This is a genomic window from Burkholderia sp. PAMC 26561 (assembly GCF_001557535.2).
GTDB lineage: Bacteria > Pseudomonadota > Gammaproteobacteria > Burkholderiales > Burkholderiaceae > Caballeronia.
Window position 1 is genome coordinate 514,904 of sequence record NZ_CP014315.1, and the last position, 461,373, is coordinate 976,276.

Here is a 461,373-nt window from a genome sequence, read left to right on the forward strand (position 1 = left end):
ACGTCGTTATCAAAGGCCACTACGCACTGTGGGGCATCCGTGGAGCCTTGAGCGTTCAGGTCTTTCTCGCCAGCGTGATTGCCCGCTCAGGGCAAGCGGTCACGCATAAACCGCATGCGCGGCACGCGTCCTCGTTGGGCGTGTAAGCGACCTTCATTCCATGGACGCGCAGTTTGAGCTTGTTCAGCGGGCCCAGGCGCGCGTAGTCCGCTGTATCGATTTGACGGATCACGAACACGTTTTCCGGACAGACCACCGCGCAATCGGCCTTGCCTTCGCAACGTTTCAGATTCACCACCGGGACGATGACACCCGGCGCCTGCTTGCAGTTCGCCGATGACGCGAGAACGGCGCTCATACGCTGTCAGCCTCGCGGGGCTTGCGAACCCCACACCGCCGGCTCTTGAATTGCTCGCGTTCCTCGGGCGTCATCTGTTCCCAGCGCCGCCATTGCCGGCGTCCGCGCCATCCTCCGCCATGCCCCCGAAAGCCGCCGAACAGAATCCGGCTCAACACCATCAACCCCAGCGAATGCGGAAAATCTATCGCCCGGGCGCCGATGAACAACGCCGGAACCACCCAGTTCCACAAGGTCATGACAAGCCACCCCAAAGCGGCGACCGCAACGAATGCCAACACCACCTTGGCCAATATCTTCAGTCCGAAACGCATTGCCTTTCTCCTCAAATATCCAGATCGTCATAAACAGGCTGCAAGCGCGTGCGCAGATGCAGCACCGCGTATCGCTTGCGAGCGAGCAGCGTGTTGATGCTCACACCGGTTTCCAGCGCCAGCTCCTTGAAGCCGCGCCCCTCCAGTTCGTGAGCGATAAAAATGTCGCGCTGATTGGCAGGAAGCTCATCGATCGCCTCCTGCAATGCCGTCAGCAGGACCGTGCGCGCATAGGACGCTTCGGGACCGCCGTCCTGCGCAGGAAGGGCGAGATCGAGCCGGTAGTCCTCATCGGCTTCATCGTCGATTTCGCCTAACGGCTGTTCTCGCCTCTTGCGAAACCGGTCGATGATGCGATTGCGCGCCACCCGGAACAGCCACGCACTGACCTGTTCGATAGGCTCGGGAAGCCGGTACGCCCGGACGAACTCGTGCAGCACATCCTGCAGGATGTCTTCGGCGTCACTGGGATCGCGCACACGACGCCGGATAAAATTTCCGAGCTTCGAGCGCTCACGCAAGACGGTTGCGGTGATCTCGTTATCGCTTTCGATGATGATCGGGCCTGACGGCTTCGGCGGTTCCATACACCTGCTGACGATCCACAAGCAGGAATATTGTGTCCGCGTGAAAAAAGCGGCCGGGCGGCCGCTCCATGAGGGAGATTAGACGTTTTGCCAGTGAACCGCGTTCAGTAAGTGCCGTCGGTGCTCACCGATACATCGCGCCACTGATTCAATTCCGCTTGCATGGCGGCGAGTTTTGCATCGGCTGCATTGACGGCAATCGAACCTGCAATGAAGCGCAGAGGCGGCTTGGGCTCGCCCGCAAGTTTGATCATCGCATCTGCAAGCTTCTCGGGGTCGCCTGGTTGCTGACCATTGCGTTGTTCGAACGACGCGCGAAGCGTGGCGCGTCGTTCGTCGTAATCCGCGATGGGTTTATCGCCGAAACGAAGCGACTCGGGCTTCAGGAAGTCAGTGCGGAACGGACCCGGCTCAACGATGGTCACGTGCATTCCAAACGGCGCCACTTCCTTGGCCAATGATTCGGAAAAACCTTCGAGCGCAAACTTGCTCGCGCTATACAGCGAGCACAGTTCAGCGCCAAGAATGCCCGCAAGCGATGACACGTTGAAGATGCGACCCCGCCGAGCAGCGCGCATGACCGGGAGCGCCGCCCATGTGACGTTGAAGGTGCCGAAGAGGTTCGTGGAGAGTTGCGCCTGCACGTCCTGCATCGTGGTCTCTTCGAAGAAACCCAGATGACCGTAGCCGGCGTTGTTCACCAGCACATCGATCGTGCCGAACTTCTTTATCGCTGCATCGACTGCGGCTTGCGCCTGGGTTGCATCGGCGACATCCAGAGTGAGACTGAGCAATTGCTCGCTGTCCTGCCCGAGGCGTGCACTGACATCCTCTCGTTTGCGGCCCGTCGCGACCACGCGGTCGCCGGCTCGCAAGGCGGCTTCTGCGATGTTTGCGCCGAGTCCACGGCTTGCGCCGGTGATGAACCAGGTTGTCTGCATGATGTGCTCCTCGATGATCGGAGTTCCATGGGAACACGCGGCGATGCTTCACCGGTAGCCCGTTCGTCGTGCGTTCTTGCTTGATCCTGCAAAGCACGCTTTCTAGCGTAAGGTTCTTCTATAGACACCTCAGAGCGGCCAAAGTGGTCCTGACCGCTTCGTCCCAAGGCGTGTGCGGTTCTTCGCCAAGCACGTTCAGCAACGCTGTATTGTTCATGTGAACAGGCTCTTTCCACAAATAGCGCATTTCGAGCAGCTCCCGGAATGTTTCCGAAAACGGTGCAATAGCGGGCAACGCCCACCACGGAAAAGCGCGGACCTTGATATTTGGGCGGCCGGTCGCATGCTTGATTGCATCGATCATGCGAGTGCCGTCGGCGTCCCAATGCCCGAGCATCTGGTAAGTGGCGAAGTCCGGAAGCGTCCGTTCGCGTTCAACCAGCCGCACCATTGTTCGTGCAACGTCCGGCACATACGCCCACTGATGTCCAACGCCACGGTTGCCCGGATAAAACATGCTCTGTACAGGCTTGCCTGGTTTCACCAAAGCGCTCGACAACCAGCTATTACCCGTGCTGCCGGGCCCGAAGAAATCGCCGGCACGCACGACAAGGCTGCGCACGCCATCGGCGCTTGCGTTCTTCAAATGCCGTTCCAGCTCGACACGGATTGCACCCTTGCGCGTGACTGGATTCTGAGGCGACGTCTCGCTTAGTAACGGGAGCGCGTCGGGTCCGTAGTTATAGACGGTGCCCGGCAAAAGAATCCGCGCGCCTGACGCCCGCGCCGCTGCGATGGTGTTGTCGATCATCGGCAGGACCAGCGCCGTCCAATTCTTGTATCCGGGCGGATTGACCGCATGAACGATAAGCTGCGCGCCGTGGGACGCCGCAACGACTTCGTCGCGGTTCATTGCATCGCCTTGTTGCCACTCGAAACGTTCGTCCCGTGCGGTCAGCTTTGCAGGCTGGCGATGCAGCGCGCACACATGCCAGCCTTCCCCGGCGAGTTGCCGCGCCACTTCTCCGCCAATGCCACCTGTTGCGCCCAACACCAATGCGATCCGGCTTTCGCTCATCTTCGACTCCTGTTGTGTTCTTCGATTGACGACCATTCTTGCGCGAATCGTGGTTAAATGAAATTGTCGAAAATAGTGGAACGGATATACATTTTTGTATGATCGAGAATGCGTTGAGCTGGGATTTTTATCGAACGTTTCTTGAGGTGCTGCGCGAGGGCTCCTTGTCGGGCGCCGCACGGTCGCTCGGCCTGACGCAGCCTACAGTGGGCCGTCACGTGGATGCGCTCGAGACAGCGCTGGGCTATGCGCTCTTCATCCGCACGCAACAGGGTTTGAGCCCGACGCAGGAAGCGCTTGCGTTACGCCCTTACGCCGAGGCGCTGGAGTCGACGAGCACGGCGTTGTTGCGCGCGGCATCGAGTCAGGGAGCAGGAGTGCGCGGCACCATCCGCATCACTGCGAGCGACGTGATCACGGTCGAGGTCCTGCCTGCGATCATCACGGAACTGCACGCGGCCTATCCCGAACTGACCATCGAATTGATGTCGTCCAATCGTATAGAGGATCTGTTGCAGCGTGAGGCTGATATTGCAGTGCGGATGCAGCGGCCCAGCCAGGGCGTGCTGATCGCGCGCCGTATCGGCGATGTGGAGCTCGGCATGTACGCGCATAAGGACTACTTGGCGCGGCGCGGCAGGCCTGCACGAATCGATGACCTGGCTGGTCACGCGCTGATCGGCTTTGATAAGGAAACCGCTTTTATCCGCAGCATGAAAACTAAGTTACCCGACGTGCACCGCGAGTCGCTGGCATTGCGCACCGACAGCGACCTCGCGTCGCTCGCCATGCTGAGGGCGGGGTTTGGCATTGGCTATTGCCAGATCGGTCTTGCGCGGAACAATCCGGCTCTCGTGCGGCTTTTCCCAAAGCGGATATCGCTCAAGCTCGACACATGGCTCGCCATGCACGAAGACCTTCGCGATAACCCGAGTTGCAAGGTCGCGTTTGCCGCTTTGGCCACGGGACTGGAAAAGTATGTGCAAGGAGCTTAGTCAAGCTTCGCCCCTTGGCACGATTACCTGGAGCCAGCGAGCACGAATGCATCGCTACGGTCGGCGAGCGGTGCTGCTGCGAGTATTGTGTTGTCATTGACGGCGAGCACGCCCGTCAGCGTTTTGTTCGGCGACAGGCAAGGCGCGCCGCCAAACGTGACGGTTGCGTCGTAGACATTCTTCGAACCGTGCGGCGCCACGGTGCCCGTGAAGACGCAACCACTCGTGCCGAGCCCCGATACCGCACCTGCAGGCGTAATCGTGACCGACACGGATTCTCCGCCTTTGATCGATCCCGCCACGCCCGTGTAGGTTCCCGCGATGGCTGCGAGGTTCGGGGTTTGGTCGTAGACCGTGCTGTATTGAGTCGTGAAAGTGACTGTTGTGCTACCCGAAGCAACAGGTGTGATCGTGCCGTTCAAACTGCTTTGCGCCACTAGGGAGAACGCGATGTTATCGGGCGTCACGCTATTCAGGCCGATGACGTAATTGCGCGCGTCTGTCGAATTCAGCGGCCCATTCGCGCGGCTCGCAGTACCCTGGACAAGACCCAGTGTGTTGGACGTCTGATTGACGTACAGGAAGTAATACACGCCCGTATCGAGGACGATGCCGGTAACGACGTCGCCCGCATTATCGGTGCCGCTATAAAAGCCTTGAGCCACGCCGCCGGATGTATCGGGCTGGACGAAATTGACCGGCGCGCTGTTGTCGCTACCACCGCCGCCGCCACATGCAGAAAGCGTAAGGGCTGCCATTGCGCAGCAAAGCGAATTCATTTTCATTTTTTTGGTCTTCTCGGATAGGTGCGCTAGCAACCGGTTACGAATTCTTATCAATATTTTCGGCGGTTATATTTACCATAAATTGATCGAAGAAATCGGCTTCGCAGTTGCGCGTGTTGTTCCGGTGCGACTCTCTTACCCCTCACCGGTTCCAGCGGCTGTTCCGCCTGTGCGATTTCATGAATGCGTCGCGGAGCTTGGTAATGCGAGCGACGGCAACGGTTTGCCAAAGCCGACTCCGAACCATGGATGAGTCGAAATCTGGCTCACGTAGAACGCCCAGATTCTTGGCCGTGCGTCGTATACCATCGCGCGGCTAACGCTGATGGGAATGCGCAGCTTGCCTTCGAGATGTCTCCAATTGTTGTTCGACCCGAGAGCGACCAGCGTAGCGATAAACAGCATGCCTAGCGTCTTGCATGCGCGCAAACGCTCGCGGTGAACGTGGCCAAAGCAACACCACAGCGACCACCAAAAGCAACTTTTGGGTGTGGTTCACCCTTGCGGATCGGCGTTTCTTACCTATTCCAGCCGCTGACGGCTTTGCGGAAGTCGCTAGTCAGCTGACCTCAATCAGCGCACTTTCAAGTAGTAGTGGTAACCCTAAAGGAAAATGCGCTTGCAAGGTGCTTAGAGCGCTTGCGACCTTTTACTTCGCGAGAACGGGCTTGGTGGCCGGCTTCTTTGCTTTCGATTTGGGCGGTACGCGCTGCGGCAATTCGGAAAGCCGCATGAGATGACGCAGCGCCATCATTGCGCCGATTGCTTCGAGTACAGCGGCGGGTACCCACATGATGAGTCCGCCGAGACTCTGATCCAGCGTAGCAGGCACCGATGTGAATGCGCGGCCGCACAGCGTGAATATCGGGTAGAGATCGTGAGTTGAGAACGTGATGATCGCGCCGACCAGAATCTGCGGCGCCATGGTGATGACGGGTGAAAGCACGCGCAGGCCCGGCCGTGTGCGGCTGGGCGGATGCGGACGATGATCGAGCAGCATCCACCAGTACAGCAGGCCGCTTATGGCGACCGACCAGTTCATGAACGTATAGATGCGCCAGTCGAGCATCGCAACGAATTGCACCGATGGAATCAGCCAGAACACAACCGAGACGACAAACGCTATTGAAATGAACGTAGGATTCAGCACGATGGCCGCAAGTAGCCGTGCGGGACGGCGATATTGCCAGCGGCGCAACGCGCTGCGCCAATGCAAGGGCAGCCCGGCCCTGAGCGCACTGCCCGGATAAGACGCCATCAGAATCAACGGTGCGAGGTGATGAAGGACGAGATGCTGAAGCCTGTGTACGAAAAATTCGTGCTCGGCGTAATAGTCGAGACGCGTGTGCAGCGCAATATAGAAGAGCGCAAGGCCGATCCAGAAAGCACCCTGACGGGTACGGCTGATTCGGATGCGGCGCGACCCGCGGGCGAACAGCACGGCAGTTCCAACGAAAATTGCCACGAGCCCAACAGATGGTTCCCAGGGGACGAGCAGATCGAATAGAGACATGGCGGCTTAAACAATGTAAGGAAGCACGGGCGTGCAGGGACGCTCGTCTTGGCGAGTCGAATGTTAGCAGTTGCGCAGAGGGGGTGCTGGCGCTCGAGGCTTTAGCTCGAACGTAAGAAACTCGCTAAAAGCGCTGCGCCCGGTCAGGGGGCATACGCTAAGCGGGCAATGGACGCGTATTTCTTTTTTGATTGAGGCGCGTCGATTTGCCGCTAGTGAGAGTCACCTATGAATTGGGCGCCGGCACCACGGCCGGCGCCCAATTAAGACCGCTAATTTAGCCGACTTAAGCAGCCGAGCGCGTTGCCGAAGCAATCCGCGCCGGAAACACCGTCGACAGCACGAGCGTCACAACAATATTGACCGCCAGCGCAAGCACGCCGATATAAACCGGATACGTCGTGGCGCCTACGTGCAAAGCGTAGATAGGCTTGAGCCCTTGCATGAACACCATTGTCGTGCCAAGCCCAATCCCCGCCAGCCAGCCAATAAACAGCGCGGGTAACTTGAGCCAGCGCGTGTACAGCGAGAACACGACTGCCGGGAACGTCTGCAAGATCCATACGCCGCCAAGCAATTGCAGGTCGATGGCAAATTGCGTCGGCAGGAAGATGATGAAGACCAGTGCGCCCAGCTTGACTGCGAGCGACACCACCTTGGCATTGGTCGCTTCCTGTGCCGGCGTAATGTTCGGCTGAACCAGCGGCTTCCACAAATTGCGCGTGAACAGGTTTGCCGATCCAATCGACATGATCGCGGCAGGCACAAGCGCACTGATCGCGATCGCGGCCGCAGCGAAGCCGACGAACCACGACGGGAACAGCTTGAGGAACAACGCAGGCACCACATCGGTTGGCGAAGTGACCTTTACACCAGCCGCAATTGCCATGTAACCCAGCAGCGCAATCAGCCCGAGCAGCAGCGTGTAAGCCGGCAAGGCAATCGCGTTCTGCTTGATGGTCTTCGCGCTCTTGGAGCTGAGCACGCCGGTCAGCGTGTGCGGATACATGAAGGCTGCCATTGCAGAGCCGAACGCAAGCGAGGCATAAGCCGTGAACTGGCTTGCCTTGAGCGTAATGCCCGTCGCTCCACCCTTGGCCGTAAAGAAGTGATCGGCTGCATCGAAGACGGATGCATAGCCGCCAAGCTTGCTGGGAATGAGCCAGATCGCCGCGATCACCACGATGTAAATCATGATGTCCTTGACGAAGGCGATCATTGCAGGCGCGCGCAGGCCGCTCGCATACGTGTACACCGCAAGAATGATAAAAGCGACGACCAGCGGCGTCTCACCCGTCACGCCAAGGCTCTTGATCACCACTTGCATGCCGACGAGTTGCAACGCAATGTACGGCATCGTCGCAATGATTCCCGTCAACGCGATAGCCGCGGCAAACCATCGTCCGCCGTAGATACCCTGCACGAAGTCAGCGGCCGTAATGTGATTGTTCTTCTGGCAAACCGACCAGAGCTTGGGCATCACCGCGAACACGAACGGGTACACGATGATCGTGTAAGGCAGCGCAAAGAATCCATATGCCCCGACTGCGTAGACGAGTGCCGGGACCGCGATCACCGTGTACGCGGTATAGAAGTCGCCGCCCACGAGGAACCACGAAATGACTGCACCGAACTGGCGGCCACCGAGGCCCCATTCGTGCAATTGCGTCATGTCGCCCGCTTTCCAGCGCGCCGCGAAAAATCCCAGCACCGTGACCAGCGCAAAGAATCCCAGGAATACGAGACCGGAGGTCCAGTTGAATGTCGTCGGCATTATCGGACCCACTTGTAAATGACGTACAGGATCAGCGACGTCAGCGGCACCCATAGCAGCTGATACCAATAGAAGAAAGGAAAACCGGCGAATGACGGACGCACGTCGTTATAAAAGGGCAGCCACAATAAGGCGACGTAAGGGATCAACAGCAGCAGCCTGCCGGCTGCGCGTTTTCCGGAGGAAACGCTTTCTGAACTCATGGATATCTCCTGGAACCAGTCTCTTTTCGAACTGGAGCCGGAGTATTAGCGGAATTTCGGTTGTCGCCTTCCGTAGTAATACGTAGACGCGGCGTGTGCTCTATGGCGCAGCGCTGCGAGGCTTAACACGCAAGTGTCTTTACAAGGTCAAGGGCGGAATCACCCTACGTAATACTACGCAGACGAAAGGTGTCTTAAGGGCAGGTCGTGCGGAGGGATGGCACAATTCGAGGCTGGACAGGGATATTCGGCCGAACAAATCCAGCGTCCCAGCGGAAAAATTCAATGCGACTCTCTTTGCACGGGATGAAGCGAAAGTGGCTGATTCTCGCTCTTCTTCCATTCATCGGAGCAATGGCTACGATTGCTATTGCCGTAGCGTTCCAGGCCAAGGCCTTGTCGAATTCGGAGCAGCGCGAAATTGCAGCGGCTTACCGAAGCAGCAAGGAAGTCGAGCTCAAGAATTACGTCGCGCTGGCGGAAAGCGCGGTTGCGCCGCTTTACAACTCAGGTCGTGACGACCCCGCTACGCGCGCTGAGGCGCTGGCAATCTTATCGAAACTCGAGTTCGGTAGCGACGGCTATTTTTTCGTCTACGACCTTCAAGGCGATTTGCTGATGCATCCACGCCTGGCGCAGCTCGTAGGCACGAACCTCTGGTCCATGCATGATCCTCATGGCGCGCTTACCATTCAATCTCTCTTGGCGAAGGCTAAAAGCGGCGGTGGGTTTGTCGAATATTTATGGGAGCGTCCGTCGACCCACAAAATGGAATCGAAGCTGGGTTACGTGGTGACTTTCGAACGATGGGGATGGATGGTCGGGACGGGCATCTATCTGGACGACGTCAATATGGCGCTTTCTCAAACAGGGCGGCAAGCGTCGTCGAATATTCGCCATACGCTGTTTTTGATCGGACTGGTCGGTGCGCTGGGAATGGGATTCATCGGCGCTTGCGGCATTGCAATGAACGTCACCGATCACCGCAGCTCGGACGCGCAGTTGAAGATCATGGCGCGTCAGGTGGTTGAATCGCAGGAGGCGGAACGAGGCCGGTTGTCGCGTGAACTTCACGACGGCATTAGCCAGATGCTCGTATCCATCAAATTGCTGCTGGAGTCGGCGCTTGCGCTAAAACCTGTCAATGCCAGCCGGGAGGATCCTAGCGGACCGCCTATTCACAACGCATTGGCGCAGACGAACCGGACGCTGGCCGAGATCCGGCAGATCTCCCACGACCTGCGTCCGGCCATGCTCGACGATTTTGGCCTCGGCGCCGCCTTGCGCCAGCTTGCGCTCGAATTCAACGAGGCGGGTAACGCACCGCACACGAACGTCACAGTCGATGCCGCAAAGAGCGATGCGCATCCGCTGCCCGATGCCGTGAACACGGCGCTATTTCGTGTCGCGCAGGAGGCGCTGACGAACATCCAGCGCCATGCGCATGCGGCCAACGCACGCGTCACGCTCACTTGCGCGCCGGGGCGGGTCGTCTTGACGATCATCGATGACGGTATCGGCTTCGGTTCCGGCGCAGTGCAGTCGGACCCGCGACGAGGTATCGGCCTGCGTAACATGCGCGAACGCGTGGAGTCGCTCAACGGCTCCTTCGGAATCGAATCGCGGCCGGGATGGACTGGCCTGACGGCTGCGATCCCGGTCGAATTCCCCTCAACCGTATCAAGCCACTTGAGCTCATGACAGGCACTATCGACATCTTGCTGGTGGACGATCATCAACTCGTGCGCGACGGATTGAGGCTGCGGCTGGATGCCATCGACGGCTTCCGGGTAGTCGGTGAAGCGAGCAATATGCCGGAGGCGCTGCGGGTCATGGAGCGTCTTTCGCCGCGCCTCGTGCTGACGGACCTCAGCATGAAAGGTGGCAGCGGCGTTGCGCTTACGCGCGCAATTCGGCAACGCCATCCGGCAATGCACGTGCTCGTTTTATCGATGCACAACAACGCCGAATACATGGCCGAAGCTCGAGCGGCAGGCGCAAGCGGATATGTGCTCAAGGACGCGCCGGCGACGGAGATCATCGCTGCGATCCATACTATTCTGGGCGGCGGCGCCTATTTCAACGAACAGGTGAAACAGGCTGCGGCGGTTCCGGTCAAAAGCCACGCCAAGGACCGCAGCAATTACAGGCAGATCGAAAAGCTGACGCCGCGTGAACAGGAGTTGTTGCGCGACCTCGCCAATGGCCTTTCCAACAAGCAGATCGCGGTGCTGCACGGGCTCTCGGTCAGGACGGTGGAGACGCACCGAATGTCGATCAAACGCAAGCTGGATATTGAGGGTCAGGCGGAACTGATCAAGTTTGCTGTTGAATTTTTCAGCGCTTGAGACCGGTCCCATTTTGTCATGGCGGTGGACTTTCTTATCGGCCATCGATATATTTATCTGGATATAACGACGGAGCGTCCCAGTGGTGAATAGCGCGCAAGAGGCAGTCGGCGAGAAATTCGTTCTCGAATCCATGCGTCGCGCACGTGACAAGACATGGGAAGTGGTCGAGCGGGTTGCGTCGAAGGTCAAACCCGGAATGCTGGAGTCGGAAGCCTTGGCCGAATGCAAGAGCGTTCTTCAGGACATGAAGATGGACCGAATCTGGCATCCCATCCTGATCCGCTTTGGCGAAAATACTCTGCGAACCTTCAAGGAGCGCTCCGAAGGCGATCCGCGGCTCAAGGACGACGACATCTTTTTTATCGATCTGGGTGTGGTCTGGCAAGGCCATGAAGGCGACTCGGGCGCGACCTTCGTAGTCGGCGCGGACGCCGAAATGCACGCGTGCGCGCAGGACGCAAAGACCGTCTTCGATGAAGTCGAACACCACTGGCGCACAACCGGCGCAGGCGGCAAGGCGCTGTACGACTACGCCGCCGAACGTGCGCATGCGCTGGGATGGAAGCTGAATCTCGACATCAAGGGACATCGGGTCAGCGATTTTCCGCACGCCATTTTCAAGGCGGGCAATCTCGGCGATTACCAGCCGCACCCAAATGCGGGATTGTGGATTCTGGAGATTCAGCTCGCGCATCCGACGCGTCCATTCGGCGCTTTCTACGAGGATCTGCTCGTCTAAGCCTAGAGAGCCCGAAGGGCGTGTGAAGGATCTCGACGGACCATAGCCAACCAAGGCCAACCAAGGAAAGCGATGTTCATTCGCCAGCTCGAGTATCTCGTCACGTTGGCAAGGGAGAAGCATTTCGCGCGGGCAGCGGAGGCGTGCCACGTATCCCAGCCGGCGTTGTCATCGGCTATTCGCACTCTCGAGACAGAACTCGGTCTCGTCATTGTCGAGCGGACACGGCGGTTCGTGGGGTTCACCGAAGACGGCGAGCGCGTGCTCGGATGGGCGAAGCAGACGCTGGCGTCGCTCCAGAACATGCGCCACGATGCCTCGGCCGCGCAGATCAAGCTCATCGGGACCCTGCGCATAGGAGCGATCCCGACCATCATTCCGGTGACCGCGCGCATGCTCGCGCCTTGCATGCGCGAGCATCCGGACATGAGGTACGAGGTCCGCTCGCTGAGCTCCGACGCCATCCTGCGTCAGCTCGACGAATATGAACTCGATGTCGGCCTGACCTATCTCGACGATCAGGTCCAGGCCGGTTTCAGCGTCCTGCCGCTCTATTTCGAGCGATATATGCTTCTGTCACCCGCAAGCGCCGGGGACAGCTTCAGCGCGCCGATACAGTCCTGGAGCGATGTCGGTGAATTGCCGCTAGGGCTGCTCACGTCGACCATGCAGAACCGCCAGGTGATCAATGCTGCGTTCCGGCGGGGGAACGTGCAGCCGCGCGTCGTACTCGAGACTGATTCGCTGCTCTCTCTTTATGCTCACATCCAATACGCCAGCCTGTATAGCGTTTTTCCTCATAGTCTGCTTAGCGTGCTGCCTTCGGGCAACGATGTGCGTGCATCGCTCCTGCTGCCCGAATTGACGCGCGGTATCGGCCTGATTGCGCGCAGCCGCAATGCGCTGCCGCCGCTGGTTGCCGCCATGTGGCACTCGGTGGAGCAACTCAACCTTCAGCGCGAGTTCGACGCGCTCGTACCTGCTGCCGTCAAAACGGCCTGATCACGCACGCTCAAGCCGACCCGCGTTCGCCTGCGTTGATAACAAGGGCTTATCAAGTGATCCATCCAAACGATTGGACCCGCTGCCGCGACTTGTAGACACTCAATCTCGTCGACGTACCAACCTCATGTTCGACGAGGCGGCGCCCTTCGCCAGAAGCGCCGGTGTAAATCAAATCAAAGTGGAGTGGAGACAATCATGGCCAAGGTTCTTTGCGTTTTATACGATGATCCCGTTGATGGCATGCCGAAGAAGTATGCACGGGACGATGTACCCAATATCACGAAGTATCATGACGGGCAAAGCGCGCCCACGCCGAAGGCGATTGATTTCAAACCGGGCGAATTGCTGGGCAGCGTGTCGGGCGAGCTGGGCCTGCGCAAGTTCCTGGAATCGCAAGGGCACACACTGGTTGTGACGTCGGACAAGGACGGCCCGAACTCCACGTTCGAGCGCGAACTCGAGGATGCTGAAATCGTTATCTCGCAGCCGTTCTGGCCCGCGTACCTGACGGCTGAACGCATTGCAAAAGCGCCGAAGCTGAAACTTGCGCTGACTGCCGGTATCGGTTCGGATCACGTCGATTTGCAAGCTGCTATCGACCGTGGCATTACCGTTGCCGAAGTGACGTTCTGCAACAGCATCAGCGTGGCTGAGCATGTCGTAATGATGATCCTGTCGCAGGTTCGTAACTACCTGCCGTCGCATGAGTGGGTCAAGAAGGGCGGCTGGAACATTGCGGATTGCGTGTCGCGTGCATACGACCTGGAAGGCATGAACGTAGGTACGGTCGCCGCCGGCCGCATTGGTGCAGCCGTGCTGCGCCGCCTCAAGCCGTTCGACGTGAAGCTGCATTACACGGACCGTCACCGTTTGCCGGAAGCTGTCGAGCGCGAGTTGGGCGCCACGTGGCACCCGACTGCAGAGTCCATGGCGCAGGTCTGCGATATCGTCACGATCAACTGTCCGCTGCATCCGGAAACCGAGCATCTCTTCGACGAAGCGATGATCAACAAGATGAAGCGCGGCGCCTACATCATCAACACGGCACGCGGCAAGATCGTGGATCGCGACGCTATCGTCCGTGCATTGGAAAGCGGTCAACTGGCAGGTTACGCGGGCGACGTGTGGTTCCCGCAACCGGCGCCGGCCGATCACCCGTGGCGCACCATGCCGAACCAGGGCATGACGCCGCATACGTCGGGCACGACGCTTTCCGCACAGGCGCGTTACGCAGCGGGTACACGCGAAATCCTTGAATGCTGGTTCGCCAACGAACCGATTCGCGACGAGTACCTGATCGTCGATGGCGGCCGACTCGCCGGTGTGGGCGCTCACTCGTACAGCGCAGGCAATGCAACGAAGGGCTCTGAAGAAGCTGCCCGTTACAAGAAGGCATAACAATGCCGGCACGCCGGTCCAGACCAACCGGCGTGCCCGACCGCAAGGATGTTAGACCTATGAGCGAGCAGACTGCTAGAGCGGCGCCAGCCGTTCATCATCCAACCCACTTGAAGCAAGCACTATTCGGTTTTCTGGGCGGTACATGTGCAATAGGATTGATCGCATGGCTCGGGCATGTGACGAGCAGCCCGCTGGTGATCGCACCATTCGGTGCATCGAGCGTTCTGTTGTTTGGCGCGCCCGACAGTGCCTTCGCTCAACCGCGCAATCTTGTCATCGGGCATTTGCTTTCCACTGCAGTCGGACTTGCGATGTTCTATATGGCAGGGCCGGGGATATGGCAAATGGCGCTGGCTGTTGGCATTGCCATCGGACTCATGCAACTTGGACGTTGCGTACATCCGCCGGCGGGAGCCGATCCGCTAGTGATCATGTTAAGCGGCAATGCATCGGCGGGATTCTTCTTTGTCCCAGTAGTGGCCGGTGTATGTTTGCTTTCGGTGATCGCGCTTGTCTTCAACAATCTCGTGCGTCGTCACCGATGGCCTCAGAAGTGGTTCTAATTCAACCGATGGCGGCAGCGTTGCCCCCGCCTTCTCCCGAGTCCGTGCCAGAAATCATTCTTCGAACTTGTTTCCGTGACTGCGCAATATACGCAGCGCGCTGTCCAGATGCGCGCGTGCGCTTTCTGCATCGCCCAGGCGCATTTGCTCGTAGGCAAGCTGCGCCACCTCATGCGGAATCGGCTTGAGCGGTCGATTGCTCGCCATGGCCTTGAGTTGGACCTCAGCCGCGCGCTCGAGATAATAAAGATCGTCCCACGCTTCAGCGATGCTCGCCCCGCCCACCATCACGCCGTGATTCTTGAGAAAGAGCACGTCGGCGCTGCCCATTGCCACCGCAATGCGATCGCCTTCCGATGCGTCCAGCGCGAGACCGTTGTAGTGCTCGTCCACCGCGGTACGGCCGTAGAACTTCAGTGCAGTCTGGCCCAGCCAGAGAAGCGGCGGCCCTTCGAGCAAGCACAGTGCAGTCGCATTCGGCATATGGGTATGGAAGGCCGCTTTGAGACGCGGTTTTAGCCGATGCAAACGCGCATGAATATAAAACGCGGTGGCTTCGGGCTTGCCTTCACCAGCGATCACATGTCCTTCGAAATCGCAAACGAGCAGGCGCGACGCCGTCACTTCCGCGAACGCATAGCCGTAGGGACTGACGAAGAACAGGTCCTCATGTCCCGGCACGACTGCCGAGAAATGGTTGCAAACGCCTTCCTCGAATCCGCGCTGGGCTGCCAGCTGAAAACATGCGGCGAGCTCGACACGCGCCTGCATGACTGCATCGGAATCCAGCCGTGCACGATTGGACGATGCGTGTAGTTCGCCAACTGAAAGCGTATGAGCCATGATGATTGCCGTGGAGTTTCAGTGCTTTGAGTATACCGAAGAGCTTAAGCGTTTTCGGTCTCGACGCGCCTAAGCGCCGACACCTTTCTCAACCAGATAATCAATCAGCACCCGCACCTTGGGCGGTAAAAACCTGTTCGGCGGATAAAGCAGCCACACCTCTCCCACGTATGCTTGTGCCGCGAAGGTCCAATCGGCAAGCACCTGTACCAGTTCGCCGCGCGCCAGCGCATCCGCAGCGGTGAACTCCGGCAAGTTCGCAATGCCAAAATCCTGCAACGCGGCGTCGAGGCGCGCGCCTGCATGGTTCGCTATATAACGCCCGTGGACTTCGACCGTTTGCGTTTCGGAACCACGCTGAAAACGCCAGCGGTTGTCATCGGCGGTCTCGCCCAGATACAGGCAATCATGCTGCGCCAGATCGCGTGGGTGCGTGAGCGTACCGCGCGCCTTCAAATAAGCGGGCGATGCACACAACACCCAACGTACCGAACCCAGCCGCCGTCCGGCCAGACCCGGCGGGGATGTTCCGTCAGACGGATCACGAGGTCGATATCGTCGTGAAGCGGGTCGACTTCATGATCGGCGTAAAACAACTGCAAGTCGACGTCCTCATATGCGCGCAAAAATCCCGGCACCAGTGGGTGGATCACGGTCTTTGCAAACGCAGTCGGCGCACTGAGACGCACCTTGCCTTGCGGCCGGCCGACGAGTGACCCGGCTGCATCCACGGCGCCCGATGCAGCGCTGACGATGTCGCGGCAATACCGGACGACCTGCTCGCCCGATTCCGTCACTCGCACTTTGCGCGTGGAACGTTCGAGCAGGCGCGTGGCCAACGCTTCCTCCAGGCGCTTGATCTGACGGCTTACCGTTGAAGGGGTACTGCCAAGCTGGCGCGCCGCGACCGAAAAATTGCCGCAGTCGACAACGCGCGCAAACACGGCCATGTCAGGCAGCAACGCAAACAGTTCGGGAGGGTTCATCGATGATCCGTGATTGATGCATTTGCGACATAAAGCCTGTGCGCGTCGGCCCGATTATCACCGCAAGCGCAAGGCTCGACAATACGGATTCTTTCACCGGGGGCCGCCATGCCGAAACAAGATCGCCTGCTGTTAGGTTCCGATTTGATGCTGCTGGTGGTCGCCGTGGTGTGGGGCACGAGCTATGGCGTCGTCAAGAATGCGCTCGTGTTCTACCCCGTGCTCGGTTTGTTGACGCTGCGGTTCGGCATGACGTTCGTGGTTTTGTCGCCGGCGTTGCGTCATTTGCGTCACGCCGATGCACGCACGCTGCGCGGCGTGTTTATCGCGGGGGTCTTGTTATTGGGCATTTTTCTTTGCGAGACTTTTGGCGTGCTGCTTACCCGCGCAGCCAACGCGGCATTTCTGATCAGCCTGTGCGTAGTCATGACGCCGCTGGTCGAATGGTTTCTGCTCAAGCGCAAACCCGCTCGCATGGAATGGGGCGCGGTTGCCCTTTCTCTGTTCGGCGCATGGCTGCTGGCCGACGACGGTACATTCGTCTTCAATCCCGGCGATGCGTTGATACTCGCCGCCGCATTTCTGCGTGCGCTCAACGTATGCGTGACCAAGCGCGTGATGCGTGATTCGGTGTTGCCTGCGTTATCGGTGACAGCGGTGCAATCGGGCGTAGTTGCGCTCGGCAGCGCGGCGGTGGCGCTTCTCTTCGCACCGCGCCAGTGGCAGCATGTGCCTTCTTTCGCGGAGCACACGCCGTTCTGGATCAGCATGTTTTATCTGGTTTTGGCTTGCACGCTGTTCGCATTCTTCGCCCAGAATTACGCGATCAAGCGCAGCAGTCCCACCCGCGTCGCGTTGCTGATGGGCAGCGAACCGGCGTTCGGCGCGTTGTTCGCGTGCCTCTGGCTTGGTGAAAGAATCTCGGTAACGGCGTGGGTTGGGGGCGGGTTGATCGTCGTGGCGTCCATGCTCGCGACCGTGCGCTGGGGTAAAGCCGCAAGCGTCCAGTTGTCCGCGGGAAGCGCCTGATCACTCAGCGATGTGCCTCCAGCAACAGATTCAAAAACGCTTCCGCACTCCGGGTGAGAGGTCGCGCTTCTTCCACGATGGCGCAAAAGGGCATCGAATAGAAGGGTGATTCAGGCAGTACCGCGAACTCGTATCGCGGCGAAAGTTGCGCTGCGTAGTGCTCGGGCAACAAGCCGACATAGCGGCCGGTGGCGACCATCATGGCCACGGCTTCGAGCCCGCTGACCTCGAGGCCCTGGGTGAATCCCTGCGTTGCGAGCGCATCCTCGACGAACGGATGAGGCCTGTACACGAGGGGTAAAACGCGTGTATCGGAATTTGCATGAATCTCGCCGGAAGCTGCCGGCCGATAAAACACGCGATGCGTCTCGGTGAAAAGCGGGTAGTGCCGGAACGCCCGAATCCGTTTATAAGCGCCGCGTATTGCGATCTGCACGCGCCGTTCGGTAAGTGCTGCGCCAAGGTCGCTGAATGTCATTACCGACAACGACGGCCTGACGAGCGGCGCTATCCGGTGCAACTCGCCAAGCGCCTCGGAAATCCGGCATCCCTCATGCGTAAGCACATGTTCGGATGTGCCAAGCAGCAACGGACCGGACAGGACTCCGCGCACGGCATCGACTTCCGGTTTGATGCGCTCGAGCGCTTCCAGCGCCTGCAACGCGACCCTCAGCGCAACTTCCCCGCCTTCGGTTAGCTGGAATCCGCCGGGACCGCGCTCGCACAGCTTCAGTCCCAGATGCGCCTCCACTTCGTTGATATGCCTGCTGATCGACGCCTTCGACATCGATAAAGCCCGCTCCGCCGCGGCGAATCCGCTCGCCTGCGCCGCCGCGCAAAACACGCGCAGCGAACGCAGGTCGCGCTCGGTCAGATCCATTTTTTTCATCGGCGCGCGGCTCAAAAGGTTTCGGTTTCCGGAACCATAACCGCGAAAAAATGGTTTTTCAAAACTTTTTTGACTACCTACATTTCCCTCACCAATGCTTTTCAACGATCCGGGGATTCACATGAACACGCTCGACCGACGCAAATTCATCACCATCGCGGGCGGCGTCTCGCTTGCGATGGCCTTGCCTTCCCTTGCGTTCGCGGAAGGCGGAACGCTTGCGGACATTCGCAAGCGCGGCAAGCTGACAGTCGGCACCGAGGCGGCTTACGAGCCCTACGAGTTCGTTGAAAACGGCAAGGTAGTGGGCTACGGTCACGACATTCTGGATTACATGGCGAGCAAGCTGGGCGTCACGCTCGATCAGGTCAACCTGCCGTTCCAGGGTCTGCTACCCGGCCTGATGACGCACAAGTTCGATTTCGTCGCGACGAGCGTTGGCATCAATCCTGAGCGCGCGAAGCGCTTTGCGTTCTCGGAGCCCGTAGGTGTCGTCGACACCGTGCTGGTCGTGCGTTCAAATGACAGCGCCATCGCCAAAGCGGAAGATATCGCAGGACATGTGGTTGGCACGCAGATGGGTTCGTCGTCACAACCAATCGCGCAAGCCTTCGATGCACAACTGAAAACCAAGGGCGCCGGTTATGCCGATATCAAGCTGTTCCAGGCCTATCCGGACGTCATGGTCGCGTTGACGAACAAGACGCTGGATGTGGGCATCATGCCGTCGAATGTCGTTGCCGTGCTGATGAAGAAGGAGCCGGGGCAATTCCGCGTCATTGGCAAGATCGGTGAGCCGAAGATGCTCGCGTGGGTCGCGAACCCGCAGGACCTGGAGATTCGCACGTTCATCAATACGTCGCTCACCGAATTGACGAAGAGCGGCCAGCTGGCGCAAATGCAGAAGAAGTGGTTTGGCTACACGATGAACCTGCCAACCAGCGGCTATTTGCCTGAAGGCGCGGTCTGAGGCGCAGCGCCGCATGTTCGCTTTCATAAGCAGCCAGCTCGCCGTGCTCGCACCGTTTTTCCACGATGTCGTTGCGGGCGCGATCACGACGATTCTATCGAGCGTGGCGGCGTTCGTGCTTGGCATCGCGATCGGCGCGATGTTGCTGTTGGTGCGCCAGCACGGCGGCCGCGTGCTCGCGTGGCTCGTCATTCTCTATGTAAGCCTGATACGCGGTACGCCAGCGCTGATTCAGATGCTGGTTGCGTATTACGTGTTGCCTGCCGTGCTCAATCCGAATATCTCGCCGCTGCAGGCAGGCATTCTCGCACTTGCATTGAACACTGCGGCGTATGTCTCGGAGATCTTGCGTGGCGCATTGAACTCGCTGGGCCGCGGGCAGATCCCGGCGGCTCGTGCGCTTGGCATGCCTGCCTTTCAGGTGTGGCGATACATCGTGTTTCCGCAGCTTTTTTATCGATCAATCCCGCCGCTGACCAACGAATTCACGATGCTGCTGAAGGCGTCTTCACTCATGTCGATCATCGCGGTACACGACCTTGCGACGGTCGCACGCGACGCGACCCTGCAAACCAACTTGCCGCTGCAGGTGTTTTCCGCGACGGCCGCAGTCTACTTCGCGATTCTGTTCGTTGCGTCGTCGGCATCGCGTGGACTTGAACGCCGCGTGGCAAAGGTGCTACCCAATGTCCATTGACCTGGCTGTCGTTCAATCGTCCATTCTCCCCTTGCTCACAGGGTTGAAGGTCACTGCTCAGGTCTGCCTGCTCGGCATTCCGCTCGGCATCGTGGCAGGCACCGTTGCCGCGTATTTCCGTGCCTCGGCATGGCGCATGTTGCGCGCAGTCGCGCTCTCGTACGTGGAGATCGTGCGCAATGTCCCGTTTCTGATACTCGTCTACCTGAGCTTCTTCGGCTTGCCGAAGCTGGGTGTATCGATGCCCGCGTTTGCGATCGGCGTAGCGGCCACGGCGTTCTACACCGGCGGTTACTTCTGCGAGATCCTGCGCGCGGCATTCGGCAGCCTCGCGCATGGACAGGTGCAGGCGGCGCGCTCGCTGGGGCTTTCGGGTCTTCAGGTGCAGCGTCATGTGGTCTTGCCGCAAATTTTTGGTTTTCTCGCACCGGCCACGACCAGTCTCACCATCATGATGTTCAAGGACTCGTCGATATTCTCCGTCATGAGCCTGACGGAGCTGACCTATCAAAGCAACCTGCTCACCGCCGATACCTTCGCGTACGTCGAAGTACTCGGCACCACCGCGCTCATCTACTGGCTGTGCAGCGTGCTGCTCGACGTGGCCGGGCAATGGTCGGAGCGATACGCAACCCGATACCGGCGCGTCTGATACTGCGCGTCCCTCGCCGTAATCAATGCCACTTAATACAAGATTCCTTATCATGACCAAGCCACTGACTGTTCCTCCTAAGACCGGCCACAAGACGCTCCTTTATTCCGAGCTGGCGATGGACCTCGATAACCTCGACGCCGACATCGCCGTTCTCGGCATGCCCTATGGTTCGGCATATTCCGCCGCCGATTTTACCAATGACCAGACCAATGCACCTACCGCAATCCGTCAGGCAACTGACCGCGTAGTGCGTTCGCCGGGCCACTACGATTTCGATATCGATGGTCCGTTGCTGCAGGAGCGCACGGACATTCGCTTTGTCGATTGCGGCGATGTGATTGCCGATCTCGCGGCGCCCGGCAGCCATTACGAGCGCGTCGAGCAAGCCGTGCGCAAGATCCTGGCTGCAGGCGCATTGCCTATCGTGATGGGCGGCGATCATGGCATCACCACGCCGGTGCTGCGCGCGTTCGACAGCCTTGGCCCGATCACGCTGGTTCATGTCGATGCCCACCTCGACTGGCGCGACGAAGTGAACGGCGTGCGCGACGGTCTCTCCAGCCCGATTCGCCGCGCTTCCGAAATGAAGCATGTCGCGAAGATCGTGCAGATCGGATTGCGTGCGCAGGGCAGCGGCCGTCCGGAGGAATTCCGCGCCGCCAAGGCTTATGGCTCGGACCTGATCACCGCTTACGAGCTTCACGATATCGGCATGGACGCCGTGCTCGCGCGCATTCCGGATGGCGGCAACTACTACCTGACCATCGACGCCGATGGCCTCGATCCTTCGGTCATGCCGGCCGTCGCAGGTCCCGCGCCTGGCGGCGTGACCTTCCTGCAAGCCCGCAAGCTCATTCACGGGCTCGTGAAGAAGGGCCGTGTGGTGGGCATGGATATCGTGGAGATTCAGCCTGAGAAAGATGTGAACCAGATCTCGTGCGTGACGGCGGGGCGGCTGATCCTGAACCTGATCGGCACCGCTATCCGCGCAGGCTATTTCGATAACCGCCGCTAGTCGTGTGCGGTTCGTCCAGGCCGGAGCGCGCTCGGCTGTTCTTGGCGCGCATCCCGGCGCATTGATTTTATTTTCTACGGGACATCATGGAACACACTCGCATTCGTCCGTTCAACACGAAGGTCACCTATCCCGAACAGTCGCTCGATAACGATCTCGCGCAAGCGGTCGTGGCGGGCAACATGATCTTCCTGCGCGGCCAGATTGGGCAGGATATCGATACATACGAATCAGTCGGTATCGGCGATGCCGCAGCGCAGGCCGAAAAGGCGATGGCCAACGTCAAGATGCTGCTTGAAGAAGCCGGCAGCAAGCTCGAAGACATTTGCAAGGTGACGATCTATCTGACCGACGTGCGGTATCGCGAGGCAGTGTATCGCGTGGTCGGGCGCTGGTTGAAGGGTGTGCACGCGGTATCGACGGGACTGACCGTTACCGCGCTTGCGCGTCCTGAATGGCTGGTCGAGGTCGACGTGATCGCTGTGAAGTCATGACGCTTGCTTGAACCGGCGGCCCGGAAATGACTTTCCAGGCCGCCGGCATGCTACGCGTGCCCGACGTTATGCACGGGTGTTGCCCGGAAAACGAGGACAAGCCCGGCAAGTATCAACGCCATTCCCGCGACGCCTGCCGGTGCGAGGTGGTTGCCGAGGAAGATGTAGTCCATGATCGCCGTGCAAACAGGCACGAGATAAAAGAGGCTTGTCACGTTGACGAGATTCCCCGCATTCACGAGGCGGTAGAACAGCACCTGCGCAAACACCGATATCACGATGCCTAGCCAGAACAACGGCAAGAGCAGCCCCGCACTCAGGACGATACCGGACGGCTGCAAAGGCAGGAACAACACGCATAGCACGAGGCTGACTGCGTTTTGCAAAGGCAGGATATCGACAGGCTGCTGCTTCAGGCGTTTTTGCAGAATGGCCCCGACCGTCATGCAACCGAGCGATGCGGATGCGAACAACAGTCCCAGCGCCGGGAAGTGTCCGATCCTTCCCGCTCCCAACACGACCAGACACAAGCCACTCAAGGCAAGTAAAAGGCCGCCCGCGCGCCGTATCGTCAATCGTCGTTCCACGAGCAACAGCGTCAACACAGGCTGAACGCCCAGGATGGTGGCGAGAATGCCGGGCGTCATTCCATGGTCAAGCGCAAGCAGATAGCAGATGGAATAACCGCCTGTGAGCAAGCCGCCGGTAAGCGCAACCTGAAGTCTCGTTCCTCGCGCGGGCAGCCATCGTCCGCGCCATACGCCCAGGGCCGCGAGGACCGCTGACGCGAGTGCGAAGCGCATGACGAGAAAGGGTAGTGCGGGAGCATGCTGAAGCCCTGTTTCCGAAACGATCGCACCGCTGCTCCAGAGCAACACGAAGAGCGCCGTCGAGCCATAGGCTGCAAAGGCTGTTTTTACAAAGACCATGATTCATTCACCTGTCGAGGGAATAGATGACCAGGGCGAACACGGTCACGCCGCCAGAGCACGCAAGGTGCAGCGGTCGAGCCGGTTGCCAGGATTCAGTGGCTGTTGATCAGCCGCGAACGAGTCCACGCGGAGGCGCTGCTGCGCCTGCGGTGACGGCGTTCGGAGGAGATGCGGGAGGTGAAGCGACAGGTGGGGATACAGTAAAAGCAGACAGACGGGCCGTGTGCGCATGGCTGATCGTCGAGTCGAACTCGATATCAGCGGAAAGAATGTGCGCGGGCTTCGTCATGAGAGAGATGAAGGTTCGTTGAAGGTTCGTGGCTTCGTGAGCGTGAGATTACCGTTTCCGCGAAGCTTGTGCAACACACGTTCAGGTGGCGTGGCGGACCACTTAACAAGCTGGTCCGCATCACACCTTAAGCCTCGCCCAGCGGTTCGGCTGCAACGGCGCTTGCCGCGGGCCTCTCCGACGACGACTTTACGCGGCTGATCCACACCGCCGCCGCGATTACGAGCACGGTCGCGAGCCATCCATTGACGCCATACCCTTGAATGCTCCCGTCAGCACCGCTCGACAACAGCAAGCCCCCAAGCCACGCGCCGCAGCCGCTGCCAAGCGCCTGCAGCGCACTGTTCGTGCTGAGGAACGCGCCCCGGTTTGCGGGCTCTGGAACCGTCGTAAGCAACGCCTGCATGGGAACCATGCGGCCGGAAACCGTCACCATGAAGACCGGGAAAAACAGCAGCAGCAATACATACGGCAAGCTCGGTAAATGCGTGACGAAGAGGATGGGCAGAAGGGAAACGGCGACCATCACGCGGAACATGTGGCGGCTGCCGTAACGATCGGAAAGACGGCCGACAAAACGTGAAGTGAAGAACGTCGCCGCGCCACCGCCCATATAAAGCCACGACAATTGCGCAGGCTGCACGCCGTGATTGGCGACCAGCACGGGTGATATGAACGGGATCACCAGCATCTGCGAGCCCATTACAACGAAGGTCATGGCGAACGCGCTCATGTATCGAGGGTTCGTCAAAAGCCGCCATAACGATGGCAGCACGCTTCGCAACGCAGGCTGTTGCCGTCCCAGGTGTTCGGCCAGCGTGGGTACGATTCGCATGCCGCCGAGCCATATCAGCACGGAGAGCACCGTCAGCAGGATGAATGGCGTATACCAGCCGAAGTGCGCGCCGAGCAGAATGCCTGCCGGCACGCCCGCAACGGCGGCCAGTGAAAACGCCGTCATGATCGTGCCGGTCGCGGCGCCGCGCCTTGCCACGGGGATGACGTCGCTGACAATGGCCATCACGACCGAACCGAGCATGCCGCCGGTGATGCCCGCGAATGCACGCGCTAAAAGCAGGATAGGGAAAGTGGGCGCAAAGGCGCAAGCGAGGTTGGATAAAGCAAACAACGCATACACGGCGAGCAATAACCGGCGCCGGTCGAAGCGATCGATATACGTCGCCCCCAGCAGCCCGGAAAGTCCCGAGCACCATGAGTACGCCGAGACCGCGGTGGCAAATGCAGCGGGTGTAATCTGAAAGCTGCGCATGATCTGCGGGCCGAGCGGCATCATCACCATGAAGTCCATGATGATGGTGAACTGGGTGAGTGCGAGCAGCCACAGCAGGCGCCGCTCGCGAGTTGAATCGAGACTATACATAGCCATCCTGATTGAATTTATTCTTTTGGACGCGGCGTGTGCGATTCAAGGTCTAGTCGTCGATAGACTCATGGACCGCAACCGCGCCGCGCTTCCAGTAACTGGAGGCGCGAATGCGGGTTTTATCGATACCGCGTTCCGTGCACAAGTGTTGACGCGCCGCACGAACCACGCTCGACTCAGCCGCTGCCCACACATACCCTTCGCCATCGGGCAGATACATTTCGCGCAGTGCGAGCAACAACGCACCGCCCGGAAACTCGGATTCGTTACGGTAGCGCCATTCGGCGTAGAGGTCCGCATTGGTACTGAATTCGATTTTTGCCGATGGATCCTCAACTTCGATCAGCGCTGCAACACGGGTTCCCGCAGGCAACTCTTCCAGACGGCGCGCGATGGCGGGCAGCGCGGTTTCATCGCCTATAAGAAGATGCCAGTCGAACCCCGTGGGAATGGTAAACGAACCGCGTGGGCCGCCAATGCCAAGGTACTGACCCACGTCTGCTTGCCTGGCCCAGGTCGCGGCGGGTCCTGCTTCGTGCAACGCGAATTCGATATCCAGTTCCCGGGCCTCACGATCGAAACGGCGCGGCGTGAAGTCGCGTGCGATCGGTCGCGGCTGGTCTTCGGCGAAGATAGGGCCGTTGGGACCGGCCGTCGGGACCACGGGTTTTTCTTCGCCGGGAGCCGGGAAGAAGACCTTGATGTGATCATCGAACGATGCAGATTCGAAGTCCTGGAGATCTTCGCCGCCCATTGTGACGCGCAGGAGATGCGGTGTTACCAGATGAACCCGCTTGACTTGAAGCAGGCGGAATTTGAGTGCATGGCGAACGCGCACGACCGCCAGATCGGGTCTGTTTTGCATACTGTCTTTCCTTGATCGTTATGTGGATTTCAAGCCGGATCACTCGTCGCCTTGCCTTCGATTTCGGCCGTGGCGCGTACGAGAATGGCGGCGATGCGGCGCTGTTCGGCGATGGTGGCTTCGGTTCGCATCAGCAGTGCATGCTTTAGCGCACGGCGTGCCTGGATGTATTCCGGCAGCCAGGTGTTGTCGCCGTCGCCGTTTTCGTCGGAAGTTTCGCCAGCGAACGCGCGGCGCACTGAATCCATCTTGCGAGCAAAATGACTGAGTTTCGCGAACATGATGTCGACGCGTTCCCGGTTGGCCGTCAGATGCTCGCGACCCGGTTCCGCTAGCGCATAACGCTTGCGGTTGCCTTCCAGTTCGACGGTCGCGTAACCGAGTTCTTCAAGATAGGTCAGCGCCGGATACACCATGCCCGGACTCGGCGTGTAGAAACCGTTCGACCGGACTTCGAGCGCCTTGATCAACTCGTAGCCGTGGCGCGGCTGCTCGGCGAGCAGAGCGAGCAGCAGGAGCTGAAGGTCGTCGGACGTGAATTTGCGACCGCGCGGCATGCCGTCTTCGCCGCCACCGAAGCCGCCAGGGCCGCCGCCGAATCCACCGCGGCCGCCGAATCCATCATGACCACCGCGGCCGGATCCACCCAGGCCGTCATGGCCGCCGCGGCCGCCGAAACGGTCTTCGCCGTGATGACGGTGATGGTGGCGGCTCATTGCGTGCCAGAGGGAATGCAGGGCTGAACGGCCGTCGAAAGCCGCCGAATCGTGTGTGTGAAAGGGATGTCGTTTCATCGAGAAACTCCGTAGGTATCGTAAAACACATCTTAAGATATATATCTTAAGATACGAAGTCAACGTGTTTTTTTGTTTTTCTGCTCGGCGAAACCATGCATTGCTTAGGTTTGGGAGCCTCATAACCTTACGAGAATTGAATAATTCTCAAGGTGGATGCGCGTCGCTACTCTGGACGCTGATTTCGTCCACGAGGTTCATGTATATGGTTGGTTCCGAGTTTTTTGCCGCGAGGCGCCGCACGTTGCGTGTGTTGGCAGCCGCGCCCGCGCTCGCTGCAATCGGCGGGTTTGCATCTGGTTCAGCGAGGGCTGCGAATGCCGCGCTGTCTTCTGTCACGCTCGTCCTGGGCGATCAGGCGGGCGGCACGCGCGCACTCGCCGAGGCGGCAAGAGTGCTCGATGGCACGCCGTACGCGTTCAAATGGGCCAATTTCCAGGGCGCCGCGCCGTTGTTCGAGGCGCAGCGTGCCGGCGCGGTCGATATCGCTCCGGCGGGAGACCTGCCCGTGCTGGCGGCGGCCGTGGGCGATCCGACGCTCAAGATCGTCGCGACGCGCGTCGGTTCCGGATCGCAACTCGGCATTCTCGTGCCGGCAAATTCGAAGCTGCGCAGCGTCGCGGATCTCAAGGGCCGCACGGTGTTCGTATCGTCGGCGCGCGGCAGCATTTCGCAGTTCCAGCTTTACGGCGCGCTCGCCGAGGCGGGGCTCACGCGCAACGATGTATCGGTGAGATTCGTGTTGCCGGTCGATGCGTTCACCGCGTTTGCATCGGGGAGCATTGACGTATGGGCGACCTTCGACCCGTACTTCGGCACAGCCGTGCAGCATGGTGCGCGCGTACTGCGCGACGGCACGGGCATCAATAGTGGCTTGGGATTTATCACGGCGTCGGGCGAGGCCGCAGCGAATCCTTTGAAGCGGCTTGCAATAGCCGATGTGCTGCAGCGGTTCCAGCGCGCGGGCGATTGGGCGATTGCCAATCCGGACGAATACGCGCGGGTGTATGCATCGCTGACCCGTCTTCCGCTCGATGCAGCCAGGACGATTACTGCACGATCCGCGCTGAAGCAGCGGTTCGTTGCGGACAACGATATCGCGGCGTTGCAGAAAGTGGCGGACAGCGCGTTTCGCGATGCGATCCTGCCGAGGCGGATCGATGTGCGGACAATCGCCGATACGCAGATTGCAAAAGCTTGAGGCAGGCAAGCGCGTGGAGGCGAGAGGGTCGGCCATCCACGCGGTGTTTTGTTCAATCCAACAAGTCGGGTTCCGCTTCAACCAGCCCTTCATACAAGCTCTGGAACGAGAACAAAGCACCGCCGGGGCGTCCCACGCGCTCGTGCGTCAACGCGGCGACATCGTGCGGAATGGGTTGCGGCGTGCCGGCCGCCTCTGCGAGCAATTGTGTGTGGCACGCGTTATCGAGCGCGAGATACCACCATGCTGCAGCTTCCACGGTCGGACCGGCAGTCAGGATGCCGTGGTTCTTCAGGATCACCGCTTTGCTCGTGCCGAGTGCATCGGCAATGCGGGCGCCTTCCCTGGTGTCGAGCACGACGCCCTGGAAATCATCGAATAGTTCGTGATCCTGATAGAACGAGCACGAGTCCTGTGTCAGCGGATCGAGCTTGCGGCCAAGCGTCGACCAAGCCTTGCCGTAGAGCGAATGCGTGTGGGCCGCTGCAACGATATCCGGGCGCGCTTCATGAATTGCCGCATGAATGGCAAAGGCGGCCTGATTGACGGGCCCCTTGCCAACGACGATCTCGCCTTCGCTGTTCACGAGCAGCAAGTCGGAAACGCGCATGCGTGAAAAGTGCCGGCCAAGCGGATTGACCCAGAAGTGATCGGTCCATTCGGGGTCGCGGGCGGTAATGTGGCCGGCGAGACCCTGGTCGAATCCGTATCGGGCGAACAGGCGGAATGCGCCTGCAAGACGTTCGAGCCGGTGGCGACGTTCAGCCGCGAGCGATGCAGGCGGCGGGACTTCATCGAACCAGAATTTGCGGACGGGCGATGCGTGGAGCGCGAGTTCGGGTGTGGCGGGAAGGGTGCTCATTATTGAATGTCCTTTGGCGGTCGAGCCGGGAGTCGGCTACCCGGTGGATTGCTCCAAAGGCTAACATTCGCGCATTCGAGGGTTAAATATCAAATGCATATAACCATATCGAATGTGCATGATTGAGAGGCGCCCTAAGCGTCCAGCACCACGACCGAATCTTCGCCCGGACCTGTCTTCGCCGGAATCGCACTGCAGATCAGTGCGTGTCCCGGTTCGACCTCTCCCTCGCAGGGCACGGGATACGCCACATCGCCGGAAAGCAGGCGCGTGGAACATGTGCCGCATACGCCCGATCTGCAATTCGATGCCACCGCCACGCCGTTTGCTTCGGCGAAGTCGAGGAGGCTTCCATCTTCGGGAGACCATTGCGCGGTCTTTTGCGATCGCATGAAAATGACCTTCGACGTAAGCTCAGGATCACGGACCGGGACAATAGGTGCAACTACTGCGGACCTTTCAGTTCGCTTGACGCTCGCGGGTCCGAACGCTTCGAAACGGATCCGGTCGTCGGCCACGTTCAGCGCGCGCAAGCCGGTGTACAGGTCTTGCATGAAAGCAGCCGGACCGCAAAGGTAGAAGTCGTAGTCGCCGAATGGCAGCACACTCCTGAGATAGCCGATATCCACGCGCTGCGCATCGCGAAGATGAATCGAGAGCTGCGGAAACGCCTGCGCTGCGGCATCAAGTTCGTCAGCGAAGGGGCGATCGATTGCCCGGCGCGCGCCGTGGATGAAATACACATGCTCGGGCTGGGCACGGTCGTTGTTCGAAAGCACGCTGTTGAGCATCGCGATCATCGGTGTGATGCCAATTCCCGCCGATACAAACACGATCGGACGCGAGCTCGTTCGATCGAGCACGAACGCGCCACCCGGCGTCTTCGTTTCCATCACGCTGCCCGCATCGACATGCTCGTGCAACCACGTCGATGCCACACCTTCACGCTTCACCGTGATCCTATAACGCTTGCCGTCATGCGCATCGGAAAGCGTATAGGTTCGGATCAGCGGCGCCGCGAGCCCGGGAATGTTCAGCCGGATCGGCAGAAACTGGCCAGGCGCGAAAGACGCGAGCGGCGCGTCATCGGTGGGCTCGAAATAAAACGACTTGATGCCGGGCGCTTCGTCGCGAACCTCGGCGACGTTCAGCGTGCGCCACGCGCTCGGCGCTTTCGTCCAGCTCCCTGTCTTCGCTAATTGCGGCGCGTATTGCACGCCCGACCAACGCAACGGCAAAGCGCTGCGCGTGCGCCGCACTTCACGCACACGCCAGCGGATGAGGCGCTCCGCGCCCTCGAATGATTCGAGATCCTTACCTTCCCAGATCACTTCTGCATCCACGGCCAGATACAGCAGGTCGCCGCTGGCGAAGTCGATCACGAGCAAACCCGCGCGCGGATCACGCATCAGATTACCGATGGTGTTGAAGAACAGGTTGCCGCTGAAGTCGGGGGTGGTGAGCGCGTGCTTGCTGTCGATACGAATGAACCCCGGCTTGCCGCCCCGATGCGACACGTCCGCGCCTCGGCCGATACCCGCATCGTCCGATGTATTCGCGCTGGCGATAAAAAACGTGTCCGCGTTGGCAATCAGTTCGCGATCGGCGTCGCTCAGATGATCCGTGATGACAGGCGCCTCGTCGTCAAGCGCCTGCTTGCCGAAATCAATGGGCGTCGGCGTACGGCTTTGAATGTATTTTGCACAGTTGCCATAGCTCTGACTGACGGCCACGGTGATCGCATTTTCGTCAACGGACGTGACCACGCCATTCACGCGATTACGCCTGCGCGTGGCGGGCTGAATGCCGAGGCCGCCCAGCAATGCGCCCGCTTTCCACGCGCTTGCGAGAGGGTCGCCTTTCAGGCTGTGGCCCGCGATCCGCAACGTGCGTTCATCGGGCGTGGACACAAAGCCCGGTTCACCGATACGCAATGTTGCCCACGGTTGTCCCGCAGCATCGACGCCGCCCAGCACCATGAACGGCTGCTCTGCAAAGAATTGCCGATGCTGCTCGGGCATGTAGTCACGAATTCCACGACGCGCATTGACATCCATGCGCTCACGTACCCCCGCTCGTTCCTGCGCCGCCAGTTCGCCGGCGTGAAAGGGCGATTCAACAGCGCTCCAGCCTGCAGGCGGAGCGGCGACAAGGGTATCGGACATGGGCGTTCACCAGTTGGTGGATGGTACGGAGCAATCAGTCGGACTCGGCAAGCAAGCCGGCCTTCGAGGCAGGCATACGCAGGAAGCGCGGCAGCGCTTCGACGCGCTTCAACCACGCGCGCAGATTGGGATATGGATCAAGCGAAATGCCGCCTTCGGGCGCATGAGCGATGTACGAGTAAGCCGCAATATCCGCGATGGTCGGTGTTTGCCCCACGGCGAACGGCTTGTCACCGAACTCGGGCTCGATGATCGCGAAGAGATCTTCTGCAATGCGCATCGCCCCCGCGTGATCGCGCGGCGCGCCGAACACGGTGACGAGACGCGCGGCACAGGGTCCATACGCGATCTTGCCCGCAGCGAGCGACAACCAGCGCTGAACGGCTGCGGCACCGACGGGATCTTCAGGCAGCCACGATGCATCGCCGTACTTTTGCGCAAGGTAGACGAGGATCGCATTCGAATCCGTCAGAACAATGTCGCCGTCCTCGATCACCGGCACTTCTCCGAACGGGTTGAGCGCCAGATGGGCGGGCTTGCGGTTGTCACCAGCTTTCATGTTCAGTTCGATCGTTGTGAACGGCAGGTCGAGCAAGGTGAGGAAAAGCTTCACGCGATGCCCGTGTCCGGACAATAGCGTCGTGTGCAAGCGGATCGGCTGATCTGGTTTGGTTTTGATGGCAGAAGGCATGGTCGGATCCTGGCGAATTGATTGATGAGTGAGTGTTCCTAGAATAGGCCGCAACGCACGATGCGAGAAGACGGATAATCGTGGTAACACAATCCTTTTATAGTGGACAATCGAATGACCGACCTGAGTGGTGTAAACCTCAATCGGCTGGTGGTGTTCGCGGCGGTGGTCGAAGCTGGATCGCTGACCGCCGCGGCCGACCGCCTTGGAATTGCGAAAACCATGGTCAGCACGCACATGCAGCGCCTTGAGGCGGAAGTGGGCGCCAGCCTGCTCGTGCGAACCACGCGACGCGTGAGCGTCACGGAGGCCGGCCAGGCGTTTTACGCAGCGAGCCGGCAGATCCTGAGCACAGCGGAAGACGCGATTTCGGCGCTCGCGCAAGGCTCTGGCGAATTGCGTGGCACGCTGCGCGTGGCAACGCCGATCGACTACGGGACGAACGTTATCGCGCCCATGCTCGTTGGCTTGCGCCGGACGCATCCGGAGTTGAAGGTCGAGCTGGTGTCTGCGGACAGGATGGTGGATCTGGTCGCAGAAAGCGTCGATGTCGCCATTCGCCTCGGAAGGTTAGCGGACTCGAGTTATCGCGCGGTGAAAATCGGCGGTTTCGTGAAGTGGCTGGTCGCGAGTCCCGAGTTCATCAGTACATGGGGGAAGCCGACTAAACCGGAAGCGCTGGCGAAGCTGCCGTTCGTGGCCATGTCCGCGTTGGTAAAACCATTGGTGGTATCGATTGAAAGCAGGCGAGGCGCCAGGCGTACTGTCCGCTTCAGCGCGGGCTTCTTCGCCGATACATCGCCAACGTGCCGTGCAGCGACGCTCGCGGGCGGGGGCGTTGCGTTTCTCACGGACTTCTCGATTGGCGACGATGTTGCCGAGGGACGGCTGGTGCGTTTGCTGCCGGAGTGGTCAGGGGCACCCGCGGGGATTCATGCGGTGTTTCCATCGGCGCGGCAACCGGTGCCGAAGGTGCGCGTGTTCATCGATGCGTTGAAGGCTCATCTTGCGGGCGGCGTTGACGTTGTATAGTCCGGAGCAGCGTCATCACATCACAGGAGCTTCGCCATGCCGTCCTCACCCCGTCGCGCGTTGATCGTCATAGATGTTCAAAACGAATACGTCTCCGGCAATCTGCTGATCGAATATCCGGATGTCAATGTTTCGCTCGCAAACATAGGCCGTGCAATCGACGCAGCTAACCGCCATCACGTGCCCGTGGTCCTGATCCAGAACATCGCGCCTGAAACGTCGCCTTTGTTCGCGCGTGGATCGGCCGGAGCTGCACTGCACGACGTGGTGAGTTCCCGGCCGCACGCGCAGGTGATCGAGAAAGCGTTGCCGAGCGCGTTCGCCGGAACGAGTCTGGGCGACTGGTTGAAGACGCACGAAATCGATACGCTCGTAATCGCAGGCTATATGACGCAAAACTGCGGTGACTCCACGGTGAAGCACGCGGTACACGCGGGTATGTCGGTCGAGTTTCTCGTCGATGCCACCGGTTCCGTGCCTTATGAAAATCGGGCGGGCTATGCAAGCGCCGAAGAGATCCATCGCGTGTTCACCGTCGTGATGCAATCGCGCTTTGCCGCAGTGCTGTCAACCGACGAATGGATTGGCGTGCTCGAAAGTGGCGCTGCGCCAGTGCGCGACAACATCTACACGTCGAACCAGAAAGCACGGGCTCGCGGCTAACGTTTATTTCTCGCTCATCCACCATTTCGCCCTGGAGAAAAAATGAGACGTTTTCTTGTAGCTGCCACTTTAAGCGTGCTCGCCACAAGCGCCTTTGCGGATGCAAATAGCGAGACCTGTCAGCAGAAGCAGGACAGGATCAACCAGCAGATCGAATACGCGCAGGCGCACAACAATACTGCGCAACTAAAAGGTTTGCAGACGGCGCTGGATCAGGCCAAACAAAACTGTTCTGATGCTTCACTGGAAAAGCGGCGTCAAAGCCGGATAACGAACGCACAGGCCAAAGTCAATTCACGGGAAGCCGAACTGAAAAAGGCGCAGGACAAAGGCGACGGATCAAAGAAGATCGCTTCGCGACAGCGCAAGCTGGATCAGGCACGTGAAGAACTCAAGCAGGCTCAGGAGCCAGTTGGTCCCTGATTAAAAAGAGAGCGTCCGGCTTTTCGACGGGCGCTCTTAAGTTTTCATGAGCGTTGATAACGTCGAGACGATCTCGCCGAATAGCGGCCGGTCGTCGGTCTTTTCGCTCAGACATCTGTTTTTCAATTCGATCAGCGAAGGGTCGACAGCGTCGCATCGATCGATCAGTTCTTCCAGCAGGCATCCATAAGCCCTCACTTCCAGGCGCTGCAGCGATTGAGCGTGCGGGCCTTGCGGCGAATAAAACGAAGCTGCGCCAAAGTCGCCCAGCAGCGCGCGACTCTCACCGCAATGCAGGATGTTGTGTGCGTAAAGGTCGCCGTGCATGATTCCTTTCGCATGCAAATGACATGCAGCCGATGCAATGCCGTAGGCCATGTTCAACGCGGCCCATCGCGTGAAGCGGACATCGTCGGCGTACACATCGCGGGTGCAGGAATCAAGGCTTGGCGGACCCGCGAGATTACGGAACTCGGGATTGATCAGCGTCAGCACGAGTGCATCAGCACCTTGCGGATGCGCGCGTACCTTCCCAAGTACCGAAATCAGATTCCCATGCTCACCCGCATTGATGCATGCCGCCATTTCGCAATGAGGCAATCCATCGCTGGTTACAGCGCCCTTGAACAATTTGACTGCAACCGGTTGAGCAGCATTATCGTTCGTGGAATACGATGCACGATAGATCACGCCGGAAGCGCCTTCCCCCAGGACATGTTCAAGCGTCAGGTCGCTCCATTCGACAGGGTTGATCGGCGTGTGCATCAGTGCGTCCGCTTCCAGCGTTTCGCTTAGCGGGTTGCCCGCATAAGCGAGCCACGACAAGCGCGGCATGGACGTGAGCCACGCAGGCAGTTCGTCGAGCTGATTCGCGGCAAGCCGCAGCAGTTCGAGGCGCGAACAAGCAGCAAGCGCGGACGGCAGCGTCCGCAAGCGATTACCCGCCAGCATCAGCTTCTGAAGCGTCGTGCAGTTTCCTATCTCGGGCGGCAGCATTTCAACGTGATTGTCGGTGAGGATCAGCCAGCGAAGAGTTGCCGGCAACGATGTACCCGCCACCCTGGCGATTTGGTTCGCCTTGAACCCGATCATGCTCAACTGCTGACACTTGCCAAGTACTTCGGGCAACTCGGTGAACCGGTTGTTCGAACAGAAGATGATGCGCAGCTTGGCAAGCCGCGGAAGATCGTCCGGAAGCGACGACAACGCATTACCGGACAAGTCGAGTGATTCGAGTGTATCGGCGAGGTTGAAGATTTCGCGCGGAAACTCGGTCAGCCCACACGACATTTTCAATTGCCGTGTTCCTGCCGGCAGTCCGGCGCGTAGTTGTGCGAGCGTGGTTATCACAATGCGAGATCCGAGGTTGATGCCGTTCTTGTATTGCGGGATTCTACGGGGAAACGCTGAAGCGAACCGGCGTCAGGAATCCGCAGCAAGAATTTCGATCACAAAGTCGATAAACGCACGCACCTTCGCCGCCGGTAAATGCCTTGACGGATACAGCGCGTAAAGCGCAAACGCCTCGCCGGTCCATTCGGGCAGCAATTGCACGAGCCGGCCTTTATCGATGAGATCCTGCACGCCACTCGCCTTCAGTCGCGCGATGCCCGCGCCCGCGAGGCATGCGCCGAGCAGCGTGCCGGCGTCGTTCAAAAGCAGACGTCCCGATGTCTTCGCCGGAACAGCCTTCCGGCCCGATTTGTATTCCCATTCCATCGGTTCGCCCGTCAGCGAATTGCGCATCTGGATGCACGCGTGATCGATCAAGTCAGCGGGCGTTTCCGGCCGGCCATGCTTCCTGATGTATGACGGCGCAGCAACGGTCACGGTGCGTGTCTCCAGCAACTTGCGGGCAACCAGTGACGACGATGGCGGTTGTCCGAAGCGAACGGCAATATCGAATCCGTCGGCAACCAGGTCGCCGAGCTGGTCACGTGTAACCAGTTCAAGCGACAGTTCGGGATAGCGGTCAAGGAATCCGGCGAGATGCACCGCAAGCATGCGTCGCGAAAAATACGCATCCACGTTCACACGCAAGCGCCCCTGCACGGCGGCGGACGCGCCAGCGGTCATGGTGACGGCGTCGCCAATGCCCGCAAGCAGCGGTCCTATCTCTTCGTAAAGCCGGCGGCCTTCGTCCGTCAGCATCACCGAACGTGTGGTCCGGTCAAGCAAGCGCACGCCTATGCTCGTCTCCAGTCGCCCGACCGCGCGGCTGACACCGGACGGCGATAAACCCAGCGCGTCTGCCGCGCGCGCAAAACTTCCGCCTTCGACAATTGCGGCAAGGACGCTGATATTGGCAAGCGTACGTCCATCGAAGCTCATGATTTATCCGGTTTTTAATTCGTGCTGAAAGGTCACTAATGAAGTGACACGAGGGCGATTCCCTCAATGATCGCGCACCCTTATGATGCACTCAATCGCAGACTATTCAAAAGGGAGTTCACCATGTACGCAATTACTGGCATCAGCGGCAAGGTCGGAGGCGCGCTTGCTCGGACGTTGTTATCGAAGGGTCTTCCGGTCCGCGCAATCGTGCGCGACCCGGGCAAAGCGCAGCACTGGGCATCGCAAGGATGCGAAAGCGCGCTCGCCGACATGGAAGACGTGGCCGCGTTGACGGCGGCGTTCAGAGGCGCGGACGGCGTATTCATTCTGCCGCCGTCGAACTTCGATCCGTCGCCGGGCTTTCCCGAGGCGCGTGTCGTGATCGATGCCGTCAAGGCTGCGCTGGAAGCCGCGAGACCGCGCAAGGTGGTGTGTCTTTCGACTATCGGCGCGCAGGCGAGCCAGTCGAATCTGCTCACGCAGCGCTCGTTGATGGAACACGCGTTGAGCCAGCTTTCCATGCCTGTGACGTTCCTCAGGCCCGGCTGGTTCATGGAAAACTCGGCGTGGGACGTAGCGTCTGCGCGCGATGAAGGCATCGTGCGAAGCTTCTTGCAGCCGCTCGATAAACCCGTGGCAATGATTGCCACGGCGGACGTGGGACGCGTGGCCGCGCAGCTGCTGCAACAGGACTGGACGGGAACGCGGGTCGTGGAGCTGGAAGGGCCGCATCGCGTGAGTCCGAACGACATTGCCGCAGCATTTGCAAAAATCTTCGGACGCGATGTCCGTGCTGAAGCCGTGCTGCGCGAAACATGGGGCTCGCTTTTCAGGTCGCAGGGCATGAACGATCCGATGCCGCGCATCCAGATGCTCGATGGCTTCAACGAAGGCTGGATCGAGTTCGAAGGCGCCCCAATCAAAGGCGAAGTGAAGCTGGAAACGGTCTTGCGCGAGCTTGTGCAAGCTGCGGCGGGATGATCAACTGGAAGTGGTTTCCCGCGCCATATCGATGAAAGCACGCAGCGCCGGCGACGTCCTTCGCTGGCGCGGGTAATACAACATGAAGCCCGGGTAATACGGGCACCAGTCCTCCAGCACGGCAACCAGACGGCCTTGATCGATGAGATCGCCAACGATCGCTTCCATGGAGAACCCGATACCGATGCCATCCAGCGCGGCCTGCAATGTCCGCTCGAGCGTGCTTACCGTCACGCGGCCTTTGACATCGATCTCCAGCCGCGTGCCGTCCTTTTCGAATTCCCATTTATAAAGCCTGCCGCTTGGAAACCGGTGACGGATGCAATTGTGGTCGAGCAGATCGTTCGGATGATGCAGCGGCGGGCGTCCTTCCAGGTAATCCGGCGTTGCAATTGCAAGACCGCGCTGCGCCGGGCCGATCGGGACCGCGACCATGTCTTCGGGATGGACTCCTGAAAACGGATGCCGGCGTCGAAACCGAGGCCGACGATATCGGCGAGGCTGTCATCTTCGACAATCTCCAGGGCAATGTCCGGATAAGCCGTCAGAAAGCGCGCCATGAGCGGCGCGACCACCAGCCGCGCCGCCACGTGCGACATGTTGAGGCGCAGCGTGCCGGTCGGCGTCGCGCGGAAGTTGTTCATTTCCTCCAAGGCGTCGCCGAGATCGTGCAGCAACGGTTGAAGACGTTCCAGCAGACGCTGACCGGCGTCGGTCAGCGCGACGCTGCGCGTGGTGCGGTTGATCAGGTTCACGCCCAGTCTTTCTTCCAGTCCGCGAATGGCGTAGCTGATCGCCGACGTGGACAGCCCCAGTTCGGCGCCGGCCTTGCGGAAGCTGCCGTGGCGCGCGACGGCAGCGAACGCGGACAAGTGCGAGAGGTTATCGGTAAGCATTGTGCAGGATTATTCAATGATTCATGCGGAAACTCAAGCTTGCGCACTACAAGCTGAGTGCCTATTGTGCATATACGTTCAACAAAGCCACATAAGGACACCATGTTTCAAGCCCGAGGATATGCCGTTCATAGCGCTACCACGCCGCTCGTTCCTTTCAGTTTTACGCGCCGCGATACCGGGCCGAACGACGTTCGCATAGAAATCCTGTATGCCGGTATTTGTCATTCGGACCTGCATCAGGCGCGCAACGACTGGAGCAACTCGTTATATCCGATGGTGCCGGGACACGAAATCGTGGGACGCGTGGTCGAGGTCGGCAGCGATGTCCAGAAGTTCAAGGTCGGCGATTACGCGGGGGTGGGGTGCCTAGTCGATTCATGCCGGCAATGTTCGGCGTGCCGCGAGAACCTCGAACAGTATTGCGAGGAAGGCCCCACACCGACTTATAACGGGAAGGAACGCGGCAGCGAACAACTGACCTTCGGCGGTTATTCCGATCAGATCGTGGTGGAAGAGCGTTTCGTCGTGAAGGTGGCTGCGAACCTCGACTTGAAAGCGGTCGCGCCGTTATTGTGCGCGGGGATCACGACCTATTCGCCGCTGCGTCACTGGAAGGTGGGGCCGGGTCAGAAAGTTGGCGTGATCGGACTTGGCGGACTCGGACATATGGGCGTCAAGTTTGCGAAGGCGCTCGGTGCGCACGTGGTCATGATTACAACTTCACCGGGTAAAGGTCAGGACGCTGCGCGTCTTGGCGCTGACGAAGTGCTGATCTCGACCGATGCCGCCCAGTTGGCTTCGCATGCCGGCAGCTTCGATTTCCTGCTCGACACCATTCCGGTTGGGCACGACCTCAACCCCTACATGGCGCTGCTCAAGCGCGACCGGACGATGGCGTTGGTCGGCGTATTGACCGACACGGAGCCGCTTGCGGGCGTGAGCGTCATTATCGGGCGCAAGTCGGTGGCGGGCTCGGCAATTGGAGGCTTGGCTGAGACGCAGGAGATGATGGATTTCTGCGCCGAGCATGGCATTGTCAGCGACGTGGAAGTCGTGCAGATCCAGGGCGTCAACGAAGCGTATGAGCGCTTGTTGAAGAACGACGTGAAGTATCGATTCGTGATCGATATGGCTTCGCTCGCGGACGCTTGAATATAAGCATGAACAGACGACCGTAGGCACGCATGCAAAGGCCACGCACACGCGTGGCCTTTGTTTTTTTTCGTTGCGCGTGATAGCTCTGCCCTTAATGCGCCCGCCCAGACCACATTCCGCCTTACCCCACCGGTTCCCCCAGATTCAACATCAACCGGTTCGCCCATGCAAAAATGGCGATGGAATGAATCAGGTCGAGGATCTCATCGTCGTTCAGGCCAACGTCGCGCAGCGCCTTCAACTGAGCCGGTTCGACCTCGCCCGGCCTGAGCGTCAAATCGATCGATGCCAGCACGATCGCCTTCTCGCGCGGCGTGGTCCCTGCGGTGACAGGATCGTTGAACACCTGCTCGATCACATCATCGCGTTTGGCCAATTGCTCGAACCGCTGCGCATGCACCGAAGCGCAATACACGCAGCCATTGATCCGCGATACCACCGTCGACGCCAGTTCGCGTTCAGCGCGCGGCAATCCGCCGGGCGCGTACATGATCGCGTTGAACGCGGCCGAACGCTGCCGCAAAATCTCAGGCTGATGCACGAGGAACAGGTAGTAGTCGGACTCCTTCGCCTTCGGATGGCTTTCTTCGAGCACGGCAATTTGTTCGGCCGATGCATCGGCGAGTTGCACGACGTCCAGCCACGCGTCCCATCCGAGCACGCGATTGGTAAAGCCATGTGCTTCGATCAGACGGGTCATGCGGCCTCCGTGGCATTCAGCGCCTGCAGCGCGCGCAATCCGGCAGTCAGGCGAATTTGATAGGAGAGGAACGCGATCAGTTGCGCGAGCGCGACCACGGCCGGCGTCGGGATGCCCGCAGCGGGAAGGCGTTCGAGCGCGGCCTTGTCGCCCTCGATGGGCGATTCGATCAGCGTGCGCGTGAAGACCAGCATTGCATGCAGCCGCGGTTCTTGTGTGACGATGGAACCCTGCGCGATCTGGTTGATCAAGGCGCGGTCCGCATCGATTGATGCAAGCCGTTCCGCGTAATGCGCGCCCAGTGCCGAAGCATTCGATAACGTGCACGCGTACAACGCCACGAACAAGCGATCACTCAGCGATAAATCCGGCAGCGCCGGATCGAACAGCGCTTCGTAGCTGCGCTGGGTGGCATCGGCAACTTTCTCGCGTTTGTGCCTTATGGCATGGGTCGGCGTGCCCGGCGTGAGACCCGCAATCCGGTCGACAATATCCGTATCTGTCATGCTTGCTCCTTTGCGCGAGTGCTTGTAGCAGCGTTGAGGAAATTCAGGACCGCGCGCCACGATGCTTCATCGGCGTGCGCGTTTGCTGCGGGCCGGCCACCGCCCGTGCTGATGCGTCCCGACACGGGATGCGCATACACGAGTTGGGTGGTCGGTACGTAAGGGAATACGATGGCGTGGCCGGCTTCATCGAAGTCGAGATGGTTGACCGGGTACGCATGCTTCTGCTGCTCCAGCGTGTCGACGACCATGCGCGAATAGTCGGACGATGGCCATGATCCGTCGTCAGCGGCGGAAAGCAGAAGCACGGGTCCATCGATCTGTTCCACGCGAATCCGCGCGCGTTCCACCGCTTCCTGATCGCGCAAGGCGGTGCGAATGGCGCGTTCATGGCGGTGCGGCGGCGGTCCGTCATCGAAAGGCTTCCAGCTTGCCGTGCGATTGTTTTCCCATAGATGCGGCAGCGGCTTGCCGTCGATCAACCACGCCGGGCCTTCGCGGCCCGTTGCGGGATCCGCGGCGTTTTGCGCGCTGTGGACCACCGCGCCAGGCACATAACCGATCACCGCCTTGATCCGGTCTGGATAAGTCGCACCGAGCAACAACGCAAGTTCGCCGCCGCGCGATTGTCCGCTGACTGCAATGAAGCCATGTGCGGGCTGCAACTCGCGGCTGATCCAGTCGAGCGCGCGGCGGAAATATTCGAGCGGCGTGTTCGAGATGTAATCGGACAGTCCCGGCGTCTTGAAGTAGCCAAGCGCAAGAGCGGCATATCCACGCGATGCATACAGCGCACCGCGCGGCTCATTGACGCCGCCGCCCGAGCCATTCAGCACGAGCACGACCGGATGCGGTCCCGGCGTTGCTGGAACGAACAGAGTCCCAACGCAACCGTCCTCGCGCATCTCGCGTCGTTGAACGCCCGGTGCCATCAGGCGTTGTGTCAACACGGCTTCGTCCAGGCACTTTCCATCGGCGTCGAAAACTTCGACGCGCGTGGTCAGCGCGTCGCTTACATCCGCCGGGAACACCTCCCGCTTGCCGGTTTCAACGGGCGTTTGCGACCAGATCAGTCCCATCGGCGATACATCGCTGTAATCGCCTTCAACAGGTGCATCGCGCGAAAGGTCGATAACACCATCCGCGTCCGCGCGATATACCGCGCGGCTCGTCCAGATCACGCCATCGCCGCGCGCAGTGTGCGTGCGCAACCCGATCAACGTGTCCGCTTGCAAACCGCCAACCAGGATGCGGCGCGGGACGTCGATCAGGTCATCGGCCGGAGTGATCGTGATGTATGTCATGCCGGCCTCAATTGCCGATGCGCGTGACCATCATCGCGGTTGTCCGGTCGCTGACGGCCGGGGTCACCTTCAGCCCCTTCTTCGCGGCCCAGATGTTTTGATAATGGAAAAGCGGAATGATGCCCACGTCGTCGCTCACCACCTTCACCGATCCGCGCAGGATCGCTTCGCGCTTGGCGGCGTCGAACTCGGCGGTCGCGGCATCGAGCGCGTGATCGACGGCGGGACTGCTATAGCGGCCCCAGTTCGATGAACCAATGCCCTTCTTTGCATCGACGGTGCCGAGGATGTTGACGAGCGCGTAGCTCGCTTCGCCCGTGCCGTTACCCCACGCGATCATGCTCATCGCGAACTCGTTTTTATTCGCCCGGCTCGCGTAAACCGCCCATGGCATGACCTCGACCTTCGTCTTCACGCCAATGCGCGTCCAGAATTGCGCGACGGCCTGCGCCGTTTCAGGTGCTTGCGGATAACGGTCGTTCGGCACGCTGAGCGTCAACTGGAAACCATCGGGGAAACCCGCTTCGGCAAGCAATTTCTTCGCCTGGGCCGGATCGTTCGGGATGTCCTTGACATCAGGGTTATAACCAAAGGTCTTCGCCGGCATCCATTGGTTCGCGACCGTCGCCGCACCTTGCAGGATGCGGTCGGTGATCGCGGGACGATTGATCGCAAGGGACAACGCGCGGCGCACGCGTACATCGAGGAGCGGGTTTTTCGGCAGGGCCTTGCCGGCGTTATCGGTGATATAGGGGCTCGGTCCTTCGCGGAAACTCGGTTGCAGCAACAGGACGCGCAGGCCCGGATACGCGTAGACGGAAACCTTCGGCGATTGCTTCAGGCGCGGCAAATCGGAGACAGAGACTTTGTCGATCATGTCGACATCGCCCGACAACAGCGCCGCCGTCCGGGCCGCCGCGTTGCTGACGTAGCGATAGTTCACCGTGTCCCAGAGCGGCTTCGCGCCCCAGTATGCGTCGTTGCGTTTCATCACTACGCGGTCCCCGGGCGTGTATGAGACGAACTTGTAGGGTCCCGATCCGACCATCGCGCGGCCGGCGTTGTAGTCTTCACTCGATGACTTCTCGCCCACATGCTTGCTGACGATATGCACGGATGTCAGGTTCAGCGGCAGGTCGGGCGTCGGCGTGCTCGTCTTGATGACGAGCGTGTACGGATCAGGCGCGGTCACTGACGCGACGGTGCGCAGATAACCCGCAAAGGTCGCAATGGTGCCCGGCACATTGCGCGCGCGCTGGTAGGAGTAGATGACGTCATCAGCGGTGAACGGCGTACCGTCCTGCCACTTCACATCATGGCGCAGCTTGAATTCCCAGGTATCGTTACCCGTCGCTTTCCAGCTCGTGGCGAGTCCGGGTGCGAGCACGTTGTCGTGGTTTTCGACCAGCAAGTCCCAGAAGTGCAGATCAACGGAACGGTCGCCCGCGTAGTTGTTCAACTGCGGATCGAGCGATGACAACGGATCGGCGAACGCAATGTTGAGCGTCTGCGCGGATGTGGCCGAACTGAACAACGCCGCGCCGGCGAGGGTTACGCTCAGCGTGGAAAGGATCAGGCGATTCACGATGCAATTCCTTTTCTTGAAGTATGTTCTGGATTGAAGAATCATTGAGCGTCGTTCAGGTGACAGGCGCTGACGTGTTCGATGGCAATGCCGCGCAAGGTCGGGACTTCGGTCTTGCAGCGCGGCATTGCGTGCGGACATCGCGGATGGAAATGGCAACCGGATGGCGGCGCGAGCGGACTCGGCATTTCGCCGCGAATGGCGGTGAAGTGCTTCTTGCGCACATCGATACGAGGAATTTCCGCAAGCAAGGTTTGCGTGTACGGATGGTTCGGACGCCGGAATATCTCTTCAACAGGCGCGCTTTCCACCACGCGACCGAGATACATGATCACCACGCGATCGGATAATTGTTCGACCACGCCAAGATCGTGGCTGATGAACAAATACGTGAGGTTTAACTGCTCGCGCAGGTCCATGAAGAGATTCAGGATCTGCGCTTGTATTGATACATCCAGCGCGGCTACGGCTTCGTCGCAGACGAGCATCGACGGATTGACGGCAAGCGCCCGCGCGATACCAATGCGCTGCCGCTGACCGCCGCTGAATTCATGCGGGTATCTGTCTGCCAGTGACGGATCGAGCCCCGCGCTTTTCAGTTGCGCAGCCACGTATGCGTCGAGATCGGCGCGTTGGACCATGCCGTGAATCAGCGGTGCTTCACCGACGATATCGCGCACCCGCCGCCTCGGATTCAGGCTCGAATACGGGTCCTGGAAAATCATCTGGATCGCAAGCCTGGCGGCACGCAATGCGTCGGGTGACATGGATTCGCGGTCGTGGCCGTCGACCATCACATCGCCTTCCGTCGGCGCGATGAGGCCCGAGACGATCCGGCCGAGCGTCGATTTTCCGCAGCCCGATTCGCCGACAAGACCGACTACTTCGCCGGGCTGTATTGCGAGATCGACGTGATCGACTGCACGCGTGATTGCATGCGGCGCGAGGAGTTTGCGTTCACGCAGCCAGCGCGCTGCAGTGTTGTCGTCGCGTTCGCCAAAGCGCTGGCTGACACCGCGCAGCTCGATGAGGCTCATGCTGTTGTCTCCGTGGGCACGTCGGCATGACGGCCCGGGTGGAAGCAGCGCACGAGATGCGTGCCATGTTCAGCGGCCTTCGCAGCAGGCGACGGGCCGAGCGCCGGCGGCGTGGTGCAGATTGAAGTCGCACGCGTGCAGCGCGGCGCGAACGCGCAGCCCGGCGGCAATGAACGCAGGTCGGGCGTGATGCCCGCTATCTGCGTCAGCCTTCTGTGACGCGTGTTGAGGCTCGGCAAGCTGTCGATCAGACCTGCCGTGTAGGGATGCTGCGGATGATCGAGCACTGCATCGACGGTGCCTTGCTCCACGATCCTGCCGGCATACATCACGGCAATGTCGTCGGCGAGACCCGCGACCACGGACAGGTCGTGCGTGATCCAGATCAGCGACGTGCCTTGGGTGCGCACGAGCGTCTGCACCTCGGACAGGATCTGCGCCTGGATGGTCACGTCGAGCGCGGTCGTGGGTTCATCGGCGATGATCAAATCAGGCTTGTGCAGCATGGCAATCGCGATCGCCACGCGCTGGCGCATGCCGCCTGACAACTGATGCGGATACGCACGCAGGCGTTCGCCAGGACTTGCGATACCCATTGCCGCGAGCGCTTCGCTTGCCTGCTCACGGGCGGTACTGCGGCTTACATTCCGATGCGCACGCACGGCCTCGATCATCTGCGCGTCGACGCGTTGCACGGGGTTGAGCGTGGACATCGGGTCCTGGAACACCATCGCAATACGGCTGCCGCGCAGGCGCCGCATTTCGGCTTCCGGCAGACCAACAATATTCCTTCCCTTGAACAGTATCTCGCCGCCGACCACGCGGCCGGGTGCATCGATCAGTCCCATGATCGAGAAACCGGTTACGGATTTCCCTGACCCGGATTCCCCGACCAGACCCAGCACGCGACCGCGGCCGAGCGTCAGCGATACATCCTCGACCGCAGGCAACTCGCCTTCGCGCGTGAAGAAGCGCGTCTTCAGGCCGCGGACTTCGAGGGTGGTATCGGAAGTATGAAAGGCTGCGTTGCTCATTTCACGAACCTCGGATTGAGCAATTCGCGCAGACGGTCGCCGACCATGTTTATCGATACGAGGATGGCGAGCAGCGCAAGACCCGGGTAGACGCTCGTCCAGTATTCGCCCGAGAGCATGGTCTGGTAGCCGTTGGCAATCAGCAGCCCGAGCGATGGTTCCGTGATCGGCACGCCGAGCCCGAGAAACGACAACGTTGCTTCCAGCGTGATTGCGCGTGCGACCTGCAGCGTGCCGACCACGATCAGCGGCGGCAGGCAATTCGGCAGCATATGAACGAGCACGATGCGCCAGTTCGGAATTGCCAGGCTGCGCGCCGCTTCGACATACTCGCGCCGGGCTTCGACTAAAGCCTGCGCGCGCGCTGTGCGGGCGTAGTACGCCCATTCGATCAGCACCAAAGTGAGCACGACGTTCGTCACGCTTTTGCCGAGGAACGCGAGCAGCATCATCGCGACCAGGATGGACGGGAAGGCGAGCAGCAAATCGACAAGCCGCATGATGAGGCTGTCCACCTTGCCGCCTGCGTATGCCGCGATCAACCCGAATACTGTGCCAACGACGCCCGCGATTACTGCCGAGCCAAGACCCACTGACAAGCTCAGGCGCAAGCCATAGAGCATCGCTGAATAGAGGTCGCGGCCCTGGCCGTCGGTACCGAGCCAGTACGCGTGGGTGCCGGCGCTGTTCATGGAGCCGGGCGGAAGGCGGGCATCGAGGACATCGAGCTGAAGGAGGTCGTAGGGATTTTGCGGCGTGATATACGGCGCGAAAACCGCGGCAAGCATGAGCAACACCGTAACGATCAACGCGCCCAGCGCGACCGGCGAGCGCACGAAATCGGCCACGAGTTGACGCCACGGCGACCGGCGCTTCGATACAGCGCGCACAGGCGTTCCGGGAACGAGAGGCGTGGCGCTCATTGCGTGCCCTCCAGCCGCACGCGCGGATCGAGGAATTTATAGAGGATATCGACCAGCAGGTTCAGCGTGACGAACATGCACACGACCACGATCAGGTACGAAAGGATCACCGGCCGATCGAGCGCGTTGATGCTGTCGAGAATCAGCTTGCCTGCGCCGGGCCACGAGAAAACGGTCTCCGTCACGACCGCGAACGCAATGGTCGAACCAAACTCGAGTCCGATCACCGTGACGAGCGGTATCAGCGTGTTGCGCAAGATATGCACGAGCACGACACGCATCGGCGACAAACCCTTGGCGCGCGCAAAGCGCACATGTTCCATCGGCATGACTTCGCGCACGCCGGCGCTCGTCAGGCGCAACACGAGCGAGACCTTGAAAAGCGAGAGATTCAGCGCGGGCAAAATAAGGTGGCGCAGCCCGTCGATGGTCAGCCACGACCATTGCACACCGAACAGGCTTGCAGTTTCACCGCGCCCGCTCGCAGGCAGCCATCCGAGCTTTACGCTGAAGAGCATGATCAGCATCAGGCCCACCCAGAACGTAGGCAGCGAGAAGCCGACAATGCTGCCCGTCATCAACATCTTCGAAAGCGGATTGCGCGGATGCAAGCCCGAAAAAAGCCCAAGCGGAATGCCGATGAAAAGCGCCAGCAGCAGCGCCGATACCGCCAGTTCGAGTGTCGCCGGAAGGCGTTGCAGGATCAGGCGAATCGCGGGTTCGTTATAAACGAAGCTATTGCCGAGATCGCCGTGCGCGGCGCCCGCGAGAAACGCGAGGTACTGCTTCCACAGCGGCTGATCGAGGCCAAGTTGCGCGATGATCCGCGCGCGATCGACCTGGTCGACATCCTGCCCGATGAGGATATCGATTGGATTGCCGATCGCATGCAAGCCGATGAACACGATCAGCGTCATCAGCAGCACAACGAACGCCGCTTGCGCGACGCGGCGAACGAGCCAGCCGCTCATCGGTCCCCCGCATACTGGGGCGGTGCGTCGGCGGGCGTGAATTCATCGCCGAAAAGTTCGGGCTCCGCGTAGGCTTCGAGCGCCGCGTAATGCTGCTCCACGTCTTCGCGGTACAGCAAACTCGCGATGCCTTGCGCGAGACGTTTCGCGCCCGTGCTGATGGCGGGAATGTCGCCGGAGACGGCGCCGTGCGAAAGCGTTGCCGGATAGCAGAAGCAATGAACATTCGACAAACCCGGGCAATCCCCCGGCGTCTTCCCGATGAATTCGAAGGCCGGGCCGACATCGGGTGAGTCGGACAGTTCGGCGTCTTCGTCACCAGGTGGCGGGGTGTACCGGTCGGCCCATGTGCGGATGAACGGCGCGAACGCGGCGAATTCCGGGCGCGCGTTCCAGTCCACCTTGAAGCCCGTCGAGACGATCAGGAAGTCGGCCGCGAATGTGCCCTTCGGCGTGTGGATGGCGAGACCATCGGCTGTTTCTTCCACCGACAAAACCGGGCAGCCAAGATTGAACCGCACGCTGGGATGATGACGCGACACCCGTAACGTGCTGCCCCGCGGCGGCGGCACCTGCACCGTATTGATGTAGTGCCGGATCTTCCACTTCCATTCATCGGGAAGAGTCTGGTGGCCGTGCGTCAGGCCCGGATTGCCTGCACCCTTGCCCTTGTTCACGCGTGGCAGGTCCGGACGTCTGATCAGCAAATCGACACTCGCAGCGCCGGCTTCAAGTGCGGTCGCCGCACTGTCCATGGCCGACGATCCGCCCCCGACGACGGCGATACGCTTGCCGCGAAGTGTGCTGAAATCAACCCTGTTCGATGAATGCGCCCAACGCGAACGCGGCAACCCGTCGATAAAACCCGGCAACGCCGGTCCGCCCAGACCATCGCGTCCGGTTGCAAGCACGACGCGCCGCGCGAAGACATCGAAACGTTTTTCGTGCGTGCGAACGCTCAGCACCACAAGACCATCCGCACGCGGCGTCACGGCTTCGATGATGTGGCCATTGCGGACGTCGAGTGCGAGCACGCGGCGATACCAGACCAGATATTCCATCCACTGCAGCCGGTCGATCTTGTCGAGCGCCTGCCATGCTTCAGCCCCGAACTGCGCTTCGAACCACGCGCGAAACGTGAGTGCGGGCAAGCCGAGCGCCGGCCCGGTCAGCTGTTTTGGCGAGCGTAGCGTTTCCATGCGCGCAGTCGTGGCCCAGGGTCCTTCGAACCCCTGCGGCGAGCGATCGAAGATGCGTGCGCGCACGCCGAGCAACTTCAACGCCGCCGATGCCGCCATCCCCGCCATCCCGCCGCCGATCACCGCGACGTCCAGCACGTCATGGCCATTGTGCGTCCTGCTCGTCACCCATTCGCGCGCCGGCAATTCGAGAAGGGACAGGTCCTCGGCAAGCCGCGCCTCGAGCGCCGCGAGCCCTTTGATCTGGTTCGATGAAACGTTGATGTCGAGGCTCACGTGGCGGGCTCTTCGGTCGGATTGAGGGTGTCGTCGGCTTCGCCGTAGAGCGCCTGGAGAATCGCGCTGTGCTGGCCGGCGTCGTGCAGGACGAAGTCGGGAAGGATCTCGGCGGCGGCGTGCATGAGGGCATCGGCGGCGGCCAGCGTCGCCGCGCTCGGCGGCCGGAACTCCGGTGTGATGACGCCGAACAGGAACGGTATGCGGATATCGAGCGGGCGCAGCACCACGCCTTCCACGGGCAAACCGTGTGCGGTCACCGGTTCCAGCACGGCGAGCCCGAGGCCCGCGCGAACGGCTCCAAGCGCATTCAGCGATGAGTTCGTTTCGATCACGCCAGCCGTGCGCACGCCGGCTTGCGCGAACGCCGCATCGAGACGGGGGCGCAGGCGGTAGGGGTTTTGCATCGTTACAAGACGGCGGCCGGCGAAGTCGCTCAACGCGATACGCGGCGCTTTTGCCAGCGGGTCATCGGCGCGCACGGCGGCCACGCACGCAGACTCGCCAATCCAGTGAACGAGCACGCCGCGATGTTCCAGCGGCAAGCTGGACACGCCCAGATCGACCATGCCGTTCAGTACGGCGTCGACGACCTGTTCGGGCGCGGCGCTGCGCAGATGCACGGATTCGAGCGCATGGGTCAGGTTGAGCAACGCGAGCGCGTGGGGCACGAGGCCGGCCGCAAGCGCGGACGTGGCAGCGATGGTCAGCGGCGGTGGCGCCTGCATTGCGATCTGTTCCGCACGCGACTTGACCTGTCTCAGGCTTGCAAGCGTGCGTTCTACGTCCTGGTGAAGCTCGGACGCCTCACGCGTCGGCGCGACGCGCGGACCGAAACGCTGGAATAGCGGGTAGCCGATCTCCGCCTCGAGTTCTTGTATGGAACGCGATACCGCCGGCTGCGATCGCCCGAGCAAGCGCCCGGCAGCGGTGACGCTTCCGGCGGACATGACGGCTGCAAAGGCTTCGAGTTGGCGAATTTCCATGGCCGGCGGATTGGGTATCAGTGAATGCAGAAAACACATTCTTGCGCCGCGACCATGCGAAATGCAAATGATCAAAAGTTATATTGATAGATAAAAGCGCGAAGCAGGGCCCCTTTCTCATCCGGACGCCCGGCCGCGCGCCTGTGCAGTCTTCAAATCGTGGCAGTTTTCGTGCGCGTCGGTGCGGCTTTGTCGAGGAAAGAAAAGAATGCGTCCGCTGCATATCCCGCGAGGAAGGCGACCGCGAGCGGTGACGCGGAACCCACTTGTGTCTTCCAGACGCTGCCAAACAGTCCGATCACAGAGCCCACAATCAGCGCGATGATGAGCCGGGTTCGATTTGAATAACGCGCATTTGCGGGGTCGAATGTCCTGGAACTGATTTGCGCCGCCGATTCGCGCAGGATGTAAGCGAGCGCGCCAAGCACTGCGTAAAGCACCGGGAGTAGATATGACGTTACCGCGCCCCAGAAGATATCGCTGGTGCGCTCCGCGTTTTGCGCCATCGCGCGAATGTCCTGATACACGGCAAGTTTGCGCATGCCGTCGTCGACCGCGTCTTCCGGGCCTATCGCTTTTGGCGGTATCGAAATCTGGGTTCCGGCGTCTGTCGGTTCGAGCAGGATTGGAAGCAATAGCTCCAGGTTCTCACGCTGCGTAGGCCCGCTCAGCATCCACGGCGATCCATATACGTTGTCCGATCCATGTCCCGTAAGCCGGATCAGCCAAAGCGTTTCTGCGTAAAGCTGACGATTGTTCCGCGAGAAATCCTGGAGGGTCTCTTTAAGCAGTCGCGCCGCCGGGGTCTGCGACAAACCCAGGTCGGTTATTTCCCACGAATCTGACGCAGGAGCAGGTGCCGCCGCGGCATCCGACCCCTGGGTTGATCCGGACGCAATCCTGATCAGGTCTCCGTTTTTCAGGGAGGGCGCGGCTCCCGTTCTGGTTTTTTCGGCGCTTGCGGATGCGACCGGCGCCGAAGCTCCCTGGACCGCTTTGGCCTTGATGATGGCGATCCGGTAGTCCTGCAACTGATCGTGAATGAGCAGGGCGTTTTTATCGTTTTGGTCGATCAGCGATTTACCTTTCACCGAGAGATCCGAGCCCGTGAAGCAAAGCATGGATACAGGCACGATGAAAATCACCAGCCAAAGCGTCAGCCGGGAATAGAACCTTGCGATCTTCTTGGCATCGGAGATCGTTCCTGACGCGAGCGTTTCCAGCGAACACGGCTGGATGGCTTTGGCGATAGACGTTTTCGCAGCGTACAGGTCCTTTTCAATGTCAGGTGTCCATTTGCCTCGTGCAAAAGCTTCACGGGCAACCGCGATCGCCCGTATGGACTCGGGCGGAAGTTCGATAGCTTTATCCGCCGCATAGTCCAGCATCTTCTCGCAATCCTCGAGGAGCCTGGGAATATGGCGACCGGCGAAATTCCAGCATCCCTGCCGTTGTGGACATACAGCATCGTTGGCGGTGGTATCGCACATGGTCGGCTCCGGGCGGATAAAAGAATGTTTGTTTCTGAGTTTCCTTGTCTAGCGCAAACGATTGGCAGGGAGATGGATTGAAATTTTTTATGTGCCTTGGCGAACACACGTTACGTACGTGATGGCGCGCCGAGTCTTGGCGAAGCGATGTGCAACGCGTGGAATTCAATGCAGTAATCGCGCCGCGTTCTGTTGTGCACGGCCTGGGGTGGTTCGTAATGTAAGCGCCCAAAACACCAGCGCAACAGCGCTTGCCGCAAAGCCAAGCGTACATACGCCGCTCCACCCGTCTCTTGCATAAACCCAAGTCGATAACACCGCGCCGAGCCCGCTGCCAACAGAATAAAACAGCATGTAGCAGCCAACCAGCCGTCCGTGCGCTTCGGGCCGGGTGCTGAAGATCATGCTCTGGTTGATCACGTGGATGGCTTGTCCGCCCATATCGAGCAGGACGATGCCGGCAATCAGAAGCGCAATGCCATGCGGCATGAAGCCGATGGGAATCCAGCACGCCAGCATGCACACCAGCGCGACACCTGTTGTCCATTGCCCGAGTCCGCGGTCTGCGAGATGGCCCGCACGCGCGGCCGCAAGCGCGCCGATCGCACCGACCAGACCGAACGCGCCGATTTGTGTATGCGACATCGAGAAAGGCGGCGCACTCAGGGGCAAGACCAACGCGCTCCAGAAGATGCTGAAGGCCGCGAACATCAGCAGTCCGATCATTCCGCGGACCTGCAGCACGCGTTCTTCGGCGAGCAGCGTGAACATGGAGCGCAACAGCTTCCGATAGGTGAGCGTCACCAACTGAACATGCGGCAACGGCAACGCACAGGACAGCACGATCAACATGATTGCCGCCAGCACGCTCGACAGGAAATACACCCAGCGCCAGCCGGCGATGTCCGTCACCACGCCCGCCAAAGAACGCGCCATGAGCAAACCGACCACCACGCCGCTTTGCGTTGCGCCCACGACTCTTCCGCGTTCCGATTCGTGCGCGAGCGTCGCGGAGTATGCAATCAGCCCTTGCGTCATCGCGGTGCCCGCCATGCCCACGCCGACCATGCCGATCAGCAACAAAACGGGCGACACCGCAAGTCCGACGACGATCAACGCCACTGCGAGAAACACGAGCTGCGCGCAGATCAGTCGTTTGCGATTCACGAGGTCTCCAAGCGGCACGACCAGCAACAAGGCAAGAGCGCACCCAACTTGAGTTGCAGTGATCACGCCGCCGACCACTGCGTGACTGATACGGAAGTCTGCTGCAATCGCATCCAGCAACGGTTGTGCGTAATACACGTTCGCGACACTCGCAGCGCAACAGACTGCGAGCAACAACACCAACGGGACCGGCACACGAAGCGGTATGTGTTGTGCGCTTGCTGGATTCATCGGTCATTCCTCCGGTCGTCAAATCTAGTTGCGAATTAAAACTGGTTTGAGTGTAAATGAAACCTGTTTTAAAATGCAACTAGTTTGAGCGACGCGTACAAGCGATCGTTTTTTCGAAAGCAACGATGGAGGTGGTGCAATGGCTCGAAGCAAAGGCCTCTCGGATTCATCGTGCCCGGTGGCGCGGGCACTCGACGTTGTCGGTGACCGCTGGTCGATGCTGATCATTCGCGACGCATTCGATGGCGTTCGCCGGTTTGGAGCGTTCCAGGAAAGCCTTCTTATCGCGCGGAACATCTTGACGGACCGGCTCAAGCAGCTTGTCGAGTCGGGCGTGCTGGATTGCGTTCCGGCATCGGACGGATCGGCTTATTGGGAATATGTGCTGACGCCCAGAGGCAAGGCGTTGTTCCCGGTGATCGTCACGTTGCGGCAGTGGGGCGAAGGGAATCTGTTCGAACGGGGAGAGAAACACTCGGTGCTCATCGACAGAACGAACGGAAAGCCGGTTCCCGCGCTCGCGTTGAAAAATGCGGGCGGGAAAGCGCTGGCGATGGAGGAGACGTTTGTGAAGAAGGTAGGGGAACGATGACGTTTTGCTAGATGCTTCCCCGGCAATGCCGGAGAAGCATCTAGCATCAAACCGCCAGGCACAAGTTCGGTGTATTGCCGTATCAAGGCTCCGACGACGCTTCGAAGGAATCGCCCTGATCATTCTGGCGCGCCAGGCGGGCGCGCAATACGTCGATCTGATCGAGCAGATCAAGCGCGAGCGCGACACCTTGAGCATTCAGTTCCAGATCCCGTGTGAGCCGTTGCGCGGTGACAGCGCGTCGCAGCGAGGCGCCACTGAACCGCCATTCCTCGATGCGCGCGCCCCGAGGTTCAAACGCGCCCTCGTTCACCCACAGCGTGAACTGCTCTTCGGACGCACCCGTGACGCGGCACAGTTCGATCAGCGTGAACTCGACGTGTTCCTCGACAACCTCGCCCTGCAGATAGACCGGATCGTTTTCTTTCATGATGGGTCACCCATAAAAATTCGCGCGTGGGTCGAACTCGAACGCCTCGCGCAAGGCGTTGTAGGCGGCTTTCTTGGCATCGGTATCGGCGCGGGGCAGGACGATGCCGAGCACCACATAAAGATCGCCGGCCGGGTTGCCGGGAATGCCTCGGCCCCTGAGCCTCAGGCGCCGTCCCGCCGCGGAGCCGGCCGGGACGTTCATGGTCACCTGACCGGAAGGCGTCGGTACGACGACCTCCGCGCCCAGCGCGGCTTCCCACGGCGCCACGGGAAGATCGAGCGTCACGTCGCGGCCATCGACTCGATACCGCTTGTGTTCCTCGAGCGTGACTTCCAGGTACAAGTCGCCCGCCGGCGCGTTTCCGGTGCCGGCGCCGCCCTGGCCGGCGAGCCGGAGGCGCTGGCCGTCGAGAATGCCTTTCGGAATCGATACATCGAGCGTGCGGGTTTGATAAGTGACGCGTCCGTGGTCATCGACGGATGGCATTTGCAGCGTAAAAGTCCGCTGTGCGCCGTTATACGTGTCCTCCAGGCTCACCGATACCCGCGCGTGATGGTCCTCGCCGCGCCAGTCGAACGATTGGGAGCGCGGCGCATGGCGTTGGCGCGCACCGAAGAGATCGCTGAAGAAGTCGTCCGTATCCTGCGCGCCGCCGGCTCCCTGATACTCGAAACCATCGCTGACATCCGGGCGCGGACGAATCTCATCGCCGTCCTTGAGACCCGTGCCGAGGGCATCGAATGCGGCGCGCTTTTCCGGGTCTCTGAGCACCTGATACGCCTCGCCTACCTCCTTGAAGCGTGACTCGGCATCTGCGTCCTTGTTCAGGTCCGGGTGAAACTTGCGCGCGAGCTTGCGATGCGCAGTCTTGATTTCCGCCTCGGTGGCCGTTCGCGGGACACCCATCACGGCGTAATAATCCTTGTATTTCATGGTTTAGCCTGTTTCGTCTAATCGATAGACCCACACTGACAAGGTGACCTGCGGCCCTGACGGCAAGCTGTCTCATTAATATACAAGTATGTGCCCAAGCCGTCGAACGCTTACAGAAAAGCGTGCAGCGCGTCGGCCGCCACGAAAAGCGCGACCGTCTGCTTCACATGCGAGCGGATATCTCCGCGGATTTCATCGAGGTCTTCGCCCATCAAGCCTCGCATGAGCATCGGGGAGACGATTGCATCCAGGAGTTGGGTTGCCAGCGCGTGCGCGTGCCGTTTGTTCGCGGCCTGTGTGCGGGCGTCGAGGGAGCGTCCCGAGTGTTCGGCGATCATGGTCGCCACCGCTTCGACTGCGCGCGACCTGCCGGCGTCGCTCGTGAGTTTCGCCAGCGATGGAAACCGCGGCGCATCCGCCACCACCATCCGTATGAGCGCGATCACTTCGTCGCTTAGCAAGCGCGTGACGAGCGTCTGCGTCACGGCAACGAGCCGTTGCGGGAGTTCCGCCGATTGCGGCGCGTCATACACGAGTTGCAGACTGCGTTCGCAGTTGCGCTTGACCACTTCCGAAAACAGCGCTTCCTTGCCGCTATAGCGGCTGTAGAGCGTCGCCTTGCCCGCGCCCGCCGCCTCGGCGATACGTTCAAGCGATGCCCCGCCGAACCCGTGCTGAAGGAACATGGCCGTGGCGGCATCGAGGATCCGCTCTTCGACGTCACCCGCCATTGCGTTCGACGGACGGCCTTTCTTGCGCGAGAAGATCGACCTGATCGGGCAGGGCGAGACATCTGCATCAACACTTTTCGGGGTGCGGCTCACAACTGTTCCTTCGCGAATTACCTGACCGGATTATCGCAGGCTTTTTGAATAGAACGATACCGTTCCGTTCTATTGTAGAATGCATCTCAATATTATTTTGGAGAATGCAATGGCCGGAAGTGAAAGCGAAAACAGTACGCCCTCCGGCGGCGAAAAGCCCGAAGGCGACGACGCGCAAACAAAGGGGCAGGAACAGGAAACATCCAAGCCGATGAGCCCGGGGCGCAAGCGCCTGAACGCGGTGATCGGTGGCGTGGTGCTGCTGGTTTGCGTGGTTGCGGGCGTGGCGTACTGGCTGCACAGCCGGCATTATGAAAGCACTGACGACGCTTTCATTGACAGCAATCAGAGCCAGATTGCGTCGCAGGTGAGCGGGCGGGTCATCGAACTGCTTGTAGCCGATAACCAGCATGTCGAGAAGAATCAGCCGCTCTTGCGCATTGACCGGCGCGACTTTGAAGTGAAGCTCGAACAAGCCGAAGCCCAGGAAGCCAATGCCGTGGCGCAAGTCGCGCAGGCGCGTGCCGACCTGCTTTACCAGACGGCGAGCCTGGCGCAACAGATCTCGCAAGTGCGCGTGGCGCAAGCCGACCTGACGCAGGCGCAGCAGGACCTGACCCGCTTCACGGGAACGGACCCCGCCGCCATCACGCGCCAGCAACTCGAACAAAGCCAGGCGACGACCAAGAGCGCGCTTGCCAAGCTCGACAGCGCCAAACAGGCGGTCCAGGCGGGCGAGGCGCAGGTTGCATCGCAGAAAACGAAGATCGATGCCGCGCTGGCGTCGGTGCGGCAGAATCATGCCGATGTTGACAACGCCAGGCTGCAACTGAGCTACACGGAAGTGCTCGCGCCGCAAGCCGGGAAGGTGACGCGCCGCACCGTGAACCTCGGCAACTACGTCACGCCCGGTCAGGCGCTGGTCGCGGTCGTGCCCGACGAGATGTGGGTCACCGCCAACTTCAAGGAGACGCAGCTCGTTCACATGAACGTGGGGCAAGCGGTCGATGTCACCGTCGATGCTTATCCGGACACTGTCCTTCACGCGCACGTGGAAAGCCTCCAGCGCGGGACGGGTTCGGTGTTCAGCAGCCTGCCCGCGGAAAACGCGACGGGTAATTACGTGAAGGTCGTGCAGCGCCTGCCTGTGAAGATCGTCTTCGATGGCGACGACTGGCGTCATCTGCCGCTCGCGCCCGGCCTTTCGGTCAGCCCACGCGTGACGGTGCGATAAGCATGGCCACCACTCACGTAGCGTTGCCCCGGTCGGCGGCGGGGCCGTTCAACCCGTGGCTGATCGCGGTCATCGTGTCGATTGCGACCTTCATGGAAGTGCTCGACACCACCATCGCGAACGTGGCGCTCCGGCATATTGCCGGCGGCCTGGGCGCGAGTCTCGACCAGAGCACGTACATCACGACCAGCTATCTCGTGAGCAACGCGATCGTCTTGCCGATCAGCGGCTGGCTCGCAAACGTGATCGGCCGCAAGCGGTTCTACATGATCTGCGTGTTGCTGTTCACGGTCAGTTCGGTGGCGTGCGGATTCGCGACCTCGTTGCCGATGATGATCGTCTTTCGCGTGTTGCAAGGGCTTGGCGGCGGTGGACTGGCGCCTGTCGAGCAAAGCATTTTCGCTGACACGTTCACACCCGAAAAACGCGCGATGGCATTCGCGCTGTACGGCTTCACGGTCGTCACGGCGCCCGCCATCGGACCGATGCTCGGCGGCTGGATCACCGAGAACTACTCGTGGCACTGGGTGTTCCTGATCAACCTGCCGGTGGGGATGGTGTCGCTGGTGCTCACGTGGATGTTCGTGAGCGACAGCAAGCTCGTGCAGCAGGAGCGGCGTGCGCTGCTCGATAAAGGGCTGCGAATCGACTATCTCGGGTTCTTCCTGGTGGCGGTCGGTTTCGGCTGCCTGCAGATCGTGCTCGACAAGTTCGAACGCGAGGACGGGTTTTCATCGAACTTCATCTGTTCGTTTTCGGCGGTCGCGTGCGTTGCGCTGATCGCGCTGGTCATTCGCGAACTGACCGTGGCCCAGCCGATCGTGAACCTGCGGCTTTTCAAATCGCGGGCGTTTGCCATCAGTTGCAGCGTGATGTTCGCGTTCGGCTTCATCATCAACAGCACGACGCAGATCCTCCCGCAATTCACGCAGGAACTGCTGGGTTACGACGCAACCAATGCCGGTTTGACGCTGGGTCTTGGGGGCCTCGTCACGCTGTTTTTCATGCCGATAGCCGGCGTGGTGACCGGGCGCGTGTTCCAGCCCAAATGGCTCGTCATGATGTCGCTCGCGGGCACCGGCGTCGCACTGCTTCATACCGCCGGGCTCAATCTGAACATCGGGTTCTGGGATGTATCGTTGTCGCGGCTTTATCAGGTCATCTGGCTGCCGTTCCTCTTCATTCCGCTTTCGACCGTGCAGTTCATCGGCATTCCGCCGAAAGAAAACAACAACGCGTCGGCGCTCATCAACATGATGCGCAATCTTGGCGGCAGTTTCGGTGTGTCGCTGGTGACAACGCAGCTCGCGTGGCGGGACCAGTTCCACCATGCGCGGCTCGCCGAACACATCACGCCATACAACGGCTTTGTCAATTCGCTCGGATCGATTGCCAGCAGGGTCGAGCAGCAGGCGTCTGTCTTGAGTTACCTCGATGTGTTCATCACGCTGGGCGTCATTTCGCTCGTGCTGTGTCCCATCTGTTTGTTGTTGCCGAAGCTGCCGAAGGGGGCACAGGTCAATGCGCATTGATTATCGATGGATTCCGTTTGTCGTCTTCCTGTCCGCCTGCACGATGGGTCCCAACTTCGAGCATCCCGCGCTGCAGACGCCGCAATGGTCCCCGCCGGCCAAAACTGACGACACGAGCTCGGTTGCGGTACCTGAGCCGATCGATCCGCTGTGGTGGAACAGCTTCGGCGATCCGCTTTTGACAGAGCTGGTCAAGCGCGCTATAGACAGTAACCTGGATATCAAGGTCGCGGCGGCACGGGTCGCCGAATCGCGTGCGCAACTTGGGCAGGCGAAAGCGGATGAGTTCCCTACGCTCAATGGCAACGCGTCATACACACGCGAACTTCAGAGCGCCGATGGCGTCATCGGTTTGCTCGGGGGCAGCGGGTCACCATCGGCCACTGATACAAACGGGCTCGGTGGACGGCAGGGCGGTGTGCCGACGCAATCGACGGGAAGCGCACTGCCGCCGTTCAACCTGTTCCAGTATGGCTTCGATGCATCGTGGGAAGTCGACTTATGGGGCCGCGTCCGGCGCACTGCAGAAAACGCGAGCGCCACCGCCGATGCTCAAAACGAAGCGCGGCATGACGCGATCGTCTCGACTGCTGCCGAAGTTGCCCGCGATTATCTGAACCTGCGCGGAACGCAAGAGAAGCTGCGGATCACGCGCGAGAATCTGGCGTTCGCGCAGCGCACTGTGGAACTCACGAACGAGCGCGCGAAGCACGGACTCGCCACGGATCTGGATGTTGCCAATGCTCAGAGCCAGGCCGAAACGAACGCCGCCGATATCCCGCAGCAAGAGCAGCAGGAAGCGAAGCTCATCAACGCAATTGGGGTGTTGCTCGGCGAATATCCGCAAGCGCTTGCGGCGCAGTTGACGCCCGCTTCGGCCGTGCCGATGGCGCCGCCGCGCGTGCCGATCGGGCTTTCATCGGAACTGGCGCGGCGCAGGCCGGATATCCGCGAGGCGGATGCGCAGCTTCATGCGGCAACGGCGAGTATCGGCGCGGCGAAGGCGGACTTTTTCCCGAAGATCACGCTGTCGGGGAGCGTCGCCATCCAGGCCACGCAGTTCACGAATATGGGTAGCTGGGGGGCGCGCAGCTATAGCGCGGGGCCAAGCCTTTCGATTCCGATCTTCGAGGGCGGACGGTTGCGTGCGACGCTCGCGTTGAGGGAAGCGCAGCAGCAGGAGGCGGCGATTACGTATCGGAAGACGGTGCTGTCGGCGTTTCAGGAAGTCGATGACGCGCTCACAGGCTTTGCCTCCGAACAGCGTCGCCGGGACCGGCTGGATGCAAGTGTGCAGGCGTCGAAGCGAGCGCTGGATATTGCAAACAAGCGCTATGTCAGGGGGCTGTCGAACTACCTCGATGTGTTGACGGCGCAGAAGGCGTTGCTGACAAGCGAGCAGCAATGGGTCGACAGTACGGCGACTGTTTCTACGAATCTTGTTTCGCTTTATAAGGCGCTGGGCGGCGGGTGGGATGTTGAAGGTGCGGAGTATGCGGGAGGAGGGGTGGTGGGTACGGCTGGGCGGGAATGAGGTTGGTGGGTGATGGATGTTGGGGGTGGTGGCCGCTGGCTGGTGGCAGAAACCGGCCAGAGGACTAAACCGCTCGCGCGGTAGGCCCTCCGTTTGAGACATGTGGTTTTTCGAAAGGGACCCGGCTTGGTTTCCTATGTTGATTGAGGAGGCGATCCGCCTCGTTACTCGACAGGAGCCGAGCAATGACGACATCCACCGAAGCTATCAACCCGTTACGCCAGCGCATGATGGACGACATGCGCATGCGTCGCCTCGCGCCGACCACGCAATCCAACTACCTTCGCGTCGTATGCCAGTTCACAGTCTTCCTCGGACGCTCGCCCGACACCGCGACCGTTGAGAATTGCGACGCTACCGTTGCATCTAGTTGACCGCGGCGTGTCGCCGGTCTCTCTAAACGCCGCGATCACCGGGCGCACTTTGCCCGTCATCCTCAGTCGCGATGAAGTGGGTCGACTGATCGCAGCAGCCAGTAATCTCAAGCATCAGACGGCGCTCGCTGTTGCTTATCGGACCGGATTGCGCGCGAGTGAAGTGGCAGTCCTGAAGGTCGGTGACATCGACAGCCAGCGCATGACGCGTTGGAAGGACTACCGTGTGAATGGAAGTACAAGACCATGACACTCGAAGCCGATGAGTTCGTGCGACGGTTCCTGCTGCACGTGCTGCCGGGCGGCTTCCACAGCATCCGTCATTACGGTCTGCTCGCGAACTCTTCGCGGCGCGAGAATCTCGCGAAGATACGCGAGTTGCTTGGCGTAGTGCCTGCCCTTATCGAAACCAATGCCGACGTTGTAGCCACAGCCGCGGTACCGTCAACCTTTGTTTGCCGGCACTGCGGTTCGCCGATGATCATCATCGACATACTGCAACGTAGCAGACCTAACCGGGCGCCACCGGTTGAGCGAGCCTACGCATGAGCGCCATCATGTCAGCGTGCACCGATCGACTATCGGCTCTTCGGCAACGAGAGCCTAAAGAAGACGCTTGCGCGCATCGCACCAAACCAGCAGTTTGGCGCTCGTCAAACCCTCCACATAGCGATACCTGCACTGCCGCTGCCACGATCTTGCTGATTTAGGCTCACCGTCATCCGCGTTTCAATTTATCCCACGAACGATCCGCCTTGATAAATCGCCACAGCAGTGAACGTTTCGATCACATCGGAGCAGTCCGCGGTTTCCTCCCTTGGGCTTGTAGGACGCCTGCCCGCCCGATTCTGCGCGACTTCGCCTGCACGCGGGTCAGAGCAGGCATCCTACAACCCTAAACAGTTATAGCCGCTCGCCCTCCTACTAATTTGTCATTGGAATGGCCGACCCGCCTTCATAACCTGTCGGACGCCTTGTTATGACCGACAAGCGGAAATCACGTGTCGATCCGGTCGGTGGCACCTTTCCCTCAAACGGGCGACGAAACAATAGACGTGACGTTGCATTCCTTCGCCATGGCGACGATGACTTTCTTCAGAAATTTACTGTGGAGTGTTGCGACTCGACGGCGTAAATCGTCTATTTCGAGCGCTGCAATCCATAAGTCGATCTGCAAAAAGCGGCCCCAATCGAAAACATATTTGGCGGTTCGAACACATTCCTTGCCGACGCCTTGATCCAAAAGGTCGTGACGGCGGACAGCCTTCAAAAGTTCTTATGTCCCGGACCTAGGCGTGTGTATCGGGAAGACGACCATCGCGGTGACGATGCCAAGCGCGCCCCCGAGCAGCGTCTCCCAGGCCCGTGCAGTAAGGAGCGCGTATGAATGTACACCGCTTACCGCGAGCGTCACGATCAACGTAAAGGCGAACGCCGCACAGGCAATGTCGTAGCGCTCTGGTAACGCCATCGCATAGATGACCATTGCGATTGCGGCCGCAGCCCAGACCACGAGCGGCGCGTGTTCGGCGATCGGCAAACAGGCGAGCCCGAGCGGAACGCCAATCAGCGTGCCGATTATCCGGCGACGCACCCGGTCTACCGTGCCGGTTGCCGAACCGGCGACGACGTAGGTGCACGCGGTGATCGCCCAGGCGGACTCCTCAAGCCCGACCAGACCGTTCAGAACGACGATGACCGACGCGCCGATGGCAGCCTGGAATCCCATGCATAACTCGGGCGAGTATCTGCCCGGAACGACTTGCGTGTCGGCGGCTAGCACGGCCAGCGTGACAGGCCGCTCAGCCGGCCCGCTGAGCATCCGCGGCACGACCGACGCCAGCGCAGCGATCAGTGTGGCGATCGCGATCGCCACTACGTCGTCCGTTGTCAAACGAGCGCCGTAAGCGAGTAACTCGCCAATATAAATCTGGGACCCGATGCCTGCGCCTAGCACGCCAAATCGTTTGAGATAGCCGACAAGGAACGCGCCTGTCACTAAAACCATTTCCGGACCCGCTCGGCCGGTCGAGCGCAGCGCCTCGGACAGGAATACGAACAGAAGCGCACCTAAGCCCGCAGAAAGGCTCAGTAACGCGAGATCGCGAGCGGACTCGGCTCGTGTACATTTTCCCTCGGACACGCTTGCCCACAGTGCGAAGCTTCCAGCGAGGTAGCTGAGTGGGATGCTGCCCGGCACGTGATGAGCAATATCCTGCAACGCTCCCAATCCAGCCGCGATGCCGTACGCCGTGACGAGCCGAAGCCCTTTGATGCGTCGGTGCGTGCCGGGATCGACGTGGTCCAGCCAGCGTCCGAGTGCTGGGACCTGAGGCGGGGCACGTCGTGACTTATCGCCTTGATCCGGAGAGCGCTGCGGGCTGTCGTTCATTGGTGGCTGTCCATGACCTCGTCGGGGGAATTCTGGTCGGCTATGAAATGCTCGGCGCGCGCCGTGAACTGGCTTACGACGCCGCAGGCAGCATGGCCGAGCTGATCGCGATGATCCGCTCAAGGTCGCGCAGGCTCGCGGCATTCGTCTTGCGCAGAATAGTTTTTACCTGTGTGCGGACTGTATCCAGGGAGACTTGTCTGTGCCGCGCCACGTCTTCGGCGGTCGCGCCGCCGCTAAAGCGCAAGGCGACTTCCGCTTCCGCTTTGGTCAGGCCGTAAAGTTCGCTCATGAGGCTCGGCGGGGGTAACCACGCTTGATTCAACTGCCGAACGACCAGCATTGCCGCGCCGGGAGTGACGCCGTAGCGGTCAGCCGGACGGGCAAACAAATGACTTACGGCAGGAGACACGAGCACCGCCAACTGCGCGTTTTGGGCCGGCTCGTCGCGCGTGGTCCGCAATCTGAATGCCCCGCCCGAGCCGCCAGCGGTCGCGTCGGCGACGAGTTTGACCAGCGTCGATTGATCCTCCGGGTGGCGCGCAAGCAGACGGATGTCGCCCACGCCAGGGTGTGGTCCCGATCCGAGCATCGAGAGGCCGCATCGACCGCCGTCCATCAATCTGCTCGCTGCGGCGTTCGCATGCAGGATTCGCATAGAACGGTCCACGAGCACGACAGCGATCGCGAGTGCATCCAGCGCGCCGGAACCGAGGTGCGTCCGGTCAGCGATCGCGAGCCGCTTTTCCAGTTGAAGCGCGCGCTGCAGATGGGGCAATAGTGTCAGCAAGCGGCGCTTGTCGGCGTCGCTGAAAGGTCCGCTCCTCGCATCGCGCGAAAAGCCTATGGGAGCGAACGACTCCGCGCCCGACAAGCCTCCCAGCAGATAACGAAATCCGGCTGGTCGCGCGTAATCGGCGAAGTACTCGGACTTGTTCAGCGTGCTGTACGGGACGATTTCTTCGTCCACCACCACATTGATACGAGGCAATCTGGTGTCGCGAAAGTGTTGTTCGGCCGACTGGCGATACGGATCGATCCGGTGGTAGTACGCGGCGTACGAGACGGCGAGTTCGTCGCCGCCGCCCAGAACCGGGTGAATCCTGCCTGGTACCTCCGGCAGCACCAGACTGACGCGCTGTGCGCCAAAGAGCATGCACAGGCGTGGGGCGACATCGTCCCATGCCGCCCCGTCGCCGGTCGCTGCGGCATAGATCAAATTAATGACATCAGACAGAGCGGACTCGGGCACTAAAGCCTCCGACTGCCGAAGTGATGCAGTTACATACCCAGTTAAGGGGATGGAATAGCAGTCGAAATTTTACACAATTCTCCCAGGCCGAATTGGCAGAAATGTTCGGCACACACATTGACGGATCGCGTCGACTGGCTCTGCACGCCGCCACATCGATCGCGAAATGGACGACTCACCGGGTTTGCCGGTTCACACGCGCCAGCCGCAGAGTCCAGACGAATGTCGATGTGGAGCCAAGTTAGACGCAACTCTCTCAACCCATCAGATCCGAGGATCATTCCATGTCGGTCCGTCATTCGTGTCGTCTCAGCAGTAGAAGCACTTCCTTATCGGCTCGCGCCGCAACCGCGGGACACCCTGCGCGCGCCGCGTTCGATGGGACGCCGCGCCTCGCGCGCCGCCGTCTCGTCCAAATGGTCCACTTGGCCCTCGGCGCATCGGCGGGCGGTTTGATGCTCGGCGCGCACGCACAGACGAGCGGCAACCCGTGCGCCGGGCTTTCGGCGAATGTCTGCACCATCGGCGCCGCGGGATCTCCGGGCACGCCCGGACCGAAGAGCGGTCCCGACAATAGCGGCAATCCCGGCACGGCGGCGGGTTCCGCACCTGCGCTGTCGGCCACCTTCAGCCAGTCGTCGCCGACCGTGTTTTGGAGCGTAGGAAGCGCAGGTAACGAGCCTTCCGCGATTGGCATGCTGAGTATCGGCGGTACGGGCGGAAGCGGCAGCGACGCAAGCGGCGGAAATAGCACGCTGGTGCCCTTATCCAATCTGAATGGCGGCGACGGCGGCACGGCCGGCGCCGGCGGCAGCGTGGCGCTCGCCATCACATCGGGCGCGCAGGTGCAGGCGATCATGGCCGGCCCGGCCAATCTCGGCGCGGCGAGACAGGCGCCCGCGATATCCGTCGTTTCGCAGGGCGGCGCGGGCGGCGGCGGCGGTGTCCCCAGCACGGGCGGCACGCAAGGCACATCGCAGATCGGCGGCAGCGCGGGCGACGTGACGGTCCAAGACATGGCGAACCCGAACCAGGTCAACCCGTTGACGGGTAGCACGGCCGCGGTAATCGGCTTTGGCTCGGGCATTTATGCGGCGTCCGTCGGCGGCGACGGGGGCACAGGTAATCCGCACGTGACCAGCTTCAGCGAATTCGGTGTCGATGGTGCGGATTCCGATGCGCCGGGCGGGAACGTCACGGTCACAACAGGCACGTCGATCGTCGGATTTGCAAATGGGCGCGTCGGCGGTACCTATCCGAGCGATCAGGGCGCGGGCATCTGGGCGATCAGCGCGGGCGGCGATGGTGGCGCGGGCGGCTCGACCGGAACGGTTCAGGCGGGCGGTCAGGGCGGCACGGGCGGCGCGGGCGCGCCGGGCGGAAACGTCGCCGTAACAGTCCAATCGGGCAGCGTAGCGACGCAGGCTGGCACCGGAACGAACCCAATGACGCCCGCGGTCTGGGCGCAGTCGCTCGGCGGAATAGGTGGCGCGGGCGGTGCGGGCGGCGGCGTGGACAACGGCGGGTTCGCCGGGCATAGCGGCGACGCAGGTTCGGTCACAGTGACAAACAACGGCACGTTATCGACGGCGGGCGCGGCGCACTCGCCGGGCATTCTCGCGCAGTCGCTCGGCGGCGCGGGCGCGAACGGTGGCAAGGGCGGCGGCTTCGGCGCGTCGGGTGGCGAGGGCGCGTTCGGCGGCAACGGGGGCAACGTGCTCGTCGTAGGCAGCGGCAGCATCACGACCAGCACTACCGATTCACCTGGCGTGCTCGCGCAGAGCATCGGCGGAGGCGGCGGCAACGGCGGCGATTCCAGCGGCTGGATGGCGGTCGGTGGCGCGGGCGCTTACGCAGGTTCCGGCGCTAGCGTGACGATCAATTCGAACCAGACCATCACGACGAGCGGGCGGTCGTCGTCGGGCATTCAGGCGCAGAGTATCGGCGGCGGCGGCGGCAACGGCGGCGACGCCACGAGCGGGCAAGGCGCGGAAATCAATCTGGTGATCGGCGGCAGCGGGAACGCGGGCGGCAACGGATGGACCGTGCAGGCTTCCAATAGCGGGAATATCGTCACGAGCGGACAGCATGCGTCGGGCATGGAACTTCAGTCGATCGGCGGCGGCGGCGGCAAGGGCGGCGCGGCATTCAGCAACGACACCAACGGTGTCTTCGGCGCGCAGGAATCGGTTGGCGGTAACGGCGCCGCGGGCGGCTCGGCGGCGTGGGTCGGGTTTGTTGACGGATCGACGGATACCAACACGGGCACGATTCGCACCAGCGGATCGGATAGCTTCGGGATCGTGGCGCAGAGTATCGGCGGCGGGGGCGGGCTGGGCGCGGCATCGGTTGCGACATCCAAGACTTATGCGCCCGACGACACGCCATCGCTCTCGCTAACAGCGGCGATCGGAGGCTCGGGCGGCACGGGCGGCGACGGCAGCACCGCGCAGATCACGAACGCGGGCCTGATCGCCACGAGCGGCGCGGGCGGCATCGGCATGATCGCGCAGAGCATCGGCGGGGGCGGCGGTGCGGGCGGGGATTCGTCGGCGACGTCAAGCACGACCGGCAGCGAACTCAACATTGATTCGTCGGTGGCGATCGGCGGCAAGGGTAAATCGGGCGGCGACGCCAACGCGGTGAATGCCGCCAACACCGGCCTGATCGTCACGACGGGTGAATCGGCGGATGGCATCCTGGCCCAGTCGATCGGTGGCGGCGGCGGCAACGGCGGCAGCGGCGATGCACAGGCGAAGGCCACCGGCGACGGTACGAACATCTCGGCGAGCATTCCAATCGGTGGCAATAGCGGAAAAGGCGGCAACGCGCTGGGCCTGGTGCAAGCGAGCAATAGCGGAGCGCTTCTCACGCTCGGGGACGGTGCGTCGGGCATCATCGCGCAGGCCGTGGGCGGCGGAGGCGGGCGCGCGGGCGGCGCGGCGGGCACGAGCAAAGGCGATTTCAGCGCGACCGTGAGCATCGGCGGCTCGGGTGGCACCGGCGGTTCGGCGACCGTCGTGGATGCGGCGAACAATCCGACGGCCTCGGTGCAGGGGAGCAACAGTGGCTCGATCGTCACGTTCGGCGCGGACGCCTCGGCGGTCGTCGCACAGAGCATCGGCGGCGGTGGCGGTATGGGCGGCAAGGCGGCGACGAGCCTCGGCAGCAAGAAGTCCACGGGCGACGGCGGCAACGGCAGCAGCGCCACTAATCCAACGCTCGACGCGCTCGCCAACGCTTTCAAGGACGGCGGCATCGGCAGCCAATACACGAGCGTCGCCGCGTTGAGCGCGCTCGCCGGCCAACTGCTCGATACTTCTCCCGCCACCGTGACCTCGGGCCGTCTCGGTTCAAGCCCGGCGGACGACGCCAGCGATCTTGGCAATCTCGGCGAAGACCAGGGCGACGCGGGCGACGACACCAACGCCACGTCGATCAAGACCAACATCGCGATCGGCGGCTCGGGCGGAGCGGCCGGCAACGGCGGCATCGTGCAGGTCAGCAATACCGGCAGCATCGGCACGATCGGCGTCATGTCCGACGGCATTCTCGCGCAATCGATCGGCGGCGGCGGCGGCAAGGGCGGCGCGGCGACGAGCTCCGGCTCGCTCAGCGTCGATCAGGACAGCGTCAGCGCACCGGTTGCGGTGGGCGGCTCGGGCGGCGCGGCGGGCAGCGGATCGAACGTGACGGTCACCAACGACACCAACGCCAGCATCATCACGATCGGCTCAATGGCGAACGGCATCGTGGCGCAGAGCATCGGCGGCGGCGGCGGGATGGGCGGCGTCGCGGGCGGGCGCAACGGCGCGCTGCAAGGGCTCAATGTCAGCAACAAGGGCATCAACATCGGCGGCGATGAGATCGGCAAGAGCAAGGATGCCGCGACGATCCTAGCCGGCACGGTCACCGTCAACAATAACGCGGGCGCGAGCATTCTCACCGAAAGCCACGACGCAAGCGGGATCATCGCGCAAAGCATCGCCGGAGGCGGCGGCATCGTGAAGGCGGCGTCGACTGACGCCAAAGACAACGCGGGCGGTGGCGCCAACGCGGACCCGATCAAGAACAACGGCACGTTCGAGTTGAACGTCGTCTTCGGCGGCACCGGCAATGACGGCAGTAACGGCTCGGCCGGCGCGGCCAACGTCAGCAACAGCGGCACGATCACGACCCAAGGGCGCAACTCGTACGGCGTGCTCGCGCAAAGCGTGGGCGGCGGTGGCGGAATCGTGCTAGGGGGCGAAATTTCGGGCGGCCCGGGCGGCTTCATGAACATCGCTGCGATGCGCGGCAATGGCGGCGACGTGACCGCGACCACGAACAGCGGCAGCAGCATCGACACCGGCGGGCAGGGTGCAGTCGGCATCTTCGCGCAAAGTGTTGGCGGCGGCGGCGGCATCGCGGGCGACACGGGCTTGTCGCAAGAGCATCTAAATTACTACGCCGCCAATAACCACCCGGGCAGCGGCAACGGCGGCACGGTTGCGGTGACGGTCGGCGCCGGATCGAGCGTGCAGACGAGCGGCGCCAACGCACCAGCGATCATCGCGCAGAGCGTGGGCGGCGGCGGCGGCTACTTCACGGCGGGCGCGAGCGAATACGCGCAAGGCTTGTATGCGGGGTCGTTCGGCGGGTCGGGCATCGGCGGGTCCGTCAACGTGAACGTGAGCGGCACGGTCAGCGCAACGGGCGCGGCGTCGCCCGGGATTTACGCGCAAAGCTCGCAGTCGGGTGGCGCGGACCTGGAGGGATCGCAGATCGTCGTCAACGTCAATCAGGGCGCGACGGTTTCCGGCGGTAAGGACTTCTACCACGGCGGAGACGGCACGGCGGCGGCCATTCAGGTCTTCGAAGGCTTGCTGAGCATCGATGGCACGACGCCGCTCAACGCGGTCAACAATAACGGCCTCATCACCTCGACGGCCGGTGTCAATGGCTCGGCGGTCTTTAGTTACAACGGCGACACGCTCGTGCATAACGGCGCGACCGGTGTGATCGATGGCACGATCAATCTCGAGAACGACGGCGGCGAAGGACTGGTGGTGAACGATCCGGGCGGCACGTTGAATACGGGCTCGACGGTCGCGGCGGCGCTCACGCGCAACAACGGGACACTCGATGTCGGCGGCAGGAGCGCGCCCGGCGCGGTCACTCTCGTGACGGGCGATCTGCAGCAGGGCGCGACGGGCAACATCGTGGTCGACGGCGATCACGTCGCAGGCACAAGCGATCGTCTGGTCGTGGCGGGTAACGCGACGCTCGCGGGCCAACTCGTGATGCGCCCGGCACGTCTTACGAACAGCACGCTGGATGTGATAGACGTGAAAGGCGCGCTCGATGCCTCGCAATTACAGATGAGCAATCCCTACCTCGTCAGATACACGCTGGCGAGTGGCAAGCCGTTGGATGCGCAGAGCGGCGGCCAGTCGCTCTACGTCACGCCGCATGCGAGTTTCGCGGCGAACGCGGAGGGTATGAGCGCGAACGCGCAGGCGGTCGCGACCCATCTGCAGGCCAATTTCGACGCAGGCGCGAATGCCGACGCGCTCGGTACAGCGTTCGCGCAGTTGGCGAATGGTGTTGCGAATCACGCGTCCTATAACGCAGCGCTCAACCGGCTAGGCAATGAAACGCAGCAAGCCGTCGGAACCGCGAGCCTTGCCGCGAGCCACGCGTTCGTCGAGCGCATGTATAGCTGCCCGTCGTTCGACAGCCCGGCCAACGCGATGATGCACGAACGCGACTGCGTGTGGGGACGCATTATTGATAACCATACGAGCGCAGATGGGGCGGGCACGATCGGCTATTCAGCGAACACGTATGCGATGCAGTTCGGTGGCCAGCACGCGATCGGCGACGGTTGGTTCGTCGGCGGCAGCGTCGGCTACGACACGTCGAACCTCGATGGCTCGGATGGTGTCGGCGACGTGACCGGACACGGCCCGCAAGTCGGCGTCGTGCTCAAAAAGGAAATCGGCAACTGGACGATTTCCGGCGGCGCAGACGCAGCCTACGGCTGGTACGACTCCATGCGAAACGTCTCGCTGCCGGGTTATGCCGCACAGGCGAAGGGCGACTTCAACAGCTACGAGGCCGGCTTGCACTCGCGCGTCGCGTACACAATCCCGATGAACGACTGGTACATGAAGCCTTATCTGGACTTGCACGTCGTCCACCTCCATACGGGCGGATTCACGGAGCAGGGCGCGGGTGCGCTGGACCTTGCCGTCAACGGTTCGACTGCCACGACGTTGTCCGCATCGCCGATGTTCGAGGTCGGCGGCCGCTGGACGTTCGCGAACGGCATGGTCTTGCGGCCGGACGTTGCAGCCGGCGCGATTTTCCACAACCGGAATCACTGGGAATCGAGCGCGCAGTTCGTCGGCAGCGCGCCGGGCGTCGCGCCGTTTACTACCCAAACGTCGGCGCCGTCGGCGCTCGCCAAGGTCAAGCTGGACATGAACCTCAGCGTCTCCAAAAGCACGGAGATCAAGCTGGAGTATGGCGGCCAGTTCGGCAGCGGCTACAGCTCGAATGAGGGCATCTTGCGCGTGAATCACCTGTTCTGATTCCGCTTTGCCAAGCACGTCCGCGGCGTTCGGCTTGTACGCTGCATTTTCGGAAACACCACCATGAATATGAATTCCAAATTGACTGAAAGCGCTAGCTTGACGCTTACGAACGATCGACGCGTCGCCATTCCTGAGATCGGGCTTGAGTTGAGGGTCCGCACGCCGCAAGATTTCGCGGGCAGCGGCCTCGAACTGATCGAAACGACAAACGCGCCGGGCTTCGGTCCACCGCTGCACAAGCATCGCGAAGCCGAGATCTTCTACATCTTGCAGGGGCGCTATCTTTTCGAAGTCGATGGCAAGCGCTTTGAAGCGACAGCGGGCGACACCGTCGTGGCGAATGGCAACGTGCCGCATCGCTTCGTAAATACCGACAGCGATCCATCGAAGCAACTGGTGATGATTGTTCCTGGCTTCGACGCGCTCGCGTTCTTTACTAAACTAGGCGCGGCAATGAAGGGCGGAAGGCTCGATGACGAGGCGAAGCAGGCGTTCAGCGCGCGGTGGGGCGTCGAGTTTTTAGGGCCGCCTCTGGGTACTCCGTCAAGGGGGACAGAATGAACGCCGCGCCGCTACAGGTGCGCGATATCGGGAGCTTTCACATCGGCGGCCACATGGTTTCGCTCACTCGGTTAGCGCCGAGATTGCGTGTCAGCACGGCCAATGGCGCGGTTCATCCCATCGATCCCAATGGAGAGATGATCGCCGGGCAGATGTACGTGCAGTACGTCAAGCTCGCGTCGCCTCGCAGTCCGCATCCTCTTTTGCTCTGGCATGGCGGAGGCATGAGCGGCGCCAACTGGGAAACGACACCCGATGGGCGCGCCGGATGGCAGATGTTTTTTCTTCGTGCGGGCTTCGACGTGTTCGTGTCAGATGCAGTCGAACGAGGTCGAGCGTCGTGGGCTCCGTATCCCGACGTCTACGCGGACGCGCCGTATTTCCGCACGGGACGCGAAGCATGGGAGGAAACGTTCCGCTTCGGTCCGGCCGGTTCCTGGCATGCCGATCCTGCGCAACGTCGTACACACGACGGACTTCGCTTTCCTGTCGAGCGGATGGAAAGGTTCATGAACCAGTTCATTCCGCGCTGGGGCGGCAACGATGCGCTCACACAGCATGCCTACGACGCACTCGTTGGCAGTCTCGAAAGCAGCATCGTGCTGACCCACAGTCAAGGCGGCAGTTTTGGGCTCAACGCCGCGCTGCACGCGCCGGATATCGACCAGTAGGATTGACTGGACATTGCTGCGATCCTTGATTTAAGCCATCATGGTATCGGTATCTAAGCATCAAAACCTCTTGCTCATCTGTGCGCAAAGATACATACCCAGGAAATGCGCAGCCATACCAGCAAGCAATACCATCCTGATTATGATGATCAGAGCAATTTTAATTCTGCATGAAAGGTCTCGACTGCGGCAATCACGCGGCAATTGCACTAGAACTCTAGCAGCACGCTTGTATATGATCCGCCGCTGCCGGTGCCGCGAGAAACTTGACTAGCACGCTTGGCGTGCAAAGCGGCGCTCAGATGATTCGGCGTCGTACGGAGAGCGGTGGGTCGAGTTGAGCAACTGGGTCCAAAGAGGTCAGCAGTTTACATTGCGCCTTGAGAAAGTCGAATGAATGATTCCCACTGCGAAACATGGTCATGTGCCGCGCTAGCATTTCCGCCCGAAAAGGCGCGGTCGGAGGCAAGAAAACGAGGTGCCTTGCCTGTTCATATCGCCCGGTTGACTAGCGATTAACTACGTAAATCGGTTTTGCGGTCATGAGAGCGGCCAAACCTGGCGTTCCAGTGCTGATTGAACTTAGATGCGTCCATATATAGCGCGAAAATGAGGGCGGCGCCGATGAGAATTTGATAATTAGCATGAATTCGTTTCCTTAAAAGTCTTGTTTTCGCCGTCGAATCAGCATTGCAGATAATTGTTGCTGCTCGGAGCAGTGGGAGGCGTTTCCACATGGTCTATGTTCCTCGCTTTACCCGTACGAGACTGCGGAGGTGTGGATGACGCTCGTGATCACGCTCGCTCAGATCTGCCAGCTGGCCATATCGTCGCTCGGACGTGAATTGGCGGCCTGGAAGCCTTCTAGGGAGCGCGCGATATTCGGGGCGGAAGCGATGCTTTCGGTCGCACTTTCGGTGGCATTTGCAAACGCATTACATCTTTCTGACACATGGTGGGCGGCGATCAGCAGCTTCGCCGTCATGCAAACGAGTTTCGCCGACTCCGTGCAGCGTGCCGCGCACCGCATCATGGGCACGCTGATTGGTGCCGCGCTTGGAACTATGTTGGGCCCGTGGATCGGCGACCGGCCGTGGTTGTTTGTGCCCGCGCTGGGGGTGATTGGCGGTGTGGCGATTTATCAGGCCAACGGGTCAAGAGCGGCGTACGCCTGGGTCCTGGGCGGAGTGACTGCCCTGATGGTGACGTACGAAGCACATGGGCTCGTGTCACTGCGATCGACCGCATTATTTGCAGCGCTGCGCGTCGCCGAGGTCATGGTTGGAACGCTCGCTTGCCTGTTGGTGGCGAGCGTGTTCCACTTTGGGCGGAAATGGGATTGGAAGAACGGGCCACCATCGATGTTTGCAAGCGCTCGCACAGCGGGCGAATCCGGGGCACCTTCCGCATCAGTTCTTGCGCCGTCTCTAGAATCGATGCGCCCGGCTCGCATGCTGCTGTGCTTGCAGGGCGCACTGGCAATCGTAATCCTTGCTGCCCTTACCTATATTTTGCATCTGCCTGGATTCGCGCAAGCAATGGTCACAGCGATCGCAGTGCTGATATTGAAGCCAGGCTTGCCAGCAGACAGAACGCAGCAGCCGGTCATGGAAAAGATGGTACACCGCGCGGTCGGCTGCCTGCTGGCTGGTTTGCTTGGTGTGGCGCTACTGCCCTTGATGCAGGGGCAAGCGATACTGTGCATGTTCGCGCTGTCGGTCGGAGTATGGATAGGATGTCACGTGCAAACGGGGCGGCAAGGAGCAAGCTACGTTGGCCGGCAATTCACGATCGCGTTCATCATGGTATTTGTGCAGGACCATCATTGGTCGGCCGATCCGGTACCTGCGCTGATGCGGCTATCGGGCATTGTTATTGGAATGGTCGTGCTGGCAGGCGTGATACTCGCGACCAGTAGACCGCATTTGCTGGTGTCGTCGAACGACGTAAGCGTTTGAGACTCGCTTCACCTGCTCGTCGTCGGGCAATCCTTTTCCAATATCCGCTTTCGACAATATTAGGCGTCTATACCGCGTCGCGTGCCGTCGATCGGCGGCAGGCGGTAAACGGTACCATGCCGGTGCTCACGGGCCGCCTGTCCTGTCTTTCGATGTGAAGACTGTGCGTCTGTACGAGAAGATCGCGCTCTTGCGCCAGCGCATGCGTGAGCTCGAGCAAATCAAACGGCAGTTGAAGAAGCAACCGGATGGACAGTTGTCGTTTATGGATTCGGATTCCCGTTCGATGACCAGTGGTGGCAAAAGAACCGGCACGGTTGGCTACAACGTTCAGGCCACCGTGGACACGAAGCATCATTTGATCGTCGAACACGACGTGACGAATGTCGGAAGCGATCAAGGCCTACTCAGCGGGGTGGCTTTGTCGGCGAAGAACGCGATGGGCAAGCCGAAGCTGAAGGTAGTGGCTGACCGGGGCTACTTCAGCGGTCCGGATATTCGCGCGTGCGAACTGGCCGGGATCAAAGCGTATGTCCCGAAACCACTTACCTCGGCATCAAGGAAGAAAGGGCTCTTTACCAAGCGCGACTTCGTCTACGTTGCAAGGAACAATGAGTATCGATGCCCGGCAGGCGAGCGCGCAATTTATCGATTCAACACGGTTGAGCATGACATGAATCTGCAGGTGTACTGGCCCAGTGCATGCCCGCGTTGCCATCTCAAGCAGCGATGTTCGTCCAGCGACTATCACCGAATCCGACGACGGGAGCACGAACATATTCTGGATGCCATGCAGCGCCGGCTCGATCGCAAGCCTGATGCAATGACCATCCGCCGAAGTACTGTCGAGCATGTATTCGGCACGCTCAAGCAGTGGATGGGTGCCACACACTTTCTGACCTGGACGCTCGGATGGGTGAGTACCGAAATGAGTCTTCAGGTATTGGCCTACAACCTGAAAGCGCGTCATGAATCTACTAGGGGTTGCTCGGACAATAAAGGCGATGAGGATGGCTGAAACCTAAGGCCCTGAGGGGCTTTTTTACGTTCGAGACGTTACGTTAGCGCGGGCTCGACCTACCAAACTCGAATAGTTACGCTGTCGGCTCGCATCCACCGACAAAACACAGTTTCCACACACCCTCGGCCACAAGCGGTCATTGCGTCCCTTCAACTATCCGGCATCCGTTAGGCCGTTCGACTGCTGAAAACGGTCGCCCTAGTCGACCCTGCGCGATTGCGAAAAATCGTTTTGTCCCGCGAAGGAGCTATGAGCCTCGACGCAGCGCATCAGCAACGACGGCGAACGCGGGAGTCGGCTGACGTCGGCTGGGATAGTAAAGATGAAAGCCGGAAAACGACGGGCACCAGTCAGACAGCACCCGCAACAGATCCCCTCTTTCGATTTCCATTAAGACTCGTTGTTCAGGAACGAATGCAAGGCCGGCGCCCGCGAGCGCGGCTTTCACGGCCATCGTCGCCGTATTGAAGACAAGTTGTCCTTCGACGCGCACGTTCAACTCCCGTCCTCCTTTCTTGAACTCCCACGCGTAAATGCCACCGGCCGTTGGCAGCCGAATATTGACGCAGTTATGCGCCGTCAGGTCTTGTGGCGTCTTCGGCTTTGGATGCATGACGAAATACCCGGGTGTACCAACAACGGCCATGCGAACTTCCGGGCCGATGCGAACGGCGACCATGTCCTTTGCAACCTGCTCTCCAAGCCGCACGCCCGCATCAAGTCTTTGTTCGACGATGTCCGTGAGTCCGTTGTCGATGACGATTTCGATCGTGATGTCCGGGTAGTCGGGAAGAAGCCGTTCGATCACCGGCCACAGCAGCAATTCTGCCGCGTGCTCTCCCGCAGCGATTCGCACAATACCCGCCGGGGTGTCCCGTAACGCGGTGAGCGCGTTCAGTTCGGTCTCGATCTCATCGAGGCGCGGGCCGACTGACTGGATCAGCCGTTCGCCCGCGTCAGTCGGCGAGATATTGCGTGTCGTTCTCGTCAAAAGCCTCAGTCCGAGCCGCGCTTCGAGATTGCGCACAGTCTGACTCAACGCAGACTGTGAAACGCCAAGCTTCGCGGCAGCTTTGGTGAAGCTGCCCTCGCGAGCCACGCAGAGAAACGACGTAATGTCCGATAAATTGGAACGTACCATTTATAAGCCCACCTTCTAACTTCATGCCGATTTTAGCTCTTTATCACGGGAAGACGCGTTGCTACATTAAAGGTCAAGACAAACCGCTATAAGGAATGCTCATGCAGATCATCGAATGCGGCTCGCAGCCTTCTGCGATTGGCCCGGCCGAATACTTCACCGGGACGGTGAGGATCGACGCGCCATTTGCTGGTGAAGAACCCGCCCGGATCGGCGGCGCAACTGTGACGTTCGAACCGGGCGCGCGGACAGCGTGGCACACGCACCCGCTCGGTCAGACCCTGATCGTGACGGCAGGCCACGGCTGGGTGCAGCGTGACGGCGGACCGGTCGAGAAAATCAGAGCCGGCGACATTGTCTGGATTGCCCCCGGAGAAAAGCACTGGCACGGCGCGACCGCCACCACGGCGATGACGCACATTGCAATTGCTGAAAAGCTCAACGGCAGTCCAGTCGCCTGGATGGAGAAGGTTACGGACGAGCAGTATCAAGGCAACGTAACCATAAAGGACTAACGAGTCAGATCATGAAAAAACGTATTCTCGGAAAAAGCGGCTTGGAAGTATCAGCGCTCGGCCTCGGCTGCATGGGGCTGAGCTTCGCGTACGGACCCGCAACGGAGAAAGCCGATGCAGTTCAACTCATCCGCTCAGCCTTTGATCAGGGCGTGACCTTCTTCGATACCGCGGAAGCGTATGCACAGGGCGCGAACGAAACCCTGCTGGGCGAGGCCGTTGCGCCGTTCCGTGATCAGGTTGTGATCGCGACCAAGTTCGGTTTCGAGGGTGGTGATGTTCAGAAGGGCGTCAATAGCAAGCCGGACAATATCCGCGCGGTAACGGACGCGGCGCTCAAGCGGCTGCGCACAGATCGCATTGACCTGCTCTATCAGCACCGGGTCGATCCCGATGTGCCGATGGAGGATGTCGCCGGCGCGGTCAAAGACCTGATTCAACAGGGCAAGGTGAGGTATTTCGGCATGTCGGAGGCGGGCGTAGAGTCGATCCGCCGTGCGCATGCCGTGCAACCGGTCGCGGCGCTGCAAAGCGAATATTCGCTGTGGTGGCGTGGACCCGAGAAAGAAATTCTGCCGCTGCTCGAAGAACTTGGAATCGGCTTCGTGCCGTTTAGCCCGCTCGGAAAGGGCTTCCTGACTGGCGCAATCAACTCGAGCACCGGCTTCGACAAATCTGACTTCCGCAATGTTGTGCCGCGTTTCTCGGAAGAAAACCGCAAGGCCAATCAGACGCTAATCGACGTGCTTAAGCAGATTTCCACGAGTCTGAACGCGACGCCGGCGCAAGTCGCGCTCGCGTGGCTGCTTGCACAAAAGCCGTGGATCGCACCGATTCCGGGCACGACAAAGCTGCATCGACTGAAGGAAAATATCGGTGGTGCTGCGATTGAACTGACGGCCGACAACCTGAACGATATTGATGCGCGGCTCGCGAACATCGCCGTGCAAGGCGAGCGCTACCCCGCCCATTTGCAGGCACGCGTTGGAAAGTAACTCGTATCTACCCGCTGCGCCGGTTGGCGCGAGCAAAGGAAATCATGCAAAAGGTTATCGTTGTTATTGGCCCCGGATCAATTGGGCAGGCCATAGCGCGTCGGGTGGGGGCTGGAAAGCGTCTGCTCCTCGCGGATTTGCGCGAGGAGAATGCCGATTCAGCGGCAAGGACGCTCAGCGAAGCGGGTTTCGATGTCACGACAGCAGTCGTTGATGTGTCTTCTCGCGCGTCGGTCGAAGCCCTCGTTGCCAGGGCGACGTCATTGGGCGCAGTTCACGGTCTGATCCACGCTGCCGGAGTGTCGCCATCGCAGGCTTCACCCGAGACAATCTTTGAAGTCGATCTATATGGCACCGCATTGGTTCTCGAAAAATTCGGCGAAGTTATTGCTGAAGGGGGCTCGGCGGTCGTCATTGCGTCCCAGTCAGGCCATCGTCTGCCACCGCTTACGGCCGAGCTGATTGAAGCGCTCGCGACGACGCCGATCGAAGACTTGCTGAAGCTGCCGATGCTTCAACTGGATCAGGTGAACGATTCGCTGCATGCTTATCAGCTTTCTAAGCGGGGAAACTCGCTGCGCGTCATGTATGAAGCTCTCCGTTGGGGTGAGCGCGGCGCACGCGTTAATACCATCAGTCCGGGCATCATCGTCACACCGCTGGCGAAGGACGAACTGACGGGGCCACGCGGCGCGGGCTATCGAAGGATGATAGACGGCTGCCCAGCGAAACGTGCGGGAACACCTGACGAAGTTGCGAACGTAGCGGCGATGCTGATGGGATCCGATGGCGCTTTCATCACCGGCAGCGACTTTTTAATGGACGGGGGCGTTACCGCTTCTTACTGGTTTGGAGCGCTTGCCCCGCACTAAAGATCAGTGGGCCGGTCATATATCGAAAGCGGTCATTGCAGGATCACAATCCCAGACGGCCGAGTTGGGTCGAAGCCAGCCGTCGAACATCTTTCACATCCGGACCAGCGCGAGGGCATCTGTCGTGATCGTGGCCGCGTACCACTCGCATTGTGCACGATGCAACTGCTCGATGAGTAGCACGCGGCCAACCACGTAATGCCGATTTCTTTGGGCTTAGCGACCGTCACGTTTTTGAGTTCCTATACTATTTACCATCGCATCATTCTTGGCATCGATGGTGCGCGCAGCCAACGCATCCGTGACAGGAACAGCAAGCTAGCCAAAAGGCGGGAAGCTGCTCCACCAATACCTACGTTTCTCCAGCCGTTCACCGCCTTCGATCGGAATACGTCATGCCAGCAGAGTGGAAGCGCCGCTTCCGGTTGTTTATCCAGCGCTTCTGGCAACCGACCAGCGCGTGCATGACCTGCATGCCGGGGAGTTGGTCCAACATCATGAGCCTCGGCCATTGGACGATTGCATTCCATACAGGTCTGCTCACCGGACTTCTGGCTGTACTTTTGACTTTCACGCCTGCGGCGAAGCTCTACACCAATCGATATGGAAATTCGCTGGTGGTCGGCATCCTGACAACGATAGGCGACGCCTATTCCCATGCAAGTCACTACCGCATTCCCTACGTCGAGCACATCGTAACGGGTGCTATCTCGGGCCTCCTGGCGCTGGCTGCCTCATATCTCTTCGAAGACCGTGCGCGGCGTCTGAGGACAGCGTGGGTTTGGGTTTTCAGATAGCTTATCCCTTTGATTCCGCACCACGCCAAGCCGCGCATATCCGCAGCCATCACCGGGGCCGCTGATCAAATTCCTGCCGCGCCTTCTCCACCGTATCCAGATTGTTGGCCGCCCAGACCCAGACTCCACAGAACGCAGCGCCCAACGTGATCCCGAGGTCAGTGAGCTTATATTCGACCTTCGGTGGAACGACCGGATACACCGTGCGCACCACCAGACCATCACGCTCCATCGCGCGCAGGGTCTGGGTGAGCATCTTTTGACTGATTCCCTCGACCAGTTCGCTGAGCCGGCTGAAACGCAGCGGCGACTTCTCCGTGAGGATCTCGAGGATCAACATCGTCCATTTGTCTGCAACGCGACCGATCAGATCTCTGACCAACGATGCAATCCGGGGATCGAGATCGATTGGTGGCGTCAGGCTCGCGTAGTACTGCGCAGCGGCGATCTGTTCCTTGGTGAACTCAGGGACTCGCTCCATTTCACACTCTCCGTTTGGTAAGTATGTAACTTTCAGGTGCCTTCTTCCTTCTGGAGAGTATGCCGGTCAAACTACGCTCGTGCTCAACGAACAGGGAGTGAAATGATGAAGATGATCGGAAGAACAGTATTGATTACGGGCGGTACGAGCGGGATTGGCATGGAGTTGGCGCGGCAGTTGATCGCTCAGGGAAATACGGTGATCGTGACCGGACGAAATCCGGGCAGGCTTGAGCTTGCACAGCAAGCCATACCCGGGCTTCATGCTTTTCAAAGCGACGTTGGCGATCCAGCGAGTATCGAGTCCTTGTACAAAACGGTGTGTGAGCAGTTTTCTGCGTTGGACACGCTGGTGAACAACGCAGGAACCATGCGTAATATCAAACTGGATCGGCCGCATCGACTGGGTGATTTGACTGCCGAGGTGGATGGCAATCTGAAAGGACCCATGTGGATGGTCCAGGCTTTCCTGCCTTTGCTCTTGAAGCAGAAGAACAGCCTGATCGTGAATGTGTCATCGGGTCTGGCGTTTATCCCTTTCCCCGCGGCTCCCATATACAGCGCGTCGAAAGCTGCACTTCACGCCTATACAGAGTGTCTGAGGGCGCAGTTGGCCGGCACCTGCGTATCGGTCGTGGAACTGGCTCCTCCGGGCACCGAAACCCCGCTGTTCCGAGGCGAGTTCGCCGAAGAAATGAAAGGCGAAAAAGGTATGGACGTCAGCGTGCTCGCGAAGCGCGCCATTGCGGGTATCGAAGCCGGGAAAACGGAGATTCGGCCGGGCGTGAGCAATGTCTTAAAGATCGCCAGCCGCGTTGCGCCGCACTTCATGTTCCGGCAGATGGTGAAGCTTGGTCGTCCGAAACCGGTCAGCGCTTGAGCGGCGTTGCGTCGTTGTTTGATTGATCACGATTGCGCACTACAGGACTTGCGCGTGACGAGATCGTTTGATTACGGGCAGGGATGCAGCCAAAGAACGCCTATTTCACGGTAAGCCCGGTGGCCCATACATCTTCGGGTTCCTGTGAGGAGCTTCGGTAGGGCCCTGATCGGGCGCAGGCGCAGTTGATGTAGCGGATGGCTTCGCCGCATCGGGCGTCGAACTGGAAGCCGGCACGGCAGTGGTCGTGCATCCCGCCAGCACGATGAATACAGCCGCAAAGAGAGAGTTTGTCATCGTCGCTTCCAGAGAGGAAGGTACATGTTACGACAAGCTACCGGCCGCAAGCATCGATGCTGATTAACAACGAGAAGACGTGCCACACGGTATGACATTCGCATAGTGCGGCCAGCAAAAGACAGTCGCAAGCACCATCGGATCTAACCGGAGACCTGAGCCGGTGCGTTGGGCGCGCTTACTGGCGTCGAGTCGCAATTGCAGTCGCATATCCGCATCAGCTTGAATACGGGTCTTAGCAGTTCACAACTGCGTCAGGTTGCCCGCAACCTCGCAGCGCAAGGTAACGTCGACGCCGGCGCCCGCGTGCAAGCAGCAATCGACAGGGTTTCTGAATAGCGAGCGTTCAGGGCGCGCGGGTCCAGTCGACCCAGCATGGTTCAAAGACCGCGCGGAGTGGTGAGAAACCGGCGCCGCATCGGCTTGAGCAGGGCAATGGCGAGCAGTGCGGTCACGATGTCGAGCGTGATCGCCGTCGTGAACACGGGCACCCAGCTTCCGGCGTGCTGGTGCATGAGCGCTGCCAGAGGGCCGCCGAAGATCGAACCAATGCCTTGCGAGATGTACAGCCAGCCATAGTTCTCCGTGGCATGACGGGTGCCGAAGGTGTCGGTGAGCGTTGCGGGGAACAGCGAAAAAATCTCGCCCCACCCGAAGAACACCACCCCCGAGAGCAGCACGAACAGCACCGCGTTTTCGCGCGTGAGCAGCCACAGTGCCATCGCCACGCCTTCAAGGGCAAACGCGAAGAACATGGTGTTCTCGCGGCCGACCTTGTCGGATATCCAGCCAAACAGCGGCCGCGTGAGGCCGTTCGTGAACCGGTCGATGGTCAGCGCAAGCGGCAGCGCTGCCATGCCGAACACGAGCATCTTCGTCACGCCGAAGTCGGCGGCGAAGGTCGCCATTTGTGAAGTGACCATCAGGCCCGAGGTGGACATCATGGTCATCATCGCGAACATCAGCCAGAACACAGGCGTTTTGAGCGCCTGCGAAGGACGCAGATTCGCCACGCCCGGCGCGCCGGAACTGGCTGTCATTTCAGCAATGCTGTCGTGCGAAGGCGGCACGCGCAAACCCTGCGAAGCAATCAATCCGACCACTGCAAATGCAATGCCGAACATCCACAGCGTAGCGTCTATACCACGCGCCTGAAGCGAGTTCGCTATCGGGAAGGTCGTGACGATCGCGCCCATGCCGTAGCCGGCGGCAACCGCGCCCGCCGCGAAACCCCGCCGCTTCGGAAACCAGCGCACCATCAAGCCCACAACGCCGACATAGACAATGCCGGTGCCGAGTCCGCCGACTACGCCATAAGTCAGATATAGCATCGACGCGCTTTGCACCTGCGAGGCGAGCACCCAGCTCAGCCCCGACATGACCGTGCCGATCGAGATCAGCAGGCGCGGACCAAAACGGTCGATCAACTTGCCTTGAAACGGCGAGAAGAAGGTTTGCAGAATGATCAGCAAGGAAAACGTCACTTGCAATTCCGGCAGCGCGACGCCCAGCTTCGCGGCGAGCGGTTTGGTCATCAGCGTCCACACGTATTGCGGGCTCGAGATCGCCATCATGCAGATGAGACCGAGTCCGAGTTGAAGCCAGCGGTTATGCGTGGCGGACGTCGCGACATTGCCCATATCCGTCGATGTCACGGGGTGAGAGCGTGTGGTCATGGTGACTCCGGTTACCGAGTGACGTGCAGCGTCCTGCGCGCCTATAGGCCGGACGTGCGTTTTCATTGAAAAAGCGCGCGAGCTCCTGCAAGCTCGCCGCAGCCCCGATACTGCGCGGATCGTAGCCCGCTTCCATAAACTAATCTGGATACCGAACGATTACGTCTGCGGGTCACAGCGCCTTGTCTTTGCTTGCGCCGCGATCGTCGTGCGAGCCATGCCGAGGGAGACGCGCAGAACCGAATTTCTTGTATACATATCCGGTGTTTACGCGAGAAACGTGCCAAAGGCTATGCAAACTCAAACGTCCCTCCTGTAAAGCTTTAAGTACAACCGGGTGTGTGTGGGTGACGACCCTGGGTGGTGCGTCTGGACCTGATCGGTGCATGGGAAGCGCCGCGCGGCTCCATGGCGGTGCGTGCGGGAGTGGACGTTCGACGGGCGGGCTACGTGCGGCCGATTGCGGTTTTGTTCGTTCCAGTGACTGGTACTGCTGCGACGGTTGTGTTTCGTGTCTAGCTTTACGCCGATGGCGATAGCAAAGCGTCCCCAGAACGCCTCAAGTGGCCGCACGTGACTTCGCGCGACTACGGACAGCAGACTGCGCGTCCGGCGCTTCAAACACGTCATCGAACTCCTCCGCCGCGATGGCGGCAAGCACCTCCCGAAGCGCCTTCGCCTTCACAACGCCAAACTTGCTCTCGAAGCGTTCTTGCGCCGTGTTCCACAGCACAGCCGTCTCCTCGAGTTTTTTCTTTCCCTTCGGAGTAAGCCTGGCGAGCCGGTTTCGCCGGTCCTCGGGGTCCACCACGAGACCGATAAAACCGTCCCTTTCGAGTGGCTTGAGGTTATGGCCCAGCGCCGATCGATCGAGAACAAGGGACGCGGCGAGTTCGCCCATTGTCGGACTTCCAAGCCGCGCGATATTCAGCAAGATCGAACGTTGCGTGGAGCGCAGCCCCGTCGGCGCCAGTACGGCATCGTAGAGTTGCGAGACGCGCCGGGTCGCTTTACGCAAAGCCGTGTTGTTGCACCGGTTGTTATCGCCGAGAGACGGGTTGTTGTCCGGCCGCTTGACGGGGGGTGTTTCGTTGCGCACTGCTATTGCTCCATATAAAGCGTCAACGCATGCCCGCACGCACAACAATTCCTGTGAGATGCAGTTCGCGGGCGCGACGATATCCTAATTGCTTGTACAGCCGTATTGCAGAAGTATTGGTGGAAAAAACGTGCAGGAAGGGAACGCCTCCCCGATGCTGAATTCCGGCCGCAAGATGTTCCATGAGCTTTCCTGCAAGGCCTTGACCACGCCAGTCAGGATGAGTGCATACGGCACTCACTTCAACATATTTTCCTGCGACCATCCGTTCTCCCGACATGGCGACCAGTTGTCCTCTTTCACGAACACCGATGAATCTGCCCATTTCCGGCGTGCGTTCCTTGAAAGGACCCGGATCGGTTTTCTCCACCAGCCGCATCATGCTTGGAACGTCTTCTTTTCCAAGCTCAACGATTGCCTTATCACTCGATGCAGCGAATTCTCTCGCGCCAATCATTTGGATAACCGTCGCCTCTCGGACTATCTCATACCCCGCAGGAATGGTCGGCTTGTGCTGCGTAAAGAGCGTGAGCCGTTCATCAGCGTGCAGCATTCGGGCAATCTGCGCGACGCTGCTCTCGCTGTAATCTTGCGCGGCGCCGAACGGGGCGAATTCAGGTTTGTATCGCAGGCCGTTTTCGTTGCTTTGCGCAAGAGACGCATGCGCTCCTGAAAGTGCGGCCCAAATGACATTGCCCATGTAGTCCTCCGACTCGATCTCGGCTGCCGGGTCGATAGTCGATTCCATGATTGCTCCATGTATTCGAAAAGCTGTGGTCATGCGGCGAGCCCGAACGTCGCTTTGTCAAGAAAGAACCGCATCCACAGTGCGCAGGAACCTGACAAGCTGTTCGCTGACCTCGGCTGACGCCTCGTGTTGCACCCAGTGGCCCACATTATCGAGTTCGAGTCCTCCCATAAGACCGGGAAGGCCGGCGCGCATCTGCTCTAACGTAAGAGGGTAAAGCTCCTTCAAACCATCCGATTTGCCCCAGATGAAGAACGATGGTTGAGTGACCTTCGCGCCCTTCCACGGAGCGGACAGCGCGAAATAAGGCTCTCCTGCGCGATAGTAATTCAATCCGCCGTGAAAACCGGTGCGCCGAAATTCCGCGATGTTATGCGCCACATAATCTGCTTCCGCCCACGAGGGCAGTGGCCCGGGAGCAGCCCGATAAAGGCTGCGTGTACGGTCCAGGGGACTCCACTGCTCGCCTTCCGGCGCAGAACCGGATGCCCAGTACAGGATGCCTGGAATCGTCACGGCAGCGTCGGCCCATATCTGGTCAGCATCCGGCCGTATCTGCTCGAACATGTAAAAATCGTCTTGACGTCCCGACTCGCGCATTCTTTCGAAAACGCTGGATTCGCCGCGCGCAACGAAAGGCACACTGAGGCCAAAGACCGCCTTGAATCGATCGGGACGCATCAGCGCCGCATTCCATGCATGGGTCGCACCCCAGTCGTGCCCCACAAGCACTGCGCTGGATATTTTCAGCGCATCGAGCAGACCGATCAGGTCGCCTGTGGTGTGCAGCGGGGTGTAGAGGCTTGCATCGGCGGGAGCTGAACTTCGCCCATAGCCGCGCATATCGGGAGCGACGGCGCGATACCCCGCCGACGCAATGGCGTTCATTTGCCGGCGCCATGTGTAAGACGTATCCGGAAACCCGTGGCAGAACAGCACGGCTGGTCCCGCCCCTTGCTCCGTCACGTGCAGGGAAATGCCATTGGTTGCGATATCGTATTCCTTGACGCCACCCGTTATATCTGAAGTCATGTCATTGAACTCCATGGTCGAAATGCGAGGCTATTTATATGATAAGGATTCACTAAGATATTCCTTTCCCTTCAAGCCATGAACGCATGACCTGGACAAGCTCGGTCTTGCGCTCGAGTGGCAGCCAGTGTCCGGATGGCAACGTCGTCACCGTCAGATCAGTGCACGTGCTGCGCATGGGCTCGCCGAGACGGCTTCGAGTGATGTCACAGATGCGATCAAAGTCGCCGTTCACGAACAGTACGGGCTGGTGCAGAAGTCCGCCGTCGGGTGCTGCTTGAGCGTACGCGATGTTGGCGTCGTCGTTCAGATACCACGCGTTGGCCGGACGAAACCCGCTGGCACGAAACACATCGACGAGGGCGTCAAAGTCGGTGGATGGCCAGAGCGCAGCGTCGGGCTGCACTGCCGGCGCACGATGCGCCGCTCCGAACCAGCCTCCGTTTCGCGACACCAAAGCAGAGCGATAGGTCTTGCCCACGGACTCCGGGTCTCCACGCCGATAAATCGCTGCGAGCGTTGCGGCTATGTCCGCGTCGAAATCAGTGACCGTCTGGTCGAAGTGCGTCAGGTAGAAGCCGTAATAATCCCACTGCCCGTTTGGAAATTGATCGGCCGGATAGAGCGTCCGATCGACCAAGGGCAACAAGTTGCGCAAGGCGAAGCTCTCGGGCATATACGGGACGGACGCGAATACCACGCCACGGCTGCGCTCTGCATGATGAGCAGCCAGCGCCCCGGCCACCGGGCTTCCCAGGTCGTGGCCGACCCAGATTGCCGGACGCGCGCCCAGATGATCGTGAAGTTCGACCATGTCTTGCACGATTTCCTTGAGCGCGTAGGCACTGGACGCGGACGGCGCCGTCGAGCCTCCATAACCGCGCATGTCCGGCGCGACGCACCGCCAGCCTTTTGATGCAAAGGCTTCGATCTGCGGTCGCCACATCAGGCCGATTCCAGGCCAGCCGTGGAGGAAGATCATCAACGGCCCCTCGGCCGGTCCAGCCTCCAGATAGCGCGTGGTATGGCGAGGCGAACTGAAGGTGCGCGCGATCAAGACTGGACGATCCCGCAATGCAGCGCCATCTGGTGCGGCCGCGATAGTCGAGCTTTTGAGTTCGTTGGGCATAACGCTTACCTCATCCGTTTTCTCGTGCGGAACGCTCGGCGGAGATTGCAAAGCCATCCGGGAAACCGCCGCTTCGGGTCACAATCGCTGCATGGATCAAAAACCGATACATTGCACGTTTCGCAGAATGTTAGCATATGCCCGCAATATGTGGGTATATGCCGATAATTTATTGAGCGTGGGGAGAGGCTGCCTCTCCCATTCCCGGACGCCAACGACCGCCGATTAAACCTGTGTCATCCCTCCATCGATACACAACTCCGCGCCCGCCACAAAACTGCTGTCGGAAGACGCAAGGAATAATGCCGCGTTCGCCACTTCCTCCGGACGACCCAGGCGGTTCAAAGGAATCCGGCTCGTCAGTGAGAGCCGGACTTCGTCGCTGACGTTCTCGAACATGGGAGTGTCGATGGGACCCGGGCTCAACACGTTCACGCGGATTGCCCGTGCCGCGAGTTCGGCAGTCCAGGTACGCGTATACGACCGGACTGCGGCCTTTGTAGCCGAGTACGTTCCGTAACCCGGGTTGCCGATCGATCCGGCAATCGAACCCACCAACACGATGCTGCTGCCGCTCGCCATCTGCTGCACCGCGCGCTGAACGGTGAACACCATGCCGCGGACGTTGACGTCGAACGTTTTATCGAAGTGATCTTCGGTCGTGGAATCGAGCGTCGAGAACTCCGATATACCCGACGACGTCACCAGGATATCCAGCTTGCCGGCCTTCGCCTTGACCGTATCGAACAGCTGGTCGAGATCGCTTGCACTCGTCACGTCGCCTTGCACGGCTTCCACGTGACCGCCAATCAACGCAACGGCCTCATCGAGCTGCGCCTTGCGACGGCCGGTGATAAAAACATGGGCGCCTTCTTCGGCGAAGCGCCGCGCTATCGCAAGACCGATCCCGCTATTGCCACCGGTGATAACCGCTGTCTTTCCTTCGAGCTTCAGCACAGTCAACCCCTTGTATGTTCAGTCCGGCCGAAGATACACCGTGTATATTTAGTGTCAATTACGCACCGTGCATAGACTAGATATACGAAAGGAAACCGTGATGGCATCAAAGGTGGCATTGAAGGCGGAACCGCCGCTTGCCGAGATCAACGCGACGCGGCCCGTTCTAGAGCAGATCGCGAACAAATGGTCGGTGTTGATCCTGACCGTGTTGTGCACCGAACCCTCGCGTTTCAACGCGATAAAGCGACGCCTCGATCCCATTACGCACAAGGCGTTGACCGAAGCTTTGCGACGGCTGGAGCGAAACGGACTGGTCAATCGCCGGGTCATAGCATCGTCGCCGGTGGCGGTCGAGTATTCGATCACTTCGCTCGGTCGAACGTTGCAAGATCCATTCGAGGCGCTCGTGGTGTGGGCGGCGAAGCATGGCGGGGGTATCGAGAGAGCGCAGCTTGCTTACGATGAAAAGGCGCTTTGAACCGGTTTAATCGGCAGACCGGGTTTGCTTTCCCTCTGCGGCCAGATAGCGTCCGGGCGTCGTCCCCAAGGCGCGCCGGAACATATCGATAAACGCGCTGACGTTGTCGTATCCCAGTTCGAGCGCGATCGTCGTCACCGACACGCCATCCGCGACAAGTTCCAGCGCGCGAAGCAAGCGCGCCTGCTGACGCCACTGCGCGAAACTCAAGCCGGTCTCCTCCGCAAACCGGCGGCTCAAGGTCCGTGGCGCCAAACCCGCCCACGCGGCCCATTCCTCGAGACGGCGGTTGTCGGAGAGATCACTGGCTAACGCATCCGTGATTCGGATGAGCCGTGCATCTTCCGGGCGCGGAAGGACCAGCGATTCTTCTTTCGATGCGGCCAGTTCATCGATCACCACTTCTGCTATCCGCGTCTGCGTCTGGTCCAACTCGGCGCCCGGCCACGTCGCGGCGCGTCTCACTGCTTCGCGCAGCAACGGCGTTGTCCTGATCGCCCGGGGCTCCGACGGCAGATTGGCACATCGGTGCTCGGTGATGAAAACGCTCCAGCCCGAGAACGGTCCATACGAGCGCACGGAGTGGACGCAATGCGGCGGAATCCAGATTGCATGGACGGCGGGGACGACCCAGTGCTGTTTGTCCAGGCCGACCGACATCAAGCCGCTCAATGCGCCCATGAGTTGTCCGCGCGCATGGCTGTGCGACGGCGTGGCGCGCGCTTCGTCCTGCGTCAGTTCAGCCGCGGCGAGGAACGGAACGTCCGGCGAGGTCACGAGGTCGGGTCGAATCAAATATGAAGTCATGGCTGAAACGCGGTATCGATTGGCCTTTATACCGGAGCCTGGCCGCGCTCGCACGCCTAAACTGGCTTCATTCTTACTGCTTCAGGAGGCCATCGCGATGCGAGCCCAGGACATGCTCCCCGACCATATCAATAAGGCTGAAATCGGCGGGACCACGATTCGAAAGGGTACTGTCGCCGCATTTCTCGCGAATGCTCGTGTCTGGACCGATCCGGAAGCAAGCGAAAACGCACGCGCTGAAGTCGAGACGGACATGCTTGAAGCGCTGCCCGCACTGCGCGCCGTCGGCTTGTTCGATGTCCTCGACATTCGCGATGCCGCGCTGCGCGCCTGGGTCGCCGCAAACACCAAGGACTAAGGAAGACGCCATGAAAGCAGCAATCATCAAAGCGCCGGGTGAAGACCCGGTTTACGCCGACTTCGATCAACCTGTCGCTCAAGCCGGTCATCGACTGATCGAAGTGACGGCAAGCGCACTGAGCCACGTTGCGCGGGCTCGGGCATTGGGGACGCATTATTCATCGGCGACGACGTTCCCGTTCGTTGCAGGCGTCGATGGAACCGGGCGTCTGGAAGACGGTCAGCGCGTCTATTTTTTCAAGCCGGAGGCGCCGTCTGGATCGTTGGCCGAATACTGCCTCGTGTCCGCCGCTCATTGTGTCGCGTTGCCCGATGCGCTCGATGACGTCACCGCAGCGGCCATCGCGATTCCGGGCATGTCTTCTTTGGCGGCGCTCGTCGAGCGGGGCGGCTTCGTTGCGGGCGAGACGGTGCTGATCAACGGCGCGACGGGTACGTCCGGGCGCCTCGCGGTGCAGATCGCGAAGCATCTCGGGGCGGGGAAGGTCATCGCTACCGGGCGGCGCGAGACCACGCTTGCATCGATGAAAACAGCCGGCGCCGATGTGACTATTTCGCTGGAACAGGAAGAGGGCGCGTTGAACCGCGCGTTTGAGTCGCAATTTGCAGAAGGCGTGGACGTGGTGCTGGATTACTTGTGGGGAAGCAGCGCCCGGGCGTTGTTGGTTTCAGCGGCGAAGGCGTCGCCTGACGATCACCCAGTCCGGTTTGTGCAGATCGGTTCCATTAGCGGCACCGATATCCAGTTGCCAGCCGCCGTCCTGCGCTCGGCGGCGATCACGCTTACGGGCAGCGGTATTGGAAGTGTTCCGTTGCCCCGCCTTCTGCATGCCATGCAGCAAGTGTTCAATGCAGCCGTACCCGCCGGTCTGCGGACCGACACCGAGATCGTTCCGCTTGCGAATATCGGCAAGTATTGGGCGCATGCGGACAGTTTGCGCCGGACGGTTTTTGTTCCGAAGCCGTGAGGTCAAGAGCGGTACGATGAACATCGCCGGCGGTATAACGTGTACGCTACAATCGCCGCATGGCTAAAAAATCCCCTCCTGCTCCCGCCGTCAAGGACGTTCGCGCTGTTGCGGACGTCCCGAAGCTTACCGGCGCCGACGAGTATCACTTCTCCGAGCAGATCGGCCACCTGCTGCGGCGCGCGTATCAGCGCCACGTCGCGATCTTCCAGGCGGCAATTCCCGATTCGGACCTGACGGCCGCGCAATTCGTGACGTTGTGCGCGGTGAAGGAGCAGCAGTCGTGCTCGCTCAACGACATCGTGAAAGCGACAGCTATCGACCAGGCTACCATCCGTGGCGTGGTCGAGCGGCTCAAGGCGCGTTCGCTGATTGTTGTTTCCCCCGATCCGCTCGATGGACGCAAGCTTCTTGTTCGCACTACGCCCGAAGGCCTTGCGCTGATTGATCAGAGCATTCCGTTTGCCAAGCAGGTCAGCGAGCAGACGTTCGGCGGATTGAACCCCGCTGAACGTGTCGCGATCGTCTATCTGTTGCGGGCGATGACGCGGGCGGAAGAAAACTAAAGCACCGGCGTCAAAGATGCTTGCAACGCAGCCCGCACCACATCGGCCGTGAACGGCGCTTCCCGGAACCTGACGCCGGTGGCATCGAAAAGCGCATTGGCAATAGCCGCCGCCCCGGGCAACGAAGCCGACTCGCCCGACCCCAGCGGCGGTTCCCCTTGCCGTTCCATTTGCACGACATCGATCAACGGTAATTCCGGGAAGGTCAGGATTGGATAACTGCCCCATTCGCGACTCGCGACGAGACCATCGGTGAAGCGAACACGCTCCTTCAATACACGGCTGATCGTCTGAATCACATTGCCGTGGATCTGATGACGCACGCCGTCGGAATTGACCACCGTGCCGGTATCCTGACCAACGGTCACGCGCTTCAGACGAATTTCGCCGGTCACACGATCCACCTCCAGATCGACGATCCAGGCCGACCATGCCGCCCCAAACCCTGGAAAGCGGCTATGAACATAACGCGCATACGCCACGCCATGTCCTTGCAGGACGCGCGCGTTCGCATCGTCAGGTTTTACGCGACGTTGCCAGCCCGCACGCGCGGCCACTGCTTCCAGCAACTCCCTCGCGCGTTCGTCCTGCAAATGCCGCAGCCGGAATTCGAGCGGATCGGCGCCTGTTTCGACGGCGAGTTCATCGATAAACACATCATGCGCAAACGAGTTCGGCAACGCCGATACCCCCCGGAACCACGACGCCCTGATGAGTGGTGCCATGTCGTTGCACACAAACCGCCGATGCTCGAACGTGTACGGCGAAACCGCCGTGCGATCGCCCATTTCGAAGACGCGCGGCTCGGCCGGCAACGCGCCCGTGAGCAGCAATGCAAGCAGCGGCGCATCGTTCGATGGATACCGCGACGCGAACTCATACGCGAGCGTCTCGCCGCTGTCCGAGACAGTGCCGGTCACGTCCACCACTTGCGCGGTTCCCTTGGGCTCCCACTGATGCTCATCGGCACGAGACAACTGCACGCGCACCGGGCGGCGCATCGCACGCGAAAGCAACAGGGCGTCGCCGGCCACGTCATCGGCGCAGTTGCGGCCGTAGCATCCGGAGGCTTCCATGCGCACGATATCGATGTCACCTTCCGCGCGTTCCACGAGTCGCGACAGGTCGAAGCGCAAGCTTTGCGGGTTCTGCGTTCCTGACCACACGGTGATGTGGTCATCGCAGTAATCGGCGAGGGCGCAGGACGGTCCTATCGATGCATGCATCTGGTAGGGCCATACATAAGTGCGTGTCAGGGTCGTGGTATTGGGCTTGCCCTGAACGGATGCCACATCGCCTTCTTCGAGCAGCAAGCGCCGCTTTGCAGGCGCGTTCGATATGGCCTTCGCGGGGTCATCGAGAGACGGCAGCGTTGGCATCGGCCGCCATCTGACGCGCAGCGCGCGGGCGGCGCGAATGGCCTGTTCCTCGCGCTCGGCGACCACGCCAACGAAGTCGCCGATCACCACAACGCCGCGCACGCCGGGCATGACTTCCACGGACGACCGGTCCACATCGATCAGCATCTTGCCGATGAACTCGCCGCAATCATGTCCCGCATACGGCGGCCGCACCACACGCCCGTGCAGCATGCCGGGCACGCGCATATCGTGCACGAACGTGAGCGCGCCCGTTGCTTTCGCGGGCAGATCGACGCGCGGCGTCGAGCGTCCGACAATGCGGTATGTCGACGGATCTTTCACCGCAGTGGTGTTATCGAGCGCGAGCGTCAGGCGCTCCCCTCGAAGCAATGCGCCGAAGCTGAGGCGGGTGCCATCAGGTGCGATGACGCAGCCATTGTCGGTACGCAGAAGCGCGGCATCCGCGGCGTCCATTCCCCACGCGCGCGCCGCCAATCCGATCAACGCAAGCCGCGCCTGCGCCGCCGCATACCGCAGCGGCACGGCCGAGATCTGGATCGTCGCGCTTGCAATCGTCGGCCCCTGGTTCGGCACTTGCGCCGAATCGCCCAGGATCATCTGCACGCGCGTGGCGGGCACGTCCAGCTCTTCCGCCACGATCTGCCCGAGCGATGTCCGGATGCCCGTTCCCAGATCCACATGACCGTTGAAGGCGAAAATGCGTTCGTCGTCGAGTACGGCGACGAAGATTTCCGGCGTGTCCTGAACGTACGAAGACCCGCTGCCCGGTTGCCCGGGCGCGGGTTTCACCGGCGCGGCCGGCTGCCTGACGACGTTCAGGCAGCCGTTGCGCGCGAGCAGTTCACTCCGGGTCGGCGTTCCTGCAATTGGCATGACGCGTTTTCCAGAAAATTCGGTTATCGATTGACAATACTCTTGGGCATCGCCAGCGCCAAGAGACATCCTGCCAGCATGCAAATGCCGAACGTGATCAAACTGGCGCTCATGCTGTGCGTCGCGTCTTTCATCCAGCCGAGCACGTAGGTGCTCGCAAAACCGCCGAGGTTCGCAATCGAACATGCGAACGCGATGCCCGCCGCCGCAGCGGTGCCGCGCAGGAACGTGGACGGCAGGGCCCATACCACCGGCATGGCTGCGGCGACGCCGGCATTCGCAATCGACAACAGGATCACGGTGATCGCCGTGCTGCCGCTGAAGAATGTGCTCGCGATCAAACCAAACGCCGTGCACGCAAACGGCACGACGATATGCCAGCGGCGTTCGCGATACTTGTCCGAACTCGCACCGGTCACGAGCATCATGATGACGGCGAGCGCATTCGGAATCGCGGTCAGCATGCCGATTTCCAGCGCGCTCTCGACGCCCGAATCGCGAATGATGCTGGGCATCCAGAAGCTGATGGCATACGTCCCGAGCAACACGCACAGATCGATGAGACCCAGCGCCCATACCTTCGGGTCCGTGAACGCGTCCCGCAGCCGATGCCCCTTGCCCGCATGCGATTCCTGCGCGAGATCGTGCTTCAGGCGGCGGCGTTCATCGTGATCGAGAAACTTGGCGGACTCCACGGTATTGGGCAGATAAAAAAACACCAGCACCCCCAGCACGATGGACGGCAACGCTTCCAGGCCGAACAGCCACTGCCAGCCTTGCCAGCCGTGCATGCCGTCGAAAAAGGTCAGGATCCATCCTGACAACGGGCCGCCAACCAGGCTCGACAACGGCAGCCCCATCATGAAGAGCGCGATGATCTTGCTGCGCCGTGCATCGGGGAACCAGTTCGTCAGATACAGCAGCACGCCCGGCAGGAAACCCGCTTCAGCCACGCCCAGCATGAAACGCAGTACGTAGAACTGGCCGGGCGTCTTCACGAACACGGTGAGGCCGGAGAGGATGCCCCACGTCACCATGATCCGCGCAATCCAGAGCTTCGCGCCGACTTTTTGCAGGATCAGGTTGCTCGGCACTTCGAACAGGATATAGCCGACAAAAAAGAGGCCGGCGCCGAGTCCGTAGACGGTATCGCTGAAATTGAGTGCATCGAGCATCTGCAGCTTTGCGAGGCCGACGTTCACGCGGTCCAGATACGCCGAGAAATAGCAGAGGCAGAAGAACGGTATGAGCCGCCAGGTGAGCTTCTTGTAAAGCATGCGTTCTGCCTGGGCGTCGGTGTGCAGCGAGCCGCGCGCAGTGTCCGTGATCGGGGTCGACATGAGGTGTCTCCTGGGAAGCTTGCTTTAATGAGGTGCTGTGAATGAGGTGCTGTGAATGAGGTGCTGTTTAAAAGGTGCGATCGCGGGTGCGGCATGGGCGTCTCAGCGTCTACAAAGTTACGTAACCAAAATCCGAAAAGCAATATTTTTATAACAAAATATCGTTATAAATCAACGGGTTAAGTGTATTGCTTCAGACGTGCCGAAGCGTCCCGCGGGCTGTACCCGGGGGACGTTTCAAGGTGAAATCAAGTTGATTCAGGCGGGCTTTCGCGTGCCTTTTCTAGCGGTTTTCGATGCTTGCAAATGCTTCGTCAAGCGTCATCACGGCGGCGTATTTCTGCTGCATATCGAAGAGATTTGCATCGTGCGGACCGATCGCGCGATCACCGACGCAATCCGAAATGACCAGCGGGCGGAAGCCGTGCGACATGGCATCGACCACACTGGCGCGCACGCATCCGCTCGTCACCGCACCCGCCACGATCAGCGTCTGGACCGCGCGTTGCGATAACCACGGCGCGAGTTGCGTGCCGAAGAACGCGGACGGTACGGTCTTGCGCACGACCAGTTCGCCGGCGGCGGGCGTGAGTTCCGGCACGATTGCGCTGTTCGGGTGATCTTCGGTCAGCGTCGCCATGCCCGGGACTTTCAGGGAGAAGACGTTGTCGTCGCTGCCATCGGCGGCATAGACGATCCGGCTATGCGCAACCGGCCATTTATTGCGCCGCGCTGCCGCAAGCAAGTGCGTGGTACGTTCAATGGCCGGTGCAATGTTGCCGCCGCCGAAAGTCTTCGGGTCCGCGAAACCGACCACGAAGTCCACGATCAACAAGCCGATATTGCCTTTCACCGGCAATGGCGTGCCGAATCCCTGCTGCTTGTAGACGCCGGATTCCGCATGGCTCTGGATGTCGCTCATTCAATTGCTCCGATTCGAGATTGTGTTATCGGTCCATCACCACGCCGTCGCGAACCACGGCTTCGCCGTCGAGCATCACATCGCAATGACGCAGCGGAATGTCGATGTGACACGTCGTGGTGCGCTTGCCGCCGGCTTCGTTGTTCGGCCCAAGAGAAAACAGGAAATTGCCTTCGAATGCACGCGCATCCATGCCGATGGTCGCCTCGCGGTCATAGAGCCCCAACGTGGACCAGCGAGCGCGTGGCTGCAAACCCCAGCCAATATGCGAGATCGCATATCCTTCGGGATCGTTGAACGAAGCCATGTAGTCGCTGAGCAGGGCCGCGTCCACGCCACCATCGATGCGCGTTGCGTAACCATTCACAACAGTCAGCGTGATCGGATCGCTCACGTAGCGTTTTTGCGGCAGCAGGATGTCGCCGCGATCGATCACGATCTGCCCGCTTGCCTGGCCTTCGTTCGGGAACGTCAGCACGAAACCGCTTGGCCAGTGGTCCCAGCGGCCGGGTTCATCGACGAAACCGTATTCGGAGATTGCCGGGAATTCGCCCAGCGGACACACCAGTTCCGTACCCGCTTTCGACTTCACCCGCATTTCCTTCGATACCGTGATCCGCGCAGCCGCAGCGCGCACGCGCGTTCGATCGGCCTCGGTCGGAATCATGCGCACGAGTACTTCAGGCGGTTCGACGGCGAGCAGGATCTTCGTGCCGGTCTTGAGGATCTCGTGCTGCTCCGGCGAGAACAGCAGCGTCATCAGGTCGAGCACGAGATCGCTTTCCTTCAGCGCCGCAATGGCCGCGTGATTGCCGGTCAGCGGCGTGGTGCCGAGGTATGCGAGCGAATCGCGGCTCAGCGCCTTCTCGCCGTTCACCGGCAGCAGGTCGAGCCGGTTGACGATCGCGCCCATCGACTGCGTGGCGATCAACGCGCTCGACAACGTCTGCGGATGCGTGGACGCGCTCGTGAGGACGGTGACGGTCTGGCCAGCCTGCAGCTTCGATAACGTCAGCACCTCTTTCCACGCGGCAATCATTTCGTAATCGCTGATAGGCATGACAGTTCCTTTTTGGGTGATCTATGCGAGCTTTGCGCCGAGGAAATCGCCGAATGCTTCGTAGAAGCCGGCTTCGTTGTCCCACGGAATCATGTGGCCGGCATCCGGCACGCGCGCGTGCAGCAAACCCGGCGCGAGCGCCTGCATTTCCTTCACGTCCTCGTCGAGCACCACGTCGCCGCGTGCGGCCGTGATCAGCAGCGACGGCACGCGCAGGAGCGGCAGGTCTGCATGGATGTCGTCGGTATGGAAACCTTCGAACGACGCAAGCATCGCGCGTTCGTCGCAGGTATGGAGCCATTGCGCGCGCACGCGGCGTTGTTCTTCGGTCCACGTCGGGCAGAAGGCGAGCATGCCTTCCGCGTCGATGCCCTTGACCGCGAGGCGGATGGAATCGACGTACCACGGCAGTTTCGCCGGATACGCGCGGCGGCCGGGACCGGACACGGGCGGATCGACGAGAACCGTGCGCGTCAGGCCTTCCGGTGCGCTGCGAGCGGCGCGGATTGCGATGCGGGCGCCCATCGAATGGCCAACGAGCGCATAGTGTTCAAGGCCGAGCGCCTGAGCGAGCGCGATGACATCGGCGGCTTGTGCGTCGAGACTGTAGTCGAGCGTAGCCGTGGCCTCCGACAAACCCCGGCCGCGGACGTCGAGCACGTAGGTATCGAACTGGCGGCCGAGCACTTCGCCGACGAAACCCCACGTCACCGCCGGGCTGGTGATGCCGGGGATCAGGATCACGGCAGGGCGGCCGGCGCGCACGCCGTCTGCACCCCCATAGCGCAGGAAATGCTGACGAATGCCGTTGGCATTGACGTTCGCGCCGTAAAGCAAAGTTGAGTCCATCGCGGAGTCCTTGGATGAGTCGAGAGCTTGCATCGGAAGGTTCGACAGCGCGATCAATATGCGCCCGACAGCAGCGCGCCCGCGCCCGGCACGACGCGCTCGAGATCGAGTTCGCGCAGCATGGCGTAGGTCGTCGCGATCGCGGCGGTGATGACCGGCTTGCCTGTCATGGCTTCGACTTGCGGCACCGCGGCAAGCGACGGCATTTGCACACACGCCGACAGTACGATTGCATCGACGTCCTTGTAGTTCAGCGTCTTCACGATTTCCGGCAAGAGGCGCGGGTCGTGACGGCCAACGTCCAGATTGTCGGGAATTTCGAGCGCACGGTAATCGACGACTTCAAACCCTTCCGAGCGGATGTAATCCACCACGAGCTCGGTCAGCGGCTTCATGTAAGGCGCAACCACCACAATACGCTTCGCCTTGATGACCTTCAGCGCGTCGACCAGCGCACCCGCGCTCGTGATGACCGGCGCGGAACCGCCGTTTTCGACCGTACGTTCGTGCAGCCGCTTTTGAGAGACGCGGTGATACCCATGGCCCATCGCCATGATTGCAACGAGGCATGCATATCCCAGCACGTCGACGCGTGCGTCGCTGAGTTCGAGCGCGCAGCGGTCCGATTCCGCATCCATGGCCGCAAGCTCCTCCTTCACCACTTTCTTCATGCGCATGCGGCTCGAATGGAAAGTGAAGCGCTCCGGGCGGATGGTCTGCCGCGCGAGCAGCATGGCCGGAATCTCGGTTTCCATTGTTGTATTCGAACTCGGCACGATCTGGCCGATGCGGAAGTTTTTGGTCATCTGTTCGACTCCGTAATTCGTGGGCCGCACGGGGCAGCTTGTCTGGTTCAGGAAAGTCTAGTGTACACGTTGGAATATAACAAGATTCCACAAATAAATTTTAATGGTGCAGCCATGCTTCAGCTTGGTGAAAACCCTTATAATTCGCACCGATAAAGGGCTTTCCCGCACCTGTCGAGATCAACTGCAAATTTTCTTTACCCAAAATAATTCAATGTGTACACTCGATATCAGTTCACACACAGGCTCGGTTGAACGACTTTCGTCCGAGCGCCAGACATGGAGAGATCATCATGAGCACACCCCGTATCGCGATTGTTGGCGCGGGCCTTGGAGGAACGGCGGCAGCCGCGTTGATGCAGCGCGCCGGTTATTCAGTGCGTCTGTATGAGCAGGCGCCGGCGTTCTCGCGTCTTGGCGCGGGCATCCACCTGGGGCCGAACGTGATGAAGATCATGCGCCGCATCGGTTGCGAAGATGCATTGAATGTCATGGGATCGCATCCGGACTTCTGGTACAGCCGCGACTGGAAAAGCGGCGAGGCGATTGCGCAGATTCCGCTCGGCGATTTCGCTGTCAACGAATATGGCGCGACCTACCTGACGGTGCACCGCGGCGACTTTCACGCGCTGATGACGCAAGCCGTTGCGCCGGGCACCATCGAATTCAACAAGTGCCTGACCAATATTGAAGAAACCGATAAGGACGTGCGCCTGACGTTCGCCGACGGCAGCGTGGAAACGGCCGACATCGTGATCGGTGCGGATGGCGTGAACTCGAAACTGCGCGATCACCTGCTTGGCGCCGAGCCGCCGCGTTATACGGGTCATGTGGCGCATCGCGCGGTGTTTCCGGCGTCGCTGCTCGGCACCGATCCGTTCGACCTGTGCGTCAAGTGGTGGTCGGAAGATCGCCATATGATGGTGTATTACGTCACGTCCAAGCGCGATGAAATCTATTACGTGACCGGCGTTCCGCAAGCAGAGTGGCCGGCGGGACAATCGGTTGCGCCGAGCAGCCGCGACGAGATGCGCGAAGTTTTCGCGGGTTACCATCCGTCGGTGCAAAAGCTGATCGATGCCACGCCGGAAGTCACGAAGTGGCCGCTGCTGGAACGCGACCCGCTGCCGTTGTGGAGCCGCGGCCGGCTGGTCCTGCTCGGTGACGCCTGCCATCCGATGAAACCGCACATGGCGCAAGGCGCGGCCATGGCTATCGAAGATGCGGCCATGCTGACGCGGTGCCTGGACGAGATCGGCGTGAACGATTACACGAATGCGTTCGCGCTGTATGAAGCGAATCGCGCGGAACGTGCTTCGAAGGTGCAGCTTGTGTCGCACAACAACACGTGGCTGCGCACGAACGAAGATCCGGCCTGGGTATTTGCGTACGACGTGTTCAACGAGCCGTTGAAGACGCCAGTGGCGAAGCAGGCTTCGACGGCTGCAGCCTGATACTGATAAACGTCAAACATGAGCGTGTCCGCATCTGCATCATCGGCCTCCGAATCCATGACGCTCAGTGTCAATGGTTCATCGCGTACGCTCGAAGGCGTGACGCGTGACACGCCCTTGCTTTATGTCTTGCGCAACGACTTCGAGCTGAACGGTCCGAAGTATGGCTGCGGCCTCGGGCAGTGCGGCGCATGCACGGTGCTGCTCGACGGCGGTGCGGCGCGTTCGTGCGTGGTGCCGGTCGCGGCGGCTATCGGACGGGAAACGGTCACGCTCGAAGGGCTCGGCACGCTGGATGCGTTGCATCCGATCCAGCGCGCTTTTATCGATGAACAAGCCGCGCAATGCGGCTACTGTCTCAACGGCATGATCATGAGCACGAAGGCGCTGCTCGATCGCGATCCCGAACCCGATGACGCCGCGATTCGTGATGCGTTGCGCTTCAACCTGTGCCGCTGCGGTACGCATATCGAGATCATGAAGGCCGTGCATCGCGCGGTCGAGTATTTGAAACGCGAAGAAGGGCGCTGATCCAATGACGCGTGTAACGGACCTCCTGTAATGGACCTCATGCACGAACGGGATTCCGGCCGACCCGTGCTGCTGCCCGAGTCGATGCTCTATGCATGCGTGCTGGTGGACGTCGACCCGGCGTTGCTGCAGCGTGCTGCTGCGCTGCAAATGGAAAGCGTGCGCTGGGTTCACGCGGGGAACGTGGCTGCGTTTGTTGCGGCCCGTCTTGAACTTGCGTGCGATGCCGCGCGGCGCGTGGTTGATCATACGGGCGCCGATGCGTCGCTGCCCGTGCCGCACTCCGGCCTGCAGCAGGAAGCGCATTACGTCTGGCCGCTTTCTCCGGACACGTTCACGCCATGCGAGGCGATCGCACGCTTTGACGGCGACTTCATCTCCTTATGGACGAGCACCCCGCCAGGCGCAGATCTGCTCGCGAAGCTCGTCAGCGCGACGGGGTTTTCCGCTGAGCGCTTCGAGTTCCATCCGCTCCATACAGCGACCGATTCAACGCTCGCCGCAATCGCCGCCGTGGTGCTGATTAAAGAACTCGGCGGCGCAGTGTGTGTCGGCGGATATATGTCGGCGTCGCTCGTGCGCGAGGCGACATTTTCCGTCGCGGCTTCATTGGACAGCGAAGGTGCGCTGCTCGATTGGCAATACATTGCGCGAACGCCCGGTGTTTCCGGTGACGAAGCCGCTGCACGAGATCCAGGCCCGTATGTGTCACGCCGTTCGAAATTACTGATCGACGATCCCGCCAAACTCATTCCTGACGCGGCGCATGCCTTTGCGCGTGAATCGTTCATCGATGAAATCGCGCGTGAGAACAACCGCGATCCCGTGTCGTTCCGGCTCGATCACCTTGATCCGGTGGAATACGACGGCGCACGCGAGCTGATCAATACAGTCGCGGAACGTGCGGCGTGGGGTGGCGAGCCGAAGTATTCGACTAGTGGAATAGCGCACGGCCGCGGTTTCGCTTTCGATGAACACAAGAGCAACGCGGTAACGCCAGCGTATTCGGCGTGGATTGTCGATCTTGATGTCAATCGCGCGACCGGCGACGTAGCGGTCAAGCGCGTGGTGGCGGGGCGTGCGAGCGGTCGCAGACGCTTGGGCAGCATGAGCGGCGTTCCGGTGTGGCTGATTGCGGCGGCGGCATCGCGTGCGCTCGGTCTGCAGCTCAGCGCGCGGCCATCGCACGACGAAACGCCCGGCGCTCAGGCTGTATCGCATGATCTGGCGGTGGCCGCCGCCGCGGATGTGCCTGCCGGGATTGCCATCGAAAGCATCGATGCATCGCCGGCCGCTGCGGCTATCGCCAATGCGCTCTTCGATGCAACCGGCGTACGCTTTCGCGCGCCGCCCTTCACGCCGGAACGCGTGCGTGCGGCGCTGGATGGATCGGAAGCGTCAATGGTCGGGGCACCGGTTGGCGTACCAAAGCGCGGCAAACGCTCGCTGAAGGCGTTGCTCGCGGCCGGCAGCCTTGGCGGCGTGATCGGCCTCGCATGCACGCTATGGCCGTTACGGGCGTCGATAGAACCCATCGCGCGCCCGTTGGCCTCCACCTGGTCCGAGGCCACCATCGCGCGTGGCCGCCAGATTGCCGAGTTCGGCGATTGCGCCGTCTGCCACACCGCGCCCGGCGGCGCCGTCAACGCGGGTGGCCTAGGGCTTGAAACGCCGTTCGGCCTGGTCTATACGACCAACCTCACGCCTGACCCGAAGACGGGCATCGGCAACTGGTCCTTCGCTGCGTTCGACCGCGCGATGCGCCAGGGCATTTCGCGCGATGGCCACCATCTCTACCCCGCGTTCCCGTACACCGCCTTCACGAAGATGAGCGAAGCCGACATGACCGCGCTGTACGCCTATCTCATGTCGCAGCCGGCCGTCGAACATGCGCCGCCGCAAACGCGCTTGCCGTTCCCGCTGAACCAGCGCGCGCTGGTCGCGGGCTGGAATGCGTTGTACCTGAAGCAGGGCGAATTCAAGCCGGACCCCACGCGTTCGGCGCAATGGAACCGCGGGCAATATCTCGTCGATGGCGCCGGCCACTGCAGCGCATGCCATTCGCCGCGCAACGCACTCGGCGCGGAAAAAGGCGGACGCTTGTACATGACGGGCGGCAGCGCGGAGGGCTGGGTTGCACCTTCGCTGGTCGGCAACTCGAAAGCGCCCGTCAAGTGGACCGAACAGGCGCTCTACGATTACCTGAAGACCGGTTTTTCGCACGAGCACGGTGTCGCCGCCGGACCGATGGCGCCGGTCGTCGCGAGTTTGTCGACACTGCCCGAAGCCGACGTCCGTGCGATGGCGCATTACGTGGCGTCGTTATCGGCTACGGCGGAAGTCGCGAAACCGGTGGCAGTCGCGCAAGCCAAACCGGACGCCATCACCCTGCAAGCTCTCGACAGCGGCCGTCGCATTTTCGATGGCGCGTGCGCCGTATGCCATGCGGCTACCGGCGGTGTCGGCAACTTCGGTGTGCGACCGTTGCTGGCGCTCAATACAAGTGTGAGCGAAGCTACGCCCGACAACTTGCTGAAGGTCATCCAGAACGGCATCGACGCCCCCGCCACCGATGCGCTCGGCTACATGCCCGGCTTCAGGGACTCCTTCGATGACCGGCAGATGGCCGACCTCGTGACGTATATCCGCGCCACTTTTGCGCCGAACGAAGCGCCGTGGAAGGGCTTGGCGCAGGTGTCGGCGCGGGTGCGCAAACATGCGCATTGACCCTCCGACGCGTTCCTCCGATACCTCGCAACCTCCCTCGCCCCAATATGAAGTATCGGAGCAGATCGGGCATCTGCTGCGCAAGGCTTATCAGCGGCATCTGTTCATCTTCGGGCGAAGTATCGACGACCCGCAACTGACCGCCGTGCAGTTTGCCGTGTTGAGCGCGAGCCGTAAGCTCGGGCCATCGTCCATGAGCGACCTGGGCAAGGCGACCGCAATCGATGCGGCCACGGTACGCGGCATTATCGAACGTTTGAGGGCGCGCGATCTGATCGAGTTGCGCACCAATCGCGATGACCGGCGCAAGGTCACCGTGCAATTGACGCAGGCGGGCGAAGAACTGGTCGAGGGCGTAACGCCGGTTGCGCGGCGCATCAGTGAGCTGACCATGAGCGATCTCAACGACGCCGAACGCGTGGCCGTCCTGTATCTGCTGCGCAAACTGAGTGCGGTCGAGAGCGACTGATATCGCTGCAAGATTCATAAAACCACTGCGGGCAAAGCCACTGCTTCTTATAATTGCATCCTGTCCGCATGCCAGGCAGAGGTGGCTCGCGGCATTGCACCAATAGCGGGACCTTCGCACCGCAAAAGAGATTGTGGTGTGTACGCTGGGTTTTAAAGGTGCAATGCGGTGCGGTGCCTTGCTTGCATGTCAGCGAACCGTCAGGCTTAAGGTCCTTCTGCATAGCGACAAAAGGCCAAAATACCTAGTACAAGTCACTAGCTGTAAAACAGGCATACTCATTGCATAGAAGACTAGAATTAGAGTGTGTACATGAGTTGATGAGTTGATCCAGCGCTGCGCAGGACAGGCGCCGTCTTCCTGATCAAAACCAAGCGATAGAGGCGTCGATGTTGTCGAACCTGACTGTGCAACTCATCAACGGACTAGCGGATGCATGCGCCATGTTTCTGGTCGCGTCCGGTTTGTCGTTGATCTTCGGCGTGACGCGTATCGTCAATTTCGCTCATGGCTCGTTCTATATGCTTGGCGTCTACGTGGCCTACAGCATTGCGAGCCGCTTCGGTTCAACGGTCGCGGGCTTCTGGCTTTCGATGCTCGCCGCGGCTGTCGTCGTCGCCGTAATCGGCGCGCTCGTGGAGATGATCGTGCTCAGGCGCATTTATCAGGCGCCCGAGTTGTTCCACTTGCTTGCCACGTTCGCGCTGGTGCTGATCTTCCGCGATGCCGCGCTTTACATCTGGGGCCCCGAAGACCTGTTCGGCCCGCGCGCACCGTTGCTTGGCGGTGCGGTCAGTCTGCTCGGCCACTCGCTGCCGACGTATGACATCGCGCTGATCGTGATCGGTCCCATCGTGCTCGCGGTGCTGTGGTTCGGCCTGACGCGCACGCGTCTCGGCACGCTCGTGCGCGCGGCAACGAGCGACCGTGAGATGCTCGGCGCGCTCGGCATCAATCAGGCTTGGCTTTTCACGGGCGTGTTTTTTATCGGTGCGTTTCTCGCGGGACTTGGCGGTGCGCTGCAAGTGCCGCGCATGTCGGCGAATCTTTCGCTGGATCTCGATACCATCGGCAATGCATTCGTGGTCGTGGTGGTGGGCGGCATGGGATCGATTCCCGGCGCCTTCGTGGCCGCGCTGCTGATTGCCGAGATCAAGGCGCTGTGTATCGGCATTGGCGATGTGACCATTGGCGGCATGGTCTTTTCGCTTAGCAAATTCACGCTCGTGGCGGAGTTCGTGGTGATGGCGATCGTGCTGGTTGTGCGGCCCTGGGGACTGCTTGGTCGCGCGCAAACGGCCGTTCGCACGATGGCGTTCGCCGAAACGCCACTGCGCCGCGCCGATTCGCGGCTCAAGATATTCGCCGGTATCGTCCTCGCGGTGCTGTTGCTCGCGCCGCTGTTGTCGGGCGTATTCCCGTACATGCCCGTGCTGCTGGTCGAGATTTTGATCGCCGTCTTGTTTGCGACGAGCCTGCATTTCATCATGGGACCGGGCGGCATGCACTCGTTCGGGCACGCTGCGTATTTCGGACTTGGCGCGTATGGCGCAGCACTGTTCCTGAAAGTCCTCAACTTGCCGATGGAAGCCGCCATTGTTCTCGGCCCCGTGCTTGCGGGCCTGGGCGCACTCGTGTTCGGATGGTTTTGCGTGCGTCTGTCGGGCGTCTATCTCGCCATGCTGACGCTCGCTTTTGCGCAGATCGTGTGGTCGGTCGTGTACCAGTGGGATGCGGTGACGGGCGGCAGCAACGGTATTCTCAACCTGTGGCCATCAGCGTGGCTGAGTTCGCCGATTGCGTATTACTACCTGACGTTGTTCTTTGCAGTCATCGGCGTGTGGATGCTCAGGCGCATGCTGTTCTCGCCGCTCGGCTATGCAATGCGTGCTTCGCGTGATTCGGTATTGCGCGCTGAAGCCATTGGTATCGATGTCAAGCGAATTCAATGGGTCGCGTTCATAATCGCATCGCTGTTTTGCGGGCTTGCCGGATCGTTGTACGCGTTCTCCAAGGGTTCCATCTCGCCGGAAGTGATCAGCGTGGGGCGCTCGGTCGACGGCCTCGTGATGGTCCTGCTCGGCGGCATACAGACGCTGGCCGGACCCATTGTTGGCGCAGCGGTGTTCACGTGGCTGCAGGATACCGTCGCGCGTCAGACCGACTACTGGCAAGCGCTGCTTGGCGGCGCGATCCTGGTGCTCGTGATCGCATTTCCGCAGGGTATCGTGGGCTTCGTGCAGCACAAGCTCGACTCACGCCGCAATGCCGATCACGGCGCCGCGCCGCAACCTGCCAAGGAGGCGCTATGACGTTGCTGCGGGTATCGAATCTGGCGAGATCGTTCGGCGGCCTCAAGGCGGTCGACGACGTCTCCTTCGACCTCGAAGCCGGACAACTGCTTGCGCTGATCGGCCCGAACGGTGCGGGCAAGTCGACGTGCTTCAACATGCTCAACGGCCAGTTGAAGCCAAGCTCGGGTTCGATCCTTTTCGATGGCCACGAGATCGCCGGCAAACGTCCACGCGATATCTGGCGCCTGGGCGTTGGCCGGACTTTTCAGATCGCGGCCACGTTCAACTCGATGACCGTCATCGAAAACGTCCAGATGGCGCTGGTATCGCGCGATCGCGAACTGTTCAACTGGTGGAAGCCTGCACCATCGCTACACGCCGACGAAGCCCTCGCGCTGCTCGAACAAGTCGGCATGGCGGCGCACGCGAAGCGCGCATGCGGCGTGCTCGCTTACGGCGATGTCAAGCGCGTCGAGCTCGCCATCGCACTTGCCAACAAGCCGAAATTGCTGCTGATGGACGAACCGACCGCAGGCATGGCGCCCAAGGAGCGCAACGACCTCATGGCGCTCACGAAGCAACTCGTGATCGACCACAAGCTCGGCGTGCTTTTCACCGAGCACAGCATGGACGTGGTGTTCGCTTACGCCGACAAACTCATCGTGCTCGCACGCGGAAAACTGATCGGCGAGGGGGATGCCGAGACCGTGCGCAACGATCCGCGTGTGCGCGAGGTGTACTTCGGCACGGGAAAATCGTTCATGCCGCGTGCATCGCTTGCCGAAGACGGAGTTGCTCGATGACGGCCATGCTGAAGGTCTCGGGCCTGAACGCGTTCTACGGCCGCGCGCAGATCCTCTACGACGTCGGTCTCGAAGTCGGCCGCGGCGAAGTGGTTGCGTTGATGGGCCGCAACGGCGCCGGCAAATCGACCACGATGAAAGCCCTCATGGGCATGCTTCCCACGCGGCGCGGCGCGATCGACTTTTGCGGCCAGGACATCTCCACGATGCCACCATATCGCATCGCGCGTCTTGGCATGGGTTTCGTGCCGGAAGACCGCCGCGTGTTCGGCGATTTATCGGTGATGGAAAATCTCGATACCGGCCGTCAGCCGCCCCGCGAAAACGCACCGCGCTGGACGCCCGAAAAACTCTTCAAGCTGTTCCCGAATCTCGGCGAAATGCCGAACCGCCCCGGCAGCCAGATGAGCGGCGGCGAGCAGCAGATGTTGACGGTATCGCGTACGCTGATGGGCAACCCGTATCTCGTCCTGCTCGATGAACCTTCGGAAGGCGTGGCGCCGATCATCGTCGAGCAGATGGCGAACATGATTCTGGAGTTGAAGCGCGAAGGGCTTTCCATTCTTCTTTCCGAGCAGAACATGCACTTTGCCGAACTCGTCAGTGACCGCGCCTATGTGCTCGAAAAAGGCCAGATCCGGTTCAGCGGCACCATAGACGAACTCGCACGCGACGAAGCCGTGCGGCGGGCTTACTTGAGCGTATGACGCGTGAACGTATGAAGCGGTTTTTAATCAGCACCCATCTGGAGAGAACAACTATGACCACGCGTGTTGGATCGTTGCTGCGCCTGACCGTCCTGATGGTTACGCCGCTAGCCGCCGCCCTGGCGTCGACCGGCGCGGCTGCTGCCGACACCATCAAGATTGGCGAAATCAACAGCTACAAAGCGCAGCCGGCGTTCCTCGGGCCGTACAAGAACGGCTGGAACATGGCGCTGGATGAAGTCAACGCGGCAGGGGGTATCGACGGCAAGAAGCTCGAGGTCATCTCCCGCGACGACAACGGCAATCCGGGCGACACGGTTCGCGTCGCGCAGGAGCTCGTGACGGGCGAGCAGGTCTCGCTGCTGTTTGGCGGTTTCCTCTCGAACACGGGTCTGGCGCTCGCCGACTATGCGAAGCAGCGCAAGATTTTCTTCCTCGCCGCTGAACCGCTGACCGACAAGATCGTCTGGCAGGACGGCAACAAATACACGTACCGGCTGCGTCCATCGACTTATATGCAGGTCGCCATGCTCGTGCCCGAAGCCGCCAAGCTGCACAAGAAACGCTGGGCGGTCGTGTATCCGAACTACGAGTACGGACAGTCCGCAGTGGCCACGTTCAAGCGTTTGCTGAAGGCCGCGCAACCGGATGTGGAGTTTGTCGCCGATCAAGCCGCGCCGCTCGGCAAGCTCGACGCAGGCGCCGTGACGCAAGCCCTCGCCGATGCCAAACCCGACGCCATCTTCAACGTCGAGTTCGGCGCGGATCTCGGCAAGTTCGTGCGTGAAGGCAATACACGTGGTTTGTTCAAGGGCGTCTCGGTGGTGTCGCTGCTGACCGGCGAACCTGAATATATCGATCCGCTGGGCGCCGAGGCGCCGGTTGGCTGGATCGTGACGGGCTACCCGTGGTATTCCATCGATACCCCGCGAACAAGAAGTTCGTCGCGGCGTACCAGGCGAAATATCACGACTATCCACGGGTCGGATCGGTGGTCGGATACTCGGCGCTGATGTCCATTGCCGATGGCTTGAAGAAAGCCAGGTCGACCGACTCCGAGAAGCTGGCGCAGGCGTTCAAGGGCTTGTCCGTCGATACACCTTTTGGCCCGATCTCGTATCGCGCGCAGGACAACCAGTCGACCATGGGCGCGTACGTTGGCACGACGGCGCTCAAGGACGGCAAGGGCGTGATGACGTCGTACCGGTATATCGATGGCGCGAGCGTCCAGCCATCGGATGCCGAAGTGGCGAAGATGCGGCCGGCGGATTGAGCTTTGGAGCTGTTGTCGTTTAAAAAGAAGCCGCGCCCGGGAACGAGCGCGGCTTTTTAGCTGGGCCTGACAGGAACCGAAACTTTCAGCCTTCGGAAGAAACGCGGCGCAAATTCTCCGTTGTCTGTGCCGCCGGCGGCGTTGCCTCGGCGGGCTTGCGCCTGGCGGGCGGCTTCGACTTGATGCTGGCCCCATGCACGAACAACACGACCAGCAGTGCAGCCATCGCCCACACAGACACGACCCACATCAACGTGCTCATTTCATCCCCGAACCGATTGGTATCTTTACGTTGCCGCAACGACTGGCATGGATGAATTGTGAGGCTCCCGCCGGCAAAGCAATTCCCCGATAAGCGCGGCATTCTACGGCTATTTCACTGAAGAATGACAGCTACGAATCGGAGGATGGCTGCGTAAAATTACCGCACGTTAAAACGGCTCACCGAAAACGCCGAGAGATCGACATCGCTTCGTCCCGTGAGGGTCCGCTGCGCAAGCGCCTCGCCGATACCCGCCGAGTGCTTGAAGCCGTGCCCTGAGCACGCGGAAACCACGGTCACATTGGCGAGCGTGGGGTGGTCGTCGATGATGAAACCATAGTCGGGCGTGACCGTGTAGGTACAAACGGCGGCTTTGACCAGCTCCGGCGTCACGCCCGCAAAATTCTCCGAGACGTGGGACCAGACCATTTGCGCAACCTCCGCGTCCGAGACATTGCGATCGAGTGTATCGATGGAATCCAAACCTACGTACTGCTCCGTTGCGATCTTCATGCTTCCTTCGCCGGGAACGGGCGGAAAGCCGTAGCAAATATCCGTTTCCAGTGGACCGTGCGAAAGGATGAACGTCGGTGACATTTCTGGAAATATCGATGGTTCTTCGAGCCTGAACCAGAACAGTGTTTGCCTGCAGACCGTCAGCAACGCGCCGAACGGTTCGCCCAGCAAATTTGCCGACCACATTCCGGCGCACACAATGACCTTGCTGGCCGCGAGCGTCCGATCGCCGGTTCTGACGCGCACCACGCCGTCGTCAGATTCAATCGATGAAACCGTCGTGCCGGTGATCACCGTAGCGCCCAGTTTGCGCGCAGCGTTCAGTTGCGCCGCAATGCAACGCTCCGGGCGAACATAACCGCCTTGGGGTTCGAAGTAACCGGTTGCGTCGTCGCGAACCGGTCCGAACTGGGGAAACCGGGCGCGGATTTGCGAGGCGTTCAGGATCTCGTGCGCAATGCCGTAACGGCGCGCAAGTTCAATGGTGTGTCCCGTGAAATCTTCCGCGCCATGGTGACGTGCGGGCGCTTCGCTCGACGTCATCACAAGCACGCCGCATTGCTCGAAGAGCGCTTCGCCGCGGTCTGCTTCGAGCTCGCGCCAGATTGCGTGCGAGCGGTGCACAAACGGAATGTAAGCGGCGCCTTCGCCAACCGCCAGGCGGGTGATGCGTGTGTCGCCGTGACTCGAGCCCTGGTCGTGCGGCGGCGCGAACCGGTCGATGCCGACAACGTCGGCGCCCGCCTTGGCGAGTTGGTAAAGCGTTGCGGCGCCCATGGCGCCCAGTCCTACAACCACGACATCGCACCGCAATTCCTGATGCATTCGGTTCATAGCACCGCCTGTCATGATGGCTTCGTATCCTCTTTTGCCGGATCGATGGCGGGCGCAAAGCGGCCTTGCTCCGCGATCAGTTGATCGTCCGCGGTTGCAACGAGCCAGAGCCGCGCGTGCTCCGCGAGATGCCGGTTGTGATCCTTCAGCGGTCCCATTGCGCTCGCAGCTTTCCAGACGACCGGGCCGACACGGCTGCTCCTGCCTGACGGCGCGCCGACCAGCAGAGCGTACGGTCCAAGCGGGAGGGAAACAAACGGTTGCGCCGGCCTGGCACGCACCCGCCAGTGGATGAACGGCGTCTCGCTGATCAGGAGCGGTGCGGGCAAGCCGTAGAGCACGCTGAAATCGTACAGCGCGAGTTGCGCACGCATGCCGGCGTAGCTGCGACGAATGTCTTCGACAACGGCTGCGCGGATCTCGTCGTCGAACATCGCTTCTTGCGCGTACCGGGCGAGCGCTTCGTGAGCTTCCCGTTGGTACGCGCTGAAGATGCCGAGCTCCACGCAGTCCTGCACCGCCCGCTGAACGTCGGCGACAGAACCGGCGTCCGCCGGTGTGCCCAGTTGCGCCGCTCGCAAAAAGCGGGCAAGTCCCGCTTCCTGGATCACCGGGCCGTCCGCGGCCGCGTTGTCCGGAGCGTCTTTGTCGAGTGGGACGTAGATGTATTTCTCGGCGGCAAAATGCGATTTCTTGCCTTCATCGAACTTGATGGCGCCGTCGGTGCAATCGAGATAGCGAGTCCCGATTCGACCATGCTCCCAGACCCAATTCTTCAGGAACGGACGCAGCGGGTGCAGTCTTTCGTGATCGGTCATTGAACCCTCCAGATGCGCCAGTATAGTTCGGGCTCGCCATGGTTCGTTCGTTGTTCATCCGCTATACGTTCGCTTGTGGTTCGCTATCTGTCAGTGACACTTCGATTTCTTCGCATCAGATAAGTGTCCATGATCCAGCCGTTCGCGTTGCGCGCCTCGGCGCGAACGCGCTCGATATCGCCCATGACGTCTTTCACTTTTCCGGAGATGAGGATTTCATCGGGCGTTCCTACATACGCGCCCCAATAGATATCGATGTCCTGATCCGCGAAACGTTTGTACGCGTTTTCGGCATCCAGCATGACAACGACGGTATCAACGTTGTCCGGGAAACCTTCCGCAATCAGCCGGCCGGTCGTGATCTGGATCGATCCCCCAATGCGGTTCAACGGGATCTTGTGCTGCGCGGCGAGCGCCTGCACGCTGGTGATGCCGGGGATCACTTCATACTCGATCTCGTGACCGCCTTTCCTGATGATCGAATCGATGATCCGGATCGTGCTGTCGTACAGCGCCGGATCACCCCACGTCAGGAACGCGCCGCACTCGCCGTCCGCCATCTCGTCTGAAATGAGCCGTTCAAATACGGCCTGCTTGTCGTCGTTGAGATCTTCCACGCTCCCGCGATAATCGGCGACATTGCGCTCCCGCTCCGGGCTCGTCCCCTCGGCGAACCGGTAATCGTTTCCCTTGATGAAACGCCGGCAGATCTCCCGCCGCAATACAATCAGTTTTTGCTTGGCGGCGCCCTTGTCCATCACGAAGAAGACGTCCACTTCGTTGAGCGCGTTGACCGCCTGAATAGTCACATAGTCGGGGTTGCCCGCACCAATACCAATGATCAGAATTCGCTTCATCACCGCCTCGTTCAAGGATTTGGTGACACGATACATTGTCTCGATGCAGCGATGCATCCGTGAACGGGAAAATCCCGGGACCAGCCCGGGATAGAGTGCACAGCGTGCTTGTCAGATAGAGGCGCGCAGCGTCCTGGCAGCCGCCACCATGTTGGTCAGCGCCGGAATGACTTCTTCCCATTGACGCGTCTTCAGGCCGCAATCCGGATTCACCCACAGGCGTTGCGCCGGAATCCGTTCGGCTGCTTTCCTCATCAATTGCACGATGTGCTCTTGCGTCGGAATGTTCGGCGAGTGAATGTCGTACACGCCCGGTCCGATCTGGTTCGGGTAGTTGAAGTGATCGAACGCGTCGAGCAACTCCATGTCTGAACGCGAAGTCTCGATGGTGATCACGTCGGCGTCCATGTCGGCAATCGAAGCGATGATGTCGTTGAACTCCGAGTAACACATATGCGTGTGGATCTGCGTCTCGTCGTCCACGCCGTTCGCCGTGATGCGGAACGATTCCACCGCCCAGGCGAGGTATGCGTTCCACTGCGATTTGCGCAGCGGCAGGCCTTCGCGCAATGCGGCTTCATCGATCTGGATCACATGCACGCCGGCCTTTTCGAGGTCGAGCACCTCTTCACGGATGGCGAGCGCGAGCTGGTAGCACGAGACGGAGCGCGGCTGGTCGTCGCGCACGAAGGACCAGTTCAGGATCGTGACGGGGCCGGTGAGCATGCCTTTCATCGGCTTGGCTGTCAGCGACTGCGCGTATTTGATCCATTCGACGGTCATGGCCTTCGGGCGGCTGATGTCGCCGAAGAGGACAGGCGGCTTCACGCAACGCGAACCATACGACTGCACCCAGCCAAACTGGCTGAAGGCGTAGCCATCGAGCTGTTCGCCGAAGTATTCCACCATGTCGTTACGCTCGGCTTCGCCGTGGACCAGCACGTCGAGCCCCAGCGCTTCTTGTTCGTGCACGCTGCGCTCGATCTCGGCGCGCATCGCGGCCTTGTAGCCGGCGTCGTCGAGCGCACCGCTCCTGAACTGGCTGCGCGCATGGCGGATGGCGCCGGTCTGCGGGAACGAGCCGATGGTCGTCGTCGGATACGCCGGCAGTTTCAGCAAGGCAGCCTGCTTGCTCGCGCGTGCCGCATAGACATTCTTGCGCTGGCCCAGCTCCGGATTGATCTTCGCGAGGGCGGCCTTGACCACCGGGTTGTTCACGCGCGGCGATGCGCGTCGCTCGGCGATGGCAGCGCTGTTTGCAGCCAGTTCGGTCTTGACGGCGTCGCGGCCTTGATTCAACGCGGTGGCGAGCAGCTTGAGTTCGCCGAGTTTCTGCAGCGCAAACGCAAGCCATGAGCGGACTTCTGTATCGAGCTTCTGCTCGCTGTCGAGATCGACCGGCACGTGCAGCAACGAGCAGGAAGGCGCGATCCAGAGGCGCTTCCCGAGCTTCTTCGCAACGGGTTCGAGCCAGTCGAGCACGCTCGCCAGATCCGTCTTCCAGATATTGCGGCCGTTGATCACGCCGAGCGACATTACGCGGTCTTGCGGCAATTGAGCGATGACTGCATCGACTTCGGCGCGGGCGTTGATTGCATCGAGGTGCAGGCCGTGCACCGGCAGTTTGCAAGCCAGCGCCAGATTGCCGAGCAACGGGCCAAAGTACGTCGCGAGCAACAGCTTGACCCTGCTGTTCGCAAGCGCCTGATAGGCCGTGACGTACGCCTGTTGCCAGTCGGCGGACAGCTCGGTCACGAGGACGGGTTCATCGATCTGGACCCATTCCACGCCTTCTGCGGCCAGCGTGGTCAACAGTTCCGCGTACACCGGCAGCAGGCGCGGCAGCAGGGCCAGCTTGTCGGAGTCGTCCTTGGCCTTGCCAAGCGCCAGATACGTCACCGGGCCGATGATCACCAGTTTCGCCTTGACGCCCTGCGCCTTGGCCTCAGCCAGTTGTTCGAGCAGACGTGACGGATCGAGTGTGAACTCCGTGCCCGCGCTGAATTCGGGAACGATGAAGTGATAATTGGTATCGAACCATTTGGTCATCTCGCCGGCAGCAACGCCGCCGCAGCACGCGCTGTGGTCCTCGGCGCCCGCGGCTGAACGGCCGCGGGCCACGCGGAAATAATTATCGAGGGTATCGCCGTGAAAACCATGAACGCGTTCCGGCAGGTTGCCCAGCGCGAAGCTCATGTCCAGCACCTGGTCATAAAACGCGAAATCGCCCACTGGCGCCAGGTCGAGATCCGCCTGGTTTTCCCAATGGCGGCGGCGTAGCCCCGCGCCCAGCTTTTTGAGTGCGTCGAGCGACGACTCGCCTTTCCAGTAGGACTCAAGTCCGAACTTCAGTTCGCGCTTGGCGCCAATGCGCGGGAAACCGAGATTGTGTGTCGTGACCATAGATGTGCCGCTCCTTGAATGAACGGCACGATCTTAGTTTGCATGGTCCATGAAATATAATGGTCATTTCTCATCGATCGATTAGTTCCTTTCATGGACGCACGATGCTCGAACGAACGCACCTGGCCATCATCCGCGAAGTCGACCGTCAGGGCTCCCTGACGGCAGCCGCGAGCGTGTTATGCCTGACGCAGTCGGCACTCAGCCATACCGTCAAGAAGATGGAGCAGCACCTCGGCACGGCGGTATGGACGCGCGACGGGCGCAATCTCCGGCTGACGCAGGCGGGGCAATACTTGCTCGCGCTCGCCAACCGCGTGTTGCCGCAAATGGAACACGCGGAAGAACGCATGAAGCAGTTTGCGCTGGGGCAGCGGGGCACGCTGCGCATTGGAATGGAGTGCCACCCTTGCTACCAGTGGCTGCTCAAGGTGGTGTCGCCGTATCTCGCGCGCTGGCCCGACGTGGATGTCGATGTCAAACAGAAATTCCAGTTTGGCGGCATCGGTGCGCTGTTCGGCTATGACATCGACATCCTGGTCACGCCCGATCCGTTGAGAAAGCCCGGCTTGCGCTTCGAACCGGTATTCGACTACGAGCAGGTGCTGGTGGTCGGGCGCAAGCACCGGCTGGCGAATGCGTCTTTCATTCTCGCCGATGAACTCGCCGACGAGGTCCTGATCACTTACCCGGTCGAGATCGATCGCCTGGATATCTACAACCAGTTCCTGATGCCGGCGAACGTCATGCCGAAGCGGCACAAGGTCATAGAGACCACCGACATCATGTTGCAGATGGTCGCGAGCGGCCGGGGGGTCGCCGCGCTGCCGCGCTGGCTGGTCGAGGAATACGCGGACAAGGTCGCGGTCAGCGCGGTCCGGCTGGGTGCGCAGGGGATCGCCAAGCAGATTTTCCTGGGCGTGCGCGAAACCGATCAGGCTATCGATTACCTGACCGCGTTTGTCGAGCTCGCACGTGGATCGGACTGGAATGCGGCCGTGGGCTCGGCCGTTCAGCGTGCGGCCGCCATTGAGTATCATCTCTGAGCCGTTCGTCTACAGTCGATTTGCGGTGTTTCCTAAAGTTTTTACAGCCGCAGCCGTTATTCAGTGAGTGCGCTTGATAGCGGTCATCTCCCACTATGGCATCGGCCGCCCCTTTGGAGAGGTTCCGGTGCGTGTCGCACCAAAGACGCCAGACAAACTGGAAGATGATGGCGCAAAATTACGATGGGATTAAAGATGCGGAAAGTCAGTGAGACAAAAGCGTTTGACCTGAGTATCGCTGTCCTTCGGAAGGCTCAGGGGAAAGGGAATCCCGACGACTTCGTGACGGGTACTCCGGAATGGCAAAAAGCACAGCTCGGGGTCATGCAGGACACCATGCGGATCATCGGCCTGCTTCGCAGCGAAATGAACGAAACCGGGCGCTAAGACAGGCGTTCCGAGGCGCTAGCCTGCACGGCACAACGCGCGCCCTCTCACCCCAGGTGAAAACCAGCGGGTAAGCACGTCCCTCGACCAGATCAACTGCAGTCCGGCGCGCCATGCCGTTCGGCCGGCTTGAACCCAGCGCTGAAAAGGCTGGGTTCACGAGCGCGTGCGATTGACGTCTACGAGCTCAACCATCGATTATCGGCAGCGATGCTCCCAGTGATGATGAACGCGGACTTTATGGCATTCGCGATGATGGTGATAGGGCGCGGCGGACGCCGGCGCGATGGTTACCAACGTGACAGTCGCAGCAGCGAGCGCAAGAATCAAGGTTTTCATATGTTTGTGGAAGACTGGAGTGGAGGGGCAAGGCGCTTTGGATCGGTCACAGTGTGACAAGCTTGATAACGACAGATCCGGCTATTTCTAAAGCGAAAATAGCCGGGAAGCATGTTTGCCGCCCCGCGACGCGCGACTTGGTTATCCCAGGTCCCGACCCGAGTCACACAACAGCGCCTGCGTTTTTGCGGGGTCAGTTGTTTTCGTTATGAATCTCAACCGAGAAACGTGTGTTGCCCGGGTTGGATTGCTCATTCAGTGCATTCGGGGACGTACAGTTTGGCTGGCCAGCCACCCTCAGTATTTGCAGGAACGGATCACCCGTCCCGATTTCCTCGATCTCCAATGCTGGAAACTTTGCTTTTTTGATCTTGATATACCTGTACTCAATCGAGATATGTGACGCTACATACGTATCGATCAAATCCTGAAACACAGTTCGTGTCGATACTGCAACGCTATAGTGCACGCCATACCAATAGTCGATTTCCTTGTTATCGCGATCAATTCTATGACACTGCAGCAGCATTTTCTTTATATGGCCTTCATACGCTTTATGAGCGCTGTTTGCTTTGGTCGTCAGGGGTGTGAGATTTTCGTCCGTGTCGCCTGAACCTCCCATCTCTTCGTTCAGTAAGTGCCCGGCGATCCAGCCTGTCATATGGCTATCGCCCACGAGTGCACGCATGAACGGTCGCAAGCTGTTGGCGCTGGTTTTTGTACCGAGTGCGTAATAACTCGATACGTTGGATTGATCAGGGCCAAGTACTGCTGCCATCGACGTCCCGCTGCGGATTTGCGCGCTCTCGAACGTTTGGATCAGAGGTGGTCCGTACACTTCGCTGACAAGCCCGACAGCGAATCGATCTATCACTTTGCGGTTGGTCGTCGATAAAGATTTTCTGAAAGCCAAAAGTCTTCTCCTTTGATGCTGGTACCCGTAAGACACGCCAGGCATGCAGTCCTGTCTTTTCCTGTTAGCACGCGCGCCCATGAATCATCCCGCTTGCATGAGCACTTGCAGGAAGGTCGATTTCATGGGTAACAACACCGGGACCATTCTGTTTATTCCTTGTGCACAATCGCTCGGTTGGAAGTGGCTGGGTCGACGCCACGACAAATCGCACAGATCGCTTGCACGATTACAGCGACGGAGTATATGATCCATATATGTTTCATATATAGAGGTTGCCATGGGCATCGTAAATATCGACGATGATCTGCACGATCAGATACGCAAGGCAAGCGCCGTGTCGTGCCGGTCGATCAACGCGCAAGCGGCCTTCTGGATCAAGATTGGTTTGTTATCCGAAATGAATCCAACGCAGAGTTTCAACGAGATCGTTGCGGGAGAACTGCGCGCGGCGGGCGTCGTATCGCAACCGGTGAAGGTGGCTTTGACATGACCAAGCGACCAGAAGAAATCGCATTGATGGCCGAGTCCGGCAAGCTGCTGGCGGACGTGTTCGGCTATCTGGACCGGCAGAGCTTGATCGGCATGTCGACCATGCAGGTCAACGATCTGGTCGACAGCTTCATCGTGAATGAACTCAATGCGCGCCCGGCAAGCAAAGGGCAGTACGGGTATGCCTACGCGCTTAATTCCTCTCGCAACAACGTGGTTTGCCACGGCGTTCCATCCCCTGCCGAGCTGTTGCAAAGCGGGGATATCGTCAATTTCGATATCACGCTGGAGACCAATGGTTTTATTGCCGATTCCAGCAAGACATACCTTGTCGGCGAGGTTTCTCCGCTGGCCAGACGGCTCGTGCAAGTGACTTACGAAGCCATGTGGAAAGGAATCAAGGCGGTTCGTCCAGGCGGCAGACTGGGCGATGTGGGGCATGCCATCGAGCGGCACGCACGCAGAAACGGCTATTCGGTCGTAAGGGAATACTGCGGGCACGGCATTGGACGTGAAATGCACGAGGATCCTCAAGTGCTGCATTGGGGAAAGCCGCGCACGGGCCTGGTGCTGCAGGAGGGAATGGTGTTCACCATCGAACCGATGATCAACCAGGGGCGGCATGCCGTCCGTACTGAAGAAGATGGCTGGACAGTCGTTACGGACGATGGACAACTATCTGCGCAATTCGAGCACACTGTCGCCGTGACTCGCAACGGCGTGCGCGTCCTGACTTTGCGCCCCGAAGAAAAGATGCTCAACTGACGGCCCGGGGAAGGGGAATCGCGAAAACAAGATGCGTTCCCTTCTTCATGACATCGACCCGATCATCCACCTATAAGGCTCCATGAGAAACCTCCTTGCATCGACAATCGCGACGCTCATTCTGCTTGCTAGCACAGCCGCGATAGCCCAGGCGCCCAAGCAGGAGTGCGCCATCGGCTATGTCACGGGCATTGGCGGAGCGGCGCAAAACGTCCGTGAATACCTCGCATTGCCGGACCGCGACAAGTATCGCTACCTTGCGGACAACCCGATCAATTGCCGGGTTTCGGATGAAGGCCGTGCGTCGGCGTGTACGGGCCTCACGAGCTTCCGGCACGAAAAAGTCAGCGTCTACGATGACGTCGACAACGCGACAATGGCCGTCGTCGCGCGCGTGGAGCTCGACCGGGGAACGTATCCGGCGATCATCGTCGTGCCAAGGCCGAATGTGCAGTGCGAGGAATGATTGCAAAGGCTGCGTGAAGCGGGTATCGAGCGAGCCAACCTCTCTTTGGTAAAAAAACGGCGCGCACTGCAGAGTGCCCGCCGTTTTTCCTTTTAACGCGTAACGATCCGGCAGCAAGCCGGGCCTGATTAAACGTCAGAATATGTTGCGAAGGCCGACTGCAACGCCGGTCTGGTTGTTGCGTCCCGGGAAGTCCGCTTGCGCGGCGCCCGTCCCGCGGATGAAATCGACCGTGCCATACACTTCCGTACGCTTGGACAGCGCGTACTCGGCAAGCAGCACGCCCGAGTAACGTACCCCGCGGCCAAGCGTGGTTCCGTCCGCGTTCAGCGCATTGCGCGAGTGATCGTAGTAGCCCGCAGCAGTCAGCAGCAACGGCGGAGTTACCTGCCATGTGGTGCCGGCGTAGAAGCCGTCGTCGATGCGGTTCGTATTCGCCACGGGGGCCGCAAAGCTCGCCGCGGGAGAGTTCGCAGCCGACATGAAGATGTCGACCATGCCGGTATTGTCCTGCGCGTGCAGCCAGCCGGCGTAAGCCTTGACCGTACTGAACGCATAGACCGCGCTCACGTTGACCACGTTGAACTTGCGGTTTTGTGCGTCGCTGTTCTGCTGGAAGCCGGCATCGAGCGACAGGCCGCTGAACGTGTAGGACGCGGTTACGCCGTACATGTTGTTCGCGCCCGTGCTGCCCGCCGTGTTGCCGAAGGCGTACATGGCTTCCACGTTCAGGCCGCCGAACTGGCCGTTGTACTTGACCGAGTTGTTCGAACGCAAGCCGTAGCCGAGTGCGCCGGGCAGCCAGCCGTCCTGATCGTAGTTGCCCACGGTCAGCGGATCATAGACGTTGCCAAGCTGATCGAAGAGCGGCGTATTCTGACGGCCGAACGTAAGGGTGCCGTACTGGTTGCTCGATAACCCGACATACGCCATCCGGCTAAACAGCGTGTTCTGGCTCGCCAGTTGGCCGTTCCAGACGTTGAAACCGTTTTCCAGGCGGAACACGGTGGACAGTCCGCCACCCAGATCCTCGGAACCCTTCAGGCCCCAGCGGCTGCCGGTGATCGGGCCGTTGCCCATCGCTACCTGGCTGTCGTTGTTTGCATTCGCGTTCGTAAGATAACGTACGCTGGTATCGACAATGCCGTACAGCGTGACCGAGCTTTGCGCAAAAGAAGATTGAGCCGCGATGGCGATGAATGCGCCGGTAATGGCGCGAGTGATTTTGTTCACCAGTGTCTCCGCATGTTTAGTTTTTAGATAAACGCCGGCCGGTTTTGACGGCCCTGATCCATGAACGATTTTGTCGTCCGGGCGCAATCATATTTCCGTCGATTAAAAAGCGGGACTGGTTTTCAATATTCGTGTCTCCCGTTCGCAACATCGGGTTGACTTGCACGAATTGATTGGCAGTTTTGTTTCTTGTTCTTGATTAATCGTTTTAGGCGCTTCGCGATTTTCCACGAGCGGTCTTCTTGGCGGTCGCGCTCCGAGGCGCATCCTTGTCAGCCGCGGTGCCGCTCGCTGTGTTCATCTGTTCGAGCCATGACAACGCGTCCGCATACGATAAAAACTGCTGCAAATACCCGGGCGACAACTCGCGCATCAATGACAACGCGCGATGCACGAGGCTGCTCGAATTAAGCGGGCCGGCATTTCCGGGTACTTGCGCGAGCGATTGCCGGAACTGTCTTTCAGTGCTGATCCTGTTCCACGTCTCGCGGAAGTATTCAAGCGCCGCCATTTCCGGATAAGCACTGGGTGCGCGTGTATTCGCTAGGTAGTCGATGAGTCCGCTCAACGGTCCGGATGCGGACTCGCCATCTGGCGCTTTCGGTTGAGCGTTTGCAGCAAGATCACTGGCGAAGGCATCGATCAATTCGGTTAACCTCGCGTTCAGGACGCGCCGTGTTTCACCGTCATGGTTTATCGCGCGCCGCTCCATCGCTTCGATAATCCGAAAGCGCACCGGATCAAACCGATCGGCGCCGCGTTCGCGCCAGGCATCGAGCGTTGCATGGAAATCGCTCATGGCGCCTTCACCGTTGCAGCCGATGGTTTCGGCACAGGCGCGATCTCGACTCGCCGGTTCTTTGCGCGCCCGGCATCGTTCGTATTCGATTCCACGGGCTGCTGCGAGCCGAACGCCGCTGCAAATAGCGATGAGGAGGGCACACCTTCATCGATCAACGCACGCGTCACCGTCAGCGCGCGTTGCGCCGACAGTTCCCAGTTGTCCGCGAAACGGCGATTGCCTTCGCGCAGTTGCCGGTCATCGGTGAAGCCGCTCACCATCAGGATCTGCTCGTTGGTCTGCAGATAAGCGGTGAGCGGTCCGGCCAGACTCTTCAGAACCTTCCGGCCTTCGGGCTGCAACTGATCTGAGTTGAGCGCAAACAATACGCTGCCATTGATGCCGATCCGCCCGTTGACCAGCGTCACGCGACCCGCGGCCAACGGCCCGGCGAGCGCTTGCTCGAGCGTCTTGCGGCGCTGCGCTTCCACCTGATGCTGCTTGACCTCGCGTTCCAGCTTGCTGGAAAGCTCCAACTGCACGCCGATGACCCCCACCAGGATCAGCATGAACGCGCCTAGCAATACCGACATCAGGTCGCCGAAGACGGCCCAGACCGGCGCTGCGGGTTCGACGCCGCCGTCGATATCCTCGCTCATGCCGTTTCGGCTCCGGCAGACGTCCGCTTGCCGCCGATCTGCTGCAAGTCCTCGATGATCTGTTTCTGCGACATCACGCTCAAATCGATGACTTCGCGCGCCTGCGCGACGTAATACGCGAGCTGTTCGTCGCTACGTGTTAGCGATTTATCGAGCGCGATTTCGATGCGCTGAAGGTGCGCCACGAGCTTCTCGTTCGAATCGCCGAACAACTGCACGGCCACGCCGAACGCCTCGCCGAGGCTCGCGACCTCGACCGCGCTGCCGGTGACTTGCGCCGCAATGCCGCTCAGCTTGCCGGTCTCCTGCTCCACCTTATCGGTGAACCGGGTGCCGACGCGATCGAGCAGATCCGCCGACGTGCTGACCAGCGCATCGACAGCCGTGCGCTGCTCGGTCGAGGCGTGGTTGACGGCATCGAGCAGGGTTTCCAGCGTGGCCAGCAGGCGGCTGCGTTCCTCGAGCATGGCGGTGTCACGCACCATGCTGTCCGAGAGCTTGATGCGCAACTCGGCGATCATTTCAGCCGCGGCCTTCGGTGCTTCCGATGCCGCCTGCACCAGCCGCGAAATCTCGCCGATGGTGTCGCTCGCGTGCGCCTGCGTCTGCGCGGAGATGTCGCGTGCGGTGCTGGCCAGTGTGTCGCAGATGTCCTGCTGCCGGGTCGCCGTGCGCGCGCCGGCTTGTTCCCATTCGCGGCTGAGCGTTGTGGATATCGATTCAAGCTGGCCGGTCCAGGCGGCGAGCCGCGCTTCGTCGCGCGAAGCCAGTTCCGTCTGCAAGTTCGAATGTGACTGGTCGACCTTGCCGAGCAGCGACGCCGAATGCTGCTCGAAGCTCGCAGCCGCCGCGTTCAGCGCATGCGCGTTGTGTTGCGCCAGTTTCTCGCCGATACGCTCCTGCTGCGCCAACGCATCGCGCCATGCTGCCGATATGCCGGCCGTGGTTGCATCGAGTCGGGTGGAGACACCATCGAGCAGGCTAATGGAGCGTTGCTCGAAGGTCTCGTTGAACCGGTCAAGCGATAGACGCAAATGCTCGGACAGTCCTTCGGTGGAGTGCTGATGCGCAGTGAGCGCCTGATGCCAGATATCGGAAACGTTCGTGGCCGTCGATTCAAAACCGCTCGACAATCCATCCAGTTGCCGTTGTACGGCGGTCGTCACGCTGGTGTGCAACGCGGCCGACTCGCGCGTGAGAACGGCCATTGTTGCTTCCATGACGGGCTGCAGCGCAGCACCGGCGGCGCGGGCGCTTTCAGCGACGCTCTCTTTCATGGAACGTTCCACCGATGCAGCCAGGCGCGTGTAAGTCGCCTCCGTCCTGCCATGAAACGCATCCTGGTTCGCGACCTGCCGCTCGTTCAAAACATGGTTCTGCTGTTCGATGGCGGTCATCATTGCCTGCAGGCGATCAACCAGCGCAGGCATGACTTCCGCCTGACGCTGCAGGAGCCTGAACGCTTCCTCGCGCTGATGCGTCTGCGAATAGATGCGCAAGGTCGTCGCGATCTTCACGTCGAGCATGTGCGCCGCCTGAATCCGTTCGCGGCGGCACAACGCGGACAGCAAGCCCAGCATGGCCGATGTCGCCACGCCCGCAATCGATGTCCCGAACGCGAAGCCCAGCCCCTTGACCGGAGCCGCAAGCGATGCGCGGATGGCCTGCAGGTCGGTCGCGCTGTCGAGCGCCATGCCTGTGCCCCGGAGGGTCGCCACCATGCCAAGCAGCGTCCCCAGCATGCCGAGCAGCACCAGCAATCCCACAAGATACGGTGCGAGCGCGGGGCCCGGCAAGGCGACACGCTCGCCCTCCACACGCAGCCGCGCGGCATTGCGCAAGCTGGCCGGCAACTGTTCGAGCCACGCGCCGAGGCTCGCCGGCGGCGCGGACAGGCCGTCGATGGCGCGCGTCAGGCCGGACGTGGCCTCGTTATATCGTTTTAGTTCGAGCGCGCCCGCCACGTAGCAGGCGGCGATCAGCAGCGTGACGGCGAGCGCCAGCAGATTAGAGCCGATGTAACCCGCGCCGATCCAGCACACGGCGGCGAGACCTGCCAGGAACACAACGAGATTGATCAGATTTCTGGACATAGCGTCCCAGTTAGCTAGTGCGAAGGGCGGCGAGCAACCCTTCGACCGGTTGAAAACGAAGATCCAGTTCGGCCAGCAGCACGCTCTGCGTATCTTTGCGGAAAATTTCGAGCCATGCGCCCGGTGTTTCGTCGCCGCTCAGCGTATCCAGCTCCGCGCGTCGCAGACGCTCGAAGTGCCGGCCCAGCAGCACGGGCACAGTCCCGAGCAAGCTCCGCTCGCGCGGGCTCAACGCGCGCTCCATGACTGCATCGACTTCCGCGAGCCGCGTCATGGCCGGCGTCCTCGCGGCGAGTTTTGCCCGCAAACGGCCGCGCAGATTGCCGATGCCGGTTTCCATCGACTGTTGCAGGGTCAGATAGCGTTGGCGGAAGACCGGATAGTCGGTATCAGCGGATGTTTCGATATGTGCTTGTGCCGCGCCCGGCCGTCTCTTCGGGGCGCCAAACACGCTGTCGCCGGCAATGGCGTTCGCGAGCGCGCTGCGCGCGGCCGCGCACTCTTTCTCTTCGGGGCTGCCCGAGGTTTGCGCGCTGGCAACGCCCGGAGGCGGCTTGCCGCCCAGCGCCGTAGATAAAGCGATCGCATCAGTCCAGTGGAGCCACTGGCTCAGCCGGTCCGATAGCGATTGCCTGGATTCGGTAAATTCGACGTCCGTCAGGCGCGCAAGTAAGCGAATGAGCGCCGGGCCGCTGAGAGCTGTGCGCTGAGGAGCTTGCACCATTTCGCCAGAGTCAAAAAGTTCGCTAGTTTACACGTCGGCGGGGACGGTGCCGTCGATATGTGGCTGATGGTCGAAATCAGTGGCTCTTCGTGGTTGAGTTTTTTTGTCCAATGGCAATCTGCGGAAGAACGGCTACGGGCGATCCAAAAAGGCACGGCGGCGGCTGGGTACTTGCGAAGGCGCCGGAAAAGATGATGGCATTTGATGGTATCGCGCGGCTGGTGAGCAGTTGGTTTTTGCGGTCAGTCTCGCTGACGATGATCCGGAATGCATGGTCGAGGAGGCGGTCAAAACGTTGTTATCGGACGAGATGTACGACGCGGAACCTTTGCTGGTGGAATGGTTGGCGAAGTGACGTTGGCGTGGATTGAACAGGATCTTGAAGTGCTGTTTGCGAAAAGCGCGCGACCGCGTAGGAATTGATGGCGTAGCCGCTGCAACGGGTATTTGAAAGCCGTTGCTCGTTGCGTGCAGCGCAAAAAAGGCAGAGTGCCGAGTTTCAACCAAATCAAGGTCTTGGCCGACGTTCACGTGAGTTGTCCACAGCCTTGCCAACAAAAACTGGGGATAAGTTGCGTGAGTGGATCAATGGGCTACGCGTCGGTCACGGCAATGGTGGAGGTGGCTGTGTCAAAGACCTTCAATCCATCGCCCACTGCGGCGATCCACCGGGACGGCTTGCTTCCTGCGCTGAACCTGGCCGTCCCATCATTACCCGACCGGGACTCGTTCAGCCCGGAGTTCCGTTCAACGCCGCCCTGATATCCAGCACGGAGGCACCCGGTGCAGCGAGTCCGGCCCGGTCGCCGTCAAGCGGCTTGCCCGTCGTTTGCATCAACCGGACCAGCGAATCCACGGAAGGAGCGGTGCCGAATTTCTGACGCAACACGGCAAACGCCGCCGCCACCTGGGGCGACGAAAACGACGTTCCCCAAACGTTGAACGATCCGTAGCCAGCCCAGGGTGCGAGCACGAAGTCGCCACTGGCCCGGTCGCCGGTGCCGACGGGAGCAAAGAGACTGACCTTCTGCGAGAGGTTTGTATAACTGGTTGGGGTCGTGACTGACCGGATGCCGGTAGCGCCCACGGGGATGATGTTGTTCCCGCATGTCCAGGCCCCGGTTCCATTGACGCTGTCGTTGCCCGCCGACATCACGACTGCGATCCCTTTCGCACGCAGCACGCCCGCAACTGCGTCGATCCTTGCCCCGTCGCCTCCGGTCGCACACGGAAGAGATCCGGCTATTGACTTTCCGGATGCGGAAATATTCACCGCGACAATTTTCGAACCGATATCGGCCCGCGTAAGCAGTGTGCTGTTGACGTAATTGAGCGCGTCCACAACCGAGTTGATGGGCCAGCCTTGCGGACCGTCAGTTCCAGTGCCGCCACCGATCTTGACCGTGATGACACTTGCCCCCGGGGCGACGCCCGAGTACATCAGCTTCGTATTGGCATCATCCCAACGAACCGTAGGCTGACCAACCATGATTCCGGCGGTGGCTGCGCCGTGGTAGTAATGGCAGTACTGCGGGGAGTCAGAATTGGCCGTGTCGCGGCATGAATTGTCCGGTGCGTCCGACGGGAGGGACGCGCCGGACTGGGAAGCCACGTAATAGCCCGCTGAAGGATCGCCCGGTAGCGGCCGGCCGACCCAGCTCTGAAGTTTGCACAGACTAAGCCAATCAGTTCCCGTTCGTTGTCCTATGCAGACCTCGCCGGCTATTTTGCTTCTGCCCAGGGAATCCTTGAAAACAGGATTGTCGTTGCGAAATGCACCGTCAATGTCGACCACGATGTAGCCTGTGCCGTCATAACTTTTGCCGTTCCGGTCGGTGTAGACGCCGTTGACCGTACCGCCCAGGTTGTATGGGATCGTTGCCGTCGATGGCCAGTCCGCAGGCATCGTTTGCGCGCCGACGTCACTGGCTAAGGCGATGGCAAGGGGAGGAAGGGCGAGCGACGCGGCAGTAAGGCGTCTGATAAGTGCGGGCCGGAACGGCGATAGGCACGTGTACAAATTGTCTGTATGGTTTTTCATCTGATTCCCTGTTGTTATCCAGACGGAAAGCAGTTCGCTTTCACGCCTGCCGGTTGTGTGGAGCGCGAATCGTCCACGCTGCCGATCAGATGCGGTATCAGATATTTCTGAAACAAGGGTTTCTTATTTGATTCGGGTGTGTTTTTTGCCAGTTCGTTGTCACGTTTCGGATGCAACCCTTAGGCGGTGCGAGCGCAAGCGAGAACAGGCACGCCCTTTCCAGTCGGCGGAATGGCACATCACTCGCAACCGCCCATCTTCGAAATCACACGTTCACATCGCCCCTGACATCCAAGAGTGGTCGTTTCCCTCGCCAGTCGGGCATAGGTGGAAATGGCAGATCATCAATCTTTAAGCTTGGAAACTCTATATAAGAAGAATCCGATTTTGACAAAACTGTTGTTTAAAGCTCCGGCTGATGGTCGGTTTTAACCTGCGCGCAGTTCATTTCGCGCCAATTTGTCGGTCGACAAAGTTAGCAATACAAACCGATCGAATGAACCAAAACCAACTACCGGCCGACATCCAGCCGACTAAGACACATTCTTGTTGCCGTCGAGCAAACCGCCATAGCAACGCGACAGAACTTGGTGGGTGCTGCGGGATCACCGCGTGTGATTATTGAGCCGCGACAAATCGCGTTTGCAGCGCTTGCATTGCTCGGCGCACTGCCCTGATGGTCAGCCGATAATCCGTTTCCTCGACGATTTCAGTCGACTAAGATTTCATCCGCAGTCGGCCCGCCCGCAATTGGGACGGACCCTGCCCCATCCCTCCGGTCGCGCACGGAAGATTCCGGCGACTGAACCCGGGTCTTAAGTTTTCACGTTAAATGAATGAGCGCCGGCCGAAGCTGCGGCACAGCTTGATCTAAAACAACTCATGCTGCCCCGAAATCAGCATTTGAAAATCACTCTGTAAAAGCGGCAGGATGGCATCGGCGATCGGCTGAAGCTGCCGCGTCAGATAATGGTCGTAGTCAATCCCCGACCGCCAGGTCTCAAGGGGCTCCGGCCCGGTGCTCGTCATCAGGTAACTGATCCAGCCGCCACGCTGATATTGCAGCGGACGCCCATGCTCACGATTGAATTCATCGGCTATACGCGCTGCACGGACATGCGGCGGCACGTTGCGCTCATAGGCATCGAGCGGCCGACGCAACCGCTTTCTATAGATCAGCAACTCATCGAGTTCGCCGCTCAAAGTGCGGCGCACATAATCACGCACGTAGTCTTCATACGGCTCGCGTTTGAAAATGCGCGAATAAAGTTCGCGCTGGAATTGCTGCGCAAGCGGGGTCCAGTCGCTGCGAACGGTTTCGAGTCCTTTGTAGACGATCTCTTCGCTGCCATCGGGCAAAAGGCTCAAGCCTGCGTAGCGCTTCTTGCTGCCTTCCTCCGCGCCGCGGATCGTCGGCATGAAAAATCGCCGATAGTGCCGCTCGAACTGCAGTTCCAGCGCGCTCTCGAGTGCAAACCTCTCGCGCACGTCTTCCCGCCACCATGCGTTGACGCGATCGACGAGCGTGCGCCCGATGCGCGCCGCTTCGTCCTCGCTGTGCGCATGCCGTAGCCACACGAAAGTGGAATCCGTGTCGCCGTAGATCACTTCGTAACCTTCCGCTTCGATCAACTCGCGCGTGCGGCGCATGATTTCGTGGCCGCGCAGGGTGATCGACGAAGCCAGCCGGGGGTCGAAGAAACGGCATCCGGTAGAACCAAGCACGCCGTAAAACGCGTTCATGATGATCTTCAGCGCTTGCGACAACGGCTTGTTGTTTTCGCGCTTGGCTTCGTCGCGTCCCTTCCACACCTGACCCACGATAGCCGGCAAGCTGTGGCGCGTGCGCGAAAAACGCGCGCCGAGAAAACCGGGTACGGACTGTTCGTCATCGGGATGACGCATGCCATCGACAAGACCTGCCGGGTCGATCAAAAACGTGCGAATGATCGATGGATACAGACTCTTGTAGTCGAGCACCAGCACCGAATCGTAGAGTCCCGGGCGCGAGTTCATCACGAAACCGCCGGGACTTGCAGCGCCGACGACATCGCCGAGATTGGGGGCAACGAATCCTTGCCGATGCATCCGCGGCATATACAAATGCGTGAACGCTGCAACTGAACCGCCGTTTCGATCAGCGGGCAACCCCGTCACCGATGCACGTTCGAGCAGGAACGCAAGCAGTTCGGTCGCCGCGAAAATGCGCGTGACGAGTTCGCAATCCTTGAGGTTGTAGCGGGCGAGGGCGGGTTTGTCTTCATCGAAGCGACGCTGGATTTCGTCCATCCGCTGATACGGGTTGTCGATCGCCTTGCCTTCGCCGAGCATGGTTTGCGCAACGTATTCGAGGCTGAACGACGGAAAGCTCCAGGTCGCGGATCGCAGCGCCTCGATGCCATCGATCAGCAACCGGCCCGCCGCGCCCGCGAAGAAGTGGTTCTGCTTGAGACCGTGTTGCCGCCATTCCATGACGCTGCCGCCGCGACCCAGCCGCAGCGGCACGTTGTAGCGTTCCGAATGTTCCTGCAACACACGCAGGTCGAACTGGATCACGTTCCAGCCGATGATCGCATCAGGATCAAAGCGCTCGAGCCACTCGTTGAGTTTCTCGATAAGCTGCCCGCGTGTCTCGCAGTATTCGAGCTTGAAGTCGACGCCACTGGCATCGCCATTGGGCGGTCCGAGCATGTACACCTGACGCTCGCCGCAACCTTCTAGCGCGATCGAATAAAGCTCCGAACGCGCACTGGTTTCTATATCGAGCGACACTAGTTTTAAATTCGGCCGATAACCCGTCGCAGGTTTCAGTTCCGCATTGATGAGCGGATCGAAAGGCAAACCCTCGCCTTGGCGGTCGCCGTTGAAGACAACTGGCGCCGTAATGAAACGCTCCATCATGTACCGGTCGGGCGGAAAAACATCGGCTTCGTAAACGTCCACGCCGCCTTGCTTCAGGCGCCGTTCGAGCGCTGTCAGTTGCCGATATTGCGCGGTATAAAGCCCGAGCACCGGCCGGTGACTGAAATCAACCAGTTCAAGCGGCCGCAACTCCGCGCGTTTTTCACGCTGCATGACGGATTCTGCGCGCTCGCGGTGCGCCGCCGGAATGAACGCCACCGACTCTTGAGGACGCAGGCGAAGGTGGCGGGGACCATCGTCCGTCGCCAGCCAGAAATCGACGTCGGTGCCATCGGGCGTGTCACGCCAATGCCGCGTCAGAATGAAACCGCGTTGCTGCCCGCTCAAATGCCCGCCTCAAGAAAATCGTCGCTTACATGGATTTTAGTGGTTGCGCGCGTTTGGCGTCCGGATCGCTGGATCTTGAAGCTTTTTGTTCCATGTCGATTTCCCCTTCTGCCGATCGTCGTAGGATCAAGCAGGCGTCATTACGCCTGCTTTTACTCCTTTTAATTTTTACGCCGAGGTGATCGACGATGTCATTGCAGCTCTACGCCCATCCCTTTTCGTCGTACTGCCAGAAGGTCCTGACCGCGCTCTACGAGAACGGTACGCCGTTTGAGTATCGACAATTGTCGAACGATGACCCGCAACCGATGGCCGAACTCGCCGCGCGCTGGCCGTTGAAACGTTTCCCGGTGCTCGTCGACGACGACCGTACGATTGCCGAATCGACAATCATCATCGAGCATCTTGCGCTGCACTATCAGGGGCCTGTGCAATTGCTGCCGTCCGATCCGCGTGCCGCGCTCGACGTCCGCTTCATGGACCGCTTCTTCGATAACTACATCGCCACGCCCCAGCAAAAAATTGTGTTCGACTGCATGCGGTCCGAGGGCGATCGCGACCCGCACGGTGTAGCCGATGCCCGTGCCATGCTCGAAACGGCGTACGCATGGCTCGATAAAACCATGGCGTCCCGCACGTGGGCCGCGGGTGACCAGTTCAGCCTGGCCGATTGCGGGGCGGCGCCGTTCCTGTTTTACGCGGACTGGACGCATCGAATTGCGTCATCGTTTGAGAATGTCGTTGCGTACCGCAAGCGGCTTTTGGCGCGGCCGTCGTTTGCACGCGCGGTGGATGAAGCGCGGCCTTATCGAGCGTTCTTTCCGCTTGGCGCGCCCGACCGGGATTGACTTGACCAAAGGAAACTCGACGTCTAAAACCTCTCGCCTGCTCTTGACGTGTTTATCGCCCGGTTACTGCGCGTTCGATTTTCCTGTCGGTCTTGTACTGGCTCAACGCGTAGACCGACCAGATCGCGGCGGGTATCCAGCCGATTATCGTGATCTGGAGTATCAGGCAGATGATCCCGGCGATCGGGCGGCCAATGGTGAAGAACTGAAACCAAGGCAAGATTAATGCGAGCAAAAGGCGCATGGATTTTCCTTATGGCTGGTCTGGTTGAGGAGGATTTGCAGCGATCCGATCTTGCTGGCTGTCTCAGCGGCAATATACAGCAAGGCCGCATGCGCCCCGCGTTCCCGGAAGCACGGTTCCCATTCAAACGCGCATCCATATGCGTGCGCGTTTGATATCCATAGAAAAATTCCTACGTTTGCCACGCGCGTTGTGCGCCCTAGCATGTGAGACCCGGTAACCAGCCGGGCCGCTACTGCGCCTCCTTGCCCGATCCCAGACAGGAATTCCGTTAGATGAATGCACGACTTATCGCGCTTGCCGGCGCGACGACCCTTGGCCTTTCAATCGTGCTGAGTGGTTGCAACAAATCCGAATCCGCCGCGCCTTCATCGCAAGCCTCCGCCAAGCCCGTCTCGGGCGGCGCGATCACATGGGGCGTCACGACCGAACCTGCGTGCTTTGATCCGCATCGTTCATCGCAGCAAAATGCGTTCTGGGTGATCCGCAATTTCATCGATTCGCTGATCAGCAAAAAGACCGACGGCACCTACGCGCCGTGGCTCGCAAAGTCGTGGAGCGTCGCCGACGATGGCAAGAGCTATACCTTCAATCTCCGCGATGACGTCAAATTCACCGATGGAACGCCGTTCAACGCGGCTGCGGTGAAGGCAAATTTCGATTACATCCTCGCTAATGTGAGCACGACGTCGGCATCGGCGTCGTTGCTGGTCCACTTCGATCACGCAGAGGTCGTGTCGCCGACGGTAGTAAAGCTTGTCATGAAGCAGGCCGATTCCACGACGCTCGAATCGTTGTCGAGCGTGAAGCTCGGGTTCATCTCTCCGAAGGCATTGGCCGAGAACAAGGATCTGTGTGGCGGCGGTCCGGGCATCGTGGGGACGGGGCCGTTTGTATTCAAGTCTTACCAGCGCGGTCAGTCGGCCGTGTTCGAACGCAATCCGGATTACCGATGGGCACCCGGAAACGCGCAGCATCAAGGGCCTGCATATCTCGACCGCGTGACGTACCGGTTCCTGCCGGAAGCGGCTGTACGTACCGGCGCGCTGAGTTCCGGGCAAGTCGACCTGATCGAAGGCGTGCAGCCAACAGACATCGGCGTATTCGATAAAGTCGATGGCTTCCAGTATCTGACGGGGCCATCGGCTACGACGTCGTTCACGCTCAACATCAACTACACGGTCGCACCCGCCAGCGACGTTCGCGTGCGCCGCGCGCTGCGTGACGGCTTCGATCTAGATGGCATCGTAAAGAGCGTTTATCTTGGCACCGTGCGGCGTGCGTACTCGAACATCGGACCGGACAACGCGGACTATGACGCAAGCCTCAAAGGTTCTTGGGGCAACAAGATCGCTGACGCAAACAAGTTGCTCGACGAAGCCGGCTGGACCCAGCGTGATAGCGAAGGATTCCGCACGCAAAACGGCAAGCGTCTTTCCATTGAAGTGGGCTATCCGCAGCCTTATGTGCGCGACAGCCGCGATGTGCTGATTCGCGCCGTGCAATCGGCGCTGCGCCAGAACCTCGGGCTCGACCTTGGCTTGAAGATCACCACGGCAGGCGACTTCGCCAACCAGAAGGCGACCGGCAACTGGACCATCTATCCGAACACGGACAACCCGTCTGACGTCGCGATGGAGTTGTGGGACATGCTCGGCGACCAGGGCTTTCTCTACAACGCGATCAAGAATCCGGATGCGACCATCACGGGCGATATCAATCGTGCGCGTCTCCTGCCCGTAGGCGACGAGCGGCGCCAGTTGCTCGCCAAGATCCAGGCGCGCGCGGTGGATCAGGCGTTTATCGTCCCGCTGTTTGCGCCGGCGTATCACCTCGCCGCGAAATCGAACGTGCACGGAATTGGTTTCGAACCGCAACTCGATGGTCCCGCAAGTTCCTACGATGTCTGGGTTGAAAAGCAAGGAGGCTGAGATGCTTGCGAAGATTGCCACGCGGCTGGGCACGGGCGTGCTGGTGTTATGGCTTGCTGCAACCGCTGCGTTTATTGCGATTCACGCGTTGCCGGGACGCATTGAGGATGTGCTCGCGGGAGATCTTGCATATCCCGGTTTGCGCGAGACCATCGCGGCGCAATGGGGACTGGATCGCAGTCTGCCCTGGCAGTACGGGCAATTCCTGTTGCGTCTCGGGCATGCGGATCTCGGCACATCGTTCGTGATGCAGCAGCCTGTTGCGGCCGTGCTGCAAAGCCAGCTTCTTCCTACGGCGCAACTTGCAGGTTCGGCGGGTTTGCTCGCCGTCGTATTGGCGATCCTGATCGCGACGCTGACCGCGGGAACGACAACGTCTCATGGTGCGTGGGGCAGCCGCATCGCATCGGTACTCGAACTTACCTTCACGTCCACGCCCGTCTTCTGGCTCGGCATGCTGTTGCTGATCGCGTTCTCCTTTCAATTGCGGCTCTTCCCGGTCTCCGGCGCAAATGGCTGGCGTTCGCTCGTATTGCCCGCCGTGACGCTGGCGCTGCCCACTGCAGGGATCCTGTCGCAAGTCATGCGGGAGGCGCTTGAGGCCGCGCTTGAGAAACCCTTCGTGGTCACCGTTCGTTCGCGTGGCCTAGGCGAACTTGCGTTGCGCTTTCGCCATGTGCTGCGGCACGCGCTGCTGCCGGTCGTGACGCTGGGTGGATGGCTTATCGGCAGCTTGCTGGGCGGCGCGGTCATCACGGAGAAGATGTTCGGACGGCCGGGCATCGGCAGCGTGACGCTGAACGCGGTGACGTCGCAGGATGTACCGGTCGTGCTCGCGGTGGTGTTGCTCGCGGCCTTCGTGCACGTCGTGATCTCGACGCTGCTCGACGTCGCTTATCTTTTCATCGATCCACGGTTGCGCAGCGAATGAGCGAGATCAATTACCGTCCCTTGGCTTACCCTCGACATAGTCTGTTGAGGGGAGTACCCCCCGGCGTGGTGCTTGCCGCAGCTTTCCTGCTCGTCCTTGGGGCGGCGATAGCTTACCCGCCGCTCGTCACGCATTACGATCCGCTCGTGAGCGATATCGCCCAGACGCTGAAGCCACCGAGCGCGGAGCACTGGTTCGGCACGGATCGCATCGGCCGCGATGTCTTCGCACGGGTGATCTACGGCGCACGTTATTCACTGCTGATCGGTCTCGCCAGCATGATTGTGGCACTTGTCATCGGACTTGCGATCGGCATGACCGCAGGCCTGGGAAAACGCCTCGCCGATGAATCTGCCTCACGCGTTTTCGATGTCCTCTCCGCGTTTCCGCCGGTGTTGCTGTCACTGTTCGTGGTGACGTTTCTCGGGCAGGGCATCGTGAATATCGCGATTGCGGTGGGCATTGCCGGCATTCCGAAGTTCGGCCGCGTGCTGCGCAGCCAGACACTCGTGGTGCGCCGTGCCGACTATGTCACGCATGCAGTCAGTTACGGCTTGTCGCGCAGCCGCGTGTTCCTGCGCCATGTGCTGCCCAACGTGCTGGTCGTCGTGCCGGTGATCGCGACCATCGATATAGGCAGCGCGATCATCGCGGTATCGGCGCTGAGCTTTCTGGGTCTCGGCCCGCAACCGCCCACACCTGAATGGGGCGTGATGCTCGCCGAAGGACGCGACGTGCTGCGCGTGGCGTGGTGGCCGAGCGTGTTCCCCGGGATGGCGATTACGCTGACCGTCTTGGCGTTTTCTGTTATCGGCAAGTTCCTGCAACGGAAATACGAGGTACGCACGCGATGATCACCACGGCAAAAACGCTCGTCGATATACGCGGCCTCAGCGTGAGTTTCCCAGGCGCTAACGGCGGCCGGCCGCTCGTGCACGGCGTCGATCTTTCCATTCGTGCGGGTGAATGCGTCGCGCTCGTGGGCGAGTCCGGTTCGGGCAAGAGCCTGACCGCGCGCAGTTTGATCGGTCTGGGCGGCGCGCAGGCTTTGATCGATGCACGTCAATTCGATATCGACGGCCGTCCCGCCTTGCGCTTCACCGACCGTGAATGGCGCAGCTTGCGCGGCACGTTTGCGGGACTCGTGATGCAGGACGCGCTGGTGTCGCTCGATCCGCTGCGCACGGTCGGCGCAGAGATTGGCGAGGTGCTGGCGCATCATCGGCTCGTGCGTTCGCGGGGCGAGCGGCGCACGCGCGTTCATGCGGTCATGGGTGACGTCGGCATTCCCGATGCCGAACATCGTGCGACGCAATACGCGCACGAGTTGTCGGGCGGCTTGCGGCAACGTGCCCTGATTGCATCGGCGATTGCGGCCGGCCCGGCGCTCGTGATCGCCGACGAACCCACCACTGCGCTCGATGTCACCGTGCAGGCCCAAGTGCTCGCCGTGCTTGCCCAGCGTCTCGCACAAGGCGTGGGCGTGTTGCTCATCAGTCATGATCTGGCGGTGGTTGCGGGTATCGCAGATCGTGTGCTCGTGATGCACGACGGCGAAGTCGTCGATAGCGGCACGACACAAAGCGTTCTCAACAATCCCTCGCATCCCTACACGCGCCAGTTGCTCGCGGCACAGCCTTCTGCGCAATCGCGGGGGCATCGGCTGAGTTCGGCGCGGATCGTGTCCGATGAACCACACTCGGCGCCTTTGATCATCCGCGAACCGTTGCCGCCAAGACGCGCACGTTCGGAACAAGCGGTGCTGCGTGTCGATGCTATCGGCAAGCAGTATTCACGTCGCGGCAAGCATCGCGGCGAAGTCTTCACTGCGCTGCAGGACGTTTCGTTCGCCGTGCATGGCGGCGAGGTGGTCGGGATCGTGGGGGAGTCGGGTTCGGGCAAGAGTACTTGCGCGAATATCGTCCTGGGGTTGATCGCGCCGGATGCCGGCAACGTAGAATTTCTAGGTACACGCTGGAATGGTGCTGGCGTTTCCGAACGTGTGCGTCGCGAGTTACGGCCGCGGCTTCAATACATTCCGCAAGACCCGCTCAGCTCATTCGACCCGCGTCATAGCGTGCAGCAGTTGCTCGAAGAAGCGCTATGGTCGAAGGCATTGCCAAAACCTTCGCTGCTTGCGCGCAGTGTCGAGTTGCTCGAACAGGTTGGACTGGATGCGGCGTTCCTTGCGCGGCGTCCATCGTCGTTATCCGGCGGCCAGCGGCAACGCGTAGCCATCGCGCGTGCGCTCGCGCCTGAACCCGCGTTGATCGTCTGCGATGAACCGGTGTCTGCGCTCGATGTCTATGTGCAAGCCCAAGTCCTCGATTTACTCGCCGAGCTGCAGGCGCGCCTGAATACGGCGCTGCTGTTCATTTCCCACGACCTCGACGTGGTGCGCCATCTCAGCGACCGCGTACTGGTGTTCAAGGACGGACGCATCGTGGAGGAGGGTGATGCCGAGCGGGTATTCGCCGCGCCTGAGCATCCGTACACACGGCTGCTGATGTCCGCAACGCCCGCGCTGCGGCGTGTGGAGGAGCGCACGCCGGCGGAGATACCGTCGTTTGCGCTCGAACGCGAGTTGTTGTAACTCCGTTTCAGACCGCGAGGACCGCGGCTCGTTCAGCCGTGTATCGATTCTCCGGAACCGCGAGGCCGAGATGGTCGCGCAACGTGGTGCCTTCATATTCACGTCTGAAGACGCCGCGCCGCTGGAGAATCGGAATCACGCCATCGACGAAATCCTGCAGGCCGCCCGGCAAGGTATCGGGCATCAGGTTGAAACCATCGGCGGCGCCGGCTTTGAACCAGCGCTCGATGTCGTCGGCTATTTGCTCAGGCGTACCCACCATCACACGATGCCCGCCGCCTCCCGCAAGCGCGCGAATAAGCTCACGGACCGTGTAACCATGCTGCCGCCCTTGCGCGAGCGTGGCGTGGAAGAATGTATGGTTGCCATTGCCCTGACCCGGCAACGTCAGATTGTCCGGCAGCTTCTCATCCAGTTTCAGGCGGTCGGGTGTGATTCCGAGCGTACCGGCCAGGCGCGTCAGGCTATAACTCCACGGGATCAGGTCCACGAGTTGATCGCGGCGGCGCAGCGCTTCCGCCTCGGTCGCACCTATGATCGTGGTCAGGCCCGCGAGCACCTTCACCGCATCGGGGCCGCGACCATAAGCAGCAGCACGCGTCTTGAGGTCTCGCGCATAACCCAGCGACTCATCGAATGATTGCGATGCCGAGAACACCGCTTCTGCGTGACGCGCCGCGAGATCGCGGCCATCGCCCGATGCGCCCGCCTGCACCAGCACGGGATGCCCTTGCGGCGATCGCGGAACGTTAAGCGGGCCTTGCACGGAAAAGTGCGTGCCCTGATGCCCCAGTGGATGCACCTGATCCGTGTCTGCGAACAATCCGGTCGCCTTGTTGCCGACGATCGCGCCCGCCTCCCAGCTATCCCAGAGCGCCTTGACGACGCTCGTGAATTCCGCTGCGCGGGCGTATCGCTCGGCGTGGTCCGGCACGGCAGCGCGGCCGAAGTTGCGGGCCGATCCCAAGTCGGCGGTCGTCACGACGTTCCATCCCGCGCGGCCGCCGCTGACATGATCGAGCGTCGCAAAACGGCGTGCGATGTTGTATGGCTCGTTATAGCTCGTGGAGGCCGTGCCGATCACGCCAATATGCGACGTCGCCGCCGCGATGCTTGCAAGCAGGATGGTCGGTTCGAGCGCGGTGATCGGGCGAAAGTTGATCTGATCGGCAATGGACGCGTTATCGGCGAGAAACACGGCGTCGAATTTCGCCGCTTCCGCAATCTGCGCGACGCGCACGTAGTGCTTCACGTCGATGAACGCGTGCGGATCGGCATCGGCAAGTCGCCATGCGGATGGCACGAAACCCGAATGCAGGATGTTGACGTTGAGATGCAGGCGACGGGGCGACAGGTTAGTCATGGACAGTCCGTTGTTTGATCTGCAGGCCGCAAGACCTGGGCTTTGATTGACCAGTCTTTCATTTTCAAGCCGGGCGCCGTTGAGCGCGACCAATAAATCCGTCAATCGATATACCGCATAGCACTAAGCGTTCAAGGCGCACGGCGCTTAAGCAAATTTGCAGCAAACCTTAGATCAAATCAATCGTTAAGCTGGCCAGTTTGCCTCGCTAGACTATTTTGTCGGCGTCGCAGCGCGCAAGCACAAGCTCATTCAACCAATCAAGGAGTACGCCATGGGCGTGACGGCCATCAATGTGCGCAACCAGTTCAGGGGGCACATCAAGGAGATCATTCGCGGTTCCGTGCTTTCGGAGGTCGACGTGGAGACGCCGAACGGAATCGTGACATCGGTCATCACGACACGGTCTATCGATGAACTTGAGCTCAAGGTCGGCACGGAAGTTGTTGCGCTGGTGAAGTCCACGGAAGTGTCCATCGCGCGTCTTTGAACGGCGTTTAATTTGCGGAGAAATGAATGACCACGTCAGCACCGTCGGACGCCGCGCTTTACGCGCGTTTCGCCGAAGTATTCAAGCACATTGGCGAAGGCGCGCTTGAGCGTGAGCAGAACCGCGAACTTGCGCGTGATGCAGTCGCGCAATTGAAGGAGAGCGGTTTCACGGCGTTGCGCGTGCCGCGTGAATATGGCGGTTCTGGCGTCAGTCTGCCGCAATACTTCCGCTTGCTGACGCGTTTGGGCGAAGCTGATTCGAACTTGCCGCAGATCATTCGCGCGCATTCGGGGTTCATTGAACAGCGACTTGAAAGCGACGATATTGCGGCACGCGAACGATGGCTCGGGCGCATTGCCAAAGGCGAAACAATTGGTGCGGCGACATCGGAGCGCACGGGCTCAACGCATAACAGCGTGACCGTGATTGCCGATAAAGATCCCGCCTATGTCCTGCTTAATGGAGAGAAATACTACAGCACCGGCACGCTCTATTCGGAATGGATCAACGTAGCCGCACACGATACACAGAACGACCTGCACGTGCTCGTGCGCAGCGACGCACCCGGCGTTGCGCGCAATGACGACTGGGACGGTTTCGGCCAGCGCCTGACGGCAAGCGGCACGACACGCTTTGATAACGTCCGCGTTCCGGTCGAGCAGATCCTGTCTCGGTATAAAGCCTCCGAGCCTCGCCGCAATTCCCTGCTTACTGCGTTCTACCAGACCGTCCATCTCGCCACGCTGGCGGGCATCGCCCGCGCGGTATTGCGCGACGGCGTCGAGTTTGTTCAAGGCCGCACACGCACTTTTGGCGTCGCCGGACAATCGAGTCCGCGTGACAATCCGCTTGTGCATCGTGCAGTGGGACGGCTTGGAAGCCTCGCTTATTCCGCCGAAGCGCTGGTCGACGCGGTTGCGTCGGCGCTTGAACGGGTGCATCAGGCGCGCAACGAGGGAAGGGCAACGACGGCGGACTACATTGCGGTCGATATCCAGGCCTACCAGGCGCAACAGATCGTACTCGAACAGGTGCTCGAGGCAGCGACGCTTTTATTTGAAGTGGGTGGTGCTTCGGCGACGAGCGAAACACGCAGGCTCGACCGCCACTGGCGCAATGCACGCGTCATTGCCTCGCATAATCCCGCGATCCAGCGTGAGGCCGCTGTTGGCAATTACCATTTGAATGGAACGGCTCCGGACGAGCGTTTCAGTCTGGCGCACGCATCGGCGCAAACCGCAGGAAAAACGCTTGGGCCAGGCGAGCGGACGGTAGTCCAGGACGACGAGTTTGCCGGAACCGGCAAATGAAAGTGCTGAACTTGCTTTGATTGCCTCAAGGTAAACCCGCGGTCGCCGCAATGCTTCGCATTACGACAACCGCGTGCAGATCAGCAGGCTGATCTGGCAGTGCTCAAAACTCAGGCTGGAACGATGTTCGACGCCTGCTTGCCCTTCGGTCCTTGCTTCACTTCGAACGTGACCTTTTGATTCTCCTGAAGGCTCTTGAAGCCTTCTGCCTTGATTTCCGAGAAGTGCGCGAACAGGTCTTCGCCGCCGTCATCCGGCGTGATGAAACCGAAGCCCTTTGCATCGTTGAACCATTTGACCGTACCGGTTGCCATGAGTGTGTCCAGAAAAATTTAAAGCAAAAAAATGAAAGTAGAACCGAGGATAAAGCCAGGGCGCCGAGACGCGTCGCATTGCATTGTTGTGACAAGACTTCGCCAAATGCTTGAACGTGTCCGTAACGAAGATACCTTGCCGTGCAGGACGTTCTTGGAATTATCGCGATTCAATTGTACGCCGTGCCAATATTTATTGAAGCTTTCCAAACCGGAAAACCTGCAATGCGAAATCCGCCGGCGCGCGGGTTTCAGCTTAACGCAAATAATCGGGTTTACTAAAGCCCTGAAAACGCTCATCCACGACCTGGCGGAACTGCGGCGATTGGTAAGCGGCCGAGATATCCTTCACATACGGATTTTGCAGATCGTTTGTACGTACCGCTACGAGGTTCAGATAATAAGGCGGAATTTTCTCCGGCAGCAGCGCGTCGGTCAGCATCAGGCCGGCGGCACTAGCGAAGTTTCCATTCACAAACGCATAGTCGACGTCGTCGAGCGAGCGCGGCAATTGGGCAGCATCCAGAGGCAGTGACTTTATCCGGTGCGGGTTTGTTGCAATATTGGGCTCGGACGAATTGACCGGGTCGACCCCCGGCTTGAGTGTCACCAGCCAATTTATTGCAACTGCAAGATCGCGCAGGCTTGACTGGTGACATCGTTCGGAAGTGAAACAGTCGCGCCATCTTTTACATCAGCCAGACTTTTTGATTTGTGGCTGTATATACCAATAGGCGCCGTCGGAACCTTGACGAGCTGACTCAGTGGCAGCTTGTGATCGTCCAAAAATTTTTTCGGGTAGGTTTCGTGCTGGAGCGCGTTGCCGTCGAGTGCACCGTCCGCAAGCGCGAGATTCGGCTGAACATAGTCGGTGAATTCGACAATGGCGACCTTGCAACCCTCTTTCTCCAGCAGCGGCTTGATGCCATAGCGGATCTGGTCCACGTAAGGTCCGGCTGTCGCGCCGAAGCCGATCTCCTTCTTGTCCGGATCGGCCGCATGAGCCGACGCGGTTATAACGGACGCAAGCAACGACACATGGATTCCCCGCAGCAAAGTCATTTTCTCTCTGATTTGTTCTCGAGTGGTTAGCTTGCAAACAGCTTGCCGACAAGAACTTAGCGCAAACGTAATCTCCTGCTAAACATGAAATTCTCCTTTGATATGCGGCGTCATTGCAGCAAGGTTTCAATGCTCCGAATACGCGAGCAAGCTGCCGTCCTTCAGCAGCCGCTCGAGATGCCGCGCAATGTCCGGCGCGCCGGTCATTTCGCCGAAGCTTCCGCGGGTCATCGGGCCGAATGCGAAGAGGCCGGGAGACACGTTGCCGTCGGCGTCGAGTATGCGGCTTTGAAGATCGGTATCGAGACCTGCCTGCACAGCATCCAGACGCGCGAGCCTGCTTTCGAGCAATGACTTCACGAGGGGGTTTCTATCTATGTCGCGAGCCGGTCCCGTGCAGAACACCACAGCGCCGAATTCATGTTCCTCGATGTGTCCGCCGCGGCGTTTGAGTCCCACGCGAAAGCCGTGCAGGGAACGCTGTATTTCGCCGATACCGGCCGTAACCACGTTCATCTGTCCCGTTCCAATTGCGTGTTCAATGGCCGCGTGAATTTGCGGCGCGATACGGAACCGATGCACGTCCCAGAACGGCAGCAACTTTCTGACAATACGGCGTTGCTCGCGCGCGGGCAACGCGTTCCAGATGCGCGGAAGCTCGAAACGAAATGCGTCTGCGGCGGGCTGCCAGCCGATGTTCGCCTGTTTGTCACGCGCAATCCGCTGTCGCAGTATTTTCACCAGCTCGCGCGCGGTCGAAGGGGGCGCCGTGTTGCCGAGGAAGTCGGCGGCGTCGGCGAAAATGCCGTGCGGTTGCGCTCGCAAACCGCGCCGCGAGATCGCCGTGATACTTCCACTATGCTCGCGTCCTATCAGCGTCACGGCGACATCGGCCATGGTCAGACCCGTGCCGACCAGCAGCACGGATGCATCTTGCGGGATCGCGTGCAACGCGTCATGTGACCATGGATGCGCGATCAGACGCGGATCTCGCAACGCGTTTTCATCGATACGTCCCGGTGGTTGTGACGGCGTATGTCCAAAGCATAGCGCCACACGCTGCGCTTCGAGTTGGCCGCCGTCGTCCAGTTCGACGATGTAACCCGAGTTGCTTCTGGTCAAGCCCATAGCGCTCGCACGACGATGACTCACGCGCACGTGCGCAGCGGCTTCAGCCACGACGTCTTTCAAGGTTGCATCGACATATTCGCCATACCGCTGACGGGACACGTAGTAGTGGCCTTGTTCATCTACACTGCCTGCGTCCAATGCCTCATGTTGCTTGAGCCAGCGTGTGGCGTGCGTCGAATCATTTGCGAAGAGGCTCATTCGGTCGCTCGGGACGTTGATCCGGTGCAACGGCTCTGTCGTTCCATAAGCGATTCCACGACCCAGATCCGCCGATGGCTCCACGATAATGAAGTTGAGATCCACGCCAGCAGGGCGTGCCTGGATTGCGTGAATCACAAACGCGACGCCTGTAAATCCGCCTCCAATGACGAGTATGTTCGCCACGGTTCCGTGATCCGGTGTTGCCGATGAATCGATCATGATGCTGAAGTCTCGTAAAGCGCCTGTTCGGAGCAGGCCACAGCGTGAGCAAGGTGTGTCATGTCGATTGCCTGGCGCTCACGGTCGTTACGCATACGGTACTTGAATGCATCGCTCAGAACGTGGAGGAACTCAAACGGGACGGGGCGTGCATGCGCGAAGCTGATCTTTCACGTGGCCACGAAGCGAGCCGGGGTCGTCCCGCATGCCTTAAATGTTCGCCACCGGGTTTGATGTTATGACAACGCCGATTCATTCTCGCGCGGTGAAACCTGCAATCAGGTGTCGAGGATACATCAGACCGGCCATCCATAGAACGCTGCGTAAAGCTTGAAATTCACTAAGCTAGTGAGGAACCGCGGGCACCTGGCTGGGAGAAAGCAAGCTCGGCCGGGGACGGACAATGATCAGAATCACAGGCTCTTCAAACTCGGCGGAAATTGAACAATAGCTTTTAGTATTAATTCGGATGGCTAACTAAATGTCAACTGTGATCAGGTCGTCTTTCTGGTGCTTTGAAGCGCCGACGCATTTCCACCGCAGTAGGAGCGAACGACGATCTAACGGCATGAACTGCTACGCAACATTTAGCGTTTCGCTTCAAAACTGAGTCAGCCCTCGGTTTGTCTGATGTTAAGCGTGACGCTGTTCGCGAGCATACAATCCCTGTTTTATCGAAAGCTAAAAGTAATGTTGAGACGCTTTGCGTGACAATTGTTTTGATGCGGTAAACAAACGCACCACGCCAGAACTTCGAAATTAAACGCGTTTTCGGTGGACTTACCCGTCGAAGCCGACAAAAACCACATCCGGGTTTCCTGTCGCGCGTCAACCGGGTTAACATTCCGCGCTCACCTTCCCATGGCGGCGGCCCGGCCAAAGGCCTGCCGCACAGCGGAATCGGCCGGAATCGCCTGCCCTGTCAGGGTGAAACTGATTTGCCTCCGACCGCCGCGTCCGGTAAGGTGACGCTTCCACCGTGCGCTCGCATGGGCAGTGAGTCGTACCCATCTTTGAGAAAACAGAAATGAACAAGCAAGAACTCGTTGACGCCGTGGCGTCCGCTACCGGCACCAGCAAGGCTGCGGCTGCCGAGGCTATCGATGCATTTATCTCTACCGTGACGCAAGCCGTTGTGAACGGCGACAGCGTTCAGTTCGTCGGCTTCGGCACATTCAGCACGGGTGCGCGGGCTGCACGCACCGGCCGCAACCCGAAGACCGGCGACACCATCCAGATCGCCGCTGCCAAGACGGTCAAGTTTACCGCCGGCAAAGCGTTCAAGGATTTGGTGAACCAGTAAGACTGGCCGTCATGTCCCGCATCGCGTTCTAGCGTCGGACACGGTCGAGCACCGCTTGGGCGGTGCTCGTGGAGCGGGCCGGATCCATCAGCGATCCGGCCGTTTCAAATCTGGCTGCACTTCGAGGCCATGATCAACCAAGGCCGTGATCAACCAATCATTCTTTCCGAACATTCCCTTCGGTCCTTTACACGTCAATCCTTCTGACTCGTGGGCGCTTGCTTACTCCTTTCGATCAGGATTGATGTCTGACACTTGGTCGCTCCACCATTCAGCGCAAGCTAACGCGCTCGCGACAAGTCCTCAAGAACCTTCACCAGCAGTTGCTTGAGTGATTTTCGCCTGGGCAACGCGCCTTCGCTCGAATCTCCGGCAACCCGGATGAGCGCAAATCCCACAATCTGCGCGGCCACCAGAGCGCCGCGCTCGCGCGCTTCACGGCCGCCTATTGCCTTGACTAACGGCGCAATGAAGTCTCGGTGAAGGTATTCCGAGAGTATGGGTCCGGCCGTCACGCTGCCTATGGAAGCCAGCAACAAGCGCAACGGATCGTATCCCGAGCGCCATGCGTCGTCATCGACTTCGCCCATGAGCAAGCTCGCCGCGCGTTCCGGCAACGCTTCGATCCCGTCTGCCAGGAGCGCTTCGACTTCAAACGCCTGCGATGCAATCTCGCGGAACAGGTTTTCCTTCGATCCAAAGTAACGCAGCACCATGGCCGGGTCGAGGTTGGCATCGGCCGCGATTTCACGAACACCCACGCCGTCGTAACTGTTCTGCGAGAAGCGGATTTTCGCGGCATCGAGGATACGCGCACGCGACGCTTCGGAATCTCGCGTGACCTTTTTCGGGGTCTGCATCGTGAAGGGTCGCCCTTTAACTTTAAACTCTGATTTTATCAACAGTCGTTGACAAGCGCCATTTCCGAATTTAGTCTACGACCGTTGACTTAACAAGGAACGATCATGCGTCTTGACGGAAAGCGCGCTGTCATCACCGGCGGAAGCAGCGGCATTGGATTCGAAGCCGCGAAATTATTCATCGAGCAAGGCGCGCGCATCGCGCTGATTGCGCGCGACCGTGCCCGGCTGGACTCGGCGGTGGCGAGTCTGGGGACGGGCGTTATCGGCGTGGCGGCGGACATCTCCCGGCCCGACGCACTCAAACTCGCAATCACCGATATACATAACCAGCTTGGCGGTATCGATATCCTGTTTGCGAATGCGGGTGTGTCGGAGACGCCGCCTATCGCGGAAACGTCGGAGCAGGCCTTCGATGACTTCATGAGCATCAACGTCAAGGGCACGATCTTCACGCTGATTCACGCGTTGCCGTTCTTGCGCGACGGCGCGTCGGTGATCCTCACGGGGTCGGTCGCCGCTCGCAAGGGCCGGCCCGGCGATCCGCTTTACGCGGCGAGCAAGGGCGCGATTCGCAGTTTCGGCAGGACGCTGGCCATGGACGGCGATGTGCTCGCGCACCGCATTCGCGTGAATGTGCTTACGCCCGGCGCGACCGCTACGCCGCTGACGCGTGAGGCGACCGGGAATCCGGAGGTTCGGGCGTATATCGCGGAGATGGTGCCCATGGGCCGATGGGGCGAAGCGTGCGAGATCGCGCAAGCGGCGTTGTTCCTTGCCTCGGACGCGTCGTCGTACATCACTGGCTCGGAGATCACGGTCGACGGGGGCCTGGCGCACGTCTGAATCAACGGCTGGCGCGAACTCCGGATTTCCCGATTGAAAGTTTTCATATAACATGCAAACCGGATAAATCGAGAAAGAGCGAATCTTGTTGCCCAAGGCCCTTACCCTGACGCATCAGGTCGCGCAGCAATTGACGCGCGATATTGGCGACGGTGTTTACCCGGTCGGGACAAAACTCCCGTCGGGCAAGGACCTCGCGCTCCAATTCGGCGTGAGCCAGTCGGTGATCCGCGAAGTCACCGAGCGTTTGCGCGCCCATGGTCTGATCGATAGCAGGCAGGGCGCCGGCTGCACAGTCACGGCACGCACGCAGAGCGGCGGCTTTCAGGTTCCGCAGGCGGTCGGCGCCGACCGCGCGGACCTTGGCGCGGTGTACGAACTGCGGCTCGATCTAGAAGGCGCGTCCGCGGCGCTCGCTGCCGTGCGCCGCACCGACGCCGACATCAAATCGCTGGAAAGCATTCTGCAATCCCTCGCCGACCACCTCTACACCCCCGAACCGGCAGTCGAGCTGGACATCGCGTTCCATGTGGCAATCGCGCATGCCACGCATAACCGTTACTACGTCGATCTGCTGCAGTACCTGAACCTCCAGATCCGCCAGGCGGTGCAAACGGCGCGCACGCATTCGCTCGCGCTTGACCGGCTGCCGGACGCCGTGCATCGCGAACATGTCCGTATCTTCGACGCAATCCGCGCCGGCGACGCGCTCGCTGCCCGTACGGCCGCAACATCGCATCTGCAAAACGCCGCGGCGCGGCTCAACCTCGACATCACCCCTCGCCAACAATGACCGATCTCGCCTTCTCCCAACGTCTTGCCGACAAGCTCGGAACCGACGCCGTCATCACATCTGCCGATGAAATCGCCCCGTGGCTCTCGGATTGGCGCGGCATGTACAAGGGCCAGGCGCAGGCGGTCGTGCGCCCATCGACAACGGACGAAGTCGCCGCATGTCTTGCCTTGTGCTCGGACGTCCGCGTGCCCGTGGTGCCGCGCGGCGGCAATACCGGTTTGTGCGGCGCCGCCACGCCCGATGCGAGTCCGGCCAACGTGATCCTGAGCCTCGATCGCATGAACGCGATTCGAAGTATCGATACCGTGGGCAATACGATGGTCGCCGAAGCCGGCTGCATTCTCGGCAACCTGCGGCGTGCCGCAGAAGAGCAGCACAGGTTGCTTCCGTTAAGCCTTGCGGCCGAAGACTCGTGTCAACTGGGGGGCAACCTCTCGACCAACGCAGGCGGCGTCAATGTCGTGCGTTACGGCATGACGCGTGAACTCGTGCTCGGCCTTGAAGCGGTGTTGCCCAACGGCGAGATCTTTCACGGGCTGCGCACGCTGCGCAAGGACAACACCGGCTACGACCTTAAGCAGTTGATGATCGGCTCGGAGGGCACGCTCGGCATCATTACCGCTGCAGCACTGCGGTTATATGCACGCAATGACGTGCGCGTGGTCGTGCTGGCCGCGGTGAATTCGTCGCAGCAAGCGCTGGAACTGTTCGAGCTTTTGTTCGAGCGCGGCGGTCCGCGCATGCAGGCATTCGAGTTCTTCACGGCGCAATGTCTGGACATGGTGCTCGCGCACGTCGAGGGCATGCGTGCGCCGTTCGCCGAACGTCATCCGGCGTATGTGTTGATCGAACTCGCGGATACCGTCGATGAAACCGCGTTGCGCGAACTCGTGGAAACGGTGATCGGCGAAGCGCTGGAGCGCGAGCTATGCGCCGATGCTGCAGTTTCCGAGTCCATTGCGCAGGTAAATAGCATGTGGCGTTTGCGGGAAGAGATATCGGAGGCTCAACGCGCCGATGGACCGCACCTGAAACATGACGTGTCGCTGCCGATCGAATCGATTCCAGCGTTTCTCGAAACCGCCGGCAAGCGTGTGGAGAATCATCGCGAGGGCGTACGTCTGATCGTTTTCGGTCATTTCGGCGATGGCAACCTGCACTACAACCTGTCGCGCCCGGCCGGCGCACCACGCGATTACTTCGCGCAACATGGCGAAGGCCTGACCGCCGAAGTGCTCGACGAAGTCGCGCGTTATGGCGGCAGCATCAGCGCGGAACATGGCATCGGACAGCTCAAGCGCGAGTATTTCAATCGCTATAAAGACCCGCTGGAGATCCGGCTCATGAAGGAGATCCGCAAGGTCTTCGATCCGAACGGCATCATGAATCCGGGCAAGATTTTCTGAGCGGTTGTAATCAGCGGGACTTCCCGCCAAACCGTATCGCGCGAGCCCCGCGTGTCTTATTGGCTAAGGGCTGTTGGTCGTACTTCAAGCCTGTTTGATCAGATTGGCGTTCAGTTGCCCGACAAGCCCGTAAAGCACGCTGATGAACGGCGCCGGAATCCCCGCCTTCACTGCAATCTCATATGGCGCGCCGAGAATCGCCTCGATTTCAAGTTGGCGGCCAGCTTCCACGTCCTGGAGCATCGATGTCCTGAACGCACCGAGCTTGCGCGTCATCGCGTTGCGGGCGTCAGTGGTCATGGTCAGCTCGATCCCGATCTCCTTGCCAATGCGCCGCGCCTCTTCCATGACGGAAACAACCAGGCTCTTGGTGAGCGGATCGTCCAGGATCACGTCGCCGGTTGATCGCGTAATGGCGCTGATCGGGTTCATGGTCATGTTGCCCCACAGTTTCACCCAGATGTCGCGGCGAATGTCATCGGACGCGACTACGTCGAACTGGGCGTGACGCAACAGTTCGACGGCACGAGCCGCGCGATCGGCCATTCGCGCGGATCCCGGGCCGATGATGAGCTCGTTGCCGTAGCCTTTCCGGATCACGCCGGGCTCTGCAATCGACGATGAAATATGCACCACGCATCCCGATGCCTGCGATGGCGGCAGCGCCGCCGACACCACGCCTCCGGGGTCCACGGACTCAAGACGCTGACCTGCGAGCGCACCGCCGAATTCGTTGAGATACCACCACGGCACGCCGTTCATGACCGACACGATATGCGTGCCGGGACCGACGAGCGGCGTGAGCGAAGCTGCCGCCGCAGTCAGTGCGGGCCCCTTCAGGCAGATGAAAAGCAGGCCTTGCACGCCCAGCGTTTCGGGCTGATCGGTTGCATCGACTTTGAGCGTATAGCGATCATCGCCATCGATCACGCTGAGGCCGTTGCGTTTTATGGCGTCAAGCTGCGCGCCTCGCGCAAGCAGGCTGACCGCCTGGCCGGACCGCGCGAGGCGGGCCGCAACGATACCGCCAATGGCGCCGCCGCCAACCACCGTGATTTTTCCATCTTGCGTATTCAAAACTCTGCCCTCCAAGCGAATCTTGTCCCGAAAGCCCGGGATTGAGCTAAGCTGATGCTATCGATTAATTGATGCGTGCGCAAGCATCTAAAAAACCGCTTGTGCGCTTTCGTCGTAATGCAAAAGCCGGAGGAAAAAAATGAACAATACGACCATGATTCAAAGCCTGTTCACGTATCGATTGCATGTGCTGAAAAAGCAGACCGACAAGGCCATGAACGAAGCGTTCAGCAACGGTATTGCATTGACGCTGACCGAAGCTCGCGTCTTGTTGAGCGTGGGGTCGTTCGGCGCGCTTTCGGTATCGGATCTGGGCCGCGCGTCGAATCTGGATCGCAGCCAGGCGAGCCGTGCAACGGACATTCTCGAGAGAAAAGGACTGGTGGAAAAGACATCGAACGCAATCGATGGCCGTGGTGTTGTCGTGTCGCTGACCACGAAGGGCAAGAAAACATATTCGCGCGCCGCGACGATTGCTCAGGCGCAAAACGACGAAATACTTGCCGCGCTGCTTCCTGCGGAACGTAAAGCAATCCATTCGATGCTCGCGAAACTGGTCGCCGCGCAATGCATGGAAGAAATGGCTGAATGATGTTGATGGCGGCTTGCATTGAATTCCAATGCAGGTGAAAAGTATCTGCGGCATATTATTGGGGTGAGCCGAACGCGCAGTATGCAGCATGGCGCGTGGCGGTCGATTACAGAGTGTCGCCCATATCTGCCGGATAGCGCGCGGTGTGGGGCAAACAAGATGGCATTCCCGCATCAACCCGATATAACCTTGGGTGGCCTCAATATCTGATTATCCTGCTGGTTATAAACAAACCGTCGTCAATGTGTAATCCTCGAGCCGAGCAACGCGATTTGACGTTGCACGCCCGATCCCCGGCCAGCAGCGCATCCGATTAAACGTCCAGCGAATACCTAGGTGTTGTTTTACTGCCGAAACCCGGCGAAGGGTTTATAGGGATGTCTCCCGCGCCAGTCGTTCTATAACGTACGCGCACCGGTCAGTAATAACCCGACCTCACAAAGTGATCTGAAACATCGTTTCAATCAATTAACTTGGAATTGTTTTATTCGATAGGTAATATGAATCTCAGCGCTGCTGCAACGCTGTATATAAATCAAGTCAGCGCACTGAGAGAGAGGTGCCAAAATGAAGCCGAGATTCATATCTTCCGTGCTCGCGGGCGCATTGCTTTTCGCGCCGGTTGTACAAATCGCGAATGCCGCTGTTTATACCAACGGTACGGCGACCGCCACATTTACCGTATCGCTTACGCTGCAAGCCAATTGCACGATTGCCGCCACGCCTTTGAATTTCGGCACAAACGGCGTATTGGCAACCGCGATCAACCAGCAGACCACCCTTGCGGTCACCTGCACGAACACCACGCCGTACAACGTCGGACTCGACGGCGGCAGCGTGGCCGGTTCCACGGTTGCTGCGCGCTTGCTTGCAGGGACTGCCACGGGCAATACGGGTACGACGGTAGCCTTCCAGTTGTATCAGGACGCCGGTCACTCGGTCCCCTGGGGCATCACCCAAGGCACGAACACCGTGGCGGGCACAGGCACCGGGGCGGCCCAGTCCATCACCGTGTACGGTCAGGTTCCTGCGCAAGCTACACCGAAACCTGATCTCTACCAGACCACAGTTACCGCGACGGTTTATTTTTGATCGCCCACGGCGGTTTCATGGCAAGTATCCGGCGCTACGGTGGGGTTCTGTTCGCGCTCCTGACGTGCACGGCGCAGGCCGCCACGCTGCAGATATCGCCCGTGATGGTCGACCTGCAGTCGAACGAGAGCGCAACGGGCATCACGCTGCGTAATCCTGGCGACAAGCCCTTGTACGGGCAGGTACGCATCTTCCGCTGGGATCAGGTCAACCGGGATGACGCGCTCACGCCGACGCAGGAACTGGTCGCCAGTCCGCCGCTGATCCAGATCAGCGCACAGTCGGATCAGCTCGTGCGGCTTGTGCGGACATCGCCTGCGCCCGTGGGGACCGAGCAGAGCTACCGGATCCTGATCGACGAACTGCCTGCGCCCGATACCGCGCCGGCAGACGGCGTGACAATACGCCTGCGCTATTCCGTGCCGGTGTTCGTCGAGCCTGCGGGCAAGGCGACCGTGCCAGCGCTTTCCTGGTCTCTCGCGCACGACGCGAAGGGCTGGGTCCTGCGCGTGGATAACACGGGTGCCAGGCGCGCGCAGATCGCGGCAGTGCAACTGGTGGACAGCGCCGGCAAGCTCCATGAGATCAACAAGGGACTGCTTGGGTACGCGCTCGCCGGGCGCGCCCGCCAATGGTCTGTGCCGCTTCCCGCCGACGCCGATCTTCGCGGCGCCGTGACGGTACGGGCCGCTGTCAATTCATTGCCGCTCGAGGCCGTGGTGACGGTTGCGCCGCCGGGTTGACCGGCGCCACGAACTCATCGCTGCCTTGTTGTCGAGAATGTCGCCGAGAGCTGACATGATGCGTCCCCATTCAATCGATGAGAATACGACGACGCCCCATACGTCATTCACATGGCTTCCGCATCGCGCTTGTCGCAACGGGGCTGGTTGCTGTACTGGAGTGCATGTGTGCTTTTGCGCAGGGGCAATCGCAACCGCAGCCCGGCCCTCCGGTCCGTCCCGACGCCAGCGCGAACCAGCCTCATGACGTGTACCTCGAAGTGATGCTCAATGGCGAGCGTTCCGCCTTGATCGCGCAATTCCGCGAGCTGAACGGCCGGTTGTCGGCGAGCGGCAAGGACCTCGATAACATCGGCCTGGCGATCGACCGGCTCGGCATCACGGAGACAGCCGAGGTGCCGCTCGATTCGATTCGCGGGCTGCATTACACCTACGACGCGGCGCGCCAGCGCGTCACGCTGCAAGCGCCGGACGCCATCCGCAAGCCCTATACGTTCGATACCCGCGCGCTCACCGCCACGCCGCCCGCCACATCGTCGCGCGGGTTCCTGATCAACTACGACGCGTACGCGCAATCCAACACGGACGCACAGCTCGCGATCTGGAGCGAGGAGCGTTACTTCGATCCCGCCGGTGTGTTCAGCAATACGGGCACCGCGTACCTGTACAAGAACGATCATCGATACACACGCTACGACACATCGTGGAGCACGTCGGACCCCGCCACGCTCGACACGAAGCAGTTCGGCGACACCATCTCTTCGTCGCTCGCGTGGTCGCGCTCGGTGCGTATCGGCGGTTTTCAGTGGCGCAGCAACTTCGCGCTGCGCCCCGATCTCGTCACTTTTCCCGTGCCCGCGTTCGGCGGCTCGGCGGTCGTGCCTTCATCGGTGGATCTGTATGTGAACAGCGTGCGTCAGTTCAGCGGCAACGTGCCGAGCGGTCCGTTCATTGTGAACAACGTGCCAGGGATCACCGGCGGCGGTCAGGCGACGGTGATCACGCGCGACGCGCTGGGCCGCACGGTCGAGACATCGGTGCCGCTCTATGTGGATACGCGTCTGCTCGCGGCCGGTTTGTCGAGCTATTCGTTCGAAGCCGGGTTCCTGCGCCGCGCGTACGGACTGGACTCGTTCCAATACGATCCGAAGCCGGCGCTGAGTGCATCGGCGAGGCATGGGCTGAACGACTACCTCACACTCGAAGCGCACACCGAAGCCACCAGCGGCGTTTATAACGCAGGGGCCGGCGCGCTCGTACGCATGGGGATGGCCGGCGTGCTCAACGGATCGCTCTCGGCGAGCACGGGGCGGCTTGCGGGTACGCAGGCGAGCCTGGGCTATGAATTGATCGAACCGCATTTTTCCATCGATGCACAAAGCATTCGCGCGTTCGGCAACTACGGCGATCTTGCTGCACGCGACGGCTCGCCCGTGCCCACCGCGACCGATCGCGTCACCGTGGCCGTTCCTTTTTTCAGCACGCAAACGTTTTCGGTGAGCTACATTGGCTTCAGGTATCCGCAGGCGCAACCTTCGCAGATCGGATCGGTGGCCTACACGTTGAACGTGGGCAACCTGGCTTCGGTGAACCTCAGCGCGTATCAGGATTTCCGGCAACGCGAGTCGCGCGGTGCGTTCCTCAGCGTGAGCTTCGGGCTTGGCAACAACACGTCGGTGAATGCGACCGTCGGGCGGCAGAACGGGCAGTCGAACTACAACGTCAACGCAAGCCGGCCGCCGAACTACGACGGCGGCTGGGGATGGGGCGTGCAGGCAGGCAACGCGGGCGCGTCGCCGTATCGGCAGGCGCAGGTGCAGTATCTCGGCAGCGGCGGGGAGGTGACGGCGCTCGCGCAGCAGATCTCCGGGCGTACGACCGGGTCCCTCGATCTGTCGGGAACCGTCGTGATGATGGACGGCAGCGTGAAACCCTCGCGCCGTATCTACGACGGCTTCGCGCTGGTGTCCACGGACGGTATTGCCGGGATTCCCGTGCTGCATGAGAACCGCGTGATCGGCGTGACGGATCGCGCGGGGCATCTGCTCGTGCCCGACTTGAACTCTTACCAGGACAACCGGGTTGGCATCGATGGCATGAAGCTTCCCGCCGATGCCCGGATCGACACCACGACGATGAACCTCGTGCCGCAATCCCAATCCGGCGTGCTCGCGCATTTTGGCGTGACGCGATACAGCGCGGCATCGGTGATTCTGCAGGGGCTCGACGGCAAGGTGCTGCCGCCGGGCGCAACGGTGCGGCACGAGGAGAGCGGCAAGGAGACCATTGTCGGGTTCGACGGGCTGACGTTCATAGAGGGTCTGCAGAAAGAGAACCATCTCGTGGTCGACAGCGGCGCGCTGCATTGCCGCGTGACGTTCGCCTACACCCGGCCGGACGATGGTTCGCTGCCGACTATCGGACCGTTGACTTGCTTGAGCAAGGTGGGAGACGTGCGATGAAACGCATGTTCTTCCTGTTCGTCATGGCGATCGTGTTGTCACTTTCAATGTCCAGCCGCGCCAGTGCGCAATCGTGCACGGCGGTCGCGACGGACCTGAACTTCGGCACGGTGAGCCCGATCAGCCGGGCCTCGTCCGCGGCGACCAGCACCGTCAGCGTCACGTGCACGTGGCCTGCCGTCACGCTCGTGCCGAACGCGCAGATCTGCCTGAATCTCGGCGGCACCAGTCCCCGCCAGCTTCTCAACGGCACGAACCAGATGCAATACGACTTGTATTCGGACGCAGGGCATTCGGTGTCTTGGGGTTCGACTGCCGCGGGCACCACGCCGATCTCGTTCACGATGTCCAAACCCGCGCTCAGCACGACCCTCACGCAGCCAGTGACGGTTTATGGACAGATATCGGCGAACCAGCCGACCGTGCCGAGCGTCGGCAACGCCAGCACGCTTTATACGCAGAGTTTCAGCGGCACGCAGACATCGCTGAACGTGGGGTTTTATCTGCTGGGCACGGGGCTCGCATGTTCGACGCTGGCCGCGAGCGGGACCTTCGGATTCAGCGCGAACGCGACGGTGGTCAATAACTGCAATATCAGCGCGACGAACATCACGTTCACGCCGGCCGCATTGCTCAACACCGCGTTGACCGCGAGCGGGACGATCACGGCGCAGTGCACCAACGGCGATGCTTACAAGATCACACTGGATGGCGGTTCGAACGGCACGGTGGGCGCACGCAACATGCTGCGTACGGGCGGGGCGAAGATCGGCTACCAGCTTTATATCGATCAGCAGTTCGCCACGCCTTGGGGCGATGGCACCGCGGGGACATCGGCGGCTACGGGGACGGGCACCGGGCTCGCGCAGGTGATGAGTGTCTATGGGCGTGTGCCCGCGCAAACCACGCCGGCGCCGGGTACCTACACGGACACGATCACGGCGACGATCAGCTTTTAACGCGGCTTAAAAGCCGACCATCCACACAGTCGGCGCTGCGGGACCGCCGGCGCTGGCCGACGAGTACAGCGCGGCCGGCTGCTGCGCGGGATCGACCGTGACAAGCGCGATGTCGTAGGGCTGCCCGTGCAGGCACGACACGCTCGGCCGCACAACCGGCGAGGGTTCTACGGCCGACTGGATCATGCAGCTTTCCTGCACGATCAGGCTGACGGAGATGGTCGTCAGTTCTGTTGGCGAAACATTCGATGCAAATGCACCCGGCAAGAGCGCACTCATCGCGAGCGTCAGGGTTTTTCGCAACATATCAGGTTCGGAGGTGGCGCCGGGCACGAAAAGCGCCGGACCGAATAGTGCAAACGGATCCGGCGCAAAGAGACACTGCATGCTTAGTAACGGCGTCTTGCGTGAAAACTTTAGCCGTCTGAATGCAGCGGTGCCAGGGTAACCGGCATTCTCAGGGAAAATCCATCCCGCGGTGTTTTCTTCAGCGCAACGTCTTCAGCCATCCGGCGATTGCGTCGGCGGTCCAGACGGGATCGTCGTGGGGAAGATCGTGGCCGGCCCACGCGTGTTGCCTATGTTCGGCCTGCCACTGCTTCGCAATGCGCTCGGAACACACCGCTTTGACAAGATGATCCATCTTCGATGACAACAGCAGCGTCGGACACGCCGGCGCCTGCTCGCCGGCACGAAACCGCGCAGCGGCCCAAAGCTGCCGCAATGCGTTTTTCGCGCTTACGGGCGCGACCCGGCGGATCGTGGTCCACACGGCGAGGTCATCGTCGAAGGTGTCCGTGCGGTTGCATGTCACGCCGTGGATGATGCCTTCGCATCGCAGCGGATCGTTCCACAGGGCGGCCGCGCGCAGCAATTGCGGCCATGCGGCAAGTTGCAGGCGTTCTTGCATGGCCGCGAACGGGCGCATGCTCGTGTTGATCAACACCAGGCGTTCGATATCCTCTGGATATCGTTGCGCCCAGTCGGTTGCGACCATGCCGCCAAGCGACATCGCGAGCAACCGGTAGGGCGGTTTCAGTCCTGCTGCGGCTGCGCGCGAGCGGACGAAAATGGTCATGTCGGATACGTTGAGGTGCGCAGCCAGTGCGCTTTCGCGGCCATTTCCAGGCAGGTCGAGCAGCGTGACCTGATCGCCGGGCAGGGCTGCTTCAAGCCGCAGATGCTCCAGGAACTTGCCCCAGTGGCGCCCCTCGCGCGTCAGTCCACGCAGCAGAATCCAGGCGCTCATCGCGATGACTTGCGTTGCCAGTGTTCCATGGCGCGCTCGAGGATGGGGGCGCGCGCATCGCCTTCAGGCATCCATCTGTTCGATGCAAATGCCGCGCGTGTCAGGAAATCGAAAAAATTCGCGTGACGACGCAGCACCCGTTCCACGCGATGCGCCTTGATGGGATTGAACATGCCGAGACGCGAAAAGAGCTGGCGCGGATTCTTGCGGATCCAGCGCCATGAGCCGAGTTCGAGAGTCATTGGCAAGAAGACGTTGGACGGCGGCGTCTGGTCATACGCGCAATCCCACAAGTCGCCATGAAGCAGGTATTGATGGCTCTGCGGCTCGAACGCATAACCGTGATGCGGGTACGCCTGTTCGAACATGACCTTGAGCTGGTACATCTCCGGAAGATGCGGCATCTGCTTTTGCGTGCGCGCGTACGGAAACCAGATGCTGTCGTCCCAACCGTAGCCCGAGTGACAATCGAGCGCGAAGCTGAGCGGACGGTTCATCAGTTCGTGCTTGACGACTCCAAGCAGCGCTTCGCTTTCGACTTCGAGCGCGGTGTCACGCGCTCCGCGATACCACGGCAGCCACGAACCGATCCGCTGCCCGCCCGCCAGGAATGGCACACGGCCCTCCGCGTTTTGCGGTGCATTGCGCATCAGGTCGACGCCGTTAGGGTTCGACCGCGTGTTTGCCCACATGCCGCCAGGATTGACGATCGGCATGAAGACGAGCCGCACCGATTGCAGTTGCTGAAGCAGCAGTTCGTCCCATTCGAGGCGGCGCAGCAGTGCACGCATGTAGTCGAGGATGAGTTGCGTGCCGATACGCTCCAGCCCGTGCACGCCGCCAAAAAAGCCGATGGCGGGCGCTTGCGGATCTTCCGAGCCGATGCTTGCAGTCAGGATAGGGAAGGTGCGTGCGCCCGCACGCACCTCGCCGACCGTGCGAGTTTGCAGACGCTTCACGCCTGAACTCAGGATGGCGTTTAGATCGTCGAGCTCCGCAAAGCTTTCGGACGCCACGCGTAAAGTACTCATGCCACGGCCCGGTTAATTGAATCAGGACTTGACTGGCCTGCCCGTCTTGACGGTCTCGACGGCAGCAACCGCAGCGGTAAGCTGTTCGATATTCGCAGCCTCGAGTATGAGCAGTCCGGCGCGCAACAACTCGCCTTTTTTTACATGCACGCCGTTCGCGAGGCATTTTTGTTTCAGCGCGGCGATCTTGTCGTAATCGGATTTCGGCATCGTGAAACTGTCGCGCACGACTTTTTCCTTCTTCGCGCGCTTGGGCTTTTCGTGGGTGTCGGGCTCAGCGGGTGCTGTTTTGACTTTCGACTTGACCGGCACTTTCACGGCTTTCGCCTGGACTTCAGTGGCGGCTTCCACGGCTTTGGCGCTTGCCTTGCGTTTGCTGACCGCAACAGGCGCTGCAGGAGTGGTTTCGATCGGCGTGGCGTTCAAAATTTCAGCGGCTTTCTTGCTTGGGCTCTTCGTGGTGGATGCGTGCATGAGGTCTCCGGAAAAATAATAGTACAAACAGTATATACGGTTTATTTCCCTGTTCAAAAACCGCTGCTCGCGATAACTGGGCGGCACGTGTGCCGGATTACTGCCATCATTGGGAACGTTTGTTGCCTGATGCCTTGCTGTCCAGGTCACCCCGTCCACCTTCTTTTCATTCAAATTTCCCATGACGAATCGCGCACTTATAGTTGGAGTCAGCGGCATCGCGGGCAGTAATCTCGCGGACCGGCTCATTGAATCGCGCTGGGAAGTCCACGGACTTTCACGCGGCCGCACGCCCGTTTCGGCGAACGTCAAGCCGGTTATTGCCGATCTGACGTCGGCGGAATCGGTCAAGGCGGCGCTCGAGGAAATCGATGTCACGCACGTATTTCTCACCACATGGGCGCGTCAGGCGACCGAGAGCGAGAACATCCGTGTGAACGGCGCCATGGTGAGCAATGTGCTCGATGCGCTGGAGCAGGGTCCATCGAAGCTCGAACACGTCGCGCTCGTCACCGGGCTCAAGCATTATCTCGGGCCGTTCGAGGCATACGCAACGGGCGCCGTGCCCGACACGCCATTTCGCGAGAGCCAGGGTCGTCAGGACGTCGATAACTTCTACTACGAGCAGGAAGATCGCGTATTCGCCGCAGCGAAGCGGCAGGGCTTCTCATGGAGCGTGCATCGTCCGCATACGATCATTGGCTTTGCCATCGGCAACGCGATGAACATGGGTACGACGCTCGCGGTGTATGCAACCCTCTGCAAGCATTCGGGGCTGCCGTTCGTGTTCCCCGGCTCGCCGATGCAATGGAACGGCCTCACCGATATGACAGATGCACGTATGCTGGCACGCCATCTCGAATGGGCCTCGACCACGGACGCGGCAAAGAACGAAGACTTCAACATCGTGAATGGCGACGTGTTCCGCTGGAAATGGATGTGGTCGCGGATCGCGGAGTACTTCGGCGTGGAACCCGTTCCCTTCGATGGCGAAGTGCGGCCGCTCGAAAGCCGGATGCAGGAGAGTGCGGCGCTATGGAAGGAGATCGCCGGCCGCTTCGACCTTGTGGAAAGCGATATCACCAAGCTTGCATCGTGGTGGCACACCGATGCAGACCTTGGCCGTCCGATGGAAGTCGTCACCGACATGGCCAAGAGCCGCAAGCTCGGGTTCCTTGATTTCCAGCCTACCGATGAATCGTTTTACGATCTGTTCGACCGGCTGAAGGTACAGAGGATCATTCCTTGACCGTGGCGGCATAGAAAACCGCGCCCGGTTCATGATCGAGCGCGGTTTTTCGTCGACCCGTGAACAAGCTCAAGCCGCTTCCAGTTGCGATACGGCGGAAGCCCTCAGCAACACCGGAATGGATTTTGACGTAGGCGTTCCGGCGCCATCGGCGACGCTCGACAACGGCACGAGCGGATTCGTTTCCGGATAATAAGCGCCAAGACACCCTCGCGGAATGTCGTACTCCACGAGCAGGAAACCATCGGCTCGACGCTTCACGTTGTCGTCCCAGACGCTCGTGATGTCCACGCGTTGCCCCGCTTCGAAACCCAGCATCTCGATGTCCAGCGCGTTCGCAAACAGCACGCGGCGCTGGCCATACACGCCGCGATAGCGGTCATCGAGACCGTAGATGGTCGTGTTGTACTGATCGTGCGAGCGCGTTGTCATCAGTGTCATCAAACGCTCGCCATGCATGTGGCGTGCACGGTGAATCGGCGAATCCAGGTCGATGGGATTCACGAGGAACTGCGCCTTGCCCGTCGGCGTATTCCACACGCGTTCACGCGATGCCACGCCGAGATGAAAACCGCCCGGATGCTTCAGGCGTTCGTTGTAGTTCTCGAAGCCATCGATCACCTTTTCAATGCCATCGCGAATCAGCGCGTAGTCGTTTGCGTTTGCAAGCCAGTCGACTTTCGCGCTGCCAAGCGTCGCGTGCGCCATGCGCGCAACGATCGCGATCTCGGACAGCAGGTTTGCCGATGCCGGCTTGTTCATCCCGTACGAGATGTGGACCATGCTCATCGAATCTTCGACACTCACACCTTGCGCCACGCCGTTCTGCATGTCGATCTCGGTGCGTCCGAGCGTCGGCAGGATCAGCGCGTCGCGGCCATGAATCAGGTGACTGCGGTTGAGCTTCGTCGTGATGTGCACGGTCAGGTCGCATGAACGCATGGCTTCCCAGACGCGTGGCGTATCGGGCGTGGCGATCGAAAAATTGCCGCCGAGTCCAATGAACACCTTCACGTCGCCGGCGAGCATCGCTTCAATCGAGCGCACCACGTCGTAACCATGTTCGCGCGGCGGCTCGAAGTCGTAAGCGGCGCCAAGGCGATCCAGGAACGCTTGCGTCGGCCTTTCTTCGATACCCACAGTCCGGTCACCCTGCACATTCGAATGTCCGCGCACCGGGCACAGGCCCGCGCCGAGCTTGCCGATGTTGCCGCGCATCATCATCAGGTTCGACAGGATCTGCACGGTCGGCACGGAATTCTTGTGCTGTGTGAGGCCCATGCCCCACGTTGAAATCACGGCGCGGCCGCGCACGTAGATGTCGGCGAGTTGCAGCACGTCTTCGATCGGCACGCCGGATTCCGCGACGATCGCGTCCCAGTCCTCAGCGCGAAGATCGTCGGCGAAGGCATCAAAACCTACCGTATGTTCTTCGATGAAATCCACGTCGAGCATGCGCTGCAAGCCTTGTTTCAGGGCTTCATCGTCGAGTTCGATCACGCGTTTTGCCACGCCCTTGATCAAGGCGAAGTCGCCGCCGATCTTCGGGCGGATGAAAACCGAGCTGATCTTCGTGCTGCCGCCGGTCAGCATTTCCACTGGATGCTGCGGGCTTGCAAAACGTTCGAGACCCCGTTCGCGCAGCGGGTTGATCGACACGATGGTCGCGCCGCGCTTCGCGCATTCGCGCAATTCGCCAAGCATGCGCGGGTGATTCGTCGCGGGATTCTGGCCGAACAGAAGCAACGTATCGGCGTGTTCGAAGTCCTCGAGCGTAACGGTTCCCTTGCCGACGCCAACGGTCACGGGCAAGCCGCGGCTCGTGGCTTCGTGGCACATGTTCGAGCAATCAGGGAAGTTGTTGGTGCCGTACATACGCACGAACAACTGGTAAAGAAACGCAGCTTCGTTGCTTGCGCGGCCGGATGTATAGAACGCGGCGCGGTCGGGGTTGTCGAGGCGATTCAGATGCTCGGCGATCAGCCCGAACGCGTCGTCCCACGAGATGGGGACGTAGCGGTCGCGGGCGGCGTCGTAGACGAGCGGATCGGTGAGGCGTCCGTGCTGTTCCAGCTCGTAGTCCGACTGCGTCATCAACGCTTCGACGGTGTGATCCTCGAAGAATGCAGGCGTGACGCGTTTGCTCGTGGATTCGGCGGCGACGGCCTTCACGCCGTTTTCACAGAACTCGAATGTGGATGCATGTTCGCGATCCGGCCAGGCGCAGCCGGGGCAATCGAAACCGTCGGGCTGGTTCTGGCCGAACAGCAACCGGTAATTCCCGCCGGAGACCTTTTCTTTCAGCAGGTTGATGGCGACGTACTTCAACGCGCCCCAGCCGGCGGCGGGGTGCGTGTACGGCTCGATACGGGGTTCTGGCTTTTTCATGTCATTTAACCGCTTGTGCAGGAGGCTGTACGCCAATGAAAAGAGATTACTGTGTTCCACGGAGCGCGCGGTACACAAAAAATCGGATGCGCAAGGAGTACAGTTGCGGACTCAAGACTTTCAAGGCGGTTTGCATCGTGTTGCTTTACGAAAAGCTTGCGGCTGAGGTCGAGGAAGCCATGCGGCGCGGCGTGTTCGCGGTTGGCGAACGCGTGCCTTCCGTGCGTCAGGCGAGCACGCAGTACGACGTCAGCATCAAGACGGTCCTGCGCGCATACGCTTTGCTGGAAAGCCGCGGTCTGCTGGAGACGCGGCCGCAATCCGGCTATTTCGTGCGCGAGATGCCGGCGGCAAAGGCTGAACCGCCTACAGCGTCGCAGCCGCCGGCGGTTGCATCGACGGTCGATGTCAGCCGCCTCGTGCTCTCCACACTGCGCTCCATCCGCTCGGAGGACGCCACGCCGCTCGGCTCGCCGTATCCGGACCCGTCGCTGTTCCCGTGGCGCAAGATCAACCAGTTGGCGAACGCCATCGCCCGGCGGCATTCGAGCTGGAATCTGATCGATGACCTGCCGCCCGGCAATCCCGAATTGATCCGCCAGATCGCGCGGCGTTACGCGGAGAACGGCGTACCCGTGGACCCGGACGAGATCGTCATCACGGTCGGCGCAACCGAGGCCATCAACCTGAGCCTGCAGGCCGTCGCCAAACCCGGCGACACGGTCGCGGTCGAGTCGCCGACTTACTACGCAATGCTGCACGCGATCGAGCGCATGGGAATGCGCGCCATCGAAGTGCCGACGCATCCGTCCGAAGGCATCGATATCGATGCGTTGGCGAACATCATCGGCGAGCATGAAATTTCGGCGTGCATGGTCATGCCGAACTTCCAGAACCCGCTGGGTTTCGTGATGTCCGATACAAACAAAAAGCGCCTAGTCGCGTTGCTCGCGACGCACGAGATTCCGGTGATAGAAAACGACGTGTACCAGGAGCTCTACTACGGCGATGCACGTCCGTCCGCGCTCAAGAACTTCGATAAAAAAGGCCTCGTGCTGCATTGCGCGTCGTTTTCAAAGAGCCTGACGGCGTCCTACCGGATCGGCTGGGCGATGCCCGGGCGCTACAGGCGGCAAGTCGAGAAGCTCAAGTTTCTCAACACGCTGACGACGCCTTCGGTGCCGCAAGTCGCCGTGGCGGATTATCTGAGGCAGGGCGGCTACGACCATCATTTGCGCCACGTTCGCCGTGTTTACCGGCAACAGGCCCGGCTCATGATCGCCACCGTGCTGCGCTTTTTTCCGGCGGGCACCCAGACTTCCGAGCCGATGGGCGGCTACGTACTGTGGGTCGAACTTCCGTCCAGCGTCGATTCAATGAAGCTTTATAAAGCGGCGCTCGATCGCGGCATCACAATCGGTCCCGGGACGATGTTTTCATCGCGCGATGCGTTTCGCCATTTCATCCGGCTCAACTACAGTTATCCTTGGAACATACAAACAGAAGCCGCGTTGAAAACGCTAGGCGAACTGGCCGACAGCATGGCCGGCAGGAGACAGCATGAATGATGAAATCGATCCGGCGCTGATCGCGATCCTCACGCAGTTGTGGCGCGCCGCGGAAGAATCGCCCGCGCGGGCGTGGTCGCTCGCGAAGTTATCGAAGCAGTCCGGCTTGCCGATGAGCAGCTTGCGCCGTCAAATCACGGCGTTATCGGATACGGGTTTGCTCGACACCACACCGAGCGACGCAGGCGTGCCTGCAGTGGCCCTGACCGATGCCGGCAAGGATCTCTGTGCGCAGTTGTTTGCACGAGGGACCGAACCGGGGCTCGGCGAACCTTGATGCACTGCCTGATCCAATGAAAGCGCCTCCTGCCCATGCATGCAAAGTCCTTGGCTCTCCATGGACCAGCGTGTATTGCACCGATATAGAGAGCGCCTGCCACTTCGGCAAGCACTGGCACGCGACCTATGGTCTCGGTTATCTGGAGAGCGGCGCGCAAAGCTCGGCGAGCGGGCGCGGTCAGGTCGACGCATTTGCCGGCGACCTGATCACGACCAACCCCGGGGAGGTCCACGATGGCCGGCGACTCGGCGGCGCCTCGCGTCGCTGGCGCATGGTGTATCTCGAGCCTGAGACGGTTGCATCGATGTCACTTGACCAGCATCCGGTCGCGCTGGCGCGTCCGGTGATTCACGACCCACGGCTTGGCATCGCGCTTAAGACGCTGTTGGACCGGATCGAAAACTTCGACGCCACACACGGTTCGAGCGGCGCGGACGCACTGGCGTGCGAAGAGTCGCTCGCCGAGACCTGCACGCTGTTGCTGAATGGTCATTCCACGGCGCGCATCGAGCGTGAGACTGCTCACGATATCAGCCGTGTGCGTGATCGTCTTGCCGATGAAGCACTCGACCCGCCCACGCTCGGCGAGCTGGCGCTAATGGTCGGCCTGAGCAGGTTTCAGGTGCTGCGGCGATTTGAAAAGATGTACGGCGTGCCGCCTCACGCCTGGTTGTTGCTGCAACGTGCGGAACGCGCACGGGCTCTCATACGGGACGGCGCGAGTCTCGTCCAGGCTGCGGCCGACTGCGGTTTTGCGGACCAGAGTCACATGACCCGCATCTTTGCGCGCCACTTCGGATTCACGCCGGGCGCGTGGCAGAGAACCCTCCTTCAATCGCGCCGCAATTTCATTCAAGACGGGCGCTGACGCAGACCCGAAACTAGGCGGACCGAAAAGGAGGTCTGGTTTCATGACTGCATACGTACACGGTTATCTATCGCAAGAGAACAGCCGGCTGCACGATCAGGCGAGGACGCTGGTCGACTTGCTGCATGCCGATACCATTTATCCGGCCGGCGCGACCGTGCTGGAAGCAGGGTGCGGGGTTGGTGCACAGACAGTCACGCTGGGGCGCCAAAGTCCGGATGCACGCTTTGTATCGGTGGACATCAATGCGGAATCCGTCGAGGAGGCGAGACGCAAGACAGAAGCCGCGCAACTCACGAACGTGCGGTTTCATCATGCCGATATTTTTGCGTTGCCGTTCGAGGCGGATTCCTTCGATCATGTGTTCGTCTGCTTCGTGCTGGAACATGTCGCGAAGCCGGTCGAGGCGTTGACGCGGCTCAAACATCTGCTGAAACCCGGCGGCACGATCACGGTCGTGGAAGGCGATCATGGCTCGGCATTTTTACATCCGGATAGCGCTGAAGCGCGTGCAGCAATTGCGTGTCAGGTCGCATTGCAGCGGCAAGCGGGCGGCAATGCGTTGATCGGCAGGCAGCTTTATCCCCTTCTGTTTGATGCCGGTTTTGGCAACCTCCGCGTATCGCCGCGATTGGTGTACGCGGACGCGAGCCGCCCCGAACTGGTCGATGGATTCACGCGAAAGACCTTCACCGCGATGATCGAAGGCGTGCGCGAACCCGCCATATCCGCTGGACTGATCGACCCGCGAGTGTTCGACCGCGGCATCCAGGATCTTTATCGTACGGCGCAAGACGACGGCGTGTTCTGCTACACGTTCTTCAAGGCTGTCGGCGTCAAATAGAACGACCGCCCGGCCGCGTTAATCAATTCACGCATCTTTCGATAGCAGAAAAATGCATTACCGTCATGACGCAGCCATCACCTACGGCGAACAGCTCATTCCGGCGATACGCAAGCGCATCGCCGAACTGGACCGCGAGAGGCTCGCAGCTTGACGTGTTCTTATAAACTGTTTCCGGGCAATCAATCAAACCGTGCTTGGCAGGAAGAAACGATGGACGTACAGATTCGGGACATGGTACTTGACGACTACGACGCGGTGCTCGCGCTGTGGCGCGAGACACCGGGCGTGGACATTCGGCCGGTGACTGACAGCCGGGAAGGGATTGGACGCTTGCTGGCGAGAAATCCGGGGTTGAGCGTTGTCGCGTTCAATGCCAACACGATGATCGGTTGCGCGCTCGCCAGTCACGACGGCCGCCGGGGTTTCTTGCAGCACGTCGTGGTCGCGCCTGTTGCGCGAGGCCAGGGCGTGGCGCGCAAGATGATCGATATCTGCGTGGAGCGCTTAAGAGAACATCACCTGGGGTGGGTACATCTGGACGTCGTCGTCGATAACGAATCAGCCAGCGCGTTCTGGCTCAAGGCCGGCTGGCATCCGGTCGAGACGTTGACGCGGTTTTCGCGGAAGCTTTAGGCCGAATTCAGGCCGAATTCAGGCCGAACGCAAAGCGCAACGGCCTGAAGAAAAACAATCAGCAAGCAGTAGGCTTGAGCCGTTCCACTTCCAGCCCGAACACAGGGCGCAGCCGCGTCCCGACCACGTTGCCGAAGAACGCTGCAACGAGCCACAGCCAGCCGTGCAGGCTGCCCGAAACAATGCCGCTGAAATATGCGCCGATATTGCAGCCATAAGCGAGCCGCGCGCCATAACCGAGCAACAGCCCGCCGATGATCGCCGCGACCAGCGAGCGCAACGGCAAGCGCCATACCGGCGCGTAGCGGCCTGCAAGCCCCGCCGCCATCATTGCGCCGAGAACAATGCCGATATCCATCACGGACGTCACATCACGCGAAACGGGCGCGGCAAGCGCAGCGGCGTTCGCCTTGCTTGCCCAGTACGGCCAGCTCGCGACATCGAATCCGATCGCCGACGCCGCCTTCGCGCCCCACAACGCGAACGCCGACGTAATGCCCCACGGCCTCCCCGAAAGCGCGAGCGTGGCGAAGTTGAGCAACGCGAGCGCAATTGCGCCGGCAACGAGCGGCCATGGCCCATGCAGCCACGGCGATGCATGCGGCGGTTGCGTATGCGCGGCGACAAGCCTGCCATGCCGCCGTTTTTCGACCACGACCGTGATCCCCGCAATGGCAGCGAACACAACCCAGTTGAGCACGAGCGCCGGTCCCGCGCCGAGCGACTTCACGAGCGAAACAGGTTGCAGCGACGGCAACGCGGTCCAGAACGGCATATGCGCGGTGGCGACGACCGAGCCGACGATAAACGCCACGAGCGTCACGATCATGCGCGTGCTGCCGCCCCCAACGGTGTACAGCGTGCCCGATGCACAGCCGCCGCCGAGCTGCATGCCAATACCGAAGATGAACGCACCGAAGACCACCGACGTGCCGGCCGGCGAAACCAGTCCCGTGACCGGCATGCCGAACAGCGACCCGGCCGCGAGTGCTGGGAAGAACAACGCAACGCCGACTGCGAGCATGACCATTTGCGCGCGCAGGCCGGCGCCGCGGCCATCGGCAATAAAGACGCGCCACGCCGACGTAAAACCGAACGCCGCGTGATAAAGCGTGACGCCGAGCAGCGCGCCGACGATATACAACGCGGCCTGACGGCCGTTGACGGCTTGCGCGAGATACAGCGCGCCGGCAAGAATGAGAAGCGCGGCAATGCCGAGCGGCTTGGGATCGACGCTGAAACGGCGCGATACCGGTGAGGCTAGATCGGACATTCGATGCTCCGCGAGGTTTGCGAAAACAGGCATTTTCTCGCGTTTGGGAAAAGTGCGGGGTTAAAACCCTCGTGAAGCACACACCTTTACGGTCGCGTATTGAGCGTTGGCCCCGACCTTCACGCATCCGGCAAACCCGGAAGACTCACGCCGCCGGCCTGCAGCAGCAAAACCATGTTGAGCGCCAGCACAGCAACGGCCGCAACAATCGATGCCGTTCTGACGAGCGTTCTATTCTGATAATGGCCCATGACCTTCTTGCTGCACGTGAACCATACGAGCGCGGCCATTGGAAACGGTAACGCGAGACTCAGCACGACCTGACTAATGACCAGCGCCTGCGTGGTGTTCACGCCCATCCAGACGACGACAAAGCTCGGAATCATCGTCAGCGCGCGGCGTAGCCACAGCGGAATGCGGAACCCGACGAACCCCTGCATGATCATCTGCCCCGCCATGGTCCCGACGACAGAACTCGATATGCCCGACGCGATCAGCGACAAAAGGAAAATGCCGGCCGCGGCAATCCCCAATAACGGCGCTAGCGTGTGGTACGCCGTTTCGATCTCGGCCACTTCCGGATGACCGGAATGAAACGCGCCGGACGCCATGATGACCATCGCAATGTTGATCATGCCGGCAATGGTCAATGCAATGACCACTTCCACGTTCGAAAACAAAATGATCTTCTTGCGCTCGACTTCCGTGCGCGCGGGCAGGCGCCGTTGCGTCAGACCCGAATGCAGGAAAAGCGCATGAGGCATGACCGTCGCGCCGATGATGCCGACTGCGATGGTGACCGCCTGCGCGTCCGGCAGCGATGGCGAAAAGAGGTGCAAGCCGACTTTCGCCCAGGCGACAGGCGTAATGAACAGCTCCGCCAGATAGGACAATCCGATGATTCCCACCAGCGCACCGATCACCAGTTCAAGCGGCCGGTAACCCGCTTTCTCGAACATCAGCAGGCCGTAAGTGATGACAGCCGTCACCACCATGCCGATCAGGATCGGCATGTGAAACAGCAAGCTAAGGCCAATAGCGCCGCCGAGGAATTCCGCGAGATCGGTCGCCATGGCGGCAACTTCGCTAACGGCCCACATGAGATAAACCAGCGGCTTAGGAAAATTATCCCGGCACAATTCGGCGAGGTTCTTCCCGGTGACGATGCCGAGCTTTGCAGAAAGCGCCTGGAATAACATCGCGATCAGATTCGCAAGCAACACAACCCACAACAATCCATAGCCGTAGCGCGCGCCTGCTTGAATATTGGTCGCGAAATTACCCGGGTCCATATAAGCGACGGAGACAACCACCGCCGGTCCCGCGAACGGAAGCAGGACAGCCAGGCCCGTGCGCCGGCCGTCGAGCACTTCCTGCATCGCACGCGTGGTGCTTTCGCTCATCGATCGACTAGTTTCGTTGCGCGCCCGGTCATCCATTAATCAACTCGATACGTTAGAGATAAAGGGTTTGCGTAATTGCGACCGGTATCCGGCTGTCTTCTTGCTATCAGGCGGCCCCACCAGCATGTCACGCGCGATGCTTCAATGGCTTAAGATTGCGCCGCTAAGCTAGGTTATTGGCCCTTAGCAAATAATCTGCCGTCTTTTGAGCTATCAAAACACATTTTTGGTCCTCCCGAACCTCCTCGAATTAAATCCTTTCAATATGCGTCGAACTGCAATCAGAAACCTTTCAATGATGACGCTGGCATCCGTACTGGCCTCCAGCGCTGCATTCGCCGCGATCGCCCCGGATTCAAAAGTCATCGTGCTGGATTCCGGCGAGGCAAAACTTACGCTTATCGATGAAGCCGCACGCAAGGTCGTCGGCACGCAACCGACAGGCAAGGAACCGCATCACCTGATGATCACGCCCGATGGCAGTTCGCTCATCGTCGCAGATTCCGTGTCGAATGATCTGATCTTTCTGGACCCGCATGACGGCAAGGTGCAACGGCGCCTCGAGGGGATCGAGGACCCGTACCAGCTCGGGTTTTCTCCTGACCATAAATGGTTCGTTACGGCGGGCTTGCGCCTGGACCGGATCGATATCTATAGATACGACGGTCACGACCTGACGCTCGCCAAGCGTGTGCCGCTCGCGAAGACGCCTAGCCACATGACGTTTTCATCGGATGCGCGAACGGTTTTTGTCACCTTGCAGGATTCCGGTGAACTCGCCGCCATCGACCTCCCGACGCAAACGGTGAAGTGGAAAATGCCCGTGGGCAACACGCCGGCAGGATTGTGGATGACGCCCGGCGACAAGGAATTGCTCGTGGGCATGACTGGCGAAGACGATGTCGCCGTGGTCGACTGGCACAAGCAGCAAGTCATCAAACGCATTCAGACGGGCAAGGGCGCGCACAACTTCCGCAATCTGGATGACGGCAAGCACATTGCCGTGAGCAATCGCGTGGCGAGCACGATCAGCATCATCGATTACACGACGCTGCAAAAAACCGCCGATATCACCGGTCTCCTGCCCGGACCGGACGACATGGAACTGGCGGCGGATCGCAAGACCTTGTGGGTCGGGTTCCGCTTCGCGCGTCATGTTGGCGTGATCGACCTGAACACCAACAAGCTGGTCGATACCATCGCTGTCGGCCGCTCGCCGCACGGAATCTTTTTTGCCAATCGCGCACCCGTGTATGCGCCGAATCCGGATTGAGCGACACCGCAATGATTGAAGAGGCAGGAGAGCATTTGCATGGTTACTGAAATTCTCGCTCAACTCGACAACGCGGTGGGCAGTTTGCAGACGCTGCTTTACGTCGATGTTGTCCAGCCGATTTTCTTCAAGGTCGGCTTGATGGGCTACGACGAAGACACTTACGACGCGCTTTATTGGGTCATCATCGGCGCGCTGGAAGTGCTGGCGACGTTCGCCATTCTGCGGCCGCTCGAAGCGCTTCGTCCCATTGAGACATGGCAGGACAGGAAGGCGGTTCGTTCAGATGTTTTTTATACGTGGATAGCGAAGCTCGGCATCATCAACCTGGCGTTCTTTTTCCTGCTGACGCCCGTGTTCAATCATTGGCAAAGCCTGATGGTGATCCACGGCGTTCCGAATCTCGAGGTCGACAGTCTGTGGCCCGGCGTGACCGATCAACCGGTTGTGTCGTTCGTGATCTATCTGATCGTGCTGGATTTCGCGGGCTACTGGTATCACCGTTGGCAACACCGCTTTGGCGTGTGGTGGGAATTGCATGCGGTTCATCACAGCCAGCAGCAAATGTCGCTCTGGGCCGACGACCGCAATCATTTCCTCGATGACATCATTCAGGCCGGGTTCTTCGCGAGCATCTCGCTCTTCATTGGCGTGGAGCCGTCGCAGTTCGTCGTGCTGGTCGCGCTCAGCAATGTGCTGCAAAGCATCCAGCACGTGAACGCCCGCTTGCCATTCGTGCCCATGCTCGACCGTGTGCTCGTGAGTCCGACGTTTCACCGGCGTCATCATGCGATTGGCTATGGTCACGAAGGTACGCGCTATGGCTGCAACTTCGGCGTGCTGTTTCCGTGGTGGGACATGCTGTTCAAGACGGCTTCATGGAATCGCGCGGTCGAACCGACAGGCATTCGCGATCAGTTGCCGGCGCCGGACGGCCGCGGGCGCGATTACGGAATGGGCATGTGGGCGCAGCAATGGCATGCGTTCGCGCGGATTGCGCAGCGAATGCGTTCCGAATAGTTCCAGACACTTCGCTGCCTTAACCAACGCCATGCGCGAAGCGCATGGCGTTTTTTATTGGCCGCGCAAAACATCATTCAACTCGTGTTTTATACAAATCACCGCGATCCAAGTGGGACAGCGACCATACCGCTCAGACCAGCCTGTCATGCCACCTCCAAGTGCGGCAGGCTTCGCCAAATCGATGATGCCGCAGAACGTGCAAATAAGACCGAAACCTACCCGCTCGGATCACTTGCGCACTATATGCATTAAATGTTTTTTCCTGCTGATGAGCTAATCAGGGTTTAGTGGTCGCCGCAAGACACAGCGATGAAGAAGATAGGTAGCGCGTTGATAAGGTAGCTTTTCGTTCATTAAGACTTGTCTGATAGACGTGACCCGCGCACGCTCGCTAAAACGCACGTTCACACTTTTAATTTTTTCCTACAAACAAAAAGGGAGTGAACATAGTGAAACGATATGTCATCAAGCGCTATGACAAGTCAACCAGCGGCGCATTTGTCGTTCAAGGAGCGGAACTAGGAACGCGTAACGGAACGCCGATAGCAATCATTGGGTCACCGGTATATTGCCCGGCTTGCAAGTCAGAGCGGCACATCGTGGCGACAGGTCCAAGACACCTTACGTCCTTTGGTGGAAAGGAGATTGCTCTTGAGAATGATTGGGGCTTGGGTAAATGCAGGCCGCCCCCGCGGATGACCGCAACGCAAAACACGATGTCACAGTCGTTTACCAGCGAAGAACTTGCAGCCCAAGGCTATACGCTGAAGGGTGCCCCGTTTTTGCGCTATTACGATGAGGGAATCAGGCGACGCGACAGCAACAGTCTACTTCCGATCGCGAACGTTCCATATCGAATCAAAGACGGTTCGCAGATCCTGGCAACGGGTGTAACCGATGCGAATGGTCGGATAAAGCGCGTCATGACGAATACAGCTTCGAATAACGTGATCGAGATACAGCACTCGGGAGCGACGCGCCGATGATGCGATTGCTACTGTGTATCGGCGACGAGCCGGAAACTGGGGGCTTCATCGATCCCGCATCAGGTGGGTCGTTCAGCATTCGAGGTCATCAAGTCGCGCTCATTGGCGCCTCTGCCTATTGCAACGCATGCAACAGCACGGGCTCGATCGTGAAGGCCGGTGGCCCCCGGCGCCCATGGCATCGCGGCGTTGAAGTAGCGCACGACGGCGATATCGTTCTTTGCAAGTGTGCAAAACCGCCCCGCATGATCGCGACGATGCAAAGCACGTCAACAAACGATGACATGATCGAATCGCGGGGGGAGGTCGATGACTATCGAACCGGACATGTACACCTCGGCGATGGCCCCGGTCACTTCGATCAAGCGTTCACGCTGAAGGATCGATATACCGGGCAGCCCTTAGCAGGCGTTCGCTATCGCGTGCAATCTGCGACCGGTGTCATTCATGACGGCATCACGGATGCAGCCGGACAAACAGCGCGCATACACGCGGCATGCGCGGAAAACATAACAATCCATATTCAACACTGAGAGCGGCTTATGTCGGATGCAACTTGGATAGAAGTAGGGACGGCCACTACTAATCGCACGCCTGATTCGAACGTCGATATTTTTCTGGATCTCGATAAGCCGCCTGTGTGTCACAACATGACCAATCAGGAATTCAGACAAGTCATTCTGAAGGTCAGAGACGCGGCGGTGGTGCTCGTAAAAGAGCGGATCGCGGCGCAAGCAAAATGGGATGCTGCGGAAAAAGAGCGCGCAGCGTACTATTTCGGACGGGCGGACGAAGAAATCAAAAGTACGCTGGCAAGAGGTTTGCCCAAGTTGCTATCTGCCCTTCAAGAACTTGTGCCGGAAAAGATCGTCCGTTGGGATAACACATTGAATAGAAGTCTTAGTTGTTCGATCACTGCTGATAGCGGAAACAACCGCGCGAGTGTCTGCAAGCCGGATTCCGAGAAGCGGGTAATTGCAATTTATAGTGCTTTTTGCACGGATTCCAATGGTTGGTTGTGGCGCTTCTCAAAAGTAAAAACATTGATCCACGAATGCACACATTACACCGATACCTTTAACTCCGATGATCTTATATATGCTGACAATGCGATTGGAGCGCACATTTTTGCTTTGAAAAACGCCGACAGAGCCATACGAAACGCAGACAGCATAACCGGATACATCGCGACCTTTGATCGTGAGGTAGCCCGATGAAGCAGGCATTTTTGTCACTGTTATTTTTCACGGCCACGGCGGTTACGCCTTGGTTTTCGGAAGTTGGACAGGCTTGCACCATCGGTGAGGAGATGGGTGCTCAATTACCGTTTGGAGCCATCGACATATCCAATGCAGACCGATTGAAAATTGCCAACCTCGTATTTGAAGCGCGAAAGTGGCCCGCCGTGGAAATTCAAGCTGTTGTAATTGCCGGTGCGTACAAGAGCGAACGCAAGATAGAATGGTTGAAGGAAGTTCGCGGCGAGAATGTTAAAGCTTACCTTTTGATGCTTGGCATTAAGGGCGGGAATATTTTGATCGACAAGAAGACATTCACTGATGCCATGACGGAAAGGGCAGCTGACGGCTCGCTTATAGTCGAGCAAGTCGTAGTGAGTTTAACCCCGCTATGTGACGGCAGTTGCGCGTGGATGTGTAGCGATCCCCGTGTGACGCCGCATACCCGATTGATTCAATAAATTCCGCTGGCACATCGCCCATGCTTAAGCATGGTGACGTGCAACGAAAGGGGAGCGGCATCTGGCGCGCTTCGTTCGGCCCCTACCGCCACTGCAACGTTTGGGGGTTGAATGTTGCGTGGTCGATTGCCTCCTGATCTCGATTCCGGGCTATCAACGGCCGTTATTGCTTTGTTTATTGAGCAAGGAGATTCCTTGTTGGCTGCCAGGTTAACAGGTTCACGCAGTCGGATTCTTCCCATGTGCAAGGACCGCACATAAAAGACCGGTGGACGGTGCGTCCACAGGCCCGGCCGGTCACGCATGGCGATTCGTCACACGCTAAACAAAAGCAGTCATAGTCAGGCCCCAGAGTATCAATCGCGATACGGTCGGCTCCCGGTTCGATAGGAGGCTTTTTCGGCATGAAGCGTTCACGCCAGCGCAGGACCTTCGCACTCATGGTTGACGTCCTTCATTGTCGCTGGCTCTCTACTCGGATTGCTGGTCTTTCCCGCGATTGTCAGCGGCATCGCGGTGCAGCTATCGAGCATAGGGACTCCAGATGCCGGGCGCCATCAAGCGCGGCACCAGCGCATTGGGCAGATGCGCCGCATCACACAACGCCATGCGCTTCGCGCATGGCGTTTTTTTATTGGCGCCGTCAAAACGTCAGCCCAATCATCTTTACACGATTTTTACACCCGCAGCAGTTCTCTTTGCCAGCCGTTTACACACGATCAACTAACCTTCAGCACGTCCAAATCCGCTACGGGAGATCAAAACAATGGACCTGCTTTATATCGCCGGCATCATCGCCTTCTGGGCTTTATGCGCGGCTCTGACCATCGGTTGCGACAAGCTGCGTCGCGCTCCAGGAGGCCGCCCATGACCACCTGGATGCTGGTGCTGGCCGGTGCCTCGACACTGCTCTTGTTCGTGTACCTCGTGTACGCATTGCTGCGTGCGGAGGATCTGGAATGAACGCCAATAACGTGTTTCAAGCGGGCCTTTACATTGTCGTACTGATCGCGCTCGCGGTTCCCATCGGCCGGTACATAACCGGCGTGCTTGATGGTTCGTCCGTAGTGGTTCGCCGCATCGGCCGCCCGATCGAGTCAGTGTTGTACAAGCTGGCCGGCGTAGACGATAAAGCCGAAATGTCGTGGAAGCATTACGCCTTTGCCGTCCTCGCATTCAACGCGCTCGGCGCGCTCGTGGTGTTCGGATTCCTTCGTCTGCAGCAATGGTTGCCGTCGAACCCGCAAGGCTTCGGTCCGATGACCTCCGACGGCGCGTTCAATACTGCGGTCAGCTTCGTGACCAACACGAACTGGCAGGATTACACGCCTGAAGCGACCGCGAGTTATCTGTCGCAGATGGTCGGCTTGTCGGTGCAGAACTTTTTGTCCGCCGCAACGGGTATTGCTGTCGTGGTTGCGCTGATTCGCGGCTTCGCGCGTCACACGGCGACCACTATCGGCAACTTCTGGGTCGACCTGACGCGCATCACGCTCTACATCCTCGCGCCGATGGCAACCGTCATCGCGCTGGTGTTCGTGAGCCAGGGCGTGATCCAGAACTTCGAAGCGTACAGAGATGTCGGCACGCTGCAGACCACGACATACCAGACGCCGAAGACGGACGCGCAAGGCAACGCGGTGAAGGACGCCAAGGGCAATGCCGTGATGGTCGACAACAAGGCCGACAAGCAGACGCTTGCAATGGGCCCGGTCGCTTCGCAGGAAGCGATCAAGATGCTTGGCACGAACGGCGGCGGTTTCTTCAATGCCAACTCAGCGCATCCGTATGAAAACCCGACGCCGTTTTCGAACTTCGTCCAGATGCTTTCCATGCTGATCATTCCTGCGTCGCTGTGCGTGGTGTTCGGAAGGATGGTCGGCGACAGGCGCCAGGGCTACGCGATTCTTGCCGCGATGACCATTGCCTTCGCAATTGCATGCTGGGGTGAAATCTCGTTCGAGCAAGCGGGCAATCCGCTGTTTGCATCGCTGCATGTCGATCAGAGCGCGTCGCCTTTACAGGCAGGTGGTAACGCCGAGGGCAAGGAAACACGCTTCGGTATTGCGCAGTCGGGCATTTTCACCGTTGCGACGACGGCGGCTTCGTGCGGCGCCGTGAACAACACGCACGACTCGCTGACGCCCATGGGCGGCTTCGTTCCAATGCTGCTGATCCAGCTCGGCGAAGTGATCTTCGGCGGCGTGGGTTCGGGCCTGTACGGCATGCTCGTCTTCGCAATGCTTGCGGTATTCGTCGCGGGCCTGATGATCGGGCGCACGCCTGAATACATCGGCAAGAAGATCGAGTCGTACGAGATGAAGATGGTCGCGATCGTGGTGCTGCTGACGCCGTTCCTGGTGTTGCTCGGCACATCGATGGGCGTGCTGACGGCCGCGGGCACGGCGGGTATCTCGAACCCGGGACCGCATGGCTTCTCCGAAGTGCTCTACGCCTACAGCTCGGCCGCGAACAATAACGGCAGCGCGTTTGCGGGCCTCACGGTCAGCACGCCGTTCTACAACATCACGACCGGCATTGCGATGTGGTTCGGCCGCTTCGGTTCGATCATTCCGGTGCTTGCCATTGCAGGTGCGCTTGCTGCCAAGAAACGTATCGCGACGACTGCCGGCAGCCTGCCGACGCACGGTCCGCTGTTCGTCGTGTTGCTGCTCGGCACGGTGGTGCTGGTGGGCGCGCTGACGTATGTGCCGGCGCTTGCGCTGGGTCCGATCGTCGAGCATCTGATGATGCTCTCGGGCAAATAAGCGGTCACTGATACAGAGGAAAGTATGAACACAATTGTCAAACCGCCAGTGAAGACGCCTAACAAGGCGCCGGAGAAAAATCCGGAGCCAACGGGAAATTCACGCTCGGCTGCGCGTTCCATGTTCGACCCGGCCATTGTCATGCCGGCGATCGCGGACTCGTTCAGGAAGCTCGACCCGCGCACGCAACTACGCAATCCGGTGATGTTCTGCGTGTATGTGGGCAGTATCCTGACCTCGGTCCTTTGGGTGGCCGCTTTGTCGGGCCAGGCCGAGGCGCCCGCGGGTTTCATCCTCGCGGTGTCGCTGTGGCTGTGGTTCACGGTGCTGTTCGCGAACTTCGCCGAAGCGCTGGCTGAAGGCCGTTCGAAGGCGCAGGCCGCATCGCTGCGCAGCGCGAAGCGCGACGTCATGGCGAAGAAGCTGGACAAGCCCGATCACAAGGGTGCAATCCAGATCACGACCGCGACAGAACTGCGCAAGGGCGATGTCGTACTGGTGGAGACGGGCGACGTGATCCCTGCCGACGGTGAAGTGGTGGATGGCGTTGCTTCTGTCGACGAGTCCGCCATTACCGGCGAATCGGCGCCCGTTATCCGCGAGTCGGGCGGCGACTTCACGGCAGTGACGGGCGGTACGCGCGTGTTGTCGGACTGGATCGTGGTGCGAGTGACGGTCAATCCGGGGGAGGCGTTCCTTGACCGCATGATCGCGATGGTCGAAGGCGCGAAGCGCCAGAAGACGCCCAACGAAATCGCGTTGACGATCCTGCTGGTCGCGTTGAGCCTCGTGCTGCTGTTTGCGACCGCGACGCTGCTGCCGTTCTCGATGTTCTCGGTCGGCGCCATGAAAGCGGGACACGTGGTGACGATTACTGCGCTTGCCGCGCTGCTCGTGTGCCTGATACCGACGACCATCGGCGGGTTGCTTTCTGCCATTGGCGTGGCTGGCATGAGCCGCATGATGCAGGCGAACGTGATCGCAACGTCCGGACGTGCCGTGGAAGCCGCCGGTGACGTGGACGTGCTGTTGCTCGACAAGACCGGCACGATCACGCTGGGCAATCGTCAGGCATCGAGTTTCGTCCCGGCCCCCGGTCTCTCCGAACAGGACCTGGCCGATGCCGCACAACTTGCATCGCTTGCCGACGAAACGCCGGAGGGCCGCAGCATCGTGGTGCTCGCCAAACAGCGTTTCAACATCCGTCAGCGCGAGATGGCAACGCTGCACGCGACCTTCCTGAACTTCACCGCGCAGACGCGCATGAGTGGTGTCGACCTGCCGGATCGCGAGATTCGCAAGGGGGCAGCCGAAGCGGTCAAGACTTACGTGGAGCGTAATGGCGGCCGCTATCCGCAGGAAGTATCGAATGCGGTCGATGAAATTGCGCGCCGCGGCAGCACGCCGCTGGTCGTCGCCGAACGCAGCGACAACGGCGCGCGTGTCCTTGGTGTGATCGAACTGAAGGACATCGTCAAGGGCGGCATCAAGGAGCGTTTTGCCGAACTGCGCAAGATGGGGATCAAGACCGTGATGGTGACGGGCGACAACCGCCTGACGGCCGCCGCTATTGCAGCGGAAGCGGGCGTGGACGACTTCCTGGCAGAAGCGACGCCGGAAGCCAAGCTCGCCACTATCCGCAGCTACCAGGCCGAAGGCCGTCTTGTCGCGATGACCGGCGACGGCACCAACGACGCACCGGCGCTTGCCCAGGCCGACGTTGCCGTGGCGATGAACACCGGCACTCAGGCGGCGAAGGAAGCCGGGAACATGGTCGATCTCGACTCGAACCCGACCAAGCTGATCGAGATCGTGGAGATCGGCAAGCAGATGCTGATGACGCGCGGCTCACTCACCACGTTCTCGATTGCGAACGACGTGGCCAAGTACTTTGCCATCATCCCGGCTGCGTTTGCGTCCACGTACCCGCAATTGCGCGTGCTCGACGTGATGCATCTGAGCTCGCCGTCGTCGGCGATCCTGTCGGCAGTGATCTTCAACGCGCTGATCATCGTGGTGCTGATTCCGCTCGCATTGAAGGGCGTGAAGTACCGGCCGCTCGGCGCAGCGTCGCTGTTGCGCCGCAACCTGCTCGTGTACGGCCTCGGCGGCATCTTGCTGCCGTTCCCGTTCATCAAGATCATCGACATGATTTTGACGGCGTTTGGCTGGGCCTGAACTTGCGGGTGAGCGGCCGGTTTTGCAATCGCTTGCTTCCGGCCGCACCGAACCTCGTATTTTTAACTGGATAGTTCATCATGAAAAACATCATTCGTCCTGTGATCGTGTTGTTCGCGGCGTTGACCATTGTGACCGGGCTCGTATATCCGGTCGTGGTCACCGCCGTGGCTCACGCTGCGTTTCCGGGTCAGTCGAACGGCAGTGTGATCGAGAAGAACGGCAAACCGATCGGCTCCGAACTCATCGGCCAGCAGTTCGATGCACCCGGTTATTTCTGGGGCCGTCTCTCGGCGACATCGCCGAATCCGTATAACCCGACTGCATCGGGCGGCTCGAATCTCGGCCCGACCAATCCCGCGCTTGCCGATGAAGTCAAAGGCCGCATCAGCGCGTTGCACGATGCCGATCCCGCCAATACGGCCCCGGTTCCCGTCGATCTCGTGACCTCGTCGGGCAGCGGTCTCGATCCCGAGATCAGCCCCGCTGCGGCCGCATACCAGATCGACCGCGTCGCGAAGGCGCGCAAGCTCTCGCATAACGATGTCGATGCACTCGTTCAACGCGCGACCAGCGGCCGTCAATTCGGGATCCTCGGCGAAGCGCGTGTGAACGTGTTGAAGCTGAACCTCGCGCTTGACGAACTGAAGCCCGCAAGCTGATGGACCGTCCCGACCCCGACGAGCTGCTCGACAAGATCCAGCGCGACGAAGAGAAGAAACAGCGCGGCAGGCTGAAGATTTTCTTCGGTGCATCGGCTGGTGTCGGGAAGACCTATGCGATGTTGCAGGCCGGGCGCCGGCGCCGCGACGAAGGTATCGATACCGTTGTCGGTATTGTGGAGACGCATGGCAGGAAGGAGACGCTCGCGCTCGTCGAGGGGCTCGAAGCCGTACCGCTGACCACGTATGAATATCGTGGACATCAGTTGCCCGAGTTCGACCTCGACGGCGCGCTCGCAAGAAAGCCGCAACTGATTCTCGTCGATGAACTCGCGCACTCGAATGTGCAGGGCGCGCGGCATCTGAAGCGCTGGCAGGATGTGTACGAGCTGCTCGATGCCGGCATCGACGTGTACACCACGGTCAACGTGCAGCACCTGGAAAGTCTCAACGATATCGTCGGGCAGATCACCGGCATTCGCGTGTGGGAGACCGTGCCGGATCGCGTATTCGATCTCGCCGATGAAGTTACGCTAGTCGACTTGCCGGCCGAAGAGCTGCTCGACCGGTTGAGGGACGGCAAGGTGTACTTGCCGCAACAAGCCGCCAATGCGGTCAAGAACTTTTTCCGCAAGGGCAATCTGATTGCGCTACGCGAACTCGCGCTGCGGCGTACCGCGGACCGGGTGGACGCGCAGATGCGCGAGTACCGCGCGGATCAATCGATCAGCCGGATCTGGCAGGCGCGCGAGCGGTTGATCGCGTGCATTGGTCCGGGTCCCGAAAGCGCCGCGCTGGTCCGCTCTGCCGCGCGCCTGGCCGCAAGCCTGAAGGCCGACTGGCTTGCTGTATATGTCGAGACGCCCAAGCTTCAACGTCTGCCCGACGTATGGCGCAAGCGTACGCTCGACGCACTCAAGCTCGCGTCCGAACTGGGCGCCGAAACGGTCACGCTCGACGGCACGGATGCGGCCGCGACGCTGGTTGCGTACGCGCGCATGCGCAATGTATCGAAGATCGTGGCAGGCGCCTCCGATGCCCCTACATGGCGGCGCGTCTTCGATCAGCCCGTTGCGGAATCGATTGTCCGGTTCGCCAACGATATCGATGTGACCCTGGTCGGCGCGGGCGCGGCGAAACAAGCGAGCGAGCAGGGTGAGCGCATGCCGAGGTTCTCGGGCGTCTTGAACGAAGACCGCTCGCCGCCCAATGCGTATTTCCATACGGTTGCAGTCGGAGTCGGTATTACAGCGGTGGCACGGCTGTTGTCGCATCACATCGATCTGACGAACCTTGTGATGTTGTATCTGCTCGGTGTGGTCTATGCCGCTGTTCGGCTGGGGCGCGGCCCGGGTGTGCTGCTCTCGTTCCTGAGCGTCGCCGCATTCGATTTCTTTTTTGTTCCGCCGGAGATGTCTTTCGCGGTATCGGACACGCAGTATTTGCTGACGTTCTTTGTGATGCTGCTCACATCACTGACAATCAGCCAACTCACGTCTAACCTGCGCCGTCAGGCGCGGGTTGCGTCATTACGCGAGCGCCGCACCGGCGCCATGTATGCGATGACGCGCGAACTTGGCGGCGCGTTGATGACGGAGCAGATCATCGAAATAGGATCGCGGCATGTGGGCGAGATTTTCCAGGCCAAGGTCGCGGTCCTTCTCCCGGACAGCACGGAGAAGGTCCGGCAGAAGATGGATGATCCCGACCCGCAAGTGACGCTCGATGCGTCCGGGCTCGACCTGGACATTGCGCAATGGGTGTACGACCAGCAGAAGCCGGCAGGACGCGGCACGGATACGTTGCCTGCAAGCCATGCGCTGTATCTGCCGCTGAAGGCGCCAATGCGTACGCGTGGCGTCCTCGCGCTGATCACCGCAAACCCGGAAGAACTCGCGGTGCCCGAGCAGCAACGCATGATCGATACCTTCGCTTCGCAAATCGCGCTGGCGCTGGAACGCGTGCATTACGTCGAGATCGCGCAGGACGCATTGGTGAACATGGAGTCGGAGCGCATGCGCAACTCGCTTTTGTCGGCCATCTCGCACGATTTGCGCACGCCGCTTACTTCGATTGTCGGCTTTGCATCCATGCTTGAAGAACAGCGCCGCGCGCCCGATGCCGCCTCCGACAACTCCCGCGAGCTGGTTCATGCAATCCATGAAGAGGCGCTGCGCATGAGCGGGCTTGTGACCAACCTGCTGGATATGGCGCGCCTGCAGGCGGGAAGCATACGGCTCAATCGCCAGTGGCTCATGCTCGAAGAAGTGGTCGGTGCAGCGCTCGCGGTGTGCCGCCGAACGCTTGCGGGACATCCTGTGCAAGTGGGTGTGCCCGCGGATCTTCCGCTGATACAACTCGACGCGGTTCTGATGGAACGCCTGCTTGCAAACCTGTTCGAGAACGCGGCCAAATACACGCCGACCGGAGCGGGCCTCTTCATCAAGGCGGCGGTCGAAGACCATGACGGCGAGCGCTTCGTGAGGGTGTGCGTGGATGACGACGGACCCGGCTTGCCCTCGGGCATCCAGCCCATTCTCTTCGATAAATTCACGCGCGGCGAAAAGGAGTCGGCCAAGCCGGGAATCGGTCTGGGTCTCGCGATTTGCCGCGCGATAGTCGAAGCGCATGGAGGAAAGATCGGCGCTGAAAACCGCCGGGGCGCTGACGGACACGTGCTGGGTGCGCGTTTCTGGTTCACGTTGCCGGCAAGCGGAACGCCGCCCTTCGAAGCCCTTCCCGATGAAAGCAGTGCCGAGCCGCCAGATGTTGCATCGAACGCGGACCGCCCATGAGCGAGCCCACGTTGACCGTCGTCGTGATCGAGGACGACAAGCAGATTCGCCGGTTCGTACGCACGACGCTGGAAGCGCAAGGCATGAATGTGTTCGAAGCGGAAACCGGGCAGCAGGGCTTGCGAGAAGCGGCCTTTCGTTTGCCGGACCTGATCGTGGTCGATCTGGGTTTGCCGGATACTGATGGCATCGATGTCATTCGGGAGTTACGCACTTGGACCGAGCAACCTGTGATCGTGCTGTCGGCGCGAACCCATGAGGACGCAAAGGTCGCGGCGCTCGACGCCGGCGCGGACGATTACCTCACGAAACCCTTTGGCGTGTCCGAGCTTCTTGCGCGCATCCGCGCGCAGTTGCGGCGGCGAAATCGTGGTGGCCAGCAGGAAACGCCGCAGGTGCGCTTTGGCACGGTCACGGTGGATCTGTCGGAAAGACGGGTCACGCGCGATGGTGCGCAGATACATCTCACGCCCATCGAATATCGGTTGTTGACAACGCTGGCCCGCCACGCCGGCCGCGTGATTACGCATCAGCAGTTGCTGCGGGAAGTGTGGGGACCTGCATATGTGGAGAACCAGCATTACCTGCGCGTTTATATGGGGCATCTCAGGCACAAGCTGGAAGCCGATCCCACGCAACCCCTGCATATCTTGACCGAGACCGGCGTTGGCTACAGGCTGGCAGGGACGCAATAGTGAATCGCTGACTTTGACGCGTTATTGATAGCGGATGCCACACTTTTATCCTGATCGATACGTCAAGCAGCGTAGCCTTCGCGAACTCTCATCGCTTGACTCCGCAATGCATTCACTTCGAGCACTGAAAGCGCGCGCCAAAGCCTAGGCGCAGCGCGTGGCTTTTCATATGCGTCAGTTCTCGGCGAGCCTGCATGCGTCGAGGGATGAGTCGACCAAGGCGCCTTGAGATGATCTTTACGCACAGGGGCGTGGATTTTCCAAAGTATTGATGTCGCGCCTGCTTTAATTGAATTGCATCAAGCCGTTTGCCCCCGGGCCTAAGCCCGCTGCAAATGAATACACCAGAACAACCAAGAGTGCACAACCGTGTTGAAGCTTCATACCGCGATGCGTATCAGGGGAACGGCCAAGGTCATTTGTGTGGCGATCGTCGCAAACCAGGTGATGACCTCCGCATTTGCTTATGTCGTAAGCCAGCTCGACCCGAACACGCCGACCTTCGTCACGACTATTTTCAGCTTCGTTACTTGTGGGCTGGTGAGCATGTGGCTGCAGGGCGATGCCCGGCGCGCATATTTACGCGCTCGGGAGCAAGGATGCATTACGCCGGTCAGCAAGACTAATCCGGCGCTCAAGATCTCGCCGGACTGCCCCAAGCCCTGGCTAGTGATTCTGCATATAGAAATGAATCCGGCAGCAGTAGGTTTGTAGATTGCCTGCTTAGGCGTCGGTTTACTTGTTGCTCCCCGCGCCTGTTCCGTACAACCCATTGTTAAACCCGCCGGCGCCTTCGGTCTTATGTTGCTTGCCCGCAGTCATGCCTCGCGCGTTGCCGGTAGCGTCCTTCGATTGCGGCTTGAGCGACTCGTGTACGGTGGATGTGGACGCGTCAGGCGAGGTTCCGGCCGCCGATGTCCGGTTATCCTGTGACGAGCTTCCGTTTCCTTGCGAAATCTGCGCAAGGCTGTACGTGCTGACATCCGCTCGCTCATGCGAGGGCGCACGATATTGGCATCGGATAATCCTCCACATTCTTCCGCCAGTGCTCGCGCGTGCGCTTCGTATGCGGCTTCGAGAGAGGGAGGGAGACCGTTTACTTGGAAAAACGCCGATTTTCGGGAAAACCCTCCCGTGTAATTCCCATCGGACGGGAATCGTATTTTTGAAACGTGGGAATTATCTGGCATTCTGAATTCCGTCGCCATTTCGCTTTCAACCTCTTATGGACACGGAAAATACCGTCACCGGTGCAGAACGCGTTCTGCTGGTTTTGTCGGCGCTTGCCAGCCATGGGAAGGCAATGTCCGTCAAAGATTTGCTGGGGGTGACGGGACTCGCGCAAAGCACCCTGTACCGGCAGATTGCGTTGCTCAAGCGCTGGGGGTTCGTCTCGGAGAATGCGGGGTATTACGCACCCGGTCCCATCAGTCTGCAGCTCGCGCTCGGCTTCGACGGCAATTCGCTGCTGGTCGAGGCCAGCCGCAACGAGATGCAGCAGCTCGCGCGCTTTTCACAGGAGAGCATTGGCCTTGTCGTCGCGGTGAACAACCAGGTGATGTGCCTTGAGATGATCGACAGCCGGCACTCGCTGCGGTGCTCATTTGAAAAGGGCCGGGCCGTGGCGTTGAAGGCGGGTGCATCGGCGAAATCATTGCTGGCCTTCATGCCCGAGCGAGCGCGCACGGATGCCCTCGACAGCATGTTTCACGACGACATTGCCGACCGCGCCACGATAGAAGCCGAACTGGAGCAGATTCGCACGCAGGGGTTTGCCGTCAGCGACAGCGAGGTCGATCCGGGCGTGTGGGGCGTGAGCGTGCCGATCTATCATCGCGCGGGGCGTGCGGCCAGCAGCAGCGCGTCAATCACGCTGATGGCGCCGTCCACGCGCGCGGCCGGCCGCGAAAGGCAATTCATTGACGCGACGCTGCGATCCGCCCGCGCAATTTCCGAACACATGCAAACCGACTAATCCGCTAGAGCCACGCTGGTCCAAACCTTGAAGGAGTTTCCAAATGAAGCTAAACCGATTGCTCGCCCTCACGTGCCTCACGCTGGCCACCACTTTTGCGGCGCTGCCGGGCATCGCCTCAGCGCAAGTTCCGGCTGTGCTGCGGGTCGCCACGGATGCCACGTTCCCGCCAATGGAATTCAGCCAGGACGGCGCACGCGCCGGTTTCGATATCGATGTAATGAATGCGCTCGCCAAGACGATGGGAACACGCGTCGAATGGACTGACATCGACTTCAAAGGCTTGATTCCGGGTTTGATTGCACATCGCTTCGATGCCGCCATCTCCGCCATCTACATCACTGACGAACGCAGCAAGGTGGTTGATTTCGTCGAACCATACTATGCAGGTGGACTCGTGGCGCTGGTGAAGAGCACTTCGCCGATCAAGACGATGGCCGACCTGAATGGCAAGAAAGTCTCGGTGCAAGTCGGCACGAAGTCGGTCAACTTCCTGCGTGACAACTACCCGCAAATCACGCGTGTCGAAGTTGAAAAGAACCAGGAAATGTTCGATCTGGTCGGCATTGGCCGGGCCGACGGCGCAGTAACCGGCAAGCCGGCTGCATTGCAACTGGCCAAGACACGCCCCGGCTTCCGGGTGCTCGACAAGCAGTTGACGACCGAGGAATACGGTATTGCCGTGCGCAAGGACGAGCCGGAATTGAAGACCGCATTCAACGCCGCGCTGGGGAAGATCAAGGCGGACGGCACCTATGCGGCAATCGTCAAGAAATGGTTCGGCGCTGCTGCTCAATAACCCGCGAGTCATAGACATGGAACTCGATTTTTCGCCGGTCATTGCCGGCTGGGCAGACATCGTGCACGGGACGGTGACGACGGTGGAAGTGACAGCAGCCGCGCTCGCGCTGAGTTGCGTGCTTGGGCTGCTCATCGGCATCGGGCGGCTCACGCCGCAACGCCGGATCGTGTACGGTTTCTGCACCGCTTATCTGACGTTTTTCCGCGGCACGCCCTTGCTCGTGCAACTGTTCTTGCTGTTTTTTGGTTTGCCGCAATTCAACATCCTGCTGCCGGCGTTCTTGTGCGGGGTATTGGGTCTCGGACTTTATTCGGCAGCCTATGTGTCCGAGATCGTGCGCGGGGCGATCCAGTCGGTCGACCGCGGGCAAATGGAGGCAGCCCGGTCAATCGGCATGTCCTCGGGACAGGCGATGCGTGCAATCATTCTTCCCCAAGCGGTTGTGCGGATGATCCCGCCACTGGGTAATGAATTCATCGCCTTGATCAAGAATTCGGCGCTCGTGTCATTGCTGACCATTGACGATCTGATGCACGAAGGACAGAAGATCATTAGTGTGTCGTACCGTTCACTCGAAGTGTATCTGGCCATTGCGCTGGTTTATCTCGTGTTGACGCAGGCGACGAATTACGCGCTTCACCGGGTCGAGCATCGGCTGCGCGCAGGAGGAATGGTGCAATGAACAACACGTCCCAACCTATCGTTCAGATTCGCGGGCTGACCAAATCGTTTGGCTCGCACGTTGTGCTCAACGGTATCGACTTCGACATTCAGCCGCAGCAAGTGGTCGTTGTCATCGGACCCAGCGGTTCGGGAAAAAGTACGTTTCTGCGCTGCTGTAACGGTCTGGAACAAGCCGAAGGTGGCACCATCGATATCTGTGGTCATCGTCTGGTCGATCAGGGCGTCATGCTGAAAGAGCATTCACTTAACGAATTGCGTACCGAAGTTGGCATGGTGTTCCAGTCTTTCAATCTGTTTCCGCATCTGTCGGTACTGCATAACATTACCGTTGGTACCCGGATGCTGCGCGGCGCGAGCAAGGCTGACGCCGAAGCGGCTGCGCTCGCGCTGCTTGAGAAGGTCGGTCTCGCACACAAGGCGCACGTGATGCCTGCTAGTCTCTCGGGCGGTCAGAAGCAGCGTGTCGCGATAGCCCGCGCACTGGCCATGCAGCCGCGCGTCATGCTGTTCGACGAACCGACTTCCGCGCTCGATCCCGAACTCGTCGGCGAGGTGCTGCAGGTCATGAAGCTGCTCGCCAGCGAAGGCATGACCATGGTGGTCGTCACACACGAAATGAACTTTGCGAAAGAAGTTGCTGACACTGTGGTGGTGATGGACGGCGGGGTGATCGTCGAGGCGGGGCCGCCTTCGGAGATATTTTCGGCGCCGTCGCAACCCCGCACTCGTGCGTTTTTACAAGCGGTGTTGTCACGCGCATGAGCATTCCGTTCGACGAGAAAGTATGGATTGGCCGTATCGACGACGAACCTGGTGATACGCGACGAGTCTTCAATCTGATCACGCGTTTCGGCGGCGAGTCGCTGGCGAAAAACACACCGGTGATCATTGGCTTCGGTTCGGATGAAGGTGTCCTGCGGAACCAGGGGCGCACTGGCGCCGCGCACGCGCCAAAGGAATTGCGGCGAGGGCTGGCCGGTTTGCCTGCGAAGGCGATCGAGACAATATGCGATGCGGGCGATGTAGTTTGCGACGACGGCGACCTGGAGGGCGCGCAGGCAGAACTGGGTCGCGTGGTGAACAAGGTGCTGGCGTGCGGCGGCACTCCGCTGGTTTTGGGAGGTGGCCACGAGGTGGCGTGGGGCACCTATAGCGGTTTGCGAGCGCACTTGGGCAACACGCGCGCGCGCCGGCTCGTGATCGTGAACTTCGACGCGCACTTCGATCTCCGCCAGACGCGGCCTGGCAATTCGGGGACGCCGTTCGATCAGATTGCCTGCGACTGCGCCGCACGGGGACTGGCGTTCAACTATGTATGCTTCGGCATCAGTGATCTTGCCAACACCGCTGCATTATTCGAGCGTGCGCGGCAACTCGACGTGCAGTACGTACTCGACATCGACATGCAGGAATCGCAACTGCCACAACGGCTGAGCCAACTGGAACAGTTGCTCGGCGCGGCCGATGACGTCTATCTGACCATCGATCTGGACGTGCTGCCGGGTTCGACGGCGCCTGGCGTGTCTGCGCCGGCAGTGTTGGGCGTACCGTTGTCGGTGGTCGAGGCTATGGTGCAGCGGGTCCGTGCATCAGGCAAACTGCGGGCGGCGGATATCGCCGAATACAATCCGTCGCTGGACCAGGACAAGCGGACGGCGCGCGCGGCGGCGCGACTGGCTTACCGGTTGCTTTGATCAATCCGGGAAGACGAAAGTCAAACCGCATCGACCTGTGAAAGCGCAGCGATAAGGTCTCCGAACCGTTCGCCCTGGACCACGATATGTCCGCGCAACGCGGCGGCGGCCGCTTCGCCGTCGCCTTTCGCGAGGGCATCCACTACGGCCTCGTGTTCGCTGAAGGAAGCGCCCATGCGACCCTTCACTCTGAGTTGCAAGCGCCTGTACGGCCTGAGCAGCTTGTGAAGAGCTTTCGCCTGGTCGTGCAAGAAGCCGTTGTGACTTCCCTGGTAGATGAGGCAGTGGAAGCGCTCGTTCAAATGATAATAATCGTCGGGGTCATCCGAGTCGCGTGCCTGCTCGCAGGCAAGATGCGCCGACCGTAGTTCGGCTAGCTGCGCTGCGTTCATGCGCCGCGCCGCTAGCCGGCCGCACATTGCTTCGAGTTCTGCCATCACCTCGAACATCTCGATCAGTCGATGCAAGCTGATCTTAGCCACGACCGCGCCGTGCCGCGGCCGCATCTCGACCATCCCCGCCGACGCGAGCTGCAGCAGCGCTTCCCGCACGGGAGTCCGCGACACCTGGAAACGAGCCGTCAGTTCAGCTTCATCGAGCGGTGCTCCGGGTGGCAGCGCGCCCGTCGCAATGTCTTCCTCAATCGATTCCCTTAGCTGGTCCGCGCGAGTGAGCTTGTTCGTCATGATCGACCTTTACGGTTGCATGTTGGGCAGACGGTACGCGTAAACGATAGTTGAGAATGCAGGGGTGTGGCTTATAAATACACAGACGCTCCGTAAATATTTTAAAACGTCACCTACAGCTTACAAAGCTTTTTCATCGTATTCAATGGACTTCCTACCGTCGTCCATTCGGTTCATCACGGCCCGCGCTTGCCCGGGTTCTGCATTCTCCGGTTTTCGTGCGCGCGGCATTCTCGTGAGCAATCCGTTGCACCGTCTTTTCCAATAATGCTGGCCATGTCGGAGACACTGATCATGATAGTCAAGTCAGTAGGTGTACTACTGGGTGTGAGTGCGGGCGTCTTGTTGATCAGTGGATGTGGACACAGCGACAATGGTTCAAGCAACACCGACAAGGGCGCCGGCTTCATCAACAGTTTCCAGATCATCTCCACTGCGCCGGCGTTCGGAGGCGCCACGCCTGCCGGTGCGGCGGGACCTTACCAGGTCATCACTGCCGTCGTGCACGGCGAGCTTGATCCGAACAACCCGCTCAACGCGGGCATAGTCAACATCAAGAACGCCCCGGTCGGTGCCGACGGCTACGTGGCCTATGAAACCGATGTGGTGCTCCTGCGCCCGCAAAGTGCGTCGACGGCAAAGCGCGTGCTGTTCTACGACGTCGTCAACCGCGGCAGCAAGATTGGCGACGCGTCGTTCATAGGCGGCGGAGCTCTGGATACGGGCGCTGCGCCCACGTCCAGCTTTCCATCGCTGCTGCGCAACGGCTACACGATCTTGTGGAGCGGATGGCAAGGCGACGTCCCGCTGACAGGCAACAGTTCGCTTGCGGGCGCTGGCCTGCTCGGTACGAGCTTTCCTGTCGCGACCAACAAGGACGGCACGCCGATGACCGCCTTGAGCCGCGAAGAGTTCATTCCGGACTATGCCGGCGGTCCTGCCACGACCATCCCGCTGACTTACGCTCCCGCCGATCTCAACGACAAGACGTCAGTCACCTTCTCCGCGCGCCAGTCGTGGCTGACGGCTTACGGCAGTATTCCGGGCGGTGTGGAGACCTACACGGCGCCCTCGGTCTCGGTGCCGACCTGGAGCTATGCCAGCACCCCGAACAATGTTTATGAAGGGAACTACTCGGTGACGTTTACACCGCCGGCCAGCGTTCCCGGACCCAACGGGACGAGTGTTCCGCCGGACGCCGGCACGATCTACAGCTTCGTTTACAAGGCGGCGGCACCCACGGTGGACGGTATCGGTTTTGCGGCGCTGCGCGACCTTGTCTCGTTCCTCCGATACAACTCGACCGACGCCCAAGGCATGGCCAATCCGCTCAACGACCTGAAGACGGCCCCGTGCGCTACCGCTTCGTGCTCGCAAAGTACCAATTTCGATGTCGCTATCGGCGAAGGCATTTCGCAGTCCGGGCGCTTCATGAAGGACTTCCTGTACCAGGGATTCAACGTCGACAAGAATGGCAAGATTGTCTTCGACGGCATGTTCCCGATCATTTCTGCTGCCCGGCGCACCTGGACCAACGCTGCATTTGCGCAGCCCGGCCGCTGGTCCAAGCAGCACGAAGATCACTTCATGCCGGGCTTCCAGTTCCCGTTCACTTACGCCACGCTCACGGATCCTGTCAGCGGCATGACGGATGGCCTGCTCAAGCAATGCACGCAGACCAATACCTGCCCGAAGATCATGCAACTCGATGGCGCGTTCGAATGGTGGGGCGGCGCCGCTTCGCTCGTGGTCACCGACGGGCGCGGCAACGACATCCAGTTGCCTCCCAACGTTCGTTATTACCTTGTCCCAGGCACGCAGCACGGCGGTGGTAACGGCGTGACGACGGGCAACCTCGTCATTCCAGCCGCGGGCAGCCAGTGCCAGTTGCCGGGCTCGCCGGTCGAGGAAACGCCGGTCGAACGGGCGCTGATTCCCGCTCTCGTGAACTGGGTCGCCAACGGCACGGAGCCGCCTGCGTCGCAGTATCCGACGGTGGCATCGGGCACCCTCGTTGCGCCGACGCAAACCGCGACCGGCTTCCCGAGTCTCACCAACGTGAGCGTACCGAGCGGGACGGCGGCTACGCCGGTTGCATTGCAACTGACGTTCAACGGTGAATATAACCAGCTCTTCGTGACCGACTACAGTAACGCCGTGCCGGTGGTCAACACCGCGCAGCAATACACCATCCTCGTACCGAAGGTCGATGCCAACGGTAACGAGACAACGGGCGTCCTGGTGCCCGACGTCAGCGTTCCGCTTGCGACTTATACCGGATGGAATTATCGGGGAGCGGGGCATGCCATAGGCGACGGCTGCATCTCGAACGGCGCGGCAATTCCGTTGGCCGTGAACGCTGCAGCGCAAGCGGGCGGCATGGATTCGCGCGCTACCTTGGCAACGCTTTACGGCGCCAGCCGGTCGAAGTATCAGGCGGCTGTGGCGGCAGCAGCCAATGCGCTCGTGAGCAAGGGATACTTGTTGCAGGCGGACGCCGACAATGTCTTTGTCGCAAACGCCGCGAGCGTTTCACCCACGTTGTTGCCGCAGCCGTGAAGTCTATGAAATGCGCGGCGGCCGGATGGCTCGCATTGGCGATAGTGACGCTCACCGCCTGCGGCGGAGGCGGCTCGGACAATGCACCATCGACCGCACCGGGCCCGGTCTCACCGGTTGCGACCGCGTATCAAAACAGCCTGACGCTTGGCAGCGTCGCGCCGCAGTCGTTGTCGTTCATTGCGGCGACTACGACTGCGAACGCGATGATCGTGAGTCCTGTCGCGGCACCGTTGCTTGCGGCAGGCAACTCCCCGCTCGTATCCAGCCACTTTCAAAGCGGCGTGACCGGCGCAGGGATAGCGTGCGTCTCGGCGCCAACGAATAGCATCGGCACCGTGACAGGCGTCAATGCCGGTGTGAACATCAAGAGCGTCGCGGTGCTTCTCGATGGTACCTGGACGGTATCGACGACGCCCGCTGCGACCTGGACCGCGCTGGTATCTAACGCCGCGACGTTCGATGGCTGGGAAAATTGCGGCGCAAAGGCGGAAGGCAGTCCGTCGCCTTCGTCCACGCTGATCGTTGCTGCGGACGGGAGCTTTACCGACAACGTCTTCAACGGTAATCCGTCCACCACCGTGAGCATCGTCGATCAAGGGTTCACGGCCTCGCAAGCTGCATTGATGCTTTCGGACGCCGGTTATCTCGATGCAAGCCAAGCCGGCAATCCACAGGTGATTCATCTGAAGATTTACCAGAATGCAACGAGGCAAACGCTTCTTGTCGAGCAAGGCATTCCCTCTAGTGGTGCGACGAACGGCAATCCCGGCTACGTCGCAATCTACTTCCAGCGTTGACCGATTCAAAACCATGCTCAATTTCATATACCGCGGATTCGTTTTTAAGAAGTGCTGACCAGGCGTCGTTAAGCGAGCACGTTCGTCGAATCCGTCGGCGGAAATTCGCGCAAGGATGCCTAAATGAATCAGTTTGACCGGCTGTCTGTATTAAGCAAGCTGCTGCTGTCGTTTGCGTTTTTGATCATGTTCGGCGCGTGCCTGGGAGGCACTGGGATCGTGGCGCTTGCCAAGATGCATGGCATTGCCTCCGAAATCGGCGCTCAGCATCTCGACGGTATCTATTACCTCGGCGAGGCCACGCGCAACAAGTTGAACACCGACCTTGCGGCCGCCAACCTGAGTTTCGCGGACAACGCCGGCCGTGAAAAACTGAAAGCGGGAATTCGCGAGTCGCTCGCGAACATGCACCGCGCGCTCGATCAGGCACGCGCCACGATCACCACGCACGACGGTCAAGCGCTCTACGAGCAAATCGCCGCGCGTGCCGCCGATTGGGAATCCATCGTAGAAATGGAAGTCGGCGCGCGGCCCATGCCGGCCGGCATGGATCACGCAGAGCTTGTGCGCCAGGCGATCGACGCAAGCGAACGGCTACGCGACTCGATGATGAATCTCGGCGACCAGAAACGCGCACTGGCTGTAAACGCGCAACGTCGTTCAGCCGACGAATTCGAATCGATGCGCTGGATCATGATCGCGCTGGTCTTCGGTTCGATCGCAACAGGCGGCGTCCTGGCGGTCGTGATCGCACGGCGTCTTGCAGCGCAGCTCGGCGGCGAGCCGGGCTACGCAGTCGAAGTTGCAAACCGTATTGCGGCGGGCGATCTCGCCGGCACCGTGTCGATTCGCCCGGGCGACAACGACAGCATGCTTCATAGCCTCGCAAACATGAGCGGCAAGCTGGCGGACATAGTTGGCGGAATCCGGACATCGAGCGAATCGATCTTGCTTGCCTCGCGTGAGATCGCGCAGGGCAATACCGACCTCTCACAACGCACGGAAGAGCAGGCAGCGTCGCTGCAGGAAACGGCGTCGAGCATGGAAGAGCTGACGTCGACCGTGCGTCAGAATGCCGAAAACGCGCAGCAGGCAAGCGGGCTTGCGCGCACTGCATCGGAAGTATCGGCGAAGGGGGGCGAACTGGTCGATGGCGTAGTCGAAACCATGCGCGATCTCGCCGCGGGTTCGAAGCGGATGATGGACATCATCGCTGTGATCGAGGGCATTGCGTTCCAGACGAATATTCTTGCACTGAATGCGGCCGTGGAAGCGGCGCGTGCCGGCGAGGAAGGGCGGGGTTTCGCCGTGGTGGCCGGCGAAGTTCGTTCACTGGCGCAGCGCAGCGCGTTGTCGGCGAAGGAGATCAAGGAGCTGATCGACAGTTCGACGGGGCGTGTCAACAGCGGCGCGCAGATCGCCGAGCGTGCCGGCGAGACGATGGCTGAAGTCATGCATTCCGTTCAGCGCGTGACGAGCATGATGAGCGAGATCTCGGCTGCGTCGAACGAGCAGAGCACGGGTATCGAGCAGGTCAACCTCGCGGTCGCGCAAATGGACAGAGTCACGCAACAAAACGCGGCGCTCGTTGAACAAGCTGCTGCGGCTGCCAGTGCGATGGCGGATCAGGCCGCGCATCTGAAATCGACGGTCGCCGTGTTCACGCTCGATGAGAGCCGAGTGAGCTGAGTGCGTTTTGCGAGCGTCCGGCTCTTTTACCGGGCGTGACCACTACCACTTCAGGACACAGCGCCCGATCCATATTTCCCGACCAGCAGCGCGCCGCTTGCGAACCGTTCGAGTGCGTACGGCGCGAGAGACACATCGGTGGGAAGTCCGAGCGCATGTTGCGCCAGGATCTTGCCGATACCCGGAGATAACTTGAACCCGTGGCCGGAAAACCCGAAACCGGCCACCAGTCCTTCTATATCGCCAATGGGTCCGAGCACCGGGTTCCAGTCAGGCGTGACGTCGTACACGCCGGTCCATGATGACGCGAGTCCGGCGGTCTCGTAGGCCGGAAAGCGTTCGGCGACCTGCTCGCCCACTTCGCCCACGTAATCGAGCGAGACATCGCCCTGCTCGGTTTCGGGCGAGTTCAATGTTTCCCCGACCACGCCTTCGGACACCAGCATCTGCTTGCCGCCATAACTGCGGTAATACAGCATGCCGGGCGAGCCGAGATCCTTGAAGGCCGGCATCGTGAACGTATAGGGCGCTTCGTTGCATTCAAGCGCGAGCACCGTGTGACGCTCGGGTTTGACCGGCAGCGTCACGCCGGTCCATCGTTCCAGTTCCGGGGTCCAGATGTTCTGCGTGCTGATCAGCGTGCCGCAACCGAAATCGCCCGCAGTGGTCTTCACGCCCACGACGCGGCGGCCTTCATGCTCATCAAGCAGCAAACCGGTGACGTTCACGCCTTCCTTGACTGTCACGCCGTGCCGCCGCGCTGAGCGCGCAAAGGCGGTCGCGACCAGATATGCATCGGCGAAACCCGCTTCCGGCTCGTAGCCGATCAGCGCGGCGTCATCGAATTGCGCAATCGGCATCAGTTCGCGCGCTTCCTCTCGCGACGGCATGCGCACTTCGATACCCATTTCGCGCTGTGCCTCGAGCGACGACCGCAGCGCGTCGAGCTTGTCTCCCTCAGGCGAGACGATCATGTAGCCGCTCTTGACGAGTCCGCACGACGCTTCTTCGTCGCCCACATACTCCGCGAAATTATTGAACGCCCACCACGACGAACGCGCGAGTTCCACGTTCTGCCGCACGGAGTAGTGCGTGCGCAGCAGCCCGGACGATTGGGAAGTCGTGCCTTCGCCGATCAGTCCGCGATCGATGACCAGCACGCTCTTCGCTCCAAGCGCCGCGAGATGATGCGCAACCGAGCTGCCGATAACACCGGCGCCGATCACGATGAAGTCATAGTGTTTCATGGTCAACCATGGAATGTGGAGTGTGGGATGTGGAATGCGCACGATGTTACGAAGCAAATCCCCGGCGCATTTTTGTATAAGTTAAATTGATGCTAACGGGTGGCGTTTCTGATGTCGGTCGAAGTCGGCAACGCGCCCGGCACGCTGCAATCCTTGCGATGAGCCGAAACCATCATGCCGATCCGACGAAGTCAGTTGCCAATCGACCTGCGCGCGCTGCAGGCGTTTGCCGCCGTCTGCAACCTCGGGTCCATGACATTGGCGGCAAGGCAGCTCGGCGTGAGCCAGAGTGCGGTCAGCCAGGCCGTGGCGGCGCTCGAGCGGGAGCATGGCGCGAGTCTCTTCGACCGTGACAGCCGTCCGCCGCGCCCGAACATGGCCGGCCGCACGCTGCTCGAACTCGCCGGGCCGCTGCTCGAGCATGCACAGCGTGTCGCCGCCACGTTCGGCGATGCCGCCGATGGCGGCCAGTTGCCGGTCCGGCTCGGCTGTGTCGATTCGTTTGCAGCCACCGTGGGCGCCGAACTGATTCGTGGGTTGTCGGGCTCCGCACGGCAGATCGCATTGTGGTCCGGGCTGACGCCAGGGCTCACGCGCCAACTCCATGAGCGTGAAATCGACCTCTCGGTGTGCACGGAGACGGTCGTGACGGACGCGCGCATCGTGGAAAAGCCGCTGTTCTCGGAGGCCTTCGTGGCGGTGGTGGCGCGTCGTCACCTGGAAGATCAGCCAGACCTGGACTGGCGTACGCTTGCCGGCGAGTTGCCGTTGATCCGGTACACCGCGCATTCTGTCATCGGCCAGCAAGTGGAGCGCTTCGCACGGCACCTGGGTATCGAAAGTCCGCGCCGGTATGAATTCGATGCCACCGATCCCTTGCTGAGCCTCGTCGCCGCGCGGCTGGGCTTTGCCATCTCCACGCCGTTGTGCCTCTGGCAGGCGCGCCATTATCTGCCGGAGGTTGCCGTGCTGCCGCTGCCACCAGGCGAACTCGGGCGGCGCGGATTCTTCTTGCTGCATCGCGAAGGTGAATGGGACGAGTTCGCCCGCGAGCTGATCGCGCTCACCCGGCGGGTGCTCGATCACAACATCCGGCCCGCGCTCTCCAAAGCGCTGCCGCGTCTTCCGGACGATGCAATCCGCCAGGCGAATCCATGACGGAAAACCCTTACCCGTCGCGCCGGTGACAGTTGTTGTCGAAAACGTGGCGCTGCCCGGGTTTTTGAGTCGCTACAGTGCATCGGTAGCCACGAATCCGACCCATCTTCATCGTCGATGAAAACACCGGAGGCCGTTTGGAAACGCTCGTTTTTATCTGGAACAACGGCCCGTCGATTCTTCGCATGCTCGTCGAGCATCTCGAACTGGTGGCGGTCGGCGTGGGCTGCGCCATCCTCACGGGCGTGCCGCTCGGCGTCGCGATCAGCGCGCATGAACGCAGCGCCAAGGTGGTCTTGTACGTCGCCGCAATCCTGATGACGATTCCATCGGTGGCGCTGTTCGGCCTGCTGATCCCGGTGTTGTCGATGATCGGGCAAGGCATTGGTTTCCTGCCCGCTGTGATCGCACTTTTCCTGTATTCGCAATTGCCGATCGTGCGCAACACCTACGCCGCGATCCGCAACCTCGATCCGGCGTTGCGCGAAGCCGCGAACGGCATGGGCATGACCACGCGTCAGCGCCTCTTCAAAGTCGAAATGCCGATCGCGATGCCGATCATCATGGCGGGCATCCGCATGGCGGTCGTAATCAACATCGGGATTGCGGCGATCGCCACTTACATAGGCGCGGGCGGCCTCGGCCGGCTGATCAGCCGCGGCATTTCGCAATCGGATTCGCGCCAGTTGATCGCCGGGGCGTTGATTGTCGGCGGCCTTGCCATCGTGGCGGACTTCGGACTCGCGCTCGTGCAGCGCCGCCTCACGCCCGCCGGCCTGCGCACGGCCCGCCTGCCGCTTCTGTCAGCGCGCCTTGGCGGCCGCAACCGGCGCGCCAGCGCGTCCGGCCTCGAGCGCCCAACGATCGCGGAGAGCCGATGATCAACCTTCAACATCTCACGAAGCGCTTTGAATCACGTCAGGCGCAAGCAGTTGTCGACGATGTATCGATGGACATCGAAGAGGGCGAGTTATGCGTGCTGCTCGGGCCGTCCGGATGCGGCAAGACCACGACGCTCAAGATGATCAACCGGCTCGTGCAGCCGACTTCGGGCCGGATACTGATCGGCGGCGAGGATACGTCGAGCTTCGACGTGGTCGAGTTGCGCCGGCGCATTGGTTACGTGATCCAGCAAGTCGGGCTGTTTCCCAACATGACGGTGGAGCAGAACATCGGGCTCGTGCCGCAGATGCTCGGCTGGGACAAGCGCAAGATTCGCCGGCGCACGGAGGAGCTGCTTGAACTGGTGGCGCTCGATCCGGCGATGTACCTCGGCTGTTATCCGCGCGACCTGTCGGGTGGCCAGCAACAACGCGTCGGCGTGGCGCGAGCGCTCGCGGCCGACCCGCCGGTGATGTTGATGGACGAGCCGTTCGGCGCGATCGATCCGATCAACCGGACTTCGATTCAGGATGAATTCCGCAAGATCCAGAGGCGCTTGAAAAAGACCGTGGTGTTCGTGAGCCATGACATCGATGAAGCCATGAAGATGGCCGACAAGGTCGCCATCTTTCGCAATGGCAAGCTCGAACAGTTTGCCGGTCCCGATGAATTGCTGGCGCGTCCGGCGACGCCGTTCATCGCGGACTTCGTGGGCGCCGACCGTGCGTTGAAGCGCCTGCGCCTGCTGCGGGCAGGTGCTGCCCTGGTTGCGCTCGAAGCGATCGTGCGGCCGGGCGACTCAAAGGGTGCGGCGCGTGCCGCGCTCGCTTTGCATCCGCACGGAGAAGCAGTTTTCATCGATACCAACGGCAAACCCGCTGGTTATTTCACCGCGTCGCGGCTGGACGCGGTGCCGGAACGGCTGGAAGCCTCGATGGCGTTGTCCTTGCCCGCAACCGTTCGCGCCGACGACGACCTGCGCTCGGTCATGTCGATGATGCTTGCGCACGGCGTGTCGTGGTTTGCCGTGGTGGACGAGGCGGGGCGCTTCGCCGGTTACGTCACGCACGCGGGCATTGCCGAGATGGCGCGCGCATCCTGCGCCGGCGGCGCGGCGTTCGCCGGTGCGGTGGATGTGCCCGTGGCGCCTGAGCGCGGTCTCGATCCGGTGCCGCAAGTCAACAGCCGCGCCGAGGAGGGCGTCTGATCATGCGCTCACGCGGATTCACGCGGCGTCTCGGCACATGTACGGCGACCTTGCTGTTCGCCTCGCAAGCACACGCTGCAAACTGGTTCGTGCAGCTCGCGCCTTACAAGGACGACATGCTGTATCAGGCCGGTCAGCAAATGCTGATGGTTGCGATCGCGGGCGCACTGGCGATCGCGGTCGCGCTGCCGGCGGGGATCTGGCTGAGCCGTCCATCGCGCGGCCGCATGGCGCATGTGGTCATGCTCGCGCTCAACGCGGGGCAGGCCGTGCCCAAGCTCGCACTGCTTGCGCTCGCGATGAGCCTGATGGGCATCGGCGCGAAACCGGCGATCTTCGGCTTGTGGGTCGCGACCTTGCTGCCCATCGCAATGAATACCTACGAGGGCATCCGCGCAGTGCCTCCCACACTGATCGATGCCGCCACCGGCATTGGCATGACGCCGCGCCAGATCCTGTGGCGCGTCGAGATGCCCAACGCCATGTTCGTTATCTTTGCCGGCCTGCGCACCGCGCTCGCCATTACGGTCGGCACGGCGCCGCTTGCTTTTCTCGTCGGCGGTGGCGGGTTGGGCGAGCTGATCTTCACGGGCATCGACCTCAATGATTTCGCGATGCTGCTCGCCGGCGCCGTGCCGACCGCGCTGCTCGCGATCCTGACAGACATGCTCGTGGCCCAGATGCAATACCGGCTCGTGCCGCGCGGCGTGAATCCGCAACGCTGAACGTTATCTTCCTCTTCACCTCACTGGATCTTCCATGCATATCCGGCTACTTTCCCGTGCCCTCGCGCTGTTACCCGCTCTTTGTGTTGCGGCAGGCCTGCTTGCGGTTCAACCCGCACGCGCCGCTGATGCAGCGACCGTGACCGTCGGCGGAAAGAACTTCACCGAGCAAGTGCTGCTCGCGCAGATCACCACGGCGTTGCTGCAGGCGAAGGGTTTCAACGTCGTGAAGAAAGACGGGATGGGCAGCACGGTGTTGCGTCAGGCGCAGGAGAGCGGGCAGATCGACGTGTACTGGGAATACACCGGAACCTCGCTGATCACCTACAACAAGGTGACCGAACACCTCACGCCTGCAGAAACATACACACGCGTGAAGCAACTCGATGCCGCCAAGGGAATCGTGTGGCTCGATGCTTCGAAAGCGAATGATACGTATGGCCTCGCAATGAACCGCGACGAAGCCGCGAAGCTCGGCATTACCACCATAAGCGATCTTGCGAAGGCGCTGAGTGCGGGCAAGGACCTGACCTTTGCGTGCAACTCGGAATTCTATGCGCGCCCTGATGGCTTGAAGCCGCTGCAACAGGCGTATGGTTTTTCGTTTTCGCCGGCGCAGATCAAGCGGATGGATTCAGGCCTCACTTACCAGGCGCTGAAAGACAAGCAGGTCCAGGTAGCCCTGGTGTTCACAACTGACGGCCGCGTGCCCGCCTTCAACTTCGTCACGTTGCGCGACGACAAGGGTTTCTTTCCAGCCTATGCGCTGACGCCCGTCATCCGGAAGGCCACGCTCGATGCCAACCCGAAGCTCGGCCCGATCCTCAATTCGATATCGGCGAAACTCGATGACAAGACCATGGCGCGCCTCAATGCGGAAGTGGATGTATCGAAGAAGTCTGTCGATGATGTCGCAAGCGAGTTTCTCAAATCGTCCGGGCTGATGTAAGAGGACGCGAGCGATCATGAACGATGGCTTGACCGTCTCGGCCGCACAGGTCGAGACCATTCCCGGCGATATTGCCGGCAACGTCGAGCGGCATCTGCTGCTGATGGCCGAGGCTCGCGCAGCGAACGTGAACGTGCTGGTGTTTCCCGAACTCTCGCTGGTCGGTCACGGCGCGGGTGCCGATGCACTGCGCCTCGCAATGCCCGCCGATCACGCGGTACTTTGCCGGCTCGCCGAAGCATCCGGGCCGATGCATACGGTGGTGGGTTTTATCGAGGAAGCGCCCGGTGCGCAGTTCTATAACAGCGTGGCGACGCTTGCACATGGCCGCGTGGTGCATGTGCATCGGAAGATCGGGCTTGCGACCTACGGCAAGCTCGACGACGGCAAGTTCTACGCGCCCGGCAGCACATTGAGCTCGTTTCCTCTCGGCGACCCTCGCTGGCAGGTCACAACGCCGATCTGCGCGGACTGGTGGAATCCTTCGCTGGTCCACGGCGCGGCATGCGCCGGCATGACGCTCGGTATCGCGCCGATCAGTTCTGCGCTGGAAGCGGTCGACGATCAATTCGACAACCCACGCGGATGGGATACCGTGTTGCGCTTTTACGCACTCGTTTATGGGTTGCCGATCGTGATGGCGAATCGGGTGGGACGCGAGGGCGACCTGCATTTCTGGGGCGGCTCCCGCATTCTCGATCCCCACGGCAAGATCCTGGCAGAAAGCCGAGAACCGCGCGAGGAGCTGGTGATTGCATCGCTGGATTACGGCGATGTCAGGCGCGCACGTTTTGCCTTGCCGACCGTGCGGGACGCCAACGCCAGAAACCGGAGCTGATCGCATGACCCGACGCAAAACGTCGCTTTCGTGTTGACGTTGGTCGCGTCCCTGCGGACACGCGGGAAATCGTCAGGTGAAAATGGTTTCACTCAATCGCTCTACGACGGAGAACGAGATGGTGGATGCGGTGCAGCTACAGGCCCTGCTCGATGAACGGCGAGAAGGTTTCAGTCTCGCGCGGCCGTTCTACATCGATCCTGCGTTTCACGATCTCGACATCGACGCGGTCTTCTCCAACGAATGGCTTTATGCGTGCAACGTCGCGGAGATTCGCGCGCCGGGCGATTACCTGACGATGGAGATCGGCGAGACATCTATTGTTGTCATGCGTGCGCAGGATGGCGAGGTCAAGGCATTCTTCAATACGTGCAGGCATCGTGGGTCGCGCATTTGCAGCGAGTCGCAAGGCCATGTTCACCGGCTGGTGTGCCCTTATCACCAATGGGTGTACGACCTCGATGGCGCGTTGCTCCACGCGCGGCAAATGCCCGCCGGTTTCGATCGTGAGGCCTACGGTCTCGCGCCGGTAAACGTCGAAGTGATCTGCGGCATGGTGTACGTGTGCATTGCTGATACACCGCCGGATATCACGCGGTTTCGCCGCTCCGTTGCGCCGTATATCGCACCGCATGCACCCGAGCGCACGAAAGTCGCGCACGTCGAGACACTGATCGAAGACGCGAACTGGAAGCTCGTCATCGAAAATAATCGCGAGTGTTATCACTGCAGCGGCAATCACCCTGAACTGCTTGCCACGCTCGTTGAATTTGCACTGCCCGATGATCCCGCCGGCTCCGCCTACTTCCGAGGACTGATGGAAAGTCAGGCGCGGCACTGGGACGCGCAAGACCTCGTGCATCTGCCGGCCGATGGCGGCAACGAATTTCGCTGCATCCGCCTGCCGTTTCATCGCGGGGCGGTGTCTTTCACGCCCGACGGTTCGCCAGCGTGCCTGAAGCTGCTCGGGAACCTGACCGACCCCGATCTCGGTTCGGTGCGGATGTTCAGGGTTCCGAACAACTGGAATCATTTTCTCGCCGATCACATCATCCATTTTCGCATCCTGCCGCTTTCCGCGAACCGGACGGCGCTGCGCACGACGTGGCTCGTGCACGAAGACGCGGTGGAAGGTGTCGATTACGACATTGAAAAGCTCACGTCCGTCTGGCGCGCGACCAACGCGCAAGATGCGCGGCTTGCGGCCAACAACCATCTGGGCGTCGCATCGAAGGCCTATGTCCCAGGGCCCTACGCGCCATCCGAATTTATGCTGCGCAATTTCACCAACTGGTACGCCGGCAAGCTGGCGGCGTATCTGGAGAAGACGGAACCCGGGCGCCGCACATTTACGTTGCATGCTCATGGTTGAGGATCCGACAATGCAGGGCATTGCATCGGCGTCATTCGTGGAAGGCCCGGCTGACCGGACGCTCGAATGCGTCGAGATTCGTATCGAAACGCGAACTGTGAAAACCATCGTGCTGCGTGATCTCGATGCAAGCGGCGCAATGCCGTTCATGCCCGGCCAATCGATGATGCTCACACTCGACATAGCCGGAGAACGGTTGCAGCGCACGTTCTCGATTGCATCGTCGCCATTGGGAAGCGGCATGCTCGAACTCACGATCAAGGCGCCGGACGATGGCCGCGCCACGCGCTGGCTGCACGACACATTGCGCCCGGGCATGACACTCGACGCGCGTTATCCGCTCGGGCAGTTCCGGCTTGAATTCGACGCACAACGTGTGAAGCCGCTTGCGCTGGTCTCGGCGGGCTCGGGCGCCTCGCCCCTGATGTCGATGTTGCGCACGCTTGCGCTGCGTTGTCCGCACGCCGACGTGGCATGGTTTCACGCGGCGCGCGGTACGGAAGATATCCTCTTTGCGCGCGAACTCGCGGCACTGCAGGCCAGCATGCCGAACCTGCAGGTCAGCGTCGCGCTGAGCGCTCCTGCGGCCGGCTGGTTCGGCCTGCGCGGGCGTGTTTCACGACGGCTCATTTCTGCAGTTGTGCCCGACTTCAATCTGCGCGAAGTGTATTGCTGCGGTCCGGCGAGCTTCATGGACGAGGTCAGGCGCATCCATGCCGCCGACGGCGCGCGCCATGCGGGCTTTCATGTCGAACATTTCGCGCCTGTTGATCCGTTCCCGTCCGAAGCGCCGGACGCAATGGACAACAGCGTCACACATCACATAAAACTCGGTGACAAGACCTTCCGGACGCATGCAAACGAAACGATCCTGATGGCGGCGTCGCGTCAGAACGTCGTGATTCCGTGCGGCTGCGCGAGCGGTATGTGCGGCACATGCAAGCTGCGCCGTGTATCGGGCGTGATCGAGATGCGGCATCAGGGCGGTTTATCGGGAGCGGAAGAAGCGCAGGGATTTGTGCTCGCGTGTTCCAGCCGCGCCATGTCGGATGTCACGCTGGAATTCTGATTGCAGTTGAACCGGGGAACCCTGTCATGCAACAACACGCGGGACGTTTTATCCATGAGCTTTGTTTCGATGACCTGCCGCGCGAGGTAGTGGAACGCGCGCAAAGCCTCATGCTCGATTTGCTGGGCGTGGCAGCGGCAGGCAGCGGCACGAGCCTCGCCGGGATTGCATGCGACCACGCGTTCGATTTTTTTGGCGCGGGCCGTAATGCAGTACGCATGCTCTTCGACGGGCGTCTCGCCAGTCCTCTCGGTGCGGCGCTGGCGGGAGGCATGACCATCGACAGCTTCGACGGTCACGATGGCCATGTGCTGACCAAGGGTCACGTCGGCGTGGCCGTGCTGCCCGCATTGCTCGCGATGGCGGAACGCGATCCGTCGATGGATGGCCGTGAGGCGATCGTCAATGTCGTGCTCGGTTATGAAATCGGCACACGCGCGGGTATCGCGCTGCATGCATCGAGCAGCGAATATCACACTTCAGGCGCATGGAACGCACTGGCCGCAGCGGCGCTGTGCGCACGATCGCTGAAACTCGACGAGATCACGACGCGCCATGCGCTGGGGATCGCTGAATATCACGGTCCGCGCAGCGAAATGATGCGTTGCATAGACTTTCCGACCATGCTCAAAGACGGCTCCGGCTGGGGCAGCATGGCCGGAGTCAGCGCGGCGCTTTTTGCACAGCGCGGTTTCACTGGCGCGCCAGCTTTGACAGTTGAAGCGCATGAACCGGCGTTGTGGGAAGACCTCGGCGAGCGCTGGATGATTCTGGAGCAGTACGTCAAACCTTACCCCGTCTGCCGATGGGCGCATCCGTCGATTGCCGCCGCGCTGCGATTGCGCGCCGGACATGACCTGTCGCCCGAGATGATCGAGAGCGTGACCATCGAAACCTTCCACGAAGCGACGCGGCTGTGTTCGACCTTTCCCGCGAATACCGAGGAAGCGCAATACGGTGTGCTGTTTCCCGTCGCGGCGGCGCTCGCAGATGGTCGTGTCGATGCCCGCACGATCCAGTCCGAAGGTCTTTCGGACGCGCGTCTTCGCGACCTCTTGCCCCGCCTGCGAACGGTCGAGCGCGCGGAGTTCAGCGCTGCGTTCCCCGCCGAGCGCTGGGCTCGCGTGGTGGTCACGACACGTGATGGCGCGCGACTGGACTCGGGTCCGATCACGGCCATGGGTGGTCCGGACAATCCGATGCCGCAGGACGCGCTGCTGTCCAAATTCCGATCGCTGACATCGGCGCGCTTCGGCGATCGGCTCGCGCAGCAAATCGAAGACGATGTCCTCTCGCTGCACGAATCCGCGAGCGCAATGCACTCGCTGAAGGAACGGGTGCTGACTGCGCCGTCCGCGCAATCGTCGCACGATGATGCGATGACGTCGGTTTTGTGACCGGGGACGGGCAGCGCGCCGCCCGATAATCATCGGACACCATTGCGAACATTGGAACAAAGGACGCTCGTGGGCCAGCACATTCAGTTCGATCCGGCATCGGTTGCGGGCAAAGCGCCGCCGATCCAGCATGAAACCGACCTGCTCATCATCGGGGCGGGGCCGGCGGGACTTGCCGCTGCCATGCAAGCGGCCGGCCGCGGCATGCGCGTGACGCTCGTCGATGAAAATCCCGTCCCGCTCGAGACCATGGGCGAAGAGGTGCCGCTGCATTTCGGCGGACGTATGGGCGCGGCGCTGAGCAACCGCAACGCGATGCTCGAAGCAATGCTGGAAGCCAGTCCCGAACTTGGCGAACTGCTGGAAGCGGGTGTCGATGTCCGTCTCGGCACGGCAGTCTGGGGACTCTTCCCGCAACGTCCAACTGCGGCGTGGATTGAAGGCCGTGTTGCCGGACTCGCCGATAGCGACAGCGCCTATCTCATGCGTTTCGGGCAGGTGATCGTGGCGGCGGGGCGTCGCGACATGGGCCTCGCCTTCGACGGCTGGCAGCGGCCCGGCGTGATGGGCGCGAGCGCGGCCTACCGGCTCAGTTCGACTTACGGGGCACTGGATGCGCGGGTCGCGGTGCTGCTCGGCAGCGACACGCATGCGCTTCAGATTGCCAACGCGCTGTTGGATGCAGGCGTGCGGATCGCGGCTATTGTTGAGCAGGCTACGTCTGTTCCTGGCGACGCTGCGTTGCTAGCGCGACTCGCTGAACGCGGTGCGCAAGTGTTCACGCAGCATGTGATCCATGAGGCGCTGGGAGATGCTTATGGTGTGACATCGGTGACGCTTTGCGCAATCGATGCAGACCACCGGCATCTGCCCGGTGCACAACAGTCGGTTGAGTGCGACACGGTGCTGCTCGGCATCGCGGCCATTCCGGCAATCGAATTGCTGGAAGCGGCAGGTTGCAGAACCGCATTCAACGCGGATCGCGGCGGCAATGTTGCCGTGGTCGATGGGTCACAACGTACATCGCTGCCCTTCATTTTGGCGGCGGGCGATTGCGCGGGCGTCTGGGATACGAAACATCTTTCCGCCGATACCGCCCGTCACGAGGGGCGCATCGCCGCCGTTGCCGCACTCCGCGCGTTAGGCGTTGATGAGTCTCCGGCGCAATTGGAAACTAGCGTAGTGCCCGACACATGCGTGAACGACCCTGCCCGATCCCGTGAAGCTTGGGTCCGCGCGTCGGTCATCGAAGCGAAAGGCGAACCCTTCGTCTGCCAATGCGAGGAGGTCACGGCCGTCGAAATCCTGACCGTTCGTCCGCCGCGCTATCTCGACTGGAGCCGTCAGGCCGATCCGGCGACTGCCCGCACCCTGGCTTCTCTCGTGCTCGAAGGTCCGCCAAGTCCCGATATCGTCAAGCGCCTCACACGCGCATGCATGGGGCCGTGCCAGGGCCGCCGTTGCCGCGAGCAGGTTGCGACCTTACTTTCGATCGGTTCGGCGACCCCGCTTGCCGGCATGCCGCTCGCCACCTTCCGGTCGCCCGTGCGCCCGTTGCCGCTCAATCAGCTTGCTGCCCTGGGAGAAGTCCCTGCGCTTGGTGAACATTGGGACAGTTGGTTCGGCATTGCATCGCAATGGGTGCCGTTCTGGCGCGCGACTCCGCTTTATACCGCCGCCGGCCGCGAGACGGGCGGGGTGGTTGCGAGCGAGTAGGGGTGGAGACGCATCGACATACGCAGCACCAGGACGGGGACCACGATGGAACACAGTACACAGGGCAGCGTCACGCAGGACGCCAAAGGGGCGTCGGTGGTCATCATTGGCGGCGGCGTCACGGGCTTGAGCGCCGGATGGTGGCTCGCCCGCGAAGGCGTCGACGTGCTCGTGCTCGATGCAGGATTGATCGGCTGGGGCGCATCCGGGCGGAATGGCGGCGGCTGTTCCCACCATCACAGCCCGTTGTTCCTCGAAGAACAACGTCTCTGGCCGATGATGGATGAATTGCTTGGATATCCTACTGAATTCAGGCCGAACCGGATTCGGATCGCGCTGGATGAACAGCAGTTCACGTTATACCGACGCGCGCTCGATAACGGCGCGCATCACGGATTGCGCTCGGATATTCTCGATGCGAAACAAGTCCGCGAACTCGTGCCTTTCGCGGGCGATAACGTCCATGCCGGCTACTTCTATCACTTCGGCGGCCATGCAAATCCGCATCGCACGTTGCAGGCTTACGCCTGGGCGATGCAGGATTGCGGTGGCCGGCTGATGCAGCACACGGAGGTCACGGGGTTCGAGCGGCGCGGCGCACGCGTGGTCGGCGTGCAAACGTCGCGGGGACACCTGGCCTGCGATCATGTCGTGATCGCAGCGGGACCACGCACGGGTGAGCTTGCCGCAATGCTCGGCGTGGACGTGCCGCTTGCGAGCGCACGTGCCGAGATGATCGTGACCGAGCCGCTGCCGCTCATGGCCATAGGCGGCGTGGATGGCAACGGCCTCTATGGACGGCAGACGCTGCGCGGCAATCTGGCTTATGGCGGCGGCCCGCACGAATGGGTCGATCTCGCCGATACCTATAAAAGCGCAGAAGGCGAGCGCCCGCACTCGACCCCTTTGCAGGCCAGTATCGCAGCGCGTGTGGCTGGGCTTTTCCCGAAGGTTGCACACGCCCGGGTCATTCGTAGCTGGGCGGGGTTTATCGAAAATACGCCGGATGGGCGGCCCGTAGTCGACCGGCCAGGTCCGATGGAAAACCTGACCGTCGCGACGTTGTCGAGCGTTGGTTTCGGTTTGTCGCCGGCGAGCGGCCACGCAATTCGCGACCTCGTTGTGGATGGCGCCTGCTCGTTCGCAGACATATCCGGGTTCGCGCTGTCGCGTTTCGCGCAACTCGAGCCCGACTGGCGCAGCATGCAGGGGTGGATGCCATTACCCGCCGCTGCCGCCTAGGAACGCGGCAAGGCGCTGCGCAGATCCGTCGGACTCGCGTCATAGACACGCCTCACCCAGCGCGCCAGATGCGAAGCCGACGCAAACCCCGTAGCAAGGGCGATATCCGCGACCGGGACATTCGAATAAACCAGCAGGTCGTGCGCCCGTTCGAGCCGCAATGTCACGTAGTAGCGCGCGGGCGTTGCGTTCAGATGGCGCAGGAACAGCCGCTCGAGTTGGCGTGAGGTCATGGCTATGTCGGTGCCGATACGCGATATGGGCAGTGGCTCGTCCACGTGCGCACGCATCAGTTCGATAGCGCGCCGGATGCCGCGGGGCAGGCTCTCGTGGTTCTGGTCGCGCCAGCCGCGTTGTTCGTCGTCGCTGTCGCGGATGCGTTCGTGGTGAAACTGGTTCGCCACCCGGACCGCAAGCTCAGGACCGTGTTGCTCCGATATCAACTGCAACATCATGTCCATTGCGGCGATGCCACCCGAGCACGTCATGCGGTCGCGGTCGATCTCGTAGATCTTTCCCGAGCACATCAAGCCGCGAAACTCTTCGGTGAAGGCAGAGAGGTTTTCCCAATGGATCGTGCACTGGTAGCCCTCGAGCAGACCGGCGCGCGCAAGCAGATAACTTCCTGTCGATAAAGATCCGATCACCGCGCCCGTGCGAGCCGCGCGGCGCAGCGCGCGCAGATATGCCGGCTCGAGTGCCGGGTCGAGACGCAGGCCACCGCAAACGAAAATGTATTGAGCCGTGGTCATGACGTCGTCGAGCTTTCGGGCCTGCAATTCGATTCCGTTCGACGCATACACGGGATTGCCGTCGAGACTTGCGAGCGTCCAGCCATAGAGCGCCGTGTTCACCAGCCTGTTGGCCGAGCGTAGCGGTTCTATCGCTGAGGAGAGACTCATCATCGAAAGACCGTCCACCAGCAAAAACACAAAGGCGCTTTCTGCTTCGGCTGTTTCAGGGCGGGCGTCCTGCGAAGCGGGCTTGTCAATGATTGCGTCTGAATGCGTGTGAAAAGGCTGTTTGTTCATTGCACCTGGCGTTGCAAGATGGCCTGACCGGCCTGCGATGCCAGCCGGATGTGTCGCACGATCATAGTCGAAGTTTGCGGTGCGCGACCGGTCTGACGGCTTCACATTGACGTGGCGGACGCTGCACATTAATGTGCGACAGGCGAACACAAGTAAAATTATTGGGTCGTACGGGAGGCTCGGCTCTCAAATATCGGCTAAAAATCCGTTGTATGTCACTTATTGCTCATGTATAAATACGCACATCGGTGCGACAGGCGCACATTTATATTGGGAGCGAAGCTGAATGACGTTCGATGGGGATCGGCAGGTGAAGGCACCAACTCTTTCGGCAAAGCGCCGCCGTTTGCTCAAGCTGGCGGCGTCGGCGGGCATGACCGCGGGCATCGGGGGCCTCGCATTCGGCCGCGGCGCATTCGCAGCGGATCCCATTACGCTGCGCTGGTGGTCGACCCAGGCCGCGCCCGACCAGTTGAAGGCCTACAAAGCGCAGATCGCCGGTTTCATGGCGGCGCACCCGGGCGTCAAGGTCGTGTTCGAGGCGACGTCGGACGAGGGTTATCCGGCGCAGCTTGCGGCAGCGTTTGCCGCAAACCAGGTGCCTGACATCATCACTCACCTCCCGTCCTATGCCGCGCAAACCTATTACGCAGACGGGCTGGTCGAACCGGTCGATGACGTCGTCGCAGCCGTTGGTATCGACAAGTACTATCCGAATGCAAACGATGTGTTCAGGACCGCGGACGGAAAGCTGTGCGCCACGGGCCTTGCAAATACGGCCGCCGACGTTCTATGGATTCGTCGTGACCTGATGCAAAAGTCTGGCGTGGACAAGGTGCCCGAGACGTGGGACGAACTTCGCGCCGCATGCAAGAAGATGCAGGGCGGCCGGATTTATGGTGCGCCGCTGCCATACGGCCTGAACAGCATGACTTCGTTGATACTGCTCGGCTTCATCCATCGTGCAGGCGGGCAGGTATTCACGCCGGATCTGCAGGTTGCAATCGACAGTCAGGCAACGCTCAACGCACTCGATTTCTACAAGTCGATGCGCGAGTTCTGCCCGCCCGGCGCGACCGGTTATAGCTGGGGAGAAAGCCTGACCGCGTTTGTCTCCGGATCGACCGCGACGGGCATTTATGGCGGGCGCGTGCTGGACAACATTGCCGCGCAGAATCCCGGCATTGCCGATTCGGTGACTTGCGCCACGTATCCCACGATTTCCAAGTCGGTACCGGCATGGACCTATAACGACTTTCCGTGCGTCTTCATTCCTAAGAAGGCCAAGAACATTTCGGCATCCAAAATGTTCGCGGAATATCTTTTCGATCCTGCGGGCTATATTTCCGAGTTGCTGGGCGCGCCCGCGCATCTGCTGCCGGTATTGAAGACCATTGCGGCCGATCCTCGCTATAACAGCAATCCGATCATCAAGAAGTATCCGAAGGAAGTCGAACTGATGTCGGCTGCCGCCGCGTCCGGTCACAACCTTGGCTACGAGTCGCCGGCACACAAGCCGAACCGAAGGGCCAACGAGATCGTCGCGAGCAATGTCCTGGCTGAACTGGTCCAGCGCGTCGTGCTCAACAACGAAGCGCCGAAGTCCGTAGTCGGTGCGACCGCAAAGAAGCTCGAAACGCTGATGAAAGCCTGACACGGCCGGCCGCGCAAACGCATGGCGCTCGATGCGTCACGCGTTGCGCCAACCATCTTTCGTCCGTCATTGCCCGGATCGCATTCGCACGGGCACGCATTGGAAAACGCATGGCCACTGTTTCATTGCCCCGCATGGGCATCCGCTCTCTCGAATCGACGTACAGCAGGCTCGGCATGTTGCTGATCGCGCCGGCAGTGTTGCTGTTGATCGCAACCATTGTGTATCCGCTTCTTTATGCACTGTGGCTTTCCCTGAACTCGGTGTACACGCCCACGCAGGCGTCGAGCTTTGTGGGCCTGGCGAATTATCGGGACATGCTCGGTTCATCGACGTTCTGGTTTTCGTTATGGGTAACGATCGTCTGGACCACGTCCACGCTCGTCCTGCAGATCCTGTGCGGCGTCGGCATGGCGCTGCTCCTCAACGAGAAGATCGCCATGCGCTCGGCAGCGCGCAGCCTCGTGCTGTTCCCTTATTTTGTGTCGACCGTGGTCGCCGTGCTGGTCTGGCGCTGGCTCTTCAACGATCTCTATGGCGTACTCAATCAGGTCCTGCTCGAACTCCATGTGATCAGCAGTCCGGTCAACTGGCTCGGCGAAATGCCCAACGCCATGATCAGCATTGTTCTGGTCGGCACCTGGAAGTACTTTCCGTTCGTTGTGATCGCGGTGCTGGCGCGACTGCAGACCATTCCGCTCGCGCTCTATGAAGCCGCGCGCATGGACGGCGCCGGTCCGTTCGGCCGTTTTTTCGACGTCACGCTGCCGCAGTTGCGTGAAGTGCTCGGCGTCGTGATCCTGTTGCGGATCATCTGGGACTTCAAGGAGTTCGACCTGCTTTACCTGATGACCGGCGGAGGCCCGGTCAATCAGACACGATCCGTGCCGCTGCTCGTCTATCAGCAGGCGTTTGGTCTGAACCAGATGGGCGCGGCTTCCGCTTCCGCGGTTGGAATGATGGTGGTCATGGGCGTGTTGATGGCGGCCTACCTTTATCGCGCACAACGCACAAGGAGCCACGATGCGGGCCGATAAAACCAACATTCCCGCGTCGCTCGTCACCTGGGTGATCGTGATCCTGATGGTGTTCCCGCTGATCTGGATGGTGCTGACATCCATCAAGCCGCAGAGCGAACTGTTCGTCTATCCGATCAGGCTTCTGCCCGAGCACGTGACGTTCGAGCATTATCGGCGGCTGCTGGAGGACACGCCGTTCATCAGCTACTTCTGGAATTCGATCGTGCTGTCGGCGGCGACTACCGTCGTTGTCATGGCGGTCGCCACCATCGGCGGTTATAGCCTTGCGCGCTTCGCCTATCGCGGCCGCGAGGCGATCGCCACCGCGGTTCTTTGCACCTACCTGATGCCGTCTGTGGTGTTGATCATTCCGCTTTACCTGATGACGGTGAAGCTGGGCTTGCAGAACACACTGACCAGTCTGGTGATCTCGTACACCACGTTTGCCTTGCCCTACGCAATGTGGCTTTTGCGCTCGTTCATGGCCGGCATTCCGGACGACCTCGAAGCTGCCGCGCTGGTGGACGGCGCGAGCCGGCTGGGTGCGTTCGTCGATGTGATCCTGCCGCAAGCGCTGCCCGGAATCATCTCGACCGCGCTGTTCACGTTCATTCTGGCGTGGAACGAGTACCTGTACGCGCTCGTCATGGTCAACACCGACGAGACCCGTCCGCTTACCACCGGCGTGATGAACATGCTCGTGTCGTCGTTCAACATCGAGTGGTCGCTGTTGATGGCGGCTTCCGTGATGATGAGCGTGCCGTTGCTGTTCTTCTTCGCTTTCCTTCAGCGTTATCTCACTAGCGGTTTTGGCGCTGGCGGTGTGAAGGGTTGAACGCCCGCGGGATGAGCACCGACGACACACTGACTATGCACTCCGGAGCACCTCAATGGCAGCAGTAAGTTTCAAGAATGTACGCAAGGTATTTGGCGATACGGTGTCGATTCCCTCACTCGATCTCGATATCCGCGACGGTGAATTCGTGTGCCTGCTCGGACCTTCCGGTTGTGGCAAGACAACGACGCTGCGCATGCTTGCGGGCCTGGAGCAGCCGACGAGCGGCGCGATCCATATTGGCGGCATCGAAGTGCACGAGTTGCCGCCGGCGAAGCGCGATATTGCGATGGTGTTCCAGTCCTACGCGCTGTATCCGCATCTGACGGTTGCGGAGAACATTGTGTATCCGCTGAAAAAGCGTGGTGTTCCGAAGCAGGAGTGGCCTGCAATGCTGAACAACATTGCGCAGTTGCTGCAACTCGAACCGTTGCTCGCGAGAAAGCCGAAGCAGCTTTCGGGCGGCCAGCAGCAGCGCGTCGCGCTTGGCCGTGCGCTGATCCGCAAACCGAAGGTGTTCCTGCTGGACGAACCGCTGTCGAATCTCGACGCCAAGTTGCGCGCGCATATGCGGGCCGAGCTGATCGAGCTGCATCAGCGCATGGGTACGACGACGGTGTACGTGACGCACGACCAGCTCGAAGCAATGACCATGTCCACGCGGATCGCCGTGATGAGTGGCGGCGTGTTGCAACAATTCGGCACGCCCGATGAAATCTACTACCGGCCGGCGAACCAGTTCGTGGCCGGGTTCATCGGCACGCCTGCGATGTCCCTGATCGATGGCGACCTGCAGCGCGACGATACAGGCTTCTCGCTGCAAGCAGGCGGCGTGGCATTGCGCCTGCCGCATTCCGCGCTGCGCGCGGACGCGTCCGGCGCGGTTTCCGCCGGCATCCGGCCCGAAGACATCGTGTTGGGCCGCGGGACACTCAGCGCTCGCATCAAAGTGGTCGAGCCGACAGGCCACGAGTCCATCGTGCTGATGGATTGCGGTGGTGCATCGCTCTGTACGCGCATTGCCAGCGACGTACCGCTCGCAGCCGAGCTCCGCGCTGGCCAGAGCGTGCCGTTCGAAGTCACGCTCGCACGCCTGCACGTTTTTTCGCGCCAGAACGGCCAGCGGCTGAACCGCGACGACACCAACGTCACGTCGATCAAGCGCACGCGCGACGCAGCCTGAACATTCACATCATCAAACACGGGTCAAAAGCATGAACAGAGAAAGCGTCAACTGGTCCGGCGCCATGCCGGCAATCACCACGCCCTTCGACGACAACGGCAAGCTCGACGAACGCGAGCTCGGCGATGTCATCGAACGGCATCTGAAGCTCGGCGCGACCGGCGTGGTCGTCGGCGGCTGCACCGGCGAATTCTGGGCGATGAACACCGACGAACGCGCACGCTTGTTTGTAGCGTCGAAAGAAGTCATGGGCACGCGCGGGACGTTGATTGCAGGGACCGGCATGATCGGGGTGGAAGACACGATCGCGCTGACCCGGCAGGCGGAGAAAGCGGGATGCGATGGCGCGCTGATCCTGCCGCCGTATTTCGTCAAGCTCACCGATGACGAGATCCACGCGCACTACGCCGACGTCACTGCGCACGCCGGCTTGCCGGTGATGCTCTACAACATCCCCGGCAACGCAGTGAATTACCTGACGCCCAAACTGGTCGCGCGGCTGGGCAAGCTCGAGCGCGTTGTGGCAGTAAAGGAAAGCTCGGGTGACTGGAACAATTTCTACAGCACGTTCCTCGCGGTGCACGAAACGCTGCGGGTGTTTTGCGGACCGTCGTCGGTGTTCGGCGTTCCGGCCGTCCAGCTCGGCGCCGACGGCGTGATCGACTGCTTTCCGAATGTCTGGGATGAAGGCGGCCAGAAGCTTTTCGAGGCCGCCCGCAGCGGCGACACGCTGCTCGCCGCGCGCCTGCAGGCAACAGGGCGCCGCCTGACCGATCTTTTTACAGCCGACGGCCGCACGCTGTATCCGTCGACGAAAGCCGCCATGGATCTGCTCGGCATTCCAGGCGGCGGAAAACCACGGGCGCCGCTGCGCGCGCTGAATTCCAGCCAGCGCGATTCGCTGGCGGCGGGGTTGCGAGCCGAAGGCTTGCTCTGACCCAAACTCGCCGAAATAAAAATCCAGGAAGGAGAAAGCAATGACAGGACATCAGCCCGACGCAAATCCCTGCGGGTTTTCCGTGCAGTACGGCAAGTACATCGGTATTGGCGCCAACGGCAATCTCTGGGTCGACGGCTGCGACGTGCAAACCCTCGCCGAGACGCACGGCGCACCGCTCTACATCATTTCGGAAAACGAACTGCGTGACCGATATCGCGCGTTTCGCGATGGTTTTCTCGCGCATTATCCGCAGGTCGAGATTCTCTTCGCCAACAAGTCGAACAACGGACTCGCGATCCGCCACATCCTGAACCAGGAAGGCGCGGGCGGTGACTGCTTTGGCGTGAACGAGATGTATATCGCGCTGCTAGCCGGAACCGATCCGCAAAAGCTCGTACTCAACGGCTCGAACAAGCAGGAAGAAGAACTCGAGATGGCGATCTCGAATGGCATCTGCGTGAATATCGATGCAATGGATGAACTGGATCGCATCGATGCAATCTCGAAGCGGCTTGGCAAGAGGGCGGCTATCGGCATCCGGCTCAAGCTCGACCTGTTGCCGCTCGCGGGACGCACGGGTGTTGCCATGCACGGTCCCGGCACGCTCAAGGAACAGAGCGACTCGACCAAGTGGGGCATGACGCGCGAGCAGACCGTCGAGATCGTCAAGCGGGCGCAGCAGATGCCTGATATCGAGTTGAAGGAAACGCATTTCCACCTGAGCCGCATGTCGAACGATCCCGAAAATTTCGCGATCATGGCGCGCGAGATGATCACATGGTCCGGCTTCTTGCGCGATGAAACCGGCTGGACGCCGCCGTGCATCGACATTGGCGGCGGCTGGACCTTCGGCAAGTGGTACGGCACGGGGCCGCGCTCGCAGATCGACGACAACGCCGCACCCACGCCGGAGATCTACGGCCGTATGTGCGGCGCTGCGATCCGCGAAGAAGCGGAACGCCTGAACCTGCCGCTGCCCAAACTGCGCATTGAACCGGGCCGCGCAATTTCGGGGCCGTCCGGCGTTGCAGTTGGAAGAGTCGGCGCGATCAAGCAGGGCGCCACGAAAAAATGGGTGAACCTGGATCTTTCGACAAACCATCTTTCCTGGGCATCGGCGCTCGACTGGTACTACCACGCGGTCGCCGTGAAGGACACCGCGCGCCCGGCAACGGAGCACGTCGATCTGGTCGGTCCGCTTTGCAACTCCGATGAAGTCGGCGCCGATCGCACCATGCCCGCGCTCGCACGCGGTGATTTCGTCGCTTTCCTCGATGCCGGCGGCTACACCGAATCCGGCGCCGCGCGCTATAACGCGCAACTGTTGCCCGCGACGGTGCTGGTCGCGGGCGATACCGCCGAGGTCACGACGGTGCGCGAGCAATGGCGCGACGTTGCCGGACGCTTCAAGGTGCCGCCGCGTTTGCTTGCGGCATCGTTTGCGAAAAACGTCTGAGAAAAATCGACTTGCAACACGCCCGCGCCTGACAGCGCCGGCGCACGGAGACAACATGGATTTAGGCATCAGAGGACGCCGCGCGGTCGTATGCGGCGGTAGCAAGGGCTTGGGACTGGCGGCGGCGCGTTCGCTCGCGAGAGAGGGCGTGGACCTGACTTTGGTTGCACGATCGCAGGAAACACTCGATACCGCCGCGGGTGAACTCGTGGCAGAAACCGGCGTCAAGGTCGCGACCGTCAGCGCTGATCTCGGCACGTCCGAGGGACGCGCTGCGGTCCTGGCGCAAGCGGGCATCGTGGACATCCTGGTGGCGAATCCCGGCATCCGGCAGGTGCCCGACGACTTCCGCAAGATCACGCGCGAAGGCTGGGAGGGCTGGATGGAAGCGCATTTTTATTCGTCGCTGGAACTGATCCGCGCGGTCGTGCCGGGCATGAGCGAGCGTGGCTTCGGCCGGATCGTGAACATGTCAGTGAGCTTCATCAAGTTCCCGCAGGTCGGCTTCGGACCCAGTCACGCGGCGCGCCTTGCGCTTGCGGGCGCGATCGCCGCCATGTCGCGCGAACTGATTCCGCACAACGTGGTGATCAACAGCGTGTGCCCGGGGTTGTTCGAAACCGATGCGCTCACCACGAACCTGCACGGCCACGCGGCACGCGGCAACACGACCTATGAGGCGATTGTCGCGGATCGGCTGAAGCATTGCCCGGCTGGACGCTTTGCCGATCCGTCCGAGTGCGGCGATCTGATTGCGTTCTTGTGCAGCGCGCAGAATGGCTTCATGACTGCGCAGAATATCGTCAACGATGGTGGCGTCTACCAGGGGCTGTTCTGATGTCGAAGCATTCGGAACCTGTGCGCGGCGTGGTGATGTTGTCGGGCGCGTCACGAGGTATTGGCGCCGCCATCGCACAACGTCTCTACGATGACGGCTACACGTTGTCGCTCGGCGTGCGCGATCCGGCAGGCGTCGCGCCAGCGCTTGCAGCGGACAAGGAAAGGGTATTGATCGAACGCTATGACGCATTCGATCCGCTGTCCCCGGTCGCGTGGGTCGACGCCACACTCGCGCGCTTCGGGCGCCTCGACGCGCTGATCAACAACGCAGGCATCCTGCTCGAAATCACGCTGGATCGTGGCGACGACACCGCGCTCGACATCATGTGGGAAGTCAACGTCAAGGGTCCGTTCCGCACCATCCGCGCCGCCATGCCCGCGCTCAAGGTAAGCGGAAAAGGCCGTGTGATCAACGTGGCATCGACGGACGGCAAGCGGTATCGGCCGACGGATTCGGTGGGTTATGCCATGACCAAGCACGCAGTCATGGCGCTTACGCACGCAGCGCGTTTCGACGGCTGGGAGAGCGGCGTGCGTGCCACCGCCTTGTGTCCCGGCGCAGTGGATACAGAACTGATTGCGCGGTTTGCGAGCGCGAGTCCCGTGGCGGACCGGCTGCGCCCGGAAACTGTCGCTGATACGATTGCCTTTCTGCTGACGCTTCCCAACAATGCAACCGTGGCGGAACTCGTCCTGAACACCCGGCTCGAGTCTTCGCTTTGAGCCGGTATTACGTATGACCGACATGACCCAAACCATTGCAATTCAGTTCGACGGCGAGACGCTGCAGGCGCGGCCCGGCGAAACGCTGGCGGCGACACTTGTCGCGCATGGCATCCAGGATTTCCGTACGACGGCTTCGGGTCAGCCGCGCGGTGTGTTTTGCGGCATGGGCGTTTGCCAGGACTGTCTTGTCGAAGTGGATGGCGTGGCGAACCGGCGTGCGTGCATGACCAAGATCGTCAAGCCGATTACCGTGCGGCGCGGCGTGCATGCACGGGCGCTGCCGGTGCCGGCAAGCCCGGGCGGGTACATCGAAGCGCGTGAGCCGGAAGTGCGCGAGCCCGAATTGCTCGTGATCGGCGCGGGACCGGGCGGGTTGTCGGCAGCGCTCATGGCGCAGCGCGCCGGCGTGCGCGTGACCGTGCTCGATGAACGCAGCCAGCCCGGCGGCCAGTACTACAAGCAACTGGGTGTATCGGCATCGTCCGATGGGATTGCGCCGCCCGATGCACAACACCAGCGCGGCGCAGCCTTGATCGATGCTGCGAGCAAGGCGGGCGTCGAGATCATCCGCGATGCGCTGGTATGGGGCGCATTCGAACCGAACGAATTCATCGCGACCGTGCGCGGCCGCTCGATCCGGTTCCGGCCGCACGCAAGCGTTGTTGCAACGGGCGCGTATGAGCGCGGCTGGCAAGTGCCGGGCTGGACGCTGCCCGGCGTCATGACTACCGGCGCTGCCCAGACCCTGTGGCGTACATCGCGGCGATTGCCGGGCAAGCGCGTGTTGATCGCCGGTAACGGTCCGCTCAACCTGCAGCTCGCGGCCGAACTTGTCAGCGGCGGCGCGACAGTAGCCGCTGTCGTCGAAGCGGCGCGCGCACCCGGACTCGCGAGCATTGGATCAATCGCCACCATGGCGCTCGCCGCACCCGCGCTCGTGGTCGAAGGACTTGGCTATCAGCGCACGGTGAAGCGTCACGGCGTGCGCATCATCAACGAGACCGTGATCGAATCGATCGAGAAGACAGCGGGCGGCTTGTCCGTCACGCTGGCGCGCGTCTCGGGCATGCCGGAAGCAACACCCGCGCAAAAGATCGAGGTCGATGCCGTCTGTCTCGGCTATGGCTTCGAGCCGGCTAACGAACTGCTGCGGGCGCTAGGCTGCGCACACGACTTCGATAAACCCCTCCGCCAGCTCATCACACGCCGTGACGATCTGGGCCTGACGAGCATCGCCGGTGTGTACGCGCTCGGCGATTGCACCGGACTCGGCGGCGCGAAAGCGGCGCTCGCGGAAGGGACGATCGTGGGCGCGGCGGTGGCGGCATCGCAGGGACAGGTGCTCGACGCTTCACTCACAGCCGAGCGGGATCGCGCGATCGTTGAACTTGCCAGGCAGAGACGCTTCCAGCAAGCGCTCTGGACCGTCTATGCGAGCGCGCTGACGGCGCCCAAAGAACGCTGCGGCGACACGATAATCTGCCGCTGCGAGGAAGTCACGTTCGGGCAGCTCGATGCCGCGCTCGACGAGGGCCTCAGCACCGTCGGCGCGATCAAGCGCCGTACGCGGATCGGCATGGGACGCTGCCAGGGCCGATACTGTGCGCCAGTCCTCGATGACATCGTGTGTGCGCGCTTCGGCCGCGAACGCGACGAGATGTCGGGCTTCGCGCCGCGCGTACCGGTCAAGCCGGTATCCATAGCCGAACTCGCGGGGCATGGCGGCGAATCATGAACGTGTCCAATGCAGGTGCTTTGCCGCGTCGTCAAGTCGATGTGGCAGTGATCGGCGCGGGCATTGTCGGACTGTGCCTTGCGGGTTTCCTGGCGCAAGCCGGCCGGGATGTCGTCCTGATCGATGCAGGCGGTTCAGCCGCATCAACGGCTAACGCCGGCAGCCTTCATGTCCAGATGCAAAGCCGCTTCATGCGTCTTTTTCCGGAGCGGGTGGCGAGCTTCGAACAGCAGTTGCCGCTCTATCCCAAAGCCGTAGCGTTCTGGCGCGAGTTCGAACGCGCGATAGGCGCCGACTTCGAGATGAAGGTGTCGGGCGGCCTGATGATTGCCGAGACGCCCGAGCAGTTCGACTTTCTGGTCTCGAAGAGCAGGCGGGAGCGGGAGCTGGGCTTATCGGTGGAGTTGCTCGACCGTAACGAGCTTGGACGGATTGCGCCGTATCTCGGCGCGAGCGCCTTCGGAGCCGAATTATGCGCCGATGAAGGCAAGCTCAATCCGCTCAAATGCAACGCTCAGGTGAGGGCGTGGGCCGTGCAGATGGGCGTGACGATCGTCGACCGGTGCAAGGTCGAACGGCTGCACGCCGACGACCCGGGCTTCACGTTGACCACGCTGCTGGGCATGCTCACAGCAAGACAAGTGGCGGTTGCGGCTGGCCCGGGTGCTCGCGCGTTGATGGACAGCGTGGGCAGTTTCCTCCCTGTGGAAGCCGAGCCGCTGCATATGAACATCACCGAAGCGGCACCGCCGTTGATCATGCATCTCGTGCAGCACGCGGAACGATCGATCACGCTGAAGCAATTGTCGACGGGGCAGATCGTGATTGGCGGCGGCTGGCCCGCAAAGCTTGCTGACGGCGCGGATTTTCCGGTCGTCGATCCGGCCAGCATGATCGGCAATGTGTCGCTTGCCCAGTTCATGGTGCCGGCGCTTGTATCGCTGCAGATCATCCGGACCTGGGCCGGCATCAATTCGAAAGTCGATGGACGCGGCGTGCTGGGCGAGATGCCCGGCATACCGGGCCTGCATGCCGCCATCCCGGGGGACGCGGGTTACACGCTCGGGCCACTGACAGCGCGCATGGTCGCGGATCTGATCACCGGTCGCGATCCGGGCGTGGACATGACGCCGTATTCACCCATGCGCCTGCGTCCGGAAACATTGCGCGCTGTCATCGGCGGCGAATAAACCGTTTTCTCATCGGTGGCTGTGTATTGCGCCGCGCGACGGCCTGAGCCGCGCGGCCTCGTTCGTTACGTCAAAACCGGTGGCGCAATCCAATCCGCACGCTTGTCTGCGTGCTGGTGGTCGACGGCGTGAACAGGAAACCCTGCACCGCGTCCACGCCCGACGACGCCCGCAGGTAGGAGCCCTGCAGATAGACGTCGGTCCGCTTCGAAAACGCATAGTCGATACCGAGACTGCCTTCGTTGTAGTGGTGACCTTCGAAGGTGGAATAGAAGTAGCCGGCTGCCGCATTGAACGATGGTGTGACCTGCCACGAAGCGCCTACGTCATACGTGCGCAATGCCGATGTCCGGCCAAAGCCCTTGAACCAGACATCGGAATACGCAATCCCGTAAGTCACGGTCGACAGGACATAACTCGCGCCCAGGGTAAGCACGCTCTGGCTGTCGATCTCCAGCGGTGTGGCGGAGAACAGGTCGGTTACCTTGCCGGTTGCCGGATCGCGCGTGGCGGTGGTCTGGCCGAGGAAACTGGATACGCCCATGGAACCGTACGGGTCAATGGCGTTCGAGCCATTCGGATTGTTCATGCGGAGATAAACCGCACCGGCTGAAAACTGGCCGTGGTTGTATTGGCCGCCAGCCGACCATGCACTCTGGTCGTGCAGGCTGCCCGCAACGTTGCCGAACGAATACATCGCACCGCCTTGCAGACCATGAAAATCAGCGCTCTTGATCTTGACCACATTGTCCAGACGTTCCCAGCCCATCCGGTCCAGATCACCCTGGTGCGTGGCGTACCCGCTCGCCCATGCGCTCATTGCATAGTTCGCCGTGTAGTCGTAGACCAGGTCGTACTGTCGGCCCATCGTGATGGACGCGTAGTTGTTCTGCAATCCTACCCATGCCTGACGTCCGAATTCCCGGCCACCCTGGCGGAACTGTCCATTCAATGCGTCGAAACCGTTTTCAAGGTCGAAGATGGCCTTCAGGCCGCCGCCAAGATCTTCCGTTCCCTTGATGCCCCAGCGATTTCCCGAGGCAATCGAGTCGTCCATCTTGATGTTGTGCGCGCCGCCCTCGTTGCTGACGTAAGTGGGACCTACGTCGATCACGCCATACATTGTGACGCTGCTTTGCGCGTGTGCCAAACCCGTTGCCGCGACGCCAACGAGCGCCGCGATTCGCCTGATAGTTCTCATGCCACTCAACTCCCCTGAATTGATGATGCTGAAAATTCGGAGTACGAATCAGCCATCTCGCAGCCAATGCAAGATGTCCTCCGGCTCGTGCCTCCTGCTTACGTGGTTTGCACGTCTGGGGTCGTCACGACAGCGCGGTTCCTGGATGAAAAATGGAGCAGACGCTTTGTGACAAAACGTGCGCCATGCTAACATTCAGGCGCCATGTGAACAAAAATGATTCTGAAATTTCCAGTAAATTAAGGGAAAAAACGGAGCGGGGAGGCAGGCATCTGTGGCGTAGCTCGGACAAAACTGCCGATCGGTGCGCTTTACCAGGATTTAACGGCATGGTATGAGGTAACTGTACTGCTGAATTAACGCGTTAAATTGTGCGCATGGCGCGCACGCTTTCAAACGATTTGAATGGAGAAATACGTGAGTAAAGTTTTTCGTGGCAGCTATGGCGTGACCGTGACGCCCTTTACAGCCGACGGCAAGTCGATCGATGAAAAAGCGCTCAAGCGTTTCCTGGACTGGCAAATAGAAGCCGGTTCACCCGGCGTGATCATTCTCGGCACCACTGGGGAGTTCCTGACCATCAGCGACGAAGAGCGCACGCAATATGTAGAGGCGACGGTCAAGCATGTGGCGGGGCGCATGGATGTGCTGGTCGGCACCATGAACGCGTCGACACCGAATGCGGTTCGATACACCCGCGAAGCGGAAGCCTTGGGCGTCGACGGATTCATGATCGTCCCGCCTTATTACTACACGCCGACCGAAGACGAGATATTCGAATACTACAAGGCGATTTCCGAAGCCACGTCGCTGCCGATCATGCTTTACAACAATCCGGTCACGACCAATGTCGACATGTCGGCGAAACTCGTTGCGCGCCTGACGAAAGCGTTCGACAACATCCGCTATATCAAGGAAGCGAGCATGGACGTGGGCCGCGTCTACGATGTGATCGAAGCAACCGATGGCGTGATGAACGTATTCGCCGGCGAGCGCCCGGTCGAGAGTTTCCTGCTTGGCGCGGTGGGTTACGTGAACCCGTACGCGAACTACATTCCGGAAGCATCGACGCGCCTGTGGGACGCGCTGGTCGCCGGCGAGATGGAGGAAGCGAAGACCATCCAGAAGATGATCGCGAGCTTCGACCGGATCATTGCAGAGGGGCATCCGACGTATGGGCATCAGTGTTATTCAAAAGCGCTGGCGGCTTCGCAGGGTTATCCGGTAGGCGATGTCCGTCCGCCGCTGACCCCGTTCTCCGCACTGGGTGACGAAGGCGTGGAGCGGCGTGCGAAGATCGTTGCGATCATCGACGACATCAACGCCTATGTCGCGCAATGCGCGGCGCAAAAAGCCTGAGCTGCCGATGCACGATATCCGCCTGTTCACGCCGTTCAGCTCGCGCGGCACGACCTTCGTCAATCGTATCGTCGTCTCGCCGATGTGCCAGTACAGCGCCATTGAAGGACGTGTGAATGCGTGGCATCTCGCGCATCACGCGCGCTTCGCGCTCGGCGGTGTGGGCGGGGCAGTGATCGAAGCCACGGCCGTGGAAAGGGACGGCCGTATCAGCGAAGGCTGTCTCGGCCTCTGGGACGACAACCAGATCGAGGGTTTCGGGAAAATTGCCACGCTATACAAAGGGCAGGGGATTCCGGTTGGCGTGCAGCTCGGTCACGCCGGCCGCAAGGGCAGTTCGGCCAGTCCGTGGGATGGAGCCGGGCCGCTCGCCGGCACGTCGCCGCCGCGCGGCTGGCCGACAGTCGCGCCTTCATCGGTGGCGCACGCGAACGGATGGCCCATACCCGCGGCGCTGGACGAGAAGAGCATCGCGCGCATTGTCGCTTCGTTCGCGGCCGCTGCCAGGCGCGCTGTGAGCGCTGGGCTGGACTTTGTGGAGGTGCATGGCGCGCATGGCTATTTGCTGCACGAATTTTTGTCGCCGATTGCCAATCTCAGGACGGACCGCTACGGCGGCAGCTTCGACAATCGCGCGCGTTTCGCGCTCGAAGTTGCTCAAGCGGTCAGGCAAGCGGTGCCGGAGCACATGCCGGTGTGGTATCGCGCGTCGTGCGTGGATGAAAGCGAAGGCGGCGTCACGCTCGACGAAACCATTGAACTCGCGCGGCGTTTGAAGCGGGCGGGTATCGATCTGATCGATTGTTCCGCAGGTGGCATCCGTGGTCCGGTCGCTCGCTCCACACGGCCGGAAGCGCCCGGACACCAGGTCCCTTACGCCGAGCGTATCCGACGTGAAGCAGAGATGCCGGCCATGGCCGTAGGTCTGATCACCGACCCGCTGCAGGCAGAGAACATCTTGCGCGAAGGGTCCGCCGATCTCGTTGCGATGGCGCGAGAACTCCTGGCCGACTCGAACTTCGCGTATCGCGCGGCCCGTGCGCTTGGTCATCCTGAGCCGCATACCGTGCTGCCTGACACGTTCGCTTTTTTTCTCGCGCGGCGTAACATGCATGCATCGAATGCGCACGAACCGGCATCGACCTAGCGCTTCCTCAACTTATCTCCCGACCCGATGAACGATGTAATTGTGATCGGCGGCGGTCTTGCCGGCTGTGCGACCGCCTATTATCTGGCGCGCGACGGTGTCGCCGTCACCGTGCTCGAACGCAGTGAACTGAACACGCAGGCGTCCGGGTCGAACGCGGGCAGCCTGCACGCACAGATTCCGCACGATCCCTTTGTCAATCGCGGGCCGGAATGGGCGCGCACTTTCGCGCCGACCATCGGGCTGTTGCGTCGCTCTATCGATGTCTGGCGTGGACTGTCGGAAACACTCGATACGGACCTGGAGGTATCGCTCAAAGGCGGCCTGCTGGTCGCGACCGACGACGCGCAAATGAAGGCGATCGCGGCGAAGGCCGGGATCGAGCGCTCGCAAGGGCTCGACGTGCGCCTGCTCGATCGCGCGGATGTCCGGACGCTCGCGCCGTATCTCTCCAATGCAATAGTCGGCGGCGCGTTTTGTCCCGACGAAGGCAAGGCGAGCCCGCTCGCCGCCACGCTTGCGTATGCCCGCGGCGCGCGAGCGCTTGGCGTCAGGTTCGAGCGTCATTGCGCGGTGACGGGCATGACCGAAACACGCGATGGCTTCGAGTTATCGACCAGCACAGGCGTTCATCGCGCAAAGCGTGTGGTCAACGCAGCCGGCGCCGACGCTGGCAGGGTCGCGGCAATGCTCGGCATAGAAATCGATGTGCAGGGTTTCGCGATCCAGGTTGCGGTCACGGAGCGCGTGGCGCCGTTGATCCCGCATCTGGTTTATTCGGCCGGCGACAAGCTCACGCTGAAACAGAATCAGGCGGGTTCGATCCTGATTGGCGGCGGCTGGCCGGCGCGCTGGCATAGCCGCGGTCATCCATCCACCGACCCCGACTCGCTCGAACGCAACATGAAGGTGGCGCTTGCCGCCGTGCCTGCGCTCGGTGCGTTGCGGGTGATCCGCACCTGGGCGGCGATCGTCAATGGCACGGATGACTGGAAGCCGATCCTGGGCGAAGTGCCGGGCACGCCCGGCTTCTTCATCAACTTCTTCCCGTGGATGGGCTTCACCGCCGGGCCGGCGGTGGCGCAGATCATCGCGAGTCTGGTGCAGGGCAAGCCCGCACCGCTCGACGTGGATCTCTCGCCGTTCCTGCTGGCGAGCGTCTGACAGCGCGAGTCAGTGGTGCCGCAGGATCTTGCCGACGAAGTCCCGTGTCCGGGCTTCGCTCGCGTTGCCGAAAATCTTGTCCGGCGTACCGATCTCGACAACCTGTCCCTTGTCCATCATCACCACGCGCGTGGATACCTCGCGCACGAACGACATCTCGTGCGACACCAGCAGCATGGTGATGCCCTCGCCGGCGAGCGTTCGCACGGTATCGAGCACTTCGTTCACGAGCTCGGGATCGAGCGCGGCGGTGATTTCATCGAGCAGGAGAAGTTCGGGCTTGAGCGCCAGCGCTCTTGCGATAGCCACGCGCTGTTGCTGCCCGCCCGAGAGTTCATCGGGATAACTCTTGTGCTTTTCCGCGAGCCCGACACGGCGCAGCAATTCCTTCGCCTCGGTCTCGACCTGATCGCGCGGCCGCTTCTTGATCTTGATGGGCGAGATGGTCACGTTCCCCAGCACGTCCATGTTCTGGAACAGGTTGTACTGCTGGAACACGATCGCCATCTTGTCGCGTGCGGCGCGCACGCTTTTGCGCGATGAATAGTCGAGCGGTTCATCGTCGAGCACGACGCGCCCGGCGGTCGGCGGCATCAGGCCTACCAGCGTGCGCAACAGCGTGCTCTTACCCGATCCGGAAGGGCCGATCAGGCTGATCACTTCGCCCCGTTCAACCGAGAGTGTGATGTCGCGCAGAACCTGTTGCTGAGCGTACGCGCTTGAGAGTTTTTCGACTGCGAGGTGTGGCAAGGCGATTCTCCAGATGAGCACCCAGACGGCTGAGCGGGTAAGACAGGATGAAATAGGCGGCCAGCACGGCGCCATACACCAGGAAGGGCGAGAAGCCGCGGTTCATCAGGACCTTGCCCGTGAACGTCAGCTCGACAACACCCATTTGCGACGCCAGCGACGTGTCCTTGATGAACATCACCATGAACGCGAATGCGGGCGGCAAGATCACTTTCCATGATTGCGGCAGCAACACCAGGAACAGCGTGCGCGCGAAGCCGAAATTCATCACCTCGGCGGCCTCGATCTGCTGGCGCGGCACCGATTCAAGTCCGGCGCGGATCACCTCGGACAAAAACGCGGTCGCCACGATGCAGATCGACACGGTTGCGATGGTGAACAACGAGATGTCCGAGCCGAAGCCCTGCAGCGCGAACATCACGATGAACAGGTTGACCAGGAACGGGATGCGGCGAAACACCTCCACGAGCACGGTCAGCACGAAGCGCACGGGCGCGAGCACACGGGCCTTGGTGATGCGCGTCACCGCGATCACCGTACCAAGCACAATGCCGACGCCGCAACCGAGGGCGGTCATCGCAAGCGTGCGGCCCATGGCTTCGAGCAGGAACTCGAAGGTGAAGCGGGTAAAGAACGTAGGAAACTGCGCAATGATCTGTTCGAGCATCAGAAGATCCTCGCTTTGACGCGAAAGGCGTAGCGTCCGGTCAACGCGAGCGCGATCGACGCAACGAAGGTGAGCGCTACGTACATGGCGGCCACGACCGAAAAGGTTTCGATGGTGCGCATGTTGGCGCTGGAGATATTGATTGCGCGGCCCGTGAGTTCTTCAACGCCGAAGATCGCACCGATCGAGCTGCCCAGCACCAGCCAGACAAAGAAGTTACATAACGGCGCGTAGATGGTCTTCGCCACATGCGGCAGGATCACGTAGCGCAGCATCTGCAGGTGCGACATGCCGAGCGTCTCGGCTGTCTCCATCTCCGAGGTGCGTACCGAGCTGATGCCTGAGCGCAGGATATCGGTGAGATAGGCGCCTGAGTTGAGGGTCAGGCCGATCAGCACAGCGGTCATCGGCGAGAGCGTGATGCCGGCGTCAGGCAGCGCGTAGAAGAGGAAGAAGATCTGGACGAGCGCGGGCGTATTGGTCAGCAGAACAACATAAGTGCCGACCAGCCGCCGCACAATGCCGCCGCCATGCAGCTTGCCGAGCGCACCGGCCAGGCCGATCGTGCAACCAAGCCAGAACGAGATGAACGCGATCTCGAGCGTCAGCACCGCGCCGGCCGCAAGATATGGCAACTGGCGCAGCACATCGGCGTATTGAAGGGTGTAAGTCATGGCCGTCCGCATCAAATGACGACGTGCCCGAACAGGCACGCGAAGTCATGGAGTGCCGGGCGCATCAGAAACGAGCGTCCGGGTAAGGCTCAGAAGTAAGGGTTGGCGACGATCGGCTTTTGCATCGGCGTGCCATACGCCTTCTGCCACGTGTCATTGACGAAGCCCGACGAATGCATGTCGTACAGCAATACGTTCAGGTAGTCCTTCAATGTGGAGTTGCCCTTCGAAACGCCGATGCTGTCGTAGTTGACGAAGATCGGATCGTTCAGCGTGCGCCACTTGATGTTCGGATAATTCTTCGTGAAGTTCTGGAAGAAGTCGATGTTCTCGACGATCGCATCGCCACGTCCCTGTGCGACGGCGCGAACGGTATCCGCAATCGATTCAACCAGCAGCATCTTCGCTTTCGGCAGCTTGTCCTTCACGTAATCGACCGACCAGTTGCCGCGCATGTCGACCAGGGTCACCGAAGGCGAATTCAGGTCCGTCCACTTTGCGGCCTTGAGCTTGTCGGTGGTCAGCACGGACATCGACTCGGTGTGCAGCGGCACGGTGAAATCGATCAACTGTGCGCGCTCGGCGGAACGCGTCAACGCACCCAGCGAGATGTCGATGCGGTCGGACACGAGGAACGGCACGCGTTGCGCGGCTTCTGTGGGCACGAACTCGGCCTTGATGTTCAGCGCGCTGGCGATCTTGTTGCCCACGTCGATATCGAAACCGGCCAGTTGATTGGTCGCGTTGTACGAGCTCATGGGCGGAAAGTTCGGGTTCACGCCAATGCGAATGGTGCCGCTCTTGATGACCTGATCGAGCGTGCGGGCTTCGGTGACTTGCGAGGTCACCGTCGCGAGAACCGCTGCCAGCACGAGGAATACTGCTCTAAGCATTGCGAACTCTCCAGAAAGGGCAAAGGGGGGAACCGGGTTGGCGCGGCTTGATCGTCAGTCCGAGCAAAAATTGTCGCTTCATCAAAAAACGATGTCAAAGAAAATGTGCGCGAGGCGCACTTATGTTCTCAAATTAAACGCCATTTGGTGTCATCGCACGTAGCTGGCGCCGTTCACGTCCAGCGTCGCTCCGCTCAGGTGCCGTACCTTGCCGCTTGCAAGAAACGCCACCAGGCTGCCGATGTCGTCGGGCGGCACCCATTCGCCCATCGCGAGGGTGGCGGTGATCCGGTCCTCGCCGCCTTGCGTCGCAGCGAACGCTTCGGACATCTGCGTGCGCACGACGCCGGGCGCCACGATGTAAGCCAGCACGCCGTCGCGTGCGTGCGCGCGGGCGACCGTCTGAGTCATCGAACGCACGGCGGCTTTTGATGCTGCGTAGGCAATCGTGTCGGGATTGGTCACGCCGCGCTGGGCAGCCCAGCTCGAGATGGTGACGAGCACGCCGCCACGCTGGGCGAGGAAGTGCTTGACGGCGCGCCGGATCAGGCGCGCGGGCGCAAGCACGTTGACGGCGAGCGTCTCGTCCCAGACGGCGTCCCACGTGGTGTCATCGGCCTCAAAGCCTCCATGCCACAGCATGATGGCCGCGTTGTTCACATAGACATCGATCCGCCCGCGGCACGCCTGGGCCGCATCCCACATGCCTTCCACGGCCGTCAGGTCCTTTAGATCGGCCTGCACGAAATGCTTGCGGGAGGCGGGCACGCTGGCCAGCGCGTGTTCGGCGCCTGCCCGATCCTGACCGTAATGCGCAATGACGTGCGCGCCGGCTTCGCCGAGCGCAGCAGCGATCGCCGCACCAATTCCTTTCGACGCACCCGTGACGAGCACCGTCTTGTTTTCCAGACTGAACATGGCTGATTTGGCTTGAGAGGAGGAAGGGTTATTGCAGGCCGGCATCGACGGGAAGCAGCACACCGGTGATGCCGCTGGCCAGATCCGATGCGAGGAACAGCGCGGCTTTCGCAACTTCGTCCGTGCTTGCAAGACGGCGCAGCGCGTTGCCGTTCGCTAGGTCGTGCAGGGCGGTATCAGCGGGCACACCACCCGCGCTTGCGCGATGCCGGATGCGCTCGGGCAGCGCGTCAGTTGCAATGGGACCCGGCGCGAGCGCGTTGACCCGCACGCCTTGCGGGCCGAGATCGCGCGCGGCGGAGCGGACAATGCCGAGCACGGCGTGCTTGGATGCGGTGTAGAGCATCTGGCGGCCATGAGCGGCATACGCATTGATCGATGCCATCACGACAATCGCGCCTTGTGTCTCGCCCAGCGCGGGCGCCGTCTTGGCGATCGTGAGTGCGGCGCCGCGTGCATTGACCGCCATCACGCGGTCCCATTCGTCGAAATCGAGGTCTTCAGTGGCGCGCCAGCCGGGCACGATGCCGGCGTTCGCTATCACGATATCGATCTTGCCGAAACGCTCGAGCGTCGCCGCCACGCAGGCGCTGACACTCGTTTCGGAACTCACGTCGCAGTCGATGGCTATCATGCCGTGCGGCGGCTCCAGGCGCGCCGGCGAGGGCAGGTCGGCCACGACGCCGACCGCGCCCTGACCGGCGAACATCGAGGCGATGGCGTGACCCAGACCGCGTCCGCCTCCCGTGACCACTACGACCTTGCCCTTCAATGACAACTGCATGAACGATGGCTCCGATGGTTACGTCTCGCGACGGCGCATCGATATTAGCGCACAAAAGTTCGCCATGTAAACAACGTGTCATTAAAACTTGACAGTGATTCGGCGGAAGCGCAAAAAAAACGGCACGCAATGCGTGCCGTTTCAAGAAGTCGCAAGCCGGGCGAATCAGGCCTGTAACGCTCGCGTAATATCTTTCGACGCTTCCAGCATGGCCGACAGAATCCTCGAACTGATATCTTGCGGCGTGACTCGCTCAGCGGGACAGCAGACATTCAGCGCGGCGACCACCTTGCCGTCGCGGTCGCGAATGGGCACTGAAATCGAGCGCAGGCTGATCTCGAGTTCCTGGTCCACGATCGACCATCCGCGCAAGCGCGTTTCCTCCACCAGCTCTCGAAGCTTGACCTTCGAGGTCACCGTATTGGGCGTGAATTTCTGCAGCTTCGCGCTTTCCAGATAATGGTGAAATTCGACATCCGGCAGCGCCGCCAGCAGGACGCGCCCGGTCGACACGCAATGCGCGGGCGTGCGACTGCCGATGGAAATGCCTACGTTCATGATCCGGTTCGAAGCAGCCCGCGCCACGTAGATCACGGAATCGCCATCCAGCACCGCGGCGAAACACGACTCCTGCACGTTCGCGGAGAGCGCGTTCATGATCGGTTGCGCGATGTCCCAGATGTTCATGGACGATAACGCCGAAAAACCGATCTCCAGGATCTTGGGCTTGAGGTTGAAGTACTTGCCGTCGGTTTCGGCATAACCTTCACGCACGAGCGTCAGGAGAAACCGCCGTACCGTGGCGCGTGTCATGCCGCTTGCCTCGGCCACCTCGCTAAGGGTGCGCCGCGGCGTGTGCCGGTTGAACACTTTGATGACTTCAAGGCCCCGTGCAAACGAGCCGACGTAGTCGCGATCGCGTACTTCGTCGTCGTCCTCCAGGGCCGTCTCGTACGCGGCCATATGTTTTCCTTTTACATGAGCGCAGTGGGCGCATGGCGCACAAAACCTGCAACTTGCAAAGTTTATCAGCAGATTTCCGCGATGCACACATATTTGAGTTCAGTGAACTCTTCAATGCCGTGCTTCGATCCTTCGCGCCCGACGCCCGATGCCTTGACCCCGCCAAAGGGCGCGCCCTCAAACGATGTAGCGCCGGTATTGACTCCCACGATCCCGCATTCCAGCGCCTCGCTGACCCGCCAGACCCGCGCATTGTCACGCGTGAAAAAGTAGGCGGCGAGACCAAATTCAGTGTTGTTGGCAGCGGCAACGGCTTCGGCTTCCGAGTCGAAGCGGAACACCGGCGCGACGGGCCCAAAAGTTTCCTCGATGGCGATCTTCATCGACTGGGTGACGTCGGTCAGAACCGTGGGCTCGAAGAAGGACCGCCCGAGCGCATGGCGTTTGCCGCCAGCCACGACCTTGGCGCCTTGCGCCAGCGCATCGCTGATGTGTTCCTCGACCTTGGCCACTGCCTGGTCATCGATCAGCGGCCCCTGGGTCACGCCGTCGGCGAAACCGTCGCCTACCTTCAGCGCATTCACGGCCTTCGCGAGCGCTTCCACATACCGGTCGTGAATGCCCGATTGCACGTAGATCCGGTTCGCGCACACGCACGTCTGGCCCATGTTGCGAAACTTCGATGCAATCGTGCCGGCCACCGCGACGTCTATGTCGGCGTCGTCGAAGACGATCAGCGGCGCGTTGCCGCCTAGTTCCATCGCGACCTTCTTGATCGTGCCCGACGCCTTTTGCATCAGGGACCGGCCGACTTCCGTGGAACCCGTGAAGGTGAGCTTGCGCACGAGCGGATGCGTGGCGAGTTCGTCACCCACCTCCGACGCCGCGCCCGTCATCACGCTGAACACGCCAGCCGGCAACCCGGCGCGTTGCGCGAGTTCGGCCAGTGCGAGCGCGGAAAAAGGCGTTGCGCTCGCGGGTTTGAGCACCATCGTGCAGCCGGCCGCGAGTGCGGGTGCGGCTTTGCGGGGGATCATCGCCATCGGGAAATTCCAGGGCGTGATCGCCGCGCATACGCCGATCGGCTGGCGCAGCACGAGCATGCGGCGTCCGGCAACCGGTGCCTGCAGCACTTCGCCGTGCACGCGCTTCGCGTCCTCGGCGTACCACTCGAAGAATGCGGCGCCGTAAAGAATCTCACCGCGCGCCTCTGCGAGCGGCTTGCCTTGCTCTGCAGTGAGAATCCGCGCCAGATCGTCCACGTGAGTGACGATCAGATCGAACCAGCGTTTAATTATTTGCGAACGTTCTGCCGCAGGGCGTGCGCTCCATGCGGGCAGTGCATGATGCGCTTTTTCAATTGCCGTTGCGGTCATCTCACGGCTGGCTTTCGGGACTTTCCCCACCAGCGCGCCGGTCGCAGGATTGTTAACATCGATAAAACCCTTGTCTGTGTTGGCAATCCACTCGCCGTTTAAAAACAGCGCCTGCTTGAGAAGGGTCGGGTCGTTGAGTTGCAGCATCGTTGATTTTCTCCTGTTTGGGCTTCGACACATTTTCGATTCGTTGATTTATGTTCTCATATCGCCCAAAATGACGCAATGCGCACAAATGTGCGTCCGGTGCCGTCATTGAAGCACCGCAAATGCGTTGCCAACCTGGAGAATGTTCATGAGTTTCCCCGTCGCGGGCCAAGCGCCCGATCTCAACGATCTGGACCGGCAGTTCTTCTTCCATCCGTTTACGGCGCTGAGCGATCACGAGCGCAACGGGCCGCTCGTGATGGTGAAAGGCGAGGGCGTGTGGCTGGAGGACAATCGCGGGGAGCGTTACATCGATTCAATGGCGGGATTGTGGTGCGTCAACATTGGCTACGGACGCCGGGAAATCGCCGACGCCATGCATGCGCAGGCGCTGAAGCTGCCGTACTACCATACGTTCGCATCGATGTCGACGGACCTCCCGATCCTGCTCTCGCAGAAGCTGATCGAGATGTCGCCGGTACCCATGTCCAAGGTTTTCTTCGGCAATTCGGGTTCGGACGCGAACGATACCCAGGTCAAGCTCGTCTGGTATTACAACAACGCCCGGGGCCTGCCGCTCAAGAAAAAGATCATCGCGCGCAGGCGTGGTTATCACGGCGTGACCGTCGTGACGGCGGGCATGACCGGCTTGCCCGGACTGCATAATGGCTTCGACCTGCCGCTGTCTTTCATCAAGCACACCACCGCACCGCATAGGCTGTGGGAAGCCGAGCCGGGTCAGAGCGACGCCGAGTTTGTCGCAAAACTCGCGAACGACCTGGAGCAACTGATCCTTGCCGAAGGTCCCGAAACGGTCGGCGCCATGATCATGGAGCCGGTGATGGGCGCAGGCGGCGTGATCGTGCCGCCGGCCGGCTACTATCCGGCCATCCAGAAGATCCTCGACAAATACGACATCCTGCTGATCGCCGACGAAGTGATCTGTGGCTTTGGCCGTCTGGGCACGATGTTCGGCACCGAGGCAATGGGCATGAAGCCCGACCTGATCACGGTTGCGAAGGGGGTGACATCGGCGTACGTGCCTTTGTCGGCGAGCCTGGTGTCGGAGAAAGTGTGGCAGGGCATCCGGGCCGGCAGCGACAAGCTCGGCGTGTTCGGCCACGGCTTCACGTACAGCGGCCATCCGGTCGCGGCGGCGGCGGCACTTGCGAACCTAAAGCTTATCGAAGATGAAAACCTGGTCGCGCAAGCCGGCGCGCGCGGCGAAGTAATGCACAAGCACTTGCGGGAGGCGTTTGCAAACCATCCGGCAGTGGGCGACGTGCGCGGCTTCGGGCTGATCGGCGCGGTCGAGTTTGTTGCCGAGCGAAATCCGGCGAAGCGCTTCGATCCTGCGTTGAAAGTGGGCGTGCGGGTCGCAAAGGCAGCGCTTGCGAACGGGTTGATCACGCGAGGTTTGCCGGACGGCGATTCGATCGCGTTCTCGCCGCCGTTCGTCATCTCGGAAGAAGAGATCGTCGAGATGGTGAAGCGCGCGAAGATCTCGGTGGACACTGTGTTCGCCGAGCTCAAGGCAGAAGGGCACTGGAAGGGCTGACGCTCCAGCATCTCCGCCGCTCACGGGCAGCGGAGATGCTCACGGTGATCAGTCGTGCGCGCGCTTTTTCAGGTGCGCGCGCCAGGTCATGGCCCAACGCGACGGATCTTCCAGCGGTTCGGTATCGATACGTCCGGCCGGATGGTTATGCGGCGCAGTACGGACGATATCCGGCGTCGAATACGCTTCGTAGGAGATGCGCTGCAGCACGGCAATCCATGTATCGATATCCTCCTTCGACCACATTTCTCCCGCTTCCGGCGTGAACGGCTGCGGCACGATCCACGGTTCGTGCGCGAGCCAGAATGCATCGATGCCGAAATCCACCATGCGGTTCTGGACATCGAACACGCTGACGCCGGTGTCCCGCTCCATGGTTTCGAGGCTGAAGCGCGTCATCTCCATGCGCCAAGCGCCGATGTGCGGATGCGAGCACGTCACGCCGCGAATCTTCGTGAGCGCTTGCGTCATGTAGTTGTTTGCGAGCACCGACAGATCCGCCGCCGTGGCGATGCCCTCTGCGCCCATCGCGCGAATCCACGCGTAGGCCTTCACGACCGTCTGTACGTTGCCGAGGAATTCCCGCACCCGCCCGATGCTCAGGTCCGCGCCCGGTTCGAGCGTGCAGGCATGGTCACGGCGCACGACCAGCGGGCCCGGCAGATAAGGCGCAAGCGCTTCGGTGCAACCGTACGCGCCGACCGCCGGACCGCCGCCGCCCTTGGGACCGCCGAAGGTCTTGTGCAGCATGAACATGCAGGCATCGAAACCCAGCTCGCGGGCGCGGATCCGGCTCATCACGCCGTTGAAATTGGCGTGGTCGTAAAAACACAGGCCGCCCGCTTCATGCACGATTCGAACCCATTCCTTGATGTGCGGGTTGTAGATGCCCATGTCGTCGGGATTGTTGACCATCAACGCAGCCGTGCGATTCGATACCACCGACCTCAGCGCTTCGACCGACGGATAACCGTCCTCCTCCAGCGCCAGCGTGATGACCTTGAAACCGGCTGTTGCGGCGGTCGCCGGATTGCACGGATGGGACTGGATGGTCGTGATGATCTCGTCGCGCGTTTCGAGTTCTCCGCGCGCCGCGTGATAGGCGCGCGTGATGCATGCATGCGTGTAGGCCGCGTCCGCGCCGCCGGCCGCCTGGAATACGAAGCGGTCCATGCCCGAGAGTTCGCGCAGCGCGAGATCGAGCGAATGGATGATCTCAAGCGTCCCCTGCAGCGTGTCCGGATGCTGGCGCGGATGTAGTTCGGCGACTTCATCGCGGGACGTAATGGCTTCGTTCAGCCGAGCGTTGTACTTCATCGTGCAGGTGCCGAAGAGCGAAATACCCATCATGCCGAGCGTTTGCTGCGACAGGTGCAGGTAGTGGCGCAGCACGTCGGGCTCGGACATTTCCGGCAGCGCAGGGCGGGTCGCACGGCGCATCGATGCCGGGACCAGATGTTCCGGGTCGCCCACGATCTCTGCGATGGCGTTGTCGATGGCCGGAAACAGCACGCCGCGCCGGCCTGTCCGCGACATTTCCATGACGACGGGTTCATCCCACACGGCTGCGTGATATTGGCGCAAAGCTGGCTTGTCATTCATCTTTCAGGATCTCGCTGAGCGTGTCGATCAAACGGTCGATATCCTGCCGTTCGTGAAGTTCGGTGATGCAATAGAGCGCGCTTTGGCCAAGCGCGGGCACGTCGAAAGACAGGTCGTGGCCGCCGAAGATGCCGCGCTCGCGCAACGCCTGGTTGATCGAGGCCACGCTGCGTCCCGTTGCCGAAAAATCGACGACGAATTCCTTGAACACGCTGCCGGCAAGCGGCACCTCGACCCCGGGAATACCGGCGAGGCGTTTTGCGGCGTAGCGCGTTTGCGCCATGATCAACCGGCCAACGTCCTCGAAGCCCTGAGGGCCCATCAGCGAGAGATACACGGCGTTCGCAATCGCCCACAGATAAACCGAATTGCCGGTCCAGTCCTTGCCGTTTTCGCGCGACCCATACGACGACTGCTCCGCGAGCGACAGACCGAAGCCGATCTCGCCCGGCCGGCTGGTGCCGGTCAGACTCACGAGCAGGGTGGGATATTCGCGCGCATAGCGCTCTTCGTCGCGAGTCGCGATAAAGCCGCCTAGTCCGCCGCCGCCATACATGTGCACGCCGAGCGGTTGCGTGGTCCCGACGACGATATCCGCGCCGTAAGCCGGCGGCGGCGCGAGCACGCCGAGCGATATCGGGTCCACCCCGACGATCATTTCCGCGCCCGCCCCATGAGCGATCTCCGCGATGCGGTTCGCGTCTTCTTCGATCACGCCGAGATAGTTCGGCGTTTCCAGATAGATGGCGGCAAGATCCACGCCGGCGTTCACGACGGTATCGGCGAGATGGGCGAGGTCGATGCGGCCTGTCGAGCGATCGAAGCGCATCTGCACGACGTTCAAGTGCGCGCGCATCTCTGGCGGTTCGCAATAGTTGCGGATCACGGCCAGCCGCTCCGGATCGATCACCTCGGGCACAAGCACGGTGTGCCGGCCGTTCAGGCGCGAAGCCATGCGCAGCGCGTGTCCGGTGGCGCAACCCCAGGTGTAGACAGGCAAGCCGACGAGATCGCAATCGACCAGTTCGCCGAGCTGGCTGCAGAACTCGAACCACGCCTGATAGCGTCCCTGATCCGACGACGGTGTTCCCCAGACCGATGTCAGGAATTCGCTGCGGCGCGCGATTTCATCGCAGATGGCGGGAACGTGATGACGCCAGCAGCCGCCGCCCAGGAAGCTCAAATGGCTTTCGCAGTGATCGTTCTGGCTCAGCGTATCGATCAGATGGCGGCGCAGCGCAGCTTCCGAACTCAACGCCGGCGGCAGCGCGATGGCTCTTTGAGTCAGGTGATCGGCGGGAATCTGTTCGAACAATTCCGCGACGCTGGCGGCGCCGATCGCGTCCAGCATCTCTTGCTGGATCGCGCTCACGGAATTGGCCATGAAGGGATGCGGCTGTGGTCGCATTCGCATTGCTCCGGTGATGCGCGCATGAATTTTTTATTGCGCACATTTGTTTGTATGGCGCACAATATAGCCAGATCAATTTGATGCCGCAAGGCCAAAAACGCTCGTGTCACTGTGCATCGGGGTGGTCATTAATCCGCTTGCCGGCGTCGGCGGCCCGGTCGGCTTGAAAGGCAGCGACGGTGCCGGGACGGTTGCCGTGGCGCGTGAACTGAATGCGTCATTCGATGCCGCAAGGCGCGCGCTGCCGGCGTTGCTGAACCTTGGCCGTGTAGACGTCGTGACCGCAGCCGGAGCAATGGGCGAGGACGCCTGCCGCGAGGCTGGCCTGCAGGCGCGCATCGTCGCGTGGCCGGACAGTGAGGTGACTTCATCGGCGGATACGCAGGCGGTGTGCCGGGCGTTTATCGATGCAGGCGCGAAGCTGATCCTGTTTGCCGGTGGCGATGGCACGGCGCGCGATGTCGCCGCGGCCGTCGGCATGGAGGTGCCGCTGATTGGCGTGCCCTGCGGCGTGAAGATGTATTCCGGCGTGTTCGCGATGAACGCGTCGCGTGCCGGCGAACTGGCGGCGCGTTGCGCGCGAGGGCCGTTCGAGGTGCAGGCCGTGGAACTGCTCGATATCGACGAAGCCATGCTGCGCGCCGACCGGAGTTCATCGCGCCTGCATGGTTATGTGCTGGCGCCCGTCGATCGTGCGCGCATGCAGGGCAGCAAGGCGCAGATGCCGGCCAACGACCGCGCCGATACGGACGCAGCATGCCGCCAACTGGCGGCGCAATTCGAGCGTGACACGCTGTATATCGTGGGACCGGGAACGACGATGGCAACGCTCTGCGAACACGCGGGCGTGAAGGGCACGATGCTCGGCGTCGATGCCATTGCGAATGGCCGCATGATCGCAGCCGACGCTTCCGAGGCGACGCTGCTCGATCTTCTAGATAAGTGGACGTCGGCGGCGATCGTGGTGGGTGTCATCGGACGGCAGGGGTGTTTGTTTGGCCGCGGCAATCAGCCGATCAGCGCACGCGTGCTGGCCCGCGTGCCGCGCAATCGCATCGAGGCGGTGGCGAGCGTGACCAAGTTGCTGTCGCTGGTGGATGGCAGGCTGTTCGTCGATACCGGCAATGCCGATACCGACCGTGCACTTGCCGGGCCGCTTCGGATTCGCACCGGCGCCAACCGCAGCATGGTCATGCGCGTGATGAATTAGGCGTGGCAGGTTCAACGGGATCAAGGCAGAAACGGAGGATGGATGGAGACGGTCGCGATAGTGGGCGGCGGTAGTATCGGTGTGGCGTTTTGCATTGTGTTTGCGCGGTCGGGTTTTACTGTCAAGCTCTACGATCCGGACGATGCCCGCCGCCGCGCGGTGAAGCCTGAAGTGCACGCACGGCTTGCGGATCTCGAGGAGTTTGGTCTGCTCGATCACGCGCCCGCAACGCTCCTCGCGCGCATTACCGTGGTCGATGAGCTTGCAGATGCAGTGCGTGACGCCGCGTTGGTGCAGGAATGCGCGCCCGAGCGCATCGACCTCAAGCGCGACCTGTTTGCGCAACTCGATGCGCTTGCCCCCGCCGATGCGGTGCTGGCGAGTTCATCGTCGGCCCTGGTCGCTTCGTCATTCGCCGATGCGCTGCCCGGACGCGAACGGTGTCTCGTTGCGCATCCGGGCAACCCGCCGTATCTGATTCCCGTGATAGAGATCGTGCCCGCGCCCTTTACGTCCGACGACACCACGCGTCGCGCGCTCGCGCTTTATGAAACCGCCGGCCTGCATGCGGTGCGTGTCTCCGGCGAGATCGAGGGTTTCATCTTCAACCGGCTACAGGGCGCTGTGTTGCGGGAAGCGTATTGCCTCGTGCGTGACGGGATTGCGTCGACTGGCGATATCGATCGTGTGATGCGCGATGGCGTCGGTCTGCGCTGGTCGATAACGGGACCGTTCGAAACGGTTGATCTCAATACGCGGGGCGGCATTGCCTCACACGCGCAGAAAATGGGTCCGGCCTATGAACGGATGGGCGCATCGCGTGGGCAGCATGACCCCTGGACGACAGATCTCGTGGCGCAGGTTGCGAGTGAACGGCGCGCCGCGTTGCCGCTTGATCAATGGGACGCGCGCGTGCAATGGCGTGACAGACGGCTGATGGCGCTGATTCGCGAGCGTAGTGCCGAGCGATAGCCATGCGCGTTTAGACCTTCGATGGCTTTGCATTGACGCTTATTTTGCACCCAAATCACGCCGGCGCCTGAGCCAGACCAGGCCGAACAGAACAACGCTGACAGTGGTAAGAATGGCGCCCGCAACCATGCAGATGGGTGTGAGCGCAAAGAAGAAATCGCCACTTTTGTCGCGCATGAAAGCCCAGGCGCCGGCATCGAGCATCAGTCCGCAAAACCCTGTCGCGACGGCTGGTTCCATGCCGCTCGTCCCCGTCGGCAGTTTGCGGGGCAGGTCGGGAACCGGCTCGCGTTTGAAAGGCGCCGCGTTTTGCTGTGGCTTTTCAGCGGGGTCTTCTGCAGGCATGGTCTGGGCGACGTTGAAGAAGGTGCCAGTGTATTGCGTTCGCGGAATCTTTGCGCGCCATGCAGGCGTCACCACCAAGCGTTGTCTGAACGGCGCGCCAAAGACGGCCTAAGCCGCCGCGAAAGCGATATCGGCAGGACTGCCCACCGCAACATAAGTACCGGTGAAACGAAGCTTGCCGCTGGGTTTATCGACGGCAAAAATCGCGATGTGATCGCTGCGTTGATTGAGCGAATAGAGGAACCGTCCCGACGGATCGAATCTGATCACGCGCGTGTAGTCGCCTTCCGTTGGGATCTCGCCAATGCGCGTCAGCCGGCCATTCGCTCCCACGCGGAACTGGACGATCGTGTCATGCAGGCGGTTTGCAACGTAGATAAAGCGTCCGTCGCCGGAAAGTATGATCTCCGACGCAAAGCTCGTGCCCTGATACGCATCGGGCAACGTCGATACCGACTGGAATTGCGTCAGCGTTCCGCGCTCGGCGTCGTAAGCGTAGCTGACGAGCGTCGATGCTTCCTCGGTAACCTCATACATGTACTTCCCACTCGGATGAAACACGACGTGCCGCGACCCCGCGCCCGCCGACGCCGCAACGAAAGGCGGATCGTTCGGTGACAGCGCACCGGTTGCATCATCGAACTTCCAGACATAGGTTCTATCCACACCCAGGTCAGTCGAGATCACGTACCGGCCATCCGGCGACGGCACGATCGTATGGGCATGCGAACCGTCGTGGTCACTGACCGCAAAGCTTCCCGGCGCACCTTCGGCTGCATGCTGCGCGCCCGGCGGCGCCTCTGGCCGTTGCACGCTGCAGGCATCGCTGAGCGTGCCGTCGCGGCCCACGGGGAACACCGCGATGCTGCCGCTGTTGTAATTCGCGACCATCAGAAAGCGGCCGTTCGGATGCAGGCTCAAATACACAGGTCCCGCGCCCTGCGAATCCACCATGTTGATCAGGCGGAGCGCACCCGTTCCGGGTTCTATGGCGTAGGCCGAAACCGAACCATCTTTGGTGCCGTTGTAGTCCTTGATTTCACTGACCGTGAACAGCACGCGTTGGGCGTGATCGAGAACAAACGCACTCGGGTTCTGAGGACCGCGAAGCGGTTCGAGCGCTTCGAGCTTGCCGTTTTGTGTATCGACCTTGAAGCGATGAATACCGAGGCCATTCGGCGTATAGGTGCCGACAAAGGCATACAACGTCTTGCCATCGTGCGTCGCGGCCTGGGCGTTCGCGCTCCAGGCCAGTCCGCCGAGCCTCGATGCAACCGCAATCGTGCCGGCCTGCTTGAGCCAGGCACGGCGGCCAGCCGATACACCTTTGTGTGTATCGCGGGAATGACTCATTGTTCTCCTCCAAAGTGATTTGCCTGCGGATCGACTTGTCCTCTGAATTCCTTCGTGACGCATGGGACAACGAAGTTGAGCCGTATGGTGACAGCTTCCGGTGGCTTCGTGGGGAAGAGGGATAGCGTTGCAAGCACTCAGAAAGGCGATGCGGTTGCCAGGAGGTCTTGCCTGTACTCTGATCCGGGCGAATCGTTTCTAGTAGGGCGACGGCCTTGCGCCGCCGCTCTCGCGGATGGACTAATCCGCGCAGTCGGTTGAGCTCGACACCGCTTCCCACTCGCTGATTTCATCGGCGAGGGAAGACAACTTTTCTCTGACGAACTTCAACGCGTCATTGCCGAGCAGCAGATGGACCGGCGGATTCGGCGAAGCAATGATCTTCAGCAGCGCCTGCGCAGCCTTGGCCGGGTCCCCCGCCTGCTTGCCGCTTTTTTCCTCGCGGGCGCGGCGGATGGGTTCGAACAACGCATCGTAATCGTCGATACTGCGGCCCGCGCGCACCATCGAACGTCCTGCCCAGTCGGTGCGAAACGATCCGGGCGCCACGGCGGTGACGTGAATGCCAAAGCCCTTCAACTCCTTGGACAAGGTTTCCGAAATTCCTTCGAGCGCGAACTTGCTGCCGCAGTAGTACGAAATGCCGGGCATGGTGATGAAACCACCCATCGACGTGACGTTGATGATGTGGCCCGCCCTGCGTTTGCGCATGGACGGTACGATCGCCTTGATCATCGCTACGGCGCCAAACACGTTGACGTCGAACTGACGGCGCATGTCCTCGAGCGGCGATTCTTCGAGCGTGCCTTCGTGACCGTAACCTGCGTTATTGATAAGGACATCGACAGGACCAATGTCTGTCTCGACCGATCGCACGGCAGGTTCGATTGCCGCGAAATCGGTGACGTCGAGCAGCAGGGGGTGCGCGCGGTCCTGAGCCATCCGTTTGAAGGCGTTGGCCGCGACGCTGTCCCTCACGGTGCCTACAACGGTGTGGCCGGCATCGAGCGCAGCGCGTGCGAACGCCAGTCCGAAGCCCGAACTGACTCCGGTGATCAGGAAGATTTTCTTGGTGGTTTCAGTCATGGTCGTATCCAGGGTTGTGTTGTGTGAAAGGAACGATCAAATAGTAGTTTCCATGCCCACCGCGGGCTATGTTCGATAGTCTGAAAGGCTTGCCTGATCCTATGATCCTCTGGACTCGACACATCGGCCGGTGCAAGGTGAGGCTTCGCTCGATCCCAAATACGACGCCATGACCGACTTATCAGATTCCACTGATCCCATGGACGCATTGCGTCGCGAGACCAATGCGCTCTTGCTCGAACTCGCGCCGGTCGAAGGCTATAGCCTGTGTGCGCTGCCCGACGTGCGCTTTCTCAGGTCGAACCGGCCGTTGACGCGCACGCCGGTGCTTTACGATCCCGGCATCGTGATCGTGTGCCAAGGGCGCAAACGGGGTTATCTCGGCGACGACGTTTACCTGTACGACGCGAATCAGTATCTGGTCGTCTCCGTTCCCTTGCCGTTTTCAATGGAAACCGAAGCGAGCGCAGAAGAGCCGCTGCTCGCTATTTATCTGCGTCTCGATTTCAGCCTCGCGGCCGAACTGATGCTGCAACTTGAAGAGCTCGACGCGGTGTCGTCGTCCGAACCGGCCGGCATGGCGACCACGCCACTCGATCTTCCGTTGGCGCGTACCGTCCTGCGTCTTTTGCATGCCATGCGCGATCCGCTTGAGGCGCAAGTGATCGGACCGTTGATTGTGCGAGAGCTTTATTTTCGCGTGTTTATCGGACAGCAGGGAGGTTCCATGCGCGCCGCGCTGAGCCGTCAGGGACACTTCGGCAAGATCTCGCGGGCAATCCGCAAGATTCACGCTTCGTTTGCTCAGGCGCTGACCGTCGAGGATCTTGCGGGGGAAGCGAACATGAGTATCGCGACGTTTCACGCGCACTTCAAGAGCGTCACGGATTCATCGCCGATCCAGTACATCAAGTCGACACGGTTGCATCAGGCGCGCTTGCTGATGGCGCGCAATGGCATGACGGCGGCGGGTGCGGCGGCGAGCGTGGGTTACGAAAGTGCATCGCAGTTCAGCCGGGAATTCAAGCGGCTGTTCGGAAGCAGTCCGCATGAGGAGGTCGCGCGCATGAAGCAGAACTTCGCGATGCCCGACCCGCTGCCGTCTTCAATCTTTGTCTCGTCGCATTAGGAAGTGGTCGTAATAGCCTTTCGTGTCCTGGCCGCCGACGTTGACGCCGCTTGCGTTGCTCACGCCTTCGCGAAGCATGGTCGCGCCCTGTTCGGACAGCACTGCGCGCGGGATGACTTGTGCATTCCATGGCAGATCTTTCAGTTTCGTACCAGTCTTGCTTGCCGAGCTGATTTGATTTGGATTACTTATTGTATTGTCGCCGCCGAAAGGGCTATAGCTCGAAGGAGCGCTGCCCCGGATCTCGATCGGCGGCAGGATCGCGTCTTCAGACACGGCCGGCCCTTGTTGCGCGATGGCCCGATCGATCTGCGCTGCACCGGCAAGCACGAGAAGGCCGGCTCTCAAGGAGTTTCGATTTGATTTCATATTTATTACACCCACTTTTTTGATTGCGAATATGCCGGAGCGCAGCGATGGATCGTGTGACTTTTTGCCGGACGCAATGTCAAATGATTCGCGTTAGCATTTGACGACTGCATGGCAATACGATTGGGGCTGCGGATTTATTCCGCGCAGGGTCAATAAATTCTGGAAATTTTTTCGAGGGAAGTACGGGATGTCGGCAGGCGCTATCGAGCGCCGGCGCGTGGTCTTGGCTGGTTTGTTGCGAAGCGGTTGCTGCCGGTTTTTTAGCGCGCGCCCGGCGGCGCTGTCTCGAACAATCCACGCACCGCGTTCAGGTACGTATCGAGCGATGGCCCGATATGGCTTCGGCACAGCGTCACGAGATTCTCGCGGCTGCCGCTTTCGATTGCACGGATCATGGCCCAATGTTCATCGCGCGCATTCATCAGATGCGGTTGGCTTGCGGACGTATAGAACCGCGCGCCATGCACCTTCTGCGCCGAGCTGCGGATCATCTCCGCAAGATACGGATTGCCGCATGCCGAGAACAGGCAATCGTGAAACGCCATGTTCGCGTGAAATGCCGCGCGATAGTCCTTCGCTTCAACTGCCTGCGTGTGTTCGGTCTGGATCCGCGTCAGTTCCGCCACGAACTCCGGCGAGCCGGGCAGGGGAATCTGCTGAGCGGCGAGCATCTCGAGCGCCTCGCGCACCGAATAAATTTGGCGGATTTCTGCCGGGCTGAGAAGACGCACGGTCGCGCCCTTGTTCGCAATGTGCTCGACCAGTCCCATGCGTTCGAGCTCGAAGATGGCTTCGCGAATCACGTGCTTCTTGCAATCGAACTGGGCGCTCAGCTTTTCCTCGAGCAGACGCTGGCGCGGCATCAGCCAGCCGAGCACGATCTGCTCTTCGAGCGCTTTCACGATCTCTTGAACCTGATTCGTCGATGGTTTTCGAGTAGTCGTGTCTGTCATCTAAAACCTGTGTTCCGTTTGAAGGTTGAAAAGGCGTTGCGTCCGATGTTCGCAATTCTAGCTGCAGGCGTCATTCCTTCAGGCAAACGTTATCACTCAGCACCGTCGAATTATACGTCAACAAGATCATTGACAATCTAGTCAAAGAAAACGAGACTGGTCGCGTCGAACCATGTTGAAGCGGATTTTTGAAGCGCACGCCGCTCATTCCCCGGTTCGCCAAACCCCGCACGGTCAAGGCGCCGGCGCGGGACCATTGCTCAAACAACGGAGACAGGCGCGTGAAACAGCGGCTGAGCAGCAAGCGCATCATCATCACGGGTGCGGTCAACAACATCGGGAAAGCGGCGGTCGAAGCGTTCCTTTTGGAAGGTGCGAAAGTCGTGATTGGCGATATCGACGCCGAGCGCGGCAGCGCCGTTGCAGCCGAACTCGGCGCGAACGTGCGGTTCATTGCCGTGGACGTCTCGCGCGAGGAAAGCGTCGCGGACTTCATCAATGACGGCGCCGCGTGGCTCGGCGGCCTCGACGTCCTGGCGCAAAACGCGGGCGTGATGACGTCGGGCGATATCACGGCGCTCGATGCCGCCGCATTCGACCGCGTCTTCGCCGTGAACGTGCGAGGGCTCTTTTTCGGCGCGAAGCATGCGGTGCCGCATCTGCGCCAGTCGGGCGGCGGCTCGATCATCAATACGGCTTCGCTTGCCGGCAAACGCGGCCAGCCCGGACTCACCGTGTACTCGGCGTCCAAGGGCGCAGTGATCGCGTTTGGCACCACGCTCGCACTGGAACTGGCGCCATCGAACATTCGAGTGAATACGATCTGCCCCGGGTGGGTCGATACCGCGTTCAACGACCCGATCGTCGGATTCATGGGCGGACGCGCGACCCAGGACGACAAGGTCGCGACCTTCGTTCCGCTTGGCCGCCAGGGCCGGCCAGCCGAGATCGCGCCGCTCTTTGTCTTCCTTGCCTCCGATGAATCCTCGTACGTCAATGCGCAGGCCCTGCTTGCGGATGGAGGTGCGTTCAACTCGTAAGGAAACCGAAGCGTTATTGCTGGCTGGTTTCACCACCCCGAAGTTTTTCAAGAACTCGTCGAAAACAACATATGTTTCCCTCGCCAGGAGGGATGACAGGAGATAGTCATGTCCCGAAAGTGGTCCGTAGCCGCGCTGAGCGCAGCGTTGCTCGTCTCGGCAGTAACTTCAGCTGCAACGTCAGCGCACGCCGCCGATAAAAAACATCTCTACTTCGTCGCCAACGGGGCGGTGGATTTCTGGAAGCTCGCCGAAGCCGGCATGCGCAAAGCCCAGGCCGAATTGCCGAACTACATAATCGAAATGAAGTATCCGGAACAGTCGTCGGCGGCGGTTCAGAATCGCTTGCTGGATGACCTCGTTGCCAACGGCGCGGCCGGCATCATCCTGAGTTCGGTGGACCCCAAGACCCAGACAGAGGAGCTGAATAAAGTGGCGGGCCAGACGCTGCTCGCCACGACCGATGGCGACGCGCCCGACACGAAGCGCGCGTTTTATCTGGGATCGAGCAATTTCGATGCGGGCAAGCAGGCGGCGCAAATCCTGACGAAGGCCATGCCGAACGGCGGCAAGTGCGTGGCGTTCGCGGGCTTGCCGGGCGCCGACCTTGCCGTGCAGCGCATCAAGGGAATGAAGGAAGGGCTGCAGAATACGAAGATCACGATCGACAGCGTGCGCTCCGACGAGATGGATCAGGCGCGGGCGCAAAGCAATGCGGCCGATATCCTGACCGCGCGCAAGGACGTCAACTGCATGATCGGCATTTTTGCGTACAACACGCCGCAGATCGAGCTGGCCTTGCAGCAATCCGGCCGCGCCGGTCAGGTGACGGTGGTGGGCTTCGACAACGACCAGGGCACGCTCAACGGCATCAAGCAAGGCGTGGTGGCGGGAACCGTGGTGCAGCAGCCGTATCAATGGGGCTACCTCGGCATGAAGTACATGGCGCGCTACCTGGAAGGCGACAAGTCGTTCATCCCCAAGGATCACAAGATCATCGTGCCGACGCAGATCATCGACAAATCGAATGTCGATGGTTTCATTGCGCAGATCAAGACGTGGATGGCGAAGAAGTGATGAGCGAGCCGCTGCCATCTCGCGCGCCGTTGCTGTCGCTGAAGGCTATCGCCAAGACCTATGGCGCGGTGCAGGCGCTGAAGGGCGTGAGCTTTCACGTCGATGCCGGCGAGGTCGTGGGCCTGATCGGCGAAAACGGCGCGGGCAAGTCCACGCTGATGAAAGTGCTCGGCGGTGTGATCGAACCCACGAGCGGCACGATCACCATAGAAGGGCGCGAACATGCCGCGCTGAGCGTGCCGCAGTCGCTCGGCGCGGGTATCGCGTTCGTGCATCAGGAACTCAACCTGTTCGAGAACCTCGATGTGGCAGCGAATGTTTTTATCGGCCGTGAACCGCGCTATGGCGGCCCGTTGCGGCTCGTGGACAACAAGGTTCTGCATGCCCGCGTCACGCCGCTCCTGAAGCGGCTTGGCTGCGATTTTTCGGCGAGCACGCCGGTGGCGGATCTGTCGATTGCCCAGTGCCAGATGCTGGAGATCGTCAAGGCGCTGTCGCTCGATGCAAAGCTCATCATCATGGATGAGCCGACGTCGAGTCTCACCACGTCCGAGACGTCGCGATTGCTGGATATCGTCGGCGATCTCAAGAAAAGCGGCGTGGCGATCATCTTCATCACGCACCGCCTGTCCGAAATCGAGCAGTGCGCGGACCGCGTGGTCGCGCTGCGCGATGGCGCGCTCGTGGGCAGCCTCGATCGTGCGGAGATCCGGCACGACGCAATGATCCGGCTCATGATCGGGCGCAGTCTCAACACGCTCTACACGCCGCCGGAAACCGCGCCGCGCGCACCCGTCCTGGAACTCGAAGCGTTTGCAACGCCGGCTTATCCCGCGCAACCGGTGACGGTTGCTTTGCGAGGCGGCGAAATCCTCGGCCTTGCAGGGCTGATCGGATCGGGACGCACGGAACTGGCGCGCGCGATCTTCGGTATCGACAAGCCGGCGGGCGGCGCGCTGCGTCTGAACGGCAAGACTGTCGTGATCCGCTCTCCGCGAGATGCAATCAGGCTCGGCATCTATCTGATCCCGGAGGACCGCAAGCATTCCGGGCTGATCCTGGACAGCAGCATCGCTGAAAACATCGTGCTTGCGAGCTTGCCTGCAGTCTCACGCGGCAATCTCGTCGATACCCGCAACGTGCAGCGCGTGGCAGAAGAACAGCAGAAGTCGCTGCGCATCAAGGCGCCTTCCGTGGATGTTCACGCGGGCGCGCTGTCCGGAGGCAACCAGCAGAAGGTGGTGCTCGGCAAGTGGCTGTGCATGCAGCCGAAACTCGTCATCTTCGACGAGCCCACACGCGGTGTCGACGCCGGCTCAAAGAGCGAAATCTACGCTTTGATGCGCAAGCTCGCTGACCGGGGCGTGGCGATCCTGATGATATCGAGCGACATGGAAGAGGTGATCGGCGTCAGCGATCGCGTGGCGGTCATGCACGAGGGCGCCATCGCCGGCATTCTCGGACGGGACGCGCTCAGCGAAGCGAGCATCATGCATCTCGCCGTCGGCGAAACGGTCCAGACGGTTCATTAAAACAGGCAGACATCATTTTGAAGAAAGACTTGGGCCTACTCGTGCTCATCCTGGTCGTCGGCACGATCGTGGCGATCATCAACCCGCGTTTCATCTCGCCGGCGAATCTTTCGAACACGGCGAACCTCATCGGCTTGTTCGGGTTGTTTGCGATCGGCGAGGGATTCGTGATCATCACGGGCGGCATCGATTTGTCGATCGGATCGGTGTTCGCGCTGCTCGGCGTGATCTTCATGACGCTTCTTTCAACCGATGGCGTGAACTGGATCGTCGCCACCGTGCTGATGGTCGTCGCGGGACTGGTGATCGGGCTGGTCCACGGTTTCCTCGTGACAAAGCTGCGCATGCAGCCGTTCGTGGTCACGCTTTGCGGCTTGCTGATCTATCGCGGCGCGGCGCGTTATTACACTGATGACGGCACCGCCGGCTTCGAGTTCGGCCAGACCTTCCCGGCGCTGGAACGGCTGACGACGGGTCATATCTGGGGCGTGCCGAACAGCTTTATCGCGTTCGTGGTGATTGCGGCGATCATGGCCGTGGTCCTGCACAAGTCGGTGTTCGGCCGTTACCTTTTCGCGGTCGGGAAGAACGAAGAGGCGGCGCGTTATTCGGGCATCAACACGCGGGCGGTGGTGATTGCGTCGTACGTGATCTGCTCGGGACTCGCGGGCATCTCGTCCGTCTACTTCGCCATGTACACGCGCTCCGTTGCGCCCGCGTCGCATGGAACGTTCTACGAGCTTTATGCGATCGCTGCCGCGGTGCTGGGCGGCTGCTCGCTGCGCGGCGGCGAGGGTTCGATACTCGGGATTGCGCTCGGTGCGGTGCTGCTGCAGATCCTGCAGAATCTCGTCAACCTGCTGGGGATTCCGTCGTCGCTGAATTTTGCCGTCATGGGCGGCGTGATCGTGCTCGGCGTGCTGATCGATGGCCAGTTGAAAGCGCTGCGGCAACGGCGCGCGGCGTTGCGTCCACCGGCGGAACAACAAGTAACCGTGAAGGCGTGACACGCTTTGCGGCACGTACGATCACACGGATACCCACGGCATGAGCCAGACACCACCAAGACCACTGAACCCGGACAAACGCGACGACACCGGTCTCGCCGCGTTCTACAAGGAACTGACCACGCAGGAGCGGCGCACCTTCTGGACATGCTTTACCGGCTGGGGGCTGGACGCGCTCGACTTCATGATCTATCCGCTCGTGATCGGCACCATCATGACGTTGTGGAAAGTCGATACCGGCATTGCGGGCCTGGCGGTGACAGGTACGCTGCTGACATCGGCTATCGGCGGCTGGCTTGCGGGTTATCTCGCCGACAGGATCGGCCGCGTGAAGACGCTGCAGATCACCGTTGCGTGGTTCTGCATCTTCAGTATTGCGTGCGCGTTCGTGCAGAACTTCGACCAGTTGATGATCGCACGGGCCATTCTCGGTTTCGGTTTTGGCGGTGAATGGGCGGCGGGCGCCGTGCTGATCGGCGAAACGATCCGGCCGCAATTCCGGGGCCGCGCGGTAGGCGTGGTGCAATCGGCGTGGGCGGTGGGCTGGGGCGCGGCGGTTCTGTTGCAAGCGGTAATGTTCTCGGTCTTCCCGCCCGAAACCGCCTGGCGCGCCATGTTCGCATTCGGCGTGCTGCCTGCGCTGCTGCTGGTCTATGCGCGGCGGCATGTCAGGGAACCCGAGATTGCCGACCGCGCCCGAAAACAACGCGCAATCGATGGCGATGCACCGTCGCTCTGGGAGATCTTTCGTCCTGGCACGCTGAAAACGACGATCCTCGGATCGGTTTTCATGATGGGATGCCAGGGCGGTTATTACGCCATATCGACGTGGATTCCGACTTTCCTCAAGACCGAGCGGCATTTGACCGTCATCAATTCGACCGGCTATCTGGGCTTCCTGATTACCGGAAGTTTTTTCGGTTATCTGTTCGGCGCGTGGATGGCGGACCGTTTCGGACGCAAGAAACTCTTCGTGTCGTTTTCGATAGCGGCGATCATCGTGGTGCTCGCCTACACGCAGTTCACGATCAGCAACGAAGCGATCCGCTGGCTCGGTTTTCCGCTGGGGTTCTTCTCCAGCGGTTATCTTGCGGGCGTGGGATCGTTTCTCTCAGAACTTTATCCGACCCGGCTGCGCGGTTCCGGCCAGGGCTTCTGCTACAACTTCGGCCGGGGCATGGGCGCGCTTTTCCCTGCGCTTGTCGGCGCGTTTTCGGTACGCTTCGGACTTGCGACCGCCATCGCGATCTTTGCCGTGGTGGCTTACGCGCTGCTCCTCTTGAGCGCGGCGCTGCTTCCCGAGACGCGCGGCATTCAACTGGATGACATCAAATGACGGCTACCGAAGCAAGCAACGCGCCGCTTTGTCCGGGACCCGCGCCGGTCCAGCCGCGGGCATCGGCGTTCGAGATGCCCGCCGGCGCGGTCGATACCCACGCGCACGTGATCGGCGGACCGCCGGCTCATCCCTGGATGCCGGATCGCGCTTACACGCCGCCACCCGCCACGCCCGAGGCTTATCTGAAGATGCTCGATGACGTCGGCTCGCAGTACGGCGTGCTGATCCAGGTGAGCGTTCACGGGCAGGACAACACGCTGATGCTCGACACGTTGCGTGCGCATCCCGAACGCTTGCGTGGGGTCGTCGTGCCGGCGCTCGGACTTCCCGATGCACACTATCAATCGATGAAAGACGCCGGCGCGGTCGGCCTGCGCCTGAACGTGCTGTACGGCGGCGGTGGCGTGAGCCTCGCGCAGCTTGCCGAATACGATGCCCTCGCGCGCGACTGGGGCTGGCACATGCAGTTCCTGCTGGACGCGCGGGAATTGCCGGCCATTGCGCCGCAGTTCAGGAAGCTGCAATCGACGATTGTTGTCGATCACATGGGCCACATCCCCACGTCCGAAGGCGCCGAATCGGCGGGCTTTCGCGAACTGCTCGCACTCGTTCGCGACGGCGCCTGGGTCAAGGTCTCGGGCGCATACCGGCTGAGCGCCGGGGAACCACCCTATGCCGACACGCTCGGCTACGCGCAGGCGCTGATCGATACCGCGCCCGATCGTTGCGTGTGGGGTTCGGACTGGCCGCACGTCGCGACCTGGACCACCATGCCGAGCGTCGCACAATTGCTCGATACGCTTGCGCTCTGGGCGCCGGACCCCACCGTGCGCACGGCGATTCTTACCACTAACGCACACAAGCTCTACGGCTTCGCTAACCACTAAAACCATGTCAGAAAAATCCTTTACGGGTCTTCGCAAAGGCCTGACCAGCTACGGCGACAGCGGCTTCTCGCTCTTCCTGCGCAAGGCGTTCATCAAAGGCGCCGGCTACACTGACAGCGCGCTCGATCGCCCCGTGGTCGGCATCGTCAATACGGGCAGCGCGTACAACCCATGCCATGGCAACGCGCCGCAACTGATCGAGGCGGTCAAGCGCGGCGTGATGCTGGCCGGCGGCCTGCCGATGGACTTCCCGACCATCAGCATCCACGAAAGCTTTTCATCGCCGACGAGCATGTACCTGCGCAACCTCATGTCGATGGACACCGAGGAAATGCTGCGCGCGCAACCCATGGACGCCGTCGTGATGATCGGCGGCTGCGACAAGACGGTGCCGGCGCAACTGATGGGCGCGGCATCGGCGGGTCTCCCGGCCATTCAACTGATCACCGGATCCATGCTGACGGGTTCGCATCGTTCCGAACGTGTGGGCGCGTGCACGGATTGCCGCCGCTACTGGGGCAAGTTCCGCGCGGAAGAGATCGACGAGCAGGAGATCGCCGATGTCAACAACCAGCTCGTCGCGAGTGTGGGGACCTGTTCGGTGATGGGCACCGCAAGCACGATGGCGTGCATTGCCGAGGCCTTGGGCATGACCGTGCCTGGCGGTGCATCGCCGCCCGCCGTTACCGCCGACCGCATGCGCGTGGCGGAACTAAGTGGCGCGCAGGCCGTGAAGATGGCGCATGAACGGCTGACCATCGACAAGATCCTGACGCCCGATGCATTTCATAACGCAATGCGCGTGTTGCTTGCAATCGGCGGATCGACGAACGGCATCATCCATCTGACGGCGATCGCCGGGCGTTGCGGGCTCGAAGTCGACCTGAAGGCGCTCGACCGGATGGGCCGCGATACCCCCGTCCTGGTGGACCTGAAGCCGTCCGGGCAGCATTACATGGAAGACTTCCATCATGCCGGCGGCATGGCCACGCTGCTGCGCGAACTCAAGCCGCTGCTCAAGCTGGATGCGCTGACCGTCACGGGCCGCACGCTTGGCGAGGAAATCGAACTCAGCGGACCGGGCTTTGCGCAAGACGTCGTGAAGACGCGCGAACGGCCGATCTATCCGCAGGGAGGCATTGCCGTGCTCGAAGGGAATCTTGCGCCGGGCGGTGCGATCATCAAGCAATCGGCGGCGCATCCGGACCTCATGGAACACACCGGTCGCGCGGTCGTCTTCGAGAACGCCGATGACATGGCGCTGCGCATCGATTCCGACGATCTCGATGTCACCGCCGACGACATCCTGGTGCTCAAGAACATCGGACCGAAGGGCGCGCCGGGCATGCCGGAGGCGGGCTATATTCCGATTCCGAAAAAGCTGGCGAAGGCGGGGGTGAAGGACATCGTCCGGATCTCCGATGGCCGCATGAGCGGCACCGCGTTCGGCACGATCGTGTTGCACGTGACGCCCGAGGCCGCGATCGGCGGGCCGCTTGCCCATGTGCACAACGGCGACCAGATCCGCCTGAGCGTGGCGAATCGCGAGATATCGCTGCTCGTCCCGGAGGAAGAACTGGCGCAGCGCGCGCTCGATGAGCCCGTCGTCGTGCCGACAGCCGGGCGCGGCTACCGGAAGCTCTTCCTGGAAACGGTGACGCAGGCGGACAAGGGCGTGGATTTCGATTTCCTGCGTGCGGAGCATTTCACCGGATCGACGCCGACCATCGAGTGATGATCGACCAGCTTCACGAGTCTGCAGAGTAGGCGATGTCCTTCTGTGCTTCAAGCGCCTTCAGCCGTTCCGTCAGCGCCGCGCGGATCGACTCGTAGGCCGTGCCACCCAGCGTCAGGCGCAAGGGCGGGTGCGCCGAGTCGGCGGCGGCGATCATCGCGTCGACGGTCTTGCCCGCGTCGCCGCGAATCGCGAAGCTGTTGGTCGCGATCGCTCGCCGGACATCGCCCGCCGGCGTGTTTTCGTACTCAGGCATGGGCTTGGCGTGGTCCAGCCCGGCGCCGAACTGCGTGCTCGTCGGTCCTGGCTCCACGATCACGAAGTCGATGCCAAACGGCGCCACTTCCTTCGCCACCGACTCCACGAAACCTTCAATACCCCATTTCGTCGTGTGATAGAGGCTGAAGTTCGGATACGCGATCTGTCCGCCCTCCGATGAAACCTGGACGATCCTGCCGCCGCCCTGGGCGCGAAGATGCGGCAGCGCCGCGCGGATGACCTGAATCGAGCCGGTGAGATTGGTCGCGATTTGCCGGTCGATCTGCTCGTCGGTCACCTCTTCGCCTGCGCCGAACAGACCATAACCCGCATTGCTCACAACGACATCGATACGGCCCGCGGCTTCGAACGCCCCGGCAATGCACGTCCGGGTCGCCCGGGTATGGGTGACATCGAGCGTCAGTACGTGAAGGCGGTCGTTGTATTGCTCCTTGAGGTCGTCGAGCGCGCCATCGCGGCGCAGCGTTGCGACGACCGTGTCGCCTCGCGCGAGGAGGCGCTCGGCGAGCAGCCGGCCGAGGCCGGAGGACGTGCCGGTGATAAGCCAGGTCTTTGTCATGGTGTCTCCCAAAAGTCGTCGGATCGGATTGCCTGAGACCCATTCTAGGTGCCGATGATTGGTGAGAGAAGTCGCTATAGTGTGCATGCCCCCGTGAAAAATCGACACCAATGACCAAACCCACGCTTGCCGATCTCACTGCGTTTTCCGCCGTCGCGGCGCATCGGAGTTTCCGCCGCGCCGCCGATGCGCTCGGTGTGTCGCGGTCATCGCTAAGTCACACCATGCTTGCGTTGGAGCGCCAGTTGGGCGTGCGCCTGCTCAATCGCACCACGCGCAGCGTGGCGCCGACGGAGGCCGGTGAAGCGCTGCTGGTGCGCATCGGGCCCGTGCTGCGCGATCTCGATGAAGCGCTGGACGCAGTCGCCGATGCTCGCGGCAATCCGAGCGGCATGCTGCGGATCAACGCCAACGAGGGCGCTGCGAGGATCCTGCTGAAAGCCGCGGTGCCGCGCTTTCTGGAACGCTTTCCCGGCATGGCGCTGGATCTGGTGGTGGAGGGCCGGCTCGTGGACATCGTGGAACAGGGTTTCGATGCCGGTGTGCGGCTAGAGGAGTCGGTGCCGCGTGACATGGTGGCGGTACGCATTGGCGGCGACTTGCGTTTTGTCGTGGTCGCGGCGCCCTCGTATCTTGCGGGACGAAAGCCGCTCATCACACCCGATGACCTTCGCGAGCACGCCTGTATCCGGCAGCGCTTGCCGAGTGGCAAGCGGTACCGATGGGAATTCGCAAGGCGCGGCGAGGAAGTGCTGGTCGATGTTCCCGGCGCGCTCACGCTGGATAACAACGGGCTGATGGTCGAAGCCGCGTCCGATGGACTGGGCCTGGCCTACGTGCCGGAAGCAGCCGCACGTGACTGGCTGGACGATGGCCGGCTGGTGCTCGTGCTGCAAGAGTGGTGCCCGTTCATTCCGGGGTTGTGTTTGTACTATCCCGGACATCGGCACGTGCCGGCCGGATTGCGGGCTTTTATCGATGTGCTCAAGGAGGTTAATGGCGACGCTTGAAAGCGGGCCGGAGGATTCCCGGCCCGTTCCATGAAAACGATCACGCCGCCTCGATCAGCCCTAGCTGCTGCAGTGCAGTCACGCCATCGTCCAGACCGGTCTCTTCAACGATCATGCCGCCTTGCAGCCGGAGCACGGTCGTCCCCGTGAAGCGCATTGTCCGGCCGGTCGCGGCAGGCAGTGCGCCGATGAGAAAGTCATCGAACGCCTGACCGGTGTGCGTGCCACCGCCTTCCCAGCGGCCGACCACGTAATCGCCTTCCGCGATCAGATCGGCCGTGCCCCAAAAGTTGAGATCCGGGAATGCGGCGCGAAAACCGGTCATGAACGACTTGATGTCCTCGCGGCCACGGCGCGGCTCGTGCAGCGAATACTGCAGGATCATGTCGGGTGCAGCGAGTTCATCGACGATACCGAGGTCGCAGGTCGCGCCCCAAAAACGGGTGAACCAGCGGCCGACGATAGCCTTGTTGTCATCTTGCCTGGACATGGTGATTCCTCATTGAATGTGCTCGGGAAAGAGAAGCACGTTCGCCTCTCCTTGCCTGAAGACTATCGATGCAGGCATGCACCAGCGTCTCGTTTCTTGCTGCAACACTCGAAGAATCACTACGGAGAACCAGCATGATGAAACCAACGCTTCATTCCCGATCAAGCCAGCTATCCAGCGCCACGCGAAACGCGACGGCGGCGATCACGGGCACGGTCAGCATCATGACGATGCCGAAATTTTCTATCGCATCGCCGTACAAGACCGTGTGATATAGCACGACGCTGGAGACCGCAACGAGGGCGACGAAGCCCGCGATCACCATCAGGATATGGCGCACGGCCTGGGACGGCTGCCAGCGCTTTTGTCGTCTGGCGGTATCGATGTCAGGTTTTTGTGGGTTTTCTGGCATAGCAGGGCGCCTGACTGTACGGACCGCATTCGCCGGCCCGGCCGGCGCGCAACAGGCATGTGACTGAGTAGATAAAGCTGCATGTTACTCGCGTTTGCCGGCCCTTTACCAACGCGCAGCGGTCCTTTCAGATTACCGTAAATTCCCGCTATCGAACGATGTCCTGCATTTCTTCCACCGACGGAATCGCGCTGAACGTCCCGGTCCGCCCGACCGTCAGCGCGGCGGCGCGCTGCCCTGCCTGGATGGCGTCGTCGAGCGAGGCGCCTCGCGCAAGCGAGCCGACCAGCACCCCTGAGAAAACGTCGCCCGCACCGGATGTATCGGAGGCTTTTACCGGCCGTGCCGCGAAGTTCGACGCGCCTTCGTGCGTCGAAAGCAGGCACCCTTCAGCGCCCAGGGTCACGATCACCCAAGCCGGCACCTTCGCCTGCAACCACGCCGCCGAATCCTTTACGTCGACACCTTTTGCGATGTCCAGGATTTCGCCCTCGTTCGCGATGACACCGTCGCACTTCTCAAGCGCTTCGGTGCTGTCCCAGTGCCACGGCGCGGCGTTGATCACGACTTTCGCGCTGCGCGCGCGAGCCAGATCGGCGACCGCGTTGGTGCTGGCAAGAGACAGGTTGCCTTGCATCAGCACGTAGTCTCCCGCTTGAACGTCTGATAGAGACGCCGTGAGACGTTCCGCGCTGCTCGCCTGCGTGCAACCGATCGTGGTGATGATCGAGTTCTCGCCGTCGGCGGTCACCGTGAGGATCGAGACATCCGTATCACAAGACAATTTGATCAGACGCAGATCGTCGAACGCTTCTCGAAGCAGCGCGTTCTCGATCTCGATGCCGGCAGCATCACCGCCTATTGCCGAGACGAACACGACCTTCGCGCCCGAACGCTGCGCCGCCACCGCCTGATTCAGCCCCTTTCCACCGGGTGCGCGAGCGATCGATTGCGCCAGAACCGACTCGCCCGGGCGCGGTGCGCGCCGGACATTGAGCGTCACATCCGACACTGCATTGCCCACCACGAACACACGTTTCATGAACGGGCCTTGTTTGCAGCGGCCATGAATTCATGCACGCGATCTCGATCGACGTCGTTCCACCACAGCCCGTCTTTCTTGAGGAAGCTCGCAACGATGACGGCATCGGCAATGGAAAACATGTCGCCAATGTTCGCCGGCGTGACGCCCGATCCAACGACCACGGGCAGCGACGTTCCCTTGCCGATAGCCGCGAGTTCATCGAGTTGCGCGGAGTCGCCCGTTCGCTGGCCCGTCGCCACGGCTGCGTCGGCATCGAAGAATTCCACGTCGCGAGCGAGTTCGGGGATCGAGCGGTCGCCCGTGATGGCGTGCGCGCCGTGCTTCACGTGGACGTCGGCGAAGATCTTGATGTCCCTTGCATGCAGCCACGAGCGGTAACGTGTCGCCTGCGCGGCGGGACCCTCGACAATGCCCTCATTGGCCACGTATGCGTTCGCCCACTGGTTCACACGAATGAACGACGCCGACGCCGCCTTGGCAATTGCAAGCGCCTGGATTGCGCCGTTCGCGAGCACGTTGATGCCGACAGGGCATTTCACCGTGCGTTTGACGGCTTCGGTAATCATGGTCATTGCCGCAACCGTTTCCGGGCCGATACTGTCCGGCTTGCTGAACGGAATATCGCCGTGGTTCTCGACCATCAGTCCGTCGACGCCACCTTCCACGAGCAGACGCGCTTCGTTGCATGAGAAGGCGATGATGTCCTCCATCCGCTCTCCGTCGTAGCGCGCGGAGCCGGGCAGCGGAAGACAATGAAGCATGCCGATGACCGCTTTCTTGCGGCCGAACAGCGTGGCGATGGCATTGGGTTTTTCATTCAAAACGAGCTTGTGCGACATACATGTATCCCTGGTTGACGACTATTCGTACGCGGCGCTGTGGAAGCCGATTTCAAGCGAAAGGGCTTTGGAGAAGATCTCGTTTGCACGCCCGAAATCGAACTTGGCGGCAGGGAGGGTGTCGATCTCGTTCTTGAGCCACGCGGCTTGATTGAGGAAGGCGATGTCGGTGTGCAGCAGGACCCAGGCCCTGACGTTTGGATCCGCGATGTGAGCGCGCGCCGCCGCTTGGCACCACTCGGCGTACATCCACTCGGCGCACATCATCGCGACGACGACGTCGTGGTAAGACCCGTTTGCCGCGATCTCGAGCATGCCGGAGTTGAATGCAACAACGCGGGCGGGCAGGGTATCGAGGTCCGAAACAGGACGCACATCCAGTGCGTCGAACACGGCTTCGAAATAAGGAATCTGCTCAGTCGATAAAGCGTGCAGCACGCCCGAAAGCCAACGCTTCCTGCCGAGATCCGGCGCCTTGACGAGCGCGTAGCCAAAGATCGTGATGGCGGTTTCGACAAACAAATGTTCGTATCGAAGATAGTTGTGAAACACGTTTTTTGCAAGCGAATCGTTCTTGATGTCTTCGACGAACGCATGCGCCTGCATCTCGTTCCAAAGGGCCAGGTTCTTTTCTCGCAACTGGTTTGAATGGGATTGAAGCTCCATCATTTCTTTCCTTTTTTTGCCGTGCGCAGTTTGCTGAAGACGCGCGTGTTCGACCAGATTGCAAGAAGGATGATCACCCCTGTCACGATCTGGGTAAAGAAGGGCGATACATGCAAGAGGATCAGTCCGTTTCCAAGCGTTGCGATTGTCAGTGCGCCGAGGACCGTGCCGACCACCGTCGCGCGTCCGCCCATCAGCGAAGTGCCGCCCAGCACCACCGCCGCGATGACATCGAGTTCGAATCCGGATGCCGCATTCGAGGAGCCCGATCCCAAACGCGACGCGAGCATCAGCCCCGCTATAGCGGACGCAGCGCCGGAGATCACGAATACCGATGCCTTGATGCGCAGCGCCGGCATGCCGGAGCGGCGTGCCGCCTCGGCGTTCGAACCGACGGCAATGACCTGGCGGCCGTACCGCGTACGGTTGATCGTGATGTAGCCAATCAAGGCCGCAATAATCGCGATGATGGCCGGCACCGGAATGCCCGCGAGCGCGCCGGCTCCGAAGAAGTCAAAGCCCGTTCCTGATTCAATGGGTATCGAGAATCCCTGAGTGGAATACAGCGCGATGCCGCGCAACGTGGAAAGCCCGGCAAGCGTGACGATGAATGACGGGATCGCCTGGCTCGCAGAAAACCAGCCCTGCACGAGACCAATGACTGCGCCCAGCAGTATCGTCACAAGAATAGCGACAGGCCACGAGAGACCGGCTTGCATCAGGATCGCAGCGAGCGAATTCGTCAATGCGACAACTGAGCCCACGGACAGGTCGATACCTCCCGTGGCAATGACAAACGTCATTGCAATCGCGACCACCAGCATGGGCGCAAGCTGCCTGAGAATGTTCAGCAGGTTGGCAGTGGTCAGGAAGGTGGGCGTTGCGGCACTGAACAGGATGCAGCATGCAATAAAGAACACCGCAATCGATGCGACCTGCGCATGTGCAAGAAGCATGTCCCTGTACTTCGAGCCTTTTTCCCGCTCGGTATAAATGGAGGTGCTCATCGGTGCTGCTCCCCAACGATCAATTGAACCAGCTCTTCCAGCGTCGTATCTTTCACCCGGCGCTCGGCGACCTTCGTGCCCTCGTACATGACGGCGATCCGGTCGCATACGCGAAAGAGATCCTGAAGCCGGTGAGTGATCAGCACGACGGACACACCTTGCGCCTTTACGCGATTGATCAACGCGAGCACGGCCTCGACTTCGGCAACGGCAAGCGCCGAGGTGGGCTCGTCCATGATCAACACGCGCGGTTCGAACGATGCCGCTCGCGCAATCGCAATCGCCTGGCGCTGACCGCCCGAAAGCTGCTCGACGTTCGCGCTCAGGTCAGGAATGCGGATCTTGAGATTTGACAAGAGCCGTTTTCCCTCTTCGAGCATTGCGCTTCGTTTCAGAAAGCCCTTGTTGCAAAGCTCGCGTCCGAGAAAAAGATTGCCGGCGACATCGATAGCGTCACACAAGCTCAGGTCCTGATAGACCATTTCGATGTGACGCGCACGCGCATCGGCGGGGCTGGTCAGCTTGACGGGCTCCCCTCCCACCAATATGTCTCCGCTGTCCGGAATGTAGGTCCCGGCCATGATCTTCGTGAGCGTCGACTTTCCCGCTGCGTTGTCTCCGATCAGGCCGAGACATTCGCCGGGGTACAAGTCGAGGTCGACGCCGCGCAGTGCCTGGAACGAGCCAAACGAAATCTTGATGTCGCGCAATGAAAGTACGGGCTGGCCAAGCGCCTGGTCCGCGCGTTCCTGAGTTTCAAGCTGTTCCATATCCGGTCACTTTTTGAAGGCAGCACGATAAGGATCGACGTTCGCCTTCGTGACGACAGCGAGCGGCACTGAGATCGTGGTCTGAACGGTTTTCCCTTCATGGACGTCGTTAAGCGCCTGAATCGCAGCGCGGCCCATGGCAGCGGGGTCCTGTTGCACGACACCCAGCACGACCCCGTTGTCGATTCCCCGGATGACTTCCGACGCAAGGTCCCATCCGACGACCTTGATCTTCTTGTTCATGCCTTGTGCATTGATCGCCGCGATGGCGCCAAGCATGGCTGGCTCGCCGGTTGCATAGATGACATTGATATCCGGGTTAGCCGTAATGAGATTCTCCGCCGCAGAAAGCGCGACATCCTGGCTGTTGCGTCCATCCACAATCCCGGCGATGGAAATTCCGGGCGACTTCGCCAGTTCATCGATAGATGCTTTCTGGCGGGAATTCTGGATCGTGGAACTCAGGGCGCCGACCACGCCGACCCGGGCCTTTCCGCCGAGATTCGCCTGGACATACTTGGCGAGATAGTCGGCGATCAGCTTTCCGCCTACGGCGTTGTCCACGCCCACTTGCGCTTTCTGAGGTCCCGGCGGCAGTACGGCGTCGATGCCCACGACCGTTATTCCGGCCGCCGCCGCTGCCTTGACCGAGGATCGCAGACCATTCACGTCGATTGCATCGACCGCTATTCCGTCGACCTTCTGCTGGATGTAGTCATCCAGCGCATTGTTCTGTGCGCTTGGAACGTCGTTGGCATTGAAGACAATCAGCTTTGCACCGAGCTTGTCGGCCTGCTTCTGCGCGCCCTCGCGCATCTGATTGAAGTAGGTGGCTTGCTGGTTGATGAGAATGAGACTGTACGTCTGAGCCGCGAGCGCAGGCAAGGATGCCGTCAGTAGTAATCCTAAGGTTATCTTGCGAAGCACTTTCCCACGAAGTTGGTTCAGCATTTTCTCGCCTTTAAGGTTGGATGTTCAGGTTGCTTTGGGTGCCGTGACCGAAGCACGGACAATCAGTTCAACAGGCAGCAAGAACTCGACGAACGCGGCGTTCTCGTCCGACTCCGCCAACGCGAGCTCCACTGCCTTTCTTCCCATCTCCCTGATGGGCTGCCGTATTGCGGTCAATGCGGGATTAAACAGATGCAACGGCCCGGCATCGTCGAAAACGATGAGAGACAGGCGCTCCGGAATGGCAATATCCGCCGCCTGCAGCGCCTCCAGCAAACCAAACGCTATCTCTCCGCTTGAAACAAAAACCGCCGTTGGCTCTTCGCTCGACTGCAGGATCTGCGCCGCCGCCTGCCGGCCGAACTCCGGCGAATAGTTGCCGAAGCACGTCATGACGACGTTTGCGCCGTTTTCTTCCGCGGCTTCGCGCAAGCCGGTCAGCCGTTCAGTCGTGCTGCGCAGCTTCTCGGGTCCGCCAATAAACGCAATCCGCTTGTGCCCGACGGACGCCAGGTATTGCCCGGCCAGCCGGCCGCCGTTCTCGTTATCGCAAAAGACCTTCGAACAATCGATGCCCGGTACGTCTTCATCGATCAGGATCAGGCCCGGCGCAGCAGCCAGGGTTTCGGCGAGGTCACTCGAGTTGTGATGTCCGCTTACGAACAAAAGGCCGCTCACGCGGTTGCGCAGCATGCGGGACACGTATTCCACTTCACGTGCCGCACTGTTCGACGTTGCGCTCAACAGAACCCCTTGACCATGCTCCTCCGCTGCTTGCTCGACCGCGGACGCGAGCGACGCGAAAAACGGATTGGCAATGTCGGGAATGACGAGCCCCACCGTGTCCGACCGGCCCCGCCCCAGGCTTCGGGCGAGAGGATTGGGCACATAACGCAAGGTCTTGATTGCTGCATCGATCCGTTCGGAGGTCGATGCGGGCAACTTGATGCCCGCGTTGAGGTAACGCGATACGGTCGACGGCGAAACACCGGCGGCCGACGCGACATCGCTCAGGCTTGCTCCCAACTTGGTTTTTGCCACCTCGACCTCTACGAAAGCGCTTTACTAAACCGCTTTCGTATTGAAATTCGTCATAAAACCGATGTCAAGCGGAATTTGAGATGGGGGGGCGCAGGTTTGAAACGTTAGCTACTGCAAGGGGTTGTCCGCTATCGGTCAAGGGGCGGTCGCAGTGCGTGCATCGTGCAGCAGGCTGTCCGACCAGCCGCCGCCGAGATCGCCTATCAGCGACGCTGCATCGAGCAAACGCGACTGCTGCACGTTCAGCGCCGTTTGCTGGCTGCTCAACTGCGTTGCCTGGGCGGTCGCGACTGTCGTGTAGTCAACGGTTCCCGCCTGATACTCGTTGAACGCAATCTCGGCGGCGCGGCTTGCGTCGCGCACGGCGGAATCGAGCGTGTCGGACTGTTCGGCCAGGATGCGCAGGCCGGAGAGGTCGTTTTCCACGTCCTCGAAGGCGGTCAGCACCGTGCCGCGATAGTTGGCCACCGCCGCTTGATACGCCGCTTTCGCGGCGGCGACTTCGCCGCTGCGCTCGCCGCCGTCGAACAGCGTTTCGGTCGCGCTGCCGCCGAGCGACCAGACGTAGTTGGCCACGTGCAGCAAGCCGCCCAACGGCGACTGCGTGAAGCCGTCCAGCGCCGATAACGATACAGTGGGGTAATACCCCGCCACTGCCACGCCGATCGCCGCATTCTGCGACGCCATCTGGCGCTCTGCCGTCGCGATGTCGGGGCGGCGCTGCAACAAGGTCGACGGAACGCCTACCGGAATGGCGGGCAGGGTTGGCATCGTCGTGCTGTGCGGGATGTCGAGGTCTTCCGGGTTCTTGCCCACCAGCACGGCAATTGCATGCGCATTCTGGGCGCGCGCCACGCCAAGCGCGATCAGGCTCGACTGCGCGTTTTCGAGTTGGGCGCGGGCAGTCAGTACGTCGGAAGGCGGAACGATACCGAACTTGTCCTGGTCGGCAACCACGTCCAGATAATGTTGATATACCTTGACCGTTTGCTGCAGCAAATCGATGTTGGCGTCGCTGGTACGCAATTGAATTACGGCCGTCGCAAGCGCGATCTGTTCGGAGAGCGTCGCGTTCGCGAGCGTCGCCTCGCTCGCCTGCGCGGTGGCGGCATTCTGTTCGATCGTGCGCCGCACCGAACCCCACAAATCAGGCGCCCAGCTCACATTGCCTTCGAGCGAACCGGAATTGCTCACCGTCTGAATATTGCCAATACCGCGGCCCAAACTCGCACTCGAGGTCCCCGTCCCGCTGCGCTGGCGGGTTCCCGAGCCGGTCACGCCTAAGGTTGGAAACAGGGCGGAGCGAGCCACCTTCACCTCGGCGAGCGCTTCCTGATAATTAGCATAGTCCTGCCGCACGGTCTGGTTCGATACCGCCACGAGCGGTTCAAGCTGATCGAGCAGCGGATCGTTGAAGCCGGTCCACCATGCGCCCTTGGGACCATCGGCGTCCGGTCGAGCCTGGGTCCAGCCGGGCAATTCACGGAAGGTCGCCGGCACGCTGACTTGCGGCCGATGGTAATCCGGGCCGACCATGCAGCCGCCCAGCAGCAGGGCCGCTGCGGCGGCGAGTGGTTTGGAGGATATCTTCATCGTCATGCCTTTGTATCTGATTGCCCGAGGCTGTCCGCTTGCTCTTCCTGCCGGTTCCACGGCAGACCGGACGACCATTTGACGAGCTTGAAACGCAACCGGTCCAGGTACAGGTAGATCACCGGCGTGGTGTAAAGCGTGAAGACCTGGCTCACGATCAAACCGCCCATCACGGTAATACCGAGCGGCTGGCGCAGCGATGCCCCCTGGCCAATACCGATCGCGAGCGGCACTGCGCCGAGCACGGCGGCGAAGGTGGTCATCATGATCGGGCGCAGACGGACCACCGCGGCGGCGTGAATTGCATCGCGCGCCGGCATGCCTTCGTGGCGCTGCAACTGGATGGCGACATCGACCATCATGATCCCGTTCTTCTTCACAATGCCGATCAACAAGATAATGCCGATCAGCGCGATCACCGAGAACGGCGTGCCGAAGATCAGCAGCGCGAGGGTGGCGCCTATTCCCGCCGATGGCAGTGTCGAAAGAATCGTCAGCGGGTGGATCGAGCTTTCATAAAGCACGCCGAGCACGATATACACCACCCCCAGCGCGGCGATGATCAGGAGGGGAACGGTGCCCATCGACTGCGCGTAGGCTTGCGCCGCGCCCGCGAACGCGCCATGGATGCTCGCCGGCATGCCGATCTCGCGTGCTGCATTTTGCAACGCCTCCTGGGCCTGGCTCAACGATCCGCCCGGCGGCAGGTTGAACGAGATCGTCGCGGCGACCAGTCCGCTCTGGTGATTGACCTGAGTCGACGTATGGTTGCTCACGTAGCTGGAGAGCGCGGGCAGCGGCACCATGGTCTCAGCCGTTGTACTGTCCGCGCTGCCGCTCGAACTGCCGCCCTTGCTGTTGGAAATGCTGTTCGTGGTCGCGTTGGCTTGCGCGTTCGAGTTCAGCGAGTTGGTGCTCGACGTGCTCGATGCCGCGCCGACCGCGCTCGCCGCTGTCACGCCCTTGACCGTTGCGCCCGGCATCTGCGTCTGCTGGCTGCCGGTCGGATTGCCCGCCGCCGTGCTCAGGAAAATCTGCTTGAGCGTCTCCGGGTATTGCCAGTATTGCGGCGCGACTTCCATCACCACGAAGTACTGGTTCAGCGCGTTATAGATAGTCGATACCGTGCGCTGGCCGAACGCATCGTACAGGACGTTATCGATCTGGTTGGGCGCGAAGCCGTAGCGCGCGGCGGTCGCGCGATCGAAGTTGACGTAGGTCTGCAGGCCGTTTTGCTGGAGGTCGGAGTTGACATCGAGCAGGGCGCTGCGGTCCTTGTTGAGCGCGGTCACGAGCTTCGGCGTCCAAGCAAACAGCGCGGCGGAGTCATCGCTCGTCAGCGTGTACTGGTATTCAGCCGCCGACTGCCGTCCGCCGATCCGCAGATCCTGCTGCGCCTGGACAAAGAGCCGCGCGCCGGAGACCTGGTTAAGCTTCGGCCGCAGGCGATTGACCACTTCGGTCGCGGTCACGTGACGCTGCCCGAGCGGCTTCAGTTCAATAAATACATTCGCCGTGTTCAGCGCGCGGCCGCCGGTGAACCCTGCCACCGACTGAACCGCCGGGTCCTTCTGCACGATCTGCTGCAACTGCGCGAGCTTCTTTTCCATCGCGGGAAAGGAAATGCTCTGGTCCGCGATGATCTGCCCGATCAGGATGCCCGTGTCCTGTTCGGGAAAGAACGTGGCCGGCACGAGTTTGAACAGGAACACGTTGGCGACCAGCAAGCCGATCAGCAACAGGATCACCAGCAGCGAATGATCGAGCACGGCCGTGAGCGAACGCGCATAGGCGTTCTTGAAGCGGTCGAACTGCCGCTCGACCCAGCCTGCCCATCGCGCCTTGGCATGCCCCGCGTTCTCGCGGCTCAGGACGTACGCGCACATGGCTGGCGTGACGGTGAGCGAGATCACGAGCGAGATCAGGATCGCAATCGAAAGCACGACGGCGAACTCATGGAACAGCAATCCCACGATGCCCGGCATCAGCAGGATCGGCAGGAACACGGCGATGAGCGACAAGCTCATCGATATCACCGTGAAGCCCACTTCGGCGCTGCCTTTCAGCGCGGCTTCTATTGGACTGAGACCGAGTTCCAGGTGGCGCACGATGTTTTCCAGCACTACGACGGCGTCATCGACCACGAAGCCCGTGCCGATGGTCAGCGCCATCAGCGACAGATTGTCGATGCTGTAGCCAAGCAGGTACATCGGCCCGAACGTGCCGACGATCGATATGGGCAACGCCACTGCCGGGATGAGCGTGGCGCGCGGCGACTGCAGGAATACGAACACCACGCCGACCACCAGCAGCACGGCGATGAACAGGGTCCGCTCGGTATCGCCCACCGACGAGCGCACCGATTCCGACCGGTCGATCGCGACGTTGACATGCACGCTGCTCGGCAGCGTCGCCTCGATCGAAGGCAGCACGTTCCTGATCTGCCTGACCGTACTCACGATGTTGCTGCCGGGCATCGGGTAGACAATGACGAGCACCGCCGACTTCGAGTTGAAGAGCCCGGCGTTGCGGATGTTCTCGTTGGAGTCGCGCACCTGGGCAACATCGCTCAGGAGCACCGGCGCGCCGTTCCGGTAGGCGATCACAAGCTGACGATAGGGCGCCGCCTTCGTGATCTGGTCATTCGATACAACCACGTAACGCTGGTCGCCCTGGTCGAGATGGCCCTTGGCGCTGTTGGCGTTGGCCGCCGAGATTGCCGCGCGTACATCTTCGAGACCGATCCCGTAGCTGCTCAGCTTGCCCGGCTGCAACTCGACCCGCACCGAAGGCAACGCGCCGCCGCCCAGCGTGATCTGGCCCACGCCGTTCACTTGCGAAAGTTGCTGCTGGATCACCGAATCCGCTGAATCGTAAAGCTGCGCCTTGGTGAGCGTATCGGACGTCAGCGCAAGCACCATGATCGGCGAGTCCGCCGGGTTGTATTGCCGATAAGTCGGGTTGGCGCGCAAGGTCGACGGCAAGTCGGCGCGCGCGGCCTGGATGGCCGCCTCGACATCGCGAGCGGCGCCGTTGATGTCGCGGTTTAGCGCAAACTCGACCACGATCATCGATGAACCCACGTAGCTGATCGACGTCAGCTCTTCCACGCCCGCAATCGTGCCGAGCCGCCGTTCGAGCGGTTCGGCCACGGTAGAGGCCATGATGTTCGGGCTCGCGCCGGCCATGTTGGCCTGCACCACGATCACCGGAAACGCGATGTTCGGCAACGGCGCGACCGGAAGCCGGAAGTACGAAAGCGCGCCGGAGATCAGGATTGCGATCGCCAGAAGCGTGGTCGCGACCGGGCGCCGGATGAATAACGCCGAGATGTTCACGGCGCCTGCTCCGCGGGCGCTTCAGGCAGGTTGCGCTTGCGCCGGTTCCTGACGCGCTCGGCGATCCTGTCGAAGAACAGGTAGATGACCGGCGTGGTGAAAAGCGTCAGCATCTGGCTCACCGTCAATCCGCCGATGATCGCAAGCCCGAGCGGGCGGCGCAGCTCCGAGCCCGTGCCGCTGCCGAGCAACATGGGCAACGCGCCGAGCATGGCGGCGAGCGTCGTCATCAGGATTGGCCGGAAGCGCAGCAGCGACGCCTCGAAGATCGCATCGCGCGGCGATTTGCCATGGTTGCGTTCGGCGTCGAGCGCGAAGTCGACCATCATGATCGCGTTCTTTTTCACAATGCCGATCAGCAACACAATGCCGATAATGCCGATCACATCCAGGTCGCTGCCCGCGATCATCAACGCGAGCAATGCGCCGATACCCGCCGATGGCAACGTGGAAAGAATCGTCACCGGATGGATGAAGCTCTCATAAAGCACCCCCAGCACGATATACACCGCCACCAGCGCGGCGATCAGCAAATACACCTCGCTCGACAACGAGTCCTGGAACGCCTGCGCCGCGCCCTGCAGCGACGACGTAATGGATGGCGGCAGCTTGACCGCCTGTTCCACCTCGTGAATGCGCGCGACCGCCGTGCTCAGCGACGCGCCCGGCGCGAGATTGAACGAGATCGTGACGGCCGGGAACTGCGCGAGATGGCTGATCACGAGCGGCGACTTGACGATCTGGATCTTGGCAATTGCAGAGAGCGGCACTTGTCCCGTGCTGCTCGTCTGGCTCGGCAGGTACAGGTTGCCTATGGATGCGACATTGGGCAGCGACTCAGGTCTCGCAACGAGGATCACGCGGTACTGATCCGATTGCTGGAAGATCGTCGAGACGATCCGCTGGCCGAGCGCGTCGTACAGCGCGTTGTCGATGGTCGCCGGTGTGATGCCGAAGCGCGCCGCCAGTTGCCGGTTCACTTCCACGTTCACACTCAGGCCGTCAGTGTTCATGTCGCTTTGCACGTCGGCCAGCGACGGAATCTGCTTCAGCCGGTCGACGAGTTCCGGCACGTACTTCTGGAACGCCTGCTGGCTCGGTCCGCGCAGCACGAAGCTGTACTGGTTCGGCGAGACCGTGGTGTCGAGCGTGAGATCCTGCTCAGGTTGCATGTAAAGCTTGATGCCCGACACATTGGCGACCTCTTGCTGCAAACGCCGCGCAATTTCTTGCGCCGTGTCCGAACGCTTGTCGCGATCGCGCAGGTTGATCAGGAAACGCCCGTTGTTCAGCGTGGAATTCGTGCCGTCGATGCCGACATAAGAGGTCAGCGACGTGACATCGGGGTCTTTCAGGATGGCGTCCGCGAGTGCGCGCTGACGCGTGACCATCGCCTTGTACGACACCGAGTTGTCGGCCACGCTGATCCCCTCGATCACGCCGATATCCTGGGTCGGGAAAAGACCCTTCGGGATCACCACATACAGCACGCCGGTCAGCACGACCGTGCCGATCGCGACCATCAGCGTGAGCATCTGGTGGTCGAGCACCCAGCGCAAACCGCGTTCGTAGCCGGCGAGGGTTTTATCGAAGAGCCCTTCGCTGATGCGCTCGAAACGGCTCGGATGACGTTGCGCCTGGGCGCGCAGAAGCCGCGCGCAAAGCATGGGCACGACTGTCAGTGAAACCACTGCCGACAGCACGATGGTCACCGCGAGCGTCACCGCGAATTCGCTGAACAGGCGCCCGATCACGCCGCCCATGAAGAGCAGCGGAATCAGCACCGCGATCAGCGAGATGGTCAGCGAGAGAATCGTGAAGCCGATCTGCCCGGCGCCTTCGAGCGCCGCTTCGAGCGGCGTCCTGCCTTCCTCCAGATAACGCACGATATTCTCGATCATCACGATCGAGTCATCGACCACGAAGCCGGTCGCGATGATCAACGCCATCAGCGAGAGGTTATCGATGGAATAGTTCAACTGGTACATCACCGCCAGCGTGCCGATCAGCGATACCGGCACCGAGATGCTCGGAATGATCGTGGCCGGCACGTTGCGCAGGAACACGAAGATCACGGCCACCACGAGGACGATGGCGAGCAGGAGTTCGAACGCGGCATCGGATACCGATGAACGGATCACGCCCGTCGTGTCCGATACAACCGTGACCTTCATGCCCGCCGGCAGCGTGGATTCGAGCTGCGGCAACTGCTTCGTGATCTGGTTGACGGTCGCGATCACGTTCGCACCAGGCTGGCGCTGCACGTTCAAGATGATCGCCGGCGTGCCGTTGTACCAGGCGCCGCGCTCGACGTCCTGCGGCGCCTGGGTCACCTTCGCGACGTCGCGCATGAACACCGGCGCGCCGTTCTGATACGCGACGACCGTGTTCAGGTAGTCCTTCGGATCGGATATCTGGTCGTTGCCGTTGATGGTGTAGTCGAGGTCGGGGCCATCGAAATTGCCCTTTGGCTGGCTCACGTTGACGTAGCTCAGCAACGTGCGCAGGTCGTCTATGTTGAGGCCGTAGGCGGCGAGCTTTTGCGGGTCCGCTTCCACGCGGATGGCCGGCACGTTGCCGCCGCTCGTGGTGACCACGCCCACGCCCGATACTTCCGAAATCTTGGTGCCGAGGCGATTGTTGGTGGCGTCCTCCAGTTGCGTGAGCGACATCGACGGGGAGGTGACCGCGAGCGTCAGGATCGGCTGGTCCGCCGGATTGACCTTGGCGTAGGTTGGCGGCGCCGGCAAGCCGGTCGGCAGAAAACTGTTGGCAGCGTTGATGGCCTGCTGGACATTCTGCTGCGCGATATCGAGATTCAGCGACAAGTCGAACTGCAACGTTATGACCGACGCGCCGTCCGAGCTGTACGACGTCATCTGCTGCAGGCCGGGAATCTCGCCCAGTTGCACTTCGAGCGGCGCCGTGACGGTGGTTGCCATCACATCCGGACTGGCCCCCGGATAAAACGTCTGCACCTGGATGGTCGGATAGTCGACGTTGGGTAGCGACGAAACCGGCAGGACGCGCACCGCGATGAGGCCCACCAGCACGAGGGCGATCATCAGCAGCAGCGTGGCTACCGGTCGGAGAATAAACAGGCGGGAAATGTTCATCGGCGCATGGGTCCGATACTACGAAGCAGCTTGCGCGGAGGCAGCGGCCGCGCCAGACGCGCCGGCTTGGGCGTGTCTATGCTGAGCTTGCGCGCCGCTTGCAGGGGGCTCACCGGTCGCGACGCCCGAAGCGGGCTTTGCCGCAGCCGCCTGAATCTTTGCGCCATCGCTCAGACGATCAGTGCCGTCCGTCACCACGATATTGCCCGCTGCAAGACCTGACGTGATCACCGTGTTCTTGCCGTCGCTCGGGCCGAGCGCGACCTTGTGAACCGACACCGTGTTGTTGGCGTTCACCAGATACACGTAGTCGCCCGGCGCGCCGCTTTGCACTGCCGGCGTGGGCACCAGCACGGCGTTCTGCAGTGTATCGACCAGCAATTTGACGTTGACGAACTCGCTTGGGAACAGCGCTTCATCGTCATTGGGGAAGGTCGCTCTCAACGTCACGGTGCCCGTGCTCGTCGCCATCTGGTTGCTGACCGCATACAGGGTTCCGGTTGCGATCTCCCGCGAGTTGTCGCTGCTGTAGGCGGTGACCGGCAGGCGTGCGCCGCCGTTCATGCGTTGCAGCACGTTCGCGAGGGAATCCTGCGGCACTGTGAACTGAACCGTGGTGGGTTTCATGGTGGTGATCACGACGATCCCCGGCGACGATGACGCCGTGACGTAATTCCCCGGGTCGACCAGACGCAGGCCGACGCGCCCGGAGACCGGTGCGGTGATGTGGCAATACGCCAGATCGAGATCGAATTGCGCGATGTTGGCAAGGTCGACCTTGACCGCCGCTTCGTCCTGCTGCACGAGGAACTGCTGGTCGGCAAAAGTCTGCTCGGCAATCGACTTGCGTTCGTTGAGCTGCGTGAAGCGGACGAGGTCGGCGCGTGCCTGCGCCAGGGCGGCGCGGTCTTTGGCCAGCGTCGCCTCGGCTTGTTGTTTGTCGATTTCGTACTGGCGCGGGTCGATCTGCGCGAGGAACTGGCCTTTCTGCACGTCCTGGCCTTCGTGATATCCGACAGCGGTCAGGTAGCCGCTCAGTTGCGGCAGCACCGTGACCGTCGCGGTAGGCGTCACCGTGCCGAGTTCGCTGAGGACCTCAGGCATCGAACCCGTGCTCGCCGTGGCCACGCTGACCACTTGCGGCGGCGTAGGACGAGGGGCCTTTTTGGCGCGGAGCAAGTGCACGACAACGACCGCGATCAGCGCAAGGATTACAACTACAACGACTATTCGCAGCAAACGCGGGTGCTTGCCTGGCTTCGGGGATTCAATACTTTGTTCGGATGGCGTCATAAAGACCTTGGCAACATCTCAAAAATATTACGCACCGATTGAATCGAGATTACGGGCTTCGACTCATGGCGGCTTGGCACAGGCCTCGGGTGCAGCTATCACCGGATCATAAAATTACAACGGCAATACAATATGCATTACGAAGTAATTACTAAAGGCATGCGGAAAACCATTGATCGAGTTTCGCGCATCTCCAGATCGTATCAATCGATGGCGCCAATCTGGTTACCGGAACATTGCGTTTTGTTACGAATTGGAGTTTGGAAGGCGACAGTAACGTATTTGTGCCAGGTCAAGCGATGGTCAAAGTCGACAGCAGCTTTTCCTACCAACTCTCCTGTCACTTGAATTTCAAGATCAGAATCAAACGGCAACCGACCGTGCATCAGAATGCACAGCCGACAAGTTATTTATGGCTCCACTGTCAGGGTGGACAGCGATCGTCGTAGCGGCGCGACAACGCGCTTACGAGGTTCTGATAAGTTCCGGACGCGTGTGATGTTCATGTTGCAACGTCCCGCCCAACTGCATGAGATGCTTAGGTCGCAGTTTCGTTAGATTTGGTCTGGCTGGCGGGGCGAGATTTTTTGCTTCAGGTGCTAACTGGTCGATAACGCCTGTAGCTGATATGAGCCCGCATCAAATGCGTTACTGGGGCTCGCCTTGGGCTAATAAATGGCCTGCCGCGCTTTGATGCCTTACAAAATTATTCGTCCCTGAAACGAACCGTCTTTAGCATGTCCATGGACAGGTCGTAACTAAACCCGTTCTCTAAGTTAACTTCTCGCTTGCGCAGCAGACATACACCGTCAATTTGGGCGGTCATCTTATCGTTGCCGAGCATGACATGAACGCAGCGATAGCGGAACGTGGATCTTTTGCCCCGGGATACGCAGTCGGCTTGCAGTCGATCGCATCTGAAGCGACATAGTCGCCGTCAGTGGAATACGTGGATGAACCTCACCGATCGCTTCTCGGCGCGATTTCCCAATTGAAATCTTAATGCGATAGGACCCAGCCAACGTGACCAAATACTTATCTGAGCCAAGCTTGCCGACTACGACCGCGGAGCTAGGTGGATGCAAATCTAGTGGCACAAGGGACGCGTAAAAGCCCCGCAAGAAAATTTACACCCGATAAAATTCCGACATGGGAGCCGCCGGCTTTGGACGAAATGCGGCACCTCGAACGCACGTTTCCAAGGTTTTTCGTAGAATATAAGATGTTCCCGACACAATTAGCGCACTGATGTCAGATCTTAACTTGATTTCCATATGCGTTTCTGCTAGTTAGCATGACGTTGATGATAAGCCGTTTTGAAAACAATGGTTGAACCCACGCTCCGATAGCTCGTCGATTTAGTGGCTTTTGTCTCGGTTGCCTGCGCGACGCCCCCTCTCAATGTCAGGCAGCAACGGAAAAATTTTCTGGCTTGTCGAATTAACGCTTCGTGTATTGCTCGCTTCCGATTTAGGCGCTTCTCAAAAAACACCGCTTTTCCGCCGGCCTTTGTTTGGATTTTTTGGCTACGTAGGTTCCGCTCTCCGCTGCTCCTGGAATTATCGCCAACTTTACTGGAACGACGTCGACTGCGGAAATTCCCGTTGGATCCAATTCGCAGATATACCGTACCTCGGAATTAGCGTAGTTCCTAGATTTTTCGTTGCCTTGCTCGAACGTAAATGGCACGCGCACTTGCTCAAATTTCGAATAAGCTCGGTAATCATCTGTTGGATGCTAGAGATAGCGTTCAAGCTCTTAACTATTCGTTCTCGAAACGGAGCGTCTTGAGCATGTCCATGAATAAGTCATAACTAAACCCATTCTTTAAGCTAAGTTCCCGCTTTCGCAGCAGGCATACACCGTCCAACTGGGCGGTCATTTTATCGTTGCCGAGCATCATGTGTACGCAGCGATAGCGGGATGTATATTCCTTAATCGGTTTGCAGCGACCACGAGGCTTAGCGAAAGTTTCCTCAGCTATCCAGCCGTGCCAGTTATTGCCCTGAACTGGTAGCACATTAGTGCGCGCCACGCGGGCGCCGCAATTCGACTCTTTATAAGAGGAATCTGCGCTGAGGACCGGTAACGCTTGATTGGGTTTAAGTCGAAGTACGCTATCCCGTTTAGCAGTCATTCTTTCATCTAAACCAATATTTTCGATCACAAAGCTGATGTTATCGCCACCTCGTGCATTGAAGTTTGGATCATATTGAAAGTCCATTTCCATGATGGCTGGACCACCATCTTTGGACAAACCCGTACATCGGAACCCGATTAGCTGGTCGGAAACGCTTTTCAAATTAGGGACGCTTATCGACATGCCACATTGCTTTGCCGCCTTCATGACGGTTGAAGTCATTTCAACAACGCGAGGAGGCATAGAATCGTCCGTTTTTTGTGCGAAGGCGACCGCACAAAAAAAACACAAAGTGACCTTGATGACATGGCGAATCATTGCTCGCTCTCCGTTTGACGCGCTAAGCCTGCATCGGCGGGCATATTTGGTTGATCATTAAGGATGAAATAGGTAAAACGAAAGAACTGCTGTCGCTCTAATAAGCCTCCTGCACCTCCGACTAGTCGAAAGCAGGCTTGAACGTCTAGGTTGCTTGGACCGTGGTCAGCCTTCCGACTAATCCCGGCCATAGCCCAGAAATAGCCTGCTGAATCGGACACAACATCCGAGTCAGATTGCAGCAGCGTCGGGTTTGGGTCGGTGGTAAAGTCCTTGGCGCGGTAACGGCCATAAGCTTGGTAATTGTTTCGCCAAGTCAAGTGAATCAAACCGCGTCCGCAGAAACGAGGGCCATCGCCAAGCTGCACGTTTCCATTGGACACGGCTTTGGCATGAATTTCATGCGGACGTTGGGCGATGTATGTTGAACGATCTCGATTCTTTAGAAAACCAAGACGCGCGAGCCAATCTCTCTTACGGTCGAAGTCTGACGCTGCATCTTCGGGTGTGTACCTCTCATACATTTTTGTGAAGTAGGTGACGTCGCCGATTTCGACGGTGGATCGTAGAGCCCCGGTTTCTTTAAATACTTGGCCAAAAAAATGCGCTTTGCGCAGACTACTGTTGAACCCATATTTTCGAAGCGTCCCATTAAGCGCTGCACCCATCCGCGGGGGCGCACTTCCGCCTTCGCTGTTTGCTCCGGCCGTAAATCGCGCTTTGCTTAGATCCCAGGATATCAGGCCGCCAGCAGCCGGCATCGACCGTCGCGGCAACAACTGAATTTGTTCTCTCAAACTAAACCATCCACACTTCCTAAAATGCCGAATAAACTCAAGCGGATGAAAGAACCACAGCTTCTCACCAGCGGGCAATCCCGTACTGCCCCAGAATTGAAACTGATCGAGCAGACGCATGAACTGCGCATATCCCTTCGGATTGTTCTCATAGAACTCACCTGCTTGCTTAAGCCTCGCGTAGCGCGCCTCGTGGTTTGAACTATCCCATTCGCTCGGCGCCTCACACACAAGTCCACGTAATTGTTTTCGTACGTCGGTGTGCGATTTGACGTAAGCGATAAGTCGCTCTTCCTCTTCGCGCACGTTTCTAGTGGCGGTGGCCGGAGCATTGTTGGCGGCCCCGGCAGCTTCCGCGTTGGCATCGCCTAGCAGTCTCTTCAACGAGTCGATGTCGCACAGACCGTCTGCATCGAATGGTGCTTGATCCTCACTCAGCCTTTTCCATCCGGTGAAGAATGGGAAATCGGCGTCGGACAGTTTCTGGATCGCATTGTCGGCAACGTTCACGTACCCCTGCGTACCAGCCTCATCGAACACCACGGAGATCCACGTCGCGCGGTTGGCAGGGTCCTGCAATGTGGCAGGTGTGCTCAGTATTCGGCCAAATCTCAACATCTCGTAGCCGTCGCTGGGACACGCCGGATAGAGCGCGGTGGCGCGCTTGTACAGATCGTATTCGTAGTCGACGGTCGAGTCAGCCACAGGAGAGCGGGTGATTAAAACGGGGTGGCCATCGCCTTTATCAAGCCATGATCTCGTATAACGCTGTCCGAGGTGAAAATAGACCTCGACGTACAGCGTGTGGTTTGCTGGCAATCTTCCGTCGGTCTTCGCGCTGAACGCGATGCCGTGCAACTGGTTGTCACGGGTCATCGCTTGATCGACAGGCACGCGATAAAAACTGTACTCGCCACTGATAACGTAGTAAGTGCTGCCCCAGCAGTCTGGCTTTGTCGGCGTGGTGAGCTGCGCCTTCCCCAACTGTGTCGCGCCGAAATAGGCATTGAAATCAGACCTCGTCATGAAGATTTCGAAATGCAAATGACGCTGACCGTGGCAGGTGCCCGTGAGCCCTAGCACGTCCTTGCGATGTACCTTCAGGCCTTTGCCGGGTTGAGCCGGAGGCGCCGTCGGCGGATGGGTATCGGGACCGGGCGAGCAGGCCTGGAGGAAGGACGGGAGAGCACTCAACGGCGTTCCGTAGTCATTGAATCGATCGAATTCCAGCAAGTGCATGTATAACGAGTAGAACGTCAATACACGACCGTCGCCCGTTTCCGTTGTGTGCTTGAGCAGGACAAAGCCAGCGCTGCTGTCGGCCGAACCAGGACTTCCTTCGATGGCATGTTGGCACACTCGATAAGCGATGACCTCGCCATCGGCGATCGCACGGACTCTCTCATTGAGCAGCGAGGGAGCCAGATGCGCACCTGTGTGCCAGCGCCGGTCCATTGCGACTGGATAAATGCCATGGGCAAGTTCAAGCTTGTCGGCGGCGTCCATCATTGGATCGACAATGGCCGCACTCGGTGCGCTCACGCCAGTCTCAGGCAGGAAGGGTGGACTGATTATCATAGGCTTAGCGCGACGTGATATAGGACGAGGAGATGTTCAAGGTGCTATCGGGCAACTTGGGAAGCGATGCTTCGAAAGTGCCCGGACCCTCGAAGGTGAACGACGCCGCCGCAATCCTGATGCTGGATCCTCGGCCGTAGGCCCTCACCGCGTTCACCGCAAGACCACCGAAATATCCTTGTTGTTCGCCGCACTCGGCGCTTCACGGGGATAAGCCCGGGAGGCCGTCACGCGGGAGGTGGTGCTTTGATAAATCTCGGTTTGATTCGAAGAAAAATTCATTCGGTATCCTATACTATCGGGTTGTATGACTTTACTGATGCTAGGCGAGCGTCGCCCCCGCAATCCACAAATGACATTGGGTTCGGACAATAATCTGTTTCACAAAAGATTTGAATAGCTCGGCCGCGAATTTGAACTTTATTTTCATGTGGCCTGTCTTTAGGAATTTACTGAGATTGGGCTAAGTTTGATCGTGCTAATGTTCAAAAAGTATTTTGGCGCTCGTGCGGAAATCGTCAAAATCCGGCTAGAGGTTTTCGCCATGTTCCACCAAGTTTTCCTGACTGTTTCATAGGAGATACCTGTCGAACTTCGTCGAATCCTTCGAGCAGCGGAGCAATTGCGTATCACTGCGGTTTAGTGGTCGAATCCCTCGAACCAGTCGATAGAAGAATGGTCCTTGACTCGATTGAAAAACGAGCTGCATGACGAGCCGCACGGAATCTGACGCTAGCTTAGGCCGGGCGAGAGTCAGCTACGGCTTGGGTGCCGCCGGCGCCGGGTGATTACTTTGATCCAGCTCAAGGCTAACTACAGCTGGGGGCCGCGCCGAATTTGTAGTCAACGGTTGGTCCACTGATCCATCGCCGATCGTGCCAGCCAAGTTGATCATGTCCGTAAGTACCACGGTGTAAGTTAGACCATCCGCTTTCATTCGGGCAGGACGCCTTCCATCGAAAGAGTTTTTCTAACCCGGGCCGGGACTTAATCTGCTTTGTCAACGCGTCACGCCATCGTTATTCTAGTCCTCGCCAGTTTCGAAGTGGGCCGGCCGACGCCGCCGATGCGCCACCGTTTCCGGCCCGTGATCATTCCCGCCACCATGAAGGTTCACCAGATGGATACAGTCTCGCAGACACCGCTGATTCTGATAACGGGCGGAGGCCGTGGCGTAGGCGCGGCGACTGCGCGTCTTGCGGCCGCACAAGGCTACGACGTAGCGATAAGTTTCGTCTCCAACGAGTCCGCCGCCCTTGCGGTGGCGGCTGACGTGGAAGCGCTGGGGCGCCGGGCGTTGCCCGTGCGCGCGGACAGCGCAGACCCGGAACAGGTCGTTCAGCTATTCGCCGCGATCGACCGGGAGTTCGGCCGGATCGATGTACTGGTGAACAACGCCGCCATCATCGCGCAGCAATCCCGCCTGGAGGACCTCGGTTTCGAGCGGATGCAGCGGGTCTTCGCAGTCAACTCGATCGGCCCGATTCTCTGTGCCCAGCAAGCGGTGAAGCGCATGTCCTATCGTCACAACGGACGGGGGGGCTCCGTGATCAACATCTCGTCGGCATCGGCCCGGCTCGGTAGCCCGAATGAATATGTCGACTACGCTGCATCGAAGGGCGCCGTCGAGACATTCACTATCGGATTTGCAAAGGAAGTCGCACGCGATGGAATACGCGTCAACTGCGTTCGCCCCGGGCACATCTACACCGAAATGCATGCCAGCGGCGGCGAGCCGGGACGGGTGGATCGTGTCAAGGAGTCGATCCCGATGGGAAGAGGCGGTCAGCCGGAAGAGGTCGCGCGCGCGATCCTGTGGCTGGCAAGCGCAGAGGCTTCCTTCATCACCGGCACGTTCCTCGATGTCACTGGCGGCAAGTGAGCGGCAAGGCAGGGCGAAATAAGCAGTGCCGCGACTTCTTCGATCGAGCCGTGCCCCTACACCTCGCGACGCGGGCCTGAAATGCCCGATACCCGCCGAAGCCCATGCCCCGGCGGGGAGCCCGCCACACCTTACCAGGACCAGCGAACGCCGGCATTACCCTCGATCGTGCGTTGATGCGAACCGCCGAGGTTGGTCAGGTAACTGAGCGTCGCGTAAGCGCTGGCAGACTTGCTCACCTTCGTGACCAGTCCTGCACCAACCTGACCTGCAGTCTGCCCCACGGATCCTGGCAACGTCGTCGTGCCGGCGAAGCTCACATCGTCGCCTGCACCAAAATTCCGCAATACCGATACACGCAAATACGGTTGCCACGTGGCAATGGCGTTGGTGTAAGTCCCTTGCAGCCGTACGCCAAGCCGCCCGAGAAACGTGTTGCCGTGCTTGAACGAGACCGTCGAGACGCCGTCGTTCAGATCGTTGATGGAGAGGTTCTGCCAGATGATCTGTGCCTGCGGCTCGACTTCCAGACCGTACGCAATCGGAATCGGCAAACCGGCTTCCAGTGAACCGCTGAGCGCGTGGCCATGCGTGCTCACACCGACGCCATCGTGGGACATCGGATCAATGGTGAGCGATGTGCCCATCAACACCGCGTCGGTGTACCAGCCGCCGGGTCCGATATGCGTCCAGTACCCCCCAAGGCTGTAACCGTTGACCGCGAGATGGCCGACATCGAGGTTGGGTGTCGCGAGTGCGTAACCGTTGACATCGCCCGTTGCGCGCGTGAAGCCGACGAAAAACCCGTAGTGATTGCGATGCCCGCCCGGCGTCGAATCTGCGTAGATATCGTGTCCGGCTTGCGCGCCATAAATGGACCCGGAAAACTCCGGATTCAATGCGCCGTCCTGGCTTTGCGTCGTGTGACCACCCCACACGCGGCCCCACGCCGCCGGCAATGTGCCGCTCTCGTCGAGCAGGGACTGTTCGCCCTGACGATCGTGGAAGGTACCGATCTGTTCAATGCCGATCTGCCGCGCGACCATGGGAATCGCCGCATACACTGGCGCTTCAGGCCTGTACACCGGCGCAGCCGGGGCTGCGGCGGTGGCCGGCGTCGCAGCTGCCTGACTGAGCGCCGCGAGCAGCGTTGGCGGAGTCCCGGGCGCGGCGATGGGGGTATCGGCGGGCGCAAGCGGGTTGGCGGCGGATACTGGCAGCGACGGATTCACCGGCAACGGCGCAGTGGAAGGTGGTGCGGGGGTGCCGGGGGGCGCGGGTGTGGTGGGGGGCGCAGGCGCTACCGGAGCGGGCGCAATCGTATTACGCAGATACCAGTTTTGCGCGGTGCCGTCCGAGACGCCACCTTTCGCAAGGTAGTACGAATACGCGCCCGCTTTCACCGGACTGGCAAGGCGAAACGCGCTCAGGTCAGTGGTGGCTCCGTTGTTCGCTTCGATTACCTGGATGCCGTTGGCGAGTGTCCCCGCGCCAGCGCCTCCAACGTTGTTGATCTTGAGCGCCGATGTTCCCGTCGCAGTCGATGCCGGTCCGCTGATCACCAGTCTGTCGGATGCGGCATTGTCGCCCGCCACCACCGTGTTCAGCGCAATCGTGCCGTTCGCCCCAATGTAGTTGCCCGTCACGTTCAACCGGTTGCCGACGGCCGCGCCGCCCACGGCGGCCAGCCCTGCGTTGGTGAAGGTTCCGTTAATGGTGAACGCGCCGTTGCCTGAGCTGGCGAAAGCGGGGAGTGCATCGGCCACGGCGATCGTACCGTTGTTCGTCACATTGCCCGTGACGCTGCCGTAGCCTCCGAGCGTGCCCGCGCTCGCCACGTTCACGCTGCCATCGCCGGAAAGCGCTGCGCCAAGGTGTTGCGCGTCACCGACGGCAAGCGTTCCCGCCGCGACCGTGGTGCCGCCGCTGTACGGATTGTCGGCGGTGAACAGGGTGGTGCCGGGGCCGGCCTGCGTGACCGAACCCGTGCCCGAGATCGCGCCCGCAAATGCCACTGCATCGGAGCGGTTGAAGACGAGTGATCCGTTGTTGGCTACATCGCCTACGATGCCGCCTGATGTACCGCCATCGCCCAGTTGTAGCGTGCCTGCGGCGATGGCCGTACCACCCGTGTACGTGTTGTTCGCGGTGAGCGTCGTTGTGCCCGCGCCTGCTTGTGTGACCGAACCTGTGCCAGAGATGGCGCCGGGAAACGTCATGGCATCGGAGCGATTGAAGACGAGCGATCCGTTGTCATTCACATCGCCGAGAATGCTTCCCGACGTGCCGCCATCGCCGAGTTGAAGCGTACCTGCAGCGATGGTCGTTCCGCCCGTGTACGTGTTGTTTGCCGTAAGCGTCGTTGTGCCCGTGCCTGCTTGCGCGAGCGAACCGGTGCCGGAGACTGCGCCGGAAAATGTCGTGGCATCGGAGCGATTGAAGACGAGCGTTCCGTTGTCATTCACATCGCCGACAATGCTCCCCGATGTACCGCCATTGCCAAGTTGAAGCGTGCCTGCAGCGATGGTCGTGCCACCGGTATAAGTGTTGCTCGACGTAAGCGTTGTGGTGCCCGCGCCTGCCTGTGTGACCGAACCTGCACCGGAGACCGCGCCGGAAAACGTCGTGGCATCCGAGCGATTGAAGACGAGCGATCCGTTGTTGTTCACATCGCCGACAATGCTTCCCGATGTACCGCCATCGCCGAGTTGAAGCGTGCCTGCAGCGATGGTCGTGCCGCCCGTGTACGTGTTGTTCGCAGTAAGCGTCGTAGCGCCGGCGCCTGCCTGCCCGACCGACCCTGTACCGGAGATCGCGCCGGAAAACGTAGCGGCATCGGAGCGGTTGAAGACGAGCGATCCGTTGTCAATCACATCACCCTCGATGCTCCCGCTAGTCCCCCAGCCCCGAGTTGGAGCGTCCCGGCCGCGATCGTCGTTCCTCCCGCATAGGTGTTAGCACCGGTCATTGCGAGCGTGCCGCTCCCGGCCTTGGTCAACGCCCCCGGTCCTGAAATGCCTTGCGCGACTGTCGATGAAAATCCCTGCGTATCGATAGTTCCACCCGGCGCATTGATCGAGACCGGCCGCGTTCCCGCAAGGTCCACGCTTTGGTTGAACCGCAGCGTGCCGCCGTTGAAGGTGATGCCGCCGTTGGCGGCACCGAGCGCATTGTCCGCCCCGATGGCAACGGTGCCCTGAGTGATCGTAGTGCCCCCGGAGTAGGTGTTTCCGCCCGCCACGGCTGGCGCGAGGGTCAACACGCCGGCCCCCGTCTTCTCGACGGCGCCGGTGCCGCTCAGACTGCCGGCATACGTGCCGTCGTCGGGTTGGGCGAAACGGACGAGCCCGTTGTCCGTCACGCCTGGTGGCAAGCTCTGCGCGCGAGCCTGCAGAATGCCGGCCGGTTCGACCAGCACTTTCCCCGTGTAGTTCGTGTTGTTGCCGGTGAGTGCAAGCGTGCCTTGCTGGACATCCGCGATCGTCACGCCCGTCACCGTGCCGCTCAGCGTCCAGAACCCGGTGTCGTTCTTGATCAGCGAAGAGAAGTTCACCATGTTGCCGGGTAAGGTCGCGGTCCCTTCCCCGCTCAGGAAAATTGTGTTGTTGCCGCCGCCGCCATTGAAGTTGCCGCTGATGCTGGAACCCGTGTAAAGGCGCAATGTGTCGTTGCCGCCTGCGAAAATCAGGTTGCCGATCACTTGGCCGCGATTTGTGAAATCGACCGCGCCATTGCCGGAACTGCCTATCACGTTACTCGGGGCCTGGATTACCCCGGTGGCGTTATTGATTACCGTATTCAGCCCGCTGGTATTCTGAAACCAGATAGCGGCCGAATTGATCCCGCGTATTGTCCCGTTATTGACGATCGTATTGCCGGCGCCTTCCGGATTCGCCGCCTCAGCCGATCCCTGTGTACCCGCCGATATAACCGACCCGCCTTGCTGAACGGTCAACGTGCCGTTGTTGCGGAAATCGATTGTGTTGCCGCCCGTTCCATAAGTGCCTCCGGAGGTCCGCGCGCTGTTTTGCACCAGCGCACCTGATTGCACGGTTATGTTCGCATTGTCGGCGAGCGCAATTGCTGTTGCGTCTCCGAGAATGACCTGCGCATTCGGCCCGACCAGAACTGACGAACCGGTGGCGGCAGTGGGGCCTGTGCCGATCGTGGTCTGCCACGGCGAAGGCGCGCTGGTGTCACAACTCGTAGCCGTTCCTGATGCGGTGCAATTTGCAAAGACCGGCAACGGCAGCAGCGCGATGTTGGCCAAGACCGCAAGCCACGTAGCGGACACCCGCGAATGTGCCCCGGTAGACAAGACGTGTAGCTCTTTTTGATTGAGATTTGAAGGATTTTCGAATAACGGAATCGCGGAAGGATCAATACGCATGCCAAGTAGCCTGCCTTCAAGGTTCGGTTACAAAGCCCCGGTTTGATTGGGTCAATAGTTATAATTTACGAAAAGAATAGGTAATAAAATTTGATCATACAAATTTTTATGAAAGTCGAAAATTAATACAGAATACTTACGTTTTTTCGCGGTAAATGGATAATAATTACTTCTCGATGCAGATTAACGCGGTAATAAATCCGCTGACCCGGTGAAATCCCGAGTGCGATATAAGGGAGAATCGGTATACCGATAATCCGATTTTTAAGTCAGGGCGGTGACCTTGCGCCTTTCGCCCCGGTTCGATCACTGGCTATTCCTGGCTATTCATCACGCATGCAAAACCAGTTTCTGCACGCGCCAGTTCAGCAGCTCGGCCACAAAGAGCGTGTTCTCCGACGGACACGCCATCTGGTGAATCCATCCAAACTGTTTGAGCTGCTTGCCGGACTCGCCGAGCACGCCGAGCAATTTGCCTTCGAGTGTCATCTTGTAGATGCGCCCCGGGAAAGCGTCCGCGCTGTATAAAACCTGATTCGGTCCCGGCGATATGCAAATCGCCCACGGCGAGCCCGGCGCAAACGTCCCGGCCGCAATGGCCGCTTCATCCGGCGCATAGCCTATCGCCGCGCGGGCGCCAGGCGGGACGGGGACATCGATGGTGAATTGCCGCTGGAAATTGCCTTCGCCGTCGAAGACCTGAATGCGGCGGTTGCTGCGATCCGCAACGTACACGAGGCCTTCGGCATCGAGCGCGATGCTGTGCGGCGTGTGGAACTGACCCGGACCCGTACCGCGTTCGCCCCACGACTTGAGCCAGTTGCCATCGCGATCGACCTTGGCGACGCGCGAGTTGATATAGCCATCGCTGATATAGGTGTTGCCGGCGTCGTCCCAGGCGACATCGGTAACCTGGCGAAAGCGGCCCGGCTCTGACGGCAGCGGCGGGTTCGGATGCTTGAGCGGACCGGTTTCTTCGTCGGCGGCTTCCTGCTTGCGCCCGAACACCATCGCAACACGGCCTTCCGGCGTGAATTTGATGACCATGTCCGAGCCTTTGTCGGTCACCCAGATGTTGTCCTGTCTGTCGACCTTCACGCTATGGGCGAACGACCACGCATAGAGGTTATGGCCGATCTCGCGGATGAACTTTCCGTTCGGCGCAAATTCGAGCAGTTGCGCGGCCGCTGCGGCGTAAGCGGGTCCCGTGGTATTGCCGCGCGACAGCACGAAGATGTGGCCATGCGAATTCAGCGCGACGCCGGAACATTCACCGAAGAAAACATCGCGGGGAAGATGCACGGGGTTCGGAATGGAATCGAAAGCAATGCTCGGGACTGTCTGTTCCTGCGCGCGGGCCGAAAGCGGCATGAGCGCCAGCGCCGCGGCGGCGCCACCCGCCAGCCGGATAAACCCTCGTCGATCAAGACCGCGCTCTTCAATTGCGCAGCATGGGCAGGACATCGAGTGATATTGGCTCATTGCGTTTGTCTCCATTTTTGAACGCAGGCCTATGCTAATCCGATTAACCCGCTCGTGGCTTATGCGGGACGGCGCCGGCATTTTGATAGCATTCAGCCTTCGTCAGCTGTTGGTAAGCCAGTGTGAACCGTTTAGACCTCTCTGTTCTTCGACATTCCGGTTCAAAGCTGGCCGCTTGGATCAAGCCGTATGCCGCTATGCGCATTGCGCACTTGCGCCGTCCCACGCGTCGCGGCGTGGTTCGCACGCTCGTGGCCATTCCCGCAGTCGCGCTGCTCTATGTGCTGTTGCTGATCCCCTTTACGCCGGGCATCGGGGATCTGCGTCGTGCCAAGATCGAGCAACCCGCTCAACTCTATTCCGCCGATGGCAAGCTGCTCGCCGAGTTTCGCCCGACCAACCGTGAATGGGTGCACCTTGCGGATATCTCGCCGAACGTGATCGATGCGCTGATCGCTACCGAGGATCATCGCTTTTATACGCACCACGGCCTCGACTGGCGCCGCACCGGGTCCGCTGCGCTGCACACGTTTTCCGGCAGCCGCCAGGGCGGCTCGACGATCACTCAGCAACTCGCGCGCAATCTTTATCCCGATGAGATCGGCCGTTCGCAGACGCTCACACGCAAGCTCAAGGAAGCGATCACCGCGCTCAAGATCGAAGCGCTTTATACCAAGAGCGAGATCCTCGAAACCTATCTGAACACGGTGCCGTTCCTGTACAACGCGTATGGCATCGAAATGGCGGCGCGTACTTACTTCGATAAATCCGCCGGCCATCTGGATCTGCTCGAAAGCGCCACGCTGATCGGGATGCTCAAGGGCAATAGCTACTACAACCCGGTGATCAATCCGGAGCGCGCCGTGCAGCGCCGCAATACCGTGCTTGCGCAGATGGTCAAGTTCGGGCATCTGTCGCCGGCCGCTTATGAAACGCTCCGGCGCCGGCCATTGCGTATCGACTTTGAACGGCAGGTCGAGGCGCCCGGCCGCGCGCCGCATTTTGCGCAGCAGTTGCGCAGGTGGCTGATCGACTGGGCCGACAGCAACGACTACAACATCTATTCGGATGGACTGGTAGTGCGTACGACCATCGATTCACGCCTGCAGGCCATGGCGACGCAAGCGGTCATCTGGCAAGGCAACCAGCTTCAGCCGATCGCCAATGCCGCGTGGGGCGCGCGCAGCGGCTGCAATGGCGGCAATGCCGACGTGGTCCGCGCGTTCGTGCGCGAGACGCCGCAGTATCGCGCGGCGAAAGATGCCGGACAAACCGATGCCGATATCATCAAGCATCTCAACGCTGATCGCCCTTTCATGCAGGCGCTGTGCGACAACAAAACGCGTGTGCAGGCGGCGTTTCTCGCCATTGATCCACGTAACGGGCAAGTGAAGGCGTGGGTCGGCAGTCGCGACTTCAGCACGGATCCGTTCGATCACGTCCAGCAGGCGCGCCGCCAGCCGGGTTCCACGTTCAAGCCTTTCGTGTACGGCGCGGCCTTTGCGCAGGGCTCGAAACCGGACGATACCCTTGTCGATCAAGCCGTCGAGATTCCGCTTGCCGGCGGAGAAATCTGGCGTCCGAACGACGAAACGCCGCCAAGCGGACAGCCCGTGACGTTGCGCGACGGGCTTGCTTACTCACGCAACCGCATTACCGCACAACTCGTGCAAAACGTCGGCCCGTACAAGGTCGCGAGACTCGCACGTGCGATGGGCGTGCGCGACAGCCCGCTCGACGCGGTGCCGTCGCTTGCGCTCGGCACGAGCCCCGTCACGCTCAAGGAGATGGTCGCGTCTTACGGCACGATCGCCAATGGCGGCGCGCGTATCGAACCGATGCTTGTGACGCGTATCGAAAACCGCAAGGGCGAGGTGCTTGCGCAATTTGCGCCGAACAAACCCGAGCAGGCGCTCTCGCCAGCCGCAGATCATGAACTGCTCGACGTGATGCGGGACGTGGTGAATCGCGGGACGGGCACGGCCATCCGGAACCGCTTCGGCATTCGCGCCGATGTTGCAGGCAAGACCGGCACGACGCAGGACAACGCCGATGGCTGGTTCATCCTGATGCATCCGCAACTCGTTGCGGGTGCGTGGGTCGGTTTCAACGACAGCCGCGTGACGCTGCGCAGCGACTACTGGGGGCAGGGCGCGCATAGTGCGTTGCCTATCGTCGGTGACTTCTTCCAGCGCTCGTTGAGAAACCGGATGATCGATCCGCGCGAGCGTTTCGTGATGGAACCGCAAACCGGCTTCTTCGAGTCGATGCGCAACCGCTTGCAAGACTGGTATCAACGCGTGTTCGCGCCGAAGCCCGAGCCGAAGGCCGCGCCTGTGAAGCGTAATCCGCCGCGCCGGACTGCGCCTCCGGTCGTGGCCAAGGCTCCGGCATCTTCATCAGCCCCGCAGCCACCCATCCTGCAGCCGCCGCACTCCGAGCCCAGCGACATACGCGACGAAGGTTTTGCCGGGCTGGTTCCGGACCTGGCGCCGACCATCGACCCGGCGAGCGCATCGGCGGCGCCTTAGCAAGGGGCTCCCGTAACCCGTCATCGCAACTGTGGGAAAATCCCGCATCACTTTCGACAGACGGATTACGACGATGAAAATAGCAGTAATGGGTGCAGGCGCAGTCGGCTGTTATTACGGCGGCATGCTGGCGCGAGCAGGACATGAGGTGACGCTGATCGGCCGCCCGAATCACGTCGAGGCGATCACGCGTGACGGCTTGCGCATGCAGACCCTGACCTTCGACGAACACGTGCGCGTGACCGCGAGCAGCGAGGCGAGTGCGGTCGAAGGTGCATCGCTCGTGCTGTTCTGCGTCAAATCCACCGATACCGAAAGCGCCGCCGCGGAAATCAAACCGCATCTCGCCAAGGATGCATTGGTGCTCGTCCTGCAAAACGGCGTCGATAACGCCGACCGCGTGCGCACGGTCGTAGCGCAGGAAGTGGCTGCGGCCGTTGTCTATGTGGCGGCCGGCATGGAAGGTCCCGGTCACGTGCGGCATCACGGGCGCGGCGACCTGGTGATCGAGCCATCGAGTAAAAGCGAAGCTGTCGCCCGCGAGCTGATCGATGCGCAGATCCCCACCGAAATCTCCCCCAACGTTCGCGGCGCGCTCTGGGCCAAGCTGATCCTGAACTGCGCGTACAACGCGCTCTCCGCGATCGCGCAGCTGCCCTATGGACCCCTCGCCGGGAACGCAAGCATCCAGGCGTGCATGCGCGATATCGTCGGGGAATGCCTCGCAGTCGCGAAGGCGGAAAACATCACCATTCCCGGCGATGTCGATGCGTCCGTGCGCATGATCGCAGAGAAGATGCCGACGCAATATTCATCGACGGCGCAAGACGTCGCGCGTTCGAAGCCCAGCGAGATCGATCATCTGAACGGGTTGATCGTGCGGCTGGGGGAAACGCATGGCATCGCCACGCCGGCCAATCGCGTGCTGCACGCGCTCGTGAAGGTCATCGAGACGAAGTACGGCAGCCGCGCCTGATCCACGTCGAAACACGTCCGAACCGGCATCCTTGGACGTTCCACATGGACATAAGCTCGATATGCAGGAATTTTTGGCCAATCTTTGAAGGCAGATGTAATTCGCCATAAAGTCCGGGCCTTTTCAGACGTTAAACGAACGCATACCTGACTTTCTCGCGTCGGGATTTACGTCGTCGATCCGGAGCATGTCAATGTTAGTGGGGAGTTTCGACAGCCTGCTGGTGCTGTTCTCTTTTATTGTCGCCGTTTTGGCGTCGTACACGGCGCTTGACCTCGTCGGCCGGATCTCGAGCGCCGGGCGCGTGTCCGCCCGCTGGTGGCTGTGCGGCGGCGCGCTTGCAATGGGTCTCGGCGTCTGGTCGATGCACTTCGTCGGCATGCTCGCCTTTCATCTGCCGATCAAGCTCGGGTTCGATTTCGGCCTGACCGTGGTATCACTTCTGATCGCGGTTGCGTCATCGTTGCTCGCGTTGTGGATCGCCAGCCGGGACAATCTTCCGGGCAAGCACCTCGTCCTCGGCGCGTTGCTGCTGGGCGGTGGCATCGCCGCGATGCACTACACCGGCATGGCCGCGTTGCAGATGGAACCGGGCATTGTCTATATCCCGGCGCTGGTCGCCGCTTCCGTTGCAATCGCCGTCACGGCCGCCGGCGCGGCGCTGTGGATTGCGTTCCGGCTGCGCGCCTACAGCTCGCGCGTGCGCAGCTACCGGGTCGGCGCCGCGCTCGTGATGGGCGGGGCCGTCGTAGCAATGCACTACACCGGCATGGCGGCGGCGCGTTTTCCGTTGGGCTCGATTTGCGGCGCCGCGCGTGGCGGATTGCATAACGATACGCTCGCGCTGCCGATCATCGTCGTGACGATCGCCGTGCTTGCCGTCGTGCTGATCACGTCGGTGCTCGACCTGCGGCTGGAGATGCAGACCGCGGCGCTCTCGGCGTCGCTGGAAGAAGCGAACGAGGAGTTGTCGTATCTGGTCCTGCACGACAACCTGACCAAGTTGCCGAACCGCGTGCTGCTCGAAGAACGCCTGAAGTCCGCGATCGATTCCGCCAAATTGGCTGATTCCACCCAGCAGTGCTTTGCGGTGATGTTTCTCGACCTCGACGGTTTCAAGAGCGTGAACGATACCTTCGGACATGCCATCGGCGACCTGCTGCTCATGCAGACAGCCGACCGCATCCGCGCCAACGTCCGCTTGCAGGACACGTGCGCGCGGGTAGGAGGCGATGAATTCGTGCTGATCGCGAGCGTGCGCGAACCGGCCGATGCATCGATCATCGCGGACAAGCTGGTCTCGGCTATCGACGACCCGTTCAATGTCGCGGGACATGATCTGCGGGTCTCGGTGAGCATCGGCATTGCGTTGTATCCGGGTGACGGCGAGGAAGTCGAAGTGTTGCTCAAGAACGCGGACGTCGCGATGTATCACGCGAAATCCGTTGGCCGCAATCAGGCTTGCTTCTTCGAAGGTGCAATGAATACGCACACGGAAGATCACCTTGCGCTTTTGCAAGACCTGCGGCTCGCGCGTAAACGGCGTCAGTTCGTCCTGCACTACCAGCCGAAATTCGTCGCCCCGAGCGGACCGATCACGGGCGTCGAAGCGTTGCTGCGCTGGAATCATCCGACACGCGGCCTCATTCCACCCGACACGTTCATTCCGATCGCGGAGCGGACCGGTCTGATCGTGCAGATAGGGGAATGGGTTATCGACGAAGCGTGCCGGCAGGTTTCGCAATGGCGTCGCGCGGGGCGTCCCACGCTTACGATGGCCGTCAACATCTCGGCCCTGCAGTTCGGCAACGCGCGGCTCGTGCCGGCCGTGAAGAGCGCGCTGGAAAGGTATCAGCTCGAAGGCGACGCGCTGACACTGGAGATCACGGAATCGACGGCCATGCGTGACGTCGATACCAGCCTCGAGATTCTCGAACGTCTGCGTGCGCTTGGCGTGCGCATTTCCATCGATGATTTCGGCACCGGGTATTCGAGCCTGCTTTATCTCAAGCGCCTGCCGGCGAGCGAGCTGAAAATCGATCGCGGGTTCGTGAGCGAACTCGTCGCCGGCGGTGAGGACGCGGCGATCGTAGCGGCCATCATCGCGCTCGGACAGACGCTCAATCTGAAGATCGTGGCTGAGGGCGTCGAGACCGACGCGCAGCAGGATCTGCTGACGCGCCTTGGGTGCGACTCCTTACAGGGATTCCTGCTCGGACGCCCGATGCCCGCCCTCGAATTCGAAGACCTTGGGCGCGCGATGCCTCAGAACGTGTGACGCAGGTCCACGGGGACAGCGCTTGCGTGTTCGTCGTGAATGGCGATGATGGAAGGCCTGAAGATTGCGTAGGGTCGTGAAATCAGTTACCCCCAGGGGAGGCGCCAGCGTGAAGATCGCAACGTTCAACATCAATGGCATCCGGTCGCGGTTGCCCGCCTTGCTTGAGTGGCTGGAGCGCGAAGCGCCGGATGTGGTTTGCCTGCAGGAGCTCAAGGCGCAGGACGGGGCGTTTCCCATCGACGAAATCCGCGCAGCCGGTTATGGCGCGATCTGGCATGGTCAGCAATCGTGGAACGGGGTGGCGATCCTCGCAAAGGGCGCCGATCCGCTTGAAAGCCGCCGCGGCTTGCCGGGCGGCGAGGACGATACCCATAGCCGCTATATAGAGGCAGCGGTCGACGGCATGTTGATCGGTTGTCTTTATCTGCCCAACGGCAATCCGCAGCCGGGACCGAAGTTCGACTACAAGCTTGCCTGGTTCGAGCGTCTGATCGAATATGCGGCGACGCTTTATGCGAGCGGCCATCCGGTGGTGCTGGCGGGCGACTTCAACGTCATTCCCACCGACGAAGACATCTACAACACACGGTCGTGGAAGAAAGACGCGTTGCTGCAGCCCGAGAGCCGCGAATGCTATGCGCGTCTGCTGGAGCAAGGCTGGACGGACTCGCTGCGCGCGACGCATCCCGACGAACGCATCTACACGTTCTGGGACTACTTTCGCGAACACTGGAAGACGAATTCGGGCCTGCGGATCGACCATGTACTTCTGAGTGCGGATCTGGCGCCGAAGCTCCGTGGCGCGGGCGTCGACCGCTGGGTGCGCGACCAGCCGCATGCAAGCGATCACGCGCCAGTCTGGATTGAACTCGGCCCAAAACCGCGAAGCAGGGCGGCGAAAAAGAAGTGAGAAAAAGCGGGGCCTGAGGCCTTTGCGACAACAACGCAACATTTTTCGATCATTGCGATGCCGCCCTCCGGCCCGGCTCGCAACCACAGCGCGCAGGGCTTCCATCCATCTCAACACGCGCCTGCGGCCCATTCGCAGGCGATTGGGCATGCTTTGCCCGCTACCCGCGATATTGATGGAACAGTTTTGCATCATTTTCAAAAACGCCCTGCGCATGCCTTCCCTATCAAGGCTTTGCACCGGGAAAGCCTCGATTTCCATGCATTCCGGAGCCCGCGAAGGGCCTCCGGCAAGGCATTTGGCAGACAAAAGTGATTGCAGGAATTAATCCGACGGATAAACGCGCGACCGTCCCGATCTGTTCAAAACTGAAACGTAAACCTTTACGCCCTGAATGTGCGCTGCTGTATAGCCCAGCTATGCCCTTGCTGGCATTGAGTTTGAGGCTCTCTGGCACGGTCCTCGCTAAGTATGTGGTGCAGCACTCGTTAATGTTGAAACAAAGAGAAACAAACGACAGGCACGAACTGCTTCGGGGCTGGCCAGGAATCGGGATTTAGATTGATGCCGTCAGATGCATCACGAAACGCGAAACCGGCCGGAATAAAAAAACGGCGCACCGCGCAAAAATATAAAGAGAAGATCATCATGCTGACCCTTCAGTCCGACCTGCACGGCAATCATCTGTTGGGTGCGCTTCCCGCGCACGAATGGCAAGCGCTCACGCCCCACCTCGAGCTTGTTCAGCTTCGTACCGAGCAGTTGCTTTGCGATTCGGGACAGCGCATTCAGCATGTGTATTTTCCGACGACGGCCATCATCTCGCTTCTCCACACCATGGAAGACGGCGGTTCGGTCGAGATCGCAGCCATCGGCCGTGAAGGCATGACGGGTGTTCCAGTGCTGACAGGCGGCGACACGATGCCCACTCGCGTCCAGGTCCAGTGCCCGGGTTTCGCTTATCGCATGAGCGCATCGGCCTTGCGTGAACAGTTCGGCCGCTCGGACTTCCTGCGCCGCCTGATGCTTCTCTATATGCAAGCACTTCTGACGCAGGTCGCGCAAACCGCGGCGTGCAACCGTCATCACTCGCTCTCCAAGCAGTTGTGCCGCTGGTTGCTGATCGAGATCGACCGTACGCCGACTGACAATCTGCAAGTCACGCAACAAATGATCGCGGACATGCTGGGCGTGCGCCGTGAAGGCGTGACCGAAGCGGCAGGAAAACTCCACGATGCCGGCCTGATCCATCACAGCCGCGGCAGTATCAAGGTGCTTGATCGTGCGGGACTGGAGGAGCGTGCGTGCGAATGCTACGGCATCGTCAAGCGCGAGTTCGACCGCATGCTGCCCCGCATCCGCCAGACCGAAGAAGTCAGCTAAGCCTCTTACAGGCATGCGTCGTGCTGCCTCTGTCGGCCATGACCGGATGCGGAGCGCAGGGTGACGAGTCGGATCGTTTCAGTTGTGTTGTTGCTTGCGTTCTTTGCCGCGATGGCGTTCGGTTATCTGGTGCAGGTGGGGCGCGTCGCCGTGCCCGATCGATACAACCCGTTCACACCAATCGATGTTCACGCACCCCCGGGACCGCTCACAACGTTGAAGATGTGGCGGACTACGCATGATGCAACACTCTGCGCGGCCGCACTCGAACAGTCGGGTCTTGTGTATCGGCCGGTTGCTGATACATCAGGGCCGGGCGGGTGTGTATTGAAGGATGTGGTGCGCATCACGCAATCGGACAGTCTGCGTTTCAGCTCGCCGTTCATGGCCACTTGTCCGCTCGCGGTCGGAATCGCCTTCTTCGAGCATCAGTATCTACAGCCCGCCGCCGCCGAGCTTTACGGCGAGCGCGTGTCGCACGTGGAACATGTCGGCAGCTATGCATGCCGCAACGTCAATCATCAGCAGGACACGGCGCTCAGCCAGCACGCAAGTGCGAATGCCATCGATTTGACGGGCTTCGTGCTCGCCGGTGGCAAGCGCATCACGCTTGACGGTTGGGACGATGCTTCACGGGACGGGGCTTTCCTGCACCGCGTGCATGAAGGCGCTTGCCACGCGTTTCGAACCATGCTCGGTCCCGACTACAACGCCTTGCACAAGACGCATTTTCACGTGGACATGGGCCCGTACAGCATCTGCCGATGATCGCCCGCGGCAGGTACGGGTTGCATCGACTGGATTGTTGTCGAGAGTCTCTCGATCTCCGTTCAGCGGGTTTCTGCCAACGCGGGTTGACTCGTCAGCTGCAGGATCGAAAGCGACACGCGGCTATGCGTGAGGATGAATATGCGAATGTCGTAGGGAATGCTGCGCAGGAGTTGCATCGGGCCGTAGACCAGAAGCAGCGCGGCCATTTCGCATCGCGTGGACAATTGCACGAGCGGCAGTGCCGCGATCAGCAGAAGCAGCACAACATCGATCCATGACAGATTAAAGCGGTTTCCTGACCGGCGATATTGCTGCGCGTGCTTCGACAAAAAGCGCAGCGATTCTTGTGTGAACACCAGATGTGGCGGCATGTTCGGTTTTCCTTGAGCGATTGACCCGTGGACACTGGGTCTCGTAAAGGCAAACACTGGAACGGGCCGTTCTATTCCATCAAATTGCAAGCCGGTTATGATCGGACGACAGCCGCATGAAAGCGACCTCGTTCTCGCGCAAGGGCGCTGTCGACCGCGTCGAGCATGTCCTGGTCGCGAAACGGCTTCGTCAGGAAATCCACTGCGCCGGCTTTCATCGCCCGCACCGACATTTCGATGTCGCCGTGACCCGTCATGGATTACACCTGGATGCGCAGGCCGTCTCGCACCAAGTCGACCTGAAGCGCCAGGCCACTTTCTTGCCGCAGGCGTACATCGAGGATCAGGCAGCTCGGGACGTTCGGCTTCGGGCAGTCAAGACACTCGCGCGCGCCTGGCTCTTCACGATCATGCACAACCTGTTTGCGAACCAGCGCCGTCATGCATCCATGCACGCGATCCATGTGAGTGTCAATGACGAAGGCGTGCCGGAAACCGAGTTCGCGGTTGCGGCGAATCAGACTCATCGCCTTGAAGTGCGCGACCACGATGCAGCGCTGCAGATGCTTTCCATTGAACTTTTGCGAGGACGTGAACGACCGTGATTCCGGGTGCGAGCCACTCGGTCTACGAATCGCGTCCGAAGCAGGTCGCGGCTGTGATAGAAGATGCCGCTGAACATGCGCAACAGTGACGTGTGAACACAGTGGATTTCGCCGCACGTCCTGCGCGAATTCGGATTTCACTGTAACGTCGCGACTTTGGGCGAGCGATTGAAGCAGATTGAAGCCGGCTGCGACGCTCGTGCCACGAAACCTTCGAATTTTTAAACCCCGGGCCACGCAGGTGCCCCGGGATTTTCCATTGAGCATCCGGTTACCCATGAATCGACGTTTCCTGCAGCTTGCCATCGTGCTGGGCCTCATCACCGCCGTCGGCCCGTTCGCCATCGATATGTATCTTCCCGCGCTTCCTTCAATAGGCGGTGCGCTTCACGCAACCCCCAACGAAGTGCAGTTGAGCCTGATGATGTTCTTCGTCACGCTCGGGGTTTGCCAGCTCGTCTACGGACCGCTCGCCGACATGTTCGGTCGCAAGTTGCCCATCTACGTGGGCCTCGCGATCTTCACGGCGGGCAGCGTGGGCTGTGCGTTCGCGCCGGACGTGCACGTGCTGACGGGCTTTCGCGTGTTGCAGGCGCTCGGTGCATGCGCGGGAATGGTCGTGCCGCGCGCCATCGTACGTGATCTGTATACGGGACACGACGCCACGCGCCTGATGTCGCTGCTGATGCTGGTCGTGAGCGTATCGCCGATCCTCGCTCCGTTGACGGGCAGCATCATCATCGCGGCGTTCGGGTGGCGCGGCGTGTTCTGGGCGCTGACGGTCGCGGGCGGTGTTGCGTTCGTGCTCGCCGCCACGCAACTGGAAGAGACGCGCGAGGCGCATCATCGTGCCGACAGTTCCTGGGCCAGCGCGTTTGCGGGTTATCGAAAGTTGCTGACCGATCCATCGTTCCTGGGGCTGACGCTGGTCGGAGCGTTCGGCCTGTCGTCGTTTTTCGTTTATCTGGCGAATGCGTCGTTCGTGATCATCGACCACTATGGTTTGACGCCGACCATGTTCAGCCTCTGCTTCGCGCTCAATGCGGCGGCGTTCTTCGGCGTGAGCCAGTTGACCGCGCGGCTGACCGCCAAGTACGGCCTGCCGCGCGTGATTCGCGTCTCGGTCTCGGGCTTCGCGCTTTCCATGAGCATCCTCGCCGTCCTGTTCCTCGCCGGCGCCGATAACCTGCCGCTGATGATGCTGTTCCTGTTTATCGGCTATGGGTTCCTCGGGCTGGTGATGCCCACTTCCGCGGTGTTGTCGCTCGAACATCACGGTGCGATCGCGGGGACGGCCTCGGCGTTGATGGGCGCGTTGCAGTTCGTGGTCGGCGCGGCCGTGATGGCGCTCTCGGGTCTGGTCACGAACGGCGCGCCCAAGCCGATGGTGGTTTGCATTGCACTGTCGGCGATTACCGCCTTCGTGTTCGCGCACGTCACATTGCGCGCGGAACACTTCCGCATGCCGGCAGCGGCGGAGTAGGGTCGTCACGCTGCGCTGGCACAATGCATGGGACATCGCACCAATCGGGAAACTCATGCCGCACGCTGTCCCTTCATCATCGTCAACGTCTGCGCCGCCTTCACGGGCTGTCGAACCGCTGTTTGCGCTTTTCCCCTTCCTGCGTCCTTACGCCGGACGTTGGGCGCTTTCTTTCCTCGCGCTGATCACCTCGGCGGGCGCCACGCTGGCGTTGCCGGTGGCGTTCAAGTACCTGATCGACCGGGGCTTCGCCGGGGGCGACCGCGCGCATATCGATCGATATTTCCTCGCGCTGTTTGTGGTGTCGCTGGTGCTGGCAGGCGCCACGGCGGCGCGCTTTTATCTTGTATCGTGGCTGGGCGAGCGGGTCACCGCCGATCTTCGGCGCGCGGTCTACGACCACATGCTCGGCATGAGTCCGCAGTTCTTCGAAACCACGCAAAGCGGAGAGGTCCTGTCGCGGCTCACGGCCGACACCACGCTCATCCAGACAGTCGTCGGAACCAGCCTTTCCATGGGACTGCGCAACTTCTTCCTGCTGACCGGCGGCGTGGCGATGCTCGCGGTGACGAGTCCCGTGCTGTCGGGTTACATCATCGGCACGCTGGTCGTAGTGATAGCGCCGATTCTTATCTTCGGGCGGCGTGTGCGGCGGCTTTCGCGTGCGAGCCAGGACAAGATCGCGAACGCAAGCGCGCTGGCGGGCGAGGTCCTCAACGCCATGCCGACCGTACAGTCGTATGCGCAAGAGCCGTTCGAGGCGCGGCGGTTTGGCGGCGCGGTGGAACTTGCTTTTGAAACGGCACTCACGCGGATTCGGGCGCGCGCGTGGCTGACGGCGGTCGTGATCGTGCTCGTGTTTACCGCGATCGTGTTCGTGCTGTGGCTTGGCGCGCAAGCGGTGCTGGCCGGGCGCATGACTGCAGGCCAGCTTTCCCAGTTCATCCTTTATGCGGTGTTCACGGCCGGCGCCGTCGGCGCGCTCGCCGAAGTGTGGGGCGATCTGCAACGGGCCGCCGGCGCCACCGAACGGCTTTTGCAATTGCTGTCATCGCGCTCGCCGGTCACGCAGGCCGGCACGACCATCCAGCTGCCCGCGCAAGGCGAGGGCATCCGCTTCGATAACGTGAGTTTCTCGTATCCGTCGCGTCCCGGCATAGCGGCGCTTTCGGGTATCACGCTGAACGTGCGCTCGGGTGAACATGTTGCGCTGGTCGGGCCTTCGGGCGCCGGCAAGACCACGTTGTTCCAGTTGCTGCTGCGCTTCTACGATCCGCAGACCGGCGCCATCCTGATCAACGGCGTGCCAACGCGCGATGTGCCCCTCGCCGATCTGCGCAAGGAGATCGGCGTCGTACTGCAGGAATCGGTGATCTTTTCGGGCAGCGTGCTCGACAACATCCGCTACGGCGCGCCTGACGCCACGCTCGAACAAGTTCAGCGCGCGGCCGGCATGGCTGCGGCGGCGGGGTTTATAGAAGCATTGCCGCAAGGCTACGAGACGTTTCTCGGAGAGCGCGGCGTGCGCTTGTCCGGCGGACAGCGGCAGCGCATTGCGATTGCGCGGGCGATCCTGAAGAACCCGCCCATCCTGTTGCTCGACGAAGCAACCAGCGCGCTCGACGCAGCCAGCGAACGCCTCGTGCAACAGGCACTGGATAACGCTGCACAGAACCGGACGACGCTCGTCATCGCGCATCGGCTTGCAACGGTGCAACAGGCGGATCGTATCGTCGTGATGGAACACGGGCACATTGTTGCGCAGGGCCGTCACGCCGACCTGCTTCTAAGCTCGCCGCTTTATGCGCAGCTTGCCGCGTTGCAGTTCGGAAGTGCCGAGATGCCTTTGCATCAGTAAGCGCGTGACGCAGACGTGAGTCCCTACGCAGTGACGGTGGTTTCGCGGTCGCCATACGAGGCTGCCACCGCGCCATGTCCACGGCTGTACTGCCGGGGTGAACAACCCATCACGCGTTTGAACGCGGTACTGAACGCGCTTTCGGATTCGTACCCAAGCGATTGCGCAATCGATGAAACCGGCGCGCCCGAGTTCGTCAGCCGGTCGCCGGCGAGCAGCATCCGCCAGCGCGTCAGATAGTCCATCGGCGAGACGCCGACTGTCTTCTTGAACTTGAGTGTGAAGACCGTGCGTGACATGCCGGCGCGCTCGGCGAGCGACTGCAATGTCCATCGGCGGGAAGGGTCGTCGTGCATGGCCGTGATCGCGGCCGCCATGCGTTTGTCGGCCAGTGCAAACAACCAGCCGACACCCGCCTTCGCACCCTTCGCAGCTTCTGTCAGATGCAGGCGCAAGCCCTGGACGAGCATCATGGTCGCGAGCTGCTGCGCCACAAGAAAGCCGCCCGGCTGCGGTTCGCGCAGTTCCTGCCGCATCCGTTCCACGCACCAGCGCAGCACTGCTTTATCCGATTCGTCGCGAATATGCACGATGGGTGGCAACACGCCCGACAGGATGCCCGCGTGATCGCCGGTCAGCGCGAAATGGCCGCCGACACTCAGGAAATTGCCGCCGCCGTTGAGCGGAGTAATACCGCCAGCTTTGGCGGTGGCGAAAATCGTCATTGAATCGACCGACATCAACCTGAGATCGCTGGCAAGGCGAAAAGGGCGTCCTCTTGGCAACATGAAGCAGTCGCCGGATGCCAGGTACACGGGCTCGGGAACGCCGTCCACCGACAGCCAGCACTCGCCGGAAACGACTGCGTAAAACTTGATGCCTTCATGCTTGCGGAACGATAGCGACCAGTCACCGCCCGCTTCGAAACCACCTGATACGTAATTGCGCAGCTTCAACAGCGAGAGTACGTCTGAGAGCGGGTCCATGGTTTTTCCGAACGAACGCGAAGATAAAACGAACGATACAGCATAGCTCGTTCTTGTTTGCCCGCCTATGATCGGAACGACGCGCTGGAAGGGTCCTCGGCGTTCAATCAAATGGAGAAGTATCGATGCGAGTCTTTGTCACTGGAGCGACCGGTTTTGTCGGCTCCGCAGTTGTTCGGGAATTGATCGGTGCAGGACATCAGGTGCTGGGTTTGACGCGATCGGATGCGGGTGTCGCGGCGCTCGAAGCGGCGGGCGCGCAAGTGCATCGCGGAACGCTCGAAGATCTTGACAGCTTGCGCAGCGGCGCGGCGGCGGCAGACGGCGTGATCCACACGGCGTTCAATCACGACTTCTCGAAGTTCGTGGAGAACTGCGAGCTGGACCGGCGCGCCATTGAAGCGCTAGGCGATGCGCTCGAAGGGTCGAAACGGCCGCTGCTCGTTACATCGGGGCTGGGCCTTCTTGCGCCGGGCCGTGTTGCAACCGAGGACGATACGCTTTCCGCCGCGCACCCGCTCCCGCGCAAGTCGGAGTCGGCCGCCGACGCACTCATGGCGCGCGGGGTGTGCGCGTCGATCGTGCGCCTTCCGCCTTCGGTTCATGGCGATGGCGACCACGGTTTCGTGCCGATACTCGCGGGCATCGCCCGTGAGAAGGGCGCATCGGTCTATGTGAACGAGGGGATGAATCGCTGGCCGGCGGTGCATCGGCTGGATGCCGCGCGGGTTTATCGGCTGGCGCTCGAGCATGGTGTGGCCGGTACGCGTTACCACGCGGTCGCGGAAGAAGGCGTGCCCTTCAAGGATATTGCCGGCGTGATCGGCCGGCGTCTGGACCTGCCTGTCCTTAGCAAGACTTCGGAGGAGGCTGCGAGCCATTTCACCTGGTTCGCGATGTTCGCCGGCATGGACGCTCCCGCTTCGAGCGAACGGACGCGCAAGCTGCTTGGTTGGGAGCCGACGCAACCTGGCCTTATCGACGATATCGACAAGGCGGGCTACTTCAAGGTCTGAACGCGATTCGATGCACCGTTACTGCGTGCCGGGACGTTTCGGCGGCGGCAGTGAAGGATCGAGCCTTGCCGAATCCCTGACCAGACTGTCCGTCATTGCGGCAGCGACGGGGTTCGAGCGGTGCGACGGATCGGCGCGAACGACCGGCGCGGGCGCCGTCACCATGGGAGGAGGCGGAGGTAGCAGCGGATCGAGCTGTGCGGATTCCCTGACAAGCTGATCCGTCATAGCCGATGTAACCGGAGATTTCGGATTGCGGCTACGTGCAAATTCACGGGTTGTATCGCTCCGCGCGACCGGCGCAGCACGCCTGGGCGAAGTCGAATCGTCGCGGTTGATGGCCGCGTCTTGTGCTGGCGCGGGTTCAGGGGCTGGCTTCACAGCCAGTTGCGGCGCTTGCACGGTGTTTTCGACTGGCGGCGGAGCCGGTACGAGTGCCACGGCATTATCGATGGCGGACTGCCTGGGCGCGATGGCGATGCTGTCAGCGCCACTAGCCGCCGTCACTGCCCCGGCAATGCTTCCGGCGGTCACATGCGTGTCGCTGTACGCGGGGTCCGACTGCTCTTCCTGCTGCGAGCCGTCCTGCGTGGCATGCGTCTCGGGGCCCGCCTCGTCGCCCTTGTGGAACACGAGATAAGCGCCCACGGCGAGCTCAGCGAGCAGCACCGTGATAATCAAGGTCTTGCGTGTATTCCTCATATGATGCAACGGTTCGTTTAAGCGACGCAATTCAACCATGATAACCGCCTGCTTGTAAGAGACGCCAAAAAGGCCGGACACATGATGAATGTGCCCGGCCAGGACAATGCGCTAATTCGCTAATCGGCTCAGGTATCCGGGTTCGATGCCGCGAAGCTCTCGAATGCGGAGTACGGGGTCAAGTGTGTGCCATTCATCACCAGGCCGAACGTATCGTTGCCGCTGTCGAGCGTGTAATACATTGCCGACTGGATGTTGTGCGTCTTTCTCGCGTTATAGAAATTGCCCAGTTGAGTCGTGATGTAGTTCGAGCGATACGCCGCCGTTTGCTCAGGACCCGTGTTCCACTCGGTGATCATGAAAGGCACGTTGTAGCGAGCCTTGCAGTATGTGGGCAGATCGAAGCCAGGACCTGCGCCGTCGGAACCGATATTGAAGATGTCGCCATACACTTCGTAGTTGTGCCACGTCGTGATGTCCCAGCGTACCAGCGGATACCCACGGGTGCCGTCGGGCTGCATGCCTTCCCACAACGCGTCGGCTGCGCCATAGTCCGCTACGCAGAAGTTGATGCCGCACTTGGCGCTCGACTGAACCGATTTAACACCGTCGATCATGCCGCGCATCACACCGCGCATGGCCGGCCAGTTCGTATTGTTGAAGTCGACGGCCTTGGTGCCCGCTTGCGTGAAATCCAGGATGGTGGAGACCTGGCGCGTCAATTCGTTGCCGCACTCGTACATGGTCACGCCATACGGCTGGAGCGCGGCCGCCACGGTGGAAGCAATCCAATGTCCTTGGCTATAGGCGGCACTTTCGCTGCTGAAAACATTGCCGTAGGCGTCGGTCATGCCCTGGTTGATCAGCACGAACAGCGTCATGCCCGCGGCCTGGAACGCCGCGGCCAGTTTTGTCACTGCTGCAAGTTGCGTGGGATCATCGCTGCAGCCCACGCGGAAGGTCGAACAACCCAGACCCTTCAAGATGGAGACGATCTGAGCCGGGGTATAGGGGTCGTCCCAATGGCCGTTGATGCCATAGAAGTTGCCCGGCGTCGCCGCGCTTGCATGGCGCGGGTCGCTGGCCTGCAGCCATCCGGCTGCATCGGTCCAGACATAACACTGGCCCGATGTGTTCGTATGCCACATCATGCCGCCGTACCACATGAGCAAGGCTACGTTGTAGTTGTTGCCAACAACCGTACCGTCTCTGTAAATTACGCCGCCGGACACGGTCCAGACCCTGCCTTGCTTGTCGATAAGCGACGAAGCCGGCGGGATCATCGTTGCGTCGGGTGAAGCATTGCTGACTGCTGCGTTGACGACTGCCTTACCACTCGATGCGCTGTTGACGGTTGCGCCTGTTGCGTTGCTGCTGTCGCTCGAACCGCCGCAGGCGGTCAAGATGTAGCTGCCGCTCAAAGCCGTGAGGCAACCTAGAAATTGACGTCTTTTTAACATGGCGAGTTGTGTCCAATGTCGAGAAAAGGCCCGACAAAAAGAAGTTGGTAATTTCAGTTTGGAAACACGAAGCACTGTGAAAGCTGCACACTGATATTGCTGGAATTGTTCGTAGACCTAAAAAAGCTTAATGCCTGACTTCATGCTTCAGATTCTGGAAGGCCGTCCCGTGTTCGATTCGGTATGGAGTACGAATCGAATGCCGTGGCCCGGTGCTGCGCCATCATGCACACGAAATCACTGCGCGCCGCGGGGCGCTAACAGATGCGCTTGTCTAGACCCATGCAGGCTTCGGCAAACGTTTCGCTCGGGATGCCGGTGTTGCGATCTGACCCGGCAAACTCTACCTTTTCCCTCAAAGGCAGGCGCAAATCCTACCCGGAATGTGCGGCAGGCCTCAAATGAATTAATATCTTTTCGCCGAAAAAGGGCAAATCTTCTAACGAGCCACTTCATCGCAAAAATATTTCCTCATGAGAATGGATTATTGATCTGATGAATTAAAATGAAAGGTCTAATATTTGCCGGTCACTTTGACTGCTGTGGGTAATTAATGCCCGATTATGTAACAATTTTTGGCTGATATTTACCTGCGAATTTAGCGGAAACCCCTGCTCCGATAAAAGTGACCGATGCATCGTTTTCCGGGCCGTTTTTCACAGGAAAACCCCCTAATATAATAATTATTAGTAATGGAGTTTCAGTAGTTGTTTATGACCTGAACCATCGGAGGGAATACGGTTTGAGTTTTCCGGACGAAACAGGATCGCGCCGGGCATGCGGGAGGCTGCCATCGTCGATCTGCGGAATCTGAAATCAAAAGGTTTGGAGAGGAATCCCAATCCCCACAGGGACTGGAATGACAGCGCGGAGTAAAGGGTTGCGTAACCCTTTACGAGTAGAGATCGATAGCCGGTCTGTTTCGAATTTCGATTGCAACTACACCATCAGCTTGCGGGCCAATTCCATCAGACCCTTATCGCTTCCGGGCGCGCCGATTATGGAAAATCCCAGCGGCACGCCGTCCATCTGCATTAACGGAACAGTGATCTGCGGACATCCGCTTAGCCCCGAAATGCATAACATCCTGATCGACTGGTTTCGATAATCATCGAGTGCGTCATCGCTTTCAGAAAGCAATGGCGCGACGTTCGGCATCGTGGGCATGAGAATGACGCGGCCGCCTTCCAACAACTTCAAAAGGCCGGTGCGAAACTGCGCGCGGATATTCTCGCTTTGGCCGTTCTGACCGCTCGTGACAGTCTTCGACCAGAAAAAACGTTCGCGCACGCCTGGCCCAAGCTGGAAGTCATGCTTCTCGATCGCCGCGCCGTGGCTTTGCCATGCCTGGAATCCCTGTATGTAGCGGAAAGCCCAATAAAGCGCATCGGTGGAAGGCGTCATGACATCGGTGCTTTCGATAACGCCAAACCGCGGCCGCAATGTATCGAGCGTTGCCGCGAAATGCGTCGCGACGTGCCCGGGCAAGCCCGCGAGCGCATCGCGGGGCAACCACGCGTCGGGTGTATCGGCGAGCGTGGCGGTGTCTTCGCCGAGCAGCACTTCGCCCACCCGAGCAAACGTATTCATGTCGCGCGCAAACCAGCCGCACGTGTCGAAGCCCGGGGCGAGCGGCATGCAGCCATCGAGCGATACGCGATCGTGCGTTGGCCGCAAGCCGATCAGTCCGCAGTGACTCGCGGGCGCGCGCACTGAGCCGCCAGTGTCGGTGCCGAGCGCGAAGTCGCACAATCCGTTCGATACCGCCGCCGCCGATCCGGAACTCGATCCGCCCGCGATGCGCTCCGGCGCGGCGCCGTTGCGCGGCGCGCCGTAGTGAGCGTTCTTGCCGGTCATCGAAAACGCGAGTTCCTCCGTGTGTGTCTTGCCGGCGAAAACCGCACCCGCAGCAAGCAATGCATCGACGACGGGCGCGCTGGCCGTCTTGATGCCGGACATTGCCAGCATGTGGGGGCTGCCGCAGCCTGTCGGGTAACCGGCGACATCGAAGATGTCCTTCACTGCGAATGTCAGACCGCTGAGCGGGCCGCTTGCGGCGTTTGCCACAGGAGAGTCGGGGAAGGGCACGAAGGCGCGGGATGAAGCCGGATCTTGGGTCATGTTCTTATAAGTGAGAGGCGGTTCGATAGCGCCTGATTATTACGGCGGTTAAATTTGTGACTTGGACCTTCGCGGCCATCAGGCCTATTCTGAATTTTCGCTTGAACGGACCGCAGACTGCAATGCACGAAGGTTGCATCCACGTCCGGCTCACGCGATCTGTAAGGAGATTGAAAAATGGTCGCAAAAACGCTGGTCCAGGCCCTTCTCGCCGTTGTCGCCATGGTCGTGTACTTTACGCCGTCTATCGTGGCGGACAGGCGAGGGCGGCGCAACGTGCTGCTGCTCGCGCTGATGAACGCGCTGCTCGGATGGACAATCGTGGGATGGCTGAGCGCGCTTTACTGGGCGCTTCATCGCGACAGCCCGAAAAAAGTCGACCGCATCGTGCGGATGCAGACGCGCATGAAGGCCCATGCAACCGCCGATGCAATCGTCGCGCGTGCGCTTGCCCGCCATGTCCCGCCGGCAAAAGCAATCCGCATCACACGCGAACCGTACTGATCGTGACGCGCTAGACGCTCAGCCTGCGAGCGCCAGTGCGCGCGAGCGGCGCCGGGCCAGCCAGCGCACCAAGAGTAGCCCGACGATCATCACGGTGAGCGACAACATGGTGGTCATGGTGCCGAGCGCGTAAATGACGGGCGTGGTCACGGAAGTCGTCAGGCCCTGCAATTCAAGGGGCAACGTGTTCTGGTCGCCGATTGCCTGCGACGTACGCGCGATCTCGTCCCATGACAGCGTAAAGCCGAACATGCCGACGCCGATCACAGACGGCCCGATGATCGGCAACACCACGTGCCTGAAACTCTGCCAAGGCGAAGCGCCAAGATCGCGCGCCGCTTCCTCGTAAGCAGGGTTGAACCGGTTGAAGACGGCGAACATCACGAGCAGGCCGAAGGGCAGCGTCCACGTCAGGTGCGCGCCGAGCGCGGACGTGTAAAGGCCCATCGACGTGGTGTAGTTATCGACGAAAGACTCATGGCCCAGAACGGTGGCGAGATACTTGACGCCGTTATCGAGCAGCCGGAACGTGAGGCCGATCCCCAGCGACACGATGATCGACGGCATGATCAGGCTTGCCACCGATACATAAAACACAGCGGTATCTCCGCGAAAACGCTTGCGGAACGCAAGTCCCGCCGTCACCGAGAACAGCACGGTCAACACCGTGACCACGGCTGCGAGCCGCACCGAACGCCCGAACGCCGCCCATATGTCGACGTCTCCAACGCCCTGCCGCAGCACCTCGAACCAATGCAGCGACACGCCGCGCATGGGAAACGTGAGGCCGCCTTCCGGCCCCTGGAACGACAGGATGAAGATGGTTATGACCGGGCCATACAGGAACAGCACGAAAAGCGCGAACACGAGTGCGAGCCAGTAGAAACTCGCGGGCCTGCGTTCACGATGTTTGAGACCGGGTTTGAGACCGCTGGCGGCCATGTCACAGCTCCTTGCGGATATCGACTACACGGGTCAGCGCCCAGACAATCAGAAGCACCACGGCCAGCAGGATGATTGCGTTGGCCGCGGCAGCGGGGAACTGCAGATAGCCGGTCTGCACCTGAATGATCTTTCCCACCGACGCAATCTGCTGCCCGCCCATGACGCCGACGGTCAGGAAATCGCCCATGACGATCGTGATCACGAAGATCGATCCGATCACGATTCCCGTCTTCGACAAGGGCAGCACCACTTCGCGGATGACTTGCCAGCCGCTTGCGCCTGCATCGCGCGCAGCTTCGAGCAGCGAGCGGTCAATGCGCATCATCGCGTTGAAGATGGGGACGATCATGAAGAACGTGTAGAGATGCACGAACGCGAGCACCACGGAAAAGTTCGAGTACAGCAGCCATTCAAGCGGCCGCTCGACCAGATGCGCGCTCACCAATGCCTGGTTGACGAGGCCGTTGCGGCCGAGCAGCGGCATCCATGAAATCATCCGGATCACGTTGGAGGTCCAGAACGGTATGGTGCAAACGAGGAACAGCACCGTTTGCATGCCCGATGACCGGACGTGGAATGCAAGGAAATACGCAATCGTGAAGCCGATCAAAAGCGTGACGGCCCATACGATCGCGCAGAACTTGATGGTGGACCAATAGGTCTTGAAGGTCACGCAGACATCGGTCATCGACGAACATCCATCGAAGATCGCCGCGTAGTTCTTGAACGTGAACGCCGGGATGATCTGGTATTCGTTGAAGTCCCAGAAGCTCACGATCAGCGTGATGATGAGCGGCACGATGAAAAACAACGCGAAGGTGAGCGTAAGCGGCGTTGCCTGCAGCCATGCGGCGGCTCGCCGGTGTTTCACCGGCGCCTCAAGCGTTTGAACAGGAAGCTCGATCGATGCCATCGCGTGATTACCCATTGTTTGAACTGATCCGGCCGGCTTCATGCAACGCACGCGGCCGGCCCTTGCATACTCAAGCCGCGATGAACTCGTTCCACTTCTGGACCATGTAGATGTTCTCGTCCATCACCGCGTTCCAGCACGCGATCGCTCCCATGCGCTGGTTGTACGAGCCGCCGTCGCGTACCGTGCCGGCCTTCTCGAGCAACTGGCCATCGGGCGCCTTGATGTCCTGCGCAGCGGGCTTGCCTTCCATCCAGTAGTCCCATTCGTACGCCTGCATGTGCGACTTCGCGGTGTCCGTCACGCCCGGGTAATAGCCCTGGCGCATCAGATAGGCGCCCGCCCAGCCGTCCTGGAACCAGTTGATGAACTCGTACGCCGCGTCGAGCTTGCGGCCCTGCAGCGAACGCGGCAGCCCGAAGCCCGATGCCCACGACCTATACCCTTCCTTCAGCGGCTGGAACTTGCAGGCAACGCCCATCGTGCGAACCTTCGTGACGGCCGGCGACCACATCGACTGGATCACGACTTCGCCGGACGCCATCAGGTTCACGCTTTCGTTGAAGTCCTTCCAGAAGGCGCGGAACTGGCCTGCGCGCTTGGCTTCGATCAGGATCTTGATGGTCTGGTCGATCTCGGCCTTGGTCATGTTGCCTTTGTCGCCATACTTCACATGACCCATCGCTTCGATCGCCATTGCCGAATCCATGATGCCGATGGCCGGAATGTTGAGCAGCGCAGCCTTGCCCTTGAACTCGGGATTGAGCAGCTCGGACCAGCTCGTGATCGGGCGCTTGATCAGGTCGGGGCGAATGCCGAGCGTGTCCGCGTTATAGGTGGTGGGGATCAGCGTCATCCATTCAGTGGGCGTCGCGGAGAATTGCGTCGAACGCGCGCCGGTCAGGAACATCACCTTCTTCGGCGCGGTGCCCTGGTCGCCGATCTTCTTGCCGTCGACCTCACCGCGCGTCAGGACGGGCGTGATCTTGTCGGCGAGCTTGATCTTTCTTGCGTCCATGCCGGCAAGCGTGCCGGCGGGAATCAGCTTCTTCAGCGAGAAATATTCGGTGTCGACAATATCGAAGGAATTCGGTTGCGTGATGATGCGCTTGGCGACGTCGTCGGTCGTGACGGGGATGTACTGGATCTGGATGCCGGTGTCCTCCTGAAACTTCTTCGCGATATCCGAACTCTGGTTCACCGCGGTGCCGAGATATCGCAACGTGATCTTTTCCTGCGCGTGCACATACGGGAAGCCCGCGATACCCGCTGCCGCGACCGCGCCCTTGAGCAACGTGCGGCGTGACAGGCCCTGACCCGAACCGAGGCCGGATTCGGCGGGCTCGCTCGTGGTGGTATCGGACGGATGTTCTTTTCGCTCGGTCATTGCAATCTCCCTTGGTGACGTTGTCGTTTCAATGTTCTCGTTCAATGCAACGTAAAGCGGTATTTCATGCCGCAAATGCATGGGCGTCCTGCTCGTTCCACCAGACCACGACTCGCGCATCGGTGCCAAGGCGCTGCGGGTCGTATTCGTTATCGGGGAGCAGTGAGATGAGTTCGGGCGAACCGTCTAGCGGCGCGAGTGTCATGCGCAAGTGTGTGCCCTGGTATTCGGTTTCGCGGACCGTGCACGGAATCCCGCCGATACGGCTGACCCCGCCGTCGCTGCCCGATGTCTGCACGGGCGTCACGCCGTGAGGCGCGATGCGCAGGTGATCGGCGCGCACGGTGAAAGCGCGGCCGTTTGCGCTCAGCACGTTATGACCGCCCAGGAAACGCGCGACGAATTCGGTGCGCGGCCGGTTGAAGACCTCGTGCGGCGAGCCGCTTTGTTCTATGCGTCCATGGCTCATCACCACCACCATGTCGGCCAGCGCCAGCGCTTCTTCTTGCGAATGCGTGACGTGCACGAAGGTGATGCCGAGCTCCTTTTGCCAGCGCTTGAGTTCGGCGCGCATCTGGATGCGCAGGAACGGGTCGAGCGCCGACAAAGGTTCATCGAGCAACAGGCAACGGGGTTCGTTCAGCAATGCACGCGCGAGCGCCACGCGCTGTTGTTGGCCGCCCGATAACTGCGACGGCTTGCGTTCGGCGAATGCACTCATTGCAACGAGTTCGAGCAGTTCGCCTGCACGCTTGCGGCGCGCGTCTTTTGCAACGCCGCGCATCTTCAGACTGAACGCGACGTTATCGAGTGCGGACAGATGGGGAAAGAGCGCGTAGCTCTGGAAGACCATTGCGGTGCCGCGCGTGGCGGGTTGCGCGCGCGTGACGTTGCGCTGGCCAATGAGGATGTCGCCATCGGTGATCGATTCGTGGCCCGCGATCATCCTCAATGTCGATGTCTTGCCGCAGCCGGATGGTCCAAGCAGGCAGCAGTACTGGCCGCCGGGAATGCGCAAGTCGATGGAATCGACCGCGAGCGAATCGCCATATTGCTTCGACACATGAACGAGTTCGATGTCCGCGGCTTCGGTCTTGAGTACGGCAGAAGTGGACTGACTCATATAGACGGACTCATGCGATGCGTTCCCGGGTCGGTGCTGCACAAAAAGGCAAGCGTTGGCTGGCGGGTCGTCAAATGCAAGACACATGCCACTTTGTTCGCAGCGTCTTGAGTTCCATGCAAACCATCGCTGCTATTGAACGTCTACGATATGGCGTGTAAATTGCACACGATTCGAAATCGATCCGTCGGCGATTCAAGACCAGAAACCGCACGATCAAGGTGCGCCGCCGATCCGCTTCGGGGCGCGATCCACCAAAACGGTTCACGCGCAGTACACGCAGTCATCGGGGTTTTGCATATGGACATCATCGGTCATGCCGGCGCATCACATGGACCCACGTTCGGTCCGCTCGTGACGCATGAGCGGTTTCCGTATCGGGCAATCGCCGATACCGATTTGTTCCGATGGCCGGGAGACACCGGACTTGCCGTCTATCTCGGCTTCAATATCGAACACTTTGCGTTTGGGGAAGGACTCGGCGCGGCGCTGGGTCCCGTCTCGCCGCAACCCGATGTGCTCAACTACAGCTGGCGAGAATACGGCAACCGGGTGGGCGTCTGGCGCTGCATGGAACTGTTCGATCAGCTCGACATGCCTTCGGGCACGCTGATCAACACAGCGCTCTATGATCACTGCCCGGATGTCATCGATGCATGTGTTGCACGCGGCGATGAAATCATCGCGCATGGGCATACGAATGCGCATCGTCAAAGCGATCTCGATGAAAACGCCGAGCGCGCGTTGTTGCTTCATTGCCGCGAGCGGATTGCATTGCATTCGGGCACGCCGCCCTCGGGCTGGCTGTCTCCGTGGATCTCGGAGTCGCACCTGACGCCCGATCTGCTTGCGGAATCCGGCTACGGCTACACGCTCAACTGGTGCCACGATGACCGGCCTGTCCGCATGGCGACGCGCGCCGGCTCGCTCTGGTCGATTCCTTATCCGCAAGAACTCAACGACTTGCCGATGATCATCGGCCGTCAACTGGATGCGTGTGCTTTCGCGGACATGATCATCGACCAGTTCGACGAGATGCTTGAGCAAGCGAACAACAGCCGCCACAAGCAGGCGCTCGTGATGGGTATCGCGTTGCATCCCTACCTGGTGGGACAGCCGTACCGGTTGCGTCATCTGCGGCGCGCGCTTCAACATATCGCGGCGGCGCGCGCAAAAGGCGATGTCTGGATGACCACGCCCGGCGCGATCGCGCGTCACATGGACGAGATGGAACACGCAGGGCTCACGGGTTCTTCGCGCCTTCAGGCACAAACATGACACCGAAACCCGCGCTGCGCGTCGCAGACCAACCGCCCGGGCGTGACACGCCGCAGGACGTGGACACACGCCTCTATCAGGCGATCTTCGACGGCGTCCTCAATCATCGCCTGACGCCCGGCACCAAGCTGCCGGAGCCGGAGTTGTGCCAGTTGTTCGGCGTTGGCCGCGCGGTCGTGCGGCGCGTGCTGGAGCGCCTCGCGTATGAAGGTATTGTCGCGTTGCGGCCGAACAAGGGTGCGGTGATCGCGGAGCCGTCGCCCGAGGAGACGCGGGAGATTTTCGAGGCCCGGCGTTCACTCGAACGCGTGCTCGTGGAACTCGCGGTGCAACGCGCGAGCGCGCGCGACATTGAAGCGTTGCGCCGCCAGCTTGCCGATGAACACGAAGCCATGCATCGCTTCGACCAGCCTTCGTGGGCGCGTCTTGCCAGCGACTTCCACCTGCGTATTGCAGGACTCGCGGGCAACTCGATCCTGCAGCGCTACTTGAGCGAACTGGTATCGCGATGCTCCCTGATCGTCGGCGTGTACGAGCCTCCGGGCAATGCGCCATGCGAACACGACGAACACGCGGCAATCGTCGATTGCATCGAGGCGCGCGATGCGCCCGGCGCCATCAGCCGCATGGAAGCACATCTTCGCGAGCTCGAAGAGCGCATCGAAACATCACGCATGCAAGGCGAGAAAAGCCTTGGGCAACTGCTCGGCATGGTTCAACCCTGAGCAAGCAAACACCGGACAGTCCATCATGGAAATCGACTTCGAAGCCATTACCGAATATCAGCGTTACAAACTCATGGCTAGCCTGATCGTGCCGCGTCCCATCGCGCTCGTCACCACCTTGAGCGAGACCGGCACGATCAACGCAGCACCGTTCTCGATGTTCAACATGATGGGCGAGGAACCGCCCATTGTGATGATCAGCATCAATCGTCTCGACGATGGATCGCTCAAGGACACCGCCACGAACATTGCGCGCAGCCGCGAGTTTGTCGTGCATCTCAGCGACGAGGCGATGGCCGAGAAGATGCATCGCTGCGGAGAGCGCCTGCCGCCCGATGTCAGCGAGCTCGAAAAAGTCGGGCTCACGCCGGTTGCGAGTTCGCACGTCGCGCCGCCGAGAATCGTAGAGGCGCCGGTGGCGTTCGAATGTACGTTATGGGAGACGCTGGAAACCACGAGCCGGCATATTTTCATCGGTCGGGTTCACCGGCTGCACGCGCGCGACGAACTCATCGATACCGAAACCTGGCGCGTGCGGCTGCAGCATTACTTTCCGGTCGGGCGCTTCGGTGCCAGCGATTATGTGACCACGCGGGATCGCTTCACGCTCGGTTGAGCAGGCGTCAATACGTCAATGCCGCTGGCCAACGAGATCATCGACCAGCGGCACGACCGCGAGCACCACGAGCATTGCGGCGAGCGGTATGGTTGCGATAAAACCGACGTACTTGAATCCCATCGCCCCCGCAATCCCGCCGGTAAAAAACATCCCCAGCAACGACGCGAGCAGCCCGAGCTTCGACCGGTCCGCCGTCACGGCTTTCATGCCGGGTTCATCGGTCGAAGCGTTCCAGTACACGAGCTTGCCAAGCTCGATACCCATATCGGTTACAAGCCCGGTCACGTGCGTGGTGCGGATTTCCGCCTTGGAGATCTTGGTGATCATTGCGTTCTGCAGGCCCATCACAAAGCAGAGCAACGCGACCGTGGCCGGGACGAACAAGATCCGGTCCTGTTCCAGGTTCGCGCCGATCAGCCCAAAGAGCAGCAGCAACGCAGCTTCGAGCAGCAAGGGCAACGCGTATTCGCTTTGCGCTGCGCGCCGCCTGCCCCAGTTGATCATGATCGCGGACGTGGCGGCGCCCGACATGAACGCCACGAGCGAACTGAGGCCCGCGACAACGAGACCCGTCTCGCCGAGCGACAGGTTATCGGCCAGCGCCGACACCACGCCGGACATGTGCGACGTGTACTGGCCGACGGCAAGAAAACCGCCGGCGTTCGCAGCGCCTGCAATGAACGCAAGCCAGCGCCCGAGGCGCCGGTTGCTCTGGTCGGTGCGTTCGGGCCGCGTGAAGCTGCGCAAATAATTCAGGGGCATCGTGTTCCGCCATCGGCATTGCGAGCCGCGATGTGAGGCGCCCAGTCAGACTTCGGCGAGCCGCTCGCTGTCGACGATCCGGATCTGCTTGCCGTTCGTATCGACGATCCGTTCTTTTTGTAGCTTCGAGAACATCCGGCTCACCGTCTCGAGCTTCAACCCGAGATAGCTGCCAATCTCTTCTCGCGTCATGCGCAGGTTGAACTCTGCCGCCGAATAGCCACGTACCTTCATCCGCGTAGACAGATTCATCAGGAAGGTCGCGACGCGCTGCTCGGCGGTCATCGTGCCCAACATCATCATCAGGCCGGATTCCCTCACGATCTCGCCGCTCATCATCCGGTGGACATGCTGCTGCACGGCTTTGACGTCGTGGCAGAGCTCCTCCAGGAGGTCGAAGGGGATCACGCAAACCTTGCTGTCTTCGAGCGCAATTGCATCGCAGTTCTGTTCGCCTGAGCAGACGCCGTCGAGTCCAAGCGGTTCGCCCGCGATGTGAAAACCCGTGACCTGCTGCTGCCCGTCGCGATGCGTGACCACGGTCTTGAAACAGCCCGTGCGCACGGCGTAAATGCTTTTAAACGCGTCTCCCGTGCGGTACAGCGTCTCGCCGCGCCGCACGAGCCGGGTCGAGCAGACGATCGCATCGAGCCTGTCGAGTTCGGCGCCGGTCAGTTGCGTTGGCATGCAGATCGCGTGCAGGGAGCAGGCGGAGCAGCGGGTGTCGGGGCGCGTAGCGGACGTAGCGGACGTAGCGGACGTAGCGGACGTAGCGGACAAAGTGGCGCTGGCTGCGGACCACTGCGACGCGCGGTTAATAGCGGGCGAATTCGATACTGAAGGTGCGCAAGCGGTCGCTGACGTCATGACGTCTCCCGTGAGTGGTTTGCATCGGTGCGTTGCGCGGCGGCTGGCGGGGCGTGCCTATGGTGCGCGCAGCGGGTGCGGAGCGGAGCGTCTCGCCATGGAGATGTCGCGCAGAGGCGCAGAAGATCCGCCGGCGGGGCGATGGGCCGCTTGTCGGCTTTCGCCGATGTTCCCGGAGCAAGCCGGCGCCCAGTGAGACAAGTATGAGTGACTCTATCTCAAAATAAAATCAGCGAGCGGCAGCGCTCGATGTAGGGATTTGGGAGTCTTTGTAGGGAACGGACTACACGCGTTGATCGCATCATCCGGATGCCATCAAGTCTCGTGGTCGTCTTCGAACAGTTTGTGCCGCACGGCGTAGCGCACGAGCGCCGCGTCGTGGGGCATCTGCATCTTGTCGAGAATGCGGGTCTTGTAGGTGCTGATGGTCTTCGCGCTGACCGAGAGCGCCTGGGCGATCTGCGTGATCGTTTCTCCGCTCGCAATGCGCCGGAACACCTCGAATTCACGGTCGGAAAGCCGCTGATGCGGCAGGTCGTCGCCACGGTCGTGCAGGCTCAGCGCCAGGCGTTCGGCCATGGTGAGGCTGACATACACGCCGCCCGATGCAATCTTGTTGACGGCCGCGACCAGCTCGGCGCTCGCGCTTTCCTTGGTGAGATACCCCGACGCCCCGGCCTTGAACGCACGCACCGCGTATTGCTGCTCGGCGTGCATGGTCAGGATGAGCACGCGCAGCGCCGGCTTTTCGTCCTTGATCTGCTTGAGCAGTTCAACACCATTGCGGCCGGGCATCGACAGGTCGAGCACGAGCACATCGGCTGGAATCTCGCGGATCATCGCGATGGTCGTGGCGCCATCGCTGGCCTCGCCCGCCACTTCCACGCCGTCGGCATTGTCCAGGATATGGCGCAGTCCGTCCCGAACGAGAGTGTGGTCATCGGATAACAAGACCCGGGTCATTGCTTGAGATCGTCCTCGGTGCGCACCGTATAAACGCCGCGGGTGCTGGGTTGCCGTCTGGTGGAACGGCACGTGTCAGAAAAAAAGATGCCCGCAAACTGGCGGGCATTAAGGATGCGCAAGGACACTGAGCCATGAACGCATTGTTGAAACTCGTGAGGCATTAGTGCGACATTAGCACGGGCGCGGTCATGCTTTCCAGTAGCGATCGTGTAACACCCCCAAGAAAACGCTCGTGCAACCGCGTATGTCCGTATGCGCCAAGCACCAGCAGATCCGAGTCGGTGTCCGCCAGGACATCGAGCAAAGTGGCGCCTGTACTTACGCCGGAGGCAGGCGGCATCGATAAGACACCGGCCCGCACCTCGTGGTGTTCAAGATACGCTGCAAGCGTATGTCCTGTGTTTTTACCGGCTTCGCCATCTTCTTCGCGATGCCGCTCGACGGTCACGATCTGCACCGAACGCGCATGCCTCAAAACGGGAAGGGCGTCCGCCACGGCGCGCGCTGCGGCGCGACTGCCGTCCCATGCAATGAGCACGGTCTCGCCGAACCGGTCGACACGGCCGGCATACGGAAGGAGGATCGCGGGCCGGCCGCAGCGCATCACGACGTCATCGGCAAAATGCTCGGCAATAAACGCCGCCGGGTCCGCAGGATCGGCCTGCCCGAGGACGATCAGGTCGGCGTGGCGCGCGTGCAACGTCGCCGTAAGCACCGACGGCCCGACGGGCGCGCGCCATTCCGATGTGGCCGCGGCTAACCGCGTCGCCGATAAAAAGTGATCGTTCGCCCGCGCGAGTCGGGCGCGGGCCTGCGCCTCGTGGACGGCAAGGCTCAGGCTTTCGTCTGACTTTACGAGTGGGCGCAGCTCATTCCGGCAGACCATGTACAGCCCGATCAGATGGGCGTTGTGCTTGAGGGCAAGGTCGACGGCGAAGTCGACCCGCGCGCCGCTGCGCCGGCTGTCATCGATATGCACGAGGATGGTCTTGTAGCTCATGTCAGCACTCCCGCAACGTCCGGTTTCATTTGTGTGGGCGGATGATGCGGAACGAGCAACACCGGCATTGTGGAGAGGCGCAGGAAATGTTCGGCGACGCTGCCAAGCAAAAGCCGCCGCCAGCCGCGCCTGCCGTGCGTGCCCATCACGATGAGGTCGGCATCGAAGGCTTGCGCCGTATGCTCGATGCGTTGCGCGATGTCGTCGGCAAGCGGCTCGACTTCGACCATGCTTGTCGTGCCCTTCACGCCGTAGCGTTTCATCTTCGCGGCTGCATCGGCGAGAACGTGTTCGCCTTCGGTCACAAAGGCGTCGCGTATCGGGGTGGGATCAAACGCCGCGCCCGAATACGATAGCGGCGGGACATCGATTACGTAGACGGGCCTGAGCTCGGCGCCGTGATCTCGCGCGAGTTCGAGCGCCGCCTCCAGTGCGCGGCTGGAGGTCTCGCTGCCGTCGACGGGCGCAATGATTCGCTTATACATGGCAATTCTTCCTGTGATCAATGCGACATGAGTACGGGGACGGTCATCGACTGGAACATGCTGCGCGTGACGCCCCCCATGACCAGTTCCTGCCAGCGCGAGTGGCCGTACGCGCCCATCACGATCAGATCGGCGCCCAGTTCCGCTGCCTTCGAGAGCAGCAGGCCGCCTGCCGCCGTGTTTTCGATGTGTCCGAGCCGGACCACGTTTGCTTTCACGTCATGCCGTGCAAGGACGAGCGCGATGTCCGCGCCGGGGATGCGATCGCCGCACGCCGCGTCATGTAATTCGTCGACCGTCACGATGGTGGTCCGCTTCGCCCGCCGCAAGAGCGGCAACGCATCATGCACGGCGCGCACGGACTCGCGGCTGCCGTTCCACGCGACCATCACGTTTTCGCTGAACGTCGTGAACTCGCGGGCGTACGGGTGGAAAAGCACCGGGCGGCCTGCGGACATCACGAGCGCTTCCGGAAAATGATCGGCAATAAACGATTCGGGATCGTCCGGATCTTCCTGTCCGGCAATGACGAGATCGGCACACCGCGCTAGGTGGGTGATGTCATCGTTCGGATAGTCGATGTTGCCGGCCCAGCGTCCAGCTACACCGGCGTCTTCCAGTTCTGCGTGGAAGACCTGTTCCAGCGCGCTCTGCCGCTCGAGACGCAGCTTGCGATGCTCCTGGAAATACTCGGAATAACCGGCCATTACGTAAAAGGTCCGCGGGTCCGGCGTGAAGCTGGTCAAGGCTCCCGTAAGATGCGCGCCGTATTGCCGGGCGAGCCGCATTGCGAACTTGAGGCGCGCGGTCGAGCGTGAACTGGTGTCGAGCTGGACCAGGATGCTTGTGAGGCTCATCGCAGAAACTCCGTTGGTGGGTGCTCGCGGTGGCCTACCTGTCAGGCGCCCGGCGCTTGACGAAAAGTCTATGGGCTCAGGAATCCCGTCCCTTGATGTAGATCAACGATCTCGCCCACGCGCGGGGCGTCGAAATGCACGCCGACGAACTCTGCGTTATTACATCGGAGGTAATTGAACATATTCCTGCGCTCTCTAAGATGAGAGTCATCCCCTGGCACATCAGCTCGCCTGGGGGACACGAAATGCTCATGTTGTTTGTTCAAATCCATCGAAGGAGTTAGGAATGCAAAGCTTTAGACTTTATACGATCGAATCGGCGCCGGCACAATCGCGGCCCACGCTCGAAGCCCTCGTTGAAAAATTCGGCTTTTTGCCGAACGTCATGGCGACCATGGCCGCCAACCCGGTTTTGCTCAACGGCTTCGCGGGCAGCTTCGCGAGTTTTCATGGCGGAAGTCTCGACGAATGCGAGAAACAGACCCTGCTGCTCACGAACGCGGTCACGATCAAGTGCCCTTGGACGGTGGCGGCGCATTCCACCTTTGCCCTTGAAGATGGCATGGCCGAAGCAGACGTCAACGCGATCCGTGCAGGAAAATTGCCAGCCGATCCTAAATATGCGGCGCTTTCGGGCTTGAGCCGGGCGCTGATCGAAAAACGCGGTAACGTGAGCGAGGGCGATATCGAGCGGTTTACATCGGCGGGATATTCGCCGCTTCAGATATTCGAGGTGATCACGAGTATCGGGATATCGACGATGGCCGCGACGACGACCAACATGGCCGGCACGCCGGTCGAAGACCGGTTCAAGGCTCAGGCGTGGGTCCCTGCATGACTGTTGGCGCGGGGTACGCGCGGCTCGACTGGAGTTGAGCGTATCCTGATCGACCGAACCCGCATTGAATGAGTATGGAATGAAGTCCTCTGCCAAACCTGTTACTGAACTCGGCACGCTGCTGCGCCAATGGCGAAGTACGCGCGGCAGGAGCCAGTTCGATCTCTCGCTGGATGCCGGCGTGTCGCAACGGCATGTCAGCTTCATAGAGAGCGGGCGGAGCGCGCCGAGCCGCCAGACGCTCCTCAATCTTGCGCAGGCGCTCGACATTCCGCTTCGCGAGCGCAACGCGTTGTTGCTCGCTGCGGGTTTCGCGCCCATGTATTCCGAAGGCGCCTGGAACGCGGAGGAAATGCAGAGCGTGACAGGGGCGCTCGCGCGCATGTTGAAGCAGCACGAACCGTTTCCGGCAGTCGTGATGGACCGCTACTGGAACGTGCTTTTGCCCAATGAATCGGCGCCGCGTTTCTTCAATCGCTTCATCGACCTGTCCGCGCGAAAAACGCCTCGCAACATGCTGCACCTGATGTTCGATCCCGATGGCATGCGGCCGTTCATCGCCAACTGGGAGGAGGTCGCCAGGAGCTTGATTCAGCGCGTGCATCGTGAATCGGTCGGGCGGGTTATCGATGAAAAGACGCGCGAGTTGATCGACGCGCTGCTCGCTTATCCCGACGTCAAGACCGTCTGGAAATCTGCGGAGACCCTCGACGCCGGACCGGCTACGCGCAGCACGCCGGTCATCCCCATCAGCTTCGCCAAGGACGGCGCGACACTCAATTACTTCTCCATGGTCACGACCGTCGGCACGCCGCAAACGGTTGCTGCGGAGGAGTTGCGAATCGAATCCTTGTTTCCTGCCGACGATGCAACCGAGGCGCTTCATCTCCGGATGCTCGGACACGCTCACGCGGAATGAAACGACGGTGTGTTTACGAAATCTATACGCCGCAAACCCCTTCTTCAACACAATAAATACCTGCAAACCTGAACAATTGGGGTTGATGCTGGCTATAGAACTACTAAAGGCGGGGAAACAATGACCGATGACGCCGAGGCTTTGATCGATGAAATGCAGCGCTACGCGTGCGCCCGCATTCACGATGTACAACGCGGCGCGGAAACGCCCGCACTCGCAGCGCTGATGGTGGAGAAGTTCGGCGAAGGTTTGATGAAGGCGGGGTACTTGTTGAAGGTGGAACGGTTCGATGCCCTCACGCACGAGATCGACCGCCTGGTGCGCGAGATCGATGCGCACTATCCGACGCACCTTCAGTACAGGTTCGAGGCGCGGCCCGCAGGTCTCGCAATCAACGGTACGGTGTTTTGAGCACTGGCGTGCAGACCTGTCCGCCAGCCCCTTATCTTCATCCGTTCGCGAGGGCAGGCTCTGGTCCGTACGTCTCGCTGACGATACTGCCGTTGTCGAGTTTCAACACGCGGTCGGCAAGCGGGAAATAGCGGTCGTCGTGCGTGATGACGACCACCGTCTTCCCCGCGAGACGCAGTTCGGGCAGCAATTGCTCGTAGAACACGGCCTTGAATGCAGGGTCCTGGTCGGCGGCCCATTCATCGAAGAGATAGAACGGCCGGTCCTCAAGATATGCGATCACCAGCGCAAGGCGCTTGCGTTGCCCTGTGGAAAGCGCGCGCGTGGAGAATGCGCCGTCCACCACTTGCACCTTGTGATCCAGCGCCAGCTTGCCGATGAGTGCGTTCGCGCGGGCATCGGCCTGGGCACGGGAAGGATCGTTCGGATCGACGATGCCAAGCAGAGCATCGAACAGATGGAAGTCATTGAAGACCGCCGTGAAACGCTCGCGATAAGCGGGGCGTTCGAGCGACCCCACCGGCTTGCCATCGACTTCGATAACGCCGCCCTCCGGCTCATAAAGACCTGTCAGCACCTTCGCGAGCGTGGTCTTGCCGCTGCCATTCCCGCCCACGATAAACACAAGCTCCCCAGGCCTGAACGTCAGGTCCACGGGTCCGATGCGGAACATGCGTTCGTCTCGTTCGTGGAAGTACGAATGCGTGACACCACGCAGGGTCAGTGTCTTGAACGACGCTTGAGAAGCGCTCGATGACGGCGGCGTCTGAACGTCCGCCGTGGACAGTCCGCCGAATTCCGCCATCACCTTTTCGATCCGGTCGAGCGACACGCGCGCTGCGTTCACGGTCGGCAGGTTGTTGAGCAGGCCATCGAGAGGCACCAGCATGAACAGGAACACGATGACGTAACCGGCTGCGGCAGGGGTATCGGCACGGACGCCCAACGACGGCCAGAAAGCGGCAGCGCCCAGGAACACATAGAACACGAAGATGATCCAGCCCACGCCAACGGCATAGGCACTGAACGCCCGTCGCCGATGATCGCGCACTTCGCCAATCGCCAGACCCAATTGTCCATCGACGAATTGGGTTGCGCGCGCCTGATGCAACTTCAGCTCCTTCGCACCGGTAAACAGCGCGCCGAGATAGCCGAACAACTTGTCTTGCGACTTGCCGGCCGCTTCGAGCGAGGCGATCGCGCGTTTGTCCCCGGTGTAATAACCGAATGAACCGACCACGATGGCGGTCAACGCAAGCAGGCACACCGGCAACGACAGCCACGCGAGATAAGCGAGACACCCGCACACGATGGAACCGTGCATCACGATGTTGGGCAAGGCGAAGAACAGCATGGAGACGTTGGTGGCGTCATCGGTCAGGACCGATTGCACGGGCGCCGCGCCAATACGTTCTACATCGCGCAACTCGGCGGTCGCGACGCGCTTGGCCACGCGTTCGCGCAATTGCGCCATCGTGTCCTGCGACAGCCGCGCAAACAGGACGCCCGACACGATCCGCGTGGCGAGCGCGACCACCGCGCACAACGCGAACCGCCATGCAAGCGTGCTATCCGCCGATGAAGGCTGCGACAGCGCGCGGTTCAGCGTTGCAACCAGCGTCACGCTTGCAACGCCATTCAGCACGCACGCGGCGATGGCGAGCGTGAACGCGCCGCGTGAACGCTTGAGCAGCGTCAGGATCAGGCGCGAGGCGGGCTTGGGTGGCGCGCTCTCGTTCGAGGTGGCGTCGTAACGCTCGGTGGCTGGGGTCATTACGTTTGGCGAGTGAGAGAAGCACGGTGGCGCGGAATGCGCCTCTTGCCTCATTGACGTTTGAGCGGGGGAAATATTTAGTCGCGCGTATCTGTTTCAAGCCTTTCGCGTGAAGCCCGGTATTCGGCCCCGAAAATAAAGGTAAATATTCTTGTGCGCAAATCGTCATCCCAATGAAGCCGCAATTCCTGTGGCCATTGAGCGGGCCGAAACGGCCAGGCTCAGAGGACTTCACGCCCATGACGACGCACACGACCCGTTTCCCGACCGCGCTGCATCTGCGTATCAGCGCGTTGGCGCGCCTTGCCCCTGATGCGCCGGCGCTGACATCGTTTTCGCCAGTGGAGACGCGGCTTTCGCGTGGCGAGCTGGACCGGCGCGCGGAACATCTGGCGTCGCGGTTGCGCGCGGCGGGTGTCGGGACGGAGGTGCGCGTCGGTGTGTGTGTCGAGCGTTCGTGTGAGTTGTTCGTGGCGCTGCTGGCCGTGCTGAAAGCGGATGGCGCGTTCGTTCCGCTCGATCCTCATCATCCGGCGGCCCGACTCGACTGGATCGTGAGCGATGCGGGTTTGACGCATGGGATCGTTGACGTTGCGGCGGATGAAATGATGCGTCAGCGGTTCGCGCACTGTTTGACGGTATCGAACGTGAGGGAGTCGTTAAGCGTAGAGGTTGGTGAGGATAACGATGAAATATTCGTCCATCCACGCGCCGCTGCATACATGATTTATACATCCGGCTCCACGGGAACGCCGAAGGCGGTCGTGGTCGAGCATGGGCCGCTTGCCGCGCACTGCGACGCGTTGACGGCAGCCCTGCCTATTCAGGCGGATGATCGCTTGCTGCATTTTGCATCGGTCAATTTCGATGCCGCGCATGAATGCTGGCTCGCTCCGCTTGCCGCGGGTGCGAGCATCGTAATTACAGATCCGCCGCCGTTCGCACCTGAGGCCGCGCTTGCGATGATCAATCGCGAACAGGTGAATATCGCGGCTTTCCCGCCGGCTTATCTGCGTGAATTTGCTGCGCTTGCCGAACGATCCGGCGTGCCCGCGTCTTTGCGTGTGCTTGGGTTTGGCGGTGAGGCGCTGTCAAAGGATGCCTTCGAAACGGTTCGGCGTGTGTTCCCGGCGGTGCGGCTCGTGAACGGATACGGGCCGACCGAAGCCATCATCTCGCCAATGTTATGGCCCGTCGCGCCCGATGTCACGCCGGATCTCGCAGGCGATGATGCTTATGCGTCGTTGCCGATCGGATGGGCTATCGGGCCGCGCGTGGTAGGTATCGACGGTGCGCAGGAAGCGGGGGATGTGGGCGAATTGCTGCTCGGCGGCGCGTGTATTGCACGCGGTTATCACGGCCGTGCGGCGCTTACCGCTGAACGTTTTATTCCCGATGCATCCGGCGAGCCGGGTGCGCGGATTTATCGAACGGGTGATCGTGCGCGTCAACGGGCGGATGGCGCATACGACTATCTTGGCCGTATCGATGATCAGGTGCAGGTGCGCGGCGTTCGCGTCGAGCCGGGTGAAATCGCCGCGTGTTTGCGGGCGCATCCGCTGGTCCACGATGCAGCCGTGCTTGCCGATTCAACCGATGGCCGCACCGTGCTGACAGCTTGCATTGTGACGGCCGATGCGCTGGACGATGCGACGATCAAGGCATTTCTGGAGCAACGCTTGCCGGATGCCTGGCAGCCGCATCGATACACACGCCTCGACAATCTTCCATACACGCTCAACGGCAAGCTTGATCGCGAGGCTTTGAGGCACGCGGTAACGGCGCTGGTGTTCAAGACCGATTCGAACCATGCAGCACCGCAAACCGATACCGAACGGTGGCTAGCGGCATGTTGGCAGCGCATTTTGAGCGACCCGTTGCCTGTTGGCCGCACGGATCGCTTCTTCAACCGCGGCGGTGATTCACTTGCGGCAATGCAATTGCAAGCCGCGATCCGCAGCGAACATAACGTCAATCTGCGGCTCGATACGCTATTCGATGACCCCCAGCTCGATGCACTTGCGGCGTTGATCGACAGCAGCGAGCGTGAATCCGGCCTGGTTCACGTCGCATTGAAACGCCTGCCATCGATGCCGGCCAATGCGAGTTTTGTTGATCGGCCAGCGTCGTTCGCGCAGCAACGTTTCTGGGTGCTTGCGCAGACGCAAGATGCGGGATCGGCTTATCACATCGCGGGACATTGGGCGCTTCGTGGCGCCCTGGATTCCCAGGCGCTGCAACGCGCGCTGGATCACGTCATGGAGCGCCACGATGTGTGGCGTACGACTCTTGTCGAGAACGATGATGGCGTCGTCATGCAGCGCATCCATGCGACGTTGCCGGTGCGCATCGGCCACGTTGATCTGCGTCATCTGAACGACGCCCTGCAAGACGAGCAAGCAGACCTTCTCGCGCAGGATCACGCGGCAAAACCTTTTGATCTTTCCGAAGGCCCGTTGCTGCGCGCAGATTTAGTGGCGTTCGCAAACGATTCACATCGGCTGATGCTCGCGGTGCATCACTCAGTCAGCGATGGCTGGAGTTCACGCTGCGCATTCGATGAACTCGCGGCCGCTTACACGGCGTTCGTCGAGGGTCGCGATCCCGCCTTACCAATGTTGCCGATCCAGTACGCGGACTACGCGCAGTGGCAACGGGAGGTAGTCGGAGGCGCAGAGGGCGCGCGCCAGATCGAGTTCTGGCGCAAGGAACTCGATACCGCGCCCGAGCCGCTTGCGCTGCCTTGCGATCGCACGCGTCCTGCGGAACGCGATCATCGCGGAGGGCGGGTGTCGTTGCGGCTGGGTGCACGCACGTCAATGGCTGTGCACGAACTTGCGCATCGCGTACAAGCGTCGCCGTTTGCGGTGCTGCTCGCTGCGTTTGATGCCTGGCTTTATCGGCTGACGGGCGCAACGGATCTGGTTGTCGCGGTGCCGGTTGCGGATCGCCAGCGCGCGGAAACCGCGCCTTTGATCGGGTTGTTTTTGAATACGCTCGCGTTGCGTACGAAGGTTCAGCCGCTCGCGTCGTTCGAGGTGTTGCTCGACTCCGTTCGAGCGGCTTCGCTTGCTGCGTTCGCTCATCAGGACGTGCCCTTCGATCAGGTTCTGGACGCTGTAAAACCGCCTGTGCGTCGCGGCGAAGAATGGCTGCGCGTGAAGTTCGCCCAGCAGTTCGATACGGAGATCAAAGCCGCATTGCCCGGCGTGTCCGCCGTTGCGACGCCGGGTCCGGACCTCGCAGCGCGCTTCGATTTCGCGCTCGACGTCACGGTCGATTCGCGCGGCATCGAACTGGTGTCTGCCTATGCACTGGATTGCATCGATCCCGCCACGGCAGAAGCTTGGCTTGCGAGCTTCGCGGCTCTTGTGACGGATGCCGTGCGTGATCCGAAGCTCCCCGTTGCGCTGCTCGATTGCGCCGGTACTTCCGATGTGCGAATGCGGCGCATGTTGGCTATCGAGGGCAAGGACGTTCTGTCGCTCATCGCCGCTCATGCGGTTTCAACGCCCCACTGCGTGGCGGCCGCCGACGAAACGACTCAACTGACATGCGCCGAACTCGACGATGCATCGGACCGGGTTGCGTTCGCGTTGCAACAACGCGGTGCAGCCATCGAACAGCCGGTCGTGGTGTGCATCGAGCGCTCGGTGCGCTTTGTCGTGGCCTTGTTGGGCGTGCTGAAATCCGGCGCCTACGCGGTCCTGCTTGATCCCGCGATGCCATCAGAACGCCTCGCCGCTGCCGCCGAAGCTTGCGGGGCGTGCCTGGCGCTCGTTTCGAAGGGACCGCGAAGCATTGCCAACGTGACGGTACTGGATATCGATGCCATCGAGCAGGATGTCTCGCTTTCCAACGCGGCCGCCCGTCGTGTTTCGCCGGTGCCGCACCAGGCCGCGTACCTGATCTTCACGTCGGGCTCTACAGGCACGCCGAAGGGTGTCGTGGTCTCGCATGGCGCGCTCGCGGACTACGTGCAGGGGATGCTTGACGAACTCGACTTCGCGCCCGGCGCATCCATGGCGATGGTTTCCACTGTCGCAGCCGATCTCGGACATACGACGTTGTTCGGCGCGCTGTGCTCCGGCCGCACGCTGCACTTGCTGCCCGCGTCATGCGCGTTCGATCCGGACCGTTTCTCCCAGGAAATGCGCACCCGCAACGTCGGCGTGCTGAAGATCGTGCCGAGTCATCTTCATGCGTTACTCGATGCGCAGCGTCCGGAGGACGTGTTGCCATTGCACGCGTTGATAACAGGCGGCGAGATCTTGCCGTGGGCGTTGGTCGACCGGATCGCCGCGCTCAAGCCCGGTTGCCGCGTGATCAATCACTATGGTCCGACTGAAACGACGGTGGGTTCGCTCGCTTGCGATACGTCAGCCTTGACGCAAGCACATTCACGAGGGCAATCGGTGCCCATCGGCCGGCCCTTGCCGAACGCGTATGCATGCGTGCTCGACGCATTTGGGTCGTGCGTGCCGGCCGGTGCGATCGGAGAGCTGTATCTGGGTGGTCCGGGCGTCGCGCGGGGATATCTGGGACGCGCGGCTGCCACTGCCGAAAGGTTCGTTCCCCATCCAGAGGCGTCGGGCGAGCGCCTTTACAGAACGGGAGACCGCGTTCGCTTACGTGCCGATGGTCAACTGGATTTCCTCGGACGCCTCGACGATCAAGTGAAGATCCGCGGCTACCGGGTTGAGCCGGGTGAGGTGAGCGCGACGCTGCGATGCATCGACGGTGTCTTGCAAGCAGAGACGCTTGCGGTCGAACACGAAGGGCGCTTGCGCCTTGCATCGTTCGTCACATTGCATAAAAACAGCGTTCATACGGAAGCGGCGTTGCGCGAAGCGCTCGCGCCAAGCGTGCCCGAATACATGGTGCCCGCCGTGCTTGTGGTGATGGACGCGCTTCCAGTAACGCCCAACGGCAAGGTTGATCGCGCCGCGCTGCGCGAAGCCGCAGCCACACCCGTAAGCGTTGAAAGTGACGGCGACGCACCTCGCGGACCGAGGGAAGAAACGCTCGCTGCCGTCTGGAAAGACGTATTGAAGGCGGAGCGGGTTGGACGCGCCGACAATTTCTTCGAACTTGGCGGCGACTCGATTCTCGTGCTTCAGATCATTGCCCGGTCGCGCAAACGCGGCGTGCGTTTCACGCCGAAGCAACTCTTCGATGGTCCGACCATCGCGCAACTGGCCACAGTCGCTACGTCAATCGATACAGCGGCAGCGCCGATGGCGAGTGCGCCGGTGCGTGCGTCGACTGCTGTCCTGACGCCCGCGCAACTGCGCTTTTTTGCGCTGGACATGCCGCAACGCGGGCACTGGAACCAGTCGGTCGAGTTCGATACGCAAACGCCGTTTGATCTCGATGCTTTTGCCCGCGCCTTCGATGCGCTGCTAACGCATCATAAAATCTTCAGCCAGCGGTTCGTGCAGAGCGCCGGCGGTAGCGCATGGTCGATTGTTCGAGCACCGAAGCCTTTCGATACATTGCCGCTTGCAGCGACCACTGCCAATGATCAGGCTGATTCGCTCGCGCAGTTCGACGCATTGCAATGCACGCTCGACATCACGAACGGACCGCTTGTCTGCGCGTTGGCCGCGGCGCTTCCGGATGGCAGCACGCAGCTCTATCTGGCGATCCATCACCTGATAGTCGATGGTGTGTCCTGGCGTATCCTGCTCGATGATCTGGACGCAGCTTATCGCGCCGCAATCGATCGTCGCGCCATACAGTTGTCGCCCGCTGGTACGCGAGCACAGGACTGGGCCGCACGTCTCGCACGTGCCGCACGTGAACCCACATCCCCGTTCGCGCAGGAAACGTCGTACTGGTGCGCACTTGCCAGCTCGCACGAGGATATGCCGCTCGACCATCCACAAGCATTGGCGACGAATGCCGACGCCGTTGTTTTCGAACAGACGCTGGCCGCCGACCTCACGCGCGCAGCGTTGAACGAAGCAAATGCTGCATACCGGACGCAGACAGTCGAGCTGCTGGCCGCTGCGCTGGCCCATGCGATCGGCGAGCAAACCGGACATTCATCGTGCCGTATCGAACTCGAAGGTCATGGCCGCGAGGCGTTGTTCGATGATATCGACGCAAGCCGCACGCTTGGCTGGCTGACGAGTCACTATCCGGTAGCGCTGGACATCGACGCGTTGCCTCTGGGAACGCTGACGCAGGCCAAAGACACGTTGCGCGCAGTGCCGCACAAGGGTCTCGGCTTCGGCGTCCTGCGTCACTACGCCGACGCCGCGACACGCAACGCGCTTGCAGCGGTTCCGCGCCCGCGCGTGACGTTCAACTATCTTGGTCAGTTCGACGCTCCTCGCGATGCGTTGCTCGTGCCGCATTTTGGAGGCGCCGGCTGCGAACGCGACCCGGCGGGACCGCTTGGCAACGCGCTTGCGATTCACGCATATATCGATACAAACGGTGCCCGCACGCTCAAATTGCAGTGGGTATATGCCGCGACGCAATTCGATCGCACGACGATTGAAGCGTTGGCGCGGCGCTTCGAAACGATCCTCGCACAGATCGTGGCAGCGTGCGCGGATCGTCTGAAGCTCCAGGGTGGCGGAGCGACCCCGGGCGACTACCCGCTGGCGCTCAAAGCGGGTTTGAACCAGGCCGCGCTCGACCGCGTGCCGCACGATCTTCGCTCGGTCGATGACATCTATCCGCTCTCACCGATGCAGCAAGGAATTCTGTTCCACTCGCTGCTCGCGCCGGAGCAGGCGACCTACGTCAATCAACTGGTTGCAACGTTGCATGCGCCGGATGTACAACGCCTTCGCGCCGCATTCGAAGCAGCAGTGCCACGTCATGACATTTTGCGCACGAGTTTCACGCCCGACGAAGCCAAGCCGATGCAGATCGTGCACCGCCAAGCGCGCATGTCTGTTGACCTGCTCGACTGGCGCGATCATGGCGATAACACGCTCGAATCATGGCTTGCGGCGGATCGGGCACGTGGTTTCGATCTGATTACGCCGCCACTGATGCGCGTGACGCTCATCCAGATCGCGGACGACGAGTGGAAGCTCGTCTGGACCCGCCATCATTTGTTGCTCGATGGCTGGAGCACCGCGCGTCTCTTCGCCGATATCCTGCGCGATTACATCGACCCGCCGCAGGCGCAGCCCTTCTCGGTGCGGGCGAAGTCGCGCTATCGTGATTTCATTGCGTGGCTGGCCGAGAAAGATGAAGGCGTGGAAAAGGCGTTCTGGCTCGAACGTCTTGCCCGTCTCGACGAACCGGTGCTCGTCGCGAAACGCGATGTGGCTTTGGAGACGGGCAACCGCACGTGGCGAGCAACGTTCGACGCGAACACCATGAGCCGCGTCACGGAAACTGCACGCCGGCTTCATGTCACGCTCAACACGCTGGTGCAGGGCGCATGGGCTCTTGCATTGCAGCGGGTCACACATCAGTCATCGGTTGCGTTCGGCGCGACGGTCGCGGGTCGGCCGGATGCCTTGCCCGCTGTCGATAGCGTGCTTGGTCTTTTCATCAACACGCTGCCTGTAATCACGGCGCCGTCACCGCATCGTGAGGCCGCGACGTGGTTGCGCGAGTTGCAAAGCGATAACGCGGCTGCCGCAGAGCACGCCCACACGCCGCTTTCAGATATCCAGCAATGGGCGCGTCAGGGCGGCGGTGCGCTCTTCGACACGCTGGTCGTTTTCGAAAATTACCCCGTCGATGAAGCCTGGGCCGGCCGCGATGAACGCGCGCTCAAGATGCGCGACTTGCGCAATATCGAAGCGACAGATTTTGCGGTGACGCTCGTGATTGAAGCGGGCGAGTCGATGACGATCGACTACGGTTACGACGCGGCGCGGATGGATGAGAAGCGCGTGACGATGCTGCATCGCGCGTTCGCTGCATGTCTGGAAGCACTTGTTATCAACCCGCACGCGTTGCTCGGCACGATCTCGATTGCAAGCCCGGAAGATATCGTCAGGATCGCCCAATGCAACGCGACTTCACGCACTTGGCCGGCGCAACAACAACTGCCGTTGCATCGCCAATTCGAACGTGCGGCTAAAGCGTCGCCTGATGCCATTGCGCTTGAATTCGCCGATGCAAACGGCGAGCTGCGCCAGATGCGTTATGGTGAACTCGATGCGCTAGCGGATCGCGTTGCCGCAGCGCTGGTGGCGAAGGGCGTCAAACCGGATACGGCGGTAGCGTTGTGCGTGGATCGATCGTTCGACATGGTCATCGCGCTCATGGGCGTGTTGAAGGCGGGCGCGGCGTACCTGCCCATCGACCCGGACTACCCCCCTGAGCGTATCGCGTACCTGCTCGACGACGCAAAGCCCGCAGTCGTTCTGACGCAAGCCCATCTACGTGAGCGTATCGAAGCGGACAGTGCGCGCGTCTTCACGGTCGCCGAACTGATGCAAGACGATACGGCGCACGGCCTACACATCGGCGTAGGAGCGCAACAGCTTGCCTACCTGATCTATACATCGGGTTCAACGGGCAAGCCCAAGGGCGCGGGCAATACGCACGGCGCGTTGTCGAACCGGATCGCGTGGATGCAGCGTGCTTACGCACTGACCGATCGCGATGTCGTGCTGCACAAGACGCCGTTCGGCTTCGACGTGTCGGTGTGGGAATTCGTCTGGCCGCTCTCCGTGGGCGCGAAACTGGCAATTGCCGCCCCCGGCGATCATCGCGACCCCGCGCGGCTCGTCGCTGCAATCGAAGCGCGCGGCGTGACCACGCTGCACTTCGTTCCCTCGATGCTCGCCGCGTTCATCGCTTATATCGACGACTTCAACGTTGCGGCACGCTGCACGAGCCTGCAGCGAATCGTGGCGAGTGGCGAGGCGCTCGCGCCTGAGCTCGTCACGCGTGCTGCCCAGTTGCTGCCAAACGCGCGTTTGTACAACCTGTACGGGCCGACTGAAGCCGCCATCGATGTCTCGCACTGGACCTGCAGCGTAGTAGATGGGGACGCGGCCTCCGTCCCAATCGGCCACGCGATCGACAACCTGCAACTGCACGTCCTCGATGCAGCGTTCAATCCGCTGCCCGAAGGCGCCATCGGCGAGCTTTATTTGGGCGGAGCAGGGCTTGCCCGCGGGTATCTCGGCCGGCCGACACTGACTGCCGAGCGCTTTGTACCCGATCCGTTCGTGGCGGGCGCGCGCTTGTATAGAACGGGCGATCTTGCGTGCCGTCGCAGTGATGGTGCGCTCGATTACCTCGGCCGTATCGATGCACAAGTGAAGCTGCGCGGACAACGTATCGAGCCGGGCGAAATTGAAGCGCTGCTGCGTGCGTATCCCGGCGTGCATGACGCCGTGGTTATCGTGCGCGAAGAACAATTGATCGCGTACGTGGCGCGCGGTGCCGAGGGCGCGCTCGATCAAGCCGCGCTTCTGGATTCGTTGCGCGCCCAGCTACCGCCTTACATGGTGCCCGCCCGCGTGATCGAACTCGACGCGCTGCCGGTTACGCCGAACGGAAAATGCGACCGCAACGCGCTGCCAGCACCCACGCGCGAGGACCGTTCCGTCGAGTCGCCGCGGACGCCGACAGAACATGATCTGGCCGCGATCTGGCAACGCGTTTTGCGCATCGAATCAATCGGACGCGACGATGATTTCTTCGCGCTCGGCGGCCATTCGCTGCTCGCCACGCAGGCTAATGCACAGGCCAACCTTCACTGGTCGTTGATGCTTCCGCTACGCACACTCTTCGATCAACGCACGCTTACACGCTGCGCCGCGGAGATCGATCGCGCACTTGCCGCACATGGAAACGCAAATGGACAAGACGCGATAAGCGCAATCGATGCATTACTCGGCGAGCTCGAAGCGCAATGAAGACCGGGAACCAAGGATCGACGTTGACGGCAAGACCGGATCTGCTCTCTCTTGCGGTGCGCTTCGCGCAGTTGCCTGACGCACAACGCAAGGTGTTCCTGGAACGACTCCCGGCTACGGGTATCGACTTTCGCATGCTGCCCATACCGCCGCGCGCCGAGCGTTCCGCGAGGGTTCCGGCATCGTTCGCGCAGACCAGGCTCTGGTTGCATGCACGCATGATCGACGAGCCTGCGGCGTATCACATCACCGAGCGGCTGCGTCTCGATGGCGCCCTCGACGAACACGCGCTGCGGCGTTCGTGCGATGCGTTGATTGCGCGTCATGAGGCGTTGCGTACGACTTTCGCGGAAGGCGCGGACGGTGTATCACAGAGCGTGCGTGCACCCGAGCGCTGCTGCTGGCAGGCATTTGATGTGAGCAGCGTTCCGCTTGCCGAACGCGAGGCGCGGGCACAGGAACTCGCCCTCGCCGATGAATCCGGGCCTTTCGATCTGGCCCACGGCCCGCTGATGCGCGCGTGCCTGATCCGTCTCGATGCGACCACGCACTGGCTTGCATTGACGACGCATCACATCGTGTCGGACGGATGGTCGGGGGATGTGGCGCTGGCGGAGCTGGCATCGTTCTACCGGTCGTATGTAAATGGCGAAGCGGTTTCGCTCGAACCGCTGCCGATCCAGTATGCCGATTACGCGCTATGGCAGCGACGCTGGCTCGATGCCGGCGAACGTGATCGTCAACTTGAATTCTGGCGCGCGCAACTCGATCCGGCCCGCGACGTGCTGATGCTGCCCGGCGCCGCACCGCGCCCGGCACAACGCAGCGCAGCCGCCGCGCGTCATGTTCTCAAGCTCGACGCAACGCTCGTGCAGCGTGTCGCGGGTCTTGCGCGTGCGCGGCGCGCAACGCCTTTCGCCGTCCTGCTGGCGACGCTCAATGCACTGCTCGCGCGCGCGTCCGGCGAACCGCATATCTACATCGGCGTGCCCGCCGCGAATCGGGAACGTGCCGAGACAGCGGGACTGATCGGCTTCTTCGTGAACACGCTGACGGTTGCAACGCGCATCGATGCCACGCAAAGTTTCGGGACACTCATCGATGCAACGGCGCAAAGTCTTGTCGATGCACAGGCGCATCAGGACGTGCCCTTCGAGCAAGTGGTCGAGGCAACGGGCGTTGCGTGCAGTGCGAGCCACCACCCGCTGTTCCAGGTCATGGCCGCGTTCGGGGCGCGCCGTCCGCTTCCGTCGTTCGCCGATGTTCGCGTAACCGAGTTGCCCTCCGGCACGCCGTTCGCAAAATTCGACCTGACGCTCAACTTCGAGCTCCGCGACGACGGTGCCATCGACGCCTCTTTCCTGTACGCGCTCGATCTGTTCGAAACCGATGCCATCGATCGTTTCGCGCAGCGTTTCATGGAGTTGCTGTCGAATGCGCTCGACACGCCGGATGTGGCGGTTGGCGACCTGCAATGGCTGCCGCTTGCCGAACGCATCCAGCTCAATGCCTGGAACCACAATCCGCCCGAAGACGACGGGTTCAAGCCGGTGCATGAACGCATAGCCGACCACGCGTGCGCGAGACCCGAGGCGCGCGGCGTAGCAGACATGCAGCGTTCGCTCACGCGCGGCGAAGTGAACACGCGCGCAGCGCAGCTTGCGCAGCGCCTCGTTGCCGCAGGTGTAAGCGCCGAAATGCGTGTGGGTGTGGCGCTCAGCCGCTCGGTGGACCTGCCTGTCGGTTTGATCGCCGCCCTGAAATCGGGCGGTGCGTTCGTGCCGCTCGACCCGAGTCATCCGCGCGAACGCCTCGCGCAAATTCTCGACGATGCGCAGATCGTCCACATCATCACCGAGCGTGCAAGTCTGTCCGCGCTGCCTGTCTCGGAGCGTGTCCGCGTCTGGCTGGTCGATGACGAAAGCCTCTTCCACGATGACAGCACTGCGCTGCCATCCGTTGCACCGACGCAAGCGGCCTACGTGATCTATACATCCGGATCGACGGGCAAGCCCAAGGGCGTGATCGTCGATCACGGCTCGTTCGCGTTGCATTGCACGGCGATTGCGAAGCGTTACGGAGCGGGCGAAGACGACGTCTTCCTGCTGTTCCAGTCCGTCAACTTCGACGGCTCGCATGAAGGTTGGTTCTCGCAGTACATGTCGGGCGCGGCGGTCGCGGTCACCGCGGATACCCTGTGGCCGCCAGCGCTAACCTGCAAGATGATGATTCGCGAAGGCGTGACCATGACGTATGTGCCGCCGGGTTGCGCGACGCAACTCGCCGAGTGGGCGCTCGCGCATGGGGCGCCGCCTACGTTGCGTTCGCTGACCGTAGGTGGCGAAGCCACATCGCGCGAGGCCTTCGCACTGATGCGCCGCGCGTTTCCGAACGCACGCATCGTGAACGGTTATGGCCCGACCGAAACCGTCATCACGCCGATGCTCTGGATGTTCAATCCCGGCGATGATCCCGCGAAGCTCGCCGACAGCGCATACCTTCCGATCGGCACGCTTGTTGGCGCCCGCACCGCCCATGTGCTCGATGCACGCCTGAACCCCCTGCCGGCTGGGGTGATCGGCGAGTTGTATCTGGGGGAGAGGGCGTTGGAGTTGCACGCGGATATCTTGACCGGCCCGCGATGACGGCGGAGCGGTTCCTGCCGGATCCGTTCGGTGTTCCGGGCGCTCGGTTGTATAGAACAGGGGACCTGGTGAAGCGCCGTGCCGATGGCGTGTTCGACTTCATCGGCCGCGTGGATCATCAGGTGAAGCTTCGTGGCTTGCGTATCGAGCTTGGCGAGATCGAAGCGCAACTTGCCGCGCATGATGATGTGCGCGAGGCAGTAGCGGTAGTGAACGGCAAGGGCGCTCAGGCAGCGCTGGTGGCATACGTCGAACTGACCGACGAGGCGCGCAAACGGTCCACACGCGCCAATGCCGCCGAGCTCGACGCGCATCTGCGTCACACGTTGCCGGACTATATGGTGCCGGCGTTCATTGTCGTGCTCGATGCGTTGCCGCGTAATGCCAACAGCAAGGTCGATCGCGCTGCGTTGCCCGAACCACAGCGTGTGCAGCGCGCCTATGAAGCGCCTTCGGATGCTTTGGAAGTCGCGCTGGCGAGGATATGGCGCGAAGTGCTTGGCGCGGAAACGGTAGAACGCGTTGGTCGCGCAGATCATTTCTTCGAACTCGGTGGTCATTCGCTCGCGGCCGTACGAGTTGCGACTTGCGTCGCCGAGCAGCTTGGACGGGACGTGCCGGTGCGCACGCTTTTCGAGGCGCCGGTTTTGTCGCAATACGCCCAACGTGTCGCGCTTTCCAGACGTGTGGACGCGATGCTCGACGGATCTGTTCGACAACAACCGACGCCCGATGCCAACGGCATCTTGCCACTGTCAGCCGCGCAGCTCGGATTGTGGTTCCTGTGGCGTTCGCAGCCGGACAGCGCCGCTTACAACATCCCCATCGCGTTGCGCCTGCGCGGCACGCTTTCCGCCAATGCACTGCGTGAAGCGTTTGCGCAAGCTGCCGCGCGGCATCCCGCGCTGCGCACGCGTCTTGTGGGACGAACGGGCGGGCATCCGGGTCAGCGTATCGAAGGGTCCTGTCCGGTTGAACTCCGTGTGATCGATCTCTCGAACGAACCGTCGCGTGTTGCGCGTGCGAACGAGCTCACGGACGAGGACGCATTGACGCCGTTTGACCTGCTTGAATCATCGCCGCTTTGGCGTGTCCGGCTTCTGCGACTTGCCGAAGATGATCATGTCCTGTCGCTCGTGATTCATCACATTGTCTCGGACGGACAATCGATCGACCTCTGGCTCGAGGAAGTCCGCTCAATGTACGTCGGGGTGATATCGGGTTCGCCTGTTGCGCGCGCCTTGCCGATGCCGCCAGTTCTTCCCCTGTCTGCGCCGCAATCACGCATTGCGTTCTGGCGCGATGTGCTCGGAACGCTGGACATCGGCTCATCAAGCATCCTGCCGGCGCCCCCATCAGGCCGCGCGATGCAACCGCGCTGGACAGCGAGCCGTATCGCGTTCGAATTCGATGAAACGCTCATACGCCGAGCCCGCGCGATGTCCGTGGAAGCACATGCGACGCTGCCCATGCTGCTGCACGCCGTGCTCAATGTGGCGTTATACCGGCTGACGGGCGTGTCCGATCAACCCATCGGCGTGCTTTCTTCAACCCGCGAGCATTCCGGCGATGCCGCGCGTCACGCGCTTGGCCTCTTCATCAACGCGGTGGTCGTTCGCACGCAACTCGCGGAACGCGATACGCCGGCGACCATCCTCAATGCAGTACGCGACGCAGCGCTTGCAGCTTACGCGCATGCAGATACGCCTTTCGCCGACGTCGTCGCGGCGTTGCGCGCACCGCGCGAAGGTCTGACGAATCCGCTCTTCCAGGTGATGTTCAACTACTTGCGCCCGGCTGCAACGATCGCGCGGAGCTGGGCGGGCCTTTCGCTCGAGGGGTTCAACGACGTCCGGCACCATGTGGTCTTCGAGCTGGAGCTGGATATTGTCGAACATCGCGATGGACGCGTGACGGGTGCGTTCTCATACGCAAATGAACTGGTCGATGCAACATTCGCCGAGGCGCTGGCGCAAGAGTATCTCCACGTGGTGACGAAGTTCGTCGACGCTCCGACCGTTGCCTTGGACGCGGCGAACCGGCGTTTCAAAGCGACATCGAGCGTACCCGAACCATTCACGCTGGATGCCGAGGCCGCTTCGACAGCACACACGCTCGAACATCTCTGGCGCGACGTTTTCAACGGGCCGCCGCTGTCCCACGACGACAACCTCTTCGAAGCCGGAGCGACCTCGTTCGATGTCGTGCGGTTTATCGATGCAACCCGTGCAGCCGGTTTCGCACTGACCATTCGCGATGTCTTCGAAGCGCCCAGCATTGCAGGCCTTGCTTCGAAGGTGGCGTCGAACGTGGAATCGCGCGAACCGTGACCGATCAACTCAACCGCCGCGCGCCTTTTCAACGCGCCACCGCAAACCGATAAGGGACCTGAGACATGCAGAGAGACACCGTATTCGATCTGATCGGCGTCGGCTTCGGACCGTCGAATCTTTCACTGGCCGTGCGTCTTGCCGAAGAGGCCGCCACGTCACGGCTTGCGCATTGTTTTATTGAACGGCAGCCCGAGTTCGGCTGGCATCGAGGCATGCTGCTCGACGACTGCCGCATGCAGATTTCCTTCCTCAAGGATCTCGTCACGCAACGCGATCCAAAAAGCCGCTTCACATTCATCAACTATCTGTTCGATCGCGGCCGTCTCAACGACTTCGTGAACCTCAAGAGCTTCTATCCGACTCGCGTGGAGTTTCACGACTATCTGCGCTGGGTCGCCGATGCCTTCGAAGAGCGGCTGCATTACGGCGAAACCGTTACATCGATCGAACCGGTTCATAGCCCGGGAAGCAGCAAGGAAATCGGCGCGCTGCGCGTTTCGTCGTGCGATCGGGAAGGCCGCGAATGGCAGCGCGTCACGCGGGCGCTGTCCGTGGGTATCGGCGGAGCGGCGCATGTTCCCGAGGCGTTCGCGGCGCTCGGCAGCCACAACGTGATCCATTCATCGACTTATCTGACATCGATCGACCGCGTGGTCGGCAAGGCCACCGATGCGCCCCGCAAACGCGTCGCGGTGATCGGCGGCGGACAGAGCGCCGCCGAAGTATTCGTGGATATGTCGCGGCGTTTTCCGCATGTCGATGCGAGCCTGGTGATCCGCTCGGGCGCGCTCAAGCCCGCCGACGATACGCCGTTCGTCAACGAGATCTTCAGCCCTGCCTACACGGACGTGGTTTACGGGCAGTCGAAAGATGGCCGCCGTTCGCTGATCGAGCGGTTTCGCGATACCAATTATGCGGTCGTCGACCGGCCGTTGATCGAACAGATCTACGAGATGCTTTACCTGCAAAACGTCTCCGACGATCTCCGTCACCGCCTGCTTGCGAACACCGGGATCGAAGCGGCTGTACGCGCGACGAACGGCCAGATCGAACTGACGTTACGCGACAACCTGACAGGACTTGCGCGCGCCGAACGCTTTGATGCGCTCGTACTCGCGACGGGCTACAGGCGCGACACGCATATCGCATTACTTGATGGTCTTGCACCGCATCTCGGCGATGCACTCGTGAAAGGCGACGTCGAACGCGACTACCGGCTCGCCACGCCGGAGCATTTCAAACCACGTATTTATTTGCAAGGCTGCTGTGAAGACAGCCACGGATTGTCCGACACGCTGTTGTCAGTTCTGGCGCTGCGCTCGGATGAGATTGTCGCGTCGCTCGCCGAGCACGCGGCACGGGACCGGCCGGCCAGCCGGATTCCAGCCCAACAAAAAAACGGGATGAGCGACGGCCGCATGGCTATCGCTCTTTGATAAAACCGCGGCCACGAGAAAAGGCCGCATTGTGATTTGGAGCGACGGAAATGGAGTGGGCAACAGGGACGCGTCGGAATGCGATCGCGGCAGCGACGGGCATCGCCTTCTACGCAGCGGCGGCCACATATGCGCACGCCCAGGCAGCAGCCCAGGGTACGGAGACCCAGGGCGCACAGCCGGATAGCAAGACACAACAAGGCGCAACGCCCGGAGACACGTTGCCTGCGATAACGGTCAATGCGGGATCGGAAGGAGACGGCACGGTCGGGCTCGTGGCGAAACGCAGCGCGACGGGCACGAAGACCGATACGCCGATCAACGAGATCCCGCAGACCATCAACGTGATCACGGCCGCGCAGATGGAGCAGACCGGCGCGACCAGCATCAATGAAGCCTTGCGTTATACGCCTGGGTTTTCATCGTATGGAGCGGATGTTCGATCGGACTGGTACTCGGCGTTGCGGGGCTTCACGCCAAGCGTGTTCCAGGATGGGCTGCAGGTTCCCAACACGCTCAACCTGGCGAGCTGGCGCGTCGATCCCTACATGATCGACAGCATCACGATCCTGCGCGGGCCGACATCGGTGCTGTACGGGCAGGGCGATCCGGGTGCGATCGTGGACATTCAGAGCAAGCTCGCGAACGGCGAACGCGTGCGTCAGGTCGAGATGCAACTCGGCGACTACGCACGCAAGCAGATTGCGTTCGACATTGGTGACAAGATCGACAAGGACGGAACCTTGTCGTATCGGTTCGTTGGTGTAGGACGTGACGGCAACTCGCTGACGGGTCCGCATGCGGAGCAACGCGTATCGTTCGCGCCTTCAATCAAATGGCAGCCGACCGCAAGTACATCGCTCACGATTGCGGCGAGCTATTTGCAGGATTGGGGCGACGCATCGAACAACTTCCTGCCCGCCGAAGGCACCGTCCTGCCCAATCCCAACGGCAAGATCTCACCGGACCTGTACACGGGCGATCCAACGTATTCGTACTACCGCAAGAAAGAATGGTCGGTGGGTTATCAGTTCGAGCACAAGTTCGATCCCATCTGGACGTTCCGCCAGAACGTGCGCTGGATGCACCTGTCGCTCGATCAGGGCGCTGTATGGGGCGCCGGACTCGATGCCAGCGACCCGACGCAGCAGACCATGTCGCGTTACGCCGGCTTGTTCCAGCCGAACTACAGCCGCTTCGATGTCGACAATCAGGCGCAAGCGCGTTTTGGCACCGGTCCGGTCGAGCACACGCTTCTGCTCGGTTTTGAATACAACCGCCAGAACACCACAGACAGCGAATGGCTTGCGCAAGGGCCAAGCCTGAACATGTACAACCCGGTTTATACGCCGGTATCGACCGCGATCTTCGCCGGTCCCGATTCGTACGGGCAAACCAATACGCGTTCATCGATGGACAGCTTCGGCGTCTATGCGCAGGACCAGATCAAGTGGCAGCGCTGGGTGCTGACGCTCGGCGGCCGTCAGGACTGGAGCAACACGAAGCAGGACGACCTGGTCGCGGGTACGCAGTTCAAGCAGGACGATCATGCGTTCTCGGGACGCGCGGGGCTGGTGTTCCTCGGCGACTACGGACTGTCGCCTTACGTCAATTACGCGACATCGTTCAATCCTACGGTTGGCGTGAAGTTGGCCGGCGGCGGCCTGGCTGAACCCACGAAGGGCAAGCAGATCGAAGCGGGTCTGCGCTGGCAGCCGCCGAGCAAAAACCTGATGCTCAACGCAGCGGTCTACCAGATCAACCAGACCAACGTCCTCACGCCTGATCCAACCGATCCGACCAATACGTTTTCGATTCAGACGGGCGAAGTGCGTTCGCGCGGTATCGAGTTGAGCGCAGTCGGCAAGGTGACGCGCAATGTATCGGTGATCGCGGCATACGTGTATCAGGATGTGAAGAACATCAAGGCCAACGACGACTCGCTCAACAAGTGGCCGGTGTCGATTCCGTTGCCGCGCCAGATGGCTTCGCTCTGGGGCGACTGGACTTGGCATACGGGTCCGCTCGCGGGTCTCGGTCTTGGCGCGGGTATCAGGTATCAAAGCGGACTGGCGGGCGCCTACGACAACTCGCTCTACGTGCCGAGCTACACCGTGTACGACGCCGCGATCCACTACGACACGCGTAACTGGCGCTTCGCGGTCAATGCGCAGAACATCTTCAACCGCACGTTCGTCAGCGGTTGCCAGTCGACATCGACGTGCTTCTACGGCAACCCGCGCACCGTGGTGGCGACCGCGAGATACGACTGGTAAGCAAGGTTCGATCTTCACGTGTTGAGCAGGAGCGCGCGGTGCATCCGGACCGCGCGTTTGCAGCTAATCTCCCGATCTTCAATCCAACGTCATGTCGAAGAAGAAACTCGTTTATATCCTGTCGCTGAGGAACGCTGCCGCAGACCGTGCGGGGCAGCAGATCGAATACAAGGGCGGTCTTCGATACATGAAGTCGCCGCTCGAATTCCTGGCTGACCGCCTGAACACTACCCCGCTCGGCGATGACTACTCGCTGGAGGGCGTGATCTACGACGACGATGAAGGCTCGCCCGCGGATCGCGGAAAGCTCAGGCACTACGGCTTTTCGTGCCAGCCGGGCAAGCAGTGGATTCATCCAGCCGATTTACGTGTGCATGGAAAAGAGGTCAACAACCTGCTGCACGCAATTCCATCCACTTACAGGCGACTCGCGCGGAACGCGCCTGAACGCGTGCCGCAAAAAAGCGCGTTCGAGCATCGCTTGCTTGAAAAGCTGCTCGAACTCGAAGCGGATTGTGTCGTGCTCGACGGATTGCTCGTGATCCTCGATGAACTCGTGCGTCCCGGTGCGGTGTTTCACCGGCGGATTGCGAACATTCATCCGGGCGTGACGCGCCTCGATTCGCCTTATGAACGTCGTGGTGCTTACGCGACGCTCGACGCGCTGCATGGCGCCCGCGGCGAAAAGGTGATCGACTGGACCACGATGCAGACCCAACCTGTCGCACCGGTGAACATGACGGGGGCGTCGTTTCATTACGTCGATAACGGCATCGACTCCGGCGAAGTGATCTTCGACGTGCTGAAGACCCCCATTCATGCAGATGACACCATCCTCGAGCTGCGCTGGAACAATTTCAACCTGAGCCTTTTCCCCGCGCTGGAAGGCGGCCTTGCCGCGATGGCGGATCGCTTCACGAAGGTGGCGCTTTGACCGCGCGACCCGTGCATCTGCGCCACCCTCTGCACCTGATTCGCCAAACGCCGGAGATACGACGATGAACGTTTCTTATCATCCTGAAGCGATGGACGCCGGAAGCGCCATTGCCGATTGCACATTCACCGGATGGCACGCGGAGCTTGCGCCGGAAGCGTTATTACCGGCGCTTGGAGAACTCTTCTGCGGGGAGCCTTCGCGTCAAGGCGCGACTGTCGCACTGTTCGTAGCCAAGGCAGACGCCCGGGCGCTCGACGCGTTCACCGCCCGCGCGATTGCCGAAGGCGTGATCGATAGCGTCCAATCCTTCGATGACCATGTCCTGCTCACGACATCACGCAGGACCTTCTGGCAGCAACCGCGCCCGTGGCTGAAGGCAACTGCATCGGGCGCCATGCCATCAACCTACACCGTGACGCAGGATCGTCGTCATCCGGTGCGCCCGCCGAATGCGAAAGGGACAATATACGAGCGTTATTTTCCGTTGATAGGCATGACGTTGAGCTTGCGCACGGTCGACCCGCAAGCCGACGCCGACGTCTTCAGCGATTGGATGAACCTCGATCGCGTCGCCTACTTCTGGGATCAGAAAGGCACGCGTGCGGAACATGCTGCGTATCTGGAAGAGCGGCTGGCGGACCCGCACATGCATCCGATGATCGGTTATTTCGACGACAAACCTTTCGGGTATTTCGAGTTCTACTGGGCGAAGGAAGATCGCCTGGGGCCGTTCTACGATGCCGGCGATTTCGACCGCGGCCTGCATTTGCTTATAGGCGATGCGCAGTTCCAAAGCTCGGGCAAGCTCAAGGCTTGGTGGAGCGGGGTGCTGCACTACATGTTTATCGATGAACCTCGCACGCAGCGCCTGGTTGGCGAACCGCGTATCGATCATGTGCGGCATATCGCGTACATGCACAGGATGGGGTTTTATACGCTCAAGGAATTCGACTTCCCGCACAAGCGCGCCGCGCTCACGGTGCTGGAGCGGCAGACCTTCTTCGATACGTTCAAGTTCTGAGCACGGCTAGAACACGGCGATCATCACCACACCGATCGCCGCGAGCGCCGCGCCGCCAATGCGCAACCACGTGGCCGGCCGCACTTCGAATCCGAGCAAGCCGAAGTGATCCAGCAACACCGACGTGATAACCGCAGAAATCACCACGATGGTCGTGAACGTTGCCGAGCCGAGTTTTTTCGTGATGAGCAGCGTACACATCAGGAACAACACGTTGCACAGGCCGCCCATGTACGCCCACCAAGGGACATCGGCGAGTTTCGAAATGCTTGTCTTCAGCGGGAAGCCGAGAAAGGGCATGGCGGCAAGCAGGCAGGCCGCACCGATTGCATAAACAATGAAAGCCGCGACTATCGGCGCCTGGATCGTCTTGAGCAGCGCCGAGTTGCTGCCCGACTGCAGCGGATTGGAGATGCCGGCAAGGATCGCAAAGAACGCAGGAAGCCATTGCATGGACGCACGCTCACTTGTCTGAGAGACGGGCATCGCGGAAGGCGTCCGGGCCCGATATGGGTTCGAGCATGATCGGCCGGTTCTCTGCCGCCGACCGATAGATCGCTTCCATGATGCGCTGGTCCTGCAGACCTTCTTCGCCGGGTGTTCCCGGCGTGCGTCCAGTCAGCACGCATTCGGCCATGTGGTCCATCTCCGCGCCGAACTGGTTTTTCTCCTCCGACACACGTTCTTCCGATACCTCGACATCCTCGCGTGCGGCAGACCTGTGATTCACGTAAAGCCGGATGCCTTTGTACGAGAACGCCGGGTCGAGCTTGACGGTCGCGGTCTGGAAGTGAAGCCTCGCGTGCCGCGATTCATGTGCGTCGTAGGCCGCTGAAAAACGCCCGACGACGCCTGATGGAAACCGCATCTGCCACGCGACATTCTCTTCGATCTCGGTGAAACGTACATCACCCGGCGTGCTCCACACCCACGCCATCACTTCGACGGGTTCCTCACCCGTCACGAAGCGCGCGAAGTTCAGGCAGTAAAGTCCGATGTCAGGCAGTGAACCGCCGCCCGCGAGCTTCGCTTCGTGACGCCACTGGCTTGCGTCATCCTGTACCTGACCGTTGTGCGCCTCAATGATCTTGAGCTTGCCGAATTCACCCGAGCGCACCATTTTCGCGACGTCGCGATTGTGCGGTTCATATTGCAACCGGTAAGCGACCATCAACTTGACGCCGGCATCAGCGCAAGCTTCAACCATTTCGAGCGCCTCGGCCGACGTGTTGCTGAGCGGCTTCTCGCACAGCACGTGTTTGCCGATCCGCGCGGCCTGGATGACTTGCTCATGATGCATGCCGTTCGGCGTCACGATATAAACCGCCTGCACATCTGCATTGTGCGCAAGCTTGTCCCACTCGTCGTATGCGTAGACCGCGTCCGCCAGCACCCCGTATTGCGCTGCAATGCGCCGGCCTTTTTCCTTATCGCCGGTCATGACGGCGGCAAGCTTGCATAGCTTGCACGACGCAAGCGCCGGCAGGATGGAGTCCAGACTAAGACGGCCTAGCCCAATGACGGCAAATCCCACGCGTTGTCCGGGTGCAAGCGGTGGGTCTTCGGGCGATGCACGCCGCTCGCTTGCGGCAACGAACGGTGGGCGCGCTTCCGGGTGATCCTGATTCGGTACGGACATGTGTGCTCCACAAGTCGATATTCAGGTTGTGGCCCGGCGTGGCCAGGCATCGATGATTTCGTGGAGCACGGAGCATTCCAGCGAATTCGCGTGACGAATGTCGATCGACGAAACTTGAACAGGTATTTGAATCCGGTAGCGAATGCAGGAGAATGGCAGGCGTTGCTTCACATCCGATCGAACGACCACTGTCAGAGAAAGAGGAATCCATGAGCCAGATGAAACCCATCGAATACGCGGATGCCGCGCCGGAAGTGAAGGCCGTTTACGACGATATCAAGGAGAAACGGGGCGTCCCGGACGTCAACAACTTCTGGAAGTTCATCGCGCAGCATCCGCCAACGCTTGCGCGGACCTGGGACAGTATCAAGGACGTGATGGCGCCGGGCGCGCTCGATCCGCTCGTGAAGGAGTTGCTGTACGTCGCGGTGAGCGTAACGAACAATTGTGGCTATTGCGTCGCGAGCCACACGGCCGCCGCGCGTCGCGCAGGCATGACCGATGAGATGTTCGGCGAGCTGATCGCCGTGGTCGGCATGGCCAACGAGACCAACAGGCTTGCGGTGGGATACCGCGTGCCTGTTGATCCTGCGTTCGAGTGAGATTCCGATGACCACCGGATGGCGTATGTCCTACGCTTCGGAGCGAGGATGCGGCGCATCGTCGAATGCGCCCCACACCGACTGATCGAAATTTACCATTGACCCGGTCATCATCCCCGAGTCATCGCTCGCCAGGAATGCAACGGCCCGCGCGGCTTCCTCCGGCGCAATCAGCCTTCCGAAAGGTTGCCTGGCCGCGGCCTGTTCAAGCCAGTCATCGGCGGCGCCGTGATAGTCCCGCTGAATCCGGTCCTCGCCGTCCGACGCCATCCATCCGAGGTTCAGGCCGTTCACGCGAATGCGGTTGCGCAACAACGCATACGCGGTGTTTTGCGTGAGCGTGGCGAGCGCGCCCTTCGATGCGCAATACGCCGCAATGAACGGTTGTCCCGCCATGGCCGACATGGAGCCGATGTTCACTATCGCCCCTTGGATATGCTCGCGCCGCATGACCTTGACTGTCTCCTGCATCAGGAAGAACGGCGCGCGAACGTTGGTCGCGAACATCCGGTCGAAGAGTGCGGGATCGGTATCGAGGATCGTGCCGCGATCAGTCAACGCCGCCGCGTTGACCAGGATATCGATACGGCCAAAGCGCGCGTCTGCTGCCCCGATCACCGCGCGGCAATCTTCAACCTGCGATAAATCCGCCTGCACGTAATGCACATCCGCGCCACTAGCCGCGCTCAACTCGCGGGCCTTGAGCTCGCCCTTGTCATGCGAGCGCCCGCAGATCACCACGCCCGCCGCACCGCGCTCAACGAACAACGCGGCGACCGCCGCGCCGAGTCCCTGCGTGCCGCCCGTAACCACGGCCACCTTGCCATTGAACTGTCCCATCGATTTCGTCTCCGTTGTTGGTAGATCCTGCGTTGCGTCGGGTTCGCCCCCAGGCTTGCTCAGTGGAAACGATATTCCAAATATCGGAATGAAGAAGTATTCAGTGCGTGTCCTGTTTCGAATATTTCAGGCGATCACACAGGATGGTCCGAAACGCGTTGGCCTGCTTCCCAACGTGCTGGACCGCAACAAGTACGAAATCACAGCGTTCACCATCTCGAACGACTATGAAGGCATCGGTGTGCCGAGGCTTCGCCGCTTTGTCAGCGACACGCTCAAGAACCGCGAAGCAAACGGTTCCGCCGGCCACATCCATGAGCAATGGAGTTGCCCGACCGCACACGAAAGTGGTCCCGGTGCCGGTTCCAATCCAGCATCGGAAATAACATTATCCGGAATCGGTCGTTTTGCGCCGTGAAAGGCGTCTCTATACTTTGACGCTCGAGCTGCAGGCAATTCCGATTCCCGGACCCCGCGCGCACCAAACACCACACAAGGAATGAAAGCATGACTTCAGCGCAGGGAGTTGCCTCGACATCTCGTCTCGATACCGCATTGGCCGCCTTGCCGGCACTGGCGGAAAAGATCGGCGAAGACAGCGCTGCGCGAGAGTTGCGGCGCGAGCTTCCATTCGACGGTTTCGCGGTGTTTCGCAAGTCGGAGCTCGGCTTGCTGCGCATTCCGGTCGAATGGGGCGGCCTTGGCGGGTCGCTCGAGGACTTGTTCCAGGTGATCGCCACGATCGGCGCAAAAGAGTCTAACGTTGCGCACGCATTGCGCATTCACTATGACCTGACCGAGTCGCTGTTGCTCGCGCCGAGATCGGAATTCAACGACAAACAAATCGGCCGCGTACTCGAAGGCGCGATTTTCGGCGGCGCTTCAACCGAGCGCGGCACGTCCCGCCCGGGCGAGATCGGCACCGTGCTGAAACGCGATGGTGAACACTTCCGGGTGAGCGGCAAGAAATACTATTCGACGGGAACCGCGTTCTCCGATTTCGCGCGCATCAATGTGCAAAACGAAGAGAACGAACCGGTCAGTATCGTCATTCCGGTCAATCGGGAAGGCGTACAAGTGCTCGATGACTGGGACGGCATGGGCCAGCGGATGACCGCGAGCGGCAGCCTCGTTTTGGATAACGTCCAGGTGTTCGCACACGAAGTCATGAAGCGCGGTTACACCACGCTTGCGGGAAGACACGGCGGGGCGTTGCGGCAATTGCACCTGGTCGCGGTGGCTGCCGGCATCGTGCGCAATGTTGTAGCGGATGCCGAGAACTACGTACTCAATCATGGACGGCCGGTGCTGCACAGTCCGGCTGAATCAGCGCGCACGGATCACTTCATCCAGCAGGTCGTGGGCGACCTCGGGGCGCACAGTCACGCAATCGATGCACTCGTGCAACAGAACGCCCGCGTGCTCGATCGCTCGGCAAGTGCAATCCGCAATCAAGACGGTAACGCCGAAGAACGCGTGCTGCAAGGTGCGCTCGCCACCGCGAAGACGCAGATCGTGGTGAGCAAGCTGGCGTTGCACGCTGCAGAACATCTGTTCGAGGCGGGCGGCGCATCGGCCACATCGCGCGTGCACAACTTCGATCGTCACTGGCGTAATCTGCGCACGATCTTCAGCCACAACCCGCTGCTGCACAAGGCGCGCGTGATCGGCAATTATCAGTTGAACGGCGACACGACCCATCTGACGGAAGGGCGCGTGTTCTGAACGATTTTCACGAAGGATCCATCGAGGAGATGCACGATGAGCGCAGCGCTGATTCCCAATACCGATGATATTGCCGTCACACCGTTATCCGCGCATATCGGGGCGGAGATTCATGGCGTCGACCTGACGCGGCCGCTCGGGTCCGGGCAGGTTGCTGCGATTCGTGCAGCGTTGCTCAAGTGGCGTGTCGTGTTCTTCCGCGAGCAATTCCTGACGCACGAACAGCACGTGGCGTTTTCAGCGCAGTTTGGAGCGCTGACGCTCGGGCATCCCGTATTCGGGCATGTCGATGGTCATCGCGAAATCTATTCCATCTCGAAGTTCAGGAAAGCAACGCGCTTTGAAGGGCCGTCGCTCCTGCGTCCGTGGACGGGCTGGCATACGGATGTCACTGCTGCGGTGAACCCGCCGTTTGCATCCATACTTCGAGGCGTGACCATCCCTCCATACGGTGGCGATACGCAATGGACCAATCTCGTGGTCGCGTACGAAAAATTGTCGGCGCCGCTGAGGGGTTTTATCGATGGCTTGCGCGGGATTCACAAGTTCACGGCGCCGGCGGGTGCAAGTGGAACCAATGCATTCGAACAGGCAGTGAAAGAGCGCACGCTGGTAAGCGAACATCCGCTCGTGCGCGTGCATCCGGAAACGGGCGAGCGTGCGCTTTACGTGAGTCCGAGCTTCCTGAAAAGCATTGTTGGCGTGACGCCCCGCGAAAGCCAGGCGATTCTCGAATTGCTCTGGGAACACGTGACGCGTCCGGAGTTTACGGTGCGCTTCAAGTGGAAGAAGGGCAGTGTCGCGTTCTGGGACAACCGCTCGACCGCGCACCTCGCGCCTTCGGATATCTTCGATCTGGAATTTGACCGGCAGTTGTATCGAACGACGCTTGTTGGCGATGTTCCGGTCGGACCGGATGGCCGTGCTTCAGTAGCGCTGGAAGGATCGCCGGTCGATGCCGCTGCGGCGGTTGAACTCAACTGACAGATCTGACAGATGGCGGGTGGGTTCGGGCTTTCAATCCCGATCTTACCCGCAACGTTACACCGCGCCCACCGGCGCATTGAAATCCGCCAGGATATCGTCACGCAGTCGCACGAACGCGGGATCACTCTTCCGGCGCGGCCGCTCCAGCCCCACGTGCACCACCTTGCTTATTCTTCCAGGCCGCGCCTGCATCACCACGACGCGATCCGCCAGGAACACAGCCTCGTCAACATCGTGCGTCACGAGAACCATGGTGATGCGTTCGCTCTCCCAGATGCGTTGCAGCTCGTTTTGCATCCGGCTGCGGGTAAGCGCATCGAGCGCGCCGAAGGGTTCATCGAGTAGCAACAGCTTGGGACGATTCACGAGCCCGCGCGCAATCGATACCCGTTGCGCCATGCCGCCCGACAACTGATGCGGATGATGTCCTTCATACCCCTTCAGTCCGACCAGTTCGATATGCTCGGCCACGGCGCGGCGCTTTTCCTCTTTGCTGCGTCCCGAGTTCCTGAGCGCGACGGCAATGTTCTGTTCGACATTGAGCCATGGGAACAGCCGATGATCCTGGAACACGAGGCCACGCGCGAGGTCCGTGGTGCGTATGCGCTCCCCGCCGAATTCGATATTGCCGTCGAACTGGTCGTCGAGACCCGCGATCAGGCGCAGCAATGTGGACTTGCCACAACCGCTCGCGCCGACGATCGCGACGAATTCGCCGCTGCTCACGTTCAGGTCTATGCCATCCAGTACCGGCGGCACGTTGATATCGCCCGCAAAACGCTTCGCTACACGATGCAGGTTGAGCTCATTCGCCCGGGTTGCGGCAAGAGTCGCCATAAGTTCGGAATCCATATGAAGTAAGAAACAGCGGGAATCAGGCGGTCGGATCGCGAAACCAGCGCCGATGCACGGCACGCGCCAGCGAGTTCAACCCCCACCCGGTGATACCGATCACGATCACGCCGAAGACCACGAGATCCATGCGGAATTGTTCGCTGCCATCGACCAGCGTATTGCCAATGCCGCTGCCGGCAACCAGCAGATACTCGGCGCCGAGCGTCGCGAGCCACGAATAGATCAGCGCGAGATAGACGCCTGTGAAGATGGACGGCAAAGCCGCGGGGATCACGATGCGCGTCACCGTTTGCCATTTGTTATAGCGAAACACGCGTCCTACATCGAGCAATTCGGGCGCGACCGCGCGAATGCCATCGCTCGTGTGCGCCACCACGGGCACAAGCGCTGCCAGCGACAAGAACACGACCTTGGCGAGATCGCCGAGACCGAACCAGACCGAGATCAGCGGGATCCACGCAAACAGGGAAACCTGTTTGAACGTATTGAAGCTCGGCCCGACAAGCCGGTTGGCAAAAGGCGACACGCCAAGCAATGCGCCCAGCGCAAGTCCAAGGCTTGCACCGAGCGTAAATCCCGTCAATTCGCGCGCAAGCGATGCGGAAAGCGCGCGCCACAATGCGCCGGTTCTGACCTGATCGACCGCGGTATGCCAGACCTGCGCAGGCGAAGTCATCATGCCGTGTCCCGTCACCGTGTTGCGCGACAGATACCACCAGGCCGCGAAGGCCGCGACTGGAATGACCCAGCCGCGCCAACGGCCGTTGTTGCCCGAAGCATCGGCGCCGGTAATGGCGCCGGAGCCGGATTCGAGTTCAAGAGACGATGCAGACATAAGCCAGCTCCTTCATGTCAGCCGTGGCGGCGATAACCTGTTCTCGAGCAGCGTGAGCAACCGGTCTGCCGCATAACCGATCGCACCGACAATCAGCACCGAGGCAAGCACGAGATCCAGTTGAAACAACTGGCGCCCGTACACGATCAGATATCCCAGTCCTTCCGACGAAGCCACCAGTTCCACGACTACAAGCGTCAACCACGCCTTGGTGAATGCAAGACGAATTCCGGTGCCGATCACAGGCACGGCCGATGGCAGGACCACGCTGAATATCGTCTGGAAGGGGGAGTACTTGAAGACGCGCGCAACGTCGAGGTAGGCGGGGGGCGTCTTGCGAAATCCCTGCAGCGTGCTGAGCGTGACGGGCACCAGTGCCGCATGTCCAATCAACAGATACTTGAGCGGCTCGCCGATCCCGACCACGATCATCAGGAAGGGCAGCCACCCGAGAACCGGCACCTGGACCACGGCGTTGAAGCTCGGAAGAAAGTACGCCTCAGCGGTGCGCGACAATCCGAGCAAACCGCCCAAAAGCAAACCCAGCACAACGCCACCCGCAAACCCGATCGCGACGCGCGAGAGACTTGCGCTCACGTGCATCCATAGGTCACCGGTTCTGGCGAGACCGCTGAGGGTATCGAAGACAAGCACGGGCGACGGCAGGATCTGCGCCGAGATCCAGCCGTAATGCGAGCCGAGTACCCATGACAACGCGACCGCAGCGGGCAGCAGCCACGGCAGCGCAGTCCAGCCGATCGAGCGTGCGGCAAGCACGGCACGGCGGTCTGCATGAAGTGTTTCAGATGGACTGCCGGGCAATAAAGCGCGGGCAATGCTATTTGCCATGGTCGGATTCTCCGTGGAATGCGTGCAGCAGCTAATGCGCTTACGATTTGATCGGCTTGCCGGAGGCGTCGAAGCGTGGCCAGTAGTTCTCCAGCTTCAAGGTCTTCAACGCCTGGTCGAGGTACTTCGGTTCGAACCAGCCGTTCACGGTGACAGGTTGACGGATCAGGTTCAGGCGCAAGGCGTCATCTGCAACGGATTGATAGCGGGCCACAATAAAAGGATCGAGCAACGGCGAACTGCGGTCCTTAAGCGACTGGTTTGCGTACTCCGATTCCCACGATTCGACCGGCACGCCGCTCTTCGCCCAGAGCGTGAACAGCGCACCTCGATTCGGTTCTTCCGATGACCATTGCGCCGCCTGGACCACCGACGTCACGACTTTTTGAACGACGTCCGGGTGATCGCGCTCGAAGTCATCGAGCACGAGCAGATGCGCCTGACGTGTGTACTGCAGGCCGCCATCACGTGACGCATAGATGATTTTCGCGAGTCCCTGGCGTTGCAACTTGAAGAGCTTGAAGTCGAGGAACACGGCATCGACGCCTTTCGATGCCAGCGCTGCTTGCGAAGCGGCATCGTCGAGATTGATGACACGCAGGTCCTTCTCGGACAATCCGTTGACCTTCAGGACGTTGTCGGCGACGAGCTGAAGATTGGTGCCTCTGAATATCGCGACCCGCTTGCCCTTGAGGTCCTTCACTGTCTTGATGTCGGAATCGGGCGGCACGGCGATATAAACACCAGTACGTACATTCGATTCAATCAGCAACTTGGTCTTGAGTCCGTTCGCTCGCCCGAGTACGGCGGGCAGATCGCCCTGATAGGCGAAGTCGATCTGATGGTTTGCAAGCGCTTCGTTGACAGCGGGCCCGGCGCCCTTGAAAAAGAGCCACTGGACCTTGATGCCGTCGGGCGCGAGTGCATCTTCAACGCGATGCTGCAATTGCGCCGTCGCCGCGGGCGAGCCGCCGAAGACTGGCGGGTCGCCATAGCCTTGCGTGGCAACGCCTATTCGCACGATTGCCGGCCCAGCAGCAAACGCACCGGTGACTGCGGCCAGACCGAGTGTGACCAGAAGAGTACGAAAAAATAGCCGTGTCGTCATTTATTGGAATGGAAAGTGGAGGGAAGGCCGCGCCGGATACAAATCAGCACGGCTGCAGCAGACTTACCGGGCACCGCGTATCGCACGGCTGCGCTGGCCGTCGATACCGACCGGAACATCACCGTGTACCGTCGCGCGACGCACGACACGGCGCGCGCTTTCATCGTAGTCGGCGACTGCATAGTGCTGCGTTGCCCGGTTGTCCCAGATGGCGACATCGCCCTGATTCCAGCGCCAGCGCACCGTGTTTTCGAGGCGGGTGATGTGATCGTGGAACAGTTCTTTCAGGCGGTCGGAATCGCGTTGCGACAAGTTGACGAAACGCTGCACGAAGTGACCGAGCACGAGACTGCGCTCGCCGGTTTCCGGATGCACGCGAACTACCGGATGCTCGGTCTCATACACCGTCGAGGTGAATTGGTCGCGATACGCAAGCTCGGCGTCGGTGCTCGGCGCGCTGCGGTTCGCCGCGTAGTCGTAGGTGTTCGTGTGGATTGCCCGCAATGAATCGGCAAGCGCGCGCAGCGGCTCCGGTAGCCGTTCGTATGCTTCCACGGTGTTCGCCCAGACCGTGTCGCCGCCAGCGGGCGGAATCACCACGCCGCGCAGGATCGAGATCTTCGGATAGGCTTCGACGAAGGTCACGTCGGTATGCCACGAGTTCGCGCGATTGCCGTTCTTCGAGTCGAGTTCGAGCAGGCGGCTTGTGTTCGCAACCGACGGCACCGTAGGATGCGCCACCGTCTCGCCAAAGAGCCTGGCGAAGGCTTCCTGTTCGGCATCGTCGAGATGCGATTGCCCGCGAAAGAAGATGACCTTGTGCTTGAGCAGCGCCGCGTTGATTGCGGCGTGCGTGGAGCTGTCCAGATCTGAGCCGAGACGCACGCCACGGATTTCAGCGCCGATCCGGCCGCCGATCGCATGAATGTCGAGTTCGAGAGAGGGCTCAGCTTGCACTGCAGGCGTAGCAATGAGTGTCATCGGATGTTCCTTTTAAAGGTGGAATGGCTTTTCTCATCGACGATGGCGAAAAGCTGTGGCGCCGATAAATTGAAGCATCCGGACACGTGCGCGGCAACGAAGCGATTGGACTAAGCTTTACAGCTCGGATGCGGGAATCGATAGCACCGGCGTCTAAACCGCCAACGCCGCCTGCCGTTCGGTTTCGTGACGATTGACCGGGCGCTTGAGCCCGAGATTTTCGCGCAGCGTATGGCCTTCATAGTCGCTGCGAAACAATCCACGACGGCGCAGCTCCGGCAGCACCAGCTCGATGAAGTCGTCGAGTCCGCCCGGTAACGTCGGCGGCATCACGTTATAGCCGTCTGCACCGTAGTTGACGAAACGCTCCTCGAGCTGGTCGGCAATATCCTGCGCAGTCCCGACGAGTTGCCAGTGACCGCGTGCACCGGCAACACGCAGGTAAAGCTGCCTGATGGTGAGGTTCTCGCGCCTTGCGAGTTCTATGGTCAGGGCCTGACGGCTCTTGCTTGCGTTGGTTTCGGGCAACTCCGGAATCGGGCCGTCGAGCGGATAACCGGATAAATCGATACCACCGGTCAGGCCCGACACGAGCGCGAGGCCGACCACGGGATCGACCAGCGACTGCAGCGCTTCGAACTTTTCTTGCGCTTCGGATCGCGTGCGCCCGACGATCGGGAACACGCCGGGCATGATCTTGAGATCGTCCGGCTGACGGCCATGTACCGCAAGACGGCCCTTCACATCGGCATAGAAGTCGATTGCATCCTGCAGCGTTTGCTGGGCGGTGAAGATCACTTCCGCAGTGCGCGCGGCGAGGGCGCGGCCGGACTCGGACGATCCCGCTTGCACCAGGACCGGTTGTCCCTGCGGCGATCGCGCTACGTTGAGCGGTCCCTTGACCTGAAAGAAGCGGCCCTTGTGATCGAGCACGTGGCGCTTGTCAGGATCGAAGAAGCGGCCGGTATCTTTGTTGCGTGAGAAGGCGTCGTCTTCCCAGCTATCCCATAGCGCACGCACGACGGTAGCGAATTCGTCCGCGCGTTCATAACGCTCGGCGTGATCGAAATGTTTATCGCGATTGAAATTCTTCGCTTCGTATTCGCTCGATGACGTCACCAGGTTCCAGCCCGCGCGTCCGCCGCTGATATGGTCGAGCGACGCGAACTTCCTTGCCACGTGATAGGGCTCGTTGAAACTGGTCGATGCCGTTGCGACAAAACCGATCCGCGTGGTCACGGCAGCGAGCGCTGACAGCAGGGTGATTGGTTCGAACTGCGCGATATAACTGTGAGCGGTGCGGCTGAGGAAGTCGAGATTGTCGCCGCGTGTGCCCACGCCGTCGGCGAGAAAAATCAGGTCGAACTTCGCGGCTTCGGCGGCCTGTGCAAGCTGTACGTAATGCCGGAAGTTGATGCCTGCGTCGGCCTGACTGTCAGGATGACGCCACGCTGCAATGTGATGTCCCGACGGATAAAGGAAAGCGCCGAGGCGTAGGTGTCCGGTTCGTTTTGGCATTGTGCGTGGCGGTGACGTTAGGGCTGAGGCGGGTCTCTCGCCACGCGACGATTGCGACGGACGGTGGCATCGAGTATGGAAGCTGCAGCGTCGATTCGTCCGCGGTTACCTCAATCGATCCGCTGCATGCGAGTCCGATCATAAGGAGCGATGCAACGCAGTGGAACCGAGCATTGCTTCGATCGTTTCCATGCGTGGTGATTTACGCCTGAATGCTGGCTTACAGGTGCGACGCTCGTCTCAACTCGATGGTCGAACCCAGTTGATCGTAACGGTGCGCATCGGTTGGCATGTGTTCGCGGCGCTCGCACATCATTTCGTATTCCAGATGCCACCCTGACCCGCATGATCCGGTTTTCGCGCGACAGGTAGCGGAGCTGGAATCTGGAACATTTGTCCAGTAGTGCATAATCGGGGCGCGGTCAGTCTGTCATCGCGCATCGGCGTTCGATCAATCCGAACCGGCGCCCAACGGACGCCCTTGCTTTCAATCGAGCTGCTTGAGAGCTGATTTCGTTTTTTGCTCCGCGTCGAGTGACCCGAGCCGGCGAATGTAAGAGGCTGCACATCGTCACGGGGGCATCGGTGACAACCATCGGCACAAGAATCGAAGAACAGCCGGCATCGTTCACTGTAGTGGGCATTGGCGCGTCAGCCGGCGGCCTCGAAGCCATCTCCGAGTTGCTCGCCGGCATTGCACCGGCGAGCGGCATGGCCTTTCTCGTGGTCCAGCATCTGGCGCCGCTGCGGCCAAGCCTGCTCCCGGACATCCTGTCGAAACAGACTGCGATGCCGGTTATCGAGGCGCGCGACGGCATGAGCATCGAGATCGACCACGTTTATGTCATCCCGCCCAACGCCAGCATGTCGGTCGCGGAGCGCCAGATCCGGTTGCGGCCGCGCGGAGAGACACTCGGCCCGCCAATGCCGGTCGACGATCTGTTCGATTCGCTTGCCGCCGATCTGGGCGTCGATGCAATCGGCGTGATCCTGTCCGGCAACGGCTCGGACGGCGCGCTCGGGCTGCAAGCCATTCAGGGCGAAGGCGGCATCACCTTCGCGCAGGACCCGGCTTCGGCCCGTCACAGCAGCATGCCGCGTGCGGCAATCGGCCTTGGCTGTGTCGACAGCGTGCTGTCGCCTTCTGATATTGCCCGGGAAATCGGGCGCGTTGGCCGCTACCCGAAGCGCGCGCTCGACCAGCTCGAATTGATGGGACCTGCCACCGATCCTGGCGACCAGAGCTTGCGCCCTCTATTCCGGCTACTGCGCAACGCGTGCAATATCGACTTTACCTACTACAAGCGCGGTACCGTCCAGCGCCGCCTGTCCCGCCGCATGGCGCTGCGCGAGCTGACCTCGGTGAACGACTACGTCACGTTGCTCGATTCCGATCCCGTGGAAACACAGGCGCTAGGGCGTGACCTTCTGATTCGTGTGACCGAATTTTTCCGTGATCCTGACACGTTCGATGAATTGGCCCGGACCGTGTTTCCGCGATTGATCGGCGCTTTGCAATCACCGGATCTGCCCGACTCGCGCACGCCCATCCGGATCTGGGTGCCGGGATGTGCAAGCGGCGAAGAGGTCTATTCCATCGCAATCTGCCTGATGGAGTATCTCGACGGGCGCGGTTCCAATATGCAAATCCAGTTCTTCGGCACCGACGTCAGCGTCGATGCGCTGAAGACCGCGCGCGCCGGCCGCTACATCGAGAACATTGCGCGCAACGTGTCGCCCGAGCGCCTCGAGCGTTTCTTTGTTCGCGATGGCGATCACTATTGCGTAGACAAGTCGATCAGAAGTCTCTGCACGTTTGCCCGTCACAACGTCGCAACCGACCCGCCGTTCTCGAGGATCGACCTGATCAGTTGCCGCAACTTGCTGATCTACCTCGACCCGATGCTTCAGCGCAACGTCATGCCGTTGTTTCACTACGCATTGGCGCCCGATGGTGTCCTGATGCTCGGACCATCCGAATCGGTTGGCGCATCTTCTGAGCTGTTCAGCGTCATTCCGAGTGTGGCGAGCAAGCTCTACATCAAAAAGCCGCGCCCGGGACGACCACGGATGGGCCTCCCTGTAACGAGGCCGACGCCGCAAATGAACATCGCTGCAACGCCCCTGGTCAGCGGCCGCGAAAATGCCTCGCGCGCCGAATTGTTGCGACGCGAAGTCGATCGCATGACGCTCGCGCGATACACCCCGCCAAGCGTGCTGTGCGATGAAGAGTTGAACATTCTCGAATTTCGCGGCGATACCGCAGCCTTCCTCGTCAATCCAAGCGGTCCGCCGACCAGCAGTCTGAAGCGTCTGGCGCGACCGGAGGTCTTCCTTGCTGTTGACGAGGCTGTCAGGCAGGCGCGCCTTGGAGCCACGGTCATTGCGAGACACGGGCTGCGCCTGAACAATGCGGCAGGCGGTGGACGGGCGCGCACTGTTGCGCTCGAGGTGCATCCGGTTCAGATATCCGACGTCCCCGGCCGGTTTTTCCTCATCTATTTCGAGGCGCCTGCGGAACGGGCCGCCACGCTGCGCTGGGCCAGCCGTGAATCATTGGTGAAAATGGCCGGGCAGGCCTTCCGGAATGCGACGGGACGTTTGGCTCAGACCGGCCACGGTGACAAGGATATTGAAATCGCGCGGCTGGATGCCGAGCTCGAAGGCAGCCACCGGCATCTTCTTGCCATGCTCGAGGAACACGAGACCGCGCGGGAGGATCTTCGGGCCAGCGAGGAAGAGCTGCTGTCGAGCAACGAGGAATTCCAGAGTACCAATGAGGAACTGGAGACCGCGAAGGAAGAACTGCAATCGGTCAACGAAGAACTGACGACCACCAACGACGAACTGCGTTATCGCAATCATGAGCTGAAGAGCGCCATTGACGAGGCCGCTCGTGCACGCGATTTCGCGCAGGCCATTGTCGAGACCATGTCGGAACCGTTGCTCGTGCTGGAAGCCGATCTCAAGATCACGCTTGCCAATCGCGCCTTTTATCAAACGTTCCAGACTTCGCCGGACCAGACCATCGGCACGAAGCTTTATGACCTTGGCAACGAGCAGTGGAACATCCCCGCGTTGAGGGAACTGCTCGAGGATCTGCTTCCGCAGAAAACGACCGTCCGCGATTTTCAGATCACGCATGAATTTACCGGCATCGGTTTGCGCACGATGCAACTCAACGCAATGCGGGTTGCATGGCCGGCGCAAGCGCTCATCTTGCTGACCATCGCCGATGTGACCCGGCAACATCAGGCGTTCGACCGGCTCCAATCCGCCGATCAGCAGAAGGACGAATTCCTCGCCATGCTCGCGCATGAGTTGAGGAACCCGCTTGCCGCTATTCGCAACGGCTTGCAGGTTTGGGGAAGTGGCAATGCGGACATGGAGGGGCAGAAGATCGCTCGTGAGGCTGCGCAGCGACAACTGGATCACGAGATCCGGCTGGTCGAGGATCTGCTGGATGTATCTAGAATCACGCGCGGCATCATCGTTCTGAAGCCCGAGAAGATCGATCTGGTCGAGACCGTGCATCGCGCGGTGGAAGCCATGCGCACGGAATTCGAGGCTTGCCGGCACGAGGTCACGCTGGCGCTGCCTATGGACGTATTGCCGATCGCGGCGGACGCAATGCGCATTGAGCAAGTCGTGATCAACCTGCTCGGCAATGCAATCAAATACACGCCGCCGGGCGGCCATATCCGCATCTGCGTCGAGCGGCGCTTCGACGATGCCCTCTTGACGCTGGCCGACAACGGCATTGGCATGTCGGCCGACCTGATCCCCACGATCTTCGACATCTTTGTCCAGGCGGAGCGTTCTCTCGACCGCAAGGCGGCGGGCCTGGGGCTTGGGCTGGCGCTGGTGCATCGGCTGGTCGAATTGCATCACGGCAGCGTGCATGCGTTTAGCGAAGGGCTCAACCGGGGCAGCAAGTTCGTGGTGCGCCTGCCTGCGTTGCCGCGCGGCACCGTTCCGGATGAACCGCTGCACGCGGCGATCCATGCTGCGCCGGAGTTCGGGATCATGCGCATCCTTGTTGTCGATGACAATGTGGATGCGCTGGAGAGCAGCGCGGCGCTGTTACGTATCGATGGTCACGTGGTGCAGACCGCGCGGGATGGCGCCACCGCCTTGCGCTGTGCCGTCGAGTTCAGCCCCGACGTTGTCCTGCTCGATATCGGCCTGCCGGAGATGGACGGGTATGAGGTCGCACGGCGCTTGCGTTTGCTGCCGGAACTGCACGACACCTTGCTGATTGCGCATAGTGGTTACGGCGAGGAAGAGCATCTTCAGCGTGCCCGCGAGGCGGGCTTCGATCACCATCTCGTGAAGCCTGCCGACCTCAGTCAACTGAGCGCGATCATCGCGGTTTGTCGTGAAAGAGGTTTTCCGATGGGGAATCATTAGAGGAGCGGATGCCCGGTGAACTACTACGCTGCCCCACACTGACTTATCCACAGATTCTGTTGGCAAGGCTGTGGAGAAGTCCTGGGAACACGCGGCAAGGCATTGATTTCAATCGGATGTATCGGTCTGCTTCGCGCCGACTATAATCGCCGCGATCTTTCACAAGTTTGGTTTTATCGTCATGAATTCCCAGTCAATCTTTTTACTCAACACTGCAGCCGCAGTGGTGCTGACCACCGCCATGAGCGCGTGCGCATCGCAGGAAAACGCGCAAAGACCTAGCCCCGTCGGCCTGGCGAACCCCGCCTCCCGATACTGCATCAGCCTCGGCGGAAGACGCGAAACACGCAAGGATGCCGCCGGCAACCAATCGAGCGTCTGTCGGCTGCCCGACGGCACCACCATCGATGAATGGGCGCTTTTTCGGCGGGATCATCCCCAGCCGTGACCGATAGCCGCATGTCATAATCCGCGCAGACCATCGGCGGATAACCGGGCGCGACATGTTGAGCCGTTTTTATCGAAAGATTGGCAGCCTGCTGGGATTGCTTGCGATCCTCATGGCAACGCTTGCGCCAACGGTTTCTCACAGCCTGGCGGCAAATCATCCAGGCGATGGCATGCAGGACGAGCATTGTTCAATGCCGTCCATGCAGGGTGCATCGGCCGAAGGCAAGCCGGACGCCGATAAACACACCCAAATGTCCGACGGCCAGGACTGCGCATACTGCAGCTTGCTCGCTCACATGCCCGCCGTGCCGACTGTGCAGGCACTGTTCGCCACCACGATCCGGCTGACACAACATCAAGTTGCCACGCGCTTCGAAAGTGTCGTGCGCGTCGAGCCTTACACCTTCGTCCAGCCTCGCGCGCCACCCGTTTTGTCCTGATCTGATTCCACGAATACATAGCCGGGTCGCACGCCGTATCAACGGCGTGCGACGGCTTGACGACGACCTGTCACCAGACCAAACGGATCACCATGCGAACCTTTTCAACGCGCAGCGCGGCGCCGCTGCTTGCGTCGTCGATTCTTTCGACTGCCGCTACCGCCTGCTTCCTGATTCCATCTCCAGCCCACGCACATGCGGTTGCGGGCGACCGTGTCTTTCCATCAACCCTGTCGGTAGACGACCCCGGTGTCGGCGATGAAGCCAATTTCCAGTACGGCCATCAACGCGTACCGGGAGACAACGGCGATCAAAGCATCAATACCTTCGATGCCGAATACGACAAGCTCATTACGCCACGGTTGGCGGTATCGGTGGGCGAGACCTATGTGATGCAGAACAACCCGAAGGCGCGCGGTTTTGACAACCTCGATGTCGGCGTGAAGTACCTGCTCTACGTGAACGAGGCACACGAGTTCATGACATCGGTTGGCCTGGATGCCGAGATTGGCGGCACAGGAAGCCACGCCATAGCAGACAGCTTCTCGACGCTTTCGCCGACGATCTTTGCGGGCAAGGGCATGGGTGATCTCCCGGATTCGCTCGCCTATCTGCGACCGATCGCTATCACCGGCGAAGCCGGTCCCGCGCTGACCACGGGCGCCGGCCAGCCGAATGCGTTCAATTACGGCTTCACCGTTCAATACAGCCTGCCGTACTTGCAGCAGCACGTCCATGACCTCGGTTTGCCGCAACCGCTGTCGAATATCGTCCCGCTGGTTGAAGTTCCATTGTCACGCAGCCAGGGGCAGACCACCGGCACCGTGAACCCGGGTTTTATCTGGATCAACCGCTATGGACAGTTCGGCGTGGAGGCGCAGATCCCGATCAACCGGGCGAGCGGATCGCATGTAGGCATTCTGGTCCAGGCCCATATTTTCTTTGATGACGTCGCGCCGAACACCATCGGCAAGCCGCTGTTCCAGTAACGAGGATATCCCCGATGAAAACCAGATATTCAATCACGCTCGCCGCCGGGCTGCTGTTTGCTGTCAACGCATTCGCGCACGTGTTCCCGCAAAAGCAGGAGCCGGGAGCGGGGGCTTCAGTGGAGTCGCCCGCGCAGGCGAAGATTACGTTCGATGGGCCGCTGGAACCGGCGTTCACCGTGCTCACCGTCACCGACGCCGCCGGCAAGCAGGTCAATACCGCCAAATCGACAGTCGATGCCCAACAGCCGACGATCGCTACCGTCGCGCTGCCGGTTCTGCCGCCGGGGCACTACATCGTTCATTGGGCTGCGGTAGCGGACGATGGACATAGAACGCATGGCGATTACCCGTTCGATGTGAAATAAAACCCGTTCGGGGTTCATCGCCAGCCTTGAGCGGCTTTATGGCTGCAGGGCCGCGTGCTCAATCGCGGCTCTTGCCCCCTTGTTCAATTGCACGACCGCCGCAATCAGCTCATGGCGAAAGGTTTTACTCGATGCCAGCTCGGCGTCGAATACTTCGCGGCATCCAAGCACGGCATCGACAAGTTCTTCCGGCGTATTGCCAGCGCTTTCCACCAGCAATGTGAGCTTTGCAGCCATCGGATCATTGATCGAAAACGTGGAACCATCGTCGGCGCGGCCGCGCAAGAATACGAACCACGCTGCCACGCCAAGGGCGAGTCGCGCGATCGATTCACCCCGCGCCAATCGCGCTGAAATCGTCCCGAGCAAGCGCGGCGGGATCTTCTGACTTCCATCCATCGCGATCTGCGCACAGCGATGCTTGAGCGCCGGATTCGAATAACGTTCTATCAACGCATCGCGATACGCCATCAGATCGAAAGTGCGCGGAACGGTTAGCGTGGGTGCGATCTCATGCGTCATCATCGCGTGAATCAGCGTTCGCACAGGCGGGAAAGACATGGCTTCATCGATAGTCGCAAAACCGCCAAGCATGGAGAGATAAGCGAGCGTGGAATGCGTGGCGTTCAGCATGCGCAGCTTGGCGAGCTCGAAAGGCATGACGTCATTCACCAACTGCGCGCCAACGCGGTCCCAAGCGGGCCGCCCAGCCGGAAAGCGATCCTCGATCACCCATTGGCGGAACGGTTCGCACGGGACCGGCGCGTCGTCGCGCAAGCCCAGTGCGCTCATTGCGGCATCGCGATCAGCATCCGTTGTGGAAGGGACGATGCGGTCCACCATCGTGGATGGAAACGCCACCTCGCGTTCGATCCATGCGGCGAGGTTTGTATCGAGTGCGCTTGCATATGAGCAGACGACTTGCCGCAAGGCTGCGCCGTTGTGCGAGAGGTTGTCGCACGAAAGCACGGTGAACGGTGCTGCGCCCGCGTCACGCCGCGCGCGCAGAGCGGCGACCAGGATACCCGGGACGGTGCCTGGCTCGTCGGGGTTGTGAACATCATGCGCGACGCCGGGATGCGCAAGGTCTACGTCGCCGGATGTCGGATCGCGGCAATATCCCTTCTCCGTCACGGTCAGCGAGACGATGCGAACGTTGGTATTGGCGAGCAATTCGAACAGGCGAATGCGATCGTGCGGCATGGCAAGCACTTCACGCAGCGCACGCACGACGGTCGTTTTCACACCATCAGGTCCGCGTTCCACCACGCTATACAAACCGTCTTGCGCCATCAATGCGTCGCGCTTGGTGACGTCGCCCTGCAAAGTGACGCCGCATATCCCCCAGTCGCCACCGGCGGCGAGCATGGCTTCTTCCGTATAGACGGCCTCGTGCGCCCGATGAAAATTGCCGATGCCCAGATGCACGATGCCAATGGATGGCTCCCGCCACCCCTGTCCAAGCACATGACTCTCCTTGAGCGATGCCAGCGCATCGCGACACAGCCTTGATTTAGCGTTCATTTGATAACCCCTAGCCGGGAAAACCCTTGATTGACGTCTTCGTCTACTTGTATGGTAGCATCATTTCCAACGATAGAATCTCAAGGAAAGCCCCATGAAAATTGTCCGTGCCGACGTCATCGTCACATGTCCGGGCCGCAATTTCGTCACATTGAAAGTAGTGACGGACGAAGGGGTCTACGGCATTGGCGACGCCACGTTGAATGGCCGCGAACTGGCCGTGGCGTCTTACCTGAAGGATCACGTTTGCCCGATGCTGATCGGGCGTGATCCGGGTCGTATCGAAGATATGTGGCAGCTTTTATACAAGGGCGCTTACTGGCGGCGCGGTCCGGTGACCATGACCGCCATTGCAGCGGTGGATGTCGCGCTGTGGGACATTCTCGGCAAGGTCGCGAACCTGCCGCTGTACAAGCTCCTCGGCGGCGCATCGCGTGAAAGCGTGATGGTGTACGGACACGCAACAGGCCGCGATATTCCCGAAGCGCTCGACCGCTATGCGGACCATGTAGAGCAGGGCTACCAGGCGATCCGCATTCAGTGCGGCGTGCCGAACATGCGGTCGGTTTACGGCGTATCGAAAGGCTCGGGCATGTATGAACCCGCGACCAAAGGCGTGGTGGAAGAGCAGACGTGGTCATCGGAGAAGTATCTCGACTTCGTGCCGAAACTCTTCGAGGCAGTGCGCGACAAGTTCGGCTTCGATACCCATCTGCTTCACGATGTACATCACCGTCTCACACCCATCGAAGCCGCGCGTCTCGGCAAGTCGGTCGAGCCGTATCGGCTCTTCTGGATGGAAGACCCCACGCCTGCCGAGAACCAGGCCGGTTTCCGCCTGATCCGCGAGCACACCGTGACGCCGATTGCCGTGGGCGAAGTGTTCAACAGCATCTGGGACTGCAAGCAGCTCATTGAAGAGCAACTCATCGATTACATCCGCGCGACGCTCACACATGCCGGCGGTATTACCCACCTGAAGCGCATCGCGGATTTCGCTTCGCTTTATCAGGTGCGCACGGGTTGTCATGGGCCTTCAGATCTGTCGCCTGTCTGCATGGGCGCCGCGTTGCATTTCGACTTGTGGGTGCCGAACTTCGGCGTGCAGGAATACATGGGTTTTCCGGCGGAAGCGCTCGATGTTTTCCCGCACGCATGGACGTTCGAGCGCGGCACGATGCATCCCGGCGATGCACCCGGCCACGGCGTCGACATAGACGAAGAACTCGCCGCACGCTATCCATATGACCCGGCGTACCTGCCGGTTGCACGTCTTGAGGACGGCACGCTCTGGAACTGGTGATCCGCATCGCCTGAGCAGAATCATCGCGTCGAACATCAATATCAACGGAGTCTCTCATGCTTGCAGCCGTCCTTTACGAACCGAAACGCTTGCGTATCGATGAAGTCAATGCCCCTCAACCCCAACCCGGCCAGGTCCAGATTCGCGTGCGCGCGGGCGGTATCTGCGGGTCGGATCTGTCGTATTACTTCAAGGGCAAAAGCGGCGACTTCGCGGTGCGTGAGCCGTTCGTGCTGGGTCACGAGGTTGCGGGCGAGATCGCGGCGCTTGGCGCCGGCGTCACAGGCCTACGCGTCGGCCAACGCGTTGCGGTGAACCCGGGGCTCAACTGCGGCGAGTGCCGGTTCTGCGTGAAGGGCATGACCAATCATTGCCTCAACATGCGCTTCATGGGCAGTGCTTCAACGTTCCCGCATATGCAAGGCATGTTTCGTCAGTACATTGCCGTTGCCGCGCGGCAATGCGTGCTCGTGCCCGACACACTTGGCTTCGCCCAGGCGTCCATGGCCGAACCGCTCGCCGTCGCCTTGCATGCGCTGAGGCATGCAGGCTCGCTCGTCGGCGCACATGTGCTCGTGGTCGGATGCGGGCCGATCGGCTGCATTTTGTTGTCGGTTGCGCGGCGTGCGGGGGCGCATCGTCTGGTTGCACTGGATCTGGCCGAGAAGGCGTTGCAGATGGCCACGACGCTCGGCGCGGATCAGACCGTGCTCGCCACTGATCAAAAGCAAGTCGATGCATGGTCGCAGTCGCGCGGCACGTTCGATGTCGTCATCGAGGCATCGGGCAGCCCCGCGGGACTCGATACCGCCCTGCGTGCAGCGCGCGCCGGCGGCACGGTGATCCAGGTGGGGAATCTGCCTGCGGGGCAATCGCCCGTTGCGGCCAATCTCGTGATGGCGAAGGAGTTGCGCTATCAGGGGTCGTTCCGTTTCACCGATGAATACGCGGTCGCCGCCGAAGAGATCGCCACGGGCAAGATCGACCTGAGCCCGTTGATGACGCATGTCTTCCCACTTGCGGACGCGAACCGCGCGTTCGAAGTCGCACATGACCGAAACCAGTCGATGAAAGTCCATCTGCAGTTCGACTAAAACCCATCTACGCATCGCCAAGCGCCCGATTGCATAGAGGCGTAAATCAGGAGACGTCCATGTTCAAGAGCCAACGCTGGTTCGTAGTCGGTTTGCTGTTTCTTGCGGGAGTGATCAATTATCTCGATCGCGCCGCGCTCTCCATTGCCGCGCCGCTCATTCAGAAGGACCTGAACTTCTCGCATGCGCAAATGGGTATTGTGTTCAGCAGCTTTTTTATCGGCTATGCGCTGTTCAACTTCATTGGCGGCGTGGCGTCGGACAAGATCGGCGCGAAGAAAGTGTTCGGCGCGTCCATGGGCATCTGGTCGGTCTTCTGCGGCGCCACTGCTCTGGCGAGCAGCCTGGGATCGCTGATCGTGTTGCGCGTGTTGTTCGGCATGGGCGAAGGGCCGTTCAGTTCGTCCAACAGCAAGATGGTCAACAACTGGTTTCCGCGCCGAGAAGTAGCGAGCGCGATCGGCGTGATCAGTTCCGGTACGCCGCTTGGCGGCGCGCTCGCGGGACCTGTAGTCGGTTATCTGGCAATACGGTTTGGCTGGCGCTGGGCGTTCGTCGCAATCATGGTGCTGGGACTCATGTGGCTCGTGCTGTGGTCGTTGACCACCACCGAAAGGCCGCAGCAGAACAAGCGCGTTTCCGCCAGTGAACTTGCGTTGATTGTCGAGGGACAACAGCAGGCTTCATCGATGGAAAGCGCACCCGCGGGCGAGAAACTCGGCCTGCGTTTCTACCTGAAGCAGCCGATCATCCTTGCGACGGCATTCGCGTTTTTCTCCTACAACTACGTGCTGTTCTTCTTCCTGTCGTGGTTCCCGACTTACCTCATGGAAGCCCATCATCTGTCGCTGCATGACATGAGCATTGCGACCGTGATTCCTTGGGTGCTCGGAAGCATTGGTCTCGCCGCAGGCGGTTTTATCACCGACATGATCCTGCGCATCACCGGCAAGCCCTTGCTCGCGCGCCGCATGGTCCTGTCCGTGTGCCTCGGCGCAGCGGCCGTGTGCGTGGGCTTTGCCGGACGCGTGGAAAGCATGCAGGGCGCGGTTGCGTTGATGTCCGTGTCCATCTTCTTCCTGTACGTGACCGGCGCGGTCTATTGGGCCGTGATCCAGGATACGGTTCGCCGCGAGAACGTCGGCGGCGTGGGCGGGTTCGTGCATCTGCTCGCGAATCTTGCCGGCGTGATCGGGCCGGCGGTGACGGGGTTCATCGTGCAGGCCACACATGGTGCTTACGGTAGTGCGTTCGTGCTTGCGGGCGCCGTTGCGGTGCTCGGCGCGCTGTGTTCGCTCATATGGATTCGCGAGCCGCGCGGCAAAGGTGTCGGCACGCGGCGGGTGGTTGTATCGTAGGTTCGTGCATGCCGGAGGGTCCGATCCGGCAACAGCCGCGTGGTAGTATGGTAGATGACAAGCCGAGCTTTTTTGTTTGGCGCGTTGTCTATTTACTTCCTCGTTCAGGTGCGGGTCATGGTGATGAAAAAGGTCCTGTCGGCTCCCACACGACCAGGCGCGCCCTCGGCAAACGGCGTGAACAAAAGCGCAGGCGCCGCATCTTCGTTGATTGCACCGGTTGCATCGTCCAGAGGTCGCGGCCGCGCGTCGGAAACACGAATCGCGCTGCCCAACTTGCGCGGCCAGCTTCAGGTGGACTCGCACGAGCCTATCGGCAAGCAGATCTTTCGCGCGTTGCGGGAAGCGATCTTTTCCGGCTTGCTCGTTCCCGGCACGCCGCTGTCCGAAACAGAAGTATCGGAGATGTTCGATGTATCGCGGCAACCCGTTCGCGAAGCGTTCATCAAACTTGTCGAATCTGGCGTGCTGCAGGTTTTGCCTCAGCGCGGGACTTTCGTCAAAAAGATATCGCCGAGGCGAGTCCGCGAAGGCCGGTTCATCCGCGAAGCCATCGAGGCCGCCGTCGCGCGCAAAGCCGCAATGGCGATCACTGACTCGCAACTGTCAGATCTCGCCGATAACCTGCGCGACCAGAAAGTCGCGGCCAAGGTCAACGACACCTCCGCCTTCCTCGCGCTCGACGAGCGGTTTCATTTCCTGATCGCGCAATCCATAGACTGCGTGGCCGCGTGGGACACCATCCAGGACATCAAGGCGCAGATGGACCGCGTGCGGTACCTGAGCTTGCCCGATGTCTCGCCACTGGAGCTCATCATCAGGCAGCACGCGCGGATTGTGAGCGCGCTGAAGGCGCATGACGCCGATGGAGCCGAGGAGGCCATGCGTGCCCACTTGCGGGAGATATTGACCTCCCTGAAGCCCGTTGCCGAGCGCAATCCCGACTGGTTCGAGCCGGACGAGCCCGAGCGGGTTCAACTCACCATATAGCGGCGTGCCGAAAAACGTCCGCAGGCATTCCACATCCCGAAATAGAAAGTACTCAAGCCGGTCTCGTCGGGACGCGAAAGTTAATTCCCGGTCGTAAAACCAGACCTAAAAAGACCGGTTAAATCCCTTCGAAAGAAAAATGAGGCAAAATTCAATGGTTAACGCCGGTTTGTGACGCGGCCGGCGGCGTTTCAACCTCTTTCCCTTTTCTCGGATTAGCGATGAGCACCCAACAACCCACGATCATCTACACCCTGACTGACGAGGCTCCGCTGCTGGCGACCAACGCCTTTCTGCCCATCATCCGCACGTTCACCGCGCCGGCAGGAATCAACGTCACCACCAGCGACATCTCGGTCGCCGGCCGTATCCTGGGTGAGTTCCCCGAGTTCCTGACCGAAGAACAACGCGTTCCCGACAACCTCGCCGAACTCGGCCGCCTGACGTTGCTGCCTGAAACCAACATCATCAAGTTGCCGAACATCAGCGCGTCGCAGCATCAGTTGATTGGTGCGATCAAGGAACTGCAGGGCAAGGGCTACAAGATCCCCGACTTCCCCGAAGACCCGAAGACGGACGCAGAGAAGTCGATTCGCCAGCGTTACTCCAAGTGCCTCGGCAGCGCCGTGAACCCCGTGCTGCGCGAAGGCAACTCCGACCGCCGCGCGCCTGCCGCCGTCAAGAACTATGCGCGCAAGAATCCGCACAGCATGGCCAAGTGGAGCATGGCTTCGCGCACCCACGTGGCGCACATGAAGCACGGCGATTTCTATCATGGCGAAAAGTCCATGACGATCGACCATGCGCGCGACGTCAAGATGGAACTCGTCAGCAAGAGCGGCAAGACCATTGTGCTCAAGCCGAAGGTGTCGCTGCTGGAAGGCGAGATCATCGACAGCATGTTCATGAGCAAGAAGGCGCTGTGCGACTTCTACGAAGAACAGATGGAAGATGCGCGTGAAACCGGCGTGATGCTGTCGCTGCACGTGAAGGCCACCATGATGAAGGTCTCGCACCCCATCGTGTTCGGTCACGCCGTGAAGATTTTCTACAAGGATGCGTTTGCCAAGCACGGCAAGCTCTTCGATGAACTCGGCGTCAACGTCAACAACGGCCTCGTCAATCTGTACGACAAGATTGAAAGCCTGCCGAGCTCCAAGCGCGAAGAAATCATCCGTGACATGCATGCTTGCCACGAGCATCGTCCGGAACTCGCAATGGTCGATTCCGCCAAGGGCATCTCCAACCTGCACGCGCCGAACGACGTGATCGTGGATGCATCCATGCCCGCGATGATCCGCATTGGCGGCAAGATGTGGGGCGCCGATGGCCGTCCGAAAGACACCAAGGCCGTGATTCCAGAAAGCACGTTTGCGCGTATCTATCAGGAGATCATCAACTTCTGCAAGACCAACGGCAACTTTGATCCGGTCACCATGGGCACCGTGCCGAACGTCGGTTTGATGGCGCAGCAGGCTGAGGAGTACGGTTCGCACGACAAGACGTTCGAAGTGCCGGAAGCGGGTGAAGCGCGCATTGTCGATATCGCCACGGGCGAAGTGCTGTTGACGCAGAACGTGGAAGAGGGCGATATCTGGCGTATGTGCCAGGTGAAGGACGCGCCGATTCGCGACTGGGTGAAGCTCGCTGTGACGCGTGCGCGCAACTCCGGCATGCCGGCGATTTTCTGGCTGGACCCGTATCGTCCGCACGAAGCCGAGATGATCAAGAAGGTCGAAACGTATTTGAAGGATCACGATACGACCGGTCTGGACATTCAGATCATGTCGCAGGTTCGTGCGATGCGTTACACGCTTGAGCGCGTGATTCGCGGTCTGGATACGATTTCGGTGACGGGCAATATCCTGCGCGATTACCTGACGGACTTGTTCCCGATCATGGAACTGGGAACCAGCGCGAAGATGCTTTCTATCGTTCCGTTGATGGCTGGTGGCGGGATGTATGAGACGGGCGCGGGTGGGTCGGCGCCTAAGCATGTCAAGCAGTTGGTTGAGGAGAACCATCTGCGTTGGGATTCGTTGGGGGAGTTTTTGGCGCTGGCTGTGTCGCTTGAAGATCTGGGTATCAAGACCGGGAACGCGAAGGCCAAGGTTCTTGCAAAGACGCTCGATGCCGCGACCGGGTTGCTGCTTGAGAACAACAAGAATCCTTCGCCGAAGACCGGGCAACTGGATAACCGCGGTAGTCAGTTTTATCTGGCTATGTATTGGGCGCAGGAACTGGCCAAGCAGACGGATGATGCTGAGTTGGCGGGGTTGTTCGCGCCGCTGGCAAAGCGTTTGACCGAGGATGAAGCTACGATCGTTGCCGAGCTGGCTGCTGTGCAGGGACATGCGGCTGATATTGGTGGGTATTACTGGCCTGATGTTGAGAAGCTTGGGGCGGTTATGCGGCCTAGTAAGACGTTGAATGCGGCGTTGGGGACGGTTAAGGGTTGAGGCTTTGAGCCGCTCTATGGATTAGGGCGGTTCTCACTCAGCTAGCGATTTAGGGGCTCCTTCCGGCGATAGCAGGAAGGAGCCCTTGATTTTTACTGTAGTGTGTCTGTTTTTCGGCCTGAGCGGACACTGACCACACTGCATTAACGCGGGCGAATGACCCCTTTGGGGCGCTCCGCCATGTGGCGCCGATCGGCCAATTCCCGTCATTCATGATTGATCTTCTACGGTCATCCAGACGACTGCAACGCTTTGATAAGCGGACGGACAAAGCAGCCTTGCGTCGCAGGCTCGACGCATGGGCAATCGTTTTCCTTTGCTCTGCACTATCACCAATAATGGCGCATTCTGTGTCGATTTGGCCATTTGCCGTGTCGCACGCCGCAAATACACGCCAAACGGACTTTTAACGTCGGAAATAGCTCTGACGTCAAAGCCGCTTGCCAAGTGAAATCCGCACGACACCGCATTGTCACCCTAGCTTAAAATCTGCATACTAATAAGCAGACTGGGTCGAGATGCTGCGAAGGCTATTTTGGGCTTCGCATTGACAACAATGCATTCAGGGGTGGGGAAAATGAGTTCGGCTAGGCATGACTATCATCAGTTTCTCGGTTGGTTGCACCGTCCCGAGAGAGGTGCATCTGACGACGTTCGACGCCTAGCCAATTTAATTGAGGTCAACTTCGACACCGTCGCCGCGAGCTCGCGCGCGCAGAGTCGACGATCTGTAGCGCTGGCCGCAATCGCGCGCGAGTCTTTGCCGACCGCAAGCTTTGAGCTTCCCGCGGTAGCAGGCGCAGTCCAGACCGGGTTTGGGAGTGGAGGGCGCTTCATAGTCTGACCGTCGGGCCTTTTCGAGGCTTTCGAGTACCGGAAACTTTCAACTTTCCGCAGCGAATCACCATGTTCTACGGCCCTAACGGCAGCGGCAAGACGAGCCTCTGCGAGGCCCTCGAGTTGGCGTTGCTGGGCTCCGTAGACGAGGCTTCGGCGAAGCGCATTCCGTCACAACGCTACTTCGCAAATCTCCATGAACGGCGATACGAACCCCCTGCGCTATTGGCACTCGACGAAAACGGCCAAGCCTCAGCAGTTAGACCCGACGCAGCGGCTCACCGATTTTGTTTCATTGAAAAGAACCGTATCGACAACTTCTCGCGCATTGCAGCTAAGACGGCCGGCGAAAAGAAGGACTTGATCGCTTCACTGTTTGGATTAGAGCAGTTCCATGACTTTGTCGGCAACTTTAACGAGTCGATGGACGCCCAACTGAGCCTGACCGCCGCGCAGCAGCAGGAACTTGCGACTCGGCGAGCGGCGCTGCAACGCGACCAATTCACGGTAGACAGTGAGACGCAGGCAGTCCAGGCAATCTCACGCGATGAGGCAGCTTATGCCGAAGCTTTCAAGCTTGGGCTGTCGTATGCTGAGCTCCTTGTCCTCATCGGTAGCGAGCAGACACCGGGCCGTCTGCAATATCTGAACGGGCAACTGGATGGGCCGACGCCTTCTCTATATGGTGTTAGCAGCGCGAGGCTCACGGAGGCATACCGCGCAGCGGACGATGAACAGACCCGGCTCGAGAATGTCAGCGCAAGACTTGCCGCAAAGACTGCAGAGACTTCATTTCAAAGCCTGTACAACGCAGTGCTGGGACTGCAAGCCGAAATGCCCGGCAATTGCCCCGCCTGCGGAACGCCGCTCACGGGCGAGTACCACGCCGCACGTGACCCTTACGCCCAAGCTCGTGAAGGGCTGGCTCAGCTAAGAGACCTCGCCGCTTTGCAGGCAGAGATGACCAGCGTTCGACGGACATGGGAGGCCGCATCTCGCGGCTTGGAGGCGCTTCTCTCAAACTTCGCTCAACGCGTCGGCGCCAATGCGGGCAGCCAAGACGAACGACTGCAACACCTCTCGGCGCCCGCGGTTGACCATAGCAAAGCGTGGTGGCGGGCAAGCTATGAGGCGCCTGATGGTATTAAGTCGATGGCGAAGAAGATTGTTGATATGGCGGTCGAGTGTGAAGGGCTCGATACGCAAACAAATCTTGCGCTAGCAAGCCGCACCGAAATGGCCCAGGAGCGAGTCCGGCTGGTTCAAGCGGGTCAAGCCGTCGCGGGCTTCATCGCTCGGCGGGTTGAGCTGGCGAAGCAGGTGGCCACGGCTAGACAGGTCATCCAAAATTTTGATCATGCGAACGCCGAACTCATCGCGGGAGTCGCTCGGGAGGCTGCGCTCGTCACTCGCGACCACCGCATCAAAGCGGCGTATGACGACTTCCTCAGACTACTGCGTCAGTTTCGTTCGGAACATCCCGGCACTTTAATCGCCGGTCTCAACACGACTGCGCTGGACATCTACAACGAATTCAACCGCCGCGACCATGACGGGGACAAACTTGCAGCTCTCCGCCTTCCGATCGGCGAGGATGGCCGTATCGAGCTCGCCTTCCGCGGCGCGCCGCAGATCAATGTGGATGCGCTCCACGTTCTCAGCGAAGGGCATTTGCGTTGCCTCGGCGTTGCCATTTTGCTTGCCAAGGCAATAGACGTGCGAGCACCGGCCATCATTTTCGACGACGCAATCAATGCCATCGATACCGAGCACCGTGAGGGCATTCGCGAGGCGATATTTCAGAGCGACCGCTTCGCGAGAACCCAGATTATCGTCACGTGCCACAGTAGCGAGTTCATCAAAGACCTGCAAAACCATGTCGGCGCCGACCAGTGGACTGCCTACTACTTGATGCCCCATATCGGCGACTACCGACCGCGCGTAAGGGGTAACGAGCTCACATTTAACTACCTCAGGCAGGCCCGGGATGCCCTAGAGATTGGCGACTCGCGTAATGCCCTCGGCTCGGCCAGGCAGAGTCTTGAAATGCTGACTGATAAGGTATGGAAATGGTTGGGCAAGTACGAGCTCGGCCAATTGACTGTTCCGTTGGCCGGACGCGGCGCGGAGCCAGCGTTACGGAATTTATGCGAGGCGTTGAAGAAGCGGCTTGACGACGCACGCACTTTCGTGCATCCGGACAAGCCCGCCCTTGTGCAAGGGCTTGGCGCCGTCCTCGGCGTACCGGCGCCGTCGAACGTGTGGCTATATTTGAACAAAGGTATTCACGAGGAGGCAAATCGGGACGATTACGATCCGAACCTCGTCCGGACGATCGTGGAGAACCTTGAAATGCTGAATCAGCTACAACTCCGCTCGATGTCGGCTGCCATGGCTGGTGTCGCGCAAGCGGCTGTCACCGCAGCAGTCGGAGCTACTGCTGTCGGGGGCAGGCGCAACCGCGTTTAGCGTTTGCGCCAAAAAAAACCGCAGATTTTATGCGGTCCGGCGACTACTATTCTGACCTCGGAGAAGCGGCCAAGTTTGAAAAGCTCCCGACTCAGGGTCGGTCGGCTACAACATGCGTCGACCTGAGTGCCCGAGAACAACGCCCGCCCGGCGCTGTTCACCTTGGCGAGGATCGAATCCGCTTCGGCAGCCATAGTGAAGGAATTTCAGTTTCCTAAACGAATCAATTTTTCTGTTTGCTTGAGGCGTCCCGTATTATCAAGCTTGAGAAATCCAGCTTTACGATGTAGGGATTTTCTTCTGGGCCTAGTGATTTTACTTTTTTGGCGGATTTTCTTTCTCGGTCCCCCAGTTTAGCCGTCAGTAGGCCATAGGTATTCTGAACAAACTCTTTTTGCTTAGTAATGTCGAAATCGCAGCGGGGCGGAATTTGATTATAAAAATTAAAAAATCTATTGGCCAAAAGGAAAATCGATTTTGCGCTGTCGCCCGAATGCAGTTTGATATAGGGGCGGTTGGCTTCATTATCCTCCATGATCTCCCAATCCCGTCCCTGCTCCTCCATCACAAGGGCGGCAGAGAATAGGAGTCGACCTTGGTCGGCGCACACCGAAGCATAGCGTCCGGAATGTTCGCCTGCAGTTGCTGTCATCAGTGTTGGCTTCGCCCAATCCCCGTGAAAACGTAGAAAGACTTCGTTCCCCGACGCGATGAAATAGCTGTTTTGAGCGTGGAGGGCGGCGTTGTTTGACAGCCCGACAGTAAATTCACTTGGCATGTTTTCTAAATTCGTCGGTGTGAGTGCTTACCTCGTGTGAGCGAAACGCAATACTATGCATGGCTCGATGCCTCGTCAACGCCTACCTCTAAGAACTGGCGCAGATAACGGGTCCACTCGGTCTGGCGCTGTTGGGTCTTACGCAGCACAACTCGCGGTGTGGTTCGATTGCGGTGCACCGTATTAGGGTGGCCGGCCAGGATGCATACAAAATGCAGGCTTTCCAACCAGCGGTTTGCTTACTTGGAAGGCTGATTTTTCTGACTGCATGGCGTAATGTCTCGCAAGGACTGAGCAACGCGCGCCAACTTTGCTTTGTCGTCAAAAAATGAGGAATCGCCAATCATTACAGTCCGAGTCGGAGAGATAGTGGCCTTGATGTCTTTCTCGAGTTGGTCCAAGATCGGTCGCAATATCGGGATGTCGATTTTCAGACGGGTCTCCGCTGCCTCGACATCCTTCAGCCCCTCGTGCGTATGCTTGAAAAGCGTGAGCTTGAGTTCGCGGTCACTCTCGGTGGCGAAAATCACTTCACTGTAATCGCCTGCCAGAATTCTGGCGCTTGTTGCTAGGAGCCGCTGTGACAAATCTGAGATCACCTGCTCTGGCGTCTTAACGATTTCAGGGAAGAGTTTGCTTTTCAGCGCTGCCGTTGTGACACCTGCTGCAGTCACAGCCACCAGCCGGGTGTGGAGGTACGGCGCGGCCAACTGTACACTGTAAGGATGTACCTTCATTGTCCGTAGGAGGGGGATAGTTATCTCGCGAAATATCCGCTTGTTAATCTCATCTGCTATGTGAGCTATCAGCAGACCATCCAATGTTGTCCTCACCTTGAATATTGCAGCGACCAACTCCTTTAAAGCGCTAGGATCGAGCGCTTTGAAAAAATCAATGCTGAAACCGTATAGATCCACAAATCCCATACTGACGCGCTGCTCCGGCGGAATGTCCGATATACGATCCTTAATATCGCGAAGATGCTCGTCAGTTAGAAGCTTCAAACCGTGGTCATCAAGCGCCTTCCTCAGTACGGAATCAGCCTCTTCGATTGAGACGATAGTTCTAACAGTGAAGAACGAACTAAGCACCTCTGGTTCGGTATTTACACGATCGGAAAGGTCTAGACCGTTAAAGCCGACGATCCTGATTCGCTTGACGAGATCTCGAATCCGTTCGGTCGGCGGATTTGCCAAAAGCGGGCGAAATGACTCAAACTCCTCTAACGCGTCGTGCACATATCGGGCCACAGTGCCATTTCCAATCTCGATATCAATCTGCGCCGGAAAAGAGTGGAGAAGATCGATTGCCTCTCCGGTGAAATCACCGGGGGCAAAGACGAGATAGCTGAATCTCTCTGGGGCGGGGAGGATTGACGAGTCAAGACATGCATGGATTAGGAACTTTACAATCTCCCGAAGCAGCGCCGGCCGGGTCAAACGAGTGGAGAGCTTCTTGCATTGGATGAGCCCTCGCACTTCCGATTCAGAGTACAGGACACAGTCTCGCCCTCGCTCTCCTACACCTTGCATAAGCGCCACGTCGTCAAAGTCAGTATGCTTTCCCGAAGCAATTTCCTTCTTCATCAGCATGTACGCTAAAGTTTCAAAATGGCGATCGCCAAGCAACTCAAAGGGGAGCTTTTGAATTGCAGGTTCAACAACCTCGGGACGGTATCCGCCACCGAGTTCAGTTTTAAGCTGAAAGTCAGAGACCTTCCTGATCACGTTATTCCCCGTTGTCGTGTTTGTTGCAAGTTCTAAGCTGCGATTTTGTGAATCATTATCGCATTCGAATTTGTTGCCTCGGCCGGTCTGGCGCTTTGGTCATCGCAGGAACGGTCTACGGTCCCGTCCCATCGCTGTAGTCAGCAATGAATAGTGTCCGTAGCCCGTTGGAAGCAGCCATCGAAGGATTCCACGCTCGAGCGGCCGAGTTGGGTCGAGTTCGGTCAATCGTTATCGTCGAAAGCCGACGTTCGCGCCACTATTCTTCCGCAGGCGATGAATCGCGGTCATGGCCGAAAAGCATCCGTTAGAAAATCCGGAAAATTCTTACTTCTGCGGACCGACCGAAATCGGCTGGGTCAATCCGAGAACCTAAAACTATCCAGACTCGTCCGGGGATTAACTATCCTCGGACGTCTTAGCCGCTATTACCCCCGACACCCTTCAAACCCCCCTCAACATCCCCCCATCGACAAAATAAGTCGACCCCACGCTATAACTCGCCTTCTCCGAACAAAGAAACACAACAAACCCCGCCAGCTCCTCCGCTGATGCAAACCTTCGAATAGGCGCATGCTCATCCGCAACTTGCTGCAGATGTCCCTCCCAATCCCCGCCTGAATCCTGCGTCAACTGCTTCGCCGTCTTCACCCAATCCGGCGTCAGCACAAGCCCGGGATTAATCGTATTCACGCGAATATTGTCTTTAATAAACTCATTCGCCATGTTCTTCGAAAGCATCATCAACGCCGCTTTCGTCACGTTATAAATCGGCTCATACCCAAGCGGTTGGCTCGCGCAAATCGATGCGTTGTTCAGAATCGCGCCACCGCCGCGCGCTTTCATCATCGGCACCAGGCCTCTTGCCAGTCGCACGGCCGCCATCACATGCAGGTCCCAATAAGCGAGCCACTTTTCGTCGGGCGCATCCATGATCGTCTCGTTGCTGCCCGTGCCCGCGTTATTGAAAAGAATATCCGCGCCACCAAAATTGTCCTTGGCCGCAGCGACCAGCTTATCCACGCCCGCAGCAGTCGCCACATCGCAAGACACCCCTACGGCCTTGACGCCGAACTTCTTGGCGATGCCTTCAGCCGCTTGCGTCAACCGTTCCTCATTGCGCGCGGCCAACAACAAATTCGTTCCTTCCGCTGCGAACGCCTCGGCCACGGCGAGCCCGATACCCACGCTGGCGCCCGTCAACACAGCCACTTTCCCGCGCAAATTCAAATCCATTTTCTTTGTCTCCGTTATTAAATAAATCAAGCCAGGAATCTAAGCTAGTTAAAACCGATCAACCCCGCAAAGTCGACGCGATAGCGCCAAGCCAAAGCGCAACCGCATGCGCGCCCGGATCGGCGAAACCTAACGCGCGATCGCCAACGTAACTCGATCGTCCAAGTCGCGGATGCATCTGTGCGGTAGCTGTGGCGCCTTGAGTGGCGGCATCGACGGCGGCGTTCAACGCATCGCCGGCAGTCAGGCCTTTATCGAGCGCTGCGTTCAGCGCAACGGCGGCGGGATGCAACGCATCGACCATCGTCCGGTTGCCTGGTTGCGCACCGCCCAGTTCCATCACGCCCGCAACGGCGGCAGTGAACGCCTTCGACCAGACTTTCGCATCGGGCCCGTGCGCCTCATCCAGCGCCTCGTCCAGCGCCGCAGCCGCGCGCAACAGCATCACGGCATACAGCGGCCCGGATGTTCCACCGACAACGCGTCGTATCGTCGCCGACATGGTCCGCAGCACATCGGCGGGCGCGCTCTCGGCGGGATAAGTATCGATTTCCTGAAGGATGCTGTGCGCCGCACGCGACATGCTGATGCCAAGGTCGCCGTCGCCTACGCGTTGGTCCATCTCGGTCAACTCCGGCTCCGCTTCGAGCAGGCGAGCGCATACGGCTTCGATGACCCGCCTCAATGCCGACTCTCGCGCAAGCCGCGCACCACTCGCCGCGCCGGGCGCAGCAGGCGCCTGCTTGACGGACACCTGCGCAACGCGTCCGCTCAATGCGGGCCATGCGCTGGTGGTCGCGGTGGCATCGAGTCGAGCGAGCCGCTGGTCATCGACTCGCATCAACGTAAGCGATACACCCGCCATTTCCAGCGCGCTAAGGAACGTGCCGGACCACGCGCGTTCCACGATGATATGTCTTGCAGCAAGGGCCCGAAGCGCTGATCCGGCGACAATGCTCAACTCGCTCGATGGCGTGCCGCCCAGGTTGTTCACAAGCAACGCAACGCGATCATCGGCCTTGAGCTTGAGGTCGTCGGCGATCTTCGCAAGCAGGCGTTCGACGATGGCGTCGGCGGATACAAGCGCGCCGCGCTCGACGCCGGGTTCGCCGTGAATACCGAGGCCCCATTCGATTTCATCGTCGGCGAGTGTGAAGCCGGGCTTGCCCGCGGCGGGCACGGTGCACGGAGTGAGGGCCACGCCCATCGTTCCAATCGATGCTGCCGCGTCCCGCGCGATCTGCGTCACTTCGCTCAACGGCAATCCTTCGGCTGCTGCCGCGCCCGCTATCTTGTGAACGAATACGGTGCCCGCCAAGCCGCGCCGGCCGGCATGTTCGCCGCTCGCAGACAACGCGACGTCATCGGCGACGATCACCATCTCGACCGCGATTCCTTCAGCACGCGCAATCTCGGCGGCGAGTCCAAAGTTGAAGCGATCGCCGGTGTAGTTCTTCACGATAAGCAGCACGCCTGCCGGACCTGCGACAGCGCGAATGGCGTCTAGCACGGCATCGGTGGAAGGCGATGTGAAGACTTCTCCGGCCACCGCAGCGCTAAGCATGCCCGGACCCACGTAACCGCCGTGAGCGGGTTCGTGGCCGGAGCCTCCGCCCGAGATCAGCGCGACTTCGCCGAGCGCGGCAGCGGCCTCTGCATCGGCTCGCACGATGATCGTGCTGCCCTGCAGCAACGACAGACCAGGATTGAACGCAGCGAGTCCGTCGAGCATGTCGGGCACGACGGCGGAGACATCGTTGATGAGCTTTTTCATTCCGACTCTTTCCTTGAAAGCCGCGGACTCGCGGCGTGAGCACGTTACCGTTGCATTACATGATAAGGCAGCGGACGCACTGACCCTTTGCTTCGGGCCAAAGAATCATGGGCTTGCGCGCTTAGTGGTGTGCGTCATATCGATAGCATTTTGATTATTCGTTCCAACCGTAGAGTGTATTCGTCGCCATCTACTATTTCCCACGATGCACCGCGCATATAGTCAATCCAACCCCGCGACACTACGGGAACAGCTAATCCTTAGCGACTGAACGCGCTTCACCACGAGCGACGTCCAGTCAACAAACGAACTTACCTGCAGGACTGACATGACGAAACTATCTGGAAAGATCGCCGTAGTTACAGGCGGAAACAGCGGCATGGGCCTGGCAACCGCACGTCTCTTCGCTAAAGAAGGCGCGAAGGTGATCATCACGGGACGCCGGCAGAAAGAGCTGGATGAAGCGGTGGAAAGTATCGGTTCAAACGGAGAGGGCGTCCTGGGCGATGTCGCCAAGCTATCGGATCTGGACAAGCTGCACGCCCACATCAAGGCGAAATACGGCCGCGTGGACATCATCTTCGCAAACGCAGGTGTAGGTTCGCTTGCACCGATCGATCAGGTAACGGAAGAGCAGTTCGACGAGACGTTCGGCATCAACGTGAAGGGTACGTACTTCACGGTGCAGAAGCTGCTCCCGCTGGTGCCGGATGGTGGCTCGATCATCCTTAATGCATCGATCGCCGCGAACACGGGCATGGAAGCGTTCAGCGTTTATTCCGCCAGTAAAGCGGCAGTCCGCTCGTTGGCGCGTACGTTGACGACCGATCTGAAGGCACGCAAGATCCGCGTGAATGCGATCAGCCCGGGTCCTATCGATACACCGATCTTCGGCAAGACGGGTCTGACCGAAGAACAGATCGAAGGCTTCAAGTCCGGGATTACATCGCAAGTACCGCTAGGCCGCATTGGTCTGTCGGAAGAAATCGCCAAGCCGGCTTTGTTCCTTGCATCCGACGATAGCAGCTATATCACGGGCATTGAACTCACCGTCGACGGCGGTATGGTTTCGGTCTGATCGTAAGCGGCAGGTTGGCGGCATCGGCTCATTCAGCGATGCCGCTTTTTGCGTTTGCGCTTAGATTGCTTTGGCGGTTGCACGCCGGATTGGCGCGGTGACGATATGCACGGCGCGTCCAGCAAAAAGTCCAAGCAATGCCATGACCAGGCACAGCGCGGCGCAAATCGCCAGGGCCACGTTCCAGTTTCCTGAAGCATCGTGCAATTGGCCGACCAGCGGCGGGCCCGCGGCCGCAAGCAGATATCCAACGCATTGACTCATTCCCGATAACGCTGCCGCCTGATGCGAATTGCTCGCTCGCAAGCTCACAAACGCAAGGCCAAGAATGATCGCGGCACCGGCACCGATGCCAAAGAAAATAATCCAGAGCATCGCCATGGACGGCGCCAAGAGCAGCCCAAGCAAACCAATCGCGCTGATGATCGATGCAATGAACGCAGCCACACGCTGATCTTTCAACTTCCGCACGATAGGCAAAAGCAGCAAGCCTGGAACCGCTGTTGCGAGTTGCAGGACGCCGTGCAGGGAGCCGGCTTTATCGGAGGAAAAACCGGCATCGTGAAGTATTGCGGGCAGCCAGCTCACCGCGACGTAGTAGACAAACGAATTCAGTCCAAGGAACAACGTCACTTGCCACGCGAGCGCGGAACGCCACACTTCGCCGCCGTGAGGAGGTGTGGCTGTGTCTCTTGAAGGCGATGTCCGGTTGCGAAGTTGCGGCAGCCATACCAAAGCAGTGACAATCGGCAGCACGATAAACGCGCCGATAACCAGCCGCCAGTCCGAGTTGAAGACCTGTGCAAGCGGAACGGCGATGACCGAGGCGATGGCAGCGCCAACGCCCATCGTCAGTGCGTAAGCGGAGGTGAGGGTGGCGGTTTTATCGGGGAAATCGCGCTTGAGCAAACTCGGCAGCAATACATTCCCCAGTGCAATCCCGCCGCCGATGATCGCCGTGCCGAGATAAAGACACCATACGGTTCCCGTCGAGCGCACGGCGATGCCCGCGCCAATCAAAACCAGCGCCGCGAACAACGAACGTTCGAGACCGTATTCACGGGCGACGCGCGCTGCAAACGGCGAAACAATCGCAAACGCGAGCAAGGGCAGGGTGATCAGCATGCCCGCTTCGGTCGTCGTCAGGTCGGCATTCGCACGAATCAAACCGAGCAGCGGCGCAACGCCGGTAAAAGGCGCACGCAAATTCGCGGCGATCAACAGGATGCCAACTATCAACAACGCCGGCCGCACCACGATTGGCGCAGCACCAGATTGAGATTTCACGATGATTTCGATCCGACATTAACAAGCCTTAAGACTAAACATTGGACGCGGATACGAATCTGGAGATAATGACAAAATAGTTCTAAAAGCGGTCAAAGACGCTATGTCGATCCTTCGCGCCACTCTGACGAGTTTTGATCCGGACACCATGCATCAGCCCGCGAACGCCGTGCGCGTAGATGTGGTGGAGAACGAGAGCGAGTTGCCGATGCATCGGCACAGCAAGGGCCAACTGGTTGTTGCGTTGCGCGGCGGCGTGACGTGCGAAGTGTCCGATGGTCTCTGGATGGTGCCGCCGCAATGCGGCGTGTGGGTACCGGGCGGCATGTTGCACAGTAACCGCGTGACGGCTAACGGCCGTCTTTGTTTCCTGTACGTCGATCCGCTCGCGGCCGCGCTGCCGGATACGTGTTGCACGCTTTCGCTTTCGCCGTTGTTGATCGAGTTGATCCAACGGCTTGCCGCGCTTCCGCAGATCTATGACATCGATGGCCCGACTGGCCGGCTCGTCAGCGTCCTGCTGGACGAACTCACAGAGATGAAAACCGAGCAACTCCATTTGCCGATTTCGGAAGATCCGAAGCTGCGCCATATTGCCAATGCGCTCACGGTCGATCCCGCCGACCGGAGCACGGCGGCCGAGTGGGGCACGCGGGTCGCAATGAGTGAACGCACGCTCACACGCCTTGTTCTGCGCGAAACGGGCATGAGCTTTGGCCGATGGCGCCAGCAACTGCACATCATCATTGCGCTGCAGCGGCTTTCCGCGGGGGCGTTGGTACAGCGCGTGGCAGAGGATCTTGGCTATGAATCGGTCAGCGCTTTCATCACGATGTTCAAGAAAGCGCTCGGCAAACCGCCGGCACGTTACTTCGCCGACAAGGACGACGGAAAAGGTGCTTAAAAGAACATTTCTTTTTGCTTTCAGATTTATTTCAAATGCATATAGAATGCGCTCACTCTAATTTGATCGGGGCGCACATGTCACCTTTTGCTAAAGCAGCGGCTACGTTGGCGGGCTGCATCGGGGCCTTCACCATGGTGGTTTGCATCGTCGAGGTGCTGGCGAATTAAGGCGGTGCTTAGTGATGAATGACGCTGACCGAGGCAGTATCTTGGCTTGCATGGCGGAGGGCGTTATCGACGCGATTGCCGCATGGCTCGGCCAGCAATCTCGTGAATGTCCACGACAATTGTTTGCGCTGTTTTTATGAGCCCGGGGTGCAACACGCCGACGCTTGAAGTCGCCGCGCCGGCGTTTGCCCGTGACGTCAATGATGATACCGGTATTCCTGGGTGCGTCCGCCGTACCCGTAGGACGCCGCTCTCACATCTTCTACGTAGATATAACTCTCTTCATGCAGCTCGCCCAGGATTCGCGCGAACCCTGCGTACACCTCCGCTATGTAACGCGCTTTTTCGTCTTTGGTATTGGTCTCGTCGGTGACCTTGATGTCCATATAGAAGCTTGCTTTCTTATGTTCGGTCAGCGGCTTGCCCGCGATCACCCAGCTATCCGGATTCACGAACTGGATCGTGATCGCCGTGACGTCGCGTTTCTTCCCCAGCAAGGAAGACGTCAATTCAAGCAACATGTCCGAGATCGCCAAAACTTTTTCGGCCGACTTTTCACCGCTTACTTTCACGTTCAGGATAGGCATTTTCAGCTCCATTTAGTTCGCTATACAACTATTCAGGAAAAAAATCAGTCGATGCTCGACCGTGCTTCTTTCACGCTCGCAACTGTCGTAACGAAACAATCCTCGCCCATTTCAGCCTTCAGGCGCCGCGTCACTCCGGCGCTTGCAGCGTTCAGTTGATCCCTGATCTGCACTGCTTCATGGGTCGGATAAAGAGCCGTTTCCCGTCCATCCGACTCCGTCAATCTCCGCTCGATCAACATCAGCTTCTGCAGACCATCGAGCGTCCTGGTGGCCGTTGACCGGGATATGGCGAGTTCCGCGGCAAGCTCGCTTTGCACGATCCCTGGTTTGGCCAGCACCGCACGCAGCATGAATCCCTGTGGCGGAGTCAGGCCAAACGGTTTGTACGCAGCAGTCCATTCACGCTCGAGGGTTCGCGCGAGGGCCGTTGTGTTGAAGTAAATGCAGTGATCGAACATGGATACACGATAAAACAAAGTGATTCGCTATGCAACTAGTTTGAATGAGAAATATTGGACGTCAGCTTAAAGATATCGAGCCGTAAGCTATTTGATAGAAAGAGCGCCTTACCAAGTCTTCGCAAACGTTTCACAAAATATTCTTGAAGCATCCGCACACTGGCGACCGCGATGAAAGGAGAAGCGTCATCGCAGATATTCAAGTGCATCGAACAGGCGGAGACATCATGAGACGAATCGCGATACTCGCGTTGACTACGCTCGCCCTTGCGGCGTGCGGTCCGGATGACCACGAAAGTTTCAGCGCCACCCAGGTTGCGGCAAACCCGGCGCTGCCGGCGAGTGCAATCGAACCATTGGTGCAAGCCGCGCCTTCCGGCGAACTGGCGGCCAGCAGCGCCATTGCCGCCGCACAGACGAGTCTTGCAGCAGACACGCAACAGGTCGCACCGGTCACGCATTCTCCACCCGACACAACGCAATGAACCATCCCCATTCGATCGTTTCCTTCACGACCGAAGCCGTATCGCCGTCCCTTCAAAACACATTAAAAGGTGAAGCACGATGACATTGAACAGCCGTCGCCGTTTCCTGCAAACCGTTGCCACATCAGCCGGCGCTGCCGCCGCGTTGACCGTATTCCCCGAGTCGATCCGCAAGGCGCTGGCGATCCCCGCATCGCACCGTTCGGGATCGATCAACGACGTCGAACACATTGTGGTGTTCATGCAGGAGAACCGCTCGTTCGATCACTACATGGGCCATATGCGCGGTGTTCGCGGCTTTAACGACCGCTTCCCGATCCCGCTACCCAACGGCAAGCCGGTATGGTTCCAGCCGTCGCAGGAAGACGCAACGAAGCCCGTTCTGCCATTTCATCTGAACACGCAGACCACCAGCGCGCAATGCGTGGGCGACCTGGATCATTCCTGGTACAAGACGCACGCCGCCATCGATGGCGGCCGCTACGATCAATGGCCCGCGAACAAGACCGACATGACGATGGGCTATCACCTGCGCAGCGACATTCCGTTTCACTATGCGCTCGCCGATGCGTTCACCGTCTGCGATGCCTACTTCTGCTCGCTGCCGGGCCCGACCCATCCGAACCGCTCGTACCTGATGACGGGTACGGTCGATCCGACCGGCACCCTCGGCGGTCCGCTGCTCGACAACAATGATTTCGTCGATGGCGACGGTCCTCCGCAATACCAGTTGCTCTCGTGGACCACGTATCCCGAGCGTCTGGAAGCTGCGGGCGTCTCGTGGCAGATCTACCAGCAAGGCCTGACCGGCGCCGATCCGCTCAACGGCAACTACGGCACGAACATCCTGCAGAACTTCACGAACATCATCAACGCGCCGCAGGGGTCTTCGCTGCAGCAGCGCGCAAATGCCGTGCGCACCCTCGACGACCTCAAGGCCGACGTCCTTGCGAACAAGCTGCCGCAAGTGTCGTGGCTGTGCCCGCCGGCCGCTTACTCCGAGCATCCGAAATACACGCCGGCTTACGGGGCCGAATACACGTCGCAGATTCTGGACGCGCTCACGGCGAATCCGGAAGTCTGGAGCAAGACTGTGTTGTTCATCATGTACGACGAGAACGACGGTTTCTTCGATCACGTCGTGCCGCCGCAACCGCCGACATCGCGGTCGCAAGGTTTGTCGACGGTGACGACCGACGGCGAGCTGCATACGGTCGTCAATCCGGGCCGCGGCGGCAGCTATACCGCCGATGGTCTTCCGTACGGCCTCGGACCGCGCGTGCCGATGACGGTCGTATCGCCGTGGACCAAGGGTGGTTTCGTGTGCTCGCAAGTGTTCGATCACACGTCGGTGATCCGTTTTATCGAAACGCGTTTCGGCGTGATGGAGCCGAACATCACGCCGTGGCGTCGTGCGGTTTGCGGCGACCTGACCACGGCATTCGACTTCCGTACGCCTGACGCACAGATGCCGACGCTGCCGGACACGAGCAACTACAAGACTATCGCCGATAACCAGTGCGCCACGCAGCCCGCACCCACGGTTCCGGCTGTGCCGGGCGTGATCGATCCGCAGGAACCCGGTACGCGTTTCGCCCGTGCGTTGCCCTATGAGTTGCACGTGAACAGTCAGGTAGACGCAGACCGCAAGCAGTTCGCGCTGCAATTCTCCAATACGGGTTCGCAAGGCGCGCACTTCTACGTGTACTCCGCGAACCGCACCGATGGCCCGTGGCGCTATACGGTCGAGGCCGGCAAGACGTTGCGTGAAACGTTCGATCTCAGCACGACTGCAGGCGTCTATGCATTCACGGTGTACGGACCCAACGGTTTCGTGCGCGAGTTCGCGGGCAATGCAGCGCAGTCGAAGGGCGGCGGTTTGTTCAACAAACCGGCTCATCCGGAAGTTGTCGCGCAGTACGACGTGGCGAACGGCAACGTGTTCCTGAAGTTCTCGAGCAAGGGGGGAGGCTTCGCGAAGTTATCGGTGATCGATAACGCCTACGGCGCGCAACCGCGACATGTGATCGTGCCGCCGCTCGGTTCGATCGAAGAGCCGTGGATTCTAGCGGCAAGCCATCACTGGTACGACCTGAGCATCACCAGTAACGACGACGCTTCGTTCGTGCGCCGTCTTGCCGGGCACGTCGAGAACGGCCGCACGAGTATCAGCGATCCGGCTGCGGTCGCGCCGGTGACCACGTTCGTCTGAGATTGCAATGCAATATTGATGTTGACGGCAAACCCTTAAGCCATTTATTGTTTGTCTCATGAACTCGCATCTCTTCGCCCTTACGACCGCGACCACCACGACCACCTGCACAGGCGGGTCGTCTGAAGGTCGCGCGTATTAAAGCTTGAATGTGCGATTCCAGAAGGCCCCGCCGGAAACGGTCGGGGCCTTTTGCGTTGTGCGGCCCTTCGCCCCTCCGTTCCGGTTTCAAAGATCAACCACGAAACGGAGTGAGTCATGAACGATATCGATCATCGTCAATTGGGTAGCAAGCTGGATCTTTTTCATCAACAGGACGAAGGGCCCGGCATGGTGTTCTGGCATCCGCGCGGGTGGGCGTTGTATCGCGTGATCGAGGATTACATGCGGCGTCGAATGCGTAGCGCGGGGTTTCGCGAAGTGCGCACGCCGCAACTCCTCGCGCGTTCGCTCTGGGAGCGCAGCGGGCATTGGGACAAATTCCAGTCGGGCATGTACTCGCTCAGCGACGCCGAAGAGCACCGCGCGTATTGTCTCAAGCCCATGAGCTGTCCCTGTCATGTGCAGATTTTCAAGCAGCGTATTCGCTCTTACCGTGATCTGCCGATTCGATACAGCGAGTTCGGCGCATGTCATCGCGACGAACCGTCCGGTTCGCTCGAAGGCCTGAAGCGCACGCGCGCCTTTACGCAGGACGACGCGCACGTCTTCTGCGCCGAGGATCAGATAGAAGCCGAAGTACGAAGGTTCTGCGATCTGCTTCGTGTGGTCTACGCGGATCTCGGCTTCTCCACGTTCAACGTCATGCTCGCAACGCGGCCCGAGCAGCGCGCGGGCGCGGATGACGTCTGGGATCGCGCGGAAGCATCGCTTGCAAAGGCCGCGTCTGCCGCCGGCCTGGACTTCGAGCTACGTCCAGGCGAAGGCGCTTTCTACGGTCCAAAGCTCGAGTTCCATCTTGTCGACAGTCGTGGCCGCAACTGGCAATGCGGCACGATCCAGCTTGATTTCGTGCTGCCCGATCGACTCGATGCGAACTTCGTGAATGACCACGATGAACACATACGTCCGGTGATGATTCACCACGCGGTGCTCGGCAGCATGGAGCGGTTCATTGCGATGCTGCTTGAACATCACGAAGGCTGGTTGCCGCTGTGGCTCGCGCCGGATCAGGTCGCGGTGGCGACGGTTTCAGAGGCCAGCATCGCATACGGTCAGCGGGTGACGAACGCGCTGGAGGACGCGGGCCTGCGAGTCATGTTCGATGACAGGCCCGAGCGCCTCGAACGGAAGGTCGTCGATGCACGCGAGCAGCGCGTCCCGGTTTTTCTGACGGTAGGCAAGCGCGATGAGCAAGCTGAGACGGTATCGCTGCGATTCAGGGATGGCACACAAAACACGCTATTGATGAGCGACGGTGTTGAACGCCTGCGTGAATTGGCGCGCGTGCCGACTGTGGAACGAAGGTTGCGCATGTGATGCAGGAGCTTGCAATCAAAGACCTGCCGGAGAGACGTCATGAGCACTTTTACCAACATCCTCAACAAGATATTTCCGCAAGATCATCCGGCGAATACAGCGTCGGCGGGTGCGACCGCGCCCGCTGCGCCGCCATCGCCGAATGCTGATCCCTCAAGCGGATCGACCGTCGCGGCGAGCAACGTCCAGCCTCCGGTTGCCGCGCTGCCGCCGGTCGATGTCGAAGCCGTACTGATCGAGCGGCAAGGGGGCGTCAACACGCAATTGAACTGGCGTTCATCGATTGTGGATTTGCTGAAGCTGCTCGATCTGGACAGTTCGCTGGATGCCCGCAAGGAACTCGCCGCCGAACTCAACTATCCAGGAAGCACCGAAGACAGTGCTGCGATGAATATATGGTTGCACAAACAAGTCATGCAGAAGCTTGCAGACAACGGCGGTCAGATCCCGGCGGATTTGAAAAGCTGAAAAGATTTGATGTCATCGCATCATGAATCCGCAGCGCAAATGCACGAACAGGAGACAGGAGACGAATATGGTCAGGAAAAACGGCATGGACCCGGTCGAGCTGGGCATCGCGTTGATCGAGGAGCAGTTGCTCGCGCTCGTGCTGTATGCGAGCACGGTGGGAAGCTGGATCGACAAGGACAAGACGCCGCCCGATCTCGCTGCGGCCAACACCTTGCTCAGGCGCAAGCGTTCACGTTCCGAGCCGCAGACGCACATGGAAGACGGTACGCCCGGTGTTGAAGGTGAGGCGCTGGGCGTGGCGCAATCGTGGGCGGCGTTCCATCAGGACCCGCAACGCTTGTCCGTGGTGCTGCGGGTAGCGGGCACGAACGCAATTCTCGCGGTCGCCGATTTTTTCGAAGCGCACGACTTCTCCGAACTTAGAACGCCTGAAGTCCAGTTCCTGATGCGTCTTCGCGATGCCGCCACCAGCGGCAACACGTTTCGCATCGAGTCGGGCGAGCGCATTCCGGTTGCATCGTTCAACGGTCTGGCGATCACGGACAAGCTGAACGGCTCGCCGCTGTTCGACGACGGTGTGACACCCGGCTTCGTCGAGTTCGGCGACATCGCCGCGCTGTTGCGTTATCTCGTCGATCACCTCCGTGGCGCACAAACCCTGATCAGCGACGGCGACGCCGGCTGATTCCACGCATCACACGGGCTTGCACTCTGATGCGGCCCGTTTTCCACTACATTCCCCGCCGTTCAGTCCCTCCATTCCCCCAAGGGTTTCCCCTCATTAATTCCCGCTTGACCAGTTCAATATGTCGCCTTAAATTACGTACATGTTCCTACATGTACTTTTTAAAGGTGCAGGAAAGGAACAAGTCGCCGCGACTTGCGGCCTGCTTATTCATCGTCTCAATTCACGTCGCCCGCCATGAACATCCGCATTCCGGCCGCACTGGTCCTGATCTGTCTCGCCCCGGCGGCGAAGGCGCAATCGAGCGTCACGTTGTATGGCATCGTCGATGAATTCGTGCAGGTGGTGAACACGGGCAGCGGTTATACGGGCGCGGTCGGTTCGTCGGGACAATGGGCGAGCCGCGTCGGCTTGCGCGGCACCGAGGACATTGGCGGGGGCAACCACATCAATTTCGATTTGCAGAATGGTTTCAATCCGAACGATGGCACCTTCGCATCGCCGGGAAGCATGTTCAACCGTCAGGCGTGGGTGGGCATTTCAGGCGGATGGGGTGAGGTGCGCGCGGGCCGCCAGAACTCGCCGATCTTCAACGATCAAGGCGGTCTCGACGCATTCGGCGCGGCCACGCAGGCATCCGGCTTCAGCAACTTGATGACGTTCACGGTGCGCACGAGCAATACGGTGTCGTACACGTCGCCGGTGATGGGCGGCCTGCAATTCAGCCTCTATTCGGGTTTTGGCGATGCCGGCGGCGTGCGCTCCGCAGGCTCCAGTTACCAGGCCGACGTGACTTACACGCATGGTCCGGTCGGCGCGGTTTTCGCGGCGCAGGCGGTCAAGAGCGCGGACGGCACCGCGACCGACAGAACCGAGGAAGCGGGTCTTTCGTATCAAATCGGCAAGACCACGCTGTTCGCCGGATGGAGCGGCTCGAAGTGGCGCGACATCAACCTTGACGTGAATGTTTATGGCGCATCGGCGCTGTATCAGTTCACGCCTTCGAGTGCATTGGCCGCGGGCTACACCTATCTCCACGATGAAACCGGGCAGGGCAATAACGCCAGCCAGATCTCGGCGCTCTATACGTATTCGTTGTCGAAGCGGACCAACATCTACAGCGCGTTGTCGTTCCTGCAAAACCGCGGGCAGGCGGCGTACCGGCTGGCGGGTTCGGCAAATGCCGGCTTGCCGCTTGCGTACAACGGCGCCGACGCGCGTGGCTTCCAGTTGGGCATCGTGCAACGATTTTAAGAAAAACATGTGCATACTTGTGCTTTTGCAGGGACCGGACGGTCCGGTTCCTGATGAGCACAGGGGTGGCAAATGGCAAAACGAGCAGTAAAAGCGGCGGAGGTCGGGCGTTCGAAGGCGCATATGGTCGCCGCCACGATCGAGCAGGAGATTTTGACGGGACGCCTGCCTTATGGGCAGCAACTGGAAAGCGAGAACGAACTGGTCGAGCGGTTCGCGGTCAGTCGCAACACGGTTCGCAAGGGACTCGATCTCCTGACCAATGGCGGATTGATTACACGCAAGGGCGGTATCGGTTCTTTCGTGACGTTCAACGGGCAGAACATCGACGGCACGCTCGGCTGGACCACCGCGATAGAAAAAGCAGGCGGCGCGCAAACGCGTTTGCTGCAGATCGCGCTGGTTGAAGACGAGACGCTCGCGCAGGAACTGAAGCTCGAGCGCAGCACGTTTGTCGCCATCGACCGGATGCGGGTGATGGGCGCCGAAGGGCAATGTATTTCGCTGGAACGCAGCCGTCTGCCTTTCAACGATGACCTCGCGGCGCTGCCGCTTGAAGGTCTCGTGGGCGGGTCGCTGAACCGGACGCTGATCGAGCATGGCATGGTGCCGCATCACGGCGAGCAGTGGGCGGAAGTAACTGGCCTGGAAGCTGCCGATGCACGCCTGCTCAAGCGTCGCGCGGGCACGTCGTTCCTGCGTTCGCGGCGGCTCACGCGTGATCGGGAGGACCGCATTATCGAGTATGTCGTGAGCTTGCTGGACCCGGCTTTTTTTGCACTACACCTGGAATTCTGATGTCTTCGTCTTTGCATTCGACTCACCCTACATTGACCGATCGCGCCCGGGGCGCGTTCTATGGACTGGCATTGGGCGACGCGTTCGGCATGCCAACGCAATCGCTCAGCCGCGAACGGATCGTCGAGCAGTTCGGCCGTATCGATAAGCTTGAAAGCGCGTTTCCCGATCAGCCGATCGCACCGGACATGCCGGCGGGTTCGATCACCGACGACACCGAGCAGGCCATTCTCGTTGCGCATCTTCTCGCCGATAACAACGGCACGATCGAACCCCTCGCGTTCGCGCACGCGTTGATTGAATGGGAAGCGTCGATGAAGGCGCGCGGTTCGCTGGACCTGCTCGGGCCATCGACGAAACAGGCTATCGAACGCATCACCGCGGGTGAAGATCCGTTGCGCACGGGACGTTTTGGCACCACGAACGGCGCGGCCATGCGCGTGACGCCGGTCGGCATCGCGTTCGATCTGCGCCGGCAGGAACGGTTTATCGATGCAGTCGTGCAGTCTTGCGTCGTCACGCATAACACCACGCTTGGCATATCGAGCGCGGCGGCGGTGGCAGCGGCGGTATCGGCCGGGCTCAATGGCGCGACTCTGGGCGAAGCGCTTGAAGCCGGCATCGCGATGGCGCAAGCCGCCGAAACGCGCGGCTTCTGGGTTGCGGGCGGACGCATTGCGCCGCGCATTCGCCAGGCGCGCGAACTGATGCATCGAAGTGCAGAAGATGAAGTCGTCAATGTGCTGTACGACGTGATCGGCACGTCGGTGGCATCGCAGGAATCGGTGGTCGCGACGTTCGCGCTCGCCTTCGATGCCGAGCGGCGCGGCAACAGCATCGAATCATCGTTGGGCAGGGCGGCGAGCCTCGGTGGCGACACCGACACCATTGCGGCCATGCTCGGCGCAATCCTCGGCGCGTGTGCGGGTTATGACGCGTTGCCGGCGAGTTGTATCGATACCGTCAGGCGTGTGAACACGCTTGATCTCGAACCGCTTGTCGACCGCTTGCTTGGACTGCGCGCCGCGACTGCCTGACGCGCTTTACCGCCTTTTACGTAGTTCCCTTTAATCTGGAGATCGGACTCAGATGGCTTCGTCACGCACGTCAAACAGCGCTCGCAAAGTCGAGACGCGCGGTATCGAACCCGTACCGGAAAGCGAATGTCATGGACATCCGCTGCAGCTTTTCTGGGTCTGGTTTGCCGCCAACATCAGTATTCTCGGGCTGCCGCTCGGTGCCACGCTCGTCGCATTCCAGCATCTCGCGATCTGGCAGGCGGCGTTGGTCGCGATCGTGGGCGCCGCGGGATCGTTTGCAATCGTCGGTGTCATTTCGATAGCCGGACGGCGCGGACATGCTCCCAGCTTGACGCTCTCACGCGCCATATTCGGTGTGCGCGGCAACATCGGGCCGACCATCGTGTCACTGCTTTCGCGGCTCGGCTGGGAAACCGTCAACACCACGACCGCGGCTTACGTGTTGTTGTCGCTTGCGACCATTGTGTTCGGCACGCCTGCCGAAGCGAAGGACGCGCCCGTGCTGACGCTCGTGTTCATCGCGGTGTTCGTGGTGATGACGATGATCGTGTCGGGGCTCGGGCACGCGACGCTGCTCATGATCCAGAAGTGGTCAACGTATGTGTTCGGCGTGCTCAACCTGCTGGTCGCGGGGTTTTTGGTGACGGCCATCGACTGGCATGCGGTGTTCAATGCAGCACCTGCGCCATTGAGCGCGGTGATCATCGGCATTGGCACGATTGCAGCGGGAACGGGTATTGGCTGGGCCAATGCCGGCGCCGACATGTCACGCTATCAGGCGCCGAAAGTGAAGGGGCCGGCGCTGGTGGCATCGGCGGCATTTGGCGCCGGCATTCCGCTAATCCTGCTCGTCACGCTCGGCGCGTTGCTCTCGGTGGGTAATGACCATCTCGCATCGGCGACCGATCCTATCGCCGCGATCCGCGAAATGTTGCCCACGTGGATGGCGATTCCGTATCTCATCACAGCATTCGGCGGCTTGCTGCTTTCCAACTACTTGTCCGTGTATTCGGCTGGCTTGACGACGCTCACGCTCGGCTTGAAAGTGAAGCGCGTGCAAGCCGTGGTGGTCGATGTCGTCGTGATCTTCGCCGGCTCGATCTACTTCATGTTGATCGCGGGAAGCTTCTACGGTCCGTTCATCGGCTTCATCTCGTTGCTCGCGGTGCCTATCACGGCATGGGTCGGTATCTTTGTGGTGGACCTGATTCATCGTCAGGAATATTCACCCAAGGATCTGCTCGATGTCTCGCCGCGCAGCGCGTACTGGTACAAAGGCGGTATCGAATGGCGTGCATTCGGCGCCTGGGCACTCGCAATCGTGCTCGGTTTTTGCTTCCTCTCGACAGGCGCTTATCACGGCGTGTTCTCGGGTTCGTGGTTCGGACGTAACGGCCTTGGATGGATCGTGACGTTCGTGGTGGCAGCCGGTGTGTATGCATTGTTGGGCGGCGCACGCGGTTCGGCCAAACGTTGGAAAACAGCATGACGCAAACAGTTTCACAGCAGCTATCCAGGTTGATTCATACGGGTCAGGTAATCGTCGATCTCGTCATGCAGATCGACGCGCTCCCCGCGCCCGGCGGCGATGTGCTCGCGCGCGACGCGAGCTTCGAGGTCGGCGGCGGTTTCAACGTCATGGCCGCTGCGCGGCGCAACGGCATGCACGTGGTCTATCCGGGCGGTCATGGACGCGGCCGCTTTGGTGCGCTCGCCCGCGAAGCGCTCGTGCGCGAGGGCGTAGAGGTTGCGGGTCCGGAAGTGGCTGATCAGGACACGGGCATTTGCGTGGCGATCGTCGATGCATCCGCCGAGCGCACCTTCGTCTCGCACATGGGCGCGGAAAGCGTGCTCGAGCGTGACGTGCTGGACGGCCTCGCGGTGAATGCGCACGACATAGTCTATGTGAGCGGTTACAGCCTGATGCTCGCCGACAAAGGCGCGGTGCTGATCGGCTGGCTGGAGCAGTTGCCTGCCGGGACGCGCGTTGCATTCGATCCGGGTCCGCTGGTCGGCGCTATCGATCCTGCGTTGCTCAATCGCATGCTGGGCGTTGTATCGATATGGACGAGCAACCGCGAGGAAGCGTTGCGCTTTGCGCTGACCGATAGCTTCGATACCGCCTTCGATACGATCATCTCGCGTCTAGCGCCGGGTGCGCTCGCAATCGTTCGCGATGGCAAGCGCGGCTGTGAATTGCGCGTTGGCGAAAGCCTCACGTACGTGCCGGGATTCGAAGTCAAGGCCGTCGACAGCAACGGTGCCGGCGATGCCCACGCCGGCGTGTTCCTGGCCGTGCTGGCCACTGGCGCGAATGCGGAAACGGCCGCACGCCGTGCAAACGCAGCGGCTGCGATTGCGGTGACGCGGCATGGCCCGGCGACATCGCCGGACGCGGCCGGGATCGATGCGTTCATGGCGTCGCACGAATAGCGCTGTCCGCATGGAAGCACACGTCCGGTTCTGCGCAATCGGTCAAGCGCGTATATGCTGGGTTCCCCTCGATATCCACGTCGATACGCACGGAGAACCGCATGACTGCATCCATCGCCCAGCAGATCGTTCTGGCCGCTCGCCCGACAGGCGGCCGCGCACAGCTCACGGATTTCCGCCTCGAAGATGTGCCCATGCCCGTGCCGAAAGAGGGGCAGGTGCTGTTGCGCGTCGATTACTTGTCGCTCGATCCGTATATGCGCGGCCGCATGAACGACGCGCGCTCGTACGCGAAACCCGTGCAGATCGGTGAGCCGATGACGGGCGAAAGCGTGGCGACGGTCATCGAATCGAAGGATGCAGCGCTGCCGGCCGGCGCGCACGTTCTGGTGACGGCGGGCTGGGTGTCACATGCCGTAGCCGATGCAAAAAACCTCGCCGCGCTTCCCGCCGATGGCATTCCCGTCCGCGCCTATCTCGGAGTGCTCGGCATGCCGGGCTTCACCGCGTACTCGGGCATGGCCGCGATCGGCAAGCCGAAGAGCGGCGAGACCGTGGTGGTCGGCGCGGCGAGCGGACCGGTTGGATCGCTCGTGGGGCAACTCGCTAAGCTGGTGGGTGCGCGCGTGGTCGGCATTGCGGGCGGCGCGAAAAAATGCGCGTATGTGGTCGAGCAACTGGGCTTCGATGCCGCCATCGATCACCGTGCGCCTGACTTCGCCGATCAACTGGCGAACGCGTGTCCGAGCGGTATCGATGTTTATTTCGAGAATATCGGCGGCGCGGTCTGGAAGGCCGTTTTGCCTTTGCTCAATCAATATGGGCGCGTTCCGGTGTGCGGACTGATGGCGCAGACATCGGGGAAGAATGACGGCGTGGACGATGGACTCGCCACCACCATGCGCGCGATCCTGACGCGCAGTCTGACTGTGCGCGGGTATATCAATTACGAGTTTCTGGCTGAGTATCGGCAGGCGTTCCTGAAGGACGTCGGTGGATATCTGCGCGACGGCAAGATCAAACATCAGGAAGATGTCACGGACGGGCTCGCGAACGCGCCGCAAGCTTTCCTCGATATGATCGATGGACGCAATTTCGGGAAGGTGCTGGTGCGGGTGGGTGACGGGGAATGAGGGGCAGGGGTACACACGTAGATTTACAATCCGTCAGTTGTGAGATCGAGTACATACTTGTGCACACAAAGGATCGACTATGCCAACCACGAGAGTTTTTCGAAACGGAAATTCGTCGCTGTCGCACTTGACGTGATTCTCGTGACTAATAAGGCGCGCGACTTCGCGCACTATCCCGGCGTGCGGATTGAGAACTGGCTAAACGGCTAACCCTTCCTCAATCCCCAGGATTCACCCGCGAAGTCATGACGTGGTCCGCCCACTTCCCGTCGATCTTCAAGTACGCCTTCGCCAGCCCTTCGTGTTCGAACCCGAGCCGGGCGAGCAATCGTCCGCTGCGCTCGTTCTCCGGCCGATAACTCGCCATCACCCGATGCAGCTTGTAAGCATCGAACACGAAGTCAAGCGCGACACCGAGCGCTTCATGCATCAACCCGCGCCCTTCGTAACGCTGATCGATTGAATACCCGAGATTGCACGCCTGAAACGGTCCGCGAACGATGTTCGTAAAGTGGCAATCGCCAATCAGCGCGTTATCCGCTGCGTCCGCTGCATTCGAAAAAATCAGCAGATGCAGCGCCGTGCCCTCGGCCATGGCGTGTTCCATCTGCATCGCCCGCTCGTTCGCGGCTTGCGTCGAATAAAAACAGGCGTCGCGCGAAGGCTCCCAGGGTTCGAGATGCGCGCGATTCGCCACGCGGTACGCAAGCATGGCTTCGGCTTGTTGCAGGTCGGCGCGTCGCAGAACGACGCGCTTCGCGGCAAGACCATCCGGTGGAAATGCGGGAACTGCTTTGCTTTTGAAATCAAATGACATTGCGGAGCTATGAATAAACACAGAGTGCGGAGCAGCACCGCATTCAATATGAAGAAACGATAAATCTGATTAATTCGGCAGTTTTAACCGCGCATGAATGTGTCTATTACGCAATCGCACTGCACGAAAGGCTGGTAAAAGATAGGTGAAAACCCTTATAATGCCCGAAGTTGATGAATCTAGGAACTTTGGAAATGTCCCGCCGCTTTGCCATCCTCGAGCGCGTTGCTTTCGCGCTTTTCACCATGTCCGCTGTCGCGGACGCAACGTTTATCAGTTACGAGAAGAGCGAGAACTTCCGTGACAATATCCATGAAATCGTGCGTGTAAGTAAGGAAGTGTCGTTGATGTATCCGGCAACCGGCAACGATCCGTGGATGCCGCTGGCTTCGGGCTGAAACTTTACAGCTTGTCTTTGAACGCCTGTTCCACGAAGTCCAGAAACACCCGGACGCGCGGCGACATATGCCGGCGATTCGCAAACACCGCATACAACTCGATTTCATCGCAGTGATAGGGCGCGAGGCACTCCACCAGCCGCCCTTCACGCAAGTCATCTTCTATATCCCATAGCGCCTTCAACGCGAGGCCGCGCCCCTTGAGGGCCCAGTCGTGCAGCACTTCGCCGCTTGCCGTCGATAAAGTCCCGCGTACCTGAACGTCCCGGCGCCGCCCGTCCTCCTGAAACACCCATCTGTCGAACACGCGTTGGCCGCGAACCAACCGGATGCAATCATGCCCGGCGAGGTCGGCGGGCGTATGCGGTGTGCCGCACCGCGCCAGATAATCAGGCGCGGCGCAAACGATTCGCCGGCTCGACAGCAAACGCTTCGCGACGACGCCCGTATCCGGCGGCAGACCAATACGCAAGGCTACATCGAGATTGTCATCGATCACGTCCAGGCCAATATCCGATAACACCAGCCGTACTTCCACTTCAGGGTAGCGGTCGGAGAACGCTTCGATCAGCGGCGCGATTTGCTTGCGCCCGATCTCGGAAGGCGCGCCAATACACACCAGACCCTGCGGCACGCGCGCCTGCGCGCTGATCTCGGCTTCGGCGTCATCGACGGCTTGAAGGATGGTGAGCGCTCGCTCGTGAAACAGCGCGCCTTCGACGGTCAACTCGAAGCGCCGCGACGTCCGCGTGACAAGCCGCACGCCCAGCCGCTTTTCGAGTGCGGCGAGGCGCCGGCTCATGGCGGCAGCCGATCCGTCGGTCTGGCGTGCCGCCGCCGACAAGCTACCTGCATCGACCATTTGCGCGAAGACCCGCAGGTCGTTGATTTCATCTGGCATTGAGACGCTCATCTTTCCACTTGACGCAACGATTCTATTCGAGCAAGTACCTTCTCGCGATACCGGGACGAGTGAATAATGCGTTCATTGCAACCCGGGCGGTCACCCAAATTCCTCCGGGTGTGGTCACTTCAAACTCCTCCACCCTCGGGCTCGAGCTAGGCAATTTGTAGCCGCTGGTCGCGCCGTGTAGCAGGACGTTATTTTTACCTCCTTGGCCAGCCTTGGAGGTGGGAGTTGAACGTCTTGAAGCAGCATCAGCAAAGTACCGTGTTCACGCTTCTGGAGCTCGGGAAGAGCCAGCGCGAGATTCATCGGATCACTGGAATCGACCGCAAGACGATTCGCCGCTACATGGCGATCTTCGCGGCGCGCGCGTTTACGCCCGCAAATTCCCCCACCCCGCGACCATCGGCTCGGAAGACGCGGGCCAAACTCCTCCACCGCCGCGACCACCGGCTTTTCAGGCAGCGGCCGTCAAGGAGCGCAACTTTGATTTCGCGCGTTCATTGTGCGAGCCTCATCGGCAATGGATCGAAGAGCAGGTTCGCCTGCAGCGAAACGGCCAAGCGATCTATCAGGATCTCGTCGATCAATTCTCGTTTGCCGCGAGCTACGAGAGCGTCAAACGATTCGTGCGCGCTTTGCGTCACATCGATCCGGAGCAATTCGACCGTCTTGAGTTTCTGCCTGGCGAAGAGGCTCAGGTCGACTACGGCGAGGGCGCCCCGACCCTTGATCCGAAGACCAGGCGCTACCGGCGACCACGGCTATTTGTGATGACTTTGCGTTATTCGCGCCATAGTTTCCGCCGCGTCGTCTGGAAATCCAGCCAGCAGGTGTGGGCGCAACTCCACGAAGAAGCGTTCCGCTACTTTGGTGGCTGTGTCCAGTACGTCGTCCTCGATAATCTTAAGGAAGGCGTTATCACGCCTGATCTGTACGAGCCGGAGATCAATCACCTCTACGCCGCGATGCTTGCTCACTACGGCGTGGTTGCTGACCCGGCGCGCGTGCGAGACCCCAACCGGAAGGGAACGGTCGAGAACGCAATCCAGCATACGCAAGGCACCGCGCTTGGCGGCCGACGCTTCGACTCTATTGAGGAACAGAACGCGTTTCTCGTGCGCTGGGAAGCGAACTGGGCATCCAAGCGCTTGCACGGTCGCGCACGCCGGCAGGTTGAAGCGATGTTCCTGGAGGAGAAGCCGCACCTGCGGGCGCTGCCCCTGACAGCTTTCCGCTACTTCGAGCAAGTCGTTCGCACCGTATCCGACGACACGACCGTTCGAATCGATCATAGCTGGTATGCAGCTCGGCCCGCCGCGATCGGCAGCTTGGTGTTGGTGCGCGTCTTCGATTCGACCATTGAAGTTCGCGACCGACAAACGCAGGCGCTGCTTCGTATTCACCCGCGCTTCAAACAGCCGGGCCAGTTGCTATTGCCGGAAGGCGAGCGGCCGTTCAATCCATCCCGTCAAACAGCCTTCCTTCTATCGGCCGCCGGCGACATTGGGCCCCAAACCAAGGCGCTTTGCCAACGGATGTTTGACTCCGAAGGGCGCGTCGGTCAGCGCGGTATGTGGGGCATCGTCGGTCTCGCAAAGAAGTACCCGCCCCGCATCGTCGAGCAAGCCTGCAGCCAGGCATTAGAGCACCGCCTGCGTTCCTATAAACAAGTTCGCGGACTAGTCGAGCGGCTGTTCGACCAAGCGCTGGAACGGCTTAGCGAAGCGCCGCAACTCGCTTTACCTCTTACCCAGAACCACGCGCTAATCCGTCCAGCCGCCGAATACGGCGAGCTGTTCAATCTCGGCGCGCAACAGCAGCTCACAGAACCGTCCTTGACCACTGGAGAGACCAACAAATGACCATGTCGATGCCCGAAATCGAGCGCTCGCTCAAACAACTGCATTTGTCTGGTGTTCGCGACACGCTAGAAACACGCGTCCTGCAAGCGCAAGCGGCAAACCAGCCCTTTCTGGAAACCTTCTCAATGATTCTTCAAGACGAACTCGATCGCCGCCAATCACGGCTCGTCGAGCGCCGGCACAAACAGTCGGGCTTGGAAGAGAAGCTTACGTTCGCCGAGTTCGATTGGTCCTTCAATCCAAAGCTTCCACGCCAGGCCTGTCTGGAGTTGAGGACGTTGAAGTTCGTCACGGCCGGCGAGAACGCGCTTCTTATCGGCAAACCGGGCACTGGCAAGTCGCACGTCGCGAAGGCGGTCGCCAATCAGGCGGTCCTGCAAGGCTATAAGGTCCAGTATCTTGAGACCGACGACTTCTTCACACGCTTTGAGCTTAGTGAACCACCACAACAAGAGAAGCGTTTGCGGAGCATTCTCGAATGCGATTTGCTGGTGCTGGACGACCTATTTTTATCCCGGTCGATTCCAGACGTCGCTGGAGCTTTGCTGCAAACCCTTGTTCATCAACGATACAAACTGCGCCGTAGCGTCATGGTCACGTCAAACCGCGTCGTTCAAGACTGGGGCGCCTACCTCGGCGACAACACCATGAGCAGCACGATTCTGGACCGCCTCATGCATCACTGCCATTCACTCGAATTCGACGGCCGAAGCTACCGCTTGAAAGAAGCTGCGGAAACCCTTGCGCGCAAAACCAAAGCGAGCTAAAAAACCATCTTTGTCCTGCTTTTAGGTGGAGGAGTTTGCGCGACCATAAGTGGAGGAGTTTGAAGTGACCATCCGGGATTGCAATGGAGGAATCATCATGAAAGCACTGCGTTTCAATCAGCACGGCGATCCGGGCGTCCTGGTCATCGAGGATCTGCCGTCACCGCGGGCTTCGGCGGGTGAAGCGGTCGTGAGGGTGCTCGCGGCATCGATCAATCCGAGCGACGTAAAGAATGTCGAGGGGCGCATGAGCCAGACCACCTTGCCGCGTACGCCGGGGCGTGACTATTCGGGCGTGGTGATCGACGGTCCGGCCGAATGGCTTGGCGAAGAAGTGTGGGGATCGGGCGGAGACGTCGGCTTTACACGTGACGGCACGCACGCCGAGGAGCTGGTCGTACCGGTCGCCAGTTTGCATCGCAAGCCGGCTAATTTGAGTCATGAAGAGGCATCGGCGATAGGCGTGAACTTCATCACCGCGTGGTGCGCCGTGGTCGAGGCCGCGCAACTGCAGGCGGGGGAAAGCATCGTGATCATCGGCGTCGGCGGGGTGGGCGGAGCGGCGGCGCAGATCGCGAAACGGATCGGCGCGAAGGTCATTGGCGTGGCGCGCGGCGCGAATGCGCCGGGTCTGTACGTGGACGCGATGGTCGATTCGAAAGCGCCCGGTTTCATCGATGAAATCCGCTCGCTCACTGACGGCGGCGCGGCCGTCGTGTTCGATACCGTCGGCGGTTCCATGTTCGAGACGGCCGTGCACATGCTTGGATTGCGTGGGCGGCTGGTGGAGATATCGGCGACGGACCGGCGCGAAGTCACGTTCAACCTCGCCGATTTTTATCACAACGAAAGCCGTCTGTCAGGCGTCGATACACTCAAGCGCGACCTGATCGCGGCGGGCGCGATGCTCGAAGCGCTGCGTGCGGGATTCGAGGACGGCAGCTACAAGGCGCCTGTCATTGCGCAGACGTTTGCACTCGAAGACGCACAGGCTGCTTATCGTGCGGTGGCGGCGGGGACGAAAGGCCGCGTGGTGCTCACGCCGTCGAAATGACCACGCGCTGGCGGCTCCAGCCGCAGTCGGTCCTGTTTGCCATCTATTTAGGCGCACTGGCCGCGTTGCCGCCCATTTCCATCGATATGGCGCTTCCCGCGCTCGTCGATATAGCCGGTTCCCTGCATGCGGGCGCAAGTCAGGCGGGGCTCACGCTGAGCCTTTTCATGGCGGGTTTTGCAGTGGGGCCGATCGTCTACGGTCCTCTCTGCGATGCCCGAGGCCGCAAGCCCACGCTTCTTCTCGGCCTGGCCTTGTTCACGGTGGGCGGAATCGGATCGGCGGTCGCGCCCGACATAAGCATATTGCTGGGCGCGCGATTGGTTCAGGGCATTGGGGCGGGTGCGGGCATGACGGTAGCGCTTGCCATCGTGCGCGATCTCTTCGAAGGCAACGCCATGCAGCATCGTCTTGCGGCCATCACGGTCGTCGCGAACGTTGCGCCGATTGTCGCGCCATCTGTCGGCGTCGCATTGCTTGCCGCGATCGAATGGCGCGGGATTTACGGCGTCATGGCGGTGTGCGGTTTCCTGGCGGCGATCGTGACGTGGACCGGCCTCGTTGAATCTGCGCCGCGACGCAGCCCGGATGTCGCGATCGCCGGGCTGCGTGAGCAGTATCGGCGCGTGCTGACGCATCGCTTGGTCATCGGCAATATTCTGATCAATGGTTTCGGATTCGGCTGGATGTTCGCTTACGTGGCAGGTTCGCCGCTGGTGCTGCTGCATGTCCTGCACGTCAGGCCGGTGATCTATGCCGCCATGTTCGCCATGACCGGCCTCGGCATTGTCGCCGGCGCGACAATCAATGGCGTGCTGGCGTCGCGCGGCGTCGGGGCACGGCGCGTTCTGGCGGTTGCGATCTGCGTGACACTGGCCGCGACCCTCAGCCTGATCGCAATGAACGTGCTGCATCTCGCGACCTTGCTCACGATCATGCCGTTGCTCGTGGCATGTACGTTCTGCTTCGGACTGGCCGCGCCCAGCGCGACGCGCGGTGCGCTCGACCCCATGCCCGAGCTCGCAGGCGTGGCGGCGGCCTGTTGACATCGGTGCAGATGCTCTGCGGCGCGGCATCGAGTTCGGTGGTTGCGTTGTTGTTCTCGACATCCGGCCCCCAGGCGATGAGCGGCGTCATGTTCGCGTGCGCGCTGCTTGGCGCAATCACGTGGATCTGGGTCGGCAAAAAGGGACACAGTGAAGTGCGTCGGGCTGCCGCGTAAATCGCGACAGCTTCCAAGCTCACATCGAAGATTTCTTTGATTCCGTGTCAACACACTCGGCGATGAGGCGTTAAACATGTAATCGCGACACGCAAGCCGCGACACTGTTAAACAACCACGAAGGGTCTTACCGCCATGAAAAAGCAACTCGTTGCTGCATCGCTCGCCGCCTTGTTTTCCGCTGCTGTGTTCGCACAAGCTTCGGCTCCTGCTGTAGCGCCCGCAGCTCCGGCTGCAACCACGGCAGATGCTGCGCAACCCGCGAGCGCACACAAGGCCAAGAAGCATCATCACAAGAAGCACCACAAGAACACGACTGCAGCTTCGGCGATCCCTTCGTCGGCAGCAAAGCCCTAAGTTTGGGGAGCAGTAAAAGCCCGGTCTGACCGTCGCGCCGTCTCAAGAAAAGTACCTTTATCGAGGTATCGGACGGCGTAACGCGGGGCTTTGAGTTGGCGGCTCGAATGCGCATCATTGCGTGTTCGAGCCGTTTTTCGTTGGGCTTTCACGGTTGGTAAATCGTAAAGCAGGATCGGCTGATGTGTCGTTTTGGAAAGCGATCCGCCGAGGCCTTTCCCATGCTCGGGTCCCGCGACGTGTATCATCCACACCACGCGGCTTTTTGCGCCGCCGTTCCTTCATTGCGCTGCTTGCCGTGTTATCGCCAGGATATCGCGCCCGCCGCTTCACGCGCGCTTGAACCGAACGCGCAACCTTCAGCTCTTTTCCGTACAGATGGCACTCTCCGAACTCAAACGGCGCCGCACGTTCGCGGTCATTTCCCACCCTGACGCGGGCAAAACCACGCTGACCGAAAAGCTCTTGCTGTTTTCGGGCGCGATCCAGATTGCCGGCACGGTGAAGGGCCGCAAGAGCAACCGATACGCAACGTCCGACTGGATGGAAATCGAAAAGCAACGCGGCATTTCCGTTGCCAGTTCCGTCATGCAGTTCGAATATGGCGATTGCGTCATCAACCTGCTCGATACCCCCGGCCACGAAGACTTCTCCGAAGATACGTATCGCGTCCTGACGGCCGTCGACGCCGCCGTGATGGTGATCGATGGCGCGAACGGCGTCGAAGCCCAGACGCTCAAGTTGCTCGAAGTCTGCCGCAGCCGCCGCACGCCGATCCTCACGTTCATCAACAAGATGGACCGTGAAGTACGCCAGCCGCTCGAATTGCTCGACGAAATCGAGCAGCATCTCGGCGTCGCCGCCGTGCCGTTCACCTGGCCTATCGGCATGGGCAAGGAATTCCAGGGCGTCTATGACATCGAGCATGATCAGGTGCGCGTGTTTCGTGCGGGGCAGGACACGGCCGGCGGCGCGGTAGAAACCGTGCACGCCCTCGACGATGCCGACGGCGAACGCCGTTTTGGTCCGAGCTGGGCGCGTGCGAAAGAAGAGATCGATCTGATCACGGGTGCTACGCCGGCGTTCGATCGCGCCAAGTTCCTGGCCGGCGAGCAGTCACCGGTGCTGTTCGGATCGGCGATCAACAACTTCGGTGTGAAGGAAATCCTCGACGCGCTGGTCGAGCTGGCGCCGCCGCCCGCCATGCGGATGTCGGTGCAGCGTCCTGTGTTGCCCGAGGAGCCGCGTTTTACAGGCGTGGTGTTCAAGGTGCAGGCGAATATGGACCCGGCGCATCGTGACCGCGTGGCGTTCATCCGCGTGTGTTCCGGGCATTTCGAGCGTGGCATGGCGCTGAAAGTGACGCGCTCGGGCAAGACGTTTCGCGCGAGCAACGTGGTGACGTTCCTCTCGCAGCGCCGCGAGACGGTGAGCGAGGCCTATCCTGGCGATATCATCGGCATTCCGAACCATGGCACGCTGAGTCTCGGCGATACCCTGACCGAAGGCGAGATGTTGCAGTTCGTCGGATTGCCGTTCTTTGCGCCGGAAATTTTCCAGACGGTGGAAGTCGTCGACCCGATTCGCGCGAAGCAGTTGGGTGAAGCGCTGCGGCAACTCGGCGACGAAGGTGCGATCCAGGTGTTCCGTCCTGTGCTGGGCGGCTCGACCATTCTGGGCGCAGTCGGGCAGTTGCAGTTCGAGGTCGTGGCGCATCGATTGTCCGCGGAATACAAGGTCGATGTGCGGATCATGCCGGCGCGGTATCGCATGTCGCGATGGGTAACATGCGACGACGCGGCGGAGTTGCGCCGTTTCACCGATGCCTATGCGGCGCGCATCGCGCTGGATGCATCGAATGCGCCGACGTATCTCGCTTCACATGTTTCCGAAATCGATGTCGCGCAGAAGGCCTGGCCGAAGATTGTCTTCAACGAGCTGCGCGAGCATTCGGGCGCTCCGTTTCAAAAGACGATCTGAGGCTGGCGAGTGTGCTCTCGGACGGATCTCGCCTTTGAGCACGTAATATCAAATGAACGCAGGCGCGGCGCACACTGATGCACGCGCCGCGCCTCGTCCATCACAAGCGATCAATACGTCAGGCCAAATCCAAACGGATACAACGGGTGCGCGGTGTCGTGCGGAAGATCTTCCAGTTGCACGGCCACCTCGGCCATCGACGAAGGCAACTCAAACGGCAGTTTCCCTTGAGGCTTGCCTTTACCCGTCAACACATCGAACAGTGCCGTGTCGCTCGCGCCGAAATTCGCGAGGATGGCAGTCGCCTTTCCCTGGACATTGGTGAGGATCGCCGGACGATCCATGTAGACCGACACGATCGACTTCGGAGCACTGGCGGCCTGCTTGATCGCCTCGTAGTCCGGATTGCCGTCGACGAACGCAAGGCTGCCTTCATGCTGCATTGCGCCGAATACGTAGTTCGGATGGAGTGTCTCGTACGGTGTGCTCACACGCAGGATCGCCACGTCCGCAGCTTGCGGCGTGCCCACGACCTGATAACCATATTTCCGCGCAACGGCAGGGTCGATGCCGTACAGCCAGACTTTCTTGCCGGTATCCGCCATCGGCAGCAGCTTGTCGTTGTTTTGCAGCAGCACCATCGACCGGCGTTGTGCATCGAGCGCCTGGGCCTGGAAGTCAGCGTTGCCCACTATGCCGCTCGCAGCCGTGGCATCGACGTACGGTTGATCGAACAGCCCTTGCTGGAATTTTTGCAGAAGCACGCGGTAGGCTGAATCGGCGAGACGCGCTTCAGTCAGCAAGCCCTGGTTGACGGCCTGAATGATGAAACTGGGGTCGTCTTCCCCGCCGAATTGATCGATGCCCGCGTTGACCGCTTTTACAAAACGCTGCAGACGGGTCGCGTTTTCCATTCCCCACGGCATGCCCAGTCCAACGAAAGACGGTGCGCCGGAAGAGGCGCCGTTCATGCAGTTCGCGTCGCAATCGGAGGCAATGAGCCAGTCCGATACGATCACACCCTTGAAGTTGTACTTGCCCCGCAGCAGGTCCGTCAGAAGCGCTTTGTCGTAAGCGGCTCCGACCTGTTCGAGCGCAATTCCGTCGACCGTCACCGGTCCGTCAGGTTCGGAATAAGTCGGCATCACGGAGCCGACATTGGCGGCGAATGCACCTTCGAACGGCTTCAGATGGTAAGCGTAGTTGTTGCCTGGATAAGTCGCATAGCGGCCGTAGTAGTTGTGGCTGTCGAACCCGGACTTCTGCGCGCCATAGCCGGCCCAATGCTTCACCACGGCAATGACACTGTTCGCTTGAATGCCGTTGCTGCCGCCCTGGAAGCCTTCAATATAAGCCTGCACCTGCGCGCGCGTCAGGTCGGCGTCTTCGCCGAAGGTCCCGTTGATCCGGGCCCAGCGCGGCTCGGTGGCCAGATCGGCCTGCGGTGAAAGCGCTTCGGTAATGCCCACTGCGCGATATTCCTGGCGCGCGATGTCGCCGAACTTGCGCGTAAGCGCAGCATCGCCGATGGCGCCAAAACCGAGTGTTTCGGGCCACTTCGAAAACCCGCTGTCGCCTGCGCTCGCACCGAGGACGTACTGGAAGTGATTGCGCGGGTCCGAGCTGATCGACACGGGAATACCGAGCCGGGATTGCTCGGCCAGCGCCTGGATCTGGTTGTACTGGTCGGCCATCGTTTTTGCATCGCCGCTCATGCGCGTGATGTAGGTGCTGATGTTCCGGCTGTTGATCTGAGTCTTCAACGTGGCCATGTCGTAGGCCGTGCCCGTGCCCGCACCGGTGGTGTCGTTCAACACAGGAGCCGTGCCGTGCATCATCAAGCCCGCCTTCTCGGCGAGCGTCAGGCGACTCACGAGGTCGCGCGCGCGGACGTCGGCACTCAACCGCCAGTCTTCGTACGGTTCGAGCTGGCCGCTCTTGTCCATGTCCTTGAATGTCAGGCCGTCCCTGGAAATCAGCTTCAAAGTCGTCTGGCTGAAATCCGGTTGCGCGACCGGGGTGTTGGCGGGGTCATCGCTGCCGCAGGCGAACAGGCCAAGCGCGAGCGTCATGCTCGACGCCGTCAACGCTGACCTGTGAAAAACAGACCGTGGGTAAAAGCTCATTCGTGTCTCCTGAAATCGGGTTTTTTTGGCTTCTGTCGAACGACCTTACAAGAAGGCGTTCGACACTTTACCGACCCATTTCAATCGACGTTTTACCGCTGGGTGCATCGTTTATCTTTGAGGAGCGCAGCGTGTAAGCGGGCGTAACTTTTCCGATTCCGGGCGGCTGCCAGCGCGCCACTTGCATGTGGACCCACATTCCTGGCTGCTTTGCGGGCATTGCAGCAAGCTATGGGAATTCCTGATGGCGTCAGCAGCGATCTCTGCGCACTATTACGAAGTGAAAGCCAGCATCGAGCCTATGTCATCCAAAACGTCATCACACTTCAGCGACCACACTCGCACCGTTTCCAATCGCATCGCCGTGTTTGCAATGGACGCCGCCGGGCGTGCCGGCGTGTCGCCGCAATCGTTCACCACCCGCACCGGGATCAGCGCGCAGGAACTGGTCGACAGAACCGGCCGCATCGATCCCGCGCGGCACAGGCGGGTCGTCGAACTGATGGCTTATGTTGGCGCTGCTTCTCGCGTGATGCCGGACAGGCCGCATATGTTGTTTCCGGATTTTCCCGTGCTGGGCAACCTGTGCCTCAACGCCCGGACATTGCGCGAAGCGCTGGAGTCGTATCAGACGTTCCGTCCGCTCATCGGCGAGTTTGATTTTCTTGGGCACAGGGAAACACCGGACCACATGCAGTTCGAATACATCGCGGAGTTCGCGCCGGGCAGCGGTTTCCAGGCGCTCTCCAACTTCCAGGTACTCGCCAGCCTGATTCGGGCTTACGACGTGTCGGAGCAAACGGTGTTTCACGTTTCGCTCATGGGACCCGCGCTCCCGGGAACGAACGATACCGGCGAGTTCTTCGGCGCAGCCGTGAGGTATCACGCCGATGCAAACCGGCTGCAGTTCTCAAGCGCTCTGCTTGACGTGCCGCTCATCCATTACAACGTCACGCTGGCGCCCTTTCTGCGAGAGCAGGCTCAGCATGAACTGTTGCGCGTTCAAAGAGGGCATCGATTCTCATACAGCGTCGAGCATCTGATCAGCGAAATCATCAAGGACCCGGACGACGAAGGACATACATCGTCGTCATTGCTTGAGCAAACATGCCAGCGTCTGAACACCTCGCGCTGGACATTGCACCGCCGGTTGCAATCCGAAGGATTGCATTTCACCGAACTCGAATCGCGTGTCAGGTCCAAAGAAGCGTGCCGACTGCTCAGCGAGACCGCCTTGAGTCTCGGGCAGATCAGCGAGCAACTCGGCTTTTCGTCGCAGAGCGCTTTCACCCGGTTTTTCCGCACACGGCACGACGTGCCGCCACTGGCGTTTCGCCAGCGTGTCCAGTTGGGCTAATAACCTGCGACGGCTCCTGCCACGCGCCTGTTCAGATCGCCGGCGACCCTCAATCCGTGCTCTGTGCCATCTTCACGGGCAAAGGCACGTGTAACCACTTCTCCACGATGCCGTTCAACTCGCCGCTTTTCTTGGCATCGGTGAGGATTGCATCGACCTTCGTCTGCAACTTCGGCTCGCCCTTGTTCAGTCCCACATGACATGCCGACTCATGAATCACGTACTTGAGCGCAGGCTTGTTCGTTGCCGATGCCGGTAACGTCGTGGCAATCTTGGTCGCCACGAAATCTCCCGTGCCCACCAGCGGAACCTGACCCGCAAGGTATGCGGAGATCATCCCGCTGTTGTCTTCGAAGCGCTTGATGTTGGTCGATGGCGGCACACTCTTGGTCAGCATCAGATCCTCGAACGTTCCGCGCGCCACGCCAACCGTCTTGCCGGCCATGTCCGCCGGACCATCGATCTTCATGTTCGCCGGACCATACACGCTGTTGTTGTAGGGCGAGTACGACTGCGAGAAATCGATGACCTTGTCGCGCTCGGCATCGCGGCCAAGTGTCGAGACGATCAGGTCCACTTTCTTCGTCTGCAAATAGGGAATGCGGTTGGCGCTCGTGACCGGAACGAGTTCGAGCTTTGCACCGAGTTTCCTGGCCAGCAGGGCAGAGATATCGATATCGAGTCCTTCGAGTTGCATGCTCGGACCCACCGACCCAAACGGTGCGAAATCCTGCGGAACGGCAACGCGCAACACGCCGCGCTTTTCGATGTCATCCAGTGCGTCCGCGTGCGCGGGCGCCACACGCGCAATTGCGCTGAGTGCGACCACGCCAAGTGTCATCAACAACTTCGAAGTTTTCATGTTTGCCCTGAAACGTGGATGGGTGTGCCGCGCGTGCGAGAAGCCCGGCATTGAAAAGTCTATTTGAAAGTCTTTTGTTTTCTAAACGATTCAAAATTGCCGCGCATTGAGACGGCGTACGTTTTTGGCGCGAGGCAGCTCAGCGCCGCTCGATGTTGCTCAATGCGACCCGCCAACGTAGGGGTAAGTCCGCCCGCCCGAGCTTATTGCTCGATTTATTTTCCATTTATTTCCTGAAGCGCAGCAGAAAACCGATATTTTTCCCGACCGGAATTGCATTTTTTCCACCCTACACTGGGCGCTCGAAAATCACGCTCCGGAAATCATGAACGCGATGAACGCCATGAAGTCCACACGGTTCGACCTGCTCGACGGCTTGCGCGGTATTGCCGCGATCGCCGTCATGCTTCATCACTACAGCCAGCACACGGGCTGGGACTGGTTCGGCGGCGCGTGGGTTGCCGTGGACCTGTTCTTCGTGCTGTCGGGCTTTGTGATCGCGCATAGCTACAGCAAGAAGATCCTCAACGGCATGTCTTTCCGCGAATTCGCGTTCGTGCGTCTCGCACGGCTCGGGCCGCTTTATTTATTCGGCTTGGCATTGGGCGTCTGCGCAGTTTTGCTGTCGATTGCAAAAACCGGATTGCCGCAGATATCCAGTTCGCAGTTGCTGAGCGCCACTGCGCTTGGCGTGTTCTGGTTGCCTTATTTCAATAACATCGCCTGGCCGTTCGGTCAGGACGTGGTCTACGGCGCGGCGTTTCCGCTCAACGATCCGTCCTGGTCGCTTTTTTTCGAATTGTTCGTCAACGTCGTGTTTTTTGCGTATCTGGCGAAGGTCCGAAAACTGCCGAACGCGATAATTTCAGTGCTCGCGTTTGTCGCGTTCATTGTTTGCACGCTGATTTTCCACAAGATCAATCCAGGCTGGGGCGCCAGGAGTTTCATGGTGGGTTTTCCGCGTGTGATCGCGGAGTTTTTCGCGGGCGTGTTCATTTTCTCCATCGGGCTTCAGCATAAACATCCGCATCGGCTATTTACGGCCGTGGTCACCGGGGCGGCGTTGCTGGCATTTACCATTGGAGATCCCAGGATTGCGTTCATCAATTCGCTGACGCTGGTGCCACTGTCCGTGGCGTTGCTGTGTTCGGTGTCTATCGATGGTATGGGCAAGCGGATTTGCAAAGTGTTGGGCGAGCTTTCGTATCCGCTTTATGTGATCCATTTTCCGATCTACCGGCTCCTGTTCGAATCCTTCGATGTCCGGTTTCTGAATCCCGTTGCGCAGACGCTGATCGTGGCGGCGGTTTCCATCGTGCTGGCGTTGGTGCTTGCCCGCGCCGACCAGGAGCTGCGCCGCAAGCTGACGAGTTTTCGCAAGCCCTCCGCGGCAGCGGTTTCCTGACGCCGGAAGACGTTTTCACGAGCTGCTGAAAACGCACGCGCATCGGGCAGGATAAACTTGCGGTTTCCTCCACGGCACCGCAAGCCATGACCGCCACCCGTTTCGGCAATACCGCGCGCTATTGGCGCTCGCCGCTCCTGCCGGGCGCGGACATGCTGACGGCCGAGTATTACGACCACGAGTTTACGCCGCACTGGCACGACGCCTACACGATCCCCGTGATCGAGGACGGCGCGGAGTGCTACGACTATCGGGGATCGAAATACGTGGCGGAAGCCGGGTCGGTGCCGATCATCAATCCCGGTGAGTTGCATACCGGCGCGCGGGCGGTCGACGTCGGCTGGCGGTATCGGGTGTTTTACCTGCCGGTGGATTTCGTGCAATCCGTGGCCGATGAAGTCGCCGGCCGCGCCCAGCCGATGCCGTGGTTTCCAGTCGAAATCGTCCGCGACGCCGATGTCGCCCGGCGCGTGCAGCACGCGCATCAGGCACTGGAGGCGGGCGGCGATCCGCTCGCGGCCGAGCACGCGCTTTTCGATGCCGTCTCCACGCTGCTCGTGCGGCACGCGGGACAGCGCCCGCCGGTCGAGCGCATGCGGCTCGATACGGCGCGCGTCGAATCGATGAAATCGCGTCTCGCGGATGACGTGACCGTACCGTTATCGCTGACTGAACTGGCGCAGACCGTCGGGCTTTCGACCTTTCACGCGGCGCGGCTTTTTACCCGCGAAACGGGCCTCGCGCCACACGCGTGGCGCAACCAGATGCGCCTGAATCGCGCGCTGGAGGCGTTGCGGGCGGGGGCGTCGGTGACGGAAGTCGCGGCAGCCAGCGGCTTCACTGATCAAAGCCATTTCACGCGTCACTTCAAAAAGACGTTCGGTGTGCCGCCGGGACGCTGGCGCTAAAAGCCACGCAAACTTGCGCGGACCGCAAGAACGTACAAGCGCCCATCGCGCAACCCGTCCTATCCTCCTGATTCATGGAGGAAACCTTGAAAACAACGCAACAGGCAGGCAATCTCGCCGAGTTCGGCGCGGGCGCGCGCGACACCATTCCGATGATGGTCGGCGCCGCGCCGTTCGGTGTCATCTACGGCACGCTCGCGGCCACGGGGCCGCTGCACGCGTGGACCGTGCAACTCATGTCGCTGACCGTGTTCGCGGGGTCGGCGCAATTCATCGCGCTGGGTTTGATCGCCGGACACGCGAGTTTCGCGGTGATCTGGGCGACGACGTTTATCGTGAATTTGCGGCACGTCCTGTACTCCGCGACGCTCGCGCCTTATGTGGCGCATCTGCCCGCGCGCTGGCGCTGGACGCTCGGTGCGTTCATGACCGACGAGGTGTTTGCTGTCTCGTACGCGCATTACCAGAAGCGGCCAGCGGGACAAACCGGACCGTACTATTTCCTCGGTTCGGGCGTATCCATGTACGTCAATTGGCAGATCTGGACGGTCATTGGCTTGTTGTTCGGCTCGGCATTTCCCGGTCTGCAGTCGAAAGGACTCGACTTCGCGATGGTCGCCACGTTTATTGCGATCATCGTCCCGCAGCTCGTTGCGCTGCGATTCGTGGCGGCGGCAGTGACAGCCGGCGTGCTGGCGTTTGCATGGAACGGCTGGCCCTACAAGCTCGGCTTGCTGGCGGCGGTCGTGGCGGGCGTGGCGGTGGGCATGGTGTTATCGATGCGCGATGAAAGACGCAACACCGCCGAACTGGAGCGGGCCAAATGAACGATTTCCTGCTCATCATGGGAATGGCGGTCATCACGTATGCCATCCGCTCGGCGGTGTTCGTGTTCGGCGAACGGCTGAGTTTTCCACCCTTGGTACGGACTGCGCTCAGCTTTGTGCCGGTGACGGTACTCACGGCGATTATCGTGCCGATGACGATTGCGCCTCATGGCGGCGGCGCCGAACTGACGTGGCGTAATTCGCAACTGGTCGCGGCCATCGTGGCGTTAGGCGTGTGTGCCTTGACGCGCAAGCCTTTGCTGACCATCGCCATTTCGCTTGCGGTGTTTTTCTTCTGGCAACTTGTTGTGGTGGCCTGAAATCCGACGTGCTCAGGGAAGCGTCGCGGGCGGAGTGATTTCACCGACGTCAGCGTAGATCTCGGTCAGCAGTTTCACGAATGCACTGATCTTCGGGCTAAGCTGGCGGCGCGTTGCATAAAGCGCCCATACTTCCACGCTCCGGTCGCGCAAGGCGCCCAGGTTGACCAAGCGTCCGCTTTGCAGCGCGGCGCGAGCCAGATATTCGGTCATTACCGCCGCACCGGCGCTCGCAAGCGCAGCGTCGCGAACCATGGATATCGATGAAAACCGCGCGACCGTTCTCGGATGCAGTGTGCGTGCGCCTTGCGCTGACTCGATATGCCAGACGTCATTATCCGGCGATGAAAGAAGGCCCACGGCCGGGACGGCGCTATCGTCTTTCAAGGCATCGGCAATCTCCGGCGATGCCACCACGACCTGCGGCCCGCGCAGAAAACACCGGCCGGCCAGTGCCGTATCGGGCGCCGGATTGGCGCGGATCACCACGTCGTAATCCTCCGCGATCAGATCTACGAACCGGTCCTCCGCGATCACCTCGATGCGCACATCCGGATATTCATCGATATACGCCGCCGTCAGCCGCCCCATGGTTTCATAGGCCAGAAAAGTCGGCGCGCTGATCCGCAACCGGCCGCTCGGCCGCCGCGAGGTCATGCCGACCACGTCCGCCGCTTCCTCGATTTCGGCCAGCAAGCGCCCGGTGCTGGCGTGCAGCGCCTGTCCTTCCTCCGTCAGCATCAACGCGCCCGAGCCGCGTTGCAGCAGGCGCACCCCCATTGCTTCTTCAAGTTGCATCACGTGTCGCGAGAGACTTGCCTTGGGCCGCCCGGTCGCACGGCTCGCGCGTCCAAAACCGCCGTGCGTGACGACGGCATTGAAATCCGATAACGCATGCAGGTCCATGGCCGTTCCATCGATGAGACAAGTTGTCTCAATAATAGGGCTTTCGTCCCGTCAAAGGAACGCCCAGAATGAATTCACACCATCACCTTTTGAGGGATTCATCATGACTATCCTGGTTACTGGCGCCACGGGCGCTGTCGGTTCGCAAGTTGTTCATCGGCTGGTCGAGGAGGGCGCAAGCGTGCGGGCCATCGCACGTTCGCCCGAAAAAGCCAATCTGCCGGCAAGCGTCGACGTGCGCAAAGGCGACATGACGGATATCGCGTCGATGCGTGCGGCGCTCGAAGGTGTCGACACGCTGTTCCTGCTCAACGCGGTCGTCGCCGACGAAGTCACGCAGGCGATCCTCACGCTGAGCCTCGCGCGCGATGCCGGCATTCAACGCATCGTCTATTTCTCGGTGTTCAATTCAGACCGCTTCACCGACGTTCCCCACTTCACGGGCAAATACACGGTCGAACGGATGATCGAGGAATTCGATCTGCCGGCTACGATCCTGCGCCCGAGCTATTTCATCCAGAACGATGCATCGATGAAAGAAGTGATCGCCGGCAAATCGGTTTATCCGATGCCCGTAGGAAGCGTCGGCGTTTCGATGGCCGATACCCGCGACATCGCGGAAATAGCCGCCATCAGTTTGTTGCAGCGTGAACGTTCGGCGACGCCGTTGCCGCGTGAAGTGATCGACGTGGTCGGTCCGCAAGCCATGACCGGCAGCGCGTTGGCCGCGATCTGGACCGAGGTTCTGGGCAAGCCCGTGAACTACGGCGGCGATGATCTCGATGCATTCGAAGCGCAAATGGCGAGCCGTGCGCCAAGCTGGATGGCACGCGACATCCGCCTGATGCTCGGCCGTTTCCAGCGCGACGGCATGGCGGCGAATGAGCGCGCCGTTGCACGGATGACCGAGTTGCTCGGGCGGCCGCCGCGGTCGTATCGTGATTTCGCCGTCGAGACGGCTAAGGAGTGGGCCACGAAGTAAAGCGCGGGTCCGATGATCGGCGTGTCGCCCCCGGTCATCGGACCCGCGCGCCAATGTGATCGCGCCCACTATGGTCGCGACAACCGCAAGACCATTCGTCCCGTTCGCCGATGCCCGGTCACAACGCATCAGGCCGGGGACCGCATCAAACTTGCCGATATTGGCATACCTCCTGAAGTAGCGGCCTGCCGGGCGGTCCGTGAACGAACGCACGCGTATGATCTATCCCTGACAAGCAAGAACACGAGCCAACACAGGGAGATATCAGGCGCATGAAGTTCGACACTATTGTGCTGGGCGCGGGCATCGTAGGGGTATCGATTGCAGTGCATTTGCAAAAGCTCGGCCGCTCGGTCGCGCTCGTGGATCGAAAGCGTCCGGGCCTCGAGACATCGTTTGGGAATGCGGGGCTGCTGCAGCGCGAAGGGGTGTATCCGTACGCGCTTCCTCGCGACATCAGCACGTGGATGCATTACGCAAAGAATGACTCCATCGATGTCCATTACCACCGCGACGCGCTTCCCGCGCTTGCGCCGTTCCTCTGGGCGTACTGGCGCAACTCGGAACCCGCGAAGCACGCGGCCATCGCGCGTCAATACGCAACGCTGATCGAACATTGCGTGACCGAGCATGAAGTCCTCGCGCGCGAGGCGGGCGTCACGGCTTTGCTCAAGCCAACGGGCTGGATCAAGGTCTTCCACACCAACGCCGCACAGGACGATGAAGCGCGCGATGCAGAACGCTGGCATCGTGAATTCGGTGTGCATTACACGCTGCTCGATCCTGCCACGTTGCAGAAGACCGAGCCGCATCTGGACCCATCGCTGGTGGGCGGATTGCATTACACGGACGCGGTATCGGTCAATGATCCGGGCGCGCTGGTCGCGGGTTATGCCGCGTATTTCGAGCGGCTGGGCGGACGTTTCTTCAACGGCGACGCGACCACCCTTGCCGAAGATGGCAACGGCTGGCGCGTGATGACGCAGGAAGGGCAGGTCAACGCATCGACTGCAGTGATCGCGCTGGGGCCATGGGCGAAGGACGTGACCGCGGCGCTGGGATATCGGTTGCCGCTCGCGGTCAAGCGCGGCTATCACATGCACTACACGCCGCAGCCGGGCACGGTGCTGAACCATCCGGTACTCGATGTCGACAACGGTTTCCTGCTTGCGCCAATGGCGCGCGGCATCCGCCTGACGACAGGCGTGGAGCTGGCCGAACGCGATGCGCCGAAGACACCCGTGCAACTGCTGCGCGCCGAGCCTGTGGCGCGGACTCTGTTCCCGCTCGGGGAGCGTGTAGACGATGAACCCTGGATGGGCCGCCGTCCGTGCACGCCTGACATGATGCCGATCATCGGACCTGCGCCGCGTCACAAGAACATGTGGTTCGCATTCGGCCACGCGCATCATGGGCTCACGCTCGGCGCGGTGACGGGCAGGCTGATTGCATCCATGATGACGGGTGAAGAACCGTTCATCGATACCACGCCGTTCAGGGCAGACCGCTTTGCGGCTTAGGGGACCCGTGAAAGGGACCCGTGAAAGTTTCCGTGTCGAGCCGTAGAATCGTCGTAGCTCGAGCATGCCGATTCCTTTCTTTCTAATGGCCGACAATGAACACACCCGTTACGAACCAACCCGAGATCTGGCTGATCCGTCATGGCGAAACAGAATGGAGCAAGTCGGGCCAGCACACCGGCCGCACGGATATTCCGCTGACTGACCATGGCCGCGAACAGGCGCGGGCACTCCGGCCGGTGCTCGCCGCGCAAAGCTTCGATCTCGTGCTGCACAGCCCGATGAGCCGCGCACGCGACACGTGTGAGGAAGCCGGCTTGATCGCGCACGCCGAAGAAGAGCCGCGTTTGAGCGAATGGAACTACGGCATCTACGAAGGCCGCAAGACGGCGGATATACGGGCTGAAGAGCCGGACTGGTCCGTGTGGACATCGCCGATACCGGAAGGCGAGAGCGTTCAGGATATCCAGGCGCGGGCCGAATCCCTGATCGCGCGTTTGCTTGGTACGCACGGCCGTATTGCGCTCTTTTCCCACGCACACTTTCTACGCGTGCTCGGCGCCTGCTGGATGGCGGATTCGGCCGCGCTCGGCGCACATCTGTTGCTCGATACCGCGTCCGTCAGCGTGCTCGGCTTCGATCGCGAATCGCGCGCGCTCAAGCAGTGGAACGTCACGCACAGGCCGGCCTAGAACAGGTCCTCGTGACGGCAATTCACAAGGATCTCGGCGACGCTCGCGGTATTCGGCATCGCGATCGTATTGGCGATGAGCACCGCCAGATCCTCGGGCTGTGTCATTGCTTGCGGTTCGAGATCCGCGATGCCGGCCGCCATGTCCGTGTTCACGAAGCCCGGGCAAATGGCGGTTGCACGAATGCCATCGTCCCATCCGGCGCGCCGTATGGCGTGGTTCAACGCAATCACCGCATGCTTTGACATCTGGTAACCCGCGTTCAGGTTCTTCACGCGCTTTCCCGACAGCGATGCAATCTGCACCACGCGTGCATCGCCGGGTTTGCGCAGATGGGGCAACGCAGCCTGGATCAATCGGAACGGTGCCTTGACGTTGATATCCAGCGTCTCTTCGAGCATGTCGTCGGTGCCGTCTTCCAGCGTGATATGCGTACAGATCCCGGCGTTGCTGATCAGCACGTCCAGTTGTCCGAAGTGTTCGATACTGGCGTCGACCCAACGGCGTGCGCTTTGCGGATCGCGGGCTTCATACGGGAACGTGAAGGCATCGAATGGAAATTGCACCGACGACGGATCGCGCATTCCCAGCGATAACCGATACCCGCGTTTATGCAATTCCGTTGCAACCGCCAGTCCGATACCGCGATTCGCGCCGGAGATCATCGCTACTTTGCTCATTGCCGTGGATCCTTAGAAGCCTGCATCGATCACGATCTTCGTGCCGTCGCTGAAGCGGTTCAGCCGGAACATATGTGGATCGACAAGCGGTGTGTCGTTCGTGACCAGATCAGCCATCAGTTTGCCTGCCGCCGGTCCAATGCCGAAACCGTGCCCCGAAAACCCTGTGCCAATAAAGAGTCCCGGCACCGTTTGCACGCCTGAAATAACGGGAATCGCGTCGGGCGTGATGTCCATCAGTCCCGCCCAGCGCTGCGCGATACGCGCGCCGCTCATGTGCGGAAAGACCTTCACGAACTCGCGCAAACCGGCATCGGTGTATTGCGAAATCGGCTCCGGATCGAGCGTGCGGACGTCTTCGAACGCGGTGCGTTTGTCGAGCGCCCATTTACGCGGACGGCGCATTTCTTCGAAGAAACGTTCGCCTACGCCAATGCGCAGCGCGCCCAACTGGCTCTTGAGCGCCGGGATGTATTTGGGGAAAAGCCGGAAGCTGTCGGGCGTGATATCCGTATAAGTGCGAAAGCCGAAAGCGATCGTATAACCGCCGTCCGCGCGCTTGCGGAATGCGAACTCCTTGTTGCTCGCGCTCACGGCGGGACCGCCCTCAATGGGCGCGGTACGCAGCACGGACGCCTTGACCATCAACTGCGGCACATCGATACCCAGATTCCCGCAGAACAATCGCGACCACGCGCCGCCCGCGACGACCACGCTTTTGCAGCGGATCGTACCAAGTTCGGTGACGACGGCGCTCACGCGGCCCGCGCTGGTTTCAATGCCGCGCACGGCGCACGGCGTCAGGATTTTCACGCCGCGTTTGCGCAACGCGTTTGCAATGGCGGGCGCGGCTCTTTGCGGTTCGGCGCGGCCATCGCCCGCTGTGTACAACCCACCCTTGAACGCACGCGATGCACCCGGCAACAGGTTCGCCACGGCCTTGGCGTCGATCTCACGTGTATCGAATGCGTCCTTGCCGGCCAGTGCCTGCGCTTTCTCGAGCCACACACGATGCGCTTCCATCTTGGCGTCATCGTTGGCCATGTACAGGATGCCGCATTGCTTGAAACCGGTATCGATCCCAAGCGTTTCATCGAGCTTGCGCCACAGCTTCAGGCTCTCGATGCTCAGTTCGAACTCGCGCATGTCGCGATGCGTGACGCGCACCCAGCCCCAGTTGCGGCTCGACTGTTCGCCGGCAATATGCCCCTTCTCGCATACCGCCACGCGCAGGCCTTTCTCGCTGAGATAAAGCGCCGTGCTCACGCCGATGATCCCGCCGCCGACTACGACGACGTCCACTTCGGCGGGCAGGGTGGTGTCGTCGGCGACGGTCTCGACTTGTGGTCCCATATGACGTTCTTTCTCCGCTTCGTTTTTAAAGCTGCGTAGTCACGCATGAGTTAGTTATGTTGCCCGGTCATGCTGGTGCGTGCGGCTGCCGCCTGACGCTTGAGCTGCTTGCGGGTGGTCGCGGTGGCGTCCCCGGAGCGCGGATTCGAATGCCGGTTTGTCCACCGGTCGATATGATTGATTGCGTGCGTGAGCGGTATGGTGATCAGCAAATAGACCAGACCCGCCGCAACCAGCGGCGACAGGTTCGCGGTGTTCACGGACGTGTTCTGCCCGATAGTGAAGAGATCACGCTGCGAAGTCAGCAGGCCGAGAAAATAGACCAGGCTCGAGTCCTTCACAATGGAGATGAACTGATTGGCAAGCGCGGGCAGGATGCGCCGGATGCCCTGCGGCACGATCACATGGCGCATGGCGGTCCAGTAGTTCATGCCGAGCGCCTGGCACGCGGAGAGCTGACCTTTGCCCACGCTCTGGATGCCAGAACGAAAAATCTCGGCTATATACGCCGATGAAATCAGCCCGAGCGCCACGATTGCAAGCGGATACGGATTCGGCCCGAAGATCGCGAGGCCGACCGGCGCAAGTCCCTGGCCGACCAGCAATATCACGAGCGCCGCGGGCAAGCCGCGAAACACATCCACGAAAACGCGCGCCGGCATTTCGAGCCATCGCATATGCGACACGGCCATCAGCGCCAGCACCATGCCCGCGACAATCCCGAGCAGCGTTGAAAACAGCGAGAGCACCAGCGTATTGACAAGCCCGGTTTCGAGCAGCGCCGGCAGCGATCCCGTAAGCAACTGCCAGTCGAGGAAGTTCTGCAGGAATGCATTCATGGCGCTCTCCGGAAAAGGGCAGGCTTGGGCGTTCAGCTACCGGTTTTCATTGCGTATGGCGGCAGGCTTGCAGGCTTCGGATAACCCGGATGGAACTGCGTGTAGAGCTTCATCCACGTGCCGTCCGCGACCAGATCGTTGAGTGTCTTGTTGACTGCGGCTTCGAGTTTCGCGTTGCCCTTGCGCATCGGGAAACCAGCCGGCAAGTTGATCGCCGAGATATCGAGCCGGTCTGCGATCTTCATTTGCGGGTATTTTTCCTGCAAGCCGTCCACGAGCGATTTGTCGATGAAGAAACCGTCGATATATTTTGAACGCATGGAGAGAAAACCCGCGTTCAGGTTCGGAAAACGCACGATCTGCGCGCCCGGCAAATAGCTGTCCGAGTACGTGTCTTCGATGGTGCCTTGAATCACGCCAATGCGCTTTCCTTTGACAGAGGCCTTGTCGCTCGTGATCGCCGTGGTCTCCGGCAAGGTCGCGACGCTCAGCAAGCCGGTGAGGTAACCCTCGGAGAAATCGACCATCTTCAGCCGGTCAGTCGTGATCGAAATGGACCCGGCCGCAAGATCGATTTGCTGGTTCGTTACGCTCGGCAACAGGCCGCTGAAATCCTGCGCGCGAAAGTCGACGCTCAAGCCGAGCTTCGCGCCGATTGCACGCAATAGTTCGACATCGAAGCCCGTCATCTTGCCGTTATCGATGTAGGAATACGGCTTGTTGTTCGCATCCACGCCGGCCATGAGCTTGCCTGGTGCGAGCGTGCCAAGGTCATCGGCATGAGCGCTTGTCGCGGTCATCAACGAAAGAGGCACGACAATCGAAAGAAGGCTGAACAGGTGTCGAAACCGCATGTTGGTCGCTCCAGGAAGAACCGCAGTGGATTAAAGGATAAAGCCTCAAAAAAACCCGTGTCAGGACAGCGCGCCACGCACCCGGCCGTTCCAGCAATCGTCGAGCTGATAAAGCGCCGCGCCCACGGGCACGCTCAACGTACTCGCAATGCCGCCAGGACTCAGCGGGAACGGCCCTTCACCGAAGGCGCCATGTGCGGATTCGAGCCCGAGCAGGGACTTCGCGATGCGCTGCCCGAGGTAAGACATGAGCGCGACGCCATTGCCATTGCAACCGAGCGCATAGAACACACCGTCACGTTCGCCAATGTGCGCGAGCTTGTCGCCTGTCATTGCGACATAACCTTTCCATGCGTGCGTGATGCGGACATCGCGTAATGCGGGCCAGAGCTCGACCATCTTCGCGCGCAAGATCCGCGCGGCGTCACGTTCGCCGACTTCCCTGAACGATGGCCGCGAGCCGAACAACATGCGGGTTCCATCGGGCGATGGCCGCGTGTAAAACAGGTTGCGCTTTGAGTCGCTGATCATGCGGCGCCCGGGGTTCAGCACGTCCATGAGCCCGGGAGGCAGCGGTTCCGTTGCGATCTGATAACTTGCGACGGGCAGAACACGCCGCGCAAAAAAGGGCGTGAGCCGGCCGGTGTAGCCGTTGGTCGCAACCAGCACGCGACCCGCGTTGATCTTGCCGCGTGCCGTATGCACCGTGAACCGCGTACCCGTCCTTTCGATGCGCTCGACCGCCGCGTGCGAATGCAGCGTCGCGCCACGCCGGCGCGCAAGATCACGCAACGCGCGATGATATTTGGCGGTATGCAGGCCGCCGTATTCATCGACGAGAATGCCGCCATAGTAATAATCCGATCCCACGACCGCGCGCTGTTCCGCGCGGGTCACCACGTGCACGGTCACGCCGGTTTTCTCGCGCAAGAGTTCGCCCTGCTTGCGCAGCCGCTCGAAATGCCCAGGCGTGAACGCGCCGAAAAACCGGCCGGTGATCTGCAGGCCGGCATCGAGCGATTCTTGGCTTATGAGCTGTTTCAGGTACTCGAAACTTGCGTTGGATTCAGCCATCAGGCGGCTGAGCCGTTCCGCCGAAACCCCGCGAATCGCGTTTGTCAGCGCAAGCTTCTGTCCGCTCGACACCATGCCGCCGCTGCGCGTGCTGCCGCCCGAGCCAATCTCGGCGGTGTCCAGAACGGCGACTGTCGCGCCATGTTGCGCCGCTTCCGCCGCCGCCGATAACCCGCAATACCCGCTGCCTACGATCACCACGTCCACATTCGCGGGCAACGCCACGCGCGATGTCTCCGGCGGCGCCTCGTCCCACCAATATGGCGCGATGCGAAAGTCATCGTGAAATAGCAGTGAGTCGGCTCGCATGGATATCGCTAGGGAATGACGTTGGGTAGACGTTGGGTGGGCTCTACGTGGCTTTCAGTCTAGGAGCGCCGCTGCTATCCGGTCAAATACGGCCAAAAACGGCTGCTATTCATTTTTGGTATGGCAATCTCAAACGATTACTCCGAGGAAAGGTCATGAACCAGCGGCAGATCGAGGCATTCAGGCTTGTCATGTTGCGCGGATCGATGACAGCCGCTGCCGAGGAGCTCGGCACATCGCAGCCGAGCATCAGCCGGTTGATAGCGGAGCTGGAGGCATCGACGGGACTCGCGCTTTTCACGCGCAACGGCGGACGGATCCAGGCCACCGATGCAGGCAGCGCGTTTTATCGCGAAGTGGACCGGAGTTTTGTCGGCATCGAAAAGCTTGCGCATTCAGCGCGTGAAATCCGGCAGTTCGGCAGCGGCCGCTTGCGGCTGGTTGCAGCGCCCGTGGTGGCGTTATCGTTCGTTCCGCTTGTGATCGAGCGGTTCCTGGCGGCGTATCCGCGCATTGCGGTATCGCTGGAAATGCGCAGCGAAGGGACCATCCAGCGATGGGCGTCATCAGGGTACTGCGACGTTGGCTTCGGCACCATCACACCCGACGCGTTCGGCGTCACAAGCGCGGAGCTGTACCGGCTGCCGGGCGTATGCGCGCTGCCCGCCAACCATCCGCTTGCCGCACGGGAGCGCATTCACGCACGGGATTTGAAAGACCAAAGCCTGATTTTGCCGTCCTATGCGGATGACACCCGTTCTGCGCTCGATCGCGCGTTGCGGCAGGCCGGTGTGAACCAGGTGCCGACTATCGAGACGCCTTACGGCGCGACGATTTGCGCGATGGTTGCGCGCGGCCTGGGCGTGGGCGTGGTGAACCCGCTTGCTACCCTCGATGCCAACCCCGCGCGCATCGTGTTCCGGCCGTTCTCGCCCGAAGTGATGTTTCGCGGCTTTACCGTATGTCCGCAGTTGCAGCATCCCAACCCGCTGGTGAGCGCCTTCCTCGAACTCACCCGCGAGACGATGACGCTCGAAGCGCTGCGGCTTCTAGGCGCCCTTTCATAACACTAGGTGTTTCCCCGACCCGTATTGACGGAAATTATTCACGCTTATAAAGTTTAATTCACGAGTGGGAATAATGAATGGCGAGCATTTGCTTGCCGATGGAGACGCATACCTTGACTCAACACCTTGACGGGTCGCTTGCCGGCATCCGTGTCATTGACTTGTCCCGCGTACTGGGCGGTCCGTACTGCACGCAGATTCTCGCCGACCATGGCGCCGAGGTGATCAAGATCGAGCCGCCGCTGGGCGATGAAACCCGCACGTGGGGTCCTCCTTTCGATGGCGACACGGCCTCGTATTTTCTGGGTGTCAATCGCAACAAGCTGGGTGTGTCGCTGGATCTGTCGAAGGAAGCGGCGCGCGAAAAGCTGCTTGGTCTGCTCGACACGGCCGACGTGCTCATCGAAAACTTCAAGCCCGGTACGCTCGAACGATGGGGTATCGGCTACGAACAATTCCTGAGAGCGCGCTTCCCGAAGCTGGTTCACTGCCGTGTGTCCGGCTTTGGCGCCGATGGTCCGCTGGGCGGTCTGCCCGGCTACGACGCCGCCATCCAGGCAATGGCGGGCATCATGAGCGTGAATGGTGAAGCGGGCGGAGAGCCGACGCGCGTGGGCATTCCGATCGTGGACATGGTGACCGGACTGAACGCTGCGCTCGGCATCCTGATGGCGTTGCGCGAACGTGAAGGCAGCCAGCTCGGGCAGTTCGTGGAATCCACGCTGTTCGACTGTGCGTTGTCGATCCTGCACCCGCACACGCCGAACTATTTCTATTCGGGCAAACCGCCGCAACGCACCGGCAATGCGCATCCGAACATCACGCCGTACGACATGTTCCATACGGGCAGCGTCGATATCTTCCTGGCTGTTGGAAACAACGCGCAATTCACGGCGCTTTGCGAAGTGATCCTCACGCCGCAACTCGCCGCCGATCCTCGCTTTGAAAGCAACAAGGCGCGCACGGCGAATCGCAAGGACTTGCGCCGGGCGCTCGAGAGCGTGTTCGAACAATGGGACGGCGCGAAACTCGCGGATATGCTGATTCGCCGTGGCGTGCCATGCGCGCCGGTGTTGTCCATCGATGCCGCGCTCGACCTGCCGCACACGGCACACCGGGAAATGGTGGTCCAGATGGAAGGGTACAAGGGCATTGCGTCGCCCATCAAGCTCAGTCGCACACCGGCTACTTACCGCACGCCGCCACCACGGCTCAACGAGCACGAAGCGCAAGTCTTCGACGCAACCCGCAAAGGAGGCGCGTAATGCTCGCGCTGACAGGCACGATTGCCATTGTTGCGTTGTTCGGCCTGATCATCACCAGGCGGCTGTCGCCGCTGGTGGCGTTGATCGTGGTGCCAACGGTCGCGGCGCTGGTAGCGGGATTCGGGTTGTCCACGGCGAAATTTATCGTTCACGGGGTGCAGGCTATCGGCCCTGTCGCGGGGATGTTCGTGTTTGCGATCCTTTTCTTCGGCATCCTAACGGATGCGGGAATGCTGGATCCGATCATTAATGGCATCTTGCGGATGGTCGGCGCAAAACCTACGCGCATTGTGATGGGATCGGCGTTGCTCGCGTTGCTGATCCATCTGGATGGCTCCGGCGCAGTCACCTTCCTCGTGACGATCCCTGCCATGCTGCCGCTTTACACGCGCCTCGGGCTCGACAAACGCATTCTTGCGTGTGTGGCATCGCTCGCGGCGGGCGTGAACTTCCTGCCGTGGGTCGGCCCCATGCTGCGTGCGTCCGCCGCGCTGCACATTCCGACCACAGTGATCTTCTATCCGATGATTCCGCTGCAGGCTATTGGCCTCGTGTTCGTATTCGGCTCGGCATACTGGCTTGGCAAGCGGGAGGAAAAGCGCCTTGGGTTGGGCAAAGGCGCGCCGCAAACCGTGTTGCAGCCGCGCGAGCTGTCGGCGGAAGAAGCCGCGTTGCGCCGGCCGGACCGTTTCTGGATCAACGTGGTGCTGACAGTCGTGGTGCTTGCGACACTGGTCAGCGGTATCGTGGATCCTGTCGTGATGTTCATGCTCGGCACTGTCGTCGCGCTGATCGTGAATTACCCCGAGGTCAATGCACAGCGTGCACGTATCGACGCCCACGCGAAAGCCGCGCTGATGATGGCGAGCGTCTTGCTCGCGGCGGGCGCGTTCACCGGCATCATGTCGGGCAGCGGCATGCTCACCGCAATGGCCCATGTGGTCGTGCAGCACGTCCCGGCCGAACATGCGCGACATATGCCGTTCGTGCTCGGCTTGCTTTCCATGCCGCTGTCGCTGCTGTTCGATCCCGATTCGTTTTACTTCGGCATCTTGCCCGTCATGGCGGAGAGCGCGAAGCTGCTCGGCGTGGCGCCCATCCAGATGGCCCAGGCTGCGTTGTTGGGTCAGATGACAACGGGTTTCCCGATTAGTCCGCTCACGCCGGCAACGTTCCTGATTGTCGGTCTGACGGGTGTCGAGCTTGCCGAGCATCAGAAGTTCACGATCCCTTTTCTCTTCGCAGCGACGCTGCTGATGGTCGCGGCCGCTGTGGTGATCGGCGTGTTTCCGCTCTAGTTCCCGGACCCAATCATGAATTTCGAACTGACTGAAGACCAGTTGTCCATCCAGTCCGCCATTGAAAAGCTGTGCGAACGCTACGATGACGACTACTGGCTCGAACGTGACCGCGAAGGCGGGTTTCCGCACGACTTTCATCGGACACTGGCGGATGCGGGATGGCTCGGCATTGCAATGTCGCCGGACTACGGCGGCTCCGGTCTCGGCATGACCGAGGCCGCGTTGATGATGCAGACGATCAGTGCGTCGGGCGCGGGGTTATCGGGTGCATCGGCGGTGCACATGAATATCTTCGGTTTGAATCCCGTACAGGTGTTCGGCAGTGAGGAGCAGAAACAGCGTTGGTTGCCACCGTTGATCGCAGGAACGGACAAAGCCTGTTTCGCCGTCACCGAACCTGATTCGGGGCTCGACACGACGCGTCTCAAGACACAGGCGGTTCGTGACGGCGACACCTATGTACTGACCGGACGCAAGATCTGGATATCGACCGCGCAGGTCGCGAACAAGATGCTGATCATTGCGCGGACCACGCCGATCGATCAGGTGGCCAGGCCGACGCAAGGCCTCAGCCTTTTTTATACGGATCTCGATCGCGAAAAAGTCGAAGTGCGCGAGATCGAGAAGATGGGCCGCAAGGCGGTCGACTCGAACATGTTGTTCATCGACGGCTTGAGGGTTCCGGCCAGCGACCTCATTGGTCAGGAAGGCGAGGGCTTCAAGTACTTGCTCCACGGCCTGAACCCGGAGCGCATCCTGATCGCGGCGGAAGCCATCGGGTTGGGACAGGCTGCGCTGAAACGCGCCACGCAATACGCGAAAGAGCGCGTGGTGTTCGGGCGTCCGATCGGACAAAACCAGTCCATCCAGCATCCGCTTGCGCAGGCCTGGATGCAACTGGAGGCAGCAAGCCTGATGGTGTTCAAGGCCGCATTCCTCTACGATGCCGGCAAGCCATGCGGCGCCGAAGCGAACAGCGCGAAGTACCTGGCGGCGGAAGCCGCGTTTCAATCATGCCAGACGGCAATAGCGACACTTGGCGGGATGGGATACGCCAAGGAGTATCACGTGGAACGTTATCTGCGCGAGTGTATGATTCCGAGGCTCGCACCGGTCAGTCCGCAGATGATCATGTGTTTTATCGCCGAGAAAGTGTTGGGACTGCCCAAGTCATATTGATGCCGTTTGCCTGAATGCCGGAACGCGCCGAACCTGGTGAAGGGAATTGCCATGGATGTCAAACTCGTTGCGCGTACGCTCGACTTGTTCGAACGTTTTGCTACTGAACAGCGGCCTTTGCCGCTGACCGAACTTGCCCGGTTGATGGACGTGCCGGTATCGAGCTGTCTCGCGCTTGCGCGCACGCTCGTGAGCCGCGGATATCTCTACGAAGTGAAAAAGCGCGGCGGTTACTATCCGACGCGGCGACTGCTGCAGCTTGCCCAGGCGATCGATGCGGTAGACCCCGTGGTGGAGATGCTGCATGCCCGGCTGGTCGCCTTGCGCGATGCCACCGGCGAGACCATTGTGCTCGGCAAGATTCATGACGCAGCCGTGGTTTATCTCGACGTGGTCGAATCGTTCAAGGCAATCCGTTACATCGTGAAGCCAGGCGAGCTGCGCCCGGTGCATGCCAATTCGATTGGCAAGGCGATCTTCGGTGAGTTGTCCGCGCAGATGCAATCAACGCTTGCCGAAAAGCTCGGGTTCGAGCGGATGACGGATCGCACGACCGCTGATTTTGCTGCACTGGTCGAGCAGACGTCGGCGGCAAGGCAGCGGGGCTGGAGCGTGAACCTTGGGGAAAGCGCACCAGAGCTATCTGCAGTGGCAATCGCAGTTTCCGTTGGCGGTGACTTGTACGGGATATCTGTCGTCGGGCCTACTGAGCGCATCGAAAAGCAGCAGGACGCGCATGGAAGCGAACTCCTGCGCCTGAAAGACGAGATCGATGCGCAGGAGCGTGGCGTTGATTCAATCGTATAGCTCGGGTGCGTTGCTTAACCCGGCGCACCCGCCTGCTTTTTCGGGTCCGCCTTCATGAACGCCGGATGCTGGTCGCACACGCCGATGATCCTGTCGATGGTCGGAATATCCGGCACCGTGATCTTGAACACGCGTGTGACCGCAACAATGCTCGCGAGGCAGATGTCGGCCATGGTGGGTTGATCGCCATGACAATAAATGCCCGTCTCCGATGACCCCGCAAGACGTTCTTCGATTGCTGCCAGCCCCGTGCTCAGCCACTTGATCTGCCACGCGCGCCACGCGGTATCGTCGAAACCACCGGCTGTCTGCAGATACTTTTTCACGCGCGGCACGACCATGGGATGGGTATCGGCGGCGCACATCGATGCAATGGAACGCACACGTGCGCGTCCGTACAAATCGCTCGGCAACAAGGGCGGCGTGGGCTGCAGCTCGTCGAGGAACTCGAGGATCGCGAGCGACTGGGTGAGCGGCTCGTGCCCCTCTTGCACCAGCGCGGGAATCGATCCGAGCGGACTGATCTTCAGGAATGCGTCGCTGCGTTGTTCGCCGGCATCGAGATCGATATTCTGCTCATGCGCGCTCAGGCCTTTCAGGGCGAGTGCGACGCGTACGCGATACGCGGCGGACGAGCGCCAGAATGCGAAAAGTTCGAACTGCGCTTGCTCTGACATGGCGTGTTTCCTTTCGGGTGGATTGCATCGGGGGAGAAGAGCTTAAGCAATAAGCCAGATCCATCGACTTTATACGATGCACGAAAGAGAAACGCGAATGCTGAATATACCAATGCCCGTTGAACCTGCGTTCACCGGGCATTGGCTTCATCAAACTCGAATCAATTATGCGAATAAATCGAACGTGTGTCGTTCGTCTGAACGCGATTGCCGGATTCCGTGTTCGTGCTCTTCACGCCGCCGTAAGCGCGCGAATCGCCGTTTTGCTGGACCTTATCTGCAGCGATGCTTTGTGCACTTTGACCGCGTTGCGATTCCGGTGCGCCGGCCAGCGGGTTATACGACGGTGCCGGGCCATAACCGCTGCTTGCAAATGCAGGTGCTGCAACGGCAGCCGAAACGGCGATCAACAACGATGCGATAAAAGTCTTGTTCATGATGTGCTCCGGTGCGTATCAAGTACTTCGTCCAAAGGATACGCAGCGCTTGTTGCTTAGTGTGCTGCGTCGATGGAAATCAGTATATGCGCGCACTATCGAAACATTGTACCGATAGGGGTGACAACTGAATCCACCGTGGATGAATAATCGGAACGGCGGTTTAACATTCTGCAAATCCATTGAATCGGATGTTAATTTCAATATTACTTGAAATATGGAAATGAAGGACTTAAGCTACGCCACATGGAGCCCAATATTGTCGTACGCGCCCTAAGCGCGCTCGCTCACGAATCGCGTCTTGCGATATTCCGCCTTCTGGTCGTGGCGGGCCCGGACGGTATGGCTGCCGGGGAAATTGCACAGCAGGTCGGCCTATCGCCCTCGAGCCTGTCTTTCCACCTGAAAGATCTGTCCCATGCCGAGCTGGTGCGGCCACGGCAAGAGGGCCGCTTCATCATCTATTCGGCAAATTTTCATGTCATGACGGGCCTGGTCGGCTTCCTGACCGAGAACTGCTGCGCCGGCGCGACCTGTGCTGCGAGTGATCCGCCCGACTGCTGCGCAAGGACGCCATGAAACCCATGCCTGGACATGCCACCTTCAAATAACGCGCCGATTCAACGCGCGAGGCGTCTGCCCGGGCAAAACTTTGTAGAGGAATTCAATGAGTAGTCCTGAGCCTATTCAACCGCTCGCAACATCGATACGAAGCGAAAAACAGCATCAAGGGACAACACGCATGACTGTCATTATTCATTGCGATCCAGGTTGCCGCGAATCCGAAGTCGTTCTCGACATCCTGTCCGAAAGACGAGGAGCGTGCTGATGTTCCAGGACCTTCCCAACATCAGTGCTCCGCATCTCGATACGCCCGATAGTTCGAAGCTCGAGCCGCATGCCGTGTCACAGCACGCCCCGCGGATCCTGTTGCTCTACGGTTCGTTGCGGCCCACGTCATACAGCCGGCTTGTCACTCTCGAAGCCGAACGCATCCTGCGCCATTTCGGCGCCGAGACCCGCGTCTTCGACCCGCTCGGTCTGCCGCTCGCGGACAGTGTCACGGCAGATCATCCGAAGGTCGCGGAACTGCGGCGGCTCTCCGAGTGGTCTGAAGGGCAGGTATGGTGCAGTCCGGAGCGCCATGGAACCCTGACAGCGGTCTTCAAGAATCAGATTGATTGGCTGCCGCTCGAAAGCGGTGGTGTTCGTCCGACGCAAGGCCGCGTGCTGGCAGTGATGCAAGTCTGTGGCGGCTCACAGTCCTTTAACGCGGTGAACGCGCTGCGGATACTCGGCCGCTGGATGCGCATGGTGACCATTCCCAACCAGTCATCGGTGGCGAAAGCTCATCAAGAATTCAACGCCGATGGCCGGATGAAGCCGTCGGCATTTTATGATCGTGTCGTCGATGTAATGGAAGAGCTGTTCAAGTTCACGCTGCTGGTGCGTGACCGCTCGGCTTACCTGACCGACCGTTACAGCGAGCGCAAGGAAGCACATCCCGAACTGCCGATCGCGCTGGCGGCTGCTGCCATGAATCATGGGACGCTCACTGTCAACGGTGATGCTGACGTGACCGATACCGAGTGATGCTTTTGAAGCCCTGATTGCGGTCCGGAGTGGACGCTCGCAGCACTCGATCCAGTTGCCTGAGCAGCACTTCCGGTACCGGTCGGCCGTCTAACGCCCCTGCACGGGAAACTCTTTCAATTCGACATCGGGCGCGACCGTATTGCCCACCGCGGCACCCGGAACATTCACTGACGACTGTTCCAGCCGGTTGCTGTCCTTGCGCGCCATGGCGGCGCAATCGCCCATGGGTAGACGTTTGACGACAATGAACGCAACGAACATCGCCATTGTGCCGAAGACCGCATTGCTCGCCGCAATGCCGATCAGCACGCCCACAGGCCCGTACTTCATGCCGACGGCAACGAACGGCAGCGTACCGAGCGTTGCGCGTCCCCAGTTGAATACCGTCGATAACAACGGCCTGTCGAGATTGTTGAAGGTCGCGTTCGCCACGAACAGACAGCCGACAAACGCATAACTCGCGACCAGCCACGAACAAAATACGCGGATGATCATGGCGGTGTCGCCGCGTGCGGAAAACGCGCGGATCAGGCCGTTCTGGACCAGTGCCAGAACGAGCCACGCAACCGCGACGGTCAGCAGCACGAATACGAGGCTGTTGCGGATGGTTTCGCGAATCCGGTCCGCGCGGCCGGCGCCGAGATTCTGCGCGATGATCGGACCGACCGCCCCGGTGAGCGCGAAGATCAGCGCGAAGGCCACCGGCGTGATCCGGTCGACGGTCGCCTGACCGGCTACGGCCGCTGCGCCGAAACGCGCCATCGCGTGCGTGACATAAGCGCTTGCAACGGGCGTGGCCAGATTCGTCAGAACAGCGGGAAGCGCCACTTTCATGACCGGCTGACTGTTTGACCAGAGCCGCGAAAATCGCACCGGACCGATCAGGTCGTTGACGCGCATTGCGCCATGCAAGCCCACCGCGGCAAGGGCGAGCCGCGCTATGTCGTTCGATATGGCCGCGCCCGTCAACCCGAGATGAAAACCGAAGATGAGAATCGGATCGAGTACGGCTGTCACGACCGCAGCCATGAGCGTGACGGCCATGGCGCGCCGGGCATCGCCAACGGAGCGCATCAGCGCGGCCGTGCACATGCCGATGGCAAGGAACACATACGTGGGCGCGGTGATCATCAGGAAGCTGCGGGTCAGCGTGCGCGTCTCGCCCGCGGCGCCCAATGCTCTGAGGATCGGATCGAGGAACAGCAAGGTGGCTGCGCTCAATACGATCGTTACGGCGATCATCAATACAAGACTCGCGGACGCGACCTGCCGCGCCTTCATGCGCTGTCCGGCGCCGAGAAGCCTCGCGACGGTGGCACTGACGCCAATCGTCATGCCGATCGATATGGCCGTGATGAAAAAGTTGATCGTGCCGGCAAATCCGACAGCGGCGGCAATGGATGTATCGCCGAGAAGGGAGATGTAGAAGAGGTTGACGAGATCGACGGCGAATACCGCCATCAGCCCGATTGCGCCGGTGCTCGCCATCACGACCACGTGGCGTAAGGTGGAACCCGTTACGAAGCGTGCGGATGAGCGTGCGAAGTCAGGTTGTCGTCTCGATGTCATGGCAATGCGTACGGTTGCAGTGCGCGAATCATCGCATGAATGACGGGCAATTCATGACGACGCAGGCGTGACAATTTCATTGCAGACGCCAAAATCAATGCGGGTCTCATTGCACCAAAGACGTTTTTTCACATACCGATGTCGTTCAATCGCGTCCTCGCTCACCTACAATGTTCCTGCAGCCTGAGCTGCCTGCAATGTTCTCTGTCCTGCGAAACGTTTCAAGGTATGGAGCTTGCGGGCATGCTGCGTGAAGCTGCAATCAAGTTGCTTCCACCATCGAATAAGGGATACCCATCATGAGCATCTTCGGAACGATCCTGAGCAAGATTTTCCCTTCGAGCCACCCGGCCGTCGCAGCGCCTGCGCCAGTCGCAGCACCTGACACGGCGGCTGCAGCCGCGAGCGCGCCGTCGGCCGAAATCGCTGCGGCGCCGCCGGTCGACGTCGAAGCAGTATTGACCGACCTGCAATCCAGATCATCGGAAAAACTTAACTGGCAGACATCGATTGTCGATCTGATGAAACTGTTGGGTCTGGACAGCAGCCTTGCCGCTCGCAAGGAGCTTGCGGGTGAACTGCATTATTCGGGCGATACGAATGATTCGGCATCCATGAACATCTGGTTGCACAAGGCGGTCATGGCGCAACTTGCGGCCAATGGCGGCAAAGTCCCGGATAGTTTGAAGAACTGAGCGTTGGTTCTTTAGCGCGTGTTTCAAAAGTAGCCGCACGCACATCGTGCGACTACTTCTCCATTTTCAGCGCCTTGATATAGCCGGTCAGCTCAAGATACCCGTGCCCGACTTTCTTGTTGTCACGGCTCACCGTTACCGCGCCTTCCCAATATACCGCCCCCGTGGACTGACTGGAATCAAGTTCCTGATCATCCATCAGCGGGTCGAGTTGCCATGTTGCGTCGCCGGTTCTTACCCTCTCCGACACGGGATACGACGTCCCCGTACGTGGCGAGCGCCATGTGCGCAACGGCATGAAGTCGATCTGATCGCCATCGAAAGATTTCGCGTTGCCTTGCGGGTCTCGTAGCGTCGCGTGTGCCCAGACCGCGCTGCCGTCATGGCTGCGAACCTTGAACGCCATCAACGCTGATCCATCGGTCAGGTTCGCACCGAGCCAGTCCCAGCCGACCGCGTCGGCGCTGAGTACGGTACTGGACCATTCGTGATCGAGCCACGCCGAACCGGTGACGGTCGTATCGAGGGCGGCTTTGCCGTTCTGTGCCGAAGTCCGCGTGACCTTGCCGCTTACGCGTAGTTGCGGTTCGCTGTAGTAGTAGCTCGCTTGCGCGGGTAAAGGGCCTTTGCGCGAGTAGCCGTTGTCACCCTGCAATAGTGGCCCGGCCGTTGGCGTCAGTGTGAGGTTCAGCGTGAAATTGCTGGCCTTGACCGTTACGGCGTAATGGCCATCGGCGGCACGATCGAGTTGCCATGCGTCGAGCTTGACCTCGGTGTTGCCGGTCTTCGCATAGGCCAGACCGAAGCCTTGCCGGGCGATCTTTTGATCGTGCGCGAGCCGTCCGATGGATGGATCGCTGAGCGCTGCGTGCGCGATGATCAATTGCGATGGCGCGAAGGCACTGGGATCGGCGGGATCGTGTCCGGTCGCCGAGCGAAAGAACGTGATCTGAAACCCGAGCGGCTTGCCGTCGGGTTGATCCAGCCAGCCGGTTGCGTACCACCACTCGGTACGAAAGGCCGGATGCGCGCCCGTGTCTTGCGGAAACGTTAGCTGATGACCCGGCGTGACAGTTGCGAACTCGGCGGCCATCGAAGGCGTGGTTCCAATAGCGCATAGGCATAACGTCAAGGCCTGGAGGTGCTTGAAGAGACGCATTACCAGTCCTCCTTGACGGCGCGGACGGCATCGAGCGAGATCGCCTTGCGGCCTGCGATCACGGCCGTCGCGCACGATGAAACCAGCATCACCGCCGCGACCGTGCCGAGCACGGACCAGGGAATGTGCATCGACATGCTCCAGTGAAACGACTGCGGATTGACGACAAACACGAGGATCAGGCTGATCGCCCAGCCGAGAATGAACCCCACGGCAGTACCCAGCGCCGTCAGCATGCCGCCTTCGGCAGCGAGTATTGCGAGGACCTGGCGGCGCGTGACGCCGACGTGTCGCAACATGCCGAATTCGCGCGCACGTGCGAGCGTCTGCGCCGAAAAGGTCGCGGCGACGCCAAACAGGCCAATCACGATCGCCACCGCTTCGAGCAGATAAGTGACCGCGAAACTGCGATCGAAAATCGTCAGTGTCTTCGCGCGGATCTCGCCGGGCTGGGCGAATTCCATCGCGGGGCCGAAAGGGAGTTTGCGCAGTCTTGCAATCACGTCGTCCACGTTGGTTCCGCGCTGCACGCTGACGGCTACATCGGTTGCACCCGTGTCGCCCGTAAGCCTGCGGTAGTCCGCAAGCCGCAACTGGATTGCGCCGGTTTGCCGGACATAGTCGCGCCACACGCCGGCGACCACGAAGCTCGATTCATGCGCTCCGACCGACAACCGCACGCGCTCGCCCGTTCGATACCCATAGAGATCGACCATCGCCTCCGATACCCATATAGGCGTCTCGCCTTGATGCACGGATGACATCGGCAGCACGGGTCCGGTCATCTGCAGCGTGGCGCCGGGATCGTTGGCATCGATCTCGCGCGCCAGCAACGCAATGGCCGGACGCGCCGGATCGAGCGTGAGGTGCGAGGTGCGCGTGAACGCGGCGGTTTTGATGCCCGGCACGGCGGCAAGCGTCGCCTGTTCGGCAGGCGCGAGACTTCCCGTGTCGCCGTTCGGCGTGACGCGCACATAGAGATCGGCGGATAAAAGATGCGTGAGCCATTCATCCACGGACACGCGGAAACTCGCCACCATGATCGCCATGGCGACGATGAGCGCAAAGCTGGACAAGACGCCGCCCATCGCAATGGATGCCTGTCCCGGCGCATTGGCGAGCCGGGCGAGCGCGAGTGTCGTGGCGGCGTTCGTGTGGTGTCTGGCGCGCCATCGGCTGAGGGTGGTGAAGACGATCGCCGTGCATCGCGGCATCAGCGCAATGCCGCCGATCAGCAGCAGCGCGACGGCGAGATAACCAAGAATGGGGACATCGAAGAATGGCGGCAATAGTGTCAGGATCAGCGCGGCGACCAGACATCCGACGGCAGGCCAGGGCGTTGCAAGTCTTGCGAGCGCGCCTTCCTCGCTACCGGCCTTGAGCGCCGCAGCCGGCCGTGCACGCGCTGCTTCGAGCGCTGGCACGAGGCTGCCCAGCACCGATACTGCTATTCCCAACGCCAGGAAAATGGTCGTCGCAACCGGTTCGAAACCGACATGCGGCTGCACACCCGGGAAATAGCCGCCGCCCAGATCGCTGCCAAAAAACCGCAGCGCAACATCCGATAACGCGTACCCCAGCACGAGCCCGAGCAGCGATCCGATCACCCCGAGCAACGCGCCTTCCATCAGGATCTGCCGCAGTAATTGCGCGCGTGTCACGCCCAACACACGCAGCATCGCGAATTGCGACCGGCGGCGCACCACGGCCAGCGCCTGCGTCGAAAACACCAGGAACGCGCCGGTGAAAAGCGCGACCAGCGCAAGCACATTCATGTTGATCCGATAAGCACGCGAAAGCCGATCGGTACGGTTTTCATCGTCACGGGTTTCGGCCACGACGAGCTGATTGCCAAGCTGCGCCTGAAGCTGCCGTTTGAAGGTTTCGCGATCCACGCCGCGTTCGAGCTGAAGATCGACGCGCGACAATTTTCCTTCCAGACCAAAGCGCCACTGTGCGGCGGCGATATCCATGACCGCGATGCGCTGCCCCGGCCGCGTCCTGACGATACCGCCCGCCACGCGAAACTCAACCGTCGATGTGCCGCTACGCAGCGCGACATCGGCGCGCGGCGGCGCCTTGAGCCACGTTTGCGCCGAGGGCGAGAGGAAGATGGCATCGGCTGAAAGGGAGTCGAGCGGGGTCTGCGCCGACGGCACACCGATCAGCTCAGGTGTGATGTGGCTTGCCCGGAACACGTCGATGCCAAGCACTTTCAGCGCAGCCGTTTCGCCGGGCACCGTTACGTCGATATCGAGAACCGGACTCGCCAGCGCCACGCCGGGTTCGCGTGCGAGACGCGGGTACCAGGATTCATCGAAGGTGGGTTGCGCCCCGCGCACTTGCAGATCCGCTTCGCCCGAGAGACTTTTGGCCGCCGCCGAGAACTCGTTGAACGCCGCGCTGTTGATCAACTGGACCGCGTACCCGAGCGCCACGCCAAGCGCAATGGTCGCGATGGCCACGATTGCGCGTGCAGGATGGCTGCGCCACTCGGCGCCCAGCAGCCAGCGCGCAAGCAGCCGGCTTCCCGCAATGCGCTCGACGGGCGGCGCTGCGCGGTCATTCATTGGCCGTGCGCGCGAAGCGCTCCGCCTGTTTTGCGCCATGCAGGCCGCCATCGCTCAGAATGAGTATTCGGTCGGCGCTGGCCGCCGCTGCCGTTGAATGCGTCACCATGATCGCGGCCGCGCCGGTCGACTTGATTTCGGCGCGCAGCAAGTCGAGGACTTCGTGCGCGGTGTCGGGGTCGAGGTTGCCGGTGGGTTCATCGGCGAGAATCAGGCTTGGACGATGCACGAGCGCCCGCGCTATCGCAACACGCTGCAGTTCACCGCCTGAAAGTTGCCGCGGAAAATCGTTGCCACGGCCGCCGAGCCCGACCGCGGCCAGCACGTCCAGCGCGCGCTTGGGCGGCGTGTTGTTCAGGAGCAGCGGCAGTGCGACGTTTTGCGCCAGCGTGAGGTGCGGCAGTACGTGAAACGCCTGGAAGACGAAGCCGAGTTTTTGTCGACGCAGGCGCGTGGCGGCATCGTCGTCGAGTTGGGAGATCGGTGTGCCGTCGATCAGCACTTCGCCGCTGTCGGCCGAGTCGAGGCCGGCGATCAGGTTGAGCAATGTCGATTTGCCCACGCCCGAGTCGCCCATGACGGCCACGAACTCGCCGGGATCAAGCGAAAAATCCAGGTTGGCCAGCACGATCCTGCCGGTGCCGTAAGCCTTGCTCAAACCGCGGCATTCGAGTGCGGGCGGCGCGTCATTATTGCTGATGGTCATAGAGAACTGGTGGTCGCCGGTATGAACTGTGCTTCGGTTCAATACTGTGACAGAGAACGGCCGTGCGCGTATGGCCATCACTTACCCGGCGGCTTATGAATATCGACGATACGACCATCGAACGCTGCATGATGAAGCTGCTATCCGAGCGCCGCGAGGAGTCGTCCATTTGCCCCTCGGACGTCGCGCGTGCTCTCGCCTCCGATGAAACCGTCTGGCGCGCATTGATGCCTGCTGTGCGCAAGGTTGCTGCAGGGCTCGCCGAGGCGGGCGTCGTGCGCATCACGCGGGGCGAGACCACGCTTTCGCCCGATGAGATCGATCACGGTCCCATCAGGCTGCGTCGCGGGCGTGGGTTCGTAGCGAACTGAGCATTCGCATCAGCCGAGTTTCTGCACCGAAAACGCAGCCGTTTCATAAGGAACCGTGACAACGTCCTTGCCGGCAAGCTCGGGTTCCGATGCAATCAACGCACTGACCTCGCGATCGATCGCCGTCCGTTCATCCGCTCCCAACGCGGCAATAAAACTCGTCGAGCGCACACGGTTGATGATCACGTCCTCAAGCGAACCGGTATGGCCTTGCTTGAAATGATGTTCATCGATGGGACCGAGTCCTTCGAACGGAAACGCCGCGCGCCACGCGCCGGTGTAGTAGCGCGGCGTGTCGCCTTCCACGCGATTGACAATCGCATCGAGTCTTGCGACCCAGGGAACGCGCGCATCGCGCAGATTCCAGATCAAGCCGAGTGTGCCGCCCGGCTTCAACACACGATGAATCTCGACCAGCGCCGTGTGCGTTGCGAACCAGTGAAACGACTGCGCGCAGACGATGGCGTCGACGGATGCATCGGGTAACGGGATCGCATCGGCCGTGCCCGGGCGAGCATCGACCTGGGGGAAGCTTGCAGCCAGCTTTTCGAGCATGCCCGCAACCGGTTCGACCGCGATGACATGCGCACCGGTCTCGATCAGGCGCGGCGTGAATTTGCCCGTGCCCGCGCCCAGATCGACCACCGTCTTGCCGGCTTCGAGTCCAAGCTGATCGCGCAACCAGACCGCGACCTCGGGCGGATAGTCCGGCCGCCCGCGTGTGTATGTGTTCGCCAGGCTTGCATAGCCTTCCGCCGCAGCGTGGTGTACGCCGTCAGTTCCTGTGCTCATTGTTTGCTCCCGCTTGTGTGGTTCAGTGGTTCGACTGCGGACAGCATAAATAATCTTGCTGTGAATTGCCAACGAGAACATCGTCAAGCGCGCGGCAAGGTCAACACGGCGCCCAGTCCGCGCGTCGGCCGGTTGCGTAAGACGAGTGTTCCACCGTGTGCCATCGCAATGGCTTTTGCGATGGTCAGCCCCAGTCCCGAGCCGTGCGTTTTTCCCGGATGTGCCCTGAAATAAGGTTCCGCTTCGGTACGGTGACGCTCGGGCGTCAGACGATTCGGTCGTCGATTATGTCGCGCCGCTCAGCTTCACCGGCCGTCATCCAGGCGGCAACAACCTGTCGCCGCATCCGTACGACAACGACAATCTGAACAACTCGTTTCGTGTCGATAACGCCGTGAAATTCACCAGCGTCCCCTATGCGGGCCTGAAGTTCGGCGCGCTGTACGGATTCTCGAACGAGGCAGGCGGCTTCGATGACAACCGCCTCTACAGCGCCGGCGCATCGTATGAAACCGGGCCGTTCACGATCGCCGCGGGTTACCTGCAGGCGGACAATCCGGGCGTAAACAACACCGATGGCGCGATCACGCTGACCGACCGTACGTTCATCGCTTCATTGCAGCGTACTTATGGCGCCGGTCTCAACTATGCGCTCGGCGCGGGCCGGGTCGGCTTCGTCTGGACGCGCACTCAGCTCGGTGGTCTTGCAACCATCAATGGTGCGAACAGTCTTGGCCTCAAGCAGAACCGGCAAGGCGCGGGTTTCAACAACTTCGAATTCAATGCCAGCTATCTTGTGACGCCGTCGGTGGCGCTTAATGGCGCATACACCTATACGAAAGGCGTGATGTCGATCGCGACGGGCGAACATGAACCGGCGTGGCAGGATGTGTCAGTGCAGGCGGATTACTCCCTCTCCAAGCGCACCGATGTGTACGTTCAGGCTACCTATCAGCACCTAAGCAGCGATGCCTCGGGACTGACTGCCGACGTCAGCGGGCAATCTCCATCGACGAAAAACGAGCAGGTCGTGACCGCGGTGGGATTGAGGCACCGGTTCTGATGCGTTAACCGCAACAATGCGTCGCGCCTCCTGTTCAAGATATTCCAAAGTGTTCCACACCGTGTCGGTTCAACACGGCTTCAATAATCGCCGACTACCGAAAACGATATCGACGCGCCAACGAAGCTCGAATGGACCGTTGATGGGTAACGCTTTGCCATTCTGTTGCGCGATCAAGGCGCATCAAACAGACACGCTCTCACGCGTAACCATTTTTCCCGATAGCAACGCTTGGTAACGAACCGCGTGGCCGCTGACCAACGGCGCGCGCCAAACGCTGCGGTTTAATGACCTCCGTCCATTCGACGCACGGCGACATCGATTGGCAACTGACTAAGCATCGTTTTTTCGGAGAAACAGAAATGAAGAAATCCCTTATGGCTCTTGGTGTGTTTGGTACCTTCGCCGGAGCAGCTAATGCACAGAGCAGCGTGACGCTATACGGCCTGATCGATGCAGGGCTCACGTACACCAACAACCAGGGCGGCAGCAAAAACATCCAGGCAACGAGTGGCCAGGTGAACGGCAGCCGCTGGGGACTGCGCGGCGCGGAAGACCTGGGTGGCGGATTGAAAGCCATCTTTGTGCTGGAAAACGGCTTCAGCATCGATAGCGGCAAGTTCGGCCAGAACGGCGCAGAGTTCGGCCGCCAGGCCTACGTTGGTTTGTCGAGCGATCAGGCAGGCGCCGTGACGCTGGGACGTCAATACGATTCAGTGGTCGACTATCTTGGACCGCTTGCATTGACCGGTACGTCATTCGGCGGCACCCAGGCCGCGCATCCGTTCGATAACGACAACCTCGACAACTCGTTCCGAATCAACAACTCGGTCAAATACCAAAGCGTCAATTACGGAGGCCTGAAGTTCGGCGGCCTCTATGGTTTCTCGAACGCAGCGGACGGCTTCTCCGATAACCGCGCATACAGCTTCGGCACGTCATATAACTACGGGCCTTTGAATGTTGCCGCAAGCTATATGCAATTGAACAACGCAGGCTCGACGCTCAACGCGTCGGGCGCTGTGACGAGTGACGCCACGTTCGCAGCAGCGCGTCAGCGCACTTACGGCGCAGGCGTGAGCTACGCGTTCGGCGCCGCAAATGTGGGCTTTGTGTTTTCGCAAACGCATCTGGACGGCGCGACGGGCATCGGCGCATCGGCATCGGGTACGACGAACGGCTTGACGCTGGCAGACGGCAGCGCGCGCTTTACCAACTACGAGGTGAACGGTCGCTACAACCTGTCGCCCGCGTGGACGCTCTCAGGCGCCTATACATTCACCGATGCAAAGCTCGATGGCGTCAGCCCGAAATACAACCAGGTGACGCTGCAGACGGCGTATGCGCTCTCCAAGCGCACGGACGTCTATTTGCAGGGCGTGTATCAGCACGTGAGCGGTACGGGTGATTCGGGCCTGACGGCGGATATCAACGGGCTCAGCGCGTCATCGACCAATAGCCAGGTCGCGGGAACGATTGGCTTGCGTCATCGGTTCTAACTACTAAAGTGTGAATGGAGCCGGGACGACAAGCCCGGCTCTTTTTGCTTGAGCTCAGCGCGATCCCGGGCCCATGCCTTCGGCGATCGCACGGCATGCGTCCTTGAGCGGCGCAATGTAGGTGTCGAGTGGTGAACCGCTCTTTCTATAAAGCGGAATGCTGATGCTGACACATGCAAGCGGCTCGCCATTCGAGCCCAGGATCGCGCTTCCGTAGCAGAAGATCTGCTCTTCGTTTTCTTCGCGGTCTTCTGAATAACCGCGGGCATGCGTTTCGTCCAGTTCGGCATCGAGTGCTGAACGCTCCACGATGGTATTGGACGTAAAGCGCTCGAAATGCAGCGGCGCCAGCAAGGCATCGCGTTCGGCGCGTTTGAGCGATGCTAGATAAGCCTTGCCCACCGAGCTTGAATAGAGCGTGACGCGGGTACCGATTCGCGAAGCCATGCGTACGGCCTGAGGGCTTTCAAGCTTTTCTATGTAGACCATTTCAGAACCGCTGCGCACCGCGAGGTGCACGGTTTCCTGGGTTGCATCGCGCAACACCTGAAGCGGTTCGCTCGCCGCAACGCGCAAGTCCGAGCGCTCCCAGCTACGGCTTGCCAACGACAACAGGCGTGGCCCGAGCGAATAAGCGCCGCCGTGCGGACTCTCGACGACCAGCCCTCGGCAATCAGCGCACCGACAATCCGGTACACCGTCGGCCGCGGATAACCCGCCAGCGCGGTGAGTTGCGCAATGCCGGGAGGTGTCTGTGCGTCGGCAATGCACTGCAGGACGGCCAGGAACTTCGAGAATGCCGCGGTCCCGGTCGGCTTGGCGTCTTCGGGGACGTCAGGCGTAGCCGGCTTGTCGATGGCGTTCGAGGATGGTTTGGGCATGGCGTTGAAAGAACTGGACGGCCCGCAAGACAGCAAGGAGCGCGAGCGGTGACGCGAACGATTATAACGGCGGTTTTCGCTGACGGCCCAGCGTGTTGCGCGCAGACCGGATGGCACGCGGCTTGGGGATACGTAATAATGCGAAGCGGGCCCGCGCATACCTGCGCAAGCCCTCGGACCATCAACCAGTACGTGTCGCCGATTGCGGCGCGGCGGCCAGCATTGCGCCGCACAACCCGGGGTTATCGATGAGCAACAACGCGTCGCCTGCACCATCCGCTGCCCGCTGGCTGCCCTACATCGTGGCGGGAACGTTCTTCATGGAATACCTCGACACGACGGTCATTGCAACCGCATTGCCGCAAATGGCGAAGTCGTTTGGCGTCGGCCCCAACGCGCTCAGCCTCGGCATGACCGCGTACATGCTCGCGCTCGCAATCTTCATTCCGGTGAGTGGCTGGGTCGCGGATCGCTTCGGTTCGCGCACGGTGTTCTTCGGCGCGATCGTTGTGTTCATCGTGGCGTCGGTGTTGTGCGGCATGTCGAATTCCGTCGCCGAGTTCACGGCGGCGCGAGTGCTTCAAGGCGCCGGCGGGGCGATGATGGTCCCGGTCGGCCGCCTGATCGTGGTACGAAGCACCGAGAAAAGCCGCCTCATGCAGGCCATCTCGACCATCACGTGGCCTGCCATTGCAGCGCCGGTCATCGGGCCGCCGGTCGGCGGGTTCATTACGACCTATGCTTCATGGCGATGGATCTTCTTGCTGAACGTGCCCTTCGGCCTGTGCGCCCTCGTTGCCGTCGCCATGCTGGTCCCGAACCTGAAAGGCGCGGAACGCAAGCCGCTGGACGTGATGGGCCTCGTGCTCAGCGGCGCGTCGCTGACGGCCGTGCTCTATGGCGCGGAGCTCGCCAGTCAGCCCGCCAGCAATCCGTGGCTTGCGGGCGGGATCGTGCTTGCCGGATTCCTGATCGGCTATATCGCCGTCCGGCATGCGGCGGGGCATCCGCATCCATTGATTGATTTCTCGACGCTGAAGATTCCAACCTATTCCGTCACGGTCTTGACGGGGTCGTTGACACGCATCGGCATTGGCGCGGTACCGTACCTCATGCCATTGCTGTTTCAGATCGGCTTCGGGCTTTCCGCCTTCAAGTCGGGCCTGTTGCTCCTTGCGAGCGCGCTGGGCAATCTCGGCATGAAGGCATTGACCACTCGCATCCTGCGGCGCTACGGGTTCAGGAACGTATCTATCGTAGCGGTAGCCACGGCCGGAATCTTTACTATCGCGTGCGGCATTCTCACGCCCGACTCGCCGCTTGCGTGGGTCCTGCTCGTGGTGTTTGTGTATGGCGTTGCACGTTCAATGCAGTTCTCGCTGCTCGCCACGCTGGCTTATGCCGACGTCGGCCAGCCGCAAATGAGCGCCGCGAGCACGTTATGGAGCGCGGCTGCGCAAATGACAATCGGCCTGGGCATTGCTTATGGCGCGGTAGCGTTGCGCGCGGGCGCTGCGATCAACGGTGAAACGACCGGCACCGAAAGTCTTCATTTTTCACTCGATGACTTCAGGCTCGCGTTTCTCTTCGCGGGCGTGCTGACTCTGGTTTCCGTCTATGGATACTTCAAGGTCGCGCGCGATGCAGGGCAGAGCGTAGGTGGCGGATCGATGCGTCAGGATGCATCGCAGAAAAGCAGTTGACGCGAACAAGCTCATGATCCGCAACCCCGATCCGCACACATGGATGTCATTGGCGCTCGCCGAGCGCGGTGTGCGGCGCTTCGGGCCGGGAGAGACGAATCCACGCATCGTGGCATATAACGCGCATACGAATCTTGCTGGCTATGACGACAAGGTCTCGTGGTGCGCGTCGTTCGTGAACTGGTGCATGGCGAATGCGGGTTATGGCGGCACAGGGTCAGCGCTTGCACGTTCGTGGCTTGAGTGGGGACGCGTGCTCGATCAGCCGGAGTATGGATGCATTGCCGTGCTCTCACGCGACGATCCGGCCAGCTGGAAGGGGCACGTCGGCTTTTATCTGCGCCATGACGACGACGCCGTATATCTGCTCGGCGGCAATCAACTGGACGAAGTGCGCGAGCTCGCCTACCCGCTTGCCGATGTACTCGGCTACAGGTGGCCAGACCCGGTTTGATCGAGCCTGGCAGGCACTGGATCACGGCAGCAGACGCAACGCTTGGCGCCGTCCGGATCACGAAAATAAGCGCGACCATGATCCGTAACGCCAACGTAGACATGTGAAAGCATTGCAACATCCTATGATCAACCCGCAGCATGTCAGCAGTTTGAAATGAGACACGCCTGACGGCGTAAGGTTGGCCCCCGACGCAAGCGGCCATGGCAAATGTCACGTCATCGATTGCAACCGAGTGTATGAATTGTGAAGCAGGTCATCCATGCTTCGTGCGTCGACGTTATATATGTACGCAAAATCATAATTCCGGAGATGCACCAATGACCCCACGCCTGCGCCGAACTCATGCCGCCGTATTGACCGCCACCGCATTGGTCGCGGTTTTATCGACACCCGCCTGGGCGCAACAAGCCGTACCGTCTCCTACCGCGCCCGGTGCCGCGGCAAGCGATCCACCCGGCCGCGTTGCACGCCTGAACTACTTCAACGGCAACGTGACAATGGAACCTGCGGGCGAAACCGAATGGTCCTACGCGCAACTCAACCGGCCGCTGACCACGGGCGATCAGGTCTGGACGGACAACGGCGCGCGGGCGGAACTTCATATCGGGTCGACGGCGTTACGGCTCAACCAGCAAACGGCGTTGAGCATGGTTGATATCGACGATGCCACCCTGCAGCTCAAGGTCACGCAAGGGTCACTGTCCGCGCATGTGCGCGCGTTGCCTCCCGGGCAGAACATCGAGATCGATACGCCGAACGTTGCCTTGCAGGCATCGAGCGCGGCCGAATTTCGTGTCGATGTCGCGCCCGATGGCAACTCCACCACGGTAACGCTGCGAAGCGGCAGTGCCATGCTGTACGGCGATGGCGGCTCGTTGCAGATGACCGCCGGCCAGCAAGTCAGATTCACCGGCGTGAACCTGCAGCAACAAGCGGCCGGACCGGCGCCGGGCCTCGACGCATTCGATCAGTGGATCATAAGCCGCGACAGGCTGGAAGATGCTTCGGTATCCGCACGATATGTATCGCGTGAAATCCCGGGCTATGAAGACCTCGACGCAAATGGCACATGGCGCACTGATCCATCCTATGGCGAGGTGTGGGTGCCGACGGTGGGGGTATCGGCGAACTGGGCGCCTTATCGCGAGGGCCACTGGACATGGATTGCGCCGTGGGGTTGGACTTGGGTCGATGACGCCCCGTGGGGATTTGCACCGTTCCACTATGGACGCTGGGCGTACCTCGGCAATGCGTGGGCATGGGTGCCGGGGCCGGTGGTTGCCGCGCGTCCCGTGTATGCGCCCGCGCTGGTCGCGTTTGTGGGCGGTGGCGGTGGTTCCCATTGGGGTGTCGATCTTGCGATAGGCGGCGCGGTGGGTGCGGGTGTTGCCTGGTTTGCGCTCGGGCCGCACGAGCCTTGGCATCCGGGTTCGGGATACAGCCCGAGCTATTACAACCGCGTGAACAATAATGTGAACGTGCACAACACGACGATCGTCAACAACATCACGAACGTTCACAACACGTACATCAATCAGCGCGTGCCAGGTGCGATCGTCGCGGTGCCGGCGAACACGTTCGTGCATGGGCAGCCCGTGGCGCAAGCCGCGCGTGGCCTGACGCCGGAGCAGATCGGCCGTGCACAGATCGGCGCGGGGACGCCCGGTATTGCGCCGGTACGTGGCAGTTTCACGGGCGGCATGCGCACGGCATCGGCTGGCGTGCCGCCTCAGGTGGCACAGCGGCAGGTGGTCGCAACGCGAGCGCCGGCGGTTCCTGCTGCCTATCGCGACACGCTTGCGCAACGGTTTGCAAGCGGCGGCGGACACGTCGAGGGTGCGGGCGAGCCGATCGTGCGCACGACTGTTCCTGCTGCATTCTCGCGCCCAATCAACCGGAACGCCCCCGCAGCGCCTGAGGGGTATCGTCTTGTGAGCCGGACGGCAAGTCGCCCGGTTACGTCACAAGGCGCGCCGACTCGAAACGTGGGACAAAATGTGCCGCAAGAGGAAGGGCACAATCCACAGGCTGCGCAGCCGGCACAGCCGCATCCGCCGTTGGCAGCGCAAGGGGGCGCCCCGAGGCCTTTCGTCAATAACGCCGCTCATGATCCCGCGGACCATGCGCCGAGGCCCGAACAGCAGAACGAGGCGCAAGGGGCGCGGCAAGCACAGCCGCAAGCGCAATCTCAATCTCAACCGCATGCGCTGAATGAGCTGGCACCGCATGCGCTTAAAGGACCACAATCCGAACCGCGGCCCGAACCGCGTCCAGAGGCAAGACCCGAGCACGAAGCGCCGCATGCCACGCCACCTGTACAACACGCGGATTCACATCCGCAGCCGGCGCGGCCGCCCGAGCATGAGCAACACCAGGAGCATCAAGAGCACCAGGAGCATCACGACGAACACGCAAAGTGAGAAGAGGGCGGCCATCCCGCGGCCCGTACAATGCAATTTACCGCTTGAGCTTCAGATAAGCGCGGCTAAGGAGAGGCCGGCTATGCACCCATAATCTCGATGCAAGCCACGACGCCGGCTTGTCACGCACTTCGAGCCTGTATATGGAGTGCTCGCCGGCGTGCTCGTTGCTGACGTTCGGCGCCATCTCGCACGTGTAGAAATGGCGGAAGCCGGCTTCGCGAGCAACACGCAGGTAGTCATCGTCGAAGAAACCTTGCGGCCAGCACAAGTGATCCGACACTTCGCCCATGCGGGCGCTGAACGCTTCGCGAGCATCGATCAGATCACGCTTGAGGCCGGCGCATTTCTCTGCGCGATTCGCGGCCACTTTGTCCCAGCGCAGATGGCTATGCGTATGGCTGTGGAATTCGAAGGTGGCTGCACGACGCATCGCATCTATCTCGGACCATCGCAAGATCGTGCGATCGGGTTCTCCGCCTTGTATTGCGAGATCCCCTTCACGATGCCCCAGCAACTCGGGCAGCGCACCACCGGTCTGCGCGTTCGGGCGCGGCGCGCCTTCGCCGGGCCAGCTTGTCACGAGAAAGCACAGGGCAGTGAAACCGTGCTTCTCGAGGACTGGGTGCGCGTGGACCCAGTTGTCGAGATATCCGTCGTCGAAAGTCAGAACCACGGATTTCGGCGGCAGCGGCTCGCCTGCGAGGAACGCGCTCAGTTGCGCCGCGCCCGCTGTCCTGTAGCCCGCTTCTGCGAGGTATGCCATTTGCGCTGCAAAATGAACAGGCGAAACCGTGATCATTCCAGGCGACGTGCTGACATGGTGATACATCAGCACCGGCACCGCTCGCGCCCGCTGCGTCACGCGTTGGACCGGCGCTCGCGGATGCCGCGCCGGTAGAAGTCGATGGTTTCGTCGGCCATGCCGTCCACCGTGAAGCTGGCATCCGTCAGAAGGCGGCCGGCCACCCCGAGTTGCACACGCAGCCGGGGGTTATCGATCAGCCGCGCCATGGCCGCGCGCAACGCGGGAATATCGTGCGGTGGCACGAGCAGGCCATTGATGCCATGCGTGATCAGTTCGGGCACGCCATCCACGTCGGTTCCGATCACCGGCAAGCCCGCAGCCATGGCCTCTATATAGGATTGCCCCAGCGCTTCCTGATGCGTCGGCAGCACGAAGAAATCGCAGCCTCGCAGCACGTTCGGAATGTCCGTGCGAAAGCCCAGAAGATGGATACGATCAGAAAGGCCCATACCATCGACGATATTCTTTATCTTTTCGAACCACGGGCCATCGCCGGCCATCACGACATGCAGATTGGGACGCTCCGCGAGCATCGGCTGGACTGCGTCGATCAGGTCCTCATGGCCTTTTTTGTCGCGCACGATCGCAACCATGCCCGCGATGACTGCGTCGCCGTCGAGCCCGAGTTCCGTGCGCAACGTTGAATGTAAAAGCGGCTCGGGTTTCACAATACCGTCATAGATCGTTTCTACACGACCCTTCGATACCCCGGCGGAGATCAGGTACTCGCGTACATGCCGGCTCACCGCGATCACGCGATGCGGAATCCACGTGTAGGTCGCAAGCGAACTGATAGGCAACGCGAGGTGGCGCGTACGTACGACCAGCGGCGTACTCGCCAGGCGGCCGGCGGTTCCGGCCACGATGCTGTCATGCCCGCTATGCGTGTTAAGCACATCGAATCTGCGGCGCGAGAGCAATGACTTGATCGTCAGCATCGACTTCACGTCGGCGCCGCCCTTCATGCGGGCGTGATGAACAATAAAGCCTTCCTCTTTCGCGCGCACGCCCAGGCGAGCTTCTTTCGGGCAGACCACCTCGACCGTGTGTCCGCGTGTGCGCAATATGATCATTTCCTTGAGCGTCCGATGTTCCTGACCGCCCCATCCGGTGGATGATTCGCTGTGTAGTACGCGCAATGACTTCATGGTCCGCTTTCCCGCTTTGGGCGACATGTAACTGGATCGTATCGGTCCGTAATATATCGTAATAATCGAGAAGATTAGCGGTTAATGAAGAAAAAATCCTGGGTTTCATCACCTGAGGAAAAATCTGCCGGGGAGTTCAGGCTATCAAAGGCGCAAATCCCTAAACGTCAGGCTGGATGGGCCTTGTGGGGCGGGGGATAGACAGAGGATTAGCAAACGTTTGCAGAAAAAGAATTGGCGATCTCAAATCTTCTTGCGGCGGTCACGAATATAAATTTCGAGCTTTGAACGTACTGGAAAATCGTGGTTCGTTTGGACTAGAAACTAAAATTGCGCAATGCCGAGCGCTGACGGGCGGCTATCGTACGAACCGTGTTCACATATGTTTTGAGTATGGAAGGGTGGTATCGAATATATTTTACATCCGGGCCGGGGGTTTATATCCTATCGCCGGCCTGCGGTTTGCCGGGCGCCGTCATGCATCGTCCAGGCAGCGAAAATCAATTCTTGTTCAACCCCGAAGGAGGGGTCAATGCTTCAACCCCGGTATGCACGCATTTGCCTGACAACGATTTGCTGTCTTCTTGGAACTCACGCATTGGCTCGCGACATTCCTCATCACGCTCAAACGATAAGCTCCGAGGCCGACGAACCGCTTCAGTCCGGTGGCGGTACGGTAAGCGATCTGCCGTTGGAGGGCAGTAACTTCCAACGAGTCTTGTATTTACCCCCGCGCGCGATGCCAAAGGCCTGATGATCATGTTTGCGGGAGGCGCGGGCGAACTGGATATCGACAAGCACGGACGCATCAAGAACGCAAAGAACTTCGTGGTGCGGTCGAGCGACCTCTGGCGCGAGCGCGGCTATGGCGTGTTGCTGGTCGATGCACTCGATCATCGATCGTTGCGAGGCCAGCGCAGCACTGCAGCGTATGCCGGGGTTATCGCAAGGATAGTTGCTTTCGCGCGCGAGACGACCCGCGCGCCGCTGTGGGTGCTGGGCACGAGTCAAGGGTCTATCGCTGCGATGAATGCAGCATCGCACGCGGGACAAAACGGGATCGCGGGTTTGATCCTGACCGAGTCGGTCTCCATTCTTGGTGGTTCGCACGAGACCGTCTTCGATTCACACCCCGAGAACGTTCGTGTTCCTTCGCTGGTCGTTGCGAACCGCGATGACCAATGCAAGGTCGCGCCGCCATCTATGGCGAACGCGATCGCGCAAGGCATTCACAACGCACGGGTTACCGTGTTGAACGTGAGCGGTGGCGTTCAGCATTCGCAGGACAACTGCGGCTCTTTGACGCCGCATGGCTACTACGGTATAGAAGACAAGGTCGTAGACGGCATTGTCGACTGGATGCAAAAGACGCGACCTTAGTGTTCGCTCAAACCGCTACGTAAGGCATCGTGTGCCGGTTGAATTAAGATTGATGCCTCCATGAAAACGGCTGGAAGACGATGACCACAGACGCTCTTGATACCAACCGGCCCACGTTGACAGGTCATTTCATCGAACTTCGTCCGCTTGAGGGAACGCACCAGGACGCGCTTCTCGAAGCCTCCGCGGATGGCGAGCTGTGGAACATGAAGGTGACGGTCGTCCCCGGACCGGACACAGTGGATGGGTACATTGCCACTGCGTTGGCCGGGCGCGAGACAGGGGCGGTCATGCCATTCGTCATTGTCAGGCGCGAGAGCGGCGAGGTACTTGGCAGTACCCGCTTCTGGAAGATCGATCGCATCAACAGGAAACTCGAGATAGGGCATACATGGTTGCGTGCATCTGCCCAGCGCACAGGTGTCAATACTGAAGCAAAATATTTGCTGCTCGCTCATGCATTCAATGTCATGAGCGCAGTGCGTGTCCAGTTCACAACCGACGAACTCAATGAAACATCGCGAGCAGCCATTTTGCGAATCGGCGCCAAGCAGGAAGGCATTGTTCGGCACGAACGCATCATGCCGGATGGCCGCAAACGCAATTCGGTGCGCTTCAGCATCATCGATACCGAATGGCCGGCGGTCAAAGAGTCCCTGGAGCAAATGATGGTGCGATAGACAATCGGCGCAATTCCAGCGCCGTTGGACTTGCTTTTAAATGGCCCGTTTTTGCGACTGCTTTCGCGCAAACGGGCCATTTTGTTACCTCGCCGTCTATTGATCGGGTTCGCAAAAAACATTCGATTAATCATACGAAATACCGTGATCAGTATTATTTACTTTAAATATTAACAAAAGGTAACTTCATACTATAGGGAAGCCTTAAATACTGAAAGCTTCGTGGATTTTGTTTCACGTGAGGATGAAATTCTCACTGCTTGCGATTTTGGGGAGAGACGCAGTGCATCAATCGGTCACTGAGGAACTATTACTTATTTCAAAGTCTTTCCACCACGTTACACGGATGAAACGTTTTTTTGCGAATATAATTCGTCTGCCCCGACCACCCCGTAAGTAATACCTGTGCAGAACTGCAGCGCGGTCGAACATGGCAGGAATTACGTGTTTGGAGGTACGAGCGAAATCCGGTAATGCGGGTGTGAGGCCTCCCGCGTGGAGTATCGGATGACGCGTTAATGTGCTGGATGTTGCAGCCCAAGCGATTAGTTCTGTCGCTTGATCGTTGGGAATAATTCAGCGTTGGCTGAATAGTAAGGGCTTCTAAATTTGTTGATAGGGTAGGCGGAGTTCGACTTTGGTTTGGCGTGAATCAAGCGGCTAAGAAGTGGTTCGTCCGGTTCTTGCTGCTCCACGCAGCGCATCCGCCCATGGCTGCAAGCAACACACCGCTAGATGCACGCGAGCTCTGGAATTATTTAGGATCGCATAGGAATAACGCATTTTCGATGCTACTTTGAGGGCAGGCCTGAACACGCCGGTTTAATGGCAAAACGCAAGAAAGCTTCAGATTCATCAGCAACGGACGCGATCACCGCGTTTTCAGCTTTACCTCTTTCAGTACATCAACAACGCATACGCTGGACGGCTTCGATCGATCTTGCTGACTCCCCGGGGAAACCTGCTTTTAGCGATACATACGGACTATGATGAAATACTTAAGACTACTTCCGGTTGCAGCCGCGACAATGCTGGCGACATTTGGTGTGCAGAACGCGCAAGCGCAATCAAGCATCACGATCTCCGGCACGCAATACAAGTTGTGCGGTCAGGAGAATGACAACTGCACGTTCTCGGGAACCGGATCGGTCGTGTTTGGCGCGGTTCCGCCCAACGCGCCGTCGAGCATGCTGACAAGCCCGCGTACCTTCAGCAATGGAGTGGGATGCTATGTCGGCGCGGTTTCGCAGTCCGATCCCGCCTACGGTTATGGCAAGTCGTGCTGGGTCAGCCTGGCAGCGGCGAGCACGCCTCCCGCCACCTCGACGCCAGCACCGAGCAAACCCGCGACTACACCTACGGCGCCCGCGACCACTACACCGGTGACGTCGACCCCGACGCCCACAGCGCCCGCGACCACGACTCCGTCCACCCCGGCGACGACCCCGACGACCACGCCTTCGACTTCGACACCGACCCCGACCACATCGGCCATCACGTGCGGTTCTCCGACGCAGACGGCGGGCGGCTCGGGTAGCGGATTGATCAGCGCCGACACGCCGACCACTGACGGTCTGCGTATATTCCAGAACAACGTACCGTTCAAGCTCGCGATCACGACGAACTCTCCGGCGGCGGATACCGTTGTGTGGTCCGTTGCGGACTCGAACGGTTCCATCAAGACGCAGGGCAGTTTCCCGGTCAAGTCCGGCGCGCAGACGAACAGCATTTCGTGTACATCGACGTGGTCTGGCTACGGCGCGCTTACCGCGACCCTGCAGTCACACGGCGGCACGTTGCCAAGCAGCGGCACGCGTCCAATGGGCATCGCGACATTCGGCGTATTGCCGAACCTGAGCTCGGTGCTCGGTACGGTGACATATGCGCATCAGGACCAGCATCGCTTCGGCATGCAGGGTTTCAACGGCAACATCGCCGCGTTGCGCGCATTGGGCATTTCGTGGACCATCGACGATCGTCAGGTGTCGGCAATGGAACCCAACGGCCCGGATACGTACACGCCAAGCGTCAACGATCTCGACCCGTTCTACAAGACCAACCCTGATCAGATGCGCATTGTGCGTCTCGATGGACTGCCTACATGGGATTCGAAGACGGGCCAGTTCAACGACAGCTACTACGCGCCGTCGAATATGCCGGAATTCCAGCGATTCATGGCGAAGGTCGGCACCGACACCAGCCTGATCCGCGCCGCGAATTACCCGAACCAGCAGAAGAACTATTACCAGGTGACGTGGGAGCCGAGCCTCGGCTGGGCAGACAGTGACGCGAACTTCGTGGCCATGTACAAGGCTGCTTACGAAGGCATTCACTCGACCGATCCGAACGCGGTCGTAATGGGCACGGGTAATCCGTTCGCCGCGAATTGCGATACGTGCACGACGGGCTACCTGAAGAAATTCGGCGCGCTGGGTCTGTGGAATTACATCGATGCAGTTTCGACGCATGGCTACTGGAACGCAGGCACCTTCCCGGCGCATCCGCCTGAGCTGCAGGACTCCGATCCAGATCCGGCGAACCAGGCCAACGCGCTCGACAACCAGATGACGCAGTTGCGCGCTGTCATGCAGGCAGGCAAGCCGAACATGAAGCTGTTCTTCACGGAAGCAGGCGTGAGCTACGACCCGGGTCTCAACTACGGGCCCACGGTACCGTCGGCGAACCAGTTGTTTGCTCATGCGGCAGTTGGTGCGCGTGCACACATCATCACATTGGGCGGCGGCGCACAGGTCACCACGCTATTCTTCGGCCCCGACTATCCGGGCGAAGTGGGCTATGGATCATTCTTCGACCTGAACAACGCACAAGGCTCTTTTGGTGCGACGAACTTGTCGCCGAAGCCTGAAGCCATGGCATTCGCCACGATGACGCGTGCACTGGACGGCACGAACACGCTGGGCCGCGTCAACGGCACGCCGTCGGGGACCTTCGCTTATGCGTTCCAGCAACTCGGCAACGGCAAGGTCGTGACCGCTGCATGGACACACAGCAATGCGCAATGGCCGGCAACCGGCGGCCAGTATAGCCAGACGTACACGAGCGCCTATTCGCTGCAAGTCGACAATGCCGGCACGTCGGGCAACGTCACCAAGATCGATGGCTATGGAAACGTAAGCACGGTTCCCTATACCAACGGCAAGGCGACGCTGACGCTCACCGAAGTCCCGCAGTACATTGTGTCGAACAACGCGACGGTTGCGAAGGCCAACTCGACGGTGCCGGTCGGATATACGGGGCAATAAGAAGCAAGGCAGTTTTCGCGCAGCAGACTTTCGACGCGCCGTGAGCAGGACTGGCGGTGCGTGAAGAAAGCCTTGAATGCCTCGTGGATAAAACCACGAGGCATTTTTTTGTCCACGCGAATGAACCGGCGATACACCAAAGAAAAAAGCCCCGGATCTCTTGGGCAGATCCGGGGCCGACCGTGAAGAGACAAGGAGAGGAGTGATCTCCACGGTAAAAGGTGTTGTGCAGGCGCCGTCAAGCGCTGGTGCATCAGCCAACACCTTAAACAAAACACGACCGTGGATAAATACGCTTGCAGCGAATTGATTCTTCCGATGTCACGAACAATCGGAGATTTGAGTCTTGGCGAGACCGCGGTTCAGTTCAGGCGAATGCTTCGACAGTTGCATCGACAGCATGCGCATTGGTGTATGGCGCCAGACCGTACTGCGCGTCAGCAATGACGCAACGGCCTTCCTGATCGACGACACTCGACATCAGCGGGCAGCTCTCGAACAACATAGCAATCCACTCCACGAACACGCGAACCTTCGGTGCGAGATGCCGGTTATGCGGATAAACCGCGGCAATCGGCATGGGCGCGGGTTTCCATTGCGGTAATACTTCCACTAGCGCGCCCGAGCGCAAGTGCGGCAACAACATGAACCGGGGTGACTGGATGATCCCGGCTCCCTGAACGCCGCACATCACATAGGCGTCGCCATCGTTGACCGCAAGCGTGCCGCGCATCTTGACCGATGTCGTCTCCTGGTCGATCACAAAGCTCATTTCGTTCATGCGGCCCGTGCCGTTCGAAAAATATTGCACGGCGTGATGCTGACGCAGATTGTCCAGACTCGTGGGTTCGCCATATTGTTCTATGTAGGCGGGACTTGCTGCTGTCAATGTCTGAAGCACACCAAGACGTCTCGCCACAAGGCTCGAATCCTCCAGCTCTCCGACTCGAATTGCACAGTCGACACCTTCCTGCACGAGGTCCACGGGTTTATCGCCGAAACCGACCATCAATTCGATGTCCGGATAACGCTCGCGAAATTCGGGCAGCCGCGGCATCACGACCAGCCGCCCGACGGAGCCGGGCATGTCGATACGCAGCTTGCCGCGTGGCCCTTTTCCCGTATTCGATAACGCGTCTTCCGTCTCGTCTATCTCGGCGAGGATGCGTATGCAACGTTCGTAGTATTCCGCGCCTTCGGGCGTGAGGTTCAGGCGCCGTGTCGTGCGTTGCATCAGGCGCACCCGCAAATGCGCTTCGAGATTCTTGATGATGGTCGTGGTGGACGCGTGGGGGAGATTTAGCGAGTCTGCGGCGCGCGAAAAACTGTTCATCTGCACGATCTTCGTGAACACCTGCATTGCCTGTAGCCGGTCCATGTTGTCTCACTTTTTCAAGCAGAAATGGGCAGGTTCGATCGCGCCGGACTTGATGAAGTCCCGATTGTTCCAAGCGAGCGAATTGTGTTCTGGATTATAACCATTTATCAGAATTGCGCTGAAGTCCACAATCCGCCACATCGCAACTTTGGCGGAATGACGCTGACACGTCACACGAAACATGCAATCGACGAGGGATTCGACGCTTAGCATCGAAGAGGTTTCCATTACCGGTCACGCGCAGATCATTCGCTTGCGCAGCTATCACCCCGCGTCAAAAGGCGCGCTCTTGCCGATCGTCATCTATTTTCACGGAGGCGGTTTTGTGCGCGGGTCGCTGGACATGGCGGACGCTGCTGCTAGCGCTATTGCACGCGAGACGCCGGCGTGGGTGGTCTCGGTCGGTTATTCGTTGTCGCCCGCCTTTCCATTTCCTGCGGCTCTCGAAGATGGTTATCGCGCCACGCAATGGGTGGTCGCAAATGCTCGTGCGCAAGGAGCGGATGCAAAGCGCATTGGTGTTGCGGGCCACGATGCCGGCGGCAATCTGGCGACATGTCTTGCGGCTGTCGCCCGCGATCGCGGTGAATTTGTTTTCGCCGCTCAAGCGCTGCTTGCGCCTTTGCTCGATCCAAGCATGACACGCATGGCCGACGAAAAAGAAATCGTTGATCCCGATCTGGGTGCGAGTGAATGCGCTCAGTGTTATCGCGCGTACTTGCCCAATGCATCGCAATGGTTGCATCCGTATGCAGCGCCAATTGAATCGCGCAGGCTTGCAGGCTTGCCGCCCGCGCTGATTGCGAGCGCTCAGCACGACCTGTTGCATGTTGAAGCCGAAAAATATGCAAGCGAACTCATCGCGGCAGGGGTGCCTACCGAGGTCATGCGGCACGGCAATGCATCTCACCACGAACTGGGAACGCATCCAGCGGCGCTCGCTGATGTCGTGAGCTTCTTTAAAAAGCGGCTGCCTGCAAAAGCGCAGAGACGCTGAGCCTTCTTAGCGATTCAAATCGGAGCAAAAAATGTTCACGCAAATGTCCCAACCGCGAAAGCGCAAATATGCAGTGCTTGGCGCAACCGTCGTTCTTGTTGGCGCCGGCGCGCTGGCCGCATTCCATGGTCACGGCGATTCGCCTGTCAACGCTGCGGTTGCCGCAGCAAGCGCAGCGCCGCCCACGGAAGTCGATGTCGCCGCGGTAGTCGCCAAATCCATAACGGATTACCAAAGCTATTCCGGACGCCTCGAGGCTATCGATAAGGTCGAGATCCGACCCCTCGTTCCCGGGACCATTGTCGCGGTGCATTTCAAGGACGGCGCTTTAGTCAGGAAGGGCGATCCGCTGTTCACGATCGATCCGCGTCCTTATGTGGCGGAAGTGGATCGTGCGTCGGCGCAACTGGCTGCGGCTCAGGCGCGCAACGGCTACACCTCCACGGATGCGGCCCGCGCAGATCGTTTGCTTGCCGATAACGCCATCGCCAAGCGCGATTACGATCAGGCGCAAAACGCCGCACGCGAGGCGCAGGCAAATCTGAAGGGTGCACAAGCGGCGCTTGAAACGGCGCGGATCAATCTCGGATACACGAACATCGTGGCGCCTGTCTCGGGTCGGGTATCGCGTGCCGAGATGACGGTGGGCAACATCGTTTCGACTGGATCGAGTGCACCTTTGCTGACGACGCTGGTCTCGGTTTCGCCGATCTATGCATCCTTCGATGTCGACGAGCAAACGTATCTGCGTTATCTCAGCCACGACTCGCGCGCGAGCGTCCCGGTGTCCCTTGGCCTTGCCAACGAAGACGGCTACTCGCGCGACGGCAAGGTGGATTCGGTCGATAACCGCCTGGATACAGGCTCGGGAACGATCCGCGTGCGCGCACGATTCGACAATGCCGATGGTGCCTTGCTTCCCGGACTCTACGCGCGTGTGAAGGTGGGCGGCGGCGCACCGCACGCGGCAGTGCTGGTCGACGACGCGGCCATCGGAACGGATCAGGACAAGAAGTTCGTGATGATCGTCGATCACGACAACCGCGCGCAATACCGCGAGGTCACGCTTGGCACGCAGAGCGAAGGGCTGCGCGTGATCGTCAAGGGTCTTCAGCCGGGTGATCGGATCGTGGTCAACGGCTTGCAGCGCGTACGTCCCAATGACGTGATCAAGCCAAACGCCGTAGCCATGTCGAGCGCGTCGCCCACGCCCAGGAACGCTTCTTAGGACGTGTTTCCAACGCAAATAAAGATACCGTCATGAACATCTCAAAGTTTTTTATCGACCGTCCGATCTTTGCGGGCGTGTTGTCGATGATCATCCTGCTTGCCGGGGTGATCGCCATGTTCAACTTGCCGATCTCGGAGTATCCGGAGGTCGTGCCCCCGTCGGTGATCGTGAATGCGCAATATCCGGGCGCCAATCCGAAAGTGATCGCGGAGACGGTTGCGTCTCCGCTAGAGGAGCAGATCAATGGCGTCGAGGACATGCTGTACATGCAGTCGCAGGCGAACAGCGACGGCAAGCTGACGCTGACGGTCACGTTCAAGCTCGGCGTGGACCCGGACAAGGCGCAGCAACTCGTGCAGAACCGGGTATCGCAAGCGCTTCCGCGGTTGCCTGAAGACGTGACCCGTCTTGGCGTGACGACGATCAAGTCGTCGCCCACCCTCACCATGGTCGTGCATTTGATCTCGCCGAACGATCGTTATGAAGGGACCTATCTTCGCAACTATGCGCTGATCAACGTCAAGGACCGGCTCGAGCGAATCCAGGGCGTGGGACAGGTCGACCTGTGGGGTGCCGGCGACTATTCCATGCGCGTATGGCTCGACCCGTTGAAGGTCGCGCAACGCAACATGACCGCTACCGACGTGGTCAACGCCATCCGTGAGCAGAACGTGCAGGTCGCGGCAGGCGTGATCGGGTCGTCGCCGACTTTGCCCGGTGTTCCGCTGCAATTGAACGTCAATACGCAAGGGCGCTTGCAGACCGAAGCGGAGTTCCGCGACATCGTGCTGAAGACATCGCCCGATGGCGCTGTCACGCACCTGCACGATGTTGCGCGCGTGGAGCTCGCAGCATCGGACTATGCGCGCCGTTCGCTGCTCAACAACAAGTCCGCGGTCGCGTTGACGATCTTCCAGCAACCCGGGGCGAATTCGCTGCAGATTTCTGACGAGGTCCGCAAGACGATGAAGGAATTGCAGGTCGATATGCCGCCGGGCGTGAAGTACGACATCGTCTATGACCCGACGCAGTTCGTGCGGTCCAGTATCGATGCTGTAATTCATACGCTTCTGGAAGCCATCTCACTGGTTGTATTGGTGGTGATCGTGTTCCTGCAGACATGGCGTGCATCGATCATTCCTTTGCTTGCGGTTCCGGTTTCGATTGTCGGGACTTTCTCCTTGCTGCTTGCGTTCGGGTTCTCCATCAACGCGTTATCGCTGTTCGGAATGGTGCTTGCCATCGGCATTGTGGTGGACGATGCGATCGTGGTCGTCGAAAACGTCGAGCGCAACATCTCTTCCGGGTTATCAGCGCGTGACGCCACGTATCAGGCAATGCAGGAGGTGAGCGGGCCGATCATCGCGATTGCGTTGACGCTTGTCGCGGTGTTTGTGCCGTTGGCTTTCATGTCGGGCCTGACGGGTCAGTTCTACAAACAGTTCGCGATGACCATCGCCATCTCCACGGTGATCTCGGCGTTCAACTCGCTGACGTTGTCACCGGCGCTCGCGGCACTCTTGCTCAAAGGCCACGACCAACCAAAGGATTGGCTCACGCGCGGCATGGACCGTGTGTTCGGCGGTTTCTTCCGCCTCTTCAACAAGGTGTTTCATCGCGGTTCGGAAAGCTATAGCAAGGGCGTGTCCACCATTGTCAATCGCAAGGCGCTGATTCTCGGCATCTATGTGGTGTTGCTCGGCGGCGCGGTGCTCATGGGCAAGATCGTCCCCGGAGGGTTCGTACCCGCGCAGGACAAGCAATATCTGGTGGGTATCGTCCAGTTGCCTAACGGGGCATCGCTCGATCGCACGGAAGAGGTCGTGCGTGAGATGGGTGAGATCAGCAAGAACGTGCCGGGCGCAATCTCGGCCGTGCAATTCCCCGGCTTATCGATCAACGGCTTCACCAACTCGTCGAGCGCGGCCGTTATTTTCTTTGGCCTGACGCCGTTCGACGAACGCAAGTCCAGTTCGATCACGGCGGCCAATGTTGCTGCCGAACTCAACAAGCGCTTTTCGACCATCAAGGGCGCGTTCATTGCGGTATTTCCACCGCCGCCCGTGCTCGGGCTGGGAACGTTGGGCGGCTTCAAGTTGCAGATCGAGGATCATCAGGCATTGGGCTATTCCGCCTTGAACGACGCAACTCAGGCGTTCATCAAACGTGCGGCGCAAACGCCTGAACTCGGGCCTTCGTTCTCGAGCTATCAGATCAACGTGCCGCAACTCAATGTGGATCTGGATCGCGTGAAGGCGAAGCAACTGGGTGTATCGGTTACCGATGTATTCAGCACGATGCAGGTCTACCTCGGTTCGTTCTACGTGAACGACTTCAACAAGTTCGGCCGCGTTTACCAGGTGCGGGTGCAAGCAGACGCGCCGTTCCGTTCCAGCGCTGAAGATATCGGCTTGCTCAAGACGCGCAACGCAAACGGCGAGATGGTGCCGCTGTCATCGCTCGTGAAGGTGACGCCGACATTCGGTCCGGACATGGTCGTGCGCTACAACGGCTACACCGCGGCCGATATCAACGGTGGTCCTGCACCAGGTTATTCATCGGGTCAGGCCCAGGCGGCCGTGGCGCGTATCGCCGCCGAAACCTTGCCGCGCGGTTTCAAGTTCGAATGGACCGACCTGACGTATCAGCAGGAGCTGGCCGGCAACGCGGCGCTGGTGGTGTTCCCGATCAGCGTGCTGCTCGTGTACCTCGTGCTCGCCGCGCTGTATGAGAGCCTGACCTTGCCGCTCGCGGTGATCCTGATCGTACCGATGAGCATTTTCTCCGCGTTGCTCGGGGTCTGGCTGACGCATGGCGACAACAACATCTTCACGCAGATCGGCCTGATGGTGCTGGTGGGCTTGTCGGCGAAAAATGCGATTCTGATCGTGGAGTTCGCAAGGGAGCTCGAAATGCAGGGGCGAACCATCATTGAAGCGGCCATCGAGGCGAGCCGTTTGCGGCTCAGGCCAATCCTGATGACATCGATTGCTTTCATCATGGGCGTGGTGCCGCTGGTGACTTCTTCAGGCGCAGGCTCCGAGATGCGCCGCGCGATGGGGATCGCCGTGTTCTTCGGCATGCTTGGCGTCACGCTGTTCGGGCTCTTGCTCACGCCCGTGTTCTACGTCGTGCTGCGCAAGCTCGCGGGCAACGAACACGTGGTGGACAAGCATGGCAAGCATCCGCATATGCGCGGTATCGACGCTTCAGTGGAGGCCTGAGAAATGACGACTGGAACCATGACGCTCTCGGGCTTGCTGGCGTCCCTGATGATTTTCGCCGGCTGCTCGCTTGCCCCCGTTTATGAAAAGCCGGATGTGAATGCGCCGGAGGCATTTAAGGAAACGCCCTTGAGTCCCGCCCAGTCTGGAACATGGAAGACGGCGCAGCCGTCCGATCAGGTTGCACGCGGCCAATGGTGGAGCATCTTCGATGACGCCACGCTGAACGACCTGGAGCAGCAGGCATTCGATGCCAACCAGAACCTCAAGGCGGCGGTGGCGCGAGTCAGGGAGTCGCGCGCCATCCAGCAAACGGCGCGTGCCGGCTTGTTCCCGACCATAGATGCAGGCTTCGGTCCGACGCGCGAGAAAGTCACGCCGGCGTCGTTGCTGCAACCTGATGGTATCGACGTGCCGTCCCAGACCTTGTGGCGCGCGCAAGCGACCGCGTCTTATGAAGTGGATCTCTTCGGGCGTGTATCGGATTCGGTCAAGGCTGCAAGTGCGGACTCGCAGCAAAGCGAGGCGTTGCTGAGATCCGTGCAACTTGCTCTGCAAGCAGACGTGGCTCAGAACTACTTCAACTTGCGCGAGTTGGATTCGGAACTCGATGTCTACACGCGCACAGTTTCGCTGCGCGAACAGACGCTGGCGTTGGTGCAGCATCGCTTCAATGAGGGCGATATCAGCGAACTCGATGTGGCCCGCGCGAAGTCCGAACTTGCAACAGCCCGTTCCGATGCTATGACTGCCCAGCGCTTGCGTGCGTCGTCGGAGCATAGCCTGGCGGTCCTGCTCGGCAAAGCGCCGGCGCAGTTCTCGATGGCGGCGAATCCGCTCGTGCCGGTGCAGATTCGTGTGCCTCCTGGCTTGCCGTCCTCATTGCTGGAACGCAGGCCTGACATTGCAGCGGCGGAACGCGCGATGGCAGCAGCGAATGCGCGGATAGGCGTGGCGAAGTCGGCATATTTCCCATCGCTGACACTGACTGGCGCGGCAGGCGTGGAGTCGGCCACGCTGGGCGATCTCTTCAAGTGGTCGAGCCGAGCGTTTCTTTTAGGGCCGCTGGTCGGAACGGCGCTTACTGTACCGCTCTTCGATGGTGGGCGCCGCAAGGGCAACCTCGCGAACGCGCGCGCCGTATTCGAGGAAGACGCGGCGAATTATCGGCAGCACGTACTGGTTGCGTTCCAGGAAGTCGAAGACAACCTCTCCGACTTGCGGATTCTGGAGGATCAGACGCGAACGGAAGCGGAGGCGGTGAGTGCGTCGAACCGGGCTGCGAGTTTATCGAGGATGCAATACAAGGAGGGCGCAGTGAATTACCTCGATGTGATCGATGCCGAACGTACTGCGTTGCAATCTCAACGTGCTGCGGTGCAGCTCTCCGGCGTGCAGGCGGTAGCGACGGTGAACCTGATACGGGCGTTGGGCGGTGGCTGGGGTGACGCTCCCGCCGCAGACGCAAGCATTGCGCAGCGTTGATCGCCAATTGCATGGCGGCCTGAATCGTGCCGCCATGCCAAGGGATGACTCAGGTGCCAGTCAGGCCCTGCAAACTTATCTTCGATTGGGTGTTCGCCGGTTGCTCACCAAGCTTGGTGAGCGTCCCGTTCACGCCGATCGAATACGCAACGATCTTGTCGTCGCCGGCGTAGTCCTGATAAAGGAACTTGCCGTCCGGACTGACCCACGAATCGTTCGCGAAGCCGGATGTAGTCGATAACACCGGCGGTTCGCTCGCAGCCGATGCATTGGCCAATGAGAGCTTGCCATTGCCGTCGAGCGAGAACAACGAGATCGCTCCGCTGCCACTGCTTACGTAGACGAACTTGTTGTCAGGCGTTATTGCAATCCAGCAAGGCGCTGCCTGCCCTGTCACCGCGACAGGCCCGCTTAGCGGAGTAAAGCTGCCGCTGCTCGCGAATGAGTACGAACTGGCCGTGCCGCCCGCGGCGTCGCTCGTGGCGTACACGCCTGCCTGAGCGCCTTGACCAAAGACCCCTCCGAACGGCCCTACACCTACCGATGTTGAACTCACCACTTGTCCCAGTGTTCCGTCGGCGTTGATGGGGTAAGCCAGCAACGCATTGGCGGGCTGTACCGGCGTCAGTGTTTTCAGAAAGCCGTTCACAATAACAAACTTGCCGTCGGGGCTGACGCTGACTTCGGTTGGAAGGGCGTCTTGCTGGACGACGGGGTAGGTTCCAATGGATGTCAGTTTGCCATCCGGTCCAACGCGATATGCGCCCAGCTCATTCACGCCTTGCTGATGCGTGACGTAAAGCACATTGTTTGCAAAGGCGAGGGACGTCGGTCGGGTGCCGCCTGTCGGCGACACTGCGAGAAGCGTGAGCGTGCCCGACGTCTTGTCGATGGAAAATGTGCTCACGGTATTGTCGCCGGCGTTGGCAACGAAAAGCTGCGAGCCGTCTGTGCTGGTGATGACGCTATGGTTACTCGTCAACGCATCGGGCGCCACGATGTTCCCCATGAAATAGTTGACGCCGTTCGTTCCTTTGCCTCCGGTGAGCACGGCGGGTTGTTTCGTCAACGTGCCATCGGCGTTGCGGATGAAATGCACGACCGCATTCGTGGAATCGTTCGTCTGTGCGAAAAGCTGCGACACGGCAGGCGCGGAATCATTGCCGCCGCCGCAGGCAGCGACGAGTGTCACAACACCGGTCGCCATTGTGAGTTTCTTGAACACGTGTACCCCTCCTTATCTGGTCAGTTGGATTTGCATCTGTGGTGGATCTGACCTTAGTTCGTCGTGTCCGTGAAGCTGGTTACAGCGGCGGCATATTTATCTGGCATCGCGCTGATGCGCCGCGCAATTGCTGTCCGTGCAAAGCTCCTTGAAAAGAATAGAATCGGCTCGCACGAAAATTTTCGCGTTGCTGTAACCGTTGAGCGCACTTGGTCGAACTAGCGAGTGCGCCCGTAGAACCGGACACGGGGCAGCCTGACAATCCTTTTACAGATGCCTTCCGAAAGCAGAGCGCAAACATGGATTTAAACTTCGAATGCACCATGTGCGGCAAATGCTGTCATGACCTCAAGCTGCCGCTAAGTGTCAGCGAAGCACTGGTCTGGCTTGAACGCGGTGATGACGTCCAGTTCCTGTGCGAAGCAGTTCCTTGGCCCGACGAACCGGCCGAGGACAATTTGCTCGCGCAACACAAACGCCGCAGGTCGTTTGCGGCATCGAGCGGCGCATTGCCAGTTCGCATTGTGGTCGTCATCGCAGCCGCATTCGAAGGTGCATGCCCGCATTTGCTGCCGAATCTGAGTTGCGGCGTGTACGAAGAACGGCCGAACGTCTGCCGTATTTATCCGGCCGAGGTGAATCCGTTTATCGAACTGAACCCGCAACAGAAGGCGTGTCCGCCGGAAGCGTGGGCGCCAGACAAGCCCCTTCTGATGCGCGCGCACAGGATAGTGGATGTGCAGACTGCGGCTCTGATCGACAAATCGCGCACGGCCGATGCCGGCGATACCGGCACCAAGGCGCTTGCCTGCGCACATCTGGGAATCGATACCGCAGCACTCGCCAACGAAGGATTGACGATCTATTCGCCGCCGCGCGAGCAGTCGATTGCTGCGTTGAAGCTTGCGCGGAAGACGGGTGATGCAACTGTCTTCGTGCCCGATTGGAAAGTGGCATCGAACCGTCGGGAGACGGTGGAGACGCTGACGTCTATTGGAGCGTCAAGCGTGTTTTGCACCAAGCAAAATGGCGAGTCGTTTCAATATCTGGGTTTCTTTGCTGAGTCGACTTAAGCCAGATTATCAAGCCTTGGCGCGTTTCCCCGTAAGTGGCGCCTCAAGGAATAACACGGCGCTGACGGCGCTTGCTAAGGCAAGAATGGCTGCAAGACTCACGACCACCCGATATCCCGCCACGAACGACTCATCGACTGCCCGTATGATCCGGGCGTTCGAACTGGTCGCCGCGGCAAGCAAGGGACGTTGTTCATCGACTTGATGACGCTCTGCTTGCGAAAGCCCTAATGGTCCAAGGCGTGAATCCAGGGAATGGTTGAAGGTCGCTGAGAGGATCAAACCAAACAGCGCAACCGCGATCAAACCGGCAACACGCGATACCGCATTGTTCACGCCGGATGCCACGCCGGATTGATTTTCCGGCGCCGCGTTCATGACCGACGTGGTCAGCGGCGCAACGCAAATAGCCATCCCTAATCCGAGAATGACGAGAGGCGCAAAAAAAGTAGCCCAATACGATCCACCTATTCCAGGCCATGCAAGCGACCCGAATCCGAGTGCCACGATAAGTGACCCAATCGTCAAGGGGCCTTTAGATCCGTACCGTGCAATCAATCCCCCCGACCAGCGCGAAAGCAGGAAGATGATGAGGATCAGCGGCAATAGCGCCGCTCCAGCTTGTGTTGCCGAATAATGCTGTACCTGGATCAGATTGAGCGGAAGAAAATAGAGAACGCCGCCCAGGCCCGCATACAGGAAAAGCGTGATCAGGTTCGCGCCGCTGAATGTTCGTGACTTGAACAGCGTCAGCGGCACCATCGGCGATGAGGAACGCGCTTCGACCAGAACAAATCCCGCCAATGCAGCAACGCCCGCCAGGGCGGCGAAAGCCACGCTCTTTCCGCCGTTCACGCCTTCGATCAACGCATAGGTGACGCCGCCCAGACCTGCGCATGCGAGCAGTGCGCCGGGCCAGTCGAGCGCGCTGGAAATGAGCATGTTGCGGCTTTCGCGCACGTGCCGGATCGTCATCCATATGACGAGCGCCGCGAGCGGCACGTTGATGAAAAACACCGCGCGCCAGGAGATATGTTCGACGAGCCAACCGCCGAGAACGGGACCTATGGATGCTGTAATGGCCGTGAAGCCCGACCACGTTCCGATCGCACGCCCGCGTTGCTCAGCGGGATAGGCGGCGCTGATAAGCGAGAGACTTCCGGGAACGAGGAACGCGGCGCCAATGCCCTGTACGCCCCGCGCGAGTATCAACGCATTGACAGTCGAGACGAATCCACACCATGCAGAGCCGGTGGCGAACAACAACACGCCCAGCAGGAAGATTTTTCTTCGGCCGTAAATATCGCCCATGGAGCCGCCGACGAGCAGCAGGGACGACAAGGACAGCGCATACGCCTCGACAACCCATTGGAGATTGCTCGAGCTTGCATGCAGGCCGCTCTGTAACGCGGGCAGCGCGACGTTCACGATCGTTCCATCGATGAACGCCATGCTCGACCCCAGGATCGCGACAATGAGCACGGCCATGTTGCCGGCGGCGGGTGAAGCGTTTGCGGTGGCCATCGGCTTGCCTCGGGTTCTAGGTTGAACGCGTCGGCGCCCACGAGGAAGCCATACCGGTCGTGGCGATTATATTTTTATTTGCGTCGGTGCGCTGCGGCCGTCATGTCGGCTCTGACTGCGCGCAGGAACTGCTGGGTTCGTTTGTTTTGCCTTGCGGCGAAGAACGCCTGCGGCGACGCCTGTTCGATGTTCAGGAAAAACTCGTCGCAACCTGCTGAAGAACAGAAAAAACACCAGGCGTAAGTCGCGCAGTCAAAAAAGTCATATTGCGGAGGCGGTGACAATGATTGCAGTTCATTGCATTCAGGAGCGTCGCAGAGGGTTGACTTTGCGAGGGTCTCGGTCAATGGGTTCCAGGTATGGGTGCGCCGCGTTGTTGCTCTTTAGGGCGCGAGAGCCCAGAAGCAGCAATCCCGCAATAACCGAAACAACCAGACTCAAATTCCCAACTCACAACCCAATCAACAGAAAAGGATCATCCAATGCCGCAACAATTGGAACAACAATTCGCCGAGGACCGTGCACACTTCATGCACCCCTCCACCCACGCCTACGATCACGCCACAGGCGCGCTCCCCGGCAAGATCATCAAAAGCGCGGGCGGTATCCGCATCGAGGACCACGAAGGAAAGAGCTACATCGACGCCTTCGCAGGCCTTTACTGCGTCAACGTAGGCTACGGCCGCACAGAGATCGCCGACGCCATCTACGAACAAGCAAAAAAACTCGCCTACTATCACACATACGTCGGCCACTCGACCGACACGATCATCGAGCTGTCGTCGCGCATCATCGACTGGTCGCCGCCAGGCATGAAAAAGGTCTATTACGGCATGTCCGGTTCGGACGCGAACGAGACACAGATCAAGATTGTCTGGTACTACAACAACATACTTGGGTATCCGAACAAAAAGAAGATCATCTCGCGCGAACGCGGCTACCACGGATCGGGCATTGTCACCGGAAGCCTCACTGGTTTGCCAAGCTTTCATCAGCACTTCGACCTGCCGGTCGATCGTGTGAAACAT

394 protein-coding genes and 13 pseudogenes (1 of these 407 running past the window's edge) are annotated in these 461,373 nt (G+C 60.5%); 226 read left to right on the top strand and 181 right to left on the bottom strand.

Annotated features, from left to right (window positions below; genetic code table 11):
- Window positions 1–55: 55 nt before the first annotated feature.
- From AXG89_RS37015 to AXG89_RS37035, 5 genes are all read right to left on the bottom strand, one after another.
- Complete coding sequence (locus AXG89_RS37015; RefSeq protein WP_075360136.1) at window positions 56–358, bottom strand: 4Fe-4S binding protein; 303 nt, start codon at window positions 356–358, stop codon at window positions 56–58.
- The gene (locus tag AXG89_RS37020) at window positions 355–672 is read right to left on the bottom strand and encodes a hypothetical protein (protein WP_075360137.1); all 318 of its coding nucleotides are present in this window, start codon (window positions 670–672) and stop codon (window positions 355–357) included. The genes AXG89_RS37015 and AXG89_RS37020 overlap by 4 nt, the downstream gene beginning before the upstream one ends.
- A gap of 11 nt (window positions 673–683) precedes the next feature.
- Complete coding sequence (locus tag AXG89_RS37025; protein WP_062001139.1) at window positions 684–1,259, bottom strand: RNA polymerase sigma factor; 576 nt, start codon at window positions 1,257–1,259, stop codon at window positions 684–686.
- Between the two features lie 104 nt (window positions 1,260–1,363).
- Window positions 1,364–2,200, bottom strand: a complete 837-nt coding sequence (locus tag AXG89_RS37030; RefSeq protein WP_075360138.1) for an oxidoreductase — start codon at window positions 2,198–2,200, stop codon at window positions 1,364–1,366.
- Between the two features lie 118 nt (window positions 2,201–2,318).
- Complete coding sequence (locus AXG89_RS37035; protein ID WP_075360139.1) at window positions 2,319–3,278, bottom strand: SDR family NAD(P)-dependent oxidoreductase; 960 nt, start codon at window positions 3,276–3,278, stop codon at window positions 2,319–2,321.
- Window positions 3,279–3,376: 98 nt separating this feature from the next.
- Between AXG89_RS37035 and AXG89_RS37040 the strand changes: the two genes are divergently transcribed.
- Window positions 3,377–4,273, top strand: coding sequence for a LysR family transcriptional regulator (locus AXG89_RS37040; RefSeq protein WP_075360140.1), 897 nt, complete (start codon window positions 3,377–3,379; stop codon window positions 4,271–4,273).
- Window positions 4,274–4,296: 23 nt separating this feature from the next.
- On the opposite strand, the gene AXG89_RS37045 is transcribed toward AXG89_RS37040, so the two are convergent.
- From AXG89_RS37045 to AXG89_RS37065, 4 genes are all read right to left on the bottom strand, one after another.
- Window positions 4,297–5,058 (bottom strand): hypothetical protein, encoded by a 762-nt coding sequence (locus tag AXG89_RS37045; RefSeq protein ID WP_075360141.1) that lies wholly within the window; start codon window positions 5,056–5,058, stop codon window positions 4,297–4,299.
- 649 nt (window positions 5,059–5,707) lie between these two features.
- Window positions 5,708–6,571 (bottom strand): cytochrome c oxidase assembly protein, encoded by an 864-nt coding sequence (locus tag AXG89_RS37055; RefSeq protein WP_075360143.1) that lies wholly within the window; start codon window positions 6,569–6,571, stop codon window positions 5,708–5,710.
- A gap of 286 nt (window positions 6,572–6,857) precedes the next feature.
- Complete coding sequence (gene mctP, locus AXG89_RS37060) at window positions 6,858–8,345, bottom strand: monocarboxylate uptake permease MctP (RefSeq protein ID WP_062001134.1); 1,488 nt, start codon at window positions 8,343–8,345, stop codon at window positions 6,858–6,860.
- On the bottom strand, window positions 8,345–8,548 hold the full coding sequence (locus AXG89_RS37065; protein ID WP_062001133.1) for a DUF3311 domain-containing protein: 204 nt from the start codon (window positions 8,546–8,548) through the stop codon (window positions 8,345–8,347). Before AXG89_RS37065 ends, mctP begins: the two co-directional genes overlap by 1 nt.
- A gap of 306 nt (window positions 8,549–8,854) precedes the next feature.
- Between AXG89_RS37065 and AXG89_RS37070 the strand changes: the two genes are divergently transcribed.
- From AXG89_RS37070 to AXG89_RS37095, 6 genes are all read left to right on the top strand, one after another.
- Entirely contained in the window at window positions 8,855–10,249 is a 1,395-nt protein-coding gene (locus AXG89_RS37070) for a cache domain-containing protein (protein ID WP_086386464.1), read from the top strand.
- On the top strand, window positions 10,228–10,896 hold the full coding sequence (locus AXG89_RS37075; protein WP_372237097.1) for a response regulator transcription factor: 669 nt from the start codon (window positions 10,228–10,230) through the stop codon (window positions 10,894–10,896). The genes AXG89_RS37070 and AXG89_RS37075 overlap by 22 nt, the downstream gene beginning before the upstream one ends.
- 85 nt (window positions 10,897–10,981) lie before the next feature.
- On the top strand, window positions 10,982–11,638 hold the full coding sequence (locus tag AXG89_RS37080) for a M24 family metallopeptidase (protein WP_075360354.1): 657 nt from the start codon (window positions 10,982–10,984) through the stop codon (window positions 11,636–11,638).
- A gap of 72 nt (window positions 11,639–11,710) precedes the next feature.
- On the top strand, window positions 11,711–12,640 hold the full coding sequence (locus AXG89_RS37085; protein WP_075360146.1) for a LysR family transcriptional regulator: 930 nt from the start codon (window positions 11,711–11,713) through the stop codon (window positions 12,638–12,640).
- 198 nt (window positions 12,641–12,838) lie between these two features.
- Window positions 12,839–14,041, top strand: coding sequence for an NAD-dependent formate dehydrogenase (locus tag AXG89_RS37090; RefSeq protein WP_075360147.1), 1,203 nt, complete (start codon window positions 12,839–12,841; stop codon window positions 14,039–14,041).
- A 59-nt stretch (window positions 14,042–14,100) separates the two neighbouring features.
- Window positions 14,101–14,607, top strand: coding sequence for an HPP family protein (locus AXG89_RS37095; RefSeq protein WP_075360148.1), 507 nt, complete (start codon window positions 14,101–14,103; stop codon window positions 14,605–14,607).
- A gap of 54 nt (window positions 14,608–14,661) precedes the next feature.
- On the opposite strand, the gene AXG89_RS37100 is transcribed toward AXG89_RS37095, so the two are convergent.
- Together AXG89_RS37100 and AXG89_RS37105 are read right to left on the bottom strand one after the other, a co-directional pair.
- The gene (locus AXG89_RS37100) at window positions 14,662–15,450 is read right to left on the bottom strand and encodes an aldolase (RefSeq protein ID WP_075360149.1); all 789 of its coding nucleotides are present in this window, start codon (window positions 15,448–15,450) and stop codon (window positions 14,662–14,664) included.
- A gap of 69 nt (window positions 15,451–15,519) precedes the next feature.
- Window positions 15,520–16,436, bottom strand: a pseudogene (locus AXG89_RS37105) (LysR family transcriptional regulator).
- A 108-nt stretch (window positions 16,437–16,544) separates the two neighbouring features.
- Between AXG89_RS37105 and AXG89_RS37110 the strand changes: the two are divergent.
- Window positions 16,545–17,465, top strand: coding sequence for a DMT family transporter (locus AXG89_RS37110; RefSeq protein ID WP_075360151.1), 921 nt, complete (start codon window positions 16,545–16,547; stop codon window positions 17,463–17,465).
- A 4-nt stretch (window positions 17,466–17,469) separates the two neighbouring features.
- Here the strand turns inward: AXG89_RS37110 and AXG89_RS37115 are convergent, their stop codons facing one another.
- Window positions 17,470–18,354, bottom strand: coding sequence for a LysR family transcriptional regulator (locus AXG89_RS37115; RefSeq protein ID WP_075360152.1), 885 nt, complete (start codon window positions 18,352–18,354; stop codon window positions 17,470–17,472).
- 121 nt (window positions 18,355–18,475) lie between these two features.
- Here AXG89_RS37115 and AXG89_RS37120 point away from each other — a divergent pair, with 121 nt between their 5' ends.
- The 5 genes from AXG89_RS37120 (at window position 18,476) to AXG89_RS37140 (ending at window position 22,185) form a co-directional block, all read left to right on the top strand.
- The gene (locus AXG89_RS37120) at window positions 18,476–19,324 is read left to right on the top strand and encodes a transporter substrate-binding domain-containing protein (protein ID WP_075360355.1); all 849 of its coding nucleotides are present in this window, start codon (window positions 18,476–18,478) and stop codon (window positions 19,322–19,324) included.
- 13 nt (window positions 19,325–19,337) lie between these two features.
- A complete protein-coding gene (locus AXG89_RS37125) occupies window positions 19,338–20,021 on the top strand; it encodes an amino acid ABC transporter permease (RefSeq protein ID WP_075360153.1) in 684 nt (227 codons plus the stop codon).
- Window positions 20,011–20,673, top strand: coding sequence for an amino acid ABC transporter permease (locus tag AXG89_RS37130; protein ID WP_075360154.1), 663 nt, complete (start codon window positions 20,011–20,013; stop codon window positions 20,671–20,673). Before AXG89_RS37125 ends, AXG89_RS37130 begins: the two co-directional genes overlap by 11 nt.
- 52 nt (window positions 20,674–20,725) lie before the next feature.
- Window positions 20,726–21,691, top strand: coding sequence for an agmatinase (locus AXG89_RS37135; RefSeq protein WP_062001121.1), 966 nt, complete (start codon window positions 20,726–20,728; stop codon window positions 21,689–21,691).
- 86 nt (window positions 21,692–21,777) lie between these two features.
- Entirely contained in the window at window positions 21,778–22,185 is a 408-nt protein-coding gene (locus AXG89_RS37140) for a RidA family protein (RefSeq protein ID WP_075360155.1), read from the top strand.
- Between the two features lie 50 nt (window positions 22,186–22,235).
- On the opposite strand, the gene AXG89_RS37145 is transcribed toward AXG89_RS37140, so the two are convergent.
- The 4 genes from AXG89_RS37145 to AXG89_RS37160 all read right to left on the bottom strand — a co-directional run bounded on the left by AXG89_RS37145 (window position 22,236) and on the right by AXG89_RS37160 (window position 26,449).
- Window positions 22,236–23,114: a DMT family transporter gene (locus tag AXG89_RS37145; protein ID WP_075360156.1), complete on the bottom strand. Its 879-nt coding sequence runs from the start codon at window positions 23,112–23,114 to the stop codon at window positions 22,236–22,238.
- Between the two features lie 419 nt (window positions 23,115–23,533).
- Complete coding sequence (locus tag AXG89_RS37150) at window positions 23,534–24,787, bottom strand: MFS transporter (protein ID WP_062001118.1); 1,254 nt, start codon at window positions 24,785–24,787, stop codon at window positions 23,534–23,536.
- Between the two features lie 52 nt (window positions 24,788–24,839).
- Window positions 24,840–25,655: a siderophore-interacting protein gene (locus tag AXG89_RS37155; protein ID WP_075360157.1), complete on the bottom strand. Its 816-nt coding sequence runs from the start codon at window positions 25,653–25,655 to the stop codon at window positions 24,840–24,842.
- A 29-nt stretch (window positions 25,656–25,684) separates the two neighbouring features.
- On the bottom strand, window positions 25,685–26,449 hold the full coding sequence (locus AXG89_RS37160; protein WP_075360158.1) for a PadR family transcriptional regulator: 765 nt from the start codon (window positions 26,447–26,449) through the stop codon (window positions 25,685–25,687).
- 199 nt (window positions 26,450–26,648) lie between these two features.
- On the opposite strand from AXG89_RS37160, the gene AXG89_RS37165 reads away from it, so the two are divergent.
- A complete protein-coding gene (locus tag AXG89_RS37165) occupies window positions 26,649–27,650 on the top strand; it encodes an ABC transporter substrate-binding protein (RefSeq protein WP_236873680.1) in 1,002 nt (333 codons plus the stop codon).
- Between the two features lie 52 nt (window positions 27,651–27,702).
- Here AXG89_RS37165 and AXG89_RS37170 read toward each other — a convergent pair whose 3' ends face one another.
- The 3 genes from AXG89_RS37170 to AXG89_RS37180 form a co-directional block, all read right to left on the bottom strand.
- On the bottom strand, window positions 27,703–28,512 hold the full coding sequence (locus AXG89_RS37170) for a class II aldolase/adducin family protein (RefSeq protein WP_075360159.1): 810 nt from the start codon (window positions 28,510–28,512) through the stop codon (window positions 27,703–27,705).
- Window positions 28,513–28,646: 134 nt separating this feature from the next.
- A complete protein-coding gene (locus AXG89_RS37175; RefSeq protein ID WP_075360160.1) occupies window positions 28,647–30,677 on the bottom strand; it encodes a 2Fe-2S iron-sulfur cluster-binding protein in 2,031 nt (676 codons plus the stop codon).
- A gap of 34 nt (window positions 30,678–30,711) precedes the next feature.
- A complete protein-coding gene (locus AXG89_RS37180; RefSeq protein ID WP_062001113.1) occupies window positions 30,712–31,368 on the bottom strand; it encodes a glutathione S-transferase family protein in 657 nt (218 codons plus the stop codon).
- Between the two features lie 114 nt (window positions 31,369–31,482).
- Here AXG89_RS37180 and AXG89_RS37185 point away from each other — a divergent pair, with 114 nt between their 5' ends.
- Genes AXG89_RS37185 through AXG89_RS37195 form a run of 3 tightly spaced genes read left to right on the top strand, consistent with a single transcriptional unit; the run spans window position 31,483 to window position 33,486 of the window.
- A complete protein-coding gene (locus AXG89_RS37185) occupies window positions 31,483–32,400 on the top strand; it encodes a LysR family transcriptional regulator (protein WP_075360161.1) in 918 nt (305 codons plus the stop codon).
- A 36-nt stretch (window positions 32,401–32,436) separates the two neighbouring features.
- Complete coding sequence (locus AXG89_RS37190) at window positions 32,437–33,063, top strand: cysteine hydrolase family protein (protein WP_075360162.1); 627 nt, start codon at window positions 32,437–32,439, stop codon at window positions 33,061–33,063.
- A 42-nt stretch (window positions 33,064–33,105) separates the two neighbouring features.
- Window positions 33,106–33,486: a DUF1090 domain-containing protein gene (locus tag AXG89_RS37195; RefSeq protein ID WP_075360163.1), complete on the top strand. Its 381-nt coding sequence runs from the start codon at window positions 33,106–33,108 to the stop codon at window positions 33,484–33,486.
- Window positions 33,487–33,522: 36 nt separating this feature from the next.
- On the opposite strand, the gene AXG89_RS37200 is transcribed toward AXG89_RS37195, so the two are convergent.
- Both AXG89_RS37200 and AXG89_RS37205 read right to left on the bottom strand, forming a co-directional pair.
- A complete protein-coding gene (locus AXG89_RS37200) occupies window positions 33,523–34,836 on the bottom strand; it encodes a leucine-rich repeat-containing protein kinase family protein (RefSeq protein ID WP_075360164.1) in 1,314 nt (437 codons plus the stop codon).
- A gap of 72 nt (window positions 34,837–34,908) precedes the next feature.
- Entirely contained in the window at window positions 34,909–35,817 is a 909-nt protein-coding gene (locus AXG89_RS37205; protein WP_075360165.1) for a LysR family transcriptional regulator, read from the bottom strand.
- A 123-nt stretch (window positions 35,818–35,940) separates the two neighbouring features.
- Between AXG89_RS37205 and AXG89_RS37210 the strand changes: the two genes are divergently transcribed.
- Window positions 35,941–36,801 carry an NmrA family NAD(P)-binding protein gene (locus tag AXG89_RS37210; RefSeq protein ID WP_075360166.1) on the top strand — a complete coding sequence of 287 codons (861 nt, stop codon included), beginning with the start codon at window positions 35,941–35,943 and terminating at the stop codon, window positions 36,799–36,801.
- Here the strand turns inward: AXG89_RS37210 and AXG89_RS45175 are convergent.
- Window positions 36,802–37,697, bottom strand: a pseudogene (locus AXG89_RS45175) (LysR substrate-binding domain-containing protein). It lies immediately after the preceding gene.
- Between the two features lie 102 nt (window positions 37,698–37,799).
- Here AXG89_RS45175 and AXG89_RS37220 point away from each other — a divergent pair.
- Complete coding sequence (locus tag AXG89_RS37220; RefSeq protein WP_075360168.1) at window positions 37,800–38,852, top strand: NAD(P)-dependent alcohol dehydrogenase; 1,053 nt, start codon at window positions 37,800–37,802, stop codon at window positions 38,850–38,852.
- 124 nt (window positions 38,853–38,976) lie between these two features.
- On the opposite strand, the gene AXG89_RS37225 is transcribed toward AXG89_RS37220, so the two are convergent.
- The 12 genes from AXG89_RS37225 to AXG89_RS37275 all read right to left on the bottom strand — a co-directional run bounded on the left by AXG89_RS37225 (window position 38,977) and on the right by AXG89_RS37275 (window position 52,264).
- Complete coding sequence (locus AXG89_RS37225) at window positions 38,977–39,555, bottom strand: peroxidase-related enzyme (protein ID WP_075360169.1); 579 nt, start codon at window positions 39,553–39,555, stop codon at window positions 38,977–38,979.
- On the bottom strand, window positions 39,552–40,061 hold the full coding sequence (locus AXG89_RS42660; protein ID WP_075360170.1) for a CMD domain protein: 510 nt from the start codon (window positions 40,059–40,061) through the stop codon (window positions 39,552–39,554). Before AXG89_RS42660 ends, AXG89_RS37225 begins: the two co-directional genes overlap by 4 nt.
- On the bottom strand, window positions 40,058–41,365 hold the full coding sequence (locus tag AXG89_RS37230) for an acyl-CoA thioesterase/BAAT N-terminal domain-containing protein (protein ID WP_075360171.1): 1,308 nt from the start codon (window positions 41,363–41,365) through the stop codon (window positions 40,058–40,060). Before AXG89_RS37230 ends, AXG89_RS42660 begins: the two co-directional genes overlap by 4 nt.
- A 7-nt stretch (window positions 41,366–41,372) precedes the next feature.
- Entirely contained in the window at window positions 41,373–42,950 is a 1,578-nt protein-coding gene (locus tag AXG89_RS37235) for an ABC transporter substrate-binding protein (RefSeq protein ID WP_236873682.1), read from the bottom strand.
- A 41-nt stretch (window positions 42,951–42,991) separates the two neighbouring features.
- Window positions 42,992–43,987 carry an ABC transporter ATP-binding protein gene (locus AXG89_RS37240; protein ID WP_075360173.1) on the bottom strand — a complete coding sequence of 332 codons (996 nt, stop codon included), beginning with the start codon at window positions 43,985–43,987 and terminating at the stop codon, window positions 42,992–42,994.
- On the bottom strand, window positions 43,984–45,021 hold the full coding sequence (locus AXG89_RS37245) for an ABC transporter ATP-binding protein (RefSeq protein ID WP_119024793.1): 1,038 nt from the start codon (window positions 45,019–45,021) through the stop codon (window positions 43,984–43,986). Before AXG89_RS37245 ends, AXG89_RS37240 begins: the two co-directional genes overlap by 4 nt.
- A complete protein-coding gene (locus AXG89_RS37250) occupies window positions 45,018–45,944 on the bottom strand; it encodes an ABC transporter permease (RefSeq protein ID WP_119024794.1) in 927 nt (308 codons plus the stop codon). The genes AXG89_RS37245 and AXG89_RS37250 overlap by 4 nt, the downstream gene beginning before the upstream one ends.
- Complete coding sequence (locus tag AXG89_RS37255) at window positions 45,941–46,915, bottom strand: ABC transporter permease (protein ID WP_075360176.1); 975 nt, start codon at window positions 46,913–46,915, stop codon at window positions 45,941–45,943. Before AXG89_RS37255 ends, AXG89_RS37250 begins: the two co-directional genes overlap by 4 nt.
- Window positions 46,912–48,390 (bottom strand): NAD(P)-binding domain-containing protein, encoded by a 1,479-nt coding sequence (locus tag AXG89_RS37260; RefSeq protein WP_178391934.1) that lies wholly within the window; start codon window positions 48,388–48,390, stop codon window positions 46,912–46,914. Before AXG89_RS37260 ends, AXG89_RS37255 begins: the two co-directional genes overlap by 4 nt.
- Window positions 48,387–49,376, bottom strand: a complete 990-nt coding sequence (locus tag AXG89_RS37265) for a LysR family transcriptional regulator (protein ID WP_075360358.1) — start codon at window positions 49,374–49,376, stop codon at window positions 48,387–48,389. The genes AXG89_RS37260 and AXG89_RS37265 overlap by 4 nt, the downstream gene beginning before the upstream one ends.
- Window positions 49,377–49,528: 152 nt before the next feature.
- Window positions 49,529–50,866: a hypothetical protein gene (locus tag AXG89_RS37270; protein WP_075360177.1), complete on the bottom strand. Its 1,338-nt coding sequence runs from the start codon at window positions 50,864–50,866 to the stop codon at window positions 49,529–49,531.
- Window positions 50,867–51,031: 165 nt separating this feature from the next.
- Complete coding sequence (locus AXG89_RS37275) at window positions 51,032–52,264, bottom strand: MFS transporter (RefSeq protein WP_075360178.1); 1,233 nt, start codon at window positions 52,262–52,264, stop codon at window positions 51,032–51,034.
- A gap of 139 nt (window positions 52,265–52,403) precedes the next feature.
- Between AXG89_RS37275 and AXG89_RS37280 the strand changes: the two genes are divergently transcribed.
- Window positions 52,404–52,856, top strand: coding sequence for a winged helix-turn-helix transcriptional regulator (locus AXG89_RS37280; protein ID WP_075360179.1), 453 nt, complete (start codon window positions 52,404–52,406; stop codon window positions 52,854–52,856).
- An 82-nt stretch (window positions 52,857–52,938) separates the two neighbouring features.
- On the opposite strand, the gene AXG89_RS37285 is transcribed toward AXG89_RS37280, so the two are convergent.
- From AXG89_RS37285 to AXG89_RS37295, 3 genes are all read right to left on the bottom strand, one after another.
- Complete coding sequence (locus AXG89_RS37285) at window positions 52,939–53,286, bottom strand: chaperone modulator CbpM (RefSeq protein WP_075360180.1); 348 nt, start codon at window positions 53,284–53,286, stop codon at window positions 52,939–52,941.
- A 6-nt stretch (window positions 53,287–53,292) separates the two neighbouring features.
- Window positions 53,293–54,222 carry a DnaJ C-terminal domain-containing protein gene (locus tag AXG89_RS37290; RefSeq protein WP_075360181.1) on the bottom strand — a complete coding sequence of 310 codons (930 nt, stop codon included), beginning with the start codon at window positions 54,220–54,222 and terminating at the stop codon, window positions 53,293–53,295.
- 110 nt (window positions 54,223–54,332) lie between these two features.
- Window positions 54,333–55,046 carry a TetR/AcrR family transcriptional regulator gene (locus tag AXG89_RS37295; protein ID WP_086386466.1) on the bottom strand — a complete coding sequence of 238 codons (714 nt, stop codon included), beginning with the start codon at window positions 55,044–55,046 and terminating at the stop codon, window positions 54,333–54,335.
- Window positions 55,047–55,155: 109 nt separating this feature from the next.
- Here AXG89_RS37295 and AXG89_RS37300 point away from each other — a divergent pair, with 109 nt between their 5' ends.
- From AXG89_RS37300 to AXG89_RS37320, 5 genes and pseudogenes are all read left to right on the top strand, one after another.
- Window positions 55,156–56,280, top strand: coding sequence for an HlyD family secretion protein (locus AXG89_RS37300; RefSeq protein ID WP_075360359.1), 1,125 nt, complete (start codon window positions 55,156–55,158; stop codon window positions 56,278–56,280).
- A 2-nt stretch (window positions 56,281–56,282) separates the two neighbouring features.
- A complete protein-coding gene (locus AXG89_RS37305; protein WP_062001089.1) occupies window positions 56,283–57,812 on the top strand; it encodes a DHA2 family efflux MFS transporter permease subunit in 1,530 nt (509 codons plus the stop codon).
- Entirely contained in the window at window positions 57,802–59,346 is a 1,545-nt protein-coding gene (locus AXG89_RS37310) for an efflux transporter outer membrane subunit (RefSeq protein WP_075360183.1), read from the top strand. Before AXG89_RS37305 ends, AXG89_RS37310 begins: the two co-directional genes overlap by 11 nt.
- A gap of 185 nt (window positions 59,347–59,531) precedes the next feature.
- Window positions 59,532–59,928 (top strand): annotated as a pseudogene (locus AXG89_RS37315) (phage integrase N-terminal SAM-like domain-containing protein); the annotation flags it as partial.
- A pseudogene (locus AXG89_RS37320) lies at window positions 59,929–60,269 on the top strand (transposase); the annotation flags it as partial.
- A 481-nt stretch (window positions 60,270–60,750) separates the two neighbouring features.
- On the opposite strand, the gene AXG89_RS37325 reads toward AXG89_RS37320, so the two are convergent.
- The 3 genes from AXG89_RS37325 to AXG89_RS37335 all read right to left on the bottom strand — a co-directional run bounded on the left by AXG89_RS37325 (window position 60,751) and on the right by AXG89_RS37335 (window position 63,364).
- Entirely contained in the window at window positions 60,751–60,990 is a 240-nt protein-coding gene (locus AXG89_RS37325; protein WP_119024795.1) for a hypothetical protein, read from the bottom strand.
- Window positions 60,991–60,996: 6 nt separating this feature from the next.
- On the bottom strand, window positions 60,997–62,112 hold the full coding sequence (locus tag AXG89_RS37330; RefSeq protein WP_075360186.1) for an FUSC family protein: 1,116 nt from the start codon (window positions 62,110–62,112) through the stop codon (window positions 60,997–60,999).
- 73 nt (window positions 62,113–62,185) lie between these two features.
- Window positions 62,186–63,364, bottom strand: a complete 1,179-nt coding sequence (locus AXG89_RS37335) for a helix-turn-helix transcriptional regulator (protein WP_143325683.1) — start codon at window positions 63,362–63,364, stop codon at window positions 62,186–62,188.
- Between the two features lie 416 nt (window positions 63,365–63,780).
- Here AXG89_RS37335 and AXG89_RS37340 point away from each other — a divergent pair, with 416 nt between their 5' ends.
- The 5 genes and pseudogenes from AXG89_RS37340 to AXG89_RS37360 all read left to right on the top strand — a co-directional run.
- Window positions 63,781–69,939, top strand: a complete 6,159-nt coding sequence (locus AXG89_RS37340) for an autotransporter outer membrane beta-barrel domain-containing protein (protein ID WP_119024796.1) — start codon at window positions 63,781–63,783, stop codon at window positions 69,937–69,939.
- Window positions 69,940–70,002: 63 nt separating this feature from the next.
- On the top strand, window positions 70,003–70,503 hold the full coding sequence (locus AXG89_RS37345; RefSeq protein ID WP_236873683.1) for a cupin domain-containing protein: 501 nt from the start codon (window positions 70,003–70,005) through the stop codon (window positions 70,501–70,503).
- Entirely contained in the window at window positions 70,500–71,174 is a 675-nt protein-coding gene (locus AXG89_RS37350; RefSeq protein WP_075360189.1) for a hypothetical protein, read from the top strand. The genes AXG89_RS37345 and AXG89_RS37350 overlap by 4 nt, the downstream gene beginning before the upstream one ends.
- Window positions 71,175–71,956: 782 nt before the next feature.
- Window positions 71,957–73,132 carry an FUSC family protein gene (locus AXG89_RS37355; protein WP_075360190.1) on the top strand — a complete coding sequence of 392 codons (1,176 nt, stop codon included), beginning with the start codon at window positions 71,957–71,959 and terminating at the stop codon, window positions 73,130–73,132.
- Window positions 73,133–73,280: 148 nt separating this feature from the next.
- Window positions 73,281–74,157, top strand: a pseudogene (locus AXG89_RS37360) (transposase); the annotation flags it as partial.
- Window positions 74,158–74,400: 243 nt separating this feature from the next.
- Here the strand turns inward: AXG89_RS37360 and AXG89_RS37365 are convergent.
- Complete coding sequence (locus AXG89_RS37365; protein WP_075360191.1) at window positions 74,401–75,294, bottom strand: LysR family transcriptional regulator; 894 nt, start codon at window positions 75,292–75,294, stop codon at window positions 74,401–74,403.
- A 101-nt stretch (window positions 75,295–75,395) separates the two neighbouring features.
- On the opposite strand from AXG89_RS37365, the gene AXG89_RS37370 reads away from it, so the two are divergent.
- From AXG89_RS37370 to AXG89_RS37385, 4 genes are all read left to right on the top strand, one after another.
- Window positions 75,396–75,809, top strand: coding sequence for a (R)-mandelonitrile lyase (locus AXG89_RS37370; protein WP_075360361.1), 414 nt, complete (start codon window positions 75,396–75,398; stop codon window positions 75,807–75,809).
- An 11-nt stretch (window positions 75,810–75,820) separates the two neighbouring features.
- Window positions 75,821–76,804: an aldo/keto reductase gene (locus AXG89_RS37375; RefSeq protein WP_075360192.1), complete on the top strand. Its 984-nt coding sequence runs from the start codon at window positions 75,821–75,823 to the stop codon at window positions 76,802–76,804.
- A 44-nt stretch (window positions 76,805–76,848) separates the two neighbouring features.
- The gene (locus AXG89_RS37380; protein ID WP_075360193.1) at window positions 76,849–77,676 is read left to right on the top strand and encodes an SDR family oxidoreductase; all 828 of its coding nucleotides are present in this window, start codon (window positions 76,849–76,851) and stop codon (window positions 77,674–77,676) included.
- A gap of 395 nt (window positions 77,677–78,071) precedes the next feature.
- Entirely contained in the window at window positions 78,072–78,473 is a 402-nt protein-coding gene (locus tag AXG89_RS37385) for a hypothetical protein (RefSeq protein WP_075360194.1), read from the top strand.
- Window positions 78,474–78,522: 49 nt separating this feature from the next.
- Here the strand turns inward: AXG89_RS37385 and AXG89_RS37390 are convergent, their stop codons facing one another.
- The gene (locus tag AXG89_RS37390) at window positions 78,523–78,954 is read right to left on the bottom strand and encodes a winged helix-turn-helix transcriptional regulator (protein WP_075360195.1); all 432 of its coding nucleotides are present in this window, start codon (window positions 78,952–78,954) and stop codon (window positions 78,523–78,525) included.
- A 36-nt stretch (window positions 78,955–78,990) separates the two neighbouring features.
- On the opposite strand from AXG89_RS37390, the gene AXG89_RS37395 reads away from it, so the two are divergent.
- A complete protein-coding gene (locus tag AXG89_RS37395) occupies window positions 78,991–79,833 on the top strand; it encodes an SDR family oxidoreductase (protein WP_236873684.1) in 843 nt (280 codons plus the stop codon).
- A gap of 105 nt (window positions 79,834–79,938) precedes the next feature.
- Here the strand turns inward: AXG89_RS37395 and AXG89_RS42665 are convergent, their stop codons facing one another.
- From AXG89_RS42665 to AXG89_RS37425, 7 genes are all read right to left on the bottom strand, one after another.
- Complete coding sequence (locus AXG89_RS42665) at window positions 79,939–80,130, bottom strand: hypothetical protein (protein WP_143325684.1); 192 nt, start codon at window positions 80,128–80,130, stop codon at window positions 79,939–79,941.
- 380 nt (window positions 80,131–80,510) lie between these two features.
- On the bottom strand, window positions 80,511–81,770 hold the full coding sequence (gene oxlT / locus AXG89_RS37400; RefSeq protein ID WP_086386594.1) for an oxalate/formate MFS antiporter: 1,260 nt from the start codon (window positions 81,768–81,770) through the stop codon (window positions 80,511–80,513).
- A gap of 595 nt (window positions 81,771–82,365) precedes the next feature.
- Complete coding sequence (locus AXG89_RS37405; RefSeq protein WP_305954649.1) at window positions 82,366–82,905, bottom strand: MarR family winged helix-turn-helix transcriptional regulator; 540 nt, start codon at window positions 82,903–82,905, stop codon at window positions 82,366–82,368.
- Between the two features lie 22 nt (window positions 82,906–82,927).
- Window positions 82,928–83,653, bottom strand: coding sequence for a GNAT family N-acetyltransferase (locus tag AXG89_RS37410; RefSeq protein WP_162916235.1), 726 nt, complete (start codon window positions 83,651–83,653; stop codon window positions 82,928–82,930).
- Between the two features lie 57 nt (window positions 83,654–83,710).
- Entirely contained in the window at window positions 83,711–84,685 is a 975-nt protein-coding gene (locus AXG89_RS37415; RefSeq protein WP_075360366.1) for an alpha/beta fold hydrolase, read from the bottom strand.
- 52 nt (window positions 84,686–84,737) lie between these two features.
- Complete coding sequence (locus AXG89_RS37420) at window positions 84,738–85,814, bottom strand: alpha/beta hydrolase (protein WP_083638134.1); 1,077 nt, start codon at window positions 85,812–85,814, stop codon at window positions 84,738–84,740.
- A 225-nt stretch (window positions 85,815–86,039) separates the two neighbouring features.
- Window positions 86,040–86,771 carry an SDR family NAD(P)-dependent oxidoreductase gene (locus AXG89_RS37425; RefSeq protein ID WP_075360196.1) on the bottom strand — a complete coding sequence of 244 codons (732 nt, stop codon included), beginning with the start codon at window positions 86,769–86,771 and terminating at the stop codon, window positions 86,040–86,042.
- Between the two features lie 100 nt (window positions 86,772–86,871).
- Between AXG89_RS37425 and AXG89_RS37430 the strand changes: the two genes are divergently transcribed.
- Window positions 86,872–87,252: a winged helix-turn-helix transcriptional regulator gene (locus AXG89_RS37430; RefSeq protein WP_075360197.1), complete on the top strand. Its 381-nt coding sequence runs from the start codon at window positions 86,872–86,874 to the stop codon at window positions 87,250–87,252.
- A gap of 6 nt (window positions 87,253–87,258) precedes the next feature.
- Here AXG89_RS37430 and AXG89_RS37435 read toward each other — a convergent pair whose 3' ends face one another.
- Window positions 87,259–88,059: an AraC family transcriptional regulator gene (locus AXG89_RS37435; protein ID WP_119024797.1), complete on the bottom strand. Its 801-nt coding sequence runs from the start codon at window positions 88,057–88,059 to the stop codon at window positions 87,259–87,261.
- Window positions 88,060–88,156: 97 nt separating this feature from the next.
- On the opposite strand from AXG89_RS37435, the gene AXG89_RS37440 reads away from it, so the two are divergent.
- The 3 genes from AXG89_RS37440 to AXG89_RS37450 are packed head-to-tail and all read left to right on the top strand — an operon-like array spanning window position 88,157 to window position 89,953.
- Window positions 88,157–88,417, top strand: a complete 261-nt coding sequence (locus AXG89_RS37440) for a hypothetical protein (RefSeq protein ID WP_075360198.1) — start codon at window positions 88,157–88,159, stop codon at window positions 88,415–88,417.
- Between the two features lie 10 nt (window positions 88,418–88,427).
- On the top strand, window positions 88,428–89,387 hold the full coding sequence (locus tag AXG89_RS37445) for a quinone oxidoreductase family protein (RefSeq protein ID WP_075360199.1): 960 nt from the start codon (window positions 88,428–88,430) through the stop codon (window positions 89,385–89,387).
- A gap of 59 nt (window positions 89,388–89,446) precedes the next feature.
- The gene (locus AXG89_RS37450; protein WP_082778895.1) at window positions 89,447–89,953 is read left to right on the top strand and encodes a MarR family winged helix-turn-helix transcriptional regulator; all 507 of its coding nucleotides are present in this window, start codon (window positions 89,447–89,449) and stop codon (window positions 89,951–89,953) included.
- Here the strand turns inward: AXG89_RS37450 and AXG89_RS37455 are convergent.
- The 6 genes from AXG89_RS37455 to AXG89_RS37480 all read right to left on the bottom strand — a co-directional run bounded on the left by AXG89_RS37455 (window position 89,950) and on the right by AXG89_RS37480 (window position 97,185).
- A complete protein-coding gene (locus tag AXG89_RS37455) occupies window positions 89,950–92,208 on the bottom strand; it encodes a xanthine dehydrogenase family protein molybdopterin-binding subunit (protein ID WP_075360200.1) in 2,259 nt (752 codons plus the stop codon). The genes AXG89_RS37450 and AXG89_RS37455 overlap by 4 nt on opposite strands.
- A gap of 23 nt (window positions 92,209–92,231) precedes the next feature.
- Window positions 92,232–93,485 (bottom strand): MFS transporter, encoded by a 1,254-nt coding sequence (locus tag AXG89_RS37460; protein ID WP_372237098.1) that lies wholly within the window; start codon window positions 93,483–93,485, stop codon window positions 92,232–92,234.
- Between the two features lie 346 nt (window positions 93,486–93,831).
- Complete coding sequence (locus AXG89_RS37465) at window positions 93,832–94,470, bottom strand: N-carbamoylsarcosine amidohydrolase (RefSeq protein WP_062001075.1); 639 nt, start codon at window positions 94,468–94,470, stop codon at window positions 93,832–93,834.
- A gap of 25 nt (window positions 94,471–94,495) precedes the next feature.
- On the bottom strand, window positions 94,496–95,530 hold the full coding sequence (locus AXG89_RS37470) for a hypothetical protein (protein ID WP_062001074.1): 1,035 nt from the start codon (window positions 95,528–95,530) through the stop codon (window positions 94,496–94,498).
- Window positions 95,531–95,551: 21 nt separating this feature from the next.
- Window positions 95,552–96,379 (bottom strand): alpha/beta fold hydrolase, encoded by an 828-nt coding sequence (locus AXG89_RS37475; RefSeq protein ID WP_075360368.1) that lies wholly within the window; start codon window positions 96,377–96,379, stop codon window positions 95,552–95,554.
- Between the two features lie 53 nt (window positions 96,380–96,432).
- The gene (locus AXG89_RS37480) at window positions 96,433–97,185 is read right to left on the bottom strand and encodes a maleate cis-trans isomerase family protein (RefSeq protein WP_075360202.1); all 753 of its coding nucleotides are present in this window, start codon (window positions 97,183–97,185) and stop codon (window positions 96,433–96,435) included.
- Window positions 97,186–97,478: 293 nt separating this feature from the next.
- On the opposite strand from AXG89_RS37480, the gene AXG89_RS37485 reads away from it, so the two are divergent.
- The 8 genes and pseudogenes from AXG89_RS37485 to AXG89_RS37520 all read left to right on the top strand — a co-directional run bounded on the left by AXG89_RS37485 (window position 97,479) and on the right by AXG89_RS37520 (window position 107,443).
- Window positions 97,479–98,639 carry an FAD-dependent monooxygenase gene (locus AXG89_RS37485; RefSeq protein ID WP_075360203.1) on the top strand — a complete coding sequence of 387 codons (1,161 nt, stop codon included), beginning with the start codon at window positions 97,479–97,481 and terminating at the stop codon, window positions 98,637–98,639.
- A 57-nt stretch (window positions 98,640–98,696) separates the two neighbouring features.
- On the top strand, window positions 98,697–99,170 hold the full coding sequence (locus tag AXG89_RS37490) for a (2Fe-2S)-binding protein (protein ID WP_062002249.1): 474 nt from the start codon (window positions 98,697–98,699) through the stop codon (window positions 99,168–99,170).
- Window positions 99,171–99,200: 30 nt separating this feature from the next.
- The gene (locus AXG89_RS37495) at window positions 99,201–101,897 is read left to right on the top strand and encodes a cytochrome c (RefSeq protein WP_236873685.1); all 2,697 of its coding nucleotides are present in this window, start codon (window positions 99,201–99,203) and stop codon (window positions 101,895–101,897) included.
- Window positions 101,887–102,366, top strand: coding sequence for a MarR family winged helix-turn-helix transcriptional regulator (locus AXG89_RS37500; RefSeq protein WP_075360205.1), 480 nt, complete (start codon window positions 101,887–101,889; stop codon window positions 102,364–102,366). Before AXG89_RS37495 ends, AXG89_RS37500 begins: the two co-directional genes overlap by 11 nt.
- Window positions 102,367–102,755: 389 nt before the next feature.
- Window positions 102,756–104,678, top strand: a complete 1,923-nt coding sequence (locus tag AXG89_RS37505) for an ABC transporter permease (RefSeq protein ID WP_075360206.1) — start codon at window positions 102,756–102,758, stop codon at window positions 104,676–104,678.
- Complete coding sequence (locus AXG89_RS37510; protein ID WP_075360207.1) at window positions 104,675–105,463, top strand: ABC transporter ATP-binding protein; 789 nt, start codon at window positions 104,675–104,677, stop codon at window positions 105,461–105,463. The genes AXG89_RS37505 and AXG89_RS37510 overlap by 4 nt, the downstream gene beginning before the upstream one ends.
- Complete coding sequence (locus AXG89_RS37515) at window positions 105,460–106,170, top strand: ABC transporter ATP-binding protein (protein ID WP_075360208.1); 711 nt, start codon at window positions 105,460–105,462, stop codon at window positions 106,168–106,170. The genes AXG89_RS37510 and AXG89_RS37515 overlap by 4 nt, the downstream gene beginning before the upstream one ends.
- A 53-nt stretch (window positions 106,171–106,223) precedes the next feature.
- Window positions 106,224–107,443, top strand: a pseudogene (locus AXG89_RS37520) (ABC transporter substrate-binding protein).
- Window positions 107,444–107,528: 85 nt separating this feature from the next.
- Here the strand turns inward: AXG89_RS37520 and AXG89_RS42670 are convergent.
- The 5 genes from AXG89_RS42670 to metE all read right to left on the bottom strand — a co-directional run bounded on the left by AXG89_RS42670 (window position 107,529) and on the right by metE (window position 113,133).
- Entirely contained in the window at window positions 107,529–107,705 is a 177-nt protein-coding gene (locus tag AXG89_RS42670) for a hypothetical protein (protein WP_155524263.1), read from the bottom strand.
- 159 nt (window positions 107,706–107,864) lie between these two features.
- Window positions 107,865–109,055, bottom strand: a complete 1,191-nt coding sequence (solA, locus tag AXG89_RS37525) for an N-methyl-L-tryptophan oxidase (RefSeq protein ID WP_236873686.1) — start codon at window positions 109,053–109,055, stop codon at window positions 107,865–107,867.
- An 11-nt stretch (window positions 109,056–109,066) separates the two neighbouring features.
- Window positions 109,067–109,873: a hypothetical protein gene (locus AXG89_RS37530; RefSeq protein ID WP_075360211.1), complete on the bottom strand. Its 807-nt coding sequence runs from the start codon at window positions 109,871–109,873 to the stop codon at window positions 109,067–109,069.
- An 83-nt stretch (window positions 109,874–109,956) separates the two neighbouring features.
- A complete protein-coding gene (cobF, locus tag AXG89_RS37535; RefSeq protein ID WP_075360371.1) occupies window positions 109,957–110,730 on the bottom strand; it encodes a precorrin-6A synthase (deacetylating) in 774 nt (257 codons plus the stop codon).
- Between the two features lie 111 nt (window positions 110,731–110,841).
- Window positions 110,842–113,133 carry a 5-methyltetrahydropteroyltriglutamate--homocysteine S-methyltransferase gene (gene metE, locus AXG89_RS37540; RefSeq protein ID WP_075360212.1) on the bottom strand — a complete coding sequence of 764 codons (2,292 nt, stop codon included), beginning with the start codon at window positions 113,131–113,133 and terminating at the stop codon, window positions 110,842–110,844.
- Window positions 113,134–113,237: 104 nt separating this feature from the next.
- Between metE and AXG89_RS37545 the strand changes: the two genes are divergently transcribed.
- Window positions 113,238–114,179, top strand: a complete 942-nt coding sequence (locus AXG89_RS37545; protein WP_075360213.1) for a LysR family transcriptional regulator — start codon at window positions 113,238–113,240, stop codon at window positions 114,177–114,179.
- Window positions 114,180–114,362: 183 nt separating this feature from the next.
- Complete coding sequence (locus AXG89_RS37550) at window positions 114,363–114,566, top strand: hypothetical protein (RefSeq protein ID WP_062001063.1); 204 nt, start codon at window positions 114,363–114,365, stop codon at window positions 114,564–114,566.
- Window positions 114,567–115,098: 532 nt separating this feature from the next.
- Here the strand turns inward: AXG89_RS37550 and AXG89_RS37555 are convergent.
- Entirely contained in the window at window positions 115,099–115,818 is a 720-nt protein-coding gene (locus tag AXG89_RS37555; protein WP_119024798.1) for a hypothetical protein, read from the bottom strand.
- Window positions 115,819–116,098: 280 nt separating this feature from the next.
- On the opposite strand from AXG89_RS37555, the gene AXG89_RS37560 reads away from it, so the two are divergent.
- The 3 genes from AXG89_RS37560 to AXG89_RS37570 all read left to right on the top strand — a co-directional run bounded on the left by AXG89_RS37560 (window position 116,099) and on the right by AXG89_RS37570 (window position 117,541).
- The gene (locus tag AXG89_RS37560; protein ID WP_075360215.1) at window positions 116,099–116,311 is read left to right on the top strand and encodes a ParD-like family protein; all 213 of its coding nucleotides are present in this window, start codon (window positions 116,099–116,101) and stop codon (window positions 116,309–116,311) included.
- Entirely contained in the window at window positions 116,308–117,075 is a 768-nt protein-coding gene (gene map, locus AXG89_RS37565) for a type I methionyl aminopeptidase (RefSeq protein ID WP_075360216.1), read from the top strand. The genes AXG89_RS37560 and map overlap by 4 nt, the downstream gene beginning before the upstream one ends.
- 82 nt (window positions 117,076–117,157) lie before the next feature.
- Window positions 117,158–117,541 (top strand): hypothetical protein, encoded by a 384-nt coding sequence (locus tag AXG89_RS37570; RefSeq protein WP_075360217.1) that lies wholly within the window; start codon window positions 117,158–117,160, stop codon window positions 117,539–117,541.
- Window positions 117,542–117,676: 135 nt separating this feature from the next.
- Here the strand turns inward: AXG89_RS37570 and AXG89_RS37575 are convergent, their stop codons facing one another.
- The 7 genes from AXG89_RS37575 to AXG89_RS37605 form a co-directional block, all read right to left on the bottom strand.
- A complete protein-coding gene (locus tag AXG89_RS37575; protein WP_062001058.1) occupies window positions 117,677–118,774 on the bottom strand; it encodes a porin in 1,098 nt (365 codons plus the stop codon).
- 208 nt (window positions 118,775–118,982) lie between these two features.
- Entirely contained in the window at window positions 118,983–119,573 is a 591-nt protein-coding gene (locus AXG89_RS37580) for a DUF2894 domain-containing protein (RefSeq protein ID WP_075360218.1), read from the bottom strand.
- Window positions 119,570–120,214 carry an OmpA family protein gene (locus tag AXG89_RS37585; protein ID WP_075360219.1) on the bottom strand — a complete coding sequence of 215 codons (645 nt, stop codon included), beginning with the start codon at window positions 120,212–120,214 and terminating at the stop codon, window positions 119,570–119,572. Before AXG89_RS37585 ends, AXG89_RS37580 begins: the two co-directional genes overlap by 4 nt.
- Complete coding sequence (locus tag AXG89_RS37590; RefSeq protein ID WP_075360220.1) at window positions 120,211–122,307, bottom strand: DUF802 domain-containing protein; 2,097 nt, start codon at window positions 122,305–122,307, stop codon at window positions 120,211–120,213. Before AXG89_RS37590 ends, AXG89_RS37585 begins: the two co-directional genes overlap by 4 nt.
- 10 nt (window positions 122,308–122,317) lie before the next feature.
- A complete protein-coding gene (locus AXG89_RS37595; RefSeq protein WP_062001054.1) occupies window positions 122,318–123,031 on the bottom strand; it encodes a DUF3348 domain-containing protein in 714 nt (237 codons plus the stop codon).
- Window positions 123,032–123,761: 730 nt separating this feature from the next.
- Window positions 123,762–125,072, bottom strand: coding sequence for a S8/S53 family peptidase (locus tag AXG89_RS37600; RefSeq protein ID WP_083638115.1), 1,311 nt, complete (start codon window positions 125,070–125,072; stop codon window positions 123,762–123,764).
- A gap of 870 nt (window positions 125,073–125,942) precedes the next feature.
- The gene (locus AXG89_RS37605; protein ID WP_075360222.1) at window positions 125,943–128,321 is read right to left on the bottom strand and encodes a DNA polymerase II; all 2,379 of its coding nucleotides are present in this window, start codon (window positions 128,319–128,321) and stop codon (window positions 125,943–125,945) included.
- A 188-nt stretch (window positions 128,322–128,509) separates the two neighbouring features.
- Between AXG89_RS37605 and AXG89_RS37610 the strand changes: the two genes are divergently transcribed.
- Complete coding sequence (locus AXG89_RS37610) at window positions 128,510–129,169, top strand: glutathione S-transferase family protein (protein ID WP_075360223.1); 660 nt, start codon at window positions 128,510–128,512, stop codon at window positions 129,167–129,169.
- Window positions 129,170–129,221: 52 nt separating this feature from the next.
- Here AXG89_RS37610 and AXG89_RS37615 read toward each other — a convergent pair whose 3' ends face one another.
- Entirely contained in the window at window positions 129,222–129,413 is a 192-nt protein-coding gene (locus AXG89_RS37615) for a YqaE/Pmp3 family membrane protein (protein ID WP_062001051.1), read from the bottom strand.
- Between the two features lie 275 nt (window positions 129,414–129,688).
- On the opposite strand from AXG89_RS37615, the gene AXG89_RS37620 reads away from it, so the two are divergent.
- The 4 genes from AXG89_RS37620 to AXG89_RS37635 are packed head-to-tail and all read left to right on the top strand — an operon-like array spanning window position 129,689 to window position 134,868.
- On the top strand, window positions 129,689–131,344 hold the full coding sequence (locus AXG89_RS37620; RefSeq protein ID WP_075360224.1) for an ABC transporter substrate-binding protein: 1,656 nt from the start codon (window positions 129,689–129,691) through the stop codon (window positions 131,342–131,344).
- 1 nt (window position 131,345) lies between these two features.
- Complete coding sequence (locus tag AXG89_RS37625; protein ID WP_062001049.1) at window positions 131,346–132,275, top strand: ABC transporter permease; 930 nt, start codon at window positions 131,346–131,348, stop codon at window positions 132,273–132,275.
- 44 nt (window positions 132,276–132,319) lie between these two features.
- Window positions 132,320–133,129 carry an ABC transporter permease gene (locus tag AXG89_RS37630; protein ID WP_236873687.1) on the top strand — a complete coding sequence of 270 codons (810 nt, stop codon included), beginning with the start codon at window positions 132,320–132,322 and terminating at the stop codon, window positions 133,127–133,129.
- The gene (locus tag AXG89_RS37635; RefSeq protein WP_075360226.1) at window positions 133,126–134,868 is read left to right on the top strand and encodes a dipeptide ABC transporter ATP-binding protein; all 1,743 of its coding nucleotides are present in this window, start codon (window positions 133,126–133,128) and stop codon (window positions 134,866–134,868) included. Before AXG89_RS37630 ends, AXG89_RS37635 begins: the two co-directional genes overlap by 4 nt.
- Window positions 134,869–134,875: 7 nt before the next feature.
- On the opposite strand, the gene AXG89_RS37640 is transcribed toward AXG89_RS37635, so the two are convergent.
- Window positions 134,876–136,231 carry an LLM class flavin-dependent oxidoreductase gene (locus AXG89_RS37640; RefSeq protein ID WP_075360227.1) on the bottom strand — a complete coding sequence of 452 codons (1,356 nt, stop codon included), beginning with the start codon at window positions 136,229–136,231 and terminating at the stop codon, window positions 134,876–134,878.
- Window positions 136,232–136,505: 274 nt separating this feature from the next.
- Between AXG89_RS37640 and AXG89_RS37645 the strand changes: the two genes are divergently transcribed.
- A complete protein-coding gene (locus AXG89_RS37645) occupies window positions 136,506–136,721 on the top strand; it encodes a TOBE domain-containing protein (RefSeq protein WP_056359869.1) in 216 nt (71 codons plus the stop codon).
- A gap of 26 nt (window positions 136,722–136,747) precedes the next feature.
- On the top strand, window positions 136,748–138,034 hold the full coding sequence (locus AXG89_RS37650) for an acyl-CoA dehydrogenase family protein (protein ID WP_083638116.1): 1,287 nt from the start codon (window positions 136,748–136,750) through the stop codon (window positions 138,032–138,034).
- Window positions 138,035–138,144: 110 nt separating this feature from the next.
- Here the strand turns inward: AXG89_RS37650 and AXG89_RS37655 are convergent, their stop codons facing one another.
- The 3 genes and pseudogenes from AXG89_RS37655 to AXG89_RS37665 all read right to left on the bottom strand — a co-directional run bounded on the left by AXG89_RS37655 (window position 138,145) and on the right by AXG89_RS37665 (window position 140,961).
- Complete coding sequence (locus AXG89_RS37655) at window positions 138,145–138,348, bottom strand: cold-shock protein (RefSeq protein WP_031356584.1); 204 nt, start codon at window positions 138,346–138,348, stop codon at window positions 138,145–138,147.
- Between the two features lie 256 nt (window positions 138,349–138,604).
- Window positions 138,605–139,410, bottom strand: a pseudogene (locus tag AXG89_RS37660) (MetQ/NlpA family ABC transporter substrate-binding protein).
- A gap of 126 nt (window positions 139,411–139,536) precedes the next feature.
- Complete coding sequence (locus AXG89_RS37665) at window positions 139,537–140,961, bottom strand: FAD/NAD(P)-binding protein (RefSeq protein ID WP_075360228.1); 1,425 nt, start codon at window positions 140,959–140,961, stop codon at window positions 139,537–139,539.
- Between the two features lie 1,027 nt (window positions 140,962–141,988).
- Here AXG89_RS37665 and AXG89_RS37670 point away from each other — a divergent pair.
- Window positions 141,989–142,264, top strand: coding sequence for an HU family DNA-binding protein (locus AXG89_RS37670; RefSeq protein WP_047894900.1), 276 nt, complete (start codon window positions 141,989–141,991; stop codon window positions 142,262–142,264).
- A 281-nt stretch (window positions 142,265–142,545) separates the two neighbouring features.
- Here the strand turns inward: AXG89_RS37670 and AXG89_RS37675 are convergent, their stop codons facing one another.
- Window positions 142,546–143,124, bottom strand: a complete 579-nt coding sequence (locus AXG89_RS37675; RefSeq protein ID WP_075360229.1) for a TetR/AcrR family transcriptional regulator — start codon at window positions 143,122–143,124, stop codon at window positions 142,546–142,548.
- A 105-nt stretch (window positions 143,125–143,229) separates the two neighbouring features.
- Between AXG89_RS37675 and AXG89_RS37680 the strand changes: the two genes are divergently transcribed.
- The 3 genes from AXG89_RS37680 to AXG89_RS37690 all read left to right on the top strand — a co-directional run bounded on the left by AXG89_RS37680 (window position 143,230) and on the right by AXG89_RS37690 (window position 146,172).
- A complete protein-coding gene (locus AXG89_RS37680) occupies window positions 143,230–143,970 on the top strand; it encodes an SDR family NAD(P)-dependent oxidoreductase (RefSeq protein WP_083638117.1) in 741 nt (246 codons plus the stop codon).
- An 85-nt stretch (window positions 143,971–144,055) separates the two neighbouring features.
- Window positions 144,056–144,763 carry a FadR/GntR family transcriptional regulator gene (locus AXG89_RS37685; RefSeq protein ID WP_075360231.1) on the top strand — a complete coding sequence of 236 codons (708 nt, stop codon included), beginning with the start codon at window positions 144,056–144,058 and terminating at the stop codon, window positions 144,761–144,763.
- Window positions 144,760–146,172, top strand: a complete 1,413-nt coding sequence (locus AXG89_RS37690) for an FAD-binding oxidoreductase (RefSeq protein ID WP_075360232.1) — start codon at window positions 144,760–144,762, stop codon at window positions 146,170–146,172. Before AXG89_RS37685 ends, AXG89_RS37690 begins: the two co-directional genes overlap by 4 nt.
- An 84-nt stretch (window positions 146,173–146,256) precedes the next feature.
- Here AXG89_RS37690 and AXG89_RS37695 read toward each other — a convergent pair whose 3' ends face one another.
- The gene (locus AXG89_RS37695) at window positions 146,257–147,249 is read right to left on the bottom strand and encodes a 2-dehydropantoate 2-reductase (protein WP_086386591.1); all 993 of its coding nucleotides are present in this window, start codon (window positions 147,247–147,249) and stop codon (window positions 146,257–146,259) included.
- A gap of 139 nt (window positions 147,250–147,388) precedes the next feature.
- Between AXG89_RS37695 and AXG89_RS37700 the strand changes: the two genes are divergently transcribed.
- The 5 genes from AXG89_RS37700 to AXG89_RS37720 all read left to right on the top strand — a co-directional run bounded on the left by AXG89_RS37700 (window position 147,389) and on the right by AXG89_RS37720 (window position 153,097).
- On the top strand, window positions 147,389–147,841 hold the full coding sequence (locus tag AXG89_RS37700) for a MarR family winged helix-turn-helix transcriptional regulator (RefSeq protein WP_075360234.1): 453 nt from the start codon (window positions 147,389–147,391) through the stop codon (window positions 147,839–147,841).
- 567 nt (window positions 147,842–148,408) lie between these two features.
- On the top strand, window positions 148,409–148,933 hold the full coding sequence (locus AXG89_RS37705; protein ID WP_062001039.1) for a Csu type fimbrial protein: 525 nt from the start codon (window positions 148,409–148,411) through the stop codon (window positions 148,931–148,933).
- 17 nt (window positions 148,934–148,950) lie between these two features.
- On the top strand, window positions 148,951–149,676 hold the full coding sequence (locus tag AXG89_RS37710) for a fimbrial biogenesis chaperone (protein ID WP_062001038.1): 726 nt from the start codon (window positions 148,951–148,953) through the stop codon (window positions 149,674–149,676).
- A gap of 164 nt (window positions 149,677–149,840) precedes the next feature.
- Window positions 149,841–152,138: a fimbria/pilus outer membrane usher protein gene (locus tag AXG89_RS37715; RefSeq protein WP_075360235.1), complete on the top strand. Its 2,298-nt coding sequence runs from the start codon at window positions 149,841–149,843 to the stop codon at window positions 152,136–152,138.
- Window positions 152,139–152,143: 5 nt separating this feature from the next.
- The gene (locus AXG89_RS37720) at window positions 152,144–153,097 is read left to right on the top strand and encodes a Csu type fimbrial protein (protein WP_372237099.1); all 954 of its coding nucleotides are present in this window, start codon (window positions 152,144–152,146) and stop codon (window positions 153,095–153,097) included.
- A gap of 6 nt (window positions 153,098–153,103) precedes the next feature.
- Here AXG89_RS37720 and AXG89_RS37725 read toward each other — a convergent pair whose 3' ends face one another.
- The 4 genes from AXG89_RS37725 to AXG89_RS37740 form a co-directional block, all read right to left on the bottom strand.
- On the bottom strand, window positions 153,104–153,403 hold the full coding sequence (locus AXG89_RS37725) for a hypothetical protein (protein WP_143325685.1): 300 nt from the start codon (window positions 153,401–153,403) through the stop codon (window positions 153,104–153,106).
- Window positions 153,404–153,584: 181 nt separating this feature from the next.
- Window positions 153,585–154,346 (bottom strand): alpha/beta fold hydrolase, encoded by a 762-nt coding sequence (locus AXG89_RS37730; protein WP_075360238.1) that lies wholly within the window; start codon window positions 154,344–154,346, stop codon window positions 153,585–153,587.
- Window positions 154,343–155,377, bottom strand: coding sequence for a M14 family zinc carboxypeptidase (locus AXG89_RS37735; protein WP_075360239.1), 1,035 nt, complete (start codon window positions 155,375–155,377; stop codon window positions 154,343–154,345). Before AXG89_RS37735 ends, AXG89_RS37730 begins: the two co-directional genes overlap by 4 nt.
- A 21-nt stretch (window positions 155,378–155,398) precedes the next feature.
- Window positions 155,399–156,070 (bottom strand): hypothetical protein, encoded by a 672-nt coding sequence (locus AXG89_RS37740; protein ID WP_335672021.1) that lies wholly within the window; start codon window positions 156,068–156,070, stop codon window positions 155,399–155,401.
- Here AXG89_RS37740 and AXG89_RS37745 point away from each other — a divergent pair.
- Window positions 156,033–157,100 (top strand): SDR family oxidoreductase, encoded by a 1,068-nt coding sequence (locus AXG89_RS37745; protein WP_075360240.1) that lies wholly within the window; start codon window positions 156,033–156,035, stop codon window positions 157,098–157,100. The two genes, AXG89_RS37740 and AXG89_RS37745, sit on opposite strands and share 38 nt — an antisense overlap.
- A gap of 69 nt (window positions 157,101–157,169) precedes the next feature.
- On the opposite strand, the gene AXG89_RS37750 is transcribed toward AXG89_RS37745, so the two are convergent.
- A complete protein-coding gene (locus tag AXG89_RS37750) occupies window positions 157,170–159,488 on the bottom strand; it encodes an FdhF/YdeP family oxidoreductase (RefSeq protein WP_075360241.1) in 2,319 nt (772 codons plus the stop codon).
- Window positions 159,489–159,625: 137 nt separating this feature from the next.
- Between AXG89_RS37750 and AXG89_RS37755 the strand changes: the two genes are divergently transcribed.
- From AXG89_RS37755 to AXG89_RS37775, 5 genes are all read left to right on the top strand, one after another.
- Entirely contained in the window at window positions 159,626–161,056 is a 1,431-nt protein-coding gene (locus AXG89_RS37755) for an aminotransferase-like domain-containing protein (RefSeq protein ID WP_075360373.1), read from the top strand.
- Window positions 161,049–161,333 carry a helix-turn-helix domain-containing protein gene (locus AXG89_RS37760; protein ID WP_062001029.1) on the top strand — a complete coding sequence of 95 codons (285 nt, stop codon included), beginning with the start codon at window positions 161,049–161,051 and terminating at the stop codon, window positions 161,331–161,333. The genes AXG89_RS37755 and AXG89_RS37760 overlap by 8 nt, the downstream gene beginning before the upstream one ends.
- 70 nt (window positions 161,334–161,403) lie before the next feature.
- Window positions 161,404–162,204 (top strand): helix-turn-helix transcriptional regulator, encoded by an 801-nt coding sequence (locus AXG89_RS37765; protein WP_306299811.1) that lies wholly within the window; start codon window positions 161,404–161,406, stop codon window positions 162,202–162,204.
- A gap of 43 nt (window positions 162,205–162,247) precedes the next feature.
- Window positions 162,248–163,048, top strand: coding sequence for a class I SAM-dependent methyltransferase (locus tag AXG89_RS37770; RefSeq protein WP_075360243.1), 801 nt, complete (start codon window positions 162,248–162,250; stop codon window positions 163,046–163,048).
- A gap of 213 nt (window positions 163,049–163,261) precedes the next feature.
- The gene (locus tag AXG89_RS37775; protein WP_075360244.1) at window positions 163,262–163,684 is read left to right on the top strand and encodes a GNAT family N-acetyltransferase; all 423 of its coding nucleotides are present in this window, start codon (window positions 163,262–163,264) and stop codon (window positions 163,682–163,684) included.
- A 58-nt stretch (window positions 163,685–163,742) separates the two neighbouring features.
- Here AXG89_RS37775 and AXG89_RS37780 read toward each other — a convergent pair whose 3' ends face one another.
- Both AXG89_RS37780 and AXG89_RS37785 read right to left on the bottom strand, forming a co-directional pair.
- Window positions 163,743–164,957, bottom strand: a complete 1,215-nt coding sequence (locus tag AXG89_RS37780) for a YeeE/YedE family protein (protein ID WP_062002243.1) — start codon at window positions 164,955–164,957, stop codon at window positions 163,743–163,745.
- Window positions 164,958–165,076: 119 nt separating this feature from the next.
- The gene (locus tag AXG89_RS37785; RefSeq protein WP_075360245.1) at window positions 165,077–166,396 is read right to left on the bottom strand and encodes an Nramp family divalent metal transporter; all 1,320 of its coding nucleotides are present in this window, start codon (window positions 166,394–166,396) and stop codon (window positions 165,077–165,079) included.
- Window positions 166,397–166,658: 262 nt separating this feature from the next.
- Between AXG89_RS37785 and AXG89_RS37790 the strand changes: the two genes are divergently transcribed.
- From AXG89_RS37790 to AXG89_RS37855, 14 genes are all read left to right on the top strand, one after another.
- Complete coding sequence (locus AXG89_RS37790; protein WP_236873708.1) at window positions 166,659–167,633, top strand: YncE family protein; 975 nt, start codon at window positions 166,659–166,661, stop codon at window positions 167,631–167,633.
- 39 nt (window positions 167,634–167,672) lie between these two features.
- Window positions 167,673–168,653: a sterol desaturase family protein gene (locus tag AXG89_RS37795; protein ID WP_075360246.1), complete on the top strand. Its 981-nt coding sequence runs from the start codon at window positions 167,673–167,675 to the stop codon at window positions 168,651–168,653.
- Window positions 168,654–169,105: 452 nt separating this feature from the next.
- Window positions 169,106–169,642: a PAAR domain-containing protein gene (locus AXG89_RS37800; RefSeq protein ID WP_075360375.1), complete on the top strand. Its 537-nt coding sequence runs from the start codon at window positions 169,106–169,108 to the stop codon at window positions 169,640–169,642.
- The gene (locus AXG89_RS37805; protein WP_075360247.1) at window positions 169,639–170,175 is read left to right on the top strand and encodes a PAAR domain-containing protein; all 537 of its coding nucleotides are present in this window, start codon (window positions 169,639–169,641) and stop codon (window positions 170,173–170,175) included. Before AXG89_RS37800 ends, AXG89_RS37805 begins: the two co-directional genes overlap by 4 nt.
- 9 nt (window positions 170,176–170,184) lie before the next feature.
- On the top strand, window positions 170,185–170,859 hold the full coding sequence (locus AXG89_RS37810; protein WP_075360248.1) for a M35 family metallo-endopeptidase: 675 nt from the start codon (window positions 170,185–170,187) through the stop codon (window positions 170,857–170,859).
- On the top strand, window positions 170,856–171,341 hold the full coding sequence (locus tag AXG89_RS37815; RefSeq protein WP_236873689.1) for a hypothetical protein: 486 nt from the start codon (window positions 170,856–170,858) through the stop codon (window positions 171,339–171,341). The genes AXG89_RS37810 and AXG89_RS37815 overlap by 4 nt, the downstream gene beginning before the upstream one ends.
- 544 nt (window positions 171,342–171,885) lie before the next feature.
- Window positions 171,886–172,068: a hypothetical protein gene (locus AXG89_RS37820; RefSeq protein ID WP_075360249.1), complete on the top strand. Its 183-nt coding sequence runs from the start codon at window positions 171,886–171,888 to the stop codon at window positions 172,066–172,068.
- A gap of 140 nt (window positions 172,069–172,208) precedes the next feature.
- A complete protein-coding gene (locus AXG89_RS37825; protein ID WP_056359778.1) occupies window positions 172,209–172,304 on the top strand; it encodes a potassium-transporting ATPase subunit F in 96 nt (31 codons plus the stop codon).
- Window positions 172,301–174,109 (top strand): potassium-transporting ATPase subunit KdpA, encoded by a 1,809-nt coding sequence (gene kdpA, locus AXG89_RS37830; protein ID WP_075360250.1) that lies wholly within the window; start codon window positions 172,301–172,303, stop codon window positions 174,107–174,109. The genes AXG89_RS37825 and kdpA overlap by 4 nt, the downstream gene beginning before the upstream one ends.
- A gap of 120 nt (window positions 174,110–174,229) precedes the next feature.
- Window positions 174,230–176,287, top strand: coding sequence for a potassium-transporting ATPase subunit KdpB (gene kdpB / locus AXG89_RS37835; protein WP_075360251.1), 2,058 nt, complete (start codon window positions 174,230–174,232; stop codon window positions 176,285–176,287).
- Between the two features lie 80 nt (window positions 176,288–176,367).
- A complete protein-coding gene (gene kdpC / locus AXG89_RS37840) occupies window positions 176,368–176,949 on the top strand; it encodes a potassium-transporting ATPase subunit KdpC (RefSeq protein ID WP_062002240.1) in 582 nt (193 codons plus the stop codon).
- Window positions 176,949–179,744 (top strand): sensor histidine kinase, encoded by a 2,796-nt coding sequence (locus AXG89_RS37845; protein ID WP_075360252.1) that lies wholly within the window; start codon window positions 176,949–176,951, stop codon window positions 179,742–179,744. The genes kdpC and AXG89_RS37845 overlap by 1 nt, the downstream gene beginning before the upstream one ends.
- Complete coding sequence (gene kdpE, locus AXG89_RS37850; protein ID WP_075360253.1) at window positions 179,741–180,439, top strand: two-component system response regulator KdpE; 699 nt, start codon at window positions 179,741–179,743, stop codon at window positions 180,437–180,439. The genes AXG89_RS37845 and kdpE overlap by 4 nt, the downstream gene beginning before the upstream one ends.
- A 369-nt stretch (window positions 180,440–180,808) precedes the next feature.
- Complete coding sequence (locus AXG89_RS37855) at window positions 180,809–181,153, top strand: hypothetical protein (RefSeq protein WP_231941475.1); 345 nt, start codon at window positions 180,809–180,811, stop codon at window positions 181,151–181,153.
- Window positions 181,154–181,174: 21 nt separating this feature from the next.
- On the opposite strand, the gene AXG89_RS37860 is transcribed toward AXG89_RS37855, so the two are convergent.
- Window positions 181,175–181,474: a beta-xylosidase gene (locus tag AXG89_RS37860; protein ID WP_075360254.1), complete on the bottom strand. Its 300-nt coding sequence runs from the start codon at window positions 181,472–181,474 to the stop codon at window positions 181,175–181,177.
- Between the two features lie 190 nt (window positions 181,475–181,664).
- Between AXG89_RS37860 and AXG89_RS37865 the strand changes: the two genes are divergently transcribed.
- From AXG89_RS37865 to hutG, 5 genes are read left to right on the top strand one after another with little or no spacing between them, the layout of a single operon-like run.
- Window positions 181,665–182,414, top strand: a complete 750-nt coding sequence (locus tag AXG89_RS37865) for an IclR family transcriptional regulator (protein WP_075360255.1) — start codon at window positions 181,665–181,667, stop codon at window positions 182,412–182,414.
- A gap of 43 nt (window positions 182,415–182,457) precedes the next feature.
- Window positions 182,458–183,213 carry a transporter substrate-binding domain-containing protein gene (locus tag AXG89_RS37870; protein ID WP_075360256.1) on the top strand — a complete coding sequence of 252 codons (756 nt, stop codon included), beginning with the start codon at window positions 182,458–182,460 and terminating at the stop codon, window positions 183,211–183,213.
- A 16-nt stretch (window positions 183,214–183,229) separates the two neighbouring features.
- Window positions 183,230–183,898, top strand: coding sequence for an amino acid ABC transporter permease (locus tag AXG89_RS37875; RefSeq protein ID WP_062002228.1), 669 nt, complete (start codon window positions 183,230–183,232; stop codon window positions 183,896–183,898).
- Window positions 183,895–184,662 (top strand): amino acid ABC transporter ATP-binding protein, encoded by a 768-nt coding sequence (locus AXG89_RS37880; protein WP_075360257.1) that lies wholly within the window; start codon window positions 183,895–183,897, stop codon window positions 184,660–184,662. The genes AXG89_RS37875 and AXG89_RS37880 overlap by 4 nt, the downstream gene beginning before the upstream one ends.
- Complete coding sequence (gene hutG, locus AXG89_RS37885; protein ID WP_075360258.1) at window positions 184,659–185,594, top strand: formimidoylglutamase; 936 nt, start codon at window positions 184,659–184,661, stop codon at window positions 185,592–185,594. Before AXG89_RS37880 ends, hutG begins: the two co-directional genes overlap by 4 nt.
- A 20-nt stretch (window positions 185,595–185,614) precedes the next feature.
- Here the strand turns inward: hutG and AXG89_RS37890 are convergent, their stop codons facing one another.
- On the bottom strand, window positions 185,615–186,280 hold the full coding sequence (locus AXG89_RS37890) for a GntR family transcriptional regulator (protein ID WP_062002225.1): 666 nt from the start codon (window positions 186,278–186,280) through the stop codon (window positions 185,615–185,617).
- Window positions 186,281–186,574: 294 nt separating this feature from the next.
- On the opposite strand from AXG89_RS37890, the gene AXG89_RS37895 reads away from it, so the two are divergent.
- The 3 genes from AXG89_RS37895 to AXG89_RS37905 all read left to right on the top strand — a co-directional run bounded on the left by AXG89_RS37895 (window position 186,575) and on the right by AXG89_RS37905 (window position 191,328).
- Window positions 186,575–188,839, top strand: a complete 2,265-nt coding sequence (locus AXG89_RS37895; protein WP_075360377.1) for an alpha/beta hydrolase domain-containing protein — start codon at window positions 186,575–186,577, stop codon at window positions 188,837–188,839.
- Window positions 188,840–188,844: 5 nt separating this feature from the next.
- Window positions 188,845–189,639, top strand: a complete 795-nt coding sequence (locus AXG89_RS37900) for a hypothetical protein (protein ID WP_075360259.1) — start codon at window positions 188,845–188,847, stop codon at window positions 189,637–189,639.
- Between the two features lie 123 nt (window positions 189,640–189,762).
- Window positions 189,763–191,328 (top strand): methyl-accepting chemotaxis protein, encoded by a 1,566-nt coding sequence (locus tag AXG89_RS37905; RefSeq protein ID WP_119024800.1) that lies wholly within the window; start codon window positions 189,763–189,765, stop codon window positions 191,326–191,328.
- Between the two features lie 50 nt (window positions 191,329–191,378).
- Here AXG89_RS37905 and AXG89_RS37910 read toward each other — a convergent pair whose 3' ends face one another.
- Window positions 191,379–192,575 carry an NAD(P)/FAD-dependent oxidoreductase gene (locus tag AXG89_RS37910; protein ID WP_075360261.1) on the bottom strand — a complete coding sequence of 399 codons (1,197 nt, stop codon included), beginning with the start codon at window positions 192,573–192,575 and terminating at the stop codon, window positions 191,379–191,381.
- Between the two features lie 180 nt (window positions 192,576–192,755).
- On the opposite strand from AXG89_RS37910, the gene AXG89_RS37915 reads away from it, so the two are divergent.
- The 11 genes from AXG89_RS37915 to AXG89_RS37965 all read left to right on the top strand — a co-directional run bounded on the left by AXG89_RS37915 (window position 192,756) and on the right by AXG89_RS37965 (window position 205,130).
- The gene (locus tag AXG89_RS37915; RefSeq protein ID WP_075360378.1) at window positions 192,756–193,733 is read left to right on the top strand and encodes a LysR family transcriptional regulator; all 978 of its coding nucleotides are present in this window, start codon (window positions 192,756–192,758) and stop codon (window positions 193,731–193,733) included.
- Between the two features lie 137 nt (window positions 193,734–193,870).
- Window positions 193,871–194,614 carry an ABC transporter permease gene (locus AXG89_RS37920; protein ID WP_075360262.1) on the top strand — a complete coding sequence of 248 codons (744 nt, stop codon included), beginning with the start codon at window positions 193,871–193,873 and terminating at the stop codon, window positions 194,612–194,614.
- On the top strand, window positions 194,611–195,822 hold the full coding sequence (locus tag AXG89_RS37925) for an ABC transporter ATP-binding protein (protein ID WP_075360263.1): 1,212 nt from the start codon (window positions 194,611–194,613) through the stop codon (window positions 195,820–195,822). The genes AXG89_RS37920 and AXG89_RS37925 overlap by 4 nt, the downstream gene beginning before the upstream one ends.
- A 2-nt stretch (window positions 195,823–195,824) precedes the next feature.
- Window positions 195,825–196,547 carry an ABC transporter permease gene (locus tag AXG89_RS37930; RefSeq protein ID WP_075360264.1) on the top strand — a complete coding sequence of 241 codons (723 nt, stop codon included), beginning with the start codon at window positions 195,825–195,827 and terminating at the stop codon, window positions 196,545–196,547.
- A gap of 34 nt (window positions 196,548–196,581) precedes the next feature.
- The gene (locus AXG89_RS37935; protein WP_075360265.1) at window positions 196,582–197,496 is read left to right on the top strand and encodes a glycine betaine ABC transporter substrate-binding protein; all 915 of its coding nucleotides are present in this window, start codon (window positions 196,582–196,584) and stop codon (window positions 197,494–197,496) included.
- Between the two features lie 16 nt (window positions 197,497–197,512).
- Window positions 197,513–198,334, top strand: a complete 822-nt coding sequence (locus tag AXG89_RS37940) for a nitrilase-related carbon-nitrogen hydrolase (protein WP_075360266.1) — start codon at window positions 197,513–197,515, stop codon at window positions 198,332–198,334.
- Window positions 198,335–198,416: 82 nt separating this feature from the next.
- Window positions 198,417–199,706, top strand: a complete 1,290-nt coding sequence (locus AXG89_RS37945; protein WP_075360267.1) for an aromatic ring-hydroxylating oxygenase subunit alpha — start codon at window positions 198,417–198,419, stop codon at window positions 199,704–199,706.
- A gap of 10 nt (window positions 199,707–199,716) precedes the next feature.
- Complete coding sequence (locus AXG89_RS37950; protein WP_075360379.1) at window positions 199,717–200,775, top strand: flavin reductase family protein; 1,059 nt, start codon at window positions 199,717–199,719, stop codon at window positions 200,773–200,775.
- 26 nt (window positions 200,776–200,801) lie between these two features.
- Window positions 200,802–202,172, top strand: a complete 1,371-nt coding sequence (locus AXG89_RS37955; RefSeq protein WP_075360268.1) for an MmgE/PrpD family protein — start codon at window positions 200,802–200,804, stop codon at window positions 202,170–202,172.
- Between the two features lie 69 nt (window positions 202,173–202,241).
- Window positions 202,242–203,888, top strand: coding sequence for an FAD-dependent oxidoreductase (locus tag AXG89_RS37960; protein WP_075360269.1), 1,647 nt, complete (start codon window positions 202,242–202,244; stop codon window positions 203,886–203,888).
- A gap of 45 nt (window positions 203,889–203,933) precedes the next feature.
- Entirely contained in the window at window positions 203,934–205,130 is a 1,197-nt protein-coding gene (locus AXG89_RS37965) for an NAD(P)/FAD-dependent oxidoreductase (RefSeq protein ID WP_075360270.1), read from the top strand.
- Here the strand turns inward: AXG89_RS37965 and AXG89_RS37970 are convergent.
- Window positions 205,127–206,161, bottom strand: a complete 1,035-nt coding sequence (locus AXG89_RS37970; RefSeq protein ID WP_083638135.1) for a GlxA family transcriptional regulator — start codon at window positions 206,159–206,161, stop codon at window positions 205,127–205,129. The genes AXG89_RS37965 and AXG89_RS37970 overlap by 4 nt on opposite strands.
- 286 nt (window positions 206,162–206,447) lie before the next feature.
- Between AXG89_RS37970 and AXG89_RS37975 the strand changes: the two genes are divergently transcribed.
- The 10 genes from AXG89_RS37975 to AXG89_RS38020 all read left to right on the top strand — a co-directional run bounded on the left by AXG89_RS37975 (window position 206,448) and on the right by AXG89_RS38020 (window position 217,739).
- On the top strand, window positions 206,448–207,815 hold the full coding sequence (locus AXG89_RS37975; RefSeq protein ID WP_075360271.1) for an ABC transporter substrate-binding protein: 1,368 nt from the start codon (window positions 206,448–206,450) through the stop codon (window positions 207,813–207,815).
- A gap of 110 nt (window positions 207,816–207,925) precedes the next feature.
- On the top strand, window positions 207,926–208,852 hold the full coding sequence (locus tag AXG89_RS37980) for a carbohydrate ABC transporter permease (protein WP_083638123.1): 927 nt from the start codon (window positions 207,926–207,928) through the stop codon (window positions 208,850–208,852).
- A complete protein-coding gene (locus AXG89_RS37985; protein ID WP_119024802.1) occupies window positions 208,839–209,669 on the top strand; it encodes a carbohydrate ABC transporter permease in 831 nt (276 codons plus the stop codon). Before AXG89_RS37980 ends, AXG89_RS37985 begins: the two co-directional genes overlap by 14 nt.
- 55 nt (window positions 209,670–209,724) lie before the next feature.
- The gene (locus AXG89_RS37990) at window positions 209,725–210,852 is read left to right on the top strand and encodes an ABC transporter ATP-binding protein (protein ID WP_075360274.1); all 1,128 of its coding nucleotides are present in this window, start codon (window positions 209,725–209,727) and stop codon (window positions 210,850–210,852) included.
- A 31-nt stretch (window positions 210,853–210,883) separates the two neighbouring features.
- Entirely contained in the window at window positions 210,884–211,789 is a 906-nt protein-coding gene (locus AXG89_RS37995) for a dihydrodipicolinate synthase family protein (protein ID WP_075360275.1), read from the top strand.
- A gap of 40 nt (window positions 211,790–211,829) precedes the next feature.
- On the top strand, window positions 211,830–213,248 hold the full coding sequence (locus AXG89_RS38000) for a diaminopimelate decarboxylase family protein (RefSeq protein WP_075360276.1): 1,419 nt from the start codon (window positions 211,830–211,832) through the stop codon (window positions 213,246–213,248).
- A gap of 55 nt (window positions 213,249–213,303) precedes the next feature.
- Window positions 213,304–214,086, top strand: a complete 783-nt coding sequence (locus AXG89_RS38005; protein ID WP_075360381.1) for an SDR family oxidoreductase — start codon at window positions 213,304–213,306, stop codon at window positions 214,084–214,086.
- Complete coding sequence (locus tag AXG89_RS38010; RefSeq protein ID WP_075360277.1) at window positions 214,086–214,811, top strand: SDR family NAD(P)-dependent oxidoreductase; 726 nt, start codon at window positions 214,086–214,088, stop codon at window positions 214,809–214,811. The genes AXG89_RS38005 and AXG89_RS38010 overlap by 1 nt, the downstream gene beginning before the upstream one ends.
- Before the next feature lie 13 nt (window positions 214,812–214,824).
- The gene (locus tag AXG89_RS38015) at window positions 214,825–216,549 is read left to right on the top strand and encodes an FAD-dependent oxidoreductase (RefSeq protein ID WP_083638125.1); all 1,725 of its coding nucleotides are present in this window, start codon (window positions 214,825–214,827) and stop codon (window positions 216,547–216,549) included.
- The gene (locus tag AXG89_RS38020) at window positions 216,546–217,739 is read left to right on the top strand and encodes an NAD(P)/FAD-dependent oxidoreductase (protein WP_083638126.1); all 1,194 of its coding nucleotides are present in this window, start codon (window positions 216,546–216,548) and stop codon (window positions 217,737–217,739) included. The genes AXG89_RS38015 and AXG89_RS38020 overlap by 4 nt, the downstream gene beginning before the upstream one ends.
- A 70-nt stretch (window positions 217,740–217,809) precedes the next feature.
- On the opposite strand, the gene AXG89_RS38025 is transcribed toward AXG89_RS38020, so the two are convergent.
- On the bottom strand, window positions 217,810–218,940 hold the full coding sequence (locus tag AXG89_RS38025; RefSeq protein ID WP_075360278.1) for a porin: 1,131 nt from the start codon (window positions 218,938–218,940) through the stop codon (window positions 217,810–217,812).
- A gap of 417 nt (window positions 218,941–219,357) precedes the next feature.
- Here AXG89_RS38025 and AXG89_RS38030 point away from each other — a divergent pair, with 417 nt between their 5' ends.
- From AXG89_RS38030 to AXG89_RS38040, 3 genes are read left to right on the top strand one after another with little or no spacing between them, the layout of a single operon-like run.
- A complete protein-coding gene (locus AXG89_RS38030; protein WP_162916236.1) occupies window positions 219,358–220,299 on the top strand; it encodes a dihydrodipicolinate synthase family protein in 942 nt (313 codons plus the stop codon).
- Between the two features lie 7 nt (window positions 220,300–220,306).
- Complete coding sequence (locus tag AXG89_RS38035; protein ID WP_075360382.1) at window positions 220,307–221,446, top strand: NADH:flavin oxidoreductase/NADH oxidase; 1,140 nt, start codon at window positions 220,307–220,309, stop codon at window positions 221,444–221,446.
- Window positions 221,447–221,473: 27 nt separating this feature from the next.
- Window positions 221,474–222,610, top strand: a complete 1,137-nt coding sequence (locus tag AXG89_RS38040) for an NAD(P)/FAD-dependent oxidoreductase (RefSeq protein WP_075360280.1) — start codon at window positions 221,474–221,476, stop codon at window positions 222,608–222,610.
- Window positions 222,611–222,619: 9 nt separating this feature from the next.
- On the opposite strand, the gene AXG89_RS38045 is transcribed toward AXG89_RS38040, so the two are convergent.
- From AXG89_RS38045 to AXG89_RS38080, 8 genes are all read right to left on the bottom strand, one after another.
- Window positions 222,620–223,360, bottom strand: a complete 741-nt coding sequence (locus tag AXG89_RS38045; protein ID WP_075360281.1) for an amino acid ABC transporter ATP-binding protein — start codon at window positions 223,358–223,360, stop codon at window positions 222,620–222,622.
- A complete protein-coding gene (locus AXG89_RS38050; protein ID WP_075360282.1) occupies window positions 223,281–224,027 on the bottom strand; it encodes an amino acid ABC transporter permease in 747 nt (248 codons plus the stop codon). The genes AXG89_RS38045 and AXG89_RS38050 overlap by 80 nt, the downstream gene beginning before the upstream one ends.
- Window positions 224,027–224,701, bottom strand: coding sequence for an amino acid ABC transporter permease (locus AXG89_RS38055; RefSeq protein WP_075360283.1), 675 nt, complete (start codon window positions 224,699–224,701; stop codon window positions 224,027–224,029). The genes AXG89_RS38050 and AXG89_RS38055 overlap by 1 nt, the downstream gene beginning before the upstream one ends.
- Window positions 224,702–224,790: 89 nt before the next feature.
- Window positions 224,791–225,594, bottom strand: coding sequence for a transporter substrate-binding domain-containing protein (locus AXG89_RS38060; protein ID WP_075360284.1), 804 nt, complete (start codon window positions 225,592–225,594; stop codon window positions 224,791–224,793).
- A gap of 150 nt (window positions 225,595–225,744) precedes the next feature.
- On the bottom strand, window positions 225,745–226,512 hold the full coding sequence (locus tag AXG89_RS38065; protein WP_075360285.1) for an SDR family NAD(P)-dependent oxidoreductase: 768 nt from the start codon (window positions 226,510–226,512) through the stop codon (window positions 225,745–225,747).
- 28 nt (window positions 226,513–226,540) lie between these two features.
- The gene (locus tag AXG89_RS38070; protein WP_119024803.1) at window positions 226,541–227,296 is read right to left on the bottom strand and encodes an SDR family oxidoreductase; all 756 of its coding nucleotides are present in this window, start codon (window positions 227,294–227,296) and stop codon (window positions 226,541–226,543) included.
- Between the two features lie 165 nt (window positions 227,297–227,461).
- Complete coding sequence (locus AXG89_RS38075) at window positions 227,462–228,259, bottom strand: IclR family transcriptional regulator domain-containing protein (RefSeq protein WP_075360287.1); 798 nt, start codon at window positions 228,257–228,259, stop codon at window positions 227,462–227,464.
- 65 nt (window positions 228,260–228,324) lie between these two features.
- The gene (locus tag AXG89_RS38080; protein WP_075360288.1) at window positions 228,325–229,782 is read right to left on the bottom strand and encodes an NAD-dependent succinate-semialdehyde dehydrogenase; all 1,458 of its coding nucleotides are present in this window, start codon (window positions 229,780–229,782) and stop codon (window positions 228,325–228,327) included.
- Between the two features lie 148 nt (window positions 229,783–229,930).
- Here AXG89_RS38080 and AXG89_RS38085 point away from each other — a divergent pair, with 148 nt between their 5' ends.
- A complete protein-coding gene (locus AXG89_RS38085; protein ID WP_119024804.1) occupies window positions 229,931–231,340 on the top strand; it encodes an aminotransferase in 1,410 nt (469 codons plus the stop codon).
- A 48-nt stretch (window positions 231,341–231,388) separates the two neighbouring features.
- Here AXG89_RS38085 and gcvPB read toward each other — a convergent pair whose 3' ends face one another.
- Together gcvPB and gcvPA are read right to left on the bottom strand one after the other, a co-directional pair.
- Entirely contained in the window at window positions 231,389–232,942 is a 1,554-nt protein-coding gene (gcvPB, locus tag AXG89_RS38090) for an aminomethyl-transferring glycine dehydrogenase subunit GcvPB (protein ID WP_075360289.1), read from the bottom strand.
- Entirely contained in the window at window positions 232,935–234,326 is a 1,392-nt protein-coding gene (gcvPA, locus tag AXG89_RS38095) for an aminomethyl-transferring glycine dehydrogenase subunit GcvPA (RefSeq protein WP_236873690.1), read from the bottom strand. Before gcvPA ends, gcvPB begins: the two co-directional genes overlap by 8 nt.
- Before the next feature lie 130 nt (window positions 234,327–234,456).
- Here gcvPA and AXG89_RS38100 point away from each other — a divergent pair, with 130 nt between their 5' ends.
- On the top strand, window positions 234,457–235,563 hold the full coding sequence (locus tag AXG89_RS38100) for an ATP-NAD kinase family protein (protein ID WP_075360291.1): 1,107 nt from the start codon (window positions 234,457–234,459) through the stop codon (window positions 235,561–235,563).
- Window positions 235,564–235,605: 42 nt separating this feature from the next.
- Window positions 235,606–236,535, top strand: coding sequence for a 3-hydroxyacyl-CoA dehydrogenase (locus AXG89_RS38105; RefSeq protein ID WP_075360292.1), 930 nt, complete (start codon window positions 235,606–235,608; stop codon window positions 236,533–236,535).
- A 39-nt stretch (window positions 236,536–236,574) separates the two neighbouring features.
- On the opposite strand, the gene AXG89_RS38110 is transcribed toward AXG89_RS38105, so the two are convergent.
- From AXG89_RS38110 to AXG89_RS38120, 3 genes are all read right to left on the bottom strand, one after another.
- Complete coding sequence (locus AXG89_RS38110; RefSeq protein WP_143325687.1) at window positions 236,575–236,955, bottom strand: hypothetical protein; 381 nt, start codon at window positions 236,953–236,955, stop codon at window positions 236,575–236,577.
- Between the two features lie 33 nt (window positions 236,956–236,988).
- Entirely contained in the window at window positions 236,989–238,233 is a 1,245-nt protein-coding gene (locus AXG89_RS38115) for a lactonase family protein (protein ID WP_075360294.1), read from the bottom strand.
- Between the two features lie 240 nt (window positions 238,234–238,473).
- Window positions 238,474–239,319, bottom strand: a complete 846-nt coding sequence (locus AXG89_RS38120) for an oxidoreductase (RefSeq protein WP_075360295.1) — start codon at window positions 239,317–239,319, stop codon at window positions 238,474–238,476.
- Window positions 239,320–239,488: 169 nt separating this feature from the next.
- Here AXG89_RS38120 and AXG89_RS38125 point away from each other — a divergent pair, with 169 nt between their 5' ends.
- Complete coding sequence (locus tag AXG89_RS38125; protein ID WP_236873691.1) at window positions 239,489–240,448, top strand: AraC family transcriptional regulator; 960 nt, start codon at window positions 239,489–239,491, stop codon at window positions 240,446–240,448.
- Here AXG89_RS38125 and AXG89_RS38130 read toward each other — a convergent pair.
- Entirely contained in the window at window positions 240,425–240,796 is a 372-nt protein-coding gene (locus AXG89_RS38130; RefSeq protein WP_119024806.1) for a hypothetical protein, read from the bottom strand. The two genes, AXG89_RS38125 and AXG89_RS38130, sit on opposite strands and share 24 nt — an antisense overlap.
- Window positions 240,797–241,080: 284 nt before the next feature.
- Window positions 241,081–241,773, bottom strand: a complete 693-nt coding sequence (locus tag AXG89_RS38135; RefSeq protein WP_075360298.1) for a GntR family transcriptional regulator — start codon at window positions 241,771–241,773, stop codon at window positions 241,081–241,083.
- A gap of 281 nt (window positions 241,774–242,054) precedes the next feature.
- On the opposite strand from AXG89_RS38135, the gene AXG89_RS38140 reads away from it, so the two are divergent.
- From AXG89_RS38140 to AXG89_RS38170, 7 genes are all read left to right on the top strand, one after another.
- Window positions 242,055–242,813, top strand: coding sequence for an SDR family NAD(P)-dependent oxidoreductase (locus AXG89_RS38140; protein ID WP_075360299.1), 759 nt, complete (start codon window positions 242,055–242,057; stop codon window positions 242,811–242,813).
- 108 nt (window positions 242,814–242,921) lie between these two features.
- Window positions 242,922–243,890: a sugar-binding protein gene (locus AXG89_RS38145; protein ID WP_075360300.1), complete on the top strand. Its 969-nt coding sequence runs from the start codon at window positions 242,922–242,924 to the stop codon at window positions 243,888–243,890.
- The gene (locus AXG89_RS38150; RefSeq protein ID WP_205583116.1) at window positions 243,872–245,422 is read left to right on the top strand and encodes a sugar ABC transporter ATP-binding protein; all 1,551 of its coding nucleotides are present in this window, start codon (window positions 243,872–243,874) and stop codon (window positions 245,420–245,422) included. Before AXG89_RS38145 ends, AXG89_RS38150 begins: the two co-directional genes overlap by 19 nt.
- Window positions 245,423–245,439: 17 nt before the next feature.
- Window positions 245,440–246,429, top strand: a complete 990-nt coding sequence (locus tag AXG89_RS38155) for an ABC transporter permease (protein WP_205583117.1) — start codon at window positions 245,440–245,442, stop codon at window positions 246,427–246,429.
- A 40-nt stretch (window positions 246,430–246,469) separates the two neighbouring features.
- Entirely contained in the window at window positions 246,470–247,765 is a 1,296-nt protein-coding gene (locus tag AXG89_RS38160; RefSeq protein ID WP_075360302.1) for an MFS transporter, read from the top strand.
- Complete coding sequence (locus tag AXG89_RS38165; protein WP_075360303.1) at window positions 247,762–248,655, top strand: amidohydrolase family protein; 894 nt, start codon at window positions 247,762–247,764, stop codon at window positions 248,653–248,655. Before AXG89_RS38160 ends, AXG89_RS38165 begins: the two co-directional genes overlap by 4 nt.
- Window positions 248,656–248,659: 4 nt before the next feature.
- Window positions 248,660–250,390 carry an IlvD/Edd family dehydratase gene (locus AXG89_RS38170; protein WP_075360304.1) on the top strand — a complete coding sequence of 577 codons (1,731 nt, stop codon included), beginning with the start codon at window positions 248,660–248,662 and terminating at the stop codon, window positions 250,388–250,390.
- A 13-nt stretch (window positions 250,391–250,403) separates the two neighbouring features.
- On the opposite strand, the gene AXG89_RS38175 is transcribed toward AXG89_RS38170, so the two are convergent.
- On the bottom strand, window positions 250,404–251,228 hold the full coding sequence (locus tag AXG89_RS38175; protein WP_075360305.1) for an SDR family oxidoreductase: 825 nt from the start codon (window positions 251,226–251,228) through the stop codon (window positions 250,404–250,406).
- A 110-nt stretch (window positions 251,229–251,338) separates the two neighbouring features.
- On the opposite strand from AXG89_RS38175, the gene AXG89_RS38180 reads away from it, so the two are divergent.
- Complete coding sequence (locus AXG89_RS38180) at window positions 251,339–252,238, top strand: LysR family transcriptional regulator (protein WP_075360306.1); 900 nt, start codon at window positions 251,339–251,341, stop codon at window positions 252,236–252,238.
- Window positions 252,239–252,278: 40 nt separating this feature from the next.
- On the opposite strand, the gene AXG89_RS38185 is transcribed toward AXG89_RS38180, so the two are convergent.
- The 15 genes from AXG89_RS38185 to AXG89_RS43970 form a co-directional block, all read right to left on the bottom strand.
- Window positions 252,279–252,728: an ester cyclase gene (locus AXG89_RS38185; protein ID WP_075360307.1), complete on the bottom strand. Its 450-nt coding sequence runs from the start codon at window positions 252,726–252,728 to the stop codon at window positions 252,279–252,281.
- Window positions 252,729–252,879: 151 nt separating this feature from the next.
- Entirely contained in the window at window positions 252,880–253,140 is a 261-nt protein-coding gene (locus AXG89_RS38190; RefSeq protein ID WP_062002213.1) for a hypothetical protein, read from the bottom strand.
- 148 nt (window positions 253,141–253,288) lie between these two features.
- Complete coding sequence (locus tag AXG89_RS38195) at window positions 253,289–254,182, bottom strand: ribokinase (RefSeq protein ID WP_075360308.1); 894 nt, start codon at window positions 254,180–254,182, stop codon at window positions 253,289–253,291.
- Window positions 254,179–255,024 carry a BtpA/SgcQ family protein gene (locus tag AXG89_RS38200; protein WP_062002211.1) on the bottom strand — a complete coding sequence of 282 codons (846 nt, stop codon included), beginning with the start codon at window positions 255,022–255,024 and terminating at the stop codon, window positions 254,179–254,181. Before AXG89_RS38200 ends, AXG89_RS38195 begins: the two co-directional genes overlap by 4 nt.
- Window positions 255,025–255,045: 21 nt before the next feature.
- Window positions 255,046–255,693: a TenA family protein gene (locus tag AXG89_RS38205; protein ID WP_086386590.1), complete on the bottom strand. Its 648-nt coding sequence runs from the start codon at window positions 255,691–255,693 to the stop codon at window positions 255,046–255,048.
- Window positions 255,690–256,697: an ABC transporter permease gene (locus tag AXG89_RS38210; RefSeq protein WP_075360310.1), complete on the bottom strand. Its 1,008-nt coding sequence runs from the start codon at window positions 256,695–256,697 to the stop codon at window positions 255,690–255,692. Before AXG89_RS38210 ends, AXG89_RS38205 begins: the two co-directional genes overlap by 4 nt.
- A complete protein-coding gene (locus tag AXG89_RS38215) occupies window positions 256,694–257,467 on the bottom strand; it encodes an ATP-binding cassette domain-containing protein (protein WP_075360311.1) in 774 nt (257 codons plus the stop codon). The genes AXG89_RS38210 and AXG89_RS38215 overlap by 4 nt, the downstream gene beginning before the upstream one ends.
- A gap of 6 nt (window positions 257,468–257,473) precedes the next feature.
- Window positions 257,474–258,418: an ABC transporter substrate-binding protein gene (locus tag AXG89_RS38220; protein ID WP_062002207.1), complete on the bottom strand. Its 945-nt coding sequence runs from the start codon at window positions 258,416–258,418 to the stop codon at window positions 257,474–257,476.
- 24 nt (window positions 258,419–258,442) lie between these two features.
- On the bottom strand, window positions 258,443–259,459 hold the full coding sequence (locus AXG89_RS38225; protein ID WP_075360312.1) for a LacI family DNA-binding transcriptional regulator: 1,017 nt from the start codon (window positions 259,457–259,459) through the stop codon (window positions 258,443–258,445).
- A 135-nt stretch (window positions 259,460–259,594) separates the two neighbouring features.
- Window positions 259,595–261,058: an efflux transporter outer membrane subunit gene (locus AXG89_RS38230; RefSeq protein ID WP_442861792.1), complete on the bottom strand. Its 1,464-nt coding sequence runs from the start codon at window positions 261,056–261,058 to the stop codon at window positions 259,595–259,597.
- Window positions 261,055–264,390: an efflux RND transporter permease subunit gene (locus AXG89_RS38235; RefSeq protein WP_075360314.1), complete on the bottom strand. Its 3,336-nt coding sequence runs from the start codon at window positions 264,388–264,390 to the stop codon at window positions 261,055–261,057. The genes AXG89_RS38230 and AXG89_RS38235 overlap by 4 nt, the downstream gene beginning before the upstream one ends.
- Entirely contained in the window at window positions 264,387–267,506 is a 3,120-nt protein-coding gene (locus AXG89_RS38240) for an efflux RND transporter permease subunit (protein ID WP_075360315.1), read from the bottom strand. The genes AXG89_RS38235 and AXG89_RS38240 overlap by 4 nt, the downstream gene beginning before the upstream one ends.
- Before the next feature lie 18 nt (window positions 267,507–267,524).
- Window positions 267,525–268,799 carry an efflux RND transporter periplasmic adaptor subunit gene (locus tag AXG89_RS38245; protein ID WP_075360316.1) on the bottom strand — a complete coding sequence of 425 codons (1,275 nt, stop codon included), beginning with the start codon at window positions 268,797–268,799 and terminating at the stop codon, window positions 267,525–267,527.
- A 1,762-nt stretch (window positions 268,800–270,561) separates the two neighbouring features.
- Window positions 270,562–271,257: a hypothetical protein gene (locus AXG89_RS38250; protein ID WP_075360317.1), complete on the bottom strand. Its 696-nt coding sequence runs from the start codon at window positions 271,255–271,257 to the stop codon at window positions 270,562–270,564.
- Window positions 271,254–273,596, bottom strand: a complete 2,343-nt coding sequence (locus AXG89_RS43970; protein ID WP_236873692.1) for a hypothetical protein — start codon at window positions 273,594–273,596, stop codon at window positions 271,254–271,256. Before AXG89_RS43970 ends, AXG89_RS38250 begins: the two co-directional genes overlap by 4 nt.
- A gap of 1,156 nt (window positions 273,597–274,752) precedes the next feature.
- On the opposite strand from AXG89_RS43970, the gene AXG89_RS38260 reads away from it, so the two are divergent.
- Window positions 274,753–275,514 (top strand): SDR family oxidoreductase, encoded by a 762-nt coding sequence (locus AXG89_RS38260; protein ID WP_075360386.1) that lies wholly within the window; start codon window positions 274,753–274,755, stop codon window positions 275,512–275,514.
- Window positions 275,515–275,645: 131 nt separating this feature from the next.
- On the opposite strand, the gene AXG89_RS38265 is transcribed toward AXG89_RS38260, so the two are convergent.
- The 3 genes from AXG89_RS38265 to AXG89_RS38275 all read right to left on the bottom strand — a co-directional run bounded on the left by AXG89_RS38265 (window position 275,646) and on the right by AXG89_RS38275 (window position 281,386).
- Window positions 275,646–278,387 (bottom strand): autotransporter family protein, encoded by a 2,742-nt coding sequence (locus AXG89_RS38265; RefSeq protein ID WP_236873693.1) that lies wholly within the window; start codon window positions 278,385–278,387, stop codon window positions 275,646–275,648.
- On the bottom strand, window positions 278,384–279,832 hold the full coding sequence (locus AXG89_RS38270) for an autotransporter-associated beta strand repeat-containing protein (protein WP_236873694.1): 1,449 nt from the start codon (window positions 279,830–279,832) through the stop codon (window positions 278,384–278,386). The genes AXG89_RS38265 and AXG89_RS38270 overlap by 4 nt, the downstream gene beginning before the upstream one ends.
- A 402-nt stretch (window positions 279,833–280,234) precedes the next feature.
- A complete protein-coding gene (locus tag AXG89_RS38275; protein ID WP_062002438.1) occupies window positions 280,235–281,386 on the bottom strand; it encodes a peptidyl-alpha-hydroxyglycine alpha-amidating lyase family protein in 1,152 nt (383 codons plus the stop codon).
- Between the two features lie 122 nt (window positions 281,387–281,508).
- Here AXG89_RS38275 and AXG89_RS38280 point away from each other — a divergent pair, with 122 nt between their 5' ends.
- From AXG89_RS38280 to AXG89_RS38305, 6 genes are all read left to right on the top strand, one after another.
- Window positions 281,509–283,917, top strand: coding sequence for a transglycosylase domain-containing protein (locus AXG89_RS38280; protein ID WP_442861793.1), 2,409 nt, complete (start codon window positions 281,509–281,511; stop codon window positions 283,915–283,917).
- A gap of 73 nt (window positions 283,918–283,990) precedes the next feature.
- A complete protein-coding gene (locus AXG89_RS38285) occupies window positions 283,991–284,893 on the top strand; it encodes a ketopantoate reductase family protein (protein WP_075360319.1) in 903 nt (300 codons plus the stop codon).
- 193 nt (window positions 284,894–285,086) lie between these two features.
- Entirely contained in the window at window positions 285,087–287,171 is a 2,085-nt protein-coding gene (locus AXG89_RS38290) for a putative bifunctional diguanylate cyclase/phosphodiesterase (RefSeq protein ID WP_119024810.1), read from the top strand.
- 109 nt (window positions 287,172–287,280) lie between these two features.
- The gene (gene xth / locus AXG89_RS38295; protein ID WP_086386694.1) at window positions 287,281–288,084 is read left to right on the top strand and encodes an exodeoxyribonuclease III; all 804 of its coding nucleotides are present in this window, start codon (window positions 287,281–287,283) and stop codon (window positions 288,082–288,084) included.
- 648 nt (window positions 288,085–288,732) lie between these two features.
- On the top strand, window positions 288,733–289,467 hold the full coding sequence (locus tag AXG89_RS38300; protein ID WP_062002437.1) for a Crp/Fnr family transcriptional regulator: 735 nt from the start codon (window positions 288,733–288,735) through the stop codon (window positions 289,465–289,467).
- A gap of 60 nt (window positions 289,468–289,527) precedes the next feature.
- Window positions 289,528–290,235, top strand: a complete 708-nt coding sequence (locus AXG89_RS38305; RefSeq protein WP_236873695.1) for an extensin-like domain-containing protein — start codon at window positions 289,528–289,530, stop codon at window positions 290,233–290,235.
- Window positions 290,236–290,297: 62 nt separating this feature from the next.
- Here AXG89_RS38305 and AXG89_RS38310 read toward each other — a convergent pair whose 3' ends face one another.
- Window positions 290,298–290,609, bottom strand: coding sequence for a hypothetical protein (locus AXG89_RS38310; RefSeq protein WP_075360322.1), 312 nt, complete (start codon window positions 290,607–290,609; stop codon window positions 290,298–290,300).
- A 95-nt stretch (window positions 290,610–290,704) separates the two neighbouring features.
- Entirely contained in the window at window positions 290,705–290,866 is a 162-nt protein-coding gene (locus AXG89_RS45180) for a response regulator (protein ID WP_372237096.1), read from the bottom strand.
- On the opposite strand from AXG89_RS45180, the gene AXG89_RS45185 reads away from it, so the two are divergent.
- From AXG89_RS45185 to AXG89_RS38330, 4 genes and pseudogenes are all read left to right on the top strand, one after another.
- The gene (locus AXG89_RS45185; protein ID WP_442861794.1) at window positions 290,855–291,214 is read left to right on the top strand and encodes a hypothetical protein; all 360 of its coding nucleotides are present in this window, start codon (window positions 290,855–290,857) and stop codon (window positions 291,212–291,214) included. The genes AXG89_RS45180 and AXG89_RS45185 overlap by 12 nt on opposite strands.
- Window positions 291,205–291,303, top strand: a pseudogene (locus tag AXG89_RS43980) (alpha/beta hydrolase); the annotation flags it as partial. The gene AXG89_RS45185 and the pseudogene AXG89_RS43980, both read left to right, overlap by 10 nt.
- Window positions 291,304–291,491: 188 nt before the next feature.
- Window positions 291,492–292,697 (top strand): multidrug effflux MFS transporter, encoded by a 1,206-nt coding sequence (locus AXG89_RS38325; protein ID WP_075360323.1) that lies wholly within the window; start codon window positions 291,492–291,494, stop codon window positions 292,695–292,697.
- Window positions 292,698–292,752: 55 nt separating this feature from the next.
- Window positions 292,753–294,555: an ABC transporter transmembrane domain-containing protein gene (locus AXG89_RS38330; protein ID WP_075360324.1), complete on the top strand. Its 1,803-nt coding sequence runs from the start codon at window positions 292,753–292,755 to the stop codon at window positions 294,553–294,555.
- 23 nt (window positions 294,556–294,578) lie between these two features.
- Here AXG89_RS38330 and AXG89_RS38335 read toward each other — a convergent pair whose 3' ends face one another.
- Window positions 294,579–295,541: an AraC family transcriptional regulator gene (locus tag AXG89_RS38335; protein WP_075360325.1), complete on the bottom strand. Its 963-nt coding sequence runs from the start codon at window positions 295,539–295,541 to the stop codon at window positions 294,579–294,581.
- A gap of 125 nt (window positions 295,542–295,666) precedes the next feature.
- On the opposite strand from AXG89_RS38335, the gene AXG89_RS38340 reads away from it, so the two are divergent.
- Window positions 295,667–296,557, top strand: coding sequence for an SDR family oxidoreductase (locus AXG89_RS38340; protein ID WP_075360326.1), 891 nt, complete (start codon window positions 295,667–295,669; stop codon window positions 296,555–296,557).
- An 18-nt stretch (window positions 296,558–296,575) separates the two neighbouring features.
- Here AXG89_RS38340 and AXG89_RS38345 read toward each other — a convergent pair whose 3' ends face one another.
- The 3 genes from AXG89_RS38345 to AXG89_RS38355 form a co-directional block, all read right to left on the bottom strand.
- Window positions 296,576–297,259 carry a hypothetical protein gene (locus tag AXG89_RS38345; RefSeq protein ID WP_143325689.1) on the bottom strand — a complete coding sequence of 228 codons (684 nt, stop codon included), beginning with the start codon at window positions 297,257–297,259 and terminating at the stop codon, window positions 296,576–296,578.
- 128 nt (window positions 297,260–297,387) lie between these two features.
- Window positions 297,388–298,719 (bottom strand): hypothetical protein, encoded by a 1,332-nt coding sequence (locus AXG89_RS38350; protein WP_062002186.1) that lies wholly within the window; start codon window positions 298,717–298,719, stop codon window positions 297,388–297,390.
- 939 nt (window positions 298,720–299,658) lie between these two features.
- A complete protein-coding gene (locus tag AXG89_RS38355; RefSeq protein ID WP_075360328.1) occupies window positions 299,659–300,840 on the bottom strand; it encodes an amidase in 1,182 nt (393 codons plus the stop codon).
- 177 nt (window positions 300,841–301,017) lie between these two features.
- On the opposite strand from AXG89_RS38355, the gene AXG89_RS38360 reads away from it, so the two are divergent.
- Window positions 301,018–301,344, top strand: coding sequence for a superinfection immunity protein (locus AXG89_RS38360; protein WP_075360329.1), 327 nt, complete (start codon window positions 301,018–301,020; stop codon window positions 301,342–301,344).
- Between the two features lie 18 nt (window positions 301,345–301,362).
- Here the strand turns inward: AXG89_RS38360 and AXG89_RS38365 are convergent, their stop codons facing one another.
- The 4 genes from AXG89_RS38365 to AXG89_RS38380 all read right to left on the bottom strand — a co-directional run bounded on the left by AXG89_RS38365 (window position 301,363) and on the right by AXG89_RS38380 (window position 305,712).
- Complete coding sequence (locus AXG89_RS38365; RefSeq protein WP_075360330.1) at window positions 301,363–302,286, bottom strand: ABC transporter permease; 924 nt, start codon at window positions 302,284–302,286, stop codon at window positions 301,363–301,365.
- Window position 302,287: 1 nt separating this feature from the next.
- Window positions 302,288–303,202, bottom strand: a complete 915-nt coding sequence (locus AXG89_RS38370; protein ID WP_075360331.1) for an ABC transporter permease — start codon at window positions 303,200–303,202, stop codon at window positions 302,288–302,290.
- 70 nt (window positions 303,203–303,272) lie between these two features.
- On the bottom strand, window positions 303,273–304,589 hold the full coding sequence (locus tag AXG89_RS38375; protein ID WP_062002181.1) for an ABC transporter substrate-binding protein: 1,317 nt from the start codon (window positions 304,587–304,589) through the stop codon (window positions 303,273–303,275).
- Window positions 304,590–304,653: 64 nt separating this feature from the next.
- The gene (locus AXG89_RS38380) at window positions 304,654–305,712 is read right to left on the bottom strand and encodes an ABC transporter ATP-binding protein (RefSeq protein ID WP_075360389.1); all 1,059 of its coding nucleotides are present in this window, start codon (window positions 305,710–305,712) and stop codon (window positions 304,654–304,656) included.
- Between the two features lie 300 nt (window positions 305,713–306,012).
- On the opposite strand from AXG89_RS38380, the gene AXG89_RS38385 reads away from it, so the two are divergent.
- The 3 genes from AXG89_RS38385 to AXG89_RS38395 are packed head-to-tail and all read left to right on the top strand — an operon-like array spanning window position 306,013 to window position 308,331.
- Window positions 306,013–306,990: a polysaccharide deacetylase family protein gene (locus AXG89_RS38385; protein ID WP_075360332.1), complete on the top strand. Its 978-nt coding sequence runs from the start codon at window positions 306,013–306,015 to the stop codon at window positions 306,988–306,990.
- On the top strand, window positions 306,987–307,715 hold the full coding sequence (locus tag AXG89_RS38390) for a GntR family transcriptional regulator (protein ID WP_075360333.1): 729 nt from the start codon (window positions 306,987–306,989) through the stop codon (window positions 307,713–307,715). The genes AXG89_RS38385 and AXG89_RS38390 overlap by 4 nt, the downstream gene beginning before the upstream one ends.
- Window positions 307,716–307,740: 25 nt before the next feature.
- Complete coding sequence (locus AXG89_RS38395) at window positions 307,741–308,331, top strand: flavin reductase family protein (protein ID WP_075360334.1); 591 nt, start codon at window positions 307,741–307,743, stop codon at window positions 308,329–308,331.
- Between the two features lie 15 nt (window positions 308,332–308,346).
- Here the strand turns inward: AXG89_RS38395 and AXG89_RS38400 are convergent, their stop codons facing one another.
- Together AXG89_RS38400 and fnr are read right to left on the bottom strand one after the other, a co-directional pair.
- Entirely contained in the window at window positions 308,347–309,096 is a 750-nt protein-coding gene (locus AXG89_RS38400) for a YoaK family protein (protein ID WP_075360335.1), read from the bottom strand.
- Window positions 309,097–309,141: 45 nt separating this feature from the next.
- On the bottom strand, window positions 309,142–309,876 hold the full coding sequence (fnr, locus tag AXG89_RS38405) for a fumarate/nitrate reduction transcriptional regulator Fnr (RefSeq protein WP_236873709.1): 735 nt from the start codon (window positions 309,874–309,876) through the stop codon (window positions 309,142–309,144).
- Between fnr and AXG89_RS43985 the strand changes: the two genes are divergently transcribed.
- Window positions 309,782–310,159, top strand: coding sequence for a hypothetical protein (locus AXG89_RS43985; RefSeq protein WP_236873712.1), 378 nt, complete (start codon window positions 309,782–309,784; stop codon window positions 310,157–310,159). The two genes, fnr and AXG89_RS43985, sit on opposite strands and share 95 nt — an antisense overlap.
- 119 nt (window positions 310,160–310,278) lie before the next feature.
- Here AXG89_RS43985 and AXG89_RS38410 read toward each other — a convergent pair whose 3' ends face one another.
- The 4 genes from AXG89_RS38410 to AXG89_RS38425 all read right to left on the bottom strand — a co-directional run bounded on the left by AXG89_RS38410 (window position 310,279) and on the right by AXG89_RS38425 (window position 313,271).
- Window positions 310,279–310,926: a response regulator gene (locus AXG89_RS38410; RefSeq protein WP_062002175.1), complete on the bottom strand. Its 648-nt coding sequence runs from the start codon at window positions 310,924–310,926 to the stop codon at window positions 310,279–310,281.
- Between the two features lie 163 nt (window positions 310,927–311,089).
- Window positions 311,090–311,929, bottom strand: coding sequence for a universal stress protein (locus AXG89_RS38415; protein WP_119024813.1), 840 nt, complete (start codon window positions 311,927–311,929; stop codon window positions 311,090–311,092).
- On the bottom strand, window positions 311,926–312,414 hold the full coding sequence (locus tag AXG89_RS38420) for a universal stress protein (RefSeq protein ID WP_075358269.1): 489 nt from the start codon (window positions 312,412–312,414) through the stop codon (window positions 311,926–311,928). Before AXG89_RS38420 ends, AXG89_RS38415 begins: the two co-directional genes overlap by 4 nt.
- Window positions 312,415–312,431: 17 nt before the next feature.
- Window positions 312,432–313,271 carry a universal stress protein gene (locus AXG89_RS38425; RefSeq protein WP_075358270.1) on the bottom strand — a complete coding sequence of 280 codons (840 nt, stop codon included), beginning with the start codon at window positions 313,269–313,271 and terminating at the stop codon, window positions 312,432–312,434.
- A 286-nt stretch (window positions 313,272–313,557) separates the two neighbouring features.
- Here AXG89_RS38425 and AXG89_RS38430 point away from each other — a divergent pair, with 286 nt between their 5' ends.
- The 3 genes from AXG89_RS38430 (at window position 313,558) to AXG89_RS38440 (ending at window position 315,439) form a co-directional block, all read left to right on the top strand.
- Window positions 313,558–314,109: a carboxymuconolactone decarboxylase family protein gene (locus AXG89_RS38430; protein WP_075358271.1), complete on the top strand. Its 552-nt coding sequence runs from the start codon at window positions 313,558–313,560 to the stop codon at window positions 314,107–314,109.
- A 79-nt stretch (window positions 314,110–314,188) separates the two neighbouring features.
- Window positions 314,189–315,028: a helix-turn-helix domain-containing protein gene (locus AXG89_RS38435; RefSeq protein ID WP_075358272.1), complete on the top strand. Its 840-nt coding sequence runs from the start codon at window positions 314,189–314,191 to the stop codon at window positions 315,026–315,028.
- Window positions 315,029–315,148: 120 nt separating this feature from the next.
- Window positions 315,149–315,439: a hypothetical protein gene (locus tag AXG89_RS38440; protein WP_075358273.1), complete on the top strand. Its 291-nt coding sequence runs from the start codon at window positions 315,149–315,151 to the stop codon at window positions 315,437–315,439.
- 37 nt (window positions 315,440–315,476) lie between these two features.
- Here the strand turns inward: AXG89_RS38440 and AXG89_RS38445 are convergent, their stop codons facing one another.
- Window positions 315,477–317,213 (bottom strand): cyclic peptide export ABC transporter, encoded by a 1,737-nt coding sequence (locus AXG89_RS38445; RefSeq protein ID WP_075358274.1) that lies wholly within the window; start codon window positions 317,211–317,213, stop codon window positions 315,477–315,479.
- A 239-nt stretch (window positions 317,214–317,452) separates the two neighbouring features.
- Here AXG89_RS38445 and AXG89_RS38450 point away from each other — a divergent pair, with 239 nt between their 5' ends.
- The 6 genes and pseudogenes from AXG89_RS38450 (at window position 317,453) to AXG89_RS38475 (ending at window position 337,712) form a co-directional block, all read left to right on the top strand.
- Window positions 317,453–327,064 (top strand): non-ribosomal peptide synthetase, encoded by a 9,612-nt coding sequence (locus AXG89_RS38450; RefSeq protein ID WP_075358275.1) that lies wholly within the window; start codon window positions 317,453–317,455, stop codon window positions 327,062–327,064.
- A pseudogene (locus AXG89_RS38455) lies at window positions 327,061–332,039 on the top strand (amino acid adenylation domain-containing protein). The gene AXG89_RS38450 and the pseudogene AXG89_RS38455 overlap by 4 nt, the downstream one beginning before the upstream one ends.
- A gap of 65 nt (window positions 332,040–332,104) precedes the next feature.
- Window positions 332,105–333,478 (top strand): lysine N(6)-hydroxylase/L-ornithine N(5)-oxygenase family protein, encoded by a 1,374-nt coding sequence (locus AXG89_RS38460; protein WP_075358277.1) that lies wholly within the window; start codon window positions 332,105–332,107, stop codon window positions 333,476–333,478.
- A gap of 50 nt (window positions 333,479–333,528) precedes the next feature.
- Entirely contained in the window at window positions 333,529–335,754 is a 2,226-nt protein-coding gene (locus AXG89_RS38465) for a TonB-dependent siderophore receptor (RefSeq protein WP_075358278.1), read from the top strand.
- 91 nt (window positions 335,755–335,845) lie between these two features.
- Window positions 335,846–336,688 (top strand): N(5)-hydroxyornithine transformylase PvdF, encoded by an 843-nt coding sequence (locus tag AXG89_RS38470; RefSeq protein WP_075358279.1) that lies wholly within the window; start codon window positions 335,846–335,848, stop codon window positions 336,686–336,688.
- A 91-nt stretch (window positions 336,689–336,779) separates the two neighbouring features.
- On the top strand, window positions 336,780–337,712 hold the full coding sequence (locus tag AXG89_RS38475) for a GNAT family N-acetyltransferase (RefSeq protein WP_372237050.1): 933 nt from the start codon (window positions 336,780–336,782) through the stop codon (window positions 337,710–337,712).
- A gap of 6 nt (window positions 337,713–337,718) precedes the next feature.
- Here the strand turns inward: AXG89_RS38475 and AXG89_RS38480 are convergent, their stop codons facing one another.
- Window positions 337,719–338,165, bottom strand: coding sequence for a DMT family transporter (locus tag AXG89_RS38480; RefSeq protein WP_075358281.1), 447 nt, complete (start codon window positions 338,163–338,165; stop codon window positions 337,719–337,721).
- Between the two features lie 10 nt (window positions 338,166–338,175).
- Window positions 338,176–339,351, bottom strand: a complete 1,176-nt coding sequence (locus tag AXG89_RS38485; RefSeq protein WP_075358282.1) for a Gfo/Idh/MocA family protein — start codon at window positions 339,349–339,351, stop codon at window positions 338,176–338,178.
- 209 nt (window positions 339,352–339,560) lie between these two features.
- Between AXG89_RS38485 and AXG89_RS38490 the strand changes: the two genes are divergently transcribed.
- Window positions 339,561–339,953: a carboxymuconolactone decarboxylase family protein gene (locus tag AXG89_RS38490; protein WP_075358441.1), complete on the top strand. Its 393-nt coding sequence runs from the start codon at window positions 339,561–339,563 to the stop codon at window positions 339,951–339,953.
- Window positions 339,954–339,983: 30 nt separating this feature from the next.
- On the opposite strand, the gene AXG89_RS38495 is transcribed toward AXG89_RS38490, so the two are convergent.
- Window positions 339,984–340,793, bottom strand: coding sequence for an SDR family oxidoreductase (locus AXG89_RS38495; protein ID WP_075358283.1), 810 nt, complete (start codon window positions 340,791–340,793; stop codon window positions 339,984–339,986).
- Between the two features lie 127 nt (window positions 340,794–340,920).
- Between AXG89_RS38495 and AXG89_RS38500 the strand changes: the two are divergent.
- The 3 genes and pseudogenes from AXG89_RS38500 to AXG89_RS38510 all read left to right on the top strand — a co-directional run.
- Window positions 340,921–341,211: pseudogene (locus tag AXG89_RS38500) on the top strand (hypothetical protein); the annotation flags it as partial.
- Between the two features lie 89 nt (window positions 341,212–341,300).
- Window positions 341,301–342,518 carry an acyl-CoA dehydrogenase family protein gene (locus AXG89_RS38505; protein WP_119024814.1) on the top strand — a complete coding sequence of 406 codons (1,218 nt, stop codon included), beginning with the start codon at window positions 341,301–341,303 and terminating at the stop codon, window positions 342,516–342,518.
- A gap of 36 nt (window positions 342,519–342,554) precedes the next feature.
- A complete protein-coding gene (locus tag AXG89_RS38510; protein ID WP_075358286.1) occupies window positions 342,555–343,502 on the top strand; it encodes a TauD/TfdA dioxygenase family protein in 948 nt (315 codons plus the stop codon).
- 57 nt (window positions 343,503–343,559) lie between these two features.
- Here the strand turns inward: AXG89_RS38510 and AXG89_RS38515 are convergent, their stop codons facing one another.
- From AXG89_RS38515 to AXG89_RS38540, 6 genes are all read right to left on the bottom strand, one after another.
- A complete protein-coding gene (locus tag AXG89_RS38515; protein WP_075358442.1) occupies window positions 343,560–344,342 on the bottom strand; it encodes an ABC transporter ATP-binding protein in 783 nt (260 codons plus the stop codon).
- A gap of 37 nt (window positions 344,343–344,379) precedes the next feature.
- Window positions 344,380–345,195 (bottom strand): ABC transporter permease, encoded by an 816-nt coding sequence (locus AXG89_RS38520; protein WP_075358287.1) that lies wholly within the window; start codon window positions 345,193–345,195, stop codon window positions 344,380–344,382.
- Between the two features lie 12 nt (window positions 345,196–345,207).
- Window positions 345,208–346,044: an ABC transporter permease gene (locus AXG89_RS38525; RefSeq protein ID WP_083637846.1), complete on the bottom strand. Its 837-nt coding sequence runs from the start codon at window positions 346,042–346,044 to the stop codon at window positions 345,208–345,210.
- 40 nt (window positions 346,045–346,084) lie between these two features.
- Window positions 346,085–347,152 carry an ABC transporter substrate-binding protein gene (locus tag AXG89_RS38530; protein ID WP_075358288.1) on the bottom strand — a complete coding sequence of 356 codons (1,068 nt, stop codon included), beginning with the start codon at window positions 347,150–347,152 and terminating at the stop codon, window positions 346,085–346,087.
- Window positions 347,153–347,215: 63 nt separating this feature from the next.
- Window positions 347,216–348,133 carry a TauD/TfdA dioxygenase family protein gene (locus tag AXG89_RS38535; protein WP_075358289.1) on the bottom strand — a complete coding sequence of 306 codons (918 nt, stop codon included), beginning with the start codon at window positions 348,131–348,133 and terminating at the stop codon, window positions 347,216–347,218.
- A gap of 153 nt (window positions 348,134–348,286) precedes the next feature.
- Window positions 348,287–349,651 carry an LLM class flavin-dependent oxidoreductase gene (locus AXG89_RS38540; RefSeq protein ID WP_075358290.1) on the bottom strand — a complete coding sequence of 455 codons (1,365 nt, stop codon included), beginning with the start codon at window positions 349,649–349,651 and terminating at the stop codon, window positions 348,287–348,289.
- A 585-nt stretch (window positions 349,652–350,236) separates the two neighbouring features.
- Between AXG89_RS38540 and AXG89_RS38550 the strand changes: the two genes are divergently transcribed.
- The 5 genes from AXG89_RS38550 (at window position 350,237) to AXG89_RS38570 (ending at window position 356,308) form a co-directional block, all read left to right on the top strand.
- Window positions 350,237–354,061 (top strand): chemotaxis protein CheB, encoded by a 3,825-nt coding sequence (locus AXG89_RS38550; RefSeq protein ID WP_162916237.1) that lies wholly within the window; start codon window positions 350,237–350,239, stop codon window positions 354,059–354,061.
- Between the two features lie 181 nt (window positions 354,062–354,242).
- Window positions 354,243–354,509, top strand: coding sequence for a putative hemolysin (locus AXG89_RS38555; protein ID WP_075358292.1), 267 nt, complete (start codon window positions 354,243–354,245; stop codon window positions 354,507–354,509).
- 55 nt (window positions 354,510–354,564) lie between these two features.
- Complete coding sequence (locus tag AXG89_RS38560; RefSeq protein ID WP_075358293.1) at window positions 354,565–354,951, top strand: DUF2946 domain-containing protein; 387 nt, start codon at window positions 354,565–354,567, stop codon at window positions 354,949–354,951.
- 92 nt (window positions 354,952–355,043) lie between these two features.
- Window positions 355,044–355,940 carry a hypothetical protein gene (locus tag AXG89_RS38565; RefSeq protein WP_119024817.1) on the top strand — a complete coding sequence of 299 codons (897 nt, stop codon included), beginning with the start codon at window positions 355,044–355,046 and terminating at the stop codon, window positions 355,938–355,940.
- Window positions 355,941–355,954: 14 nt separating this feature from the next.
- Window positions 355,955–356,308 carry a copper resistance CopC family protein gene (locus AXG89_RS38570; RefSeq protein WP_075358294.1) on the top strand — a complete coding sequence of 118 codons (354 nt, stop codon included), beginning with the start codon at window positions 355,955–355,957 and terminating at the stop codon, window positions 356,306–356,308.
- Between the two features lie 36 nt (window positions 356,309–356,344).
- On the opposite strand, the gene AXG89_RS38575 is transcribed toward AXG89_RS38570, so the two are convergent.
- A complete protein-coding gene (locus AXG89_RS38575) occupies window positions 356,345–357,832 on the bottom strand; it encodes a mannitol dehydrogenase family protein (protein ID WP_075358295.1) in 1,488 nt (495 codons plus the stop codon).
- 94 nt (window positions 357,833–357,926) lie between these two features.
- Here AXG89_RS38575 and manD point away from each other — a divergent pair, with 94 nt between their 5' ends.
- The 6 genes from manD to AXG89_RS38605 all read left to right on the top strand — a co-directional run bounded on the left by manD (window position 357,927) and on the right by AXG89_RS38605 (window position 368,342).
- Complete coding sequence (gene manD, locus AXG89_RS38580) at window positions 357,927–359,135, top strand: D-mannonate dehydratase ManD (protein ID WP_075358296.1); 1,209 nt, start codon at window positions 357,927–357,929, stop codon at window positions 359,133–359,135.
- Window positions 359,136–359,191: 56 nt separating this feature from the next.
- Window positions 359,192–360,229 (top strand): L-idonate 5-dehydrogenase, encoded by a 1,038-nt coding sequence (locus AXG89_RS38585; RefSeq protein ID WP_075358297.1) that lies wholly within the window; start codon window positions 359,192–359,194, stop codon window positions 360,227–360,229.
- A gap of 59 nt (window positions 360,230–360,288) precedes the next feature.
- The gene (locus AXG89_RS38590; protein WP_075358298.1) at window positions 360,289–361,587 is read left to right on the top strand and encodes an MFS transporter; all 1,299 of its coding nucleotides are present in this window, start codon (window positions 360,289–360,291) and stop codon (window positions 361,585–361,587) included.
- 117 nt (window positions 361,588–361,704) lie between these two features.
- Window positions 361,705–362,577, top strand: coding sequence for a GntR family transcriptional regulator (locus AXG89_RS38595; RefSeq protein ID WP_236873622.1), 873 nt, complete (start codon window positions 361,705–361,707; stop codon window positions 362,575–362,577).
- A 221-nt stretch (window positions 362,578–362,798) separates the two neighbouring features.
- The gene (locus AXG89_RS38600; protein WP_062002142.1) at window positions 362,799–365,036 is read left to right on the top strand and encodes an NADP-dependent isocitrate dehydrogenase; all 2,238 of its coding nucleotides are present in this window, start codon (window positions 362,799–362,801) and stop codon (window positions 365,034–365,036) included.
- Window positions 365,037–365,942: 906 nt separating this feature from the next.
- The gene (locus tag AXG89_RS38605) at window positions 365,943–368,342 is read left to right on the top strand and encodes an AAA family ATPase (protein ID WP_236873623.1); all 2,400 of its coding nucleotides are present in this window, start codon (window positions 365,943–365,945) and stop codon (window positions 368,340–368,342) included.
- A gap of 223 nt (window positions 368,343–368,565) precedes the next feature.
- Here the strand turns inward: AXG89_RS38605 and AXG89_RS38615 are convergent, their stop codons facing one another.
- The 4 genes from AXG89_RS38615 to dhaK form a co-directional block, all read right to left on the bottom strand.
- Window positions 368,566–369,120, bottom strand: coding sequence for a hypothetical protein (locus AXG89_RS38615; protein ID WP_075358300.1), 555 nt, complete (start codon window positions 369,118–369,120; stop codon window positions 368,566–368,568).
- 239 nt (window positions 369,121–369,359) lie between these two features.
- Complete coding sequence (locus tag AXG89_RS38620) at window positions 369,360–370,847, bottom strand: hypothetical protein (protein ID WP_086386721.1); 1,488 nt, start codon at window positions 370,845–370,847, stop codon at window positions 369,360–369,362.
- A 444-nt stretch (window positions 370,848–371,291) separates the two neighbouring features.
- A complete protein-coding gene (locus tag AXG89_RS38625; RefSeq protein ID WP_075358302.1) occupies window positions 371,292–372,083 on the bottom strand; it encodes an SDR family NAD(P)-dependent oxidoreductase in 792 nt (263 codons plus the stop codon).
- A 58-nt stretch (window positions 372,084–372,141) separates the two neighbouring features.
- A complete protein-coding gene (gene dhaK, locus AXG89_RS38630; RefSeq protein ID WP_075358303.1) occupies window positions 372,142–373,857 on the bottom strand; it encodes a dihydroxyacetone kinase subunit DhaK in 1,716 nt (571 codons plus the stop codon).
- A 328-nt stretch (window positions 373,858–374,185) separates the two neighbouring features.
- On the opposite strand from dhaK, the gene AXG89_RS38635 reads away from it, so the two are divergent.
- Window positions 374,186–374,935, top strand: a complete 750-nt coding sequence (locus AXG89_RS38635) for a glucose 1-dehydrogenase (RefSeq protein WP_075358304.1) — start codon at window positions 374,186–374,188, stop codon at window positions 374,933–374,935.
- Between the two features lie 60 nt (window positions 374,936–374,995).
- Here the strand turns inward: AXG89_RS38635 and AXG89_RS38640 are convergent, their stop codons facing one another.
- Window positions 374,996–376,222, bottom strand: coding sequence for a CynX/NimT family MFS transporter (locus AXG89_RS38640; protein ID WP_236873624.1), 1,227 nt, complete (start codon window positions 376,220–376,222; stop codon window positions 374,996–374,998).
- A 103-nt stretch (window positions 376,223–376,325) separates the two neighbouring features.
- Between AXG89_RS38640 and AXG89_RS38645 the strand changes: the two genes are divergently transcribed.
- Window positions 376,326–377,126, top strand: a complete 801-nt coding sequence (locus AXG89_RS38645; protein WP_062002136.1) for an AraC family transcriptional regulator — start codon at window positions 376,326–376,328, stop codon at window positions 377,124–377,126.
- A 367-nt stretch (window positions 377,127–377,493) separates the two neighbouring features.
- Here AXG89_RS38645 and AXG89_RS38650 read toward each other — a convergent pair whose 3' ends face one another.
- Window positions 377,494–377,883 carry a tautomerase family protein gene (locus AXG89_RS38650; RefSeq protein ID WP_075358447.1) on the bottom strand — a complete coding sequence of 130 codons (390 nt, stop codon included), beginning with the start codon at window positions 377,881–377,883 and terminating at the stop codon, window positions 377,494–377,496.
- Window positions 377,884–377,927: 44 nt separating this feature from the next.
- Window positions 377,928–378,344 carry a MarR family winged helix-turn-helix transcriptional regulator gene (locus AXG89_RS38655; RefSeq protein WP_075358305.1) on the bottom strand — a complete coding sequence of 139 codons (417 nt, stop codon included), beginning with the start codon at window positions 378,342–378,344 and terminating at the stop codon, window positions 377,928–377,930.
- A gap of 227 nt (window positions 378,345–378,571) precedes the next feature.
- On the opposite strand from AXG89_RS38655, the gene AXG89_RS38660 reads away from it, so the two are divergent.
- The 12 genes and pseudogenes from AXG89_RS38660 to AXG89_RS43990 form a co-directional block, all read left to right on the top strand.
- Window positions 378,572–378,829 (top strand): hypothetical protein, encoded by a 258-nt coding sequence (locus tag AXG89_RS38660; protein ID WP_075358306.1) that lies wholly within the window; start codon window positions 378,572–378,574, stop codon window positions 378,827–378,829.
- Between the two features lie 79 nt (window positions 378,830–378,908).
- A complete protein-coding gene (locus tag AXG89_RS38665; RefSeq protein WP_075358307.1) occupies window positions 378,909–381,041 on the top strand; it encodes a phosphocholine-specific phospholipase C in 2,133 nt (710 codons plus the stop codon).
- A 258-nt stretch (window positions 381,042–381,299) separates the two neighbouring features.
- Window positions 381,300–382,520: a threonine--tRNA ligase gene (gene thrS, locus AXG89_RS38670; protein WP_075358308.1), complete on the top strand. Its 1,221-nt coding sequence runs from the start codon at window positions 381,300–381,302 to the stop codon at window positions 382,518–382,520.
- A gap of 39 nt (window positions 382,521–382,559) precedes the next feature.
- Window positions 382,560–382,988 carry a DUF3597 domain-containing protein gene (locus AXG89_RS38675; RefSeq protein ID WP_075358309.1) on the top strand — a complete coding sequence of 143 codons (429 nt, stop codon included), beginning with the start codon at window positions 382,560–382,562 and terminating at the stop codon, window positions 382,986–382,988.
- Window positions 382,989–383,055: 67 nt separating this feature from the next.
- Window positions 383,056–383,676 (top strand): hypothetical protein, encoded by a 621-nt coding sequence (locus tag AXG89_RS38680; RefSeq protein WP_062002425.1) that lies wholly within the window; start codon window positions 383,056–383,058, stop codon window positions 383,674–383,676.
- A gap of 237 nt (window positions 383,677–383,913) precedes the next feature.
- Complete coding sequence (locus AXG89_RS38685) at window positions 383,914–384,930, top strand: porin (RefSeq protein WP_062002130.1); 1,017 nt, start codon at window positions 383,914–383,916, stop codon at window positions 384,928–384,930.
- Between the two features lie 72 nt (window positions 384,931–385,002).
- Window positions 385,003–385,728 (top strand): GntR family transcriptional regulator, encoded by a 726-nt coding sequence (locus tag AXG89_RS38690; RefSeq protein ID WP_062002129.1) that lies wholly within the window; start codon window positions 385,003–385,005, stop codon window positions 385,726–385,728.
- Entirely contained in the window at window positions 385,728–386,765 is a 1,038-nt protein-coding gene (locus AXG89_RS38695) for an ADP-ribosylglycohydrolase family protein (protein WP_075358310.1), read from the top strand. Before AXG89_RS38690 ends, AXG89_RS38695 begins: the two co-directional genes overlap by 1 nt.
- A 52-nt stretch (window positions 386,766–386,817) precedes the next feature.
- Window positions 386,818–388,257 (top strand): purine-cytosine permease family protein, encoded by a 1,440-nt coding sequence (locus AXG89_RS38700; protein ID WP_119024818.1) that lies wholly within the window; start codon window positions 386,818–386,820, stop codon window positions 388,255–388,257.
- Complete coding sequence (locus AXG89_RS38705; RefSeq protein WP_075358311.1) at window positions 388,254–389,201, top strand: PfkB family carbohydrate kinase; 948 nt, start codon at window positions 388,254–388,256, stop codon at window positions 389,199–389,201. The genes AXG89_RS38700 and AXG89_RS38705 overlap by 4 nt, the downstream gene beginning before the upstream one ends.
- Before the next feature lie 101 nt (window positions 389,202–389,302).
- On the top strand, window positions 389,303–390,334 hold the full coding sequence (locus AXG89_RS38710) for an NADP-dependent oxidoreductase (RefSeq protein WP_119024819.1): 1,032 nt from the start codon (window positions 389,303–389,305) through the stop codon (window positions 390,332–390,334).
- A 117-nt stretch (window positions 390,335–390,451) separates the two neighbouring features.
- Window positions 390,452–390,544, top strand: a pseudogene (locus AXG89_RS43990) (VapC toxin family PIN domain ribonuclease); the annotation flags it as partial.
- Window positions 390,545–390,551: 7 nt separating this feature from the next.
- Here AXG89_RS43990 and AXG89_RS38720 read toward each other — a convergent pair.
- Entirely contained in the window at window positions 390,552–391,151 is a 600-nt protein-coding gene (locus tag AXG89_RS38720) for a GNAT family N-acetyltransferase (RefSeq protein WP_075358313.1), read from the bottom strand.
- 194 nt (window positions 391,152–391,345) lie between these two features.
- Here AXG89_RS38720 and AXG89_RS38725 point away from each other — a divergent pair, with 194 nt between their 5' ends.
- Window positions 391,346–391,549, top strand: a complete 204-nt coding sequence (locus AXG89_RS38725; RefSeq protein ID WP_075358314.1) for a hypothetical protein — start codon at window positions 391,346–391,348, stop codon at window positions 391,547–391,549.
- A 4-nt stretch (window positions 391,550–391,553) separates the two neighbouring features.
- Here AXG89_RS38725 and AXG89_RS38730 read toward each other — a convergent pair whose 3' ends face one another.
- Window positions 391,554–392,450, bottom strand: a complete 897-nt coding sequence (locus tag AXG89_RS38730; RefSeq protein ID WP_119024871.1) for a LysR family transcriptional regulator — start codon at window positions 392,448–392,450, stop codon at window positions 391,554–391,556.
- 237 nt (window positions 392,451–392,687) lie between these two features.
- Here AXG89_RS38730 and istA point away from each other — a divergent pair.
- The 7 genes and pseudogenes from istA to AXG89_RS38765 all read left to right on the top strand — a co-directional run bounded on the left by istA (window position 392,688) and on the right by AXG89_RS38765 (window position 399,701).
- Window positions 392,688–394,321, top strand: a pseudogene (gene istA, locus AXG89_RS38735) (IS21 family transposase).
- Window positions 394,318–395,088, top strand: coding sequence for an IS21-like element helper ATPase IstB (istB, locus tag AXG89_RS38740; protein ID WP_075358317.1), 771 nt, complete (start codon window positions 394,318–394,320; stop codon window positions 395,086–395,088). Before istA ends, istB begins: the two are co-directional and overlap by 4 nt.
- Before the next feature lie 97 nt (window positions 395,089–395,185).
- On the top strand, window positions 395,186–396,142 hold the full coding sequence (locus tag AXG89_RS38745; RefSeq protein WP_075358318.1) for a quinone oxidoreductase family protein: 957 nt from the start codon (window positions 395,186–395,188) through the stop codon (window positions 396,140–396,142).
- Window positions 396,139–397,188 carry a multidrug effflux MFS transporter gene (locus AXG89_RS38750; RefSeq protein WP_119024820.1) on the top strand — a complete coding sequence of 350 codons (1,050 nt, stop codon included), beginning with the start codon at window positions 396,139–396,141 and terminating at the stop codon, window positions 397,186–397,188. Before AXG89_RS38745 ends, AXG89_RS38750 begins: the two co-directional genes overlap by 4 nt.
- On the top strand, window positions 397,185–397,364 hold the full coding sequence (locus tag AXG89_RS38755; protein WP_119024821.1) for a hypothetical protein: 180 nt from the start codon (window positions 397,185–397,187) through the stop codon (window positions 397,362–397,364). The genes AXG89_RS38750 and AXG89_RS38755 overlap by 4 nt, the downstream gene beginning before the upstream one ends.
- A gap of 135 nt (window positions 397,365–397,499) precedes the next feature.
- On the top strand, window positions 397,500–397,721 hold the full coding sequence (locus AXG89_RS38760) for a hypothetical protein (RefSeq protein WP_062002120.1): 222 nt from the start codon (window positions 397,500–397,502) through the stop codon (window positions 397,719–397,721).
- Window positions 397,722–398,099: 378 nt separating this feature from the next.
- Complete coding sequence (locus tag AXG89_RS38765) at window positions 398,100–399,701, top strand: peptide chain release factor 3 (protein WP_075358320.1); 1,602 nt, start codon at window positions 398,100–398,102, stop codon at window positions 399,699–399,701.
- 110 nt (window positions 399,702–399,811) lie between these two features.
- Here AXG89_RS38765 and AXG89_RS38770 read toward each other — a convergent pair whose 3' ends face one another.
- Window positions 399,812–401,827, bottom strand: coding sequence for a glycoside hydrolase family 3 protein (locus tag AXG89_RS38770; protein WP_075358321.1), 2,016 nt, complete (start codon window positions 401,825–401,827; stop codon window positions 399,812–399,814).
- 301 nt (window positions 401,828–402,128) lie between these two features.
- On the opposite strand from AXG89_RS38770, the gene AXG89_RS38775 reads away from it, so the two are divergent.
- Entirely contained in the window at window positions 402,129–403,184 is a 1,056-nt protein-coding gene (locus tag AXG89_RS38775; RefSeq protein WP_162916238.1) for a helix-turn-helix transcriptional regulator, read from the top strand.
- A 49-nt stretch (window positions 403,185–403,233) separates the two neighbouring features.
- On the opposite strand, the gene AXG89_RS38780 is transcribed toward AXG89_RS38775, so the two are convergent.
- Window positions 403,234–404,046, bottom strand: coding sequence for a transporter substrate-binding domain-containing protein (locus AXG89_RS38780; RefSeq protein WP_075358323.1), 813 nt, complete (start codon window positions 404,044–404,046; stop codon window positions 403,234–403,236).
- A gap of 325 nt (window positions 404,047–404,371) precedes the next feature.
- Here AXG89_RS38780 and AXG89_RS38785 point away from each other — a divergent pair, with 325 nt between their 5' ends.
- From AXG89_RS38785 to AXG89_RS38800, 4 genes are all read left to right on the top strand, one after another.
- A complete protein-coding gene (locus AXG89_RS38785; protein ID WP_075358324.1) occupies window positions 404,372–405,451 on the top strand; it encodes an acyltransferase family protein in 1,080 nt (359 codons plus the stop codon).
- 86 nt (window positions 405,452–405,537) lie between these two features.
- Window positions 405,538–406,359: a helix-turn-helix transcriptional regulator gene (locus AXG89_RS38790; protein ID WP_075358325.1), complete on the top strand. Its 822-nt coding sequence runs from the start codon at window positions 405,538–405,540 to the stop codon at window positions 406,357–406,359.
- A 152-nt stretch (window positions 406,360–406,511) separates the two neighbouring features.
- Entirely contained in the window at window positions 406,512–407,186 is a 675-nt protein-coding gene (locus AXG89_RS38795; protein WP_236873710.1) for an AzlC family ABC transporter permease, read from the top strand.
- Window positions 407,183–407,506: an AzlD domain-containing protein gene (locus AXG89_RS38800; RefSeq protein WP_062002113.1), complete on the top strand. Its 324-nt coding sequence runs from the start codon at window positions 407,183–407,185 to the stop codon at window positions 407,504–407,506. Before AXG89_RS38795 ends, AXG89_RS38800 begins: the two co-directional genes overlap by 4 nt.
- 12 nt (window positions 407,507–407,518) lie before the next feature.
- Here the strand turns inward: AXG89_RS38800 and AXG89_RS38805 are convergent, their stop codons facing one another.
- Window positions 407,519–408,412, bottom strand: a complete 894-nt coding sequence (locus AXG89_RS38805) for a LysR family transcriptional regulator (protein WP_075358327.1) — start codon at window positions 408,410–408,412, stop codon at window positions 407,519–407,521.
- A gap of 103 nt (window positions 408,413–408,515) precedes the next feature.
- Here AXG89_RS38805 and AXG89_RS38810 point away from each other — a divergent pair, with 103 nt between their 5' ends.
- The 3 genes from AXG89_RS38810 (at window position 408,516) to AXG89_RS38820 (ending at window position 411,606) form a co-directional block, all read left to right on the top strand.
- Window positions 408,516–409,394: an SDR family oxidoreductase gene (locus AXG89_RS38810; RefSeq protein ID WP_075358328.1), complete on the top strand. Its 879-nt coding sequence runs from the start codon at window positions 408,516–408,518 to the stop codon at window positions 409,392–409,394.
- Window positions 409,395–409,666: 272 nt separating this feature from the next.
- On the top strand, window positions 409,667–410,914 hold the full coding sequence (locus AXG89_RS38815) for an NAD(P)/FAD-dependent oxidoreductase (RefSeq protein ID WP_075358329.1): 1,248 nt from the start codon (window positions 409,667–409,669) through the stop codon (window positions 410,912–410,914).
- Between the two features lie 95 nt (window positions 410,915–411,009).
- Window positions 411,010–411,606 carry a histidine phosphatase family protein gene (locus AXG89_RS38820; protein ID WP_075358330.1) on the top strand — a complete coding sequence of 199 codons (597 nt, stop codon included), beginning with the start codon at window positions 411,010–411,012 and terminating at the stop codon, window positions 411,604–411,606.
- On the opposite strand, the gene AXG89_RS38825 is transcribed toward AXG89_RS38820, so the two are convergent.
- The 5 genes from AXG89_RS38825 to AXG89_RS38845 all read right to left on the bottom strand — a co-directional run bounded on the left by AXG89_RS38825 (window position 411,603) and on the right by AXG89_RS38845 (window position 416,715).
- Complete coding sequence (locus AXG89_RS38825) at window positions 411,603–412,286, bottom strand: SDR family NAD(P)-dependent oxidoreductase (protein WP_075358331.1); 684 nt, start codon at window positions 412,284–412,286, stop codon at window positions 411,603–411,605. The genes AXG89_RS38820 and AXG89_RS38825 overlap by 4 nt on opposite strands.
- A gap of 12 nt (window positions 412,287–412,298) precedes the next feature.
- On the bottom strand, window positions 412,299–413,639 hold the full coding sequence (locus AXG89_RS38830) for an NAD(P)/FAD-dependent oxidoreductase (protein ID WP_075358332.1): 1,341 nt from the start codon (window positions 413,637–413,639) through the stop codon (window positions 412,299–412,301).
- Between the two features lie 50 nt (window positions 413,640–413,689).
- Window positions 413,690–414,478, bottom strand: coding sequence for an amino acid ABC transporter permease (locus AXG89_RS38835; RefSeq protein WP_075358333.1), 789 nt, complete (start codon window positions 414,476–414,478; stop codon window positions 413,690–413,692).
- A gap of 32 nt (window positions 414,479–414,510) precedes the next feature.
- Window positions 414,511–415,278 (bottom strand): substrate-binding periplasmic protein, encoded by a 768-nt coding sequence (locus tag AXG89_RS38840; RefSeq protein WP_305954606.1) that lies wholly within the window; start codon window positions 415,276–415,278, stop codon window positions 414,511–414,513.
- A gap of 114 nt (window positions 415,279–415,392) precedes the next feature.
- A complete protein-coding gene (locus AXG89_RS38845; RefSeq protein ID WP_075358335.1) occupies window positions 415,393–416,715 on the bottom strand; it encodes an NAD(P)/FAD-dependent oxidoreductase in 1,323 nt (440 codons plus the stop codon).
- 155 nt (window positions 416,716–416,870) lie between these two features.
- On the opposite strand from AXG89_RS38845, the gene AXG89_RS38850 reads away from it, so the two are divergent.
- The 5 genes from AXG89_RS38850 (at window position 416,871) to AXG89_RS38870 (ending at window position 422,334) form a co-directional block, all read left to right on the top strand.
- Window positions 416,871–417,782, top strand: coding sequence for a LysR substrate-binding domain-containing protein (locus AXG89_RS38850; RefSeq protein ID WP_075358336.1), 912 nt, complete (start codon window positions 416,871–416,873; stop codon window positions 417,780–417,782).
- 113 nt (window positions 417,783–417,895) lie between these two features.
- A complete protein-coding gene (locus AXG89_RS38855) occupies window positions 417,896–419,047 on the top strand; it encodes a CaiB/BaiF CoA transferase family protein (RefSeq protein ID WP_075358448.1) in 1,152 nt (383 codons plus the stop codon).
- A complete protein-coding gene (locus AXG89_RS38860; protein WP_075358337.1) occupies window positions 419,047–420,345 on the top strand; it encodes a CitMHS family transporter in 1,299 nt (432 codons plus the stop codon). The genes AXG89_RS38855 and AXG89_RS38860 overlap by 1 nt, the downstream gene beginning before the upstream one ends.
- Before the next feature lie 15 nt (window positions 420,346–420,360).
- Window positions 420,361–421,527, top strand: a complete 1,167-nt coding sequence (locus AXG89_RS38865) for an acyl-CoA dehydrogenase family protein (RefSeq protein ID WP_075358338.1) — start codon at window positions 420,361–420,363, stop codon at window positions 421,525–421,527.
- A gap of 51 nt (window positions 421,528–421,578) precedes the next feature.
- Entirely contained in the window at window positions 421,579–422,334 is a 756-nt protein-coding gene (locus AXG89_RS38870; protein WP_075358339.1) for an IclR family transcriptional regulator, read from the top strand.
- A gap of 14 nt (window positions 422,335–422,348) precedes the next feature.
- Here AXG89_RS38870 and maiA read toward each other — a convergent pair whose 3' ends face one another.
- The gene (gene maiA / locus AXG89_RS38875) at window positions 422,349–423,011 is read right to left on the bottom strand and encodes a maleylacetoacetate isomerase (RefSeq protein WP_075358340.1); all 663 of its coding nucleotides are present in this window, start codon (window positions 423,009–423,011) and stop codon (window positions 422,349–422,351) included.
- 161 nt (window positions 423,012–423,172) lie between these two features.
- Window positions 423,173–423,448, bottom strand: coding sequence for a hypothetical protein (locus tag AXG89_RS38880; RefSeq protein ID WP_075358341.1), 276 nt, complete (start codon window positions 423,446–423,448; stop codon window positions 423,173–423,175).
- A gap of 246 nt (window positions 423,449–423,694) precedes the next feature.
- Between AXG89_RS38880 and AXG89_RS38885 the strand changes: the two genes are divergently transcribed.
- Window positions 423,695–424,027 (top strand): ArsR/SmtB family transcription factor, encoded by a 333-nt coding sequence (locus AXG89_RS38885; RefSeq protein ID WP_075358342.1) that lies wholly within the window; start codon window positions 423,695–423,697, stop codon window positions 424,025–424,027.
- 249 nt (window positions 424,028–424,276) lie between these two features.
- Window positions 424,277–425,041 carry an arsenical resistance protein ArsH gene (gene arsH, locus AXG89_RS38890; protein ID WP_075358343.1) on the top strand — a complete coding sequence of 255 codons (765 nt, stop codon included), beginning with the start codon at window positions 424,277–424,279 and terminating at the stop codon, window positions 425,039–425,041.
- Between the two features lie 90 nt (window positions 425,042–425,131).
- On the opposite strand, the gene AXG89_RS38895 is transcribed toward arsH, so the two are convergent.
- Complete coding sequence (locus AXG89_RS38895; RefSeq protein WP_083637849.1) at window positions 425,132–426,613, bottom strand: MATE family efflux transporter; 1,482 nt, start codon at window positions 426,611–426,613, stop codon at window positions 425,132–425,134.
- Between the two features lie 299 nt (window positions 426,614–426,912).
- On the opposite strand from AXG89_RS38895, the gene AXG89_RS38900 reads away from it, so the two are divergent.
- Complete coding sequence (locus AXG89_RS38900; RefSeq protein WP_075358345.1) at window positions 426,913–427,308, top strand: DUF3597 domain-containing protein; 396 nt, start codon at window positions 426,913–426,915, stop codon at window positions 427,306–427,308.
- Window positions 427,309–427,360: 52 nt separating this feature from the next.
- Here the strand turns inward: AXG89_RS38900 and AXG89_RS38905 are convergent, their stop codons facing one another.
- The 3 genes from AXG89_RS38905 to AXG89_RS38915 are packed head-to-tail and all read right to left on the bottom strand — an operon-like array spanning window position 427,361 to window position 431,743.
- Window positions 427,361–428,467, bottom strand: a complete 1,107-nt coding sequence (locus tag AXG89_RS38905) for a lipocalin-like domain-containing protein (protein WP_442861791.1) — start codon at window positions 428,465–428,467, stop codon at window positions 427,361–427,363.
- Window positions 428,467–431,037 carry an FtsX-like permease family protein gene (locus tag AXG89_RS38910; protein ID WP_075358346.1) on the bottom strand — a complete coding sequence of 857 codons (2,571 nt, stop codon included), beginning with the start codon at window positions 431,035–431,037 and terminating at the stop codon, window positions 428,467–428,469. Before AXG89_RS38910 ends, AXG89_RS38905 begins: the two co-directional genes overlap by 1 nt.
- Window positions 431,030–431,743 carry an ABC transporter ATP-binding protein gene (locus tag AXG89_RS38915; RefSeq protein ID WP_075358347.1) on the bottom strand — a complete coding sequence of 238 codons (714 nt, stop codon included), beginning with the start codon at window positions 431,741–431,743 and terminating at the stop codon, window positions 431,030–431,032. Before AXG89_RS38915 ends, AXG89_RS38910 begins: the two co-directional genes overlap by 8 nt.
- Before the next feature lie 95 nt (window positions 431,744–431,838).
- Here AXG89_RS38915 and AXG89_RS38920 point away from each other — a divergent pair, with 95 nt between their 5' ends.
- Window positions 431,839–432,114, top strand: a complete 276-nt coding sequence (locus AXG89_RS38920) for a DUF3253 domain-containing protein (protein WP_075358348.1) — start codon at window positions 431,839–431,841, stop codon at window positions 432,112–432,114.
- A gap of 9 nt (window positions 432,115–432,123) precedes the next feature.
- Here the strand turns inward: AXG89_RS38920 and AXG89_RS38925 are convergent, their stop codons facing one another.
- A complete protein-coding gene (locus tag AXG89_RS38925; RefSeq protein WP_075358349.1) occupies window positions 432,124–432,906 on the bottom strand; it encodes a class I SAM-dependent methyltransferase in 783 nt (260 codons plus the stop codon).
- Window positions 432,907–432,989: 83 nt separating this feature from the next.
- Window positions 432,990–433,175 carry a sensor histidine kinase gene (locus AXG89_RS44550; RefSeq protein WP_335672024.1) on the bottom strand — a complete coding sequence of 62 codons (186 nt, stop codon included), beginning with the start codon at window positions 433,173–433,175 and terminating at the stop codon, window positions 432,990–432,992.
- Window positions 433,176–433,300: 125 nt separating this feature from the next.
- Here AXG89_RS44550 and AXG89_RS38930 point away from each other — a divergent pair, with 125 nt between their 5' ends.
- On the top strand, window positions 433,301–433,969 hold the full coding sequence (locus AXG89_RS38930) for a porin (protein WP_335672015.1): 669 nt from the start codon (window positions 433,301–433,303) through the stop codon (window positions 433,967–433,969).
- A gap of 362 nt (window positions 433,970–434,331) precedes the next feature.
- The gene (locus tag AXG89_RS38935) at window positions 434,332–435,468 is read left to right on the top strand and encodes a porin (protein WP_075358450.1); all 1,137 of its coding nucleotides are present in this window, start codon (window positions 434,332–434,334) and stop codon (window positions 435,466–435,468) included.
- Between the two features lie 54 nt (window positions 435,469–435,522).
- On the opposite strand, the pseudogene AXG89_RS38940 reads toward AXG89_RS38935, so the two are convergent.
- A pseudogene (locus tag AXG89_RS38940) lies at window positions 435,523–436,349 on the bottom strand (IclR family transcriptional regulator).
- A gap of 248 nt (window positions 436,350–436,597) precedes the next feature.
- Between AXG89_RS38940 and AXG89_RS38945 the strand changes: the two are divergent.
- From AXG89_RS38945 to AXG89_RS38955, 3 genes are all read left to right on the top strand, one after another.
- A complete protein-coding gene (locus AXG89_RS38945; protein ID WP_075358451.1) occupies window positions 436,598–438,052 on the top strand; it encodes an MFS transporter in 1,455 nt (484 codons plus the stop codon).
- Between the two features lie 43 nt (window positions 438,053–438,095).
- Window positions 438,096–438,506, top strand: coding sequence for a TIGR02594 family protein (locus AXG89_RS38950; RefSeq protein WP_075358452.1), 411 nt, complete (start codon window positions 438,096–438,098; stop codon window positions 438,504–438,506).
- 320 nt (window positions 438,507–438,826) lie between these two features.
- A complete protein-coding gene (locus tag AXG89_RS38955) occupies window positions 438,827–440,929 on the top strand; it encodes a DUF6600 domain-containing protein (protein WP_119024822.1) in 2,103 nt (700 codons plus the stop codon).
- Between the two features lie 37 nt (window positions 440,930–440,966).
- Here AXG89_RS38955 and AXG89_RS38960 read toward each other — a convergent pair whose 3' ends face one another.
- The gene (locus tag AXG89_RS38960) at window positions 440,967–441,761 is read right to left on the bottom strand and encodes a polysaccharide deacetylase family protein (RefSeq protein ID WP_075358453.1); all 795 of its coding nucleotides are present in this window, start codon (window positions 441,759–441,761) and stop codon (window positions 440,967–440,969) included.
- A 29-nt stretch (window positions 441,762–441,790) separates the two neighbouring features.
- Entirely contained in the window at window positions 441,791–442,885 is a 1,095-nt protein-coding gene (locus AXG89_RS38965) for a glycosyltransferase family 4 protein (protein ID WP_075358454.1), read from the bottom strand.
- A 753-nt stretch (window positions 442,886–443,638) separates the two neighbouring features.
- On the opposite strand from AXG89_RS38965, the gene AXG89_RS38970 reads away from it, so the two are divergent.
- From AXG89_RS38970 to AXG89_RS38980, 3 genes are all read left to right on the top strand, one after another.
- Complete coding sequence (locus AXG89_RS38970; RefSeq protein WP_205583107.1) at window positions 443,639–444,265, top strand: alpha/beta hydrolase; 627 nt, start codon at window positions 443,639–443,641, stop codon at window positions 444,263–444,265.
- Window positions 444,266–444,345: 80 nt separating this feature from the next.
- Window positions 444,346–444,945 carry a GNAT family N-acetyltransferase gene (locus AXG89_RS38975; RefSeq protein WP_062002089.1) on the top strand — a complete coding sequence of 200 codons (600 nt, stop codon included), beginning with the start codon at window positions 444,346–444,348 and terminating at the stop codon, window positions 444,943–444,945.
- Window positions 444,946–445,931: 986 nt separating this feature from the next.
- Window positions 445,932–448,208, top strand: coding sequence for a hypothetical protein (locus tag AXG89_RS38980; RefSeq protein ID WP_075358351.1), 2,277 nt, complete (start codon window positions 445,932–445,934; stop codon window positions 448,206–448,208).
- A gap of 367 nt (window positions 448,209–448,575) precedes the next feature.
- Here the strand turns inward: AXG89_RS38980 and AXG89_RS38985 are convergent, their stop codons facing one another.
- Entirely contained in the window at window positions 448,576–449,586 is a 1,011-nt protein-coding gene (locus AXG89_RS38985; RefSeq protein ID WP_075358352.1) for a LysR family transcriptional regulator, read from the bottom strand.
- Between the two features lie 181 nt (window positions 449,587–449,767).
- Here AXG89_RS38985 and AXG89_RS38990 point away from each other — a divergent pair, with 181 nt between their 5' ends.
- The 4 genes from AXG89_RS38990 to AXG89_RS39005 are packed head-to-tail and all read left to right on the top strand — an operon-like array spanning window position 449,768 to window position 456,523.
- Entirely contained in the window at window positions 449,768–450,583 is an 816-nt protein-coding gene (locus AXG89_RS38990) for an alpha/beta hydrolase (RefSeq protein ID WP_075358353.1), read from the top strand.
- Window positions 450,584–450,626: 43 nt separating this feature from the next.
- Window positions 450,627–451,811 (top strand): efflux RND transporter periplasmic adaptor subunit, encoded by a 1,185-nt coding sequence (locus AXG89_RS38995; protein ID WP_075358456.1) that lies wholly within the window; start codon window positions 450,627–450,629, stop codon window positions 451,809–451,811.
- Between the two features lie 32 nt (window positions 451,812–451,843).
- Window positions 451,844–455,038 carry an efflux RND transporter permease subunit gene (locus AXG89_RS39000; RefSeq protein ID WP_075358354.1) on the top strand — a complete coding sequence of 1,065 codons (3,195 nt, stop codon included), beginning with the start codon at window positions 451,844–451,846 and terminating at the stop codon, window positions 455,036–455,038.
- 3 nt (window positions 455,039–455,041) lie between these two features.
- Entirely contained in the window at window positions 455,042–456,523 is a 1,482-nt protein-coding gene (locus AXG89_RS39005) for an efflux transporter outer membrane subunit (protein WP_075358355.1), read from the top strand.
- Between the two features lie 49 nt (window positions 456,524–456,572).
- Here the strand turns inward: AXG89_RS39005 and AXG89_RS39010 are convergent, their stop codons facing one another.
- Window positions 456,573–457,748 (bottom strand): lactonase family protein, encoded by a 1,176-nt coding sequence (locus tag AXG89_RS39010; protein WP_075358356.1) that lies wholly within the window; start codon window positions 457,746–457,748, stop codon window positions 456,573–456,575.
- A 299-nt stretch (window positions 457,749–458,047) separates the two neighbouring features.
- On the opposite strand from AXG89_RS39010, the gene AXG89_RS39015 reads away from it, so the two are divergent.
- Complete coding sequence (locus AXG89_RS39015) at window positions 458,048–458,821, top strand: YkgJ family cysteine cluster protein (RefSeq protein WP_075358357.1); 774 nt, start codon at window positions 458,048–458,050, stop codon at window positions 458,819–458,821.
- A gap of 9 nt (window positions 458,822–458,830) precedes the next feature.
- Here AXG89_RS39015 and AXG89_RS39020 read toward each other — a convergent pair whose 3' ends face one another.
- Entirely contained in the window at window positions 458,831–460,345 is a 1,515-nt protein-coding gene (locus AXG89_RS39020; RefSeq protein WP_075358358.1) for an MFS transporter, read from the bottom strand.
- Window positions 460,346–460,419: 74 nt separating this feature from the next.
- A complete protein-coding gene (locus tag AXG89_RS42680; RefSeq protein WP_143325554.1) occupies window positions 460,420–460,692 on the bottom strand; it encodes a hypothetical protein in 273 nt (90 codons plus the stop codon).
- A gap of 135 nt (window positions 460,693–460,827) precedes the next feature.
- On the opposite strand from AXG89_RS42680, the gene AXG89_RS39025 reads away from it, so the two are divergent.
- Window positions 460,828–461,373, top strand: partial view of an aspartate aminotransferase family protein gene (locus AXG89_RS39025; RefSeq protein WP_075358359.1) — the 5' end (the start) only. It continues 840 nt past the right edge of the window; 546 of the gene's 1,386 nt are visible here — the first part of the coding sequence; its start codon is at window positions 460,828–460,830; the stop codon falls past the right edge of the window.

What these genes read in the sequence shown, in the direction of transcription:
- AXG89_RS37015 (WP_075360136.1), bottom strand. Translation starts at nt 358, where the DNA reads ATGAGCGCCGTTCTCGCGTCATCGGCGAACTGCAAGCAGGCGCCGGGT.
- AXG89_RS37020 (WP_075360137.1), bottom strand. Translation starts at nt 672, where the DNA reads ATGCGTTTCGGACTGAAGATATTGGCCAAGGTGGTGTTGGCATTCGTT.
- AXG89_RS37025 (WP_062001139.1), bottom strand. Translation starts at nt 1,259, where the DNA reads ATGGAACCGCCGAAGCCGTCAGGCCCGATCATCATCGAAAGCGATAAC.
- AXG89_RS37030 (WP_075360138.1), bottom strand. Translation starts at nt 2,200, where the DNA reads ATGCAGACAACCTGGTTCATCACCGGCGCAAGCCGTGGACTCGGCGCA.
- AXG89_RS37035 (WP_075360139.1), bottom strand. Translation starts at nt 3,278, where the DNA reads ATGAGCGAAAGCCGGATCGCATTGGTGTTGGGCGCAACAGGTGGCATT.
- AXG89_RS37040 (WP_075360140.1), top strand. Translation starts at nt 3,377, where the DNA reads ATGATCGAGAATGCGTTGAGCTGGGATTTTTATCGAACGTTTCTTGAG.
- AXG89_RS37045 (WP_075360141.1), bottom strand. Translation starts at nt 5,058, where the DNA reads ATGAAAATGAATTCGCTTTGCTGCGCAATGGCAGCCCTTACGCTTTCT.
- AXG89_RS37055 (WP_075360143.1), bottom strand. Translation starts at nt 6,571, where the DNA reads ATGTCTCTATTCGATCTGCTCGTCCCCTGGGAACCATCTGTTGGGCTC.
- mctP (WP_062001134.1), bottom strand. Translation starts at nt 8,345, where the DNA reads ATGCCGACGACATTCAACTGGACCTCCGGTCTCGTATTCCTGGGATTC.
- AXG89_RS37065 (WP_062001133.1), bottom strand. Translation starts at nt 8,548, where the DNA reads ATGAGTTCAGAAAGCGTTTCCTCCGGAAAACGCGCAGCCGGCAGGCTG.
- AXG89_RS37070 (WP_086386464.1), top strand. Translation starts at nt 8,855, where the DNA reads ATGAAGCGAAAGTGGCTGATTCTCGCTCTTCTTCCATTCATCGGAGCA.
- AXG89_RS37085 (WP_075360146.1), top strand. Translation starts at nt 11,711, where the DNA reads ATGTTCATTCGCCAGCTCGAGTATCTCGTCACGTTGGCAAGGGAGAAG.
- AXG89_RS37090 (WP_075360147.1), top strand. Translation starts at nt 12,839, where the DNA reads ATGGCCAAGGTTCTTTGCGTTTTATACGATGATCCCGTTGATGGCATG.
- AXG89_RS37095 (WP_075360148.1), top strand. Translation starts at nt 14,101, where the DNA reads ATGAGCGAGCAGACTGCTAGAGCGGCGCCAGCCGTTCATCATCCAACC.
- AXG89_RS37100 (WP_075360149.1), bottom strand. Translation starts at nt 15,450, where the DNA reads ATGGCTCATACGCTTTCAGTTGGCGAACTACACGCATCGTCCAATCGT.
- AXG89_RS37110 (WP_075360151.1), top strand. Translation starts at nt 16,545, where the DNA reads ATGCCGAAACAAGATCGCCTGCTGTTAGGTTCCGATTTGATGCTGCTG.
- AXG89_RS37115 (WP_075360152.1), bottom strand. Translation starts at nt 18,354, where the DNA reads ATGAAAAAAATGGATCTGACCGAGCGCGACCTGCGTTCGCTGCGCGTG.
- AXG89_RS37120 (WP_075360355.1), top strand. Translation starts at nt 18,476, where the DNA reads ATGAACACGCTCGACCGACGCAAATTCATCACCATCGCGGGCGGCGTC.
- AXG89_RS37125 (WP_075360153.1), top strand. Translation starts at nt 19,338, where the DNA reads ATGTTCGCTTTCATAAGCAGCCAGCTCGCCGTGCTCGCACCGTTTTTC.
- AXG89_RS37130 (WP_075360154.1), top strand. Translation starts at nt 20,011, where the DNA reads ATGTCCATTGACCTGGCTGTCGTTCAATCGTCCATTCTCCCCTTGCTC.
- AXG89_RS37135 (WP_062001121.1), top strand. Translation starts at nt 20,726, where the DNA reads ATGACCAAGCCACTGACTGTTCCTCCTAAGACCGGCCACAAGACGCTC.
- AXG89_RS37140 (WP_075360155.1), top strand. Translation starts at nt 21,778, where the DNA reads ATGGAACACACTCGCATTCGTCCGTTCAACACGAAGGTCACCTATCCC.
- AXG89_RS37145 (WP_075360156.1), bottom strand. Translation starts at nt 23,114, where the DNA reads ATGGTCTTTGTAAAAACAGCCTTTGCAGCCTATGGCTCGACGGCGCTC.
- AXG89_RS37150 (WP_062001118.1), bottom strand. Translation starts at nt 24,787, where the DNA reads ATGTATAGTCTCGATTCAACTCGCGAGCGGCGCCTGCTGTGGCTGCTC.
- AXG89_RS37155 (WP_075360157.1), bottom strand. Translation starts at nt 25,655, where the DNA reads ATGCAAAACAGACCCGATCTGGCGGTCGTGCGCGTTCGCCATGCACTC.
- AXG89_RS37160 (WP_075360158.1), bottom strand. Translation starts at nt 26,449, where the DNA reads ATGAAACGACATCCCTTTCACACACACGATTCGGCGGCTTTCGACGGC.
- AXG89_RS37165 (WP_236873680.1), top strand. Translation starts at nt 26,649, where the DNA reads ATGTATATGGTTGGTTCCGAGTTTTTTGCCGCGAGGCGCCGCACGTTG.
- AXG89_RS37170 (WP_075360159.1), bottom strand. Translation starts at nt 28,512, where the DNA reads ATGAGCACCCTTCCCGCCACACCCGAACTCGCGCTCCACGCATCGCCC.
- AXG89_RS37175 (WP_075360160.1), bottom strand. Translation starts at nt 30,677, where the DNA reads ATGTCCGATACCCTTGTCGCCGCTCCGCCTGCAGGCTGGAGCGCTGTT.
- AXG89_RS37180 (WP_062001113.1), bottom strand. Translation starts at nt 31,368, where the DNA reads ATGCCTTCTGCCATCAAAACCAAACCAGATCAGCCGATCCGCTTGCAC.
- AXG89_RS37185 (WP_075360161.1), top strand. Translation starts at nt 31,483, where the DNA reads ATGACCGACCTGAGTGGTGTAAACCTCAATCGGCTGGTGGTGTTCGCG.
- AXG89_RS37190 (WP_075360162.1), top strand. Translation starts at nt 32,437, where the DNA reads ATGCCGTCCTCACCCCGTCGCGCGTTGATCGTCATAGATGTTCAAAAC.
- AXG89_RS37195 (WP_075360163.1), top strand. Translation starts at nt 33,106, where the DNA reads ATGAGACGTTTTCTTGTAGCTGCCACTTTAAGCGTGCTCGCCACAAGC.
- AXG89_RS37205 (WP_075360165.1), bottom strand. Translation starts at nt 35,817, where the DNA reads ATGAGCTTCGATGGACGTACGCTTGCCAATATCAGCGTCCTTGCCGCA.
- AXG89_RS37210 (WP_075360166.1), top strand. Translation starts at nt 35,941, where the DNA reads ATGTACGCAATTACTGGCATCAGCGGCAAGGTCGGAGGCGCGCTTGCT.
- AXG89_RS37220 (WP_075360168.1), top strand. Translation starts at nt 37,800, where the DNA reads ATGTTTCAAGCCCGAGGATATGCCGTTCATAGCGCTACCACGCCGCTC.
- AXG89_RS37225 (WP_075360169.1), bottom strand. Translation starts at nt 39,555, where the DNA reads ATGACCCGTCTGATCGAAGCACATGGCTTTACCAATCGCGTGCTCGGA.
- AXG89_RS42660 (WP_075360170.1), bottom strand. Translation starts at nt 40,061, where the DNA reads ATGACAGATACGGATATTGTCGACCGGATTGCGGGTCTCACGCCGGGC.
- AXG89_RS37230 (WP_075360171.1), bottom strand. Translation starts at nt 41,365, where the DNA reads ATGACATACATCACGATCACTCCGGCCGATGACCTGATCGACGTCCCG.
- AXG89_RS37240 (WP_075360173.1), bottom strand. Translation starts at nt 43,987, where the DNA reads ATGAGCCTCATCGAGCTGCGCGGTGTCAGCCAGCGCTTTGGCGAACGC.
- AXG89_RS37245 (WP_119024793.1), bottom strand. Translation starts at nt 45,021, where the DNA reads ATGAGCAACGCAGCCTTTCATACTTCCGATACCACCCTCGAAGTCCGC.
- AXG89_RS37250 (WP_119024794.1), bottom strand. Translation starts at nt 45,944, where the DNA reads ATGAGCGCCACGCCTCTCGTTCCCGGAACGCCTGTGCGCGCTGTATCG.
- AXG89_RS37255 (WP_075360176.1), bottom strand. Translation starts at nt 46,915, where the DNA reads ATGAGCGGCTGGCTCGTTCGCCGCGTCGCGCAAGCGGCGTTCGTTGTG.
- AXG89_RS37265 (WP_075360358.1), bottom strand. Translation starts at nt 49,376, where the DNA reads ATGGAAATTCGCCAACTCGAAGCCTTTGCAGCCGTCATGTCCGCCGGA.
- AXG89_RS37270 (WP_075360177.1), bottom strand. Translation starts at nt 50,866, where the DNA reads ATGTGCGATACCACCGCCAACGATGCTGTATGTCCACAACGGCAGGGA.
- AXG89_RS37275 (WP_075360178.1), bottom strand. Translation starts at nt 52,264, where the DNA reads ATGAATCCAGCAAGCGCACAACACATACCGCTTCGTGTGCCGGTCCCG.
- AXG89_RS37280 (WP_075360179.1), top strand. Translation starts at nt 52,404, where the DNA reads ATGGCTCGAAGCAAAGGCCTCTCGGATTCATCGTGCCCGGTGGCGCGG.
- AXG89_RS37285 (WP_075360180.1), bottom strand. Translation starts at nt 53,286, where the DNA reads ATGAAAGAAAACGATCCGGTCTATCTGCAGGGCGAGGTTGTCGAGGAA.
- AXG89_RS37290 (WP_075360181.1), bottom strand. Translation starts at nt 54,222, where the DNA reads ATGAAATACAAGGATTATTACGCCGTGATGGGTGTCCCGCGAACGGCC.
- AXG89_RS37300 (WP_075360359.1), top strand. Translation starts at nt 55,156, where the DNA reads ATGGCCGGAAGTGAAAGCGAAAACAGTACGCCCTCCGGCGGCGAAAAG.
- AXG89_RS37305 (WP_062001089.1), top strand. Translation starts at nt 56,283, where the DNA reads ATGGCCACCACTCACGTAGCGTTGCCCCGGTCGGCGGCGGGGCCGTTC.
- AXG89_RS37310 (WP_075360183.1), top strand. Translation starts at nt 57,802, where the DNA reads ATGCGCATTGATTATCGATGGATTCCGTTTGTCGTCTTCCTGTCCGCC.
- AXG89_RS37330 (WP_075360186.1), bottom strand. Translation starts at nt 62,112, where the DNA reads ATGAACGACAGCCCGCAGCGCTCTCCGGATCAAGGCGATAAGTCACGA.
- AXG89_RS37340 (WP_119024796.1), top strand. Translation starts at nt 63,781, where the DNA reads ATGGTCCACTTGGCCCTCGGCGCATCGGCGGGCGGTTTGATGCTCGGC.
- AXG89_RS37345 (WP_236873683.1), top strand. Translation starts at nt 70,003, where the DNA reads ATGAATATGAATTCCAAATTGACTGAAAGCGCTAGCTTGACGCTTACG.
- AXG89_RS37350 (WP_075360189.1), top strand. Translation starts at nt 70,500, where the DNA reads ATGAACGCCGCGCCGCTACAGGTGCGCGATATCGGGAGCTTTCACATC.
- AXG89_RS37355 (WP_075360190.1), top strand. Translation starts at nt 71,957, where the DNA reads ATGACGCTCGTGATCACGCTCGCTCAGATCTGCCAGCTGGCCATATCG.
- AXG89_RS37365 (WP_075360191.1), bottom strand. Translation starts at nt 75,294, where the DNA reads ATGGTACGTTCCAATTTATCGGACATTACGTCGTTTCTCTGCGTGGCT.
- AXG89_RS37370 (WP_075360361.1), top strand. Translation starts at nt 75,396, where the DNA reads ATGCAGATCATCGAATGCGGCTCGCAGCCTTCTGCGATTGGCCCGGCC.
- AXG89_RS37375 (WP_075360192.1), top strand. Translation starts at nt 75,821, where the DNA reads ATGAAAAAACGTATTCTCGGAAAAAGCGGCTTGGAAGTATCAGCGCTC.
- AXG89_RS37380 (WP_075360193.1), top strand. Translation starts at nt 76,849, where the DNA reads ATGCAAAAGGTTATCGTTGTTATTGGCCCCGGATCAATTGGGCAGGCC.
- AXG89_RS37385 (WP_075360194.1), top strand. Translation starts at nt 78,072, where the DNA reads ATGCCAGCAGAGTGGAAGCGCCGCTTCCGGTTGTTTATCCAGCGCTTC.
- AXG89_RS37390 (WP_075360195.1), bottom strand. Translation starts at nt 78,954, where the DNA reads ATGGAGCGAGTCCCTGAGTTCACCAAGGAACAGATCGCCGCTGCGCAG.
- AXG89_RS42665 (WP_143325684.1), bottom strand. Translation starts at nt 80,130, where the DNA reads ATGACAAACTCTCTCTTTGCGGCTGTATTCATCGTGCTGGCGGGATGC.
- oxlT (WP_086386594.1), bottom strand. Translation starts at nt 81,770, where the DNA reads ATGGGCAATGTCGCGACGTCCGCCACGCATAACCGCTGGCTTCAACTC.
- AXG89_RS37410 (WP_162916235.1), bottom strand. Translation starts at nt 83,653, where the DNA reads ATGGAATCGACTATCGACCCGGCAGCCGAGATCGAGTCGGAGGACTAC.
- AXG89_RS37415 (WP_075360366.1), bottom strand. Translation starts at nt 84,685, where the DNA reads ATGACTTCAGATATAACGGGTGGCGTCAAGGAATACGATATCGCAACC.
- AXG89_RS37420 (WP_083638134.1), bottom strand. Translation starts at nt 85,814, where the DNA reads ATGCCCAACGAACTCAAAAGCTCGACTATCGCGGCCGCACCAGATGGC.
- AXG89_RS37430 (WP_075360197.1), top strand. Translation starts at nt 86,872, where the DNA reads ATGGCATCAAAGGTGGCATTGAAGGCGGAACCGCCGCTTGCCGAGATC.
- AXG89_RS37435 (WP_119024797.1), bottom strand. Translation starts at nt 88,059, where the DNA reads ATGACTTCATATTTGATTCGACCCGACCTCGTGACCTCGCCGGACGTT.
- AXG89_RS37440 (WP_075360198.1), top strand. Translation starts at nt 88,157, where the DNA reads ATGCGAGCCCAGGACATGCTCCCCGACCATATCAATAAGGCTGAAATC.
- AXG89_RS37445 (WP_075360199.1), top strand. Translation starts at nt 88,428, where the DNA reads ATGAAAGCAGCAATCATCAAAGCGCCGGGTGAAGACCCGGTTTACGCC.
- AXG89_RS37450 (WP_082778895.1), top strand. Translation starts at nt 89,447, where the DNA reads ATGGCTAAAAAATCCCCTCCTGCTCCCGCCGTCAAGGACGTTCGCGCT.
- AXG89_RS37455 (WP_075360200.1), bottom strand. Translation starts at nt 92,208, where the DNA reads ATGCCAATTGCAGGAACGCCGACCCGGAGTGAACTGCTCGCGCGCAAC.
- AXG89_RS37460 (WP_372237098.1), bottom strand. Translation starts at nt 93,485, where the DNA reads ATGCTTTACAAGAAGCTCACCTGGCGGCTCATACCGTTCTTCTGCCTC.
- AXG89_RS37465 (WP_062001075.1), bottom strand. Translation starts at nt 94,470, where the DNA reads ATGAGCGACATCCAGAGCCATGCGGAATCCGGCGTCTACAAGCAGCAG.
- AXG89_RS37470 (WP_062001074.1), bottom strand. Translation starts at nt 95,530, where the DNA reads ATGCCTATCAGCGATTACGAAATGATTGCCGCGTGGAAAGAGGTGCTG.
- AXG89_RS37475 (WP_075360368.1), bottom strand. Translation starts at nt 96,379, where the DNA reads ATGGACTCAACTTTGCTTTACGGCGCGAACGTCAATGCCAACGGCATT.
- AXG89_RS37480 (WP_075360202.1), bottom strand. Translation starts at nt 97,185, where the DNA reads ATGACCAAAAACTTCCGCATCGGCCAGATCGTGCCGAGTTCGAATACA.
- AXG89_RS37485 (WP_075360203.1), top strand. Translation starts at nt 97,479, where the DNA reads ATGAGCACACCCCGTATCGCGATTGTTGGCGCGGGCCTTGGAGGAACG.
- AXG89_RS37490 (WP_062002249.1), top strand. Translation starts at nt 98,697, where the DNA reads ATGACGCTCAGTGTCAATGGTTCATCGCGTACGCTCGAAGGCGTGACG.
- AXG89_RS37495 (WP_236873685.1), top strand. Translation starts at nt 99,201, where the DNA reads ATGGACCTCATGCACGAACGGGATTCCGGCCGACCCGTGCTGCTGCCC.
- AXG89_RS37500 (WP_075360205.1), top strand. Translation starts at nt 101,887, where the DNA reads ATGCGCATTGACCCTCCGACGCGTTCCTCCGATACCTCGCAACCTCCC.
- AXG89_RS37505 (WP_075360206.1), top strand. Translation starts at nt 102,756, where the DNA reads ATGTTGTCGAACCTGACTGTGCAACTCATCAACGGACTAGCGGATGCA.
- AXG89_RS37510 (WP_075360207.1), top strand. Translation starts at nt 104,675, where the DNA reads ATGACGTTGCTGCGGGTATCGAATCTGGCGAGATCGTTCGGCGGCCTC.
- AXG89_RS37515 (WP_075360208.1), top strand. Translation starts at nt 105,460, where the DNA reads ATGACGGCCATGCTGAAGGTCTCGGGCCTGAACGCGTTCTACGGCCGC.
- AXG89_RS42670 (WP_155524263.1), bottom strand. Translation starts at nt 107,705, where the DNA reads ATGAGCACGTTGATGTGGGTCGTGTCTGTGTGGGCGATGGCTGCACTG.
- solA (WP_236873686.1), bottom strand. Translation starts at nt 109,055, where the DNA reads ATGAACCGAATGCATCAGGAATTGCGGTGCGATGTCGTGGTTGTAGGA.
- AXG89_RS37530 (WP_075360211.1), bottom strand. Translation starts at nt 109,873, where the DNA reads ATGACCGATCACGAAAGACTGCACCCGCTGCGTCCGTTCCTGAAGAAT.
- cobF (WP_075360371.1), bottom strand. Translation starts at nt 110,730, where the DNA reads ATGAAGCGAATTCTGATCATTGGTATTGGTGCGGGCAACCCCGACTAT.
- metE (WP_075360212.1), bottom strand. Translation starts at nt 113,133, where the DNA reads ATGGTCACGACACACAATCTCGGTTTCCCGCGCATTGGCGCCAAGCGC.
- AXG89_RS37545 (WP_075360213.1), top strand. Translation starts at nt 113,238, where the DNA reads ATGCTCGAACGAACGCACCTGGCCATCATCCGCGAAGTCGACCGTCAG.
- AXG89_RS37550 (WP_062001063.1), top strand. Translation starts at nt 114,363, where the DNA reads ATGGGATTAAAGATGCGGAAAGTCAGTGAGACAAAAGCGTTTGACCTG.
- AXG89_RS37560 (WP_075360215.1), top strand. Translation starts at nt 116,099, where the DNA reads ATGGGCATCGTAAATATCGACGATGATCTGCACGATCAGATACGCAAG.
- map (WP_075360216.1), top strand. Translation starts at nt 116,308, where the DNA reads ATGACCAAGCGACCAGAAGAAATCGCATTGATGGCCGAGTCCGGCAAG.
- AXG89_RS37570 (WP_075360217.1), top strand. Translation starts at nt 117,158, where the DNA reads ATGAGAAACCTCCTTGCATCGACAATCGCGACGCTCATTCTGCTTGCT.
- AXG89_RS37580 (WP_075360218.1), bottom strand. Translation starts at nt 119,573, where the DNA reads ATGAGCGATTTCCATGCAACGCTCGATGCCTGGCGCGAACGCGGCGCC.
- AXG89_RS37585 (WP_075360219.1), bottom strand. Translation starts at nt 120,214, where the DNA reads ATGAGCGAGGATATCGACGGCGGCGTCGAACCCGCAGCGCCGGTCTGG.
- AXG89_RS37590 (WP_075360220.1), bottom strand. Translation starts at nt 122,307, where the DNA reads ATGTCCAGAAATCTGATCAATCTCGTTGTGTTCCTGGCAGGTCTCGCC.
- AXG89_RS37595 (WP_062001054.1), bottom strand. Translation starts at nt 123,031, where the DNA reads ATGGTGCAAGCTCCTCAGCGCACAGCTCTCAGCGGCCCGGCGCTCATT.
- AXG89_RS37600 (WP_083638115.1), bottom strand. Translation starts at nt 125,072, where the DNA reads ATGAAAAACCATACAGACAATTTGTACACGTGCCTATCGCCGTTCCGG.
- AXG89_RS37610 (WP_075360223.1), top strand. Translation starts at nt 128,510, where the DNA reads ATGTCATTGCAGCTCTACGCCCATCCCTTTTCGTCGTACTGCCAGAAG.
- AXG89_RS37615 (WP_062001051.1), bottom strand. Translation starts at nt 129,413, where the DNA reads ATGCGCCTTTTGCTCGCATTAATCTTGCCTTGGTTTCAGTTCTTCACC.
- AXG89_RS37620 (WP_075360224.1), top strand. Translation starts at nt 129,689, where the DNA reads ATGAATGCACGACTTATCGCGCTTGCCGGCGCGACGACCCTTGGCCTT.
- AXG89_RS37625 (WP_062001049.1), top strand. Translation starts at nt 131,346, where the DNA reads ATGCTTGCGAAGATTGCCACGCGGCTGGGCACGGGCGTGCTGGTGTTA.
- AXG89_RS37635 (WP_075360226.1), top strand. Translation starts at nt 133,126, where the DNA reads ATGATCACCACGGCAAAAACGCTCGTCGATATACGCGGCCTCAGCGTG.
- AXG89_RS37640 (WP_075360227.1), bottom strand. Translation starts at nt 136,231, where the DNA reads ATGACTAACCTGTCGCCCCGTCGCCTGCATCTCAACGTCAACATCCTG.
- AXG89_RS37645 (WP_056359869.1), top strand. Translation starts at nt 136,506, where the DNA reads ATGGGCGTGACGGCCATCAATGTGCGCAACCAGTTCAGGGGGCACATC.
- AXG89_RS37650 (WP_083638116.1), top strand. Translation starts at nt 136,748, where the DNA reads ATGACCACGTCAGCACCGTCGGACGCCGCGCTTTACGCGCGTTTCGCC.
- AXG89_RS37655 (WP_031356584.1), bottom strand. Translation starts at nt 138,348, where the DNA reads ATGGCAACCGGTACGGTCAAATGGTTCAACGATGCAAAGGGCTTCGGT.
- AXG89_RS37665 (WP_075360228.1), bottom strand. Translation starts at nt 140,961, where the DNA reads ATGATCGATTCATCGGCAACACCGGATCACGGAACCGTGGCGAACATA.
- AXG89_RS37670 (WP_047894900.1), top strand. Translation starts at nt 141,989, where the DNA reads ATGAACAAGCAAGAACTCGTTGACGCCGTGGCGTCCGCTACCGGCACC.
- AXG89_RS37675 (WP_075360229.1), bottom strand. Translation starts at nt 143,124, where the DNA reads ATGCAGACCCCGAAAAAGGTCACGCGAGATTCCGAAGCGTCGCGTGCG.
- AXG89_RS37680 (WP_083638117.1), top strand. Translation starts at nt 143,230, where the DNA reads ATGCGTCTTGACGGAAAGCGCGCTGTCATCACCGGCGGAAGCAGCGGC.
- AXG89_RS37690 (WP_075360232.1), top strand. Translation starts at nt 144,760, where the DNA reads ATGACCGATCTCGCCTTCTCCCAACGTCTTGCCGACAAGCTCGGAACC.
- AXG89_RS37700 (WP_075360234.1), top strand. Translation starts at nt 147,389, where the DNA reads ATGAACAATACGACCATGATTCAAAGCCTGTTCACGTATCGATTGCAT.
- AXG89_RS37705 (WP_062001039.1), top strand. Translation starts at nt 148,409, where the DNA reads ATGAAGCCGAGATTCATATCTTCCGTGCTCGCGGGCGCATTGCTTTTC.
- AXG89_RS37710 (WP_062001038.1), top strand. Translation starts at nt 148,951, where the DNA reads ATGGCAAGTATCCGGCGCTACGGTGGGGTTCTGTTCGCGCTCCTGACG.
- AXG89_RS37715 (WP_075360235.1), top strand. Translation starts at nt 149,841, where the DNA reads ATGTGTGCTTTTGCGCAGGGGCAATCGCAACCGCAGCCCGGCCCTCCG.
- AXG89_RS37720 (WP_372237099.1), top strand. Translation starts at nt 152,144, where the DNA reads ATGTTCTTCCTGTTCGTCATGGCGATCGTGTTGTCACTTTCAATGTCC.
- AXG89_RS37725 (WP_143325685.1), bottom strand. Translation starts at nt 153,403, where the DNA reads ATGTTGCGAAAAACCCTGACGCTCGCGATGAGTGCGCTCTTGCCGGGT.
- AXG89_RS37730 (WP_075360238.1), bottom strand. Translation starts at nt 154,346, where the DNA reads ATGAGCGCCTGGATTCTGCTGCGTGGACTGACGCGCGAGGGGCGCCAC.
- AXG89_RS37735 (WP_075360239.1), bottom strand. Translation starts at nt 155,377, where the DNA reads ATGAGTACTTTACGCGTGGCGTCCGAAAGCTTTGCGGAGCTCGACGAT.
- AXG89_RS37745 (WP_075360240.1), top strand. Translation starts at nt 156,033, where the DNA reads ATGACGAATCGCGCACTTATAGTTGGAGTCAGCGGCATCGCGGGCAGT.
- AXG89_RS37740 (WP_335672021.1), bottom strand. Translation starts at nt 156,070, where the DNA reads ATGCCGCTGACTCCAACTATAAGTGCGCGATTCGTCATGGGAAATTTG.
- AXG89_RS37750 (WP_075360241.1), bottom strand. Translation starts at nt 159,488, where the DNA reads ATGAAAAAGCCAGAACCCCGTATCGAGCCGTACACGCACCCCGCCGCC.
- AXG89_RS37760 (WP_062001029.1), top strand. Translation starts at nt 161,049, where the DNA reads ATGAATGATGAAATCGATCCGGCGCTGATCGCGATCCTCACGCAGTTG.
- AXG89_RS37770 (WP_075360243.1), top strand. Translation starts at nt 162,248, where the DNA reads ATGACTGCATACGTACACGGTTATCTATCGCAAGAGAACAGCCGGCTG.
- AXG89_RS37775 (WP_075360244.1), top strand. Translation starts at nt 163,262, where the DNA reads ATGGACGTACAGATTCGGGACATGGTACTTGACGACTACGACGCGGTG.
- AXG89_RS37780 (WP_062002243.1), bottom strand. Translation starts at nt 164,957, where the DNA reads ATGTCCGATCTAGCCTCACCGGTATCGCGCCGTTTCAGCGTCGATCCC.
- AXG89_RS37785 (WP_075360245.1), bottom strand. Translation starts at nt 166,396, where the DNA reads ATGGATGACCGGGCGCGCAACGAAACTAGTCGATCGATGAGCGAAAGC.
- AXG89_RS37790 (WP_236873708.1), top strand. Translation starts at nt 166,659, where the DNA reads ATGACGCTGGCATCCGTACTGGCCTCCAGCGCTGCATTCGCCGCGATC.
- AXG89_RS37795 (WP_075360246.1), top strand. Translation starts at nt 167,673, where the DNA reads ATGGTTACTGAAATTCTCGCTCAACTCGACAACGCGGTGGGCAGTTTG.
- AXG89_RS37805 (WP_075360247.1), top strand. Translation starts at nt 169,639, where the DNA reads ATGATGCGATTGCTACTGTGTATCGGCGACGAGCCGGAAACTGGGGGC.
- AXG89_RS37810 (WP_075360248.1), top strand. Translation starts at nt 170,185, where the DNA reads ATGTCGGATGCAACTTGGATAGAAGTAGGGACGGCCACTACTAATCGC.
- AXG89_RS37815 (WP_236873689.1), top strand. Translation starts at nt 170,856, where the DNA reads ATGAAGCAGGCATTTTTGTCACTGTTATTTTTCACGGCCACGGCGGTT.
- AXG89_RS37820 (WP_075360249.1), top strand. Translation starts at nt 171,886, where the DNA reads ATGCCGGGCGCCATCAAGCGCGGCACCAGCGCATTGGGCAGATGCGCC.
- AXG89_RS37825 (WP_056359778.1), top strand. Translation starts at nt 172,209, where the DNA reads ATGACCACCTGGATGCTGGTGCTGGCCGGTGCCTCGACACTGCTCTTG.
- kdpA (WP_075360250.1), top strand. Translation starts at nt 172,301, where the DNA reads ATGAACGCCAATAACGTGTTTCAAGCGGGCCTTTACATTGTCGTACTG.
- kdpB (WP_075360251.1), top strand. Translation starts at nt 174,230, where the DNA reads ATGTTCGACCCGGCCATTGTCATGCCGGCGATCGCGGACTCGTTCAGG.
- kdpC (WP_062002240.1), top strand. Translation starts at nt 176,368, where the DNA reads ATGAAAAACATCATTCGTCCTGTGATCGTGTTGTTCGCGGCGTTGACC.
- AXG89_RS37845 (WP_075360252.1), top strand. Translation starts at nt 176,949, where the DNA reads ATGGACCGTCCCGACCCCGACGAGCTGCTCGACAAGATCCAGCGCGAC.
- kdpE (WP_075360253.1), top strand. Translation starts at nt 179,741, where the DNA reads ATGAGCGAGCCCACGTTGACCGTCGTCGTGATCGAGGACGACAAGCAG.
- AXG89_RS37860 (WP_075360254.1), bottom strand. Translation starts at nt 181,474, where the DNA reads ATGTGGAGGATTATCCGATGCCAATATCGTGCGCCCTCGCATGAGCGA.
- AXG89_RS37865 (WP_075360255.1), top strand. Translation starts at nt 181,665, where the DNA reads ATGGACACGGAAAATACCGTCACCGGTGCAGAACGCGTTCTGCTGGTT.
- AXG89_RS37870 (WP_075360256.1), top strand. Translation starts at nt 182,458, where the DNA reads ATGAAGCTAAACCGATTGCTCGCCCTCACGTGCCTCACGCTGGCCACC.
- AXG89_RS37875 (WP_062002228.1), top strand. Translation starts at nt 183,230, where the DNA reads ATGGAACTCGATTTTTCGCCGGTCATTGCCGGCTGGGCAGACATCGTG.
- AXG89_RS37880 (WP_075360257.1), top strand. Translation starts at nt 183,895, where the DNA reads ATGAACAACACGTCCCAACCTATCGTTCAGATTCGCGGGCTGACCAAA.
- hutG (WP_075360258.1), top strand. Translation starts at nt 184,659, where the DNA reads ATGAGCATTCCGTTCGACGAGAAAGTATGGATTGGCCGTATCGACGAC.
- AXG89_RS37890 (WP_062002225.1), bottom strand. Translation starts at nt 186,280, where the DNA reads ATGACGAACAAGCTCACTCGCGCGGACCAGCTAAGGGAATCGATTGAG.
- AXG89_RS37895 (WP_075360377.1), top strand. Translation starts at nt 186,575, where the DNA reads ATGATAGTCAAGTCAGTAGGTGTACTACTGGGTGTGAGTGCGGGCGTC.
- AXG89_RS37900 (WP_075360259.1), top strand. Translation starts at nt 188,845, where the DNA reads ATGAAATGCGCGGCGGCCGGATGGCTCGCATTGGCGATAGTGACGCTC.
- AXG89_RS37905 (WP_119024800.1), top strand. Translation starts at nt 189,763, where the DNA reads ATGAATCAGTTTGACCGGCTGTCTGTATTAAGCAAGCTGCTGCTGTCG.
- AXG89_RS37910 (WP_075360261.1), bottom strand. Translation starts at nt 192,575, where the DNA reads ATGAAACACTATGACTTCATCGTGATCGGCGCCGGTGTTATCGGCAGC.
- AXG89_RS37925 (WP_075360263.1), top strand. Translation starts at nt 194,611, where the DNA reads ATGATCAACCTTCAACATCTCACGAAGCGCTTTGAATCACGTCAGGCG.
- AXG89_RS37930 (WP_075360264.1), top strand. Translation starts at nt 195,825, where the DNA reads ATGCGCTCACGCGGATTCACGCGGCGTCTCGGCACATGTACGGCGACC.
- AXG89_RS37935 (WP_075360265.1), top strand. Translation starts at nt 196,582, where the DNA reads ATGCATATCCGGCTACTTTCCCGTGCCCTCGCGCTGTTACCCGCTCTT.
- AXG89_RS37940 (WP_075360266.1), top strand. Translation starts at nt 197,513, where the DNA reads ATGAACGATGGCTTGACCGTCTCGGCCGCACAGGTCGAGACCATTCCC.
- AXG89_RS37945 (WP_075360267.1), top strand. Translation starts at nt 198,417, where the DNA reads ATGGTTTCACTCAATCGCTCTACGACGGAGAACGAGATGGTGGATGCG.
- AXG89_RS37950 (WP_075360379.1), top strand. Translation starts at nt 199,717, where the DNA reads ATGCAGGGCATTGCATCGGCGTCATTCGTGGAAGGCCCGGCTGACCGG.
- AXG89_RS37955 (WP_075360268.1), top strand. Translation starts at nt 200,802, where the DNA reads ATGCAACAACACGCGGGACGTTTTATCCATGAGCTTTGTTTCGATGAC.
- AXG89_RS37965 (WP_075360270.1), top strand. Translation starts at nt 203,934, where the DNA reads ATGGAACACAGTACACAGGGCAGCGTCACGCAGGACGCCAAAGGGGCG.
- AXG89_RS37970 (WP_083638135.1), bottom strand. Translation starts at nt 206,161, where the DNA reads ATGAACAAACAGCCTTTTCACACGCATTCAGACGCAATCATTGACAAG.
- AXG89_RS37975 (WP_075360271.1), top strand. Translation starts at nt 206,448, where the DNA reads ATGACGTTCGATGGGGATCGGCAGGTGAAGGCACCAACTCTTTCGGCA.
- AXG89_RS37980 (WP_083638123.1), top strand. Translation starts at nt 207,926, where the DNA reads ATGGCCACTGTTTCATTGCCCCGCATGGGCATCCGCTCTCTCGAATCG.
- AXG89_RS37985 (WP_119024802.1), top strand. Translation starts at nt 208,839, where the DNA reads ATGCGGGCCGATAAAACCAACATTCCCGCGTCGCTCGTCACCTGGGTG.
- AXG89_RS37990 (WP_075360274.1), top strand. Translation starts at nt 209,725, where the DNA reads ATGGCAGCAGTAAGTTTCAAGAATGTACGCAAGGTATTTGGCGATACG.
- AXG89_RS37995 (WP_075360275.1), top strand. Translation starts at nt 210,884, where the DNA reads ATGAACAGAGAAAGCGTCAACTGGTCCGGCGCCATGCCGGCAATCACC.
- AXG89_RS38000 (WP_075360276.1), top strand. Translation starts at nt 211,830, where the DNA reads ATGACAGGACATCAGCCCGACGCAAATCCCTGCGGGTTTTCCGTGCAG.
- AXG89_RS38005 (WP_075360381.1), top strand. Translation starts at nt 213,304, where the DNA reads ATGGATTTAGGCATCAGAGGACGCCGCGCGGTCGTATGCGGCGGTAGC.
- AXG89_RS38010 (WP_075360277.1), top strand. Translation starts at nt 214,086, where the DNA reads ATGTCGAAGCATTCGGAACCTGTGCGCGGCGTGGTGATGTTGTCGGGC.
- AXG89_RS38015 (WP_083638125.1), top strand. Translation starts at nt 214,825, where the DNA reads ATGACCGACATGACCCAAACCATTGCAATTCAGTTCGACGGCGAGACG.
- AXG89_RS38020 (WP_083638126.1), top strand. Translation starts at nt 216,546, where the DNA reads ATGAACGTGTCCAATGCAGGTGCTTTGCCGCGTCGTCAAGTCGATGTG.
- AXG89_RS38025 (WP_075360278.1), bottom strand. Translation starts at nt 218,940, where the DNA reads ATGAGAACTATCAGGCGAATCGCGGCGCTCGTTGGCGTCGCGGCAACG.
- AXG89_RS38035 (WP_075360382.1), top strand. Translation starts at nt 220,307, where the DNA reads ATGCACGATATCCGCCTGTTCACGCCGTTCAGCTCGCGCGGCACGACC.
- AXG89_RS38040 (WP_075360280.1), top strand. Translation starts at nt 221,474, where the DNA reads ATGAACGATGTAATTGTGATCGGCGGCGGTCTTGCCGGCTGTGCGACC.
- AXG89_RS38050 (WP_075360282.1), bottom strand. Translation starts at nt 224,027, where the DNA reads ATGCTCGAACAGATCATTGCGCAGTTTCCTACGTTCTTTACCCGCTTC.
- AXG89_RS38055 (WP_075360283.1), bottom strand. Translation starts at nt 224,701, where the DNA reads ATGACTTACACCCTTCAATACGCCGATGTGCTGCGCCAGTTGCCATAT.
- AXG89_RS38060 (WP_075360284.1), bottom strand. Translation starts at nt 225,594, where the DNA reads ATGCTTAGAGCAGTATTCCTCGTGCTGGCAGCGGTTCTCGCGACGGTG.
- AXG89_RS38065 (WP_075360285.1), bottom strand. Translation starts at nt 226,512, where the DNA reads ATGTTCAGTCTGGAAAACAAGACGGTGCTCGTCACGGGTGCGTCGAAA.
- AXG89_RS38070 (WP_119024803.1), bottom strand. Translation starts at nt 227,296, where the DNA reads ATGCAGTTGTCATTGAAGGGCAAGGTCGTAGTGGTCACGGGAGGCGGA.
- AXG89_RS38075 (WP_075360287.1), bottom strand. Translation starts at nt 228,259, where the DNA reads ATGGCCGCGTACGAGACGGCCCTGGAGGACGACGACGAAGTACGCGAT.
- AXG89_RS38080 (WP_075360288.1), bottom strand. Translation starts at nt 229,782, where the DNA reads ATGCTGCAACTCAACGACCCGACCCTTCTCAAGCAGGCGCTGTTTTTA.
- AXG89_RS38085 (WP_119024804.1), top strand. Translation starts at nt 229,931, where the DNA reads ATGAGTTTCCCCGTCGCGGGCCAAGCGCCCGATCTCAACGATCTGGAC.
- gcvPB (WP_075360289.1), bottom strand. Translation starts at nt 232,942, where the DNA reads ATGAATGACAAGCCAGCTTTGCGCCAATATCACGCAGCCGTGTGGGAT.
- gcvPA (WP_236873690.1), bottom strand. Translation starts at nt 234,326, where the DNA reads ATGGCCAATTCCGTGAGCGCGATCCAGCAAGAGATGCTGGACGCGATC.
- AXG89_RS38105 (WP_075360292.1), top strand. Translation starts at nt 235,606, where the DNA reads ATGGAGACGGTCGCGATAGTGGGCGGCGGTAGTATCGGTGTGGCGTTT.
- AXG89_RS38115 (WP_075360294.1), bottom strand. Translation starts at nt 238,233, where the DNA reads ATGAGTCATTCCCGCGATACACACAAAGGTGTATCGGCTGGCCGCCGT.
- AXG89_RS38120 (WP_075360295.1), bottom strand. Translation starts at nt 239,319, where the DNA reads ATGACTGAAACCACCAAGAAAATCTTCCTGATCACCGGAGTCAGTTCG.
- AXG89_RS38125 (WP_236873691.1), top strand. Translation starts at nt 239,489, where the DNA reads ATGACCGACTTATCAGATTCCACTGATCCCATGGACGCATTGCGTCGC.
- AXG89_RS38135 (WP_075360298.1), bottom strand. Translation starts at nt 241,773, where the DNA reads ATGACAGACACGACTACTCGAAAACCATCGACGAATCAGGTTCAAGAG.
- AXG89_RS38145 (WP_075360300.1), top strand. Translation starts at nt 242,922, where the DNA reads ATGTCCCGAAAGTGGTCCGTAGCCGCGCTGAGCGCAGCGTTGCTCGTC.
- AXG89_RS38160 (WP_075360302.1), top strand. Translation starts at nt 246,470, where the DNA reads ATGAGCCAGACACCACCAAGACCACTGAACCCGGACAAACGCGACGAC.
- AXG89_RS38165 (WP_075360303.1), top strand. Translation starts at nt 247,762, where the DNA reads ATGACGGCTACCGAAGCAAGCAACGCGCCGCTTTGTCCGGGACCCGCG.
- AXG89_RS38170 (WP_075360304.1), top strand. Translation starts at nt 248,660, where the DNA reads ATGTCAGAAAAATCCTTTACGGGTCTTCGCAAAGGCCTGACCAGCTAC.
- AXG89_RS38175 (WP_075360305.1), bottom strand. Translation starts at nt 251,228, where the DNA reads ATGACAAAGACCTGGCTTATCACCGGCACGTCCTCCGGCCTCGGCCGG.
- AXG89_RS38180 (WP_075360306.1), top strand. Translation starts at nt 251,339, where the DNA reads ATGACCAAACCCACGCTTGCCGATCTCACTGCGTTTTCCGCCGTCGCG.
- AXG89_RS38185 (WP_075360307.1), bottom strand. Translation starts at nt 252,728, where the DNA reads ATGTCCAGGCAAGATGACAACAAGGCTATCGTCGGCCGCTGGTTCACC.
- AXG89_RS38190 (WP_062002213.1), bottom strand. Translation starts at nt 253,140, where the DNA reads ATGCCAGAAAACCCACAAAAACCTGACATCGATACCGCCAGACGACAA.
- AXG89_RS38195 (WP_075360308.1), bottom strand. Translation starts at nt 254,182, where the DNA reads ATGAAACGTGTGTTCGTGGTGGGCAATGCAGTGTCGGATGTGACGCTC.
- AXG89_RS38200 (WP_062002211.1), bottom strand. Translation starts at nt 255,024, where the DNA reads ATGTCGCACAAGCTCGTTTTGAATGAAAAACCCAATGCCATCGCCACG.
- AXG89_RS38205 (WP_086386590.1), bottom strand. Translation starts at nt 255,693, where the DNA reads ATGATGGAGCTTCAATCCCATTCAAACCAGTTGCGAGAAAAGAACCTG.
- AXG89_RS38210 (WP_075360310.1), bottom strand. Translation starts at nt 256,697, where the DNA reads ATGAGCACCTCCATTTATACCGAGCGGGAAAAAGGCTCGAAGTACAGG.
- AXG89_RS38215 (WP_075360311.1), bottom strand. Translation starts at nt 257,467, where the DNA reads ATGGAACAGCTTGAAACTCAGGAACGCGCGGACCAGGCGCTTGGCCAG.
- AXG89_RS38220 (WP_062002207.1), bottom strand. Translation starts at nt 258,418, where the DNA reads ATGCTGAACCAACTTCGTGGGAAAGTGCTTCGCAAGATAACCTTAGGA.
- AXG89_RS38230 (WP_442861792.1), bottom strand. Translation starts at nt 261,058, where the DNA reads ATGACGATGAAGATATCCTCCAAACCACTCGCCGCCGCAGCGGCCCTG.
- AXG89_RS38240 (WP_075360315.1), bottom strand. Translation starts at nt 267,506, where the DNA reads ATGAACATTTCCCGCCTGTTTATTCTCCGACCGGTAGCCACGCTGCTG.
- AXG89_RS38245 (WP_075360316.1), bottom strand. Translation starts at nt 268,799, where the DNA reads ATGACGCCATCCGAACAAAGTATTGAATCCCCGAAGCCAGGCAAGCAC.
- AXG89_RS38250 (WP_075360317.1), bottom strand. Translation starts at nt 271,257, where the DNA reads ATGATTCGCCATGTCATCAAGGTCACTTTGTGTTTTTTTTGTGCGGTC.
- AXG89_RS38260 (WP_075360386.1), top strand. Translation starts at nt 274,753, where the DNA reads ATGGATACAGTCTCGCAGACACCGCTGATTCTGATAACGGGCGGAGGC.
- AXG89_RS38275 (WP_062002438.1), bottom strand. Translation starts at nt 281,386, where the DNA reads ATGAGCCAATATCACTCGATGTCCTGCCCATGCTGCGCAATTGAAGAG.
- AXG89_RS38285 (WP_075360319.1), top strand. Translation starts at nt 283,991, where the DNA reads ATGAAAATAGCAGTAATGGGTGCAGGCGCAGTCGGCTGTTATTACGGC.
- AXG89_RS38290 (WP_119024810.1), top strand. Translation starts at nt 285,087, where the DNA reads ATGTTAGTGGGGAGTTTCGACAGCCTGCTGGTGCTGTTCTCTTTTATT.
- AXG89_RS38300 (WP_062002437.1), top strand. Translation starts at nt 288,733, where the DNA reads ATGCTGACCCTTCAGTCCGACCTGCACGGCAATCATCTGTTGGGTGCG.
- AXG89_RS38310 (WP_075360322.1), bottom strand. Translation starts at nt 290,609, where the DNA reads ATGCCGCCACATCTGGTGTTCACACAAGAATCGCTGCGCTTTTTGTCG.
- AXG89_RS45180 (WP_372237096.1), bottom strand. Translation starts at nt 290,866, where the DNA reads ATGACGGGTCACGGCGACATCGAAATGTCGGTGCGGGCGATGAAAGCC.
- AXG89_RS38325 (WP_075360323.1), top strand. Translation starts at nt 291,492, where the DNA reads ATGAATCGACGTTTCCTGCAGCTTGCCATCGTGCTGGGCCTCATCACC.
- AXG89_RS38330 (WP_075360324.1), top strand. Translation starts at nt 292,753, where the DNA reads ATGCCGCACGCTGTCCCTTCATCATCGTCAACGTCTGCGCCGCCTTCA.
- AXG89_RS38335 (WP_075360325.1), bottom strand. Translation starts at nt 295,541, where the DNA reads ATGGACCCGCTCTCAGACGTACTCTCGCTGTTGAAGCTGCGCAATTAC.
- AXG89_RS38340 (WP_075360326.1), top strand. Translation starts at nt 295,667, where the DNA reads ATGCGAGTCTTTGTCACTGGAGCGACCGGTTTTGTCGGCTCCGCAGTT.
- AXG89_RS38345 (WP_143325689.1), bottom strand. Translation starts at nt 297,259, where the DNA reads ATGAGGAATACACGCAAGACCTTGATTATCACGGTGCTGCTCGCTGAG.
- AXG89_RS38350 (WP_062002186.1), bottom strand. Translation starts at nt 298,719, where the DNA reads ATGTTAAAAAGACGTCAATTTCTAGGTTGCCTCACGGCTTTGAGCGGC.
- AXG89_RS38355 (WP_075360328.1), bottom strand. Translation starts at nt 300,840, where the DNA reads ATGACCCAAGATCCGGCTTCATCCCGCGCCTTCGTGCCCTTCCCCGAC.
- AXG89_RS38360 (WP_075360329.1), top strand. Translation starts at nt 301,018, where the DNA reads ATGGTCGCAAAAACGCTGGTCCAGGCCCTTCTCGCCGTTGTCGCCATG.
- AXG89_RS38365 (WP_075360330.1), bottom strand. Translation starts at nt 302,286, where the DNA reads ATGGCCGCCAGCGGTCTCAAACCCGGTCTCAAACATCGTGAACGCAGG.
- AXG89_RS38370 (WP_075360331.1), bottom strand. Translation starts at nt 303,202, where the DNA reads ATGGCATCGATCGAGCTTCCTGTTCAAACGCTTGAGGCGCCGGTGAAA.
- AXG89_RS38375 (WP_062002181.1), bottom strand. Translation starts at nt 304,589, where the DNA reads ATGACCGAGCGAAAAGAACATCCGTCCGATACCACCACGAGCGAGCCC.
- AXG89_RS38380 (WP_075360389.1), bottom strand. Translation starts at nt 305,712, where the DNA reads ATGAGTCAGTCCACTTCTGCCGTACTCAAGACCGAAGCCGCGGACATC.
- AXG89_RS38385 (WP_075360332.1), top strand. Translation starts at nt 306,013, where the DNA reads ATGGACATCATCGGTCATGCCGGCGCATCACATGGACCCACGTTCGGT.
- AXG89_RS38390 (WP_075360333.1), top strand. Translation starts at nt 306,987, where the DNA reads ATGACACCGAAACCCGCGCTGCGCGTCGCAGACCAACCGCCCGGGCGT.
- AXG89_RS38395 (WP_075360334.1), top strand. Translation starts at nt 307,741, where the DNA reads ATGGAAATCGACTTCGAAGCCATTACCGAATATCAGCGTTACAAACTC.
- AXG89_RS38400 (WP_075360335.1), bottom strand. Translation starts at nt 309,096, where the DNA reads ATGCCCCTGAATTATTTGCGCAGCTTCACGCGGCCCGAACGCACCGAC.
- AXG89_RS43985 (WP_236873712.1), top strand. Translation starts at nt 309,782, where the DNA reads ATGCAGATCGCGTGCAGGGAGCAGGCGGAGCAGCGGGTGTCGGGGCGC.
- AXG89_RS38410 (WP_062002175.1), bottom strand. Translation starts at nt 310,926, where the DNA reads ATGACCCGGGTCTTGTTATCCGATGACCACACTCTCGTTCGGGACGGA.
- AXG89_RS38415 (WP_119024813.1), bottom strand. Translation starts at nt 311,929, where the DNA reads ATGAGCTACAAGACCATCCTCGTGCATATCGATGACAGCCGGCGCAGC.
- AXG89_RS38420 (WP_075358269.1), bottom strand. Translation starts at nt 312,414, where the DNA reads ATGTATAAGCGAATCATTGCGCCCGTCGACGGCAGCGAGACCTCCAGC.
- AXG89_RS38425 (WP_075358270.1), bottom strand. Translation starts at nt 313,271, where the DNA reads ATGAGCCTCACAAGCATCCTGGTCCAGCTCGACACCAGTTCACGCTCG.
- AXG89_RS38430 (WP_075358271.1), top strand. Translation starts at nt 313,558, where the DNA reads ATGCAAAGCTTTAGACTTTATACGATCGAATCGGCGCCGGCACAATCG.
- AXG89_RS38435 (WP_075358272.1), top strand. Translation starts at nt 314,189, where the DNA reads ATGAAGTCCTCTGCCAAACCTGTTACTGAACTCGGCACGCTGCTGCGC.
- AXG89_RS38440 (WP_075358273.1), top strand. Translation starts at nt 315,149, where the DNA reads ATGACCGATGACGCCGAGGCTTTGATCGATGAAATGCAGCGCTACGCG.
- AXG89_RS38445 (WP_075358274.1), bottom strand. Translation starts at nt 317,213, where the DNA reads ATGACCCCAGCCACCGAGCGTTACGACGCCACCTCGAACGAGAGCGCG.
- AXG89_RS38450 (WP_075358275.1), top strand. Translation starts at nt 317,453, where the DNA reads ATGACGACGCACACGACCCGTTTCCCGACCGCGCTGCATCTGCGTATC.
- AXG89_RS38460 (WP_075358277.1), top strand. Translation starts at nt 332,105, where the DNA reads ATGCAGAGAGACACCGTATTCGATCTGATCGGCGTCGGCTTCGGACCG.
- AXG89_RS38465 (WP_075358278.1), top strand. Translation starts at nt 333,529, where the DNA reads ATGGAGTGGGCAACAGGGACGCGTCGGAATGCGATCGCGGCAGCGACG.
- AXG89_RS38470 (WP_075358279.1), top strand. Translation starts at nt 335,846, where the DNA reads ATGTCGAAGAAGAAACTCGTTTATATCCTGTCGCTGAGGAACGCTGCC.
- AXG89_RS38475 (WP_372237050.1), top strand. Translation starts at nt 336,780, where the DNA reads ATGGACGCCGGAAGCGCCATTGCCGATTGCACATTCACCGGATGGCAC.
- AXG89_RS38480 (WP_075358281.1), bottom strand. Translation starts at nt 338,165, where the DNA reads ATGCAATGGCTTCCTGCGTTCTTTGCGATCCTTGCCGGCATCTCCAAT.
- AXG89_RS38485 (WP_075358282.1), bottom strand. Translation starts at nt 339,351, where the DNA reads ATGTCCGTACCGAATCAGGATCACCCGGAAGCGCGCCCACCGTTCGTT.
- AXG89_RS38490 (WP_075358441.1), top strand. Translation starts at nt 339,561, where the DNA reads ATGAGCCAGATGAAACCCATCGAATACGCGGATGCCGCGCCGGAAGTG.
- AXG89_RS38495 (WP_075358283.1), bottom strand. Translation starts at nt 340,793, where the DNA reads ATGGGACAGTTCAATGGCAAGGTGGCCGTGGTTACGGGCGGCACGCAG.
- AXG89_RS38505 (WP_119024814.1), top strand. Translation starts at nt 341,301, where the DNA reads ATGACTTCAGCGCAGGGAGTTGCCTCGACATCTCGTCTCGATACCGCA.
- AXG89_RS38510 (WP_075358286.1), top strand. Translation starts at nt 342,555, where the DNA reads ATGAGCGCAGCGCTGATTCCCAATACCGATGATATTGCCGTCACACCG.
- AXG89_RS38515 (WP_075358442.1), bottom strand. Translation starts at nt 344,342, where the DNA reads ATGGCGACTCTTGCCGCAACCCGGGCGAATGAGCTCAACCTGCATCGT.
- AXG89_RS38520 (WP_075358287.1), bottom strand. Translation starts at nt 345,195, where the DNA reads ATGTCTGCATCGTCTCTTGAACTCGAATCCGGCTCCGGCGCCATTACC.
- AXG89_RS38525 (WP_083637846.1), bottom strand. Translation starts at nt 346,044, where the DNA reads ATGGCAAATAGCATTGCCCGCGCTTTATTGCCCGGCAGTCCATCTGAA.
- AXG89_RS38530 (WP_075358288.1), bottom strand. Translation starts at nt 347,152, where the DNA reads ATGACGACACGGCTATTTTTTCGTACTCTTCTGGTCACACTCGGTCTG.
- AXG89_RS38535 (WP_075358289.1), bottom strand. Translation starts at nt 348,133, where the DNA reads ATGACACTCATTGCTACGCCTGCAGTGCAAGCTGAGCCCTCTCTCGAA.
- AXG89_RS38540 (WP_075358290.1), bottom strand. Translation starts at nt 349,651, where the DNA reads ATGCCAAAACGAACCGGACACCTACGCCTCGGCGCTTTCCTTTATCCG.
- AXG89_RS38555 (WP_075358292.1), top strand. Translation starts at nt 354,243, where the DNA reads ATGAATTCCCAGTCAATCTTTTTACTCAACACTGCAGCCGCAGTGGTG.
- AXG89_RS38560 (WP_075358293.1), top strand. Translation starts at nt 354,565, where the DNA reads ATGTTGAGCCGTTTTTATCGAAAGATTGGCAGCCTGCTGGGATTGCTT.
- AXG89_RS38565 (WP_119024817.1), top strand. Translation starts at nt 355,044, where the DNA reads ATGCGAACCTTTTCAACGCGCAGCGCGGCGCCGCTGCTTGCGTCGTCG.
- AXG89_RS38570 (WP_075358294.1), top strand. Translation starts at nt 355,955, where the DNA reads ATGAAAACCAGATATTCAATCACGCTCGCCGCCGGGCTGCTGTTTGCT.
- AXG89_RS38575 (WP_075358295.1), bottom strand. Translation starts at nt 357,832, where the DNA reads ATGAACGCTAAATCAAGGCTGTGTCGCGATGCGCTGGCATCGCTCAAG.
- manD (WP_075358296.1), top strand. Translation starts at nt 357,927, where the DNA reads ATGAAAATTGTCCGTGCCGACGTCATCGTCACATGTCCGGGCCGCAAT.
- AXG89_RS38585 (WP_075358297.1), top strand. Translation starts at nt 359,192, where the DNA reads ATGCTTGCAGCCGTCCTTTACGAACCGAAACGCTTGCGTATCGATGAA.
- AXG89_RS38590 (WP_075358298.1), top strand. Translation starts at nt 360,289, where the DNA reads ATGTTCAAGAGCCAACGCTGGTTCGTAGTCGGTTTGCTGTTTCTTGCG.
- AXG89_RS38595 (WP_236873622.1), top strand. Translation starts at nt 361,705, where the DNA reads ATGGTGATGAAAAAGGTCCTGTCGGCTCCCACACGACCAGGCGCGCCC.
- AXG89_RS38600 (WP_062002142.1), top strand. Translation starts at nt 362,799, where the DNA reads ATGAGCACCCAACAACCCACGATCATCTACACCCTGACTGACGAGGCT.
- AXG89_RS38605 (WP_236873623.1), top strand. Translation starts at nt 365,943, where the DNA reads ATGTTCTACGGCCCTAACGGCAGCGGCAAGACGAGCCTCTGCGAGGCC.
- AXG89_RS38615 (WP_075358300.1), bottom strand. Translation starts at nt 369,120, where the DNA reads ATGCCAAGTGAATTTACTGTCGGGCTGTCAAACAACGCCGCCCTCCAC.
- AXG89_RS38625 (WP_075358302.1), bottom strand. Translation starts at nt 372,083, where the DNA reads ATGGATTTGAATTTGCGCGGGAAAGTGGCTGTGTTGACGGGCGCCAGC.
- dhaK (WP_075358303.1), bottom strand. Translation starts at nt 373,857, where the DNA reads ATGAAAAAGCTCATCAACGATGTCTCCGCCGTCGTGCCCGACATGCTC.
- AXG89_RS38635 (WP_075358304.1), top strand. Translation starts at nt 374,186, where the DNA reads ATGACGAAACTATCTGGAAAGATCGCCGTAGTTACAGGCGGAAACAGC.
- AXG89_RS38645 (WP_062002136.1), top strand. Translation starts at nt 376,326, where the DNA reads ATGTCGATCCTTCGCGCCACTCTGACGAGTTTTGATCCGGACACCATG.
- AXG89_RS38650 (WP_075358447.1), bottom strand. Translation starts at nt 377,883, where the DNA reads ATGCCTATCCTGAACGTGAAAGTAAGCGGTGAAAAGTCGGCCGAAAAA.
- AXG89_RS38655 (WP_075358305.1), bottom strand. Translation starts at nt 378,344, where the DNA reads ATGTTCGATCACTGCATTTACTTCAACACAACGGCCCTCGCGCGAACC.
- AXG89_RS38660 (WP_075358306.1), top strand. Translation starts at nt 378,572, where the DNA reads ATGAGACGAATCGCGATACTCGCGTTGACTACGCTCGCCCTTGCGGCG.
- AXG89_RS38665 (WP_075358307.1), top strand. Translation starts at nt 378,909, where the DNA reads ATGACATTGAACAGCCGTCGCCGTTTCCTGCAAACCGTTGCCACATCA.
- thrS (WP_075358308.1), top strand. Translation starts at nt 381,300, where the DNA reads ATGAACGATATCGATCATCGTCAATTGGGTAGCAAGCTGGATCTTTTT.
- AXG89_RS38675 (WP_075358309.1), top strand. Translation starts at nt 382,560, where the DNA reads ATGAGCACTTTTACCAACATCCTCAACAAGATATTTCCGCAAGATCAT.
- AXG89_RS38680 (WP_062002425.1), top strand. Translation starts at nt 383,056, where the DNA reads ATGGTCAGGAAAAACGGCATGGACCCGGTCGAGCTGGGCATCGCGTTG.
- AXG89_RS38685 (WP_062002130.1), top strand. Translation starts at nt 383,914, where the DNA reads ATGAACATCCGCATTCCGGCCGCACTGGTCCTGATCTGTCTCGCCCCG.
- AXG89_RS38690 (WP_062002129.1), top strand. Translation starts at nt 385,003, where the DNA reads ATGGCAAAACGAGCAGTAAAAGCGGCGGAGGTCGGGCGTTCGAAGGCG.
- AXG89_RS38695 (WP_075358310.1), top strand. Translation starts at nt 385,728, where the DNA reads ATGTCTTCGTCTTTGCATTCGACTCACCCTACATTGACCGATCGCGCC.
- AXG89_RS38700 (WP_119024818.1), top strand. Translation starts at nt 386,818, where the DNA reads ATGGCTTCGTCACGCACGTCAAACAGCGCTCGCAAAGTCGAGACGCGC.
- AXG89_RS38705 (WP_075358311.1), top strand. Translation starts at nt 388,254, where the DNA reads ATGACGCAAACAGTTTCACAGCAGCTATCCAGGTTGATTCATACGGGT.
- AXG89_RS38710 (WP_119024819.1), top strand. Translation starts at nt 389,303, where the DNA reads ATGACTGCATCCATCGCCCAGCAGATCGTTCTGGCCGCTCGCCCGACA.
- AXG89_RS38720 (WP_075358313.1), bottom strand. Translation starts at nt 391,151, where the DNA reads ATGTCATTTGATTTCAAAAGCAAAGCAGTTCCCGCATTTCCACCGGAT.
- AXG89_RS38725 (WP_075358314.1), top strand. Translation starts at nt 391,346, where the DNA reads ATGTCCCGCCGCTTTGCCATCCTCGAGCGCGTTGCTTTCGCGCTTTTC.
- AXG89_RS38730 (WP_119024871.1), bottom strand. Translation starts at nt 392,450, where the DNA reads ATGCCAGATGAAATCAACGACCTGCGGGTCTTCGCGCAAATGGTCGAT.
- istB (WP_075358317.1), top strand. Translation starts at nt 394,318, where the DNA reads ATGACCATGTCGATGCCCGAAATCGAGCGCTCGCTCAAACAACTGCAT.
- AXG89_RS38745 (WP_075358318.1), top strand. Translation starts at nt 395,186, where the DNA reads ATGAAAGCACTGCGTTTCAATCAGCACGGCGATCCGGGCGTCCTGGTC.
- AXG89_RS38750 (WP_119024820.1), top strand. Translation starts at nt 396,139, where the DNA reads ATGACCACGCGCTGGCGGCTCCAGCCGCAGTCGGTCCTGTTTGCCATC.
- AXG89_RS38760 (WP_062002120.1), top strand. Translation starts at nt 397,500, where the DNA reads ATGAAAAAGCAACTCGTTGCTGCATCGCTCGCCGCCTTGTTTTCCGCT.
- AXG89_RS38765 (WP_075358320.1), top strand. Translation starts at nt 398,100, where the DNA reads ATGGCACTCTCCGAACTCAAACGGCGCCGCACGTTCGCGGTCATTTCC.
- AXG89_RS38770 (WP_075358321.1), bottom strand. Translation starts at nt 401,827, where the DNA reads ATGAGCTTTTACCCACGGTCTGTTTTTCACAGGTCAGCGTTGACGGCG.
- AXG89_RS38775 (WP_162916238.1), top strand. Translation starts at nt 402,129, where the DNA reads ATGTCATCCAAAACGTCATCACACTTCAGCGACCACACTCGCACCGTT.
- AXG89_RS38780 (WP_075358323.1), bottom strand. Translation starts at nt 404,046, where the DNA reads ATGAAAACTTCGAAGTTGTTGATGACACTTGGCGTGGTCGCACTCAGC.
- AXG89_RS38785 (WP_075358324.1), top strand. Translation starts at nt 404,372, where the DNA reads ATGAACGCGATGAACGCCATGAAGTCCACACGGTTCGACCTGCTCGAC.
- AXG89_RS38790 (WP_075358325.1), top strand. Translation starts at nt 405,538, where the DNA reads ATGACCGCCACCCGTTTCGGCAATACCGCGCGCTATTGGCGCTCGCCG.
- AXG89_RS38795 (WP_236873710.1), top strand. Translation starts at nt 406,512, where the DNA reads ATGATGGTCGGCGCCGCGCCGTTCGGTGTCATCTACGGCACGCTCGCG.
- AXG89_RS38800 (WP_062002113.1), top strand. Translation starts at nt 407,183, where the DNA reads ATGAACGATTTCCTGCTCATCATGGGAATGGCGGTCATCACGTATGCC.
- AXG89_RS38805 (WP_075358327.1), bottom strand. Translation starts at nt 408,412, where the DNA reads ATGGACCTGCATGCGTTATCGGATTTCAATGCCGTCGTCACGCACGGC.
- AXG89_RS38810 (WP_075358328.1), top strand. Translation starts at nt 408,516, where the DNA reads ATGACTATCCTGGTTACTGGCGCCACGGGCGCTGTCGGTTCGCAAGTT.
- AXG89_RS38815 (WP_075358329.1), top strand. Translation starts at nt 409,667, where the DNA reads ATGAAGTTCGACACTATTGTGCTGGGCGCGGGCATCGTAGGGGTATCG.
- AXG89_RS38820 (WP_075358330.1), top strand. Translation starts at nt 411,010, where the DNA reads ATGAACACACCCGTTACGAACCAACCCGAGATCTGGCTGATCCGTCAT.
- AXG89_RS38825 (WP_075358331.1), bottom strand. Translation starts at nt 412,286, where the DNA reads ATGAGCAAAGTAGCGATGATCTCCGGCGCGAATCGCGGTATCGGACTG.
- AXG89_RS38830 (WP_075358332.1), bottom strand. Translation starts at nt 413,639, where the DNA reads ATGGGACCACAAGTCGAGACCGTCGCCGACGACACCACCCTGCCCGCC.
- AXG89_RS38835 (WP_075358333.1), bottom strand. Translation starts at nt 414,478, where the DNA reads ATGAATGCATTCCTGCAGAACTTCCTCGACTGGCAGTTGCTTACGGGA.
- AXG89_RS38840 (WP_305954606.1), bottom strand. Translation starts at nt 415,278, where the DNA reads ATGACCGCGACAAGCGCTCATGCCGATGACCTTGGCACGCTCGCACCA.
- AXG89_RS38845 (WP_075358335.1), bottom strand. Translation starts at nt 416,715, where the DNA reads ATGCGAGCCGACTCACTGCTATTTCACGATGACTTTCGCATCGCGCCA.
- AXG89_RS38850 (WP_075358336.1), top strand. Translation starts at nt 416,871, where the DNA reads ATGAACCAGCGGCAGATCGAGGCATTCAGGCTTGTCATGTTGCGCGGA.
- AXG89_RS38860 (WP_075358337.1), top strand. Translation starts at nt 419,047, where the DNA reads ATGCTCGCGCTGACAGGCACGATTGCCATTGTTGCGTTGTTCGGCCTG.
- AXG89_RS38865 (WP_075358338.1), top strand. Translation starts at nt 420,361, where the DNA reads ATGAATTTCGAACTGACTGAAGACCAGTTGTCCATCCAGTCCGCCATT.
- AXG89_RS38870 (WP_075358339.1), top strand. Translation starts at nt 421,579, where the DNA reads ATGGATGTCAAACTCGTTGCGCGTACGCTCGACTTGTTCGAACGTTTT.
- maiA (WP_075358340.1), bottom strand. Translation starts at nt 423,011, where the DNA reads ATGTCAGAGCAAGCGCAGTTCGAACTTTTCGCATTCTGGCGCTCGTCC.
- AXG89_RS38880 (WP_075358341.1), bottom strand. Translation starts at nt 423,448, where the DNA reads ATGAACAAGACTTTTATCGCATCGTTGTTGATCGCCGTTTCGGCTGCC.
- AXG89_RS38885 (WP_075358342.1), top strand. Translation starts at nt 423,695, where the DNA reads ATGGAGCCCAATATTGTCGTACGCGCCCTAAGCGCGCTCGCTCACGAA.
- arsH (WP_075358343.1), top strand. Translation starts at nt 424,277, where the DNA reads ATGTTCCAGGACCTTCCCAACATCAGTGCTCCGCATCTCGATACGCCC.
- AXG89_RS38895 (WP_083637849.1), bottom strand. Translation starts at nt 426,613, where the DNA reads ATGACATCGAGACGACAACCTGACTTCGCACGCTCATCCGCACGCTTC.
- AXG89_RS38900 (WP_075358345.1), top strand. Translation starts at nt 426,913, where the DNA reads ATGAGCATCTTCGGAACGATCCTGAGCAAGATTTTCCCTTCGAGCCAC.
- AXG89_RS38905 (WP_442861791.1), bottom strand. Translation starts at nt 428,467, where the DNA reads ATGCGTCTCTTCAAGCACCTCCAGGCCTTGACGTTATGCCTATGCGCT.
- AXG89_RS38910 (WP_075358346.1), bottom strand. Translation starts at nt 431,037, where the DNA reads ATGAATGACCGCGCAGCGCCGCCCGTCGAGCGCATTGCGGGAAGCCGG.
- AXG89_RS38915 (WP_075358347.1), bottom strand. Translation starts at nt 431,743, where the DNA reads ATGACCATCAGCAATAATGACGCGCCGCCCGCACTCGAATGCCGCGGT.
- AXG89_RS38920 (WP_075358348.1), top strand. Translation starts at nt 431,839, where the DNA reads ATGAATATCGACGATACGACCATCGAACGCTGCATGATGAAGCTGCTA.
- AXG89_RS38925 (WP_075358349.1), bottom strand. Translation starts at nt 432,906, where the DNA reads ATGAGCACAGGAACTGACGGCGTACACCACGCTGCGGCGGAAGGCTAT.
- AXG89_RS38935 (WP_075358450.1), top strand. Translation starts at nt 434,332, where the DNA reads ATGAAGAAATCCCTTATGGCTCTTGGTGTGTTTGGTACCTTCGCCGGA.
- AXG89_RS38945 (WP_075358451.1), top strand. Translation starts at nt 436,598, where the DNA reads ATGAGCAACAACGCGTCGCCTGCACCATCCGCTGCCCGCTGGCTGCCC.
- AXG89_RS38950 (WP_075358452.1), top strand. Translation starts at nt 438,096, where the DNA reads ATGTCATTGGCGCTCGCCGAGCGCGGTGTGCGGCGCTTCGGGCCGGGA.
- AXG89_RS38955 (WP_119024822.1), top strand. Translation starts at nt 438,827, where the DNA reads ATGACCCCACGCCTGCGCCGAACTCATGCCGCCGTATTGACCGCCACC.
- AXG89_RS38960 (WP_075358453.1), bottom strand. Translation starts at nt 441,761, where the DNA reads ATGTATCACCATGTCAGCACGTCGCCTGGAATGATCACGGTTTCGCCT.
- AXG89_RS38965 (WP_075358454.1), bottom strand. Translation starts at nt 442,885, where the DNA reads ATGAAGTCATTGCGCGTACTACACAGCGAATCATCCACCGGATGGGGC.
- AXG89_RS38970 (WP_205583107.1), top strand. Translation starts at nt 443,639, where the DNA reads ATGATCATGTTTGCGGGAGGCGCGGGCGAACTGGATATCGACAAGCAC.
- AXG89_RS38975 (WP_062002089.1), top strand. Translation starts at nt 444,346, where the DNA reads ATGACCACAGACGCTCTTGATACCAACCGGCCCACGTTGACAGGTCAT.
- AXG89_RS38980 (WP_075358351.1), top strand. Translation starts at nt 445,932, where the DNA reads ATGATGAAATACTTAAGACTACTTCCGGTTGCAGCCGCGACAATGCTG.
- AXG89_RS38985 (WP_075358352.1), bottom strand. Translation starts at nt 449,586, where the DNA reads ATGGACCGGCTACAGGCAATGCAGGTGTTCACGAAGATCGTGCAGATG.
- AXG89_RS38990 (WP_075358353.1), top strand. Translation starts at nt 449,768, where the DNA reads ATGCAATCGACGAGGGATTCGACGCTTAGCATCGAAGAGGTTTCCATT.
- AXG89_RS38995 (WP_075358456.1), top strand. Translation starts at nt 450,627, where the DNA reads ATGTCCCAACCGCGAAAGCGCAAATATGCAGTGCTTGGCGCAACCGTC.
- AXG89_RS39000 (WP_075358354.1), top strand. Translation starts at nt 451,844, where the DNA reads ATGAACATCTCAAAGTTTTTTATCGACCGTCCGATCTTTGCGGGCGTG.
- AXG89_RS39005 (WP_075358355.1), top strand. Translation starts at nt 455,042, where the DNA reads ATGACGACTGGAACCATGACGCTCTCGGGCTTGCTGGCGTCCCTGATG.
- AXG89_RS39015 (WP_075358357.1), top strand. Translation starts at nt 458,048, where the DNA reads ATGGATTTAAACTTCGAATGCACCATGTGCGGCAAATGCTGTCATGAC.
- AXG89_RS39020 (WP_075358358.1), bottom strand. Translation starts at nt 460,345, where the DNA reads ATGGCCACCGCAAACGCTTCACCCGCCGCCGGCAACATGGCCGTGCTC.